Raw genomic sequence first — 461,373 nt, forward strand, 5'->3', positions numbered from 1 at the left:
GGAGCGCAGGTCATGCGGTGACTGGATGAGGATGTATTCGGGAATGGACTGGGCGATGGGGAAATGGCGTTCCACCGCGGCGTACCCGATCGAACTCGGCGCCGAAGCCGCCACCACCTTGCGATCGTCGTAGTTGTAGCGGGCAAAGATCGCGGCGCCGGCCAGCAGGGCCAACACCAGAAGGCTGGCGACGAGATGCGGAACCGGTCGGCGAACGATGCGGATTCCCGAACGCCGCCAGAACCGGGCGGTCAGCTCGCGCCGGGGCTTGACCCAGCCGCGGGGCCCGACCAGGGCCAGGATGGCCGGCAACAGGGTCATTCCGGCCAGATACGCCACGCCGATACCGATCGCGGCCGACACCCCGACCGTTTTGAATACACCCATTTTCGTGAAGCTCAGCAGTAGGAAGGTCAGCCCCACCGTCGCGGCAGATGCGGAGATCACCTTCCCGATCGACATCATCGCGGCCCGGACGGCCTGGTCGAAATCGTTGTCCGATCGCAAATAGTCGTGATAGCGGCTGATCAGAAAAACCGCGTAATCCGTGCCGGCACCGGCCATGATCGCACTCAGGAATACGACGGACTGGTTCGAAACACCCGCGCCGGTCAGCTGCGAAAAGCCCGCCACCAGCGCTTGGGCGATGAGCAGGGAGGACCCGATCGTGATCAATGGCAGCAGCATCGTGACAGCGCTGCGGTAGACCAACAACAACACGGCCAGGACCAGGATGGCGATCGCGATCTCGATCGGGAGTCGATCGTTCTCCCCCGCCACGGTGAGATCGGCGGCGGTGGCCGCGGGGCCGGTGAGGTGCACGGCCAGCGGGCTGCCGGCCGTACTGAGTTTGACGACGTCGGAAACCCGATTGAAGGATTCCATTGCCCGCGGTGTGCCCAACTCACCCACCAGGCCCACCGGAAGGACCCAGGTGGTCTTGTCCTTGCTGGTCAGGAACTGTCGCAGTTGCGGGGTGGCGATGAAATCCTGAACGCTCTCGACGTCTGTCACGTCGTCGCGCAGCGCGTCCACCAGCTTGCGGTAGGTCGCCTCGTCCGAAGAGCCCAACCCGTTCTCGTTGATCAGGGCCACCAACAGCAGGTCGTTGTTGCCCGATTCGTGGAACGCTTCGGTCATCTTCTGGGCGGTGACACTCGACGGCGCATCGTTCGGCAGGATTGCCAGCGGGTGCTTCTCGGCCATCTCACCGAGGGAGGGGAACGTCAGCGGCAGGGCGATCAGCAGTGCGGCCCAGGCCCCGATCACTGCCCAGGGCCACCGCACCACGAAATCGGCTAACCGTCGCATGTTGCCTTCACCTTCACCTCGAAGGCGGAGCGATGCGCAAAATTCTTGACCATTGTTTGCTCTCCGCTACGCGACCCGGCCCCAGTGCCCGCTGTCAGCAACTCGTGAGGACACCGATTTCATCGCCTCGAGGTAGCGGGTGACCGACTTCTCGGCGACCGGGTTGTCGGGATGCATGATCGCCATGACCGTGCCCTCGCCGTACCGGAAGATATAGATCGTCAATTGGTAAGAGAACCGGTTGTCCGGATACATACCGATGTTGTTTGCCAGACCCATGTCACCGGCCGCGAGGATGGCGTTGAGCGGCGCCGCCCCACCGTGCAGAAAATTCGATACCGGGAAGTTCGGCTGCGGCCAGTTCAGCCAAGGCGCCAGTTCCAGCACGCGGTAATACGGAACTCTCGCCATGTCCAGTCCCGAATCGAAAGACTGCTGCGCAGCCCAGGCGGCATCGCTGAAAGAGGTCGCCGCCACCGGAACCGTGATCGGTATCAGACCGGTGAACCAACCCTGTGTCATGAAATTGTCGCCCGCCGTGCGCGAATCCCTCGGAGTGAGGCCGTAATACGTCAACGCACCGGTGAACTCGTGCTCTACCAGGCCCAGGCATGCAAACAAGCCACCGACAAAACGGGCGCCGGCCGCCGAGCACGCCGCGTCGAAGCGTTCCGTCTGCTCCGGACTCAACAGGACCTCGGTGGACCAGGCGCTACTGGTCGCCTCATTCGGATTACCCAGCGGCAGCGGGAATTCCGGAAATCCGTCCCGGTTGTTCTCGGCGAAGTCGATCCACGCGCGCACGCCCGGCGATTCCAACGTCAACGACGACGTGTACTCACGCTCACGAACACAGAAATCATCGAAACTACCGGCATCAGGAAGCGTGAGGGCCTGGCCGCTGCCACTCATCGCGGAATACATTCCGTTGGCTTCCATCATTGTGGTGCCAATCAACGTCGCGTCTCCGTGGACGTGATCCATGGCGGCAAAGAAAGTGAAGTGCTCCTCGTTCTGGATGATTCCAAACGTAAAACAGCCCCATTCCAGGGGATTCGGTATGGACACAACGTGCGAGTGAATTTCCTCGACGCTCAAGTTGCCATGGTCAACCGGCACGAACTCGATATCATCGGGGTTTTCGATTGAATGCCTGACGAATTGGCCGTCATCGCCTTCTTTGAACCAACTCCGGAAAGTGTCATGCCTGCGCAGGTAGGTATTCACCGCGTGGTCCATTGCCGAGATATCACATTGCCCAGCAACCTCACAGCTAGCGATGATCTGTCGCGAGAAGTTCAATCCCGCGGCGTTGCGCTGGCTGTAATTACGCAGATGTTGGCCCTGCATGTAGCTAACCGGAACCGAGCTGACCGGTGCGCTTCTTGCCGTTTCCTGAGCCGCGGCGGTCGGTTGCCAAGAGGTCACCGAGCCAGGACTCAGCGACCATTCATCAAGTGCGCCAACAGTTATCTTACCGATCCGCAAAACCCAGGCCCTCCCAGTAGTGCTCTGCGCGCGGCCGCTCTCGGGCCGGCGGGACCCCCCGGGGGATCAACATACCCGTCGTTCCGCAGAGACGGCTCAGAGAGCTTGACGAGGGAAGTTTGACCGGGCAAGGGGAGTCGCGCGCGCCACAGCTTCGCATGCAATAGTGGTTCGGGTTGATCTTCAAGCGCTTTCGGGGGGATGCGCGGAGGTGTATTTCTGCACGCCGATGCGAGAGGACAACGGTATGAAGTCCGTTGAACATCCGAACGAACAGTCCGCACGCTTTGCCATCGTTGGCTACGCTGCGCGTTTTCCAGGGGCACCAGACGCCGACGGTTTCTGGGACCTGTTGCGGACGGGACGCGAAGGGATCTCGGACGTACCCGAAGATCGCTGGGACGTCGAGGAATTCTTCGATCCGGAGCCCGGCGTACCAGGCAAGGTGGTGACCCGCCGGGCGGGTTTCGTCGATGACGTAACCGGATTCGACGCGCCGTTCTTCGGCATGTCAACACGCGAGGTCAGGTTGATGGACCCGCAGCATCGGCTCCTGCTGGAAACGGCCTGGCGCGCGGTGGAACACTCGGGTACCGCGCCAACCGCATTGGCCGACACCAACACTGGCGTGTTCGTGGGTCTGGCCACCCACGACTACCTCGGAATGGCTTCTGACGAGCTGACTTACCCCGAGATCGAGGCCTACATGGCCATCGGGACGTCGAATGCCGCAGCAGCAGGCCGGATCAGCTACCGGCTGGGGCTTCAGGGCCCCTCGGTCGCCGTGGACACCGCATGCAGTTCGTCGCTGGTCGCGATTCATCAGGCGTGCCAAGCACTTCGCTTAGGAGAGTGCGATCTCGCGCTCGCCGGCGGTGCGAACGTCCTGCTCACGCCCGCCACCATGATCACCTTCTCCAGTGCGCACATGCTGGCCCCCGACGGCCGGTGCAAGACATTCGACGCCGCCGCGGACGGCTACGTGCGCGGCGAAGGCTGCGGCGTCATCGTCATCAAGCGCCTCGAAGACGCCATCCGCGACGGCGACCGCATCCGGGCCGTGATCCGCGGCAGCGCGATCAACCAGGACGGCGCATCGGGTGGCTTGACGGTGCCCAACGGCGTCGCTCAGCAGCGTGTCATCGCCGCTGCCCTCAAGCGCGCCGATCTCGAACCCAGCGACGTCGGATACCTCGAAGCGCACGGCACCGGGACGTCACTGGGAGACCCGATCGAGGCCCAGGCCGCAGGGGCGGCCCTCGGCCCCGGACGCGAAACCAACCGGCCGCTGTTGATGGGCTCGGCCAAGACCAACATCGGGCATCTTGAGGCCGCCGCCGGCATCGCGGGCGTCATCAAGGTCGTCCTGTCACTCGAGAACGAGCTGCTGCCCAAGCACCTGCACTTCGAGACCCCGTCGCCGCACATCCCGTGGGACCGGCTCGCGGTGGAAGTGGTCAAGGAGGCCACCCCGTGGGAGCGCAACGGCACGCCACGCATCGCGGGTGTCAGTTCGTTCGGGTTCGCCGGGACGAACGCCCACGTCATCCTGGAGGAAGCACCCGAACCGGCGGTATCGAACCCGGTGGACCAGCCCAGAGCCGAACGGTTCGGCATCCTCCCCCTGTCGGCACACACACCCGCCGCATTGGTGCAGGTCGCTGAGCAGTACCGCAGCTGGATGAGCGCGCACCCCGAGGCCACCTTGGCCGACGTGTGCCACACCGCGGGGGTCAGCCGGGCACATCTCGAGCACCGGGCCGCACTGGTGGTCGATTCGAGAGAATCCGCCATCGAACTACTCGGCGCGCTCGCCGACGATCGCCCCGCACCGGGCTTGATTCGCGGCGAATCCCACGACAAGCCCAAGACCGCCTGGCTGTTCACCGGACAGGGCAGCCAGTACGCCGGTATGGCCCGTGAGCTGTTCGATTCCGAGCCGGTATTCGCCGAGACGCTGCAGCGCTGCGCGGCGGCAATCGCCGACAAGCTCGACAAGCCCCTGCTGGACGTGATCTTCGGCCTGGATAGCGCCGATGAGCGCTCGCGCGAAGAGCATGACGACGACGCAGAAGAGACGCTGCGCAAGACCTCGTATGCACAGCCCGCCCTGTTCGCGGTGGAGATGGGTCTGGCCCGGCTCTGGCAGTCGTGGGGCTTCGAGCCCGACGTGGTGCTGGGTCACAGCGTGGGCCAGTACTCTGCCGCATGCGTCGCGGGCGTGTTCAGCCTGGAGGACGGCGCCCTGCTGATGGCCGAACGAGGTCGTCTCTTCGGCAGCCTGCCCGCGGGAGGCCGCATGGTCGCGGTGTTCGCCGCCGCCGAGCGGGTCGAGAGCCTCACCGACCAGTTCCCCACGGTGTCGGTTGCCGCCTACAACGGCACCAACACGGTGCTGTCGGGGCCCGCGGAGGAACTCGAGCGGGCGGTCGCCGGGCTCACCGCTGACGGCGTGCGGTGCGACTGGCTCGAAACCAGCCACGCATTCCACTCGGCGCTGCTGGATCCGATCCTCGACGAATTCGAATCGTATGCAAACCGTTTCACGTTCAACGCGCCGCAACGGATTCTGATCGACAACCGCACCGGCGCGGCGCTGGGCAGGAGCGTCAAGCTCGACGGCGCCTACTGGCGCAGGCATGCCCGCCAACCGGTGGAGTTCGCCAAGACAGTGCGCACCCTCGCCGACATGAACTGCAAGCTGCTGGTCGAGATCGGACCGCGGCCGGTGCTCACCGCCACCGCCCTGGGGGCCTGGCCCGACCAGGCCACCGCACCCCGGGTGATCGCGTCCCTACGCCGCAACACCGCCGATCAGCGGCAGATCACCGAGGCCATCGCCGACGCGTACGTCCTGGGCCACCTGCCCGAATTCAGCGCGTTCCGGCACGCGAACGCACAGAAGCTCGATCTGCCCACCTACCCGTTCGAACATCGCCAGTACTGGTACCGAGACAATCGGGAAGAGCCCAACCAACAGCAGCACGTTGCCGGTCCCCGCACCCAGTCCATTCGCCTTCTCGAAGACGGCCGCCTCGCGGAACTCGCAACCCTGCTCGACGGCGCGGACGGCGACGGCCAGACCCTGGACGTGCTGACCAAGCTTGCAGCGCAACACAACCGCCAACGCTCGACCCAGTCCATCGCCGACGACCGTTACGAGTTCCGCTGGGAAAAAGCGGTTACTCCCCTGTCGGGCGCCGACTTCGGCGAGTCGTCCACCTGGCTGCTCATCGGTGAGCAGTCTCCGGCGGTCCAGCCACTGGTAGACGTGCTGACCTCGCGCGGGCAGCAGTATCGGTTCCTCGCGCTGCCGACGTCCGACGCGGACACCGATCAGCTTGCAGATGCGTTGCGCACTGCTGCTGCAGACGGTTCGACTCTTCGCATCCTTCACGTGGCAGCCCTGGACGGGGAGCCGGAAGCCAAGACCGTGCCCTCGATGCGGTCACTGCTGCGAATGCAACACCAAATCCTGGCCGGAACGCGGCGGCTGTTGCGCGCCGCGGTCGAGGCTGACCTGAGGGCTCCGATCTGGCTGGTCTCCCGCGGCGCACAGCACGTCACCGATGCGGACACCGTGGCGCCGGAACAGAGTGCCCTGTGGGGATTCGGTCGCGCCGCGGCGCTGGAGCTCCCACAGCTGTGGGGCGGATTGGCCGACCTGTCGGAAGGCAGTGCCGGCGAGTGGACTGCCCTGCTCAACCGCATCACGACGGCCACCGACGCGTCCCGGCGGGAAGACCAGGTCGCATTACGCGATCAGGCGGTCTACGTCCCCCGGCTGGTCCGCCGGGAGGACCTGCCCAGCGGCACACCCCTGGAACTGCGGGGTGACGCAACGTATCTGGTGACCGGAGGACTGGGGTCGATCGGCCTGGAGATCGCCGGATACCTGGCCGCGCACGGCGCCAAGCACCTGGTCCTGACCAGCCGTCGCGCACCCAGCGAAGCTGCCGCGCAGCGCATCACCGCACTCGGCGACCAGCACGGCTGCGACATCCGTGCGGTGACCGCCGACGTCGCCGATGCGCACGACGTCGCACGCCTGTTGAAGACCGTGGCTGCCGAGCTACCGCCACTGGCGGGCATCGTGCACGCCGCGGGCGAGCTCGGCACCACCCCGCTGGCCAACCTGGACGACGATGAGGTAGACCGCGTCTTCGCCGGGAAGGTCTGGGGTGCCTGGCATTTGAGTGAAGCGGCGGCTGACGCGAAGCTCGACTTCTTCATCAGCACCTCGTCGATCGCCTCGGTGTGGGGCGGATACGGTCAGACCGCATACGGTGCGGCGAACGCCTTCCTCGACGGCTTGGCCTGGCGACTGCGCGAGCAGAACGTCCCGGGGACCAGCGTCAACTTCGGTCCATGGGCCGCGGGTATGGCCGACGCGGAGTCTCGTGCGCGGCTGGACCAGCGCGGCGTCCGGACACTGCAGCCCGCCGACGCGCTGGCCGGGCTGGCCGACGTCGTAGCGGCTGCCTCGGCACAAGGCGTCGTGGCCCGGATCGACTGGGCCCGCTTCCTGCCGTTGTACCAGCAGGCGGGCCGGCGGGGATTCCTGGCGGAGCTGGAGCGTGAGGTACCGGCACAACTTTCGAACGCCGCACCCACCACCGCATCCGGCAAGACGCAGCTGGTCGAACGGCTGACCAATGCTCCTGTGCAGCAGCGCAAAAAGCTCCTGACCGACCACCTGCGTGACGCGGTGGCAGAGGTGACGCGGGTGGACTCATCGGAGATCCGCGAGGACGCCGGGTTCTTCGACCTCGGCATGGATTCGCTGATGGCCGTCGAGCTGCGCCGCCGCATCGAACAGGGCGTGGGCGCAGAGATCCCCATCACGCTGGTGATGGATCACCCCCGGATCTCCGACGTCGCCGAATATCTGCTCGGCGACGTGCTCGGACTCAACGAGCAGGCCAAACCGGCGCCGCAACCGGCCGCCGTTTCCGCCCGCACAGACGAGCCCATCGCGATCGTCGCCGTGTCGTGCCGCTTCCCCGGCGCACCCAATCCGGAAGCGTTCTGGGACTTGCTGTCCGGCGGCGTCGACGCCATCCGGGAAGTACCCGAAGACCGATTCGACATCGACGAGTTCTACGACCCGGACCCCGAGACAGCCGGCAAGACCTACACGCGCTTCGGCGGATTCCTCGACGGCATCGACGGATTCGATCCCGAATTCTTCGGCATCTCCCCGCGTGAAGCCGTCTGGATCGAGCCGCAGCAGCGGCTGATGCTCGAAACGGTCTGGGAGGGGCTCGAAAGAGCCGGATTCTCGCCGGCCGCGTTGCGCGGTAGCCGTACCGGCGTCTTCGCCGGCGTGGCCGCCAACGAGTACGCGCACCTGCTGTCATCGGAGTCGATCGACAAGATCGAGCCGTACTTCATCACCGGCAATGCCCTCAATGCCATCTCCGGCCGGGTTGCGTTCGCACTCGGATTCGAAGGCCCGGCAATGGCAGTCGACACCGCGTGCAGCTCGGCGCTGGTGGCGATCCATCAGGCCTGCCAGGCGTTGCACTCCGGCGATTGCGACCTGGCGTTGGCCGGCGGTGTGAACGTTCTCCTCTCCCCGGTGACGGTCGTCGCCGCATCCCGCGCACGCATGCTCTCCCCCGTCGGGCGCTGCAAGACCTTCGACGCCTCCGCGGACGGCTACGTACGCAGTGAGGGCTGCGGCGTGCTCGTGCTCAAGCGGCTCAGCGACGCGGAGCGCGACGGCGACCGGATCTGCGCGGTCATCCCCAGCAGCGCGGTGAACCAGGATGGCGCGTCCAGCGGCTTGACCGTGCCCAATGGTGGTGCACAACAACGGCTCATCGGAACGGCGCTGTCCCGCGCAGGCTGGACCGGCGGGGACGTCGACTACCTCGAAGCGCACGGGACGGGAACCCCGCTCGGCGATCCGATCGAGGTCCAGGCGGCAGCCGCCGCCTACGGCGCGTCGCGTGACGCCGACCGGCCGCTGCTGATGGGTTCGGTGAAGACCAACATCGGTCACACCGAATCAGCCTCGGGGGCAGCGGGTCTGATCAAGGTCGTGTTGTCGTTGCAGCATGAGGTGCTGCCGCAGAGCCTGCACTTCGACAACCCGTCGCCGCACATCCCGTGGGATTCCCTGCCGGTGCAGGTCGTCGACAAGGCAACCCCCTGGCAGACCAACGGCCGACCGCGCCGCGCCGGGGTGAGCTCGTTCGGGTTCACCGGCACGAACGCGCACGTTCTGATCGAAGAGGCACCCGTACGACCGGACGCCGCCGAGGAGCACCCGGCCGACGAGGTCGTGACGGACTCTCCGGCTGCGGCCGACCAGGTCGCCGTGCTGGCGTTGTCCGCGCGGTCACCGGAAGCACTCGTGGCGCTGGCACAGCGTTACGAAGGGTGGCTGACCGCCCACCCGGACGCCGACCTGACCGACGTATGCCTGACAGCGGGAACCGGGCGGTCGCACTTCGAGCATCGGGCTGCGCTGGTCGTGGATTCGATCGAGGAGGCGCGCCTGGGTCTGGCCGACCTGGCCGAAAACCGGACGCGACCAGGTGTGGTGCGGGGTGAGCACACGAACCAGCCGACAACCGCATGGTTGTTCACCGGGCAGGGCAGCCAGTACCCCGGGATGGCGCGCGAATTGTTCGACACGGAGCCGGTTTTCGCCGAGACCGTGACGCGGTGCGCCGATGCGATCCAGGGCATGCTGCCACGTCCGCTGCTTGAGGTGATGTTCGCGACCGGTAGCGGTGCTGCAGAAAGCCTGCGGGACACCTCATATGCGCAGCCGGCACTCTTCGCCGTCGAGATGGGTCTGGCGCGGCTGTGGCAGTCGTGGGGCATCGAACCCGATGTCGTGCTGGGCCACAGCGTCGGCCAGTACGCGGCGGCCTGCGTCGCCGGGGTCTTCAGCCTGGAGGACGGTGCCCGGCTGATGGCCGAGCGCGGCCGGCTGTTCGGCAGCCTGCCCGAAGGCGGACGCATGGTGGCGGTATTCGCCGACCCCAAGCACGTCGAGGAGATCGCAAACAAATTCCCACGAGTGTCGGTCGGCGCCTACAACGGCCCCAACACCGTGCTCTCGGGCCCGGGCGACGACCTCGAAGAGATCGTCACCCAGTTCGGCGACGAGGGAATCCGCTGCACCTGGCTGCAGACCAGCCACGCGTTCCACTCGGAACTGCTGGATCCGGTGCTCGATGAATTCGAGGCGTACGCAGCGCAGGTGCAGTTCGCCGCACCGACGCTGCCCCTGGTCTGCAACCGCACCGGGGCCATCCTGACGGCCCAGACCCCGCTCGACGCTCCGTACTGGCGCCGGCATTCGCGTCAGCCGGTGCAGTTCTCCGAAAGCGTGCGTACGGTCGCGGCGCTGGGTTGCTCGATACTGATGGAGATCGGTCCACAGCCGGTGCTGACCAGCGCGGCGGTACAGGTATGGCCGGAACACCTGGCCGCACCGCGAGCGATCGTCTCTCTGCGCAAGGGAATCAGCGATCGGCGCCAGGTCGCCGACGCGCTGGCCGCAGCCTACGTCGGTGGCCACCGCCCCGACTTCGCAGCGGTGCAAAACCAGCCCGGCCACAAGATCGAGTTGCCGACATATCCGTTCCAGCACCGGCGCTTCTGGCCCAAGTCGGCCGGCATCGCCATGGACGGCGGCGTCGGTGCGACCGTTTCCTCCGGAATCCTGGGCAGTGCAAAGGATCTCGCATCCGGCGACTCGGTCTACACCAGCAGGTTGTCCGTCAAGTCTCAGCCGTGGCTGTCCGATCACGTCATCTACGGCACTGTCGTCGTCCCCGGCGCGACGTACGCCGCAATGGCGCTGGCCGCTGTCGGCACTCCGGCCCGAGCCAGAGACGTCTTCTTCTACGAGCCGATCATTCTGCCCGAGAAGAGTTCTCGCGAGGTGCAGCTGACGCTGCATCCGCTGGACGACGGCGGTGGGTGGAAGTTCCAGGTGCACAGCCGTCCCTACGGGGAACGCGACTCCGATTGGTCGCTGAACGCCGAAGGCACGGTGGTCGCCGGCGTGGACGACACCACCGAAGAGCCCGCCACCGAGGACGATCCGATCGACGAGACGATCGAGCGGTTGAACCGGATGCGTCCGCAGGAGCTGTTCGAGACCTTCGCCGACCTGGAGTTGTCGTGGGGCCCGAACTGGTCCGGTTCCCTGAAGTCGCTGTGGCTCGGTGAGGGCGAGGCGATCGGCGACATCCTGGTCGGCGAGGAACTCGCCGAACAACTGGGAACCGAGCCGATGCACCCGGTCCTGATGGACCTGTGCACGGGCGTCGCCTTCCCGGCGTTCCCGGCGCTGCTCGCGGCCGAGCAGGGCATCAACGATCTGTTCCTGCCGCTGCGGTACGGGCAGGTGACGTTGAAGGAGAAGATGCCTCGGCGGTTCTACTGCCGCGCGAGGTGGCACGAGAGCGCACTCGACAGCGAAACCCAGGTCTTCGATCTCGACTACATCGATCGAGATGGCCGTCACCTGGGCGGTATTCGGGAGTTCACGGTCAAGCGCGCACCCCGCGAAGCGTTGCTGCGTGGTCTCGGTGGCGACGCCACCCGGCTGCTGTACACCCTGGGCTGGCACGAGGTACCGGTGCCGCCGGTGGAACCTGAGGCCGAGAAGGCAAGTGGCACCTGGCTGATCGCCGGTTTCGACGACCTCGCCGCCAAGGTGCCGGGCTGCATCCCGCTCAACCGGAACGCTGATCCGGAACTCCTGGGACAGGTACTGGCGCAGGCTGCCGAGCGCGGCATGCCGTTCGCCGGTGTCGTCTGGCGCGCCGCCGCGCCGAGTGCACAGGAGGCCGGCGCCGACGGCACCGCACGCCTCCACACCGAGATCGAGAACCTGCTGAGCGCCGTGCACACGGTGCAGGGCGGTTCACCGAGCGGCAGTGTGAAACTCCCACACGGTTTGTGGATCGTCACCGAACGCGCCGTGGCCACCGAATCGGGTGAGCCGGTGGATCCCGTCCAGGCGGCGCTGTGGGGATTCGGGCGGACCACGATCAACGAGGAACCGGCGTTGCGTGCCAAGCTCGTCGATTGCGACGGCTCACCCGAGGCCGTACAGGCGCTGGCCAATCTGCTGGCCACTCCGGTTGACGAGCCGGAAATCGCTGTGCGGCAGGGCAAGCTGCTGGCCTCTCGGCTGTTGCCGTGGGCACGCAGCGGCCATCTCACGGTGCCGCGCGGGAGCGATTACGTCCTGGCACCCACCGAGCGCGGCGCGATCGACAACCTGCGGATCACCGAGAAGGAGGTGCCGCCGCCGGACGAGGGTTACGTGCAGGTCCGGGTGGAGGCCGCGGGCATGAACTTCCGCGACGTCCTCAATGTCCTCGGCCTGTACCCGGGCGACCCGGGGCCGATCGGCGGCGACTTCGCCGGCATCGTCACACAATTGGGCGATGGCGTCACCGGGCTCGAGGTGGGGCAGCGCGTGTACGGCTCCATGCAGGGCGCGTTCTCCAGCCGGTTCAACGTGCCTGCGCAGTTCCTGGCGCCCATCCCGGACGGGGTGAGCGGTGTGGAAGCCGCGACCATTCCCGCCGCGGCGCTGACGGTCAGGCTGTCGTTCGACTGGGCCGACCTGAAGCCCGGCGACAAGGTGCTCATCCACGCGGCCAGCGGTGGCGTGGGCCTGGCAGCCATCCAGATGGCCCAGGCGAAGGGGGCCACGGTGTTCGCCACGGCCAGCACCTTCAAACGCTCGACACTGCGCAAGCTCGGTGTCGAACATGTCTACGACTCGCGCACAACGGATTTCGCCGATCAGATCCTGGCGGACACCGACGGCAAGGGTGTCGACGTGGTCCTCAACAGCCTGACCAGTGAAGGGTTCATCGAGGCGACGCTGCGGGCCACCGCGCAGAACGGCCGGTTCGCCGAGATCGCCAAGCGCGATATCTGGTCGGCCGAGCAGATGGCCGAGGTCCGCCCCGACATCGCCTACGAGATCGTCGCGCTGGACACGGTGATGTTCACCGAGCCCGACCGCATTCGCGACCTGCTCACCGAGGTGTCGGAGGGGTTGGCCAACGGCGAGTGGACGCCGCTACCCGCGGAGATCTACCCACTCACCGAGGCCAGGGCCGCGTTCCGCCGCATGCAGACGGCCAAACACATCGGCAAGATCGTGCTGCAGATCCCGACCGCGTTGCAGCCGCAGCCTGACCGGAGCTACCTGATCACCGGTGGCCTCGGCGCGATCGGCCTGCACACGGCGTCCTACCTCGCCCAGATCGGAGCCGGCGACATCGTGTTGACCAGCCGGCGCGAACCCGATGCGGACGCGCAGAAGTTGATCGAGGAGATCACCGACCGGTACAAGACCCGCATCCACGTCTTCACCGCGGATGTCGGCGAGGAGTCCGAGGTTGCGAAGCTGCTGGAGCGGATCCGCGCCGAGGTCTCGCCGCTGGCCGGTGTGGTGCATCTGGCGGGCGTGCTCGACGATGCCCTGCTGGGTCAGCAGAGTATGGAGCGGTTCGACAAGGTGTTGGCGCCCAAGGCCTTCGGCGCCAGGCACCTGGACCGGTTGACCAAGGACGACGAGCTGGACTTCTTCATCGTGTCCTCCTCGGTGTCGAGCTTGTTCGGTTCACCCGGGCAGTCCAACTACGCGACGGCCAATGCTCTGCTCGACGGTCTGATCGCGCAGCGCAGGGCGCACGGCTTGCCGGCCACCGGTATCAACTTCGGACCCTGGGGTCAGGGCGGCATGGCCTCTTCGGAGGCGGCAACCGCCAATATCAGTGCTCAGGGACTGATTCCGCTCGATCCCTCGGGGGCGCTCGCCGCCCTCGCCGAGGTCGTAGCCAACGGAACCGGCCAGGCCGCCGTCATCAAGGCCAACTGGCAGCGGGCCGCGAAGGTGCTCGGAAGCTCGCGGCCGCCGATTCTCGACCTGGTGCTGCCGAGTGCAGTCGGTGAGGTCGTCGGCGACAGCGAGGTTCTCAAGCAGCTGCTCGAGATCCCGGTACCGCAACGTGCCGGGTTCGTGACCGAGTTCCTGCAGAAGGAGGTGCAGAACTTCCTGCGGCTCGCCTCACCGCCGGCCGCGACCAGCCGCTTCCTGGATCTCGGCACCGACTCGCTGATGGCGATCGAACTCCGCAACCGGCTGCACACTCAGTTCGGCGGCAAGTTCACGCTCAACGCGACGGCAGTCTTCGACTACCCGACCATCGGCGGCCTGGCCGAGTATCTGGTGGGCCAGCTGCCCGATGCGGAGTCGACGGAGTCACCGGAGGCGTCGGAGCCACCGGAGGCTCAGCAGCAGGAGACACCTCAGCAGGAAAATGAGGAGCCCGCGTCCAACTAGCGCGACAAGACGTAAAACTGCCCCTTTTCACACGAAAAGGGGCAGTTTTGCGTCTGCTCGCGGAGAAAACTCGCGGGGATTAGACCCAGCGGGTGGCCTCGACCTCGGCAGGCAGCGGTGGGTGCAACGGCACGTCGAGGCCGTCGTAGATGCCGGGTTTCTGGGTGGCCAGCCAATCGATCGCACCGAGCAGGCGGTTGGCCGCAGTGGTGTTGCCGCCATCCGCGCGGGTCCCGCCCGGCACATCGGCGCGGACCACCATGGTCAGTTGCGGATCGCCGTCGATGATGACGCGATGGTCGCCGACGCCCTCGTCGGGCTGTGGCCAGTCCGGGGCACAGGCCGGGTCGATGCGGGTGATGTGTTCGATGACGATCCGCTCGACACCGTTCGCCCATCCGATGACCTGAAGCCGGAACGCTCCCTGGGTGCCGGCCTCGAACCGGCCCATGACGTTGTCGACGGCTTCGGTGAGGGGCAAGCGTTCGACGGTCTCGGTGATGTCGTCGATCTCCAGGCCGAGCCCTCGGCCGATCAGCCGCACGTTGCCGCCCCACACCATGGTCGGGATGGAGGGCAGCAACATCATCGGCGTCTCGTCCATCGATCCACCGAAACCGCACAGCACCCGCACCGAATGCGGCTGGTTGTAGGTGGAGTAGTCGAAGATCTCCTGGCACCGGATGGTGCGGATCCGGGTGCACAGCCCGGCGGCGATCACCGCCAGGGCGTCATTGCCCCAGCCGGGGTCGACGCCGCTGACCAGAAGTGCGGAGTTGCCGGCTGTCGCGGCGTCGGTGAGTCGTTCGACCCACTCGGCGGGGGCCGACGCCGGGTCGTAGAGCGAGTACAGCGACGGCGTCACCACTTGTTTGCCCGCACGCAGGCATTGCTCGATTTCGGCGATTGCCTCCTCCGGGCGGATATCGCCGGAGGACATATAGGCGACCGCGTCGCACCGGGCGAGCGCCGCGTCGACGTCGGTGGTGGCGGTGACGCCCGTCGGGGCGTCCAGCTTGGCGAAAGTCGCAGCGTCCCGACCAGCCTTGTCCTCAGACGACGTGATGACTGCCGCCAGTTCCAGCCCCGGGAATGCCGTGGCCGACCGGATGGCTGTCGCACCCATGTTTCCTGTACCCCACACCGCGATTCGACGCATCCGCCCACCCTAATGGCGAAGTTGGTGAGGATCGTCACATTGTGATGAACGTGCAGTCCAGAGCCGTTTTGACCAGCGGGTACAAGCTTCGATCAACCACTGGGTTGGTTAGACCGCAGAAATTGCTCAGAGTCTCTTTGCGTTGAAGTTACTGAACGGTATAGTTGGCCGCAGTTACTGGTGGGTAACTTATCCCGAGTACCCAACCTCAGGTGGCATTCCACAAGGAGGAAAAGTGAGCCACTACAAGAGCAATGTCCGCGACCAGGTCTTTAACCTGTTCGACGTCTTCGGCCTGGACAAGGCCCTCGGAGCCGGCGAATACAGCGATCTGGACGCCGACACCGCCCGCGAGATGCTCAACGAGATGGCCCGCCTGGCCGAGGGACCGATCGCGGAATCGTTCGCCGAAGGCGACCGCAATCCCCCCGTTTTCGATCCCGACACGCACACCGTGACGCTGCCCGAGGGCTTCAAGAAGTCGGTGCGCGCAGCCATCGAGGGTGGCTGGGACCGCGTCGGCCTCGACGAGGTGCTCGGCGGTGTCCCCGCGCCCAAGGCGCTGCTGTGGGCCCTCAACGAGCACATCCTCGGCGCCAACCCTGCCGTGTGGATGTACGCCGGCGGTGCCGCTTTCGCGCAGATCTTCTACACCAACGCCACTGAAGAGCAGAAGAAGTGGGCCGTCATCGCCGCGGAGCGCGGCTGGGGCTCCACCATGGTGCTCACCGAGCCCGACGCGGGTTCGGACGTCGGGGCCGGCCGCACCAAGGCGGTCAAGCAGGAAGACGGATCGTGGCACATCGACGGTGTGAAGCGATTCATCACCTCTGCCGATTCGGATGACCTGTTCGAGAACATCTTCCACCTCGTGCTGGCCCGCCCCGAGGGCGCCGGCCCGGGCACCAAGGGTCTGTCGCTGTTCTTCGTGCCGAAGTTCCACTTCGACTTCGAGACCGGCGAGTTGGGCGAGCGCAACGGCGTATACGTGACCAACGTCGAGCACAAGATGGGCCTGAAGGTTTCGGCCACCTGTGAGTTGACCTTCGGCCAGCACGGCAAGCCCGCCGTGGGCTGGCTGGTCGGCGAGGTACACAACGGCATCGCGCAGATGTTCGACGTCATCGAGCAGGCTCGAATGATGGTGGGCACCAAGGCCATCGCCACGCTGTCGACCGGTTACCTCAACGCGCTGGAGTACGCCAAGGAGCGTGTCCAGGGTGCCGACCTGACTCAGATGATGGACAAGACCGCTCCGCGTGTCACCATCACTCATCACCCCGACGTCCGTCGCTCGCTGATGACCCAGAAGGCTTACGCCGAGGGCATGCGGGCGCTGTACCTCTACACCGCGACGTTCCAGGACGCCGAGGTCGCCAAGGCGGTCCACGGTATGGACGTCGAGCTGGCACACAAGGTCAACGACCTGCTGCTGCCGGTGGTCAAGGGCTTCGGCTCGGAGCAGGCCTACGCCAAGCTCACCGAGAGCCTGCAGACCCTGGGTGGGTCCGGCTTCCTGCAGGACTACCCGATCGAGCAGTACATCCGCGACGCGAAGATCGACTCGCTGTACGAAGGCACCACCGCCATCCAGGCGCAGGACTTCTTCTTCCGCAAGATCGTCCGCGACAAGGGTCAGGCGCTGGCGTTCGTGGCCGGCGAGATCGAGCAGTTCATCAAGAACGAGTCGGGCAACGGTCGGCTCAAGACCGAGCGTGAGCTGCTCGGCACCGCGCTCACCGATGTCCAGGGCATGGCTGCCACTCTCACCGGTTACCTGATGGCCGCACAGGAGGATGCCGCCAGCATCTACAAGGTGGGTCTCGGTTCGGTCCGCTTCCTGCTGTCGGTCGGCGACCTGCTGCTCGGTTGGCTGCTGCTGCGTCAGGCCGCAGTCGCAATCGAGAAGCTCGACGCCGGCGCCTCCGGTGACGAGCGCACCTTCCTGGACGGCAAGATCGCCGCTGCATCGTTCTTCGCCAAGAACATGCTGCCGCTGCTGACCAGCACCCGTCAGGTCCTCGAGACCATCGACAATGAGGTGATGGAGCTCGACGAGGCTGCGTTCTAAGAAGCTCCGCCAAAAGACGCAGAAACCCCCTTTTCCTCACGGAATTGGGGGTTTTTGCTGGGGGCACCTCCCGCCTCCGGGGCACTGCTCGTCGGGACTCGGTGGGAGACAGGCAAGCTGGACCCATGACTGAAGCCCGCGGCATCTTGCTCGTCATGTCGCTGATGGCGACGACGGCGCTGACCCTCGCTCTCGGAATCACCGATCCGGCCGCACCGATGTCGTACCCGACCAAGTTCCTGGTGTGGAACCTGGTGCTGGCGTGGATCCCGATGGTCTTCGCGATCGCCTTCGATCTTGTCGAGCGCCGGCTGTGGCTGCTGCCACTGGGACTGGGCTGGTTGGCGTTCCTGCCGAACGCCCCGTATCTGGTGACCGATCTGGTCCACCTCGGCGAGGGATACGAGCTGTGGCGCCACGTGCTGCAGTACGGGTTCGCCGCGTGGACCGGGATCCTGCTGGGCGTGGTGTCGCTGCTGCTGGTGCATCAACGCCTGGACGACGAATTCGGCTCGTTCTGGAGCTGGCTGGCCGTCGCGCTCTCCGTTGGGGCCTGCGCCGTCGGTGTCGTCATCGGCCGCTTCCAACGATGGAACTCCTGGGACCTGGTGACCCGGCCCGATGCGGTGGTCGCGGCGACGTTCGACTGGATGCGCTCACCGCTGTCCTACGTGCAGTCGACGGGCGTGGCGATAGCCGTTGCAGCGTTCTTCGGGCTGGCCTACCTGACAATCTGGGCGTTGCGCGGATTGCGTTGACACACGTCGCATTCCATGCCGGAGGCATTCGACCAGGGAAGACCGTCGGCCATCCGGCCGGATAGCCGCGTCCACCTCAGACCGGCGATTCATGAGCCAGCGCCCGGTAGCTCTTGGCCCCCGCCCGGTCGACGGCGGCGCGAACCAAGCCGAACACCAAGCCCTGGAGAGCCGCTGCCGTCAGCGCTTTGGCGGTGGACCGTTCGAGATCCTTGGGGTCGGGCGGTTCCAGATTCGGCTGATCGATGCGCTTCCAGATCTGGGTGAACAACGCGCCGGCCAACAGGCCTCCGCCCACACTCGTCGCCATCGACAGCGGCATGTACAGCATTTTCGAGAGTCGGCTCACGATTCTCCTCGTATCGGCAACAGCCTGAAAGATCAGCTTTCGGGCTGACAGTGCGGATACCCCGAACCCGACAGTTTTAACGGCGCAGCTGCCGGTTCGAGGTTTTGCCCGCCCGTGCGTCGGGCACTGCTCTTCAGAGAAGAAGTACGCCTGGTGAAAGGCACACCGATGACGACCGAATCGAAAACCATCAACGAACCGTCCACGGCTCAGCTCCTCGGACAATTACAGGAGCAGACGACACGACTGGTACGCGACGAGCTGCGGTTGGCGCAGCGGGAGTTTCAGGAATCCGCCCGCCACGCCGGCCTCGGCGCCGGTTTGATCAGTGCCGCCGGTCTGCTGGCGGTACTGGGCCTCATGACGGCCGTCGCCGCCGCGGTGGCGGCAATCGCACTGGCCCTCCCGGTCTGGGCCGCTGCGGCCATCGTCGCCGCCGGGTTGTTCCTCGGAGCCGGGGTGGCCGCTCTGATCAGCCGCAGCCAAGCCCGAAAGGTTCCGCCGCCGGCAACCGAATCAGTCGGCAGCGTCAAACACGACCTCGACGAGATCAAGGAGGCACGACATGGCAACCGCTGATCACCTTCCACCCGAACCGGGGCCGGACGCCGACATCCACGAACTGCAGTCCGACATCGACAAGACTCGCGGCGAGCTGGGCGAGACGGTGGCCGCACTGTCGGACAAGCTCGACGTCAAGGGCCGCGCCCAGGACAAGGCCGCCGCGACGAAGGACGCCGTGGTCGACCGGGCCCAGGCCGCAACCGAGACGGCGAGGTCCAAGCCGGCGGTGTCGGCAGCCGCGGTGATCGCCGTGCTTGCGGCAGTCGGCCTGCTGGTGTGGTGGCGGCGCCGCTGACCAGACAGGCCCAAGCTCAGAAGCGGGTCAGGCTGGGCATCAAGACGTCGTCCACGAGTGCCCGGACCGTCGCCTCGGTCGGCGGACGCCCAGGAATCAGGGACCGGAACACCAGATATCCCGGCATCACGTCCCACAGCTCGTTGTGCACCGCCGCGGCGTCGATCTCACCCCGGTCGACCGCATCCGTCAGCACTTCGGTCATCAGCATCTTGCGCTGCAGAACGAACTGATTCTGCAGGGCCGCACTCAATTCCGGGCTGTGCGCTACCTCGGACATGATCGCGCTCATCGTGCTGCCGTGCTCGCGTGCCTGGTCGCACACCGACGAGCCGATGCTCAGCAGGTCGGTCCGCAGCGCGCCGGTGCGGGGCGGCACCAGCTGGATCCGGGTGCCCTCGATGAAGGCTGCCAGGACGAGCTCGGTCTTCGACGGCCACCGGCGGTAGATCGTGGCCTTGCTCGACTTCGCTTCGGTCGCCACGGCTTCCACGGTCAGCCGGTCGTATCCGTGCTGCTGCAACAGGCGCAGGGTCACCGCCAACAATTCCGACTCACGCTCGGTCCACTGCGACGCCGGAGCCGGCGGTGAAACGTCATGCGCGGAGGCGGCGGAAGGGGGTGACACTGAAGACCTTTCCGTAGCGGGCAGCCATGGCCACTTGTCCGTAGGCCTTGCCCTCTTCAGGACTGTACCGTACGGTACCGTTCAGGTGCTTGGAACGGCCGAAGACTCTCGCTTCAAGGCGAGTTTGCGCTTGTTCTCGAAAGGCTCTGAGATGCAGGGGATCTCGGTAGGAAGCCTGGTCCGGCGACGTTGGACGGTGATCGTTGCCGTGCTCGTGGTCGCGGTCGTCGCCTTCGCCGTCAGCCGGCTACACGGCATATTCGGTTCGGACAACGAGGTGTCACGTCCCAGTGCCGACGCCCTGGAGAACACCGGATACAACCCGAAACGGGTTCTCTTCGAAGTGTTCGGATCACCGGGCTCCGTCGCCACCGTCAACTACCTGGACATCGACGCACAACCGCAGCGGGCCGAGGACGTGACGCTGCCGTGGTCGCAGACGCTGGTCACCGATGACCCGACGATGTTCGCCGATCTGCGGGCACAGGGCGACGGCGGCTACATCGGGTGCCGCATCACCGTCAACGGTGTGGTCAAGGACGAAAGGTCCACTGACAACGTGAACGGCTACATCGCCTGCTTGGACAAGTCAGCATGAGCGGGCAGCACACAGAAGGTGAAGTTGTCGGTTCGAGGACGGCGCGAACCATTCGTCTGCTCGCCGTACCGATCGTGCTTGTTTGGGTTGCGATCGCTGCCTTGACGAACATCCTTGTGCCACAACTGGAGGTCGTCGGCGCCGCGCGATCCGTGGGCCTGAACGCGCCCGACGCGCCATCGACCATGGCGATGCGACACATCGGTCAGGTATTCGACGAGTTCAACTCCGACAGCGCGGCCATGGTCGTGCTCGAAGGCGACAAGCCACTCGGCGACGACGCCCACCGCTTCTACGACACCCTGGTGAAGCGACTGGCCGAGGACACCAAGCACGTCGAGCACATTCAGGACTTCTGGGGGGATCCGCTCACCGCGGGCGGTTCGCAGAGCAAGGACGGCAAAGCCGCTCTGGTGCAGGTGTATCTGGCCGGCAACCAGGGCGAGGCGTTGTCCAACCAGTCCGTCGACGCCATCCGCGAGATCGTGGCGAGCGTCCCGCCACCGCCGGGGGTCAAGGCCTACGTCACCGGCGCCGCACCGCTGATCACCGACAACTTCGAGGTGGGCAGCGAGGGCACCGAAAAGGTCACCCTCTTGACCTTCTTGGTGATCGCGGTGATGCTGCTGGTCGTCTACCGATCCTTCGTGACGATGCTCATCATGCTCGTCACAGTCCTCATCGAACTGTCCGCCGCGCGCGGTGTCGTGGCCGCACTGGCGCATTCCGGGGTCATCGGCCTGTCGACATATTCGACGAATCTGCTGACGCTGTTGGCGATCGCCGCGGGCACGGACTACGGCATCTTCATCGTGGGCCGCTATCACGAGGCCCGTAGCCGTGGCATGGACCGAGAAGCCGCCTATCACGACATGTTTCGCGGCACCGTGCACGTCATCGTCGGCTCCGGACTGACCATCGCCGGAGCCGTGGCCTGCCTGTACTTCACCCGACTGCCTTACTTCCAGACCCTCGGTGTACCCGCTGCCATCGGCGTGCTCGTGACGCTGGTGGCCGCGCTGACCCTGGGACCTGCCGTATTGACCATCGCCAGCCGGTTCGGCCTCTTCGAGCCCAAACGCAACCCGCGGGCACCGCGATGGCGCCGCATCGGTACCGCGATCGTGCGTTGGCCCGGGCCCATCCTGGTGGTGTCGTGCCTGATCGCGCTGGTCGGTCTGCTTGCCCTGCCGGGGTACAAGACCAGCTACGACGGTCGCCCCTACCTACCGGAATCAGCGCCGGCCAACATCGGCTACACCGCCGCCACCCGCCACTTCTCCGAGGCCCGGCTGAACCCCGAGCTGCTGATGATCGAAACCGATCACGACATGCGCAACCCCGCGGACATGCTGGTCCTCGAACGCGTGGCCAAAGCCGTTCTGCACACCCGTGGTATCGCCCTGGTCCAGTCGATCACCCGCCCGCTGGGCACACCGATCAAGCACAGCTCAATCCCATTTCAGATCAGCGCGCAAAGCGCCAGCCAGATCATGAATCTGGGCTACCAGCAGGACCGCGCTGCCGATCTGCTCAAGCAGGCCAACGAGCTGTCGAACACGATCAACATCCTCAAGCAGCAGGTCACGTTGCAGCAGGCCAGTGCTGCCGCCACCCATGAACAGACCCAGGCCTTCCACGACACCGTGGCGATCGTGAACGACCTCCGGGACAAGATCGCCAATTTCGACGATCAATTCCGCCCACTGCGCAACTACTTCTACTGGGAGCCACACTGTTTCGACATCCCCATGTGCGCGGCACTGCGCTCGGTGTTCGACGCGCTCGACGGGATCGACAAGCTCAGCGACCAGTTCGGACAGATCACCGCAAGCTTGGACAAGCTCGACGCGCTTCAGCCGAAACTCGTGGCGCTGCTGCCGCCGCAGATCGCCATCCAGGAGCGCAACCGCGACCTGACTCTCTCGAATTACGCCACCACGGCCGGGACCAACTCGCAGTCCCAGGAAGCCCTCGAGAATTCGACCGCGATGGGCCAGGCCTTCGACTCCGCCAAGAACGACGACTCGTTCTATCTGCCACCGGAAGCCTTCGACAACCCTGACTTCAAGCGCGGCCTGAAACTGTTCATGTCGCCCGACGGCAAAGCCGCCCGCATGATCATCACGCATGAGGGCACTCCCGCCACGCCCGAGGGCATTTCACACATCGACGCGCTCAAGGACTCCGCGTTCGACGCGATCAAGGCCACTCCCCTGTCGGACGCCAAGATCTACGTAGCCGGAACCGCCTCGGCGTACAAGGACATTCAGGACGGGGCCAAATACGACCTGCTCATCGCCGCATTGGCGGCGATCAGCCTCATCCTGCTCATCATGATGTTCATCACCCGCAGCATCGTTGCCGCAATGGTCATCGTCGGGACGGTCGTGCTGTCGCTGGGCGCGTCGTTCGGTCTGTCGGTCCTGGTGTGGCAGTACATCTTCGGCATCCAGTTGTACTGGATCGTGCTGGCACTCGCCATCATCCTGCTGCTGGCCGTTGGCGCCGACTACAACCTGCTGTTGATATCCCGATTCCAGGAAGAGATCGGGGCCGGGCTCAAAACCGGCGTCATCCGCGCGATGGCCGGAACCGGCCGGGTGGTGACCGCGGCCGGTCTGGTGTTCGCGGCCACCATGTCCTCGTTCATCTTCAGCGATCTCATCGTCCTCGGCCAGATCGGCACCACCATCGGCCTCGGTCTGCTGTTCGACACCTTGATCGTGCGGTCGTTCATGACGCCGTCCATCGCGGCACTTCTCGGCCGGTGGTTCTGGTGGCCGCAGATCGTGCGGCCCCGGCCGGCCAGCCGGATGTTGCGGCCGTACGGTTCCCGCAACTCGGTCCGCGAACTGCTCAAGACAGAACCCGAGCCCGAAGCGTCGGCCTGACGACGGATTGAACCGTGGGTAGCTCCACCAAAAGTCCGCGACGGAAACTGCCGACGTCAGCTGTCGAGCGAGCGCAGCAGTGCCCTTGTGCGGGCTCGGGTTTCGGGTGACGCGTCGAACACCACCCCGACATATTCGTCGACGCCGGCCGCTCCGAGGGAGCGAATACGTTCTGCCACGGTGCTTTCATCACCGATGATGACAGCGTCCTCGGGCCCGGCGTAACCCTCGCGGTCGAGCATGGCCCGATACGACGGCAGGTGTCCGTACATCGCGAACTGTTTGGCGGCCTGGGCGCGGGCCCCGTCGACATCGTCGGTGACGCTGACCGGAAGTGCTGCGACAACGCGAACCGGACGGTCCCCGGCCGCCTCCCGCAGCGTCGGGGCCACATGTTCGGCCAGCGTGGTCGGGCCCGTCATCCACGTGACGGTTCCCGCGGTACGACGGCCCGCGAGCTTGAGCAGTTGCGGCCCCAGTGCGGCGACGTACACGTCGGGCGCCGAAGCGCCGGGGATCTGCAGGGCGCCGCGCGTGGTGACCGTCTCCCCTGGCGCGTCGGCGGGTTCACCGTTGAGCAGCGGCTGCAGCCCGTCCAGATACTCGCGGAGCCGACGCACCGGCTTGTCCCACGGAATGCCCCACATGCCCTCGGTGACCGCAGCATGCGTCATGCCCAGGCCGAGCAGGAACCGGCCGCCACTGATCAGGCTGAGCGTGAGCGCGCGCTGGGCCAGCAGCATCGGATGCTGGTTCTGGATCGGGATGACGCCGGTGCCCACCTCGATCCCGTCGACCTCACGAAACGCCACCGCCAGCACGGTCAGGAGGTCGGGTTCATAGGGCATCTGAGTCATCCAGACCCGCTGGAATCCCTCATCGCGCAGTTGCGCGAGATTTTCTACAGTGGCGTCGATCGGGGAGCGGCCGGCGGTTTCACTGAGTGAGGCGAGGATGCTGATCTGCATGGCACCACGCTATGCGGAGAGTGGGTGCCGTGGGAGCAGAAGAGGTGGGACTCAAGACAAAAAGGGCGGGTTCGGGAGGACACTTGGGGGCGTTTCAATTCGTCGCACGCAGCCGGTCTTTCACCCCTGTACCGACTCTTTGGATCAGTCACTCCCGAACCCGTCGTAGGCTCGATCGTACGCCTCGGGTACCCCTCAAACCAGAGAAAAGTACGGCCGATTTTGCCGAGAATTGGAAGTTAGGTCGCCCCGTGTTGCCGTCGGGTCGGGGGGTCAGACGGCAACACGGAGCTACCCGTGTATCGACCTCTATGCCGCGGCCGTTACACATCTCCAAAAGAAATTTTTCGGATGTTGTCGGCTCCGCAAGCTACGCCTCCAAAATGGCGGTGACGCCCTGCCCACCCGCCGCACAAATCGAGATCAGGCCGCGCACCGGCTGACCGGTCTGCTTCTTCTTCTCCGCCAGCTGCTTGGCCAGCTGGGCGACGATGCGCCCACCGGTGGCCGCGAACGGGTGGCCCGCCGCCAGCGAGGAGCCGTTGACGTTGAGCCTGGAGCGGTCGATGGAGCCGAGTGCTTTGTCCAGCCCCAGCCGCTCCTTGCAGTACTCGTCGGAGTCCCAGGCCGCCAGCGTGGCCAGCACCACCGAGGCGAACGCCTCGTGGATCTCGTAGAAGTCGAAATCCTGCAGCGTCAGTCCGTTGCGGGCGAGCAGCCGGGGCACCGCGTACGTGGGTGCCATCAGCAGGCCGTCGGGTCCGTTGACGTAGTCGACGGCGGCGGTCTCGGAATCGACGAAGTAGGCCAGCGGCTCGTGGCCATGCGCCTCGGCCCAGTCCTCGCTGGCCAGCAGGGCCACGGAGGCACCGTCGGTGAGCGGCGTCGAGTTGCCCGCGGTCATGGTCGCGTCGCCGGCCTTCACACCGAACACCGGCTTGAGCTTGGCCAGTTTCTCCGGGCTGGAATCTGCCCGCAGGTTGTTGTCCCGGTACAGCCCGAGGAACGGGGAGACCAGATCGTCGAAGAAGCCGCTGTCGTAGGCGGCGGCCATGTTGCGGTGGCTGGCAGCGGCCAGTTCGTCCTGGTCGACGCGCTTGACGCCCATCTTCTTGGCGGTGACGGCGGCGTGCTCCCCCATCGACATGCCGGTGCGGGGCTCGCTGTTGACCGGGATCTCCACCCCCAGCGCGGCCGGCAGCTTGCCCACCAGCTTGAGCCGGTCGATGTTCGACTTGGCGCGGCGCAGGCCCAGCAGCACCTGACGCAGGTCGTTGCCGAACGCGATGGGCGCGTCCGAGGCGGTGTCCACGCCGCCGGCCGCGGCCGATTCGTACTGGCCCAGCGCGATGGCGTTGGCGGCCGCGGTGGCGGCCTGCAGGCCGGTGCCGCACGCCTGCTGGATGTCGTAAGCGGGCGTGTAGGGCGACAACGCGCTGCCCAGCACGCACTCACGCATGAGGTTGAAGTCGCGGCTGTGCTTGAGTACGGCTCCGCCGATCACCGCGCCGAGGCGTTCACCGGTCAGATCGAATCGCTCGATCAGCCCGTCCAGGGCGGCGGTGAACATGTCCTGGTTGGAGGCGTTGGCATACGCGCCGTCGGACCGTGCGAACGGAATCCTGTTGCCACCCAAAACGGCAACGCGTCGCCGGGTCGTGTTGTTGGCCATCTGTTTGCCCTCCACTGTCGGGTTGTCCGGGGCCATATTACCCACTGTTCTTACTCTGGAGTAAGTTCGGTATGGACAACGCAGTACTGCGAAGCGAAAGGCAGCTGAAGTGGCTTCCGACCTGTTCTCCCAAGTGGTCAACTCCGGGCCGGGATCGTTCCTGGCCAAACAGCTGGGCGTGCCGCAGCCCGAGACCCTGCGCCGCTACCGCCCCGGTCAGCCACCGCTGCCCGGCTCCCTGCTGATCGGCGGGGAGGGACGCATCGTCGAACCCCTGCGGGCTGCCCTGGCCGACGACTACGACGTCGTCTCCAACAACATCGGCGGCCGCTGGGCCGATTCGTTCGGCGGTGTGGTGCTCGACGCCACCGGCATAGCCGACGCCGCCGGGCTCAAGGAGCTCTACCAGTTCTTCACGCCGGTTCTGCGCAACCTCGCGTCGTGCGCACGTGTGGTCGTCATCGGCACCACACCCGAGCAGGCCGGCAGCGTCCACGCCCAGATCGCGCAGCGCGCCCTGGAAGGCTTCACCCGCTCGCTGGGCAAGGAGCTGCAGCGCGGCGCCACGGCGTCGCTCGTGTACCTGGCCGCCGACGCCAAGCCCGGCGCGACCGGCCTGGAGTCAACCCTGCGCTTCATCCTCTCGGCCAAGTCGGCCTACGTCGACGGGCAGGTGTACCGGGTCGGTGCCGCCGACTCGACGCCGCCGGCGGACTGGGACAAGCCGCTGGCCGGCAAGGTTGCCGTAGTGACCGGTGCGGCCCGCGGCATCGGCGCGACGATCGCGGAGGTGTTCGCGCGGGACGGCGCCACCGTGGTGGCCGTCGACGTGCCCCAGGCCGCCGAGGATCTCGGCAAGGTCGCCGAGAAGGTCGGTGGCAGCGCACTGACGCTCGACGTCACCGCCGACGATGCAGTCGAGCAGATCGTCGCGCATGTCACCGCACAGCACGGCGGCAAGGTCGATGTGCTGGTGAACAACGCCGGTATCACCCGCGACAAGCTGCTGGCCAACATGGACGAGAGCCGCTGGGATTCCGTGACCGCGGTGAACCTCCTTGCCCCGCAACGGCTCACCGAAGGTTTGGTGGAGGCCGGAGTGCTGGGCGAGGGCGGCCGGGTGATCGGACTGTCGTCGATGGCCGGCATCGCCGGCAACCGCGGACAGACCAACTACGCCACCACCAAGGCCGGCATGATCGGGCTGGCCGAGGCGCTGGCCCCGGTGCTGGCGCCGAAAAACATCACCATCAACGCCGTGGCCCCCGGCTTCATCGAGACCAAGATGACCGACGCGATCCCACTGGCCACCCGCGAGGTGGGCCGCCGGCTGAACTCGCTGTTCCAGGGCGGCAAGCCGGTGGATGTGGCCGAACTGATCGCCTACTTCGCCAGCCCGGCGTCGAACGCGGTCACCGGCAACACCATCCGGGTCTGCGGCCAGGCCATGTTGGGGGCGTGAGCACGTGAACAACATGTTCCGTGCCGTCGTCGGGGCGTTGCCGTTCATACCGCGCGACGACGCCCTGCCGGCCCGCACCGTCACGGTCGACAACCTGCCCATCGACCCGGCCAACGTCGCCGCCTACGCCCAGGTGACCGGGCTGCGGTTCGGTGACACCCTGCCGCTGACCTACCCGTTCGCGCTGACCTTCCCGACTGTGATGTCGCTGGTCACCGGATTCGATTTCCCCTTCGCCGCAATGGGTTCGGTGCATCTGGAGAACCACATCACCCAGTACCGCCCGATCAAGGTGACCGACACCGTCAGCGCGGCGGTGCACGCGGAGAACCTGCGCGAGCACCGCAAGGGCCTGCTGGTGGACATCGTCACGGAGCTGAAGGTCGGCAACGACACGGCGTGGCACCAGGTGACGACATTCCTGCACCAGCAGAAGACCAGCCTGTCCGGTGAGCCCAAGCCGGAACCACAGAAGCAGCCGAAGCTGCCGCCGCCCAACGCCGTTCTGAACATCACCCCGGGCCAGATCAGGAACTACGCGTCGATCGGCGGGGACCACAACCCCATCCACACCAACGGGCTGGCCGCCAAGCTGTTCGGCTTCCCCACCGTGATCGCGCATGGAATGTTCAGCGCTGCAGCAGTTTTGGCCAACATCGAGGGGCAGCTCCCCGATGCGGTCAAGTACTCGGTGCGGTTCGCCAAGCCCGTGGTGCTCCCGGCGAAGGCCGGGCTCTACGTCGAGCGCGACGCCGACGGCTGGGAGCTGACCCTGCGCAACCTGAAGAAGGGTTACCCGCACCTGACGGCGACGGTCAGCCCGCTGCGCTGAGCGCGGTCGAAGTAGCCAGAGGCTATTGCGATTCCAACTCAGCCGTCACGTCGCCGCGATCGAACGGATCCTTCGAGTGGTCATAGGTATCCCGGCATTGGCCGTAGAGCGTGACGCGCGCGTGGGAGTCCAGTGGCACGACGTACATGAAGTCCACCTCCGCTTTCACGTCGTTCTTCGTCAACGTCGCGCTGCTGTGTGAGTGGAAGTCAGGGTCGCCCTGCCATCCGTGTTGCTGCAGCGGGGTAATGAGCGTCGCTGGGTCCACCGCAGCGGACCGGTCCGCGCCAGGCATCCAGAAGACCATCGCAAGCTTGCCTCTGAACGGGCCCTTGTTGTCGTCGGTGCAGGATTCGTAGGTGAACACCGTCTCCACCAGGTTGCCCCGCAACCCCAAATCCCGGACCAGTTCTTTTCCGGCGTCGATCACCTGTGCGCGGGCCTGTTGCGGTGTCATCGGTTCTGTCACTGCCTCACCACCGCCGCACCCGACAATCACACTGGCCAGCGTCACTAGCGCGATCGCACCGATCACGTGTCTCCACCATGTTCCCAATCGTCATACTCCTGCCTCTGGTTCTAATGGCGGTGGTTGTCCCGAGCGCGCCGATCCGCCTCCGGGTCGAAGGCCTGGTCAACACCCGGAATCGTGATCGATGTGCCGGGCACCGGGATGGGGCCCAGCGGGGTTGGTATTACCACCGGAACTTTGGCATACCAGTGATCCGAACGATGCTCGGCAGTCATCCCATTCTGTTGCAGCCGATCACCGTGACCCGAGGCGATGTCGGCCATGTTGTACAACGACTCCGAGCCCTGCTCAAAGTATCTGCTGTGATCCGTGCGGTAATCACGCAATGACGATTCGGCGTCGAAGCGAGTCGAACCGTACCCATCGATCGACGGATCCGAACCCAGACCCAGACCGGGCCCACTCATGTGTTCCCGGCCGAAGTAGGTAACCGGGTCGGTGCTGGCGGCTCCGACATACAGGTGTCCGTTCGGGGGCAGGTGGAAATCGGCAGCGGACTTCGCCATGTCGGTGCCGGGGCTACCGATCAGCACGATGTCATCGGCGCGCATACCGTACCCGGCCGCCGCATCGGCCACCGTGGTCGAGCCATAAGAATGGCCGATCACCGTCAGGTGGCTGGAGCCCAAGTGGGTAGCATCCAGAGCATTGACGTCGGCGGCCAACAGTTCAGCACCGTGGCGCGCCATATTCGGCACCGCGACCGCCTGGTCATCGGGCGCGTCATACCCCATCCACATCACCACCGCGTTCGACTTGTCCGGGTCGGCCTTGCTGGTCTCGTTGTAGAGGTTGACCGGATCCGGGTTGTCCAACGATCCGCCCTTCACCGAGGTGGTGAGACCGGAGACCTTCACCGTGGTGTTGTTTGCGGTGTCAGGGTTACCGATCGCGATCGCCGCCGCACCCTTGCCGCCGAACGCCTCCGGGTCGTACTTCTTCAAAAAGATCGGCGGGTGCTTGCTGGTCCCGGGGATGTTGGCGTCACGGCCATAGCGATCGAGTGCCTTCTGCACCTCGACCGCATTGTGGTACCGCGTGATGTCGGTGGCGGTCAGACCGTACTTCTCCGGGTGCGCCCGCACCTCGTCGACGCTGACATGATGTGACTCAGCAACGGAGTTGACCCGGGCCAGATCCTGTTTCTGGATCCTCAGATTGGCCTCGCTCTGCACGCCGGTCGGGATGCCGTTGAGGTTGCCGATCTTGTCCGGGTGATCGCGGAGCATCTGCGCCTTCTGCTCCGGGGTCAGGGAGAGCCACCAATCGTGGATCGCGTGGGGGTCCTTGGTGTCGGGGATTTGTGGCTCGGCCTTGTCACCAGGGGTGGGTGCGCCCCCGCCGGGCCCGCTGCCCGGGGTGTTGGTCAGGCCGGCCACTGCCTGCCGGACCGCTTCGTCGGTATGTTGATTGGCCGCGTCGAATTCAGCCAGCAACTTTTTCACCGCGGCGGTGTGGCGAACCGCCAGCATGCGGACCGTCAACGCGTTGACCGGGCTGAGCCGAGCGTAGAAATCCAACACACTGCCCGGCCGCACCGACACCGTGCCATCCGGAGCGACCTGCCAACCCTGACCCTCCAACTGCGCCACCGTGTGCAACACCGACGATTTGATCTGGGTCAACTGCGCGCCGCCGGCCTGCAGAGGAGCTTGCACCCGAACCATGGCCTCGTGCACCCGCTGCATCTGCTCAAGGGTCTTCTGCCCATCGGCAATTGCCGCTTCCGAAGCCGTGCCCTGCCATCCCGACTTCAGCTTGGCCAGATTCGCCTGCTGCCGCTCGATCTCGGCCTGGTAGGCCGCCGCGGCCACCTCCATCTGAGCGGCGGCGCGGGTCAACGCATCCGGTTGCGAGCCCTGCACCTGCGGGATGGTGACCGTCATCGACTGAACTGCTGCAATCGACGACCGAATGCGACGTCAGTGGCCTCATACTGCCGGGCTGCCGCCTCGAGCTTCTCCGAATGACCGTTCAGCGCCGTACTCACCGACTGATTGACCGCATCCAACACCGCCTGGGCGGTTCGGCAGCCGTCTGCGGTGCGCAAACCCGTCATACCCGCCGCCGCATCACCCAGCGCTCCAGCGGCTCCGGTGTTCGACGTAGCCGTAGCCACCGACTTCTCCGTCGCGGCAACGTCGCGCAACGTGAGAGCGTTCACTCGCAGAGTTGGCGTCACCTTTCAAGGCTAAGGCCACCACCACGACGGTTCAGACACCATCTTTGGACGGACGCCCAGCGCTCGAACTACGCGGTCGGTACGGCGTCGCCCGAAGTCTTTCGCAGTTCGGCGAATTCTGAGATCGAGGCCGAGGTGACGGAGGCGACCGGCCGGGCATTGGGCGCCGACGCGTCGGACTTGGACACCATCACGACGTTGTCGATGTAGGGCTGGATGGTCGTGCTGTTCTGCACGGTCGACACGATCACCAACTGGAAACCGAACTTGCGGAAAGCCGACAACGCCTGCTGGGCGAACTGCGGATCCGACTTGGAGAACGCCTCGTCGAGCATGAGCTGGGCGAACAGCGGCCTGGTGTCGTCGCTGTCGGGGCTGGCCAGGTTGAAGCTCAGCGCCCCGGCCAGGCAGAAGGCCATGAGCTTCTCCTGCTCACCGCCGGAGTTGTCGCCGGAGTTGCTGTAGGTCCGGATCACCTCGCCGGTTTCGGCGTCGCGCTCCTCGCAGTACAGCACGAACCGGTTGCGCACATCCAGCGCATCACGCGTCCATTGCCGGTCCTCGGGAGTGTTGCCGGCCAGCAGCTTTCGCAGCTGCAGGATGTCGGTGTACTGCTCGAACATCGCGGTCTCGTCGCCGAAGCTCACCAGTGACACCCGCGACGAGATGCGCTGGGCCTTCTCGTTGAGTTCGTCGACCGCCGCCAGATGCCGGGTTCCGGCGTGCAGCGTCAGCCGAGTGCCGCGGTTGAACTCCACGGCTCCCAGGCCGGTGTTGACCCGGGCGATCTGTTCGGTGATCCGCCGCGCCTCGTTGTCGGCGATCATGTGCAGGTTCAGGATCGCGCCCGGTGCCTGTTCGGTGATCAGCCGCTGCATGCGCTCGTAGGCGTCGGGCAACTCGCGTTCGTCGATCCGACGGCACAGCGCCACGTAGTCGTGGACCCGCTCGTCGAACACATCACTGTCGTTGGGGATGGCGTCGGGGAACGAGCTGTCGTAGGCGGCCATGATGCCGGCCAACTCGTCGTGCGACCGGTTGCGGTCCGCCCGCAGCCGGTCCCGCTCGCGACCGATGACACGGGTCAGCTCGGCCCGGTACGGCTCGGAGTCGAGAAGCTCAAGGGCCAGGGCGATATCGGCGGCGTAGCCATCGATGGTGTCGCGGGCATGCTGCGGGAGTAGCTCGGAGCCGAGACGCTCGGTGAGCACCTCGCTGAGTTCCAGCAGCGCGGTCCGCCTGCGGTCCAGCGTGGTCTCACGTTCGTTGAGCGAGCCGATCTGCTGGATGACCTTCTCGACCCGCTCCCAGCATTCGTCGGCCCGTTGTTGCAGCCGTTCGGCGTCGGGGTTGTCGGAGACCAGCAGATCGTGTTCCCCCTGCAGGCGCTCCAGCATCCCGTCCACCGAATCGGTGTCGATATCGCTCCACTGCATGAACTGGTCGCACAGTGCCCGGCAGGCCCGTTCCCGGGACTGCAGCTGGCCGCGGTGCTCGTCAAGACGCTCACGCGCCGTACGCGCCACCTGGTACAGGTCCTGGGCGGCAGCCAGATCATCTTGCAGTGCTTCGATTTTGGCCGCGGTACCGCCGAGGAAGATGTAATCCGAAGGTCGTAGCCGAGACCGGTCGTCCTTGATCGAGAGCCGCCCGCTGTCCTTGCGCAGACCCTGGTCGGTGACGGCACGGGACTGCTCGGTGAACTCCCCCGGCCCGTCGACACACACGTAGTCACCGACCGCCGCGATCACGTTGAGCGCCTCAACCGCACTGTCATGCGTCGGGTCGGCGAGCTGGAGTTTGGTGGCAAGGGTGTGCGGCGGCGGGGTACGCAACTGCGATCCGTGTTGGACATGCTGCAACTGGATCCGCCCACGCATGTCGTTCTCGTTGACGAAGCGCAGCGCGCGCTCCATGTGGATATCAGGGACCAGCAAGCGTAATCCGGCCCCGCGCAATACCTTTTCGACGGCCAGCCGCCACCGCGACTCGTCGGGCTTGAGCTCCATCAGCTCAGCCACATAGACCAGATCACGCTCGGAGATGTCGAGGGCCCGGGCGATGCGCGCCCGCATCTCGTACTCGGTCCGCGGCAGCGGGGACCCCAGTCGCTGCACCCGCTCCAACTCAGATTCGATACTCTCGCGCGCCTCACGGGCCCGCACTTCTTTCGCCGACGCCTCGACGTAAGGCTGGTTACCGGTGAACAACTCCCGGTGCAGCCGGTCGGCCTCCTCCATCAAAGTCTCACGCAGCGACCAGAATTCCTCACCGTTGTCCGGCGGGGTCAATCCCAGAGCGGTGACCTTGTCCTCGTAGCCGCTGCGCCGGCGCGACACCTCCTCGCTGACCCGTTCAGCCTCGGTCAGGCGTTGTTGCAGTGGCACGAGATCCACGGTGACGGTGTTGATCTGCGCCATGAGAGAGTTGTGCTCGTTCTTGAACTGACGCTGCTGTGAACCGAACTCGTCGCGCTGGGCACCGAGCTGCGTGATCTGGTCGTCCAGATTGTCGATCTCCGGGCCGGCCTGGGCCAGCCGGCGGTGGTCGACGTAGTCGCGCACCATCGCGTTGTCGATGGTGTCGATCACCCCGAACTTGGCCGCCTCGTCGGCGTACCGTGCCTGTACCGCGGCGATATTGCCCAATGTGTTGCGCTTGCGCCGGGCCACGTCGAGCAGGCCGCGGGCCTCGACCAGCGGGTTGATCTGCTCCAGGGCCTCTTCCACACCGCTGAGGCTGGCGGGCTCGTCGAGCATGAACTCGCGGACGAACTGTTCGAGACCACCAACGCTTTTCAGCGATTTTGCCTTGCCCAGCAACTGCTGGGCGGCCTCCGAGGCCCGGATGCCGATGCTCGAGTACAGCTGGGCCAGGTACTGGCTCTCACTACGGCCACCGGTCCAGCCGTCGTCACGGAACACCGCGGCGTCGTAGCCGTTGGCCGCCCACCGGTTGCACAGGTCGAAGATGTCGCGGTCGGCGTCGATCAGGTAGTACCGGCTGCCCGGATCCGAGGTCTTCTCGGCGGCAAGCCATTTGAGCACCAGCCCGGTGACCGATCGCCCGGTGCGGTCGCAGTAGGTGACGGCGACCGCCGACCAGGCCGGGCCCGTCCCGCGCAGGTACATGATCTGGCGGCTGGTGCCCTCGCGTCGCTCACCCCATGCGCCGCGGACGTACTTGTCCACGGTGCGCTTTCCGGTGCCCGCGCCCGCGGCGGTGGTATCACCGGAGGCGTTGAAGTTGCGTCGGTGCGAGGGCAGGAAGGCCAACGAAATCGCATCCAGCAGTGAGGATTTGCCACTGCCCGAAGAACCGGTGATCAGCGTGCCGTGCTGGTTGAACGGGATCGAGTGATACCCATCGAACACGCCCCAGTTGATGACCTGCAGGCGGGACAGCGAGAACTGGTTGGTCGGTTCAGCCATGAGCGTCCACATCGTCGTCAAGTTGTTTGGCTGGATCAGCGCCGTCGGTGTCGTCGGGATCGCCGACTGTGCCGCTCGCGGCCCGCTTCAGCTGCTCGAACTGCTGTTGCAGTTCGGTGATCATCGAGGCCGTCATGATCGCGTTGACCACCGGGCTGATGGTGAAGCTGTCCTCGTCCTCTCGGTTGCGGGCCAGCATGTCGATGTCGGTGAGCCGCTCGATCGCGTTGTCGATCCGCTTGTCGAACGAGGCCGTATCCCGGTCGGTGTCGTTGTTCACCCCGGCGAACAGCTCGTGGATCTCGTCGCGACTGATCAGCACGTTCTCGTCGCGCGTCGCCGCCCGCATCAGCTTGGCCAGGTGCAGGGCCAGGATCGAGTCGTAGGTGTTGAGAGTCTCACGGCGCAGCAACCGGCGCCGCCACTGCGATTCGTAGTCGGCCTGTTCGACGTAGGCGATGTCATGATCGTCCGAGATGCACAGCCGCATATCGAGTTCCGAGAGCCGCACGGTGAGCTCGGCGCGATACCGGGTGACCCACGACCACAGCTCCGAATGGTTGTCCTTGCTGACGTAACGTCGCGACAGCAGGTGCTGGAGCGCCCAACAGGCCCGGTCCGGCAGCTCACTGACGTCCCCGTCGAAGCGGGGCGCGCGGCGCTGATCCGTGGACCGTTCGACGGCGTCGATGCTGGGCAGGGCGTCGAAGTCGATCGCCGCATCTGAGACCGGCACTGCATCTGAGACCGGCGCGGTATCTGGGGTGTCGGTCATAGCATGCTCTCACTGGCAGTAGGGATCGGCTCGGTGAAAACCAGTCGGGGGATTTCGATTTCGCGGTCGGCGCCCTCCAGGGACCGGAAGCGCACCCGGACTGAAGAACCAGCTTCGGCGCCGTCCTCGGTGTGCTGCTTGAGCGCCCAGGACCACAGCACGATCACATGCCCGAGATACGCCGAGTCCAGCATGCCGATCGCGTCGGGCAGCGACACCGGCCCGGCCGCCACCGCGCCGTTGATCAATTCGGCCAGTTCCGCGGCGTCGACCTGGGATGCCAATGCCGAGAACGCCGACAGGTTCACCTCTCCTTCCGAGGACTCGGCCTGCGACGGCGGGATCGCGTCACGAATCTTGAAGGCCACGGCGCCAATCGAATTGAGATCGGTGCGGACCAGCGGCACCTCGACGCCGATCCGGCTGTCGGCCAGCGAGATGCTGAGCAGTCCGTGGGCACTGGCCAGTGCATCGTTGAGCTGACGGGTGACGCCGCGACTGTGCTCCAGCGTGCCGGAGGCGACGAAGCGCTTGATCCGACGCGCGCAACGCTGCCGGGTCCGCCCCACCTCGGCCGTCTGCGCCGACACCAGGCTGAAGAACCCCGTCATCACCTCGCGCAGGTCCGGGTCCAGATGCGGCAGCTCACGGGTCACCGCCTCGATGTCGGTCACCAGCGCGGCCCGCTGCTCGGGATCCTGGATCATCCGGGTGAAGGCCGTGTAGGAGGCGCTCTCACGAGAGGCGAACAACGACTCATAGTCGTCGAACAACTGACGCTGGCGCTCCCGGTAACCGAGATCGGTGTCGGCGGAGGCATCCAGCAGCCGGGTGGTGATGCGGTTGAGCATGGCGCCGTACTGCCCGATGTCGGAGACGATCTGCTCCATCTGCAAGGCGATGGCCCGTGCCTCGTCCTCGACGTCGACCAGGTCGGGATCGGGCCGCTGCCCCTGCTCGAGAGCATCCAATTCGTCACGCAGCTTGGCGATCTCGGCTTCGATGTCGGCGCGGATACGGTCCGGGTCGTTGCTGACCTGACCCGCCACCCGGTGCAGACCGGCCGCGATACCGGTGATCGAGCCGCCCGTCGCAATCGTGTCCTCACGGCGCATGCGACGGGCAAAATCCACCACGGCCCGGGCCTCGTAGGTCAGGTAGCACACGTTGCGTTCGGCCTCGCCGGACTGCTCGGTGATCCGGTGCAGCCAGCCCTGGCTGGCCCAGTACTTGATGAGGGCCAGGCCCGACTGCTCGGTCTCGGAGCCGAGGGCGGCCAGGTCGCGTTCAAGCCGGATCACCAGGTCGATCTCGGTGAGTTTGGCGCCCCGGTCCAGGTGGCGTTCCATCAGCGTGAGATAGGTGGCCAGGTTGTTCGTCACCAGCAGCCGGGCCGAGCGTGATTCGGCCACCTCGCGATTGAGCTGGTAAAGCTGGTCCAGCGACGAGCCACCGGTGCCTGCGTCAGGCATTACCGGGCTCTTCGGTCGCGATGAACATTCGCACCACTCTAGGCGGCCGACGCGACAGGCTCCGACGCCAGTTCGGTTTGCTGTTCACCATCGAGCCCGGCCGTTGTGACCTACGCCTCGCTCACCCTGCCCTAGAGTCATCCGGTGACTCCAGCCAAGGTGCCGCCCGCTCGTTTGGTCCGCGTGGTCGAACGCGTCCGCCATCATCTGCACCGGCTGTATCGACGCGCGGCACCGCCGCCCGCGGCGATGCTGGAGATGATCCTGGGCGCCTGGGTCGCCCAGGGCATAACGGCCGCCGCACAGCTCGGAGTGGCCGACGCGCTGGCCGATGGACCGCTGCGTCCCGACGAGCTGGCGCGCCGGGTCGAGGCAAACCCCGACACCCTGGACCGGCTGATGCGAGCCCTGGTCAGCGAAGGCGTCTTCCGCCGCACCCGCGACGGACGCTACGCGCTGAACCCCCTCGCCGACACCCTGCGCAAAGATGCGCCGGTCTCGATCGCGGGCATGGCGAAATTCGTCGGCTCACAGCAGCACCGCGAGCACTGGAGCCACCTCGCCGATGCCGTCCGCACCGGTGAGGCCGTCATCCCCAAGCTGCGCGGCAAAGGGGCGTTCGACTACATGGGTTCCGAGCCGGAACTCGGCGCGATTTTCAACGACGCCATGACCAGCATCTCCGAACTGGCCATCGCCCCGGTGGTGGCGGCCTATGACTTCACCCGGTTCGGCACGATCGCCGATGTCGGCGGTGGGCACGGCCGGCTGTTGGCCGCTGTGCTGGCCGCCGCCCCGGCTGCCCGCGGGGTGCTCTACGACCTGCCGCAGGTGGTCGACGGGGCGCCGGAGATGTTGGCCAAGTACGAGGTGACCGATCGGGTTCAGGTGGTTCCCGGGTCGTTCTTCGACAGCGTCCCGGCCGGCGCCGATGCCTACGTGCTGAAGAACATCATCCACGACTGGCCCGACGACGAGGCGGTGACGATCCTGCGCAATGTGCGCGCGGCCGCTGCCCCTGGCGCAACGCTGCTGCTGGTCGAGGGAGTGATCCCCGATGATGACCGCGCGTTCATCGGCAAGTGGACCGATATGGAGATGCTGATCGGCATCGCGGCCCGGGAACGCGGCGCGGACGGTTACCGAAAGCTCTACGAGCAGGCCGGGTTCCGGCTCACCAGGGTGGTCCAGACGGCTTCCCCCTTCAGCCTGGTGGAGGGTACGGCGGTCTAATCCTCATTCGCACACGGCGAGGTCGCGGACACGTCGAGTCTGTAGGTCCCGGCCGGACTGACTTCAGCCTGTACCGAGACGCTGTACCCGCGACTGTCCTCGTAGGCTTTGCTGTTCGGCGGTTCCGGCTCTGGGCGGGTCCACGGGATGGGTTCGAACCCCTCATCGCGCAGGGTGTCGATACGGGTGAGGGCGGCCTGGACGAGTTCGGGTGCGGGATCGGGAATCGAGGCATTGCGGTACACCCGCCAGGGCGGCCCGTCCGGCATCATCCCCGCATTGGTGCGGCACCCGTGCAGGGCCGCGTAGGCGGGATCGGGATCGATCGGCTTGCCGACGATCATCGACACATAGCCGGCCACCGCCTTGGCGGCTTCGGTGACAGTCAAGGTGATGGGTTCCATCGTCGCCTCATCGTCGTTGTGCGGATCATCCTTGTGGGCAGGCCCGCACGAAGTGGTGATCATCACGACCAGAGCCAGCAAAAGCGTTGCGAGATATCTCATTTCACCTGCACCCGTGGCCCCTTGCCGGGATTGTCCGTCACTCGCGGATTGTCCCACGGATGCTGCCGCCGTTCGTAGGATCCGTCATCATCCCAGGGCAGCTCCGGAATTTTGGGTGCGCCGAACCCTCGTGCCGTATCCGACGCCTCGGCCCGGAAGTTCCCGTCATCACCCATATCGATATCCATATAGTTGGTCTCGATCCCGCGCTCGACATAGCCGGTGGCCTCACCGCCACTGATGACGGCGACCATATTTTTGAACGCGTCGGATTTGGGGTCGTTCCAGTATTCCCCGTGTGCGTTCTGCCCCACGATCACCTCGCCGTGGTGCCCACCCCCGAGCCCGTAGTACCCGGTGTCCAGTCGGGTGACACCAGGAATCTTGTCGGGGTCGGTCGCCGAGGGCAGGCCCCCCAGCGGATTGCCCACCTGCCCGTCGACGGTGTGCGGAATCCCGGGTATCGAGTTGATCCAGTCTTGATCGCTGGCGTCACGGGGCAGCGACTGGACCGGCCCGATCGGATCTCCCGGCGCGGTCATCGAATAACGCTGAACGTCCGGATTAGGGTTGGTGTATTCGCCCGTGAGAATGCCGGTGCCCGCCGACGAGGCGTGCAGGACGCGGTCGGCGCGCAACCCCATCTGCTCGGCGGTCCCGACGATCGCGCCGCCGTAGGAATGGCCGATATAGGTGACCGGTGTGCCGGGCGCCCCCGCACCCACCTCCCGGTCGATCTCGTGACCGAACGAGACCAGCTTGGGAGCCATCGACGCAGCGTACGCGGGGTCCGTCGCGTCGCTCATCAGATCTTGGGGGAAGTCGTCGCCCATGTACAGGAAGACAGGCGATTCCGATTGATCTGCCAAAGCCACCGCCGCATTGTGGTTCGAGCCGCTGCCGTTCAGGTTGGAGCCCGTGCCGGGGACCACCACCCCGACACCCTTGATACCGGGCTTGATGTCGCCGATCATCTCGATCATCCGGCCATTGCCCTCGGTCGAGAATCCGACGAACTTTCGCGGCACCTTCCGCCCACTACCGGGCGGAAATTCGATCGGGGTGAGCATGGCCTGCAACTGCTTGACCCGGGCCTCATCGGGTGACGGCTTTCTCAGCTCCTCATCCAATGCGTTGCGAATGTTGATGTTGTTGGCGTCGATCCTCGTATCGAACGGCACACCGTCGGTGTTGCCCATCACCTGCGGGGCGGCGAGCATCATCTCGTGCAGGGTTTCCGGGCTCAGCCCTGCCAGGAATGCGGCCCGCTCGTCGGGCGTCATCCCGGCCAGCCGCTCGACCAGTGCCTTCGGGCTGTTCGGATCGGGCGCCTGCTTGGGATCCGGCGTGCTGAGCGCCGCTACAGCGTCCCGTACCTGTTGTCCGACCTTGGTGTCGGTGGTCTCGAACTGCGCCAACATCGTCTTCAGTTGCGCCGACGCCTGTGCGGCCATCGCCCGCAGCAGCATCCGGTTCACCGGACTCAGCTTCGCGTAGAAATCGAGCACGCTGCCCGGACGGACCGACACCGTTCCGTCGTCGGCGACCTGCCAACCCTGCCCCTTCAGCTTGTCGACGGTGCCCACGATGCGGCCGCGCTGTTGCACCAGTTCGCCACCGCCGTCCTGCAAGGCCGAGCGCAGCGCGGACAGACAGTCATGGAGCTGCTGCATGCGTTGCAATGACGCGATGGCACCGGCGATGGCGGCATCGGCCGAGGTGCCCGTCCACGAGGCGCGCAGTTGGTCGATGGTGGCCCGCTGCTGGTCCATCTGGGCGGCCAGAGTGGCTGCCCGGGTACCGATGTCGGCGCCACTCCGCACCAGTGCCTCCGGATGGGAGGCCTCCACCTGAGAGATCGAAACCGGCATGTCAACCCGGGGGCAGCGCTGAATTCAGCCGACGTGCAGACTCCTCATCGGTGCGCTGATAGGCATTGGCCGCATCGGTCAATTTGCCTGCATGCGCATTGATTTCGCCACCGACGGCGGTGGCGGCGCTCTCCACGATCGAGGAGGCCTGGCCGCAGGCCGCACCGCTCTGCAGGTCCGGCATCGCCGCTGCCGCCGCACTCAGTGGCTGCCCGACCTGCAGCCCGGTGACGGCCCCACCGACCGCAGTCTCAGCGGCAGCGGCCGACCGCAACACGGCCGGAGCAACTTTCAGCTCGGAACCCATTCCGGGAGCGTACTGCCCTCAGCAGGGGTGTCCGGACACCAATTGTGAGGCGCCGAGCGCGCAGGCAACGGCGACTAGCCTGCCGTGACCGTCGGCGTGCCCGCGTCCGACGGCGTGCCCTTCAGTCCGCGCCAGAACAAGTTGATCATCAATTCGGCGGCCTCGTTGACGTCGGCATCCCCGGTGCTCACCCGGCTGGCGATCGCCTCGCCGGCACCCACGAGCGCCACCGCCATCATCTCGAAATCGCTGTCCGGCTGAGGATTACGCGTACCGGTACTGAGCAGCCGGGCCACCAGGTCGATGATCCGGTCGCGGCCCTCGCGGACCGTGTGGGCGAACGCCTGCGAGCTGGTGGCCTGGGTATAGAGCACCATCCAGGACGCCCGGTTGGCGTCGATGTAGTTGAGGAAGGCCAGCACGGCGCTCCGCAGCAGGTCCTTGGGGCTCTGGGTGAAGTCGATCTCTCCGCGCACCACGTCCACGAACCGGGTCAGCTCACGGTCGAGGCAGGCGCCGAACAATTCCTCTTTGGAGCCGTAGTAGAGGTACAGCATCGGCTTGGAGATCTCGGCCTCGGCGGCGATCGCGTCCATCGACGTCTCGTGATAGCCGTTGACCGAGAAAATCTGCACCGCGGCGTCGAGCATCTGCTGTTCACGCACAGCCCGCGGCAGCCGCTTGGTTCCACCTGCCATCCGAACAGGATAAGCGTCCGGTTGACGGTCACGGCAGCAGCTCAGCGAGCTGCTAGCAGTGCACCCCGCCTTTGGCGTCGACATTGCGCTGCACGGCCGCGTCCACGGCGGCCTGGTTGAGTTGGCCGTCGGCCAGTGCTTTCTCCAGGCCGTCCAACACGGCGGGCACCTCATCGGTGGTGATCCACAACGCGTTGTCGGCCCCGGCCTGGAAGGCCTTCAGCACGGCTGCAGCCACTCCGTAGCGCTGGTTGATCGCAGCCATGCTGGACAGGTCGTCGGTGTAGACCAGACCGTTGAAGCCCGGGCCACCGTATCCACCCGAACGCAACAGCTCATATGCGGCGGGGCTGAGGCTGGCCGGATCGGTACCGGTCAGGCCGGGCACCTCCAGGTGCCCGAGCATGACGGCCACCGGAGCCTGCGTGGTCAGGGTGGCGTAGGGCACCAGGTCGTTGGCCTTCAGGTCCTCCAATGGCGGGGTGGTCACCGAGCCGGTGTGTGAATCACCCGAGCCGTGGCCGTGGCCGGGGAAGTGCTTGAGAACCGGGAGGATCCCGGCGTCGCGCAGTCCGCGGGCGTAGGCACCGGCGTACTCGGTGACCTTGGCCGGGTCATCCCCGAAGGACCGGTCGCCGATGACGGTGTCGTCGGGATCGGAGGTGATATCGACGACGGGCGCGAAGTCGACGGTGATGCCGAGGCCACGCATCTTCTTCCCGCGCTCCAGGGCGACGCCGTACACCTCATCGGCAGATTTGGTCTGCGCCAGCACCCGTGCCGACGGCTGCTCACCGATCAGCGAGGACAACCGGGACACCCGACCGCCTTCCTCGTCCACGCTGACCGCAAGTGGCAGCGGGCCGGCGGCGGAGATGTCGGGCAGCGAGCCGTCGTTGAGCATCGACAGGTCGGTCCAGCTGCCGATCATGATGCCGCCCACGTGCTGGCTGCTCACCACCGAACGTGCGTCGGCCGCGTCCTTGACGCCGACGGTCAGCAGCTGGGCCAGCTTGTCGCGGGGTGACAGGGCCGCCAGGTCACACACCGGTGCGGCAGGCATCGCCGCGTGGGTGGACATCGGCTTCGTGTCCGAAGATGAGGACTCCGGTGCCGGGGTGCTCGGGGAGCAGGCCAGCAACAGTCCGGACAAGGCTGCGAAAGTAGCGACGAGACGCGGTGAAGCCATGGGGCCCGACCTTAGCCGCTGAGCAAGCGGTAATCGATTCTCTGCGTGTCGGCGGGCGTCCACCTCACACGGATCAGGGGTGTTGCCATGCTAGGTTGGCCGGGTGAACCGGTTCGTCATACCCTCCGCGGCCAGCATTGTCGTCGGCCTGCTGTTGGGTGCGGCTGCTGTTTTCGGTGTGACTTTGATGGTGCAGCAGGACACGAAGCCTCCGCTGCAAGCGGGCGACCCGGCGTCATCGGTGCTCAACAGGGTCGAGTACGGCGACCGGTCCTAGCTTGGATGTGCCGCTAACGCGGCGGGCATCTGACCCGCCACTGTCGCGGCGCTGGCTGTGGGTGGTCGCCGCGGCGACACTGCTCCTGACTTTCGCCCAGTCGCCCGGAGAGATATCGCCCGACACGAAGCTGGACCTCACCGCGAATCCCCTGAGGTTCCTGGCTCGCGCCTTCAATCTGTGGAACAGCGATCTGCCGTTCGGGCAGGCGCAGAACCAGGCCTACGGCTACCTCTTTCCCCACGGGGCGTTCTTCCTGGCCGGCGATCTGCTGGGGATTCCCGGCTGGGTGACCCAGCGCTTGTGGTGGGCCCTGCTGCTGACGCTCGGCTTCTGGGGTTTTCTGCGTGTCGCCGAGGCACTGGGCATCGGCAGTACCAGCTCGCGGATGCTGGGTGCGCTCGCGTTCACGCTGTCACCGCGCGTGCTGACCACCCTCGGCGCGATCTCGTCGGAGACGCTGCCGATGATGCTCGCGCCGTGGGTCCTGCTGCCGATCATCCTGGCGTTCCGGGCGGACCGGAATCTGCGGCTCATGGCCGCCCGGTCGGCGGGCGCCGTGGCGCTGATGGGTGCGGTCAACGCCTTCGCGACGCTGACCGGCTGCCTGGCCGCGATCATCTGGTGGGCTTGTCACCGGCCGAACCGGCTGTGGTGGCGATTCACCGCGTGGTGGTTCGGCTGCACGGCGTTGGCCGTCGCCTGGTGGGTCGTCGCACTGGTGATGCTCGGCCGGATCAGCCCGCCGTTCCTGGACTTCATCGAATCCTCGGGTGTCACCACTCAGTGGATGTCGCTCACCGAGATGTTGCGCGGCACTCATACCTGGACCCCGTTCGTGGCATCGACCGCCACCGCGGCGGCGTCGCTGGTGACGAGCACGGTCGCGGTGCTGGCCACCGTACTGGTGGCGGCGGCCGGATTGGCCGGGCTGGCGCTGCGCTCGATGCCTGCGCGGGGCCGCCTGATCACCATGTTGTTGATCGGCGTGGTGCTGCTGGGCCTGGGCTATTCCGGAGGGCTGGGCTCCCCGGTGGCGGCGGCCGTTCAGGATTTCCTGGACGGAACGGGCACACCGCTGCGCAACCTGGCCAAGCTCGATCCGGTGCTGCGATTGCCGTTGGCGCTGGGTCTGGCTCACCTGTTGGGCCGGATCCCGTTGCCGGGCACCGCGGCTCTGCCGGTGTGGGTGCGGGCTTTCGCCCGGCCCGAACGCGACAAGCGCATCGCGGTGGCCATCGTGGTGCTCGCCGCACTGGCAGCAGGTACCTCGCTCGCATGGACCGGCCGGATCACCCCCGCCGGAACCTTCACCGCGATCCCCCAGTACTGGCACGATGCCGCGGACTGGCTCGACGAACACAACACCGACCGGGGCCGGGTCCTGGTCGCACCCGGCGCCCCGTTCGCCACCCAGACCTGGGGCAACAGCCACGACGAACCGTTGCAGGTGCTCGGCTCGAGTCCGTGGGGTGTGCGTGATTCGATCCCGTTGACACCGCCGGAGACGATCCGTGCGCTGGATTCGGTGCAGCGGTTGTTCGCCGCCGGCCGCCCCTCCGCCGGTCTCGCTGATACCCTTGCCCGGCAAGGTATTTCGTATGTGGTACTGCGCAACGACCTGGACCCCGACGTGTCCCGGTCGGCCCGGCCGGTGCTGGTGCACCGGTCGATAGAGGGGTCTCCCGGACTGTCCAAGATGGCCGAGTTCGGCGAGTCGGCGGGGCCCGGAACGCTGGAAGGCTTCGTCGCCGACAGCGGCCTGCGCCCGCGTTACCCGGCCGTCGAGATCTACCGGGTGGACACCGGTGGAACCGACCCGGCCGCACCGTATCTGGTCGACACCGACGCGATGGCCCGGGTGTCCGGCGCGCCCGAGGCGCTGCTGCGCCTCGACGAACGCCGCCGCCTGGCCGGCCGCCCCCCGCTGGGGCCGATGCTGCTGACTGCCGACGCCGAGCGGGCCGGCCTGCCGGTGCAACCGGACGGATCCGCCGGGGTGATCGTCACGGACACCCCGACCGCGCGCGAGATCGACTACGGCCGCGTCGACGACCACGCCTCGGCGGTCCGCACCCCCGACGACGCCCGCCACACCCACAACCGCGTCCCGGACTACCCGTCGGACGGGGCCACGCCCGTCTACGGCAAGTGGAACGGCGGACGGGTATCGGTGTCGAGTTCGGCGGCGGACTCCACCGCGCTGCCCAACGTCGCACCGGCCACCGGGCCCGCCGCGGCCGTCGACAGCGACGGTTCGACGTCGTGGGTTTCCAACGCCCTGCAGGCCGCTGTCGGTCAATGGTTGCAGGTCGATTTCGACCACCCGGTCACCAACGCCACGCTGACCATCACCCCCAGCGCGACGGCCGTCGGCGCCCAGGTTCGCCGCATCGAAGTGGCCACTGCGACCGGCACGAGCAGCCTGCGCTTCGACACCGCCGGCCAGCAGTTGACCATCCCACTGCCGGTCGGCGAGACCCCATGGGTGCGGGTCACCGCGGTCGCCACCAACGACGGTTCTGCCGGTGTTCAGTTCGGCATCACCGATCTGTCCGTGACCCAGTACGACGCATCGGGATTCGCCCATCCCGTCAACTTGCGGCACACCGTCGAAGTCCCCGGACCGCCGGCGGATTCGGATGTCGCACAATGGGATCTGGGAACCGAACTACTGGGCAGGCCCGGGTGCGCAGACAGCCCGGCCGGGGTCCGGTGCGCGGCGGCGCTAGCGCTGGCCTCCGAGGATCCGGTCAATATGAGCCGCACACTCACGGTGCCGACGCCCACCGACGTCGAGCCGACGGTGTGGATCCGGTCCCGTCAGGGACCCAAACTCGCCGATCTGGTCGCCCAACCCGGAACCACCCGCGCTTCCGGTGACGCGGACCCGATCGACGTGCTCGGTTCGTCCTTCGCCGCCACCGACGGTGACCCGCGCACATCATGGACCGCACCGCAACGCGTTGTTCAGTTCAAGGCACCACCCACGCTGACGCTGAAACTTCCTGCACCGACCGAGGTGGGCGCGCTGCGGATCGATCCCGGCGCCAGTGAACCGCCCGCGCACCCGACGCTGGTCTCGATCGACCTGGGCGACGGCCCGCAGGTGCACAAGCTTCCCGGCAACGGTGAGCCACTGACCGCGCAGCTCAAACCGCGGGTAACCGACACCATCACCGTGTCGCTGCTGGGCTGGAACGACATCATCGACCGCACCTCGCTGGGCTTCGACCAGCTCAAGCCGCCCGGGCTGGCCGAACTGACCGTCCTCGACGTCCACGGCAAGCCCGTCGCCGCCGCCGACTCCGCAGCCAATCGCAAACGGACAGTCTCACTTCCGTGTGGGCAGGGTCCCGTCATCGGCGTGGCCGGCCAGTTCATCCAGATGTCGGTGCGCACCACTGTGGGGGCGCTGCTCGACGGCGACCCGATTCCGGCCCAGCCATGCCGGACCGGTCCGATCGCCCTGCCTGCCGGTCAACAGGAACTCCTGGTCAGCCCCGGCGCCGCGTTCGTCGTCGACGGTGTCGTGCTCAACACGCGGACTGCCGCCCAACTGCGCACCGCCGCAACAACTCCCGTCGACGCGCCGGTCTGGTCACCGGACCGCCGCCAGATGGAGGTGCCGGCATCAGGCAAGGCCAGGGTCCTGGTGGTGCCCGAAAGCGTGAACCCGGGGTGGATTGCGCGCACCGCCGATGGCGCCGAGCTGCCGCCGGTGAAGATCAACGGTTGGCAGCAGGGCTGGTTGATCCCGGCCGGCAAGGACGGGCCGGTGACGCTGTCCTTCCCGTCGAACCGTCCCTACCGTGTGGGTTTGATCGGCGGGCTCACGTTGCTACCGGTCCTGGCCCTACTGGCACTGTGGCCGGCCCGGCGCCGCGACCCGGATCTCGAGCCTGTGCGGCCATGGCGACCGTCCCCGAACGTGGTTGCGACCGCGGTTCTGGCCGTGGGGACGGCCATCTCCGGACTGCCGGGACTGCTGGTCGCCAGTGCCACGCTGGGAGTGCGCTACCTACTGCGTGATCGCGACGGTTGGCAAGAGAAGCTGACCGTCGCCGTCGCCGCGGGCGGGCTCACGCTGGCCGGTGCGACGCTGAGTCAGTACCCCTGGCGCTCGGTCGACGGTTATGTCGGACATTCGCCGTGGGTGCAGCTGCTGGCGTTGCTGTCGGTCACCTTCGTCGCGGCATCCACGGTCACGTTCGAGCGAACCCCCCGACGAACATCCGAGGCGACCGGCACCCCGGCGGCACCCGCGCCCACCGACCAGGACTGAGCTGGACCGACGCGGAACATTTGCCGCAGCAGTTGACAACGCACATATCCGGTACTTACGGTACCGGCACGCGTGGCACACGCCCGGAACGCCCTTTGCTACATGGGGGATCACAGGTTGCGGACCAGGATCGTGCAGGACTGAGTGCATTAACTACGCAGTCAGTTTTGCGGACCGGCCATCTGGCTTAGCTGTGTTCGCGCGGCTGTGCACTATGCAGTGCGCACGGCTGCGGTGTCGGCGACAGAGGGGTTCGCCGACACCGCACTGTCGGCAGCCGTCAACCGGCTGTCGCCAACGCCCGCTCGTCTTCGTCAGCGAACGTGTCCTCCAACTGCAGCGGCGAGTAGTCGAGGTCGATCTCGGCCAGCGGACGACCGCGGGCGCTGCTGATGGTGCCGAATCTGCGCATCCCCTTGTCGGCGGAGTACTGCATGAACTCGTCCTCGACCAGACCGAACGGGATGTCGGGCGCATACAGCGCGAACCCCTCTTCGGTGAGGCGTAGTGCCAGTGGGATGAGCTCGTTCATCCGGGTTTCGAATACCGCCCAGTTGGCGTCGTCGGCGGCGACATGCCTGCGGCAGGTGAAGGTTCCCCACGCCATGTGGCGGCGCTCGTCATCACCTATGCGGCGAACCAGCTCCTGCATCCCGGGAAGGATGCCGCGCCCCACGCAGATCCGGTGCCAGGCGAAGTAGCCGGTGAGCGCCAGCATGCCCTCGACGACGTGGTTGTAGACCACCGAAGCGCGGACCTGCGCGGCCGGCGAGGGATCGACGATCAGCTTCTCCAGCGATTCCGGCAGCTCGTCGTAGAAAATCTGCCGGTACGCCGGCAGCTCGTCGAAATAGCCGTGCAGATCCTGGGTCACCCCCACCGCGTCCAGCCACATCCGGAATACCTGGGTGTGCTTGGCTTCCTCGAAAGCGAACTGCGTCAAATACATTTCGTCGCCGAGGCGCCCCTCCGCCCGCATCGCGCTCAGGAACGGCTGGATGTCGTTGGTGACGGCCTCTTCACCGGCGATGAACTGCGCGCACAGCCGGGTGGCGTACTCGCGTTCCCGCTCGGTCAGCGCCTCCCAGTCCGCCCGATCCCTGGAGAAGTCGATGTCGGCCGGGTTCCAGAATTTCGCGTTGCCCCCGGCAAAGAGCTTCAGCGGCAAGCTGTCCCAGTTGAGACCGCCCGCCGCAAGTGAGCCAAAACGTGTCCGGTTCATGGAATTGCCTCCTCAGATCTGGTGCGCTGCTTCGGTGGCCGCCGGTGAATTGGGTACCGCGAACGCGGCCTTCAACACTCCGACGAGTCGTCGTACTGCGAGTGCCGGCTGCTCAGGATTGGGCTCATCCAGGCCCAGGATCGGATCCATCCCACGCACGTACGGCGCGAGCGCCAGGTGCGGGAAGATCATCAACAACAGGGACAACAACGCGTCGACGTCGCAGTCTGCCCGCAGGTCGCCACGGGTCTGGGCATCGCGCACCAGGGGCCGGAGCACATCGAGGTAGTGCCGATGGACCACGGTGCGCACGCTGACTCGGGCGTCGGCGTCGACCTCGAAGCTGGCGGCGGCGTGCAGCGCCCGCTCCCTGGGGTGATCGGCGAAATAAGCCACCCAGTCGTCGAGCAGGACCGGGAGGAATTCGAAGAACGGGCGGTTCGGGTCGAGCTCGCGAATCCGGCCCTCCATGTAAGACCGCACGCGCTGGCTGCCGACGTCGGCGATGAAGGCGTAGAGGTCACGCTTGTCCGCAAAGTATTGGAACAGGCTGCCTTTCGCGACGCCGGCCTTACGGGCGATGACGTTGAGGCTACCGCGGGAGTATCCGTGCGCCCCGAACTCCGCTTCGGCGGCCGCGATCACCGCGGCCCGACGAGCGGGATCGACACGCGCCCAGGTGACCGTTGGCATCAGCGCCTCCAGATTGGATGACCACTGGTCATATTACTGTGATGGCGCTCACAGTCAAGGAGTGCGCACCGCGATCAGATGGTGCGAGACCGGCTCACCCTCGACCCACCGTTCCACTGACTGCTCGATGAGCAGGTCATTGCCGGTGAGGCGGGTGCGGTGCTGTCGCACGTGCTCGTCCCAGGACCGCACCACGAACGCCTCGACGAAAACCGCGTCGCGCTCGGCACTTCGGAACAACTGCCACTGCGTGGCCCCGGTGCGTTGCCGAGACCGGCCGAGGACGCCCATGGCAGCGAAGAACTCGGCCTCGTGTTCGGGTTCCACCCGGTAGGAGGTCAGGACCAGGACGGGACCATCGGGCGGCGCCGGCTCGAACACCAGCGCTGGTTCGGGCCAATGCGCGGACGGCGTCAGGTCGAGATCCCCGGTGCGCGCGTGCAACGGCCACCACCAGGCCGACACCGCGCACAACCCCAGCAGCCCGGCACTGATCAGCAGGGCTGTGACAGTGCTGGTCACGCCGGCCACCAGGCCCCAGACCAGCGAACCGATGGCCTGACCGCCCATGAAGGTCAACTGGTACACCGACAGCCCGCGGGCCCGCACCCAGGCGGGCAGGCTCAATTGCATCGAGGCGTTGAGAGTGGAGAGCGCCAGCAGCCAGGACGTGCCACCGATGACGAGCGCGGCCAGGACGATGCCGAAGTTGTGGACCAGCGCCAGAACCGCAGTGGCCCCGGCGAATCCGAGCGCCGCGACGATCAGCAAGGTGTTCAGGCCGAAAACCGACTGCAGCCGGCCCAGGACGAGCGCGCCGAGCACCGCCCCGACCCCCAGCGCTCCCAGCAGCAGCCCGTATCCCGACGACGACAACCCCAGCTGACGCTCGGCGATCACGGCAAGCAGACCCCACAGCGCGCTGGCCGGCGCGATGAACAACACCGCGCGCAGCAGGATCCGCCGGATGATCGGCGACCTCCGGATGAACCGGCCACCGGCGCTCAGTGCGGCCAGCGGCCGCTCGGCGGGCAACAGCTGTTCGGCGGTCGGGCGGCGCCACAACAGCAGGACCACGACGATCCCGGCGAACGAAACCGCGTTGAGCGTGAACACCAGCGTCGGACCGGACAACGACACCAGTGCGCCGGCGATCGCCGGACCGATCGCCCTGGCCCCGTTCATACTCATGCTGCCGAGTGCGGCGGCCGCGGGAATCTGTTCGCGTGGAACGAGATCCGGTTGAATCGCCTGCCAGGCCGGAGCGGTCAGCGCCTGCCCACAGCCGATCAGGAACAGCAGGATCAGCAACACCGTCGGCGTCGCCAGACCGGCACCGGTCAGCGTCGCCAGCGCAGCCACGCCGGCCGCCATCGCGCCCTGAGTCGCCAGCAGCAGCCTGCGGCGGTCGACGAGGTCTGCGAGCACGCCCGACGGCAGCGCCAGCAGCATCACCGGCAGCGTGGTGGCGGTCTGCACCAACGGCACCAGCACCGGGGCGCGCGGATCTCCGACCAGCATCCACTGGGCGCCCACCGTCTGCATCCACGTCCCGAGGTTGGAGACGAATTGCGCGATCCACAGCGCCCGGTAGATCGGTGATGCCAACGGCGCCCACGTCGACGTTGCGGTGACAGCCATCTGCATGATCGTGCCAGTGCTACTGGGGCATAGTTGGGACATGGCTGAAGTCCGCAACATTCCCGAAGCGCGCCATTACGAGATCACCGTCGACGGCAAACATGCCGGCCTCACGGCCTATGCCGACTCCGGCGACCAGCGCATTTTCTACCACACCGAGATCGACGACGAGTTCGGCGGCCGCGGCCTGGCGGGCGAGCTGGTCTCCGCGGCACTGACCGATACCCGCGGAGCCGGCAAGCGCATCGTCGCGGTCTGCCCGTATGTCGCGAAGTACGTGCAGAAGCACCACGACTTCGACGACATCCTCGACCCCGTCACCCCCGAGGTACTGGCCGTGGTCGAAGCCGCCAACTAGGCCTTCGTCGCGGTCACCAGGAAACCGGGCATCTGCGTGCGACCCTCGGGCAGGGTGGCGTGCAGCTGAGCCGGCCGGATCTCGTCTACCTCCCAGTGCCGTGAGACCACCTCGCGCAGTTGCCCTTCGGTGAACTGCGTCGGGCCGGGACCGTCATGGTCACCGAATGCGCCTGCACCGAAGGCCAGAATGTAGAGCCGTGCGCCGGGGGCGGCCGCCCGGTAGACGGACTGCAGATAGCCGTCGCGGAGTTCGGCAGGCAATGCGTGCAGCAGGCCGCTGTCGAAGATCGTCGAGAACCGCCCGTCGTATCCGGTGAACGACGAGATGTCTGCCTGCGCGAATGTGACGTCGGCCAGTCCCCGCTCCCGAGCCGCCTCGGTGGCTGCCGCGACGGCGGTGGGGCTCAGATCCAGGCCGACGACCGAATGGCCGCGAGCGGCCAGCGCCAGCGCGAGTTCGGCGTGACCGCATCCCGCGTCGAGGACCTCACCTCGGACCGCGCCGTCGGTGTCGATGATCGCCGCATACTCCGGCTGCGGTGCGCCGATGCTCCAGGCCGGGGTCTGCTGCCGGTAGGCGTCGTCCCAATCGATGACGTGTGTCATGTCATCCATCCCTTCTTTTAGTTAAAATTTGTACTATATTGACTGTAGGCTGCGATCAGGCAAGCGGCAAGGCGATGTTGCACACTATTCAAATCTGAACCACGTTGCGTGAAGGAGGAACATGGCGCGCACACTGTCCGCCGCGCAGGAGCGGGCATGGGGGCCCTACATCGAGTCCAGCCTGCGCCTGGAGACGTTGCTCGACGAGCGCCTCCGGGAGGGCACGGGCCTCACCCTGATCGACTACCACCTGCTGATGCTGCTGACCGACGCCCCCGAACACCGCCTGCGAATGAGTGAACTCGCCGAGAAGATGGTGTTCTCCCGCAGCAGGATCACCTACCAGATCAACTCGATGGCCAAACGCGGTCTGGTGCTGCGCGAACCGGTTCCCGAGGACCGCAGGGGTTACCGCGCAGTGCTGACCGCAACGGGCGCCGATGCCCTGCGCAACGCCGTACCGCTGCACACCGAGTCGGTGCGCGAACTTTTCTTCGACCACATCCGGCCCGACGAAATCGACTGCATCGAACGGGTATTCAGCCGTCTTCGCGGCAACCTACAGCACGATGACAGAGAGCAGACACCATGACCTTCACCACGGCCGAACTGGCCTACCTGCGCGGGCAACCGATCGGACGCCTGAGTACCGTCGGCCGCAACGGCGATCCGCAGATCCGCCCCGTCGGGGTCCACCTCGGCCCCGGCGACGCCACCATCGACATCGTCGGCCACGCCCTGGCATCGACACAAAAATGGCGCAACGTGCTCGCCAACCCACAGGTGGCCTTCATCGTCGACACGGTGCTCTCGGTGCGCCCACCCGAGGCACGCGGCATCGAAATCCGTGGCACCGCAACGGCACTGCCCGGCGCGGGCACCACCGATGGCGGTCTGTCCGGGGACATCATCCGGATCGTGCCGCGCCGCGTCATCAGCTGGGGGCTCGACGGTGCGGGCACCATCGCCAGGGACTGGGCGGAACCGCCACACACAACTGACTGATCCGCCTAGCATCGGGGCGGTGCCGACAGTGAACACCGCGCGTGGCGTCATCGATACCTCCGACCTCGGCACCACGCTGATGCACGAGCACGTCTTCATCATGACCACGGAGTTGACACAGAACTATCCCGAGTCCTGGGGCGACGACGCCGGCCGGGAAGCCGACGCCATCACCCGGCTCACCGAACTCAAGTCCCGCGGCGTCGACACCATCGTCGACCTCACGGTGATCGGGCTGGGCCGCTACATCCCGCGTATCGCCCGGATCGCCGAGGCCACCGACCTCAACATCGTCGTCGCCACGGGCTTCTACACCTACAACGACCTGCCACTGGCGCTGCACTTCAACGGGCCCGCGGCGGGGCAGACCGACCCGATGACCGAGATGTTCGTCCGGGACATCGAAGCCGGCATTGCCGACACCGGGATCAAAGCGGCGATCCTCAAATGCGCCACCGACGAACCGGGCGTCACCCCCGGCGTCGAACGGGTCCTGCGCGCCGTGGCCCAGGCACACCGCCAGACCGGGGCCCCCATCTCCACCCACACCCACGCCGGCACCCGGCGCGGTCTCGAACAGCAGCGCATCTTCGCCGAGGAGGGCGTAGACCTGGCCCGGGTGGTGATCGGGCACTGCGGTGACACCACCGATATCGGCTATCTCGAGGAGTTGATCGCCAACGGCTCCTACATCGGCATGGACCGCTTCGGCGTGGATGTCTACCTGCCGTTCGCGGATCGCGTCGCCACCGTCGCGACGATGTGCGAGCGCGGCCACGCCGAGAAGATGGTGCTCTCGCACGACACCTGGTGCTACTTCGACGCGCTACCCGACGAGCTGACCGCCACGGCCCTGCCCAACAGCCATTACCTGCACATCCACAATGACGTGCTGCCTGCACTGCGGGAACGCGGCGTCACCGAAGAACAGATCACCACGATGCTGGTGGACAATCCGCGCCGGATCTTCGACCGGCAGGGCGGGTACTGAAATGACCGACGCGATCCCGCCGATCCCCACTCAAGTCAGCCAACTGGCCGCTGCCGATCCCGACCGGCCGGCGGTGACGTGCCAAGGCATCACGCTCACCCGGGGCGAACTGGACCGGTCCAGCAACCGACTCGCCCGCGCCTATGCCGAACGCGGTGTGCGACAAGGTGATTACGTCACCATCAGCCTGCCCAACTCGATCGAATGGGTGCAGGCCGTCCTGGCTGCCTGGAAACTCGGCGCGGTACCGCAACCCCTTTCGCCGCGGCTACCGGATGCCGAGTTCGCCGGGATCCTCGCGTTGCGCCCGAGGGCCCTGGTAGTCGGCCGCAACTCCGGTCACACCCCTTGGCTGCCAACCGGTTTCACCCCGGGTGCCGAACTTTCCGATGCACCGCTGCCCGAGGCGGTAGCACCGACGTGGAAGTCGATGGCCTCGGGCGGGAGCACGGGACGCCCGAAGCTGATCGAAGCCGGCGGCGACAGCCGGGTGCCCGCCCTGATCGGGGTCCCCCTGGGCGCCCAGCCCGGAGACGTCACGCTGATGTCGGTGCCGATGAGCCACAACACCGGTTTCACCACATTCGCCATCGCACTGCTCCAGGGCCACCACCTGGTGCTGATGCCACGCTTCGACCCGGCCGAGTTCTTGGCGCTGGTCACCGAACACCGCGTGACGTTCCTGACCACGGTGCCCACCATCATGCAGCGGCTGCTGCCGGTGTACCGCGCCGACCCGAAAGCCTATGACCTGTCCAGCATTCGCCGGTTCTGGCATGTCGGGGCACCGTGCCCACCTGCGGTGAAGCAGGCCTGGATCGAGCTGCTCGGCGCCGAGGCGTTGTGGGAACTCTACGGCGGTACCGAACTGCAGGCGCTGACCTTCATCTCCGGTGAGCAGTGGCTGCGACATCCGGGATCCGTCGGTGTGGTGGTGGCCGGTGAGATGAAGGTGCTCGACGACGACGGCGAAGAATGCCCGCCCGGCGTCACCGGTGAGATCTACCTGCGGCCCGGCCCCGGCAGCGCGCCCACCTACCGCTACGTCGGCAGCACCGCAAAGAGCCGCGACGGCTGGGATTCACTGGGAGATCTGGGGTATTACGTCGACGACGGGGACGAGCGGTTCTTCTATCTCAACGACCGACGGGTGGACATGTTCACCGTGGGCGGCAAGAACGTGTACCCGGCCGAGATCGAAGCGGCGCTCGCCGAGCATCCCGACGTGCTGTCCTGCCTCGTCGTCGGCGTACCGCACGAAGACCTGGGACAGGTGCCGTACACGCTGGTGCAGGCGGGCGACGGGTCGGTCCTCGACGCCGAGGCGGTGCAGGCCTTCCTGCGTGAGCGCCTGTCGGGCTACAAGGTTCCCGTCGACGTGGAGTTCGTCGACACCCCGCTGCGTGACGATGCGGGCAAGGCCCGGCGCACCGCGGTGCGCGACGAGGTCATCGCGCGGCTGGAGCAGGCTCGGGCTCGTCGGTGATCGAACTGTCCAGCGGAGGCACCGGAGTCTGGTTCCGGTACTCCCAGCGCCGCAACGCCTCCCGGCAAGGGGATTCGATCAGCGCGTAGCTCACCGCGGCCAGAGCGAAGCCGAACACCAGTGTCAATACCAACACCACCAGCATCTGCCCGTTGAACAGGAACTCCCCGATCATCGGGAACACCATGGCCAACGCCGCGAGATGCCAGACGAACAACCCGTATGACCAGCGGCCCAGCGTGACCATCACCCGGTTGCCCAGAATCGGGTGACCGGTACCGGGATGATCGAGGACCAGCGGGGCCAGCAGCGCACCCGCGACGATTGCGCCCATCGCGGTCTTCAGCGTCACCTGGCCGACCGAGCCGGGCCGCAGACCTTCCAGGCCGGCCAGCGGCGAGGCCGCGATCCCGAACGCCACTGCGGCGATCACGGCCATCAGCACCCGGCGCCGGGCCAGCCGGTGCACCCAGCCGAATGGACTCACGGTGAGTTCAGCCAGCACCATCCCCGCGGCGAACCACGAGAAGAAGGCCGGCGGCCAGTTCCACGGGTTGAGCCCGGTGGTGCCGGAGAACGGAATGCGCACCCACAGCAGGCTCAGCGCCGCCAGCGCGATGATCACGCCGATGCGGGCCCGCACCGGCAGCCGCCGCGCCAGTAGCGCCAGCAGCGGCAGCGCCAGATAGAAACTGACCTCGACCGACAGGCTCCACATCTGGGTGAGCCCCGCGGTCAGCGTCAGCGGCACATAGATCTGGGTCAGGGTCAGGTTGGCGAGCCACACCGTCAGATCGGCCTTGGCCTCCGGCAGCAGCAGGATGATCACCACGACGGCCACCACATAGCCGGGCATGATGCGCACGATGCGGGAGCGCAGATAGTGACCGGTGCGCGGGCGTGGCCGCAAACCTCGGGCGGCAGCCGCATGGCCGCGCCACAGCAGGAACCCCGACAGGGCGAAGAACACGGCGACCGCCAGATCGAACCGGCCGAAGAACCGGCCGCTCACCCCGGTGGTGTGCCCCGTCTGGAAGGCGACGTGGGTGAGCACCACACCCATGGCGGCGCAGGCGCGCATGCCTTCGACTGCCGGCAGGAAGCTGCGTGTCCCGCCGACCTGAGATTCCGGTCCGGTTTCCGGGTCCGGTGCTCCGGTGGCCACGGCGACCAGTGTGCCGCTCGATGGCACCCCCGCCAAACTGCGGGTTAACGGGCCGGGGAGATGTCACCGGAGTAAGTGATGGCCTTAGATAGGGCTGTTAGGGTCGAACGGGTTTGCCTCACGACGAGTTGGCCCACACTGAAGGAGGCCCGGTTTGAACCGCGCAGTGGCGCTGCGTATCGCGGCGTGTGGACTGATGGGGCTGGGTGCAGCTCTGCTCATCGCCGCACTGTTGTTGACCACCTATACCAAGGGCAAGATCGCCAAGATCCCGCTCAATCTGGATGCCAGTCTGGTCAGCGACGGGACTGCGACCGCTTTCGATCCAGCATCCCTGGTGGCCGAGAAGTTCTCGGTGGACCGCAACGTGCCGGTGGCACTGCAGCAACAGGTCAGCGTGGAATCACCGTCGAACGCCGAGGTGGTGACGCTCCAGGTGGGCAGCACACTGCGGCGCACGGACCGCCAGAAGGACGGCGGCCTGCTGTTGGCGTTGGTGGATACCGTCACGATGAACCGCAGCAACGCGCTGGCCGTGTCCAGCGACAACAACCCGGGTGGTGCGCTGCAGAAGCCGCGGGCCATCGAGGACGAGAAGCCGCCGACCAACGTCGCGCTGCCGCACGAGGGCCTGACCTACCGGTTCCCGTTCGACACCGAGAAGAAGACCTACCCGTTCTTCGACGCGATCGCGCAGAAGGCGTACGACGCGAACTACGACGGTGAAGAAGACGTCAACGGACTGACCACCTACCGGTTCATCCAGAACGTGGGCTACGACTCCAACGGCAAGCTGGCCGATCCGGTCAAGTACTCCTCGCTCTACGAGGACGACGCCGACAGCACGGTCACCGCCAGCCCCGAGATGTGGGGTGTGCCCGGTGAACCCGACGAGCGGATCACGATGGACCGCTTCTACGCCGCGCAGCGCACCTTCTGGGTCGACCCGGTGTCGGGCACCATCGTCAAGCAGCAGGACCACGGCTACCAGTACTACGCGCGGGACAAGCTCAAGCCCGAGGTGACCTACGTCGACTACAAGGTCACCTCCAACGAAGAGACCGTGGAGTCCCAGGTCGCCGCAGCTCAGGACGAGCGGGATCGCGTGGCACTGTGGACCCGCATCCTGCCGATCACGTTCACCGCGCTGGGCCTGCTGGCACTCGTCGGCGGCGCCGTGGTGGGGTCGTTCGCGATCCGCGCCGAGTCCACGCTGATCGATCCCGGGCTCGACACCGCCGATCACGGCTTCTTCGACACTCAGGGTTTCCAAGTGCCCGGCGCTGAGGCCAAGACCGAGAAGCTGCCCGCTCAACGACCAACCGATCTACCGCCGGACCGGTGATCTGAGCCTGCGCTCTGCCCTACTGCCGGCCTACGCGCTGGCACTGTCGTTGTTGGTAACCGGGCCCCTGCTGGGGCCCGGTTACCTGCTTTTGCGGGACGCCGTCTCCACACCCCGCTCATATCTGACCGATGCGGCGCTGGGCCTGACCGAGGCCGCACCGCGTGCCTTGCCGCAGGATTTCTTTGTCGCCCTGACCTCGACCGTGCTGGACGGCGGGATCGTGGTCAAGGTCCTGCTGGTGGCGGGCCTGTGGCTGGCCGGGTGGGGCGCCGCACGATTGGCCTCGACGGTATTGGGGCCCGGCTTGCCCGGCCAGTTCATCGCGGCGACGCTGGCCGTCTGGAACCCGTATGTGGCCGAGCGGTTGCTGCAGGGGCACTGGAGTCTGCTGGTCGGCTACGGCTGCCTGCCCTGGGTGGCGGTGTGTGTGCTGCGGCTACGCGGGGGGTCCCGCGCGCGACAAAACGGTTCGGGCTCCCGCCCGGCGTGGGGTCTGGTGTTCTCGATCGCGCTGGCGGGACTGACGCCGACGGGGCTGATGCTGGCGGCGACGACCGCTCTCGTGTGCATTGCAGTCCCAGGCGACGGGTGGCGACGTCTGCGCGTCACCGCGCTCGCGTCGGGAACTTCAGTTTTGGCTGCGACGCCGTGGTTGGTTGCCGCCGCTGTCGGTGGCACCGTGTCATCTCCGTCATCGGCAGCCGGGGTTCATGCGTTCGCCGCGCGTGCCGAGCCGGGCCTGGCCACCCTGGGCAGCCTGGCCGGCCTGGGTGGCATCTGGAACGGTGAAGCGGTACCCGGCTCACGCACAACGATTTTCGCGTTGGTGGCCACCGTCGTACTGGTCGGCATCGTCGCGCTCGGCCTGCCGGTGGTGGTGCGCAACCGCACGGCGGTGCCGCTGCTGATCCTGGCCGCGGCAGCCGTGCTGATCCCCGCGGCCATGGCCACCGGCCCCGGGTTGGTATTCGTCGACGCGACGATCCGGGCCGTACCCGGCCTCGGCGTGGTACGCGACGGACAGAAATGGGTGGCCCTCGCCATGCCGGGCTACGTCGTGGCCGCCGCCGCCGCGCCGGTCGCCTTGCAGCGCCTGCGGGTGCCGGCCACCGCGGCGGCCGCGGTGTGCTGCGCGGCGCTGATCGCGGTACTGCCAGATCTCGCCTGGGGCGTCGGCAATCAGATGCGTGCGGTGCAGTACCCCGCGAGCTGGGCGGCGGCAGCCGCCCAGATCAACTCCGACCCTCGTCCGGTCGCCGTGCTCCCCCCGGACAGCATGCGTGAATTCTCCTGGGCGCCTGGCGCTCCGGTGCTCGACCCACTCCCACGGTGGTTGCGCGCGGATGTGTTGACGACGGGGGATCTGTCCATCGGCGGCCAGACCGTGCCCGGTGAAGGGGTACGCGCGCGGGCCGTGCAGGACCTCGTGCTCTCGGGCGCAACCGATCAACAATTGGCCGAGGCCGGGGTGGGCTGGGTGGTGCGCGAGTCCGATCGAGAGGTCGCGGTGCATCGGGTCGGCGGCGACGCTCCCGCCGCCTCACAACGGGGCGTGATGATCGCCGCACACCTGGTGTGGGTTTTGGTTCTGGTCGGCGGGGCGATCGGGATGGCCGTCAGTTTGTGGCGAGTACGCGGGCGATCAGAGGCGCGCCGCTGACTCCGACGTCTCGCGACGCGACGCGACGCGGAAGCGAGTGCCGACTTGCCCACCCGCGAGCGACAGTGTCGCTGATAGGTGGGCGCTGGACAGTTGAGATTGACGAGACCGATGGTGCACGAGTGGCAAAACCACCGAGCGACAATGGGTTTGAAGGGGTCGGCGTTGCCACTGTGGCACTTGTCGCTCGATTGTCGCTGACAGCCGGGCACATCGGGGATCTCTCCGAAACTGCGACTGGCGGACCGGTGCGGCTACACCAACCCGCTGACGTAGTTGCCCCCGTGCACCGATTCCAGGACTGCCCGCATCGCGTCCGCGCTGAGCGTCCAAGAGAATTCGTCGCTGCGGGCCTGAGCCTTGCTACCCAACTGGACCCGCAGCACCGGATCACTCAACAGCTGATGCAGCCCGGCAACCAGGGCGTCACGGTCCTCCGCGAGTAGCCCGGTGACCCCGTCGACGATCGAGTCGGTCAGCCCGCCGGAAGCGCGGTAGCCGACGGTCGGCACCCCGTGCTGGGCGGCCTCGGTGACCGCGAGCCCCCAGCCCTCTTTCCGCGACGGCAGCACGTGCACCCAACTCTGCTGCAGCACACGGTGTTTGGTCTCTTCATCGACATGGCCGTGGAACGTCACCGAATCGGAGATGCCGAGCAGTTCGGCATGTTCGACCAGTCGTTGCCGCCACCAGCCGCCGCCCAGGATGTCCAGGTGCAGCCCGGGAATCTTGGTGCGCAGCGTCGCGACGGCTTCGAGAGCGTCTTCGATCTGCTTGTGCGGCACCAGCCGGGAAAGCACCACCAGGCGCGGGCTCGTCGACCGCGGCAGCTCCAGGGTGGGAACGGGAGCCTCGTCAAGTCCGTTGCGCACCACCGCAATCCGGCCGGAATCCACCCCGAGCTCGTTGAGATCACGGGCCGAGGGCAGGGATACGGTGACGTACTGGTTGCGACGGTGCAGTCGCGGCGACAGTTTGGACTCGACGAACCAGCCGATCCGGCCCTTCATCGGGCCGGCCACTGGCCACAGTTCCCGGTGACAGTGGTGCACGAGCACCGCCACCCGACGGCCGAAGGCCAACCGGGCCAGGAACGGCAGTCCGTTCTGGGTGTCGATGACGACATCGGGCCGGACCTTGCGCAGCGGCCCGAGGCCGACGCGGGAGGCCACCATGGCCAGCCCGGCCCAGATGTACACGCTGTAGGGTCCGCCGGCCCGATTGATCTGTACTCCGTCGACCACTTCGCGCCGGGCCGCGCCCGGGTACCGCGCGGTACGCAACGTGACGCTGACGCCGTCGTCGGCCAGGCACGCGCCGATGCGCTGCAGATAAGCCTCGCTGCCGCCGCCCTGCGGGTGCCCCGTGTCGCGCCAGCACAAGAGCAGGACGCTCCGCAGGCGTGGATCGGGACGGGCAGACATCGTGTTGAGGATACCGGTCAGTAGGTTGGGCAGGTGCAGCCCAGCGACATCTCGGCGCGCTTTGCCCGCCGGGCGACCCTGAGCCGGTCGGTGCGCCTACTGGCGCAATTCCGGTTCGAGCAGAGCGAACCGGCCCGCTTCTACGGGGCGCTGGCCGCCGATACCGTCGACGTGGTCACTGATTTGTGGTCTGGTGCCACCGGCGAATCCCCTGCCGGGCGCACCGTGCTCGACGTGGGCGGCGGGCCCGGCTACTTCGCGTCGGCGTTCGATCAGGCCGGCATGCACTACATCGGGGTGGAGCCGGACCCTCGGGAGGCGCACGCCGGAGCCGCGAGAGCGGCGACATCCGGCATGAGCCCGGCTGTCGATTCCGCATCGGGCACGTTCGTGCGGGCTTCCGGGATGGCGCTGCCGTTCGCCGACGACAGCGTCGACATCTGCCTGTCCTCCAATGTCGCCGAGCATGTGCCGCACCCGTGGCGGCTCGGCAACGAGATGTTGCGGGTGACGAAGCCGGGTGGATTGGTGGTGTTGTCCTACACGGTGTGGCTCGGCCCGTTCGGCGGCCACGAGATGGGGCTGACCCACTACCTGGGCGGCGCCCGGGCAGCCGAGCGCTACACCCGCAAACACGGTCGTCGACCCAAGAACGACTACGGCTCGTCGTTGTTCGCGGTGTCGGCCGCCGACGGTCTGCAATGGGCGGCCAGTACCGGTGCGCTGATCGCGGCTTTTCCGCGCTACCACCCACGATGGGCCTGGTGGATGACCTCGGTGCCAGGGTTGCGGGAGTTCTTGGTGAGCAATCTGGTGTTGGTTCTGCGACCGTCCTGAAACCGTCAACTGGAACAGGTTCTCGTTTTCAGGAAACGTAGGTAATGTGACGGCCATGACACAAACCTCGCCAGCCGTGACTAGGACGGAATTCGACAAACTGTTCATCGGCGGCCACTGGGTGGAGCCTTCGACCTCTGAGGTCATCGAGGTCTTCTCCCCCGCGACCGGCGAGAAGGTCGGCCAGGTTCCGCTGGCCGCCGAGGCCGACGTCAACGCCGCGTGCGTCGCGGCCCGCAAGGCGTTCGACGAGGGTCCGTGGCCACACATGTCGCCCGCGGAGCGGCAGGCCGTGCTGGCCAAGGCCGTCGAGCTGATCAACGAGCGGGCCGAGGACTTCAAGCACCTGCTGAAGCTGGAGACCGGCCAGCCGCCGACCATCGTCGACATGATGCAGTTCGGCGCGGGTGTGTCCAGCCTGCAGTACTACGCCGGTGCGGCCGACAAGTACGAGTGGAAAGACATCCGCGACGGCATCTACGGCCAGACCCTGGTCATCAAGGAGCCGATCGGCGTCGTCGGCGCCGTCATCGCCTGGAACGTGCCGTTCTTCCTGGCCTGTAACAAGCTCGGCCCGGCCTTGCTCGCCGGCTGCACCGTCGTGCTCAAGCCGGCCGGTGAGACCCCGCTGACCACCAACCTGTTCGCCGAGGTCCTTGCCGAGGCCGGCCTGCCCGACGGCGTGCTCTCGGTGGTGCCCGGCGGACCGGAGACCGGTCGCGCCCTGACCGCCAACCCCGAGCTGGACAAGTTCACCTTCACCGGCTCCAGTGGTGTCGGCAGGGAGATCGGCAAGATCGCCGCCGAGAAGCTCAAGCCCTGCACGCTGGAACTCGGCGGCAAGTCCGCGGCGATCATCCTCGAGGACGCCGACGTGGACTCCACCCTGCCGATGCTGGTGTTCTCCGGCCTGATGAACTGCGGGCAGGCCTGCGTGGGCCAGACCCGCATCCTGGCGCCGCGGTCCCGCTACGACGAGGTCGTCGAGAAACTCTCGGCCGCCGTCGCCGCCATGCCGGTCGGTCTGCCCGACGACCCGGCCTCGATGATCGGCCCGCTGATTTCGGAGAAGCAGCGCGAGCGCGTCGAGGGCTACATCAAGAAGGGCGTCGAGGAAGGTGCCCGCATCGTCACCGGCGGTGGCCGTCCCGAGGGCCTGGATTCGGGCTGGTTCGTGCAGCCGACCGTCTTCGCCGACGTCGACAACTCGATGACCATCGCCCAGGAAGAGATCTTCGGGCCGGTGCTCGTGGTGATCCCGTTCGACACCGAGGAAGATGCGGTGCGCATCGCCAACGACTCGCCGTATGGCCTGGCCGGCAGCGTGTACACGACGGACTTCCCGAAGGCCGTCGAGATCGCCTCGAAGATCCGCACCGGCACCTACGCGGTGAACATGTACGCCTTCGATCCGGGCGCCCCGTTCGGCGGGTTCAAGAACTCGGGCATCGGACGCGAGAACGGCCCGGAGGGCATCGACGCCTACACCCAGGCCAAGAGTGTGCTGCTGCCGTTTGGTTACACGCCGGAGTAAAACTCCTCGAACAACCGCGAATGTCCCGGAAGACCACGGTTTTCCGGGACATTCGCGTCTGGCGGCCCCAGGAAACGGACAGCCGGAATTCAGGCTGGGCAGCTAAGGTGGGCGCCCCAACAACGAGGAGGCACCGTGGCAGTTTCCGTCGATCTGGCCAAGTCGCTCGACAAGGCCTACGAAGACAAGTCGCTCAAGGAGATCCTGGACGCTTCACCGGCGGCGCTGGCCGGGGTCACCGACTCCGATGCCGAGCATCTGGCTGCGGCATTCAACATCAAGACCGTGCGGCAGCTCGGGTCCAACAAGTTCTTCGCGGTGGCCGCGGCTCTGGTCGCGCTCGACACCGCGGGCTGATTTCATTCGCCGAGCAGACACAAAACTGTCCCAAAACCGGCATTTTGGGGCAGGTTTGTGTCTGCTCGCGCAGGGGACTCAGCGGCCCACGAAGTTGGCGGCCCGGCGTTCGATGAAGGACTGCACGCCTTCGGCGGCGTCGGCCGTCGCGAACAGCTCGGCGACCACGGGCCGCAGCCGGGCGATCGCAGCGGCGTCCCCGTCACTGTGCGCGAGGTGCGCCGACGCGAGAGTGGCGCGGACACCGAGCGGCGCGGCCCGGTCGGCGATCGTGTGGGCGATCTCGGTCGCCCGGGCGACGGCCGCGCCGGCTTCCGGCGTGACCTCCTGGACCAGCCCGATCCGATACGCCTCGGCAGCGTCGAACTCATCGCCGGTGAGCAGCCACCGCATGGCATTTCCCCAGCAGGTCTGGCGCGGTAGGCGCAGGGTCGCGCCGCCGAACGGATAGATGCCGCGCAGCACCTCTATCTGCGCGAACCGGGTGTCCTGCGCCGCCACACGGATATCGGCGGCCAGGAGCAGTTCGATGCCCAGGGTCAGGCATCGGCCCTGGGCCGCGGCCACCACCGGTTTCGTCCAGTCGCCGTCGAGGCGCCACGGGTCGCGTCCGCCTTCGGGCATGGGTAGATCACCACTGGCCACATGCGGCGCCACGTCGACGAGATCGAGGCCGGCGGTGAAGTGCGCCCCGTGGGCGAACAACACACCGACGCGCAGGTCGTCATCGGATTCGAGCAGTCCGTAGGCGAGGGCGAGATCGGTGAGCATCGCGACGTTGAACGCGTTGCGTTTGTCCGGACGGTTCAGCCCGATCAGCAGGACGTGGCCGTCCCGCTGCAGCGTGAGGGTTTCGAGTGCCGGGTCGGTCGTCATGGGAGCAGTCAACGCCTGCTCACAGAATTATGCAAGACATCATAATTTTGGTGCCTCCCCTCGGCGCAGGGAGAACCTGTTCAGGAGCAGTTAACCTGCTAGTCTTTTGCACACCAGTGTGTACGTCGGATACTCGACATCATGCGAGGATTCCATCATTTCTATGGTGGATGACATAGAAGGGCGGTGCGCGATGTGGGTCGTTGAACTCAATCTCGCCGGTCACCGGTTCAGCCGTCGGGTTCACACGCCGCACACCCCGGTGCGCACCATCACCCCCCGGATGCTTCTTCGCTGTTCCACGCAGTTCCTTCATGACCGGGTTGCCTGACACCGCCACGAAGCCACGTAACAAGCGTGGCTCGACCCGCGCCCGCATGCTCGGCAGCGCGGTCGAGGTGTTGCGTGAGCGGGGCGCCGCCGGCGTCACGATCGATGAGGTGCTGGCCCGCAGCGGTGCGCCACGCGGATCGGTGTATCACCATTTCCCCGGCGGGCGCCGGCAGATCCTGATCGAGGCGCTGCAATACGCCGCAGACACGATCGGTGGCGTGATCGGCGCCGAAACATCCGACAGTGCATGGGATCTGGTGCACCGATTCGTCGGTTTCTGGGAGCGGGTACTCACCGGAAGCAATTTCAGCGCCGGCTGCCCGGTGGTCGCGGTGGCGATCGCCGCACCGGACGACGAGCCCGATCTCGCCGCGGCCGCCGCCGCGATCTTCGACCGCTGGCGCACGTCCCTGACCGGAGCCTTCACGGCCGACGGTTTCGACGAATCCGACGCGTCGTCACTCGCGGTGATGTGCATAGCCACCCTCGAGGGCGTCGTGGTGCTCTGTCGCTCGTCAAAATCGGTCGAGCCGTTGCACGATGTCGCCCGGCAACTCGAATTCCTGATCAAGTCAAGGGAATTCGTCCGCCGTAATGGTGTTCCCCGGCTCAGCCGGCCGTCGTCCTGACCCATCGGGCACAAACGAACTCACCGTTGGGCGCCGATTCGGCCAGCACCCACTCGGAACGGACCGGCAAGACCGGCGATCCAGCCCCCAAGGTGCACGGCGCATAGCTGACCACCATCTCGTCGATCAACCCGGCCGTGACGTACTGTGCGGCAACGTCACCACCCCCGACCACCCAGACATCCTTACCCGCCGCCGCGTCGACCAGGCGCGGATGCAGCCCGGCGATGTCCCCGGAGAACACCTGCACGGGATGACCGGCGGCGACGATCTGCGGCCTGTGCGTCAACACCCACGTCGGCTGCTCGTACATCCACTCACCCGGCTGGTTCTTCAGGATCCACTGATAGGTCGCCGAACCCATCACCAGTGCCCCGATCGTCTTGATGAATTCGTCGTAGCCGAATGGGCCTTGCTGATCGATGTTGCGGGTGATCAGCCAGTCCAGGCTCTCATCGGTGTCGACGATGAACCCGTCCAAGCTCGACGCGGTGTAGTACACGGTCTTCACCGGTCAGTCCCTCCTCATCCATTCCAGTGGGTCGCCACGGTCCACTTCGAGACCATGGCGCGCCAGCATGCCGCGCACCAGAGCGCGCCGATGCGCCGAGTAGGTCAGTACGTGCGCGATGATCCCGTACAGCTGAAAGGATTCCGGCGGATCGCACAGTGCATCGATCACGGTGTCGCCCAGACGTCCTGCTGCCGAGTACTCCGATATCAATGTGGTCCAGCGCTTTCCGATGGCGTCGTGGTGAGCCGCGAGTTGCTCGGCCGTCGCCTTGCCGGTCGCGTCACGCGACGGGAAATCCCGGCCCTCGATGGTCGCCAGCCAGACCTCTTTGGTCCACACGATCGCTCCGAGTACCGCTGCGACGCTGGGCTCCGGGCCGTCCCAGTCCAGGACCACCTGCCCCGGCGAAACATCCTGGGCCCATTGCTGTTCAGAGAGTCCACCGGCAGCACCGATCAGGTATTCGGTGTCGGCGACATCGTGTACCAGCATGAACTGGGTGATATCGGGCCCGGACGCCTCGCCCGGATCGGCATCGCACCACAATGCCTGCGGCGGGTGGAAGTGCACCCCGTTCGGAGCGGTCAACCGGAACGCGACATCGGCGGCGCGTGACGGCGGCACCCCGAACGCCCGGCGGAACGCCCTGGAGAACACCTCGGCCGACGACCAGCCCTCGGTCTCGGCGACCTCCGCTACTCCGACACCCTGCTGTAGCCGCCAGGCCGCCCGCTCCAACATGACCCGCCGGCGCAGCGCCGCGGGCGGTTCTCCGGTCAGCCGGCGCACCTCCCGGGAGAAGTGAAACTCCGAGGCGTAACTGCTGCGGGCCATGTCGCCGACGCCGGAGTTGTCGTCGTCGACGACGGCGTCGAGCAAATCCCGCAATCGGTCACGCCCGTTCGGTTGAACCTCCACGGTCACCGAGTATGGTCGGCCGCACGCCCGGGGAACATGACATTTCCTGCTGTGGTTGCCCCGGCCGGCTCAGCTGTCGAGGACCTGGGCCACCCGGGCTTCGGCGTCCACTTCCGGATCGAGATCGGACAGATTGATGCCGAACCGCTCGGTGAGCGCATCGAGAACCTGTGCGGCCGTGTCGAAGCGGATACGTTCGGTCTCACCGCGCCGGTGGATGGCCAGGTTCCGGCCGCGGAGGTTGATCCTGGCGTCGTCGGTGACCAGTGCCGCGGTCAGACCGACGACAAATACCCCGCCGGGATGCGTTGAGACATACCAGCTTCCGACCTCAAGATCGATGCGCGGTTGCGGCACGGTGGTGAACCGGTACAGCGGCTGCCACTGCCCGCGCACCTGAGCGGCCAGCTCGTACTCCGGCTCGCCGCGGGTGGGCAGCTCCAGCAGTCGGTAGGGCTCATGCCGGGTCTGCTGCACGGCGCCGGTCTGCAACCGGATGGGCGATGACAGCGTCTGCCCGCCGAAGCCGACGTCGACCAGGAAGCGGCCGGCCTCCCCGGGAACGGTAACCGCCAGCACATTGTGGGTGAGCGCAGGCAAAGGCGCGTCAGGTTCCTTCATCCAGACCACCCGACCGGCCAGCCGGTCGACGCCGTACCCCAGCTCGTCCAGGGCATGGCCGAGAAGTCCGTTGTGCTCGTAGCAGTAACCACCGCGGCGTCGCGTGATCAGCTTGTCGCCCAATGCCTCGGCACTGAGATCGGCGACCGGGATACCCAGCAACGGGTCGAGGTTCTCGAACGGGATCGACCGGCCGTGCGCGGCGACGACGTCGCGCAGCGTGTCCAGGTCAGGTGATGCCGGACCCTGATGGCCGATCCGGTCGAAGTATGCGGTGAGGTCCAATCCCATGGTCGCCAATCATGGTGCCTCAACAACGGTTGAGGTCAACCGCGGAGCACACTGGACCCATGGCCGCCCATCTCACCGAGCGCCTGCGGGAAGACCTCCTGGCCCGCTGGTCCGAGCCCCACCGCAAGCACCACAACGTCGTACACCTGCGTGAAGTGCTCGACGCGATCGGCACCCTCGCCGACGACGGCCTGCAGTTCGACCGGGAAGCCGTCGAACTCGCAGCCTGGTTCCACGATGCGATCTACGAGATCGGCCGCGACGACAACGAAGACCGCTCCGCGATGCTGGCCCGCGAACTGCTGGGCGGATCCCATGACCGCGACGAAGTGGCCCGCCTCGTGCTGGCGACCAAATCCCACAAGGTCGACGCCGGCGACCTCAACGGCGCAGTGCTCAGCGACGCCGACCTGTCGGTGCTCGGGGGCCCGGCGCTGCGTTACCGGCAGTACGCCGAGGCGGTTCGTGCGGAGTACGCGTCGGTTGCCGACGACGTTTTCCGGCCTGCACGGGCGCAGGTGCTCGCGTCATTGCTCGACGGACCGATCTTCCACACCGCGCCCGGTCGGAAGCGCTGGGAGGAGCAAGCCCGGCGCAACGTCGGCGAGGAGATACGCGAGCTGACCTCATAGCGACGCCACTCGACCTGTGGTTTTGAGAGGATTGACCGCAGCTACTCGACGGTAGGCAGATGGACCCACCAAGCAAATGGGTTTTTCGCCCACGACCTGGGTACACTAGCAAAACTAGAACACGTTCCAATCCACATAGGGGGACCCTGTGGCCGCGTCCGACATCGACCCGTCCGAAATCACCAAATGGGATCCGGGCCTGACCGAGAAGGTCATGGGCTTGCTGCGGCCACTGATCAAGGGCTACCACCGCGCGGAGGTACGGGGCCTGGACAACTTCCCCAACGGCGGTGCGCTGGTGGTGTCGAACCATTCCGGCGGCCTGTTCGCCCTGGACGTGCCGGTGTTCGCCACCGGCTTCTACGAGAAGTTCGGCTACGAGCGTCCCGTGTACACCCTCAGCCACGACATGCTGATGACCGGCCCGACCGCGGCCTTCTTCAAGAAGACCGGCTTCATCCGGGCCAACCATGAGAACGCCGACGAGGCACTGCGCTCGGGTGGCGTGGTCGTGGTGTTCCCCGGCGGTGACTACGACGTGTATCGCCCGACCCTGTCGGCGAACAAGATCGATTTCGGGGGGCGCACCGGTTACATCAAGGCCGCAATCAACGCCGGCGTCCCGATCGTGCCGATGGTCGGCATCGGCGGCCAGGAAACGCACCTGTTCCTGTCCCGCGGCACCGAAATCGCCAAGGCACTCGGGCCGATCGCGCGAATGGCCCGCACCAAGATCGTGCCGGTGTCATTCGGCTTCCCATTCGGCCTGTCCGCGGTGCTGCCGCTCAATGTGCCCCTGCCGTCCAAGATCGTGATGAAGACGCTGGAGCCGATCGACATCGAGGCCGAATTCGGCGAGAACCCCGACATCGACGAGGTCGACGCGCACGTCCGCCGGGTCATGCAGCGCGCGCTGGACGAGCTGGCCGACCAGCGCCGCTTCCCGGTGATCGGCTGAGCGCCGGTGAATCCGCTCGATCTGCTGACGGGACCGCTGGACCGAGTCACCGACACCGTCGGCCTGGTCACCACCATGCGCCGCGCCGGTGTCATCACGGTGATGCGCCCGGATAAATACCTGCGCATCGCTGCCGCCATGGCCCGCGAAAACATGAGTGTCACTTCGGGTTTCGCCGCGTCAGCTCAGCGTTGCCCGAACCGGCCCGGCCTGGTCGACGAGCTCGGCACACTGACCTGGCAGCAGGTCGACCAACAGGCCGACGCCTTGGCCGCCGGCCTGCAGGCGCTGCCGGGCGGTGAACCGAAGGTGCTCGGCATCATGGCCCGTAATCACCGTGGCTTCGTGCTGTCGCTGATCGCCGCCAACCGCATCGGCGCCGACGTACTGCTGCTCAACACGTCGTTCGCCGCACCCGCCATGGCCGAGGTCGTCAACCGCGAAGCGGTGGATGCCGTCATCTACGACGAAGAGTTCACCGACACCGTCCACCAGGCCCTCTCCGACCGGCCCGGCGCCGCACGGATCGTGGCGTGGACCGACACCAATGCCCATGACGTCACCGTGGCTAAGCTCGTCGAGCAGCACCGCGGGACAGAGCCGCGTCGCTCGAGCGAGAAGAGTAAGGTCATCTTGCTCACCTCGGGCACCACCGGAACCCCCAAGGGCGCCAAGCATTCCGGCGGCGGACCCGAGGTGCTCAAGGCGATCCTGGATCGCACCCCGTGGCACACCGAAGAGCGGGTCGTGATCGCGGCGCCGATGTTTCACGCCTGGGGTTTCTCCCAGCTGGCCTTCGCGGCGTCGATGGCCTGCACGATCGTCACCCGGCGCAAGTTCGATCCCGAAGCCACGCTCGAGCTCGTCGACCGGCACCGGGCCAAGGGCTTGTGCGTGGTGCCGGTGATGTTCGACCGGATCATGGACCTGCCCGAGAACGTGCTGAATCGGTACGACGGCCGCACACTGCGGTTCGCCGCGGCATCCGGATCACGCATGCGTCCCGACGTCGTCACCGCCTTCATGGACCGGTTCGGCGACATCATCTACAACAACTACAACGCCACCGAGGCCGGCATGATCGCCACCGCCACACCGGCCGACCTGCGCGCCGCACCCGACACGGCCGGTAAACCAGCGGAGGGCACCGAGATCCGCATCCTCGACGCGGAGTTCCGGCAGGTGCCCACCGGCGAAGTGGGAACCATTCACGTCCGCAACTCGACGCAGTTCGACGGCTACACCGGGGGCCCCACCGTCAAGGGCAAAGACTTCCACGACGGCTTCATGTCCTCGGGTGATGTCGGCTACCTGGATGAGGCGGGCCGGCTGTTCGTGGTGGGCCGCGACGACGAGATGATCGTCTCCGGCGGAGAGAACGTGTATCCGATCGAGGTCGAAAAGGTCTTGGCCGGCCATCCCGACGTCGCCGAAGCTGCGGTCATCGGTGTCGACGACGAAAAGTACGGTCAGCGACTCGTGGCGTTCGTGAGGCTCTCCGGCGCCGCCACAGCCGACGACCTCAAGGCGTATGTTCGGGAGAACCTCGCCAATTACAAAGTGCCGCGGGAGATCACCGTGCTCGACGAGTTGCCACGCAACAGCACCGGCAAGATCGACCGCCGTCGACTCCAGGAGATGGTGAATGGCTGACCGCCATCTTGGACCAAGAAGGCAGCTGCTCGCAGCGGCCGCCGAGTTGCTCAACGCTGCCAACGCAGTGAAACCGCTCGGGCGCAGGGGTTACAGCACCGTGCAGTCCTTCGCGTTCGGCTGGCCGACCTCGGAGAACGCCCCGCTGGTGATCACCGTGTCGGCGCTCGATGCGCTGCGCCGCGGCATCCGCGGCGACTATCGCTCGACAGGTGGCCGAATCTCGTTGCTGCTCAAGGCGATTTCCTGGGCATTGTTGGTGCTGGTGCACCGGCGCGGTGTGCAATCGCGGCCGTACTTCGAGAATCCGGTGCACGAAGCACTGGCCGACGAATACCCGTCGACGCTGCGGCCCCTACGGCGGGGTGAGGTGTACTCCACCGCGATGAGCCGGCGCCGCTACGCCCGCAAGACCGTGCACTACGGCCCGCACCGGGCCAACCTGGCCGACATCTGGATGCGCCCGGACCTGCCGCGCGACGGCAAAGCGCCAGTGCTGCTGCAGGTCCCGGGCGGAGCATGGATGATCGGCATGCGCCGGCCACAGTCGTATCCGCTGATGAGCCACCTGGCCGAGCAGGGCTGGATCTGTGTGTCGATCGGCTACCGGATCAGCCCTCGCCACCCGTGGCCCAACCACATCATCGACGTGAAGCAGGCGTTGGCGTGGGTGAAGGCGAACATCGCCGAGTACGGCGGCGACCCGGACGCGGTGTGCATCACCGGCGGTTCGGCGGGCGGGCACCTGACCGCGTTGGCCGCGTTGACCCCCAACGATCCCAAGTGGCAGCCGGGATTCGAGGACGCCGACACGTCGGTGGCGGCCGCGGTCCCCGTCTACGGTCGCTACGACTGGTTCAGCACCACGGGTCCCGGGCGGGCCGAGTTCATGGAGATCCTGGAGCGGCTGATCGTGAAGCTGCCGCTGGGTACCCATGCGCAGGTGTACCAGGACGCGTCGCCGATCACCCTGGTGCACCCCGATGCACCGCCGTTCTTCGTGTTGCACGGGACGAACGATTCACTCATCCCGGTGGTGGAGGGCCGCGATTTCGTCGCCGCACTGCGCAAGGTGTCGAATTCACCGGTGGTCTACGCGGAGATCCCGCACGCGCAGCACGCCTTCGACATCTTCGGCTCACCGCGCGGGCACTACACGGCCGATGCCGTCGCGGAGTTTCTCACCTGGGCAAGGGCCCGGGCTCGGCTCACCGCGGGTGCCGCTGCCGGTCGGTAAGCTCCTGAAGATGTCCGCGTCGGACCCTGAGATCGCCACGCTGGTCGCCGAACTACCCGACGGCGCGGTGGTCACCGACCCCGCGGTGATCGAGGGATATCGCCGTGATGCCGCTCTCGATCCCGACGCGGGCGTGCCGCGAGCCGTGGTACGGGCCACCGGCACCGAGGACGTGCAGGCCGTGCTGCGATGGGCAACTGCACACCACGTCGCCGTGGTGCCCAGGGGCGCAGGGTCGGGGCTCGCCGGAGGCGCCAACGGGGTTGATGGCGGCATCATCCTGAGCACCGAGCGAATGCGGCAGATACGCATCGACACCGCGAACCGCACCGCGGTTGTGCAACCCGGCCTGTTGAACTCCGAGGTGAAGCGAGCCGCCGCCGAGCACGGCCTGTGGTATCCGCCGGACCCCGGCTCTGTCGAGATCTCCTCGATCGGTGGAAACGCGGCGACCAATGCGGGCGGATTGTGCTGTGTGAAGTACGGGGTCACCAGCGATTACGTACTGGGAATGCAGGTGGTGCTGGCCGATGGCACCGCCGTCACCCTCGGCGGCCCACGACTGAAGGATGTCGCCGGTCTGTCGCTCACCAAGTTGTTCGTCGGCTCTGAAGGCATCCTCGGGGTGATCACCGAACTCACCCTGCGGCTGATCCCGGCGCAGCCTCCGGCGTCGACAGTGGTCGCGGTGTTCGCCTCGGTGGAGGACGCCGCGGACGCGGTGGTGGCGATCACGGCCATAGTCCGACCGGCCATGTTGGAGTTGATGGACCACGCCACCATCAACGCGGTCGAGGACTACCGTCGCATGGGCCTGGACCGTTCGGCACAGGCATTGTTGCTGGTCCAGTCTGACGCCCCGGGCGCTGCGGCCGAGGAGATCGCCCACATCGTGAAGGCTTGCGAAAAGGCCGGGGCCACCGAGGTTTACGCCACCGACGATCCCGAAGAAGGGGCAGCCTTGACGGCGGCCCGGCGGTTGGTGGGCCTGGCCCTGATGCAGCTCGGCACGTTCTATCTCGAGGATGTGACCGTGCCGATCCCCGACCTGCCGGCGTTGGTGGCCGGTATCAAACACATCGCCGACGACTGCGACGTGCTGATCTGCGTTGTGGCTCATGCTGGTGACGGGAACACCCACCCGGTTGTCGTGTTCGATGCCGACGACCCGGACATGAGCGAGCGGGCCCGGCAGGCCTTCGCCCGGGTAATGGAGCTCGCAATCGCGCTGGGCGGCACGATCACCGGCGAACACGGTGTCGGCCGCCTCAAAAGGGATTGGCTGCCACTGCAACTCGGCGACGACGTGATGGCGTTGACCCGTCGCATCAAGGACGCTCTCGACCCGCTGGGCATCCTCAATCCGGGCTCGGTGCTGCGCTGAGGCAGCCCGACCCGCCGAGACTACGGTTTCTGATGCGGTCAGCCGAAATTGCGTCACAAACCGTAGTCTCGGCGGGGAATTTCAGCTTTCGGCCAGCGCGCCGTGCAGGGCCTTCTTCGCCTCACTGATCGCCGCGAGCAGGTTCGTCCGCACCTCACCGAGCTTCGCCTTCTGTTCGTCGGTGCCCGTGAACGCGATGGTGCGGGCCAGACCCGCCACCTCGTGCAGGCCGGTGCGAATCTTGATGACGTCGGCGAACTTGCCTACCTTGCCCAACAATGCGTGCGCGGTCTCACTGGTGACGCCGCGCCAAGCCAGCAGCTGGGTGCCGAAATCGGTCAGCGTGGCAACACCGTCGGAAACGGTGACCACACCGCGGCCGGCCAGTCCTGAGATGGCCAGTTCGACGATGTCCAGCGGCGGGGTGAAGGCGCCGCCTGTGGCCTCGGTGGTGCGCTCGACGATCTGTTCCGCCGTGGCCGGGCCGTCGAGCAAGAGCGCCGCCGTGCCGACCGCAGCACGTTTGAGCGCGAACCCGGGCCCGAAGCCCTTACCGAACCCGGGGCCGCCGAAGCCACCGCCGAACCCTCCCGCACCGAAACCGCCCTGTCCTTCATGGCCGCAGCTGCCGCCGCCGAATCCCGCCGGACCCCAGCCGCCACCGAATCCTCCAAAACCCATGTCACACATCCTTTTCCAGATCTCATCCGGACCGACGGAACGCGGCCCGGTATGTGTATCAAGTTCCTTGATACGCCCGCCCAGGAGACATTTCAATGAGATCTGCCTGAGAACTGGTTGAGCTGTGGGCGAAACGGTCCGACCCATCCTCATCGTCGGCGGGGGCGGCGCGTGTGAGGATGCCAGCTATGACTGCCCCCGACAGCGAGCCGCTGGGCTACCTCCTGCACCGGGTGGCTGCAACGTTGCGGCCAGAGGTGGCGGCCGTTCTCGCCCCGCTGGGACTCGGACTGGCGGAGTTCGTCTGCCTGCGGATCATCTCGCTCAATCCCGGGCTCACCAGCGCCGAACTGGCCCGCTTCACCAATGTCAGCGCGCAGGCCACCAACCAGTTGCTGCACCGCCTGCAAGGCGCGGGCGCCGTGCACCGCCCCGATACGGCAGTTGCGGGAAAGGCACTGCCCGCCGAACTCACCCCGTCAGGCCGAGCGTTGCTGACCCGCGCCGAGGACGCCGTCCACAACGCCGATCAGCGGGTACTGGACCGCCTGACGCCCACCGAACAACGGCAACTCAAAGCGTTGTTGCGTAAAGCCGGAGACGACACCGTATGCGGCCCGGCCGGCTCCTGACTCACGTCACCGTGGCTTCGGAGCGGCCAGTTCGGCCAGCGCCGACAAGAACAACTCATCCATCCGCGGGCTCAGCTCCGACAACGTCGGGGCTCCCGCATGACTGCTCGAGCCGAATACCTGAACGAGCGCGTCGGCATCGGCGGGTGCACCAATGGACAGACACAGACAGGCCACGCTCTCGGCCCGTAGTTCTTCTAAGGCCTTGGCGGTGTCGGCCTGGGCGTATCGGCCCTCGTAGCCATCGTCGTACGGGTAGCCGTCCGACAGCACGATCAGCAGCCGATGTGGCGTTCCTGCCTGGTTTTTGAGGATCTCCCCCGCGCCACGGATGCCGGCACCGAGCCGGGTGTAGCCGAATGGCTGCAGTTGGCTGAGCCGGGATCGTTCGGCGGCGCCGAAGCGTTGCTCGAAGGTCTTGATGACAGGCAGGTGCACTGCTTGGCGACCCTGTGAGCGGAACCCGTATACCGCGACACGGTCGCCGAGTTCCTCGAGTGTCGCGGCGAGTGTCGCGGCCGCGCGACGTTGATGGTCGTGGACGGCGAGACCGTCGCCATCGGCATCGGTCGCCGATCCCGAAGCGTCGACGAGGATGAGCACACCGAGGTTGCGGGCGAGCTTGCGGCGCTCCGTGTACACGTGCTCGGGAGGTGAATAACCTGAGCGCAGATCGACGAACAGGTCGATCAAGGCCTCGTTGTCCACGTCGTCGCCGTCGGCACGGGCGCGCAACACTTTGGGACCGAGGCCCACTCTCGCCAGTCTGCGCCGCAGAACCGCGTCACGTGTCACACCGACGGCTGAGCTGTCCACCGTGGCGGTGATCGGAAAATTGATGACGCGGCACCGGTTCTCCCGATAGCGACCGCTGAAGACGTCCCATTCCGGATACAAGGCGCCGCCGACTGCGAGGGCCGCACCAGGCTTCTCGACGCGGGTGAAGTGGATCGGGGTCGGTACCGGGCGCGCATTCACGCCGGCGCGCGAAGTCCGTCGTATCGAGCCGACCCCCAATTCCCCGCCGGCACCCTCGCTTCCGGACGAGCGGGAGCCGCCGAACAGCGTGCGCAGGAATTTCGCAGGCGTCCGCGTCCCGATGGGAGCCTCGAACAGTTTGAGGATCGAGCTCTTCTCTGCCGGTCCGTCGTCGTCATCATCGTCCTCATCCATCTCGGACGGGTCGGTGTGCTCGGCGTTCATCCGGACATCGGCATCGGTCGCGCGTGACCTCGCCCCGTCGACGCGGCTCAGTTTGGACGGTTTGATCGTCCCGAACCAATCCGGCGGTGGGTCCAATTTGGTTCTGCCCTGCGCGATCTGAAGCGATTCCTCGGAACTGGCCGACCGCGCAGCGGAGTCAGTGCCGACCGCGGCCGCCAGGGAAACACGCGAACCGAGTTCGGCAAGTACGCGGTGCCCTTCGAGCGCCAGGTAGCGGCGGGCAAGCTGGGGCCGTGCCCGTAGTCGCTTGACGTACTGACCGTCAAGGCTTCCGGCTCCCAGAAGCGCACTCTGGACCAACACTTCGCGACGCTGCCTGTCCGGATCTGCGCTCGCCGACACGAAGACGACCTGCCCGTCGGTATAGGCCAACTCGTCCGCGCGGGCCGCCGAAACCTCGACGGACCGCCCGGCGAGGAATCCGGCCAGGAACCGGAAGTGGTGCGGCTCTGGACGACCGGTCACGGTGGCGGCAGGACCGCGTCGACGAGTTCTCCGAGGCCCCGGATCACATCGGCATCGTCGGACAGCACCTCCACCACAGCGGACTGGACAGCGTCGCGCAGGCTGAGTCCTTCGGCGACGAGTCCGCCGGCGAGAATCAGCATGCGGGTTGAGGCCACCTCGCTCAGTGCCGAGCCGTCCAGATCCCGCACGGCGTTTCCGAGGACGACCAGTGACGCAGCGGTTGATGAGTCGATCCCCGCCTCATGCGCCACGATCTCGGTTTCGACTTCTGGAGCCGGGAAGTCGAGGCTGATCGCGACGAAGCGCTGCCGGGTCGAGTCTTTGAGGCTCTTCAGGATGCTCTGGTAACCGGGGTTGTAGGAGATCACCAGTTGAAAGCCCGGGGCCGCGGACAAGGTGGTGCCGAGCCGGTCGATAGGCAGTTCGCGCCGGTGGTCGGCAAGCGGATGGATGACCACAGTCGTGTCCTGACGTGCCTCCACGATCTCGTCGAGATAGCAGATGGCGCCCTCCCGCACCGCCCTGGTCAACGGGCCGTCCACCCAAACGGTTTCGCCGCCCTTCAGCAGGAACCGGCCCACCAGATCGGCCGATGTCATGTCCTCATGGCCCGCGACGGTGATGAGCTCACGACCGAGTTCGTGCGCCATCGCCTCGACGAAACGGGTCTTTCCGCACCCGGTGGGCCCTTTGAGCAGCACCGGTGCACCGCGGCGGGCGGCCGCTCGGAAGGTCTCGATCTCCCTACCCGCGGCCCGGTAGAACGGCGACGGTGAACCGGGTTCGGCGAGCGGCCGAAACTTACTGGCCGTCATCGCTGTTCGGCCTCTGGATCGGCACGACGGGCGGCATGGTTACGCCTTCCGGCAGGACCAGTTCACCCTCGTGATTGACGTACCCGGAGTGCTTGGTCGGTAACGGCAGGTCAGGGGTCGGACACGGTCGGTCGGTTCCCTCTCCACAGATTCCGGGGTTGAAGTAGGAACGCTTCTGCACATCCTCCGGCCACGGATCAGCGTGCATGCCGAGCCACGTCGCCGGAACGTTGTAGAAGAGGAAGAAGCATGCGCTGACACCACCGAAGATCGCCAGGAATCGGATGAACTGCTGCTTGACGAATCCACCTCGGACCCGGTCGATTCCGCGTTCGACCACGGTGTGGCCCTTGTCATCTGTGAAGAAGCGCAGGCAGACAAGCGCCGTCTGGACGCCACCCCACATCAAGCCTTCGTAGATGGGCCACTGGTAATAGGTGCCGGCGTTGAACGACAGCGACTGGATCGCGCCCGGGTAGGAGTAGAACCCGATCGGCAGCATGATCAGGGCCTCCATGACGAAGTCGAAGGCGATGGCGACCGCGTAAGTGACCAGGACCAGCCGCAGGTTGCTGATCCCGGGCCAGCGGTTCTTGATCTTGCGCATGAGCGCGCATCCGACGATGGTGAGCAGCAAGACACCGTACGCGTAGCCCGGGATGTTGGTCAGCAGCGGTTCGGGCACAGTGTGGCCCGGTTCCTCGTGCGCCACCCAGCCCGGAATGTGCGGTGCCCATGACCCCTGGTTGAACAGCCAGGCGTTGTACGTGCACCAGGTGCTGTAGTAGTTGAGCATCGGATCCTGGAACATCATCAGGCCCATCGACACCAACAGCATGCCGTCGAGCGTGATACGCCTCTCCCGCACCCAGGGCCGAATGATGAAGAACCACAGGGCAACCGGCAGGCCGATCCAGAGCACGACGGCGTTCGCCATCAGCGGGATCTTCATGTACATCGGCGGCTCGCTCGGGCCCCCCGACACCGACTCGAAGTAGGGGCCGGTAACCCATCGGGTGAACAGATACAACGTCAGCAGCAGGACCATTCCGCCGACGGTCGCCCAGATCTTGAATGCGTTCGACGACGACGGACCTTGCTTTTCGAGCTCAGCGATTCCGCTGAGCGATTCGGTGACAGCAGACTTTTTGGACAGATCACTCATGATCGGTTTCCCCTTGACGATCGTGGAGGCAGTGGTCAGCGCGAGGCGGACCAACCGATGCAAATATACTGGGCGGTATCTGAGATTCCAATAGGTCGCTCAGATTCTGTGGCAGACTTTCTGCCATGGCGGAGCGCTGGACCCGAGAACGCAGACTCGAGCACACCCGCTCGGTGCTGCTCGATGCCGCGGAGGAGGTATTCGCCGAAAAAGGCTTCGCACCAGCCACGCTCGATGACATCGCGCGCGCCGCCGGATATACCAAGGGCGCCATCTACAAGCACTTCTCGACCAAGGAAGACCTGTTCCTGGCCGTGAGCGATCGCTATTGGCGGCGCTACTTCGACAACTTCGCCGAGGTGATGTCGAGCGCGAACCAGGTCGGTACACGCGAAATCGATGAGATCGCACGGCGATGGCGCCTGCTGAGCCAAGACCGCGGCGCCGAGCACGCCGCGCTCGGACACGAGTTCATGCTCTACCTGCTGCGCAACCCCGACGCGCGAGAACGTGTCGCCGCCAAGCGATCCGAAGTTGTCGACGCACTGACGAAGTTCATCATCGAGGGCATCGACCAACTCGGCGGAACCTTGCTCATCCCACCCAAGACGTTCGCCCAGGTGCTCATCGCGACCAGTGACGCCGTCGTTCTGGGCAGTGAACTCGACGACGTCGACCTCTACCGCCCGATCGTCGACATGTACGTGTCAGCGATCAAGCTGCCCTGACGTCAGAAGACGCGCACCTGTCCTTCGAGCACCGGAACAGTCTCAGGGAGCTTGTAGGTCTGAATCCCGTTGCGGAACATGATGTTCTCCCGCGCGTGCTCGGGCAGGTGCTTGACCAGCCAGCGGGGATCGTCGAATGTCCAGTGCGGGTAATCCGAGGAGAACAGCAGGATCTTGTCGCACTCCATCCACTCGAAGGCCCGTGACAGCTCGGTCTTGTCCTCGGGGTAGTCCAGCGGCTGGGTGGTGAACTTGATGTGGTCCTTGACGTATTCACTCGGCTTGCGCTTGATGTCCATCCAGCCCTTGCGTGCCGCGTAGATGGCGTCCATGCGCCACATCAACGGCAGGATCCAGGTGAACGCGTGCTCGACGAACACCACCCGCAGCGTCGGGAAGCGGTCGAAGACCCCGTCGAAGATCAGGCTCATCACCTGGTTGGCCGCCAGCAGCGAGTACGTGACCATGAAGTCGTGGTTGTAGCTGGGCAACCCGACCGGCGGAAGCGGGAGTTCGTCGTATTCGCCGCGGGACAGATGGCAGCTGACCGTGATGTCATGCTTGGTCGCCGCAGCCCAGATCGGGTCGTACTTCGGGTCACCCCAGGAGGGCCGCGGCTCGGCCTTGATCAGGATCTGCGCCATGTAGGGATGGCCGGCCCACCGCTCGATCTCCTGTGCCCCCAACTCCGGGGCCTCGACCGCCAGGCAGATGGACCCGCGCCAGCGCTCGTGCCAGTTGTTATGGCTATCGAGCCAATGGTTGGCCTGCCAGTCGTTGAGCGCGCAGTTCATGACATGGTTGGCCTCGGGGATGTGGGCCGAATATGCCGCGGGTTCCAGGACCGCGATATCCGCCCCGGCCTCCATGATCAGCTGCCGGAATGCGAGATCGGGGTTGCTGCCGGCGAATTCGCCGTCGGACGGGAAGGCATCGGTGCGCATCGCGTAGGCATGCGCGTAATCGGGAGCGTCGTAGTAGATCAGATCGCCGACATCGTGGGTGTTGAAATATCTCGACCGCCACGGCTCGGGGATGTACTGACCGAGCTCGCCCCGGCGGGGCACGGGATGCACGTCGGAGTCGACGCATCGCACCGCGATGCGTTCGGCGGCGGGAGCCCTGGGAGTGGTGGTGGTCATCGTCATTCCCTCTCGATCACCGGGTGGCCGCGACGGCGATGGACTTGGTCTCGAGATAGCCATCGAGTCCTTCACGGCCGAGTTCCCGGCCGTAGCCGCTGTCCTTGACGCCGCCGAACGGTGCGAACGGATCCATCGTGTACCCCTGGTTTACCCCGAAAGTGCCGGTTTGTACACGCTCGGCGATCCCGATCCCCCGCTCGGGATCGGCCGTCCACACCGAGCCCGCCAGGCCGTAGTCGGAGTCGTTGGCAATCGCGACTGCCTCGTCCTCGTCCCGGTACCCGATCACCGTGAGGACCGGACCGAAGATCTCCTCGCGGGCGATACGCATCGAGTTGTCGGCGCCGGCGAACAGCGTGGGCCGGACATACCAGCCGGTGTCCACGCCGTCGGGCAACCCGGTGCCGCCGCAGGCCAGCCGGGCGCCCTCACGCTGCCCGAGCTCGATGTAGTCGCGCACGCGCTGCTGCTGCCGTCGGGACACGAGTGGTCCCAGTTCGGTGGCCGGATCGGCGGGATCACCCACGACCAGGGCCGTCATCCGATCGGCCAGGGCGTCGACGAACTCCTGCTCCCGGGAGGCCGGGACGACGATGCGGGTCAGTGCGTTGCAGATCTGGCCGCTGTTGGACAGGCTGGCCGACCGTACCCCGGCCGCGACCGTCGCCGGGTCGGCGTCGTCGAGGATGATGGCCGCCGACTTGCCCCCGAGCTCGAGGCTCACCTTGGTCAAGTTGGCGGCGGCGGCCGCCGCGACGGCCCGGCCCGCGGCACTCGATCCGGTGAAGGAAACCTTGTCGACACCCGCGTGGCCCACCAGGTGGGCACCGACGGCAGCATCCCCCTGGACGACGGAGACGACGCCCTCGGGCAAGCCGATCTCTTTGAGCATGTCGCTCAACAGCAGTGCATCCAACGGGGATTCGGGCGCGGGTTTGAGTACCACCGCGCAGCCGGCCAGCAACGCGGGCACCAGCTTGGTGACGATCAGGAACTGCGGCATGTTCCACGGCACGACGGCCGCGACGACGCCCACCGGTTGCTTCTGGATACGTACGTCCGATCCGAAGAAACCGGTGCGGGTCTCGCGCCACGCGTAGGTCTCGGCCAGGTCGCAGAACGCAGACATCATCATCGTCGGAAGCCCGACCTGCGCGCGTTGAGCGAAAGTGACCGGCGCACCCATCTCGGCCGAGATCAGTTGGGCCATCTCGCCGCGTCGTTCGGCGTAGATCTCGGCGAGGCGTCGCACCGTCGCGATGCGCTCCGCCGGGTCGAGCCGTGGCCACGGCCCCTGGTCGACGGCCACCCGAGCGGCCGCGACGGCAGCGTCCACCTCGGCCGGCCCGGCCGCGGCCACCCGCGCGATGGGTTGCCCGGTATGCGGGGAGATCACCTCCACGGCGTGGGCGGGGTCGCCGTCGAGCGACCAGTCGGCCTCGATTCCGAGGTACTCCCCAAGATGCTGATCCATCCGGATCCTTCCGCGTCGGTACTTCCAGAGTATCAACTACTTGTCATTGGTGGAACCGCCGTCTACCGTCAAGCCTGAAGCCCTGTCCGGCATGTGCAGCCCCATGTCGGCATCATCGGTCGAATCACATCTCAGAGGAGCGGGCATGGCTCGGTTTCCCAAGCCGGCTGAAGGCAGCTGGACTCAGCACTACCCCGAGCTCGGCACCGGCCCGGTGTCGTATGAAGACTCGATCAGTCCGGAGATCTACGAACTGGAGCGCAAGGCGATCTTCAAACGTGCCTGGTTGAATGTCGGCCGGGTCGAACAGCTTTCACGCAAAGGCAGCTACTTCACGAGGGAGATGAAGGCCGCCAACACCTCGATCATCTTGGTGCGCGGGAAGACCGGGGAGATCAAGGCCTTCCACAACGTCTGCCGTCACCGGGGCAACAAGCTGGTGTGGGACGACATGCCGCTGGAGGAGACCAGCGGGGTGTGCCGGCAGTTCACCTGCAAATACCACGCCTGGCGTTACGACCTGGACGGTGAGCTCAACTTCGTCCAGCAGGAGGCCGAGTTCTTCGACCTGGACAAGAGCCGTTACGGCCTGGTTCCCGTGCACTGCGAGGTGTGGGAAGGGTTCATCTTCGTCAACTTCGCCAAGATCCCCGAACAAACTCTCCGCGAATTCCTGGGCCCCATGATCACCGATCTGGAGGGCTACCCGTTCGACAAGATGACCTCGCGTTTCACCTATCGCTCTGAGGTGAAGGCGAATTGGAAGCTCTACATGGATGCCTTCCAGGAGTTCTACCACGCACCGATCCTGCACGCGAACCAATCCCCCACCGCCTACTCGAAGGCCGCCGCGGAGTCCGGTTTCGAGGCACCGCACTACCGGATCGAAGGGCCGCACCGGTTGGTGAGCACGTCCGGTGTGCGGGCCTGGGAGATGCCCGACGAGATGCGCAAGCCCATCGAGGACATCTGTCAGAGTGGACTTTTCGGCCCATGGGAGAAACCGGATCTCGGCGAGATGCCGGTGGGCCTCAACCCGGCCAAATGCGATCCGTGGGGGTTGGACTCGTTCCAGTTGTTCCCCAACTTCGTTGTGTTGTTCTGGGGCCAGGGCTGGTATCTGACCTACCACTACTGGCCCACCTCGTTCAACACGCACACCTTCGAGTGCACGCTGTACTTCCCGCAGCCGCGCACGCCGCGGGAGCGGCTGGGCCAGGAGTTGGCCGCCGTCTCCTTCAAGGAGTACGGCCTACAGGACGCCAACACCCTGGAGGCCACCCAGAGTTCGATCGAGACCCGGGTGGTCGACGAGTTCCTGCTGTGCGATCAGGAGATCCTGCTTCGGCACCTGCACAAGGAGACCGCGGCGTGGATCGACGACTACCAGCGCAAGACCGCGGGAGTGTGACCCCATGAGTACGAAACTGCCGGCCGAATTCGCCGACCTCGAACGGTTTTCGGACTGGTGTCTGTCCAGTGAGCCACAGCGTTACGGCAAGCGGATGGACAGCACGATGACCGAGATGCAGGCCTTCTACGACGCGATCACGCCCCGCGCGGAGGAGGCGATCAGCTACTGCGACAAGTTCAGTCTCGATGACATGCCCGAGGACGTGCTCAACCTCATGCACCTGCTGTATTCGATGGTGATGGTGTCCTTCCCGGTGGAGTGCTGGAAGCAGCCACGGGTACCCGATTCCGGTGCGACATCGTTGGACTGCGTCGTCGAGCCGGTTCCATGACGCAAGGCGAGACCGCGGCCGAAGTCCCGAAGACAGTCCTTCGCGCCGCCCGTTGGGTGGACGTGGCAGGCGGCCAGGTCCGGTCCCCGGCGGTCGTGGTCATCGAGGGCAACCGCATCGCTTCGATCAATCCCGAAGGGCCGCTGCCGGATTCGGCCACCGTCGTCGACCTCGGCGACGCCACCCTGCTGCCCGGGCTGATGGACATGGAGCTCAACCTGCTGATCGGCGGTCCGGGTAATCCCGGCGGACTGCCGACACCGATGCACGGCGTCCAGGACGACCCTGCGTACCGCACACTGCGCGGCGCGGTGAACGCCCGCACCACACTGGACGCCGGGTTCACCACTGTCCGCAACCTGGGCCTGATGGTCAAGACCGGCGGCTACCTGCTCGACGTCGCACTGCAGCGCGCGATCGACCAAGGCTGGCACCAGGGGCCCCGCATCTATCCGGCCGGCCACGCCGTCACTCCCTACGGCGGGCATCTCGATCCCACGGTGTTCCAGCGACTGGCACCGGGCGTCATGCCGCTGTCGGTCGCCGAGGGCATAGCCAACGGGGTACCGGATGTCATCGCGTGCGTGCGGTACCAGATCCGCCACGGCGCCAAGCTGATCAAGGTCTCTGCCTCCGGCGGCGTGATGTCCCACAGCACCGCGCCGGGCGCCCAGCAGTACTCCGATGCCGAATTCGAGGCCATCGCCGACGAGGCGCACCGCGCCGGAGTCAAAGTCGCTGCCCACGCTGTCGGGGACACCGCCATCCAGGCCTGTATCCGGGCCGGCATCGACTGCATCGAACACGGATTCCTGGCCAGCGACGAGACAATCCAGATGATGGTCGACCACGGCACGTTCCTGGTGTCCACGACCTACCTCACCGACGCCATGGCGATCGACCGCATCGCACCCGAGCTGCGCAAGAAGGCACTCGAAGTGTTCCCGCGCGCAAAAGCCATGCTGCCCAAAGCTATTGCCGCCGGAGTTCGCATCGCCTGCGGCACCGACGCCCCAGCCGTGCCGCACGGCGAGAACGCCAAGGAGTTGTGTGCACTCGTCGAACGCGGCATGACCCCGATGCAGGCGTTGCAGGCCGCGACGCTGGTGGCCGCACAGCTGGTCGATGCCGCCGACGAGCTGGGGCAGCTGGCCCCGGGTTATCTGGCCGACGTCATCGCCGTCGCGGGGGACCCCAGCACCGACATCGCGACAACTCTCGACGTCCGGTTCGTGATGAAGGACGGCAGGATCGTCAGGCACGGAAGGCCCGGTGCGCTAGCGTCGGGTTGAGGCGCGTGTGGCAGGAGAACGAGGATGGATCTGAACGAGAACACCTTGTGGTGGCTCAAACAGGCGTTTTATTTCTCGCTCACCGAAGTCAACGAGTCGGTCAAGGAACACGGCGTCACCACTGCCCAGATCGGTGTCCTGCGCCAGTTGACCAATCAGCCCGGGCTGTCCGGCGCCGAGTTGGCCCGTCGGCTGCTGATCACCCCGCAGGGCGTGCAACTCGCGCTCACCGCGTTGGAGAAGCGGGGCCTGGTCGAGCGCAAACAGGACCCTCAGCACGGGCGCATCCTGCAGGTCTTCCTCACCGATGAAGGTCGGGCGGTGGCCTCTGCCGTCGTCGCCGATGCCGTCGCGGCCCATGAGCGGGTGTTCGGTGTACTCAGTGACGACGAGCAGGAGCAGCTGAAGGCACTCCTCCGCCGGGTGATCGAACAGGGCACCGGCCACACGCCGCAGTCTGACCACATCGACCCGTGAAATCTCCGCCTCCCGACGGGGCGAGCAGGCAGGCCTATTTGCGGCGGCGCCGGCCGATGCTGCGCAGCCCGTCGGGAAACGACAACCCGTGGATGATCCGTTGCGTCCGGAAGTACTGGCGCGGAAGCGATGCCGTGTTGTAAGGCAGGTCGTACTTCTCGCACAGTTCCCGTACGCGAGCACTGACCTGTGGAAGGCGGTTGCTCGGCAGGTCGGGGAACAGGTGATGCTCGATCTGGTAGCACAGGTGACCGCCCGAGATCGCCAGCAGCGGGCTCGCGTTGAAGTTCGCGGTCCCGAGCATTTGCCGCAGGTACCACTCGCCTTTGGTCTCGTCCTCGACCACCGCCGGGTCGAAGGTCTCGGTGCCGTCGGGGATGTGCCCGCAGATGATGTTCACGTACACCCACAGGTTCCGGAGCACATTCGCGGTGAGGTTTGCCGCCAGGGTTCGGCGCCACCGGCGCAGGCTCAGGGCGGGCAGGAACACATAGTCCTTGGCCAACTGACGGGCGGCCTTGCCGAAGAACTTCCGTTTCTCGACCGCAACAGCGTCCGGCGAGTCCAGCCGGAGACGCTCCGAGTGCAGCCCGTGCAGGGCGATGCCCCATTCGAACATCGCTGCCAACACCAGGTTTCGCACCGGGGTCACCAGGTACCACCAGCGCCAGGGCTGGTCGGGTGTCACCCGCAGCAGGCGATAGCCGATGTCCTCGTCCATGCCGAGCACATTGCTGTAGACGTGGTGCCGGTAGTTGTGCGAGTACCGCCACTGCGCGGAATGCCCGACCATGTCCCACTCCCAGGTGTTGGAGTGGATCTCAGGGTCGTTCATCCAGTCCCACTGGCCGTGGGAGATGTTGTGGCCGAGCTCCATGTTCTCGATGGACTTCGCGTACGCCAGCGCGCACGTGCCCAGCAGCCAGCCCTTCTTCGACCGGCTGCCGGTGATCACCAGACGCGCCGCGACGTCGAGTGCCCGCTGGAAATGGATCACCCGCCGGATATACGCCGCGTCCGTCGCTCCGAGCGAGTCCTCGATGTCACGACGGAGCACGTCGAGCTCAAACGCGATCTCTTCGACGTCCGCGCTACTGAGATGCAGGTAGCTGGGAACGTCGGCGATCGCCATCAAGGTGTCCTCGGGGTGCAGCGTTGGAGCGGTGCAATCCGGGCCACCGCGAGGGTCAGCCCGCAGCCTAGAGGCTCGTCCCTGGCGACAGGTAATCGAGGTTTCCCACACCGCCGTCGATATCTAGCACTTGAGATTAATGACAAGTACTTGATATTGTTGGCCCCGATGGAGACATCGACGACACCCCGCACGGAACCCGACGACGTAATCGACGCCGACGGGTTCACGCCCGTGCGGATCAAGCAGGTGGTCCAGGAGACCGCCGATGCCTTATCGCTGGTGCTCGACGTCCCCGAGCCGAGCAAGGGAAGATTCGGCTACCTGGCGGGCCAGTTCGTCACCCTGCGGGTGACGATCGACGGTGCCGAACACCGCCGGTGCTATTCCATGTCCTCATCACCGGCCGTCGAGTCCGATCTCCGGATCACCGTCAAGCGCGATCGTGACGGCCTGGTCTCCAACTGGATCAACGACACCGCAACCGTCGGTGACGTACTGCACATCGCACCGCCCGAGGGGCGCTTCGTTCTCACCGCCACCGAACGCGATGTCGTCACCTTCGCCGGCGGCAGCGGCATCACGCCGGTGTTCTCGTTGGTGCATTCGGCATTGGCCGCCACCACCCGTAACGCCCGGCTGTTCTACGCCAACCGCAATCTCGACTCGGTGATCTTCCGGGAGGCATTGGCCGACCTGACCGACGCCTACAGCGGTCGCGTCGACGTGCACCACCATCTCGACGATCTCGACGGCGTCGTCTCACCCCAAAGCATCGCCGACTTCATCGGCAGTGCCGGACCGCAAGACGAAGCTCGCGCTCATGCCGACTACTACGTGTGCGGTCCCGCGCCGTTCATGGACACTGTCGAGCGGGTCCTCCTCGACGCCGGGATCCCCAAACAGCAGGTGCATCTGGAGCGGTTCAGCGTCGCCGCGATCCCGCCTCCCGATCCTGCCGAACCCGTGGTCACCGAAGAGGTGACGATCGAACTCGGCCGCAGTACCGTTACCGCGCCCTACCGCGCCGGCAATACCCTGCTGCAGACCGCACGCCTGGCCGGCCTCAAGGCTCCGTCATCCTGCGAAACCGGTTCGTGCGGAACATGTATGGCTCATGTGGTCGAGGGCAGCGCACGCATGCTCAACAACGACGCCCTCGACGACGACGAAGTTGCCGAAGGCTGGGTGGTGACGTGCCAAGCACTTCCCACCAGCCGCACAGTGAGGGTGGTCTATGAGTAAAGCCAGCGTGAACAGGGTCGCCGTGGTGACCGGCGGAGGATCGGGCATGGGTGAGGCGACCTGCCACGAGTTGGGCCGGCGCGGCCATCACGTCGCCGTACTCGACGTGAATTCCACTGCTGCTCAACGTGTTACCGATGATCTGCAATCAGCCGGCGTCACCGCCTTCGCGGTCGGCGCCGACATCACCGATCGCGCCGCGGTGGAAGAGGCCTTCGGCAAGGTCCGCAGTGAACTCGGGCCGGTCGGCATCTTGGTGACCAGCGCGGGGATGTTCGGGTACGCCCCATTCGCCGAGATCACCGAGCAGTCCTGGGCACAGATGCTCGAGGTGAACCTGAGCGGGACGTTCCGCTGTTGCCAGGTGGCCCTGCCGGACATGATCGACGCCGGGTGGGGACGCATCGTCATGATCTCCTCATCGAGCGCCCAGCGCGGTACACCGTTCGCGGCCCACTACGCCGCATCGAAAGGCGCCCTCCTGACCCTGACGAAATCGCTGGCCCGCGAGTACGCCGCGCACGGCATCACCGTGAACAACATCCCGCCGTCAGGTATCGAGACCCCTATGCAGCACCAGTCACAGGCCGCGGGCTACCTGCCGCCCAATGAGACGATCGCCGCCAACATTCCGCTCGGCCGGCTCGGCACAGGAGCGGATATCGCTGCCGCCGTGGGGTTCCTGTGCTCCGAGGAGGCCGGTTTCATCACCGGACAGACCCTCGGGGTCAATGGCGGCGCGGTGATGTAGCGGCGCGTGGCCGCCCCGAACAGTCCCAAAACCCACTAGTCACACGGAGGTTCGCATGGCAACCAAGTGGCCCAAGCCGGTCGAGGGATCCTGGACCGAGCACTATCCGGACCTGGGAACCGGGCCGATACCGTTCCGGGATTCCATTTCTCCCGAGTTCTACGCTCTGGAGCGGGAGGCTGTCTTCAAGCGGGCCTGGCTCAACATCAGCCGGGTCGAGGAGACTCCCGAGGTCGGCAGTTACATCACCCGCCAGGTGGAGGCCGCCGAGGCATCGCTGCTCCTGGTGAAAGACCACGACGGCGACATTCGGGCCTACCACAACCTGTGCCGCAGACGCGGACACACTCTGGTACCGGCAGACTTCCGTGCGACCGAATTACGCAGCACCGGAGACGAGTTCGAATGCCGACGCTGTGGGTGGCGTTACGGTCTCGACGGAAAGCTGATATCGCTACCCGATGCGGACGACTTCGCCGGTCTGGATACCGCAGACTACGGCCTGGTCCCCGTGCACTGCGACGTGTGGGCCGGATTCGTGTTCGTCAACTTCGACCGCGAGCCGCGCCAAAGCCTGCGCGAGTTCCTGGGCCCCATGGTCACCGCACTCGACGACTACCCGTTCGGCAAGCTCACCGAGCGCTACGACTGGGTGGCCCACAACAACAGCAACTGGAAAATCTTCGCCGACGCCTTCCAGGAGTACTACCACGTACCGTCGCTGCACACCCAGCAGGTGCCACCGGAGGTCCGGGAGCCCAACGCCGGATTCACCTGTGGGCATTTCCAACTCGACGGTCCGCACCGGCTCGTCTCGACCGCCGGCACCCGGCGCTGGTTACTCGCACCGGAGTACATGTATCCGATCGAGCGGGCCACCCAGAGCGGGCTGGTGGGTCCGTGGCGCACCCCCGACATCGGCGACCTACCGATGCACGGTCTCAACCCGGGAAACATCGAGCCGTGGGGCATCAGCAACTTTCAGATCTTTCCCAACCTGGAGATCCTGATCTATGGCGGCTGGTACCTGCTGTACCGCTACTGGCCCACCTCGCACAACACCCACCGGTTCGAGGCGTTCACCTACTTCCACCCGGCCCGCACGGTGCGCGAACGCATCGAACACGAGGTGGCCGCTGTGGTGCTCAAGGAGTTCGCCCTGCAGGATGCCGGCATGCTCGGCGGCACGCAGGCCGCACTGGAGTACGACGTCATCGACGACTTCCCGCTCAACGATCAGGAAATCCTGGTGCGTCACCTGCACAAGGTGGCCGTCGACTGGGTCGATGCCTACCAGCGTGAACGCACGCCGGCAGGAGCATCCCGATGACATCCGCCCGACTGCCGAGCGCCTTCGCCGAACTTGAGCCGTATGCCGAAACCTGGTGTCTGCCATCAGAAACCGAACGCTGGGACCGCCGCATGGCCAGCACCATGCCTGAAATGCACCAGTTCTACGATGCCTTCTTCCCACGGCTCGAAGAGGCGATCGAGTACTGCGACAAGTTTCCGCTCGACGACGTTCCCGACGATGCGCTCAACCTGCTGCACATGATCTATTCGCTGATCATGGTCTCGATGTCGGTGGAGATCATGCACCATCCCGCCCCGATCGACGCCGCCGACGCAGTCATGATCCGCACCGGAGACCCACGGCCATAACCGGCACCGAACACGAAAGGACACACCGATGAGTGTGTTGACCATCAACAAGCTGACCGCTTCGGTGGGCGCCGAGGTTGTCGGCGTCGACCCGGAACGCCTGGGCACCGACGACAGCCTGGGAGCTGCGGTGCTGGACGCACTGGAAGACAACGGGGTACTGGTTTTCCACGGCCTGCACCTGAATCCCGAAGCCCAAGTGGCTTTCTCACAGCGCCTGGGCGAGATCGACCGCTCGGCCGACGGCCACCACCCGGTATCGGGCATCTATCCGATCACCTTGGACAAGTCGAAGAACAAGGCGGCCGAATACCTCAAGGCGACGTTCGACTGGCATATCGACGGCTGCACTCCCATGCACGACGAATGCCCGCAGAAAGCCACCGTGCTGTCCGCCCTCGAAGTCGCCGCGCGGGGCGGTGAGACCGAGTTCGCCAACACCTACGCGGCCTACGACTCGCTCGGTGAGGCCGAGAAGGAGCGCTACCGCACGCTGCGGGTGGTCCACTCCCTGGAAGCCTCACAGCGACGGGTCTATCCGGATCCGACCGCCGATCAGCTGAGCCGTTGGCAGGCCCGGCCGACCCACGAGAACCCGCTGGTGTGGACGCACCGCAACGGGCGAAAGTCGTTGGTACTGGGCGCTTCGGCGGACTACATCGTCGGCATGGACCGCGACGAGGGCCGAGCCCTCCTCGCCGAACTCCTCGCCCACGCCACTACCGCAGACAAGGTGTACAGCCACAAGTGGTCGGTCGGCGACACCGTCATCTGGGACAACCAGGGCGTCCTGCACCGCGCCGCGCCCTACGAGCCCAACTCCCCCCGCCATATGCTGCGCACCACCGTGCTCGGAGACGAGCCGATCCAGTAGCCCCTTCAGCTGCCGTCGACGACCCTGATGATGGTCTTACCCGCGACGCGTTTTGCCGGATCGAATGCCGACAGTGCATCTGAGAGCGGAAGTACCGTGCCGACGGACGGCCGCAGCCGGCCCCTGCGGAGTTTGCGCTCCAGCGTGACAAGCTGGTCCCGGTCCGGTTCGACGACGAAGAAGACCGCTCGTGCGTCCGCCGGCTGGACCCGCGGCGGTTCGGCGATGGTGACCAGGATGCCGCCCGGCCGCACCACCTGTGCTGAACGATCCAAAATCTCACCGCCGATCACGTCGAAGACCACGTCGACCTGACCGACGGCTTCTGTCCACCCGGCTTCGAGCTCTACGAACGTGTCGACACCGAGAGCGAGCGCGGTGTCCTGCTGCGCGGCTCGCCCAGTGGCGATCACCCGGGCCCCCTGGGCTCGCGCCAGCTGCGCCGCGATCGACCCGACAGCGCCCGCGACCCCGTGGATCAGCACGGTCTGCCCAGCAGCCAGGTGCCCGTGGTCGAACAAACCCTGCCAAGCCGTCAGGCCGGAGATAGGAATTGCGGCCGCAACAGTGTGGTCGACATCGGCCGAAAGCGGCGCAAGATTGCGCGCTTCGACGGCTACGTACTCCGCGAGTGTGCCGTTGCGGGCCCAGTCGGTGACCCCGAAGACCCGCTGGCCGATCGTCACACCCGTTGTGCCATAGCCAAGTTCGACAACCGTTCCGGAGACTTCGTGCCCCGGTACGGTAGGCGTTCTGTCCCGCCCCGCGCGATCGACCCACGTTCCCGGCCAATCCAGCTCGCCAGGTGTGAACGCGGCCGCGTGCACCTGGACGACGACGTCATTCTCGGCCGCATGCGGATACGGAATCTCCGACAGCGCCAATCCGGCCACGCCCGCTGCGCGGTCACCGGTGATTACTGCTTTCACGGTTGTTCCTCGTTTCCCGTTGAGCCGATCGTCATTTGACGTGCGCTCGGATGACGCAGGTGCTCGCGGGTCTTGATCTCCTCGGGATCCAGCATGGTGATCATGTCGACGCCTGGTGCACAGATGCAGACCGCCAGGAACACACTGCGGTGGTGCGGCTCCAGATTGGCGGCCTGGTAGTGGACCACATCCCCGCCTGGTTCCCAGAACGCCCCGCCCGCAACAATTTTCCTGGGCTCCTCACCCTCCAGCTCGAACAGGATCGAACCCTCAAGGACATAACCGAAGACCGGTCCCGAGTGGCGGTGCGGTTGTACCCCGGGGTCGGCCGGCGGGAGCTCGATGATCTGCGTCATCGCATGCGCACCATCGGGTATCCGCGGCGGGGTGACGCACAGAAGGTCGTTGACCGTGACGTTGCCTGCAGCCAGCATTGTTCATTTCCTTCGTTCGAACCGTCGTCCGTCCATCAGACCAACGCTGGTCCATCAAGTCCAACGAACAATATTGATCATCTCTATCGCGAAGCGCGATACTCCGAACATGGAACTTCGCCAGCTTGAGTACTTCATCGCGGTCGCCAGCGAAATGAGCTTCTCCCGAGCCGCGAACCAGACGCATGTTGTCCAGTCGGCCCTGTCCACGGCGGTGGCGAAACTGGAGAAGGAACTCGGCGTGGAACTGTTCGACCGCTCCAAACACCAAATCAGAATCACGCCTGCAGGAGAGTTGTTCCGCGAGCACGCCCGCCAGGTGGTCCAGACCGCGCGGCTGGCAAAGGATGCGGTGAGCGCGTACCACGGGGAGCTGACCGGAACGGTCGACCTCGGGTCGCTGATCTCATTCGGCACTCTCGACGTGCCGAAGGTGCTGGGCGACTTTCACCGCGATTATCCGCTTGTCCGCATCAGGTTGCGGCAGAGCCAAATTGGCTCCATGGCCTATCTCTCGGCGATCACCGACGGATCACTCGATCTGGCTCTTGTGTCGGCCCCCGACCGGTTCCCCGCCCGCGTTCAGATGCAGTTGCTGTGCCAGGAGCCGATGGTGTTCGTCTGCCGTACCGATCATCCGCTCGCACACCGCAGTGCTGTAGAAGTCACCGAGCTCTGCGATGAGGATCTGATCGGTTTTCCGTCCGAATTCGGGCTCAGACGTCTCGTCGATGCCGCGTTCGCAGCGGCCGGTGTGACGGCGCGGGTGTCGCACGAGGTGGCCCTCGAGTACTCGATCGCCGGCCGTCTGGTCCGACACGGCCTCGGGACCATCGTCATGCCCGCCAGTGAAGCCGCCCGCTATCCAGACCTTCGCGCCGTCGAGATACGACCGGCAATCATGTGGGACATCTACCTCGCTTCGGCCGAACAGTCGCGGCTCGGGCCTGCCAGCACCAAACTGGCAGAATTTCTCCTCGCCTCCGTCTGACCTGGTCGGCGCGCAGGGTAAGGGTCGGGTCAGGCGCCGTGCAGCACGAGATCGGCAGCGCGGTGGGCGATCATCATCGTCGGCGCGTTGGTGTTGCCCGAAGTCAAAGTCGGCATGACGGACGCATCGATGACGCGGAGTCCGTCGATGCCGTGTACCCGTAATTCGGAGTCCACGACCGACGCGTCATCGGTGCCCATCCGGCAGGTTCCAACGGCGTGGCCGATGCTGGTTTCCCGCCGGGCCAGCCACGCACGATCCTGCTCGCCGGGGTTGAGGTACGCGCCGGCAACGCCTTTCATCGCCGACCCTCCCTCGACGACATCACGGGCCAGACTCATTCCCTTGCGTAGCCGATCGACGTCGTCACCGTCGCCCAAACGCTGGAATTCGATCCGGGCTTTCCCGTCGCACAGTCCGACCCGGCCCCTGGCCTGAGGATGCATGAGCACGGTGTAAACCGTGAACCCGTCGACACGCTCGATCGCCGTCCGGCCAGTGCTGGCATTGAGTTCGTAATGTATGGGGCTGACCGCGATTTGGAAGTCATCGGTGAAGATCTGGGCTTCGAAAGGCGACATCGTGAGTAGGCCGTCACCGTGCATCAGCAAGGAACGAATGCCCTTCAGCGCCCCGACCGCACCGAGTGTATTTGCGGTGGGCACCTTCGACGCCCAGAATTGAGTACCTACCAGGTGGTCCTGGAAGTTCTCACCGACGCCGGGAAGTTCGAGTGTGGTGCCCGATGGCCCGATTCCCGAGCGCATCAGCAACGCCGGCGAGCCAATGGCGCCTGCACTCAAGATAACTTCTTGGCGGGCAAGAAGTTTGCGTCCCCGGCATTCGATGCCGACGGCTCGACCGTTCTCGACGAGGACCTTCGACACTGTCGTCCTGGCGAGCAGTCGCGGCCGTCGATCTCGCGGCAGTGATCGAAGGAAGCCACGCGCCGAGGAAACCCGCAGGCCTCGACGTTGGTTGACCTGAGTTCGGGACACGCCCAGTTGTGACAGGCCGTTCTGGTCCGGGTTGAGATCATGTCCGGCCTCGGTGGCGGCAGCGATGAACGCTTCGTCAACCTCGTGGCGGTGCCCACACCACGACACCGAAATCGGCCCGGCGTCGCCGCGATATTCGTCGGCTCCACCGATCCAGTTCTCGATTGCCTTGAAATGCGGCAGAACCTGATCGAACGACCAGCCATGGCATCCAGCCTCGGCCCAGCCGTCGTAGTCCGCGGCACGACCGCGCACATAGACCATGGCGTTGATCGACCCGCTACCGCCGATGATGCGGCCGCCAGGGAAGTGCTCGACGACGTCACCCTTGCTCGGATCGGGTGCGCACTGGTGTTTCCAGTTGGCAGTCAGGTAGAGCGAGGCAATCCCGGTGGGGACCCGGACGTCCGGTCGACGATCCGTGCCTCCGGCCTCGACCAGCACCACGTCCGCACCTGCCGACGCCAGCTTTGACGCCACGATCGATCCGGCCGACCCGGCACCGACGACGATGAAGTCGGCAACGTCGGCGGCAGGCATGGAACGGAGGCTAACCAGTTCTCCCGGGATGCGCGGGCGGATCCACCATTTGGCCGACAGACAGATTCAGCACCTGGCTAGCCGCGCCGAAGTGCGGCCCGCGGACATTCCTCTATCGCAAGAGCGGCGAGTTCTTCCAACTCAGCCGGGACCGGGTCCAGTTGGACCACCGAGTAGTCGTCCTCATCGAGTTGAAACAGCTGCGGTGCGAGCTTCTCGCAGACGGCATTGCCTTCACAGCGATCGAGGTCGACTTCGACGCGCACGGTAACCTCCAGCGGAGTTTACCCAAGTTCTTCTTGTAGAAATGATACCGCTCATCCGACGAGCAGACACGTAAGTACCCGAAAACTGCCGTTACGGGTACCTATGCGTCTGTTCGCGCGAGAGGCTACTGCGGCATTGCGGACTCGACCACCGTCAGCTTGTCCGAAAGCCCTGCGACCCTACGGATCTCGCGGAACTCCTCGACCATGCCGTCGGTGACCTCATGCGGATCATCGACCGTGGCGTCGTCGGAGAGCACCGAGATGTTGAGCTGGTCGACATAACTCCACACCGTGATGTTCAACCCGCTGCCGGTCGTGATCGGCCCCACCGAATAGATCTCGGTGACGGTGGCACCGCCGACCTTGCCGCGCTCCCGCGGCCCCGGGACGTTCGAGATGTTGAGGTTGAGCACCTTGTTCTGACCGTCCTGATGGGACAGCCATTTGAACATCGCCTCGACGGGCGCCGGCGGCATGTAGGCGGCCCACCGCGCGATCAGTTCGGGGCCGACCAACTGGTGGCTTTCCTTGGCCAGGGCTGCGGCATCATGCGCCCGGCGAACCCGCTCGGCCGTATCAGCGACATCCACCGGCAACTCCACCAATACGCCGCTGAACCGGTTGCCCGAGATGCGATCGGGTGAGAAGTCGAAGCTCATCGGCACCGAGGCCAGCAGCGGGTGGTCGGCCTGGCCGTCATATTTGAGGGACAGCGTGCGCAGCGCCCCCGACGACATTGCCAGCACCAGGTCGTTGATCGTCACCCCGAGCGCCTTGCTCGTCTCCTTGACATCCGCCAAAGCCAGTGTGGCCGTGGCGAACAGGCGCTTCTCATCGAGAATGTGGTTCATGAAGCTGGGCGGCGGCGTGAAGGGGCGGGTCAGCTCGGGCGACAGCTTGCGGTGGCTGCGCCGGACCCGACCCAAGCCCTGGGTTGTGTAACGGACGGTCGCGGGCAACCGGCCGAGTTGGCGCATGTGATCGGCGAACGCCGAGCGCACCAGTTCGGTCTTGGTGGGCGCCGGATCGGTGGCATACGAATCGTCGTCGCGCTGCGGGCCGTCGCGCAGGTCCATGCCGCGGGCCAACAGATTCGCCGACGCGACACCGTCAGCCAGTGCGTGGTGAATCTTGCCGACCACCGCGATCCGCCCATTCGCCAGACCTTCGACGAAGTACATCTCCCACAGCGGCCGGCTGCGGTCCAGCGAGGTGCTGCCGATCTCGCCGATGGCCTCGTCGAGTTCACGGCGCCCGCCCGGCGCGCGTACCCGCCACGGCCGGACGTGGTAGTCCAGGTCGACGTCGCAGTTCTCGCGCCACATCGGGTGATGGAACTTGAAGGGGATGTCGACGAGTTGGTAGCGGAACGGGTCGAGCATGTGCAGCCGTCCGCGGATCACCTCCCGGAACTCGTCGATCCCGAAAGTCCGCTCACCCATGCCTTCAAGCGCGATGACCGCGATCTTCAATGTGTGCATGTGCACGTTGGGCGTCTCTGTGTACAACAGGAACGCGTCCCACCCACTCAACCGTTTCACGGTGTCCCTCCCCAGGTGTGGATACGTCTAGATGACTGCTTTAGCCTCGTCAATCGCCCGGTTTCGGTGAATCTGGTTGAGGAACAAGCCAATTGCCGTAGCCATCGGCCCGGTTCTGGCCCCATCTGTCATATCGAAGGCATGTCCGGCGCCGGGCAGCTCGATGTAGCTCACCACTGCCCGTGACACAGCCTTGAGTTTGTCGACGAAACTGCGGGCCTGCGCCACCGGGATGACGCTGTCGCCGGTGCCGTGGATAACCAGGAACGGCGGCGCATCTGGATGGATCTGAGCAATCGGTGAGGCCTGCCGGAAGATCTCCGGATGGCGATCGAGCTTGCGGCCCACCACGATCCGTTCCAGGAAGTCGACGAACCGGGTCCGCTCCTCGGTGGAGCGGTCCTCCCAGTCGTAGCGCCCGTAGATGCCGACCACGGCATCGACCGACGTGTCGGCCCCGTCCGGCAGATCCCCCTGCAGATCCGGGTCGTTCGGGGTGAGCCCGGCCAGCGCGGCGAGGTGACCGCCGGCCGAGCAGCCCGCGACGGCGACGAAATTGCGGTCGCCGCCGAACTTGTCGACATTGGCCCGCGCCCAGGCGATTGCGGCCTTGACGTCGGTGATGTGCCGCGGCCAACGATGATGCGGGGCCACCCGGTAGTCAATCGACAGGCACACCCAACCCTGCTGCGCCAGATGTGACAACAGCGCGTAGCCCTGCAGGATCCGGCCGCCGTGCACCCAGGCGCCGCCCGGCACGAACAGCAGCACGGGAGCCGGGGCAGAGCTGGGAAGTTCAGCGGGCCGCCACACATCGAGCAGCTGGGCCGGGTCGTCGCCGTAGCGCACCGAGGTCCGGTACACGTCGCGCCGGTACTCCATGGTGTGCCACAACGGCGGCATGCTGTCCGGGGCCGGCCAGTCGACGGCAAGGTCAGCCGGCGAGACCACGCCGCGCAGAGCTTCCTGGGCGACCGTGTTGGTCTGCTCCCGCTCCGCCTGCCGTAACTCGCCGTTGTCCGGCGTGAGCCAGGACTTCGCCGAGGAGGTGATGAATTCGGGCAGGTGACGGAACCCCCACACACTCATGGCGGTCAGGGCACCGAGCGGTTCCAGGTGCTTGCCCACCACTGGCAGCGAAGTCGATGCCACACTGAGTGCCAGCATATGGTCGGCGGGCTTGGCGTGCAGCAACCATCTGGCTCGATCAGCGAGCGTCGGTGCGGGGTACCGGTTATCCGGTCGTGCCGTCATTGCGCGAGCGTACCCCGCAGCGTATTGACTACGGCGACAACTTCGCCGACTTGTTCACCCGACGTCCAAATGTGACCTGGCTCACATCGACTTATCCACGCAACCCCCGTTAGCTTCGCTAACCATGACTAAGTCTGCGCTGGCCATCACCGAAGAGCACCAGGATCTCGCCGACGCTGCACTCGGCCAGCTGAACAGGCTCGGCAGCCGCGCAGCCGCACGCGCCACCCTGGAGATGGCGGGCAGCTACCCCGACGAGATCTGGTCAGCCGGTGCCGGCCTCGGCTGGAACGGGCTGGCCCTCTCCGAGGAATACGGCGGCTCGGGATTCAGCCTGCCCGAACTCGCGGTTGTAGTTGAGGTCGCCGGGCGCGAACTGTGCCCAGGACCGTTCCTGCCGACCGTTTCCGCCTCGGTGGTCATCGACCGCTACGCACCGGATTCCGTTCGGGCCGAACTTCTTCCGGGCCTCGCCGGCGGTGCGACAGTGGGGGCACTCGGCCTGGCCGGCTCGGTGAGTATCGGTGACGACGGCCTGCTCGGCGGGCAGGCCCGCGCGGTGCTCGGCGCACCCGACGCGCAGGTGCTCGTGCTGGCCGCCGGGGACGACATCGTCATCGTGGATGCCACGGCCGACGGGATCACCGTCACCGCACAAGATTCCCTCGACACGACCCGCAGCATCGGCGCGGTGGATCTGCGGGCCGTCGCCATCGACGAAAGCCGGATACTGCGCGGCGCCGCACGCCCGGCCCGCACGGTGTTCCGCATCCTCGCCTCGGCGGAGGCCGTCGGAGTGTCATGGGCCGCACTCGACATGGCCGTCGAGTACGCGAAGGTGCGCGAGCAGTTCGGTCGCACCATCGGCACATTCCAGGCCGTCAAACACCACGCGGCCAACATGCTCGTCGACGCCGAACAGACGACCGCCGCGGTGTGGGACGCTGCCCGCGCCGACAACCTCGACGGCGCGTGGTTCGCCGCCGCGGTGGCCTCGTCGCATGCAATCCGCGCGGTTGTCTTCAACGCCGAGAACAACATTCAGTTGCACGGCGGCATCGGCTTCACCTGGGAGCACGACGCACATCTCTACCTGCGTCGCGCCCGCACCCTGGCCGCGGTGCTCGGCGACGGCGCCGATCCACTGATCGACGTCGTCGACGGCCAACGCAGCGGCCAGGCCAACGGAGCCTCCTTCGCACTCCCCGCAGAGGCCGAGCGGTACCGGCAGGACGCGCGCGACGCCGCGGCCGCCGTCCTCGGGCTGCCCGAGGACCAGCGTCGCGACTACCTGGTGGACTCGGGCTACCTGGTGCCGCACTGGCCAAAGCCCTACGGCCGCGCAGCTGATGTGTTGGAGCAGTTGGTGATCGAGGAAGAGTTCGGTCCGGCGGGCAGGAGCGAAGCGACCGGGGAATCGGCACACGTCGAGCGCGCAGACATGGGGATCACCGGTTGGGTGACCCTGACCATCGCCCAGGCCGGCACCGACGATCAGCGCGAGCGCTGGGTGGAGCCCGTCCTGCGCGGGCAGGTCATGTGGTGCCAGCTGTTCTCCGAGCCGGGCGCGGGTTCGGATGCCGCCGCGGTGCGCACCGCGGCCAAGAAGGTCGACGGCGGCTGGCGGGTCACCGGCCAGAAGGTGTGGACCAGCCTGGCTCAGCACTGTCAGTGGGGCTTGGCCACCGTGCGCACCGACCCCGACGCGCCCAAGCACGCCGGGGTCACCATGATGGCGATCGACATGAAAGCCCCTGGGGTGACGGTGAATCCGCTACGAGGTCTCACCGGCGACGCACACTTCAACGAGGTGTTCTTCGACGACGTATTCGTTCCCGATGCCGATGTGGTGGGCGATGTCAACCGCGGCTGGCTCGTCGCGCGTGCGACCTTGGGCAACGAGCGCATCTCGATCGGCGGCGGTTCTGCGGCACCGACCGGATTCGACGCCGACGAGCTGGTGGCCCTGATCGACGCCGATCCCGACGGGGCCCGTTACGCGCGCCGCGCCGGCGAGGTGATCGCCGTCGGGCACACGTTGCGCCTGCTGAATCTGCGCCGGGTCAGCCGCGCCATCGCCGGCGCCGAGCCAGGTCCCGAGGGCAACGTGACCAAGCTGCTGGTGGCCGAGCATTCCCAGCACCTGACCGAGCTGGGTATGGATCTCGTGGGCTCGGCCGGCGTCACCGGCCAGACGCAGAAGCTGACCCGGGCCTATCTCGGCAATCGCGCCATGACCATCGCCGGCGGGACCTCCGAGATCACCCGCAACACCATCGCCGAGCGCATCCTCGGCCTGCCCCGCGACCCGCTGCTGAAGTAGCCGGCGGCCTACACCGTCGGGACCGTGCCGCCGTCGACCACCACGTCGGCACCCACGATCGAGGATGCGGCGTCGGACACCAGGAACCCGACCACCTCGGCGACTTCGACAGGCTGGGCCGGCCTCCCCAGCGGGATACCGCCAAGAGCGGACATCACCGATTCGAGCGCGTCCGTGCGGGAGGTCTCGGCGGCTGCGGCGACGCGATCGATCAACGCCTCGGCTGCCGTGGTCTGGATGAAGCCCGGGGATACGGTGTTGACCCGAATACCCTTGGGCGCCATCTCATTCGCCAGGCCCTTGCTGTAGGCCCGCAGCCCCGCCTTGGCCGCCGCATACCCCAGGGTGGCGTCGTACAGCGGCATCCGACTCTGAATCGACCCGATATGCACCACCGCGCCCGAACCCGCTTCGATCATCATGGGCAGCAGCGCCCGGTCGAGCCGCACCGCCGCCAACAGGTTCAGGCTGAGCTCATCGGTCCAATCCTGATCGCTGAGCGCCGCGAATCCTCCGGGTGGCGCCGCGGAGCCGCCCGCCGTGTGCACCAAGATCTGGGCACCGCCATTCCGGCGAACATGAGACGCCAGATCGGCGACATCGGTCACCGAGGTCAGGTCCGCGGCGACGAAGTCATCTGCTGCCAGGACGCCGTCACCCTGGTGACGAGCCACTATGGTCACGTGCGCACCGGCAGCCCGCAGCCGGGCGACGATCGCCGCACCGGCACCCTTGGTGCCGCCGGTGACCACCGCGCGCCGCCCCTGCAACGTGCTCATGCGTCAGCCCGAAAGACCGGCCAGCACAATGTGGTGGACCACTCCGTGGAATCGTCTGTGTCCCAGGCGAATCGCTCGTAGTACTCGCGCAGCGGACCCTCCACACTGATTTCGTGGCGGTTCGCGTACTCGCCGAGAGCGCTGTAGGCCAGGTCGACATCGTCATGCGATCCGCGGTGACGCACGACCGCGAGCTCGGCCGCCGGAATGACGACATCCCGCACGCGCCCGGCCGGCCGCACACCGCGTTCGACAGGAATGAACACCGTGGCGGTGCCGTGATCGTGGGCGAAGATGTCGAAGTCGAACAGCGCCGCGGGCGCACCAGCGGCCCCTGAGTTCGCATTTGCGGCGACCGTTGCCCGAAGTTCACCCATAGCGCCATGCCACCAGGGCAACAGATCGTCGCGGTCGACGGTCGCGGTGATCGCGGCGGCCGAGGTTGCCGTGACGCTGATGTGCTCGATCACCGCAGCTGCTGAATTCCCCCCGGGACGCTCGAGGATCGCACGCAGGGATTCGACGGCGCTGCGGGTCTCGGCGAGTTGGTCCTCCAACCGTTGCAAATGACCGCTGATCAGTCTGTTGCGGTCGGCTGGGGCGGACGTCAGCACCGCTCGCACATCGGCGATGGGCATGCCCAGCTGACGGAGCCGGCGCACCACCTGGGCCGTCGGCACCTGGTCGGCGACGTAGTACCGGTACCCGGTGCTCGAATCGATACGGTCCGGCTCGAGCAGGCCGACCTCGTGATAGTGCCGCAGCGTCTTGACCGACAGCTGCGTCATTCTGGAGAAATCTCCGATGGACAGATCGATCGTCATGAGGTCAGTGTGAAGGCTCCCCCAGGGGGAGACTCAAGGTTAGGTCTCGGCCTTGACCCTCCGCTTACCGACGAGTCGACGCTGTCGGCATGTCCATTGAACAGATGTGTGAAATACCTGCCGCGGCGCGCCGCTACGTCGATGCTGTCAATTCCCTCGATGTCGAAGCGGTCCTGGCCGCTCTCACTCCTGATGCGCTGGTCCACGACAACCAGCGCGAGTTCACCACTCCAGACGCCATCCGCACCTGGGTGCGCGACGAGATCGTCGGTGATCGAGTCACCATGCAGGTCATCGAGGTGGTGGAGCGGTCCGGGGTCACGGTGCTGCGAGCCCGTTATGACGGCGACTACGACAAGACGAATCTGCCCGAGGAGTTGATCCTCACCAACTACATCGTCACCCGCGAGGACTTGATCGCCGCGTTGTTCATCGTGATCAACAAGTCCTGACGCGGCATTTTTTCCACACCACCGAGATCACCGGGTAGAACTGTGGGGGTGACGACCGCCACCCCGCCCAGCTTCCATCCGGACCTCGAACGCATCGCCCGCTTCATCCCACGTCGGCTGGTGTCCAGACGCACGCTGCCGCTGCTGCAGCGGCTGACGGTGCTGCAGAACCGGCAGACACCGTCAGACGTCGAGGTGCTGACCTTGAGCTCCGGTGTCGGGGTGCGACTGTTCCGGCCGGCCGGTGCCACCGAGCCGACGCCTGCCCTGTTGTGGATCCATGGCGGTGGTTACGTGCTGGGCAGCCCCGCACAGGACGACGCCCTGTGCCGACGCTTCGCCAAGGAACTGGGCGCCACCGTGGCTGCGGTCAAGTACCGGCTGGCGCCGCAGAACCCCTACCCGGCCGGGCTCGAGGATTGCTACGACGCGCTGAAATGGCTCGCGGGTCTTCCCGCCGTCGACTCGTCCCGCGTCGCGGTGGCAGGCGCCAGCGCGGGCGGCGGACTGGCAGCCGCCCTTGCGCTGCTCGCCCGTGACCGCGGTGAGATACCCCTTGCCGCACAGATACTCGTGTACCCGATGCTCGACGACCGCTCGGTGGGCCCGGAGCTGGAGAACCCCGGCCACCGGCTGTGGACACAGGGCAGCAACCAGTTCGGCTGGTCGGCCTACCTCGGAGGAGCCGATCCGGCCGTCGCCGTGCCGGGCCGACGTCTTGATCTCGCCGGGCTGCCGCCGGCCTGGATCGGTGTCGGGACCTTGGACCTGTTCCATGACGAGGACATGGCCTACGCCGAGCGCCTGCGGGAAGCCGGGGTCGACTGCCAGGTCGAAGAGGTGTACGGGGCGTTTCACGGATTCGACCAGATCGCCGCGAAAACGCCGGTGGCGCAAGCTTTCATGGCCAGCCAGTGCGCGAACCTACGCGCGGCGTTCGCCTGATTCATGCTGCTGGCGCAGGTACCGGCAGGCCAGTCCCAGCAGTGACCGGTCGGCGGCCGACAGCACCCTGACCCTGGGCACCTGACCGGAGACGATCCCGGCGAACCGGACGAACAACTGCTCAGCGGTCATACCGAACTCGAGCCAGATGTCGTCCTCGCGAGGGCCCCCGTACGGAGCCCACGCGAGGACGAACTTCAACAGGAGACGTTCGAAGGAGTCCATCTACCGGCCAGGTCGATGTTCCGGTCTCGAAGGACCGCAGTCTCGAACACTTCAGTCTCGAACAACGTTGTCCTCGAACACGATCCGGCCGATCAACTCGTAGCGGCGCGGATCGCGCAGCTTGAAGTAGGTGGCCATGGCCGCGCCGAACACGAACACCCCGACCACGATCCACGGGGTCAGTTTGAACAACAGCGTGCCGGATGCGGTGCCCGCGGCAGCGTCCTTGTGTTCCCACAGCAGGTACACGACGTAGAGCATGCCGATCCCACCGAGGCCGGGGGCGATCAGCGTCTTGAACCAGTGCTTGGACACCGGATGGTTCTTGCGGATGTGGAAGTAGCTGATCACCGAGAAGGCACACAGCGACTGGACGATCAGGATCGCCATGGTGCCGAGGATCGCCAGCAGTGTGTACATGTGCACGTAGGGGTCCATCCCGGCGAACAAGAACGCCAGGATGATGACGAGGGTGATCCCGCTCTGTACGAACGAGGCGATGTGCGGTGAGCCATGCGTGGGATGCGTTGCGCCGATGGTCTTCTGGAGGCCCTTGGACAGACCTTCCCGGCCCAGCGCGTACAGGTAGCGGGAGGCGCAGTTGTGGAACGCCATGCCGCAGGCGAATGACCCGGTGACCAGCAGGATGTTGAACACCGTGATCGCCCACTCGCCGTAGGCGCTGCGTACCGGGGCGAAGAAGATCTCCGAGGACGTCGCGGAATCCTGCGCGAGTTCCACAGCGTGCTGCGGTCCGGTGCCGGCGATGGCCATCCAGGACACGAACACGTAGAACAGGCCGACGCCGAGGACGCTCAGCATGGTGGCCCGGGGAATGATCTTCTTGGGGTTACGCGACTCCTCGCCGTACATCGCGGTGGATTCGAACCCGACCCACGACCAGAAGGCGAAGAACAAACCCAATCCGGCGCTGGCGCCGGCGATTCCGGCGGCCGGGGTGAATGCGCCGATCGGGTTGAGGGTCTCGGCGACCGCGAAGCCCTGCGGACCTCCACCCCTGACCAGCACCGCCAGCGCGCCGAGTGCGAGCATGACGATCTCGGTCACCAGGAACACGCCGAGCACCTTGGCGGTCAGGTTGACGTCGAAGTAGGTCAGGACCGCGTTGATCACCAGCATCAGCAGCGCCGGGATCACCCAGTGAATGTGGATGCCCAGTTGGGATTGCATGAAGTTCTGGAAGAAGAACGAGAAGATCCCGATCAACGAGGCCTCGAACACCACATAGGCCATGGTGATCAGCCCGCCGCTGGCCATCCCGGCGATACGGCCGAGACCGTGGGAGATATAGCCGTAGAAGGCACCGGTGGTGGTGATGTGCTTGGCCATGGTCGCGTAGCCGACGGCGAAGAGGCCGAGCACGACGGTCGCGACGATGTAGCCGGCGGGTGCGTGCGAACCATTTCCCGAACCGACAGCGATGGGCACGTTACCGACCATTGCCGTGATCGGAGCGGCGGTCGCCACCGCCATGAAGATGACGCCGACCGTGCCGACGGCGTTGCGTTTCAGTCTTTGAACATCGTGAGCTGCGTTTTCGCTCCCAGCGACGGCTTGATCGGTCATCTATCGGGGCACCTTCCAGGTAACAGTGGGATCCCTGATGTGGCCTGGGCCACAGTCGAGACCTACGTATATTGGCACTACCAAAATCGATTGGCAAGCACTTCTCGCAACCATTGACAGAAATGGTTACGACCGTTTACGGTGAGGCCCATCACAGCTACCGGATAGCTGGAGAGGGAGCCGCATGTACGACTACGGCACGTTCACGTTCGAATCCAAAGCCGAAGTGCTGGAGAAGGCGAAGACGTTCTGGAATCCAGACAAGACACAGTTCTGGACTGATACCGGTGTCGATCTGGTGATCGACCGCCGCGAGGGATATTTCCTGTGGGACATGGGCGGCCGCCGCCTGATCGATCTGCACCTCAACGGTGGCACCTACAACCTCGGGCACCGCAATCCCGAAGTGATGCAGGCGATCACCGAGGGCATGGAGCATTTCGACGTCGGCAACCACCACTTCCCATCGGTGGCCCGCACCGCCCTGGCGCAGCGCTTGGTCGAGACCGCGCCGGCGTCGATCACGAAGGTGGCGTACGGGTCCGGAGGCGGTGAGGCGATCGACATCGCGCTCAAGAGCGCCCGGCACGCCACCAAACGCCGCAAGATCGTCTCGATCGTCAAGGCCTACCACGGCCACACCGGCCTAGCCGTGGCCACCGGCGACGACCGGTTCGCCAAGTTCTTCCTGGCCGACCAGCCCGACGAGTTCCTCCAGGTGCCGTTCAACGACATCGAGGCGATGGAACGTGTGCTGGCCCCCGGCGATGTCGCAGCGGTGATCATGGAGACCATCCCGGCCACCTACGGATTCCCGCTTCCCGCACCTGGTTACCTGGAAGCCGTCAAGGCCATCACCGAGAAGCACGGCACTCTGTACATAGCCGATGAGGTGCAGACCGGCCTGATGCGCACCGGTGAGCTGTGGTGCATCACCAAACACGGCATCGAGCCCGACATCCTGGTGACCGGCAAAGGCCTGTCCGGTGGCATGTACCCGATCACCGCGGCCCTGCTCGGCGATCGCGCCGCGAAGTGGCTCGACGAGGACGGCTTCGGCCACATCTCCACCTTCGGTGGCGCCGAGCTGGGCTGTGTCGCCGCGCTGAAGACCCTCGAGATCTCCACCCGCCCCGAAGTGCGTTCGATGGTCCACTACATCGCCGACATCTTCGACCACGGGCTGCAGCGCATCCAGGCCGACCACCCGGACTGGTTCGTCGGTATCCGGCAGAACGGTGTGGTGATCGGCCTGGAGTTCGACCACCCCGAAGGCGCCAAGTTCGTGATGCGGGAACTCTACGAGAACGGAGTGTGGGCGATCTTCTCGACGCTGGATCCCCGTGTCCTGCAGTTCAAACCGGGTCTCCTGCTCTCGCGCGAACTCTGCGAGGACGTCCTGGACCGCCTCGCTGTAGCGGTGGCCAGGGCCGAGACCGTCGTGAGAGGACGTAAAGCATCATGACCAGTACCGCACAGGCCGGCCACATGCTGGAGCGGGCCGGCTGGGCCGCGGCAGCCTACGCCGATTACGACGCTGGGGCGGTGAACAACATCGTCAACGCGGTGGCCGACGCGGCCTACGCCGCAGCCGAACGGTTCGCCGCCGAGGCGGTGGCCGAGACCGGGATGGGTGTGGTGGCCGACAAGGTCACCAAGAATCGGGCCTGCTCACGCGGGATCGTCGACTACTACCGAGGCGAAGATTACGTGTCGCCGCGCGTCGACGAGGCCCGCAAGATCGTCGAGCTGCCCCGGCCGGCGGGCGTGGTGCTGGCATTGACGCCGACCACCAATCCCGTTGCCACGGTGTACTTCAAGGTGATCCTGGCGCTGATGACCCGCAACGCCGTCGTCGTCGCTCCGCACCCGAGGGCCAAGCAGTGCTCGGCCGACGCGGCCCGGCTGCTTGCCGAGGCCGCGGTGGCCGCCGGCGCGCCGGACGGCATCATCCAGGTGGTCGAGGAACCGTCCATCCCTCTGGTGCAGGCGCTGATGGCCGACGAGCGCACCGACGTCATCGTGGCGACCGGGGGCACCGGCGTCGTGCGTGCGGCGTACTCCTCCGGTAACCCCGCACTCGGTGTCGGCCCCGGCAATGTCCCGGTGTTCGTCGAGGCCAGCGCGGACATCAACGCCGCGGCCAAGCGCATCGTGGACAGCAAGGCCTTCGATAACTCGGTGCTGTGCACCAACGAATCCGTCCTCATCGCCGAGGGCGCGATCGCGGGCAAGCTCAACGGCGCACTGACCCGTGCCGGCGCGCACATCCTCGATGAGGATGGCGCACGGCGCCTGCGGGCCTACATGTTCGCCGACGGTCACCTCAACACCGACGTCGTCGGGCGCGATGCCGCATGGATCGCCGGGCAGGCGGGCCTGCGGGTCACCCCCAAGACCCGGGTGCTGATCGCACCGTTCGACGACGTGATCTCCGAGGAGATGCTGGCCCACGAGAAGCTGTCCCCGGTGCTCGGCATGACCACCGCGGCCGACGCCGCACGTGGTATCCGCGCCGCCCGGGCGGTGGTGAGGATCGGCGGGGCCGGCCATTCTGCCGCCATCCATAGCGAAAACTCCTCGGTGATCACCGATTTCGCGGCTCAGGTGCCGGTGCTGCGCGTGTCGGTCAACGTCGGCAACAGCACTGGCAGCTCCGGGCTGGACACCAACCTGGCACCGTCGATGACCATCGGCACCGGGTTCGTCGGGCGCAGTTCGATCGGTGAGAACCTGCAGCCGCAGAACCTGATCAACTGGGCCCGGATCGCCTACAACAGCGACTCCGCGGTGCCCATGGGCAATTTCGCGGGCCTGGACCCGTGGCACTCCCCCGCCCGCCCGGTGCCCGCATATCCGTATGCCTCCAACGACCGCGACGGTGCGCCGGTGACGTCTCGCCGCGCGTACCCGACCGCAAGCCGGTCATCTGACCCCGGCCTGGACACGCTGCGCGCCGAACTGCGCGCACTCGTCGTCGAAGAACTCGCACAACTGATCAAGAGGTAGGGCTGTGGCTGAACTTCGTTCTTTCATCTTCATCGACCGGCTGCAACCGCAGACCATGTCCTATCTGGGCACCTGGATCAAGGGAGCTCTTCCCCGTGCCGATCAGGCCGCCCAGATCATCGAGGTGGCCCCCGGACTGGACATCGAGGGCGTCACCGACGTCGCTCTCAAGCACGCCGAGGTCAAGGCTGGAATCCTGGTGGTAGAGCGACAATTCGGCTATCTGGAGTTCCACGGCGAGACCGGTGCGGTCAAAGCTGCCGCAGACGCCGCGCTGGACGAACTGGGCGGCAACACCGGAAGCGCGGTGCAGCCGAACGTGCTGGCCTCACGGATCATCTCCAGCGTCGACCACCAGCACGCATTCCTGATCAACCGCAACAAGATCGGCTCGATGGTGCTACCCGGGGAATCACTGTTCGTGCTCGAGGTGGCCCCCGCGTCCTACGCCATCCTGGCCACCAACGAGGCCGAGAAGGCCGCGGACATCAAGGTGGTCGATTTCCGGATGATCGGCGCCACGGGCCGGGTGTACCTGTCCGGGACCGAGGCCGATGTTCGTACGGCCGCCGAGGCAGCCCGGGACGCGCTGGCGAGGGCCACCGCGTGAGCATCAACCGGGACGAACTGCGCGCCCTCGTGCGTGAGGTGGTGCGGGAGGCCGTTCGGGATGTCGCTGCTGCCACGAAGACTCCGGGGCCGGTGGCTGTCCCCCCACCACCGGCTCCGGCTCCATCTGCCCCGCCAACGGTCGCGGACCAGTTCGGCGTGGAACCCACCGGGCCCCGTGCCGTCGACGGCAAGAACCGCACCGAGACAGTGCAGTTGACCAATGACCGAGACCTCGACAGCTTTGTCCGGAAGCTGTTGCGGCTCTTCGAGAGCCCGAAGACCCGGGCCGACCTCAAGACAGGTCGGCTCAGCTTCAGGCTGTTGGGATCCACCCGGCCATCCGGCGGGGGAGCCAGCAGGCGCATCGAAAGCGGCGCGGTAACCGAACGGCAGATCGCCGACATGGCCGGCGGCACGCTCGTGCTCGGCCGCAAGGCGGTGCTCACCCCGCTGGCCCGAGAAAAAGCCCGAACTCTGGGGGTCACGATTGAGAAGGAGCGCAAATGATCTCAGCGGTTGTCACCGGCAACGTGTGGTCGACCCGTCGGATCGACGGCATTCCTCCCGGCGCGTTCCTAGAGGTCGAGATCGACGGCACCGGGTCGAAGCTGATCGCCTTCGACGTCCTCGGCAGCGGTGTGGGCGAACGGGTCCTCGTCGCCCAGGGCTCGGTCGCCTCGGGGTGGTTCACCGGCACCCCGCCTCCGGTCGACGCACTCATCATCGGCTCCATCGATACCAAACCTGATACCAAACCCAACAAATAAGGAGAAACACCTATGTCCAGCAACGCAATCGGACTGATCAAGACCAAGGGCTACGTGGCTGCGCTGGCCGCTGCCGATGCCATGGTCAAGGCCGCGAACGTCACCATCACCGATCGCCAGCAGGTCGGCGACGGCCTGGTCGCCGTGATCGTCACCGGTGAGGTGGGTGCCGTCAAGGCCGCCACCGAGGCCGGTGCCGAGACCGCCTCGCAGGTGGGCGAACTGGTGAGCGTGCACGTCATCCCGCGTCCGCACAATGAACTCGGCGCGCACTTCGCGGTTGCCAGCAAGTAGCCATGCCGACCAAAGCAGAGGAGAGTACGCGGATTCGCACCCAGATCCGCGTCTACCTGTTGGTGGAGGACCTGCAGCGCCAGTTCGCCGCCTACCTCGGAACGCCGACCCGGGCCCGGGGTTACCCGCCGTACGAGGGTGAGCACGCGCTGATCGTCGAGGTGTCCCCCGCCTTGGCGATCGAGCGGGTGATCGACCTGGCGCTGCGCGAGGTCCCCGGCATCCAGCCCGGAATCCTCTACGTGGAGCGCCAATTCGGTGTTCTCGAGATCCACTCGGCCAATCTGGAGGATGTGCAGCGGGCCGGCGAGGCGATCCTGGCCGGCACCGGCAACAAGGCCTCCGACCAGCTGCGGCCGCAGGTGCTCTACCACGACATCATCGAGAACATCACCGATCAGCATGCGGTGATCCTCAACCGCAACCGGCAGGCATCGATGATCCTGCCCGGGCAGTCACTGCTGGTGTACGAGATGACCCCGGCGTTGTTCGCAGCGGTGGCGGCCAATGAGGCGGAGCGGGCCGCACCTGGGCTTACTGTGGTTGACGTGCAGATGATCGGTGCCGCTGGAAGGCTCTACATCGGCGGCAGCACCGCCGACGTAACCGTGGCGAGGGATCGGATCACCGCGGTGCTCGATGGTATTGAAGGACGGGATCACTAATGGTCATCACCGACGAGATCGATGTCGCCCAACTGGCGCTACGCCAGTACGACATCGGGACTGACGCGACCCTGCGGTTGCTGAACCTGTCCGAGAATGCCACCTATCTCGTCGAAGATGCCGGCGCCCAGTCGATCCTGCGGGTGCACCGGCAGGCCTATCACCAGCCCCACGAGATCGAGTCGGAACTGGACTGGCTGCAGGCGTTGCGGGCCGACAGCGACGTCACGGTGCCCACCGTGCTGCCGGCCCTCGACGGCCGGCGGCTGGTCACCGTCAACGCCGATGGAACCGACCGCCACGCCGTGCACTTCGGCATGGTCGCCGGGGCCGAGCCCGACGAGGGCACGTTGACCCTCGACGATTTCCACACGCTGGGCCGGATCACCGCTGCGCTGCATGACCATTCGCAGCGGTGGGAGCGCCCGCCCGGGTTCGGCCGGTTCTCCTGGGACTGGGAACACAGCCTGGGGGCGGCTCCCCGTTGGGGCCGCTGGCACGATGCCGAAGGCGTCGGCGCGGCCGAGCAGCAGGTGCTGGAGCGCGCCCAGGCGCTGCTGCACGATCGGCTGCACGCCTACGGCACCGGTCCCGACGTCTACGGCCTGATCCACGCTGACCTGCGGTTGGCCAATCTGCTGGTGGATCCTGACCCTATGGGAACTCCCAAGATCACCGTCATCGACTTCGATGACTGCGGATTCGGTTGGTACTTCTATGATTTCGGCACCGCGGTGTCGTTCATAGAGGACGACCCGGCACTGCCGGAATGGCAGGACGCCTGGGTGAGCGGCTACCGCACGCGACGCGACCTGCCTGCCTCGGACGAGGACATGCTGGCGTCGTTCGTGCTGCTGCGCAGGCTGCTGCTGCTGGCCTGGATGGGCAGCCACAGCCACTCCAGGGAATCGGCGACCAAGGCCATCAGCTACGCCGCGGGTAGCTGCGAACTCGCCGAGCGCTACCTGCGCTCCAACGGCCTCAACCTGACCTGACTCTCAAAAGGACCCCAACCATGTTCGCATCGCTTCAGGGCCGTTCGGCCATCGTCACCGGTGGCAGCAAGGGCATCGGCCGCGGCATCGCCCAGACGTTCGCCAACGCCGGCGTGGACGTCCTCGTCACCGGGCGCAACCAGTCCGACCTCGATGAGGCGGTCGCGGCGCTCGCCGACGCCCCGGGTCGGGTCAGTGCCCTGCGGGCGGACGTGACGAGCCCCGAGGACGCCCGCCAGGTGGTCAGTGCCGCCGTCGAGCGGCACGGCGGGCTGGACATCGTCTGCGCCAACGCCGGCATCTTCCCGTCCGGGCGCTTGGAGGACCTCACCCCCGACGACATCGACCAGGTCCTTGCGGTGAACTTCAAGGGCACCGTCTACATCGTGCAGGCCGCACTCTCGGCGCTGACCGCGAGCGGCCACGGACGCGTCGTCATCACGTCGTCGATCACGGGGCCCATCACCGGCTACCCCGGCTGGTCGCACTACGGGGCGTCCAAGGCCGCCCAGCTGGGCTTCCTGCGCACCGCCGCGATGGAACTGGCCCCGAAGAAGATCACCATCAACGCCGTGCTGCCTGGCAACATCATCACCGAGGGCCTGGTCGAAATGGGCCAGGACTACATGGACCAAATGGCCTCGGCCGTGCCTGCCGGCCGACTCGGATCGGTCGCCGACATCGGCAATGCGGCGCTGTTCTTCGCCACCGACGAAGCCGGGTACATCACCGGACAGTCGCTGGTCGTGGACGGCGGACAGATTCTGCCCGAATCGCACATGGCGATCGCTGAACTCTAGTTCAACCCGGATAGAATTGGCTGTACCAATACACGTGCAGGGGGCCGGGGTGGCAGTTCACAGCGAAGAGTTGCGCAGGCACATCGTCGCCGACATCAACGCGGGCACCCCCGGCGCCAAGCTCGGCAGTGAGCGTGACCTGGCCGAGCACTACGGCACCAGTCGCTCCAGCCTGCGCCAGGTGCTGGCCGCGCTGGAGGAAGCCGGGTTGGTACACCGGGTCATCGGCCGGGCCGGCGGCATCTTCATCAGCCACGGGCAGGTCGAGCGGCACCTCGCCGATGTGGTCGGTGTCCCCGCCTTCCTGGCCAACCAGGGTTATGTCGCCGGCACCCGGGTGCTCTCGACGCGCATCACCACCCCCGACGACGCCACCCGGAGCGCGCTGCGTCTGGGCCCCGGCGACTACGTCATCGAGATCCAGCGCGTCCGCCTGGCCGACGGTTCGCCCATCTCGCTCGAACACGCGCAATTCCCCGCGGACACCTTTCCCGGCCTGCTCGACCAGCAGCTGGGTGGGTCACTCTACGAAATCCTGCAGTCCCAATACGGTTTGGTCACCGGCCGGGCCGATGAGCGTATCGAGGCGGTCAACGCCACCAGCAATGAAGCCACCCTGCTCGGCATCAAACCGAAGGCGGCACTTCTGTTGATCACGCGGGTGACCTACGACCAGAACGGTTCCCCGTGCGAGTTCTCCCGCGACCTGTTCCGCGGGGACCGCACGGCATTGGCTGTCACGGCGAAGGGCAGCGGCATCGCCACCCACGCCGACGCCAACACTGCCTCGGTCACGCTGCAGCGGCAGGCCGGCTGACGGAATTTCTCACCCGTCCTCTGGCTGGTCGTCGGGGCTCGCTATCTGGAACCCCTCAGGCTCGGCGATCGCCTCGTCGACGTCGCGCGGCGGAGCCTGCCCGACCTCCCTGTCGGGCCGTTCCGCATCAAGCTTGCTATCGAGCGATTCCGGCTCGCCCGCACGGTCAGCGCCGTGCCACTGCTCCGGCGCATCGACCACATCGTCGCCGTCCGCATTGGCGACCTCGTCGGAATCGGTCGACTCACTGGGCGAGAGGGTGTCGTCCGGGCCATTGTCGATATCGCTCATGGCACTGGGATGCCCACGACGCGGCTGCGGGAAACTCGATGGGAAACCGATCACGCCGCACTCTGAGCAGGCGCAGAGGTCACGCCCTTGACGAAGTCACCCATATAGCCGATGGCACGCCTGCCCTCCGGCAGGATCTCGGCGGCGAGCGGGAAGTCGTGTATCTGGCCACTCCACACATGCAACTCGCAGTGTGCGTGAGCATCGGCCAGCCGCTCGGCCACCAATTCTGAGTCAGCCAACAGCAATTCGTCGGCACTCACGTGAATCATGACCGGTGGCATACCCGTGAGATCGGCCGTGGCCGGATCGATCAGCGGCTCGGCATTGCACCGGTTCGGCTGGCATTGGCTACGTCGTACGGACCGGGCGAAAGCCGACAACGCCGCCCCGGTGAACATCGAACACCGAGAGATGTTGCGATGAGCTAGTTTCCGTGTGGGGTCCAGGTCGATCAGCGGTGAGATCGCGGCCAGGCCTGCTGCTGGCACCACACCGCGGGCCAACGCCCTGAGCGCCGTCCCGAAGGCCAGGTATCCGCCTGCCGAATCGCCCGCAATCACTGTGCGCTGCGCGTCGTAGCCCCGCCGCCGTAACCAGGACAATCCGGCCAGGGCGTCCTCGACCCCGTCTGCCGGTCCGCACACGGGCAACATCCGGTAACCGACATTGAGCACCAGCGCATCAGCGGCGGCCGACAGCCGGGCAGCCAAAGCACGGTGGGTGTTGAGCCCACAGGTGACGAACGCCCCACCGTGCAAGTACAAGATCGCGTTACGCCCTGATGTCCCTTGTGCCCGCACCAGTTCCGCCGGACACTTCGGCAGTGTCACGGGCTCCACCGACACCGATGAGCGACGCGGGACCAGACCGACGACATCGTCTATGGAGCTGAGCGGCCAAGCCAGATCCGGCTGCAACGCCCAGGCGCGGATCAGGTTCTTCACCGCGACCCGACAGCCGATCCCCAGGGCCGCGGCTTCCAGGCTGTGTCTGCGGTGCAATACCCGTTTGGCCGCGTACGCCCCGGTCATGGCGATCATCTCCTTGTGTCATCACAACGAATACCCGCGCTGGGCGTGGCAAAACGGCCGATACGGGTATTCCCCGATGATGAACAGCGCAGCACAGTTCGTGCCCGAAACACGGGAGCTGTCCGAACTCGCAGAGGCAGCGCAGCAGTGCGAGGGGTGCCCGCTGTATCGACACGCCACGCAAGCGGTTTTCGGGTCCGGTCAACCGTCAGCCCGGGTGATGTTGGTGGGTGAGCAACCGGGTGACCAGGAGGACCGGGAGGGAACACCCTTCGTCGGTCCGGCCGGCCGCATCTTGGACAAAGCCTTGGCCGCGGCCGAGATCGACCGCGACGACCTGTACCTCACCAACGCCGTGAAGCACTTCAAGTTCACCACCAACGAGCGCGGCAAACGTCGTATCCACAAGACTCCCAGCCGAACCGAGGTGGAGGCATGTCGGCCATGGATTCTCGCTGAATTGGACACGATCTCCCCGGACGTGGTCGTCTTACTCGGAGCAACCGCAGCCAAATCGCTGCTCGGCAACGACTTTCGGGTGTCACGCCACCGCGGGGAGATCCTCCACGCCACAGGCCTGGAGCCGTGCGGGGACCCGGCGCTGATCGCGACGATTCACCCGTCGGCAGTGTTGCGTGGACCGTCGGAGACCCGAGACGAAGCCTTCGACGGACTGGTCGCCGACCTTCGCACCGCTTATGCGACGACGCGAACCGTGCGCAGCGAAGGATCGGCCGGGTCCGGCACATTCATGCCTGCCACCAGTCCGGTACGCAGGTAATCCAAGACGGCCTCATTGATCCGTTCCCCGGGAACCACCGCCGGGATGCCGGGCGGATAGGGAGTGATCTGTTCAGCGGAGATCCGGCCCACCACCTCCTCCACCGGAATATCCGCGACGGGGCCGAAAAACGCATCCCGCGGCGTCATCACGCTGTCCAGTTCCAACTCCTCGGGCGCGGGCAGTTCGACCCGCGGCGGCGGGTCGAAGTCGTGAGCGGCCTTGCGCCACAGCTTGAGCGCTTCGACCAGCCGGCCTGCGGTATCTGAACCGTCGGCCAGCGACATCGTGGCCAGCACCCGGCGATGGTCGGTCATGCCCAGATCGAGTTGGCAGTACTCCCGCAGCCAGTCCGCAGCCTGATATCCCGAGGTGCCCGTCGCCGAGACGTCGATCAGCACCTGCAGGCGATCCAGATCGTGCGAGGCCTGCTTACCCAACAACTCCTGGTCAAGGACCTCGATGTCGTCGATCTCCTCGATCTCGCGCCGCGTCGCGTCAGCCAAATCCAGTGCTGCGCCCATCAACTCGTGACCATGTTCGACCATCTGCCGACGCCATCCGTCAATTGCGCTGTACACCAGCACATTCGGACTCGTCGTCATCAGCAGGTCCGCACATGCCGACAGCCGGTTCTGGTCCACGAGGTCGCCCTGCAGGTGAAAAACCGAGCCCTGCTCGAACCCGGCACCCATCTTGTGGACGCTGACCACGCACACGTCCGCGCCCGCATTCATCGCCCACGTGGGCAGATCCTCGTGGAAGGGCAGATGCGCGCCCCACGCCTCATCGACGATCAGCGGCTTCCCCCGACGATGACAGACCTCGGCGATTCCCTCGATATCGGCGCAGGTGCCGTACGGGCTGGGGCTGACGATCAGCGCAGCGGCTGCATCCGGGTGACGCTGCCAGGCCTGCTCCACCTGTTGCGGCGACGGGGGGTGAGACAGGTGCCGTTCGGCGTCCCACTGCGGGGTGATCCAGCGCGGCACCAACCCCGAGAAGATCAGCCCGGCGACCACCGACTTGTGGCTGTCCCGGCTCAGCAGCAGGCTGCCGTCGCACCCGGCCACCGCCATCATCGCGGCTTTGACCGACAGCGAACTTCCGCACGTGGAGAACCAGGCCACCCGTGCTCCCACCGCCTCGGCCATCAAGTCCTCCGCCCGTTTGAGATAGCCGTTGCTCATCCGCCGGTCATCGAGGCCGCCGCTGGCCAGCACATCGCTGAAGAACGGCTCCCGCCCCAGTACCTGCAGCACTCGGTGATCGACACCGCGGCCCTGACGATGCCCCGGCGGAGAAAACCCGTACCGGTTGGAGTTGTGGTACTCGTGCAATGCGTCAAGTAACGGCGCCGTGGCCTGATTGCCCGTCATGGCGGGTGAGTACCCACATCAACCCAACCCCCACACACGCGGCTGTCATCACGCCGAATGCCGTCGGGAACGAGAACGAAGTGGCCAGCGCACCGACGACCAGAGACCCCAGGCCGGTCCCCGTATCGAATCCGACGTTCCAAGCCACACTGACCGCGCCGCGGGCGTGCTCACCGGTGGCGGCGAACGCTTGCACCAGGGTGAGGTTCTGCAACGCCCCGTAAGCGATGCCGAGCAGCACACTGCCGAGAATCACGACGACTGCACCGCTGATCGAGCCGAGGGTGATGCCGGTCGCGATCACCGCCAGACCGACCGCGCCCACTCCCAGCATCGGAGCGATGAACCTGGCCGGGCCATGACGATCGGCAACGCCCCCGATCCACCACCGGGCAAGTGCGGCCGTCCCCGTCATGCCGAGCAGCGCCGCAAATGCGGTTACCGCGCCACCCAGTTGCGGGGCAAAGGTCAGGATCCCGCCGCCCGCGGCGGTGATCACCACAAGGGCGGCAATCGGGCCGACGAGCCCACCGATACCGCGGAGTCGATCGGGATGCTCCGCGGGAGTCAAAACCGGTGCTGGGCGGGCAAATGCCAGCGGTAGCCCCAGTAGCGGGGCGGCAGCGAGCACGAATACCAGCTGATAGCCGATATTTTCGGCCAGCCATGGCGCCAGTGGGATGAGCACGAACTGCGGTGCCGCAATGGCCAGCCCGTACGCGCCGATCGCCCGGCCGCGACGCTTCTGCGGGATGAGTGCGGCGATACCACCGACTCCGCAGACCGTCAGGATGCCGAAGCCCAGTCCACGCAACGCCGCGAGGACCAACACCTGCCACAGGGACGAAGTAAACGCGTGCAGCAGTGCCGGTGCCCCCAGCAGGACCAGCCCGAGCGACAGCGTGAGCGCCCATCCGGCTCGCCGCAACACCCGCCCGACCAGCAGTTGCGCGATGACCGTACACAGCATGAGCACGCTGTTGACGACGCCGGCACCCAGGTTGTCGGCGCCGATGCGCACCGCCCACATCGGGGCAACCGGTAGCAGCAGGGAAAACCCGGCGAATCCCACTGCGGCACAGGCCAGCAACGCGGGCATGCCTGATACCCGCCACACGCTGTCCCGGCTCACCGCTGGAACACCACCGCACCGGCGATGATGGTGGTGGCCACCAGATCGGCGTCGAGCGCATCCACCACCCGCTGCGGAGAGCCCGTCAGCAGGCAGAGGTCGCCAGGCTCAGCGGGGGCGACGCGCCGAGGCCGGGCCGGATTCCCCGCGCCGCCCAGAAACAGCGTCAACGCGCGGCGGCCCGAGATCCGCTCGACCGGGTTCAGGACCACACCGCGCGGCGTGCGGCGATGTACCGCGGCGCGCATGGTCGCCCAGGGGTCGGGATTCCCGAACGGCGCATCGGTGGACAGTGCCACCGGCACCCCGGCGGACAGCAGAGTGGCCAGCCGCCACAGCTGATGTTGTTCGGCGCCAGGCACATCCGTGCGGTACTGGTCCCCCCGCTCCGCGACGAAGTTGGGTTGGGTCACCACCGTGATCCCGAGGGCGACGAGCTCGTCGACGAGGTCCCCGGGCACCATCGCGGCATGCTCGATCCGGTCAGCGGGATGGCTGCCCGCGGCGCGCAGTGCGGCGATGGTGACGACGAGCTGGGCCGAGGTCACGCAATGCACCGCCACCGGTGCGCCGGCCCGATGGCGCTCGGATATCCAGGCGGACAGTGCGTCCAGGTCAAGGCTGTCGTCGTGCAGGATCCGCTTGCCCGGGGCCAGGTAGTGCACACGCTGCAGCAGGCCCGCGGGGCGGTCGGCCGGTTGCAGGTCAGGCGTGGCATCGGTGACGCCGGTGACACCAAAGCCGGCCAACCTGGCGCTGAACTCCTCAATCTGGGCGGGACGCCGCTGCAACGCATCTGACCACGTCCGGTCCGCGCTACGCAGCCGCCCGTCGGGGTGATCGCCCAACCCCAGGGCCGCGAGGCCGGGCGAGTTCACCGTCCACATCACCCCGCTGCGATGCTGCACCCGCACCGGTGTTCCGGGCATCAACCGGTCCAGTACGTGGCGGTCCAACGGGCCCGCCACCGCATCGTGATAGCCGACCGCCCGGATCCAACCGTCGCCGCCCACCACCGCGGCGGTCAACGCCCGTGCCAGTCCTGCCTCATCGCCCACCTCGGCGGGGCCGACCCGGATCGACTCCCCCTCGGCCGCCGCCGAGTGCACGTGGAGATGGTGATCGTGCAGCCCGGGAATCACGGTGTGAGATGCCGCGTCGAGCACCTCTTCGCCAGGCTCGGGCGACAACGACTCGGCGACCTGCCCGATGGTATCGCCGACCCGGATGTCGACCACTGTCCCGTCGAGCAGCGTCGCGTGACGAATCAGCATGGGCCCGCGGTCCGTTCCGCCACCAACCGGTGCACTGACTCGTTATCGGCACCGAGTTGCGGTCCGGGCGGCCCGACGGCAGGACGCGCCGGCGTCACCTCGTGGCCGTCGCCCTCCAGCGAGCTGTACGCGGCAGCCACAGCCGCCATCGAGAATTCGATCAGCTCACCGCCTCCGCGTTCCCGCGATGCCGCCACCGCAGCGGCGGCGTGCAGCCCCGTGAGCGGGTCGGCAATGGCGTCACCGCTGAATACCGGTGCGCCACCGTGGTATTCGACCAGCCCGCCGGATACCGCGGCATCGTCGCCGAATGCCACCCGGTCAGCGTTCTCCCCGACGGTGCCGTGCCCGGTGATGCGCAACCAGATCCGCCCGGGCCTGGGAGCAGGAGTATCGGGCCCCAGCCCACGCCGCGCCAGTGCAGCCGGCCGCGAAGCCTCGATCACCACATCAGCTGCCCGGATCAGCGCGGTCAGATCGCGGATGTCATCGAAATCAGTGGCGTACGAAAGCTTTCCGCCGTTCATCCAGTCGAAGAATTCCGGTGGCCCGGAACGGGTCCCGTCCGGGCGGCTCCAGCTCTCGACCTTGACCACGGTGGCCCCGGCCCGGGCGAGCAGTTGTCCACACAACGGCCCGGCCCACATCGACGACAGATCGGCCACCAACATACCGGCGAACGGTGCGGCACCGGGCGGCCCGATCGGGCGCACCACCGGCGGCGCGGGCGGAGTTTCACCGAGCACACCCGCCGGCAGCCCGAGCAGGCGCGCGCGTTCGGCCACCTCCGCAGAGCCGGATTCGGCAACCCACCTCCCGATCGCCGGCCATGGGTCGGCGCCTACCGAATCGTCCTGCAGCAGTGCGGGGATCATGGCGATGTCATCGGGGCGCGAGAGGGTCAGCGCACACCATCCGTCGCGGGTGGCCAGCAGGCGCGTGGCCCCGCCCGCCGAGATCTGCCCTCGCGGCGCGATGTCCAACAGTGCGGCGCGGCCGGTGAGCAGTTCAGTGGCGTCGACCGTCACCCCGGTGTCGGCGGTGAAGCCGTCGGCGACCGCCTGGGCCTGCCTCAGCACGGCCCTCGGGATCACCAACTGCGCCATCAGAACTGCAACGCGCTGAACCGCCAGTCCAGCACCTGGCGGTCGGGATCGTCGGGTCCGCCGGCCGCGTACACCAGCGAGCGCAACCTCAGCACCCCGGCGTCGGCCGACTCGACGTGCAGCTCGCTGAACAGGGTGTCACCCTCGTGTACAGGACCGGTGTGGTCACAGGACTCCCAACCCAGGACGGTGACCAGGTTCGGTAGCAACCGGTTCGCTTGGGCCAGGGCCAGGCCGATGGTGTGTCCGCCGTACACCAGGCGCCGGCCACCGGCGCGCCAATCATGATGGGTGGCAGCGATGTTCAGCGTCAGCCGAGCGAGTTCGGGTGCACTGCTGACTACATCGGCGGTGCTGTGCAGCACCACGCCCGCCAGGCCTGGATTAAAATGCGGCCCCGGCACCCGGGCGCGGAACACGTCGGCGTCCCAGCCGGCGGTGGGGTTCGGGGCTGTCGCATCGGCCCCGATCATCGACAGATCGTCGGCATGACCGGTGTCGATGTCGTCCCTGGACAGTGGGAGCATCGCGCAGCGGTAGAAGTCGAGCACCTTGCGATCTTTCTGGTCGACCGTAGTCATCCGCAGGGCGGCCAGGCCAGTGGCCGCTCGCCCGGGCTTCATCGAATTCTGTTTGAGACCAACCACTTCGGTGCGGGTGTACAGGCTATCCCCGATCACCGGGCAGCGGTGGAACGCCAGGCCGCGGTAAAACAAGTTCGCCTTGACCCGTTGCGTCACCAGCGTGCTCTGGCCGATCGCCACATCGCACACCAGCGCCGGATGCGCCAGCGGGCCCGGCTGCCCCGTCACCGCGGCAGCCAGCTCGGCATCGAGCGCCAACCGCAGCCGGTCGCCGAGGATCGCCTGATGGGTTGTGGCCGCGCCGGCAGTCAACGTCATCGACGGCGCAGTGTCGAATACCTGGCCAACCGCCAGGTCATCGAAGTAGGGACCACCCATCACCCCTGGCACTATGCCACCTCGTCGACCAGGCCCCACGCCAGTGCCGTCGCCGCGTCCACGGTGTCCCCGGAGAGCACCAGGTAGGCGGTGCGCCACCGGCCGATGCGTCGGGTGATGCTCACCGTGCCGCCCGCCCCGGGTATCAACCCGAGGGCCAGTTCCGGCAGGCCGATCGTGGCATCGGGATGGCAGCTGACCCAACCGCAGAACGACGCCATCTCCAGGCCACTGCCCAGCACCTGGCCGTGCACCTCGGCGCGGCAGCGTCGCCCCAGCCTCGCCGTCAGTTCGTCGAGCACCAGCGCCGGACTGTGCCGGGTGCGGGCCAGGTGGGCGCTCGCCGGGTCGGCGAATGAACCGAATTCGGCCAGATCGCCGCCGCTGCAGAAAGATCGGCCGTTGCCGCCGAGTACCACCTCGTCGACCGACGGATCCAGGCGCGCCACCTCGAGGGCCTCGAGCAGCGCGCCGCGGGCGTCGGTGGAGAACGCGTTGTGCCGCTGGGTCCGGTTGAACCTGACGTGCAGCGTGTTCCCGTCACGGTGGGCCTGCACCGGTTCGGGTAGCTGCGGCACGACGGCCGGCCCGCGCTCTGCCAGCCAGCGGGCGAATTCGGATCCCGATTGCAGCGTCGAATACGCCAGCGATTCGGTGACCAACCCGGCTCGGGTCGGCCCGGCCGGGTCCAGTGAACGCAGCACGTCGTCACACACCGCCGCGGCCTGCGGCCATGTCCGGCAGCGCTCGGTGAGTTGATCCACGGCCTGCTGCACAGAGTTCACGGTGACCGCCCGCCGGTCCTCGCAGGGCCGTTCGGTCAGCGTGAACGTCGCGTCATCCGTCGGGGTGTCGACCCCGACGCGGATACCTGCGGGCAGTTCCAGGACGGTCACGAGTACTTGTTTATCAGCTCCTGCTTGTACAGCTTGCCGGTGTCGGTGCGGGGCAGCTCAACCTCGAACGAGATTGTCCGCGGGCACTTGTAATGCGTCAGGCGTTCACGCAGCCAGCTCAGCAGCTCCTCGGCGAATTCCGGGGTGGCATCCGCCGGGTCAACGGTCTGCACCACGCCCTTGACGCTCTGGCCCATCTCGTCGTCGGGGATGCCGAACACCGCGGCGTCCATCACCTTCGGGTGTACGACGAGCGTGTTCTCGGCTTCCTGCGGATAGATGTTCACCCCGCCCGAGATGATCATGTGGTGGCGCCGGTCGGTCAGGTACAGGTAGCCGTCCTCGTCGACATACCCGATGTCTCCCACCGTCTTCCAGCCGTGTGAGTCACGCGAGGATGCGGTCTTCTCGGCGTCGTTGAGGTATTCGAAATCGGCGCCACCCTCGAAGAAGATCTCACCGGCCTGGCCGGGCGGCACTTCCTTGCCGTCCTCGTCGAGGATGTGCACCAGGCCGTTCATCGGTTTGCCCACCGAACCCGGATGTGTCAGCCAGTCTTCGGCGAAGATCACCGTCGCGCCGATGGCCTCGGAGGACGCGTAGTACTCGTCGACGATCGGCCCCCACCAGTCCATCATCTGCTTCTTGATCTCGACCGGACACGGTGCCGCCGCATGCATCACGCGGCGCAGGCTCGACAGATCGTACGAATTACGCACGTCCTCAGGCAGTTTCAGCATTCGGGTGAACATCACCGGCACGAACTGGCCTTGGGTGACCTTGTGCTTCTGTATCGCGTCCAGGCAGCCTTCGGCATCGAACTTCTCCAGCACCACGGTGGTGATGCCGGCGGCCTGAATCTGCATGGACCACACCGACGGTGCCGTGTGGTACAGCGGGGCCGGGCTCAGATACACCGAATCGGGCTGCATCCAGAACCCGACGAGCGCCGACATCATGCCGGGGGTTTCCGACGGCGGCACATGCGGCAGGGCGCGCTTGATGCCCTTGGGCCGGCCCGTCGTACCCGACGAGTACTGCAACAGATCGCCGTCCAACTCATCGTCGATCGGGGTCTCGGGCTGATCGGCGACGGCCTCCGGGTAACGCTTCCAGCCGTCCAATTCACCGGAGGCGCTTGTCGCCGACGATTCGGCTCCGTCGGCAATCAGCAGGGTGCCCGGCAAGCCGTTGGGCAGTTCCTTTTCCAGGCCGCCCAGGATGTCCTTGAGCACAGCGGAGCCGGCGATGGCCTTGGCCCCGCTGTTGTCGATGATGTACGCGGCCTCGGCGGCGGTCAGATGCGTATTGATCGGCACGTAGTACAACCCGCTGCGGCGCGCCGCCCACATCACGGCGTGGATGTGCTCGTTGTTCTCCATGAGAATCGCGACCACGTCGCCCTCTTGCAGTCCCTGCCGCCGGAAGTAGTGCGCCAACCGATTCGCGCGGGCTTCGAGTTCACCGAACGTGACGACGGTGCCCGACGGGTGGAGGATGATCGCCGGCTTCTCGGGGTTGGCCTCGGCATGCTCGCGGATCTGCATGAGGGCACTGTAACCGGCGCCACTTGACAGGTGTCAAGTAGGGCGCGGTTACACCCGCTGGGCAGGCCATGAACAGGTCTTTGACTCCAGAAGCACCGACAGCGCCCACACCGCTAATCGCGGCCCCGACCGCTTGCGTCGGACCTACGATGTCAGAACGCCCAGCGGATCCAGCGTGGGGAGCGCCGATGCGATTCACCGAAGCGCGCTGAGAACGGCGTCGACATGCCAGCAGGCATCGCCACCTTTCTGTTCACCGACATCGAAGGTTCCACCCGACGGTGGGAATCTGACGCTGACGGCATGCGAGCCGCCCTGGCGGTGCATGACGAGGTGCTGCGCCGCGCGATAGCCGAGCAGGCCGGCCAACTTTTCAAGCACACCGGCGACGGCGTCTGCGCGGCGTTCGCCTCGCCGTCCGCCGCCGTCGAAGCGGCGGTGAGCGCACAGCGGGAGCTGGGGCTGCCGGTACGGATGGGCCTGGCCACCGGGGAAGCCGAACACCGCGACGACGACTATTTCGGCGCCGTCCTCAACCGGGCGTCCCGAATCATGGCGTCCGGGCACGGCGGACAGATCCTGCTCGACGCGGTGACGGCGGGCCTGTTAAGCGGCGTCGACCTGATTTCGTTGGGGTCGAGACGGTTACGCGACATCGCCAAACCCGTTGACCTCTACCAGGTCCACGCCGCGGGCCTGCGCACCGAGTTCCCGCCGCTGAACACCACCACTTCCGGACCGGGGAATCTGCGGGCTCCGACCAGGAGCCTCATCGGACGCGAGGCTGATCTGACCGAGTTGGACACGGTCCTGAAATCACATCGCCTGGTGACGTTAACCGGTGTCGGCGGGGTCGGAAAGACCCGGCTGGCACTGGAGGTCGCCTCCCGCTCGCTCGACGCATTTCCGGACGGTGCGTTCGTGATCGAACTGGCCGCGGTCGGTGATCCGACCGCGGTCCCGGACTCGGTCGCGGCCGTTCTCGGAATCACCCAGCAAGCCGGGTTGACCGTTACCGAGAGCATTGCCTCGGCCCTCCAAGGACGCTCCCGCATCCTGGTTTTCGACAACTGCGAACACGTCCTGAACGCGGCCGCCGATCTGATCGAGTCGATCCTCGCCCAGTCGTCGGCAGTCACGGTCCTTGCCACCAGCCGCGAAGGACTGAGACTCAAAGACGAGCAGCTGTGGCCGGTGGCATCGCTGGACACCCGCGACGGCCCGGGTGCCGCGGCCGCGGCACTGTTCATCGATCGAGCTCAGGCGGTCTCTCCCCGTGCGTCATTCACCTCGCCGGTCGAATCCGCCGCGGTAGTGGAAATCTGCCGTCGCCTGGACGGAATTCCACTGGCGATCGAACTCGCGGCGTCCCGCATGGTGTCGATGACGGCTTCCGAGATCCGCGATCGGCTGGACGACCGTTTCCGGCTGCTCGTGGGCTCACGTCGAGGGCTGGAACGGCACCAGACGCTGAGCCACGCCGTGCAATGGTCCTACGACCTGCTCGACAACGATGAAAAGTCCGTGTTGACAAGGCTTTCGGTGTTCAACGGCGGGTTCAACCTGGCTGCGGCGTGCGCCATCGCCGGCTCCGACGACGAACTGGGGACGCTGGATCTGCTCGACGCCCTCGTCCGGAAGTCGCTCCTGGTGGCAGACCCCACAACATCGCACACTCGCTTCTCGATGCTGGAGACCATCCGTCAATTCGCGGAGGAGCAGCTCGTCGACTCGGGCGACTCGGAAGCGGTACGCACAGCACACGCACACTACTTCGCGGGCCTGCAGTCCGAAGTGCTCGCGTTGTGGGACAGCCCGAGGCAACGCGAAGCCTACGAATGGTTCTCAACCGAGTTGCCCAACCTGCGGACAGCGTTTCGATGGGCCGCCGACAACGGCGATCTCGACGCGGCCGCCTCAGTCGCGGTGAATGCGATCTACTTCGGATATTTCCTCGAGCAGTGGGAACCCCTGGCCTGGGTCGAGGAGATCCTCCCGACGGCCCAAACAGCACACCATCCGAGACTGGCTCAACTCTTCGTGGGCGCCACCAACTGTGCTGCGTTGGGACGCTTCGACGACTTCAACCAGTACGCCGAAGCCAGCCGGGCGGCGATCGGCAGCGGAGAATTCGACGATGTCGGCGACGAGTTCTCGTGCGTGGTCGCCGCCGGATACAACACGACGGGCCGGCCCGACCGGGCAATCGAGTGGTGCCGGGCAACGATCGCTCGCCTACCCCAGCGCCACACCGCCAACCAGACCGTCCTGGCGGTGACATTGGCTGTCTGCGGAGCCACGGCGGAAGCGATGAACGAGTCGGCGCGGCTGCCCACCGACGCCGAGAGCCTCGCCAACCCCGCCCTGGCCGGTGCCGCGCTGCTCGGGTACGGCTGGGCCCGCCGGGAGACTGAGCCCGCAGTTGCCTACCAGGCCCTCCGCCGAGGGTGGCACCTCGCCCAGGAAAGCGGCGATCGACAGCAGACATCGATCTTCGCCTGCCTGCTGGCCGGGCTCGCCGCCGACCGCGGCCAGCTGACTGATGCCTTCGACTACATCATCCAAGCCATCCGGCACTACTACGACTCCGGCACCGTCGAACTGATGCGCAACGCACTGGGACTGCTCACCGCACTGCTCGACCGGCTCGGCGGACACCAACCGGCAGCCACCATCAGCGGCTTCGCCTCGACCGCGATGGCGCGCGCGGGCTTCCCCGAGATCGACGCCGCCATCGCGGATCTGAAAGAAGTTCTCGGTGAAGACCGCTACCGGTCACTTGCGTCGGCCGGCGCAAGTATGACCGCCACCGAGGTTGCCGACTACGCATTCGAACAGATCGGCCGGGCACGGTCCGAATTGGGCACCGCGGGGTAACCCCCAAGTCAGTCCGCGCCGATCCCACGCAGCAGCATCATCAGACCAGTGCTGGCGTCGTCGAGGGGCTGCAGCGACCTGGCGCTGCGGCACTGGATGATGGCACCTTCCAGTGAGCTGACGATGAAGCTGCCGAGTGAGGCTGCGGTGGCGGCGTCAACACCCTTGGATCCGATCGACTCCGCAATCACCCTGGACCAGTCAGCAAACACCGCTGCCGACGCTTCCCGCAGCACGAGTGCGTCCGGCCCAGCCTGGGCGGCCGCCATGATGGGACATCCCGCGGCGAAAGAGCTGTCGACGAGATTCTGCTTCCATCCGGCGACAAAGGCGCCGATGACGTCCGCAGCGGGCAGAGCCTGTGTCAATTGCTGGATCTGCGAGGTGATGATTCGCCCGGCCTCCAACGTCGCCTGCTCCATCAGTTCAGTTTTCCCGGTGGGAAAGTGCTGGTAGATCGACCCTCGAGCGGTGTTGCTGCGTTCAAGCAGATCGCTCAACCCCGTCGCGTGCACGCCGTACTCACGCATCAGCTCAATGGCGCTCCGAATGAGACGCTCGCGCGGGCCCGCCACTGCCGCCACCCTTCCCATCATCGAAATAGACCAGTTAGTCCATCCTAGTCGACCATCCATAGACCAATTGGTCTACGATGCCCGAATGCACAATCTGGCAGCCTTCGGCAAACTCAGCAGAGCTTGCGCGAAGCATGCGTGGTTGATTCTCGGGCTGTGGCTGGCACTGGCCGGCATTCTCAACCTGGCCATCCCTCAGCTGGAACGCACGGTGGCCGAGCACTCCGCGCCGTTCACTCCGGAAAGCCCGACCACCGAGACCCTTCGACAGATGTCGCGCGACTTCGGCGTCCCGGATACCACCGCGGTCGGCGGCATCGTCGTGTCCAGCGACCGAATCCTCAATGGGGCCGACACTGCGTACTACCGCGACGTGGTGTCGCGATTGGTGGCAGACAAGGACGACGTCGCCTATGTGCTCGACACGTACGGCACCCCGGGACTCGAGGAAATCGGCCTGAGCCCAGACGGAAAAGCCATCCACCTGATCGTCGCCACCACCGGCGACGTCGGCTCCACCCGTGCGCATCGGTCCACCGAGAACGTCCGCGCCGCGGTCGACGCGATACCGCGCCCAGCCGGACTCGACGTCCATTTCACCGGGGCCGCTCCGACCCTGTCGGATCTGTTCTCCGCCATCGATACCTCGCTGGCCATCATCACCGTGGTCTCGGTGGTGCTGATCACGCTGCTGCTGCTCGCGGTCTACCGGTCGCTGATCACTTCGATGATTCCGCTTCTCACCGTGGGCATTTCGCTCGCAGTCGCACGACCAGTCATATCGTTGCTGGGTGGTCATGACCTGCTGACCGTCTCGAACTTCACCATCGCCCTGGTCACCGCGATGGTGCTGGGTGCGGGGACCGACTACGGCATCTTCCTGCTGGCCAACTATCACGAGGGCAGACGCCGCGGGCTGGCTGTCGACGATGCGGTTGCCCGGTCAGGTGCGCACACCGCGGGTATCGTCATCGCCTCCGCCCTGACCATCGCCGGCGCCGGAATGGCCATGGTATTCACCAAGATCGGGATGTTCCGCACCGCAGGACCTCCGATCGCGCTGTCGATCGCGATAACCATGGCAGTCAGCCTGACGCTGCCCCCTGCGATCATGGCGCTCTGGGGGCGGCGCGGATACGCCGAACCCCGTCCGCTCGACGAACGGCGCTGGCGCAAGCGCGGCGCGGCCATCATCCGTCGCGCACCCGCGCTCGTCGCAGCATCTTTGGCGTTTCTCATCGCCATGAGTTCGGTGCTGTTCACCTTCGAACCCAACATCGACGAGAACGCGATGCAGCTGCGCGCCACCGACAGCAAGCGCGGCTACGAGGCGGTCTACCGGCACTGGGGCGTGAACGAAGCGGCACCGGAGTTCGTCACCATCCGGGCCGACCACGATATGCGCAACACCAACGATCTGGCCGCGCTGGACCTGATCGCGATGTCGATCGGCAACCTTCCCCAGGTTGCCTACGTCCGGTCGATCACGCGGCCCGAGGGAAAACCCCTGCCCGAGACCGCCATCGGCTCGCAGACCGCCCAAGTCGGCGCAGGTCTGGCCGACGCCCACGACCGGGTCGAAGAGGCCATCCCGCAGCTGAAGCGTCTCGCCTCCGGCGTGACCCAACTTCACGACGGCTCAGCTGATGCGGCTGCCAGGCTCCCCGAACTCACCGACGGCGCCCGGTCTCTCGTCGACTTGGCGCGCAATCTGCTCGGCACGCTGGAATCCGCCGATCGGGTGGTGGGTAGGCTCTCCGGCGGGTCACTGGACCTTGTGAGTGCGGTGCGCAGCATCTCCAACGCCACCGATTCCCTGGACCAGGTGGTCGACGAAATCGATTCCGCCCGAGAGCGATTGGCAGCTCCTACTGCCGCATTACACGCCGTGTTCGATCCACTCACCGGGCCAGAGCCGTCGGCCGCCTGCGCGGCGGACAGCTCGTGCCTCCGCGCCAGGCAGGCCTTCGCCGACCTCAACGCGGCCACCGGCGGGCGGGCGCAGCTGGCGATCGACGGATTGACGCTCGCCGCGCCGCTGGTGCCCGAAGGACCCGTGACCACGGCGTTGGACACGCTGCCCGACCTACGCACGGCCATCAAGAAGCTGCGGGCCATGCTCGACCAACTCGGCACCCGCACCCCTGAACAGACGCGTCAGGAACTGAGTCGGCTGCTCTCCGGAATCAATGAACTCACAACCGGTCTGGGCCGTCTCACCTCGGGCTTGGGCCAGGTCAAGACGGGTACCGACACCATGGTCACGCTGACCACCGAACTGAGTGCGGGGCTCTCGCGCGCCTCGGACTTCCTGCACCGAATGTCCGCTGACACCAGCACCGGCGCAGGGCGGGGCTTCTATCTGCCCGAAGAGGGCCGCACGGACCGCCGCCTCACCGCCGGCGAGCAATTGCTGATCTCTCCCGACGGGCGCAGCGCGCGCATGATGGTGGTCTGGGCGGTGAACCCGTACGGCGCAGAGGCGATGGGTGCGGTACCCGACGTCATCGCCGCGGCGAACAATGCCGCGACGGGTACCGTGCTGGAGCACGCCCAGATCGAATCAACCGGCCTGGCCTCGCTGTCCAAACGTCATGTCGACCAAACCTGGCGTGATTTCGCACTTTTCGGTGTCGTCGCGGTGGCGGCAGTGCTCCTGGTACTGATCGTGATGCTGCGTAGCCTGGTGGCCCCGATCCTGATGATCGCCGCGGTGGTGCTGTCCTTCGGCGCGGCGGCGGGAATGTCGACGTTGATCTGGCAACACCTGATCGGTATCAGCCTGGACTGGTCGGTGTTCCCGGTGTCGTTCATGGCCTTGGTCGCAGTCGGCGCCGACTACAGCATGCTGTTCGCCGCCCGCATCCGCGAGGAATCCCACAGCGGGGTGATCAGTGGCATCATCCGCGGATTCGGCAGTACTGGCAGCGTGATCACCACTGCCGGAGTGGTTTTCGCGATCACCATGTTCGCGTTGACCAGTGGGACGGTGCTGAATCTGGTGCAGATCGGATCCACGATCGGCATCGGGCTGCTGTTGGACATCACGGTCGTGCGGACCTACCTGGTTCCCGCTGCGATGAGCCTGCTGGGCGAACGCATGTGGTGGCCGTCGCGCGAGATGGCGCGCACGTAAGGGGTTGCCCTCCAACGCAAACGCGCACCCTCGTGAGTCACGAGGGTGCGCGTAATGCTGACGCGTTGCGGCGTGTCTACCAACAGACACGCACGCTCGCGGTGCTCAGGACTTTTCGGACAGGCGGTGCTTGAGGGCCTCGAACTCGTCCTTGATGCCGGTGGGCAGCTTCTCGCCGACGAACTCGAACCACTCCTCGATCATCGGGAGCTCTGCCTTCCACTCCTCGGCGTTGACGGCCAGGGCCTCGTCCACGTCGGCGGGATCCACGTCGAGCCCGGACAGATCCAGGTCGGCCGCTGTCGGCACGATGCCGATCGGGGTGCTCTTGCCGTCGGCCTTGTGCTCGATGCGCTCGATGGCCCACTTCAGCACGCGGCTGTTCTCACCGAAGCCCGGCCACAGGAAGCGGCCGTCGTCGCCGCGGCGGAACCAGTTGACGAAGAACACCGCGGGCAGCTTCGACTCGTCGGCGTTCTTGCCGATGTCGATCCAGTGCTGGAAGTAGTCACCGACGTTGTAACCCAGGAACGGCAGCATGGCCATCGGGTCACGGCGGACGGTACCGACCTTGCCCTCGGCGGCGGCGGTCTGCTCGGAGCCGAGGGTGGCGCCGATGAAGACGCCGTGCTGCCAGTCGCGGGCCTGGGTCACCAGCGGAACTGTGGTCTTGCGACGACCGCCGAACAGGATCGCCGAAATCGGCACGCCCTGCGGGTCATCCCACTCCGGCGCCAGCGTCGGGCACTGGGCGATCGGCGTGCAGTAGCGCGAATTCGGGTGCGCCGCCTTGGTTTCCGCCTCCCGGAGGTTCCAGTCCTGACCCTTCCAATCGATCAGATGGTCGGGCTCGCCCTCCAGGCCTTCCCACCACACGTCGTTGTCGTCGGTCTTGGCGACGTTGGTGAAGACGGTGTTGCCCGCGGCAATGGTCTTCATCGCGTTCGGGTTGGAGTCCCAGTTGGTGCCGGGTGCGACACCGAAGAAGCCGAACTCGGGGTTGACGGCGTAGAGGCGCCCGTCCTTGCCGAACCGCATCCAGGCGATGTCGTCACCGACGGTCTCGGCGCGCCAGCCCGGGATGGTGGGCTGCAGCATCGCGAGGTTGGTCTTGCCGCAGGCCGACGGGAATGCCGCTGCGACGAAGTAGGACTTGTTCTCCGGGGAGATCAGCTTGACGATCAGCATGTGCTCGGCGAGCCAGCCCTCGTCGTGGGCCATCGCCGAGGCGATACGCAGCGAGTAGCACTTCTTGCCCAGCAGCGCGTTGCCGCCATAACCCGAGCCGTAGCTCATGATCTCGCGGGTCTCCGGGAAATGGGTGATGTACTTGGTGTCGTTGCACGGCCAGGGCACATCCTCCTGGCCGGGCTCTAAGGGTGCGCCGATCGAGTGCAGCGCCTTGACGAAGAAGCCGTCATCGCCCATCTTCTCGAGCGCGGCCCGACCCATCCGGGTCATGGTGCGCATCGAAACCACGACGTACTCGGAATCGGTGATCTCCACACCGAGCTTGGGGTCCTCGGCGTCCAGCGGGCCCATGCAGAACGGCACCACGTACATGGTGCGGCCACGCATCGAGCCGCGGTACAGGTCGGTCAAGATCCCGCGCATCTTGGCGGGCTCCATCCAGTTGTTGGTGGGGCCGGCGTCGATCTCCCGCTCGGAGCAGATGAAGGTGCGCGATTCCACGCGGGCGACATCCGAGGGATCGGAGAGCGCCAGGTAGGAGTTCGGCTGCTTCTCGTCGTTCAGCTTCTGGAAGGTGCCCGCCTCGACCAGGTGGGCGGCAAGCCGGTCATATTCCTCGGCGGACCCGTCGGCGAAAACCACCCGGTCGGGCTGAGTCAGCTCTGCGACCTCCTGGACCCAGGCCAGCAGTCCCTGATGTTTCGTCGGTGCGGTGTCCAGACCCGGAATGGTCGCTGAGGTCATCAAATTCTCCTGCGTAGGTTTGTGTAACCCAACCCGCGTTCGACGCGATCACGGCTACCCCTTGGGTAGAGGTTAACGCGGGTCACATACCCACTGTGAACCAGTGGTATGTCCGATCACTCACAGGAACGATTCAGATGGACGTTATCGGAAGGTTACTCACCAGTAGCATCGCCGTTGCCGTACAAATCGGCCCGTACCGCCGTCAGCGCGCGCTGTAAGGGCGGGATCCGACGGTCCCGCTGAGCCGCTGCGCGCGCGGTGGCGATGGCATGTTCACGCAGTTCGGCGTCCATCGCGGCGGTCTTCTCAGCTGCTGCGGCGGTCTCGGTTTCCTCTCGGGCAGCCAGTTCGGTGGTGAGTACGGTCTCGGCGGCGAGCACCCGCGTAGCGACGAGTTCTTCAACCGCCGAACGCAGGGTCGTGGTGATCTCACCGACCCAACGGTCCAGTACGGCCCGGTCGTGCAGCAGCCCGCGGGTGCCGACCACCCAGACCGCCAGCAGCAGACCCACCACTGCGCCGACCGCGAGCCCGGCCACGGCCAGTCGCGGCGCCGCACCGACCAGCAGCCGGCTGACCGCCACCGCGACACCCAGTCCGAAGCCCGCGCCCAGAACCAGCATCAGGCGGGTCTCGGGCGTGCGGGATTTGAGGGGCGGCGACGGCAGGTCGGGTACGGCCGCCGCCGGCTGAGCCGGCAATCCGGCCGCCGCCGGCTGAGCCGGCAATCCGGCCGCCGCCGGCTGAGCCGGCAATCCGGCCGCCGCCGGGGCCGACGCCGTGGGGGCAGGCAGCTCGAGCTCTGCCGCGACCCCGCGCAGGTGCGCGGTCACGCCCTCGTCGACCTCGCCGACCACCTCGCCGGCGCGCTGACGCGCATACTCCTCGAACGTCGCAATCCGGCGACGACTGATCCCGGCGACGTCCTCCTGCAGTTCGGTGCGCACCGAGTTACACCGGTTGCGGGCGAAGTAGCCGAGTTGAACCCGGGCCTGCTGCATTTGACTGCGCAACCCGATGCTGCGCTCGGTACGGGTCAGCCTGCGCGCCCTGGCCACCTCGGCGCGACGCTCCCGCAACACATCCACCCGTGCCTGGCGGTCAGCCCCGGATCCGTCGGCCTCATACCTGCCGATCACCGCTTCCAGGCGAGTTTCCCAGGCGCGCAGCCTGTTCCGGCGCGCGGTGTCGGAGTCAGCCAACCGGCCGGCCAACAGTTCGACGAGCTTGTCGAGCTGCGGCTCACCCAGATCGGGTGCGGCCGACACCCCCACCCAGGGCATGCGCTCGTAGCGCTCGTCGCGCGCGCTCAGGATCTCCGCATCGGCGTCGCGCACGTCGCGCCAGTCGCGGTACGCATCGATCTTGGACACCACCCCGACGACCAGATCGGTGTATCGCGAAGCCAAATCGACCAGGGCACAATCAGATTCGGTAATCGGGGCGGCCGCCGAAACCACGAAAACCACGGCCGCCGGCGCCTCACCGGCCACCAGTTCGGTGGATTCGACGAACGTGGTCCGGGGCATCAGCTCCCGCAACGCCGCCATGACACTCGTTGACCCCGCCAACCACGGACCGGCCACCAGCACCGCATCACGGGTGTCCACGCCCGGCGAGTTCAGGCCGGGATCGATCGCCGCAACCACGGCGTCAGCCGCCGCCACCGCATCCGCCACGACCTCATCCCGGGCCGTATCCACGTCGGTCATCGCCCCTTACCCGCCGCACCCAACAGTCTCAATGACCCTCGCACAATGTCGTCGCCACAACTGCGATGCAAGGTGTTCACCGGACCGTCACGGTAGCGCCGCCAGTGGCGGGCCCGGCACAGATGGGCGTCACGGTCGGCGGTGGGATCCACCGTCACCCCGTCGGCCTGCACCACCTCGACGGCCGCGGCCATCACCGCGATCACCGTCTCGTCGGCGGCCAGAAAGCGTCCCACCGCCGGGCCGCCGACCGCACGCAGCTCGGCCAGCGCCCATCGCACCCGTCGATAGCGGACCGATGCGGCCGCGGTATCGATGGCCGCCACCACCTGGTCGACCTCACTGAGCCGGCGCAACAGCCCGGACAAGCTCTCAGCGGCCGCGCCCCGGCTCAACGCCAGCGTCGTGTGCGCGATCCCGAACCGGTCGAGACGTCGCAGCAGCTCGGCGCGCACGACGCGTTCCACCTGGTGCGGACCCGTCACAAAGGCGTCCGGCGACGTCAGGGCGGCGGGTTCAGCGGCCAACAACCGGAGCGCATCGACCAGACGCTGCGGCAGAACCGCCCGAGTCAACAGCGCGACCATCGGCACCACCGGCACTCCGGCCAGCTTCTGCAGGCGGCCGGCCCGGTGATGGGCGGTCGCGACCGGACCTCCGGGCCCGGACCCGGCCAGATCCGCCTTGTTGAGGACGACAATCGCCGGCCGGCCCGCCCGGGTCAGCCCGTCGAGCACAGCCTCATCCTCGGGTTTGAGCACCTCGGCGATCACGAGCACGGCTACGTCGCCGGTGTCCGCGAGCTCGTAGCCCGCACCGGCCAGGGCGGAGGCCACGGTGCGCACGCCCACGCCGCGACGCCCGCGCACATCGACCCTGATCGGAGCCGAAACCCGCGCACAGATCTCCGCCAACCGCGCATCACCGTCACGGTCGGCAAAGCATGTGAGCTCGTCTGCGAAAATCTGGCGGCCTTCCCTGCGTGGTGACGGGCGCAACCCGTTGCCTCACGAAAAATCGTGACACGGCCCGGACGGACTCGCGAACGGATGTTTAAGGCCTGGCAGCTGGAGGCAACTGTTGGGTATCAATCTCTACCACGATGCGGGCACACCGCCCCCGATAAGAGACCATGGACGGATGCACCCGTCCGCATCCGATGTCGGTGGGCCGGCGCCGGCAGATGAGGCGGCCGACGTGCCGTCCGCCCAGCCGCACCGTTTTCCCCGGGTGACCAGCTTCCGCACCCGGCGGTCGACGCTGTCGCCCGCCCAGCAACAAACCTGGGACCGGCTGTGGCCCGAGATCGGCATGCAGGCCCGGGACGAGGATTCGACACCGGTCGTCGACCTCGACACCGCGGCCTGGTTCGGCCGCTCGGCCCCGCTGATCCTGGAGATCGGCTCCGGCACCGGGACCTCCACGCTGGCGATGGCCCAGGCCGAGCCGGATCTGGACGTGATCGCGGTCGAGGTCTACCGAAAAGGCCTGGCCCAACTGCTCAGCGCGATCGACCGCTCCGCCCAGACCTCGTCACCCGTCACTAATATCCGCCTGGTTCGCGGCGATGGCGTCGACGTACTCGAGCACATGTTCGGCAGCGGGACGCTGACCGGCGTGCGGGTGTACTTCCCGGATCCCTGGCCCAAGGCCCGCCATCACAAGCGCCGCCTGCTGCAGCCGGCCACGGTGGCGCTGATCGCCGACCGGTTGCGTCCCGGCGGAATTCTGCACGCGGCGACCGACCACGCCGGATATGCCGAGCACATCGCCGAGGTCGGAGACGCCGAGCCGCGGCTGCGCCGGGTCGAGACAGGGACGCCGGGGGCCCCTCCCGCTCGCGGGGGACTGCCGATCTCGATCGAGCGTCCGGTCACCAAATACGAACGCAAGGCCCTGGCCGGCCCCGACGTCACCGAGTTGGTGTGGGAGAAACTGCCATGAGTGTGACCGAAGACATGCAGGACGACACAGCGCAGGTAGAGGCCCGATCCAGCGCCGGCGCCGACGTACCGGCCGGCACGCCCCCACGGCGGGTACTGCTGGTGTGGGACGCGCCGAACCTCGACATGGGGCTGGGCGCGATCCTGGGTGGCCGCCCCACCGCGGCGCACCGTCCCCGCTTCGACGCGTTGGGCCGCTGGCTGCTCGGGTACGCCGCGGACCTGTCCGCCGAATTCGGCGACTCCGAGGATGTGTCACTGGAGCCCGAGGCCACCGTCTTCACCAACATCGCCCCAGGTAGCGCCGATGTAGTGCGCCCATGGGTGGAAGCGTTGCGTAACGTGGGTTTCGCCGTCTTCGCGAAGCCGAAGATCGACGACGACAGCGATGTCGACAGCGACATGCTCGATCACATCGCCCTGCGTCGCAGCGAAGGACTGGCAGCGGTTCTGGTTGCCTCAGCCGACGGACAGGCGTTCCGGCAACCACTGGAAGAAATAGCCCGTGAGGGCACCCCGGTGCAGGTGCTCGGATTTCGCGAACATGCGAGCTGGGCGTTAGCGTCGGATACCTTGGAGTTTGTCGATCTGGAGGATATTCCCGGTGTGTTCCGGGAACCGTTGCCACGGATCGGCCTGGACTCGCTGCCCGAGCAGGGAGCATGGCTACAGCCGTTCCGGCCGCTGTCATCGCTACTGACCGCGCGTGTGTAACAACTGAAGACCTTCGTCAGTCCAATCGCGGGTCACCACAAGTTTTAGAAAGCGTTAGGAGCCTAAGTGTTCGCCTGGTGGGGTCGAACGGTGTACCAGTTCAGGTACATCGTCATCGGTGTCATGGTGACGCTGTGCCTAGGTGGCGGCCTCTATGGCGCCAGTCTCGGAGAGCACGTCACCCAGAGTGGTTTCTACGACGAGGGCAGCCAGTCGGTCCAGGCCTCGCTGTTGGGCGACGAGGTCTACGGCCGTGATCGAACCAGCCATGTCGTCGCCATCCTGACGCCGCCGGATGACAAGAAGGTCACCGACAAGGCGTGGCAGAAGAAGGTCAGCGGGGAGCTCGATCAGGTGGTCAAGGATCACCCGGATCAGGTAGTCGGTTGGGTGGGTTGGCTCAAGGCCCCTGACACCACCGACGAACTCGTCAACCAGATGAAGACGCAGGACCTGAAGCACACCTTCATCAGCGTGCCGCTCAAGGGCGACGACGACGACACGATTCTGAAGAGTTACCAAGCCATCGAGCCTGACCTGAGGAAGGTCAACGACGGCGATATCAAACTGGCCGGGCTGAACCCGCTGGCCAGCGAGTTGACCGGCACGATCGGCACCGATCAGAAACGCGCCGAGCTGGCGATCGTGCCGCTGGTGGCGGTGGTGCTGTTCTTCGTGTTCGGCGGAGCTGTCGCCGCGGCTCTGCCCGCAATCATCGGTGGCCTGACCATCGCCGGTGCTCTGGGCATCCTGAGGCTCACCGCCGAGTTCGGGCCCGTGCACTTCTTCGCCCAGCCGGTGGTGACGATGATGGGCTTCGGCATCGCCATCGACTACGGCCTGTTCATCGTCAGCCGGTTCCGAGAAGAGCTGGCCGAGGGGTATGACGTAGAGGCTGCGGTCCGAAGATCGGTGATGACGTCGGGACGAACCGTCGCGTTCTCCTCCGTGATCATCGTGGCGTCTTCGTTGCCCCTGCTGCTGATCCCGCTCGGCTTCCTGAAATCGATCACCTACGCCATCATCGCCTCGGTGCTGCTGGCGGCATTCCTGTCGATCACGGTTTTGCCGGCCGTTCTGGCCATCCTGGGGCCCAGAGTCGACGCACTGGGTGTGACGACATTGCTGAAGGTGCCCTTCCTGGCCAACTGGCCGTTCTCCCGGAAGATCATCGACTGGTTCGCCGAGAAGACGCAGAAGACGAAAACCCGCGAAGAGGTCGAACGGGGATTCTGGGGCAAGCTGGTCAACGTCGTGATGAAGCGGCCGATCGCCTTCGCCACGCCGATCCTGGTCGTCATGACCCTGCTCGTCATCCCGCTCGGCCAGCTCGCGCTCGGCGGTATGAGCGAGAAGTACCTGCCGCCGGACAACTCGGTGCGCATGGCCCAGGAGGAGTTCGACAAACTCTTCTCCGGCTTCCGTACCGAACCGCTGACCATGGTGATCCAGAGCGACGACGACAAACCGGTCACCGACCAGCAGCTCGCCGAATTGCGGTCCAAGGCCGCGGCGCTGTCTGGATTCACCGGCACCGACGACCCGTCGAAGATGTGGCAGGAACGTAACGCCCAGGAAAGCGGGTCCAAGGATCCGTCGGTTCGCAGCATCCAGAACGGTCTGGTGAACAGCAGCGACGCACCGGCGAAGATCAACGAGCTGCGGGCCATTCCCGCTCCGCACGGCACCCACGTCTATGTGGGTGGCACGCCGGCTCTGGCGCAGGACAGTATTCAGAGCCTGTTCGACAACTTGCCACTGCTGGCGGTGATCCTGGTTCTCACCACGACCGTGCTGATGTTCCTGGCATTCGGATCGATAGTGCTGCCGATCAAGGCCGCACTCATGAGCGCGCTCACACTCGGGTCCACGATGGGCATCTTGACCTGGATGTTCGTCGAAGGTGGTCACGGTTCCGGGCTGCTCAACTACACCCCGCAGCCTCTGATGGCACCGATGATCGGTTTGATCATCGCGGTGATCTGGGGTCTGTCCACCGACTACGAGGTCTTCCTGGTATCCCGCATGGTGGAGGCCCGGGAACGCGGCATGTCCACTGCGGAGGCCATTCGCATCGGCACCGCGACCACCGGCCGCCTGATCACGGGCGCGGCCCTGGTTCTGGCCGTGGTGGTCGGTGCGTTCGCCTTCTCCGACCTGGTGATGATGAAGTACCTGGCTTTCGGTCTGCTCATCGCCCTGCTGCTGGACGCCACGGTGATCCGGATGTTCCTGGTACCGGCCATCATGAAGTTGCTCGGCGATGACTGCTGGTGGGCTCCGCACTGGATGAAGCGCATCCAACAGAAGCTGGGCCTCGGTGAGACCGAACTGCCCGACGAGCGCAAACGCCCGATGCCGCAGGACTCCGGCGAGGACCCACGCGCCCTGGCCGGAGTCGGCGCCCTGCCGGCACCTCGGCCACACGATCCGACCCATCCCGCGGCCGAGCCCATGCGCCCGCAGATGCCTCGGACCAACGCGCCCTCGGCGGCAGGCACGGCGCGGATCGCCCCGCCTCACACACCGGCACAGCAGCAGCCGCCGGTTACCAACCAAGAGCCGCCCACCACCCGGTTCGCCATGGCCCGTAACGCCGTACGCAACGCGGTGAACACGGCGGTCAACACCGTCAACACCGCCACCGGCAACACCAACGCGAGCACGGAGCGCACCCCGCAGCCGACCGCGCGGCCCGGCGTCGGCCCGGCGGGACCCCCGCAGCGTGAAGATCGTGAGATCGAGTCGTGGCTCGGTGCATTGCGCGGCGGCCCGGCCAAGGGCGGCCCGTCCAACGGCACTCCGCCACCGCCTCCCCCTGTGCCGCCGGCGCCGGCGCCGGCGCCGGCGCCTCGACCCTCGGCCGACGCCACCCGCGCGATGCCGCAACAGCAGCAACGGCCACCGTCCGGTGGTGGGGAAAGTGCACCGACGACGGCATTCAACGCGCAGCGTCCGGGACCAGGACCGGGTCCCGGTCCGAATCCGCCGCCACGTCAACGTGATCAGGATCCGTCGACCCAGAAGTTCAACCCCCGTGACGACGAACCCCCGCGTCGCGGTGGCGGGATGAGTGCGCAGGATCTGCTGCGCCGCGAGGGACGGCTGTAGGAGCCCGGTTAACGTTCCGGATCCTCCGGCGGTAGGTCGTTGGGCGTGGCTTCGATGAGCACGCCCTCGGCGTCCTCCTGCCGGGCCTCCTCGGCGTCCGGGGCCGCGGACAGCAGAACCCGCGTCGCGCTGTTGATGAACGCCACGGTGGGTACCGCGAGCAGGGCGCCGACGATACCGGCCAGCACGCCACCGCCGGCGATGGCCAACACGACCGCCAGCGGGTGGATCGACACAGCACGGCCCATCACCAGCGGTTGCAGCACATGCCCTTCGAGCTGCTGCACGGCGATGATCAGGCCGAGGGTGATCAGGGCGTAGACAAACCCCTTCGCCAGCAGCGCCACCACCACCGCCAGGAATCCGGCGACGACCGCACCGACGAGCGGGATGAAGGCGCCCATGAACACCAGTGACGCCAGTGGCAGCGCCAGCGGGATGCCCATGATCGCCAGCCCGGTACCGATGCCTACCGCGTCGACCAGGGCCACGAGGAACGTGGCTCGCATGTAGCCGCCCAAAGAATGGAAACCGGCCCGCCCGGCGCTCTGGACCCGGTCACGCACATGGGTTGGAAACACCTTGGTGACGAACGCGAAGATGCTGCGCCCGCCCTGCAGCAGGAAGATCAGCGTGAACAGCACCAACAGCGCGCCGGTGAGCAGCTCGGTGAGGGTGCCCGCGGTGGACAACGCACCTGTGGTGAGCTTCTCCTGGTTGCGTTGCAGCGCCTCGATCGCGGTGTTGCCGGCTTGGTCGATCTGCTCCTTGCTCAGCTGCAGCGGGCCGTTGATCAGCCAGTTGCGCAGCCCGTCGATGCTTCGGGTCACCTGTTCCACGAGTTGCGGTGCGCCCTCGATGAATTGGGAGATGACGAAGCTCAGGATTCCGCCCACCACCGCGAAACTGGCCAGCAACACCAGCGCGACCGCGGCTCCGCGGGGTGCCCCGCGGCGGTCCATGAAATCGACGGCGGGCAACAGCAACGCAGCGACCATGGTGGCCAGGGCCACCGGCACCACGATCACCTCAAGGTGTTTGATGAGCCACAGCAATGCCAGGATGGCCCCCAGAATGACCAGGAGTCGCCATGACCAGGCAGCAACCTTGCGGACGAACGGCGTGACGGCCTCATCAGCAACAGGATCCAGTGACATGTCGGTAGCCTAATGCGGCGCGCCGCCGCAACCCGTGATGTCGGCGCGACCTGCGCGGTTACCCTGTAGGGCGTGTCACAGGACGCGCCGGCCGACACAGCCCGGGACCGGGCCGGCTCCACGCGCGGCAAGTACTGGTGGGTGCGATGGGCGATCATCGCACTCGCGGTCACGGTGCTCGCTGTCGAGGTGACCCTGGTCTGGGACCAGTTGGCGAAGGCCTGGCGCAGCCTGCTCACCGCGAACGGATGGTGGGTGCTGGCGGCAGTGGGCGCCGCGATGGCCTCGATGCACAGCTTCGCCCAGATCCAGCGGACACTGCTGCGCTCGGCCGGAGTGCCCGTCAAACAATGGCGTTCGGAGGCCGCTTTTTACGCCGGCAACGCGCTGTCCACCACCATGCCCGGCGGCCCGGTGCTCTCGGCGACGTTCGTCTACCGCCAACAACGCATCTGGGGTGCCTCGCCGCTGGTGGCCTCGTGGCAGCTGGTGATGTCAGGGGTGCTGCAGGTCGTGGGTCTGGCGCTGCTGGGCCTCGGCGGGGCGCTCATGCTGGGTGCCAGCAAAAACCCACTGTCGCTGATCTTTTCGCTCGGCGCGTTCCTGGCGATCATTCTGCTGGCCCAGGCCGTGGCCACCCGACCGGAACTGATCGACGGAATCGGCGCCAAGGTGTTGTCGTGGGTGAACTCGTTCCGCGGCAAGCCTTCAGACGCCGGACTGCCCAAATGGCGCGAAATCCTGCACCAACTGGAGTCGGTCAGCCTGGGCCGCCGGGACCTCGCGGTGGCTTTCAGTTGGTCGATGTTCAACTGGGTCGCCGACGTGGCCTGCCTGGCGTTCGCCTGCTATGCCGCAGGCGGACATCCGTCGCTGGCCGGAGTCACCGTCGCCTACGCCGCAGCCAGGGCGGTCGGGGCGATCCCGTTGATGCCGGGCGGTCTGCTGGTGGTGGAGGCGGTGCTGGTACCCGGCCTGGTGTCCTCCGGGATGACGCTGGCCGCGGCGATCTCGGCGATGCTGATCTATCGGCTGGTCAGCTGGATCTTCATCTCGACAATCGGGTGGGTGGTGTTCTTCTTCATGTTCCGGACGGAGAAGGACATCGATCCGGACGCCGGCGGGCCGGCAATTCAACCAGGGGCCGGCGGGCCGGCAATTCAACCAGGGGCCGGCGGGCCGGCAATTCAACCAGGGGCCGGCGGGCCGGCAATCCAACCGGGGGCCGAAGCACCCTCCCCGAAATCCGAATCCTGAACCCCGAGCGCTAGGAGACGTCCATGCGAGTCCGGTACGCGATCGCAGTGCTCATGCTGACCTTGGCGGGATGTTCGTCGGCACAGACTCCGCAGTCGGAGTCCACCACAACCACCACCCCGCCGCCGGTGGTCACGCCGGTGGTGGGATCGGTTCTGGCCGAACCGGTCCCGGTGGCGGCCACCGATGGACGCACTCACCTGGCGTACGAGCTGATGCTGACCAACACCTCACCGGGGGCTGTCACCCTCAACTCACTGAGCACCGTGGCCGGTGACCGCAAGTTGCTCACGCTGTCCGGGGACAGCCTCAAGTACTGGACCCGGGCGGTGGGCAATTCCGCCGTCGGCACTAACGTGATCGGACCCGGACAGAGTGCCTACGTGTGGCTGGACGTGATCGCCGACGATCCGACGCAGGTGCCCGGAGAGCTCACCCATGAACTCGGGATCACCGTGGCCAAGCCGATGCCTCCGCTCGTTCCGCCGACACTGACCGAGTCCCTGGCGCCGGTGTCCGTCCAGACCCGTAAGCCGGTGTCCATCTCCCCGCCGCTGACCGGTGACAACTGGGTCGACGCCAACAGTTGCTGTGATATGACACCGCACCGCATGGCACTCAACCCGATCAACGGAAAGATTTGGGCGGCAGAACGATTCGCGATCGACTATGCGCAGCTCGGCGCCGACGGCCGGATCTTCGCGGGTGACCGGGCGAAGGTCACGAGCTACCCGTATTTCGGCTCGGAGATCCACGCAGTCGCCGACGGACCGGTGGTGGCGGTACTCGACGGACTGAACGAGCAGGTCCCAGGCGTCACGCCGAAGGGTCTCACTCTTGCGCAGTACGGCGGCAACCACATCGTGCAGGACATCGGCGACGGCAACTACGCCTTCTACGCGCATCTGCAACCGAACAGTCTCAAGGTCAAGCCGGGGGACAAACTCAGCACCGGGCAGGTCATCGGCACCCTGGGCAACTCCGGCAACTCCGATGCGCCGCATCTGCACTTCCATGTGATGGACGGGCCGGATCCATTGGCGTCCAATGGCTTACCATTTACCTTCAAATCGTTCCGGCTGGATTCCCGGCTCACGTCGCTGAGCGCCGCGGACGCACTCTTCGACGGGAAGCCGGCCGCACGGCAACCGGGCTTCGCCGAACGCGACCAAACCGACGTCAGCCCACTGGTACTGGATGTGATGACCTATGCGACGAGCTAGCGGCACGGCCTTCCTGGCCGACCTGATCTGTGTGGTGGTGTTCTGCACCATCGGACGGCGCAGCCACGCCGAGGGCCTGACGGTGGCCGGCGTGGCCGAGACCGCATGGCCGTTTTTGACCGGGACGCTGGTGGGTTGGTTGCTCTCCCGCGGCTGGCAGCGGCCGACGTCGTTGGCGCCCACCGGGATCGTGGTGTGGGTCAGCACGGTGGTGGTCGGCATGGTGCTGCGCAAACTGACTTCCGCCGGTGTGGCCGTCAGCTTCATCATCGTCGCCTCCCTGACCACGGCCCTGCTGCTGTTGGGCTGGCGTGCCGTGCTCGCCGGGCTGCGACGCCGTCAATCTGCCTGAGCCGCATCCTGTGTCGGTGAGGCCGACATGGCCACGGTCAGCGTGGCCCGCAAGCCACCGAGTGGCCCGTCGGACAATGTGATCTCGCCGCCGTGCAACTGGGCCTGCTGCGCCACGAGTGCCAGGCCCAGTCCGGAACCGCCTGCCATCGCGGTGCTGCCCCGGCGGAACCGGCCCAGCACCGTCTGGTGCTCCTCGACCGGTAGCCCACGGCCGTTGTCGTCGACGGTGATGACCAGGAACTCGTTGCTGCGGTGTGCGGTCAGCACGACCCGGGTGGCCTCGCCGTGGACGATCGCATTGCGAACCAGGTTGTCCACCGCAATACGCAGGCCGCCGGGCCAGCCCATCACCAGGCCGATGTCGTCGGCGACGTGCACGTCGATCCGGACATGCTCGGTGCCCCTGGCGTTCTCCCGGACCACCCGGTCGAGCAGATCGGCGAGGTCGATCAATTCGCGGTCCTCGGCCTGGGCCAGTTGCCCCGAGGCGAGTTGGCCCAGCGCGGTGATGATGGCCTCCACCCGGCGCTGTGCACGGGACAGGTCGGCGACCACTTCGTCCCGTTCGGATTCGGGCAGGTTGTGGATGCGCAGCGTGTCCAGGTCCGCGCGCATCGCCGTCAGCGGGGTGCGCAGCTCATGCGCGGCGTTCGCGGCGAAATCCTGTGCCGCCTGAAGGGAATTGGTGGTGGCGCGCTGTGCGGTGGCCAGGCGGGTGAGCATGCCTGCCATCGCCTCCGAAAGGTCCTCGGCTTCCCGCACGCCACGCACCTTCGGCATCGTGTCGGTGCCGCTGTCCAATTTCGAGGTGTGCTCGGTGAGTTTGCGCAGCGGCCGGATGGCCGGCCCCGCTAACAGCCAGCCCAGACCGCCCGCCACCAACACAGTCGCCACACCGAACACGCTGTACAGCGGAATCCTGTTGGGGCTCAACAAAATACTGTCCGCACGGATACCGATGGACATCAGCACACCACCGTGCTGGTCCACTTGGACGGTGCGCACCCGGTAGTCGACGCCGTTGACCTCGACGGTCTCGGTACCCGGCGGCAGCGCGGGCAGCTGGAAGCCCCGCTGGAACACCACCTGCCCCGTCGAACGTGACCGGCCGGTGGTCAACACGCCGCGCGTCGGATCCTGGAGATGCTCGGGGTTGATGCTGGCATCGACGATCGAATCGAGCCTGCGATCCAACTGTGCAGAGTCGTTGTTCGCCAACACCACCGAGGTCAGGATGGTGAACACCGCGACCACCGCCGCAGCCGCCAGCGCCGCGGCCACCGCGACCCTGGTGCGCAACGACGCGGAACGGATGAAGCCGAAGATCCGCACCTACTGCTGGTTCCTCACCGAATCCATCACGCATCCTCCCGCAGGACGTACCCGATCCCGCGGACGGTATGGATCACCCGGGGCACGTCGGGTCGCTCGAGCTTGCGCCGTAGATACGAGATGAAGACGTCAGCCACATTGGTATCCACATCGAAGTCGTATCCCCAGACCAACTCGAGGAGCCGCTGCCGGGACAACACCACACCCGTGTTCTCCGCCAACACGGCCAGCAGGTCGAATTCCCGCTTGGTCAGGTCGACGCGGTCCCCGCCGACGAACACCAACCGGCGGGCGGTGTCGATGGTCAGCGCCCCGACGGTCATGGTGTCCGACGGACGGTCGGTGTGGCTGGCCCGACGCAACAATGCGTTGAGGCGTGCCACGAGCTCGCCGAGGTCGAACGGTTTCGTCAGGTAGTCGTCCGCGCCGGCTTCCAGGCCCGCGATGCGATCGTTGACCGTGTCACGCGCCGACAACACGCAGATCGGGATCTCGTTGCCCAATGCCCGCAGCGCGGTGACCACGGCGACGCCGTCGAGTTCGGGCATCTGAACGTCGAGCACGAGCGCGTCATGCGACTCGTTCGACAACAGGCGCAGTGCCTCCTTGCCGGACGCCGCGACCCGGACATCGAACCCCGAATGCCGCAATCCGCGGGCAACCGAGGTACGCACATCCGGGTCGTCGTCGACCATCAGCACCGTGCGGTTCACGCTCTCGGGTGTCACGTGTCCTTCGCCGCTGGCGGGGGTTGCATCCACCCGCACTCGGTTACGGGATGGAGGGAGCCGGAGCTTCGCCGCAGCGGTTCTTCAGGTCTACCAGCGGCTGGCGGATACCGGTCAGTTCGGCCTTCGTCTGGGGGTTCGCGTCCATGTAGTCCTGCACCTTGGTCTTCACCTCTTCACGCGGCAGGCCTTCCAGGCCGGTGAAGAAGTTGTTCACGTCGGGATGGGTGAACAGATAAGCCGAGGTCGATGCCGACACACCCGACGCCACGCCGGCCAGGTCAGCTGCGCTGCAGTTGGGTGGGTTGTTCGCCGGGTCGTCGGCCAGCGCCGACGGGATGGCGCCGAACAGCATCGCACCAGCTACAGCGCCGGTGCCGGCCACGCCAGCTACCACGCGCCGCGCATTTCGGGCCGAGAGCAACATGGTCAAGCTCCTTCATCGGATGGGGAAGGCCGTAACCCCAAACGGTTATCGGCTCAAGAAAGCTAAGCAGAATCCGTGACGACTTTCCTGCCTTGTGCGCAAACCGCCACTTCGGGCCGCAAACCCGCAGTTCAGCGGCGCCACCGCGACGACGCGAGGACGGTGGACCTAGCGCGTCGAGGCCCTGGCCGGTCCCGGAAGCGGACCGGAGCCCGGGGCCACGGCCGAGGCCGGTGAGGATTGCGCCGGCACCGCGACGCTGGGCACTCCGACGTTCTGCGCCGAGGGCAGGGAGCCCGGCAAACTGCCGGCACCAGTCCCGGCCGGTGATTGGGTGGCCTGCACCAGCCCCATCAGCTGCGGCAGGGTGACCGGCAGCTTGCAGCGCGTGCCCAGCGCGGTCAGGGGCTGCTGCAACTGCTGGATGTCCTTGGCAGCCTGCGGGTTGGCATCGAAGTAGGTCTTGAGAGCCGCGATCGACTGGGCTCCACCCTGCTGCTGACTGATCGTGGTCAGGGCCTGGTTGGTCTGTGGATGCGTGTCCAGGTAGTTGCCGATGTTGGTGGCCACACCGCCCGCGGTGCGGGCGACCTCACTGGCCGCACAGGGATCGGTCGCAGCTGTGGCGGACGGAACCATGAGCGCGGCCACCGTCGCACCGCCCGCCGCAGTCGCCGCGAAAGCCACGGCCAGCGAGCGGCGCAATCCACCGTTGGTCGGTTGCATGGAGAACTCCTTCAGCGTGGGCCCCGGCGCACGCGTCAGCCGGGGTCGTCCTTGGCTATGTCGCCGGCCGGCGCTGTTCCGTTAGCGACACTGACGTAACGCTACGGAGGTCAGCTGTGGATATTGCTGTGAGAAGTCTCAGGGCGATCTCAGAACCCGAAGAGAGCGGGTCACCCTACACCGGTAGAGGTACGCTCTCGCTGACACAAGCCAGGACACGCCCAGCCATGTTGGGGGAGAAAGCGGGGACCTCGCATCCAGCAGTTCATGATGCGCTTGAGCAGCTATCTGCGCAGATTCCGCTGGGCGGTTTTCGCGACATGGTTACTGCTTCTGGTGCCCTCGATCTACCTCGCGATCAACCAGTCGTCCAATCTGACCGGCGGCGGTTTCGACGTCGAAGGTTCACAGTCGCTCCACGTCCAGCGGCAGCTCGAGGAACATTTCCCGGATCAGGGCGCGTCCCCGCTTGCCCTGATCGCCTCTCCGCGCGCGGATGCCTCGTTCGAGGACATGAACGCCGCGGTGGCCACGCTGGAGAAGATCGCCGGCCAGGTGCCCAGCGTCAAGATCGTGCCGAATCCGCAACAGCCGGCCCCGCAGCCCGACCGGCCGTACGTCCTCACGTTGCAGCTGGACTTCAACAACACCGGCGCGGTAGACGTGGCCAAGCAGCTCCGCCAGAAGGTCGGGGTGCACGGCGAAGATCCGGGTGAGAGCGAGAACGGCAAGGTCAAGTTCTACGTCATCGGGCAGGGCGCCCTCGGTGCCGCCGCCACCCAGGCCACCAAGCACGACATCGCCGCGGCCGAGAAGTGGAACCTGCCGATCGTGTTGATCGTGCTGCTGGCGGTGTTCGGCTCACTGGCCGCCGCGGCGTTGCCGCTGGTGCTCGGCATCTGCACGGTCGTGGTGACCATGGGCCTGGTCTATCTGCTGTCGATGTACACGCAGATGAGCGTGTTCGTCACGTCGACGGTGTCGATGTTCGGCATCGCCTTGGCCATCGACTACTCCTTGTTCATCCTGATGCGGTACCGCGAAGAGCTACGCGCCGGGCGTGATCCGGCCGATGCGGTCGACGCCGCGATGGCCACCTCCGGTCTGGCGGTGACACTTTCGGGACTCACGGTGATCGCCTCGGTCACCGGCATCTACATCATCAACACCCCCGTCCTGGTATCGATGGCCACCGGCGCCATCCTGGCCGTGGCGGTCGCGGTGCTGACCTCCACCACGCTGACCCCGGCGGTGCTGGCGACCTTCGGCAATGCCGCCGCCAAGCGGTCCTCCTACCTGCACTGGTCGCGGCGCGCCGAGGCCACCCAGTCGCGTTTCTGGACCCGATGGACCGGCGCGGTCATGCGTCGTCCGTGGGCTTCGGCCGTCGGAGCGACGATCCTGTTGCTCATCCTGGCGGCACCGGCGTTCGGCATGGTGCTGGGCAACAGCATGCAGCGCCAGTTCGAGCCCACTCACGAGATCCGCGGCGGGGTCAACGCCGCCGCCGATGCGTTGGGTCCCGGCGCGCTGGGCCCGGTTCGGGTGCTGGTGACCTTTCCGGGGGGAGACGGCGCCGGTGCTTCAGGTCCTAGGGGCACCGCCACGATCGACGCGGTCCGCCAGGAGATGACCAGGACACCGCACGTGGTGAACGTGCAGCCGCCCGTGTTCGCCGACAACAACACCAGCGCGCTGCTGTCCGCCGTGCTGTCGGTCGACCCGGAAGACCTGGCCGCCCGCGAGGCCGTCGACTGGATGCGCGACAACCTGCCCGCAGCGGCCGGGTCGAACGCACGAGTCGACGTCGGCGGCCCGACCGCCCTGATCAAGGACTTCGACGACCGGGTGTCCAGCACCCAGCCACTGGTGTTCCTGTTCGTCGCGCTGATCGCCTTCGTGATGCTGCTGGTGTCGATCCGGTCGGTATTCCTGGCGCTCAAGGGTGTGCTGATGACCGTGCTGTCGGTGGCCGCGGCCTACGGCAGCCTGGTGGTCGTCTTCCAGTGGGGCTGGTTCGAGGAGTTGGGCTTCGAGAAGATCAGCTCGCTCGACAGCACGGTTCCGCCGTTGGTCCTGGCAATGACCTTCGGTCTGTCGATGGACTACGAGATCTTTCTGCTCACCCGGATTCGGGAGCGGTTCCTGCAGACCAACAACACCCGTGACGCGGTTGCCTACGGAGTCAGCACCAGCGCGCGCACCATCACCAGCGCTGCGTTGATCATGATCGCGGTCTTCATCGGGTTCGCTTTTGCCGGCATGCCGCTGGTGGCCCAGCTCGGGGTGGCCTGTGCGGTGGCCATCGCCGTCGACGCGACCGTGGTCCGGCTGATCCTCGTGCCCGCACTGATGGCCATGTTCGACGAATGGAACTGGTGGCTGCCGCACTGGCTGGACCGGCTGCTGCCGGAGGTGGACTTCGAGAAGCCGTTGCCGAAGGTCGAGGTCACCGATCTCGTGATCATCCCCGACGACATCTCCGCGCTCGGTCCGAGCGGGTCGGACCTGCGCATGATGGTCCGTACCGCCGCCCGGATGAAACATCTTGCCCCACAGACGATCATCGTCACCGATCCACTGGCGTTCAGCGGCTGCAGCAAATCATCGGCGCGGCTCGCGGCGCGGCGGCCGGGCGGCCCGAAACGCTGCCCCGGGGTGCACCCGGTGACGATGTGGCGAGGCAGGCTTTCGGTAGCCGTGGACGCGCTGGAGGCCGAGGCCGAGGCTCAGCGCGCTCCGATGGAACGCCTCGGCCCGGTCGAGACCACCAACGTGCAACTGCCGACCGGTGATCGGCTGCAGATCCCGACAGGCGCCGAAACCCTGCGGCTCAAAAGTTATCTGGTCATGTGCCGCAACAGCACCAAAGACTTTGAAGAGTTTGCTGATCTTGCCGAGTCGATGGAAACCGAGACTGCAGCGCTGGTGTTGTCGGGCATGGACCGGTATTACTGTGGGCAGAACCCGAAGAGCAGATGGGTGGCCACGCAGCTGGTGCGGCGGCTGGCCGACCCGCAACCATCCGATGAACACGAGTTCGCGATGTCGGACCCGGATGCGGCTGCCGAATGGGAGAAGGTCAGGCAGCGCTGCCTGTCAGTTGCGGTAGCGATGCTGGAGGAGGCGAAGTGACGTTGGCCCCCGACGTCCGGGAACCGAGGGATGCGCGGACTGCGCGTCGCGACGAAATTCAGCCGGCCCAAACGTCTCCTCGACGTCCCCAGGCACCTGCTGCCCAACGCACCGCCGGGCAGCGCTCGTCGGCCCAGCGCACTACCACCCAACGGACCAACGTTCAGCGGCCGGCGTCGACTCAACGTCCTGCGTCGGCTCAGCGCACCGCATCGGCTCCGCGCACGGCGACACCGCGCGACACGGCGTCACGCACTTCCGGGCAACGCAGTTCGGCACAACGCTCCCAGAACGCGCCCGCACAGGTACAACGGACACAGGAGCAACGCACTCCTGGGCAGGACACCAAGGCACAGCGCACACAGGGGCAAGGCACGCAGACACCACGCACACCGGTACAGCGCTCGCAGCAGCCGGCACAGCCACGACAACCACGTCAGGGCCAGGCCGCGCCGCCGCAGCGTCAACCCGCCTTCGACGATCGGCCGGTCGAGTACTGGCCGACCGCGGCGATCCGTTCGGCCCTGGAGACCGACGACATGGCGGTATGGCAGCGCATCGTCGCCGCCATCAAGCGTGACCCCTACGGCCGGACCGCCCGACAGGTCGAAGAAGTACTGCAGACCGCCCGGCCGTACGGAGTGTCCAAAGCGCTGTCGGAGGTCCTGGTGCGCACCCGTGAGCACCTGGAAGCCACCGAGCGCACCGAGGTGGCCCAGCAGATCCAGGCCATGCTGCGTCGCTCCGAACTGCAGGCGCCCGAGTTCGCCTCGCGAATCGGAGTGTCCAACGAGTCCTTCGCGGATTACCTGGAAGGCACCGTCAGTCCACCGGCCTCGCTGCTCCTGCGCATGCAACGGCTCTCGGACCGGTTCGCCAAGCTCTCCTCACAGCGTTCGGCCAAATAGTCCGCCTCGGTCAGGCGCCGCGTCAGCGGGAGTGCAACGGGGTCACATTGTCGACGAGCCAACGCCCGTCCGTCTTGCTCAAGGCGACCCGCAGCGCCAGCACCGCATTGTCGGTGGGTTTGCCCGGCGCACTCTGCGTTCCGCGCATGACCACCGCCACACTGGCCACCTGTGGACCCAACGCCTCCACCCCCGCCGAGATCGTGGAAGCGGTCGCCGACACGTTCTTTTTGGTCAATTCCTTTGCCACATTGGCGAATTCGTTCTTGAACTGCCCGGCCTGATCCGGCGACATCATCCCCGTCGCGCGGTCGATGGAGGAGGTCGGGCTCTGGGGACTGAACGTGGCAGTGGCCTCGGAGACGCTGCTGGCGATGCGGACCACCTCGTCGCGGTCGTTGTTGAAAGTGCGGTCGGGCACCGTCCAGCGCAGGTAACCCACCGTCACCGCGGCCACCACCGCCGCGGCGGCCACGCCCGCGACCGCCAGCCGCAGTCCGGGGGCGTCGTCGTCGGTGCCCAATGTCACGCCGTCGCGACGGGCCAGGACGATGTTGACGACGATGCCCTGCACGATCAGCAGGCAGAGCACCGAACACAGCGAGACCCACCACAGCGGCCAGGCCAGCGCGAGGCCGATGTACATCAGCGCCGCGATCGCAGCCAGCGGAGCGCCGATGTCGAACGCCAGGACGCGCAACCGGTTCCTCATCGGATCGGCTCCAACCGCGAGACCATCAGAGAGCCGTCGACGTCAGAGACGTCCAGCCGCAGGTTCCAGCGCACCGTCTGAGGTTTGTCGGTGCCGGCGTTCTCGCTGACCGAGGTGGCCACCACGAGCACGGTGTCGGTTCGCGACACCATCCCGGTCAGTTCCGCCTTGCGCGCAGGCGCCGGGCGACCATCAGGGCCTGGCGGCGCGTGGTACAGCGATTCAATGGCCACCGAGTCGATCTGGCCGGTGGTGCGGGCCTGCAGCCGCTGCACCAGATCGCGGTAGGGCTGCACGGCCGCGTCGAAGTCGGCATTGAGCTGACCGACGGTGCCCTCGCGCAGCTTCTGCATACCGGCCTCGACAGAGTCCTTGTTGATGTTGACCAGGACACTGGTCCAGTCGGCTGCAGTCCGCAGAACCCGGGTCTGGTACGCGCGCTCATCGGACTCGCTGCGGTGGCCGGACCACACCATCACGGCCAGGACCACCGCGGCGACCGCGATCAGTCCCGCCACCGCCGATGCGAAGCCGAAGCCGGTGATCGCACCGCCGGAGTGATCGGCTGCGCTTTCCTTGCTGTCCTTGCTGGAGGGCGCCTCGGGCATGGCCGTGAGGGTACCGGCAGCCGAACTGCCCCAGCGCACCCGCAGCCTTCTGGAAGAATGTCGGGGTGACGGTAGAAGCGATCAAGTCAGGTATCGACCTGAGCCATGTCGACCCGCAGGCCCGCCCCCAAGACGACCTTTTCGGCCACGTCAACGGCCGTTGGTTGACCGACTACGAGATTCCCGCCGACCGCGCCACCGACGGCGCCTTCCGGCTGCTGCACGACCGCGCCGAGGAACAGATCCGCGATCTCATCACCACCGCCGCTGCTGCGGCGACATCGGACGGAGGGACCACTTCCTCCAGTTCGGGCACCGACGAGCAGCGCATCGGTGATCTGTACGCCAGCTTCATGGACGAGCAGGCCATCGCCACGCGCGGCCTGGCGCCGCTGCTGGCAGAGCTCGCCATGATCGACGGCGCTGCGGACAGCGACGCGCTGGCCGCCGTCCTGGGCGGGCTGGAACGCACCGGGGTGTCCGGCGGCGCCGGCGTGTACGTGGACACCGATTCCAAGGATTCGACGCGGTATCTGCTGCACATGAGCCAGTCCGGCCTCGGGCTGCCCGACGAGTCGTATTACCGCGACGAGCAGCACGCCGAGATCCTGGCGGCCTACCCGGGCCACATCGCCCGAATGTTCACCCTGGTGTACGGGGCGGACACGGCGGCCACTCAGACCGACACCGCGGCCCGGATCGTCGCGCTGGAATCCAAACTGGCCGCCGCTCACTGGGACGTGGTCAAGCGCCGCGACGCGGACCTGACCTACAACCTGCGCAAGTTCACCGACCTGTCCGCCGATGCCCCCGGATTCGACTGGACCGCCTGGTTGGGCGCGCTCGGCACCACCCCTGAGAACGCCTCCGAGCTGGTCCTGCGTCAGCCCGATTATGTGACGGCCTTCGCCGCGCTGTGGGCGAGCGAGGACCTGGAGGACTGGAAGGCCTGGACGCGCTGGCGCGTCATCCACTCGCGCGCCGGGCTGTTGACCGACGAGCTGGTGGCCGAGAACTTCGACTTCTACGGACGCACCCTGAGCGGCACCGAGCAGAACCGCGATCGCTGGAAGCGCGGTGTCTCGCTGGTGGAGGGCCTGATGGGCGATGCCCTGGGCAAGCTCTACGTTGAGCTGTACTTTCCGCCCGAGGCCAAGGCCCGGATGGACGAGTTGGTGGCCAACCTGCGCGAGGCGTACCGGGTCAGCATCAACGACCTGGACTGGATGACGCCGGAGACCCGCGCCAAGGCGCTCGTGAAGCTGGACAAGTTCACCCCCAAGATCGGATATCCGGCGCGCTGGCGTGACTACTCGGCCCTGGTGGTCGAGCGCGATGACCTCTACGGCAATTACCGGCGTGGCCACGTGGTGAACTCCGACCGCGAGCTGGCCAAGCTGGGCAGCCCGGTGGACCGCGACGAATGGTTCATGACACCGCAGACGGTCAACGCCTACTACAACCCGGGGATGAACGAAATCGTCTTTCCCGCAGCGATTCTGCAGCCGCCGTTCTTCGATGCCGAGGCCGACGACGCCGCCAACTACGGCGGTATCGGGGCGGTGATCGGTCACGAGATCGGTCATGGTTTCGACGACCAGGGCGCAAAGTACGACGGTGACGGCAACCTGGTGGACTGGTGGACCGATGCCGACCGCGCCGAATTCGGCGCTCGCACAAAGGCTTTGATCGATCAGTACGAACAGTTCACCCCGCGTGGGCTGGACGGCTCGCACCACGTGAACGGCGCGTTCACGGTCGGGGAGAACATCGGCGACCTCGGCGGGCTGTCCATCGCGCTGCTGGCCTATCAGCTGTCGCTCAAGGGCAAGGAGGCCCCGGTGATCGACGGGCTCACCGGCGTACAGCGCGTCTACTTCGGCTGGGCCCAGGTGTGGCGGACCAAATCTCGTGACGCCGAGGCGATCCGACGATTGGCGGTGGATCCCCACTCACCGCCGGAGTTCCGCTGCAACGGCGTCATCCGCAATATCGACTCGTTCTACGAGGAGTTCGAGGTGGCCGATTCCGACGAGCTCTACCTGGAACCGGCTCAGCGCGTGCGCATCTGGAATTGAGGCCGGTAGACCTGTTCGTCTGAAACGTTGGGAGCGACTTTGGTTGACGATGTTCGTCACGACGAGGACGCGGACGTCGACTGGTTCTGGGGCGTCATAGCCGAGGCCTCGCGGAGCCGCGATCATCTTCGTGAAATTCTCGGACGACTACCGAAGCGCTCCGTCTACAAGTTCCAAGATCTGTTCTTGGACTTCGCCGCCGAGCTCCAAGACGAGCCCTATCGGTGTAATCTCGGGCCCGACGAGTCTGAGGATGGCCTGGAAGACGCAGCACACTGGGTAGTCAGCCAAGGGCGGGTGAGATATGAAGCGGTCCTCGCAGAGCCGAGCCGGATGCCGTCGCACGTCGACGTCGGTGATCCAGCCAACCTTGGTGGGCTGGCTTACGAGGTCTACTTTCACCGGTTCGGTGAGCCGCTGGACTTGATCTAGCCCCGATACCAAAAACCCCGCAGCGAGGCTGCGGGGTTTTTGGTATCTGCGTTCTGCTAGAACATCTGCCAGTCGGATGCACCGTCAGGCGTGTTGTACCAACCGCCACCGGTGTTCTTGATCACCACCGGGTCGCCGCTGCCGAAGTTGTCGTAGAACCACTTGGCGTTTTCCGGGCTGAGGTTGATGCAGCCGTGACTGCTGTTGCTCCTGCCCTGCTGGGCGACCGACCACGGCGCGCTGTGCACGAAGACGCCGCTGTTGTCGATGCGAACGGCATCCTTGACCTTGAGCTTGTAGCCCTCTTTGGAGTCCACCGGCACCCCGTAGGTGGATGAATCCATCACGATGTCGGGGAACTTCTCCAGCACGTAATAGGTGCCGTTCTTGGTCTCATGCTTGCCGTCGGGCTTGCCCATCGACACCGGGAAGGTCTTCTCCAGCTTCCCGTTGCGCAAGATCTCCATCTGGTGGGCCTTGTCGTCCACCGTGGCCACCAGGTAGTCGCCCACCCGGAAGCTCGACTTGGTGCCCGCCGCGTCGATGTTCACCACCGTGTTGGACGGCCAGAAGTCCTGCGGGCGCCAACGCAGCTGCGTGTCGGTGACCCAGTAGAACCGGCCCGCCACGGGCGGGTTCGACGTGATCCGGATGGCGTCCTGAGCCAACTGCCGGTTGGCGATCGGCCGCTGGAAGTTGATGTAGATGGGCTTGGCGACACCCACCATCGATCCATTGACCGGGTTGAACGACGGCGGCAGGAACGGCGCTTCACCGGTGAACGGCGTGGAGCTCTGCCCGGGGGCGTTGCCCTCTGTGAACGGGACGGTCGGGGAGCCGTAGTTGATGATCGGCGCGGGCGTCGTAGGAGCACCCGGAACGGTGGCGGCCGGCGCCGCCGCGTCGACGGGCGGAGCGAACGGATCCGGCGCCGGGGCCGGAACAGCAGGGTCGACGGGTGCCGGCGGCACCTCGGGGTCTGCATAGGCGGATGGGCTGAGCACCAGTCCACCGGCGAGCCCCGCAGCCATGAAAGCAGTGATCAGTCGACGTTTTGCCGATTTCGGCATGAGTAACCTCCAGACAGCACAACTTGCTCCAGTGTCTCACAGCGCGGCAACCAGCTACTGCCGCGAGAAGCCGTTATTCCCCGGCAGCGACCGGTCCCACGGCGCTGAACTGCGGTGTTTATCGACTGTGACTCTCGTTGCGTTACTTCTCGCAGGCTGCGTAGGAAACTGTGAATACGCCGCGAGACAACGCGACGCCAACCATCGCGACGATGATCAGGGCAGCGGCGGCGCCAACGGTCGGGGCCGCGCCGCCGTGGTCGTAGAGGCCGCCACCGATCAGCGCGCCGCCCATGATGCCGACCTGGAAGGCCGCGACGTACCGGCCGGAGGCGCCGTCGGGGTCGTCCGGGGAGGTGCGCATTGCCGAGGCCTGAAGCATCGGTGGCAACGCCGTGGACGCCGCGCCCCAGACCACCACCGACCCCGCACCGAGCGCCACCACAGCCGGCCCGGACCACGCTTCAAGCGCCAGGACCGACAAGGACAGCAGCGCAGCGGCCAGTGCGGCCAGACAGCACACCACCGAGGCCTTGGGCCACAGGTCGAGGGGTCTGGCCATGGCCGCCATCCCAGCCAGCCCGGCGATGCCGAATCCGGCCAGCAGCCAGGCCAGGTGCGGGCCGTGTATCCCGACGACGTCCCGGATGATCACCACGATGAAGGTGAAGGCGATGAAATGCCCGGTGACACCTATCAGCGTGAGCATCGACAGCGTGAGCAGACGACGGTTGCGCCGGCGGTTGCGCGGGGCCCCGGGTGCCGATGCGGCGGCGGACGCCGGGGCGAGCGAGGGAAGCATCGTCCACGCGGCCACGGCCACCGCAGCCGCGGTCACGGCGATCACCGCCACCGCGGGCCGCCAGCCCCACACCTCGCTGAGCGCCGCCGAGAGCGGATTGCCCACGACCAGGGCCAGGCCCGTGCCCACGTAGACCGCGGCGGTGGCCCTACCGGCGTGACTGGCCGGGACCAATCGCGCACCGATCGGTGCGATCACCGACCACATCAACCCGTGGGCCAGCGCGCACAGCACCCGGCCGCCGGCCAGCACCGCGAAGTTGGGGGCGAGCGCCGAGATCACCTGGGACACCGTCAGGCAGACCAGGGTCGCGACCAAGGTTCGGCGTCGCGGCCAGCGGGCCGTCAGGCGCACCAGTGCGACCGTGGTCAGCGCGGCGACCAGCGCGTAGCTGGCCATCAGCGTGGCGACCAGTCCCTCACTGACCTGAAGATCGGTGGCGATCGCCGGCAGCGCGCCGACCGGGAGCATCTCGGCGGTGACGTAGATGAACGCCGCCCCCGCGAGGATGGCGAGTTGCGTGGCAACGCGCGGAGTCCACGGGCTGGTGGGGGCGGAAAGCGATTCGCCGGTGACGCTGAAGGTCATGCTGGAATGCCACGGTAGTGCCATAACGCTGCTGTGCGTGGTTGCCGACCCGAGAGAACGCGCAGTGGCGGGCACAATCGATTGTGTGATTGTCGCCTTCAGCATCAGCCCGAACGGTGGGGACGAGTCCGGCAGTGTCAGCGCTGCGGTGGCCGAGGCCGTCCGGGTGGTGCGGGCCTCGGGCCTGCCCAACGAGACCAACGCCATGTTCACCAACATCGAAGGTGAATGGGACGAGGTGATGGCCGTGGTGAAACAGGCAGTAGATGTTGTGGCTGCGGTGTCGTCTCGCACCAGCCTGGTGTTGAAGGCCGACATCCGGCCCGGCTACACCGGGCAGCTCACCGCGAAGGTCGAGCGGATCGAGCAGGCGCTGGGTGACTAACGCGACTGGTCAGGCGTCGCCTCGCCGAAATCGACACCATGGTCGTCACGAACGCGGCGGAACAACCCTGACGTAGATCTCGGCGACGCTCACTGGTTAGGCAAGCTCAGGAGCGGACCAGGCGGGCGATGGCCGCCGATGCCTCGGCCAGCTTGGCCTCCGCCTCGTCACCGCCTTCTGAGACCGCCTGCGTCACACAATGTCCGAGGTGTTCGTCGAGCAGACCGAGCGCCACGGACTGCAGCGCACTGTTGACGGCGCTGATCTGGGTGAGCACGTCGATGCAGTACTTGTCCTCGTCGATCATCTTGGCGATACCCCGGACCTGACCTTCGATCCGGCGCAGCCGTTTGGCGTAGTTCTCCTTCTGCGCCGAGTAGCCATGTGCACCCGAGTTGTCTGCCGCGTCCATGACCTCATCATACCGGTACCCCACTGGGGTATGCATATCCATTTGTCCGGGAGAAACGACAGGCTGACCTGCACCGCTTGGGCATCACAAAGAATTTGGGCGGCTAACTAGCCGAGGGGCATACTTGCCTTCATGTCTTCCGACCACCCCGATATCAAGCCCCGCAGCCGCGACGTTACCGACGGCCTGGAGAAGACCGCAGCCCGCGGAATGCTCCGCGCGGTAGGGATGGGGGACGACGACTGGGTCAAGCCACAGATCGGTGTCGGGTCGTCGTGGAATGAGATCACCCCGTGCAACATGTCGCTGCAGCGCCTCGCGCAGTCGGTCAAGGCCGGCGTGCACGAGGCCGGCGGGTTCCCGCTGGAGTTCGGCACCATCTCGGTGTCCGACGGCATCTCCATGGGCCACGAGGGTATGCACTTCTCGCTGGTCTCCCGCGAGGTGATCGCCGACAGCGTCGAGACCGTGATGCAGGCCGAGCGCCTCGACGGATCGGTACTGCTGGCCGGCTGCGACAAGTCGATCCCCGGCATGCTGATGGCGGCGGCACGCTTGAACCTGGCCAGCGTCTTCCTCTACAACGGCTCGATCATGCCGGGGGTCGCCAAGCTCACCGACGGCACCGAGAAGGAAGTCACGATCATCGACGCCTTCGAAGCGGTCGGGGCGTGCGTGCGCGGGTTGATGTCGCGGGAGGACGTCGACATCATCGAACGGGCAATCTGTCCGGGTGAGGGTGCGTGCGGCGGCATGTACACCGCCAACACCATGGCGTCGGCGGCCGAGGCACTCGGCATGTCGCTGCCCGGCAGCGCGTCGCCCGTGGCCGTCGACAAGCGGCGCGAAGTGTATGCCCGCCAGTCCGGCGAGGCCGTCGTCGAGATGCTGCGCCGCGGCATCACCTCGCGCGACATCCTGACCAAGGAAGCCTTCGAGAACGCGATCGCGGTGGTGATGGCGTTCGGCGGGTCCACCAATGCCGTGCTGCACCTGCTGGCGATCGCCCGCGAGGCCGGGGTCGAGCTGACGCTGGCCGATTTCACCCGGGTCGGCAACAAGGTGCCGCACCTGGCCGACGTGAAACCGTTTGGCCGCCACGTGATGAAGGATGTCGACGAGATCGGCGGCGTCCCGGTGGTCATGCGCGCGCTGCTGGATGCCGGTCTGCTGCATGGTGATTGCCTGACCGTGACCGGTAAGACCATGGCCGAGAACCTCGCCCACATCGCGCCGCCGGACCCCGACGGCAAGGTGCTGCGTGCGATGAACAACCCGATCCACCCCACCGGCGGCATCACGATCCTGCACGGGTCACTGGCGCCCGAGGGTGCCGTGGTGAAGTCCGCAGGGTTCGACTCCGACGTGTTCGAGGGCACCGCACGAGTTTTCGAGCGCGAGCGGGCGGCCCTGGACGCGCTGGAAGACGGCACGATCACGCACGGCGACGTCGTGGTGATCCGCTACGAGGGCCCCAAGGGTGGCCCGGGTATGCGCGAGATGCTGGCCATCACCGGCGCCATCAAGGGTGCCGGGCTGGGCAAGGACGTGCTGCTGATGACCGATGGCCGGTTCTCCGGCGGGACGACGGGCCTGTGCGTGGGCCACATCGCTCCCGAAGCCGTCGACGGCGGGCCGATCGCCTTCGTCAAAGACGGTGACCGGATCCGCCTCGACGTGGCGAACGGAACGCTGGACCTCCTGGTCGACGAGGCCGAAGTCGCCGGGCGCAAGGATGGCTGGCAGCCGCTTCCCCCGACCTACACCACCGGCGTCCTGGCCAAATACACCAAGCTGGTGCAGTCCGCCGCCGTCGGCGCTGTCTGCAACTAACTCCCCTGCACCGCGAGCGTGCGTGCCTGCTGTCCGACACGCCGCAAAACGTCGGCATTTCTCGCACGCTCGCGGGCGGTAGAGTGGCGGTCGGGCGTGCAGGATCGCCCGACGTCCGCTCGAAGAGGCCAAGCCTCCCTGCATACTGAGTTGCCTTGTGACTGACCTCTTCTCAGCCCGATTCGCGGACACGGGCCCTTGAGAGGAGGCCGTCATGGCCAGCCGTCTGCCGAGCAATCCCTCGATCGACCATCTGCGCGCTGAAGCCCGCAAGCTGCAGCGCGCGGATCGCACCCCGCTGCACGAAGCCCAATTCGCCGTCGCCCGCGACTACGGCTTCAGCAGTTGGCCCAGGCTCGTGCATTATCTGCGCGACGCCGCCAAGCTCAGCATCGACCCCGGTGCGTTCGACGAGGACAACCTCGAGCCGGCCGAGCGGTTCTGCGCGTGGGCATCGTTGCGTTACAACGAGACTGACGCTCCCCCACGTTGGCAGGCCGCCGCTGAACTGCTCGCCGCCACACCGGATCTGGTCGACCGGCACATTTGGGCCGCCGCTTCAGCGGCCGATCCCGCCGCGCTGGCCCGGCACCTCGCCGAGCCAGTTCTGGCGTCGACCGGGGGCGGCCCGTTCGGCTGGGTGCCGTTGCTATACCTGAGCTACAGTCGGGTTCCCTTGGGCCGCAACGCTGACGACGTACTCACGGCCGCGACTCTACTGCTCGATACGGGCGCCGACCCGAACGCGGGCTACCTATGGTGCGGCTTGTCGACGCCGTTCACCGCACTGACCGGGGTGTTCGGCGACGGTGAACAGGGCCCGCGGCGACAACCGCCCCACCCCTTCGCGACCGAACTCGCCACTCTGCTGCTGCAGCGCGGCGCACATCCGGTCGATCAGCAGACGCTGTACAACCGGATGTTTCGGGCCGACGATTCCCACCTGGAACTGTTGTTCGCCCACGGCCTGGCCGATGCCGGTCCGAGCCCGTGGGAACTGCGTCTCGGCGAGGCAATGGAAACTCGAGAACAGCTGTGGCAGCGCCAGATCAGCTGGGCTGCCGAGCACGGGTTCACCGCGCGGCTCGACCTGTTGGCCCGGCACGGAATCGACATATCCGGAGTGGAGGCGGTGACGCCGGTGTTCCCCGACGATCCCAACGCCTTTGACGACGAGGGTGCGACCCCGCTGCACCAGGCCGCGTGGTCCGGCGACCTCGAGCTGATTCGGCGGCTCCTCGACGCCGGCGCCGACACGACCATCGTCGACCGGAGGTTCGGCTCCACTCCTCTGGATTGGGCCGAGCATGCCTACCAGTCCGAGGCGGCCGATCTGCTGCGGCCGATAACTCCCCCTCATGTGCGTCATCGTGATTCTTCGTCGTCGGTCAACGGGCCTTTGTGACGTCGTTGACGGCGTTGAGACCGTTGAGGGTGCGCGGATAGCCGATGAACGGAAGCACCACGGTCAGCACGGACAGCAGGGTGGACCGGTCATTGCCGACGTTGAGATTGGCTGCTACGTGACCCATTACCTGCGCGTCGGCTCCGCCGAGTGCGACGAGCATCGAAAAAGTCAGCAACTCACGCATTTTCACGTCTATCCCGGAGCGGGTGAGGTAGTCGCCGAAGCAGTTCGCTGACAGGTAACGCTGGAAGTGGCTCTCGTCATCGGCGGCGGCCGCATACATGTCGTCGACGCGCTCATCCCCAACGATGCGCTTCTGCACCGCCATGCCCTTGTCTGCCCGGGTTTCCGGTGCCGTGGTGGACTGGCCGGGCAGCGGCAACTGCACACCGCGCTCGGTCAGCACGTCGTTGGTGGCGTGCAAGAAATCGAATACCTTGGCCAGACCGACATACGGCACAGCCTGATAGACGATCTCCTTGACCTCCACCGGTGTCACCCCGGCCGTCAGTGCGGCCCCCAGCATGGCCCGGTACTCACTGACCGCTTGAGAGGCGATGATCGAGGCCAACTGAACCATCAGCCGGGTGCGCACGTCCAAGTTGGCGTCGCCCAGTACCTCATCGAAAGCGAAATTGTCGAAGACTTCGATCAACTCGGGGTCGGTGACCGCCAGGTCTGAAACGTGATCGGGAAAGAGCTCATCGTGGTTGCGTTTGGCGGTTTCACTGATCGCCATGGTCACTCCTTATGGTCAGCCGAGATATTCCTCGTCGGTGACGTGCTCAAGCCACGTCGTGGTGGTGGGGTCGTCGGCGTTGTCGAGCATGGCGAGGTGTTCCATGAACGAGTCGGGGCTGGCGCCGTGCCAGTGCTCCTCGCCCGGCGGGCAGTAGATGGTCTGCCCGGGGTGGGCCTCGACCTTCTCCGCGCCTCGCGACTGCACCCATGCCACTCCCTGGGTGACGTGAAGCGTCTGGCCCAGCGCGTGTGAATGCCAGGCCGTGCGGGCGCCCGGCGCGAACCGCACCTTGGCGACCGTCATCCGTTGCCCCGCTTCGCGCGGGTATGCGATCGGATCCAGCCAGACGTCGCCGGTGAACTGCTCGGGCGGGTTCTTGATGGTCGGGTTGCGGGCGTCAACCTGCATGTCCGTTTCCTCTCGGTCAGTCGCGGGGCGTCACCCTCAGCGTCGTCTCCAGCACGTCATCGCCAGTGACGGCGCCGACGGGTCCCGGGCCGTACCGGTCGTACTTCGCGTGATACGTCGCGGTGATCTCGTCGGCCAGGGCGGCCGGCGCCGGTTCGAACGCCACATCCCGTTCCACACCACCGGATTCGATGCGAGCGCCGGCACTCTGGGCGCGGCGGAACCAGCCGTTCTCCGGTCCATGCGCAGAGCGCACAAAGATCGCATCGCCGACGCGGACCTGCCAGATCGGAATCGGTTGCCGGGCCGTGCCGTCCGGACGGTATGTCGCAATGTGGAGCTCATACGCGTCACCGATGCCGCGCAGTTCATCCTCGGTCCACCCGCTCACAGGCCCACCATGGCCATGCCGGCGTCGTTGTAGCGGTTGCCCTGCACGCCGACCCGTGCGGCGAGTGCATCGAGATCGGCGACCTCGTCGGCCGAGAGCGCGACCTGCGTCGAGCCGGAGTTCTCGTCGATGCGGTTGCGGCGGCGGGTACCGGGGATCGGCACGATCCACGGGTGCTGGGCAAGCAACCAGGCGAGTGCGATCTGACCGGGTGTGGCACCTTTGGCCTCAGCCAGGCCGCGGACGTGACCCACCAAAGCCTCGTTGGCTGTGATGTTCTCGGCGTTGAACCGCGGAATGGTGCCCCGGATGTCGCCAGCGGCGAACTCGGTCGACGCCGCGACGGTGCCGGTGAGGAAACCCTTGCCGAGCGGGCTGAACGGCACGAAGCCGATACCGAGTTCAGCGCAGGTCGGGAGCACCTCCGGCTCAGGGTCGCGGGTCCACAACGAGTACTCGCTCTGCACCGCGGTCACGGGGTGGACGGCGTGCGCGCGTCGGATCGTCGCAGCGCCGGCTTCCGACAATCCGAAATGGCGCACCTTGCCGGCCTGAACGAGCTCCCCGACGGTGCCTGCGACATCTTCGATCGGCACGTCGGGATCGACGCGATGCTGGTAGAAGAGGTCGATGACGTCAGTCTGCAACCGTTGCAGCGACGCGTCGGCGACCCGCTTGATCTGCTCCGGTCGCGAGTCGGTGCCCGACATCTTGCCGTCGACGATGTTCCAGCCGAACTTGGTGGCGATGACGACCTGGTCGCGCACCGGTGCCAGCGCCTCGCCGACGAGTTCCTCGTTGACGTAGGGCCCGTAGACCTCGGCGGTGTCGATGAACGTCACTCCGGCCTGCTCGACGGCATACCGGAGCACCCCGATCATGTCGTCGCGGCCGCCGGGATTGGGGCCGTAGCCCTGCGACATCCCCATGGCGCCGAGACCGATTGCCGAAACTTGCAGGCCCTGGCCGAGCGTGCGTGTGTGCATTAATCCTCCTCAGGCTTCGGGAATTTCGATCCCGAACTTTTCTCGGGTGATGTCTTCGGGTTCCGGGCCGCCGCGCACACCGGTGTCGAGCGCGTCGATGGCGGCGAGTTGGTCGGCGGTGAGTTCGAAGTCGAAGACGTCGAAGTTCTCCGCAATCCGTGACGGCGTCACCGATTTCGGGATCGCCTGGCGTCCCTGCTGCAGGTGCCAGCGCAGCATCACCTGTGCGGGCGACTTGCCATGCGCCCCGGCGATCTCCACGATCACCTGATCCTCCAACGTGGACCCGTGGGAGCCGTCGCGGTAGAACGTGATACCGCCGATCGGGGACCAGGCTTGATTGAGAATGCCGAGCTGATCGTCGATCTCGAGCAAGTCGGACTGCCGGAAGTAGGGGTGTACCTCGATCTGGTTGACTGCGGGCACCACCTCCGTCTCGGCCAGTAAGCGGTCAAGGTGGGCCGGCATGAAGTTGGAGACGCCGATCGCGCGCACTTTGCCGTCGTCGTAGAGCTTCACCAGTGCCTTGTACGCGTCGACGGTCCGCTCGAACTCGCCCGGCAGCGCCTGGTGCAGGATCAGCAGATCGATCGTGTCGACTCCGAGCTTGCCGGCCGCCTTGTCGAACGCATGCAGGGTGGAGTCAAAGCCGTAATCGGTTATCCACACCTTTGTTTCGATGAAGACGTCATCGCGGTCCAGGCCGGAGCGGCGGATCGCCTCGCCTACGCCCCGCTCGTTGCCGTAGGCCGCGGCGGTGTCGATGTGGCGGTAGCCGGTCTCCAAGGAAACCCGGACGGCCTCGGTCGTCTCGTCCGGCGGAGTCTGGTAGACGCCGAAGCCCAGGGCAGGCATCGTCACGCCGTTGTTGAGTGTGAAGCTGGGAACGCTCATGACTGTCTCCTCTTCGCGCAAGCGCTCATCGGGGTTTGACCATCACTTTCAGTGCTTCTCGCGAATCCATGGCGGAATACGCCTCCGGGGTTTCATCCAGAGCAACGGTGCGATCGAACACCTTGCCCGGCTGGACGCTGCCGTCGAGCACCGCGGGCAGGAGCGGCTCGATGTAGGCGCGGGCGGGCGCCGGACCACCGGTGAGGGTGATGTTGGGGCCGAACAGCGACCCGAAGCCGACCGGCGCCTCCTCATACTGCGGCACCCCGACCCGGCTGATGACGCCGCCGGCGCGGACGATGCCGATCGCCTGCTCATAGGCCGGCATGTGGCCGACTGCCTCCAACACGATGTGGCTGCCGCCGTCGGTGAGGTCACGCACCTTGGCAATGCCCTCGTCAGCGCGCTCGGCAACGACGTCGGTCGCGCCGAACTCGCGGCCGAGATCGGTCCGTGCCTCATGGCGGCCCATCAGGACGATCCGCTCCGCCCCCAACTGCTGGGCCGACAGCACGGCCAGGAGGCCGACCGCACCGTCTCCGATCACGGTGACGGTGCTGCCGTCGGTCACGCCGCCCTTGACCGCGGCGTGCCAACCGGTGCCGTACACATCGGACAAGGTCAGCAGCGACGCCAGCAGTGTGTCGTCCGTGGATTCGGTGACCCCGGGGACCTTGACCAAGGTTCCGTCGGCCAATGGCACCCGGACCGCCTCGGCCTGCCCACCGGCCGTCCCGAGCCCGGCGTCGTTCCAGAAGCCACCGTTGACGCAGGAGGTCTGCAGGCCGGCCCGGCAGAATTCGCAGGTGCCGCAGGACACCGCGAACGGGGCGATGACGAAATCGCCGGTGCTCAGCGTGGAGACCTCAGATCCGGTCTCCTCGACCACCCCGATGAACTCGTGTCCGATCGAAACGCCCCCTGCCGACGGCGCCATCGAGTGATACGGATGCAGGTCGCTGCCGCACACGCAGGCCCGCACCACCCGGACCAACGCGTCGCTCGGTTTCTGAATCGTGGGCTCGGGCGCGTCGATCACGCGGACGTCACCCGGTCCGTAGATATACGTGGCTCGCATGCTTCTAGTGAACGCCTCTGCTCGGCGCTGAGGGAGTGACGCTTGAGCGGGGTATTGGCATTACCTGTTTCGGCGCCCGGGACGGCCCTACCGTAGAGGCATGGGCACGATGGACTTGCGCAACGAGATCCGCGAGTTCCTGAGCTCACGACGGGCCCGGATCAACCCTGAACAGGCCGGACTGCCCGCCTATGGTGGAAACCGCCGCGTCAAGGGCCTGCGCCGTGAGGAAGTGGCACTGCTGGCCGGGGTCTCTGTGGACTACTACGTGCGCATGGAACGCGGCAGCCTGGCCGGAGCCTCCGAAGGCGTGCTCGACGCGCTGGCCTCGGCGCTGCAGCTGGACGAAGCCGAACGCGACCACCTGTTCGCGCTGGCCCGCGAATCCGGGTCCCACGGCACCCGTCGGCGGCGCAAGACGACCGCGACCGTGCGCCCGGTACTCCAGCAGGTCCTCGACGCCATCACCGATGCGCCCGCCTGGATCCGCAACGGCCGTCACGACATTCTGGCGATGAACCAACTCGCCCGCGCGCTCTACTCCCCCGTCCTCGCCGACCACCGCCGGCCGGCCAACACCACCCGGTTCGTCTATCTCAATCCCGAAGCCGCCGAACAGTTTTTCGTCGACTACGACAAGGTCTCCCGCGATGCCGCTGCGATGCTGCGCCTGGAGGCGGGACGCAACCCACATGACGAGGACCTGGTCGCGCTGATCGGCGAATTGTCCACCCGCAGCGAGTTGTTCCGCCAGCGTTGGGCATCTCAGGATGTGCGGTTCCACCGCTCTGGCCGCAAACGGCTCCGTCATCCCGTCGTCGGTCAGCTCGACCTCGACTTCGAGGCGATGGAGCTTCCGTCGGAGCCGGGCCTGGCCCTCAACATCTACACCGCAGCCGCAGGCACCCCGGCCGCCGACGGTCTCAAGCTGCTCGCCTCTTGGGCAGCGAGCCAGGCGAACCTGGCCACCGAAGGCGTTCAGGCGAGAATCTGAGGCAGCACCGACTGAGTCATGACAACCCCCCCTTCGGACCGCGACGGATGATCGCGGCGAGTTGTTCGCGTGAGCTGGCGCCCACCCGCTGGCAGGCCCGGTACAGATGGCCTTCGACACTGCGCACCGACATCACCAGCCGCTCGGCGATCTGCTTGTTGGTCAGCCCCGCGACGACGAGTTCGACGATCTCGCGCTGTCGGCCGGTCAACGGCTGTCCAGCCGGGTTGCGCAACGCCGGGGTACAGAGCCCACCGCATTCGTCGGCGCTCTCCTGCGCCAACGCGGCCGCATACGCACTGCGCTTACCCTGACCGTGGTGGCCGAACGCGACCGCGGCCTGCGCCAAGGCGTCAGTGGCGGTGGCTCGGTCGCCGAGGGCCCGGTATTCCTCTGCCGCCGTGAGTAATCCGGCGCCGTCATCGGCGGCCAGTGCCTCGATATGGCGGGCCACCGTCTCGGCCAGCGGCAGTTTCAGGGTTTCGGCAAGCTCCCGTACACGCGCGGCGCCCGAAGTGTCGCCCCACTGTGCGGCCGTCTGCAGACACAGCAGCTCATGCGTCGGCTGTTCGCGTTGCGCGGCGTCGCGACCCGCTGCGCGCACCAGATCGATGGCATCGGTCAGCGCGCCACCGGCAGCCAGCGTCCACCCGGTGGACACCGACATCGCGGTGCCCACGAACACGTAATCGTCGGGCACCAGCTGCCCGACTCCCGCCAGCGCATCGGTTGCCGCGGCAACTTGGCCCAGTTTGGCATACGCCTCAGCCAGCGCGAAGCAGCTGGCGATGCGCAAACCCGTTGTGATCTCGTGTGTTTCGGCACCGGCATACGCCTCGTGCAAGTGTTTGACGGCACCACCGAGATCGGCACGGACCAGTTCGGCGTGGCCGAGCAGGTGAGCGAGGTTGGCGTACACCAGACCAGGCATGTCACGCGCCGACTCGTCCAGCAGCGCTGCCATCGCCGTGACTTCGTCGATACGACCGGTCAGCCGGCAGGCGCGACCGTGGACCGCACCGAACCAGAAGCGCATGGGCGACGATTCGAACGATGTGTTGGCCCTTTTGATGGCCTGGTCGGCGACGGTGTTGATGTCATCGACGTGTCCCAGCGCACCGAAGGCCATCATCAACGCGATCGAGGCCATCATCGCGTGGAAATCGGGCAAACCACCGAAATCCAGCGCGGTCCTTGCCTTTTCCTCGGCACGCGCACAGTGCCCAAGTACCGCGTCGACGCAGGCCTCGATGGCCAGGCGTTCCATCCGCTGCTCATCGGATTCGGTTGTGGTGGAAAGCTTCTCCAAAATATCGCCGGCGTCGCGCGGGCGGCTGAGCATCCAGGCCAGGTTGGCCGCCCGGACCGTCGCCCAGTGATGGTTGTCGGGACGCCCGTCGGCACTGATGTCACGTAGGACGGCCTCAGCTTCTTCACCTCGGCTCAGCAGGATCAGCGTCATCGCCCGCAGCTGCGCGGCCCCGGGTGCGCCGCATTCGGCCGCGGCAGCCGCGAATCGGTTGGCGGCGTCGGGATCGAGCAGGACGGCGGCGCAGCGGGCGGCCGTGAGGTACAGCTCTGGATCCGGTGGCAGGTCGGAGTTCAGCGCCAGCAGTGCCCGGCGGACGGTCGCGCGCATATCCCCGTCGGCGTCCGACTCCAGCCGCCGCGCGAGCCGCCCCCGGATCCTCGACAGGTGCATCTCACCGGCTGTCGCCCTACGCAATTCGCCGTACAACGGGTGCGCGAGAGTCGCCACCAGTCCGCGCCCGGCCCGGTCGACCCTGACCAGGTGCATCTGCTCAGCGGCCTCCAGGTCGGCGGGCTCGACGAGGTCGCACAGGACGTCGACGCTCAGCGGCTCGCACTGCGACAGCGTGTCGAGCACCAGCGCCATACCGGGCTCGAGTCCGCCGAGGCGACGCCCGACCATGTCGGTGATGCTCTGGGACACGGCCACATTGCCGTCCCACATCCACACCCCGGCGGACTTGCGCATCCGCCCGGCGGCGATCTGGTCCTTCACCAGCTGCAGCAGGTAAAGAGCGTTGCCTCCGGTCAGTTTCCAGAACCGGCGCGTGGTTCGGCTGTCCACGGGGCCGGCGACCGCCGACTCGATCAGCGTGGCGGCCGCGGTGGCGGACAGCGGCTCGAGGTCGATCCGGTCGAGCAGGCTGTCTTTCCACAGGGCGGTCACGGCGTCTGGTTCCGGTCCCCCGGAACGTGCGGTGACGACGAGGCGCACCCCTTGGGTCTGCGCCAATTGGTGGACGACGTGCGCGGACAGCCCGTCGAGCAGGTGCGCGTCATCGATGCCGATGACGACCTTGCCCATCTGCTGTTGGGCGACGAAAGAATCGATCACGCGGCGCACGTCTGGCAGTGGGTCGCACATGCTCTGGCTGATCGATCCGGTGAAGGCCCCGAGCGGGATGGCCCGCGCGGATTCGGTTCCGACGAACCAGCTGGTCCGGTGGCCGGATGCCGCGGCGTGGCTGAGTGCCTCGCGGGCCAATCGGGTCTTGCCGACCCCGGCACTGCCGACGATCACCACGCCGTGGTGGGTCCCCGGCCCGCCAAGGCAGCGACGGATCGTCGCCAGTTCTTCTTCCCGCCCCGCCAGCTTCATGTCAGCAGTTCGTACCCGCCATCGCCGTCATCGGAAGTTCCCGCGATTTCCCACGATATGGCGTCAAACCCGTCCACGGGGAGCAAATTGACGCATCCTCGGGTAACGGGGCGGTCCGGGCACACGGATCCCCCTCCAGCCGGGGCCCGGCTGGTCTACCAGGTACGCCTACCGGTCGGTCTGCCGGTCAGGCGTGCCGCGCTTCGGAATTGCGCACCCGCATCCCGAAGTACATTGCGTTGAAGCCCAGCACCATCACGAGCGCACCACTGATCACGTGCGACCAGATCATGCCGGCGCTCGGTCCACTGACAAACACCCACGGCGAGATGATCAGCCACACACCGAATATCGGCAGTGTCCAGGTCATGCCGTGCGCGCGATCCAGCGCGAAGCTGAAACACATTGACAGGAACGCGATCGCCCCTCCGACGATCAGATCGTTGACCGTCAGCCTGTTGAAGGCGTCGTAGCCGACGATCCATGGTGACAGCGCGACGTACATCGCCGTCAGCAACGTCAGGCCGAAGGTGACCTGCGCGGCCATCGACTCTGCAACACGGTCATAGCTCGCTCTCAGGGCCAGAATGTCCGGATGTAGATCGATCGATGAATGGACCGTACTCATTTCTATTCCTTTCCGTTATACGGCAAGGCGTTTGAGCCCTACCGCCCCCATCCATCACCTCTCAGGTTACGCCGTAACAGGCCCGCCGGCGCCGGCTGTCGACGCCCGCCGGAGCCGCACAAGTAAGGTGTTCTCAATGCGGCGGCGCAGCAACCTCCGAACGGATGACCCGACCGGCGCACATCAGCAACTCGGCTGGTTCGCAACGCTCTTCGCGATGGCGTTGGTGTTCCATTACTCCGACAGCCAACCCCTTGCGGTGCTGCCGGCATTGCTGGCCGGTCTGCCCGCCCTGATATTTCCCGGCTCGGTGGCCGCCGCCGGCCTGGCCGTCGCGGCCGGTGCGACGGTGGCCGCGCTGAACCTGCCCGCGGCCGCGAACCATCTGGTGCTGAGCCTGCTGATCGCCGTCGCACTCGGTACCGCGGCCTTGTGGGCACTGGCCACCCGGAATCGACCGGGGACGCCGGAGGGCTTCGTCGAGCGCTGGCTGGATGCCGCGCGGAGCCCCATCGGCCTTGTGTTGCTCGTGGTCTACCTGTTCACGGTCTTCGACAAGTTGAACACCGCCTACTTCACCCCGGCCACCTCGTGCGGCGGGGAACTGTTCGGCCAGCTCATCTGGCTCAACGGCTTCGACGATGTGACACCGGGCCGGGCCATCGGGGAGCTCGTCGGCATCGTCGCAGTGGTGATCGAGGCCGCGATTCTCGGGTTGCTGGCGGTGCCGCGACTACGTTTCTGGGGCGTGCTGCTCGGGGTGGCCTTCCACTCGATACTGGCGATGGCCTCGTTCTACGACTTCGCCACGGTCGTCTTCGCGGTGTACGTACTGCTGGTCCCGGCCGAGGTGTTCGTCGCCCTGGCGACCCGCGCTTCGGTGCTGCGCCGCGTCGCGCTCGCCGGCTTTGCGATGCATGTGCTGCTCAGTGTGTCGTCGAGTTCGGCCGACTCGCCGACGAGCCCGGTCGGCCTACCCTGGCACACCCTGCTCGTGCTCACGTGGTTCGTCGCGGTGGTGCCGTTCATGGTCGCGCTGCTGCGCGCGTACCACTCCGTGCACGCGGCCGGTGTGCGTCCACCGAAATGGAGTTTTCGCCCTCTGGTGCTGCTCATCGCCCCGCTGTTGGCGTTCGCCAACGGGGTGACGCCCTATGTGGGGCTCAAGACTGTGTCGAACTACTCGATGTTCAGCAACCTGCACACCGAGGAAGGCGCCACCAATCATCTGTTGCCCGGCGTCACCGCATTCCGGTTGGCCGACTATCAGCGCGACACCGTCACGGTGGTCGGAATGGAGTTTCCACAGCAGTCGGCCGACCTGACATTCCTTCGCCGGCAGATCCGTTGGATGTCCGAAGACCCGCCGGTCCGTATCCCCTGGCTCGAGCTGCGGCGCAGTGTGATGCTGTGGCAGGACGCGGGGATCAGTGGCGTCCGGATCGCTTATCTGCACGACGGACCGCCGCGCGTGGTGGACGACGCGACAACAGATCCCGTGCTCGCGGCACCGCTGCCCTGGTGGCAGCGGCATCTGCTCGCGTTCCGCGCCATCGACTCGGGTTGGGGCGCCGACAGCTGCCGCTGGTAGCCGCGTCACCCCACACCGCGACCGTGCGTGTTTGCCCCCCCGACACACCGTGAAACGTCGGCAGTTTGCGCACGCTCGCGGTGCCAGGGTCAGGCGGAGCCGATCCGCTCCGGATTGCGGTAGCTCTCGGCCCGCGCGGCGATCACCTCGGGTGTCGGCAGCGGCTCGGCGCTGTCCAGATACACCCCACCGGCGCGCAGGGTGTCGTCGACCAGCAGCCAGATCCACCGGACCAGGTCGGCCACCAGCCGGTCCTGGGCAGTCGAGCCGGGCTGATCGAGCCACCGGCCGGTCGTCGATTCGACCAGCCCGACGATGGCGAAGGCCAAGGGCTGAGGGTCGGTCTCCACGCCGAAAGCATTGAGGTACACCGTGAACAGGGCATCCAACTGGGTACCGATGGTCAGCCTGATATCGGCGATGGCGTCGGGTGCCGAACCGTCGTCGCCGAGAGAGCACCGCGCCAGATAGCGATAGAGGCTGCGATGCTCGACGAGAAACCCGACGTGGGCGCCGACACTCGCCTCGATGATCTGGGCCATCGATCCGTGTGGTGTCCACAGCGGGGCGAGTTCGGTGTTGAGCATCTCGGCGGCGCGTTGCGCGATCGCGCGTTGCAGGTCTGCGGCGCCGGCGAAATGCCGGTAGAGCTTGGTGCGGGTGACGCCGACGTGCGCCGCGATCTGCTCGGTCGACGCCTGTGGGCCGTGCTCGGCGATCGCCGACAATGCCGCGTCGACGAACTCGGCCCGCCGGCGTTCCCGCTGGCCGGCCCATCGACTCACCGAACCGTTGCCCTCAGTTGTCACGGCTACACCCTAGCCAATCTAGTGGTACATGACGTACCATTTGCCCAACTGGTACGTCATGTACCACTAGATCCGGAAGGGAACGACGCAGATGGATGCGGTCATCGCACTTCGTAAAGCAGCAGGTCTGCCGGCAGTTGCCGAACCCCTGGCACCCGCTGAGGACTACGGCTTCTTCGGCCCGGATTCGGTCACCTGGAAGGTGTGGAGCTACCCCACCTCACTGCTGATCGGCTTCTCGCGCGCGGTCACCATCGAGCACCTCGACCCGTTCCTGGCCGCCGCGGTGGACGCCACCGGGCAGGTCTACAGCCGCACCCGCCTGCGCTACGACCGGACCATGCAGTACTTCGCCCTGGTGGCCTTCGGCGACGCCAAGTCCGTCCTCGACGCCGCAGAGATCCTGGTCAAGATCCACGCCAAGGCTGTCGGCACCGAGCCCATCACCAAGCGCCCGTTCGACGCCAACGATCCGCACTCGCAGTTGTGGATCCACCTGACCGCGTGGCATTCGATCCTCTACAGCTACGAGATGTTCGGCCCCGGCAAGCTGTCGGCGGACGAGGAGAGCCGGTACTGGGCGGAGTGCGCGCGGGCCGCGGAGTTCCAGACCATCAATCCCGACGACGTGCCGCGCACCCGCGAGGGCGTCCGCGCGTACTTCGAGAGCTTCCGACCTGACCTCGTGGGCTCCGAGGTGGCCCAGCGCATGATGGACTACCTGGTCGATCTGGGCTACCACATCCTGCCCGAGCGGATGCCGCGCTGGATGCGCAAGGCGTTCAACATCCCGATGCGCGCCGCCATCATCGCCACCATGCCGCAGTGGATGCGGCTGCTCGGCGGTATCCCCCAGCGCCGGTTCGCCGATGTCGCGGCGCGCGCGGTGGTCCGCCCCTTCCTGCGGATCGTCGCCACCTATCCGCGGCTGGAGCTTGCGGTCCTGGACCTGACGACGCCGAACACCACACCCATCGTCGGCCCCACCCTGGTGGACATTCCGGCCAAGCACACCGTGACCTACACCCCGGCCGAGGCCCGAGCCAAATGGGACCGGACCACTCCGTTCGAGCAGTACGCTGCCATCGTGGCCAAGCGGCAGGCGGGCGAGGGTCCGACACCGTATGCCCACAACCATCACGACGCATTGGTCCGATTCGACAAGAGCGTGAGCTGAGATGACCGAAACGCAGATCGACGAGGCCCTCGAGGAGCTCGTCGAAGGTGAAAAGACCTGGGCTTCCCTGTCATTGGCCGCCCGGCGCGGCCTACTCGACGAGGTGCGCGCACTGACCGCGCGTCACGCCGCCGAATGGGTGGACGCCGCCGTCGGGATCAAACAACTCGACCCGGCCTCGCCGCTGGTCGGCGAGGAGTGGATGTCCGGCCCGTATTCACTGGCGGCCGGGCTGGGCGCACTGTCGGAGACGCTGGCCAAGCTCGAAACGGGCCGTAGCCCGCTCGACGGCGCCGCGTTCGGTTACGCCCCCGGCGGCCGCACGACGGTAAAGGCCTTGCCACTCAATACCTTCGACCAGCTGCTGCTGTCCGGATTCAGCGCCGAGGTGTGGCTGCAGCCCGGAATCGAGAAAGCCGAGGCAATCCGATCGGCTGGTCTGGCCCAACGCGACCCCTCCCGCACCCACGGCGTCGGCGCGGTACTGGGCGCGGGCAACATCTTCTCGATCGCGCCGCTCGACACCATCTACGAGCTGTACGCCAACAACCGGGTGGTGGCCCTCAAGCTCAACCCCATCACCGATCCGCTGCTACCCGTACTGACGAAGGTGCTGGCTCCGTTCATCGCCGTCGGCGCGGTGCGCATCCTGACCGGCGGCGCCGAGGCCGGCACATATCTGGTGCGACACAAGCTCGTCGACCATGTGCACATGACCGGTAGCGCCCTGACCTACGACGCCATCGTGTTCGGCACCGGGGAAGAGGGCGCCCGACGCAAGGCCGCCGACGAGCCGGTGCTCGACAAGGAGATGACCGCCGAGCTCGGCGGGGTGTCACCGACGATCGTGCTGCCCGGGGAGTGGAGTAAGGCCGACATCGAGTTCCAGGCCAATCACGTTGCCACGCAACGCCTGCACAACAACGGCTACAACTGCGTGGCCGCGCAGGTGGTGGTGCTGCCCAAGCGATGGGCGCAGCGCGACGAGTTCGTCGCCGCCATCCGCAAGGCCGTCAACGGCGCCCCCGCGCGAGCCGCCTACTACCCCGGTTCCGACGTCAGGGTCGCGAGCGCGGACACCTCGTATCCGGACGCACAGCATCTGGGCTCGAGCGGTGCCCGGGTACTGGTGGTCGATCCGGCTGACCGCAAAGCCCTGTTGTGCACGGAGTACTTCGGTCCGGTGCTCGGCGTGATCGAACTCGACGTGCCCAACGAGGATTTCGCCGCCGAGGCCGTGCGCGTCGCCAACGACGAATTCGTCGGCACGCTCGGGGTCAACATCATCGCCCATCCGCACACCATCGCGAGCCTCGGCGACAAGTTGGACCACCTCGTCGAGCAGCTGCGGTACGGCACCATCGCGATCAACGCCTGGACCGGCGTCGGCTACCTGACGCCAACGGCCACCTGGGGCGCGTTCCCGGGACACCCGCGCAACGACATCCAGAGCGGAACCGGCGTGGTGCACAACGCTTTTCTGCTCGACCGCCCGGAACGCACCGTGGTCCGCGGCCCGTTCCGGCCCGCGCCGCGTTCGGTCTTCGGCGGCGAGTGGTCGCTGTCGCCGAAGCCGCCGTGGTTCGTCAACAACCGCACCGCGGCGACGACGGGCCGGCTGCTGGTGGAGTTCGCCGCGGCGCCGGGTTGGAGCAAGCTGCCGGCGATCTTCGCGTCGGCACTGCGGGGTTGAGTGCGGGCTAGCCGGAGGCGACGGGTGCGGCGGGCGCGCGCAGCAACCGCTGCGCGCAATCGAGCAGCACACGGTGCAGCTCTTCGTCGGTGACGTCGTTGAGGGTGGGGTCGGTGGCGCTGCCGTAGATACCCGAGGCCAACACCGACATGCAGATCCGGCCGGCGGCGTCGGGATCGGGGCCCAGCAGGATCCCGGTCAGCCGTTCGATGGTGTCCTGGAGTTCGGGTCGACTGTGCACCAGGCTGTCGATGACCGGATCGCCGTGGAACACCGCGGTGACGCGACGATGCCGCACCGCCATCTCCACCATGCCGCTGATGGCGGCTTCCCGCCGGGCCTCGGGTGTGGACATCGCCTCGGCGATGCGGACCAACCGGATCATGTCGTCGAAGACCGGCTGGATGACGGCGAGCGCGATCTCGTCCTTGGAATGGAATTGGTAGTAGACGGCGGCCTTGCTGACCCCGAGGCGGTCGGCGATCATCTGTAGCGACGTACCGTTGACACCGTGCTCGGCGAACAGGCTCAACGCCGCCTCGAGCACCCTCTCGCGGGCAAAGCCACGCGGCGCAACAGCCTTCGCCACACCCGTCCCTTCGTCGCGCTGAGCGTACCGAACGCGGTCTAGATCACAGCGTTAATAGCCAAACTAACTTGATTGAAGTTAGCCGACTGTATAGGTTTCACTTTACATCCGGCAAGGAATCCTGCGGGGGAGGAGTGTTGATGCCAAGTTCGTGCATGTCACAGCCGGCAGACCTTCTCGACCGGCTCGACGCCTTTCTGATCACCGCTGCCGAATCCGGCATCGAGCAGGTGGTTTTCCTGGCCTCCGATCTGGACCCGCGTCCCTATCAGCTGCCCTGGCCCGCCGGCACCCAGGTGTACGTCGTCGACCATCCGGCGATCCTCGACGTCAAGACCGACGCCTTGGCCGGCGCCGCATCCACGACTGCCGTGCGTGGCGTCCCCGCAGATATCAGCGGCGATTGGCCTGCTGCGCTGTCTCGGACGGGATTCGCCGCCGACAGGAGCACCCTGTGGAGCGTGGAAGGCGTACTACCCTTCATTCCATCGGATGAGCAGTGTCGACTCATCGGCAACATCACCGTTCTGAGTGCGCCGGGCAGCCGGCTGATCTCGGAAGTTTCGGTCAGCCCGTTCCGGGACGATTCCGACGGGGACGTCGCTGCGGATGCCGACGTAGAAAGATGTTGGCGGGAATCCGCCGATGCCGACATGCTCACCAAATGGCAATGGAGCTTCGCAGCTAACCAGTACGTCACTGCGTACCTGACCTCCGAAAGGCCGACCAGCGAATATGAAGCTGTTGAGACGGTTCTGGATCCCGTTGATCATCATCGTGGTGGTGGTGGTCGGCGGATTCACGGTCATGCGGGTGCGCACGTTCTTCGGCGCAGGCGACGGCTCCGGTATGGCCAGCGCGAAGGTCGATGACACCAAGCCCTTCGACCCCAAGGTCGTGGTCTATGAGATCTACGGCGTGCCCGGTGCGACGGCAGACGTGAACTACCTCGATCTCGACGCCCAGCCCCAGCGCATCGACGGGGTCACCCTGCCCTGGACGCTGCGCCTGGAGTCCACCGCCCCGTCGGTGTTCCCCAACGTCGTCGCCCAGGGCACCGGCGACACGATCAGCTGCCGGATCACCGTCGATGACGAACTCAAGGACGAGAGAACCTCCAACGGCGTGAACGCCCAGACCTTCTGCTTGGTGAAATCTGCATGAGCAATTACGACACCCCGACCGACTCGATCCCGGCCAGCGGTCCACAGCACGCCAAAGCCGCCGAGCACGGCGGCATCGCCAAGTGGATCCGGCGCCTGGCCGTCCCGATCATCATCGGCTGGATCGCCGTCATCGGTGTCCTCAACGTGATCGTTCCCCAGCTCGAAGAGGTGGGGAAGATGCGCTCGGTGTCGATGACTCCGGACGACGCGCCGTCGATGATCGCGATGAAGCGTGTCGGCGAGGTGTTCCAGGAGTTCAAGTCCAACAGCTCGGTCATGGTCGTGCTGGAAAGCGACAAGCCGCTGGGCGACGAGGCACACAAGTACTACGACGAGGTCGTCGCCAAGCTCGAGGCCGACAAGAAACACATCGAGCACGTCCAGGATTTCTGGGGCGACCCGCTGACCGCTTCCGGCGCTCAGAGCTCCGACGGCCTGGCCGCCTATGTGCAGGTCTATACCGCCGGTAACCAGGGCGAGGCGCTGGCCAACGAATCGGTGGAAGCCACCGAACACATCGTCCAGAGCGTCCCGGCACCGCCCGGCCTCAAGGCCTACGTCACCGGCCCGGCGGCGATGTCGGCCGATCAGGAGATCGCCGGTAACCGCAGCCTCGAGATGATCACCGCGCTGACCTTCGCGGTCATCATCATCATGCTGCTCTCGGTATACCGCTCCGTCGTGACAGTGCTGCTGACCATCGTCATGGTGCTGCTGTCACTGTCGGCCGCCCGCGGCCTGGTTGCGTTCCTGGGCTACTACAACATCATCGGACTCTCGACGTTCGCCACGAACCTGTTGGTGATGCTGGCCATCGCCGCCTCGACTGACTACGCAATCTTCCTGATAGGTCGATATCAAGAGGCCCGAAGTGTCGGCGAAGACCGAGAACAGGCCTACTACACCATGTTCCACGGCACCGCCCACGTCATCCTGGGTTCGGGCCTGACCATCGCCGGCGCCACGTTCTGTCTGCACTTCACCCGCCTGCCCTATTTCCAGTCGCTGGGTATCCCCCTGGCAATCGGCATGGTCATGGTGGTGCTCGTCGCGCTCACCCTGGGCTCGGCGACCATCACGGTGGCCACCAAGTTCGGCAAGACGCTGGAACCCAAGCGCGCCATGCGCACCCGCGGCTGGCGCAAGATCGGTGCGGCCGTGGTGCGCTGGCCCGGGCCGATCCTGATTGCCACGATCGCGCTCGCCCTGGTCGGTCTGCTCGCACTGCCGGGCTACCGGACCAACTACAACGACCGCAAGTACCTGCCGGCAGATCTGCCGGCCAACACCGGGTACGCCGCGGCAGACCGCCACTTCTCGCAGGCGCGGATGAACCCCGAGTTGCTGCTCATCGAGAGCGACCACGATCTGCGCAACTCGGCGGACTTCCTGGTGATCGAGCGGATCGCCAAACGCATTGTCGGCGTTCCGGGTGTCTCCCGGGTCCAGGCCATCACGCGCCCGCAGGGATCCCCGATCGAGCACACCTCGATCCCGTTCAACATCAGCATGCAGGGCACGACCCAGACCATGAATCAGAAGTACATGCAGGACCGCATGAAGGACATGCTCAAGCAGGCCGACGACATGCAGGTCACCATCGACACGATGGACAAGATGATCGCGCTCATGGGGCAGATGCGCGACGTCATGAACAGCATGGTCGGCAAGATGCACGGAATGGTCGACGACATCAAGGAATTGCGCGACCACATCTCGGATTTCGACGACTTCTTCCGGCCGATCCGCAACTACCTGTACTGGGAACCGCACTGCTACGACATCCCGATGTGCTGGTCGATCCGGTCGGTGTTCGACACCCTTGACGGCATCGACACCATGACAGCGGATTTCGAGCAGATCGTCCCTGACATGGACAAGATGAACGCGCTGATCCCGGTGATGATCGCGAACATGCAGCCGATGATCACGACCATGCAGACGATGAAGACCATGATGCTGACCATGCAGGCCACCCAGGGCGGCATGCAGGATCAGATGGCGGCCATGCAGGACAATTCCACCGCCATGGGTCAGGCCTTCGACGCCGCCAAGAACGACGACTCGTTCTATCTGCCGCCGGAAGCCTTCGAGAATCCGGACTTCAAGCGCGGCATGAAGATGTTCCTGTCCCCCGACGGGCACGCGGTGCGGTTCATCATCAGCCACGAGGGTGATCCGATGAGCCCCGAAGGGGTCGCTCACGTCGAACCCATCAAGCTGGCCGCCAAGGAGGCCATCAAGGGCACCCCGCTGGAGGGCTCCAAGATCTACCTCGGCGGCACCGCAGCCATGTTCAAGGACATGCAGGAAGGCGCCAACTACGACCTGTTGATCGCCGGGATCGCCTCGCTGTGCCTGATTTTCATCATCATGCTGATCCTGACCCGAAGCATGGTCGCCGCCGCGGTCATCGTCGGCACCGTGGTGCTGTCCCTCGGCGCATCATTCGGTCTGTCGGTGCTCATCTGGCAACACCTGATCGGACTGGAACTGCACTGGATGGTGCTGGCCATGTCGGTGATCATCCTGCTGGCCGTCGGCGCGGACTACAACCTGCTGCTGGTCTCCCGGTTCAAAGAGGAGATACACGCCGGGCTCAACACCGGCATCATCCGCGCCATGGGTGGCACCGGCTCGGTGGTCACCTCGGCGGGTCTGGTGTTCGCCTTCACCATGATGTCGATGGCGATCAGCGAGCTGGCGGTGATCGGTCAGGTCGGCACCACGATCGGCCTGGGCCTGCTGTTCGACACCCTGGTCATCCGCTCGTTCATGACCCCGTCGATCGCGGCCCTGATGGGCAAGTGGTTCTGGTGGCCGCAGATGGTGCGTCAGCGGCCCAAGCCCGAGCCGTGGCCGCAGCCGATCCAGCGCGAGCCGCAGGACTCGTTGGCTTAACCCATCTCCGCGAGCGGACGGCGGGTTACCTGACGAGCGCGACGGCGAAGCCGTCCCAGCCCTTGGTGCCCACGGTTTGAATGGCCGCGGTGTCCAACCGCGGGTGGGTGCCCATCATCTCCAGCATGTCGCGCACGGCCTGCGCCTGTGCGTCGTCGGTCGCCGGCGCGAGCACCCGACCGAACCGGGTGATGTTGTCCACCACGATGATCGAGCCCGGGCGGCCCAACTCGATCGCCCACTCGACGTAGCGGACGTTGTTCTCCTTGTCGGCGTCGATGAAGACGAGGTCGAACACGTCGCCTCGTTCGGCCAGCCGAGGCAGGGTGTCCAGCGCGACGCCGACGATCACCTCGACCCGGTCCGCGACGCCGGCCCGCGCCAGGTTGGCCTGAGCCACCTCGGCATGACGCGGCTCGTATTCGAGGGTGACGACGCTGCCGTCGGGCCCCGCACCGCGGGCCAGGTTGATGGTGCTGTAGCCGGCCAACGTACCGATCTCGAGCACTCGACGCGCCCCGGAGATCGTCGCGAGCAGCGACAGCAGCTTGCCGTGCTGGGCCGACACTTCGATGGCCGGCATGTCGGCGGCGTGAGCGGATTGACGCGCCGCGATCAGCGCCTCGTCCTCGGTACGCAGCACCTCGTTGAACATGGCATCGACTTCGGCGGGCTCGGTCACCTACGCCACGCTAGAGGACGCCTTCCTTGGCGTACACCATCCGCAGCACCAGCCCGACCTCCGGGCCCATGATCGTCGCGCACAGGTCGCAGTAGGCGGCGACGAACGCCGGCCCGTGGGGTGGGTCTGCATGGCTCACGTGGTGGGCAAGCTCGTGCAGTACCACCAACTCTCGCAATGCCCAGGTGTCGCGCTCGGGGACAGCGATGACGGCCCGGCCGTCGATCAGCTCGTAGTGCGCCGCGGTGGCTCCCCGCCGGGCGCGGACGGTCAGCGGTTGCGCACCGATCCGGGCGACGACGTCGTCGAGGTAGCGCTGTACCGAGTCGACGGATCCGAACTTAGCCTCCGGCGGCAGGGTGAGCGAGGTGCCGAAGAAGTCGATGGCGCGCGAACTGTGTTGGGCCGCACGGTCGAACATGGTGCGCACGAACTGTTCGGCGGCGTACACCCTGGCACGCTGGGTGTCCTTGGCGCTCACTGCTCCAGGGCGCCGCGGGCGCCGGAGATTTCCTGGTGCGCCCCGAGGCGGGCGTGGCGACCGGCGCGGTCCCCGGCCCGACGCGCGGCCGACGAGTACCCCGCCGATGCATTCGTGGCTCGCCACGTCCCACGGGCCTGCGATGCCTCGCGGTAGAAGCCGCGCAGCTCGATATCCTTGTCCCGCAAGGCGATGGCGGTGCCCGGCCGGTCGGCCTCGTCGGCCTCGCGTTGCGCCTCCTCGCGGGCCTGGGTGAGGCGCTGGCCGATACGGGCACCGAAGGCCAGCTGAAAGTTGAGCCGGGCGGTGATCGTCGGCGTCGGACGGTGAGCACCCGAGGCGATGTAGGCCTCCGATGCCTTGACCATCTGCATCAGCAGGCTGGTGTAGAGCGCGTGGGTGGCGTCGATGTCCTCGGCGAACCCGTAGGCGTAGACGAACGTCGAGTTGGATGCCACGTCGCATTTCACGTCGTTGGCCATCCCGATCATCACGAACAGCTGCACATAGGTGCGCAGCCCCTTGGTCCCGGCTGCACCGATGGTGATGGTGCGCTGCACCGGCATCTGCGCCTTGGTTCGCTCGGCCGAATGCGCGCGGGCCAGGGCCAGGTCGATCGAGGTGGCCGTGGCGAGCCGCTGGGCGGCAGCCATGAACGCCTCGGCTTCGTGGAGGTTGTCGGTGCCCTCCGCCTGACGCAGAAGTGCGGCGATACGCGCCAGCATCTTGTCGTCAGTCACGCGACCAACCTAGCCATCAGCACCGACAAACTTGCCGATCGCGTCCACCACCTGGGGTGACAACGGTCCGGGCTTGCCGTAGTTGGCGATGCTGTCGGTGGGATCGTCACGCAGCACGTGGTTGACACCCTTGAGCTCGACCACAGTGAGCGCGGTGTGCTTGAGCGCGCCGATCAGTGGACGCTCGGTCTCGCAGCCGGCCTGGGCGTCGGAGTCCGAGCAGGTGAGCAGCACCGGCATGCCGTCGGGCAGCGCGGCGGCCAGCTGCAGAGGGTCGATCTTGTCGGCCTCGACGATGGCGTTGAGGTTGCCCTTGTTGACGATCGCGCTCAGGCCCTCGGGGAGATCGGCGGGCACGGTCCCTTTGGTGCGGATCTCGTCCACCGCGGCCAGCCAGGCGGTCAGCACCTCGGGGGTGGCTCCGGCACGCACCCGGTTGGTGATGATGTCCAGGTAGCGGCCGGACAGCGGTTGAAACAGGGCAAGCGATCCGACCTTCGGATCAGCGGCGCCGCCCAGCGTCATGGCATGGATGGCGCCCTCGCCCACCGCATAGATCGACAGCTTGGCCGCGTCGGTGTCGGGCTGCCCGGCCAGGAAGCGCAGCGCGGCGGCCGCGCCGGAGGTGTAGACGCCGCTGACCACCTCGGCGGGTTTCTTCTCGTAGGGGCCGAGCTTGGTGGCGCCGGTGCCGATCTTGTCGTAACGCAGGCTCGCAACACCCTTGTCCGACAACGTTTCTGCGAGCTCGCGCATGTTGCCTATCGGGCCGACGACCTTGTTGTCGCCATTGCGGTCGGTGGGCCCGCTCTCGGAGATCAGCAGCGCGGCCGGGCCCGTTGCCTCCGCATGCCGGTAGCTGCCGTGGATCGTGAGTCCGTCGGCGTCGAAGGTGACGTCCGTATCGGTCCACGTCGGTTGCCGGGCCTCCTTCGGAGCCTCCGAACCGCAGCCGGCCACCAACAGCACCGAAAGTAGTGCCACCACAAGCTTTCTCACAGGTGCGTCTCGATCCAGGACGTCACGTCGTCGAGGACCAGCCCCTTCTCGGGCTCGTTGAACACCTCGTGGAACAGACCGGGGTAGACCTTCAGGTGCACGTCCTCCGAGGCCACACACTCGACAAGGCGGTGGCTGCCCTCGACGGGCACCAGGCGGTCCTTCTCCCCGTGCACCACCAGCAGCGGCGCGGTCAGTGCCGAGGCCCGCTGCGGCATGGTCTCCCCCACGATGATCAATGCCCGCGCGATGCCTGCGGGGACCTTGCCGTGCCACACCAACGGATCGGCTTTGTAGGCCGCCACCACCTCGGGGTCACGGGACACCGCATTGGCGTCGAGGTTCTCCACCGGTAGCCCGGGCGCGACCTTGCCGAGCACCTTGGCCACGGCCGCCAGTACCGACGACACCGATGCCTGCGCGGCCACCGCGGGCCCGGACAGCACCATCGCGGAGTACTCGTCGGGATATTCGACGCCGTAGCTGAACACGATGCCGCCGCCCATGCTGTGCCCCAGCACGAGGCGTGGGAGCTGCGGGTACTCGGCGGCGGCGATGCCGACCAGCGTGTGGAAGTCGCCGACGTACTCGGACATGTCGCGCAGGTACACCCGCTTGCCGCCGGAACGGCCGTGGCCGCGGTGGTCCAGGGCGTAGACCACCAGCCCGGCGTCGCCGAACCGCTGCGCGACGTGGTGGTAACGGCCGGCGTGCTCGCCCAGGCCGTGGGAGAGGACGACGACGCCGCGCGGTGCGGTGTCGGGTGTCCATACGTCGTAGACGATGCGGACCCCGCCGACGCCGTCGAAAGTCTGTTCACTGCGCGTGCTGGTCACCCTGGCGAGCGTAGCCGCACTGGTCGGACATTTTCCGGTCGTAGTTGTCGGTGGTGCTGCGTAAGCTCGCGAATGTGACGGTCCTCGCTCATCGCCTCGATGACGACAGCCCGGCCGATGCGTTCCTGGCTGATGCCCAGCGCTACCGCCGTGAGCTGCTGGCTCACTGCTACCGGATGACCGGCTCGCTGCACGATGCCGAGGATCTGGTGCAGGAAACCTATCTGCGCGCCTGGAAGGCGTACGGGGGTTTCGAGGGCAAGTCCTCGGTGCGCACCTGGTTGTATCGCATCGCCACCAATACCTGTCTGACAGCGTTGGAGGGCAGACAACGCCGTCCGCTGCCCTCAGGCCTGGGCAATCCCAGTTCGTCGCCCACCGATGAGATTTCCGAGCACCACGAGATCCCCTGGCTGCAGCCTCTCCCCGATTCCACCGACGACCCGGCGGATCCCGGCACGATCGTGGGGACCCGGGATTCGGTGCGACTCGCATTCGTCGCGGCGCTGCAGCACCTGTCAGCCCGCCAGCGTGCGGTGCTGGTGATGCGCGAGGTGCTGCAGTGGAAGGCCGCGGAGGTGGCCGGCGCCATCGGAACTTCGACAGCGGCGGTCAACAGCCTGTTGCAGCGCGCCCGCGCCCAGCTCGACGCGGTGGGCCCCAGCCAGGATGATGCGATCGATCCGCCGGATTCCCCGCACGCGCAGAATCTCCTGCGCAATTACATGGCCGCCTTCGAGGCTTACGACATCGACAAGCTCGTCGAGCTGTTCACCGCCGAGGCCATCTGGGAGATGCCGCCGTTCGATACCTGGTATCAGGGGCCGCAGGCCATCGGCGACCTGTCCCGCTACAAGTGCCCGGCCGAGAAGGCCGGGGACATGCGGTTCATCGCCACGAGCGCCAATGGCCAGCCCGCCGCGGCGATGTACCTGCTGAATCCCGAGACGGGCCGGCACGATGCCTTTCAGCTGCACGTCCTTGCCGTCGGCCAGGACGGCATCTCCCATGTGGTGGCGTTCATGGAGCCCTCGCTGTTCGAGAGTTTCGGGCTGCCCGCGGTGCTCTAGGCGCCGATCATCCCGCGACTCGGAAGACCTGGAATTCGACGACGGGTCCGGGTTGGACGCGCCCTTGGCCGACGAAGATGGTTTGGTTGACCCAGGAGTATCTGGGGTCTCCGGATTCCAGGCGTGGGGTGGTGACGAAGTAATGGTCGCCGAAGTCGGTGCCGGTGGTGCCGCCGCTGAGTGCGGTTGCGGCGGCTTCGGTGACTTCGACCAGGCCTTGGTAGCTCATGTAGATGACTGCGCCGTCGTCGGTGTAGAACTGAGCGCGGACATCGAGGCGGCCGTAGCCGTCCTCGCCGGCCAGTAGCCAGTCCCCGCCGCCGGGAGCGGCGGTTCCGCTGAATCGTTTGCCGGTGACCTTGCCGCCGGTGACAGCGAGGACTTGGCGTAGTCCGTAGGGTCCCGGGCCGACGATTTGAGGTTCGGCCAGCTCTGCGGTGTAGCTGAACTCCGGCTCCAACTTCACTGTCCGACCCCCACTCCGGCGGCCGCCATCACAGCTGACATGCCCTCGGCGATCACATCGCGCCCGAAGGCCTCGAGCACGACATTGGGATTGAAGTACTCGCGAATCAGCACAACTTTGCCGTCCCGGATCCGCATGTGGGTGCAATAGGTATTGGCGTAGATCTTGCCGGTCTGCGTGACCGTCGCCTTCCCGTGCAGTTCCAGAATGAACAGTTCCGGATCAGTGGTGTCATGCACGGTCAGTGAATCGATCCGGAGATCCGGCACGGAGTCGAAGAACCAGTCGATGAAATGACCGATGAGGTGCCGGCCTGGCACGGTGTCGGCGAGCGGCTCGGGAGCGAATGGCATTTCCCAAACGCCGTCCTCGGCGAAGGTGTCCTTCCAAGCCTCCAAAGCCTCACCGCTAGGTGGACCGTCATCAAGGGCCTTCCAGAATCGCTCAACCGTTGCGCGGTTGGCCGCTTGTACGTTCATGCGTCGCCTCCATCTCTTGGTCGACTGCCGTCACAGCCGGGTGCCAAAATCGAGAGTGCACCATACGTCGTTAATAGTCAACAGTGTGTCGATCCTTTCCAAATCGAATGCCGCCCAGGCGCACTCGACCGCTAGAGGATCGTCACCAGCCGTAATATCGACGGACCGTTGATTAGTATCGACGTCTGGTCTATTCTCGCTGGTGGTCTTTGCCGCTTCCCTGGGTCGCGGCAGGTGCGACGCATGATGACCACCACCCCGCCACCTGTGACGAAGAGGATCCGTTATGAAAATGCCCATCAACCGGCTCTTTCGCCTGCAGAGCCGACCGCAAGGCCAGGTCACCGAGACGGATCTTGTGTGGGTCGAGGAGCCCATCGCGGAAATTGACGAAGGACAGGCGCTGGTCCGCACCCTGTACCTCTCACTCGATCCCACAAATCGGGTCTGGATGAGTCAGTTGCGTTCCTACATCCCACCGGTTGAGTTGGGTGCGGTGATGCGAGGCCTCGGTGTCGGACAGGTCATTGAAAGTCGCCGTGACGATCTGCCGGTCGGAGCGTACGTGCTCGGCTTCACCGGCTGGCAAGACTATTGCGTCGCTGACGATTCCGTTCTGGAATTTCCGTTCACGGTTCTTCCCGACCCGCTGCCGGCGCCGCTTCCCGCGTTCCTCGGAGTACTGGGCCACACGGGTATTTCAGCGTTCATCGGTGTCGAGCTTGGCGATCCCCAGCCAGGCGAGACGGTTGTTGTTTCAGCCGCTGCCGGGGCGGTCGGTTCTATCGCCGGACAGCTGGCGAAGCAGCGTGGCGCTCGCGTGGTCGGCATCGCCGGCGGTGTCGAAAAGTGCCGACACTTGGTGGAGGAACTAGGCTTTGACGCATGCGTCGACCGGCACGCGGACAACTGGCGCGAGCTATTCGACGACGCGACTCCCGACGGCGTTGACGTCGACTTCGAGAACGTCGGTGGCCCGATAATGGATCATGTCCTGGGCCGGCTGAACATCGGCGCACGAGTGTCGCTGTGTGGCCTGATCTCGGAGTACGACACGTACAACGAAGACAGCGACCAACCCGGCCTGCGTAACGCAAATCAGTTGCTGATGCAGCGAGCTACCCTGCGGGGCTTCATCGTTACCGACCACGTCGAACGTTACGGCGAGATCATCGGCAAGCTCGCGGCGGCACTGGGCGAGGGCTCGCTGACGTACGACGAGACCATCGTCGACGGACTGGAGAACGCTCGGGAAACCCTCAATCAGGCTCTGTCGGGCGGCACTCGAGGAAAAGCGGTCATCCAGGTCGCGCCCGTTCCTGCGCACGTCGATTGACGAAGCGAGGCGAGGCTCGACGTGGCGGCGTCGAGCCTCGCCTTTCTGCCTGAAATCGCCAGTGCATCAGTCGATCCTGGTCGGATTGGGAGGCTGCACTTCACGCCGGAGGATCTTCCCGGTCGGCCCCTTGGGCAACGAGTCGACGAACCAGATTTCGCGGGGGTATTTGTACGCGGCGAGTCGTTCCCGGACGAAGGTCTTCAATTCTTCGGCTTCCGCAGATGCCCCGTGTTTGAGTGCCACGGCCGCGCCGATCTCCTCCCCGAGGTCTGCGTGTTTGATGCCGATCACCGCCGCTTCGGCGACGCAAGGATGTTCGTAGAGGACTTCCTCTACTTCGCGGGGATAGACGTTGTATCCGCCCCGGATGATCAGATCCTTCTTCCGGTCGACGATGGTGTAGTACCCGTCGCGATCGCGAATGGCGATGTCTCCGGTACGAAACCACCCGTCGGGGATGGCTTCGGCGGTTGCCTCAGGCCGGTTCCAGTATCCCTTCATGAGGTTCTCGCCCTGGATGGCGATCTCGCCTGGCACGCCGTCGGGAATGTCCTCGCCGTCGTCGCCGACGATCCGCAGCGCGCAGCCCCGTACGGGTATTCCGATGGTGCCCGGTCTGCGTTGGTGCCCTGGCTGGTTGAAGCAGGCGATGGGCGCCGTCTCCGAGAGCCCGTACCCTTCGTAGATCTCGCAGTCGAACTTCTGCTCGAACGCTTTGAGAATCTCGACGGGCATGGCCGCACCACCGGTGATGCACGTGCGCAGCGAGGACATGTCCGTGTTGTCCGCATCGGGAGAGTGCAACATCGCGGCGTACATGGTCGGCACACCCTCGAGAACCGTCACCCGATCGCGGGCCAGGACCTGCAAAACCTTGGTGGCCTCGAAGCGAGGGACAAGGGTGAGCAGGGACGCGGCTTCGACCGCTGCATTGAGCCCGCAGGTGAGGCCGAAGACGTGAAACAACGGCAGGCAACCGAGGATCACGTCTTCCGGCCCTACTTCGATCAATGTGTCCACTGTCGTCGCGGCGTTGGTCGACAGGTTCCCGTGGGTGAGTTCTGCCCCCTTGGGCTTCCCGGTGGTACCGGAGGTGTAGAGAATGACGGCGGTATCGCTGTCGGTTCGAGTGGTTGCTTCGTAGATTGGGCTGCCGGACAGGTTCATTGGTCCCGTGGCGGGCACCAGTTCCGAAGGAATCCCGACTTTCTCCGCCGCGGCCGACACGACGGCATCGCTCCCGTCCAATCCGTACACCAGTGACATGCCAGAGTCGGTGAGGTAGTACTCGACCTCGCGAGCATTGAGCAGGGGATTCATCGGCACTGCAACCGCGCCGGCCAGCAGAGCGCCGTAGAACAACACTGGGTACGCGGGGACGTTTGGAAGCACCACGCCTACCCGGTCGCCCGGGAGCACACCCCGGGCTCGCAGGTCCCCGGCGACAGCCGAAGCGTGGTGATAGAGCTGACGATAGGACACGACGTACTCGTCAAGCTTCACGGCCGGCCGGTCCCCGTATACGTGAGCGGTTGCGACGAGATTGTCGGCGAGGTTGGACACGGTTGACTCCCGCTTCGGGTAGAGAGCATTTCATTCCGCGGCCGGCGCGCGAATCCCGTTTGAGCGCAAGGAGATCAGCGGCAGAATCCGAGCAGGAGGCCGGCGCAACCGACTCAGTATGCACTACATGTTGAGTATTATCAACACAGCGTCGATACTTTGCCGATGCATCCACCCGCGGCACCGCGGCTTCGTGGTAGGTCTGACCTATCATGTTTGACATGGCGTCCACTTCACCTTTTGGCTCGAGCACCGCGGAAACACGGGTGGGCCGCCGGAACATCAAAGGTGACAGGCGCGAGCAAGCCATCCTCGAAGGTGCCTACGACATGTTGCGCACGGTGCCGCTGCGCAACATCTCCATCGACGATCTGACCAAGCGCGCCGGACTGTCGCGGTCGTCGTTCTACTTCTACTTCGAGTCCAAGTGGCAGCTACTGTCTGCGCTGCTCTCGCGGGTCACCGCCGACGTGTTTCAGGCGTCGCAACTGATTTTTGAGCGGCCGGCAGGCATGCCGCCGGAGGCGGCCATCGAGCACGCGGTCAAGGAAGTCATTCAGGTCTGGGAACAGCACGGTCACGTTCTTCGTGAAGTAGGTGACGCCGCTGCGGCCGAGCCGGACTTGCAGACGCAGTGGGACACGATCCTCGGCCGGTTCATCGACGCATCGGCTGCCAGCATCGAGCGCGACAGAGCCGCCGGTATCGCCATCGCGGGGCCGCCGGCCAGATCTTTGGCCGCCGCGTTGATGTGGATGGGCGAGCGCAACCTCGCCTTGATGAGTCTGCGCAGCGAGAACGCAATCCCGTTGGAGGACATGGCCGAAACCGTGACGACGATCTGGCTGCGGACGGTCTATGGCCTTGAGTGGAAGCCCGCCAAGAAACCCGCTCGACGCCGCAAGCCCTCTGCAAAGGCGTGATCGATGCCTTCACAGAGGGCTTATCTGACTTCCAGGGCTGCTCGGACGCTATTGGTTGTCCAGGGCCATTTTCGTCATGTTCAGCCCCGGCATGAGCATGTGACCGCCCTCCACCAACATCTCGAGGCCTGTCGTCCATCGTGATTCGTCGGATGCCAGCCACAGCACCGCCTCGCTCATGGCCTGCGGCGGCAGGAGGCCCACGTCCCGGAGAACCGCCCAGTACTTCGCGCCCTGTAGGTCCTCTTTGACGCCGTTACCCGGGCCCTTGCCCGCGCAAAGGTCATAGCCGCCTTGCCAATCCAGGGCGGGAGTATCGGTCGGCCCGGGAAGCAGCGAGTTGACTCGGATGCCGTACTGGCCGAACTCGAGTGCCGCACTCTTCGCCAAACCGAGTACGCCATGCTTCGACGCCACGTAGTGCACGTAATGGGGAGACCCCTCGACGCCATTGCCGGACGAGGTGATGATCACCGAGCCACCTCCGCGCGCCTTCATGGCGGGAGTTACCGCTTTCAGCGTGCGCCAGGGCCCCATGATGTTGACGTTGAGCACATCCAGGAACTCGTCCTCGGGAATGTCCGCGAACGGGTGCACAGTCCAGATGCCGGCGTTGGCCACTGCCACATCGAGTCCGCCGAAGGCCTGCACGCCCTCGGCGACCAGCTTGTCCAGCGCGGCCTGCTCGCGAACGTCGCCTTGGTGCGCAATGATTCGCCGGCCCAGCGCCTCGACTTCCTTGACCGTGATCTCGAGGTCAGCCGCCGTGCCGACGGGATAGGGAACCCCTCCATTCGCCGGGCAGTCGAAGGCGAGGATGTCCGCACCTTCCTGGGCAAGGCGGATGGCGTGTGCGCGGCCCTGGCCTCGGGCCGCGCCGGTGACCAGCGCGACCTTTCCTTCCATGCGTCCCATGTTCACTCCTTTTCTAAGGTGATTCGTTTGCGGCCGGCCTGCTGGCGAGACCGCCTGTGGTGCAACGGATATAGATCGAGATCTCACTCGCTCGGCCGGATCAGCTGGAGAAGAACATCGATGCCGGGGGGCTCGGTCCAGACATGGGTGGCGTCTCCCATCAGAATCGGTGCGTCGATCGGCTCCGCGCGCCCAGGCCCGCGGATGGCGCAGCCCGCGAGTTCGGGACCGTCGGCGCGGTGTAGCCGTAGTGCTACGTGGTCGAGTTTCGCCGGTGCTCCGTCGAGGGCTACGTCAAGCGCGCCCCGGTCGTGCAGGGTGTACAGCTCGACATCTGCGCCGGAAATATTGAGGAACGCCGCGCTGGTCACTGGCTGCCTGCCGCGACGAAGTGCGGGGCAAGACCGGGCCGGGGCTCGGTCCAACGCTGGGTGACGACTTTGGACCTCGTGTAGAAGCGGTATCCGTCGTAGTTGAGCCCGTCGTCTCCGAAGCGCGAGTCTCCCCATCCGCCGAAGCCGAACCAGGAGATCGGCACGGGGATAGGCACGTTGATCCCTACGCTGCCGGCCAGTACACCCCGGCTGAATCGACGCGCAGCCGTGCCGCTGCCGGTGAAGATGATGGCGCCGTTCCCGTAGGGGTTGTCGTTGACGATCTGCAGGGCCTGCTCGAGATCTTCGGCGCGCAGCACGCTGAGGACCGGTCCGAACACTTCGTCGCGGTAGAGGTCGCTCTCGACGCGGACACGGTCGACGAGACTGGGACCGATGAAGTAACCGGCTCCCGGAGCTGTCCGTTCACGGCCGTCAACGATCAGTTGGCCGCCTTGCTCGACGGAGCGTTGCAGCGCCCCACGGACCCGATCGAGTGCGCCCTCTGAGATCAACGGCCCCATGTCGGTACCCGACGCCGCGCCCGGCCCCACCGTGAACGCGTTGGCGCGCTCGGCAACCTTGGCCACCAACGCATCTGCCGCCGAACCGACGGCGACCGCGACCGTCACGGCCATGCATCGCTGACCCGCGGCCCCGTAAGCCGCCGAAACCAGCGCATCGGCCGCGGCATCGAGGTCTGCGTCGGGCATCACCACCATGTGGTTCTTGGCGCCCCCGAGGGCCTGCACCTTCTTGCCGGCCTCGGCCGAGCGCCGGTAGATCGCGCGTGCGACCGGGGTAGACCCGACGAAGGACACCGCTGCGACGTCGGGATGGTCGATGAGTGCCTCGGCTGCCTCCACCCCGCCGTGCACGACGTTGAGCACGCCGTCGGGCAATCCCGCCTCGCTCGCGATCTGCGCCAACCGCACCGATGCCGACGGCACCTGTTCACTTGGCTTGAGCACGAACGCGTTCCCGCACGCAATGGCGGCGGCGAACATCGACACCGGCACCATGACCGGAAAGTTGAACGGTGTGATGCCGGCGCACACGCCGAGCGGTTGCCGGAAGGAGTACGTGTCGACCCCGTTGGCAACCTGCTCGGCGTACTCGCCCTTGAGTTGCTGCACCAGCGAAAGGGAGACGTCGACGGCTTCGATCGAGCGCGCCACTTCTCCCCGGGCATCTGCAAGCGTCTTGCCCTGTTCGGCGGTGATGATCGACGCCAAGTCGTCCACCTGCTCGTGCAGCAACACCCGGAAGCGATGCAGTACCGCCGCGCGGGCGGGGCTGGGCGTATCGGCCCAGGCCACCGCCGCTGCTCGCGCACTGGCCACCGCTTCGTCGACGGCATCGGCACCGCCCAACACAACTGCCCCGATCACGCTCCCCGTAGCGGGGTCATGGATCTCGGCTCGCGGCCCCTCCGTCGAGGAGACGGCCGCGCCGCCGATCCAATGCGGAACGGTGTCAAGAGATACATCGATGGTCACAGCAACTCCAATGGTCAGTAAAGCCAAATATCCGAAACGACAACCACGCTCACGCGTTCTCGCGGGGATGCGGAATTTCGGGGAACATCTCCAGGCCGTAGTTGACCTTCAGGTTCTCGACCTCGGCCTGCAGCTGCTCAGGCGTCCTGAGCTCACGATCGCGCGCTTCGTAGAAGTACTTGTCGATACCGCCGTTGGGCTCGAACCCATTGCTGTCGGGCCCGGGCACGAACACCACGAGAATCCGCGCTTCGTCACCGACCACCTCATAGGTGTGCCGCTGATCTTTGCGCCCCCAGACGAACTGGCCCTTCTTGGCGTTGTACGAACCGGCCTCGGTGTGGATCTTGATCTCGCCGTCCATCACGAAGAAGCCTTCTTCTTCCCGGTGATGGATGTGCCAGACCGGTTCGGTGCCGCGCACCCAATTGGTCTCGATGACGATCAGCTGGCCGCTGGTGGTCTCACCGGTTGCGTGGATCCAGAAATCCACGCCCGTCATGAAGTCACCGGTCATGTTGAAGTGGATGTCCTCACGGTGGGACACGTAGCTCTCGCCATCGCGTGAAGTCGACGGTTGGATCTGGTCGACGTCCGATCTCGTGGCCATGTCAATCCTCTTTTGTGGTTGTGACGCCGTGCGCCGGTGTTCGGTGTCACGGCCTTGGCAAGATTGAGATTAGACTCACAGTCGAGACTAGTCAACAGTGTGTCCACTTTGGGCGACCGATTCGCCCTGTATCACCGTCGATGGGAAATCGACAATGTGTTGACTATCACCAACGCATGGTGCACGCTCGGATCCACCGCGAGGCCTGGAAGGCGGCCCGCCCGAAACTGGAGGTCTATCAGTGGAATTGGAGCCGGAGTACAGAGGACGCGGCAAACTCCGAGCCGACGCATGAGTGCGCTGCACACGCAGGTCCAGCAGCTGCTGCAGGCCTTGTCAGAGCGTCCCGCTGCACAGCCGTGGGAGATGCCGATCGCCGCCTACCGGCAGTCCGGCGAGAATCTGGTCTCGTTGGCGGGTGACATCGAAACAGGCTGCACTGTCACTGATTTCATGATCCCTGTCCGCCACGGGTCGATCGCGGCACGCAGCTACCACCCACCAGTTTCCGGCGCTTCGCTGCCGGGCGTTGTCTATCTACATGGCGGGGCATTCGTACGCGGAAGCCTGGACACCCACGATCGGCTCTGCCGAAAGCTCTGCGTGCGGGGTGAACTCATCGTAGTTTCCGTCGCATACCGCCTGGCCCCAGAAGACCGGTTTCCCCGTGCTCACCATGACGCCGCCGACGCATTTTCCTGGGTGAGTGAGCATTCCGATCGATTTGGTATCGATGTCGAGGCTCTGGCGGTCGCCGGCGATTCCTCCGGGGGCGCGCTGGCGGCAAGTGTTGCGCTTGCCTCTCGTGAGCAAGGTCCTTCGGTCAAGGCCCAAGGTCTGCTGTGTCCCGCACTCGATGCCACGATGAGCAGCGACTCGGTCGACCGGTACAAGAACGGCCCATTCCTGACCCGGACCGCACTCGAATGGGCTTACGACATGTACATACCCGAGATCGGCGACCGTCAGTCGAGCCTCGCCTCGCCGCTGCTGACGCAGGAGCTCGTAGGCGCCCCGCCGGCCGTGATCGTCAGTGCCCAGGTGGATCCCGTTGCCGACGATGCGGACCGCTACGGGAAAAGGCTTGCCGTGTCCGGCGTCAAGGTTCGCGCCCACGAGTACGAGGGCATGCCGCACAGCTTCCCATTGCTGGCGGGCGTACTCGACGCCGGCGATCACGCCATCACCGTATTCGCGAGGGAACTCGCCGCGTTGCTCGGTTAGTCGACACGCTCGGCCTTCACACCCGATCACACCAACCATCCGTCGTACCACCAGCCCAACCAAAGGAAGCCAACGATGATTCCCTGTCCGCCGATCTGGGTCAGGGCGGTAATCGTCGCCCTGTGTGTTCTTGCGTCAGCGCCGTTTTCGTTGAATGCGCCGGTCGCTCGAGCTGACGAATCACAGTATCTGGCGTTCTACACTCCGCCGGATCCCTTACCCGCGGGCGTACCGGGTGATCTCATCCGAACGGAGCCTTCCAGGCTGGTTCTGGAGCCTTCCGGACAATTGGGCTCATTCGTTGGTACCGGGACGCGAATCATGTATCGCAGCACCGATGCTCAGGGTCACCCCGTGGCAGTCACGGGTACCTACATCGAACCGGACGTCTCCTGGCCCGGCGGTGGACCCCGCCCGTTGCTGGCCTACGCCACAGCCCCGTACGGAATGGGGGAACAGTGCGCTCCCTCTCGCCTGTTCAACCAAGGCATCCATGCCTCTTTGGACACGGGTTTCGACCTGATGTTCAATCTCGAGGAAGGATTCATCGCGACGTTGCTGGCGCGCGGCTTCGCCATAGTCGTCACAGACGGTGTCGGACTGGGCGTGCACGGTCCGATGGCGCCACAGTTCCTGAACCGGGTCGCAGGCGGGACGGCACTCAACGACGCCGCGCGGGCAGCCATGAAACTGCCCGGCACCACGTTGGACCCGCAAGGTCCCGTCGCCTTCTGGGGCTGGCTGGCCGGCGGCGGACATGCTGCGCTGGCAGCGGCCGAGCTGGCCGGCGCGTACGCACCCGAGCTCAACGTCGTCGGGACCTATGCCAACGGCGCGACGACCGATCTGCCCAGCATGCTGCCGCCCCTTGACGGGAACCAGCTCGCCGGATCCCTCGGGTGGGTGCTGCGAGGGATTCAAGAAGCGTATCCCGATATGAGACAACCGATTACCGATTCCCTCACCCCGCGCGGTGTGGAGATGTTGGCCAACACCAGCCGGCAGTGCATGATCCAAACTGGCATCAACTACGCGTTCCGCCATCTGCAGCCATGGTTCACGAAGGACCTCTATCGATCGGTGCGGGAGGAGCCGCTCAACTCGATTCTGGCGATGCAGCGAATCGGGAACGTGAAACCCACTGGACCGGTGTACCTTTCACACAATCGCTGGGACTCCTTCGCGCCATATGAATCGGTTGTGACCACCGCGAGAGATTGGTGCGCGCTCGGAGCCGACGTCACGTTGTGGACCAACGAGCAACCACCTTTCCTGAACAAGACGGATGCCAATTCACTCCTGACCGCCTTCGTTGACGGCGAGCGGAGCATGGCCTGGATCGCCGACCGCTTCAACGGCGTGCCCACCACACCCAACTGCAGCAAGGCAGGTTGACCGAGCCATGACGAACCCGACTCTGGGCACCTTCGGCGTCTTCGGCCTGTTCAGGCAGTGGAAGCAACTGACTGCCGCACAACTGAGGGACATCGAAGCGCTCGGCTATGGCGCCATCTGGGCCGGTGGCTCGCCGCCGGCCCAACTCGACTGGGTTGAGTCGGTCTTGGAGTCAACCGAGAAACTGCAAGTGGCCACGGGCATCGTCAACATCTGGGCGTCCGCCGCCGGTCCGGTTGCGGAGTCGTTCCACCGCATCGAGGCAGCTCACCCCGAGCGGTTCCTGCTCGGGATCGGCGCCGGGCACCCCGAGCTGGTTGCCGAGTATAAGAAGCCCTACCACGCGCTCACCGAGTACCTGGACAAACTCGACGAGTACGGGGTGCCCGAGGACCGCCGCGTTGTCGCCGCGCTCGGCCCACAGGTGCTCAAACTGGCCGCACGCCGGAGCGCGGGAGCCCATCCCTATCTGACCACCCCGGAGCACACTGCCCAGGCGCGTGCCCTGGTCGGACCGGATGCGTTCATCGCCCCGGCGCACAAGGTGGTGCTCACCAGCGACGCTGCGCAGGCAAGGTCCGTCGGGCGCAAGGCCCTCGACATCTATCTGAAGGGGACCAACTACGTGAACAACTGGAAGCGGTTGGGGTTCACCGACACCGACGTCGCGACGCCCGGCAGCGATGCCCTGATCGACGCTCTTGTCGCATATGGCAGTACTGATGCCCTCGCGGCCAGACTCAACGAGCATCTGGCCGCCGGCGCGAACCACGTGGCCGTGCAGGTCCTGACCGGATCCGACAAGCTGGTTCCTGCGCTTGCCGAGCTGGCCGGACCGCTCGGCCTCCACTGAGCCACCGCCGCGGTCTATGCCCCGCGGTAGGCCGCCTGCAGTTCGGCGATGTTGAACTTGCCGAAGGTCTTCAGCACTGCGGACATCAAGCGGGCCTCAGCCTCAGAGTTCCCTTTGTCCAGCAGGTCGTAGTACTCGGTCGGCGTGATCTGCCAGGCCAGCCCGTATTTGTCCTTGAGCCATCCGCACGGCAGTTCCTCGCCGCCGTCGACCAGCGCCGTCCAGAGCCGGTCGAGTTCCTCCTGCCCGGTGACACGCACCTCCAGGGAGATCGCCTCGGTGAAGGTGAACTGCGGGCCGCCGTTGATCCCGACGAAGCGCTGCCCGGACAGTTCGAACTCGACCACGACCGGGACATCCTGCGGAGAAGGCGACTCGGGATGGGAGGCGATGGTGTTGACGACGCGGCCATTGCCGCCGAATGCGGCGATGTAGTGCTGAGCGGCCTGCTCGGCCTCCCGGTCGAACCACAGATTCGGGACGATGCTTGCGTTGATGCTGGGGTTTTTCTGGGTCATGGTGGATAGACCGACCGCAGCCTCACTTTTCATCGCTGGATGTCCGAGTGATCACTTCGCCCGCTTGACACGTGTCTCGCCCGTCTACCAACAACGAAATCAAGCTTGAATAGCTGCAGGTCAGAGGCCGGTTACCTGGCAGTACTGCAACCTGTTCTATTATCGCCCCCATGAAGACCAAAGGCGCCCTGCTGTGGGAACTCAACTCGCCATTCCAGGTCGACGAGATCGACCTCGGTGATCCTGTCGCCGACGAAGTACAGATCCGGATGCACGCCGCGGGAATGTGCCACTCGGACTACCACCTGACCACCGGTGCCACTCCGATGGCATTGCCCGCGCTCGGCGGCCATGAGGGCGCCGGCGTCGTCACCAAGGTCGGCAAGAACGTCACCGGCATCGAAGAGGGCGACCACGTCATCCTCGCCTTCATCCCGGCATGTGGTGAATGCCCGCCATGTCTGAAGGGCTTCCGCTCGCTGTGTGACCGCGGCGCAGTCCTGCTCGGCGGCAAGGCCATCGCCGACGGCACCAGCCGCATCACCGCCGGTGGTCGTGACGTATCGCCGATGAACCTGCTCGGCACGTTCGCGCCATACATGACCGTGCACAAGGATTCGGTCGTCAAGATCGACAAGGACATCCCGTTCGAGACCGCGGCCATCATGGGCTGCGCGGTGCCCACCGGCTTCGGCTCGGCCACCAACGTCGCCGACGTCAAGCCCGGTGAAACCGTCATCATCGTCGGCGTCGGCGGTATCGGTATGAGTGCCCTGCAGGGCGCGGTGATCTCCGGCGCCAAGCACGTCATCGCCATCGACCCGAACGAATGGAAGCGCGAGCAGGCCATCAAGTTCGGCGCCACCCACGTCTACGCTTCGATGGCCGAGGCCATCGCGCCGGTCATCGAGACCACCTGGGGCTTGATGGCGGACAAGGTCATCATCGCCGTCGGCGATATGAAGGGCGAATACATCGAAGAGGCGATGATCCTCACCGCCAAGACCGGCACCTGCGTGGTGACGGGCATGGGGTCGATGATGGATGCCGACGTCAAGCTCAACCTCTTCCTGTTCACCATGTTGCAGAAGACGTTGAAGGGCAACATCTTCGGTGGTGGCAACTCGCATGTCGAGACGCCTCGCCTGACGGCGCTGTACAAGTCGGGCCTGCTCAACATCGACGACATGATCACGCGTACCTACAAGCTCGAAGACATCAACCAGGGCTACCAGGACATGTTGGACGGCAACAACATTCGCGGCGTCATCAAGTTCGACGAGTCGGACTGGTAACTCTCTCTCCGCCGATCAGCCTCAAGATCCCCCTTTTCAGCGTCGAAAAGGGGGATCTTGTTTTTGCCCGCGAGAGTTACTTGAGGCCGGTCAATCGCACCAAGGCATGGAACCCGTCATCGGTGCCCGGCCAGTGCGCCCGAACGGCATCGAGTCCGGCTTGGCGCACCACGCTCCGCAGCACCACGCTGACGATGATTGCGTCGTCGGCGTAGCCGAGGACCGGGATGAAATCGGGGATCAGATCGATGGGCAGCGCCAGGTAGACCACCAACAGCGCCAACCGGACACGTAGGCCACGAGGCAACGACGTGTCGCCGGCCAGGCGCGGGATCAGGCGCAGCAGGTCCGGAAGTATTCGCAGGGCCTCACCGAGCAGGTTTCCGCGCGGCCGCACGATGAGCAGCACGATGACGAGGACGAGCCAGCTCAGCAACAGGGCGGCCCCGAGGCCGAGCAGCGCGTCGCCCCACCAGGTATCGGTCACCCGACGATTCTGCCCAGCAGACACAAACCTGCCCCTTTTCAAGCGAAAAGGGGCAGGTTTGTGACTGTTCGCGAGGGTTACTTGGGTGGCATCCGGATGCCGCCGTCGACGCGGACGACCTCGGCGTTCATGTAGGAGTTGGTGAGCAGCTCGACGACCATGGAGGCCAGCTCGTCGGGCTTGCCCAGACGGTGCGGGAAGAGCACCGACTCGCCGAGTTTGGCCTTGAACGCCTCCGACGCTTCTCCTTCCCCGTAGATCGGGGTGTCGATGAGTCCCGGCGCCACGGTGTTGACGCGGATGCCCACCGCGGACAGATCACGGGCCACCGGCAGGGTCAGGCCGACCACGCCGCCCTTGGACGACGAGTAGGCCGCCTGGCCGATCTGGCCGTCGAAGGCCGCAACGCTGGTCATGTTGACGATCGCGCCGCGCTCACCGGTGTCGGTGAGCTCGTTCTTGCTCATCTGGGTGGCGGCGATACGAATGCAGTCGAAGGTGCCGACCAGGTTGATGTCGAGCACCTTCTTGTACAGGCCGAGGTCGTGAGCCGACGAGAACTCACCGTCCTTGCCGATGGTGCGCTGGGCCCAGCCGACGCCGGCCGAGTTCACCAGGGCGCGCAGCGGGCCGAGGTCCGCGGCAGTCTTGACCGCATCGATGATCTGGTCGGTGTTGGTGACGTCGACGGTGACGAAGATGCCGCCGATCTCTTTGGCGAGGGCCTCGCCCTTGTCCGCCTGCAGGTCAGCCACGATGACGCGGGCTCCCTTGGCGGCCAACTGGCGGGCGGTCGCCGCGCCGATACCTGATGCGCCACCGGTGACGATGGCGCTTGCTCCGTTGAGTTCCACGTCCAACACACTAGGCCCCCGCCTCGCCCGATCCACCGGTTGGTCAGCCAAGGCCGTCGGTAGGCTGGCGCCATGGCTTCCGGGACGTCCAGAGTCGACATCCGACGCGGGGACGACCGCGGGGCGAGCACGACAGATTGGCTGCAATCGCGGCACTCGTTCTCCTTCGCCGACTACTACGACCCGGCCAACACCCACCACGGTCTGTTGCTGGTGAACAACGACGACATCGTTGCGCCGGGCGCCGGCTTTGACACCCACCCGCACCGGGACATGGAAATCGTCACCTGGGTGCTGTCGGGTCAATTGGCGCACGCGGATTCGATGGGCAACTCAGGGGTGATCTACCCGGGTCTGGCCCAGCGGATGTCGGCGGGCACCGGCGTGCAGCATTCCGAGAAGAACGGATCTTCCGGTGAGCCCGTGCATTTCGTCCAGATGTGGGCGCTCCCCGATACTGCCGGGGTGACGCCGAGCTATCAGCAGCAGGAGATCGAACTGGCCAACACGTTGACGCCGATCGCCTCCGGGGCCATCGACGCGGCGGTCACCCTGGGCAACCGCAATGCCACTCTGTACGGCGCCCGCCTGCAGCCCGGCGACTCGGTCGAACTGCCGCAGGCCCGTTACGTCCATCTGTTCGTCGCACGCGGCACCGTCACGCTGGACGGATCCGGGCCGCTCGCCGAGGGTGACGCCGCCCGGCTCACCGATTCGGGCGGACAGGTCACAGCCGGCACCGAAGCCGAGATCCTGGTCTGGGAGATGAATGCGGGTCTTGGCGGCGCGTAGCGCGATCGCACTGGTCACCGCGGTCAGCCTGGCCGCGTGTGGAAGCGGCCCGGACACCGCACCAGCACCGGCGTCGAGCGCGCCGCCCGCCGGGCTGGCAGCTGCGCCCCTCCAGGTACCGGAGGACCTTGCCCAAGCCCCACTCGATGAACCTCGCCGGGCGTTGATCCCGAAGGGCTGGAACATCGAGGTGATCGCCAGGGTGCCGAAGGCCCGGATGGCCACGTTCGCCCCGGACGGCGCGCTGCTGGTGTCGGTGCCGGCCACCGGGCAGGTACTGACGGTGCGCCCCGACCGGCGCACCCTGCTCGACGGGCTGGAGCAGCCACACGGACTCTTCTTCGCCGGCCCCACGCTGTACGTCGCCGAGAGCAACCGAATCGACGCCTACGACTACGTCGGCGGCCGCGCCGTCAACCGCCGCACGATCGCCGGTGATCTACCCGACGCCAAGAGCCCTGAACTGCACGGCGCCTACTCCCATGCCCTCAAGAGTGTGGTCGTGGGATCCGATGGCGCGGTCTACTTTTCGATCGGTTCGACCGGCAATACCTCCGCCGAGGACCGCGCCGCCACTCCGCCGCGGGCCACGATCATGCGGGTACCACCCGGTGGTGGCCCGGCGGCCCCGTTCGCCACGGGGGTGCGCAACGGGACGGGTCTGGCCCTCGCCCCGGACGGGTCGCTGTGGACTGCGGTGAACAACCGCGACAACGTGGCCGATCCGCAGGGCCGGGTGCGACAGGACTATGTGGACGATCACCCGCCGGAATCGGTGGCCAAGGTGACCCCGGGGCGCGAATTGGGTTGGCCGTACTGCAATCCCGACGGCGGACCACCCGCCCGGTTCATCCGAGACATCGAGACGAACACCGACGGCAGCAAGATGGACTGTGCGGCGCTGGCACCGGTAGAGCAGACATTGGGCGCGCATTCCGCCCCGCTGGGGATGAGCTTCGCCGAACTCCCCGGTTACGGCCCCGGCGCGTTGGTCGGGGTGCACGGCTCCTGGAACCGGCGGTCACCGCAGGCGCCCGAGGTGTCATTCTTCGGTTGGCACAACGGCACATTGGGCCCGCAGCAGACCCTGGTCGGCGGTTTCCAGGCCGCGGACGGCGCCCGCTGGGGACGCCCGGTGGCTGCGGTCGCGGGCCCCGACGGCGCGGTCTACATCACCGACGACTACGCCGGCGCGGTGTATCGGCTGGCGGGGCCGGCCTAGTCGCCGCCGCCGGATCGTGGGTGATCGGTGATCCACCGGGCCGCCAGGATTCCGGAGGCTGCCGTCAGCCCCCCCGCTGCGACGACGGCGGACTCGAGCCCAAGCCAGTTCCCCATCACACCGGCGACCAGAGCGCCGACGGCGTAGCCCGCATCACGCCAGAACCGGTAGGTGCCAAGCGCATTGGGCCGCCAGCTCGGGTGCGCATGATCGGAGACCACGGCGATCAGTGCCGGGTAGACCATGGCGGTGCCGATCCCGAGGGCGGCCGCCGAGGTGACACCGGCCAACAGCGGCCAATTCAGCAGCGCAAGGGCCAACCCGAATCCACCTGCCTGGACCAGCATTCCGGCGACCACCAGAGGTTTTCGGCCGATTCGGTCGGCGAGATGGCCGGTGGGAATCTGCCCGAGTCCCCACAACAGCGGGTAGAGGCCCTTGATCAGCCCGATGGCGGCCAGACCGAGCCCGTGATCGGTGAACAACAGCGGGAACACCCCCCAGGTGAGGCCATCGTTGAGGTTGTTGATCAGACCGGCCTGGCTGGCGCCTCGCAGACTGCGGTCACCCCAACTGGTACGCGCGAAGATCGTGCGCAAACTGCCGTCTGCAGCGGTGGCCGGATGCGGGTGGCGCTCCAGTTCGAGGGCGACGTGCGCCGCTGTATCCCGTACCACCATCGATAGCCCGAGCCCGGCGACGACGAACACCACGCCGATGAGCTCCGGGGCCGGGCGCAGCCCGTAGGCGGTGGCGAGGTACCCGGTCAGCAGGGCCGTGGCACCCACCGCCACATAGCCGGCAGCCTCGTTCAGGCCGGTGGCCAGTCCCCGCCGCTCCGGACCCACCAGATCGATCTTCATGTTGACCGTCATGGACCAGGCCAGGCCCTGATTGAGGCCGAGGAGCACATTGGCGGCCACGATCCAGCCCCAGGATGGACCCCACGCCAGCATGAACGGAACCGGGACACCAACCGCCCACCCCGCCAACAGTAGGTGCTTGCGGCAGAACCGTGCGGTCAGCGCTCCGGCCGCCAGGTTGGTCAGTGCTTTGGTCGCGCCGAAGGCGATGATGAACGAGAAGACAGCCAAGTCGTTTGTCAGTCCGAATGTTTCGGAGCCGATCAACGGAACGGTGGTGCGTTCCAGACCCACCAGGGCACCGACACAAATGTTGACGACGACCAAAAGAGTGAATTGCAGCCAATTCTCACGCAGACCGAGTTCGATGCGGGAGGCCGGCGACACCGCAGACACGGAGTTCTTCATCGGCCGGTGCGCATCTCCCGACCGTGCGCCTCGGCGTAGTCCCCGGGCCCACCGTCGAGCACTGACACATCTGCGACCCCGTGTCGTTGCAGCACGCTGGCTGCCGTCATCGCCCGCTCCCCGTGACCACATGCGACGACGACGCCGTTCGGCACGTCGGCAGCATGAGCGGGCAGCGCTCCGAGTTCGATGTGCAGGGATCCTGCGACATGACCGCCGGCGTACTCGCCGTCTTGCCGGACATCGAGATAGGGCGCATCCGGGAGCCGGTGTGCAGGAGCGAACGGCAGGTGCTCAGCGGACTCGCCCGCGGCCATCCACGCGTCGACCCCACCGGTGAGCCGTCCGACCAGTCGCTCGTAGCCGATCTTGTAAGACTGCCAACCGATTTCCGACAGATCTTGACTGTCGTCGGCGACGATCACCAAGGACACGGAATCGTCGAGTAGCCAGCCCAGCCAGGTCGCAAACTGGTCACGCAACGGGATGGACAGGGCTCCGGGAACATGCCCTTCGGCAAATGCGCCCGGCGGCCGCACATCGACCACGACAGCACCGTCGTCCAGCAGTGCCTCCACCCGATCGACGTCCAGAGCCTCGAGCACCGGCGCGCCGGACATCACGCCCGCGCCTATCCTGTTGCGTTCACCCAGCCGCGAGAAGTAGGCGGGGTAACTACCGAGACTCGCCAACAGCAGCGAGACGAAGGTGTCCTCATCCGCTGCGGACAGCAGTGGGTTGTCGCGTTTCTGGGCGCCGACGGTGGTGATGCGCTCGGCGCCGGGCGGCGCCGAGCAAAACGAGCCGGCGCCATGGGTGGGCCATACCGAAACCTCGTCGTCGAGTGTGGCCAGGCGCTGCAACGACCGATACTGGGCGCGTGTGAGTTCCATGGTGCGGCCGGCGCCCAGCAGGTCGGTACGCGCCGCCGATCCGACGATCAGCGATCCTCCGGTGAACACTCCGAGTTCGCGGCCGTCCTCGGTGAGTACGAACGACAGGTGCTCGTCGGTATGACCCGGTGTCGCCATGGCCCGCAGAGCCAACCCGCCGAGGTCGACCTCGTCGCCGTCGCGCAGACCGGTGTGGTCGAACCGGCGCCCGCCGACCGCCGAGGCCAGGATGCTCGCGCCGAGATCATGGTGCAGCTGCACCGCTCCCGACAGAAAGTCCGCATGAAGATGGGTGTCTGCGGCGAATGCCACGGTGAGCCCGCGGGCATCGGCGGCGCGGCGCAGTGCCCGCAGATCCCGGCTCGCGTCGACGGCCAACGCCCGGCCGTCGCCGAGGTCGACGAGGTAGGAGCTGTTGCCCAACCCGTGGTCGACCAGCGGGGTCAGGTCGGATTCGGTGAAACCCATGTCACAACTGTACGTTATTCCATGAAATTATGGAATAATGTGGCTATGGATCGCGCACCAGCGAAAACACGTCTGTACGAAGGGTTCGCCGCCAGCGGGAAGGCACTCTCCCACGCCAGCCGACTGGAAATTCTCGACTTGCTGAGCCAGGGCGAACGCAGCGTCGAGGCGCTCGCCCGCGCGGCAGGCCTGAACCTGACCACAGCCTCGTCGCACCTGCAGGTGCTCAAACAGACAGGCTTCGTCGAGACCCGCCGAGAAGGTGTCAAGGTCTACTACCGCCTCGCGGGCGACGATGTCGCCCAACTCCTGGTGCTGTTGCGCACGGTTGCCGTCCGTCGCAGGTCCGAGGTCGGTGCCGCCCGCGACGCTTACCTCGGCGAGCCCGTGGGCACGGGCATCGACCGTGACGCTCTGTGGTCACGACTCAACGACGACACCGCCGATGCGCGTGTGGTGGTGCTCGATGTCCGGCCCGACGAGGAGTTTCTTGCCGGCCACATCCCGGGCGCGGTCTCGATACCGGTGGACGAACTCGCCGAGCGCATCACCGAACTGCCCGCCGATGCCGACGTCGTCGTCTACTGCCGCGGCGAGTACTGCGTGTACGCGCACGACGCCGTGCGAACCCTGACCGCCGACGGCCGTCGCGCCATCCGCCTCAACGACGGAATGGTCGAATGGCGGCTTGCCGGGCATCCGGTCAGCACCGGGCCCTAGACGTACCATCGCCGATGTGGCCGACCGACAGCTGGGAGATCTCAAGCTGCTGCGCCGGGTCCGGGACCGCATCGACCGCGAATACGCGCAGCCGCTGAACGTCGAAGCGCTTGCCCAGGGGGTCAACATGTCGGCCGGACACCTCAGCAGACAGTTCAAGATCGCCTACGGCGAGTCACCGTATTCGTATCTGATGACCCGTCGCATCGAGCGTGCGATGGCGCTGCTGCGCCGCGGCGACATGTCTGTCACCGAGGTGTGCTTCGCCGTCGGTTGTTCCTCGCTCGGCACGTTCAGCACCCGATTCACCGAACTCGTCGGCATCCCGCCCAGCCGATATCGCGAGCAGACCGCCACGGTGACCGACGGCCTGCCGTCGTGCATGGAGAAACAGGTCACCAAACCGGTCAGGAATCGAGAAGCGCCCGCCACCCGCCTCCACCTAGCGTGAAAAGCATGGAACTCACCATTCACTCAAGCATGCTGCCGCTCGACGATCCGGAAGAATCCCTCGCGTTCTATCGCGACATCCTCGGCTTCGAGGTCCGCCTCGACGTCGGCAAGGACCGGATGCGCTGGATCACGGTCGGTCCGCCGAATCAGCCCGACACATCCGTCGTCCTGTACCCACCGACCGCCACCCCCGGCCTCACCGACGACGAGCGCCGCATGATCTCCGAGATGATGGCCAAGGGCACCTTCGGCACACTCCTGCTCGCCACCAAAGACCTAGACAGTACTTTTGAGAAGGTGCAGGCCGGAGACATCGAGGTGGTCCAGGAACCGACCGAACAGCCGTACGGTGTTCGCGACTGCGCTCTTCGCGATCCCGCCGGAAACATGGTCCGTATCCAGGAGTTGCCCTAGCCGATGACCACCAAGACCCATCCCGCCGACAGTCACGATCTGATCCGGGTCACCGGTGCCCGGGAGAACAACCTCAAGGACGTCGACATCGAGTTGCCCAAGCGCCGGTTGACGGTGTTCACCGGCGTCTCGGGGTCGGGCAAGAGCTCACTGGTATTCGACACGATCGCCGCGGAATCTCAGCGGTTGATCAACGAGACCTACAGTGCCTTCCTGCAGGGCTTCATGCCGAACCTGGCCCGCCCCGATGTCGACGTGCTCGAAGGGCTGACGACCGCGATCATCGTGGATCAGCAGCGCATGGGCACCGACCCGCGCTCCACCGTCGGCACGGCCACCGACACCGGGGCGATGCTGCGCATCTTGTTCAGCCGGCTGGGTACTCCGCATATCGGTTCGCCACAAGCCTTTTCGTTCAATGTGGCCTCGATCAGCGGGGCGGGCGCGGTGACGCTCGAGAAGGGCGGCCGCACCGTCAAGGAACGGCGTGACTTCAAGATCGTCGGCGGGATGTGTCCGCGGTGTGAGGGTCGCGGTGCGGTCAACGACATCGACCTGACCGCGCTGTACGACGACACCAAGTCGCTGAACGAGGGCGCGCTGACCATCCCCGGCTTCAGCATGGACGGCTGGTACGGCCGGATCTTCCGCGGCTGCGGCTTCTTCGATCCGGACAAACCGATCAACAAGTTCACCAAGAAGGAACTCGACGCACTACTCCACAAGGAGGCGACCAAGCTCAAGGTGGACGGGGTCAACCTCACCTATCTCGGGCTGATCCCGCAGATCCAGAAGTCGTTCCTGGCCAAGGACGTCGAGGCCATGCAACCGCACATCCGGACGTTCGTCGAGCGCGCGGTCACGTTCACCACCTGCCCGGAGTGTGACGGCACCCGACTGTCGGAGGCCGCGCGCTCGGTGAAGATCGGCGGCGTCAACATCGCCGAGGTCTGCGCGATGCAGATCACCGATCTGGCCGAGTGGCTCGGGACGGTCAAAGATACTGCCAAAGCGAAATCAGTGGCGCCACTTCTGACCGCATTGCAGCACACGCTGGACTCATTCGTCGAGATCGGGTTGGGCTATCTGTCGCTGGATCGCCCTGCGGGCACCCTGTCCGGTGGAGAAGCTCAGCGCGTCAAGATGATCCGTCACCTGGGCTCCTCCCTGACCGACGTCACCTACGTCTTCGACGAGCCAACGATCGGCCTGCACCCGCACGACATCGCCCGGATGAACAACCTACTGCTGGCCCTGCGCGACAAGGGCAACACCGTGCTGGTCGTCGAGCACAAGCCCGAGACGATCTCGATCGCCGACCATGTCGTCGACCTGGGACCCGGCGCCGGATCGGCCGGGGGTGAGGTGGTCTTCGAAGGCAGTGTGGCGAGCCTGCGGGGCAGTGACACCGTGACCGGCCGGCACCTCGGTTACCGCGCAACCCTGAAAGACGAGGTGCGGAAAACCAACGGTGCGTTGGAGATCCGCGGGGCAGACACCCACAATCTGTGCGATGTGGACGTCGACATCCCGCTGGGCGCACTGGTGGTGATCACCGGCGTGGCAGGTTCGGGCAAGAGTTCGTTGATCGACGGCTCGGTGGCCGGCCGCGACGGCGTGGTGGTGGTTGATCAGAGCCCGATCCGCGGCTCGCGCCGCAGTAACCCGGCCACCTACACGGGCCTGCTCGACCCGATCCGTAAAGCCTTCGCGAAGGCCAACGACGTCAAACCGGCGCTGTTCAGCTCGAACTCCGAGGGCGCCTGCCCGACGTGCAACGGCGCCGGGGTGATCTACACCGACCTCGGGGTGATGGCCACCGTCGAGACGACGTGCGAGGAATGTGAGGGCAGGCGATTCGGCGCCTCGGTGTTGCAGTACACCCTCGGCGGGCGCGACATCGCCGAGGTACTGGCGATGCCGGTCGGTGAAGCCGAGCAGTTTTTCGGCGATGGCGAGGCCAAAGTGCCTGCCGCACAGAAGATCTTGTCCCGGATGGCCGATGTGGGCCTGGGCTATCTGACGCTCGGGCAGCCGCTGACCACGTTGTCCGGCGGCGAGCGGCAGCGGCTCAAGCTGGCATCCCGGCTCGGGGATACCGGCGCTGACAAGGCCGACACCTACATCCTCGACGAGCCGACCACCGGCCTACACCTGGCCGACGTCGAGCAGTTGCTCGGATTGTTGGACCGGTTGGTGGATTCGGGGAAGTCGGTGATCGTGATCGAGCATCATCAGGCGGTGATGGCGCATGCCGACTGGATCATCGACCTGGGTCCGGGAGCCGGACACGACGGCGGTCGCATCGTCTTCGAGGGCACCCCGGCCGACCTGGTGGCCAAGCGTGAAACGCTGACAGGCCAGCACCTCGCCGAATATGTGGGTAGCTGAACCAGCGCGTCAGGGGACCCGAACTTTCTCGTGTCGATCCCCAAACTTATTGTCGAATAAGCACTTTCGGCGGGGCCGGTTTGCACCGGCCCCGCCGACGTGCGTATGGTGGAACGCAGCGAAGGGGAGTAGCCCCCAATCGGATACTCGACATACTGGCCGCGCAGCGATGCATCATCGGCCCGGATATCCGAACCGGTCACTGACCGGTGGGCGAGACCTTCGGCCGTAGACCAATGGTCTGCCGGCCGGAGGCATCTATTTCAGCCCCGAACGGCAGCCAACGACCGAGGAGTTGTTGAGTGCTCGCTGCTCTGCTCTTGAGCTTCGCCGTCATCTTCGTCGCCGAGCTAGGCGACAAGTCGCAGTTGATGGCCATGACCTTTGCGCTGCGGTACCGGTGGTGGGTGGTGCTCATCGGCATCACCGCGGCCACCACCGCCGTTCACCTGATCTCCGTCGCGGTCGGCCACTACCTCGGCGCGGCACTGCCCACTCACCTGCTCGGCATCCTGGCCGGCTTCGCGTTCGTGTTCTTCGGCCTGTGGACCTTGCGCGGCGACAAGCTGTCCGAGGACGAGGCGACGCGGGCCCAGCGTTCGACCGCGCCCGCGTTCTTAACGGTCACCTCGGCCTTCCTGCTCGCCGAACTCGGCGACAAGACGATGCTCGCGACGATCACGCTGGCCGCCGACAACGACTGGGTGGGGGTGTGGATCGGCTCGACCATCGGCATGGTGGCCGCCGACGCGCTGGCCATCGTGATCGGAGCGATCGCGGGCAAGCATCTGCCCGAGCGGGCGATCCAGCTGGGCGCGGCAGCCCTGTTCGTCATCTTCGGTGTCGCAATGCTGCTGGAAGGCGCCTTCCCGACGGCTCCGGTGCTGCTGACCACGGCGGGTGCGGTGGCGGTGACGGCCGTGGGCGCGGCCGGTCTACGCGCGCTGCCCGCACATTTGCGGCCGGCAGTGCTCCGCAGGGCCGATACCGCAGAGCCAGCTAACACCGATCAACCGGGTGCGATCCCGTCTTGATCCAACCGTGACCAGGCTGTTACGCATGTTGACAGAGTTTCCTGTGTGGTTATTGTGTACTTCGTGCCAGGCCTGGCAAAACTCTTCCGGCGTGCGGTCGCTACTGCGGCCGCCGTTGCCGTCTGCGCAGCGCTAGCCACCACGGGCTCCCCCGTCGCGCGCGCCGAGGACGCCAGGGCAATGCTGCTCGGGGCAATCGCCAACACCAAGGGTGCCTACCTCGTCTACAACTTCGGCGGACAGTTCGCCGCGCCGTTCCTGTCCGCCGACGGCCGCGCCTACACGCTCAACAACGGCGGCCACCTGATGACGATGAAGAACGCCTCCGGCCGGCTCAACCCGCGGCTGTTGGTCGACAGCCACCAGGGCTATCAGTCCCGCTGCGAACGCACACCGGGTGCACGCACCGGGGAAGGACTGTGGCAGGCATCGGAAACTTATGCGCCCCTTGCCGCCTGGCAGGTGCTGGGTCAGCCGACCATCGCCGTGAACGCCAACTTCTTCGACGTACGCGGCCAGAAAGGCGGCTCGTGGCGTGACACCAAATGCTCATCCCCGCTGGGCGCGTATGTGGACAACACCAGAGGTCAGGGCCGAGCGAACGCCGCGGTCACCGGAACGCTGGCCTATGCCGGCAAGCAAGGCCTGTCCGGCGGTGACGAACGCTGGGCGGCACTGGCCACCATGATCCTTCCCATGGGCGGCGCCCCGTATGTGGTGATGCCCAAGGGGGACAACGATTATGACTCGGCCTCCCCGGTAATCCAGCGACTGTTGGATCAAAATGCCAGGTTCGTCGCGGTGGCCGGCATCGGACTGCTGGCTCCCGGCGAGACGGGTCAGCTCAACGACAACGGCCCCAGCGCGGCGCGCACCGCCGTCGGCTACAACCGCGCCGCCGATCAGCTCTACGTCTTCCAGGGCGGCAGCTACACCCCGGACAACATCCAGGACCTGTTCCGCGGACTGGGCGCCGACAACGCGGTGCTGCTCGACGGCGGCGGCTCGTCGGCGATCGTGTTACGTCGCGACACCGGCGGCATGTGGAGCGGCGCCGGATCACCGCGCGGGAACTGCGATACCCGTCAGGTGCTGTGCGATTCGCGCGAGCGGGCCCTGCCGAGCTGGCTCGCCTTCAACTGATCGTCAGTTCTCCAGCCACAGGTCGACGCCCTCGGTCGTGAAGATCGACAGCACGGTGCCCCAGGTGTCTTCGCCGAGCGCATCTTTGATGTTGCGGTAGTCGGTCATGACGAACCGGAAGCGGCGGTCCTCGGGGGTGCCGAAACCACCGCGCAGGCAGTCGGCCAGCGCGTCCAGGTTCGAGCCGAAGTAGCCGCCGTCGCCATTGACCGCGCGGCCGATCTCAGTGAAGAAGTCCGCCTTGGAACCTACCTTGGTCCCGTCGATTCGATACGTCTTCACATGCCTCCGATCAGGCAGAACGATTCGTAGTGGTCACCGGTGTAGTAGTACTCGGGCGGATCGGTCTGCGGTGCTCCCCCGGTGACGATGCGCCGCTTGCCACGATGTTTGTTGCCCGGCGTCGGGACCGTGTACTCGTGGTAGTAGCCGCGCTCGTGCTTGGGCAGCCGGCCTTCGTAGTTTCCGAAGGTGACACCGTCGTTGCGGGGGTAGGGAAATGGCCCGCCGGACTGGATGAGCTCCACCGTCTTGTCCGCCTCGGGAGGCAGGCCACTCAGATCGCACGTGCCGTCCGCTGCCGCCGACTTCGTGGGTGATGCCGAGGCCGACGGCGCGGCCGGAGACGAAGTCGGTTGAGTCGGCGCGCAACAGCCCGAAAGCAGGCCGCACAGCACTGCCAGTGCCGCCATGCGTGATTTCCCCATCGGGATGAGGCTAGCAACAGGCTCGCAGTAGGCCCCGCAAATCCAGGGTCATTGACGGTTGCCGTGCGACGATCGTTACTCGAGTGAACAGAGTGATTACCTCCGCGAGGCCCGCCGCCCGCCGCGACAACACCGCGAGTGGGCGAAAATCCCTGCCGAACAAACAGTTTCGCCCCGACATCGAAGGGCTGCGGGCAGTCGCGGTACTCACCGTGGTGCTGTTCCACGCCGGAGTGCCCGGTTTCGGCGGCGGGTTCATCGGCGTCGACGTGTTCTTCGTCGTGTCGGGATTCCTGATCACGGGTCTGCTGTGGCGCGAGGCCTCGGACACCGGAACCGTTCGGATGGCGCAGTTCTATGCCGGGCGGGCCCGGCGACTACTGCCCGCCGCCGCACTCGTTCTGGTCACGACGTCGTTGGCGGCCACTGTCCTCCTCCCGCCGCTGCGGGCCCGCTCGGTGCTGGCCGACGCGATCTCCAGTGCGCTCTACGCCGGCAACTACCGCTTCGCGGTCCAGGGCACGGACTACCTGGCAGCCGAGGCGGCCGCGTCACCGCTGCAGCACTACTGGTCACTCGGCGTGGAAGAGCAGTTCTATCTGCTGTGGCCGGCGCTGATCCTGGGCACCGCGTGGCTGCTGGCCCGCAGCGGCCGGGGCACCCGTTCCGCTGTTCCGTACACGTGTGCGCTGGCGGTGGTGGCCGGCGCATCGCTCGCCCTGTCGCTGGCGTGGACCCAGACGATGCCGCCGTGGGCGTTCTTCTCCCTGCCGACCCGCGCCTGGGAGTTGGCGGCCGGCGGGCTGATCGCCTTGACGGCGGCGCACTGGCGCACCCTGCCGCCGGTCTGCGCGGCGTTGGTCGGCTGGGGTGGTCTGGCGTTGATCCTGACCACCTGTACGCAACTGGGCACCGCCACGCCGTATCCGGGTACGGCCGCATTGCTTCCGGTGATGGGCACCGCCCTGGTGATCGGGGCCGGTTGCGCGATACCCGGTCTCGGCGTAGGCCGGCTGCTGTCGAAGCCGGCGATGCGCGGCATCGGCCGGGTCTCGTACTCCTGGTACCTGTGGCACTGGCCGGTGCTGCTGTTGGCGCCCGCCCTGTTCGGCCACGGTCTGGGGTTGGCGGGCCGGCTGGCGATGATCGTGCTGTCGTTGGGCCTGGCGTTCCTCACCCTGCACCTGGTCGAGAACCCGGCTCGGTTCGCCACCGCACTCCGGGGCTCGTCGTGGCGCAGCCTGGCCGTCGGCGCGACGGCCACCGCGACAGCGGTCTGCGCGGGGTTGGTGCTCTTGGCGGTACGCCCGGTGCCCACCGGGTCCGGCCCGGCGGCGGTTCCGGTCGCTCTGATCGGACCACCCCCTGCGGCCGCTCCGACGCCGGCGCTGACGCCCGAGCAACAGATACAGGCGGCCGTCGCCGCGTCGGCCGATCTGCGCGCAGTGCCCTCGAATCTCTCACCGCCACTGGGCAATATCACCAAACCCGAGGTGTTCGTCAACGGCTGCGTCTTGTCCTGGCAGGACGTCGCCGTGCCGGACTGCGCGTCGGGCGACACCGCTTCGGCCACCAAAGTCGCCCTGATCGGCGACTCACACGCCGGAATGTGGCAACCTGCCCTGGAAACTGCCGCACAGCAGCAGCATTGGCGGTTGGAGACATTCGCGAAGGTCACCTGCCCACCCATGGCTCTGCCGATCCTCAGCCCCTACCTCGAACGCGAGTTCACCGAATGCAAGCAGTGGCGCGCTGACGTGCTGACCCGGATCGCGAAAGAGCGCCCGTCGCTGATCGTGCTCGACATGGTGCGCCGCTACGGCGCCGACTTCGGGTTCGTCAGCTACGACCCTACCTGGCTTGACGGGCTGACGCGTCTGGTGTCGCAGTTGCGCGGCACGGGTGCGCGGGTCCTGGTCCTCGGGCCGGTTCCCGATCCGCATACGACCGTGCCGACGTGCCTGTCGGCACACATGGACAACGCCTCGGCCTGCGCACCCAGCCGACCGACCGCTGTGAACGACAACGGTATTGCCGCCGAGTCCGCAGCGGTTCGCGCCGGTGGTGGCCAATACGCACGGCTGGACCAGTTCTTCTGCACCGACCAGCGCTGCCCGGTGATCGTCGGCAACACGTTGGTCTTTCGCGACGACAACCACATCACGGCCGAGTACGCGCAGTTGCTGTCGCCGGTGCTGGCGCACCTGGCTGTCAGCGCCCTGGCACCCAACTAGCCCGGGTTACAGCGCGGCCACCCGATCGGTGAACGCACCGTGATAGCTCATCGGCAGGTGGAACGGCAGCCAGGCCTCGGCGATAGGACCGGCGTCGACCCGCGGGGCGTCGAACACCATGAGCCGGCTACGGTGCTGCGTTTCGTCGTAACCCACGGTCAGCAGCCATCCGTCACTTTCGGTGGTGCTGCCGGGGCGGGGCACGAAGATCGGCTCGACCAGTTTGTGGCCAGACGGGCAGTAGGTCTGCACGCTGCCGTCGGTGTGGTTGAAGCGGCCGATCCCCTCCCCGCCGCCGTCCCCGTCCCCGGGGGCGGTCACATATGTCACCGAGTGCGGTTGAGTTGAGCGGCGCTGATCGATCTGCGGAAATTCACAGCCCATCTGGGCCAGCGGTTCGGCCAGCACACGGTCGTCGGGTGTGATGCGGAACCGGGTGAGCCGCACGGTATCCGGTACTGCCTCGGTGGGAACGTCGGCATACAACCGGGACATATCGCTGCGGCTGTCGGACCCCCAGGCCTGCATGCCGCCGAAGGTTCCGGGAGCGAACCGCGGCAACTCCACCACCACGTCGGCTCCGTCCTCATAGGCGTTGGCGTAGTGCCACATATAGAACGGGTCGGTCTCGATGACCCGGACCTTTCCGCCGTCGCGCGGGGCGAGGATGAAGTAGGACGGCTCGTTCTGCTTGAACTTCATGGCGTCCCAATAGGATTGCCGCCCCAGCAGGGCCCACGGATTGATCCGCAACGGCGACAGCATGAAGACGGCATAACGCGGGGTCAGCGCCATGTCGTGGATGAGTCCCACGCCGGGCAGCGGTACCGCCCGCAGATAGCGGGTGACGCCGCGATTGTCGGTCTCGTAGAGGCGCAGCCGCATGCGGGGAATCACCTCGTCCGCCAGTTCTTGTAGCCGCCTGATCTTTTCGGCGCGGTTCGGAGCGCCGCGGACGTGCCGCAGATCGACGCGGGGGAAGTAGGGCTCGAACCCGAAGTTCACCCGGGTGTCCGTCGTCGCGTCGTAGGTGTAGTGGGCGGAGTACGCGCCGACTGGACCCTTGAGCACCCCGTCGAGGCTGCACATCCCGATCGTGTTGAGGGTATCGAGGTCCATGCCGTGCGGACGCCCGCCCTCCCAGAGTGCGAGGAGTTGATCCTGGCAGATCATCACGTTGGTGTTGGCGGTGTTGGCCGGTAGCCGAAACGCATTGGCCCGCATGCCGCCTGGGCGCTGATAGACGAATCCACGTTTCACCATCCGGCCGGCCGCGGTGGTGGTCAGGTAGTGCTCGGTGCGGACGAAGCGGTTCTTGAACCGGACCCCGTTGCCGTCGATCGCGAAGGCGACCACCATGCCGTCCGCGTCGAACAGGCTGTCCACCCGCGATGCGCCGACGTTCCAACGGCCCGATCCGTTGCGGTAGAGCGTGCCTGTCAATCCCTGCGGGATCACGCCGGTGATCTCCGTCAGCTTGAGGTCGTATTCGCCGGGCACGTCCTCCCAATACCGCGAGGGACCGTCGATCTGGGGCGAGACGGGAGCAGCCATAAAAGACATAGTGTCTTTTATGGCTTACCGATGTCAATAGCCGAGACATCGAACGGACTGAACGGCAGGGCCGAGCCGCCGTCCCAACACAGTTTCGTGAGGTGCTCGACGAGTTCGGCACGGGGCATCGACGAATCGCGGATCCACCATTGGGCGCTCACCATGACCGAGCCGACGATCGCCCGGGCCCACGGCGCCGCTGCCGCGGTATCGGCGCCTCCCGCCGCCATCGACGCCGCCAGCATGGCCTCGACCGCGGTGGCGAGTTCATCGAAGATTCCCGGCATCTCGTGGCCGCCGACGGCGTGCACGCTCAACGCCCGGTACAGGTTCGGATCGTCCTGCATCCAGGCGCAGATGACATCGAAGAACAACGACATACGTTGGCGCAGATCGGTGGAACCGGCGGCACGCCTGGTGATCTCGATCAGCAGCCGGTGGGCCTGGCGCTCACCGAGGGCAGAGAGGATGGCCGCGCGGTTCGGGAAGACCGCATAGACGGCCGAGCGCACGAAGCCGGCTTCTTTGGCCAGCTCGGCGATCCCCACATCGGGCCCATGGGTGCGGATCGCACGCTCGGCGGCGTCGAGCAGATCCGAACGACGTTGCCCGACGTCGACGCCGGGTCCGGCCGGCCGCCCACGCCCACGCCTTACCGAAGTCACCGGTCAATCGTAGTTTCTGCCTGGACCGTCTCGAGGTTCTCCGCACAGCGCAGCAGCAGCGCCGCCAGTTCCCCTTGAGCGTTGTCCGGGATCCCGGTCAGCATCTCCCGCTCGACGCGGAGCACCGTTGCGTGCGCCTCAGTCAGTCGACGCTTGCCCGCCGGCGTCAACTGCAACGCTCGGGCACGGCCGCGTTGTGGACCGGATGAATCCTGCACCAGAGCGGCGGTGCGCAGGCCGGCCAACACGTCCTGTAACGACTGCCGGGTGACGAAACACAGCCGTGCCAGTTCCGCGGCCGACGCCAGCGGATGGTCGGCCAGCGCGCGCAGCACCGCATACTGCGACATCGAGATTCCGGTGCCCCGCAGCGCGCCATCGCAATTGCGGCGCAAGCCCTGCTGTACGCGTTTCACGAGATAGCCGACGCCGCGTTCCACATCCTGGGTCATGACAGGAACCTTACAACGGTGCTATGGTCGACGTTGTAAGGAACCTGACATAGGAGGAATCGTGACGACCATCCGCGAACACAGCCCCCACGCCACCCTCGTCAACGTGTTCACCGTGGAGCCGCATCGGGCGACCGAACTCGTTGCGCTGCTGCAACAGGCGACTGAGGACGTGATGCGCTATGTCCCCGGATTCATCGCTGCCAACATCCATTTGAGTACGGACGGCACCCGCGTGATCAACTACGCGCAGTGGCGCAGTGCCGAGGACTTCCAAGCCATGCTCGCCGATCCGAGCGCACGGGAGCACATGAGCCGGTGCGCAGGTATCGCAACCAGTTTCGACCCCCACATCTACACCGTGGAATCGGTGCACCAGGCGGGCTGATGTGGGTTGCGTCAGGCGTCAGGCGGCATCTTTCTTCTCGGCCTTTTTCTCGGCCTTTTTCTCGGGCTTCACTGAATCGCCGGCCTTCTTGACGTTGCTCTTCATGTCGTTGACCGCCTTCTCCGCGCCCTTCTGGATGCCGTCGGCGGCCGACTGGATCTGCTTGCGCCCATCCTCGGCGAGCTTGTTCACGCGGTCCTGAGCATCCTTGACCGACTTGGCAGTCCGTTCTCGCGCTTTCTCGGCCGAAACCTTCGCACGCTCACGGGCCTCCGTCACCGACTTCTCGACCCCTTGGCGAGCGTCGTCGGCTGCGGTGGTCAGCTTCTTGGTGCCGTCTTGGACGTTCACCTTCGAATCGTCGACGACCGAGTCGTCCGCAGCAGATTTCAGGTTTACCGTGTCCGTGCCGACATTGGTCTGCGCGATGCTCTGCGGTTCGAAGCTTGTCTTCGCAAGGCTCTGTGTCCCAACGTTGTTCAGCGCGCCGGTGAGCGCTGAGAGGTCCAGCCCGGACAGGCTCGACGAGCCACCGACACCCAGCAGCCCCAGCAGGGTCTTGATGGGATTGGACACCGGGGTTTGGCTCACCAGGCCATCGCTGATCGCCTTCTGCATGCCGGTGACGAGGTTGGCGACCAGGTGCCCGGGCACCTGGCCCCAGTCGACATCCGCCGGGAGGGTTCCGAAAGCTGTTGGCACATCGGCTTCGTCGAGTGAGCGCTCATAGACGCCCGTTGTCGGGTTGTAGGACACATCGGTGTAGCCGAGGTTGACCAGGCTGGTGAGCACCGGGCTCAGCGCCGTGCCGATCGGGTTGTTGAGGTTCGCCCCGGTGAGCAGGTTGACGACGTCATACGCCAGATACGTCGGCTCCAGCAGCGGCAGGCTGTTGGCCGGGATCGTGATGTAGATGTTCAGCTTGGGCCCCAGCTGCGGGTTGTCCCCCGGATTGGCCAGGTAGTCCGTGACGTCTGCGCCGAGTTGCGATACGACTTGGTTGATCAGCACCGTGCTCAGCGTGTCGAGCGACTGATTCCGCAGGATGTAGCTCGGAAACAGACCTGCCGCAACATTGTTGGCCATCGTGAACGGGTTGGGCCAGGCGGCGAAGTCGGAGAGCGGCAGGTACTCGGCCGTGGCGTCGATCTTGATCGGGATCAGGTTGGCGCCCCCAGGGGTGAGCCCGAACAACGGGATGTCGCCGACCACGGGGATGCCGGCGACGATGCTGGTCCCGCTGCTCTGCACCTGGGTATCGGGTGTCACCGTGTCGATCCCGAGCAACCCGAAGAGCGGATACGCCCGCGCCAGGATGCCGCCGTTGGCCCGACCCGGGTTGTCGATCAGGATCATCGGCAGGATAGTGAAACTGCCCAGCAGCGGGTTGGTGCCGACGTAGTTGGCGCCCCCGGGCTGATTCGGCAGATCGTCGACCACCTGTTGGTACGCCGCCCCCGCGGCGAATGCACCGAAGCCCCAGCCCGCCACGATGGGGATCCGCACATCGGCGGCATTCGTGCTGAGGTCCGGCAGTTCGATGCCAATCGCTCTGAGCGCAACGCGGATTGCCAGGAGCCCGGCGCCACTAGTGGGAAGACCAAGCGCGTCAAAGATCGACTCGAGGCTGACATCGAGGTAAGGCGTGTTGTTGATCTCGTCGGCCACCGAATTCGGGAACGACGGCACCCACCCGAGGTCGACGCCGAGCAGACGGATGAGGGTGAAGAGTCCGCCGGTCGTGATCACGTTGATCCCGGCCGAGGACAGTGGATCGTCGAGATTGATTCCGAGAAGGCCCTCGACGTCGACGGGCAGTGCCCCCAGCGCCCCACCCAATACATCGTTGAGTGCGCCCTTGACGGGGGTGGTCGGATCGATCCCGGCTGCCTGCAGGAGGGCCAACAGGTTGAAGTTGTCGACGAACGCCGTCTCAAGCTGCGCACCGACGGTCTGGAACTGGTTGTAGACCTGGGTTCCGAGCCCACCCGTTAGGTCCGGGATCTGGTCGGGCGGTGGGAAGATCTGGACCCCGGCTTGCAGCCGGACGTCGCGCTGAACCGCGGCGGCCTGGGCCGGCGGCGGAGCAATACCAACCGTAAGCGCGGTAACTGTTGCGGTTGCCGCACCGAGAGTTGCAACCCTCTTGACGTGCCGCCGCTGCCTACGGTGTTTGACTGCCATCTGACCAGTCCTTTCGGCCGTCTTCTCAGGTTGATCTCAGGCAACTTAACACTCTTGTGACCTTTGTCACTGCATTGCTGAAAAGAATTTTCGTCTTCAATTTCGCGTCCGCCGCAAACCTTGAAGGGGTACCTTTATCGGGCCTGTGCTGGGCATCCAGATATTGACGAGTGTGCCAGTTATCGAGCGCGTATCGGTTCACCCGGAGGCGCAACGTTGCTGTGTGCCACCGCGGGGCTGGTTCGGACGCGGCGGTCCGAAGGACCGACTCCTTCGTACCCGTCCGGCCCGAACACTCGCGCTGCCTGCGCCGTGGCGATATCCATGCAGGCACTGCGGTCCCAATGATGTTGCGTCCTAGCTGATTACCGGGAGCATCCCGACTTCGGCCCGCGCGGCCGCACTCATGGCGGCGCCAGGTGTCACCCTCGTCGTCCGCACAAATGACACCGGTACATGGTGGACGGCTACGCCTGATCCACGACGTATTCCCCTGACCTACGCCGCTTTCGGTGGGGGTTGGGGTTGGAAGGGTGGGTACCACCACCAGTCGGCGCGTTCACCGGTCGGTCCCGGACACGGCGGGACGTCGGGTGGCGGTGTGGTCGGCGGGCGCGCCAACGACCCGCCGTGTAGCTGTTTCCCGGCACTGTCGGTGACGACCAGTCGGTGGGCGGGGCCGGTGATGGTGATGCCGCCCCGGTGATGCAAGCGGTGGTGATAGGGACAGACCAGCACCAGGTTGTCCAGGTCGGTGGTGCCGCCGTCTTCCCAGTGCACGATGTGGTGGGCGTGCAGGCCGCGGGTGGCTCCGCAGCCGGGCACCACACAGCAGCGGTCACGGTGCTCCAGTGCCCGACGCAGCCGGCGGCTGATGGTGCGGGTGGTGCGGCCGGCGCTGATGGGTTGGCCGTTGCGTTCGAGCCAGACCTCGCAGGTGGTGTCGCACAATAGATACTGACGTTCGTCATCGGACAACACCGGGCCCAGATGCAGGGCGGCGATGCAGTCGGTGACATTCAGATGCATTGCGACGGTGGTGTGCTGGCCGTGCGGCCGGCGGGCGACTTCGGTGTCCCAGCCGGCTTCGACCAGACTCATGAACGCATCCACACTGTCGGGGAACGGCGGCGCCCCCTCGGTGTCCTCGTCGGTGTCGTCTGCCTCGTGGTCGCGTTTCCACTCGGCAACCAATGCGTCGTGATGGGCTTGGCGGGCGGCATCGAACTTGGCGGCGTCCAGACGCGGCAAGGTGATCCGGTAGGTGGTGTGCCCGTCGCCCTCGACCCGAGTGAAGGATCGCCGAGGTTCAGGTTTCGCGTCAGGCTCGGGGCGTGGCTCGAGCTTGACCGCGGTACGTAACTGCCTGACGGTGGCGACGGCGGCCAACTGCGCATAATGCTCATCGGAACCGTCCGCCGCTTTCTCGGCGATCACTCCGACCTGATCCAGCGACAGTCGGCCCTCACGCATCCCTTGCGCACAGCTGGGGAACTCCTCGAGCCGACGCGCGACAGCGACCATGACCTCGGCGTTGCGTGGGGTTATGCCGGTCTTCCAGGCCACCAACGATTCGATCGAGCGGGCGCCGGTGGCCCCGCACAACTCGTCACGGTCCAGTTCGGCGACGATCTCGATGATGCGTCCGTCGATGGCGTTGCGTTGACCGCACAGCTGCGACAACTCGTCGAACAACACCTCCGTACGCTGGGCCGGGTTTACCCCAGCGGCGAAAGTGGTTGCCGTCGAAGACACAACACCATGATCGCAAAGGGGTCCGACAAGTTTTTGGACGTCAACGACCGACCACCGCAAACATCGGGCAAGATAGCTGGGATGGGGATAAACCTGCTGCCTTCTACGCACCTCTCGGACGCTGACGTCGCGGGCGCGCTCGAAAATGCGGTAGCCGTGATCAACCCCGTACTCGATATCTTCACCCGATTCGACCCACTCGGGCTGCGGCGACGCACCCACCGCGAGGAACCCGCCGAGGGCGCCGTCGGCAAGTCCCTCGACATCGCGGCCGCGTTGCTCAACTTCGCCGAACTGCCGGGCACCAAGGCCTGGGCCGAGATGGATCAGGACGGGCACGTGAAGTGGTGGGTGCATCGTGCGGGCGCGGTCACCACGATCCTCGTCGCCTTCCCCGGAGCGCTCGGGGCCATCGCTGATCGGCTTCCTATTCAGGACTTCCTGGGCTTCTCCAACCAGGCCATCGTGCTGTGCGCGGTGGCACGCGAAGACGGCGTGACCGACCACGACGACCAGGTGCAGCTGCTGGGCGCGGTGCTGTGCGACCGTCAACTCGCCGACACCGATGCCGACTCGGTAGCCGACGATCCCGAGACAGCGCACCCGTCGTCGCTGCCCGCGAAGCTCTGGGAATTCGCCGGCACGCTCCGCGCGTTGGGTGACGAACTCACGAAAAGGCCACACCCCCAAAAGCTTTACCGCTACCTCGGGATGCTGCCCGGCGTCGGCGCGGTAGCCGACTACTTCGGCGAGTTCACCGCCCTGCGGCACGCGGCCGATGAGGGCGCGGCGTGGGTCAGCGCGCATTCTCCACAGGCGCCGGCCCGAACCTGAAGATCAGCGCGCTGATGGCCACCACCACCGCCGCTGCTCCGATCACGGGCGCTACGGTGAACTGCGAGATCGTCCCGCCGAGCACCGCACCGCCGCACATCGTCAACACCACGCCGTAACGCAGCTTCTCACGGTCGCCGGTGCCGCCGGCCAGCCTGCTGTCGAAGCCGAGACCGACGATCGTCTGCGTCAGCACCGTGGTGCTCAATTCCTGGATGCCGAACTGACGCGCCGTCGCGTTCTGGATCCCGAACGTCATCGCGAGAACGATGAGGATCAATTTCCGGTTGTCGTCATAGGCCAGCACTCCCGTTCCGCAGAGAATCGAAAGCACGGTCAGCAGAACGACTTCCACACCCAGCGCAGTGGTCAGCCAGTTCCGCACATGACTGTCGAGATGGCGCCGCAGCCGCCCACCCACCACAGTGCCCAGCACGAACCCGGCGAACGCGACCAGGGCCCCCGTCACGTCTACGCCCGAGTGCGGCACGAACCAGAAGCCCAGGAAGATCACGTTTCCGGTCATGTTCGCGACGAACACGTGTCCCAGCACCAACACGCTGACCGCGTCGACGATTCCGGTCGCGCACGTCAGCAACAGCAGGGCCACAACGGTTGACCGCTGCGTCACCGGTGAGGCGATGGCCATGCTTACATCCTCGCCGCTACAGCTGCGGAGACAAGTCCAATTGGGTCAAAGCGGGCATCTGGGTGATGCGCCAGTCCCCGTCGGTGCGCTGCAATGTCAGCCGATACGACGAATACCGCAGCGACGGAATGTTCTTGGTAACCGGACTCGTCGACACAGTGTTGGTGTAGACGATCGCGGTGGCCTCATCGCCGCCGATGGTCTCCACCGCGGTGCCCATCACCTCGGTGTTGTTGGTGACCTTGGCCTGCTTGTTGGTGGGGACGATCGAATCGATCAGCTGCCGGTACTGGTTGGCGAAGTCGCTCGACAGATACTTTGCGGCCCGGTCCGGCAGGCTGTCGATGTTGTCCGGGTTGTAGGTCCACAACGTGGTGATCGCATCGGCCGACGTCTTCGCCACTTGGAGCTTGGTCGCCACCAATGCCCGGTCGGCCAGGTACGGCTGGAGCATCGCACCACCGAAGGCACCGGCCGCGACGAACACCACGGCGGCACCCGCGGCGAAGTACGTGAGGCGCTTGCCGGCCTCGCGATGCGGAACCAGAACCTCGTCCTCGGCCGGTTCAGCGTCCGGCACCTCCGCCTCAGTCACCTCAGCCTCAGCCTCAACGTCGGCATCGGCATCGGCATCGGGCTCAGCTTCGGACTCGACGGCAGCGTCAGGTTCGGCGCCCGACTCAGGTTCTACGTCACCTTCGGACTCGACGTCACCTGCGGGCTCGACGACGGCCTTGCGGCCCGACTTGCCCGTCGGGGTCCGACGCTCCGGAGCGGACTCCGCATCCGCGGCATCATCGGCTTCAGAGGCAGACTCCGAGACCGGTTCCGCTACCACCGCCTCAGTACGGCGACGCCGCCCGAAACGCAGTCTGCGGCGCGGCTTGTCAGGCTCGCCGGTGGTCAGATCACCTGAATCAGCTGGCTGATCTTCCACTGCTGTCCTTCCCAAATCGTCGTCGCAACCCAGCGGCTACCGCTTTCGATGACGGACTTGCCGTCCGCGGTTCGGGTGCTGATCTTCGTGGAGACCAGAACGTCGGCGCTGCCGTTGTCGTTCCAGCGTTGGATGCCGGCGTCCAGCACGGTGCCCTCCGTCGGCTCGGCGCGCGCTACCTGAACGACGATCTCGTTCTGCTTCTCGGAGAACATCTTTCGGAAGTCACCGGTCGCCTGCTCCTTGATGCGGTCCGCGTAGTCGTTGGCGTGGTACGGATCGAGCGTCGTATAGATCGTCATGAACTCGCGCACGTAGTCGAGCGCCCCGGCGCCCTTGATCTCGGCACGGCGATCGGATTCGTGACGCACCAAGATCAGGGTGCTGCCGGCGATGGCGGCCGCGATGAGCAGGGCGGAGAGCATGCCGACGATCGGCAGACCCCAGCGGATGGGTTCCTTGGGTTCCTTGGGCTCGACCGCGAAGTAATCGGGCTCGTCGGCCTCGATCCGGCGACGCGGGCTCACTGTCCGCCCCCGTTCAGCACCGGCCGCTTGAGCACCGTGAGGTTGTCGACGAGCCAGTGATCATCGGACTTCTTGAACTCGACCCGCACCGTCGCGGTGATGAACTTCAGTTCCTGTGGGTTGGTACCGCGTTGGCCCTGGAGCGCCACCAGCATGTTCGCCGCATCAGTGGTCACGCCCGGCAGCACCGCGCTGCTGACGGCCCAGTAGTCGTTGGTGGTCGGCCCGGCCTTGCGCACCGCGTCCTGCTGGGTGACCAACTGCTGCCGATAGTTTTCGGTGGCCAGTGACTGCGCCTTGGTGAAATCCGCATCGACGGAATCGACCCCATAGCTGAGCAGCTGCTCGACGATGCGCGGGCCCTGCTCGGCGATCTGCGCGCGGGCCTGATCCACTGCCCGATCCTCGCGGTACACAGCCAGGTATCCCACGCCGCACGCGATTCCGCTGAGCAGCGCAAGTGCCAGCAGCATCGCACCGACACCACGCCGGACGTTGCGCTCGGGCCGTTCGACGCGGCGCACCTCGGTGCTGGTCAGCAGATCGGCAAACGTGCGGTTGCGCGAATCCCACAGCGGCCACAACCAGCCCACGAACACCGCCGCGGTATCCAGCAGATGCGCGAGATCACGCAGCAACAGCCGCCCGAGACCGGCGTCGCCGGCCGGTGAGACCACCCGGATGCCGAATACCGACCGACCCGGGCTCCAGCCCGTGAGAGCCGGCAGCAGAACGCGATTCACCGCGGCAACGGCGACCAGCAGGACCAACGCCCCGGCGTAGACCGCCCACCACAACCACTCGCCCAATGCCGTCGCCTGAATGACGAGCATCAACGTCACGATCAACCCGGCAGGCGCCAGCACGTCGATCGCCAACGCCCCGGCCCGGGACGGCCACGACGCCAACCGCGCCTGGTCCGTCCCGGTGACCTCGGTGGCCACCGGACCGGCGTTGTCCAGCACAGCGGTCACGACGTGACCTGGTCGAGCCGTGCGACCTTGTAGTTGCCGTCCTCGGCGCGGGCCATCTTCACCCGCAACCGATAACCCTGCTCTTCATCCGACTTCTCGCTGTTGGTGACCAGCACCCGTACCGCGACCAGCAGGTCCATCGACCCGTCGTCGTTGTGCTTCTCCACCGCCGCCCGCAGGTCGGAAACCTTCACCTGAACGTTGGCGGCCTGGTATGCGTCGAGCAGCATGCCACTGTAGAGACCGGCCTGCGCGCCGAAGTCACCCGTCGCGCATTCGATGATCTTGGTCTGGGCCTCGATCATCGCCTGGGTGTTGGGCGCCTGCGTCGCCGTCACACAGTCCGTGGCCGCCTGCAAGGCCTCGGCCTCGTCGCCGGCGATCCGTTCACTGTCCTGATGAGCGCGCAGGGCCAGGTAGCCACCGACACCGACGGCGGCCGCCAAGACCAGCAACCCGGCAAGGATCGCCGCCAGCCAGCCCCGCCCCAGTCGCGAAGGACGCGATGCGGCCTCCTCAGCGTCCGTGGCTGAGATCGGATCAACGATCTCGGTGAGAGCCTCCGCTTGCGGTTCGGTGGTGTGGGGATCCTGCTGGTCGGCGAGGTTCAGCTGGCTGGTGCCAGCATCTCCTTCCATCCGTCATCTCCTGGTTTATTCGAGTTGGTGACGGAGTACTTCACACCGCCGGGACCGACCACCTCACCGCTGGACGGACTATAGGTGGCGGTCGAACCTGCTGCCGGAGTGTAGATGCAGGGGTTCGGCTGCTGTCCACTACAACTCACATTGCCACCCCGCGGCGCGGTCAGCGGATCGCTGCGCATCGCCGATGATTCCGGTGGTGGAAGCTGACTTGCCGGCAACGGGTTCAGCCCATTATTCACCGAAGGCGCGGGGATCACCCGACCCGGATCGACGGGCTGATCGCAGCGCGCGGCCGGGGCCGGGCAATTGCGGATCTGATTCGGGTCGCCGTACCACGGGTTGGTACCCAGCGGCTGGTAGGGCTCCTCGCTGTGGCACTCCGCCGGTGAGGCGGCCCGCTTGCCGGGCACATCGGCACACGGGTAGTTACGCGCACCGCGCACCGCGTTGGGCGCATCCTTGGGGATCTTGCAGTACAGGCCCGACGGCAACGGTGCCGTGGACGTGTCCGCGGGGGAACGCCACTGTGAGGCGGGCAGGAACCCGGTCAGACACGGCGGCGGCATGTTGATGCCGAGACCGAAGTGGAGCAGGCCCTTGGGCGCGAAGATCGTCGCGGTCTGGGCGACGGCACCACCCTGAGGCAGCGCCACCAGCACCTGCTCGACGTTCTTGTTGTACCGCTTGAGCATGTCGATGACGATTTCCAGGTTCGCCAGCGTCTGCGGCAACGATTCCTGCACGTCACCGAACACCGAGTTCAGCTGATCAGCTGTCGGCGCCGCCTGCTGGATGCCGCTGCGCAACGCGGCGTCGTTCTGGGCACTCTGTGCGGCCAGCGTGTTCAGGTTCTTGGCCCACCGCGAGATCGCGTCGCCCGAATTCACCTGACTGTCGATGATCGGTCCGGAGTTCTCGACGATGTCGTTGACCGACCCGATGTTGTCCTTGAAGTCACCGGCGATCGCCTGGGTGGAATCGACCAGATGCTGCAGTGACGGTCCCAGCCCACCTACCGCTGTGGCTGTTTCGTCGAGCAGCGTCGCGATCTTCTCCTTCGGCAGCGCCGCCAGGCCCTTCTGCGCGGCGTCCAGCGACGGGCCCACCTCGGCGGGCACGGTGCCGATCTGGATCGTGTCGCCGTCGCGGAAGTACTCTTTCGCGCCGTCCTTGGAGACCAGGTCGATGAACTGCTCACCCACCGCCGACACCGAGTGCACATTGGCGCTGGCGTCGATCGGCACCCGGAACTGGTTGTAGATGTTCATCTTGACGTGGGCGCCCTGCTCGGTGGGCTCCACCGAGGTGACCTTGCCGATCGTCGTTCCGCGATAGGTGACGTTGGCCGTGGCGTACAAACCGCCCGAATTCGGGAGGTTGGCATTCAGCTGGTACATCCCGACCCCGGCCCAGGTGGGCAACCGTAGGTAGATCAGCGCCAGCACGACCAGGGCGATCACGGTCAGCACGGTGAACAGAACGAGCTGCATCTTGATGAAGCGGGTCAGCAACATGTCTCACTCCCCCCTTTCCACAAGCGGGCCACCAGGTGCGTCGTGCGGGTTCGGCGTGAACCGCACGTCCGGGATCATCGTCGCCGGATCTCGGCCCCACGCCTGCTCCAGTGCGCGGAGCATGCCCGAGACACCGGTGCCGGACAGGAACGCGTTGTCCACCGAGCTCAACGTCAGATCGATCGTCAGCGACACGTTGATGTAGTCGCCGCGGACCGCCTTCGGGATGTTCTCGATGTTGAACGGCACCGTCAGGATCAGCTTGAGCGCCTCGACCAGGTACGGAGCCGAGCGTGCCAACTGCTTGAGCGGCCGCTGCAGGTTCTGCAGGTTGGTGTGCAGGTTGGCGTTGCTGTTCGACAACGTGTCGTCAGCGGCCTTCGACAACCGGCCCAGCGAGGTCACCGCGTCGGCGAACAACTCCCGCGTATCCGCGAAGTGCTGGATCAGCGGCGGGAACTCCGTCAGCACACGATCCAACGTGTCGTTTCGCGCCGCAACGATGTTCAACAGCCGGTTGGTCGAATCAATCGCCCGGGTGATGTCGTTGCGCTGCTGGTTGAGCTCGTCGGTGAACGTGTCGAGCCGGCCCAGGAAGTCGCGGATCTGATCGGCGCGACCGTTGAGGATGTTGAACACCTCGGTCTGGATGGTCTCGATGTTCGGGATGCCACCGCCGGTCAGGATGCCGGAGATCCCGGCCAGTGTCCGCTCGATCGTCGGATAAGCCGACGAGTGCTCCAGCGGAATGGTGTCCCCGTTCCGCAACTTCTCATCGGACGGCTTCGCCGGCGGGTTGAGCTCGATGTGCTGCGAACCCAGCAAGCTGGTCTGGCCGATCTTGGCCTCGGTGTTCTTGGGCAGCACGATGCCCGGCTCCAGGTCCAGGGTCAACGTCGGAACCCAGTTGATCAGCTCGATCTTGCGGACCCGGCCGACAAAGACATCGCGCACCCGCACGCGGCTGTTGGCGTTGAGTGCCAACGTCTCCGGCATCTGCACGTACACCGTGGTGTGACCGGACTCGGTGCCCGGCCCACCCGGCAGCGGCACGTTGGCGACACCGCGCCACTGCCCACACGAGGTGAGGATCAGCGCGGACGCGGACAACACCGCGACGCGCCGACCGACGCGACCCCATTTGCGTGTCTTCATCCGACCCGTCGGTTCTTCGCGCAAGCGGCTCATCAGACCCGTCGGTTCTTCGCGCAAGCGGCTCATCACGGTTGTCCTCCGACCTCGGCAGGCAACGCGGGTCCGGCGGGAGCCGGGCCGGGCGCGGGAGCTGCTGCCGGTGCGGGGCCCGACATCGGGTCACCCGGGATCACACCCGGCGCAGGCGCCGGCGGCGGTCCGGGCTGCGGATACCACGGCGGCGGCAACGGGTTGCTCTCGTCGTACGAGTTCGGCGGTCCGGGCAGGTTGCCTCCCGGAGGAGCACCGAACGCCGGCGGGGCCGGCGGGGCCACGATGTCCGGGCCACCCATCAACTCGGACAACGACTCCGGTGTCAGCATCTGCTGAGTGGCCGGCTGCACCTGCACACCCTGCATGCCCGGCGCCACGGTCCAGCCCGGCTCATGGTTGCCGTGCGAGAACAAGGTGTCGCGCGACCAGATGCCCGGGACGGTGGTGTCCTTGTAGCCCCCTGGCGGCTGCAGGCGCGGATCCGAGTAGGAGATCTGCTTGGGCAGCGTCATCGCGGTGTTGGCCAGGTTCTGACCGAACGGCAGGAAGTTGAACTTGATCGCGTCGAGGATCGGCGCCAGGTACTGCGCGCACAGCTCGGCCGAATCCTGGTACCCCAACCGGCTGCCCGCCTGGATCGAGCTGCAGACGAACTGCAGCGGGTTGGAGAAGTTGGTCAGACCCGGCAGAACCGGCAGGCCCACGATGCCACCCTGATTGGGCGAGACGATGTTGAGCACGTTGGCGGCCAGGTTCGGGTAGGCGTGCAGCCCCGTCTCCAGACCGTTGCGCGGCTCGGGCTGCAGGATCGCCGTCGTCGCCTCCGACAAGTTGTTCACGTCGTGGGCGAGCACCCCGCCGTTCTTGTCGAGGAACTCACGGGTCGTCTTGAGCACCCGGTTGAGATCCTGCAGGGCCGTGGCCAACTCCTGGTCGGTGTTGGTGAACGAGTTGGTGAACTGCGCCAGGTCGTTGTTCAGCGCCACGAACTGCTGATCGCTCTTGTGCAGGGCATTGACGAACAACGCCAGGCTCTTGACCACCTGGAAGAAGTCGCCGCGGCCCTGGTTCAGCGTGGTCAGCGCCTCCGACAACCCGTTGAGGGTGCGGTTGAGCTGTTCACCCTTGCCCTGGAACCCGTCGGCGAAGGACTCGATGATGTCGCCGAACGGGCCCTTGGGTTGTTCGGCGGTCGGGCCCAGTTCGTCGAGGAGACGGGTGATCTGGTTGCGCAACTCGTCGTACTCGACCGGGATCTGGGTGTTCTCGATCGGGATGACGGCGTTGTTCTTCATCTGCGGCCCGCCGGTGTATGGCGGGGACAGCTGGATGACGCGCGAGGCCACCAGGCTCGGGTTCAGCACGGATGCCGTGGCGTTCTCCGGCATCTTGTACTTGTTCTTGACGTGGAAGACGACCTTCATCTTGTCGCCGTCGGTCTCGATGCTGTCGATCTCGCCGACCTTGACGCCCATGATGAGGACCTTGTCGCCGGGGTACAGCGCCAGGACCTCGGGGAAGTACGCGGTGACCGTGGTGTTGGTCATCTTCTTGTACAGGTTCAGGCCGAAGTAGCCCAGCACCAGGGCCGCGACCACCGCCAGCGCACCGACGATGATCGCTGCCCGTGAAGCCTTGGGCAACTTGATGTTTCGCACATTGAAAACGGTAGACATAGCTCCCTATACCCCTGTCTATCCCTGCGACCCGGGCGGAAGGAACGGCGGGTTACCCGGAAGCGGCGGCGTACCCACCGGCCCCGCATCGGGCCCCGGTCCCGGCGGTGCCGGGGGAGCGTTCAACGGTGGCGGGTGCGGTGCGTAGCCCGGGATGTCTCCCGGCGCCACCGGCAACGGGGCAATCGGAACGGTGCGGGCGCCGGGCGGGCCGGGCGCCAACTCGACCGGGGCGCCGGGCTGATCCGGCGGCATCTGGCCGGGGATGGCCCCACTGGGCACACCCGGCGAATGCGCGATGCCGTCAGGATTCGGCGCCGAGGTCGCGAGGTCCGGCGGACCGTACTCCGGGCCGCCGAACGGACCCTGGGTGGCCGCTGCGCACGGCATCGGGTTGCCCGGGGACGGAATTCCGGCCGCGGTCGGCGTGTACGAGCACGGCGATCCGGGCGGGACGGCAGGTCCCGGATGCTCCGGGGTGCCTTCCAGCGGCGTGGGGGCCGCCGGCGGAGCGCCGTTCTCGAACCGCTTGCCGTTCGGATCGGGGAAGCGGGACGACGGGAGTCCGGCGTTACGCCAGAACTCCTCGGGATCGATCCCGCGCTTCTTGAACGCGGAATCGACGAAGGGCTGCAGGATCTGCGGCGGGATCAGGTTGACCAGCATCACCTTGAAGTACGGGCCGGAGGCCAGCGCCTCGGCCAGCGAGGTGATGAACTTGCCGGCCACGGTCAAGGTGTCCGCCAGGTCCTGCTTGCGCTCGACCAGCAGATCGCTGACCGTACGCAGCTGCTCCAGCACATGGTTGAGGTTCGGGTTGTCGTTGATCAGGCCTTCGACCTGATGCGACACCGACGACACGCGCTCCAGCAGCATGCTCACGGCCTGGCCCCGCTCGTTGACCGCGGCCAACAAGGTCTGGGCGTTCACCAGCAGCTGGTTGACCTGCGTGCTGCGGTCCCCGAGGATCGTGGCGACCTTGTTGGCGTTGGCCAGCAGCTTCTTGACGTCCTCATCGCGCTTGCCGATGGTCTCCGAGAACCTGGCCACGCCGTCCAGCGCGGCGCTCAGGTGCGGCGAGGTCTGATCGACCGTCTCCGACAGGACATTCAGCGAGTCCTTGACCGACTTGGTGTCCCAGCCCGACGCGTTGCGCGTGACATCGAGGAACGCATCATAGATCTGGTACGGCGTGGTCGTCTGCCCCAGCGGCAACATTCCGCGCGGCTGCAGCGTCTGGCTACCACGCGGCTGGATCTCGATGTTCTTACGACCCAGGATCGTGTCGGTACGGATCGCGGCGCGGCTCTCGGTACCGATCGTCTTGCCACCCAGGGTGTAGCCGATCTCGACCTTGTCGCCGTTGATGTCCATGCTCTTGACCGTGCCGACATCCATGCCTGCGATGCGGACTTTGTCGCCCACGCTCAGGCCTCCGGTATCGGAGAACTGGCCGTAATACGTGGGGACCGCGAACAGCATCGGCACACTCGTCAACGTCGAACCGACGCCGATCACCAGTGCCACCACCGCGACGCCCATCAGGCCTTTGCGGAAGCGGTCGGAACCTTGCAGTGTCCTCATCTCGGCGTGCACCTACCCGACGGCTGTGAACTGAGTCTGACGGTTCGGACGGGCCCGCCCGGCTGCAACCCGTTGAGCTTCAACGAAAGGTCGCAGGCATAGAAGTTGAAGAAGTCACCGTAGATGCCACCGGCACGGCCGATGATCTTCAACGCCTGGGGGAACTGCACGAGGATGTCGTTGAGCTGCTGCTTCTGGTCGATCAGCGGCTGCTGGATGACCTCGAGTTGACCGATGGTGTCCTTGAGCAGCGGACGGTTGTCGGACAACAGATCCGCCAGAGAACCGGCCGCATTGCTGATGTTGGCCACGGAGGATCCGATCGGATCGGCACGGTTCTTCAGCCCCGTGATCAGCGTCTCGAAGTTCTTCAGGGTGTCGTTGAACTGCTGCTGATGCGCAACGGTGGTGTCCAGGACGATATTCAGGTTCTTGATCACCTCACCGATCGACTGATCCCGGTCGGCGATGCTCTGGGTGAGCTGCGCCGTCTGGTCGAGGATGTCGTTGATTGTGCCGCCCTGGCCCTGGAAGATCGTGATGATCGACTGGGAGATGGTGTTGACCTTCTCCGGGCTCAGTGACTGGAACAGCGGACGGAAGCCGCCGACGAGGGCGTCGAGGTCGAGCGCCGGCTCGGTGCGTTCCAGCGGAATGGTGCCGCCGGGTGCAAGCTTCGTATTGCTCTCGCCGCGCTTGAGTTCCAGGTAGCGATTACCGATCAGGTCCTGGTAGCGAATCGCGGCCGTCGTCTGGTCGAACAACGGCAGCGACTTCTCGACGTTGAACGTCACCTCGGCCTGCTGGCCACCGTTGACCAACTTGACGCCCGAGACCTTGCCGACCTCGACACCGGATGCCCGGACGAACTGCCCGGTGCGCAGACCGCTGACGTTCTTGAAGATCGCCGAGTACTCGGAGGTCCGGTTGAACCGGATCTGACCGAAGACCACGAAAATGATCGCAGTGAAGGTGAGCAGCACCAGTGAGAAGATGCCGAGCTTGATAATCGTGCCCTTGATGCTCATGGGTTGATCGTGTTCTCCCCCACTTGGCGACCCCACACGTACTCGGCCACGAGCGGTTGACCCATCTCGAGGTGGTTGTAGGGCGCGATCGATGCACCGGTGTCCATCACCAGGTACGGCATGGGCCACAGGTCCTTGGTGATCGGCTGCCAGCAGCCGGGCCGGCCCTCGGGCCCACCCTTGGCGTTGATCCGCGGCAGGTTGTCGGGATAGACGTACGGGTTGCCCACGCCGATCACCAACGACTGAGTCTGCAGCGAGTAGCCGTTACCACCAAGTGCGCCAGCAAGTTTCGGGCCGGCGTCGTGGTAGTTGCGGATCGTGCAGAACAGCGCCGGGCTGTACTTGTCGAGCAGTGCCGAAGTCGGCAGCAGGTCCTGCGCGCCGCGGACCAGGTAGGGGCCGCCGCGCTCGAAGATGTCGCCGCCGGTGTTGCCGAAGCCCACCGCGGCCACCAGAGCCTGGTCGAGGTTGCCCCGCTGCTCGTTGAGGGTGCGGGCGGTGGTGACGGCGTTGGTCAGGCCGTCGAACAGATCGGGGCCGGCGTTGGCGTAGACCTCGCCCAGATCGGCCAGACCCGAGATGTCGCGCCGGATCTGGGGCATGCGCGGGTTGAGGTCGGACAGGATGTCGTTGCCGTTGACGATCGACTGGCCGAACTTGTCACCCAGACCGTCGAGCGCCTGCGCAGTCGCGGTCAGCGTCTGGTTCAGCTTGATCGGATCGATCTGCTCGGAGATCGCGGTGATCGTCTCGAACAGTGTGTTGAACTCCGTCGTCACACCCTGCGCACGGATGGGCGTGGACGGCGACAACCGCTCCTTCGAGGGATTCGGAGGCGACAGGAACGAGATGTACTTGTTGCCGAATACCGTGGTGGCCCGCAGTTCGGCACTCACGTTCTCCGGGATCAGCTTCAGGTACTGGGGCTTGACGTCCAGCGTCAGCTTGGCCTCGGGGTTGTCGTCGACGGTGACGACGTCGATCGAGGCCAGCCGCCCGATGGGCACCCCGTTGAAGGTGACCTTCGAGCCGGGATCCATCGACAGACCGGCTCGACCCGACAACACGGTCAGCTGTGTCCTCTTCTCGAACGTCCCGCGGAACTGCATCCACGTCAATGCCACGACCACCATGGTGACGAGGGCGAGGACCAAGCCGGCCAACTTGTACGGCGGGATCTTGGGCTTGTTTAGGGGCGCGTGCGGCGCTGGAGATCCGGTCATGCCGCTACACCGTGAGGTTGAAGTTGGGGTCGGTGCCGTAGAGCGCCAACGATGCCAACAGGACCACCAACACGATTGCGATCAACGAGGTTCGCATCGACCTCCCTACTGCCTCACCCACACCGACGGCACCGCCACTGGCGTAAAAGCCGAAGTAGCAGTGGTTCAACATGACCACGACGGACATGACGATGACCTGAAGGAAGGACCACATCACGTCGTCGACGCGCAGGAACGTATGGAAGTAGTGCTCATACGTACCGACCGACTGCGAGTAGAAGACCGTCGTGACGAACTGCGCAGACAGGAAGGACAGCAGGACCGCCCCGGCGTACAGCGGGATGATCACGATCGAGCCGGCGATCAGGCGCGTGGACACCAGATACGAAATCGACCTGATACCCATAACTTCCAGCGCGTCGATCTCTTCGCTGATGCGCATGGCGCCGAGTTCCGCGGTGGCACCGGCGCCGACTGTGGAAGCCAGGGCCTGACCCGTGACGACCGGGGCAACGACGCGGATGTTTGCCAGTGCGGCGAAGAAGCCGGTGAAGGCCTCGACGCCGATATTGCCCAGGGAGGCGAAGCCCTGGATCGCGATCAGGGAGCCGGCCGACAGCGTGACGAAACCGATGATGGCCACGGTGCCGCCGATGACGGCCATCGCGCCGGTACCCATACCGATCTCGGCGACCAATCGCAGCGCCTCGCGCCGATAGTGCCGGAACGCGTGCGGGACGGAGCCGATGGATTGGACGATGAACCACGCGACGTGGCCCATGCTGTCGAGGAACCGGGCCGGGGTGCCGGCGATGTCGGAGGTGCGCGAGAAGGCCCGGGGGAACCGGGAGCGGAGGACTGTTGCGGTACTCATGTCAGTGCCCTGTTCCGAACCGCACACCGATGGTGGTGAGCACGACGTTGACTGCGAACAATGCCACCACGCACAGCACCAGGGTCTCGTTCACCGCGGTGCCGACGCCCTTGGACCCACCGGCCACTGTGAGGCCCCGGTAGCAGCCCACCAGTCCGGCGATCAGGCCGAACAGTGTGGCTTTGATGACCGAGATCATCACCTCGGGGAATCCGGTGAGCAGCGTCAGTGTGGACACATAGGCACCGGCGGACACGTTCTGGACATAGACGCCGAAGAAGAAGCCACCGATGAGGCCGATGGTGATCACGGCGCCGTTGAGCATGAAGGCCACGAATGTAGAAGCCACCACGCGGGGAACCACGAGCCGCTCGATCGGGTCGATGCCGAGGACCTCAAGCGCGTCGATCTCCTCACGCACGGTGCGGGCACCGAGGTCGGCGCAGATCGCGGTAGAGCCGGCACCGGCAACCACGAGCACCGTCACCAGAGGTCCGAGCTGAGTGACGGCACCCAGCGCAGCACCGGCGCCCGAGACGTCAGCCGCACCGAACTCCGCCAACAGGATGTTGAGCGTGAAGATGATGAGCACCGTCAGCGGGATCGATACCGCGAGCGTGGGCAGGAATGCCACGCGGATCAGGAACCAACTCTGCAGCACGAACTCTTTCCACTGGAAAGGCCGTGTGACAAAGGCCTTTCCGGTGAGCACGGTCATCTTGAAGAAGCCACCGACCATAGCCAGCGGCTTCTCCAATTGACCACGTACGTAGCCGACGAGCCCGTCGGCGGGCGCCGTCACCGGTGTGCCCCCTGGACGTGTCGCACGCCCCCTCCTCGTCGCCTGTCAGCCTGTGTGATCCGTCTCTCCCTACTCACCAGTAGTAATTGAGACCACCGGACTGTACCCGATAAAAACCGGGCCGTGCACTGCATCGAGAGGATTGTGCCATCAACCGTTAGCGAGGGCGTGCAAAGACAGCAAACTTTCCCGGCGACCTGCAGAAACCGTTGACGCGGAGTTACTTTCGCAGACGTCAACCCTATTGGGCATTGACTGGCGAGCCGAAGCGTTCCCTGAGTTCGGTCTTGAGCACTTTGCCCGAGGGGTTGCGGGGCAGAGCATCGACGATTTCGAGTGCCTTCGGGTGTTTGTAGCGCGCCAGGCGTTCGGTGAGGAAGCCGTCGAGCTCGTCCAGGTTGAGGGCGTCGCCTCTGCCGATTGCCACCACAGCGACAGGAACCTCACCCCATTTGTCGTCATGCCGGCCGATCACGGCGACCTCGGTGATGGCGGGATGCCCGGCGAGGACGTTCTCGACCTCGGCGCAGTAGATGTTCTCGCCGCCGGAGATGATCATGTCCTTCTTGCGGTCGACCACCCAGATGTAGCCTTCCTCATCCTGACGGACCAGATCACCGGAGTGGAACCAGCCGCCGGCGAAAGCCTCCGCGGTGGCCTTGGGATTGTTCCAGTAGCCCGCCATCAAAGTTGGGGCGCGGTAGACGATCTCGCCGACATCGCCGACCGGGACGTCGTTCATGTTCTCGTCCACGATGCGGGCCGAAACAGTGGGGATCACCTGACCGACCGAGCCGAGCTTGCGAATTGCGTCGTCCGCCAACAACATGCAGGTAACCGGCGACATCTCGGTCTGCCCGAACGCCGCAAGGATCTGACTACCCGGGAACGTGTCCGCCATCGCGCGTAGCAACGTGTCCGAAGCCGGCGCAGCGCCCCAGGACAGGGCCCGCAGACACAGGTCGCGCGGATTGGCTTTCTGCTCAGCGCAAACCGCCTGCCACTGCGCAGGCACCAGGAAGATCGCGGTGACCTTCTCGGCCGCCAGTACGTCGAGCAACGCACCCGGATCGAACGCGCCGAGCGGATAGATGACCGTCGGCAGGCCGAGCGTCAGACCCGTGTTCACGTTTCCGGCCACCCCGGCGATGTGGAACAGCGGGACGCCGATGAAGCCGACGTCGTTGTTGATGTCGACGCCGGTGGTGAACAGGTTGGTCATACCCTGCCCGGCCAGGTTGTTGTGCGTCAGCACCGCGCCCTTGGGCCGGCCTGTGGTGCCCGAGGTGTACATGATCAGCGCGGGGGCATCGCTCGGGATGTCAACCGGTGGCGCGGGGTCGCCTTCTTCGGCGATCAGGTCCTCGTAGCCCAGGACTGGATCGTCGGTCGCGGACTCGGTAGCTGTGCCGGCCACGATGACCGTTGACAGCGTGGCATCGAGATCGCATACCGCCGTGGCGACTCCGGCGAGCACGGGCTCGGTGACGATGACGCGGGCCTCGCAGTCGCTGACCAGGAAGGCCACCTCCGGTGGGGTCATGCGGAAGTTCACCGGCACCGCGATGGCGCCGAGCTTGGTGGCCGCCAGCATCGCCTCGATGAACTCGGGCCGGTTCAGCATCAGGATCAGCACGCGGTCGCCGAATCCGACCCCGCGTCGGCTCAGGGCGCCGGCCAGCCTGGTGACCCGGTGGTCGAGCTCCCGCCACGTGGTGGTGTGCCCCAGAAACCGCAGGGCGGTCTTGTCGGGCTGCATCAGGGCATGTCGGGTCAGTTGGTTGGCCCAGTTCTGACGACGGGCCAGGTATGGCTGCTCAGTGGGGATCGGCTCGGCAGTCACCGGATCTGCACTCCATCGGTATCGAGTTGCGTGAATTTTATATTTGATCAAACATTGGGGTTGCCCCGGTCACACTATGGCCTCGGCGCCTCGGCGACAAGCCCACCAGAAAGGCGACCGGATTCGCGTGAATGCACCTGCCAGAGCGGCCGTGCAACGTCGTCGCGGAGGACGGCGCGAGCAACTTTCCGACGAGGTCGCCGCCCAGCTGCGGGCCGAGATCATGACCGGCGTCCTGCGCCCCGGAACGTTCATCCGGCTCGACGAGACCGCCGCGGCACTCGGCGTCAGCATCACGCCCGTACGCGAGGCCCTGCGCACACTGCGCGGCGAGGGCATGGTGCAGTTGGAGCCGAACCGCGGGCACGTCGTCGTGCCCCTGACCCGCGCCGACGTCGAAGACATCTTCTGGCTGCAGGCCACCATCGCGCGTGAGCTGGCCGCTACCGTCACGACCCGCATCACCCCGGCCCAGATCGATGAGCTGGAACAGCTCAACACCGAACTCGCGGCCGCCGTCGGCAATCAGGATCCCGGGGCGATCTCGTCGGCCGAATTCGCCTTTCACCGGGCCTTCAACCACGCCAGCGGTCGGCTCAAGCTCGCCTGGTTCCTGTTGCACGTCGCGCGGTACCTGCCGTCGCTGATCTATTCGACTGATCCGAAGTGGGGCACCGAAGCCGTGGAGAACCACCGGCTTCTGATCGACGCGCTGCGCCGGCGCGATGCGGGCGCGGCGATCGAGCTGAACTCGACTCAGTTCACCGATGCTGCCCAACGGCTCATGGCACGGCTCAACGACATCGGGATGTGGGACTGACGCGCTGACCGCAGCCTAAGCGGACAGCTGCGAAACCCTGGTGATGAGCGCGTTGGCCAGGTGGTCCAGGGTGTCACCGATCAGCTTCTTGACCATCATGGCCGGGATCGGCAGCTTGACCTCGACCTCAAGGTCAACCTGAAGCAACGTGCTGTTGTCGCCGAGCGGCACGACCGAGAACCGCTGCTCCTGCTTGGTGAAGTGGTCGCCCTGCTGCAACACGGTGAAGATCTGGTTCTCCGCGGGGTAGTAGACCGCGTTGATGAAGGTGCCGGACTGACCCTGGATCTCGACGTCGAGCCGCAGTTGGCTGGGCCGGCCGTCGTCGTAGCGGGCCAGGATCCAGCAACCCTTGATCTCAGGGTTCCACTGCGGATAGGCCTCGAAATCGGCGACGATCGCCAGGATCTTCTCGGCAGGGGCATCAACCTCGACGGTCTTGCTCACGAGTGGCATCCGGCGAGCATATCGACTGCAGCAGATCGCGGATCACGGCGGGAATCGGTACCGGACGGCGCGTGGTCCGGTCCACGTACACGTGCACCCAGTGGCCCACCGCCGCCACCGGGCCGTCGGGCTCGAACAGGCCGAGCCGGTAAGTGACACTGCTGTTCCCCAACCGGGCCACCGCCAGCCCGACCACCAACGGGTCGGGGAACTTCAACTCGGCGAAGTAGCGGCAGCCCGACTCGGCGACCACGCCCAACCACGGCGCAGTGACCGGATCGACGTCGCAGTTGGTGTTGATCCAGGCGTTGATCGCGGTGTCGAACAGCTCGTAGTACACCGCGTTGTTGAGGTGGCCGAACATGTCGTTGTCGGTCCAGCGGGTCAGCACCGGCCAGTGCAGCGGAAAATCCTCACGGGTCAACTGGGCTCCGTCGGTCATTCCTGGAGTCTGACAGGCTGATGGGTATGAAGATCCGCGGCGCCGTCCTCGAGCACATCGGACTCCCCCGCCCCTACGCCGAGTCACATCCGATCCGGGTGAGCGACCTCGAGCTCGCCGAACCCGGGCCCGGCGAACTGCTGGTGCGCATCGAGGCCGCGGGGTTGTGCCATTCCGATCTGTCGGTCGTCGACGGCAACCGGGTGCGCCCGGTCCCGATGCTGCTGGGCCATGAAGCCGCCGGGACCGTCGAGGCCGGTGACACCGATCTGCCGGTGGGCCGGCGGGTGGTGATGACGTTCCTGCCGCGCTGCGGGCACTGCCCCGCCTGTGCCACCGACGGGCTAACCCCATGCGGACCCGGATCGGCCGCCAACGGTGCCGGCACCCTGATGAACGGCGACATCCGGCTGACCCGTGACGGCCAACCGGTGTTCCATCACCTCGGCGTATCCGGTTTCGCCACCTACGCCGTCGTCGACCGCCGCTCGGTGGTGCCCGTACCCAGCGATGTCCCAGCAGTCGTCGCGTCGCTGTTGGGGTGTGCGGTACTCACGGGCGGCGGAGCCGTGCTCAACGTCGGCACCCCGCGGCCGGGCCAAACCGTGGCGGTCGTCGGTCTGGGAGGCGTCGGCATGGCGGCTGCCATGACCGCGCTCGCGCACGACGACGTCCGGGTCATCGGCGTGGACCAGCTGCCCGACAAACTCAGGCGGGCCCGCGAGCTGGGCGTGCACGAGACCTACACCCCAGAGCAGGCTGCCGACCTCAAGGCCGACGTGGTGATCGAAGCCGCCGGCCACCCCGCCGCGCTGGAAACCGCGATCGCGCTCACCGGGCCCGGCGGGCGCACGATCACCGTCGGCCTACCCCGGCCGGACGCACGAATCTCGGTGTCGCCGTTGGGTTTCGTCGCCGAAGGCCGATCGCTGATCGGAAGCTATCTGGGCTCGGCGGTGCCCGCACGCGACATCCCGCGGTTCGTCGAGCTCTGGCGGGCCGGACGGCTACCCGTCGAGCAGCTCGTGTCCTCGACCATCACGCTCGATCAGATCAACACCGGCATGGACGAGCTGGCCGACGGACGGGCCGTCCGCCAGATCATCGAGTTCGACTAGAACCAGCTGTCGCGCATCTCCAGCGTGGTCCGGTCCAGGCTCTCCAGCAGATCCAATTGTGGTGCGGTCTTGGGTAATTCGTAACGGAAGAAGTACTGCGCGGCCTGCCGTTTGCCGTCATAGAATTCCCCGGTGCGGCCTTCGGCGGCCAGCAACTGCTCCAGCCAGATCCACGCCACCACGATGTGGCCGAACGCCTCCAGATACACCGCGCTGTTGGCCATCGCGGCCTCGACATCACCCGCGGCGAACATCGCGCCGGTCACCGCGACCAGCCGCTGCCAGGCGGCATCGAGTTGCGCGGCCAGGTCCGGCGCGACCGCCGCAGCAACTGACACGGTCGCCGCGATCCGCTCCCCCAGCGCCACCAAGCTGCCTCCACCGTTCTGGGTTACCTTGCGGCCCAAAAGATCCAGGCTCTGGATGCCGTGGGTGCCCTCGTGGATCGGATTGAGCCGATTGTCGCGGTAATGCTGCTCGACGTCGTATTCGCGGGTGTACCCGTAGCCACCGTGGACCTGGATCGCCAGGCTGTTGGCCTCCACGCACCACTGCGACGGCCAGCTCTTGGCCACCGGGGTGAGGATGTCGAGGACAGCACTGTCACCGGTGGCTTCCCGGTCTATGAGGTTCGCGCAGTACAGCAGCAGGGCAAGACCACCTTCGACATAGGCCTTCTGCGCCAGCAACATTCGCTTGACGTCCGCATGCTCGATGATCGGCACCTGCGGGGTCGACGGATCTTTCACACCGAGCGGCCTGCCCTGCGGACGCTCGCGCGCGTACTCCAGAGACTTGAGATAGCCGGTGTAGCCGAGCGCCACGGCGCCCATCCCGACGCCGAGGCGGGCCTCGTTCATCATGCGGAACATGTAGACGATGCCGCGGTGTGGCTCACCGACGAGGTAGCCGACAGCGCCGTCGAAGTTGAGCACGGTGTTGGTGATCCCGCGTTGCCCCATCTTGTGATTGAGGCCGGAGATGGCCACGCCGTTGCGGGTGCCGTCGGCAAGGAACTTGGGCACGATGAACAGCGAGATGCCCTTGGTGCCGGCCGGGCCACCGGGAATCTTGGCGAGCACGAGGTTGACGATGTTCTCGGTGAGGTCGTGCTCGGCGCCGGAGATCCACATCTTCGAACCGAACAGACGGTACGTGCCGTCGGGCTGTGGTTCGGCGCGGGTGGTGATGTCGGCCAGCGACGATCCGGCCTGGGTCTCCGACAGCGCCATGGTGCCCGAGAACCGGCCGGCCAGCATCGGTTTGACGAAGGTCTCGATCTGCTCCGGGGTACCGAAGTGCGCCACCAGATTGGCGTTGGCGATGGTCAGCATCACATAGCCCGAGGTCGACACGTTGGCCGCGGCGATCCAGGCGAACGCGGCCTGCGCGACCGTGACCGGCAGTTGCGCGCCGCCGACCTCCGCGTCCATCCCCATGGCGATCAGATCGGCCGCCGCGAACGCGTCCCACGCCTCTTTGACGTCGGGGATCAGCGTGACGGTCTGCCCGTCGAACGTCGGCTCGTTCGCGTCGCTGAGTTTGTTGTGGGGCGCGAAGTAGCGCGTCGCGAGTTGCTCGCACAGATCCAGCACGCCGTCGAAGGTCTCGCGGGAGTGCTCGGTGAATCGGTCCAGTGCGGTGAGCTTTTCGACGTCCAACCACTCGTAGAGCAGGAAATCCAGGTCTCGGCGCGAGAGGATCGTCGACTTCATGCGGCCAGGTTAATCGTCGGCGGGTGGCTCGGGCAGCGACATCAGGGCCAGCCGTCGTGGATCGACGATCGACACGATCCCGACCAGACGGCCCCCGTCGACGGTGCACGCCATCACGCTGAGCGGGCGACCGGTCGGCCCCCACGCCAGGATCCCTGGCTCGCCGTTGACCGACACCCGCCGGGCGACGACGCGGGTCCCCTGACCGCGCCGAGCCGCGGCGATGACAGCGTCGGGTCCCGTCCCGACGGTCACGCCGGCGGCCGTGTACCGCTGCCAGGTGACGTCGGGATCCAGGACCCGCAACAGTGCATCGAAGTCGCCGTCGCGAGCGGCGGCCAGAAAGGCGTCGACAACCTCGCGCTGTTCCTGCTTGCGGCGGCGGCCCCCGGTGGGCGGTGGCACATCCTGCACTTTCCGGCGCGCCCGGCTGGCCATCATCTTGACGGCATCGCTCGACCTGTCGAGGATCTGGCCGATCTCGGCGAACGGCACGGCGAACATGTCGTGCAGGACGAAGGCGAGGCGTTCGTCGGGGCGCAGCGATCCCAGCACGACGAGCATCGCCAGCCCGACGGAGTCCGCGAGCACCGCGGCATCCTCAGGGGTGTCGACGTCCTCGGTGACGACCAGTTCAGGAATGTCAGCGGCGGCGGGAGACACTTCTGCGCGGCTGCTGCGCGCCCGCAACGTGTCGATACAGATGCGGCCCACCACGGTCGTCAGCCATCCGGCGACGTTGTCGATGGCGTCCGCGTCCTGACGGGACAGGCGCAACCACGCGTCCTGGACGGCATCCTCGGCATCTGCCCGTGAGCCGAGGACCCGGTGGGCAACCGCGAGCAGCCGCGGGCGCTGTTGCTCGAATGTCTCCGCCAGTGATGCGTCGGGCGTCATGCGTTACCTCTCCTCGTGCGGATCCGTCATAAGAGTGACGAGCCGGAACGGCTGGACGTAACCACGAAACGGAGCGCGCAATGAACATCACTCTCTGGATCATCACCATCATCGCCGCGGCAGCGTATGCAGCCGGCGGAACCACCATGCTGTTGGCGTCGCGGGAGAAGTACCGGTCGATGGGTAAGACCCAGCATTGGGTCGACGACTTCGGTGACGGTCACCTCAAAGCGATCGGGACCATCAAACTGGTCGGCGCAGTCGGCCTGGTGCTTCCCGTCGCGGTGGGTATCGCCCCGGTGCTGACGCCGGTGGCCGCCTGCGGCCTGGCGTTGTTCATGGCGGGTGCGGCCACGACCAGATTCCGTCGCAGCGAGTGGCTCTACATGGCCGGCGACGTGGTCTATCTCGGTGTGTTCGCCTTCTTGGCCTGGGGCTGGTTCACCCTGCCCGTCACCTGATGGTGCTCACGCCGCCGTCGACCGGGATCACGGCACCGGTGATGTACGCGCTGGCCCGGCTGGCCAAGAACACCGAGATCCCGGCGATGTCGTCGGGCCGGCCGATGCGGCCCAGCGGAAGAACGGCGCCTACCTCTTCCGCGCCGGCCCGCAGCATCTCTTTGGTCATCCGGGATTCGAAAAGCCCCGGCGCGATCGCGTTGACCAGGATCCGCGGGGCCAGCTCGCCGGCCAGATGCTTGGTCAGCATGTGCACTGCGGCCTTACTGGCGCTGTAGGAGAAGTTGTCGCGGCCCTTGCCGGGCGCGACGATCCCGTCGATGCTGCCGGTGTTGATGACGCGAGCCGGGTCTTCTTCGGTGGCACCGGAATTCAGCAGCGGGGTGAGCGCCCGGGTCAGCAGGAACACGCCCTTGACGTTGACGTCGTAGACCTTGTCGAACCCGGATTCCGGGAACTCGTCGTACGGTGCGCCCCAGGCCGCGCCGGCGTTGTTGAACAAGGCATGGATCGCGTCCTCACGCTCGGCCACCGCCGCGGTGAGCGCGGCGACCCCTTCAGCTGTCCCGAGGTCGGCGGGCACCGCGGAGATCCGGCCGAGCGGGGACAACGCGTCCACCGCCGCGGCCAGTTCGGCCTCCTTGCGGCTCGCGACGTACACCGACGCTCCAGCCTGCAACAGTCCCCGGGCCATCATGAGGCCGATGCCACGGCCGCCGCCGGTGACGACGGCCACCTTGCCGTCCAATCGGAACAGATCAGTCATGTTCTAGGCCTTTTCCTCGATCTCGACCCCCAGCGGCGACTCGTTGCGGGTTTCCTCGTCGCGGATCAACCCGCGCAGCAGCGCCGTACTGAACTCCACGGCGATCTCCTGCGCGGTCCGCCTGCCGTGGGGGCGTAGCCAGCGATACGAACCGAGCGTCATGCCGATGTAGCCGAGGGCCAGTACGTGCGAGTCGCAGTCGTAGAACTCGCCGCTCGCGATACCGCGATCGATCACGTCGCGGACGTGCTCGTACACCTGGGTCTCGGCGCGCCGGATGTAGGACACCTGCTCCTCGGTGAACCACTCCGCGATGTACGGGCCTTCCTGGAAGTACACGGCGGCGCGCTCGAGATCGTTGGCGATGCCGACCAACAGTCGCCTGGTGAAGTTGTAGATGGTCTCCCTGGCCGTCGCGGTCGGGTCATCGTGGAGCGCCTCGACGGTGAAGTCCGCGGTGCCCTTGTAGATGTCGTAGAGGATCAGCGACTTACTCGAGTAGTAGTGATAGACCGTGGCCTTGTTCAGTCCGACGGCCTCGGCGACATCGTCCATCCGGGTGCCGTGATAGCCGCGGGCGGCGAACAGTTTGGCCGCGACGGTCAACAGTTCATCGCGGCGGGATGTCCCGTTGGCAGCCGCACCACCGCGGCCCCGGCCGCCTTCTGCATCGGATGACATAGCACACTCACTATCAGCATCGCCCGGACCTTGCCCAGGAAATCAATCAACTAGATGGTTGATCAGTGTAGGCAATTCCGCGCGCGACCCTGTTCCGGCCTTGCCTTCTACGACTAGACTCCGGGCATGGATCCGAATCCTGACTACGACCTCAGCGACGAGAGCGACTTCTTCTTCCCGTGGCTGGCCTGGGGTCTGCGTGGCGTTTACCCGCCGCCGGCCTACCCCCCGGTGTAATCAGGACTGTTCGTCAGTCTTCGCAGTCCGGGCGCGCTGGTGATATCGGCGCGCCTTCATGCGGTTTCCGCAAGTCGCCATCGAGCACCACCGTTTTGTGTTCGGTTTCGTCCGGTCGATCAGGAAGAGCCGGCAGTCCGGATTCCCACACGCGCGTAGCCGGCCCGGACTCGAGGCCCTCAGCGCGTCCCACGCCAGGATGGCCCGCAGGGCGCCTCGCCGCGCGTCGCAAGTATCAAGTTCCCAGCTCACACCGTCGTCCGTCCCGTGCGCCCGGATCGCCGCGACGTTGAGGTACGGCGTCAACGCAACCGCCGTCTCGGTTCCGCGCACCACTTCCTGAAGTAGATTCCGCGCCGCGACCAGATCGGCCAGCTCGGCTTCGGTCGCCGCATGCTCGTCGAGCCACGCGTGCGCCGCCTCTGGATGCGCGAGCACGTCGCGCTGCATTCCGTCGACCACCGGTGTGGTGTTGAGCAGATCGAGCAGCAAGGCCTCATCGCTCAGGCCCAACCCCAGCAGCTCCATATCTAACCTCCAAATAACTATTGACAGGTTATGCCCGTCGGGCGTTAGATGTCACTAACCGATAAACATCGTTAAAGGAGTTAGACATGACCGTTCGCCATCGCTACGCCACCGTCGACGGACAGCGGCTGTTCTACCGTGAGGCGGGCTCGCCCGATTCCCCGGCAATCGTGCTGCTGCACGGCTTCCCGACGAGCTCGTACATGTTCCGCGACCTCATTCCTCGACTGGCCGAGCGCTACCACGTCATCGCACCCGATCACCTGGGCTATGGACACTCCGATGCGCCGGCCGTCACCGAGTTCGACTACACCTTCGACGGCCTGGCCGACCTCACCGACGGTCTGTTGAATCGACTCGGGGTGTCCCGCTACGCGATCTACGTCCAGGATTACGGCGCCCCGATCGGCTGGCGCCTGGCACTGCGGCATCCGGAGGCCATCACCGCGATCGTCAGCCAGAACGGCAACGGCTACGACGAGGGTTTCGTCGAGAGCTTCTGGGCCGGGGTGTGGGCCTACCAGCGTGAGCAGACCCCCGAGACCGAGGCGGGCGTGCGGTCCGCGTTGAGTGTGGACGGCATCAAATGGCAGTACCTGACCGGCGTGGCGGACGAAAGCCTGGTCAACCCCGACACCTGGGTCCACGACGCGGCGATGGTGGCCCGGCCGGGCAATGACCAGGTGCAGCTCACGCTGTTCCGCGACTATGCGACCAACGCCCCGCTGTACCCGACACTGCACGAATACCTGCGCACCAGTGCGGTTCCCGTGCTCGCCGTGTGGGGCGAGGGCGATCCGATCTTCGGTCCCGACGGTGCCCGGGCGTTCGGCAAGGACGCTGTCGACGCCGAGATCCACCTGCTCGACGGCGGACACTTCCTGCTCGAGACGCACGTCGCAGAAGTGGCCGCGCTGATCGACGATTTCCTGCAGCGGCGCGCCTGACGCGGCACGCGCCGAAAGTGACGCCATGGTCGTTGCCCGCGCGGGTTTACGACCATGGCGTCACGTTCGGCGAACGCGGCTACGCCGCGGCGACCTTCACGGCCTCACTCACATCCGTCCGCAACCTGAGGTACTCCGGTGACCGCCGCAGTTCGTGCGCATCGACGCCGCTGCGTGGCAGATCGACAGGCAGGTCCAGGGCGATCTTTCCGGGCCGGCGGGTCAACACCACGATCCGGGAACCGAGGAACGCGGCCTCATCGGCGCTGTGTGTCACGAAAACCGTTGTGCGACGGGACTCCGCGCTCACCTGACGGACATCCTCCTGCAACCGCTCGCGGGTCAGCGCGTCCAGTGCCGCGAACGGCTCGTCCAAGAGGAACAGCGGGGTCTCGGCGGCCAGCGCCCGCGCGATCGCGACGCGCTGCTGTTGCCCGCCGCTGATCTCCCAGATCCTGCGCTTGGCAGTGCCTTCCAGCCCGACGCGCTCCAGTAGTTCCTCACGCCGCTCGGCGCGACGCTCGCGGGGCACGTCGGCGTACTTGAGGGCCAGATCCACGTTGCCGCCGACCGTGCGCCACGGAAACAACCGCGGCTGCTGGAACACCACACCCGAGGTGACCCCGGGCGTCGGCGGCGTCCCCGCCACGTGAACCTGACCCTCAGAAGGGGTTTCGAATCCGGCGATCAGGCGCAGCAGCGTGCTCTTCCCGCACCCCGACGCGCCGACCAGAACCAGGAATGAGCCGGGTTCGACGTCGAGATCCACCGGGCCGAGCGCAGTGACCTCGTCCGAGCCACGCCCGTAGCGGTGTGCGACGTTCTTGATCGACAGGGCGCCGGAGGCGTCACTGCTTGGCGATGACATCCGGCAACCCCTTCGTGTAGATGGCGTCCTTGAACCTCTGCAGGGGTGCGGCCTCCGGGATCTGTTTCTGATCGGCCAGGAACTGCGACGCGCTCTGCAGATTGGCCGCGATGTTGCCCGGCGCGCCGTCACTACCCAGCCATTCGGGTGAGGCCACCTGGGCCGGGGTCAGATAGACGCCCTGCTTGAGTTGTCCGGCAACATCTTCCGGGCTCAGCCCGACTTCGGCCGCGATCGCCTTGGCTGCGGCCTGCGGGTCGTCCTTGATGACGTTCAGCGCGCGGGCCTGCTGCTGACGCCAGACGTCGACCACCTCGGGATGGGCGGCGGAGAACTCGTCGGACACGGCGGCAAGGTCCAGTGTCGGCTTGCCGTCCTTGGCCAACTGCCGGCTGGTGATCAGGTCCTTGCCGGTCTTGCGCAGCTGGTCGAGCGTGGGCAGCCAGCTGTAGGCGGCCGCGATGTCGCCCCGGTCCCACGCCGCCAAGATGGCCTGCGGCTGCAGGTCGATCAATTGAACGTCCTTGGACGACAACCCGTTCTGCGCCAGCGCCGCCAGGAGGCTGTAATGCGCGGTGGACGCGAACGGCGTGGCGACGCGCTTGCCCCGCAGGTCGGCGATCGAGTTGACGTCGGCGCCGTCACGGGCCACCAGGGCCTCGTTGTCACCAGCGACGTCGAGCACGAAGGCCACCTTGTACGGAATGTTGAGCGGGGCCGACAATCCGCGCGCCACGGGACTCGAGCCCAGTGCACCGAAGTCCAGTTCCTTGGCGATGAACGCGGTATTCACATCGGCCCCGGAGTCGAACTTCGTCCATTTGATGTTGTAATCGGGCAGTGCCTCTTCGAGCCACCTGTTGTTCTTGACGATCAGGTCCCCACTCGGAAAGGACTGGTAGCCAAGGCGAATGGTGGGCTTCTGGGCGTCCTGCCCGGAGTGGTCGACTGCGCAGCCGGCCAGGGCCGTCGTTGCGGCGGCCAGCACTGCGAGCAGCTTGGTCAATTTCATAATTTTCAGACCTTTCCAATCCAAGGGACGCTACGTCGTTCGACGGCCCGCAATCCTCCGTCGATGACCAGGCCTGAGATCCCGATGGCGAAGATCCCGACCAGCACCACCGGAGTGTTGTTGTAATTGCTTGCGTCCTTGACCAATCCGCCGATACCGGGGATGCCGTTGAACAGTTCTGCGGCCACCACCGACGAGTACGCCATGCCCACGGCCAGCCGGATCCCGGTGAAGGTTTCGGGTAGCGCCGAGGGCACCACGACGTCACGGATCACCTGTGCCCGGGTGGCGCCCAACGCCCGGGCCGCCTCTTGCAGCCCGACGGGTGCGGCGACGACGGCAGCGGTGGTGGCCACGGCGGCCGGCGGTAGTGCGGCCAGGGCGAGCAGCGTGATCTTGGGTGCCTCGTCGATGCCGAGCCAGATGACCAGCAGGAAGAAGTACGCCAGTGGCGGCAGCGCTCGCAGGAAGGTCAGCCATGGTTCGAGCACACTGCGCAGCCATCCGACCGAGCCCATCAGCAGTCCCAAAAGGACACCGATCACTACTCCCAATACGACGCCGGCCAAGACCCGGCGCAACGTCATGTAGAGGTGCTCGTAGAGCAGGTAGCCCGCGTAGCCGCGGGCCCCGTCATGGGTGGTGGAGACGTCGATGAAGGCGCGCCAGACCGCCGATGGATAGGGCACGAACGTCTGGTTCCAGATGCCGGCCCAGGCGACCACCTGCCAGACCACGAAGAACACCACCACCGACAACAGCGGCAACGCGGACCTGATCAGCAGGGTGCGCCAACGGCGTGACGGCACGACCGGACGGGGCGTGCCGGTTTCGGCCTCGCCGGGAACGATGTTGACGAACACTGACACTGTGGGCAGCTTTCTGTTGCTGAAGCAGGGAGTGGTGACTTGGCTTCAGCGACGACAGCAGCCGGGCAGCGTCTTGTTCACCCGGGTATTGGTACCGGCGGGATCCGGCGCGGTGAAGGTCTGGAATCGGGGTGAGTTTTACTGACCGTCAGGTCGCCGAGCGTGGCAGCGCCCGGATCGCGTAGCGGGCGCTGAGCAGAACCAGCGTGGTGGTGACGACGAACAACGGCCAGCCCATCGCCAGCCGGGCAACCGCGAGCAGCCCGTCCTGCCCCGTGTCGTAGAGGTAGTTCTGCACCAGGAACCGCGACCAGGACACCGTCGCCAAGACCGCGGTCACGCCGTTGAAGACCAGCCGCACCCCGGGCACCTGGCGCCAGGTGTTGTCGCGGCCGGTGGCCCAGGCCCAGATGACCCCGACCAGGGGGCGCCTGACGAAGATCGATCCGGTCATCACGATGGCCGAGGCCAGGGACATCCAGATACCCGGGAGATAGAAGTCTTTGGCCTGGCCGGTCACCAGGGCCAGCAGCGCGCAGGCCGCCACACCGACGAATCCCCACAGCGCGGGCCTGACCGATTCGCGGCGCAGCAGCTGCCAACCGAATACGACGGCCGCTGTCGCCAGCGCGGAGATGATTGCGGGCACCCGCCCCGAGAGCGCCGAGACCGACGCGTACACGGTCACCGGCAGCGCCGAGTAGACCAGGCCGCTGACACCGCCGACGCGCGCCATCAGTCCGTCGAGTGGGGAATCCGTCATGTGGGTCTGGGCCTCGCGTTCAAGATCTGGCAGGTCCCCACTGAGAGTACCGAGCTCAGCAGACCAGACCGGCCGGCTCAGTACGCCTGGCCCCCAGCAGGGCCGGCAGCTTCACATATCCGTGCAAATTGACCAGACCGCGCGGGCGTGGGGTCTCGGTCAGGCGCAGGTCGGGGTAGGCGTCGAACAGCGCGCGCAGCGCGGTTGCGCCTTCGATGCGGGCCAGCGCCGCGCCCAGGCAGACGTGGATGCCCGAGGCGAACGCCAGATGTTCACGGGCGTTGTGGCGGGTGATGTCGAAGCGCGTCGGCTCACTGAACACCCGCGGATCCCGGTTGGCACCACCCAACAACACGGCGACCATGGTTCCGGCCGGCAGCCGCTGCCCGCCGATCTCGACGTCGCATTGCGCGGTACGGGCGGTCATCTGCACCGGGCTTTCGATGCGCAGGATCTCCTCCACCGCGGCGGGCCACAGGTCCGGATTGTCGCGCAACAGGGCGAGTTGATCGGGATGCCGCTGCAGCAACACGATCCCGTTACCGATGAGGTTGACGGTGGTTTCGAATCCGGCGCCGATCAGAAGCGCTGCGTTGGAGGCGAGTTCGTGATCGGTCAGCGTGTGGTCGGCGGCCATCTTGGTGAACGGGTTGTCTTCCGCCGCTCCGGCGCGGACCTTGTCGAAGAGGTCTGCGAGGAATCCGTCGAGCTCGCGCATCCCGTCGATGCCACGCCGGTAGGTGCGCCACGGGATTCCGACATCGAGCAGTGGCGCCCCGTCGTGTCCCCACCCGAGCAGTTGCGCATGGGATTCGCCTGACAGGCCGAGGATCTCGGCGATCATGGCGACCGGAAGGACAGCGGCGAAGTCCGCGATCAGCTCGGGTCTGGGCTGCCCGGCGAGCCGATCGATGAGTTCCGCGGTCACCTCGGCCACCCTGGCGTCGAGTTTGTCGATCGCGCGCGGCGTGAAACTCTGCGCCACCAGCTGCCGGTACTGCGTGTGCTCCGGCGGGTCGACGATGACCATCGCCGGCGGCTCCACCGGGTTGGCCACCTTCGGATCAGTGCGGTCCAAGAGCTGCTGGACCGGCTTCGGCATCCCCATCCCGGTGGGCGGGGTGACGCCGAACCGCTTGTCCCGCAGAATTTCCCGAGCGACACCGTGGTCGGCGGTGACCCAGACGAAGGGGGTCTTCACCAATGGACCGCGCCGGCGGATCTGCTCCATCAGCGGATAGGGGTCGATGCCTTTGCCGTGGCTCGAGATCAGCGCGCCCATCGGATTGCCCGCCCGGCCTTGAAGCGACATGAATGCCTTCGGCACTGCATGCAGTGCCACCCACCGCGTCCACAACTTGATGTCCATGTGCGCCCCCTGGCTCGGATCGATCATTAGAATGAGACGTGTGAGACATTTAGACACTCATCGTCTCTCTCGTCTCGATGGCTAGGCTACGACGATCGGCGCATGCAGGCAAGGAGTGGTTCGGTGACATCGACGCGAACAGCGGACTTCGTGCGACGGCTGGCTGAACCGGACCCCGCGGTGCTGGCGCGCGTGCGTGAACCCGACCCGATCAGCACGCGGATCCTGGCCGCCACACTCGAACAGGCCGAACTCGTCGGAATCCGGCGCACCACGATGGAGGATGTCGCCCGGCGCAGCGGCGTCGGTCGCGCCACGCTCTATCGTCGGTTTCCCACCAAAGACGCCCTCATCGACGCACTGGTGCTGTCCGAGGCGCGGCGCTATCTCGACGGCAGCGCCCAGGCCCGGGCACATGCCGACAACCTGGAGGACCGCCTGGTCTACGGCACCGTCTTCACGGTGACGTTCCTACGGGATCACGCCTTGCTCAAGAAGCTACTGCGTACCGAACCCGAGACGATCCTGCCCAGCCTCACCGTCGACGCCGGGGCCATCATCGATTTCGCGACGGAACACTCGGCCGCACAGTTGCGCACCGACCTCTACGGTAAGGCCGAAACCACCCCGGCACAGGAACGCCACATCCGCACCGTCGCCGAGTTGCACACCCGACTTACGTTGTCGTTCATCGTCACTCCGCACACCGGCATCAAACTGACCAGCCTGGAAGACACCCGCGACTATGTGCGGACCTACCTGCTGCCGATGGTGGCCGCCTCATGAGGCAGGTGCAGGGACGAATCTGGCGAGCCGGAAAGCCGGTCGACGGTTTCACGTTCTCGGGCATATCGGATTGTCTGGCCGATGAGGATGCTCTGGTGTGGGCCGACATCTACGACCCCGACCATGAGGCGCTGCGCGAGCTGGCCAAGGAACTCGGCCTCAACATATGGGCCGTCGAGGACGCCGTCGCACCCAAGGAACGCACCAAAACCTCGGTGTACCAATCTCATACGTTCTTCACGGTGTACGCGATCGACGCCCGGACGCCCGACGAGGACGAAGCGCAGGACACCTCGATGTTGGTCAAACACCGCATCTCGGCGTTCGTGCTGCCGCGCGGCCTGATCACCGTCCGGCTGCCGAGTATCAACGGTGCGGCCGAGTTCGACATCAGCGAGGTGTCACGGCGCTTCGACGATCTCGGCGGCCAGCGCTACGGCGTCGGCGCCCTGGTGCACGGTCTGCTCGATGTCGTGGTGGACGGGCACTTCGAGGCTGTCGAGGCACTGGACGACGCCATCGAATCGCTCGAGGATGAGCTGTTCGCCGACGGCGGCCCACGGCGCGGCCTGCAACGGCGGACCTTCCAGCTCCGCAAGGACCTGGTCGATCTGCGCCGGGTCGTACTTCCCATGCGCGAGGTGGTGAGCACCATCCAGCACCGGAGGCTCGACTCGTCAACGGAACCCGCGCTCGATCCACTTTATGCCGACCTGTACGACCATGTGCTGCGGGCCTCGGAGTGGACCGAGTCCCTGCGCGACATGGTCACCACGGTGTTCGAGACCAACCTGTCCCTGCAGGACGCCCGGCTCAACACGGTGATGAAGAAACTCAGCGGCTGGGCCGCCATCATCGCGGTACCGACCGCGATCACCGGCTTCTACGGCCAGAACGTCATGTACCCCGGGATCAACACCGTCGTGGGCTTCATGGCCAGCACTGCTTTGATTGTTGTGCTCGTCATCCTGTTGTATGTGATGTTCAAACGCCGGGACTGGCTGTAACCCGAGCTGGGCCTTTGATCACATCCCCCAAAAGGGGCATGGGCGTTATCTGAACACAAATGCGACACTCTTCCAGGCTGGACGAAGAGGCCTACCACAAAGAAACGGAGCGGAGTCGATGCTCATCGGGATCCCGCGCGAGTCCCTACCAGGGGAAACGCGCGTCGCCGCCACGCCGCAGACAGTCGGGCAGATCATCAAGCTCGGGTATGCGGTAGTCGTAGAAAGCGGCGCCGGTGCTGCCTCGAGCTTCTCCGACACCGCCTACGTAGATGCTGGTGCCGAGGTCGGCTCGCCGTGGGACGCCGACGTCGTGCTGAAGGTCAACGCGCCTGATGATGCCGAGATCGGCAAGCTCCGCGACGGAGCGACGCTGGTGAGCTTGATCTCACCCGGGCTCAAGCCCGAGCTGGTCGAGAAGCTCTCCACCCGCCCGATCACCGTGCTGGCCATGGACGCAGTGCCGCGTATCTCGCGGGCCCAGTCGCTGGACGTGCTGTCGTCGATGGCCAACATCGCGGGCTACCGCGCAGTGGTCGAGGCAGCCCACGCATTCGGCCGGTTCTTCACCGGTCAGGTGACCGCTGCAGGCAAGGTGCCGCCGGCCAAGGTGCTCGTGGTGGGTGCCGGCGTGGCCGGTCTGGCCGCCATCGGCGCAGCCGGCAGCCTCGGCGCGATCGTGCGGGCCACCGATCCCCGGCCCGAGGTCGCCGATCAGGTCGCCTCCCTCGGCGGCGAGTACCTGTCGGTGGATCCGGCGGCGGCCGAGGTGTCGGCCACCGGCTACGCCAAGGAGATGGGCGACGACTACAAGGCCCGCGAAGCGGCGTTGTACGCCGAGCAGTGCAAGGACGTCGACATCATCGTCACGACCGCACTGATCCCCGGAAAGCCCGCGCCCCGCATCATCACCGCCGAGATGGTGGCCTCGATGAAGTCGGGCAGCGTGATCGTCGACATGGCCGCGGCCAACGGCGGCAATGTCGAGGGCACCGTCAAGGACCAGGCGATCGTCACCGACAACGGCGTGACGATCATCGGCTACACCGACCTGGCCGGCCGCCTGCCTACCCAGGCCTCCCAGCTGTACGGCACCAACCTGGTGAACCTGCTCAAGCTGTTGACCCCGGAGAAGGACGGCAAGGTCGTCCTCGATTGGGACGACGTGGTGCAGCGCTCGATGACTGTGGTGCGCGACGGGGAGACCACCTGGCCCCCGCCACCAGTGCAGGTCTCCGCGGCGCCCACCGCGCAGCCCGCCGCCACCCCGGTCGCCAAGCCGGAGAAGCAACCCATGTCGACCGGGCGCCGGCTCGGGGTCACCTTCGGCGCAGCCGCCGCGATCTTCGCCCTGATCGCGATCTCGCCGGCAGCGCTGCAGGTCCACCTGACCGTGTTCGCGCTGGCGATCGTGATCGGCTACTACGTGATCGGCAATGTGCACCACGCGCTGCACACTCCGCTGATGTCGGTGACCAACGCGATCTCCGGAATCATCGTGGTGGGCGCCCTGCTGCAGGTCGGCACCCACGACGTCGCCATCACTGTGCTGGCGACCTTGGCGATCCTGCTGGCCAGCATCAACGTATTCGGCGGCTTCGCGGTGACGCGTCGCATGCTCGCGATGTTCTCCCGCAGCTAGATCCGGCGTGCCCACACAGACTTTGGAATGGATTCCATGTTCACCTTAGAAAACGTTGCCACGGCCGCCTACGTCATCGCGGCCCTGCTCTTCATCCTGGCTCTGGCCGGACTGTCCAAACACGAAACCTCCCGCGCCGGAAACACCTTCGGCATCGTCGGCATGGCGGTAGCCCTCGTCGCGACCATCGCGCTGGCCTTCGACCGCAAGATCGAACCGCTGGGCCTGGCCCTGCTGATCGGCGCCATGATCGTCGGCGCCGCGATCGGCCTGTGGCGCGCCAAGGTCGTCGAGATGACCGGCATGCCCGAACTGATCGCGCTGCTGCACAGCTTCGTCGGTCTGGCCGCCGTACTGGTCGGCTGGAACGGCTACCTGCACATCGAGGGTGATCCGCACGGGCACGAGGCCGCAGAGCTGGCCACGCAGGGCATGCTCGGCATCCACTCGGCCGAGGTGTTCATCGGGGTCTTCATCGGTGCCGTCACCTTCACCGGTTCGATCGTGGCCAACCTGAAACTGTCCGCACGAATGAAGTCCGCACCGCTGATGCTGCCCGGCAAGAACTTCCTCAACGTCGGCGCGCTGGTCGTGTTCGCTGCGCTGACGGTCTGGTTCGTCATCGAGCCGCACCTGTGGCTGCTCATCGTGGTCACCGTGCTCGCGTTGCTGCTGGGCTGGCACCTGGTGGCCTCCATCGGCGGCGGCGACATGCCCGTCGTGGTGTCGATGCTCAACAGCTACTCGGGCTGGGCCGCGGCGGCGTCGGGCTTCCTGCTCGGCAACGACCTGCTGATCATCACCGGCGCCCTCGTCGGCTCCTCCGGTGCGTACCTGTCCTACATCATGTGCAAGGCCATGAACCGGTCCTTCATCTCCGTGATCGCCGGTGGTTTCGGCATCGAGGCCGGCCCGGCCGAGGACAAGGACTACGGCGAACACCGCGAGATCAACGCCGAAGGTGCGGCCGAACTGCTCAGCCACGCCGACTCGGTGATCATCACCCCCGGCTACGGCATGGCCGTCGCCCAGGCCCAGTACGGTGTGGCCGACCTGACCCGCAAGCTGCGTGAGCGCGGCGTCAACGTCCGCTTCGGCATCCATCCCGTCGCGGGTCGCCTGCCCGGCCACATGAACGTGCTGCTGGCCGAGGCCAAGGTGCCCTACGACATCGTGCTCGAAATGGACGAGATCAACGACGATTTCGAAGGCACCTCCGTTGTACTCGTGATCGGCGCCAACGACACCGTCAACCCGGCCGCCGCCGAGGATCCGAGCAGCCCGATCGCCGGCATGCCGGTGCTCACGGTTTGGAACGCCGACCACGTCATCGTGTTCAAGCGCTCCATGGCCTCGGGCTACGCCGGTGTGCAGAATCCGCTGTTCTTCCGCGAGAACACACAGATGCTCTTCGGTGACGCCCGCGACCGGGTCAACGACATCCTCGCGGCACTGCCCGCCGCGGAGCGCGTCTAGGTTCCTCTGCCGGATTTCTCCGGCGAGCAGACACAAACCTGCCCCTTTTCGCCGTGAAAAGGGGCAGGTTTGTGTCTGTTCACGGTCAGAACACGACGTGCGTGCACTCAACGAGGAGCAATGTATGAAAATAGTTGTCCCGCAGTGGATGCAACCGATGTACGACGCCCACCACTTCGCGCCGGCGGTGATCGACGGCGATCACCTGCGCTGCTCGGGCATGATCGGGATGCGCCCCGATATGTCCGTGCCGGCCGAACCCCGGGCTCAGTTCACGCTCGCCTTCGAGAATCTGCGCGGGCTGTTGGCAGAAGCCAGGCTGACGTTCGCCGACGTCGTCGACATCACCAGCTATCACGTTGGCCTGCAGCAACATGTGCAGACTTTCGGTGAGGTCAAGGACGAGTTCGTGGCCGCGCCGTATCCGGCCTGGACCGCCGTCGGCGTCACCGAGCTTGCCATGCCGGGGGCACTGGTCGAGATCCAGATCATCGCGCGGATCCCCTGATCCGACCGCGAGCCGGACCCCACCACATACCTGTTTCGGGACACTGCGGCGAACGTGCAGGCAAACGTCGCCAATTGCGGCGGATTTACGGGGAAAAGCTGCACGTTCGTCACAGTGCGTGTCGACACAACTACATGGTCGTCCGATCGGCGCCAACGGCGGGATTTCCGCCGCCCTCCGGGTCGTATTCGGCGTTCTGACCCCAGCCACCTTCTCCGACGAGCAGACGCAGAGAAACTAGGATGTGCAACTATGCCGGTTGACCGCCTCCTGCCCTCTGACGACGCTCGTGACCTCATCACGCTGACCCGCGATGTCGCCGACAAGGTTCTGGACCCGATCGTCGACGAGTACGAGCGCGACGAGAAGTACCCCGAGGGCGTCATGGCCCAGCTCGGCGCGGCCGGGCTGCTGAGTCTGCCTCAGCCCGAGGAGTGGGGCGGCGGTGGTCAGCCGTACGAGGTCTACCTGCAGGTACTCGAGGAGATCGCGGCGCGGTGGGCCGCGATCGGCGTCGCGGTCAGCGTGCACAGCCTGTCCTCGCACCCGCTGCTGTCCTACGGCAGCGAGGAGCAGAAGAAGCGCTGGCTGCCCGGCATGCTCTCCGGTGAGCAGATCGGTGCCTACAGCCTGTCCGAACCCCAGGCCGGCTCCGATGCCGCCGCACTGAACTGCAAGGCAACGCGCGACGGCGACAACTATGTCCTCAACGGCTCGAAGGCGTGGATCACCCATGGCGGGAAGGCCGATTTCTACACGCTGTTCGCTCGTACCGGTGAAGGGTCGAAGGGCATTTCCTGCTTCCTGGTCCCTGCCGATCTCGACGGCCTGAGCTTCGGGAAACCCGAGGAGAAGATGGGTCTGCACGCGGTGCCCACCACCTCGGCGTTCTACGACAATGCCCGCCTCGACGCCGGTCGGCTGGTCGGGGAAGAAGGGCAAGGCCTGTCGATCGCATTCTCCGCGTTGGACTCCGGCCGCCTCGGCATCGCCGCCGTCGCGGTCGGCATCGCCCAGGCCGCCCTGGACGAGGCCGTCCGGTACGCCAACGAACGAACCACGTTCGGCCGCAAGATCGTCGACCATCAGGGGCTCGGTTTCCTGCTCGCCGACATGGCCGCCGCGGTGGTCAGCGCCCGCGCCACCTATCTGGACGCCGCGCGCCGTCGCGACCTCGGCCTGCCCTACTCGACCCAGGCCAGCGTCGCGAAACTGATCGCCACCGACGCCGCCATGAAGGTCACCACCGATGCCGTGCAGGTGTTCGGCGGGGTCGGCTACACCCGCGACTTCCGCGTCGAGCGGTACATGCGGGAAGCCAAGATCACCCAGATCTTCGAAGGCACCAATCAGATTCAGCGCCTGGTCATCTCGCGGGGGCTGTCTTGACGAACGGCGCCACAGCGGCCAGGAACTGATCGGGCTGCTCGACCATCGGACTGTGCCCGGAACCTTTGATCACCACGGGCGTCAGCCCGACCGCGGTGTAACGCTCCACATTCGGCGCCGTCGGGGTCAGCACGTCCTCGTCGCCCCACAACACCAGCACCGGCTTGTGCAGGGCGGCAAGCGTTTCCGCAGTCGGGCGCAGACCTTCGGTGGAGTCGCACAACCCGGTGTAGGTCAGGCGCTCCAACGAGCGGTGCGCATAGCCGGGCACCGGATAGTCCGCGGCGAACCCGGTCTGCAGCGAACTCTCGCTGATCGCGTCGACACCGCGGACAAGATCCATCGCCGGCCCGATCACCGGCCAGCAGACCATTTGTCCGAGCAGCGGCATGCTGACCAGATCGTCGGCGCCCGGGGTATCCGAGACCACGACCCGCTCTACCAGGTCGGGATACTGCCGGGCCAGTTCCGCCGAGACGGCACCGCCCATCGAATGCCCGATCAGTACCGCATGCCGCACCCCGAGTGCCACGAGCGCGTTGCGCACCGCGGTGGCCTGCGCATCCGAGCGGTACGCGGCGCCGTCGGCGGGTGCCTCCGAGCCGCCGTGACCGACCAGGTCGATCGCAATCACCCGCTGATCGCGGGCCAGCTGCGGGGCCACCTGCTCCCACCACTCGATCGAGGCCGAGTACCCGTGCAGCAACACCACTGCACGGTCCCCCGGCGGCCCGTACTCGCGCACGTCGAGGTCGGGGCCCTCCAGCTCCAGCACGTGCCCACCTGCGAAGGGCTCAGCCTGGCGGTGCTCCTTGGTCGCCACCAGTTCGTTCAGCAGCAACGCCACCACCGCCAACACCAGCACGCCCACCGCGATGCGCAATTTCACCTTGCGCACGCTAATGCCGAGACGTCGGCGTTGACCAGCAATTTTCCCCGGTGGTGGGAGTCTCAGCGAACGGCCTCATAATGACAGGTGCGATGAACACACCTGCCCACGCCGCCAGCGTCCCCCGGCACCGTATGCCGCGTCGGGGCGTGCGGGCGGCCCGACGCGCCGCCGTCGGCCTGGTTGCGGCGTCGGTAGTGGCCGGTACCGGCGCGGGCTGGGTGACTTACCACGGTGCCCTGGACGGCATCACCACCTCCAACGCACTCGACGGTGGTCCCGTCTCGGCGGGCGACACCGAGAACATCCTGATCATGGGGCTGGACAGCCGGCTCGATCAGCACGGCAACCCACTGCCCGAGGATGTCTACCAGGCCCTGCACGCCGGCGACGAGACCGTCGGCGGCTACAACGCCAACGTGCTGATCGTGGTGCACCTGCCCGGCGACGGCGGCCCGGCCACCGCATTCTCCATTCCCCGCGACGACTACGTGGACCTGGCCGGTTGCGACGTCTCCCCGTGTAAAGGCAAGGTCAAGCAGGCCTACGGCTTCGCCTATCAGCGCGAGATGGAATCCCTGGAGTCCGACAGCGGTGATACCGCCGGACATGAACAGCAGGCACGAGAGGCGGGCCGCAAGGCAGAGATCGCCACGGTACGTAATCTGCTCGGCATTCCGATCGACCATTTCGTCGAGGTCACCCTCGGCGCATTCTTCGAAATCGCCAAGGCGGTGGCACCGATCACCGTCTGCCTCAATGCCGACACCTCAGACCCCTACTCCGGGGCCGACTTTCACCAGGGTGTCCAGGAGATCAACGCGGCCCAGGCGATGGCCTTCGTGCGCCAGCGTCGTGATGTCAACGACGAGAACTTCACCGACCTCGACCGCACCCGCCGTCAACAGGCGTTCATCGCCGCGCTGGTATCGGCACTGGGCAAGAGCGGAACGCTGAACAGTTCGGCCGGATTGCGCAGCCTGCTGGGCGTGGTCAAGCAGAACGTCGCGCTCGACGCGGGATTCGACCTGCCCAGTTTTGCCCGCCGTGCCTCCGCGCTGACCGACAAACCGCCGACGCTCTACACCCTGCCGATCAAGGAGTTCAGCCAGAACGCCTACGGCGAGGACATCAACCTCGTGGATGTGCCGACGATCCGCAAGATCGTGCATGACCTCGTCTCCAAGGATGACGCCACGACGTCGTCGGCACCCACCGGCAAGGCTCAGACGCTCAATGGGCATGGTGCGGTGCTCGACGTGGTCAACGCGTCGACCTACAGCGGACTGGCCGCCCAGCTCGAGACCACCTTCGGCGCGCATGGATTCACCGAGGGCCAGATCGGCGACGGCGAATCGCTGGCTGCCACCACCACGATCGACTACGGGACCGGTGCAGAGGCCGCCGCTCAGTCGCTGGCCGATGAGCTGGGCGTGATGGCGAACCAGTCCTCCGAGGTGGTGCCCGGAACGGTCCAGTTGACGGTGGGAACCGATTTCCCCGGTGACGATTACCTGTCCGGATCGAGCGATACGACATCGCCGACGGGGTCGGAGTCAGAATCTGGGTCGGGCTCCTGGGACTCGAGCAGCGAGACGACAGAGGAAACCACGCCCAGCACCCCGGTGACGACGGTGGCCGCCACGGCGACCGGCACCTATACCCCCGCGCCCACCGACCTGAGCCAGATGAAGGTCTCCGGTATTCCCTGCGTGAAATAGCCTCGACTACAAGGTGACCCGGACCTGGGTGCCGAACCCGGCCTCCGAGCTGATCGCCATCGAGCCGCCCATGGCGTCGATACGAACCTGCAGTGAGGCCAGCCCGATGTGCCCCTCGGCGACGGACTGGGCCAACTTCGACGGGTCGAACCCCTTACCGTTGTCGGCCACGGTCAGCACGACGCGCTCCCCCGACCGGTAGAGGCCGACGGAAATCGTGGTCGCCCCGGCATGTTTGTTGATGTTGGCCAGCAGCTCGCGGGCCGCCCGGTACAGCAGTGCCTGCCCAACGGGGCGCCCGACGTCCTCCAGATCCGCTCGCACGGCGATATCTGGTCGAGTCTCGTACTGGCGCAACAGTTCCCGCACCGCCGGGGTGAGCCCCAGCTGAGCCAGCACCTGCGGATGCAGCGCGGTGACCGTGGAGCGCAGTCCGGCCGCGGTCTCCTGCAGCGCGGCCTGCACCCGGTCCAGGCCGGGATCCGGGGTGCGTTCGCGGATCTCGTCGAGGTCCAGGCGCGCGGCCAGCAGGGTCTGCAGCGGCCCGTCGTGAAGATGTTCGGCGAGTTCGGCATTGCGCAGGTCGTCGGCCCGGGTGGATTCCGACACCAGCTGGCGGCGCACCTCCATCAGCGTCCGCACCCGGGCCGAGCGGCGGGCCAACACAAACGACAGGGCAGCCGACGCTACCGCCAGCCAGACCAGAAAGCCCACATGCATGTAGACGATGTTGGGCAGACCCACGTTGTCGTCGCGCTCGGAATACAGGATCCACACCGCCAGGTACCCCAGTGCGGTGCTGCCACCCAGCAGCGCGGTCAGCCACGGACGATCTTGGAACGCAACGGAGATGGGCAACAGGAAGAACACCGGCAGCAGCGCCGCGGTGGCCCCGCCCGACACCGCGCACAGGGCGACCAGCACCAGTACGTCGACTGCGGTGGAGGCCCACTCGGCCCAGGGCGGCATGGGCCCGCGGAACACCACCACCAGCCACAGCACCGCGACGGCGGCGTACACGCTCAGGATCACCGCGTACAGGACAGGCAACCAGTGGTCGACCTCCCACACCGACACCAGCACCACGATCAGGCCGATCAGCGGAAGCCGCAGCAGCGCCGAGACCCGAACCGGTTGGGTGGTGAAGAATTCGACGACGCGCCCGCCTGCCATGTCAGTCCAGCAGCCGGCGGCGCATCGCCTCTGCGACGGCCGCGCCCCGATCGCTCACGCCCAGCTTCTCGTAGAGGCGTTGCACGTGGGTCTTCACGGTCGACGGCGCCAGGAACAACTCCTTGGCCATCGCCGGGATGGAAAGGCCCTTGGAGATCATGCTGAGCACCTCGCGTTCGCGCGGGCTGAGCACGGGTACATCTGGTTCGTTGCGACGACGGATCTCGCCGGCCAGCCCGGCCGCCAGGTTCGGGTCGAGCACGTCGCGGCCCTTGGCGCAGGACAGCACGGCGTTCACCAGCTCGCTGCGGGTGGACTCCTTGGACAGGAACCCGGCCGCGCCCTGCTGCAGTGCGGTGTAGACGATCGCCGACTCGTCGTGTGCGGAGACCAGCAGCACCCGGGTGGGCAACTCGTCACGGACGACCGCCGCGGCCACCTGGGCCCCGTCGAGCTGTGGCATCCGGTAATCGAGCAGGGCGACCTGCGGCTGGTGGGTCCTGATCAATTCCAGTGCGTCGGCGCCGTTGTCGGCCTCGGCCACCACGTCGATCTCGCCGCTTGAGGTCAAGGCGCGCACCACGCCTTCGCGGAACATCGGATGGTCGTCGCCCACCACCACCCGCACCTTTTCGGCCATGCGGCTCAGCATGGCACAGCGCGGGTCGATGATCAGCGCGTTTAGAGTCGGCGTATGCATACCGACGAGCTGCAGTGGTTCGTGGTGCTCGCCGAAACCGAGCACGTCACCGACGCCGCAGCCGAACTCGGCATCAGCCAGCCCACGCTGTCGCGCGCACTGGCCCGGCTCGAGGAACAGGTGGGGGTTCCGCTGTTCGATCGGGTGAACCGGCGGCTTCGGCTCAACGCCTACGGACACATCCTGTTGGAGCACGCCCGCCGCAGTATCAGCGAAATCCGTTCGGCCACTGAAAGAATCGCCGAGCTACGGGATCCCGATACCGGGACGGTGCGGCTGGCCTTCCTGCATTCGCAGGCCGGATGGTACGTGCCGGATCTGTTGCGCCGGTTCCGGACCGAGGCTCCGCTCGTGCGGTTCGAGCTGTTCCAGGGCGCGGCCCACGAAATCGTCGAACGCCTCGCGGGCGGTGAGGCCGACCTGGCGATCACCTCGCCGCGGCCGGACGGATACCGCTGGCGCGGGCTGTACATGGAACGGTTGTGCCTGGCCGTGCCGCGCGGGCACCGGTTCGCTCGCCGGTCCAGGATCCGGCTGTCCGACGCCGGGTCCGAACCCTTCGTCGCTCTGGCACCCGACTTCGGGTTGCGTCAGCTCACCGACGAACTGTGCGCCGAGGCCGGCATCTCGCCGCCGGTGGTGTTCGAGGCCATGGAGATCCCGACCATGGAAGGGCTGGTGGCAGCGGGTTTCGGGGTCGCGGTCGTTCCGGTGCCCCGCGCCGAACGCGCCGAGCCGGGCGCCGCGTATGTGCCGCTGTCGGAGAGTTCGGCGAAACGTCAGATCGGGCTGACCTGGTACGCCGACCGCCCGCTGCCTCCCGCCGCGGCGCGCTTGACCGAATTCATCATGCAAAATGTTCATGAGCTTGACTAAAGCCATGCATTGGACACATCTTGGCCGGCGTCCTACCGTCGACTGAGTGTCCACCTCCCTGACCTCAGTTGAATGGCAGGGGCACTCCCGTGGCTCGACCGAGTACCGGCGGCTCCTGGCTGCACTGTTCTGCGCCGGCGTCGCGACCTTCGCGCAGTTGTACTCGCCCCAGGCCGTGCTCCCACTGATCGCCCAGGACCTGGGCACCGGAGCCGCTCATGCCGCGCTGACGATCTCGGCGGCCACGGTGGGCCTGGCACTGGGCGTCATCCCGTGGTCGGCGCTGGCCGACCGCATCGGCCGAGTGCAGGCCATGACGATATCCATCACGGCCGCAACAATTCTCGGCTTGATCGTGCCCCTGGCACCGGGCACTGCCCTACTGCTGTCCGGCCGGCTCCTCGAAGGGCTGATGCTGGGCGGGGTGCCCGCGGTGGCAATCGCGTACCTCACCGAGGAGATCGACGCCGGGCACGCCGCCCGCGCGGCAGGCACCTACGTCGCAGGCACCACCATCGGCGGGCTGGCCGGGCGCCTCGTGACCGGACCGATCGCCGAGTTCGCCGGATGGCGCGTCGGCGTGCTCGTGGTCGCGGTGTTGTGCGGTCTGTCGGCATTCGCGTTCGTCAAGCTCGCCCCGCCGGCTCGGGGCTTCACCCCGTCCCGCAGCCGTGACCTGGCCCGTCGGCTGGCCGAGAACCTGCGCTCCCCACGTCAGCTCGTGCTCTACAGCCAGGGATTCCTGCTGATGGGCGGCTTCGTGGCGATGTACAACTTCCTCGGATTCCGGTTGATGGCCGCACCGTTCAATCTGCCGCAGACCGTCGTCAGCCTGGTGTTCCTGGCGTATCTGGCCGGCACCTGGGCCTCGGCTCGGGCCGGCGCCGAGGCAACCCGGTTCGGCCGCAAGACCGTGCTGCTCGGATCCATCGCCACGATGATCGGCGGCGTCGCGATCACCCTGGCCGGCAATGTCGTCGCCGTGCTGATCGGGCTCCTGATCGCCACCGCCGGGTTCTTCGGCGCGCATGCCATCGCCTCAGGATGGGTTGGTGCCGCCGCCGGCGACGGCAAGGCCCAGGCGTCCTCGCTGTACAACCTCTTCTACTACGCGGGGTCCAGCGTCATCGGCTGGGTCGGCGGGCTGGCGTTCGACGCCGCGGGTTGGCCGGCGGTGGCGGGCACCGTGATGGGCCTGGCCGCGCTCGCCGGGGTGCTGGCTCTGACCCTCAACTACCAGAGCTCGATGTCCCGGCCGTACTCCTCCTCCGGGCGCGGACCGAAGTAGCGCCGCTGCGACTCCTCGATCGCGACATCGTTGATGCTGGCCTCGCGGCGGGCCATCAAACCCTCGGGTGTGAACTGCCACAACTCATTTCCGTAACTGCGGTACCACTGGCCCGGTGCGTCGTGCCACTCGTACTGGAACCGCACCGCCATCCGGTTCTCCCGAAAACCCCACAGGCTCTTGCGCAGCACATAGTCCAATTCGCGTTCCCATTTCGCGGTCAGAAACTCCACGATCTGCTCGCGTCCGACGATGTGTAGGTCGCGGTTCCGCCACTGCGAATCGGCTGTATACGCCCGGCTGACCTTCTCCGGGTCACGCGTGTTCCATGCATCCTCGGCGGCTTGGACCTTCTGCACGGCTGTTTCGAGAGTGAAGGGCGGGAACGGCGGGCGGCTTTCGGGCGGGACGGGCGGGAAGCTTCCGGTCATGCCACCTTTCTACCTGTCTAACCATGTGGCTATCGTGGCTGGCATGGACTTCGCGCTGTCGGCCAAAGCGGCTGATTACCACTCCCGGCTCACCGACTTCATGACCGGGCATGTGCTGCCGGCCGAAGCCTCCTACCACGCCTATCGCGAAGAGAAGGGCCCCAAGGACCACACGGTTCCCCCGGTGGTCGAGGAGCTCAAGGTCAAGGCCCGCGAGCTCGGCCTGTGGAACCTGTTTTTGCCCTCCGAATCGGGCCTGACCAATCTGGAGTACGCGCCGCTGGCCGAACTGTCGGGTTGGAGCTTGGAGATCGCCCCGGAGGCTCTGAACTGTGCGGCGCCAGACACCGGGAACATGGAGACCCTGCACCTGTTCGCCACCGAGGCGCAGCGCAAGCAGTGGCTGGAGCCGCTGTTGGCCGGCGAGATCCGCAGTGCGTTCGCGATGACCGAGCCGGCGGTGGCGTCCTCGGATGCCCGCAACATCGAGACCACGATGCTGCGCGACGGGTCCGACTACGTGATCAACGGCCGCAAGTGGTGGATCACCGGTGCGGCCGATCCGCGCTGCAAGATCCTGATCGTGATGGGCCGGACCAATCCCGATGCGGCGTCGCATCAGCAGCAGTCGATGATCCTGGTGCCCGTCGATACCCCCGGGGTCGACATTCAGCGTTCCCTGCCGGTGTTCGGTTGGCAGGACCAGCACGGGCACTGCGAGATCGTGTTCGACAATGTGCGGGTGCCTGCGGAGAACCTGCTGCATGAAGAGGGCAGCGGTTTCGCGATCGCCCAGGCCCGGCTGGGCCCGGGTCGCATCCATCACTGCATGCGTGCCCTCGGGGCGGCCGAGCGGGCGTTGGCATTGATGGTGGACCGGGTGCAGAAGCGCATCGCGTTCGGTAAGCCGTTGGCGGAGCAGGGTGTGGTGCGTGAGTCGATCGCCAAGTCCCGCAATGAGATCGATCAGGCTCGGCTGCTGTGTGAGAAGGCTGCCTGGATGATCGACCAGGAGGGCAACAGGGCTGCCCACGTGCTGGTGTCACAGATCAAGTCGGTGGCCCCGCAGATCGCCTGCGACGTCATCGACCGGGCCATCCAGGTGCATGGCGCGGCCGGGGTCAGCGACGATGTTCCGCTGGCCCGACTGTATGCCTGGCACCGCGCGATGCGCCTGTTCGACGGACCCGACGAGGTGCACATGCGGACCATCGCGCGGGCCGAACTGGGCCGGGAGAAATCCCCGCTGGCGACGGCGGCGGTGACGGCGAAATGACCAGCAATGGAACCGACCTGGGCGAACTGGCGGGGGCATGGAACTTTCGGGACGTCGCCGAGGTCGCCGGTATCCGGCCGGGCCTGCTGTACCGCTCCAGTGAGTTGAGCCGGCTCACCGACGACGGCCGCGTGGCATTTCGCGGGCTGGGCATCACCGACGTCGCCGACCTCCGCTCGCATCAGGAGGTGGCACGACGCGGGCCGGGCCAGGTCCCCGACGGCGTGACGGTGCACATGCTGCCGTTCCACCAGGACGACGACTCCGACCAGGACGCACCACACGAATCGACGTTTCAGCGGGTGATGGCCGAGTCGCCCGACGGTGAGGATGTCTCCGCATCCGCGCGCCGCTACATGACCGAGGTCTATGAGGAGTTTCCGGGCCTGCCCGGCGCGCATACCGCTGTACGGCAGGTGATTTCGCTGCTCGCGGCGAACCGCCCGGTGATCGCGCACTGCTTCGCAGGCAAGGACCGGACGGGGTTCACGGTGGCGACCGTGCTCACCGCGGTCGGCGTGAAGCGCGATGCGGTCATCACCGATTTCCTGCGCAGCAACGACGCAACCTTCGCCCTGCGGGAACGCATCATGGAATCGGTACGGGCCCGCTCGGATTCGGCCGAGGCCATCACCTACGCCGAAGCCCGGTTGTCCGACGACGTGCTGGGCGTGCGTGAGGAGTACCTCGACGCGGCGTGGCGGAAGCTCGACGCGGCCTACGGGTCGGTGCAAGGTTTCCTCGAGGCGTCGGGGGTGTCTGCCGAGGAACTCGCCGCACTGCGCGCCAGGCTGGTCGGTTAGCGACTTTTCAGCGACAGTCGGGCACAACGCCTGTCACTTCGAAATCGGCACCTGCGACGGCTATGACCCGTCTACCTCAGGCCGGACGGGTCACCGCCAGACTCACCCCGACCTCATCAGCCACCTTCATCGCTCCCATCAGCATCGAGTACGGCTTGAGGCCGAAGTCGGTGTGGCGCACAGTTGCCGCGCCGAGTAAGGAATCGTCGGGGACCTCAACTTCGACGGTCTGCTCAGCGGAGCGGCCGGCAAGGTCGAGAACCCCCACGAGCCGGACCACAGAACCGGAGCGCTCGATCGATGTGGACCGGAAACGGGCCTGCGGAAATTTCTTTGCACGCAACGTCTTCAATGCATTGGATCGAATCAGAATCTTCTCGGCGCCCGACAACGGAGTCATACCGCCCTCGCCCCGCAGCACATCGAGAGAGTCGAGGTCAACCGTCACCTCGACTGCCGACGGGACCTCGCCATCCCAGTCCACCGTCGCTCGCCACGAGCGCATGGCGATGGTCAACCGATGTCCCATCCGGGACGCACTGCCCGTCACGCCGGTACGCAGCAGCAGTTCGCCCGCGTCGGGGCCCAGGGTCCACTGCGTCACGACACGATCACCAGACCCACCACCCAGGTGATGGTCGCGAGTAACGCTCCGGTCAGCTCGACGCCGACTGACAACGCAACGCCCTTGAGCGCGTGCACCGTTGACGTCCAGGCCCACCGGTAGTCGCGGCGCGAGGCCAACTCGGCCAGGTACACACCGGCGACGAATCCGATCACCAACCCGATCACCGGGATGACGAAGAAGCCGATCAGGCCGAGTATCCCGCCGGCCACCAGGCTCCAGATCCCCACCTCGGCCGCCCGCATCCGCCGGACCGGCCACGCGTACTTGATCACCTCGGCCGTCACGAAGAACACGGCCGCGACCCCGAGCGTCACCCAAGCGACGGTGGCGTGCGCCGCATCTGCCCGGGCCTCCCAGATCGCCCACACCGCGATCGCGGCGAACACCAGGAATCCGCCGCCGGGCAGGACCGGCAGCACGATGCCGAGAAGTCCGATCGCGATCACCAATGCGACAAGAACAATGCCGAGCGTGCTCACGGTTTCTGCCCGCGCACCCACTGCATGGTGCCCATGGACTTGGACCGCACCCGCTCCAGACCCAGCCCCTCGAACCGGTCGGCGAGCTCATCTTCGGAGAAGAAGCGCGCACCGCCCTTCGCCAAGAGCTTCGCCGGCCCCCGGGTTGTCGCCGTCGGCACCATGATCGCCATCCGTCCGCCGGGGCGCAGCACCCGCGCCATCTCCGCCAGTGCCGCCTCGGCGTCCGGGATCAGCTGCAACACCGCGATCGACGTGACCGCATCGAAGACGTCGTCCCGGAACGGAAGCTTCTGGGCGTCGGCGCGCAGGAAGCCGACCTGGCGGCTCGCCTCGGCCTCGACCGCGCGGGCGAGCATGGGCTCGGAGATGTCCACACCGAACGCGAACCCGTCCAGCCCCGCCGACCGCGCCAGCGCGGCCGTCACATTGCCCGGACCGCTGCCGACATCGAGTGCGAGGCCGCCGGGCGGAATGTTCAGCCATTCGGTGGGCTCATGCCACGCCGTCATCAGCTTGCGGCCGATCCCCTGAGCGTTGTCGTAAAGCCGCGATCCGACCGGGGACGCCCACACCTTCTGGATGAATCCCGCGTTCTTCGGGGCGTCACTGCCGTCGCCCAAGAGGTCGAGATACCCCTTGCTGACATCCGGCTCGGCCGGCGGATCGATCAGGAGATCCAGGACCTTGCGTAGTGCCTGACTCGATGCGGTGTCCACACCTCTACGCTACGCACCAAGTTGGTCGGCAAGGTCACCAAAATCCGTCGCGACGATGTCGAAGTCGTCGGGTCCCACGGCATGCGGAGGATGATCCGGTCCGTACTCCAGCGGCCGCGCCACGTACGCCGTCCCCAACCCGGCCTCCCGGGCCGCCCGCAGGTCGGAGGGGTGGGCCGCGACGAGGGTCAGCTCAGCGGGTGCGATGTCGAGCAACTCGGCGCAACCCTGGTAGGCCTCGGGGTCGGGCTTGTAATGCCGGAACAGTTCAGCGGAGATCACGCAATCCCATGGCAGCCCGGCATGTTTTGCCATGTTGGTGAGCAGTGAGACGTTGCCGTTGGACAACGTCGTGATGAGGTAGCGCTGCTTGAGCCGGGCCAGCCCCGCCACCGAGTCCGGCCACGAATCCAGCCGGTGCCAGGCCCGGTTGAGATGGTCGATCTCACCGTCGGTGGCCCGGATGTCCGCGGCGTCGAGCAGGTCGACCAGGATCGCGCGATGCAGATCGTCGATCCTGGTCCACGGCAGCTCACCGCGGCGCACCCGTGCCATCGCCGGGACGTAGCCGGCTCGCCAATTGTCGGCGAAGGCCGGCCAATCACGTTGCAGCCCGAGCTTTTCACCGAATGCTTCCAGCTCAACGATGACGCTGGACCGCCAATCCACGACGGTGCCGAACACATCGAAGGCCAGGGCTTTCACTAAGGCTCCAGAACGAGTTTCCCGCGCACCGCACCACTGGCCAGTGCATCGAGTGCGGCCGCACCATCGGACAACGGGAACCGCACCGGTGGAGGCGGACGCAAACCGGCGGCCACCAACTTGGTCAGCTCGGCCCCTACCTGCGCTTGAGCCTCCGGCCGGCGCCGCACGAACTCGCCCCAGCCGACGCCGACCACGCTCACGTTGCGCAGCAGCAGCCGGTTGACCTTGACGGTCGGGATGCCACTGCCCGCGGCGAATCCGATGACCAGCAGGCGACCTTCGGGGGCCAGCACCCGGATGGCGTCGTCGAAGGCCTCGCCGCCGATGGGGTCCACGACCAGATCGACGCCTTCACCGCCGGTGGCCTCCATGACGGCCTCGCGCCAGCCTTCGGCAAGCGGCAGCACCACATCGGCGCCGAGGGACGAGACGAACTCCTCGGCCCCGGACCGGTGCACCATCGCAATCACCTTGGCGCCCATGGCTTTCACCAATTGGATCGATGCCGCGCCGATGCCTCCCGCCGAGCCGAGGACCAGGACGGTCTCCCCCGGCATCAGCCCGCCGCGACGGGCCAACGCGAACTGCATCGTGTAGTAGTTGCCCAGCAGCGATGCCGCCTGGCCGTCATCGAGTCCGTCGGCGGTGGGGATCACGTTGGCCGGCAGGGCCGCCACCTGCTCGGCGTACCCGCCCAGCATCGTCATCGCCGACACCCGCTGGCCCGGAGTGAATCCTGAGCCCTCGGGCGCGGAGCGCACCGTTCCGGCCACCTCCATGCCGGGCGTGAACGGCGGTTCCAGCCGCAGCTGGTACTCACCGCGCAACAACAGCAGATCGGGGAAACAGACGCCGGCGGCGCCGACGTCGATGATCACCGCGTCCGAAGAGACGGGATCCGGCACGTCGACGTACGCCAGCCCGGCCGTACCGGTAAGAGCCTGCGCTACAAGCGCTTTCACTCTTTCTAACCCAGCTTGAAGCTGGCCTGCTGAGCGGCGGACAGATCGGTGATCTCGCCCCACTTGGCGGCGATGTCATCGACCGACGGCACCTCGGTGAAGGTGATGCCATCGTTCTGGAACAGCGCGGTGCGCTGCACCTTGCCGCCACCGACGATGAACACCGAATCGGTGTCGGGCAGTTCCTCGGTCATCAGGTAAGCCACCACCGGGGCGACGTACTCGGGGGTGAGCTTCTCGAAGACCTCGGGCGGCAGGATGTCCTGCGTCATGCGGGTGGCGGCGATCGGGGCGACCGCGTTGGTCTTGATGTTGTACTTGGCGCCTTCCTGGGCCAGCGTGTTGATCAGGCCGACGAGGCCGAGCTTGGCGGCGCCGTAGTTGGCCTGACCGAAGTTGCCGAACAGGCCGCTGGTGGAAGTGGCGACGACGACGCGGCCGAAGCTCTGCTCGCGGAAGTGCGGCCATGCGGCGCGGATGACGTTGTAGCCGCCGTAGAGGTGAACCTTCAGCACGGCGTCCCACTGCTCGAACGTCATCTTGTGGAAGGTGCCGTCACGCAGGATGCCCGCGTTGCTCACCACGCCGTCGACCTTGCCGAACTCGTCGATCGCCGTCTTGATGATGTTCTCGGCGCCCGCCTGCTCGGCGACGCTGTCGTAGTTGGCGACGGCACGGCCACCGGCGGCCTTGATCTCGGCCACCACCTCATCGGCCATGTTGTGGCCGGCGCCGGAACCGTCGCGGGCGCCGCCGAGGTCGTTGACGACGACGCTGGCGCCCTCACGGGCCAGCGTCAGGGCGTACTCACGGCCCAGACCTCCACCGGCACCGGTGACGACGACGACGCGATCCTGCACTCCTGGCATGGGGATTCCTCCTCGATAACGGGCCGCAAAACGGCTCAGCTCCCCTCCCTGTATACGGCGGGCGGATAACTACGGGCCAACCGGGTCGGCTACCGCTCATTCGGGCCCGGCTGACGTGTTTCTGCCAGCGAGCGGTCAATTGCCGCCAACGACGGCGATCCGGAAATCAACCGCTCGCGCCTTTAGTTGAACCAATCAAGAAAAGAGTTCGAGAAGAGGTAGTGAGAATGAAGAAGTTCGGATTCACCGCAATCGTCGCCAGCGGTCTGGCCGCCGCAGTTCTGGGCCTGGCCGGCCCGGCTTCCGCCGATGTGTCCCACCACGATTGGCTGAATCAGATCGGTCCGCACGTGACCGTGCCGCACGTCGACACCACTGTGCACCAGAGCCACTGAGGCTTCGCGGGTCCGGTGACCACCGTCACCCGGCCCGCGCGGTTTAACAGGAATAAACGCGCAGGTCAGCCGGTTGATTTATGCGGAAGTGTTCCCAAAAAGGATAGAAGTAAATGAAAAAGTTCGGAATTCCCGCAGTGCTCGTGAGCGGACTGGCCACGGCCCTTCTGGGGCTGGCCGCACCCGCCTCCGCCGGGGTCGACCACCACCTCTGGGTGCATCAGATGCATCAGAGGGCGACCGCTCCCCAGGTCGACACCACCGTCAAGCACACGAACGTGACTCGCACCAAGGCCACGTCGAACCGCTGATCGGCAATGAAAACGAAAGGGGCGCCCCACAATCGGGGCGCCCCTTTCGTTGTGTCAGAGGTCGGACTCAGATCTTCTCGGCCGTGACGAACGTGGAGAACGCCCGGGTGTCGTCGTGTTCGATCTCGACGTAGCGGCCCAGCCGGCGCATCTCGTCGAGTGAGTGCACCCCCTCGGCGCGCCAACCGTGGGCACCCAGCCACTCGACGACATCCGCACGCTCGGGATCCTCGTAGATCAGGTCCTGGATGTTGAGCGCCTGCTCCATGTTGAACTGCGCGGCGAAGCGTTCGAAACGTTCACGCATCTCCTCGCGGCGCTCGCCCGCCGAGATGCCGGCGGTCTCAGCGGCGATCCGGCTGCCCGGCGCGGACAACTCGGTGACGAGCTCGAACAGTCGATCCTGCGCATCGGCAGGCAGGTACATCAGCAGGCCCTCGGCCAGCCAAGCGGTCGGCTGCGCATCGTCAAATCCCGCTTCCCGCAATGCCTCAGGCCAATCCTGACGCAGGTCGATCGCCACCTCGCGACGCTGCGCGGACGGCTGCGCACCGTGGGCGGCCAGCGTTTCGGCCTTGTACTCCAGCACCTTGGGCTGATCGATCTCGAACACCGTCGTGCCGTCCGGCCACTCGAGCCGGTAAGCCCGGGAATCCAGGCCCGAGGCCAGGATGACGATCTGGCGGATGCCGGCTTCGGCGGCGTCGGCGAAGTACTGGTCGAAAAAGTGTGTGCGCACCGCCTGGTAGCTGCCCATGTGCTCGAAGATCTTGGCGGCCTCGTCGTCCACTTCGGCGATCTTGGCGGCGACATCCTGATCCAGCAGCGTCTCCCAGAAACCGGTTCCGGCACCGGCGACCAGAACGGCCGCGTACGGGTCACGGATCAACGGGTTCTCTCGCCCGGTCTCCCCGGCCCGGGCGGCGGCGACCATCACGGCCGTCGACCCCACGCTGGTGGCGATGTCCCAGGTGTCGTCGTGGCTGCGCAGTGAGCTCATCGGGATTCTCCGTCCAATCGGGCGCGCAACAGCACGCTGTCCAAGCCGAGTTCAGCCAGTTCGTCGACGTCGGCCGCGCGACCCAACCGGGCCATCTCGTCGGCGCCGGCCACCGCCTCGACCTCCCAGCCGTGTGCGGCGAGCCATTCGGCAGCGTCGGCCCGCTCGTCACCGGTGTACATCAGCGCATCCACATCGATGTCCAACCCCAGCGAGCTACGCATGTGCTCGCCGCGGGCCCGTCGCGCAGCGCGCTTCTCTGCGGTGTAGCGCGCCGGATCCATGACGAACCCCTCGACCGCGACGCGACTGCCGGGTGCGCTGAGTGCGCCGACAAGCTCGAACAGCCGATCCTGGGCCTCGGCAGGCAGATACGGCAGGAGCCCCTCGGCCAGCCACGCAGTGGGCTGCTCAGTGTCGAAGCCCGCCTCGATCAGGGCGGCCGGCCAGTCGTCGCGGAGGTCGATCGGCACCGGGACATGCTCGGCGCGGGCGACGGCCTCGTGCGCCCGCAACGTCTCGGTCTTGTAGTGCAGCACCTTGGGCTGGTCGATCTCGTACACCGTGGTGCCGGCCGGCCAGTCCAGCCGGAACGCGCGCGAGTCCAGGCCCGCGGCCAGGATCACAACCTGGCGAATGCCGTCGTGGGTGACCTCGGTGAAGTAATCGTCGAAGTAGTGGGTGCGCACGGCCTGGTAGTTGCGGGCCATCTCGTGGATGCGATGAGCCTCCGGGTCGTCCCCGATCCAGTGCGGTTCGCTACCGGCCAATTGCGCCCACGCCGGACCGGCGGCTGCCACGAGCAGGAAGGCGAACTCGTCGCGAATCAGCGGCTCGGCTTGCGCCGTCTCGGCGGCACGGGAGGCGGCAACCCCCAGCGCGGTCGCCCCGACGCTCTCGGTGATGTCCCAACTGTCGCCTTCGGCCCGACCCGGCCGTACCTCGCTCAGATCAGTCATTTGACAATCAATGCTACCGAAGAACTTAGCCAGTCTATGCGGTATGTGGGGCACCTCACGGCGCCGGCGCGTCAATCGCGCAGTTGCCAGAGCTTGTTCGCCATCAGCAGTTCGAACTTGTCGACGATCACGGCCACCTCGTCACGCTGCCCCACGTAACCGGCGTAAAAGCCCATCCCCCACATCACGGCCACCAGCATCTCCACGATGGCCGGAATGTCGGTGTCGGTGGTGAGCTCACCACCGGTGACGGCCTCATCGACTGCCCACTTGACGAATTCGCGCGAGCTACGCAACGCGTCGTGCTCCTCGGAGACGAGCTCGGGATGGCGCTGCGCTTCCAACACCGAGGTCACCAGGAACGCCGCCGCCGATCGGTCGGTGGACTCGGCATCCATCGCCGCGGCGAAAAACGCCGAAATCCGGTTCAGCAGGCTGGTGGCTTCGCGCGCCTTGGCAATGCCGGTGGCGATCACCTTCGCATTGGTCTGCTCGACCACGTCGCGGTACAGGACACGTTTGCTGCTGAAGTAGTGGTTGATTGCCGGACGGGTGAGATCCGCACGAATCGCGATTGCCTGAAATGTAGCTGCGTCGTAGCCAAGTTCGCTAAAAACTTCGCGGGCAGCACGCACGATGCGCTCACGGGTCTCCGCTGCCTTTGCTGCGGGAGGGCGTCCCGGTCCTCGGCTCGCTGTGTGGGCCACGGTCAAATTGTGCCACACGTCACCTGAGAGCCAGGACGCCGTCATGTTTGAGTGCGTTATATGCGGCTGACCAGCAAAGCCCCGCTGCGCTCAAAAATCGATGACGAACTAGCGTGGTCCTTCATGGCGGGGGTTGTTTCACGGGAGTCGTACTTCGAAATCGGTCTGGACGTCTTGTCCGATCGCGGATACGGCGGCCTCAAACTGGCCGAGGTGTGCAACCGGCTGGGCGTCACAACCGGATCGTTCTATCACTACTTCCCCAGCTGGGCTTCCTACACGAAGGAATTGATCGCGCACTGGCAGGAAGCCCGCACCTTGCGAGTGGTCGAGATGGTTCGTGCCGACGAGGATCCGCACCACCGCATCGAGACCCTGATCGGCGAGACACTGGACCTGCCCTACGGCGCCGAGGCGGCGATCCGGGTGTGGAGCTCGCTGGATCCAGACGTCTACACCGTCCAGGCGGAGGTCGATCAACTGCGCTTCGACATCCTCTTCGAATCCGCACTCGAGCTCATCGGCGACGAGCGCAACGCCCGGTACTTCGCGGCCTGGGGCGTCTATCTGATCGTCGGATTCGAGCAGAGCACCCTGCCGCGCGACTTCGAGGCCCTGCAGTGGATCACCACGCAGATGCGCGACGCGCTGGAATCGGGCCGCTTCACTCCGGCCACCGGATCTGATCAACCGGTCTAACATCGGCGATCATGCTGACCCCGGCGGAGATCTGGCGCCGGGGTGTTGATCGCCTTCGTGACTCGTTACGCGCCAGGGATCCCGAGAACGACGCGCTGCGCCGCGCGGTGCGGGCCGCCATCGTGCTCCCCATCGCCGCCGCGATCGGCTTTGCCGTCGGCGGCGATTCCCAGACCCCGTTGTTCGCGATCTTCGGTGCGGTGTCCTTACTGATCACGGCGGACTTCCCGGGCAACCGGCCCGCCCGCGCCCTGGCCTACGGCGGCCTGGCCCTCAACGGGCTGGTACTGATCGTGCTGGGCACGGTCCTGGCCCCGTACCCGTGGCTGAGTGTGGCGGTGATGTTCGTCGTCGGTCTGGTGGTCACGTTCTCCGGGGTGCTCAGCGAGATCGTCGCCGCCGGACAACGCGCCACCCTGCTGCTGTTCGTGCTGCCGCTGTGCACACCCGTCGGCCCCATTCCCGACCGGCTGCTGGGCTGGCTGATCGCCCTGGTGGTGTGCGTGCCGGCCGCACTGTTCCTGTTCGCGCCGCGCCACCACGACGAGCTGCGCCGCGACGCGGCCCGGGTGTGCCGGCTGCTGGCCGACCGGCTGGAAGGCCGGGCCTCGGACCGCGACGTCACCCGCGCGATGAACGCGCTGTACGCAAGCTTCCTCGGCGCCGACTACCGCCCCGTCGCCCTCAGCGCGGGCAGCCGCGCGCTGGTGCGTGTCGTCGACGATCTGGGCTGGATCTGCGACCAGGTCACCGACGAGACCGGCGAAATGCTCGGGGCCACGCGCGATCCCACGGTGCGGGTACTGCGCGACAGCGCCGCACTACTGACGATTCACGATCGGGCCGAGCGGGCCGCCCGCGAAGCCGATCTGCGCGCGGCCCTGGCCGAGCAGCGCACGGTGGCCCAGGGCAGTTACCGCGAGGACGTCACCCAGATCCTCGGCATGGCCGACGACGCGGCCGCCGCCAAGGTCGGCGGCGTCCTGCTGAACCGGCGCACCATCTCGGCGATCATCGCGGTCACCGGCCGTGTGATCGGCAATGCGGCGCTGGCCGATGCCCGCCCGGTATGGGCGCGGGTGCTGGGCCGGCAGTTGCCGGAAACCGGGGCCGCGGATTGGGTGATGCCCGAGACCGTCGCGGTCGCCGCCATCACGCGCGGCCTGGTGGCGGCGCGCGCCGTGGTGCTGCGCAACAGCCTGCGTACGGGGCTGGGGCTGGCCCTCGCGGTGGCGGTCACCCACGTGTTTCCGGTGCAGCACGGGTTCTGGGTGGTGCTGGGTGTGATGTCGGTGTTGCGCAGCAGCGCGCTGAACACCGGGACGCGCGTGCTTCGGGCGGTGGCCGGCACGACGATCGGCTTCATCCTCGGCGCCGTGCTCATCGAGTTCGTCGGCGTGGATCCGTTGGTGATGTGGATCCTGTTGCCGTTCGTGGCTTTCGGGTCTGCCTATGTGCCCAAGGTCGGATCGTTCATCGCCGGCCAGGCGGCATTCACGATGATGGTGCTGATCAACTTCAACCTGATCGCACCGACCGGTTGGCGGGTGGGACTGGTCCGGGTCGAAGACGTCGTCGTGGGCGCACTCGTGGGGATCGTGGCTTCGGTGCTGCTGTGGCCGCGCGGCGCGACGGCGTCGGTGTCCAAGGCGATCGACCAGGCCCGCGCGGTGGGCGCGCAATTCCTCAATGCTGCCGTCCTGCGGGTGACCCGGGGCGCTTCCGAGGCGGCCACCGACCGCGTGATCGCGCTCGGCCACGACACACTGACCGTCACGCGAACCGTTGACGACGCTGTGCGCCAATATCTTTCGGAGACCGGTGGGCCCACCGACCAACGCGCCCCTGCGGTGCGAGCGGCCAACCGGGTCATCCGGGTGAGGGCCGTCGCCGAACTGATCGCCGATGTTGTGCCACCGCCGCTCGGCGTCTATCCGCAGACCCGTTCGGTGATCGAAGAGCACGCCGCGGCGATCTGCGCCCGGCTCACCGGCGCGGGCACCACGTCGGTACTGGTACCGATCGGGGAGAGCTTTGTGGTGTCCCTGCGTGCCGAAGCCACCGGAACCGATCTGGCGGTCTCGGCGGCCCTGCCGTTGGTAACGGCCGCAGCGCATCTCGGCGAGCTGGAGTTGCTTTACCCTCAGCCCGCCGAGTCGGTGAGTTAGTACGTCAGTTCAGCGGCCGGTGCGGCATCAGCGCATTCGGCGGAATCTGGCCGAACTTGCCCGCCTGGTAGTCCTCCAGCGCCTGGATGAGTTCGGACTTCGAGTTCATCACGAATGGGCCGTAGTGGAAGACCGGTTCCCGAATCGGCCGGCCGCCCAGCAGCAGAACCTCCATCGCGGGCCGGTGCGAATCCTGGGTTCCCTCGGCCGACACCGTGATCCGGTCACCCGGCCCGAGCACAGCCAGCTGCCCTTGATGGATCGGGTGGCCGACCGAGCCGACGCTCCCGCGGCCGCTCAGTACGTACACCAGCGCATTGAAGTCCCGGTTCCATGGCAGGTTGAGCTGCGCACCCGGTTCAATCGTGGCGTGCGCCAGGGTGATCGGGGTGTGCGTGCTGCCCGGCCCCTGCTCGCCGTCGATCTCGCCGGCGATGATGCGTACCAACGCGCCACCGTCTTGAGAGGACAGCAGTTTGGCGTCGGTGCCCTCGATCGCCTGGTAACGGGGCGTCGCGAACTTGTCCTTCTTGGGCAGGTTCACCCACAGCTGGATGCCGTGGAACGTGCCGCCACTCTCGACGAGCTCGGCCGGCGGGGTCTCGATGTGCAGAATGCCGGATCCGGCCGTCATCCACTGGGTGGCGCCGTCGGTGATCAGGCCGCCGCCACCGTGTGAATCCTGGTGGGCGAACCGGCCGTCGATCATGTAGGTGACGGTTTCGAAGCCACGATGCGGGTGCCAATCGGTGCCTCGCGGCTCGCCTGGCTGGTACTCCACCTCACCCATCTGATCCATGTGGACGAATGGGTCGAGGTCGGCGTCGCTCACGCCGGCGAAGGCGCGAACCACTGGGAATCCCTCGCCTTCGTATCCGCGCGGGCCGGTCGTGATCGAGCGGACCGGGCGTTCGGTTTCCGACGCGTGAGCTGCCGCGATGCGGGGCAGGGTCAAGGTGTCTGCGGTGATGGCTGGCATCTCTACCTCCTACTTGTGAAGTCTGATGACAGCTATAACCGGACTGCGGTCCGATTATTCCCCGGGGCCGTCAGTTGAGCGCGGCCGACGCGGCCTCACGGGCCTCTGCGGCTGTCGCGGTGTCGAGGACCGCCTCCGCCGCGGCGCGGCACTGCTGCAGCGTCACCTGCGCGAGCTTCGCACCCACCGCAGCGATGGCAGCCGGTGCCATCGACAACGACGTCACACCCAGGCCCACCAGCACGGCGGCCAACAACGGATCGGCCGCCGCCTCACCACACACTCCGACCGGCTTGCCCGCCGTCGCTCCGGCCCGCGCGGCCATCGCCACCAGCGCCAGCACCGCCGGCTGCCACGGATCGGTGAGCGCGGCCAGATCGGCCGACATCCGGTCGGCGGCCATCGTGTACTGCGCGAGGTCGTTGGTGCCGATCGACAGAAAGTCGACATGCTGCAGAATCTTGTCGGCCAACAGCGCCGCAGCGGGCACCTCGATCATCACGCCCGGCGTGAGCCCATACGAACGCGCTTGATCGGCAAAGCTTTTCGCCTCGGCCGCGGTGGCGATCATGGGCGCCATCACCCACGGCGGGTTGCCGGTTTGCTCGGCGGCCGCGGCGATCGCTTCTAGTTGATGTTTCAGCAGGGCGGGATTGGCGGCGGCGATCCGGATACCGCGCACGCCAAGTGCCGGGTTGGCCTCCTCCGGGTGGCCCGCGAACTTCAACGGCTTGTCGGAGCCCGCGTCGAGGGTGCGGACGACGACTTTCTTTCCGGCGAACGCGTCGAGGACCTCGCCGTAGATCGTGGCCTGTTCGTCGACGGTCGGCTCGGTGTCCCGGTTGAGGAAACACAGCTCGGTGCGGAACAGCCCGACGCCTTCGGCTGGGGTTCCCCGCGCTGTCCTGGCGGCCGCGCCGTCCTGCACGTTGGCCAGGATCGCAACGGTGTGACCGTCTGCCGTCGCGCCCGGACCAGTCCACTCCCGCGCAGCCAGGGCATCGCGTTGAGCGGCGGCGACTGCTTCTGCGGCTTCCGAGGCGTTGGGGTCAGCGGTCACCGTCCCCGCGGTGCCATCGAGAAGAACCATCACCCCAGCGGCGACCGAGTCGAGTCCGCCGACCGCCACGACGCACGGAATTCCGAGCTGGCGGGCAATGATCGCGGTGTGGCTGGTCGGCCCGCCCAGCGTGGTGGCCAGCCCGATCACCAGCTGCGGATCCAGCCCCGCGGTGTCGGCGGGCGCCAGATCCTCGGCGCACAGGATCGACGGGATATTCGGCAGCGGCACACCAGGTTCCGGCAGGCCGGACAGCTCGGCGATGACGCGATCGCGGATATCCCGCAGATCGGTGACGCGTTCGGCCATCAGCCCGCCGAGCTGGGTGAACAGTTCCACGAACTGGTCGACGGCCTCGGTCACGGCGCGGACCGCCGGAGCGCCCGCGGCAATCTTTTTGTCAGCAGCCCCCAGCCAGGCCCGGTCCTGGGCCAGCGTCGCGGTGGCGGCGAGAACTTCCGAGGCCGCACCGGTTGCGTGCGCTGCCCGGTCCCTCAGCCGGGTGGCCACTTCCGTCGCCGCAGCCGCGAAACGCCCCGCCTCGGCCGGACGGTCCGCCTCAGCGATATCGCCGGCAGGTGCGTGAATCTCGGGGAGCCGGCTGACCCGAATCACCGGTGCGTACTGCACACCTGGGACCACGGGAACCCCACGCAACGCGGTGGGTGATGCGACCGAGGATGTAGTGCTCATGTGAGCCAGATTACTAGAAACGATTGACAAGTCAACACAGTCAAGCGTAAAACAACATGTACCAACATTTGATCGGGCTTTAACCCACACAAACGGAGGCTCATGTACGCCGAGGAGCGCCAGCAGGCCATCGCCACGCTGGTCATGAGCAGGGGCCGCGCCTCTGTCGCCGAGCTGGCGCAAACCTACGACGTCACCACCGAGACCGTCCGCCGCGATCTGGCCGTGCTCGATAAAGCGGGCGTCGTGCGCCGCGTACACGGTGGGGCCGTACCGGCCCGGACGCTCCACCTCGTGGAAGCCGGCGTCGGCGAACGCGACACCACCCGAGCCGCGCAGAAAGACGCCATCGCCGCGGCCGCCGTCGACTTCTTCCCCCTCAGCGGTGCCAGCGTGCTACTCGATGCCGGTACCACCACCGCCCGCGTCGCCTCGCAGTTGCCGGCGGACCGAGAACTCACCGTGGTGACCAACTCCGTGCCGATCGCCGGCCTCATCGCCCCCATGCCGACCGCCACCCTGCAATTGCTCGGCGGACGGGTCCGCGGCCTCACCCAGGCCGCCGTCGGCGAACAGGTGCTGCGCGTGCTCGAAACCCTGCGCGTCGACATCGCATTCATCGGCACCAACGCGATCAGCGTGCGGCACGGTCTGTCGACCCCGGACACCGAGGAAGCCGCCGTCAAGCGAGCCATGGTGCGAGCCGCAAATTACGTGGTGGTGGTCGCAGACTCGTCGAAGGTCGGGCAAGAGGACTTCGTCAGCTTCGCCCCCATCGACAGTGTCGACACCCTGATCACTGACAGCGAGGTCTCCGCGACCGACAGGGCAATGCTCACCGACCACGGCGTCGAGGTGGTGATCGCATGATCATCACCGTCACCCCGAACCCCAGCCTGGACCGCACCGTCACCGTGGGATCGCCGTTGACACGCGGCGCGGTGCAGCGCGTCGATTCCGTCACCGTCGAACCGGGCGGCAAGGGCATCAACGTGGCCCGTGCGCTGACCTTGGCCGGTGTCGCCGCCGAGGCGGTGCTGCCTGCCGCGGACTCTGACCCGCTACTCGCGGCGTTGCGTGGTCTGGGTGTGCCGTTTGTGAGTGTGCCGATCACCGAGCCGGTCCGCACCAACGTGGCGATCACCGAATCCGACGGCACCACAACCAAACTCAATGAGCGCGGTGCGCTCGTGGACGCCGACGTTCTGGCGGCACTCACCAGCTGCGTGCGGGCCAAGGCTCAGGACGCGTCCTGGGTGGTGTTGTCCGGGTCCCTGCCACCCGGCATACCGGACGACTGGTACGCGCAAGTTGTGAGGCTGCTGGCACCGATCGGTTGCCGAGTGGCCGTCGACACCTCTGAGGCACCGTTGGCAGCGCTGGCCGCCGCGTTCGAGGTCGCCGCGCCCGACCTGATCAAACCCAACGCCGAGGAGTTGGCGGACTTGGCGGGGGTGTCGGCTTCCTATCTGGAAGACGCTGTCGCCCAAGGTGATATGTCTCTGGTCGTGGCGGCGGCTCGTGGTCTCGTCGCACGCGGTGTCGGTGCAGTGCTGGCGACGCTCGGCGCTGCCGGGGCAGTGCTGGTCGACGGCACCGGTGCCTGGCTGGCCACGCCGCCACCCATCGTTCCGCGCAGCACCGTCGGCGCGGGCGACGCCTCATTGGCCGGTTACCTTCGTGCCGCCGTCTCCGGCGCCGAAGCCCCGCAACGACTTCAGATGGCCGTCGCCTACGGCAGTGCCGCCGCGGCGCTCCCCGGATCAGCCCTACCCGGCCCGGCCCAACTCGACCTCGACGCAGTCCGTACCCACCCCATGAAGGTGTCGCTATGACTCAACCGATCATCACTCCCGATCTCGTCCTGCTCGACGTCGACGCAGGGGGCGACAAGGAAGCCGTCATCACCCGTCTGGTCGGCGCTTTGGGCGCGGCAGGCCGCACCAGCGATACCAAGGGCCTGGTGGGCGCCGCGATGGCCCGCGAAGCGCAGTCCGCCACCGGGCTCCCCGGCGGGATCGCGATTCCACACTGCCGCTCCCCATTCGTCGACACCCCCACGATCGGGTTCGCCCGGCTGTCCCCCAAAGTCGACTTCGGCGCCCCGGACGGCCCAGCCGATCTGGTGTTCTTGATCGCCGCACCGGAATCCGGTGGCGCCGAGCACATGAAGCTGCTGTCCAGTTTGGCCCGGGCGCTGGTCCGCAAGGACTTCGTGGAGTCGCTTCGGGACGCCGGCAGTGTCGATGAGGTGGTGACGCTCGTCGACGGTGTCGTGAACCCGGCGCCTGTTTCTGCTGCTCCTGCTGCTCCTGCTGCGGTTTCTGAGCCCGTCAAGGCGGCGTCGATCGTTGCGGTCACCGCCTGCCCCACCGGCATCGCCCACACCTACATGGCGGCCGATGCACTCAAACAGGCCGCCGAGGAAGCCGGAGTTGAACTGGCCGTCGAGACCCAGGGCTCGTCGGGAAGCACACCGCTGTCCGCGGCGACGATCGGCGCGGCGGACGCGGTCATCTTCGCCACCGACGTCGGGGTCAAGGACAAGCAGCGTTTCGCCGGCAAGCCCGTCATCGCCTCCGGCGTCAAGCGCGCCATCAACGAACCCGGAGTAATGATCTCCGAAGCCGTCAGTGCGGCAAGCAATCCCAAGGCACCTCGAGTGGCCGGGTCTGTTGACGAGGCCGCTCCGGCCGCATCGGGCGACGTGGGCTGGGGAACACGGATCCGGCAGATCCTGCTCACCGGCGTGAGCTACATGATCCCGTTCGTCGCGGCGGGCGGTCTGCTCATCGCGCTGGGCTTCCTGTTCGCCGGCTACGACATCGGCAATCCCGTTGAGGGCGCAGAACCACTGTCCTACGGGATGAACTCACTGGGCCACCACATCGCCGTCACCAACACGCTGGCCGACCTACCGCCCGGTGGCCTGACGCAGTATCTCGGGGCAGTGCTGTTCACGCTCGGCGGGCTGGCATTCATGTTCCTGGTACCAGCCCTGGCCGGCTACATCTCCTTCGCGATCGCCGACCGGCCCGGTATCGCACCGGGTTTCACCGCAGGTGCGGTCGCGGTGTTCGTTGGCGGCGGGTTCATCGGTGGCATCGTCGGCGGTTTGATCGCCGGGTTTGCCGCGCATTGGATCAGCTCCTTCAAAGTGCCGCAGTGGTTCCGGGGACTCATGCCCGTGGTCGTGATCCCGCTCGGCGCGTCACTGATTGTCGGCCTGCTGATGTTCCTGTTGCTCGGCCGACCGCTGGCCGCACTGACCACCGGCCTGACCAACTGGCTCAGCGGTATGACCGGAACCTCGGTCGTCATCCTCGGTGTCATTCTCGGTCTGATGATGTGCTTCGACCTCGGCGGCCCGGTCAACAAGGCGGCCTACGCATTTGCGACCGCGGGCCTCAACGTCGCCGACCCCGCCACACTCCGCATCATGGCCGCAGTGATGGCCGCCGGCATGGTGCCGCCCCTGGCGATGGCACTGGCGTCGACGCTGCGGCCGCGACTGTTCACCGAGCCAGAGCGTGAAAACGGCCGCGCGGCATGGTTATTGGGAGCGTCCTTCATCTCCGAAGGCGCCATACCGTTCGCCGCCGCCGATCCCCTGCGGGTGATCCCGTCGATGATGCTCGGCGGCGCCGTCACCGGCGGCCTGGTCATGGCCTTCGACGTCACGCTCAAGGCTCCGCACGGCGGCATCTTCGTGTTCTTCGCGATCGGTAACCTGCTGTGGTTCTTGGTCGCGCTGGCTCTCGGTACCGTCGTCGCCGCACTGGCCGTAGTTGCGGCCAAACAGTTCGCCAAACCCACCGTCACCACGCCGGAAACACCGGCGCTGGCCACCACCTAAGTCACAACCCTGAGGAGAAACCATGCCCAGCAAGACTGTCACCGTCGGTTCCGCCATCGGCCTCCACGCTCGCCCGGCCGCGATCATCGCCGAAGCTGTTGTCAACGCCGGAGTTCCGGTCACCCTGTCCATGGATGGCGGCGAACCCGTCGACGCCGGCTCGGCCCTGATGATCATGACGCTCGGAGCCGGCAATGGAGCTCAGGTGACCGTGGACTCGGACGACGCTGATGCGTTGGCCACGGTCGCGGGCTTGGTCGAGCAGGATTTGGACGCGTAGGGCTACCGCTCGGAGTGGCGGGCAATGAGTGCAAGTTCAGCCTCGTCGGCCTGCTCCGGAGTCGAAAACGGGACATTCGTCCCCACGAACTCCCGAGCCTCACGGAAGTCCATGCCCTGCTCGACGAACATGTTCACCGTGCCAACATGCAGCACCGCCGTCGCACGTTTGGCGGCCACCCCGGCCACGAACCGAATCTCGTCGGCCAACTGCGCCTCGGTCAGCGTGGTCACCTTCGGATCCAGGTCCACCTGGGCAACCGCTCCGTTGAGGAAGGCAGTGACAGTGACGGTACCCGGCGGGTTGACTATCTGGACCACCGGAATCTGCTCTTCGTCTTCGGGCTGATCCTCGCCGTCGATGGCGCCGAAGCCGTCGTCTGGGTCTTCGTCGGACTCGTGGCCGGAGTAGTCGTAGACCGCGTCCAGGTCGCCGCCGTCACCGCTGCCAGGGCCTAATTCGGGCGCAGCGTACTCGTGCAGAGCGTCGAGTCCTGATGCATCGTCGAGTACCGGGGTGCCGAAGTCGAACCCGTCGAGGCCGTTGTCGTCGGCGGGGTCGGCGGGGTCGGCGGTGTCGTCGTCCCAGTCGTCCGATCCGTGAGGCGTCATGCGTCAGTGATATCCCATTGCATTCCGCCCGTCGACGGTCGGTCAGTCAAAACCATGGGTTGATCAGCGATGGTCCCGTCTTCCCGATACGTCCTCCGGCTTTAGATGGCACTACGCCTCCCGTTGAGACCCCCTTCTTGCCGGGTGCAACACTCACTGCGGGCACAAAGCGTTATCAGCCTCACCTGGGCACCCTTATGATTGCCTGCGTGCAAATAGCCGGACGGCTTGACGTGAGACGATGCGTTTCTGAACAGGCCGGATATTGTTTGCTGAAAGTGCATCAGCACACTGCAAACGTGTCCGATGTCATTGGGGGAGTGTGAGGCGTGCAGCGCTTAGCCGTGTTGGTGCTGGCAGTTCTGTTGGCCCTTTTCAGTGCGCCGCCGGCGTTCGCAATCGATCCGCCGGCGATCGACGCCGCGGCCGTTCCTCCTGATGAGACCGGCCCCGACCAGCCGACTGAGCAGCGCAAGATATGCGCGACGCCGACGGTCATGCCGAATTCGAACTTCGCCGACAAGCCTTGGGCGGCGGACTACCTGAAGCTGGCCGAAGCGCAGAAATTCGCAACCGGCGCCGGCGTAACTGTCGCGGTGATCGACACCGGGGTCAACGGTTCACCCCGGGTTCCGGCCGAGCCGGGCGGCGATTTCGTCGACGCCGGCGGTAACGGAATGTCCGACTGTGATGCCCACGGGACCCTGACCGCGTCGATCATCGCCGGGCGGCCGTCCCCGACCGACGGATTCGTCGGTGTGGCCCCGGATGCGCGACTGATTTCGCTGCGTCAGACGTCGGTCGCGTTCCAGCCCAAGGGTTCGCGCCAAGATCCCAACGACCCCAACAGCACCCAGACCGCAGGCTCGATCCGCAGTTTGGCCCGCTCGGTGGTGCATGCCGCCAACCTGGGCGCGCAAGTGATCAACATCAGTGAGGCCGCCTGCTACAAGGTGACCCGCCGGATCGACGAGTCCAGCCTGGGCGCGGCCATCAACTACGCGGTGAACGTCAAGGGCGCAGTGATCGTGGTGGCCGCCGGTAACACCGGCCAGGACTGCACCCAGAACCCGCCGCCGGATCAGTCGCTTCCGGCCGATGCCCGCGGTTGGAAGGGCGTGCAGACGATCGTCAGCCCGGCCTGGTACGACCCGCTGGTGCTCACCGTCGGCAGCGTCAGCCAGAACGGTCAGCCGAGCAACTTCTCGATGTCGGGCCCGTGGTTGGGCGCGGCGGCTCCGGGCGAGAACCTCACTGCGCTCGGCTATGACGGCCAGCCGATCAATGCCACCCCCGGCGAGGACGGCCCGGTGCCGCTGAACGGCACGTCATTCTCGGCCGCGTTCGTCTCCGGTCTGGCGGCGCTGGTCAAGCAGCGCTTCCCGGAGCTGACCCCGGCCCAGGTGATCAACCGGATCACGGCCACCGCACGCCATCCCGGCGGCGGCGTCGACAACTATGTCGGTGCCGGCGTGGTCGATCCGGTGGCCGCGCTGACCTGGGAGGTCCCGGAGGGACCGGCCAAGGCGCCCTTCCGCGTCAAGGAAGTTCCGCCGCCGGTGTACATCCCGCCGCCAGACCGTGGCCCGATCACCGGTGTGGTGGTCGCTGGGGCCGCACTGGCCCTGATCCTCGGGATCGCTGCGATGACCCGACGCGCACTGCGGCGGCGCCAATGAGCTTCCTGCGGCGGCATTTCGGCTTCCGATTCACCACGGGCCACGCCATCTGGGCGGCCACGCTGATCCCGGCGTGCATTGCGGTTTGTATGCACTTCAGGTTGCTGTGGCTGGGGATCACGCTGTCGGTGCTGATCGCAATCTTCTCGGTGCTCACCATCCGCGGATACCGGCTCACCGGCTGGGTCCGAGCGATCTTCGCGTGGCGGCGCCGCCACCGCAGTACCCCCGATGCGCCGTCGGAGCCTGCGGTCGGCGCCACCGTGATGCCCGGCGACCACGTCGCGGTGCGGTGGCAGGGCGACTACCTGGTCGCGGTGATCGAGCTGGTACCAAGGCCTTTCACGCCAACGGTGATCGTCAACGGCGGTGCCGTCTCCGACGACACCGTCAGCACCAAACTGGTCGAGAAGCTGCTGGCAGCGTACTGCCCTGACCTGGAAGCCGACATCGTCTCGGCCGGCTATCGGGTCGGCAAGACCGCTCCCGCGAGCCTCGTGGCCCTCTACGAGCAGGTGGTGGGCCCGTACCCGGCGCCGGCCAACCGGCGGACCTGGATTGTGGTTCGTGCCAACCCGGAGGAGACCCGACGCTCGGCCCAGCGACGCGACAGCGGGGTGTCCGGGCTCGCCCGGTACCTGGTGGCCTCGGCCACCCGTATCGCAGACCAGTTGGCCAGCAACGGGGTTGACGCGCAGTGCTCGCGCAGCTTCGACGATTTCGACAAGGCCACCGAGATCTCCTTCGAGAAGGAGACGTGGTCGGTGATCAAGGGCCGCAGCACCTTTACCGCGGCCTACAACGCTCCCGGCGGCCCGGATGTCTGGTGGTCAGCGCGCGCCGACCACACCACCACCTGTGTGCGGGTGCGCCCCGGTGCTGCCCCGACAACAACGGTGCTGTTGACGACGTTGTCCAATCCGACGACGCCGCGCGGGTTTTCCTGCCTGTACGGCGGGCAGCGGGCGGCCCTTCAAGGCCTCACCCCGGTGACCGACAAGCATCATGAACTGCCGATCGGTTCGGCCGGGGTGCTCGTCGGCGAGACCTCGGACCGCTACCCCGTGTACATGCCGTTCGACAACGTCGACGTCAGCATCAACCTCGGCGACGCGCGCCTGTTCACCCAGTTCGTCATCCGCTCCGCTGCATCCGGCGCCGTCGTGACCCTCGGGCCACAGTTCCGCGAGTTCGCCACGATGATCAACGGCCGCGTCGGGCGGGTGCCGCGCGTGGCGTGGCCGCACTCCACGACGTATCTGGGCCCGCATCAAGGCGTCGGCCGAGTGATCATGCGGCCCAACTTCATCGACACTCCCCGGCACCGTCAGCTGCCCATCACGTTGATCAACCCGCGTGAAGAGAGCCGCTATCAGATGGCGCTGGAGCAGTGACATCAAGCTTCCTGGGAGAGGGGTCCCAGAAAGGTCGGGAGGAACAATGACAGACGAGATACACCCGCAGGTCGCCGCGGTCCTGCGCCAAGCCCAGCAGCTCCAGTCCCTAATGGACGATCAGCTGCACAAGATGAACACCGAAACATTCACCGCGGCAGACGAAGCCAGGAGCGTCGAAGTCACGCTGAACGGGCACCATCATCTGATCGACGTCTACATCAAAGACGGCTTGTTGCGTCTGGGTGCCCAGGCCGTCGAACAACGGCTCAACGAAGCAATTCAAAAGGCTACGGCCGCAGCAACCACCTCGATCGAGGCCGACCGGGAACGGCTCGATGCCATGGTTGCGGAGTTGACGGAGGACGGTATGCCACGGGGCTGAGGTGTTCCGCGATCCGGTGTCGGCTTAACACCGTCGGCCACCGCAGGTCGCGAAGCTCCTTGTGCGCCAATCGCTGTCGGTCGCGTTATCCGGGCTCGCTCTGTGCCGGAGTTCACGCCCGGGCGTTGATTCAATGAGTTGAAACGGAGCTTACGTGGGTGGACTGAGAATATTTTCGATGGCGATCCTGGGCATCTGCGCCGTGGCGTGCGCAGGCTGGGCAGGATTTGCCCTGTACCAGGGTGATTACCTGACCGCGTTGATAGCCGTTGGGGCCACCATATTCTGGCTCGCACCTGCACGCGTCTGGCAGATTATGCCTACCGCCATCGCACGGGGCACCTGCGATGCCCAGGGGACCACGCTCCGTGTTGACAAGCGCGTCGACATCCTGCTGTTCATCGGTGTCATTGCCGGAGTGCTCGCCCTCGGCTCCGCCGGTGTGCTCGGGGCGATGAACAAACTTTTCATACCCCTGCCTCCCGATATTGGCCCTATGTTCGCCATGGCCTTTATCGGGCCAGCGTTGGTGTTCGCCGCTGCCCTAATGCTGACGGTTAAGCGCGGGGGCATCGGTTTCATCCGACTGACAGCTGACGGCTTCACGTTCGTCGAGGCATTCTCGACAAGCAGCGGTGAGTGGTCACAGGTGGTCGACATCGTAGATAGAGCACCCGACAGTGTGCCGGCCAAGAGTCCGCTGGTGATGGTGATGAGCGACGGCGATTTCAAGATGATCAAAGAGTCGTCGCTGTACTCCCCCAACGGAGCGGCGCTCCTGAAGTTCCTGCGGTTCTACTGGCTCAACGCCGAGTGTCGCTCGGAGCTCACCGATGACCGTGCACTTGAGCGGCTACGCCAGGTCCAACTGAACCCCAACTCCACAACGCTCTAGCTGTGCCTCCACCAGGAGCAAATGCTGCTGCGCGAGGAAATTTAGTGTGCGGTAGGCGCCCAGTCATTCCTTATGCTCTTAACCAACGACATTGAGAGAGAGCGCGAAACGTGGGATTTGTTGACGCATACTCCTGGGGCAACTGGGGTTACGGTATGTATGACCGCAGTGAGGGTCTCCAGAAAGACGACCGGCACGTCGGCTGGGGCATGGCGGGATACGGCAATGACGCGGTCGGCTTTCTTCAGCCCGCGGGCGAAGGCATTGCAAAGGCACTGGGCAACGCCCGCGCTGCTGAGGCAATGGCCACTCCGATCATCCAGGCAGGTCTGTTCGCCATGATGGCGATGTCCAATACGTGCGGATTCGGCGACCCGAACACAGGTGGTCAGTTCGACCAAGGCGCCACGAAGTTCGGGGAAGCTAAGAACAAGCTCGAATCAGCGGCCCGCCCAGCAAGCTGGGATGGCGATGCCGCCGACGCGTATGACGCTCGCAACCGTGAACATAGTTCGCGAGTCGATCGACTGAAGGAAGCCGACGAGGCGATCAAGAACGCCATCAAGAGCGAAGCCGAGCAGAATGACGTCACCCGCAAGATGCTGGACCGCTGCCAGACAGTTCTTGGTCTGTCTATCATCCCAGCCATCGCGCTGAACGCGGTTCCCGGTTGGGGCCAAGCCGCCTCGCTGGTGTTCCAAACCGCAGCGGTCGCCGGTACGTTGCCCCCCGCCGAGTGGAGGTATCTCGACCTCATCGATAACTCCGCCCGCAATGCCACGTTAATTCGACGCGCCGGCGCCACCTACGACGAGGTTGCTGCCCAAGCCGGAGACTGGCCTGGAGCCTGCCGTTAGCGTGATAAGCAACAACGTTTTTTGGCATTCCTCTGAGTACAACGAAGGGAGATCGGCGTGCCCGACGATCTGAACGTTCTCGCAGAAGACCTGAATGGGCGCGGCGGGACGCAACGTGACGCCGCCGGCGACTTCAGTGCCGCTGCCGCGGTCACCGACGGAGCGACCATGTCAGTCTTCGTGACCCACGGCCTGGCATGTTCCGTCGCCACTACGGCGCTCTATGAAGCGCAGGACTCGCGGACGGCCGCCACGCAGGCAATGAACAAGGTCTCCAACGAACTCGCCGAGGCACTCGACATAGGTGCTGCCGATTACCGGCGCACCGACCATAGCGAAGAGGGAAACCTCAACGGACAAATGCACCCACGTTGACCGTTGCCTTCACCTAGGTTTCGAACGAGAGCGGCTGATCGAAACCCACTGCCTGGCCCCACCGGACTTCCGTACACCCGGTGCAAGCGGCACATCGGTGCACGCCGTGCCTCAGGTACCGGCGCCCACTGGGTATCCATCGGCGAGTCCCGCGGAGTGCTAGGTACCGCCATCAGCGACGGCAAGTCTCGTGGGTTCTGCGCAAGTTTTGGCATGTTGAAAGAGCGTGGCCTGTCCGAGGTGTGTCTGGCCATGTCGGACTTCCTAGCCGGGCTCAAAGGTGCTGTGACCCACGGATTCACCAACGCTCGCGGCGGGTTTTGGGTGGATTTCATACGCGACCTGCACACCGCGGTGGCGGTCAAACGCCCGCAGCAGTCAGCTTCCCTGCGTTCGCCGCATTCTCGCCGGCCCGTGGCAGAGGAACTAGTCGGACAATCCGATCGAACGGCTCACCAAGGACATCAAACGCCACGCCATCGCAGTGGGAAAGTCGCCAACTCGGGCAGCGTTCACCATCGAGCCCACCCACGACGGATGGCAAGCCGCCTCGCCGCTAGCGCTCCGATGTCTCCAGGACGATTACGCCCTGTCATCGCAGCCAAGAACACCAGGGCGACACTTAGCGATCAACACCAAATCACCTAGCGGTCAACATGACTCATTGATCGCGCGCGTGAACGGCGCCGGATCCGAAGCTCATTGCTCGTTGGGACGCGGCCACCGTCCACGTGCGCCACGCACACCCGTTGGTGCATACATTTCGCCCCCGAAGTTGCAGGACGTCCATCTTCGGGAGGCCTCGACACCTATCTCCCGCAGCGACACGCCCGCTCTGCAAAGAAAACGAAAGAACCGCCTCACCCACGCATGCAGCGGCGGGGGCTCGCGAGTCACTCCCCGAACCCCCGACTAAGCCGAGATCTTCGACCGCCCAAGGCGAAAACCTAGCGCCCTGCCCTGCGGCTACTTCTTGGTGTCCTTCGCATCCGGGCGTGCACGCCGGCCGATAACCGCCTCGGTGTATGCACGGTCTTCCTTGTAGAGGTCCTCGTCCTCCGAAAGGTTCGGGTTGCGGCGCTTCTCCTTGCCCTGGCCTTGCCCATGGCCGCCGCCCATGCCCCCCATACCGCCGCCCATACCGCCGGCGCCAGTGCCGCCGGGCGCACCGGGGACTCCGCCGCCTGCGCCTCGGGCACCGGACGGAGACGCCGCCACAGAGTCTGCTCCGACGGCAGGCCCAAGCGGCCCGGCGGGCATACCGCCGCCCATGCCACCGCCACCCCCGCCGGCGCTGGCCGGCTTTAGGCTCGGCTCCTCGAGACCCGGCATCTCAGGCATGCCCTCGGTTCCCTTGGGTAGACCACCACTCGGCATGCCGCCGGATGGTGCCCCACCGCCCGACGGCGAGCCGCTCCCCTGCCCACCCGACGGTGATCCACTGCCGCTGGGAGAGCCTGATTCGGGTTTCTCACCTGCCGAGGGATCGAGGCTGGCAGGCGACACGGACGGTATTTCGGGCACCTGGGGTGTCCCGCCCGTGTCAGTTGGACCGCCCGGGCCTGACAAATCCCCTGGGCCGGTCCCGGGGATCTCCGGCACCTGGGTGCCGGGGCGCGTTCCGACATCGTTGGACTTTATCTTTGGCAGACCACTAATCTGCGGCGGCCCGCCTGGTCGTATTTGTGTGAGGTTGATGTTGTTTTCGTAGTTATTGCGGTCATACTCCGACTGGTACTGAAAGTTGGACCAATCGATTGGGTTCAGCCACCCATTTCCGTCCACTTCCACGTCGTGCATGTTGGGGTGAACGCTGGCAAGTTGCTTGTGCGCCGAGAGAAGTTTCCCTGCCTCTATGGACAGGTTTTTGCACTCGTTCCCCATATCGTTCCACCACGAACGGAGGCGCAGCAAAGCATTCTTACAGGCTACGCCAGCGTCCCCCTCCCAATTACCCACCTCTAGCGGGATGTTGGCCTCAACCCAGTTATTTAAGCTGGTTTGATACTGTGCCCAACTACTCTGGAATGCTTCCACCCGCTGCATCGCTTCCGGATCACCGTGTTCATTAATCGCACGTGCCGCGGTTGTCCACTTAGCCCATTGATCGTCCGGCGAGGAAGGGTAGCCCCCATACTCAATTTTCGGTACATCGATATCGTCGATTGGTTTAGGGGTTACTGGTTCAATCGGTGGCGCCTTGCTGGAGTCGGTGCCCTGAGTCCCCAGTACTTTGGCGCTCCGCTCGTCCATTTCGGTGTAGGCAGCGGCCGCTGATCTGAGGGAAAGGATGAGACGTTTCGTCTCCGCGTCTCCTGCCTTAAGTGCCGTCATCAGTATCCCAGTACTATTCTTGAGCTGGTTGACGGCTTCCTTGGTCTCCGGCAGGGCGGCATCCGGAACGTCTAGTCCGTACGGATCACTAGGATGTTGTTTATCCGGCCCGTCGTAGCGGGGTTCCGACATTTGTTCAGCGGCCGCAGTCAGTGACTCCGCGATGACCTTGAAATTACCCACTGCAAATCAATCCTCTCTGCACCTGCAACTCAGCCGTGCGGCCGGAAATGCCCATGTCAATACCGTATCCACTGTGCGAGTACCTGGCTTCACCCAATTGAGCTTCGAATCTCGGCAAATAACGGGGAAAGCGGTTCAAATGCGCGCACTGAACCAGTGACCGGCGAGATCTTTTTAGACTGGTCCCATCCATAGGGGGCATTCGTCTAACTACTCTCATCGCCGTCACTTTCCTACGCACCAACGGCATCTGCGGCCAACTGGCCTACGTGCTGCCAATAAATAAACTCCGCGACGGCTCGGCGTTGGTCGTCTGCCGACACTGAGGTATGCGCGTCGTAGAGGGCCTGCTCCTGTGCATGCACGGCGTAGGCGGAGAATCCCTTCAGATGCGCCTCGCCCCGGTTGGCGGATCTGCTGATTACCGGGGCCCACACGTCCTCCCACAACTGCAGCCTCTGAAGCTCATCAGGCGGAGCCGCTTCCACCGGTGCAGGGGGCAGCACCTTCACCAGATCGCCGTCCCCGATCTGAGCCAGCCGCGCAGCAATCTGCGGGGCGATCACCTGCAGGCGGTCTCGACCAGCCATCTTGCCGCTGGCCGGGATGTCCTGCGGGGTCAACAGTTCTCGGTGCACACCGGAATCGCTGTTGAACTGCCCTTCGAATCCAATCAACGCCCGCAGCTTCGTGTCGTGGTGCTGTACCCAACCCAGCAGCGCCACAGCCGGATAGGTCGCCCAACCAGCGCGCTCATTCGGCGGGATCGATTCGTCAGCGCTCGCCATCACCACAGACTCGGGCAGACGGACCTGCGCCGGCATATAGGCCAATCCATAGTTATTGGCCACCACAATCCGCCCATCCTGGGTGACTGCCGTGACCCAGTGGAAGAAGGGATCCTCCTTGTTGAGCATGTCAGGCGCGTTGAGTGCGGCGGCAACCCTGCGTGCCAACTCCAACGGGTCGGAACCTGACCGCTTCGCAGCGTTCTGGGCAGCATCGCGCTCTGCGCGCGCTGCGGACACCGGAATGGGCGCGACTTGAGCGCCGCCGGCGATGTTCGCGGGCGGTGCCGGGGGCGGTACGACTGAGGGCGGCGGGGCCACTGGCGCGGCCGGAGGCGCGGTCGGCGGAGGTCCGAGAGGCATCGACGGCATTCCGCCACCCATGCCCATCGAACCGCCCGCCGGTGGCCCTTGTACCGGCGCCGCAGGGGCCTGTGCGCCAGTCAGTGAGGTCGGCGCCGAATGGGTACTCGCTGGTGCCATCGCATCGCTTGCCGGAACCGCGGGGGCCGGCGCCAACGGCGGCGCACCAGTCGAAGCAGCATGAACCGGCGTCCCCGCCGAATCCGCAAACCCCTTCGAGAAGGCCTGCAACGGATCTGTCGGCGCCGCACCGGTTGGTGCTTGGCCTGCTGCCTGCGACGCGCTCGCGGCTTGGTCCATACCACTGCCTAGGCCACCGCTCAACGGACTGGGGGCGCTTGGAGCGCCGGTGCCTCCAGTTGAGAGGTTCGGGGAACCACCCGTTGGCGGCGACGCCGCGCTCGTTACGCCGGACGTTGCGGGAGATGGTGGCGCGGCCGATGCCGGCGGTTTATTACTCACCTGTGGGACCTGGGGCTGAACGACTGGCGGCGGCGCGAATTCTGAACTGCCCGGTTTTTCGCCTTCAACAGGGGTCGCAGTGCCAACGATTTCATTGGCAACTTGGTCCACCGGCGTGTTCCCGGTAGCGGCCGGCCGTGCACCCTCCTGCGGCTTAACAACGTTCGCTACAGGCTGGACAGCTTGAGGGACTGGCGGAGCCACCGAACTCTCAGGCCGTTCCCCCTCAACGGGGTTTGCGGCGAAGAAAGCAGGTATGTCTCCTTCGGCTGGCTTAACCTTGCCTTCGTCAGGCTTATCACGAGCTTTCTCGAAATCTTCTTTGCCCTTTATCGGCGGCTCTGCGGACACGCCCTCCTTACCCGAGGCGGTGTCGGCCCCCCACTGAACAATCGATTTGTTGGACTCGTATGCGTAACCCTGGATCTTACTGATCGGGCCGTCCGCATTCTCTCCATTAGCCGCTTTAACTGTTTCGTCAATAACGTTCACCGCGGCATCTACGGTGCCAACAATCGCTTCTTTAACCCTGCCAATAAGGCCGACAGCTTCCCCGCACCACCCGGTGGCCGCAGTGAGCTGCTGCTCGTGCACTTCCATAGCCTTAGTGTGAGTGTCGACCTTGGCGTTGGCGGCAGTCGCCGATACACCTGCCCAGTTATTTTCGCTCTTGAGATACGTCTGACCAGACTGCCATCCTTCTTTTGCACCGGTCAGCTCTTTATGGACGGCGCCCAATTTTGCGCTGCGGTCGGCGAATACCGATGCGTTTGTCTCGGGCCACGCCCCTGGGCCGACCATTTTATCTCGATAGCCACCGGACGGTCTATCGTCCTTTTCGCTATCCATCATGATGCAGCCTTGCAAGCCCACATAATACTATTCACCAGGTATGTCGACGTCGCGGACAAAGAATTATCAGCTGGCGCGTAATTTGGAAGGGCGGCGACAAACGCACGGCGATACTGTGCAGCTAGTACAGCGGCGTCTTCAAACGTCGCATTTCCGCTTGCGCGCCCCAAACGTTCAAGCTCGTCAGCACTGGTGGACATCACAGGCCCGACTGCTTCTATTACCGATTTTTGTTCAGGTGTCCATTCCTTGGACGGAATGTTGGGATCGATCGCACGCCACGCCGACACTTCGCTTGCGAATTTCTTGGCGGACGTTTCCCACTCTGCACATACCGGAGCAGCTGTGGTAATGAACCGTTGAGACATATCTGGAATATTGCGATCCGAGGGCACTTCAGACGGAGCTTCGGGTACTGATAGCAACGGAGCAACGGCGGCGGCAGAATGGTAGATGATGGCGGAACATATGCCGCCTAGAGCCGAGGATATTCCATCTGCCACTGCTGCAATATTATCGTCTTCTGCGACATATGAAGGCACGCGTTCAGCAAATGTGTTTGCGTAGACTACAAATTGTCCATAGAGCGCTCGCATTATCCGATGGGGAGTTTTCTTGACAAGATTTGCTGTCTTATCTGCGGCACTGGTCATACCCTTCGCAACGGTCTCATACATAGTGCGTTGCTCAGGCGTCCACGCGGTGAGTGGGATCTGATAGTCACGGTCTGCCCATTTCACCGACTCTTCTGTGCTGGCGAGTGCGCGCGCGATACCGCCCCACGCCTCACAAGTCGGGTCTTCCGTGATGATGTTGACGGGCCCGGTGTCGTCAGCGCTGGCGAATTCGGATGTGGAGCCATTCGCCCCGGCATTCGATGGACCATTCCCACCACTGTCAGGTTTGACGACGAGCACGGTGACGACCACGGCCAGTGCGATCGCCAACACCACAGCCAGTCCACCGAGAATCCACTTGGCTTTTCCGCCACCGCCACCGCTCGGCGGCGGTGGACCGCCAGCCCACTGTTGCTGCGGACCCCACGGCGGCGGACCACCAGGCGGCGGGCCGACCGGGCCACCGGACTGCTGCTGCCACGGTTGCGGCGCACCACCGCCAGGCTGACCGCCACCACCCATCGGCGGTTGCTGCCCAAACGAACCCGGCGGGGGAGGCAAACTCATTGGCACACCTTCGACTCAGTCACGGATACGGTCACAACACAATCGCAGGATCAGAGGGCGCTCGTCGCGGTCCGGCCGCGACTGGCGGTGACGCAGCGTCCGGTGCCGACGTACTAGGTGCAGGGGCGGGTTGCGCCGCGGGCGGCGAAGAGACTGGGGCTCGATCTGCCGGCGCGGACTCCGCCGAAGCGCCCTGGGACGCCTGAGCTTCTCGGTCTTGCTCCTCGCGGCGTTTTTCCCGTTCGTCCTCGAGTTTCTCGCGCTCGTCACGCTCGTCGGGTTTGTCGGCGTCAGGCTGTCCGGCCCCCGCAGGTCCGCCACCGGGTTTGCCCGCCGCGGAGTCAGCGCCCTGGCCCATTCCGCCGGTCATCTGGCCGATCTGCTGCACACCCTGCATGACCGCCTGCGGTATCTGGCCGGCCATCTGAGCCATCTGCATCGGAACCTGGGCTGCCATCTGAGCCATCTGCATCGGCATCTGCATCATCTGCTGCAACTGCTGCAATCCCTCCGCGCCACCACCGGCACCGGATCCGCTGCCCGCGCCCGTACCGCTGCCCAGCCCCGTCGCCTGCACCTGCCCGGCGATCTGCTGATCGGACTGCTCATACTTATCCGCAGCCGCTTGAATATTCTTCGCCGTGGCTTGTGCGTCAGTCTTGGTCTGGCCGACACCATCGATGAACGGCGCCTCAACCTTCTGGGTTCGGGTGGCCAATGCTTCCGACATCGGATCCGTGCCTTGTGCCGTAAATCGCTCCGGTGGCGCGGGAATGGCGCCGGCACTGGACTCCATCGATGCGCCGTGAGTCCGCACCTCACCCGGATTGACCTTCAGTCCACTCATCGGCATCCCCAATCGCCCGATACGCCAACCGCATCCACACTGGACAGCTCGCCAGCATTCACATCACGACCAGCTATTGCTGTCACCGACAACAACGAAGCCTGGGCCGCGGGGGCGACGCCCCGGGCGGCGTGCACGTCACGCGCCGACATCGAGCGAAACTCCGCTGCGATACTGCGGTGTCCAGGTGACGACACTCGGTCAATCAACTCGCCAAACTCCCCCGCAGCGCGCGAACCCCGGCTCACCAGCCCAGACACGCCCATAATGTGGTCCCCTCCACCAAATAGCTCAGCAAAAGACTACCTGAGGTGCAAGTACCCCGAATACGCAAATCTGCGGCGCCCGCTTCTGCGACCAGAGGTCGCGATGTTCGCCCGGCGACCGGAAGTCCGCGCCGCATCGGTGTTCAAACCATCAGCCGACGCCACAGCTGCGGATCCGACACCGACCGCGGTTCGCGATCGCCGCTCAGCGCGCCACCCGCCTACCCCATCGGCTTGTCGGCAACCTTCACATCGAACTTGACGTTGTCCCCGTCAACCGAGGTGGCGGTGACCGTCACCCCATACTTCGTTCCACCGGCAGTCAGTACGCATTTCTGCGTCGCTTCAACTTTCGCCGGCAAAGTGCCGTCGCACACCACCGAATCCGCCTTCTCCCCCACCTGGGCTTCCAGCTTCTCCTTGACGGTCTTTCCCAACTGCTCTTTGCTGATCCCCGGGCTGGTGCCAGCTTCGACGTGAGCCGAACATGCCCCGAGTAGGCCGGCTGCAACAACCATTGCAGCAGCGGCGCATGTGCGGACATTTGAAGTCATTGTCATTCTGATGCGCTCCCCCGGCGTTGTTCGCCGATTCCACATCGTCGCGGAACCTCTTGGGCAGCAGCCTAACCCGCGATCGCACATGGCAGGCGCGGAAATTCTTTGAGAGGGCACCAGCACCGAGATCACCTGTGACGTCACCGAGCTCGCATCAAACCATGTCAGCTGCGTTGGCATGAGGCAGACCGCATCACAGACACCGATCAACTCGACCGGCGCAGTGGGCGCCACCGCTCACCGCTCTTCGTCCAGCAGGGTCTCGGCGCGATCCAACGGGCTCTCGTGGGGTTTCTTGAGTTACGTGGGCAGGAACGCCCGCCCGTCCGATGCCTTAAAGGTCTGCGCCGCAAACTGAGCGGGCTTGTGCCGGCGGCCGGCAACCGAGCTGCTGCTGAGCGAACGCCCTAGTCGCCGCAAGAAACGGCCCCTACCCCGTAAACCTCAGTGCAACCGCAGGTTCCGGAGCAGGTCGTAGACGCCGGCGATCCACAGCAGCAACGGAATCACCGCGGCGATGGCGGCACCGTCGCCGAGTTCCAGGATCCGCTTGGTCACCGGGGACACACGGCGCACACCATCGGTGGCTCCGACAGCGATCACCGCAACCAACCCGAGCGCCGTGTAGATCGCCAGCACCAGCCAGGCGCTACCGGGATTCCACAGGCACAAGCGCACCATCACACCGGTGGGCACGGCAATCGCCGCCGCGAGCAGCGCCCAGGAGCACCACCGCTCGGCATAGAGCCGCGAGCGGAAGCCGCAGATCACAGCCACCAGGGCGGCCACGATCATGCTGTGGATGAAGAAATGTCCTTGCACCACAACGGCAATTGCGCCGACCGACAGCACGAGCGCACCGGCCGAGAGGAAGCCGATCAACAGCTGGCGGGTGAGCAGGCTGCGTTCCTGCAGCCGTGCAGCCGATTCCGGCACCGAGGCGATGATCGCCTTCCACGTGGGCGAAGCCTCGTCGACCTCGTCGGGGGTGATGACCGGATCGAGCAGCTCGTCGTTGGACACCGTCTCACCGGGCGCCGGGATCGGCGGCAGGGCGATACGGGCCACGGCGACAGTGAGTTTGGCGGCGTTGGTGACCACGATCAACCCGAACGCGATGGCGCCGGCCGGCACCCACGCGGCTCCGCCGTAACCGACGGCGATCGCCGCGCCGGTGATGGCGATCGCCAGCACCGCCAGGAACGAGGCCACATCGGCCCGACGACGCGGCCCGCCACGGGTCGCCAACGTCAACAGCAGCACCACCGCGCCCGCACCCGCGAGCTGTGGCGCACCAAGAGAATCGGCGTCATAGGGCAATGGCACGGCCAGCGCCGCGGCACCGCCGAGCACGATTGTCGCGGCCAACAGCAGGCTCTCGGCCAAATCCAAGTTCTGGTAACGGTTCTGCGCGGCGAAGCTGCCGCCGAGCAAGCCCAGGCCGAACAACCCCAGCGCGAGCGCCCACCACCAGCCCTGGCCTGCCCCGCTCCAGGACACCAGCGACATGGCGGTGATGACTGTGGCTACCACCGGAATGGCAATGCCGACAAAGCGATTCAGTGCCGTGCGGTCGAAGATCGGCGATTCGTCGAGCACCGCGATCGCGTCGATCACGTCCTCAACCAGCGGGCGGTACCGCTCGGTACGGCTGACCGAAACCAAGGTCAGCAACGAGCCGTCGACCACCCCGGCATCGTCCAGGGATTCGTCGGCCTTCAGCGGCGGCGCACCCGGACGGGCGAACGCCCACATGCCCTGCTCGGAGAAGTCGAAACCAGCGAGGGTGTCCTTCGGAGTGTCCTCGAGCAATTCGCCCAGGACACTGACGGTTTCGTCGATGTAGGTCTCGATCGGCGCCGTGGCCGGCAACACCAGGTCCGTCATCCGCTTACCGGTGAGGATGGTGACCCTGGTGGTGGACGGCCTGCCGGGTGTCGCGTTCGATGTGTCAGCGGCAGCTGTGGTCGCGGTCAACGCCGTTCAAGCCTGTCGAAATCGTCGGACAGCGCAGCGGCCAGTTCGGTGATGCGGCGCTGGAACGTGTCACTGAGCAGCTCGAGCTGAATCTCGGTGCCCGCGGCGACGTGCTTGTCCCACGGCAGCACGACGACCCGACCCGGGGGGACGTGCCGTTCGAACTGCTGCACCAGATCCTCGACGTCAACGTTCGGCTTACCCGGCGTGACGTGGTTGATGACGACGCAGGACCGGCCGAGCAGATCCTGATATCCGTTCTGGCGCAACCAGTCCATCGTGATGGCGGCCTGCCGGGCCCCGTCGATCGAGGCGCTGGCCACGATGACCATGCCCGACACTGTGGACAGCACGCCACGGGAGGCCTTCTGGAACAGGCCCGCACCACAGTCGGCGAGGACGAGGTTGTAGTAGCGCGACACCACGGCGGTGGCGCCCTTCCAGTCATCGTCGTTGAACTCGCGCTGCGCACCGCTGTAGTCCTCGGACGACAGCACCTCGAGGTTCGCCCCGTTCATGCTCGTGTAGGCACGAATGTCGTTGTAGCGAGACAGTTCCTGGTCGGCGAGCAGATCCGAGATCGTCGCCGCAGACTGACGCCCGGCCCGGTCGGCCAGGTTGCCGCCGTCCGGATCGGCGTCGATCGCCAGGATGCGGTCGCCGCGGACCTTGGCCATGGCCGATCCGAGCGCGACCGTGACCGCGGTCTTGCCGACGCCGCCCTTCAGACCGAACACGCCGATCTGGTAGGAGTCGCGCGCATTACGCCGAATCCGGCTGTGCAGTTCAAGTTCGTAGACCTCATCGGGCGACAGACCGAGGTTGATCCGCGTCGTGAGATACAGCCAGTGCCGCCATCCGCGCTGGGACGGCATCTTCACTCCGGTCTTGACACCGACGTGCGACAACGCGTCGATCGCGCGGTGGTTGCCCATCGTGGCGGCCGACGTGGGGCCGGGCGCGGCCGGCGTCGGGATGGCCTGCCCCGCTCGCCACTGGCCACTGACCTCGGGATCGAGGTCGGCGAACTGCGACGGCGCCGGGCCGGGCGCGACGCGCGGGGCCGGACCGGGCATGGCGCGCGCCTGCTCGTGCCGTGCGCCCTGGCCGAACTGCTGCTGCTGCGGGGCCCGCAACATGGAATTCTGCGGCCACTGCGGCGCACTCGCCGGCGGCGGCGGCATGGGCGCAGGCATCTGCTGCGCGGTCTCCGCGTGCCGCGGCTGCGCGGCGGCCTGAGTCTGGGTGGAGGCCGTGGGGGCCACGGGCACATCCGTGGAACTGGTTTCCCCAACCGGGACCGGCGGTGGCGCCGCTGCGGCGGCGGCCTTCAGGATGGCATCTCTGTCCACGATCGCCGTGGCGTCGTCGACCGGCTTACCCGGTTCCGACGAGTGAAAGAGCCGGTCATAGTCGGCCGACATGGGGACCCCTCAGATAGTCAAAAACAGATGGTTAGATCTTTACACCCAAGCACAAGTGGTGGGCGGGTTCGGGCCATCATCAGATAGTCCGAACACCCGCCCACCAAAGCATGCTTGTTGCCTCGTAGTACTAGGCAAACATCCCCGAGACGCCGGCCTCGGTCTGCGCCATGGTCTGCCCCGCCTCGCTGATGGTCTGCGCGAGGTTCTGCAGCGCCTGGTTCAGCTCGTTGGAGGTGCTGTCCCAACGGGTCTGAACGGCCTGGTAGGCCTCCGAACCCGAGCCGCCCCACGCCGAGGCGAGCGAGGCCAGCGAACCCTTGCCCTCGTCCAGCAGGCCGGCGGTGGTGCCGACGGCGCCCTGGATCTCGCTTGCTCCGCCTTCGATGCCTGCGAAGTTCCAAACCTGTTCGGTCATGTCTTGTCTCCTTTACTAGTGGTCTGTAGGTCAGATCTGCATCGACGAGGCCAGGTTGCCGGCCTGATCGTCGTCGGTGCTGGAGTACTGGGTACCCGAGGTGTGGATGTTGGTCGAGATCTCGTTCAGCTCCTGGATCTGCTTGTCAGCAGCCTCATGGAAACGGATCAGCGCCTGCTGAGCAGCCGTACCGGCCTGGCCCTGCATCTGGGCAGCCAAGGTGCCACCGGTCGACTCGACCTGAGCGATCACGCTCTTGAGCTCACCCGAGATGCGCTCGAAATTAGCAGCCTCCTTGGCGAGGACGGCGGCATCTGTATTCATCTGTGCCATTTTGGATTCCCCTTATTTTTCCTTTGTCCTCACCAGAGAAAATTGGCGAGTCCTCCGGCCGGGTGGCCGGAAAGTCTGTGTGGTGGACGACTTACCAGTCGTCGTCCCCGTCATCTGTCTGGTCGTATGTGAGCGCTGTCGGTGCCACCAATCCGTCCTTGGTGGCAGCGCTCTGCTCTTCCTTGTTCTTGGCGGCGTGCACCGGTGCACCGCCACCTCCGCCGGCGCCACTACCCACCGGCGCCACCGGACCCGCGGCGCCGGCCGCGGAAGCGAACGCGCCAGGCTTGGCCTCCCCGCTGATCCCCAACATGCTGGACAACAGCGCCGTACGCGGCGGAGATCCGAGTGCGCCCGGCAGCGATGCAGCGCGCACCAGACCCGAACCCGAACTCGGGCCCGTCCCCCCGGCCAGCGGATGGTTCGAGAAGGGCGACGCCCCCATCAGCCCCATCTGCATGCCCTTGTCACTGCCCCCCATGCTGGAGAACTGGCTGACCATCTGGGTCACCTGTTGCAAAGGCTGCGTCATCGCCTGCATCGGGCTCTGGAGCATCTGCGGGATCTGTCCCGCGATCTGCCCCGCCTGCTGCCCCATCTGCATGGCCATCTGCATGCCCTGCTGCATGGGGTTCTTCTCCGTCGGGTCCTTCTCCTGCTGCCCGGCGTTCTCCCCCTTGCCCGCCGCACCGACCGCCCGCTGCTCGGCATGGTTGGCCTGCGCAGCGGCATTGCCGACAGCCAATTTCATCGACGACAACGTGGATATGGCGCTGATCGCTTCCATCGTCGCGTTGCGGGCGACGCCGATGGCCGTTCGCGGCGCCGTCGACGCGATCGCCGCTGCAGCGGTCGTCTCACCGATCCCTGGCATCACGATCGGCTGCATCGGCACGAACGGCTCGAACAGCAGGTTGGCGGTGGTTTCGGCGTGATACGCCTCCATCGCACCGGCAGCCTGGTTCCACATCCGGACGAAGTAGTCCATCTCGTTCAACCCGATCGGCATCGTGTTGATACCGAGGAAGTTGGTGGCGTTCAGGACTGCGTTCGTGACGTGGTTCTGCTCGATCTCCGGAATGGGCGGAGTGGTCGTCAGAGCCAGGGTGTACGAGCTCGCCTGGGCGCTTGCCTGCAACGCCCGCTTCTGCGCCTGCAGCACCATGGTCCGCAGCCACATGATCATCGGCATCGTTGCGGAAACGGCGCGTTCACTTGCCGCGCCGCTCCACACCGAGGTCAGGGTGCTCAGCGCCGCAGCCAGCTCGTCGGCTTGGGTCTCCAGCAGGATGGCCAGACCTTCCCACCCCGCGGTCGCCTGGAGCATCGGCGCCGGGCCGGCACCCAACATCAAGCGCGCGGTGTTGACCTCTGGCGGCATTGCAAACCAGGTCGGTGGAACCGGTGGTGCCATGACCATTGCTGGACGACCCTATCTCTGACGATTTGCCGGCAGGCGGCTAGAGCGTGGTGGCCTGAGCTGCGTCGACCGCGTTGTAGATACCCGCGGCCTCCTGGATGGCAGCGCCGGCCCGGGTGAGTTCCTCCTGCGCGAACGAATTCGCCGCAAGAGCTTCGACGCCCTCGCTGGCGAAGGCCATCGCAGCCATTACTGAGACCTCGTCAGCGCCGGCCGGAACCAGCGCGGTGACGGCCGCAGTAGCGGTGGTGCCGCCGGCCAGACCGCGGGCCGCGTTTGCGATCACCTGTGCCGCAACACCTTCGGCGCCCGGGTTGTGCATCATCGGTTGCATTTGCCTGCTCCCCTGTTTCGATTACCAATAACCAGGGACAAGCACCCAAAGGCGACGTGGCAGAAGTTTGCCATGTCGTCAAGAGATCTGTCCCCCGATCTCTTTGCTGGCGGGCCGCCGCCAGCGTTGCTGAGTGCGTTGGATAAATACTAACTGCCCTATTGGGGTGCTGCGAACACTTCTTCTTCGGGTGGATCGACATAGGCCGCCTGAATGACTTCCTTGCCTTCCGGCGCGACCATGAATGCCTGGCCAGGCGGCCTTTTCTTGACGATGATCTCCCGGGACGGGAAGTCGTTCTTCTCGCCGGAAAGGAACAAGGTCGGCGAACCGGCGCCATAGGCGGCACCCACGAACTTATCCATCGTCGCCCGGTGCGCCAGGCTCATCTGGCACGTCACGATGACGTGCAGCCCGATATCTGCCGCGGCCGGCAGTAACGGACCCAACGGCGCCATCGGCGACAACATGCCCGCGGCCGCGGTGATCATGTGCCAGTCGTCGACCAGCAGCACGATGTCCGGACCGCTCCACCACGACCGCGACCGCAGTTGCGAGGTGGTGAGGTCCGCCGGTGGCAACCGCTTCTTCAGGTTGGTGGCCAGCGCCTTGATCGACTCCTCCAGCGACGCGCTGTTGCGGTTGATCGCGCCGGCTGCCAGCAGATGCGACTCGGGAACCGCGTCGAGCAGGCCCGACCGGTAGTCGGCCAGCATGAACCGCACCTGGTCGGGACTGTTGCGACTGCAGATCGCCTTGGCCACTGCATGCGCGATGGTGGTCTTCCCCGACTTCGGAGCACCGAAGATCAGCAGATGCGGGGTCATGTTCATCTGGTTGTAGGCAACCGCGAGGTCCGACTCGCGCACCCCCAGCGGCACCTGCCAGCGAGTCCGGTAATCGGAATCGGCTCCCGGCGGGTTCGGGTCGAGCTGATGCAGGTAGATCTTCTCCGGCAGCACCCGCACCTGCGGCGCCTGGTCGGTGTACCGCGAGGCCACTTCCCGCACCGCCGCCGTGATCGCGTCGACGATGTTTGCGGAGCTGTGCACACCGTCCAGCCGAGGAACACCGATCATCAGGTGATGCTTCTCGAGGGAGACGGCGCGGCCCGGCCGGTTGGCCGGGATGTCCCGGGTGATCCGGTCGATCTGGGTCTCATTCACATCGCCCAGCCGGAACTCGATCTTGGTGCCCAGGTAGTCACGCACGCGTGACTTGAGCTCGGTCCAGCGCGGGGTCGAGATGATGACGTGCACGCCGTACGCCAGGCCCTGGCCGGCCAGATCCTGCACTGCCGGTTCCAGATCGGGGAAATCCGCCACGAACGCCGGCCAGCCGTCGATCACGAGGAACACGTCACCGAAGGGATCCTGCGCAGCCGGATTGTTGGGGTCTTCTCGCATCTCGCGGTAGGCCGAGACCGAGCCCACCCGGTATTGCTTGAACACCTGCTCCCGGGCCCTGAGCACGGCCTTCACCTCGGCCACCACCCGGTTGACCCGATCCGGTTCGGCACGGGTGGCCACGCCGCCGACGTGCGGCAGGTCTTCCATGTACATCAGGCCACCGCCGCCGAGGTCGATGCAGTAGAACTGCACCTGCCGCGGCGTATGGGTCGCCGCTGCCGACAGCATCAGGGTCTGGAGGAAGGTCGACTTGCCGGTCTGCGGGGCACCGCCGATCGCGATGTTGCCGCCGGCCGCCGAGACGTCGACGCCCCAGATGTCCTGTCGGTGCCTGCGTGGCTCGTCCATGATTCCCAGCGGGAAACGCAGTGGCTGACGCTGGTAGTCGCGCTCGAGCAACTCGTTGACCGGAGTCGGATCGGTCAGTGGCGGCAGCCACATCTTGTAGGCGCGGCTCTCACCGGTGCCCAACTGCCCGAGGACGACCTCACGCAAGACCCTCGGTTCAGCATCTGTACTCATGAGGTCACCGCCGTATCAAAAATCGGTGTCGTCGTGAACTGATGGATCCGCAGCCGGGCCTGACGCTGCGAGCGTGGCCTGACCTCGCCGTCGGCCGACTCCTCGACCTCGGGCACGTAGTTGGCTCCGGTCCAGAGGGTGCTGAACTTCACCGGGTCCTCCATACCCACCCGCAGGAAGCCCACGCCGCTCTCCTTGTTGGTGATGTACTGCGCCTCGGGCGTCCCGATCACCGCCTTGGACTCGGAAGAGCTGGTGGTACGCAACGCAATTCGGTAGGTGAGGTTCGGCTCGAGCTTGTCGATCCGAACGCCGCCGGTGTTCAGCGACTGGGTGGCCAGCAGCAGGTGCACGCGCAGCGACCGGCCCACGCGGCAGATTCGGTCGAACAGCTGGATGAAGTCGGGGTGGTTCTGCAGGAGTTCGGCGAACTCGTCGACCACCACGAACAGCGTCGGCAACGGCGGGAGGTCCGCGCCGCGCTCGCGATGCTTCTCGTACTCGGCCACACCGGACAGCGCACCCGCGGCACCCACCTGCATACCGGCCTGACGCAGGATCTGCTGGCGCCGGTCGAGTTCACCGGTGAGCACCTCGCCCATACGGCCGACCAGCTCGGCTTCCTCTTCCATGTTGGTGACGACGGCCGCGGTGTGCGGCAGCTTCTCCATACCGAGGAAGGTCGAACCGCCCTTGAAGTCGGTGAGCAGCAGGTTGATCTGGTCGGGATGGTGGGTGGCCACCAGCGACAGGATCATGGTGCGCAGGAACTCCGACTTACCCGAGCCGGTGGTTCCGATGAGCATCCCGTGCGGGCCGGCGCCGAACTCCGCGCCCTCCTTGATGTCCAGCTTCATGACCTCGCCGGACTTCAGCTCGTGGCCGAACGGGATCTTGAGCCGGTCGCGGTCGGTGTCGGTGAACATCCGCCAGCGGGCCGGGGTCACCTCCTCGACCGACTTGGCGCCCACCAGGTGGTGCCATTCCTTGGAGACCTTCTTCTGCACCCGGACGTTCTTGTCGATGATCGTTCCGGTGATCGACCAGCCCGCCAGCTTGCGGGCGATCCGGCCCGCCTGCGCCGGGGTCATCCGGTCGACGACCCGCGTGACTTCGCGGTAGTTCTGGTTCGGCAATTTATCGTCGGCCGTCCCGTCCGCGTCGACCCGCAACCGGTACGCCGACCCCCGGTGATTTCCGAGGGTGAGCACGGTGACCCCGGCCCGGCCGTCGACAGGGAAGCCGGCCTTGCCGCCTGTCAGGTCCACCACGATCACGTACGGGCCACCGGGCGCGGCGTCGGCGCTGTGCGGGCCGCGCGCGGTCAGATCGCTCAGACCGTCGGGGCGGGTGTAGACCAGGCGGGTGGGCCCGGCCGCATCGGTATCGGTCTGGTGCTGTACGTGCGGGAGCCACTTGAGCCACGCCCACTTCGGGTCTTCCGGGTTGTCGGTGAGCACCCGGATCTGCAGCAGGTCCGGCGGATGGAATACCGCCAGATGACAGATCATCGCGGTCAGCATCGCCGAGGCACCGTCGGCGTCTCCGCCCACGGCGATCGTCGGGAATGTCCGCAGCTGAACAAGTTTCGGGCAATCGTGGATCAGGCCGTGGGTACGCAGGAACTTGGTGACCCACATGTGGCTGACCGGTTCCAGGTGAGGCTGCGGCGCGCCCTGCGGGCCGGCCAGCTCACCGCTGGTGTTCGGCTTGAGCAGGCGGTCCACCGCGATCTCGGCGCCGATGCCGATGCGGGTGGCGGCGTAGAAGTCGGAGTTGGCCTGACGCGACCACTGCCGGTGGGTGCCGATGATCGACAACAAATCGTCGGGATGCGGTGCGTGGTAACCGAAGAACGCGACCTGAGCCGACGCCGACGACGTCACCCGCGTGCGCAGGCCGGCGAGGTACCGCAGGTATTCCTTACGGTCGGCGTTGATCTCGGGGACCTTTTTGCCCCCGCCGCCGCCACCGCCCATCATGCCGACGGTGCCCATGATCATCATCAACGGCATCATCAGCATGTACGGGGACAGCTGACGCACCCCGGTGAAGATCATGATCGCGATCATGCCGAGCATGCAGCCGCCCATGACCCAGGGCATGGCCTTCTGCATGCCCGACGGCGGGATCTCGATACCGAGGTCATCCGGTGCGGCGACGTTGATCTCGCCCGGTGTCAGTCGCGGCCCCCGCTTGATGGTGGGGGTGAACTTCTTGGTTGTCATGAGCCTTGCTTGCTTTCCACTTTGCGCGGATGGGGGTCGGCAGGCAGCGTGTCGTGCTCAAGCAGCGCCGCTTCCTTCGACAACACCGGGCCCTCCACCAGCAGCCCGACGACCTGCCACGGCGCGTTCACCGAACCGGACAGGCCCAGATTCTTCGCGGCATCGTCATTGGCGATGCCGTACCGCACTCCTTGCGGGTCGATGTAGTACAGGCTCTCGCCCACCCGGGGATCCGGTGACTGCAGCCGCACGAACTGGCCGCCTTCGATGTACACCGTTGCGTCACCGCCGATCTGGTCGATGCCGGTGCCGACCGCCGACGACGGGAGCGGCAACCGCCGGCCGGCGATCACGGTGGTCTTGGGTGCCTGATCGCCCGGTTCCCGCTGCCAGGCCCAGCACAGCACCGGCGAGTCCTGACGCAGCAGCACCTCGAGCGGCTTGTCCGGCAACGGCGAGGCGTAGACCTGCTCGGCGATCTTGGCGACCTGGCTGGCCTCCACCGACGGCGGCTTCATCAGGCCGTAGGAGTTGGTGGCGCGCAGCGCCGCCGCTGTGGTCTCGTTGACCCGGGCCACCCCGTCCGGCAACACCACATAGTGCTGCGGATCGGATTCGGTGGCCGTCTGGAACACCGAGCCGATCACCAAATTATCCGGCAGCCCAAAGGTATTCGGTGCTCCGGCGGCCGGAATTCCCGGCAGCTGCCAGGGCCCGCGATTGGCCAGCGCGTTGAACAGCCCTTCCGAGACCGGCGTGGCCTTCGCGGTGACCGGGATGCCCACAGCCGAGCTGATCGCCCGGTCCGACAGGTCGATGCTGTGCCTGCCGTCCTGGGTGACCAGCCAGTTGCCACCCTCGAAGGACACCAGCATGCCCTGGTTCGGGCGCATCGGGCCGACCGCGGTATCCGTTGCCAGCGACCTGATCAGAACCGAGGACTCCACCTTGGGCGCCGAGCTGTCGGGCTTGGCCACGGTGTCGCACAACGTCCACCGCGAGGCGGGCGCACCGGTCGGCGTGGCATACGGCGCACCGGGAATACCGATCGGCTGGCCCTTGGGCAACCGGTTCAGCTCCTCGGACTTCACCGCGGACGGGGTACCGGAATTACCGAGCGCCAGCCGCGCCGAGGTCAGGTTGTACACCGGGCGAAGCAGATTGCTTCCGGGCAGCATCACGTAGAGCTGATTGGTGGTGCGGTCCACCAACAACTGATCGCTGCCCTGCTTGCCCAGCGGCTTGAAGTACGCCATCAACCCGGCGCCGAGGCAGATCAGTACCGACACCACGACGCCGGCGAACACCGCACGGCTGTAGAACTGCAGCGGATCGTCGAACATCCGGGTGTCGCGGCGCACGATCGCGTGCTCGACGCGACGCAGCAGAAAGCGCCAGCCGCTGACCTGGACCTTGGTGGTGAGCCGGAAGCCTGCCATCGCTTATTCGCCGATATTCAGGCGACTGTGAACCGCCGCGATCGCCGCCGACATGTCGTCTCCGTTGACCTCGCTGAGCTGCTCGACGCCCAGGCTCTCGAAGTCCAGCGACCGGGACAGCCGCATGTCACGGTTCTGCTCACCGGCTTCCACCAGCTGCCGTGCGTAACGACCGTTACCGGCGATGTCCAGCGCGGGCTTGTTGTTGAGCGTGCGCTGGCTCAACAACGAGGCCGCCTCGTTGACCCGCTTGCAGGCATCGTCATCGAGCCACGAATCATTGGCCTTGGCAATGACTTTGGAGATCTCGACGATGTCGTCGGGCGAGTACGAGTCGAACTCGATACGGGTGGCGAACCGGGAACGCAGACCGTCGTTGGCCTCCAACAAGCGGTCGATGTCATTGCTGTAACCGGCGATGATGACCACCAGACGGTCACGGTCGTTCTCCATCCGGGCCAGCAGGGTGTCCAGCGCCTCCGTACCGAACGGGTCGGCACGGCCGTCACGCTCCTGCACCAGGGTGTAAGCCTCGTCGATGAACAGCACGCCACCCAGGGCACGGTCGATCGTCTTGGCCGTCTTCACCGCCGACTGGCCCTCGTACTCCGCGACGAAATCCTTACGCGAGGTTTCGATCAGCTTCGGCTCGGCGATCACGCCGAGCCCGGCCAGGATGTTGGCCACCACGCGCGCGATCGTCGTCTTACCCGTACCGGGCGGACCCGCGAAGATCATGTGCTTGGAGGTCTGGGCCACCTTCATGCCGCGCGCGGCCCGGATCCGCGCCATCTGCGTCGCCGCCCGGTACGCCTCGATCTGCTCCTTGACCCGGCTCAGACCGATCTGCTTGTCCAGCTCGGCCTGCGCCTCGGCCAGCAGCTTGTCCCGCCCGGAGGTATCGGCCACCACGCTGGACGGATCCCACGGATCGGTGCGGGCAGCGATCTTCTCAGCGGTCGTGGTCTCCAGCCGGTAAGCCGGATCACGCAGTGCTGCAGTAACTTTCGGCTCCGGGTAGTTCGCCTGCAACCATTCCAGGAGAACCTGGGCGGATTCCTCGTTGCCCTGGGCGCGCCGGGCCATCGCCAGGAACCAGGCGATGGCGCGTGAGCAGGCCGCCGCTGCGGGCGTACCGTCCGCGGCGGTGAGGCGCCGGTCCGCCTCGGTGAACAGCCCCAGGTTGGCTGCCGCCACGCCGTGGGCCACACCTGCCGCGGCAGCAAGGAACGTGTCCGGCCACTGGTCGGCGCCGCGCACCTGATCGATCACATCGGTCCAGCGTTGCGCCGCACCGTAGACCACCGCCTTGACCCAGGACACCAGGTGCTCGGACCCGCCGGCGGGGGCATCGTCCAAGGCCTCCATCGCGTCGGCGAAGTTACCCTCGGCCGCCTCCTGGACCGCGAAGCCCAGGGTGATCGCCAACGGCGAGTTGATCGGGTAGGAGATGTCCTTCCCGTAGATGCCGCCGATCGGGATCCGCGCGCCGACACCGTTCATCGAGATCTCGGCGGTACCGGCCAGTTGACCGAAGTTCGAACGTGAATACCAGGCCCGGAACAAAGTCACCCGGTCGGTGTCCCCACAGCGGATCCGACCGACCCACGCATCACAGGCGGTTTCGTCGTAATTGGTTATCTCGGTGAATATCTCGAGTGAGCGGGCCGGCGAGCCGGACAGCATGCCGACCGCGCTACCGAACATTCCAGCAAGGTGGTCAGCCATCGTCGCCTCCATAGCGGGTCGAAAAGACCTGGGCCCGAGCATCATCGGCTTGCTCCGGGGTGGGCAGATCCAGGTCACGGGTCAGAAAGTCGCGGGTCGCCGCGTCGTCGTGTCCATGCTCCCGCATTCCCGCGAGCATGAACGAGTACTGGGCGGACTTGGCCTGTTGAGCAGCCAGACCCGCGATCACCAGGATTTCCTCGGCGAGATCCCGTTCGGTCAGGGTGGTGACTTTCGGTGCCAACTCGATCTGGTGCACGCGGCCGTCCATGAACGCCGTCACCGTGACGGTTTCGGGCGGGTTGGTGACGGTGAACAGCGGCACCGTGAGTTGGTCGTCTTCAGCAGCGGGCACGTCCGAGAACCCGTCGCCGGATACCGCATCGTCAGCCGGCACGAAGTCGTCGTAGGTCCCGAGCGCGTCGAGGCCCGCCGCGTTCGAAGCGTCGTCCGCGTACGAGGAGTCCAGCGCCGAGAGGTCGTCATAGTCGTCATCGTCGTCCGGAGAATGTGGCGGAAAGTCACCCACCGTGGCGGCCTCTTTCAGTACGCGTAGGAGCTGTCCGGATCAGACTTGTCGAACCATGAAGCCGACGGCAGGAATTCGATCAAACCGTCCAAAGCCCGTTGCAGATTGTCCTTGGTCCCGGTCAGGAAGCTGCCGTAGAGCTCGCCGTTCACCCGGCGCGGGATGGACACGATGCGTCCCTGCTTCGAGTCGAGCACGCCCGCGGCCACGTCGACCTGAGCGATCGTGCCGCCCGGATTGCGCTCGGACACCACGAGCTCCACCCAGCTCTCCGGCTCGGAGATGATGTTCGCGTAGACCCGCGCCGAGGTCGGCGGGATCCCGTAGCCGGTCAGCTCGTCGGCGGTCCGGCAATTCGCCAGCGTCGCCGCAACCCCGGTCAAGGGCTCAACGCTGGCCGGCAACCCCTCGCCGAGCACGGTCATCACCATGCCGGCCAGACCCACCTGGGCGGCAACCCGCTGCAGCACCAGCATGTCGTTGTCGCGGGCCGCGACCACATGCCGACCGCCCTTGCGGCACACCACGAACCGGATCATCTTGCCGCCCGCGTCGCGACGCCACCAGCGCCCCTCCAGCGTGCGCTCGGGCCGGCTCAGCGTGTCGAGCATCGCCGCCACCTCGGGGTGCGGGTTACCGAAGACATCCAGCACGCCCTGGGCCGTGAGGTCACGGCCCACCTGTTCCCACACGATGTTCCGCAGATCGGGCTGCGGAATGTTCAACCGGATGCCCATCGAGGGCGGGAAATCGCTCAGCCCCAGCTTGTCCGCGACCACCAGGATCCCGTCGATGGTCAGCTCGACGCCGACGACATCGTCGATCGCCTGGGCATTCGCGTCTGCGCTGTAAGGAGTAGTCATGCGTCTGCTCCCCCTCTACCGAACGGTTCCACGCAGGGCGCCGGACATCGCCGAATCCGTCCGGTCGTACCCGGCCGCCGCGCGGGAGAGCTTCGCTCCGAGGTCACGCGACACACTGGCCAGACAAGTTCCCGCAGCTCGACGCGCGTTGAGCGCGGCCGCGACGGCTGAGGCCGTCGACGACGAAATCGGCCCGTGAGTGAGGCGTACCGCGGCGTCGACACCCTCGACCACGCCGGTCGCCACAGTCAGGCTGGTTGCAGCCTGGCCCTGCTTGGCCGATAGCTCCTGTAAATGCGCGGTGGCAACCCGCAAATCACCCGCCATGAAATTCCCCTCGATCCCTGTCCCCGAATTCTTACCTGTCGATCACGGCCGCAGATCCGGGTACACCGCGATCTAATGTAGCCGCCGCTGCCACATGCAGCTGGCCCTGCTCGAAATCCGCCCCGACATGCACCGGAGCCGGACCAGCCGCGGCACCGCCGGCGGCCATGGCCTCCAGGTCGGGCGGCAGCGTCTTGGCGGCCTCGCCATCCGCGCCGGCGCCCAGCGGATCGGCCGGCGCACCCGCAGAATCCGTGGCGGGCAGACCACCGGCCTCACCCTCCTCGGGCTCGCCCGCTCGGGCCTCGCCGTCCTCGCCGTCTTTCTCGTCGTCCTCGTCGTGCTCGTCTTTCTCGTCGTCCTCGTCGCGACCGTCCCGATCCTCGTCGTCCCGGCCGTCCCGGCCGTCAGTGTCGACGCCGGCGCTGTCCGACGCCTTGTCGAGCTGGTCGGCGACGGGACCGCCCGCTTGCCCGGCCGCCTGGCTGGCCATCTGCGCCGCCTGCGTCCCGGCCTGGGTGGCCGCCTGCGCAGCCTGTCCGGCAGCCTGGGTGATGCCGCCGAGTATTCCGCTCAACGGGCTGACCAGTGAGCCCAGGATCCCGCCGAGGGCGCCGGCCGCATTCGTCGCCGCATCCTGCGACGGGGACCCCGTACCTGACATGCCGGCGGGCATCGAAGGCGTCGACGGAGCACCTCCTCCTCCGCCTATCCCTCCGCCGGTCGAGGGGGCACCGCCGCCCCCACCCGCCGGAACAGCTCCACCCGACGGAGCACCGCCGACCGACGGAGCACCATCGCCGCCAGTGGGTCCTCCCGGATCCGTGGCCCCGGGATCTTCCGGCGCGGTGGGCGGCTGAGGGTCACCGGCCGGCGGCTCGAACTCCGCACCGGTGGGGGTGGCGCCGCCGGCCAAGGTTTCGTACTGCGTCGCTGCGGTCTGCAATACGGCCGCGTTCTCATCGATGTGACCGCACAGAGTCCGCAGATCGCTGTGGGACTCGCCGACGGCCTTGGCGACCATCGCGAACTCCGCCGTCATCTGGGCGGCCGGCCCGAAACCCGGAACGATTCCCGCGCTCGTTGTGAGCAGGCTCATCGCGCCCAGCCAGTCAGAGTGTCCGTCGAGACTGTCGCGGGTAGCCGCTATCTGGCCGGCTTCGGTGGACAGCACCCCGGCCACCATGGTGTCCAACCCGAGCATCGTCTGGACCCGGCCGACCTGTTCGCCGTTGCGGCCCGCGTAAGCACTGGCCCCGCTGCTGTCCCAGCTGTCGTCGGGGAAAGCCGACACCAACACCTGCCCTACCGCGCCCATCTTGTCGGCCCCCGCACCGAAACGTTGCCCGTTCTCCGGATCGCCCACTCCGGTGCTGCGCTTCATCGACTCGATGGTCTGCTGACCGGCGACCAGGATCGGCGACCGGGCGGCTCTGATCAGACGCCCACCGATCTGCGATGCGAAGAAGTTGGCAGCCTGCTGGCTGAGATCGGCGCCGACAGTGTTGCGAACGATGAACTCTCCGACCTTCGCGGCTCGCTCGGTCCACTTCAGATTGTTCTCGATCACGCCTTTGCCGATATCGGCAATATCCCCCAGCAGTCCCATACCCCGCATCCCCTTCGCCGGAACAGAGATTACCAGCGCATCCGACCCGGTCAGCGCACCAATTTCGCGCCTCCGACGGGCTCCGGACGACCGTCTTCTGACCCGTTCTGACCACTACTTATGGCAGTGAACGGCCGCTTTTCCGGGAGCACCCGAAGGGCTGGGCGGCATGCTCGTGTGGCGTCCCCGGGGCGTCGGCCAAAGGGCAGTTCGGACTGCCTCCGGGCACACCACCCACCCCCTTTTCCACCCACCGCGGGGTTTGCCATCAAAATTTGCTGCGCCGTTAGTTCGGCCGGATTACGGGCGGATCATGCAAGCCGGACGGGTTGTAGTCGATACTTGAACACGGTCAAAGTTCCCTTACGTGAGTTCGATGAGGAGATTCAGGCGTGCCCGACCCCGACGACACCTTGCGTAGAGAGCTCGGCTGGACGGGGCCGGAGGAATCACACTTCGAACCCGACACCCGGCCGACCCGCCGCAAACCACCCGAGCCGCCGCCGTCGATACCTGGACGGCCCCCGGTGGATTTCGTGCCGTCGAAGGCCCCGGCCAGTTCCGACTCCGACGATTCGAGCCCATCGCAAGTCGTCCCCGTCGACCGCGACGCCGAGCGCGCCCGCAGCACCTTCCGGGAGGCGCCCCCCGCACCGCCGGCAGCGCCGGCACCGCCGCAGCAACAGGCGCCGCCGCCTCCTCCTCCTGCCCCGCCCGCGCCTCCGCAACAACCGCACGACACCCATCAGGCACCGCCCAACCAGGCACCACCGAACATGGGCCATCCCGAACACCGGCCGGATGCGTGGGAGCAGAACCCGCCCGGCTGGCAGCTCCCGTCGCAGCGTCCGCCCGGCCCCGGGGGCCCGCCACCGCAGCGGCCCTACGGACCACCACCCGGTCAGCCCTGGCCCGCCGAGGGCGGATTCGCACCGGACCCGGGAATGCCCGCACCCGGCGTACCGCCCCTGCCGACCGGGTCCTACGCCGACCGCATCCGGGTCAATGACCTGGTTCCGCCGAAGCGTCAGCCACCGAGCAGCGGTTGGCGGCTGTTCATGTACCGGGCCACGTTCGGAATGGTCAATCCCGGCCCGTCGCCGGAAGACCTTCGGGTCGCCGAGCTGGAGACCAAGATCAAGGGACTCCTGCGCGGCCACTACAAGGTCGGGGTGATGGGCAAGGGCGGGGTCGGCAAGACCACCGTCTCGGCCAGCGTCGGCTCGATCTTCGCCCAGTTGCGCCAGGACGACCGCGTGGTGGCCATCGACGCCGACACGTCATTCGGCAAGCTCGGCAGCCGCGTCGACCCCCAGGCCCAGAGTTCGTACTGGGAGCTGGCCAACGACAAGCACCTGGACTCGTTCGCCGACGTGCGCAGCCGCGTCGGCACCAACGCCGCGGGGCTTTTCGTCCTCGCGGGCGAAGGCACCCCGGCCCGCCGCCGGGTGCTGGACGCGGCCATCTACCGCGAGGCCACCACCCGTCTCGACAGGCACTTCTCCATCTCGGTGGTGGACTGCAGTTCCACCATGGACTCGCCGGTGACCCAGGAGGTCCTGCGCGACCTCGACGGTTTGATCGTGGTGTCCTCCCCGTGGGTCGACGGCGCCGCCACCGCCGGGCAGACGCTGGACTGGCTCGCAGCCCACGAGATGACGGAACTGCTGCAGCGCACCGTGGTGGTGCTCAACGACTCCGACGGCCACGCCGACAAACGCACCCGGACGATCCTGGCCGGACAGTTCTCGGGTCAGGGCCAGCGGGTGATCGAGGTCCCGTTCGACGGGCATCTGCGGCCCGGCGGCGTCGTCGACCCGCGGGAGATGTCGACGCCGACCCGGCGCCGGTTCCTGGAGATCGCCGCGGCGCTGGCCGAGCACTTCCCCACCCATGACGAGCGACGGGACCGCTGACAGGGCGTGCTCAGCGCATCGCGCCGATCAGCGCCTCCAGGGCGTGGACGGCGGCCGCGTCGACCGGGTACTCGGCCTCGGCGCGCGCCACGATGTCCTCGGAAACGCCTGCGGCCGTAGCGGTTTCACTGATCGTGAGATTCGACTGCCGGCGCGCGGCATACAGCCGCTGCCCGAGCGTGGCACCGGGCGCGGTGGCGGCAAGGGTGGTCAGCTCATCGATCTGGCGCCGCACCGCACTGAGCGCCTTGATCAGTGCCGGGGTCACCATGCTGAGCCGCGCCGCACGGGCGGCCACCGCCTCGAGCTGACGCAGGTCAGCCAGTACCGACGTGACCCGCGGCGTGAACTCCGGTGCCCCGACGGCCGGCAACGTGGCGATCGTCGACTCTAGGGTGCTCACCGCGGTCAGGACCGCCTGGGCAATCAGGGGTACCTCTTCGCTGGCCGGCGGGGTGGTCGCCAATCGCACGGCGGCAGGTTGCGCGGTGACCACAGTTGGCGGCTCGACGTGCGCCGGAGCAGGCATGGTCGGATCGGGTACCGGCCCACCCTGTCGCAACCGGGCGATCGTGCCCGGCGGCCAACGCAACACCTCTTCGAGCTTGAGCCGGGTGCGCTCGCGGGGCCAGCTGCGGCCTTTCTCGAACGCGATGAGCGCTCCGGCGTTGATGATTCCGTCGGCGGCCAAGCTGCGCTGACTGATGTCCAGTTCGCGGCGCCTCGCTGCGGCTGCAGCGCCAGCGCGAATAAGTCCGACATCGAACTCACCAGTGGCGAGATCGTACTCAGCGTCGGTCATACGGGGCTGTTCCTCGCCGATGTGCTCGGCTTCAGCGCGAGTGCCGAAGCGGTTGCCGGGACCTGTCAATCCTAACCCCAGACCGAAGCACCGCTACACCTTGGTTTCTTTTCATCTGTAGCAAACAACCTCGACGCTACGGCTTCTCGGCCGGACGAACCGCAGCCCTGCTACGGGTACATCGAAGTACCCACAGGCGGTCTGACGTGCACATTTGGATCCATACCGACTTTCCGCTGGTGATTACGCATCGTTACCAATGCAAATTTCCGTAGCGTTGCACCGCTGCGGTTTCGTTCAAACTGTTGCATCGCTACGGTTGTTCCTATAGCGTTCCCCTCACCGCGGTACACACCGCAACAGGAGCCCTCACAGGAGCAGCAGCATGAACGCACTCATGGCCAACGGCATCCCGCTCGGTATCTGCACCAGCAACCCGGAGCGGTGGACCTCAGCCCCCGACGACCAGGCCAAGGTCATCTGCCGGGAATGCCCGCGGCGCTGGCTTTGCGCCCGCGAGGCCTGCGAACTGCCCCGCGCTGAAGGACTTTGGGCCGGCATCATGGTCCCCGAGGCGGGCCGTGGCCGCAGCTTCGCGCTCAAACAGCTGCGATCGCTGGCCGAGCGCAACGGCTACCCGGTGCGCAAGCTCGGCCTGGTCTTCCCCGAAGCCGCCTGATCCGCTCACGCAACAGGGGTTTCACCAGTTCTTCTGGCCTTCTCCCTGCCGATTCGAGGGGACGGCAGGGCGGGGGCGAGTTTCCACTGGGGGAGGAATAGGGGCCCGGGGTGTGTCGTTACACCCTCGGACGGTGTCGGGCATTGCCCCGGGCCCCACACCAGAACCGTCGCTTCGAGCGACCACTCGCCGCGAGGCGCAGTGCCGGCACCGTCCCCTACTTCTTCTTCTTCGCTACCGCTCGAGCGTGACGACCACCGCATCGAGCAAACTGTCCACTTCGTCTTCGTCATAGCCGCGCTGAAACATCGGCGGCTTCGGGAACACGATGTTGCGGACATCATCGGGCCCCAGGTGCCCGCGCCCGTCGAGCCGGCGGGCGACCAACGCCAGAAAATCGTCGACCGACTTCTTGTCGTAACCCCGCTTGCCCAGCGGCGGCTTCGAAAATTCGGTGCTGCGAACACTTTCGGCAGTCAGTCCCCCGGTCATGCCGGACATGCTAACCGTGCGCCGGTTCGGCCGAACGCGGTTACCGTGAGGTTCATGAGCAACACCGACACCGCGCCTGCCGAAGTCACGTGCGCCAACTCGGAGTTCACCGGGGTCTTACACCCGCGGGAGGTGCCGCTGGGCGGACCGCGCGCGATCCTGGTCCGGCGCACCCTGCCGCAACGGGACCGGTCCATGATCGGTGCCTGGTGTTTCGCCGACCACTACGGCCCGCACGACATCCGGACCAGCACAGGCATGGACGTACCGCCCCATCCGCATACTGGATTACAAACGGTCAGTTGGCTTTTCGAGGGCCTCATCGAACACCGCGACAGCGCCGGAGTCCACGCCATGGTCCGACCGGGCGAGCTCAACCTGATGACGGCCGGCGCCGGGATCTGCCACTCGGAGGTCTCGATGCCCGAGGCGCCGATCCTGCACGGCGTGCAGCTGTGGGTGGCCCTGCCCGATGCCGCCCGCGACACCGGACGCGACTTCGCGCACTACGCACCGCCACCGCGGACCGTCGACAGCGCCACCCTCCGGGTGTTCCTCGGCGAGTTGGCCCCGTCGCAGTCGCCGGTGCACACCTTCACGCCGCTGCTGGGCGCGCAGATCGACCTCGAGCCGGGCGCCGAGCTGACGCTCGACGTCGACCCGTCCTTCGAACATGGCGTACTGCTCGATCAAGGTGCGATCGAGGTGTGCGGCACGACGCTGGCGGTCGCCGATCTGGGATATCAGGCCCCCGGACGTTCGCAGCTGCAGTTGGTCAACCGCGGCGTGGGTCCGGCCCGGGCGCTCCTGCTCGGCGGGCCACCGTTCACCGAGGAACTGGTGATGTGGTGGAACTTCGTCGGCCGCAGCCACGACGACATCGTGACCTACCGCGAACTCTGGCAGGCCGACGATGCACGCTTCGGCGATGTGCAGGGTTACCGCGGCAACATCGCGCGGCTACCAGCCCCGCCCTTACCGAACGGACGGCTCAAGCCCCGTCCGCGTCCGGCGGGCTAGGCGTTCAGGTACTCGCCCCCAAATACTGCGCCGTACTGCCGCCCACCGGCATCTCGGGCAGCCCGAGCTTGCGGTGGTCCCAGCTGCGCAGCCGGCTGGGCACCACCCGCACCGCGATGCGGTTGTTCATCATCTGGTCGACGAACGGGCGCATCTCCTCGGTGTAGGGACCGGTGTAGCGCTCCCACACGCTGATACCCACGCGCAGAATGGTTTCCGGATCGTCGACGATCTCGGCGGCCCCGTCGATCGACACCCCGCGCAGCGTGTTGTAGGTGTCGCCGTCCTCGATCATCACCGTGATGGTGGGGTCGCGACGCAGGTTGACCGCCTTCTGAGACTTGGCTTTCGTCTCGAACCAGATCTCACCGTCGAGCACCGCGTACCACATGGCGACCAGGTGAGGCCGGCCGCTGGGCAGCACCGTGGCCATCGTCGCGGTCCGGCTGCGCTCGATGAATTCGGCGATCTCATCGTCGCTCATGACGATCTTCGTGCGCTCGTTCTTGCCCACCTGTCACCTCTCTGATCGGTCAGCCCACCATAGCCACGGCCGCACAGTCACCCGCGAACGCGGTCGGTTACCGGGCCGACGGGCTACAACACACCGAACTGTGAGGTCACCCAACGCACCGGATCCACGCACCGGAACGGGGCAATACCCCTGGCGTGCAACCGGTTTCCGGTGGGCGGATGCCCGAGTGCGGACACCGCGAAGTACCGGCTGGCCAGCCGCGCACCCGCGGACGGGTTCTCCACGGCCGCCACGATCGAGCCGCCGTGCAGGCGGACCAGCAGGCTGCGCACCTCCTGGTCGAGCAGTTGAGCGTCGACGTCGTCGTACTGCTTGCCATCGGAGGTGTCCCGCAGGAAGGCCGCTCCCCCGTTGGACATGACGAGCGCCCACTCCGAACCCTGCACGTCGCGCAGCGCCCGCAAAACGTCGAACTTGGACAGGATCACCGCCAGCTTGGGCTGACCCGGGTTGACCGCCAACAGCAGATTGCCCAGGACGGAACGGGGCTCCCCACCGCTGAACGGCTGGGGGGGCAGGAGATCCTGCAACTGATCGCGGATGGCCTTGACCCGCAGCGGGTCGAACATGAAGAACACCGCATCGGCGTGGCTGAAGAACTGGAAGGGCGGCGCGCGAAGGTCACCGTTCTCCAGGTCCTCCCCCGCCACGTCGCGAAGTACCAGGAACCGGCGCACGCCGTGCCAGACACCGATCGAGAACACCAGGGGCTCACGCTGATTCGGGGCCTGGGTGTGCACCGTCGGGGTGGGGGGCAACAGCCCCCGCTGCACATACAGCGGCCCCTCGTAATTGGTCGCGTAATTCTGGGCGGTGGCCCGGGTGACCGGTTCCAACACCACACCGAACCGCTCGCAGAGCAGTTCCAACTGCTTGATCAGCACGGCGATGTAGAGGCTCTTGCCCGTCGCCCGCGCGCCGGCCAGCGCGATGCAGATGGCATGGCCCTCCCGAAAACCCTCGGGGAGGGTGAAGTGGCAGACCGGACATATCTCCACCGCGGCGCCCTGCAACGCCCGGTTCGCCTCCGACGTCGGCGGCGGCGGACCGTTGTAGCCCGGGCTCCGGGTCCAGGTGTACAGCGGGCCGCAATCGGCGGGTGCACCCACGTAGGCCGAGGCGACATCGTCGCGGTACCGGGTACCACCGGACTGGGCAGGCAGCGTCCACAGATGGTTGTTGGGACTCAACAAAGTGAAGCAACGCGGGCATTTACTCATGTCAGCCCCGGCTCCCCCTCAGTCGCTCCGCCAGCGACGGACTCTCACTTCGCCGCGTCAGCAACCTGTTCACCATCTTTCGGTACCCGCGCATCGTCCCCTCAGAAGAATCACCCGACAACTGCGCCATCAACACCACCACGGACTCGGCGTCGGCGCCTCCCATGGTGGCAGCCAGCTTCCCGGCCAGCACGCCCGCGAGCTGATCCACGGGATCAAGGACATAGGCGGCGGACTCGGCTGCCGCGGTACGCAACAGGCTGACCGCCATCACCGTCACCGGCGCCAGCAGACCACCGTCGACGAGCGGTAGTACGCGAGCCACCGCCTTTGCGCCGCAGCCGGTTTCGGCTGCCAACGCGTTGCACGCCGGCGGATAGGGCTGCCCGGCGAGCACACCCAACAGCGCGAACGCGAGCAGCCGCACCGAGAAATCCGGGTGGACAGACTCGGGTTCCACCTCGGCCAGCACCTGACCCCACAGCGGCACATAAGAGCTCTGGTGGGTCTGCAGGTAGCGCTGCTGCAGCCAGTCCCGCGGCTCGATGTGACGAACCGCCGCGCAGGCCACCACCACACCGTCGCCGTCGTCGTTGTCGTCGATCACCTTGCCGGCCAACTGATACAGCGCGGCCGAATCCGCGGCACCCACGAGCGTGCGTACCGCAGCCCGGCCCGGCAGCGGTTCGGCACCGACGGCCAGCAGCAGATCCGACGGATTCCAGACCGAGGCCGCCGCGGCGGCCTCGAACTTTTCCGGCTCGGTCAGCCGCAGCCACCACAACTGCGCACCGGCATCACCCGGGTACCGAGCTCCGCGACGACGCGACCGCAACCCGCGCAGGGCAGCGCGGATCCACACCGAATCCCAGGGCTGGGCACGGGCGAGTTCGGCGGGCTCGGGCACCGGGCCGGCATCGGCGAGCCAGTCCAGGAGGTCGTCGCCGATGGCGCTGCCGTCGGAATCGCCGTCGCGCAGCAACCATGCGCCCAACGACAGCCGATCGGCGGCGGCGATCGAACCGCGCACCCCCGGATCGGCCAGGCCGGGCACCACATCGGTGACCAACGCCGCCTGCAGGCGATCATCGACGACGCCGGCCCGCAACAGGAGGTCAACGACCCTCAGCAACCGGTCGGCGCCCAGCTGACGGGCCCGATCCAGGGCCGGCCCGATGGCCACCCGTAACGACGAAGGCGTTGGTTTCCCGTGAAACATTCTCGGCCCCAACGGGATTGGTCCGTCTTGGGCCATCCACGCGTCATCGACGATGGCCCGGGCGAAGTAGGTGGCGTCGGCGTACGTCGCCCCGGCCCCGTCCGGCAACTCGTGCCGCACCCGCCAGGCGTCGGCTGTGGTGACACCTACCACGGCCGAGAGCACATCGGCGATGATGTGGGCGGCCTCGGACCCGACCAGCGCACCCGCCGGAGAATACGCGGCGATCACCTCGTAGGCCTCGGCCTGGGCGTCGGCGAATTCCGGGTGTCCGGCCACCGCCATCGCGATCGGCCAGGCCGGATGCAGCCCGTCGTCGCGTACCTGGCTGGACAACGTGTCGATGTCATCGAGAACCCCGCGCGCCGAGGCCACATCGAGCAGCACCACCTGCGCCATCACCGACCACCGGGTCACCTCGATCCGGTGCCCGCCCGCCGTGCGGTGCGGATCGCCGCCGAGCTCACCCAGCGACACGTTCTCGGATTCGCTGATCAGCACCAGGCCCGGTTCGACCGCGGAAAGGTCCTCGATCGGCACCGCGCTCAGCACCTGACCGCCGTGCAGCGCAACCTGCTCGGCGCGATCGAACGTGGAAAAGCTCAGCCTCGCCGCGGTTCCCGGCGACATCAGGAAACTCACCAAACCGATCCACTGTGCCGCCGCGTCCGGGGACTGCACACCCAGCACCACGGGCGGCCCACCCTCCAGCGCCGCAGCCACCGCATCCAGGAGCGCGAACAGCGTCGCCAGCCGCCAGGTGGTGGTATCCAGTGCGAACGCGACCGCACTGTCCTTGGTCACCGCAGCGCCCAGCTCCGGCAGGTCCCCGGGGAGTTCGGCACGGGCCACCGCGGCGGCGCCGTATGGCTGCAGCCAATGCGGCGACCGCCAACGCTGGATCGCCCGGCAGCGTGGATGGGTGTCGGGCGCGCGATCCAACAGCACGTGGGCGAACACGTTGCCCGGCCGGCCCGTGCTGTCCGACCCGGCCGGAAAGGTGTGCCAGTAGCCGGCGCCGTCAGGGCCGTGGCGGTAGGCCAGCCGGCGCGGACCCTGCTCGAGCTGCTCGGGGGTGGGGAAATCAGGCGGCTGCCCCACCGGCCGGAAGACCGTGTGCACCCCGGCCATCAACGCCTGCGTCTCCTCGGGCGTGAGCCCACCGCTGGTTTCCTTCAGCTGCCAGCCACCTGTGGTCCCGACGGCATCGAAAGACGTGTAGGCGAGCTGGCCGTAGCGCGACGTCATAACACCGTCGCGGTGAGCTGCAAGGTCTGCGCCGGCGGGTCCAGCAATGCGACGGTGCGCAGCTGGAGCGGGTCGGTGATATTCAGGAACAGCCGGATCCAGCCGTGCAGGCCACTGACGTTGGCGGCCCACAGTTCGCCGGCGCCCGACGCCGTCGCCGCCGTCCAGCGCAGATGTTTGGACGGGTGATCCGCCAACTGCCCCTGCGCGTCCAGCGGCGCGACGTCGACCGGTTGACCGTCGTGCACGCTCAGCGGCATCCGCTGCGGGTTGTTGACCAGAACGAACGCCGGCGAGCCCGGCACTTCGTATTCCGAACGCACCGCGACGGTCGCCGTGGTGGGGTAACCGGCTGCGTCGCGCCCGATCCGCACCGCGTACTGCAGCCTCAACATGCCGGCGTACTCGATGCTGGCCACCGGCCCGGTGACCCGTCGCCCACCGGAGAACGCGACCGGCGCCAGGTGCAGTGAACATCCGCCCACCGGAAGTTCACCGGTCAGGTGCATGCCGCCGTACTTTTCGTAGTCCTCCAACGAGATCTCGAAGGACCTGCCGGTCAGTCCGGTCCGGGGGTCGTGCCCCTTGGGTGCCAGGGTCGCCACGACGCCGGCCGCGCCTGCCGGCCATTCGAACGTCAACACCTGCTTGTTGCAGTACTCGACGAGTTCGACATCGCGGATGGTTCCGGTGTGTACCGCCGACACGGTGCGGCCCAGCACGGCCCGCCCGGCCAGGATCGTCACCGGCGTGACGTAAGCCCGGCTCCATCCCTGCGGCCAGGGCACCCCGGTCATCAGCGTGCGGTTACCGCCGTCGGGTTGCGCCTGATTCGCCACCGGCCGCTGCAGCCGCAGGTCCGGGGCCAGCCCCACCTGCTCGAGCGCGTTCTCGGGAAGTTCGGTGGACACCCCACCGGCGCTGGGACCGGTCTGGCTGAGATAGACGGCCACCTCTGCTCCGGGAGACGCCCAGGACACGTCGAACGACTCACCGTCGAAGGCGGTGTCCACCGAGATGTCGGTGACCGCCGCCAGTACCGCCGACACCTCGACGTCGGCGTCGACCGGCTCGGACAGCTGCACGACCCCGTCGACGTCGACCGCGGCCCGCACCCGGTAGCGATAGCGCATACCCCGCGCGGCCCCCGAGTCGACGAAACCGGTCCGGTGCTCACCGTCGGCAAGAATCCGGTAGCGCGACTCGTCGATCACCGGCCCGTCGACCTCATCGAGCGGGATGCGGTACACGTGTACGGAGCTCGCCGCGGGCGGCGCCGTCCACTTCCCGATCACCAGGCCGCCGTCCTCCCGGATGGACACGTCACCGGGCAGGGCGACCAGCACCCCGCCGGCATGCAGCACCGGCCGAGTGCTCAGGGCATCCGCGCGCGAAGTTCCGGTGATGACCCAGACCTGGTAATAGCGCACGGGTCCGGTCAACGGCCGATCGTCACTGGCTGCCGACAACGGCGTCGCGGCAACGAGGTCGGCGTTCTCCGGTGATCGGGGCGCCCGGTCCTCGGCACTGACGACCCGGTACAGCACCACTCCCCCGTTGGCCTGATAGTCCGGCCAACTCAATTCGACGACCCCGGGACGAGTCTCGCCGTGGCGGAACGCGATCGGGTGCACGTCACCGGCTGCAGACGACGCCGGCTGCGGCGGACTGCCCGGGGCCCCGGATTCCAGCTCGGCGAGCAGCCGGGCCATCTCCTCGGCGTGCTCGGCGACCGAGCCGGGCAACATCTCGCGGATCTGCTCGACGTCGGTGCGCCCGGACCGGAGCACGAGCCGCAGATGGGCTTCCTTGAAACTGCGAGCCGCGACCGCGCCGGAATCGACCAGCTGCTGACGCCAGGCCAGCAACGGCGCCAGCCGGGGATCCGCGTCGTCGGAATCGTCGACGGGATACAGATCGGGCATCAGAACACCAAATCCCCGCCGGACATGAGCGCTACGCTCACCTGCTCCGGCAGCTCGAACAGCGCGAACTCCTGAAGTGTCAGACCCACACTGGCCTGCACACCCGGAAACGCTACCGCAGCAGCGGCCTGGTCACCGCCACATGGTGAGCCGGGCCGATGCGATGGGTTTGTGGGCCGAGGCATAACTTCGACACATGCCTTCTGCCAGCTCGCCGGCCAGCGACGACGTGTGGGAAGTGATGTCGACAGCGCGGACCATCCGGCGCTTCACCGAGGAACCGGTCGACGACGCGACGCTGACCCGCTGCCTGCAGGCCGCGGTGTGGGCGCCGTCGGGAGCGAATGCCCAGGCCTGGCGATTTGTCGTACTGCGTTCGGCCGAGCAGCGGGCAGTCGTCGCGAAGGCGGCCGCGCAGGCCCTGAGTGTCATCGAACCCGTGTACGGCATGACCCGGCCTACGCCCGACGACACCAGCCGGCGCGCCAAGAACAACCGGGCCACCTACGAATTGCACGACCGGGCAGGCGAGTTCACCTCGGTCCTGTTCACTCAACAGCGCTTCCCCACCGCCTCGGAACTGCTGCTCGGCGGATCGATCTTTCCGGCCATGCAGAACTTCCTGCTCGCAGCCCGGGCGCAGGGGCTGGGCGCGTGCCTGACCAGTTGGGCGTCCTACGGCGGTGAACCACTGCTGCGCGAGGCGGTCGGGGTGCCCGAGGACTGGATGTTGGCCGGCCACGTCGTGGTGGGCTGGCCGCGCGGTTCCCACGGGCCGGTGCGACGACGCCCGGTCGAGGAACTGGTTTGCCTGGATCATTGGGAGAACCCGATATGACCGGCTTGACCGGACTGATGCCCGCGGCGCTCATCGGGCATGGCAGTCCGATGAACGCGATCGAGTCCAACCGATTCACCGAGGCATGGCGCAGTTTCGGGCAGACCGCGCCGCGGCCGCGGGCGATCCTGGTGATCAGTGCGCACTGGTACATCAACGCGACCGCGGTCACGGCGATGACGCGTCCGCGCACCATCCACGATTTCTACGGATTCCCGCGTGAGCTGTTCGAGGTCCAGTACCCGGCGCCGGGGTTGCCGGAGCTGGCCGAGGAGGTCAGCGACGTGGTGAAGCCGACCTGGGTGGGTGCCGATATGGACAGCTGGGGCATCGACCACGGCACCTGGTCGGTGCTGGTACACGCCTTCCCCGACGCGGCCATACCTGTTGTGCAACTGGCGATCAACGCCAACGAGCCGGCCGAATACCACCTGCGGCTCGGGGCCAAGCTGGCGCCACTACGTGAGCGCGGCGTGCTGATCGTGGGCAGCGGCAACATCGTGCACAACCTCGCCGGCATGGACCCCGGCCGCCCCGAGGACGGCTTCGCCTGGGCCAAGCGGTTCGACGACACCGCACGAGAACAACTCACCCACTCCCCCGCCGACGCCCTCGAGCTCGAGGCGCATCCGGACTACGCGGCCGCCGTTCCCACCCCCGACCACTTCATCCCGATGCTGTACTTCGCCGGGCTTGCCGGTGCCGCAGCAGATTCCGGCCTGGCGGTAGACACCCTGGTCACCGGCTACACCTACGGGTCGTTGTCGATGACGTCGTACGTACTGCGCTAGGCAGTCAATTCGTCGAACCTGCGCTGACGGGCACGCTATGGTGACGGGCGTGTTGGGCCATGACAAGCGAGTAAACCCCGTCGGGGTGTAGGCGAGCGTGCGCGGAATCATCCTGGCCGGCGGCTCCGGCACACGACTTCATCCGATCACGACGGGCGTCAGCAAGCAGCTGCTGCCGGTGTACGACAAACCGCTCATCTACTACCCGCTGTCCACTCTGATCATGGCCGGCATTCGCGACATCCTGGTGATCACCACCCCCGTCGACGCCCCGGCGTTCCAGCGGCTTCTGGGTGACGGCTCGGTCTTCGGGGTGAACCTGACCTACGCAGTCCAACATCAGCCCGAGGGCCTGGCGCAGGCCTTCGTGATCGGTGCCGAGCACATCGGCACCGATTCCGTGGCACTTGTGTTGGGCGACAACGTCTTCTATGGCCCCGGCCTGGGAACGAGCCTGCGGCGCTTCCAAAATGTCAGCGGCGGAGCGATATTCGCCTATTGGGTGGCGAACCCGACGGCCTACGGCGTCGTCGAATTCGACTCCAACGGCTCGGCGCTGTCGCTGGAAGAGAAGCCTGTCGTCCCCAAATCCCAGTACGCGGTCCCCGGGCTGTACTTCTACGACAACGACGTCATAGAAATAGCGCGATCGCTCCATAAATCGGCTCGCGGCGAATACGAGATCACCGGGATCAATCAGACCTACCTGAGCCAGGGCCGGCTGGCCGTCGAGGTACTGGCCCGCGGCACCGCGTGGCTGGACACCGGCACCTTCGACTCGTTGCTCGACGCCAGTGACTACGTCCGCACCATCGAACGCCGCCAGGGACTCAAAATCGGTGTACCCGAGGAGATCGCGTGGCGCGAGGGCTACATCGACGACGCCCAGCTGGCCGCGCGCGCCAAAGAGCTGCCCAAGTCCGGATACGGCGACTACCTGCTGGAGCTTTTGGCGCGCAAGTAGGTGCGGGAACCGATCAGCTTTTGCCGTTGATCTTCGCGCCGATCTCGCGAGCTACCGATAAGCCGGCCGTCACGTTGTCGCGTGTGCAGCCCCGGACATCGACGACCACATTGGCCCTCCGGGACACCGCGCGACTACATGTGATCGCATTGTCAGCCCCGGTGGTGTCGGTGAAAATCGACATGTTCAGGAACTCTTTGTCCTTGTCCTCACCATTGCCGGTGGTTTTCACCGTGTCGGTGCCCAGCCCGTCGTAGGTGGCGTTGAGTGTCTTGAATCGACAAGTCGTCCAGTCGGAGGCCTGCTTCTGGAACGCCGCCTGCGCGGCCGCCTCGTCAGGGAACAACACCGCGGCCTGAACCAAGTGGAATCCCGTCGCGCCTTGCACGGTCTGGATTGCCACGCCCGTGTAGCCGGAATCGGCATATGTCGATTGGGCACCGGGAGCCCAGACACCCGCGCAGTTCGGGGGCGTGACGGGATCGGTGGACAGTGACGTCTCGACCGGACCGGCCGTCAAGCCCGAAATATAAAGCTTCTTCTCGACCTCACTGGCAGACAACAGCACCCCCGCCAACTCCGGCGCCTCTACGGTGCCGTCAGCGCCGGGCAGCGCAGCCGTTGTCGAGGTGGTCGCCGGGCTCTTCGACGTCGTCTTTGTGGACCCCGACGATTCTGCGGTGGTGGTGCCGGTCGCGAGCGGGCCATCACTCGACTCATCACTGTCGCCCAGATTGCTTGCGACAACGACGATCGCCAGCACCAGCACAAGCACACCGGCAATCGCACCCCCGATGATCCACGGCCCTTTGTTGTTGGGCGGCTGGCTATACGGCGCGTTCATCATGGGCGGTGCGTTCCACGGACCGGGTTGACCGGCCTGCCACTGCCCGCCGACCATCGGAGGCTGCGGATACGACGATGGCACCGATCCCTGCGGAGGGCCCGTAGGGTTCCAGGGTGACTGCGGCGGTACCGGCTGGTTGCCAGGCCACCCACCGCCACTGCCCTGGAATGGGTCGTTTTCACCGGGATTCAATTGGTCCTCCATATCTTGTTGTGAACGAGCTCGAGCTGCGTGCCCACGTCGCGGGCCCCGTATCAGGCCCTGTTCGTCGCCGACGTCGAACACGATCGACAGCGTGGCCAGCGGTTGACTTCGCCCCGTTGCGGCGCGTGAAGGTGTGGCCCGTACCGGACGGATGGCGGCGTCGCGGAATACACGGGCGGGCCAGATGCAAACCCCTGCGGGAAGGATCTGCGAAAGGCCGGAAGAAACATCCCGCCATGGGTCATCGGTCTGCCCGACCCTCGATCAGGCACGACCCAGCACCTTATTCGTCCCGTCCCGGGCCGGCGCGCCGCCGCATACCGAACAGCGCCATCGACTCCCCCGGTCCTGTGGTGCTCTCAACAACCGGCATCAGCCTATCCCTGCCGATCACCCGTTCAGGACACCAAACTGACGAGCCTCAGCTCTGCCGTCCACGACATGACGTCTGGCAGAGAAGGATTCGCCACGCACGTCGGACAAGGCTTCGGCTACGTCGGGCTCGTGCCGGGTTCGATACGGGATAGCGAGGAGACTGCTGTGATGATGCCGACCACATCGCTTACCAGGCGGCGGTGTCGTTTCCTGGACGGCCTGGCCGCCCACGACTTCTATGACAGTCAGCGCTCCGATCTGGCCCACGCCAACGGCCGCCCCCACAAAGCACTAAGGTCACGAACCATTTCTGGTTCGTGACCTCAGTGATTGCAGTTCGTAGAACCGCTCTCTGTGGGCGAAGGGGGACTTGAACCCCCACGTCCCGAAGGACACTGGCACCTGAAGCCAGCGCGTCTGCCATTCCGCCACTCGCCCGAATGACCGAGGCAGCGTAACACTGCGAGCGCGCCGTTCCCAAACCGCCCGATCAGCGGGGCGATCGGGTGTCCTTCAGACTGTCAGGAAATCCTTAACCTCATCTAGATCAGGTCACTGACCTGCATCGATCGGATTCTCAGAGTTCTGTTGGTCCCGCATTTGGGCACTGGGCCGATACCATGCTTGTGAGCAGTGTGGCCAGTGCGACACGCGGGAGCACGGGTGGCCGTGTCGAGGCGACGTACGACAACGAGAAAAGGCGGGCGGTGACATGGGTCTGGTCGACCGCATCGAACGCAAACTCGAGTCGACCGTCGGCGATGCGTTCGCCCGGGTCTTCGGCGGCTCGATAGTGCCGCAGGAAGTAGAGACGGCGTTGTGCCGGGAAGCCGAGTCCCGGGCCCGTACCGTGGCCGGTGGACAAGTTTTGGCACCGAACGCCTACGTAATTACGCTCAGTGGCACTGACTATAAGAAGGTAAGCGCCGATACTGACCTGACCTCGACCGCGTTCGCCAAACATCTGGGGGGATTCATCCGTGATCAGGGGTGGCAAACGTATGGTGATGTGGTCGTTAGATTCGAGCAATCACCGAACTTGCACACCGGACAGTTCCGCGCACATGGCGCGGTTAACCCCGATTCGACCGCTGGCGAATCCGCGCGAGCCCACGGCGACCATGCGTTCACCACAGAATCAGGAGAACCACCTATGACCGATAACCCGAATTACCGCGGCGGCCAGGGACAAGGGCGGCCCGGCGACGACTATTACGACGACCGTTACGGCCACCCTCAGGATGACCCCCGCGGCGGGCAGTACCCACCGGAGCAAGGCGGTTACCCGCCGCCGGATCAGGGCGGCTACCCCCCGCCGGATCAGGCCGGTTATCCCCCGCAGCGCGGCGGATACGGCGGCGACCGCGGTGGCTACCCCGACCAGGGCGGCTACCCCGATCAAGCCGGCTACCCCGATCAAGGTGGCTACCCGGATCAGGGCGGTTACCCTCCGCAGTCCTACGAGCAGCCGCGCCCGCCCGCCGGCTACGGCGGCCCGCAGGGCGGCGGTTATGACCGCGGCTACGGCGGCCCGCAAGGCGGCGGCTACGCCCAGCCCCCGCAGCCCCCTCAGGGTGGTCAACCCGGCTACGGCGGCGAGCCCGACTACGGACGTCCGGACCCCCGCCAGGGCGGCGGCTACCCCGAGCCGGGCGGTTACGGCGGCGGCCAGCCCTACGGGCGCCAGGACTACGGCCAGCAGCAGGATTACGGCCGCGGATACGCGGAGCCCGCGCAGGGTGGCGGTTACGCGGAGCCCGGTTACGGCGAGCCTGGTGGCTACGGCGGCGGCGACTACGGCGCACCGCAAGGCGGCCAGCCCGGTTACGGCGCCCCCCAGGGCGGCTACGGCGAGCCGGGTGGCTACGCCGCAGGCGGCGCTGCGGTCACCCTCCAGCTCGACGACGGCAGTGGCCGCACCTACCAGCTCCGCGAAGGCGCCAACGTCATCGGCCGCGGTCAGGACGCGCAGTTCCGTCTGCCCGACACCGGAGTCTCACGCCGGCATCTCGAGATCCGGTGGGACGGTCAGGTCGCGTTGCTCTCGGACCTCAACTCCACCAACGGCACCACGGTGAACAACGCACCGGTGCAGGAGTGGCAGTTGGCGGACGGCGACGTGATCCGGCTGGGCCATTCCGAGATCATCGTGCGCGTGCACTGAGCCTGGCGAGACCGGACACACCTGAGTGGCAAGCACCCCGCTTCGCCCTCACGGCGAACGCTGTCCAAGTATCGTGACGTTGCCGACGGTAGCTGGGCAATACCAGTGGGGCGGATACGGAGAGGACGTCAGATGCAGGGGTTAGTGCTGCAACTGACGCGTGTCGGATTCCTCCTGCTGTTGTGGCTGTTCATCTGGTCGGTGCTGCGCATCCTGCGGACCGATATCTATGCGCCCACGGGCGCGGTGATGGTGCGCCGGGGGTTGGCTCTCCGCGGCTCGCTGCTACCGAGTCGTGACGGACGCCATATCGCGCGGCAATTGGTGGTCACCGAGGGCGCGCTGGCCGGTACCCGCATCACGTTGGGTGCCCAGCCGGTGCTGATCGGCCGCGCCGACGACTCCACTCTGGTGCTCACCGATGATTACGCTTCGACGCGCCACGCCCGTCTCTCGCCACGAGGTTCGGAGTGGTACGTCGAGGACCTAGGATCGACCAACGGCACATACCTTGACAGGGCGAAGGTGACAACAGCGGTAAGGGTTTCGATCGGGACGCCGGTCCGAATCGGTAAGACGGTAATCGAGTTACGTCCGTGACGCCGCGCACGCGAGGAGCAGATCGGACACCACGCATGCGAGGAGCACGAGAAACACCATGACCCTCGTACTCCGATATGCCGCGCGAAGTGATCGCGGGCTGGTTCGCGCCAACAATGAGGACTCGGTGTACGCCGGGGCTCGGTTGCTGGCGTTGGCCGACGGCATGGGTGGCCACGCCGCGGGTGAAGTGGCCTCACAGTTGGTCATCGCGGCGCTCGCACATCTCGACGACGACGAGCCCGGCGGCGACCTGCTGGGCAAGCTCAACACGGCTGTCGCCCAGGGCAACTCCGCGATCGCGGCCCACGTGGAAGCCGATCCGGAACTCGAGGGCATGGGCACCACGCTGACTGCGATCCTGTTCGCGGGCAACCGGCTCGGCCTGCTCCACATCGGCGATTCCCGGGGCTACCTGCTCCGCGACGGTGAGCTCACCCAGATCACCAAGGACGACACCTTCGTCCAGACCCTGGTCGACGAGGGCCGGATCACTGCCGAGGAAGCTCACAGCCATCCACAGCGCTCGCTGATCATGCGGGCGCTGACCGGCCACGAGGTCGAGCCGACCCTGATCGTGCGCGAGGCCAAGGCCGGCGATCGCTACATGCTCTGCTCGGACGGCCTGTCCGATCCGGTCAGCCACGAGACCATCCACGAGGCGCTCCAGATCGAGGACGTCGCCGAGAGCGCCGACCGGTTGATCGAGTTGGCGCTCCGCGGAGGCGGACCGGACAACGTGACCGTGGTGGTCGCCGACGTCGTCGACTACGACTACGGACAGACCCAGCCGATCCTGGCCGGCGCGGTGTCGGGGGACGACGACCAGAGCGTGCCGCCGGACACGGCTGCCGGACGGGCTTCGGCGTTCAACCCGCGACGCAACGAGCCCAAGCGAGTGGTGCCCCAGCCGGCCGAGCCCGACCGCAAGCCACGGTCGCGGCGCCGGGTCGTCATCGCCGCCGTGCTGCTCGTGCTGGTGCTCATCGGCGGGCTGGCGATCGGCCGGGAGATCCTCCGCAACAACTACTACGTCGCCGAACATGACGGCACGGTGTCGATCATGCGCGGGGTACAGGGCTCTTTCCTGGGCATCTCCTTGCAAGAGCCGTACCGCCTGGGCTGTCTCAACGCCCGCAACGAACTCTCGCTGATCAGCGTCGACCAGGACCGGAGCCGTCTCGACTGCCGGCTGATGGCCGTCGACGACCTGCGCCCGTCCGAGCGCACCTCGGTGACCGCGGGCCTGCCCGGCGGCACACAGGACGAGGCCATCAAGCAGATCAACGACATGGCCCACGGCTCGGTCCTGCCGGTGTGTGCACCGCGCACCGCGCCGACGACATCGAAGACCACGCCGCCGCCCAGTCCCTCACCGTCACCGTCGCCGTCACCCGGTGCTGCACCGGCTCCGGCGCCCGGCGCGGAGACGCCGGCACCCGAGACACCCGCGCCTGAATCCCCGGCGCCGGGGGCTCCCGGGACCTCCGTCGTCCCGGCCCCGGTTCTACCGACACCGTCGCCGACCGTCACCGCACTGCCGCCCCCACCACAAGAACCGGGGAAGAACTGCCGAGCCGTGTCATGACGACTCAACCCCAGTCGCCGGTCACCGTCACGCCGCCGCTACCCAATCGGCGCAACGCGGAACTCCTGCTTCTGGGGTTCGCAGCCTTCATCACCACCATCGCGCTGCTGATCGTCGAGGCCAACCAGGAGCAGGGCCTGCGCTGGGACCTGGTCGGCTACGTGGTGGCCTTCATCGCCCTTATGGGCGTCGCCCACCTGGCAATCCGCCGGTTCGCTCCCTACGCCGACCCGCTGCTGCTGCCGGTCGTGGCGCTGCTCAACGGGCTGGGCCTGGTGATGATCCACCGGCTCGACCTGGCCAAGGGTGAGACGGCAACCGATGGCCTGGGCGGCACCGCCAACCAGCAGATGATGTGGCTGCTGATCGCCGTGATCGGCTTCACCGTCGTGGTCGCGCTGCTGACCGATCACCGCATGCTGGCCCGGTACGGGTATATCTGTGCGCTGACCGGCCTTGTGCTGCTTGTCATTCCGGCGTTGCTGCCGGCGAGGTACTCCGAACAGTACGGCGCCAAGATCTGGATCCAGTTCCCCGGCTTCTCGATTCAGCCCGCCGAGTTCTCCAAGATCCTGCTGCTGATCTTCTTCGCCGCGGTGCTGGTGGCCAAGCGCGATCTGTTCACCAGTGCGGGGAAACATTTCTTCGGACTCGACCTGCCACGGCCCCGCGACCTGGCTCCCCTGCTGCTGGCCTGGGCCGCCTCGGTGGGCGTGATGGTCTTCGAAAAGGATTTGGGCACTTCACTTCTGCTGTACGCGTCGTTTCTGGTGCTGGTCTATGTGGCTACCGAGCGGCTGAGCTGGGTGGTGATCGGCCTGGCCCTGTTCGCCGCGGGAAGCATTGTGGCGTACCAGGTTTTCGGCCACGTTCGGGTGCGGGTGGAGACCTGGCTGGACCCGTTCGCCGATCCTGACGGCGCCGGCTACCAGATCGTGCAGTCCCTGTTCAGCTTCGCCACGGGCGGCATCTTCGGCACCGGTCTGGGCAATGGACAACCCGGAACAGTGCCCGCCGCGGCCACCGACTTCATCATCGCCGCGGTCGGCGAAGAGCTCGGATTGGTCGGGCTCGCAGGCGTTCTCATGCTCTACACGGTCTTCATCATCCGCGGGATGCGGACCGCGATCGCGGTGCGCGACAGCTTCGGCAAGCTGCTGGCCGCCGGTCTCGCCGCGACCCTGGCCATCCAGTTGTTCATCGTGGTCGGCGGCGTCACCAAGCTGATCCCCTTGACCGGCCTGACCACGCCGTGGATGTCCTACGGTGGCTCCTCGCTGCTGGCCAACTACATCCTGCTGGCCATCCTGGTGCGTATCTCACATTCCGCACGCCGGCCGATCACGACGACACCGGCGCCCAACCCCACGCCCATCGCCGCGGCCAGCACCGAGGTGATCGAGAAGGTATGAACACCTCCCTGCGCCGGGTGGCAGTCACGATCATGGTGCTGATCGTGCTGCTGTTGGCCAACGCCACGATCACCCAGGTCTTCACGGCCGACGGGTTACGCGCCGACCCGCGCAATCAGCGGGTGCTGCTCGACGAGTATTCGCGGCAGCGGGGCCAGATCACCGCGGGCGGCCAGCTGCTGGCCTACTCGGAGGCCACCGACGGCCGGTTCCGATTCCTGCGCACCTACCCCAATCCCGAGGTCTACGCCCCGATCACCGGGTTCTACTCACTGGGCTACTCCAGCACCGGGCTGGAGCGGGCCGAGGACACCATTCTCAACGGCTCCGATGAGCGGCTGTTCGGCCGCCGGCTGGCCGATTTCTTCACCGGCCGCGACCCGCGCGGCGGCAACGTCGACACCACCATCAATCCACAGGTGCAGCAGGCAGCCTGGGACGCGCTGCAGCACGGCTGCAGCGACGGCCCCTGCAAGGGCTCCGTGGTGGCCCTGGAACCGTCGACAGGCAAGATCCTTGCCATGGCGTCGTCTCCGTCGTACGACCCGAACCAGTTGGCCACCCACGACCTCAACGCCCAGAGCCAGGCCTGGCAGCAGTTGCGCGACAACGAGCAGTCCCCACTGCTCAACCGCGCCATCTCGGAGACCTACCCGCCGGGCTCGACGTTCAAGGTGATCACCACGGCCGCGGCCCTCCAGGCCGGCGCCACCCCGGACACCCAACTCACCGCGGCATCGCGGATCCCGCTGCCCGACAGCACCGCGACGCTGGAGAATTTCGGCGGGTCCTCATGCGGTCCCGGTCCCACCGCATCGCTGCGCGAGGCGTTCGCCAAATCGTGCAACACCGCTTTCGTTCAGCTCGGCCTCAACACCGGCGCCGACAAGCTCAAGTCCACCGCCCAGGCCTTCGGACTCGACGAGGCCCCGCCGGCCATTCCGCTGCAGGTGGCCGAATCGACCACCGGACCGATTACGGATGCGGCGGCACTGGGTATGTCCAGCATCGGGCAGCGTGATGTCGCGTTGACGCCCCTGCAGAACGCCCAGGTGGCTGCCACCATCGCGAATGACGGCATAGCCATGCGCCCGTATCTTGTGGATAGCCTAAAAGGACCCGACCTGGCCACGATCGCCACCACGGCGCCCGCCCAAGAGCGCCGGGCGGTGTCACCCCAGGTCGCAGCTACACTTACGGACTTGATGGTCGCCGCCGAGCAGGTGACTCAGCAGAAGGGAGCCATCGCCGGCGTGCAGATCGCTTCTAAGACCGGTACGGCAGAGCACGGGACGGATCCCCGTAACACTCCGCCGCATGCCTGGTACATCGCATTCGCACCGGCCAGCGACCCCAAGGTCGCGGTCTCGGTGTTGATCGAGGACGGCGGGGACCGGTTGTCGGCCACCGGCGGCGCACTCGCCGCCCCGATCGGACGCGCCACCATTGCGGCGGCGCTGCGGGAGGGTTCATGAGTCCGCGAAGGCGACCCCGAGTGAGGATCGCAGCGAGGGACGAGCGAGGACCGGAGCGAGTGGGAGTCGAGCTATGAGCCCTCGCGTTGGAGTCACGCTGTCCGGGCGGTACCGGTTGCAGCGGCTGATCGCCACGGGTGGCATGGGTCAGGTCTGGGAGGCTGTCGACTCCCGGCTCGGACGACGTGTCGCGGTCAAGGTGCTCAAGGCCGAGTTCTCCACCGATGCCGAGTTCGTAGAGCGGTTCCGGGCCGAGGCCCGCACGGTGGCCATGCTCAACCACCCCGGCATCGCCAGCGTGTACGACTACGGCGAGACCGATATCGACGGCGAGGGCCGCACCGCGTACCTGGTGATGGAGCTCGTCAACGGTGAGCCGCTGAACTCGGTGATCAAGCGCACCGGGCGGCTGTCGCTCCGGCATGCACTGGACATGCTCGAGCAGACCGGCCGGGCGCTACAGGTGGCCCACACCGCCGGGCTCGTGCACCGCGACGTCAAGCCCGGCAACATCCTCATCACTCCGACCGGCCAGGTGAAACTCACCGACTTCGGCATCGCCAAGGCCGTCGACGCCGCCCCGGTCACCCAGACCGGCATGGTGATGGGCACCGCCCAGTACATCGCCCCGGAGCAGGCCCTCGGCCACGATGCCACCGCCGCCAGCGACGTCTATGCGCTGGGAGTCGTTGGCTACGAATCGGTTTCGGGCAAGCGTCCGTTCACCGGCGACGGTGCGCTGACGGTCGCGATGAAGCACATCAAGGAAACCCCGCCGCCGCTGCCCGCCGACCTGCCGCCCAATGTGCGCGAGCTGATCGAGATCACCCTGGTGAAGAACCCCGGGATGCGCTACAAGTCGGGTGGTCCGTTCGCCGATGCCGTCGCCGCGGTGCGTTCCGGCCGCCGTCCTCCGCGTCCGAACCAGGCTCCGACGCTCGGTCGGGCCGCTCCGGCCGCGGTTCCGTCGGCGGCGCAGGCCCGCGCCGCAGCCGACCTCACCGGTCGCACCCCGGTGACCGCCACCCGGGCCAGGCCGACCACGGCCGCGCACCGGCCCGCACCGGCTCCGCGGCGCACGTTCTCGTCGGGTCAACGGGCACTGCTGTGGGCCGCCGGGGTACTCGGCGCGCTCGCCATCGTGATCGCCATCCTGATCGTCCTCAATGCGCAGGACCGCAAAGATCAGCAGCAGTCACCGTCGCCCACGGTCACCGACACGGTGACCCAGACGACGCCTTTCCAGACGCCGGCAGCGTTGCCGGACCTGGCATTCCACGCGATCGTGCCTCGGGGAGCCGACGCTCAGGTTGTCCCGAAAGCACCGGAACAGATAATGCGATGACAACGCCTCAGCACCTCTCCGACCGATATGAACTCGGTGAAATCCTTGGCTTCGGCGGCATGTCCGAAGTTCACATCGCACGCGATACGCGGTTGCACCGCGATGTCGCGGTCAAGGTCCTGCGTGCCGACCTGGCCCGCGATCCCAGCTTCTACCTGCGTTTCCGCCGTGAGGCGCAGAACGCGGCTGCGCTGAACCATCCCGCCATCGTGGCGGTGTACGACACGGGTGAGGCCGAGACACCCAACGGGCCGCTGCCTTACATCGTCATGGAGTACGTCGACGGTGTGACGCTGCGCGACATCGTGCACACCGAGGGTCCGATCCCGCCGCGGCGTGCGATCGAGATCATCGCCGATGCCTGCCAGGCGCTGAACTTCAGCCACCAGCACGGCATCGTGCACCGGGACGTCAAGCCGGCCAACATCATGATCAGCAAGGCCAACGCTGTGAAGGTGATGGACTTCGGCATCGCGCGCGCCCTTGCCGATACCGGTAACAGCGTCACGCAGACCGCCGCGGTGATCGGCACCGCCCAGTACCTTTCGCCCGAGCAGGCCCGCGGTGAAACCGTCGACGCCCGCTCCGATGTCTACTCGCTGGGCTGTGTGCTCTACGAAATCCTCACGGGCGAGCCACCTTTCATCGGTGATTCGCCCGTCGCGGTGGCTTATCAGCATGTCCGCGAGGACCCGACTCCGCCATCGAGTCGGCACACCGGTATCTCACCGGAACTCGATGCCGTGGTGCTCAAGGCTCTGGCCAAGAACCCGGACAACCGCTATCAGACCGCGGCCGATATGCGTACGGATCTGATCCGGGTGCACAGCGGTGAGGCCCCCGAGGCTCCGAAGGTGTTCACCGAGTCCGAGCGGACGTCGATGATGAACTCCGGGCCGATATTGACCCAGGGGGGCGGTGCGCCCACCCAGAACGTCGTGGTGCCCCGCCCCGCCGATCGCAATACCTCAGTGGCCCGTTGGCTGATCGCAGTCGCGGTACTGGCGGTGCTGACGGTGGTCGTGACGGTCGCGATCAACATGTTCGACGGCAAGCCACGCGATGTGCAGGTGCCCGACGTGAGCGGTCAGCGTTCGGCCGACGCCGTCGCCACCCTGCAGAACCGGGGCTTCAAAACGCGCACCGAGGGCAAGGAAGACAACAAGGTTCCGCCGGAGTACGTGATCGGCACCGACCCGTCCGCCAACAGCATGGCGGCCGCCGGCGACGAGATCACCGTCAACGTCTCTCGCGGGCCGGAGCAGCGGGTGGTCCCCGACGTGGCCGGTCTGTCCCCGTCCCAGGCCCGCCAGAAGCTCAAGGACGCCGGGTTCGAGAAGGTCAAGGAGTCGGCGAGCCCGTCGACTCCGGATCAGAAGGGCCGCGTGCTCGCCACCAACCCGCCGGCCAACCAGACGGCGGGGATCATCTACGAGATCACGCTTGTCGTGGGGTCAGGCCCGGAGGACACTTCGGTTCCCGACTGCAAGGGTCAGAGCGCCGATGTGTGCAAGCAGATTCTGACCGCGTCGGGATTCACCAACACGGTGGTCATCGAGGTCGACAACACCGCGCCTCCGGGACAGGTGGTGGATACCGAGCCGACCTCCGGTACGTCGGTACCCAAGGACACGCCGATCCAGATCCATGTGTCCAAGGGCAACCAGTTCGTCATGCCCAACCTGGTCGGACAGTTCTGGGATGACGCTTACCAGCGTCTGAGTGCGCTGGGTTGGACCGGCGTGCTCGACAAGGGGCCGGACGTCCGCGACAGCGGTCAGCGCACCAACGCCGTCGTCACCCAGAGTCCGCCGGCGGGCGCCGGGGTGAACTTCGGAGCGAAGATCACGCTGAGCTTCGCGTCGTAGCGGCCGCCACGGCGCGAGCCACCTCGGCCTCGAGGGCGGCCACCAGGCGCTCTTCCGGGGCGGCGCCGCACACGCCGAGCCAGTTGGCCAGCATGCGGTGCCCGCCCTGGGTCAGGATCGACTCCGGGTGGAACTGCACACCGTGTATCGGCAGCTCGCGGTGGCGCACGGCCATGATGACGCCGCTGTCGGTCTGCCCGATCACCTCGAGCTCGTCCGGCACGGTTTCGGGCAGGATCGTCAGCGAGTGGTAGCGGGTCGCGGTGAACGGGTCCGGGAGGCCTTCGAGCACCCCGGCGCCGGAGTGGTGCACGACGCTGGTCTTGCCGTGCAGCAGTTCGGGTGCGCGGTCGACGGTGCCGCCGAACGCCACCCCGATGGCCTGGTGGCCGAGGCAGACGCCCAGTAGGGGAGTGCCGGCCGCAGCGCATGCGTGGACCAGCGGGATCGTCGCGCCGGCTCGTTCCGGAGTGCCGGGACCGGGGCTCAGCAGCACGCCGTCGAAATCGGCTGCCACCGTGGCGAGGTCGGCGTCGGTGGCCAGGCGCTCATCGTCGTTCCGCCACACCTGCGCGTCCACCCCGAGCTGCCCCAGGTACTGGACCAGGTTGAACACGAAGCTGTCATAGTTGTCGACGACCAGAACCCGCATTGACTTAGGCTACCGGCCCCAAAAACCGTGCTTAATAGCCGACTCGGCCCGCGGGTTTCGCGTAACGCATCCGCAACGGCTCGGTGTGCCCGGTCAGCTCGATATCGGCCCGGGGCTCTTCGACATAGCCCAATCCGAAGCGCACCACGTACTGCTTGTAGAGGGTGACGTACGGGGCGGCGGCCAGGGCCGCCTGCATGGCCGGGCCATCGCCGATCGCGGTTATGACGTAGGGCGGGCTGTAGGTGCGGCCGTTGAGCAGGAGGGTATTGCCGACACAGCGGGGCGCCGAGGTCGCGATGATGCGTTGGTCCTGCATCTGGATGCCCTCGGCACCGGCACTCCAGAGTGCATTCAGGACGGCCTGGATGTCCTGTTGGTGCACCACGAGGTCGTCGGGGGAGGCATCGCGCGGGAAGCGGCCCTGGGCGTCGCGCTGGGCATCGTTGAGAGTGACCACCAGGCCCGGCCCCCGCATGGGCACCGTGCCGGCGTCGACAGCCAGTTGCGCCGAACGCCTGGTGATGGCCTCGAGCGCCGCGTGGGAGCTGGGTGATCCGCCGTGATGACTGTCGATCTCGGTGGCCAGCGAATCACGCTGGGCCGTCAGCCGGTCGACGGACTGCTGGGCCTCACGCACCAGGTCGACGAGCCGGGGCGCATCGCTGCGCCGAATCTCGTCACCACCGGACACGCCGTGCGTGGCGGCCAGCAGCACGCCGGCGGCCAGGCAGACCACCGGGACGCCGAAGCGCCAGGGGGATCGATCCGGTTGGTCCATCGCAGTCTCTCTCCGACGTGCAGCTACGTTAGGCTCGTGAGGCATCCTGCCTCATCGTCGCACCGTGTGACGCCGACTGTCCGCGAAGGTACCCATGCCCAAGTCCAAAGTCCGTAAGAAGAACGATTTCACCGTCAAGCAGGTGAGCCGGACCCCGGTCAAGGTGAAAGCCGGACCGTCGAGTGTGTGGTTCGTCGCGCTGTTCATCGGTCTCATGCTGTTCGGCCTGTTGTGGCTGCTGGTTTTCCAGCTGGCCGCGACCAACCCCGTGGACACCCCGTCCTTCCTTCAATGGATGGCCGATATGGGTCCGTGGAACTACGCGGTCGCATTTGCCTTCATGATCACCGGACTGTTGCTCACCATGCGTTGGCGCTGACCGGAAAACGGACGATAATGAATTCATCTTACGTTTTCAGCGTTACCAGCTCAGCAACGTCGACGATGCTCAATCACATCGTTGTGATTCATCCCCATTGGGGATAGCACCTGTGGATAACTCCATTAGACGCGGTAAGAGGGTGTGAAGAGCCCGTGCAGCAAACTCGATGGAGCCCACCCGCCGCTGGAGTCGCAGGTTGCGCCATAGCCGGAGCGGCAATGGCTATCGCAGCTGTGACCGTGATCACAGACCCGCCCGGACGTGTTCTTGCCGGCATAGCTGGCGTGGGATTGCTCACGTTCGCAACATTGTCGTGGCGGGCTCGGCCGAAACTGGCAATCAACCAAGACAGTCTCACGTTCGCCGGTTGGTGGCGCACCCGGACATATCGTCGTAATGAGATCGTGAAGATCCGCATCACCGAGTTCCGCCGCATCGCCCGCAAGGTCCGGCTCCTCGAGATCGAGACGATCGATGACCGGCTCGCGGTCCTCACGCGGTGGGACCTGGGAACCGACCCCCTCGACGTCCTCGACGCGCTGACTCAGGCCGGCTTCTCGGCCCCGCAAGCCGACTGAGGAAGCACCCCACACAACACGCGACGCCCCCGGCTTCCGGGGGCGTCGCGCATTGGTATGTGCGGGGGATACCCGTTACGACACGGTGATCGATTCGACGACGACCGGATCGGTCGGGCGGTCAGAACGATCGGTGGGGGTGGACGCGATCGCGTCGACCACCTTCTGCGACTCGGGATCGACAACCTCACCGAAGATGGTGTGGCGCCGGTTCAGGTGCGGCGTCTGGCCGACCGTGATGAAGAACTGCGAGCCGTTGGTGCCCGGCCCGGCGTTGGCCATGGCCAGCAGGTAGGGCTTGTCGAACTGGAGCTCAGGGTGGAACTCGTCGGCGAACTTGTAGCCGGCGTCGCCGCGGCCGGTGCCGGTCGGGTCCCCGCCCTGGATCATGAAGCCGTCGATCACCCGGTGGAAGATGACGCCGTCGTAGAACGGACCGGAGGTGCCGCCCGAGGCGTTCTCGGTGGTGTAGTCCTTGGTGCCCTGCGCCAAGCCGACGAAGTTGGCCACGGTCTTGGGAGCGTGGTTTCCGAACAGTGCGATCTTGATGTCGCCGCGGTTGGTGTGCAGTGTCGCCGTCGCGGTCTGAATGGGGCTCGTCACGGCTACCCAGTCTGCCATCCCGGCCCGCGGCAACGGTCAGATACCCCACCAAGCGCCCCAGACTCGCGCAGAGATGGCAGTCTGGTTCTCAGCCGACATACGGCCCACTCAGGCCTGTCGCCCACGTCCCGCCAGTGTCCAGAAAGGTGCCAGATGACCGCGAACGTCGATACCCGGTTGGCCCCCCGTCAGCGCCTAGCCCGCGGCTTGAAATACAGCACGGTCGGTCCGGTCGACGTGACCCGCGGCGTGGTGGGCCTGAGCGCCGACACCGTGTCTGCCGTTGCGTCCGGTCTGCGCAAGCGCTACGAGTCGGGCAAGCTGCGTCGCCAACTCACCGCGGCCGCACAGGCCGTGGCCGCGCTGCCCGAGGTGCTGCAAGAGGCGGCCGCAGACCCAGAACCCAAGCGGCGTCACCGCCGGCTGGTGATCGCCGGCGTCGCCGCAGCGGTCCTGGCCGGTGGGGCCGTGGCGTTCTCGATCGTGCGGCGGTCCAACCGGCCCGAGCCGTCACCGCTGCCGCCCAGCGTCGAGGTCAACCCGAAACCCTGACGCCACTGCGCCCGGCTATTTGTTGAACTGCTCCTCGGCCGGGTCGCACACCTTCCACGCCCCTGATTCTTTGCGCAAGAACAGAGACCCGGAGTGGTTGGACTTCGGTCGCAGGAATTCGACCTGCGCCACATCGCCTTTCACCGTGACATCGGTGACGTCGAACGGCTCACTGCTGTCCTTGGCACCCGGGCCGGAGTCGGCAGCATCGAACCCGTCACCGTCGGTGACCAGGTCGCGCTCTTCCTCGCAGAGTGCCGCCAGGAACTTGTCCTGATCCTGGGTGTCTATCGCGTCGGCGAACTGGGCAGCGGCATCCTTGATCGCCCCTTCATCCCGGCTCCGCGAGTACCACACCCAGCCCCCGGCACCACACAGGACCAGTACCACCGGTACGGCGATCGCCAACGCAATCAGCAACTTGGACCTGCGTCGACTGCCGTCCTGCGGTGGTGGCTGGTGCTGGTACCCCGGCCACTGTTGCGGATATCCCGGTGGCGGGTACCCAGGTGGGGGATAGGGCGCTGGCTGCCCGTAACCCGTTGGCGGGTAAGGCGATTGCTGTGGCACCCAGCCGGGCGACCCGAAAGGATTCGAGCCGCCGCCGAACGGGGGCGGCACCGGCGACGCTGGTCCCGTCATCACACAGCCAACCGGCGTGTCATGAGCTCGTCCAGTTCGGTGCCGAAATCTTTCGGCGGATCGACGTCACCGTCGTATACGAGAGCAACCTGCCCGACTTCCAGATCCGGTGACGTGCAGTAGAAGAGGTGCCCCACGTCCTTGGTGAACACCACCAGACGGGTCGACTCGATCCGTCGGTACCTCTCCCCTTGATAGCCGGTGTCATACCCACCCTCGTACCCATCCATCCAGCCGGGGATGCCTTCGGGCCATTCCCCGTATTCGGCGAACGTCTCGAAGTCAGACGGCCGCATCACGCCGTAGGACTCCCAGTCCGTCGCGGTGAATCCAGCGTGGGTGCCGCGCAGAAAATTCTGCACCGGCGCCGGGAAGGTGTCCCAGAACCGGGGGGTGTCACCGAAAGTGGCCGGATCCCACGCCATCCAGCACACGTGGCCTTCCTCTCCGTACTTGACGACGTAGACCAGCACGAAGAACCGGCTCTTGGGGTTGTCGACCCAGAAGACACGGACGTCGACGAGCTGATCGCGGAGCACCTCGGCGAACCGCGGGATCATCGCCAGAAAGCCGTCGTCCCAGTGCGACAACGCCGCCCGGCAGCGTTCCTCGGCGCTGTTGCCGACCAACACCGGGCGCCAGCGATCCGGAACCTCGGCGGCCCTCGAAGAATCCGGCGCGATCAACTCCGCCTTGCCTTTTGGCGTCAACTCGGCGGCCACCTGATCGAAGTCGATTTCCACGCGACTCATCCTCCGTTGGCCTTGACGAGGTTGTTGACGATGTCCTGCAGCTGATTCCTGGTTTCGTTCTGTAGCTGTATCTGTTTTCCCGCCCAATTCGCGTCCGCCTTGGGCAGCATGCGCGCGGCACTCCCGGAGTTTTTTGCCGCGTTGGCGGTCCAGGACAGCCATTGGTAGTTCAGCGGCAGTTGCGACAGCAGGTACATCTGATCGGCGGTCAACTTCAGGAACCCTGGGAGCTTGATCAGCTCGGCCAGCGGAACGATGTGGTCTGGCGAAACTTTCGCGTCGCCGGCCTTTGTTTCTCCGATTCTCTGACCCGGATAGACCGGATCGGGTGCGCCCGGTCGAGGTGCGGCCTTCCCGGCGAGGCGGGCATCCTTCGGAACGTTCCCCGGGTTGCCGTCGCGCAGCGCGTCATACAGTGGCCGTTCCGGCGCGTCTCTGGGGACTACTTCTCGATTTCCCTTGCGAGCAGGCGCCGGCTGGTAGCCCGCCGGAATGCCCTTCTTCGCATTATCGATCGCGAGCCGTTGAGCGGCTGTCGGCGTCGCCAGCTGCAGTCCTGACGGGTCTTTTGGTGTCAGTCCGGCGACCGCGGCCTCACACGCGTCCACCCGCGGCATGAACGCGCTACGTTCCGCCTCCAGCTGTGCCTTCTCGGCATTGAAGGCATCGACCGCGGCGCCGTCGTAGGTGTTGACGCTGCCCTTGCGGTTGTTGTGATCGGCCGCGCGCTGAGTCCACGACGCGAGCTGGGCGGCGACGTCGGGGCACACCCTGTCGAAGGTGTCCGCACGGGCCACGGCCAGCCCGGGCCCGTCGATCGTCGATGACCACAGCAGCCCCACTGCGAACACCAGCGCGAGCAGGATGCTCACCATTCTGCGGACCACCGCTTGCCCCCCGACTGCCCGAAAACTCCCAGCCACATTCAAGCACGCAGGTTGTGGCCGGACTGTCGTCAGGAACAAGAAAAGCGGCCCCGGGCAACTGCCACCGGAACCGCTTCGACCTGATCTTTGATTGTGGAGCCTAGGAGATTCGAACTCCTGACATCTGCCTTGCAAAGGCAGCGCTCTACCAACTGAGCTAAGGCCCCTCATTCGGCCGAGGTGGCTCATCTGCCAAGTCGTGCCAAACCTCTTCACCGTGACGTGATCGCCATACGATCACCGCGACGGCTGCGATGCCGGCGACGAACATGAACCGCATGGCACAACCTCTCGGTGATCACCGGCTACACCGGGTGTCGTGGGCCTAGGAGGACTCGAACCTCCGACCTCTTCGTTATCAGCGAAGCGCTCTAACCGCCTGAGCTATAGGCCCGAATATTGGGATCGACCGAGCGCAGAGATTACCGCACCGGAGCGCAGAGTCCCAAATCAATCCCGGTCGGCAAGCGTTACCTCGACCCCGCCGACCAAATCGGTGGTCAGGTTGTAGATGAAGGCCCCGATGGTCGCCATCGCACACAACACGACGATATTCACCAGGCCGACCAGCGCGGCCCCGCCGAAGATCGTTCCGCTGGAGACCAATTCGCCTCCCGAGGCGCCGCTGGCGCTGGTCAGGAGGTCGCCGACGTTGCTGTTGAGCTTGCTCCACACACCCATGGCGCCGAGCACCAGGTACAGGAAGGCCACCGCGATCATCCACACGAAGAACAACACCACCGACAACACCAGTGAGACCTTGAGCACAGTCCACGGGTCGACCCGGCGGATCTGCATGCTGGCCCGGACCGGGCCCTGATGCGAGCCGCGGTTGGCAACCTGGATCCGGGTGGTCGGGCTGTTGCTCGAGTTTCTGGCCGCCGGCGCCTCAGGGGCTGCCTTGCGTTGCGGGGTGCGCGGTGCGGGCCCGGACAGGTCCGGAATCTCGCTCGCATAAGCCTCGGGCCGCACCGGTTCGTTGCGCGTGGCCGACGGAGTGGGCGTGGCCGGCCGGGCCGGGCGGGCCTGCTGCTCGGTGTCCTTGATCTCGGTGCCGGCTACGAAGCGCTGCAACCGGGCTTCCACACCGGGGGAGTGGGAGCCCGGAGTACGGGCGCTTTCCTCACGCGTCTCGGTCGCCGGCTGGGGCGTGGTGCGGCCGGTGCCGCGCTGCCACGGCGGCGCCTCACCGGTCTCGGTGATCTGGCCGCCACCGGCGGCGGCACGGGCCTGCGTCCCGGCGGCTTTGCTCGTGGCCGGGCCGGCCTCGGCCCCTGAGCCGTTGGAGCTGCCGGGCCGGTCGCCCGCTCGCGGGTACCCCGGCTCGTTCGGTGAACTCACCTAACAGCTCCTTACCTCAGGCCGAGGTCCGGGTCGGGCCTCAGCGACAACGTCACTCTTCGTCGGACTCAGCCTCGTCCGGTTCCGAGTCCTCCTCGGCGTTGCGCGCAATCGCAATCAGTGTGTCGCCCTCGCCCAGGTTCATCAAGCGAACGCCCTTGGTCTGGCGCCCAGCCTTGCGAACCTGACGTGCGGCGGTCCGGATGACGCCACCCCCGGAGGTGATGGCGTACAGCTCCGTCTCGTCATCGACGATCAGCGCTCCGACCAGACTGCCACGTTTGCGGTCGTACTGGATCGTCAGGATCCCCTTGCCGCCCCGGCCCTGCGGGCTGTACTCCTCGATCGCAGTCCGCTTGGCGTAGCCACCGGATGTCGCTACCAGCAGGAATGTGTCCGGTTGGACCACGTTGAGGGACAGCAGCTTGTCTTCCTCGTTGAACCGCATGCCCTGCACACCGGAGGTGGCGCGGCCCATCGGTCGCAGTGCCTCATCGGTTGCGGAGAAGCGGATCGACTGGCCCTTGGCGCTGACCAGAAGCAGGTCATCCTCGGCCGAGCACAGCACGGCGCCGACGAGCTCGTCGCCGTCGCGCAGATTGACGGCCACGATGCCGCCGGAGCGGTTGGAGTCGAAGTCCACCAGCCTGGACTTCTTCACCAGACCGTTGCGGGTGGCCAGCACCAGATACGGCGCATCCTCGTAGCTCTTGATCTGGATGACCTGGGCGATGCGCTCCTCGGGCTGGAAGGCCAGCAGGTTCGCCACGTGCTGACCGCGCGCGGTGCGCGAGGTTTCCGGCAGCTCGTAGGCCTTGGCCCGGTACACCCGGCCCTGTGTCGTGAAGAACAGGATCCAGTCGTGGGTGGAGCAGACGAAGAAGTGGTTGACGATGTCGTCGGCCTTCAGCCCCGCCCCCTGCACACCCTTGCCGCCGCGTTTCTGGCTGCGGTAGAGGTCGGTCTTGGTGCGCTTGGCATACCCCGTCTCGGTGATCGTGACGACGACATCCTCACGCGCGATCAGATCCTCGTCGCTGACCTCACCGTCGGCCGGCATGATGCGGGTCCGGCGATCGTCGCCATGCTTCTCGACGATTTCCGCGAGTTCGTCGTGGACGATCGCCCGCTGTCGTTCCGGTTTCGCCAGAATGTCCTCGAGGTCCGCGATCTCGGCTTCGATCTTTGCCAGGTCGTCGACGATCTTCTGCCGCTCCAGGGCAGCCAACCGACGCAGCTGCATGTCCAGGATCGCCTGGGCCTGGATCTCGTCGATGTCGAGCAGCTCGATCAGGCCGGCCCGGGCGATTTCGACGGTCTGGGACGCCCGGATCAGAGCGATCACCTCGTCGAGCGCGTCGAGCGCCTTGACCAGGCCGCGCAGGATGTGGGCCCGCTCATTGGCCTTGCGCAACCGGTAGCGGGTGCGCCGCACGATGACATCGAGTTGGTGTGCGACGTAGTACCGGATCATCTGGTCCAGCCGCAGTGTGCGAGGCACCCCGTCGACGATCGACAGCATGTTGGCGCCGAAGCTGGTCTGCAGCTGGGTGTGCTTGTAGAGGTTGTTCAGCACGACCTTGGCGACGGCATCGCGCTTGAGCTCCACCACAATTCGCAAACCGACGCGATCGCTGGACTGGTCCTCGATGTTGGAGATACCGGCCAGCTTGCCGTCCCTGACCTGCTCGGCGATCGAGGTGATGAAGTTGTCGTGGTTGACCTGGTACGGCAGTTCGGTGATGACGATGCCGGTGCGGCCTCGGCTGTCCTCTTCGATCTCCACCACACCGCGCATCCGGATGGAGCCGCGGCCGGTGGTGTAAGCGTCGTGGATGCCCTGAGATCCGACGATCAGGCCGTGGGTGGGGAAGTCCGGACCCTTGACCCGCTCGCACACCGCGGTCAGCGTGGCCTCTTCATCGGCCTCATGGTTCTCGAGGCACCAGTACACCGCCTCGGCCAACTCCCGCAGGTTGTGCGGCGGAATGTTGGTGGCCATGCCGACGGCGATACCGCCCGAGCCGTTGGCCAGCAGGTTCGGGAACCGGCTCGGCAGCACCGTGGGTTCCTGCACGCGGCCGTCGTAGTTGGGGATGAATTCGACTGTTTCCTCGTCGATTTCACGCAACATCTCCATGGCCAGCGGAGTCAGCCGCGCCTCGGTGTACCGCATGGCTGCCGCGGGATCGTTACCCGGCGAGCCGAAGTTTCCCTGGCCGTCGACCAATGGGTAGCGCAACGACCAGGGCTGGGCCATCCGGACCAGGGTGTCGTAGATCGAGGAGTCGCCGTGCGGGTGGTAGTTACCCATGGTCTCGGCGACCGAACGCGCGGACTTGGCGTGGCTGCGGTCCGGGCGGAAGCCCGAGTCATACATCGCGTAGAGCACGCGGCGGTGCACGGGCTTGAGACCGTCACGCACCTCTGGGAGGGCTCGGCCGACGATCACGCTCATGGCGTAATCGATGTAGCTGCGCTGCATCTCGTGCTGAATGTCGACCGGTTCGATGCGGTCGCCGGCTTCGCCGCCGGGCGGCAAGGTGGTGTCAGTCATGTGATCCTCGGTTGTTTATCTAGCCGGTGGATGTCTTAAACGTCAAGAAAGCGAACGTCTTTGGCGTTGCGCGTGATGAAACTGCGCCGCGCTTCGACGTCTTCACCCATGAGAATCGAGAAGAGTTCGTCGGCGGCCGCGGCATCGTCGAGGGTCACCTGACGCAATACCCGCACCGAGGGATCCATGGTGGTCTCCCACAGTTCCTTGGCGTCCATCTCACCCAGACCCTTGTAACGCTGGATACCGTCATCGACGTTGATCCGCTTGCCCGCGGCCTTACCCGCCTCCAACAACCCGTCACGCTCCCGGTCGGAATAAGCGAACTCGGGTTCCTGACGCTGCCACTTGAGCTTGTACAACGGCGGCTGAGCCAAGAAGATATGCCCGTGCTCGACCAGCGGTTTCATGAACCGGAACAGCAGGGTCAACAACAACGTCGAGATATGCTGACCATCCACATCGGCATCAGCCATCAACACGATCTTGTGATACCGCAGCTTGGCCAGATCGAACTCATCATGGATACCGGTACCCAGGGCGGTGATGATCGCCTGGACTTCGGTGTTCTTCAAAACCCGGTCGATACGCGCCTTTTCGACGTTGATGATCTTGCCGCGCAACGGCAGGATCGCCTGAAACATCGAGTCCCGGCCACTCTTGGCCGAGCCGCCGGCCGAATCACCCTCCACCACATACAGTTCCGACTTCGTCGGATCGGTGGAGCGGCAGTCGGCCAACTTGCCCGGCAGCCCACCGATGTCGGTCGCGCTCTTGCGACGAACCAGTTCACGGGCCTTGCGGGCGGCGATACGGGCCTGTGCCGACGAAACAGCCTTGTTGACAACGGTTTTGGCCTCAGCCGGATTGGCCTCGAACCAGTGAGTCAGCTGCTCATTGCAGATCTTCTGCACAAACGACTTCACCTCGGTATTACCGAGCTTGGTCTTGGTCTGTCCTTCGAACTGCGGTTGAGCCACCTTCACCGAAATCACCGCGGCCAGGCCCTCACGGATGTCATCACCGGTGAGGTTCGGATCCTTGTCCTTGAGAAGCTTCTTGTCCTTGGCGTACTTGTTCACCACGGTGGTCAACGCCGCACGGAAACCCTCCTCGTGCGTACCACCCTCATGAGTGTTGATGGTGTTGGCGAACGTGTGCACCGACTCTGAGTAACCGGCGTTCCACTGCATCGCGATCTCGACCTCGTGACCGGTGCCCTTACCGTCGAAATCGATCACGCTGGGCTGAATCGCGGTTTTGGTGCGGTTGATGTGTTTGACGAAGTCGACCAGACCGCCCGGGTAGTGGAACGTCCGGTGCTTCACCTTGTGGGGTGCGGCGGCCTCGGCCGCTGTCTCCTCCGCGGTTTTGGGGGCGGCGGCGGTGTCGGCCACGACCTCGTCGACGACCTCGGCCTGAGTCACCCGTTCATCGGTGAGCTCGATGGTCAGGCCCTTGTTGAGGAATGCCATCTCCTGCAGACGCCGGGCGATGGTCTCGAAGTCGTACACCGTGGTCTCGAAAACATTCGAGTCCGCCCAGAACCGGATGGTGGTGCCGGTCTCCTTGGTCTTCTCACCTTTTTTCAGAGTCCCCGGGACCGAATTGTCGTAGGTCTGGAACCACTCGTAGCCGTCGGTGCGGACGTCCGCTTCCAACCGCGTCGACAGGGCGTTCACCACCGAGACGCCGACGCCGTGCAGGCCGCCCGACACCTGGTAGGCGCCTTCTTCGAACTTGCCGCCCGCGTGCAGCACCGTCATCACGACGTCGATGGTCGGGATGCCGGTGGCATGCATGGCCACCGGGATGCCACGGCCGTCGTCGGTGACCTGAACGCCGCCGTCCTCGAGGATTCGCACGTCGACCTTGTTGGCGAACCCGGCCATCGCCTCATCTACCGCGTTGTCGACGACCTCCCACACGAGATGGTGCAAGCCACGTTCACCGGTGGAGCCGATATACATGCCGGGGCGTTTACGAACGGCTTCGAGGCCTTCCAGCACTTTGATCGAGTCGGCACCGTACTGATTCTGGGCAGCCACGTCGGACGCGTCTCCTTGGGGTTCGCGGGAGGCGGTTGCGTCACCGCCCTGCAGATCTCGCCACAGTCTACCGGTCGAGACGGACAGGGCCGACTCTGTAGCGGCGTTTTCACCTACCTAACCGCGCCGTGCGCGGAATTTTTCGGGTGTCGGTGCCTCCGGACGGTCCAGAAGATCGCTTTCGGCCGTCTCGAAGCTCTCAGCGCAATGTCGTCGGAGGCCTAGCCGTAAGTGTCGCGGGGACCGCGGCCGGACACGTGGTACCGACCTTTCCGCCACGACGGCCCGACCGGACCCACGATCTTCAACGAGGTCACCACCCCGTCGCCGACGGCGGCGGCGATCTTGGCGAGCAACTGGGACTGCACCATTCGAAGTTGAGTGGCCCACGCCGTCGACTCCGCCGAGACCGTCAGGACCCCTTCATTCAGGCCGGTGGGTTCGGCATGGTCGGCGATCTGGTCACCCACCACGGCCCGCCACCGACCGAACACCGAACCCTCGGCGACCCTCGAGCCCCAGCCCCGCACCTTGGCCAGATCCTGGGTCGCAGAACCGAGCAGTTGGGGATCGCGGCCATCGGGACCCGGCCCCGACCATCTGCGGCGACGACCGACGTTTCCCGCCACCCGCCGCACCGGGGCGCTGCGGCCCCGACCGACGTCCTTACCCTGGCTGCGGGCCGCGCCTCGAGCCTCTTCGAGTGTCCGCCGCACCAGATCCATGCCACGCATGCGGGCCAGATCATCGGGCGACACCGCCGGGGCCGGGTCCCGAGATACCTGGTCGGGGGATTCTTCGGGTTTGTCCGTCATGTCTGCACCACCGATATCCGGCCCTGGTCGCCTTCGCTCATCCTGATCTCGACGCGGTTGACCTCCCAGTCCTGCGGGATGTCCTCACCGACCGCCGCGGTGACCAGAACCTGTTCGGCCTCGCCGGCCACCGCGGCCAAGGCCTGGCGGCGAGCAGTGTCCAGCTCCGCGAAGACGTCGTCGAGCAGCAGCACCGGATCGACCCCGTCCGACCGCAGCAATTCGTAGGCGCCCAATCGCAGCGCCAAGGCCATCGACCACGATTCCCCATGGCTGGCAAAGCCTTTGGCAGGTTGGTCACCGAGCCACAGCTCGAGATCGTCGCGGTGCGGGCCCACCAGACAGACTCCACGGTCCAACTCCGCGTCGCGACGGCGGCTCAATCCGTCCAGGAGCGCCGCCTCATAGAACTCGACGGACTCGAGACCGGGAGCGTTCGCGATGGCCTCCACACCGGAGCGGTACCGGATTGCCGCGGGCCGGCTCGAGGGTGCCAACAATTGATAGGCCTTCTGCACCTCCGGGTGCAGCTGCTCGACCAGCGCGATGCGCGCGGCGATCAGCGCCGCTCCGTGGGCGGCCAGGTGTCCGTCCCACACATCGAGGGTGTCCAGCACGCTGCGATCGCCTCGATAGCGTGCTCCCGCAGCGGTTTTCAGCAGTGCGGTGCGTTGACGGACCACCTTGTCGTAGTCGGCCCGGATACCGGCGATGGTCGGTCGGCGGGTGGTGGCCAGCTCGTCCAGATAGCGGCGCCGTTCACCCGGATCGCCACGCACCAGTGCAAGGTCCTCCGGGCTGAACAGCACCGCGCGCAGGACACCGAGTATCTCGCGCGGAGACCGTACCGGTGACCGGTTCAACCGAGCCTTGTTGGCCCGGCCGTTGGTGATCTCGAGGTCGATCGCCAGCTCACGGCCCTCGTTGACGACGATGCTCGAGACGATCGCCCGCTGCTCGCCGGCCCGGATCAACGGTGCGTCGGATGCCACCCGATGGGACCCGAGCGTGGCGCAATACCACAGTGCCTCAACGAGATTCGTTTTTCCGAAACCGTTCGGACCGACAAATACGGTCCGCCCGGGCTCCAGCTCGATCTCGACGTTGGCCCAGGACCGGTAGTCGGTCAGCCCCAGGTGGCGGACATACATCGGAATCGCACCTAACCGGACTCGCTGATCCGGTGCACAGCGTGGCCACCGAACTGGTTGCGCAGTGCCGACACTGCCTTCATGGTGGGGGAGTCCTCTTGCCTCGAGGCGAACCGGGCGAACAACGACGCCGCGATCACCGGCATCGGAACCCGGTGGCTGATGGCCTCTTCCACGGTCCAGCGACCTTCCCCGGAATCCTCGGTATACCCGCTGATCGCGGCGAATCCCGGGTCTTCCTTGAGCGCCTTCGCCAACAGCTGCTGCAGCCACGACCGCACCACAGTGCCGTTGGTCCAAGCCTGGATCACTGCCTGTGGATCGGTGATCAGTTCCTCGGCCGACAACAGCTCGTATCCCTCGGCGTAGGCGTGCATCAAGCCGTACTCGATGCCGTTGTGCACCATCTTGGCGTAATGACCGGCGCCCACCGGACCGGCGTGGACGAAACCGTCGGCCACATCACCCTCCGGACGCAGCGTGTCGAAGATCGGCATGGCTCGAGCCACGTCGGTGTCACTGCCACCGACCATCAACCCGTAACCTTCCGTCAAACCCCAGACGCCGCCGGACACCCCGGCATCGATGAAGTTGATCCCGGCTTCGCCCAACAACTTTGCGTGGGGACCGTCCTCGGTGTACCTCGAGTTGCCGCCGTCGATCACCAGATCACCGGGACCCAGCACACCGGCCAGCGCGGCGATGGTCTCGCGCGTCACCGTGCCTGACGGCACCATCACCCAGACGATCCGAGGTGCCTCGAGGGCTCCGGCCAGATCGGCCAGGCCGGCCACGTCGCTGACTTCCGGACGAGGGTCGTAACCCACAACCTCGTGGCCGCCGGCGCGCAGGCGCTCGCGCATGTTGAAGCCCATCTTGCCCAGGCCGACCAACCCCAGTTGCATGTGCGCCCTTTCTCGACCGCGCCGGTCAGCCAGGAAGGCGAACCGGCATCAACAGATAGACGTAATCGGTTTTGGCGGCCGGGAACGGACCCGAACCACCGCCGGTACCACCATCCTCGTCCGTGGGACGCAGTACGGCCGGGCGACTCGGCGTGGTGAAACCGAAAGTCACCCGTTCCGAATGCAGGGAACTCAACCCGTCGGTGAGATAGGTCGGGTTGAACGCGATGGTCAGCGGGTCGCCGGCGAACTCCACCGGCAGGTCCTCTTCGGCGCGACCCACATCGTCGGCGCCGGCCGAGAGACGCAGTACATCTTCGCCGAATTCCATCCGGATCTGGGCGCCCCGGTCGGCCACGAGCGCCACACGCTTGATCGCCTCGGTGAGCTCGGCCACTGCGATCGTGGCCACCGCGGTGTGCTCGCTCGGCAGCAGCTGACGGAACTTCGGGAACTCGGCATCCAACAGCCGCGTGGTGCTGCGCTTGCCATTACTGCGGATACCGAGCAAGCCGTCCTTACCGACCGACTCGCCGGAGCCCAACGACAGGTGCACCTGGTTGCCGTCGGTGCCGGCCTTGGCCGCCTCGGCCAGCGTCTTCGCCGGGACCAGCACGGCCGCCTCGACGTCGGTGGCACTCGTTTCCCAGGTCAGCTCACGCACGGCCAGCCGGAACCGGTCGGTGGCGGCCAAAACCACTGCTTCACCGGAGATCTCGACGCGGATGCCCGTCAGCATCGGCAGGGTGTCGTCCCGGCCGGCGGCGACGGCCACCTGGCCGATGGCCTCGGCGAACAGATCGGACGACACGACTCCGGTCTCGTCCGGCAGGGCCGGCAACGTCGGGTAGTCCTCCACGGCCAGGGTCGGCAGCGAGAACCGGGCACTGCCACAGGTCAGGGCCACCCGGGTGCCTTCCACGCTGAGCTCGACCGGTTTGGCCGGCAATGCCTTGGTGATGTCCGAGAGCAGCCGTCCGGATACCAAAACGCTTCCAGGAGAAGCGATTTCGGCACTCACACGCACCTCTGCGGAAACCTCGTAGTCGAAGCCGGAGATGGTCAGGCCATCATCGGTGCCGGTCAGCAGCACCCCGGCCAGGACCGGGATGGTGGGCCGGGTCGGCAGATTGCGGGCCACCCAGGCCACCGCGTCCGCGAAGTCCTCACGCACCACGCGGAACTTCAAGTCGGTCAGCCCAGCCGTCGTCGTCGCCACGTGCTATGCGCCCCTTCGATGATCCCCATAACGAGCTCTACCAGCGTCTTCCCAGAACACCACCATGCAGCGTCGCGCTGAATGACAAAGCTGGAAACCGCCGTCGATGAACCACCGTAGAGCTTTCCGCATCAACTTGAAAGCTAATCCACCGGGGTGACATGCGGACTTGTATGTGCTTCTCGAGCCGGCTCGGACGGGAGGTTTCGTCCGGTGTCCCCAGGCCCCTCTTCTAGAAAGAACTCTTAGAAGATATTTGAGTAACAGTATTAGGTCCTGTGAAAACTGGGGATGAACGGGTGTTTGCCCAGTACCCCAGGTGTGTCGCAATGTGAGTCGGCTGTGGAGACCGGTGCACGGACCGGCCGCCGCGTGTGGACAGATGACATTGTGTGGATGAGTTTGTCATTTATCCCGTGGTTTGCCCGCAGGTTGTACACAGCAGTATCCACAGCGGTCGGCTGTGACTTGTGAGGCGTTTTGGGACGGAAGTTGTTACAAGATTTTTCGCCGGACAGGCTTGAAGAGACCACGATGTGAGACACGGAGACGCCCGGGCGCGCAGGATCGAAGGCCGGCACGCGGTGCTCGAGCACCGATCCGGGCGGGACTGCGGGGTGATTCAGCGCTTGGCGCGCTGACGGATCCGGGTGGTGAGTTCCTTCACGTGGTCGAAAACCTCACGTCGCTCGGCCATCTCACCGCGTATCTTCTTCTCCGCGTACATGACCGTGGTGTGATCACGCCCGAATGCCTGGCCGATCTTGGGCAGAGACAGATCGGTGAGCTCACGGCACAGATACATGGCGATCTGGCGTGACTGCGCCAGCGCCCGCGTCTTGCCGGGTCCGCGCAGCTCCTCGACCGTGGTCTCGAAGTACTCGGCAGTGGCCGCCATGATCGCGGCGGTGCTGATCTGCATGGTCGTGGCGTCGGCGATCAGATCGCGCAACACGACCTCGGCCAGTGACTTGTCGATCCGGGTCTTGTTGAGCGAGGCGAACGCGGTGACGCGGATCAGCGCACCCTCGAGCTCGCGGATATTCCGTTCGATACTGCTGGCGATGAGCTCGAGGACGTCATCGGGCACGTCGAGGCGATCCATCTGCGCCTTCTTACGAAGGATCGCGATGCGGGTCTCGAGCTCGGGCGGCTGCACATCGGTGATCAGGCCCCACTCGAAGCGGGTACGCAGCCGGTCCTCCAGAGTGGCCAGCTGCTTGGGCGGCCGGTCCGAGGAGATGACGATCTGCTTGTTGGCGTTGTGCAGGGTGTTGAAGGTGTGGAAGAACTCTTCCTGGATACCTTCCTTACCCTCGATGAACTGGATGTCGTCCACCAGCAGGATGTCGATGTCGCGGTAACTGCGCTTGAAGGAAGCCTTGCGGTCGTCGCGCAACGAGTTGATGAAGTCGTTCGTGAATTCCTCGGTGGAGACGTACTTCACCCGCATGCCGGGGAAGAGACGCTGCGCATAGTTTCCGGCGGCGTGCAGCAGATGTGTCTTGCCGAGACCGGATTCACCCCAGATGAACAACGGGTTGTAGGCGCGAGCGGGTGCCTCGGCGATGGCCAGCGTCGCCGCATGGGCGAAGCGGTTGGACGCACCGATGACGAACGTGTCGAAGGTGTAGCGGCGGTTGAGATTGACGGCGTTGTCGTCACTGACCGTGGAATCCCGCTGCGGACTGCTGAAGTAGGTCGGCCAGGTCTCTTCCGCGCTGGCCTTGGCTGCGCGGTCGTCGTCGATCTCGTCGGTGTCGGCGGCCGACGTTGAAGCGGTCACGTCAGGTTGCGCGTCGGCGTTGGACCCGGCATGAGCCGCGCCGGCGCGGTCGTCCTCGGATTCCTCGGGCGGAGTGGCGATGCGGACGCCCAGCTCGACCCGCTCACCCAGCTTCCGGCTGAGTGCGCTGATGATCGGCTCGCGAAGGTGCCGTTCGATCTCGTTCTGGACAAACGGGGTGGGAACCGACAGCAGAGCAAACCCCTCGGCGATGACGAGGGGTTTTACCAGCTTGAGCCAGGCCCTTTGCTGGGGAGTCAGTGGCGGGAGAGCCGGATCACCGTCTGCCCCACGATCGCCGTTGAGTTCGGCGACGACGCTGTTCCAGATTGCGACGAATGGTGGATCGGGGTCAGCTGGCAACGACTGTTCCCCCTTAGAGGTGCCTCGAGGTCGACCCGGTGACGACCAAAAAGAACGATGACGAACTGTCCACATATTTATCCACAGCTTGTGGAGAAAGGACAGTCGTCGTCGCTCTGTTGTCTGTTTTGAGAGTGTCGTGGCCGGCTTCGTCACATACTGCGAGCGTGTGCCGCGCCGCGATCTCTCGCTTCATTTTCCGGGGCCGGTCCAGGCTCGGAACGGCATTGCCAGAAGCTAACAGTTTTCTCTCGATGTGCCAACAGTTCTGCAACATCGGATACCGACCATGTCAGTGGGTCGGCGCAGGTTTGACCGAGGGAAATCTCATCAGTACCCTCGAGCAGTCGCCCGCACGTGGCGATACGGCTGCGCCCGGGAGGTTCCGGAGAACGCGCCGGTTAGTAAAGCACGACGGACGAGCTTAAACAGAGCTTGCACGGTAACCGTTTTCGGCGACACCTCGGTGGCGGCGGAGGCAGGTGCCAAACGGAACAAGGAGAGATTGCCGTGGCCAAGGGCAAGCGGACCTACCAGCCCAACAACCGTCGCCGTGCGCGCGTGCATGGGTTCCGGCTGCGGATGCGCACTCGCGCCGGCCGCGCCATCGTCGCCAACCGTCGTGGCAAGGGCCGTCGCGCACTTACTGCGTGATTCGACGCAGGATCTAGCGCGGTGCTTCCGGCTCGAAACCGGATGAGGCGGTCCGCGGAGTTCAGTGCCACCGTCAGTCGTGGCGTGCGTGCGGTTCAACCTGATGTTGTCGTACACGCGCTAAACGACGGGACGGACGCAACCGGCCCGCGGGTCGGTCTGATCGTGTCCAAAGCCGTCGGGAACGCCGTGGAGCGTCATCGGGTGTCCCGGCGGCTGCGTCATGCCGCCCGCACCGTCATACCTCGCCTGGATGCCACTGACCTTGTGGTGATCCGGGCTCGCGCCGGCAGCAGTGATGCGCCGTCGCCACGGTTGGAGCAGCAGTTGCAGCGCGCACTCGAGCGCCTCGAGGCGCGGCGCAGGACTTCACCATGATCCGCAGGGCGGGCGCTGGTGTGTCCCGCGGTGCGATCTTCCTGATTCAGCTCTACCGCCACACCATCTCTCCGCTTCGACCGCCATCGTGCCGGTTCATGCCGACCTGCAGCCAATACGCGGTCGATGCCCTCACCGAGTACGGCTTTTTCCGTGGTGCGTGGCTGACGTTGATCCGGCTGCTCAAATGTGGACCGTGGCACCCGGGCGGATGGGATCCGATCCCGGACCGGTGCCCTCACGATCACGAGTCCGTCAGTTCTGACGAGACCGTCTCTGGCGGGATCGCCGCCGCCGAAAACCTGGTCTGGGATACCCCAGCGAAGCGAGGGGAGAGCAAGTCGCGTGTTTAATTGGTTCAGCCTGGACATCATCTATTACCCGGTGTCGGCGATCATGTGGGTTTGGTACAAGGCATTCGCCTTCGTGCTCGGCCCGGAGAACTTCTTCGCCTGGGCGCTGTCGGTGATGTTCCTCGTCTTCACCCTGCGCGCGATCCTCTACAAGCCGTTCGTCAAGCAGATCCGCACCACGCGGCAGATGCAGGAACTGCAGCCACAGATCAAGGCGCTGCAGAAGAAGTACGGCAAGGACCGTCAGCGCATGGCGCTGGAGATGCAGAAGCTCCAACGTGAGCACGGATTCAACCCGATCCTGGGCTGCCTGCCGATGCTGGCGCAGGTGCCGGTGTTCCTCGGGCTGTACCACGTGCTGATGTCCTTCAACCGGACACAGACCGGCATCGGCCGGTTGGGGTTGTCGGTGGAGGAGAACCGCAGCCTGGCGAACTATGTCTTCAGCGCGACCGACGTGAGCCACTTCCTGGACGCGAACCTTTTCGGTGCGCCGCTGGGAGCCACCATGGTGCAGCAGCACGGTCTCGAGGCGTTCACGGAATTCAACCGATTTGCCGTCGTTCTGGTCGGCGTACCGATCATGATCCTGGCGGGCATCGCCACGCACTTCAACAGCCGCGCTTCGGTGGCCCGCCAGAGCGTCGAGGCCGCTGCCAACCCGCAGACCGCGATGATGAACAAACTCGCGCTCTACGTGTTCCCGCTCGGTGTGGTGGTCGGTGGACCGTTCCTGCCGCTGGCCGTGATCATCTACTGGCTGTCCAACAACATCTGGACCTACGGTCAGCAGCATTACGTCTTCGGGATGATCGAGAAGGAAGAAGAAGCCAAGAAGGCGGAGGCGATCGAGCGTCGTTCGGCGAACGCGCCGGCGCCCGGAGCGAAACCGAATCGCCCACGTAAGGCCGACGCTGCGAGTGCGACGGCCGCTACGGAGGATGCCGAGTCGGAGCCCGATGCGGCTGAGGCGAAAGACCAGAAGGACGCGGCAGGTGAATCGGCAGCCCCGAGCGTGAACCGCACGCCCAAGCCCGGTGCACGCCCCAAGAAGCGGAAACGGTGACCAGTTCTCACACTGGCTACAAGTAGGGAGAAGACGGATATGACGGACGCACAGACGACCGAGCCCGGCGCCGAGCTGGAGGAGGACATCCAGTCCGCGCCCAAGAGCGAGGCCGACTTGGAGGAGCGACTGGTCGCGGAAGGCGAGATCGCCGGCGACTATCTCGAGGAGCTGCTGGATCTGCTCGACTTCGATGGCGACATCGATCTGGATGTCGAAGGCGACCGCGCCGTCGTGAGCATCGACGGCGGTGGCGATCTGAGCAAGCTGGTCGGCCGCAAGGGTGAGGTGCTGGACGCCCTTCAGGAGCTGACCCGGCTGGCGGTGCATCAGAAGACCGGTGAGCGCAGCCGATTGATGCTGGACATCGCACGGTGGCGTCGGCGTCGTCGTGACGAGCTGGCGGCCCTGGGCGACAAGGTGGCCCATCGCGTGCTGGAGTCGGGGGAGCGCGAGGAGCTCGCGCCCATGACTCCGTTCGAGCGCAAGATCGTGCACGACGCAGTGGCCGCGGTCGACGGTGTCCGCAGCGAGAGCGAAGGCGTGGAGCCCTCGCGCCGTGTCGTTGTGTTGGTTGACTGAGCACTGCTTGGCTGAGGTTTAGTTACAAAGGTGTAGTTCGATTGCGGCGACGGTGCCGTAGGGAGTTCGGAGGATGTTTCACGTGAAACATGGACCGGTCCCCGCGGCACCGGACGCCGCGGCGGAGGTCTTCGGAGATCGTCTGGAGACCGCCGAACGGTACGCGGCAATATTGACCGGTGCCGGTGTCGAGTGGGGATTGATCGGTCCGCGTGAAGTGGACCGGCTCTGGGACCGACACATTCTCAATAGCTCTGCTCTCGGAGAGCTCCTGGCTCCCGATGAGCGCGTCGCCGACATCGGCAGCGGCGCCGGCCTCCCGGGTATACCGTTGGCCCTGGCGCGCCCCGATGTACATGTCACGTTGATCGAGCCGCTGCTGCGACGCAGCGAGTTTCTCCGTGAGGCGGTCGATGAATTGGGGCTGGACGTGGAGGTGGTCCGCGGTCGGGCCGAGGACTCCGACGTTCGTAAAGCCGTTGGCGAGTTGGATGTGGTGACATCGCGTGCGGTTGCCTCGCTGGACAAGTTGACGCGATGGAGCATGCCGCTGCTACGCGTGGATGGAAGGATGCTCGCCCTCAAAGGCGAGCGCGCCGAGGCTGAGATCGAGGAGCACCGGCGTGTGATGACTTCCCTGGGTGCAGTCGATGCCAGGGTGGTGAAATGTGGCGCGAACTATTTGGACCCGCCCGTAACCGTCGTCGCCGTGCGGCGCGGAGCGGTGAAGCCGGCCAGCCGGTCTACGGGCAGAGCCTCCGGGTCACGGGGGAGATCGGGCAGGAGATGAGGATGGGTTCTGATCGGCAGGTAGCCGCTGGCGCGGGTGCTGCGCGCGCGGTTTCACGTGAAACCGTTTCACGTGAAACATGGAAGAACAACGGCGGGACTCCGTGGTCCACGGACGCCAGCATGGACACCCCGATTGCCGCCGAGGCGGAGCAGGCCACTCGCGTGCTACACACCTCGCACGGGCAGCTTCCCCGCCCGGCACGCCAACGTGTATTCACGATCGCGAACCAGAAGGGCGGTGTGGGTAAGACGACCACCGCGGTCAATGTCGCCGCCGCGCTCGCACTGCAAGGGTTGCGAACGTTGGTGATCGACCTCGACCCGCAGGGCAACGCCAGCACGGCGTTGGGTATCGAGCACCGTCCCGGCACTCCGTCGTCCTACGAGGTGCTCATCGGAGACATCCCGGTGGAGGAAGCTCTCCAGCAGAGCCCGCATAGCGAACGGTTGTTCTGCATTCCCGCCACGATCGATCTGGCCGGTGCTGAGATCGAGTTGGTCAGCATGGTGGCCCGCGAGGGTCGGCTGCGGGGGGCACTTGCGGCTCTCGCCAACCACAACTTCGACTACGTCTTCATCGACTGCCCGCCGTCCCTCGGGTTGCTGACCATCAATGCTCTGGTGGCAGCGCCCGAGGTGCTGATCCCGATCCAGTGCGAGTACTACGCGCTGGAAGGTGTGGGACAGCTGCTGCGCAACATCGAGATGGTGAAGGCGCATCTCAACCCGGAGCTGTCGGTGTCCACCGTGATACTGACGATGTACGACGGGCGGACAAAGCTGGCCGATCAGGTTGCCGAGGATGTCCGCGAGCACTTCGGCGACAAGGTGTTGCGCACGGTCATCCCGCGGAGCGTGAAGGTGTCGGAGGCCCCCGGGTACGGGATGACGATCCTCGATTACGATCCGGGATCCCGCGGTGCGTTGAGCTATCTCGACGCGAGCCGCGAGATCGCCGAGCGTGGGGCACCGCCCCGCGCGCAGTAGGTGCCAGTAACCAACACCCAGTAGACAAACAGCGGACGGCAGCAATGAGCAGGAGACGACCATGAATCAGCCGGCACGGAAGCGGAGTGGCCTAGGCAGAGGACTGGCAGCCCTCATTCCGACCGGTCCTGCGGAGGATGGCACCGACGCCCTGAGCCCCAGGATCGGCGCGACTGCAGCCGACGTTCTACTCGGCCCGGCGTCGACCGCAGACGGCGCGGGGACGGCGGCGGACGTCACGACGTCCCCCGGGCCGGACGGGTCAGATCCGGTCCTCACCGCCGGTGAGGTCGGCGCGACGTATCGCGAGATCGATCCCAACCTGATTCAGCCGAACCCGCGTCAGCCACGTCAGGTGTTCGACGAGGAGGCGCTGAGCGAACTGGTGCACTCCATCCGCGAGTTCGGATTGATGCAGCCGATCGTGGTCCGGGCCGTCGAGGAAAACGGTGAATCCCACTACCAGTTGGTGATGGGTGAGCGGCGCTGGCGAGCTGCCCAACAGGCCGGCTTGGAGGCCATCCCGGCGATCGTCCGGGAGACCGCCGACGACAGCATGCTGCGCGACGCACTGCTGGAGAACATCCACCGGGTACAGCTCAACCCGTTGGAAGAGGCCGCTGCCTACCAACAGCTGCTAGACGAATTCGAAGTCACTCACGATGAGCTCGCCGCCCGGATCGGTCGTTCGCGTCCGTTGATCTCCAACATGATCCGGCTGCTACGCCTTCCGATCGCCGTGCAGCGGCGCGTGGCGGCCGGAGTGCTGTCCGCGGGACACGCTCGGGCGCTGCTCGCCCTGGAGGGGGGAGCGGAGAAGCAGGAAGAGCTGGCCGCCCGAATCATCGCCGAGGGGATGTCGGTGCGCGCCACCGAGGAGGCCGTGACGCTGGCCAACCGCGACGGCAACACCACGCCGCCGGCACCCCGGCGCAAGCCGATTCAGATGCCTGGTCTGCAGGACGTTGCTGAGCGGCTCTCGTCGGCCTTCGATACGCGGGTCACCGTGAGCCTCGGCAAACGAAAAGGCAAGATCGTGGTCGAGTTCGGGTCGGTCGACGACCTACAGCGCATTGTCGAAATTATGAGCGCCGAAGACCACTGACAACCCACGACCAAGGACACCGGGTTGTTCCGTCACTGTGACACATCAGTGATCAAGGCCGGTAGTTACGAGCGCCACATAGCGCAATGTAACTGTGCGACATAGCATTTCACTTCAGAGGCGGAACCCGATGAGAATTCCAGGGCACAGTGAACCGGCTCCGGCGGACTCTCCTATCCTTGAGGGGCAGCCACGCACAAAGTGTGAAAGCCAGGGACCTCAGTGACAGCACGTATCACGCCGCTTCGGCTCGAGGGCTTCGAGCAGCTGCCCAAGCATGCTCGGCGTTGTGTGTTCTGGGAAGTCGACCCGTCCACGGTGGATGACGATCACCTGGCAGACCCCGAATTCGAAAAAGAAGCCTGGCTCTCGATGGTGATGCTCGAATGGGGATCGTGCGGTCAGCTCGCGGTGACCGCACGCGACGACGGATCGGAAGAGCCCGGTGCTGGGGGAGACCGTCGCGCCGACGCCGATATCGATACGGTCCCAGCCGGCCCGACCGGGCGGGGCACAGGTGACGATTGGACCGCGCCAGCGGTCATCGACGATCCCTGCCTCGGCTTTGCGTTCTACGCGCCGCCGGGAGCGGTACCACGGGCACGGCTTTTCCCCACCGCTCCGGTGAGCGCAGACGCGGTTCTTTTGACCGCGGTCGGGGTGGAGTGCGCCGAGGCCCGTGACCTGTTGTCGCAGAGTCTGCTTGCCGCAGTCGTGAATGATCTGGTGCGACGCGGAGTTCGGGCATTGGAGGCGTTCGGCTACACCGCGGCCCTGACAGAGATGGTCGACTCCGGCAAGCTTCCTGAGGAGTTGTCCCGGGTGGTGGCGGTGCTGGGGGACTGCTCTGTCGACGAGTGCATGCTGACATCGGATTTTCTCGAAGACGTGGGCTTCACCGTGGTGGCTCCACACCCGTACTTCCCGCGCCTGCGCCTTGAACTGGACAAGGGACTGGGCTGGAAGGCCGAGGTGGAGGCCGCACTCGAGCGGTTGATGGAGCGCGCACAGCTGGAGATGCCAATCGGCGCCGGAATGCCGGGGGCCGCCGTCGGCGCCAAAAGCTCTGGGCAGCAGTAGAAATCGACCGCCCGCCCACCTGCTGACCATCGGTCTGGGGCAGGGTGCCCGCAGATCGAGCGTGATCAACCGCACTGGGGCCTTACGAACAAGGCTCCACGGCAACGGATCTCACCAAAGCAATCCCGGGTAGAAGATTGCGATACGCCGCCGGACCGGACTTTGGGCGGGTACTTGCGCGACCGGGGCAGAGCCGACTAATGTCCTGAACATGTTCAGTGAACATGTTCAGTCGAGGGCCGACGCCAAGGCCAACACCCGTGAGCGAGTTCTCGCTGCCGCCGATCGCCTGTTTCGGGAACACGGCTTCGCCGAGACCACGGTGCGTCGGATCGCGGCCGAGGCAGGTGTGAGCGTCGGCAGCGTGATGGGTGTCGGCGACAAAGACGGGCTGCTGATCGCGATCGTTGACCAGTGGATCGCGGCGGTGCACGAGGCCCGGGATCGGAACCAGCATGTACCCCCGCTCACGAAAGCCGAAGCAGCGCAGAGGCTCATCACCACTGTGGAACCGTTCGTCGCGTACTTCCAGTCCGACCGCGACCTCGCGCGTGAGTACGCCGCGATCGTCGCGCGCGGCCGGCACAAGTCGCGCACATTCACCGAATTGGCCGACGAGCTGGTAGCAGATTTCGAAAACATCTTTGCGGCGGCCGGTCACACCGATTCCCCGGCCGCCGCGCGCACGCTCTACCTCGCCTACCTCGGTGTGCTCCGCGCGGCATCCGGAGGAGCCTTCGACGAGTCCGCCGCACCAGACCGCTTCGCCGAAGCGGTCGATCTGATTCTCGGAAAGGGAATTCCACAATGATCGACACCCCGCACCTGCCTCTGCTGACCATCGCGCTCGCAGTGGGGCTGCTCGGCGACGCCCTCATGTCGATCCGTCCGCCCAAGTTCATCCGGGACTGCCTCGACGGCGTGCGTTTCCCGCGCGACTGGTGGTGGACGCTGATCGTCATCAAGGTGGGTGCTGCTGCGGGGCTACTCGTTGGCCTGCACTACCCGGGTGTCGGATTCGCCGCGAACGTCGGCGTGGTCATGTATTTCGTGTGCGCGGTGATCGCTCACCTGCGCGCCGGATTCCTCAACTCCACCTTCTGGGTGAATTGCCTTGGCATGTTGGTGTTCTCGGGCGTAGTCCTCGCGGTGTCCTACGCATAGCACATCGGCCGAAAGCTCAAGTAGAACCGGCGCTCACGCGCTCAAGTAGAACCGGCGCTCACGCGCCGCGACCCGCCTGTTGCTCGACCGACAACTCATGAGCCAACAGCTCGGCGAAGGTGAAAGTTCCTGTGGGCCTGTCGTTCTTGCCCAACAGATACAGGCGCTTGACCGCCGCCAGGATGCCTTCGGCGATCGCGTCACGAGTGTGGGTGGACAGCAACAGCCGGCGATCATGTGGATTGGTGATGTAGCCGATGTCCACCTCGACGGTGGGCATCCGGGTCAGCCGGAGCAGATCCCAGGTGCGGCCGTGCGACCGGCAGTCACGTAACCCGGTGCGGGCCACCACTTCCCGCTGAATGAAGTCGGCCAGGTTACGGCCGATGGTCGACACCGAACCGTGGGAATTCCCGAAGTGGAACGAGGCCACGCCATTTGCCGAGGGCGAGCGTTGACTCTCACAGCGCAGACTGATCATCAGGTCCGCGCCGACCCGGTTGGCGGTGGCGGCGCGTTCGGCGTTCAGTGGGCTGCGGTTGGCCGGCCGTGAGATGAACGTCTCCATGCCGATCGCGGTCATCCGGCCTTCCAACCGACTTGCCAAGTCCCACAAGATGTCTGCTTCGCTGATCGGACCGTCGGGCCCGTTCATGATCATCCCGTGATCGGAGCCGCCGCGGCCCGGATCGATGATGACGTGCTTACCTGACAGCTGCGGTCCCGAGCGCCGGACCAATTCTTCTTCCCGGATCGCGTGCGGCGACCCACCGGTGACCCGAGAACCCAGGAAATACAACGACCGCAATGTTTCCGGTCCACAGATTCCGTCGGGGTAGAGCCCGTACTCGCGCTGGTAGGAGGACAGCCCGTTGTGGGTCTGCAGACCGAAATGCCCATCGACCATCCCGGTGTAGAAACCAAGGTCCTGTAGGCGGGCCTGCAGGGTTGCCACGTCGTCGCCGTACATGGGTGCGCCGAACTGGTGGGTCAGGGTGCGGGCACCGAGCCGGTAGGAAGCTTCGCGTAGGGCGCGATAGGTGGCCTCGCCGACGATTCCGTCGACCAACAGGCCCCGGTGCTGCTGAAATGCCCGGACGGCGCGGTCGAGCTCGTCATCGAATGCGTCGAGCGCAACATGTCTACCGGTGCTCAGATCCTCGTCAGGGTTGTCGATCAGACCTAACGCGGCCAAGGCTGCCCGTATCTCGGTGACTGCTCCGCCACGGTCACCGCGACGCAGACTCGACATTCGGCCCCTCCATGCTGGTGTCCGGCCATCTGCCGGTCTAGCTAGCCAGCATTGTCTCAGATTTCGGCCACAATCCGGAAAACGCCAGGCGTATCCGGGGTGTGTGGGATGTCAGAGTGCGTCGGCGAGTTCCCGCAGCAGTGCGGCCTTACCCTTGGCGCCGACGATGCGCTTGACCGGTGCGCCGTCCTTGAACAGGATCAGCGTCGGGATGGACACCACCTGAAAGTCACGCGCGGTGGCCGGGTTGGCGTCGACGTCGATCTTGGCGACCCGCAACTCACCGGCCTTCTCGCCGGCGATCTCCTCGAGCACCGGGGCGACCATCTTGCACGGGCCGCACCAGGTGGCCCAGAAATCCACCAGTACCGGTGTGCTGCTGGTCAGGACGTCGTCGGCGAACGAATCGTCGGTGACCGTTACTGTTGCGCTGTCCGCACTCATGGAACTCTCCTGTCGGGTCGAAATCTATTGGGGGTCAGTCGTTGTCGGCGAGCCAACGCTCGGTGTCGATGGCGGCCGAACAGCCGCTGCCCGCGGCGGTGATGGCCTGGCGGTAGGTGTGGTCGACGAGGTCGCCCGCGGCGAACACTCCGTCGAGCGTGGTCGCGGTGGTACGGCCGACCACGTTCACGTAGCCCTCGTCGTCGAGGTCGATCTGGCCGCGCACGAGTTCCGAGCGGGGGTCATGACCGATCGCGACGAACACCCCGGTGACCTCGAGCTTGGACTCCTCGCCGGTGACGGTGTCGCGCAACCGCACACCGGTGACCTTCGGATCGCCCTCGATCTGGGTGATCTCGGTATTGGTCAGGAAGGTGATCTTGTCGTTGGCCCGGGCCCGCTCGAGCATGATCTTGGAGGCGCGGAACTCGTCGCGGCGGTGGATCAGGGTGACGCTGCGGGCGAACCGGGTGAGGAACGTGGCCTCTTCCATCGCCGAGTCGCCGCCGCCGACCACGATGATGTCCTCGTCGCGGAAGAAGAAGCCGTCGCAGGTGGCGCAGGTGCTCACGCCCATGCCGGTCAGGGCTTCCTCGCCGGGCACACCGAGGTGCCGCGCTGCGGCACCCATTGCCAGAATCACGGACCGGGCCTGGTGGGTCTCGTCGCCGACGGTGACCGATTTCACCGGGCCGGTGAGGTCGACGGCGTCGACGTCCTCCATGCGCAGATCCGCACCGAAGCGCAGGGCCTGCTCGCGCATCTCGTCCATCAGCTCGGGGCCGGTGATGCCCTCACGGAACCCCGGGTAGTTCTCCACCTCGGTGGTGGTCATCAGCGCGCCGCCGAACTGCGTGCCCTCGAACACCAGCGGCTTGAGCTGGGCGCGGGCAGCGTAGATGGCTGCGGTGTAACCGGCGGGGCCGGAACCGATGATGATGACGTCGTGAACCGTCGCTGAGGAGGACATGTAAGCCTTTCTGCCGTACTCGGCACGGGTTGCAACGTCAGCCTAGGCCCGATGTGTTCCCAGGTGAGTTCAAGGACAGACTACGGACGCTTCACCGGACGTTTCACCACGGTGTCGGCCAGTGACCCGGCATGAGCGGCGTCGCAGTCGGAGGCGAGGACCACGGCGTCGATGGTGTTGGGCGTGCCCGGTGGCCTGGGGGGTACCAACACCAGCACACCGCTCCGACCGGCCACGTCGATCGGGCGAGCGCCGAGAACCGGGACGCCGGCGGGGTAGCCCAGTGCGGACAGGCAAGCGGAGCGGCGTTGCGGGTCGGTCAACGGACCGAGATCGGGCGGGACCGACAAGAGCCCCTGGATCTGGGGTTCGGACAGAGCTATCGCGGCACGGGGCGGTGAGACTGTGATCCGGCCGAGGCTGGTCATCGTCGAAGGGGCGTGGCCCGTGGGGCGCACCAGGACAATCCCGCCGACGACGGCGGCCACCACGGCCGCACCTGCCCCGGCGGCGGCGCCGATCGACTTCCAGCGAAGGCCGGACGGCGCCCGCGGGGTCGGCTCGGCGCGCAGTGCCTCGGTCAGGCGGGCACTCACTTCGGCAGGCACCGGGGGAGCCGAGGCCGTGTCTCGGCCCAGCTCGGCCAGGTCGCGGCGTACCCGGTCGAGGGCGGCCAGGGTGTTCTTGGCCTCCGGCCCGGCCAGCGGGTCGGTGCGCACACGCCGGCGAATCTGCGCGGCGGTGTCGTCGTCGAGGAGGCCGGCCTGCAGGTCGGCGAGCAGCTCAGCAGGTATCGGACCGTCCGACGGCACTCGGGGTGTGCTGCCGTTCATCGCCTTCAAAATACTGGAGCAGGCCGGCCAGCTTGTGCCTGGCGCGGGAACACCGGCTCTTCACGGTGCCCTCCGCCACGCCGAGGAGCAGCGCCGTCTCGGCCACCGAATAGCCCTGCATGTCGACGGCCACCACCGCGGCGCGCTGCTCCAGCGGCAGCTGCATGAGCGCCCGCTCCACCACCATCGTGGTTGCCACCCGGGGCGCTGGGTCGCCGGCCGGGTCGCGCAGCTGAACGAGATGGTCGAGGTCGTGTTCGGACGCGGTCGGCTGGTTGCGTGACCGGCGAACCCGGTCCAGGCAGGCGTTCACCACGATTCGGTACAGCCAGCTGCTGACCGCCGAGTCGTGCCGGAACGACGCGGCCGTGCGGTGCGCCGACAGCAACGCGTCCTGGACAGCGTCGTCGGCGTCCTCGTGGTGATGGCTGGTGAGAAACGCCAACCGGCGTAGCTGGCTGTGATGCCGGTGGACGAGTTCCTCGAATGCGTAGCGGTCCCCGGCGACGTGGGCGGCCAGCAGTTCGGCATCAGAACGCGTGGCTGCCCCATCTTCGCGGTGCCCCCGCTGCGTCCCTGTGACCGGCTTACCGGTCCCCCCGAACCTTCCCACACGCTGAACTTAAACGCTGCGCGGTACAGGCCCGGACACTTGTTTGCCGGGCTTGCTATATCGCCAGGTCAACAAGCTATCCGGGCTGGGGATGACAGCTCAGGAGGCTGCTTTGAGAGTGATCTCGGAGATGTCGGTGCGACTCTTGCCGTCCACGGTGCCCAGCGTCGAGATCCACACCAGCACGTAGGAGGTGGACGACGCTTTGTTCACCGAGATGGTGTTGGAGCCGGGCTTGAGCGGTGTCGTCGGGCTCAGTTCGGTGGTGTCCGACAGGGACGACGGGGTAGCCGTCTGGGCCGAGCGGATCTGGACCGAGGTGCCGGTGCTGGTCACGTTGAGGGTGACCGAGCCGATCGTCGTCGGCTGCGGCAGTTGCAGCATCAGGCCGACGCCGTTCTTGAACCCGGGGAACGGGGCTGGGTCCGAATACGTGTCGGTGGACCACGCGGTGCCGGTATTGCCGTCGATGGCCTGCCCGGCCGTGGCGGGCGAATCGGCTTCACCTTCGGGTGAGAACACGGTTGCCCGTACGGGTTTCACCGTGCTTCCGGTGGCGGCCGACGAATCGCCCTGATTCTCTTCACTATTCGACGACGGTGCATTCAGGCCGAGTTCGTCGCGGTTGAGTCCCCCGCCGACGTCACCGAATATGCTGTTGAGGACCGAAGCCAGCACCAGCAGCGCCACCAAGATGATGGCGGCGCCCACACTCACCCCGATGATGACGCCCTTGCGGCGCCGGGCCTCGGCGGCTTCGTGTTCCTCTGGGGTCTCGTGCGCGCGGACCGGAGCGGCCGGGACGGGCGTCTCCTCGACCGAACCCAGCAGCTCGGTACGATCGGCGATCGCGGTGGCCTGTTGTAGCAGGTTCAAAAGGGTTGGAGCGCTTCGAATTCCACCACCAGGCTGGACCGCGCGGGCGGCCGCCGCTGAGATCTGGAACGGGATGTCGCGGTCGACGGCGCGTGGTTCGACCGGCTGCCCGGCCGGATCCAGGGCGGCAGGCTCCAACCCGCTACGTGATCCGGACTCCGGCAGCGGCCAGCGGTTGACCAGCAGCGCGTACAGCGCCGCGCCGATGCCGCGGATGTCGTCATCGGGCGTGGCGTCGGGCATGGTGGCCGGGAAGGCCAGTGCCACATCGCCTTCGATGCTCACCCGCACCCGGCCGGGGTGATCGATCGACAGGGCCACTCCGGCGCGGTGCGCGGCCTCGGCGGCGGCGGCGAGCGACTGGATGGCGCGCGCCCCGCCGATCGGGGAGGGAGAGGTATCCGCGACCTCGGCCAGCGAGCCGCCGCGAATCCACTCCGAGACGATCAGCCCGCCCGATCCGCTGTGAGCCACATCGAGGACCCGCGCGATACCGGGAACGTCGATACGGCTGAGTTTGAGGGTGCGCGAGAGGATCTCCTGCACCTGCGCGTCGGGCATGGTGGCATCCGGGTCGACGAAGGTCAGCGCCACCTGGCGGTCCAGCGCGGTGTCGAGCGCCTGCCAGAACTGCAGGTGCGGCGGACCGCCGTGGAACACCAGAAGCCGGTAGCGGCCCTCGGCGATGGTGGCCCCGGGGATGAGGTGCACATCGCCATCGGCCGTTTCCAGGGCGGCGTCGTGCGGCGGGGCGAACGAAATCGGCTCGCGCGTCGGATCGCCACCGTAGTCGGTGGTCGACCGGGCCGCCCCGTTCGAGCGGCTCGCGGCGGGTTCGCCGGATCCGGGGCCCTCGTCCGACGGCGTGGCAGGCTCGGGGGGTGTCACGTCCGGGTGGAACTCGTCGGCGGCCGGGCGCGGCAACTTCGTCGTATCGGTTGTCATCCCGGAACTCGAGGTGTCGTCCAGTGCCGGGCCGTCCGCAGATTCGTCGGTCACCGGTGATCCTTTCCACATCCCCGCTCCGGCAACGCCTGCCGGAGTCCCGCCCCCGGCGGCTGCCGGGCTTGACGGCCACTCAGTGGGAGAAGAATTCCTCTGATCAGGGTACGTGACGGGCCCCGCAGGATGAGGCCCGACGGGCGGCGCAATTGTTTGCATGGCTACCTGTCCGGCTGCCGGCTGAGGTGCGAGACGCCCCCGTCCGAGCCGGCGGCGGACCATGGCCAGCGCAGACTGCGCCTCCGGAACCCGGGCGGCGAGCATCACGCCGGCGATGATCGGGACCATGATCACGCCGAGTGCAACCAGGCGCAGCAACGAACCCGCGGCGCCGGCATGCTCGGTCAGCGAGTCCAGCCCGAGCAGTCGGTCGGCGGCATGGGCCACCAGGCCGGCGATCAACGACGCCGCGATGGTCACCAGGATCGTGCGGATCACCGCGTCGCGCAGCAGCCGGCCCCCGCGCGGACGCAGGTCGGATTTCAGCAGCACGTAACCCATCACGGCTCCGGCCATGAATCCCAGTCCGTTGGCCAGTCCGAGGTAACCGGCCACCATGTTGGGGTTGTCGGTCAGGTGGGGCGCGATGATCGAACCGATGATCTTGACGGCGGTGATCACCACGACGATGCCGATCGGTGTCCACGGCTTCTCCCGCGCGTAGAACACCCGCAGCTGCAGCAGTACCAGCGCATAGGGGATGAGCGTGAAGGCCGACAGCGTGATCGCCATGCCGAGGTAGCCGGCGTCGGTGGCGCTGAAGTTGCCGTAGGCGAACAGTGCGCTGCCGATGGCGGGCCCGCCGACGGTCATCATGGCCACCACCGGGATCAGCGTCACCATGGTGAGCCGGGTGGCCAGGGAGTAATCGTCGAGCACGGCCGGGATGTTGTCGGCGGCCGCATTGCGGCTGAGGCGCGGCATCACCACGGTCAGCACGGTGACGCCGATCATCCCGAACGGCAGCATCAACACCAGCCAGGTGTAGTTGTAAATGGCGGGCCCGGTGTCGGCTGCCCCGCTGGCGATCTGATTGCCGACGATCAGGCCGATCTGGCTGATGAGCACATACAGCACCATGGCCGCGGCCATCGTGCCGAATTTCTTGAGGCGGGCGTCGATGCCCCACAGCGGCCTCAGGCTGATCCGCTCGGCGCGGATCGCCGCGAGCAGCACCGCGGCTTGGGCGACCACGCCCAGGGTGGTGCCGATTCCGAGGACCAACAGCTTGGCCGTACCCATGTGGGGCGGATCGATCGAGAACTCCCCGGGCACCAGGACGAAGAGGCCCAAGGTCACGATCGCCACCACGTTGTTGACCACCGGGGCCCACGCCGGCGGACCGAACACATTGCGGGTGTTGAGGATCGCCATGAAGACCGACGACAGGCCGTAGAACAACACCTGCGGCAAGAGCAGGTAGGCGAATGCGGTGGTCAGCGGATTGTTGACCTTCGGATCGCTGCCCAACATCAGCCGCACCAGTAGTGGCGCGCACAGCACCGAGAGCACGGTGGTGACCAACAGCAGCGTGGTGGCCAGGGTCACCAGCCGCCGCACGAACGCGGTGCCGCCGTCGGGGTCGTCGCGTTCGGCGCGGGCGAGGACCGGCACGAAGATCGCGGTGAAGGTAGCTTCCAACACCAGCGCGGCCACCATGTTGGGGAGCTGGTTGGCCACCGAGAACGAACTGGTCAACGCTCCGCCGAGCAGAGCCATCAGCAGAACGAACCGGAAGAACCCGGTGATGCGGGAGATCAGCGTGGCGAAGGCCATGCCCCACGACCGTGACACCACTGCGGCGTCGGACAGCTCGGCGCGCCCGGCGGGGCGGATCGGGCCGGTCGCATGCGGAATCCGCCGCGGGCCCGGTGGCCGGGCCGCTGGTTGGTCGGGCGAGGTCATCAGGGCCGGTCCGGACTCGTCGCGGGCACCGGCGGGGAAGGCGGGGTGTCGGGCCCGCCGTCGGTGCTGACGTCATTGGTGAACGCCATGGCGACGTCGAGCGGGTCAGGGTGTTCGCCCGGCGGAATGAGGTCCGCGCGGTCGGGCTGGCCGCGGAAGCGGTGCCACAACCGGCGTCCGGCGAGCGCCACCAACACGGCCCCGGCCGAGAGCGTGATGAAGAACAGCACCTTGCCGTAGGCGTTGGAATGCACTGACAACCGGACGGGCTCACCGAGCGTCAGGCCGTCGGTGGTCTGGAGGCTCACGTCGACGGCCACCCGCTGGGTGAAGTGCACCTCGATCGGTACCCGCAGGGGCAGATAGCCGGGCGGCAGCTCGATCTCGCCCATGTCGGTGACGCTCATGCCGGGAGGTGCGTCGACGTGCAGCCGGACCCGTACCGGCACCGGCAGGTCATTGCGCAGCGCCAGCGGCAGCGGACTGCGCTCGGTGGCCAGCGTGTAGGCCCCGCCGGGGTTGACGATCCGCACCGCGCCGAACATGTCGTTCACACTGCGGTTGACGGTCTGCAACCGCTGCTCGGCCAACCCTTCGCGGGCCTCCGGTGGCACCGACTGGCTCAGCGCCCGCAGCGTGTCCTCCCGCAGCGGTGCGGTGTACTGCATGCCGGTCAGCCCGGTGCGCTCATCGGTGGTCAGCGCGGCGGTCAGCCCCCACAGCCGGCTGATCACCGCCGCGATGCCGCCGCTGATGTTCTCGTCGACGCCACTGCGGGGGTTGCCGAGGGAATCCGGCGGCGGGGGTTGTACGGGTTCGGGTGGCACGGCGTTGCTTTCGGCGATCACCGCGGGCAGTGGGCGCGGCACGGCCAGCCCGGCGTGGATCGTGGTGGCCACCGAGGTCAGGATGGCCTGCGCGTCGTCGGCGTCCAGCGACCACACCAACGGTGGCATCAGGATCTGGGTCCGCGGTTCCTCGGTGGGCGTGAGCCCCCGCCACAGCAGTGCGCCCAGAGCATCCTGACGGCGCGCGGTCTGCGAGTCGTGACGGACCGGGATCTCCAGCGACGGGTCCAAGTAGGACGGCGCCACCGGGTCGGTGCCGGCACCGGCAAGGGCGGCACCCACGGCCGGGTCGAATCCGGCCGCCACCACCTCGGGCCCGTATCGCAGCGGCGTGACATCGGCGGTCTCGGGGGCGCCGGTAGCCGAGTCCTGGGCGGTGATCTGGGTGGCCGAGATGGCGACTGTCTGGCCCTGGGCCGCCAGCAGGTCCAGGGCGGGGCCGGTGAGCGGCCCGTCGCCCAGGATGCTGGCACCCCGGATCGAGGTGGCGCCCAGGATCTGATCGACGATGTCGCCGGCACCGTTGGTCGCGATCGCGCTCAAACCCGGGTCGCCGACCCGTTGAAGTGCGGTCAGGTCGGCCTGCGCGTAGTTGGTCGGTGCGACGCACAGCCGCCCGGCCAGGGCGCGCAGGCGGTTCAGCCAACCGACGGCCGCTTCCTGGCCGGTGCCGGGCCGCGTCGGGGTGCGGGCACCGGCGTCGGGTCCGTCGTTGACGACGTAGCCGCCGGTCATCGCGTTGACCGTGACGAGCAGATCGGGATCGACGGCAAGACACAAGGTGGCACGCATCTGGCCGCCGGAGTCGACGGTCGGTCCGGTGGCGAAGTCGGCGGCCGCCAGCAGGGTGTCGAGGCGCCCGCCCGGGGCCAGGGACGCGGCGAGGCTGTCGTCGACAAGGCGCACCGGCGTGGTGCCGCCGGGGGCGCCCGGGGCCAGCCGGGGCCGGTCGGCCAGCGGCCAGAGCATGGTCATCCGCACCGGCTGCGAGGTGTCGGGCGGTACCACCGAGTTGAGCGTGTCCGCGGCCGACATCGGATATTCACCGGCGTCGGGCGCATTGCCTTCTGGCCGGTCGGGCGGCACCCCGAGGACCGGCAGCAGGAAGCGGGCGTCGTCGAGCTTGGCGGGAGCACCGTAGTCCGGTGTCCCGTTGACGTTGAGCAGCACGGGGTAGACACCGGGTTCGGTGATGTGCAGCGATCCCGGGCCTTCGGCGCGCAGCGGATAGGACAATGTGAAGGCAACCGATTGGCCGCGCTGCATCTCGGGTGCCACGGTGACGAAGTCGGCTACGGGCTCGAATCGGTCGACGTCCCCGGTGAGGTCGGTGCGTAGCTGACTCGATGAAGTCACCGCCCGCGCGTGTTCCATCCGGATGTCCACATCGCGCACCGGACGGTCACCGACGTTGAGCACCGCCCCGCTGACCGTCAGCACTGTTTCGCTGGTGGTCGTGACGACGTCGGGGGTGACGCGGTCGATGCGGATCTGGAGGAACGGCGTCGCTCCCGGTTCACTTGCGCCTGCGCGGGGCAGAAGGACTGGCAGCGCGGCGGTGGACCACACCGAGAACAACAACATCACCGCCACAAGCACCACTGTGTGCGCCAGGAGGGAAACCCCTCGGCGCACCACCGGGGCCGCGGTCACGGACCCTGTCCGCATCCGTTCGTGCGCCGGCGGGGCTGGGGTTGTGCGGGTTCGTCGCGGCGGTGACTGCGGGCGTGCGAGTGGGTCTGGGGACGCCGCCGGGGCGCGCTGCGGGGCAGTGGCGGCAGGGCGCCCGGCCCGTCGGTGTGCAGCTTGTCGATGAGCTCGCCGGCCACCTCGGCGAGCTTGCGCTCGTCGGCGTACGCCAGGCGGGACGCCAGATCCCGCAGCGGGACCCAGGCGACCTCGGTCACCTCGACGTCGTCGTCGGAGAGCTCGCCGCCCTGGAAGCGCAGAAGGTAGTGATGCACGGTCTTGTGGACGCGGCGTCCCTCGGTGACGAACCAGTAGTCGATGCTGCCGAGCGCGGCCAGCACGTCGCCGCGGATGCCGGTCTCTTCGGCAACCTCACGGATCGCGGTCTGCTCGGCCGTTTCGCCGAGTTCGATATGCCCCTTGGGCAAGGACCACAGCATCCGGCCGCGCCGGTCGACCCGGCCGATCAACGCTGCCACCTGGGTGTCCTTGGGGCCGTCGATTCCGTCGATGACCAGACCTCCGGCCGAGGTCTCGTGCACGGTGCGTAGCCGCTCCGGTGGCCGACGCGGCCGCGACTTGTGTTGCTTGGACTGGTCACGCGGGGTAGGCGCGGGATTGGCCGCATCGACGGTTGCTTCGCTGGGGGCGGCGGCATCGTTGGTCTGATCACCCGCCGGCGGTCCCGCCGCCCTTTGTGCACGACGACGGCCACGACGCCGGCTGCGGCGCCGTCGTGGTTTGGCCTGTTCGCCGTCCGACACCCAAGCGATAGTAGCTGCCACGAGGTTGGCCTCCTGCCGCACTCGCCGGTTGTGACCACACCGGGAGCATTAGGCTCATCGAACGTGTCCGACGCTGTTGTTACTGATGCCGAATTGCTGGCCGGCGCACTGGTCTCCCTGAACCACCGCGCCGAGGTGCTCCGCGCACTCGGCGCGTTGTTCGCTGAGGCGGGCCACGAGCTGTATCTGGTCGGCGGAAGTGTGCGCGATGCGCTGCTGGGCCGGCTGACCGATCACAGTGATCTCGATTTCACCACCGATGCCCGTCCCGAGCAGATGCTGAAGTTTCTGCGGCCGTGGGCCGATGCGCTGTGGGATACCGGGATCGCATTCGGCACGATCGGTGTGGGCAAGCGCGTGGGCAAGGTTGAGCACCGCCTCGAGATCACCACGTTCCGTGCCGACAGTTATGACCAGGTGTCGCGGAATCCGACAGTGGAGTTCGGCGACAACCTCGACGACGACCTGGTGCGCCGCGACTTCACCGTGAACGCCATGGCGGTGCGCATCGCACCAGATCAGCCAGGCGGGGTCGGCGACTTCATCGACCCCTTGGGCGGTTTGGCGGCGGTGCAGGCCAAGGTGCTCGACACCCCGTCGGCGCCGGAGGTGTCGTTCGGGGACGATCCGCTGCGGATGTTGCGCGCTGCCCGATTTGTTTCGCAGCTCGGGTTCGGGGTGGCGCCGCGGGTGCTCGAGGCGCTGCTGGAGATGGCCCCGCAGCTGGAGCGCATCACCGTCGAGCGGGTCGCGGCCGAACTGGACAAGCTACTGCTGGGTGCCGATCCGGTGGCCGGTGTCGATCTGATGGTGCAGACGGGGCTGGGCGAGGTGGTGCTGCCCGAGGTCGGCGAGATGCGGATGGCCATCGACGAACACCATCAGCACAAGGACGTGTACTGGCATTCGCTGACGGTTCTGCGACAGGCAGTGGAACTTGAGGGCTCTGAAGGCCCCGACCTCGTATTGCGTTGGGCCGCACTGCTGCACGACATCGGCAAGCCGGGCACGCGCAAGCACGAATCCGACGGCGGCGTCAGCTTTCACCACCACGAGGTGGTGGGAGCGAAGATGGCCCGTAAGCGGATGCGGGCGCTCAAGTACTCCAAGCAGATGGTCGACGATGTGTCGCAGCTGGTGTATCTGCATCTGCGGTTCCACGGCTACGCCGACGACAAGGGCACGGGCAAGTGGACCGACTCGGCGGTGCGTCGCTATGTCACCGATGCCGGTCCGCTGCTGAGCCGGCTGCACAAGCTGGTCCGGGCCGACTGCACGACGCGGAACAAGCGCCGTGCCGCACGGCTGCAGGCCAACTACGACGATCTGGAGAACCGGATCGCCGAACTGGCGGCCAAGGAGGACCTGCAGCGGGTCCGGCCGGATCTCGACGGCAACGAGATCATGGAGATCCTCGGGATCCCGGCGGGCCCCCAGGTGGGCGAGGCCTGGAAGTACCTCAAAGAGCTGCGGCTCGACCACGGACCGCTGTCCCGTGAGCAGGCCATCGACGAATTGCTGAAATGGTGGAACGCCAGGAGCTGATCGTGCGTCTGATCAGTCATGGACTACTGCCTGGGTGACCCGGACGGGACCGCGACCATCTTCACCGGCGTGCCCGATGTGGATGTGGACGGCGACGGCAGCTTCGACGGCATCGGACTCGATGTCGACGGGGACGGCCGGATCGACGATGTGATGGGTGATTTCGACAGGGACGGCAGCGCCGAGCGCGCGGTGCTCGATACCGACGACGACGGTCACGCCGAGAGCTACTTCTCCGACGACGGTTCGGGGACCTGGGCGGTGAGCGTGGACCGGTCCGGGCAGGTGCGGTGGTTCGGGCTCGACGGGGTCGAGCAGCCCGCGGGCGGGCCACTGGTGGATTTCGACGGTGACGGCGCAGCCGACGACCGGCTGATCGACGCTGACGGAGACGGGCGGGCCGATCGGGTGATGGCCGGGGAATCGGCGTACGTCGACACCGACGGGGACGGTCGTTGGGACATGAAGCTGGCCGATACCGACGGGGACGGGCGGGCAGACTCGGTGTCCTGAGCGTGACTCTGCGGTGAGGGCGTGAGCCTCTCGAACTTCCGCGCCCTCAGCGCAGAATCGAATTTCGGTAGTGGCGTGTTCAGCCGCGTCCGGCGCCCGGAGGCCCGGCGAAGGCCTGCGCGATGGTCAGCCACTTGGCGGCGTCGTCGCCCACCGCGGTCACATCCAGTTCGGCGGGTGCCCGGCGCTGGGTCACCAGCATGCAGAAGTCTTCGGCCGATCCCGTCACGCGCTGCTGCGCGTCGTGTGGTCCCCACTCCCACAGCGAGCCGTCGGGCGCGGTCAGCTCAACCCGGAACGGGGCGGCCGGCGGCGTCAGCCCATGCACGGTGAACGCGAAATCCCTTGTGCGAACCCCGATGTGGGCGATCGAACGCAGCCGCGCGGTGGCGGGCCGATGCACGTTGAGCGCGTCGGCGACATCGAGACCATGTGCCCAGGTCTCCATCATGCGGGCGGTGGCCATCGAGGTCGCGCTCATGGGCGGGCCGAACCACGGCAGCTTGCGGCCCTCGGCGACGTTCACGAGTTCGGTGTGCAGTCTCGTGCGGGTCTCACGCCACTCAGCGAGCAACTGCTCGGGTGGCGTGAGCGCGAGCTCCTCGGCCGCGGCGTCGACGAACCCGGTCGGGTTCTGCATCGCCTCGGCGAGGACGGCGTCGAAGCCGGCCTGGTCGGTGATGGCGATGACCGACACCCGATCGGTCCACAAGAGGTGGGCGATCTGATGGGCGATGGTCCAGCCCTCGGCCGGCGTGGCGGTGGCCCAGCCCTCCGGCGGGAGACCGGCCACCAGGGCATCGAGTTCGTCGCTCTCGGCGGACAGGTCGGCCACGATCGGCTCGGCGCTCACCATGGCGGTCAGCCTAGACCGGGCGATCACACCCGCTTCGGGGATGCCACCGCGGCATGCAGTCCGAGCCCGATCAGATAGGCAACGGACCCGGCGGCCACCAGGCCGGGTGAGTGTCCATCGGCGGGTATCACCACGGCCGCCGCCGCGATCGCCACGACGAACGAGATCCAGAACAGCGCGTCCTGCACGGTGAACACGTGACCGCGCAGGGCGTCGTCGACGTCGATCTGCATCGCCGAGTCCGCGCACAACTTCACCAACTGCCCGGCCGCGCCCAGCAGCAGGCCACAGACCAGCATCACCGGTACCTGCAGCCCGAGCGCCACCAGCTGGATCACCACGGCGAGGCCCAACGCGCCGTTGGCCGTCGCATAGCGCCCGAACCGGGCGATCACCGCCGGGGCCGCCACCGTCGCCGCGAACTGTCCGATGCCTCCGAATGCCATGAACAGCACCGCGCTCCCCAGCCCCAGCCCGGTCACATCGGGGTTGTCGGTGTGCCGGACGATCACCAGCACCAGCAGCGAGTTGATCCCGAACGCCATCCGGTGTGCGGCGAGCCCGGCCAGGGTTCCGGCGACGGGCCGCACGGCCCACACGGTGCGGGCACCGTGCACCCAGCCGGTGGACACCGCGTAGGCGACAGAGCCGTGGATGGCGCGTTTGCTCTCGTGCGGACCCAGCACGTGCGGTCCGAAGCGCACCGAAAGCCACAACGCCAACGCCACCGGGAGCGCCACGATGAACATGACCACCGAGGCGCCGGTGTCGTCGGCACCGAACAGCTTGCGCGGCAGCAGCATGAAATCTGCACCGAGGAACGCCGCCAGCGAGCCGATCGCGGTGGCCACCGAGTTCATTGTGACGATCCGGTCCTGCGGCACCACATCGGGCAGCGAGGCCGACAGACCCGACGAGACGAACCGGGTGAACCCGTTGACGATCAGGGCACAGCACAGGATCGGCACGTCGCCGACGCCGAAGGACAGCAGCGCACCGACCACCAGCACCACGATCAGCCGTCCCACGTTGGCGCCGATGAGTACCAGGCGACGGTCCCAGCGGTCCAGCAGCGCCCCGGCGAACGGGCCGAGCACCGAGTACGGCAGGAACATCACTGCGAACGCCATGGCGATCTGCCACGGCTCGGCTTGCCGCTCCGGGTTGAACAGGATGGCACCGGCCAGGCCGGCCTGGAAGAGACCGTCGGCGAACTGACTGACCGCACGCAGCTCCAGCAGCCGGCGGAATTCGGTCATGCCACGCAACGAGTCCCACAGGGCACGGGGAGCGCGAGCATGAACCACCCGATCAACAGTACAAAGCTCAGCCGAAATCCGACCGCGCCCGGGCTTGTTCGCCACGTCTCGGCAATCGCGGTGCCATTATGTAGACGTGGCGCACTCAGAAGACCCGGAGGATTTCATCGCGCCTGCAGCGCATCGGGTACGACCGGGCACGCTGCTGCTGGCCAATACCGATCTGCTCGAGCCGACCTTCCGGCGCAGCGTCATCTATATCGTCGAGCACAACGCCGGCGGCACCCTCGGTGTGGTGTTGAACCGGCCCAGCGAGACGGCGGTCTACAACGTGCTGCCGCAGTGGGCGAAGCTCACCACCAAACCCAAGACGATGTTCATCGGCGGGCCGGTCAAGCGGGACTCGGCGCTGTGTCTGGCGACGTTGCGGGTCGGCATGCAGGCGGACGGTGTTCCCGGACTGCGGCACGTGCAGGGCCGCGTGGTGATGGTGGATCTCGACGCCGACCCGGACAACCTGGCCCCGATCATCGAGGGCGTGCGGATATTCGCCGGGTACTCCGGCTGGACCATCGGCCAACTGGACGGCGAGATCGAGCGGGACGATTGGATCGTGCTCTCGGCGCTGCCATCGGATGTGCTGATCGAGCCGCGCACCGATCTGTGGGGCCGGGTACTGCGTCGTCAGCCGCTGCCGATGTCGCTGTTGGCGACCCACCCGATCGACGTCAGCCGCAACTAGCCTCTACTGACAGGCCGGCTACTTGCACGAAAGGGTGCAGCTGGCGCATGAGCCGGCGCAGTCCGCTCCCGAACCGGCGCTTGCCTCCGCCGCCGCGACGGCCTTGGCGCTCTGCCAGCAGCCGGCGGCGACCGTGGCGACCGCACCGATGATGCACACCATGACGACCATCAGCCCGGTGTGGGGCGCGGCGGCCAGGGCGGCGGCTCCGCCCGCGGCGAGCATGACCGCAGCGGCCAGTTGAGTCGGGGCCACAGCCCTCAGAACCGAGCGCACGGGATCACCGGTGCGAGGCCTGGTCAACAACCACAGCCCGAACACACCGACGATGACGGCGGCGCTCAAACACAGCAGCGCGGCGATCAGCATGCGCCACACAATACGAGGCGCCGGTCGGTATTGCGAGGTCGGGGCGGGGTCCGGTACCTCAGCCGTGCAGGCCCAGGAGCTGGGGCAAACCCGGCTGCGGCGCGGGTGCGGCCGGGGCCGGAGTAGCTGGCGGCGGGGGAGCGGCCGGGGCCGGCGCGCTGACCTTGAACCCGGACACGATCGCATCGGCGGCGTCGGCAGCCGCGGAAACACCCTGGTTGGCGGCCGAGGAGTTCACCGACAACGACACCAGGTAATGGTCGGGGCCCGCGGTGGCAAGGATGTGCCTGCGTGACGTGTTGAGCACCTGGCTACCCGACAGGTAGCTACCTTCGATGAATGCCGATGGAAAGCCGTTGAAGTCACCCATGGCCATGTCGGTGGGACGCCAGTTCTGCAACTGCTGGGTGTCGACGTAGCCGTGGCTGACGGCTTCGACCGGGTCGAAATTGCCTACGAGCTTGTAGACCACGACCTGTGCGTTGGGGGTGTAGAGGTCGGTGCTGGACCGGTCGGCGATCACCGCGAAGGCATCGGGAACGTTGGGATCGGGCACTTTGGTCCAGCCCTGCGGCAGTGGCAGCACGATGCTGAGCGCCTTGAAGTCCTGGCTGACCTGAGGCTCCATCTTCACGCCCTTGGCCTTGAAGAAATCGGCAAGGGTCCCCGAGGCGGCCGGGTTGATGGTCTGGGCCGGTGGGGCGGGCGCGGCGACCGCGGGAACGGCGTTGGCTGCCGCGCCCGGGACGCCGGGTGCCGGCGGGGACACCGGAGCGGCCGGAGCGATGGGCGCCGCGGCGGGGGCGACCGTGACGGTCTGGGTCACGGTCACCGGGCCGGGGACGCTGGGAACCGGAAGGAGGGGTTCGGCCGAGGCGGTCTGACCGGTGAGACCGACGACCCCGGCCACACCGACGGCCGTGCCCGCTGCCAGCACCCGCCACCGGCTGGTCAACTCGATCATCGCTTGTTCCTCCTGCAAACCGTGCCCCCACCTGGGGACCACATCCACTAGGCGCCGAGACTATCCAGGGTTTACGGTCCGCCACCAGCAACTCAACCGACCTGGAACCAAACCCTGACAGGGCCGCGACGCAACCGATACCAAGCTGTGGCCTTCGGCGTCGAAAGACGGGTGGTGAGCTGCTCAAACTGTGGCCTTATACCCTGAACGGCGTGATCGAACCCGCCACCACTACCGAGTCTGGGCAGTCAGACGACTCCCCGCAGCACCGTTACACCGCGGAACTGGCGGGTCAGATCGAGCAGTCCTGGCAGCAGACCTGGGCCGAGTCGGGGACTTTCAATGTGGCCAATCCGGTGGGCTCGCTGGCACCGGAGGACGGCTCGCCGCTGCCCGAAGACAAGATGTTCGTCCAGGACATGTTCCCGTATCCGTCGGGTGAGGGTCTGCATGTCGGGCACCCGCTGGGCTACATCGCTACCGACGTCTATGCCCGGTACTACCGGATGACGGGCCGCAACGTGCTACACGCGCTGGGCTTCGACGCGTTCGGCCTGCCCGCCGAGCAGTACGCCATGCAGACCGGGACGCACCCGCGCATCCGCACTGAGGCCAACATCGTCAACTTCCGCCGGCAGTTGGGCCGGCTGGGTCTGGGCCACGATTCGCGGCGCAGCTTCTCCACCACCGATGTCGACTTCTACAAGTGGACGCAGTGGATCTTCCTGCAGATCTACAACGCCTGGTTCGACACCGCGGCCAACAAGGCCCGTCCCATCAGTGAGTTGGTGACCGAATTCGAGTCTGGCACGCGCACTCTCGATGACGGTAGGGCCTGGGCCGAGCTGTCGGCCGCAGAGCGCGCCGATGTCGTGGACGGCTACCGTCTGGTGTACCACGCCGATTCGATGGTGAACTGGTGCCCGGGCCTGGGCACCGTGCTGGCGAACGAAGAGGTCACCGCCGACGGGCGTAGCGACCGCGGCAACTTCCCGGTGTTCCGGAAGCGCCTGCGGCAGTGGATGATGCGCATCACCACCTACTCGGATCGGTTGCTCGACGACCTTGACGTGCTGGACTGGCCGGACAAGGTCAAGGCCATGCAGCGCAACTGGATCGGCCGGTCTACCGGCGCCTCGGTTGAATTCGGAACCACGGCAGGCGATGTCGAGGTATTCACCACCCGCCCTGACACCCTGTTCGGCGCCACGTACCTGGTGCTGGCTCCCGAACATGATCTGGTGGACGCGCTGACGGCCGGTTCCTGGCCCGAGGGCACCGACTCCCGGTGGACCTTCGATGCGGCGACACCGGCCGAGGCCGTCGCCGCCTACCGCGCCGGCATCGCGGCCAAGTCGGATCTGGAGCGCCAGGAGAACAAGACCAAGACCGGCGTGTTCCTCGGTGCGTACGCCACCAATCCGGTCAACGGACAGCAGGTTCCGGTTTTCATCGCCGACTACGTGCTGGCCGGATACGGGACCGGCGCCATCATGGCGGTGCCCGGTGGTGACCAGCGGGACTGGGACTTCGCCACCCAGTTCGGCTTGCCGATCGTCGAGGTGGTCAGCGGCGGTGACATCACCGAGGCCGCCTACAACGGCGACGGCACGATGGTCAACTCCGACTACCTGAACGGGCTGTCGGTGGCCGAGGCCAAGCAGGCCGTCATCGAACACCTCGAAGCCGACGGCCGCGGTCGTGCCCGGATCGAGTACAAGCTGCGGGACTGGCTGTTCGCCCGGCAGCGGTACTGGGGCGAGCCGTTCCCGATCGTCTACGACGCCGACGGCCGCGCCCATCCGCTGCCGGAATCGGCTCTGCCGGTGGAACTTCCGGATATCCCGGACTATGCGCCAGTGTCGTTCGACCCGGACGACGCAGACAGCGAACCGTCGCCGCCACTGGGCAAGGCGACCGAATGGGTGCACGTCGAGCTGGATCTCGGTGACGGACTGCAGACCTACACCCGCGACACCAACGTGATGCCGCAGTGGGCCGGCAGCTCGTGGTATGAGCTGCGCTACACCGACCCGCGCAACTCAGAAGAGCTGTGTGCCAAGGAGAACGAGGCCTACTGGATGGGCCCGCGGCCGGCTGAGCACGGGCCGAATGATCCGGGTGGGGTCGACCTGTACGTCGGCGGTGTCGAGCATGCGGTGCTGCACCTGCTGTACTGCCGGTTCTGGCACAAGGTGCTCTTCGACCTCGGCCACGTCAGCTCGAGCGAGCCGTACCGCCGCCTGGTCAATCAGGGCTACATCCAGGCCTTCGCCTACACCGACTCCCGCGGTAGCTACGTGCCCGCGGCCGAGGTCATAGAACGTGAGGGCGCGTACTTCTGGCCTGGCCCGGATGGCGAAATCGAGGTCAACCAGGAATTCGGCAAGATCGGCAAGAGCCTGAAGAACTCCGTGTCACCCGACGAGATCTGCGACGAGTACGGCGCAGATACCCTGCGGGTCTACGAGATGTCGATGGGCCCCCTCGAGGCTTCGCGTCCGTGGGCCACCAAGGATGTCGTCGGCGCGCACCGCTTCCTGCAGCGGGTCTGGCGGGCGGTCGTCGACGAGTCGACCGGTGCGGTGCGGGTCGCCGCGCATGAGGCGCTGGACACCGACACGCTGAAGGTTCTGCACCGAACCATCGCCGGGGTGTCCGAAGACTATGCGGCGCTTCGCAACAACACCGCGGCCGCCAAGCTGATCGAGTACACGAACCACCTCACCAAGGAGGGCGTGTCGGCGCGGGCCGCGATCGAGCCGCTGGTGCTCATGGTGGCCCCGCTGGCGCCGCACCTGGCCGAGGAGTTGTGGAAGCGCCTGGGCCACGACACCTCACTGGCACACGGGCCGTTCCCGGTGGCAGACCCGCAGTACCTGGTGGACGACACCATCGAGTTCCCGGTTCAGGTCAACGGCAAGGTGCGCGGGAAGATCACCGTGGCGGCCGATGCCGACAAGGCCACGCTGGAGGCTGCGGCGCTGGCCGACGAGAAGGTGCAGGCCTTCCTGGACGGTGCCACCCCCAAGAAGGTGATCGTGGTGCCGGGCCGGCTGGTCAACCTCGTCGTGTAGCGGGATTTGTGTGCATTTACCGGCGCTCACCGCCGCTGAATGCACACAAATCACCTGGGGCGGACCACGATTTCGTGCACATGGCCGTCGGGTGGGGTGGTGACGGCGGTGGCCACCAGCCCGGCGACCGTCTCGGGCTTCAGGAATTTCGCGGGGTCGTATTCAGTGGCTTTGTCGGCCACCGCGTTTTCGTAGGCCACCAGGTCGCGTTGCATCTCGGAGTCGGTGCGGCCGGGGAAGATCGAGGTGACCCGCAGGGACGGTTCGTCGGCGCGCAGTGAGTCAGCGAAGGCCCGCAGCGCGAACTTGCTTGCCGAGTAGGACGCCATCCCCGGCGAAACCTTCTGTCCGGCACCGGAATTGATGAACACCACGTGCCCGCGGACGGCGCGCAGGGCGGGCAGCAGGGCCAGCGTGAGTGCCACCGCGCCGGTGACGTTCACCTCGAAGGATGCCCGCCACTGTTCGGCGATGGAGTCGGAGACCCGGCCCGGGTAGAGCACGCCCGCGTTGTGCACCAGCACGTCGAGTTCGGCGAGGACCTCGGTGGCCGATTCGATCGAATCGGCGTCGGTGAGGTCCAGCGGCCAGGTCGGCGCGCCGAGACGTTCGGCCAGCGCGTCCAGGCGCTTCGACGGGCGGCCCGCCAGTAGCAGTGTGTGGGTGGGAGCAAGGGCGGCGGCGATGGCCGAGCCGATCCCCCCGGCGGCTCCGGTGATCAATGCAGACGGCACGACTGCAACGTTACTGTGACGCCCGATGCGACGGGGCCGACCTGCGGAGCGGGGCGCAAGGTCGCATCATGGTAGGGATGCCACCGGATCCCAGCTTCGCTCCGACCCAGCTCGCTGCGCGCGCCGCCTACCTGCTGCGCGGCAACGACCTGGGTGTGATGACCACTGCCGCGCCGTTGCTGTATCCGCACATGTGGAGCTGGGACGCGGCATTCGTGTCGATCGGGCTGGCCCCGCTGAGTGTGGAGCGTTCGATGGTGGAGCTCGACACTCTGCTCTCGGCGCAGTGGCGCAACGGGATGATCCCGCACATCGTGTTCGCCAACGGCGTCGACGGCTACTTTCCCGGGCCGGCCAGGTGGGCCACCTCGGCCCTGGCCGCCAACGCGCCGCGGGTCCGGCACACCTCGGGCATCACACAGCCGCCCGTGCATGCGATCGCGGTCCAGCGCATCCTCGACCACGCGCGCAGCCGTGGCCGGTCCACCCGTGCGGTGGCCGAGACTTTCCTGGACCGGCGGTGGGCGGATCTGGTGCGCTGGCACCGCTGGCTGGCCGAGAAGAGGGACCAGGACGGACGCGGCCGCATCACGCTGTATCACGGGTGGGAGTCCGGTATGGACAACTCGCCGCGGTGGGACAGCTCCTACGCCAACGTGGTTCCGGGCAATGTGCCGGAGTATCAGCGCGAGGACAACGCGATCATCACCGATGCCACCCAGCGGCCCAGCGACCTCGAGTACGACCGGTACCTGTGGCTGCTCGAGGAGATGAAATCCGTTCGCTACGACGATGATCTGCTGCCCAAGGTGATGAGCTTCGCGGTCGAGGACGTGTTCGTCTCGGCGATCTTCTCGGTGGCCTGCCAGGTGCTCGCCGAGATCGGGGAGGATTACAAGCGTCCGCTCGCCGATGTCCGGGATCTCTACTCGTGGGCCGAGCGCTTCCGGGTCGGCGTCGTCGAGACCGCCGACGAACGCAGCGGTGCGGCAAGGGATTACGACGTGCGTGCGAAGAAGTGGGTGGCCACCGAGACAGTCGCGCAGTTCGCCCCGCTGCTGTGCGGCGGGCTACCGCACGAGCGCGAACGTGCGCTGCTGCGGCTGCTGGAAGGCCCGCGGTTCTGCGGACATCCGGATCTGAAGTACGCGCTCATCCCGTCGACATCGCCGGTGTCACGGGACTTCCGGTCGCGCGAATACTGGCGCGGCCCGGTGTGGCCGGTGATGACCTGGCTGTTCTCGTGGTGCTTCGCCCGGCGCGGCTGGGCCGAGCGTGCCTCGACGCTACGTCGGGAAGGGTTGCGTCAGGCGAGCGACGGGACCTTCGCCGAGTACTACGAACCGTTCACCGGGGAACCGCTGGGCAGCATGCAGCAGTCATGGACCGCCGCAGCGGTATTGGACTGGCTGGGATAGCGCGGCTACTCGGACTTGGCGTGGGCGGCCTGATCGTTCTGGCCGGCGAGCCGCTCCAGCGGGGCTAGTGCGGTGGCGAGGGTCGCGAGGTCGTCTGCGCTCAGGTTGGCCAGCCGGGCGGCCAGATCAGCCCGCCGGGCGGCCAGCGATTCGCGGTGCTGCACCAGGCCGCGCGGGGTGACCTCGACGAGTACGGCGCGCAGGTCCGAGGGATCGCGGGAGCGCTTGACCAACCCGAGCTTCTCGAGCCGGCGGATCGCCACGGTGGTGGTGGGTGTGCGCACCCGCTCGCGGGCGGCCAGTTCCGTCATCCGGATCGGGCCCTGGTCGAGCAGGGTGAGCAGGATCGAGAGCTGGGCCAGCGTGAGCTCCCCGGCAGTCCCCTTGTGAGTGTCGCCGCGGCGCAGCACCGAGAAAACCTTGGAGAGTACGCGCTGCAACTCTCCGGCCAGCTCAGTGACCTGCAAATCGGGCTCTACCATAATTCGCTAGTCTAACCTGTCTGAAGCTGCCAGGTTGTCAGCTTGTTCCGTTTGATCCTGGGGTTTCACGGCATACTCACAGGACTTGGGACAGGAAGCGGCGCAGCCGATCTGTCTCGGCCGCTTCGAAGATCTGGTCGGGTGTACCCGACTCGACCACCTTGCCGTGATCCATGAACACCACCGAGTCGGCGGTGGAACGGGCGAAGCCCATCTCGTGGGTGACCGCCAGGATCGTCATCCCCTCGGCGGCCAGGTCGGCGATCAACTCCAGAATTCCCTTGACCAGCTCCGGGTCGAGCGCCGAGGTGGCCTCGTCGAAGAACATCACCTGCGGGGCCATGGCGAGTGCGCGTGCGATCGCCACGCGCTGCTGCTGGCCGCCCGACAGGGTCGCCGGACGCACATCCGCCTTGTGCCGCAGGCCAACCCGGTCCAGCTGCTCCAACCCCACGGTGCGGGCATGCTCGGGGCTGAGCCGCTTGAGCTTGCGCGGGCCCAGGGTGACGTTGTCGAGAACTGTCTTGTGTGGAAACAGGTTGAACTGCTGGAACACCATGCCGATGCGTTGGCGCAGCTGGTCGGGATTGTCGGCCAGCACCGAGCGTCCGTCGAGCAGGATGTCGCCGCGGTCCGGTTCGTACAGGCGGTTGAGGGTGCGCAGCAGCGTCGATTTTCCGGATCCTGACGGGCCGATGATGGCCGTCGTCGTACCGGCGGGCACGTCCAGATCCACCCCGCGCAGCACCGGGTTGGGCCCGAACGACAGTTGAATGTCCTTGGCGGCCAGCGCGACCGGCTGCGGAGCCGACATCAGATCATCTCCTGGTTGGTCGCCACGGGCAGGGGATCCTCCTCGGCCGGGGGTCGGCCCCTGCGCAGCCGGTTGTCGACGAAGTTGACCAGGTGGGTCAGGGGGATGGTGAGCAGCAGGTAGAACAACCCGGCCGCGACCAGTGGGGACAGATTCCCCGTCTGCGCGTTGAGGTCTCGGCCCACCTGGAACAGTTCGCGCTGGCTGGCCACCAGGCCGAGGAAGTACACCAGCGACGAGGCCTTGAGCAGCGAGATGAACTGGTTCATCAGTGCGGGCAGCACCCGCCGGATGCCCTGCGGAACGACGACCAGGCGCATCGACGAGGCGTAGCTGAAGCCCAGGGCGCGTGAGGCTTCCAGCTGCCCGGGCTCGACGCTCTGGATTCCGGAGCGGAAGATCTCGCCGATGTAGGCCGCTGCCATGAGCCCGAGGGCCGCGATGCCCAGCGGATAAGGGCTGTTGCCGGTGAGCGATCCGACCACCGGCCCGATGCCCAGGCCGATCAACAGGATGATCACCACTTCGGGCAGGCCGCGGAAGATGTCGGTGTAGACCCGGGCCGGCCAGCGCAGCCACCGGGACCGCGAGATGCCGGCCACAGCCAGGACCATCCCGAGCACGAGCCCGATGACACTGGCACACACCGTCAGGATGAGCGTGTTGGGCAGGCCGGTGCGCAACAGGTCGGGGACCGCCTGCTTGTAGAGGTCCCAGTCCAGGAACGAGTCCGCCAGTTGCGCCAGTGTGGATTTGGCGGCTGCCGGACCGCCGGCGGCCGGCTTCTCCTTGGCCGCGGCGATCGCGGCGAAATCGGGTAGTTGGGGGGCGGGTGCGGCCTTGGAGCCCGGCTTCCAGCCGGGCGGCAGGGCCCGCGGCACCCAGTCGGAATACAGCTTGGCCCAGGTCCCGTCGGCGATGACGGCGTCCAGTCCGGAGTTGAGCGCGTCGATCAGCGGCCGGTTCTCTTTGGCCACCGCCCATGCCACGAAATTGTCCAAGCTGAAGGTGTTTTCGATGATCTGCGCCGGGTCGCCGGGCTGCACGGTGCCCGAGGCCTGTTGCGACGGCGCCACCCAGGCGTCGATCTGACGGGTCTTGAGGCTGGCGTAGACGGTGTTGTAGTCGGGGAACTTGACCGGCTGCAGGTGCAGCGTGTCGACCATGTAGGCCTCCTGCACGGTGCCCTGCACCACGCCGATGCGCTGTCCGGCGGCGAGCTGGCCGAAGCCGGTGATCGGGGAACCGGTGGGAACCACGAGCGAGAAGTAGCCGAAGTCGTAGCCGTTGGTGAAGCCAACGGTGCGCCGCCGGGCGTCGGTGGTGGTGATCGACGAGGACGCCACGTCGAAGCGTCGGGAGGCGGTTTGGGCCAAGAGACCGGAAAAGTCGGTACCGACGAAGTTGACGCGCAGGCCGAGCTTGTCGGCGATCGCGCGGAGCAGCTCGTTGTCGAAGCCGGTGAACTGGCCGGCCGAGTTGATACAGATGCTGGGTGGCGCGTCGGACAGCGTGCCGACGGTGAGGACGCCGGGGGTACTCAGGCCGAGGTTCTCGGGTCGGACCGTGTCCAAGGGGGTGACCGTGGGGGTGGTGTATTTGTCGGCGCCGGGCCCGGTGGCCGCGGCGGCCAGGTTGGTGGGCAGCGCGCTGGCACTGTCCACACCGGGAGGTGCGCATTGGTCGACGTCTGCCCCCGCCGGTGCGGCCCAGACCAGCCCGAACAGCATCAGGACAGTGGTCAGCAGAGCGGCCGATCGTCTGGCGTCCATCTGATGCAACCTAGTAGGCGCGCGCCCGGTGATGAGGGATTCCGCTCAAGGGGACCGCAAGTCGCCGAACACTCCGCGCCGGGTGAGCTCTGCGATCATGATCTGCGCCATCCGGTCGGCGCGCTCGGTGCAGGCCGTGCGGGCGGCGTCGGGATCGCGGGCGTGAATGGCGGCGGTTTCGGCTTCGTAGCCGGGGAGAAAATCGGCTTTGGCCTTCGGGTAGCTGATCCAGAATTCGGAGGGCGCGAAGCTCTTACCGGCGCGGATGGTGGCGTGCAGGCGTGGCCCGGCGTACTCGTCGTTGATCGTGTCGCGGAACACCCAGCACGCCTCCTGGAAGGTCTTGGTGTCCTTTGCTGAACGCATGAGCCGCAACGCGTCATCGAGGTGAGCCAGCATCCGCGGAGTGGGGTTTGTGGCGCAGCGAGCCGAGGCGATGCCGTTGAGGATCCCGTACAACTCGTGGTGTTCGGCCACGGTTGCCTCGTCGAACCGGGAGACGAACGCACCGCGGTGATATCGCGTCGAGAGAATGCCGTCGTGCTCGAGCTGAACCACTGCCTCCTGGATCGGGACGCGGCTGAGCCCGAGGTCACGCACGATCTCGTTGCGGTCGATGCGGTCACCGGACCGCAGCTTGCCCGTCATCACCAGATTGATGATGTGCGTGACAACCTGGTCCTTCTCCTTGACCCCGTAGTTTTTGGGCACCCTTGGTAACTCCCCCTTTGAGTCGGGACGCACACCCCCCGTGCGTTGGCGTTTCGCCAGTTTCTCACGTGCCCGCCCGATCGGAGACGTGAGTGGCCTCAGCTCAGCCGCTGAACTTTGCGCGCCGCCCGTCGCGCCACCGGCAAAGGGCCTCGGCAGCGGTCAGATCGTAGTCCGGACCGTTGACGCCGACGGTGATGATGCTGACCCCCAGATCGGTCAGGGCATCGGCCTCGGTGAGCATGGCGTCGATACCGCCGGACTCCTGCACCCCTGCCGATCGCTGTACGGTCGCCGGGTCGCGGCCGGTGACGCCGCAGTGTTCGGCGAGTACCTCCGCCTTTCCCGGGTAGGTGTTGCGGTCGACGAAGGCGTGCCAGATGTCTGCGTGCTCGGCCACCAGCCGCAAGGTCTTACGTTCGCCCTGCCCGCCGATGAGGATCGGGATCTCGCGGGTGGGTGCCGGGTTGAGTTTGGCCAGCCGGGCCTCGATTCGCGGCAGCGCCTCGGCCAGATCGTCCAGGCGGCTGCCCGCGGTGCCGAACTCGTATCCGTACTCGTCGTAATCCTTTTGTTTCCAACCACTTCCGATGCCAAGGATGAGCCGGCCGCCGGAGATGTGGTCGACGGTGCGGGCCATGTCGGCCAGTAGTTCGGGGTTGCGGTAGGAGTTGCAGCTGACCAGTGCGCCGATCTCGATGCGCGAGGTCTGCTCGGCCCAGGCGCCGAGCATCGTCCAGCATTCGTAGTGTGCACCGTCGGGATCGCCGTAGAGCGGGAAGAAGTGATCCCAGTTGAAGGCGATGTCGACGCCGATGTCCTCACAGCGGCGCACCGCGTCGCGGATGTGACTGTAGGTGGGGGAGTGCTGCGGCTGCAGTTGCACTCCGATGCGTATGGGATGGCTCACTTTTTCGAGCCTACCCACGCCGTTGCGGTGCGGGCCCGGTTTGGTGCCGGGCCCCGGGGATCAGTGGATCAGCTCAGCAGGCCACGCAAGATCTCGACCAGCTTGGCCGGCTGATCGCCCTGCACGGAGTGGCCGGAGTCGGCGACGACGTGGGTGCGCTGAAAGCCCGGTGCGTTATTTGCAAACGTCTCGGCGTCGTCGTCGTTGACAAAATATGAGTTGGCGCCGCGGATCAGGGTGGTGGGCATGGTGATCGCCGGGACGTCGTCCCACAAGCCGTCAAACCCGTCACCCTTGCGGAACGTGTCGTACCGCCATGTCCAGGTGCCGTCCTGAAGCTGCTTGGAGTTGTGGAACACGCCGCGCCGCAACGAATTCCGGTCCCGATGTGGGGCGGCGGCGACGGTCACGTCGAGCATGGCCTGAAACGTCGGAAAGGTGCGGTTCTCCTGCACCAGGGCGACGGTGCCCATCTGCGCCTTGGTCATCTCGTTGTGCCGCTCGGGTGCCGACGGCGTGACGTCGACCAGCGCGAGCTCGGGTACCAGCCGGGGCTCGGTCGCCGCGATCCGCAGCGCGGTCAACCCGCCAAGCGACATGCCGACCACCAGTCTTGGAGTGGGGGCGTGCTTTTCGAGCACCGGGATCAGGGTGGCCGCATTCAGTTTCGGGCCGTAGTCGCCGTCTTCGCGCCAGGCCGAACGCCCGTGGCCGGGCAGATCGACGGCCAGGGCGGGCTGCCCGAGGCCGAGGATGACGGTGTCCCAGGTGTGGGCGTTCTGGCCGCCGCCGTGCAGGAACACGATGCGCGGGGCGGCGGTGCCGAACTTCAGCGCGCTGATCGGCCCCTGCTCGATGCGCTCGACCGGCGGCAACGGACCACTCGCCCCGATCTGCTCGGCGTTTTCGTGCAGGAGGCCGAACTCGTCCAGACCGGCCAATTCGTCGTCGGCAACCACGGGGCCCTTTATACGCCGAGAGTGCGGTGAGATCGCATCCGGATGGATATTCGCGATCTCACCGCACTCTCGGTGAAAGAACTAGCCCTCGATGAAGGTCTCCAGCTCGATGCGCGCGACGTCGTCGGCGATCTGCTTGGGCGGGCTCTTCATCAGGTAGGCAGAGGCTGCCTCGATGGGGCCGCCGATGCCGCGGTCCTTGGCGATCTTGGCGGCGCGCACCGCGTCGATGATCACGCCGGCCGAGTTCGGCGAGTCCCACACCTCGAGCTTGTACTCCAGGTTCAGCGGCACGTCACCGAAGGCGCGGCCTTCCAGGCGCACATAGGCCCACTTGCGGTCGTCGAGCCATGCGACGTGATCGGACGGGCCGATGTGGACGTTCTTGTCCTCGATCTTGCCGGCCAACGAGCCGGTCAGGTTGGAGGTGACGGCCTGGGTCTTGGAGACCTTCTTGGACTCGAGGCGCGAGCGCTCCAGCATGTTCAGGAAGTCCATGTTGCCGCCGACGTTGAGCTGATAGGTGCGGTCCAGCGTGACGCCGCGGTCTTCGAACAGCTTGGCCATCACGCGGTGGGTGATGGTCGCGCCGACCTGGCTCTTGATGTCGTCACCGACGATCGGGACACCGGCGTCCTCGAACTTCTTGGCCCAGACCGGGTCGGAGGCGATGAACACCGGCAGCGCGTTGACGAAGGCCACGCCGGCGTCGATGGCGCACTGGGCGTAGAACTTGTCGGCCTCTTCAGAGCCCACCGGCAGGTAGGAGACCATCACGTCGACCTTGGCGTCCTTGAGTGCCTTGACCACGTCGACGGGCTCGAAGTCCGAGATCTCGATGGTGTCGGCGTAGTACTTGCCGATGCCATCGAGGGTCGGGCCGCGCTGCACCGTGACGTTGGTCGGCGGCACGTCGGCGATCTTGATGGTGTTGTTCTCGGAGGCGAAGATGGCCTCGGACAGGTCGAAGCCGACCTTCTTGGCGTCCACGTCGAACGCGGCCACGAATTTCACGTCGCGGACGTGGTACGGGCCGAACTTCACGTGCATCAGGCCCGGCACGGACGTGTTCTCGTCGGCGTTGTGGTAGTACTGCACGCCCTGGACCAGGGAAGATGCGCAGTTACCGACGCCGACAATGGCGACCCGGATTTCTCCTGCGTGCTCAGACATGGACGATCTCCTTACTCGTTCTGTGTGCTCGGCCTGGGGCCATCTGCGGCGCTGTGCTCATGGGCTTTCTGGGTGTCCCTGCGCCGTGCGCTCGGCCGCGATCAACTCGTTGAGCCATTTGACTTCTCGTTCACTGGACTCCAGGCCCAGTTGGTGCAGCTGACGGGTGTAGCGGTCGAACGAACTACTGGCCCGCGCCACGGCTTCACGCAGACCTTCCCGGCGTTCCTCCACCTGACGACGCCGCCCCTCCAAAATTCGCATCCTGGCCTCGGCCGGAGTGCGGTTGAAGAAGGCGAGGTGGACACCGAAACCGTCGTCGGAGAAGTTCTGCGGTCCCGTGTCGGCGACCAACTCGGTGAATCGCTGCTTGCCGGCATCGGTCAGCTGGTACACCCGTCGAGCCCGGCGCACCTTGGTCGGTCCCAAAGGTGCGGCGTCCTCGACGATCAGGCCATCGGCCTGCATGCGACGTAATGCCGGGTAGAGCGAGCCATACGAGAACGCTCTGAACGCCCCCAACAGACCCGTCAATCGCTTGCGCAGCTCATAGCCGTGCATGGGCGACTCGAGAAGGAGGCCGAGAACTGCGAGCTCCAGCATCGAGATCACCCCTTTCGACAGATCAGATGGAATTGATCGCTACGACGGATCAACACCTCGCCAAACTGTATCGCGCCGATATATTTGGTGCCAAGTATTGGCCGATAGTCACGCTGGAGTGACTGCCGGGCTCGAGCGTCACGCCGGCGTGACGAAGGGAGCCCGAGCAGCGACGACGACAGCTCGGCGGCGAGTTCTACTCACCTGCTGTTGCGGTAGATCTCCTTGATGGTGCCGTCGGGATACAGGTCGATGTTCCCGCCCCCGAAGTCGCTGCTCACGACGATTGCGATGTTGACGGCATCGGGTGTGGAGGGATCCTCGGACGGTGTGATGCGCATCCACGCGCTCTTCACGTCATCGCGCTTGGTGTTGAGGGTTTCGGGTGCGCCCCGCAAGATGCCGAGGGCCTTCTCGTAGTCGAATGCCGCGAGGTCGACGAGGCGGTCCTCGTCGCGCAGGGTGTCCGGCGAGCCCGGGTCACCCCAGCCGCCGGTGTATCGGTAGTACACCTTCTTCCGGCTGTCCTGTGGATCCGGTCGGTAGGCCATGGCCGAGTCCGGATCGATGTGCAGCTCGTAGCCCATGGTGTTGCCGAATTTCTGGCGCATCTGCTCGAACAGTCCGTTCACCCCGTTGAGCGATTGCAGCTGTTTCGGCGGGGTCAGCACCACGGGGGCGATGCCGTCCGGCACGGCCCCAGGGTCGGGGTTGAAGCTCAGCGGCGACGAGGTGTTTCCGTACAGGCCCCAGCCGATGCCCACGCCGAGCACGACCAGCACGGCGGCCGAGGCCACCCGCAGGCCCCAGCCTCCGCCCGGCTTGCTCATGCGCGGCAGGCGCGGCTTGGTCAGCGTCGGCAGTTGCACCGGGGAATTGGCGTTCTGCAGATCGTCGACCAGGCGGGCCAGATCGCCCAGGGTTGTGGCGTTGGTGGCGGCCGACACCCGTTGGCGGTGTTCTTCCATGGACAACTGGCCCTCGCCCAGCGCGTTGTCGAGCACTTTGCAGGTGTCGTTGCGATCGCTGTCTTTGGCCCGCGTGTTCGAGGGCTGCCGAGTTGCCACGCCGATGATCGTAAGAGGTGTGACGCGGTCGCGCCTCGGGGTCCAGGGGGTCGACGTACTCTGGTCATCGTGCGATTGCAGAGACAGGTGGTGGATTACGCGCTTCGGCGGCGGTCCCTGCTGGCTGAGGTCTATTCGGGGCGCACCGGCGTCACGGAGGTCTGTGATGCCAACCCGTACCTGCTGCGCGCGGCAAAGTTTCACGGCAAGCAAAGTTCGGTGATGTGTCCTATCTGCCGTAAAGAGCAGCTCACGCTGGTGTCGTGGGTTTTCGGTGATCATCTGGGCCCGGTTTCGGGCTCGGCGCGCACCGCGGAGGAGCTGGTGATGTTGGCAACTCGTTACGACGAGTTCGCAGTCCATGTGGTTGAGGTATGCCGCACCTGCAGTTGGAATCATTTGGTCAAGTCATATGTCCTGGGCGCGCCTCGGCCGCCGAAGGCACGTGGCACTCGAGGCACGCGCAAGTCGGCGCGTACGGCCAGTGAATAACGAAGGGCGCCACAGCCGGTCAGCCAACGACATCCGTAGTGCGGCTGACCGACTCGGCGCGCGCGAGAACCCGCCGCCCCCTCGTGAGAAGCGGCCGCCGGCCCGGGATGTGCGGCCGCCGGCGGACAATGCGCCCACGGGACGGCCGAACGGCCCCATGGGTCGTCCCGGTCGCCCGGCGATACCGCCGGATGATCGGCTCACCACGGTGCTGCCTCCGGTGCGTGACGGCGGGCCGGCCCCGCTGGACGTCGTCAGGGCGGCGATGGACGGCACCACCCCGCCGAAACCGCCGCCACCCAAATCGCCCCCTCCGCCGCCGGGAGGCGGGCGTGGGTCGGGGCCCTCGGGTCCGTCCGGACCGTCTGGGCCGTCTGGGCCGAAGTCGACCCCGCAGTTCCACATCAACTGGAAGCTGGTTCGACGCCTGTCGATAGCCGCGGTGGTGGCGATGATCCTGCTTCCGCTGGTCACCTTCGGTATGGCCTACATGATCGTCGACGTCCCCCAGCCCGGTGACATCCGGACGAACCAGGTGTCGACCATCATGGCCAGCGACGGCAGCGAGATCGCCAAGATCGTGCCGCCGGAAGGGAACCGGGTCGACGTCGGAATCGACAAGATCCCCGAGCACGTCCGTAACGCGGTGATGGCCGCCGAGGACCGCGACTTCTACACAAATCCGGGGTTCTCGTTCACAGCGCTGTTGCGCGCGATCAAGAACAACCTGGTGGGCGGTGATCTGCAGGGCGGATCGACCATCACCCAGCAGTACGTCAAGAACGCGCTCGTCGGTGACGAGCGGTCCGGCATCGGCGGTCTGATCCGTAAGGCCAAGGAGCTGGTCATCTCGACCAAGATGGCCAGCGAATGGTCCAAAGACGCTGTGATGCAGGCGTATCTGAACATGATCTATTTCGGTCGCGGTTCGTACGGGATCGCGGCGGCAGCCAAGGCGTACTTCGACAAGCCGGTCGAACAACTCACCGTCGCCGAGGGTGCACTGATGGCCGCGCTGATCCAGCGCCCGTCGACGCTGGACCCCGCCGTGGATCCCGAGGGCGCCGCCGAGCGGTGGAACTGGGTGCTCGACGGCATGGTCGACATGGGTGCGCTGTCAGCCCAGGATCGGGCCGGACAGGTGTTCCCGCCGACCGTGCCACCGGACCAGGCCCGCCAGGCCAACCAGACCACCGGTCCGAACGGATTGATCGAGCGGCAGGTCACGAAGGAACTGCTGGATCTGTTCGATATCAGTGAGCAGGCCCTGAACACCGAGGGGCTGCAGGTCACCACCACGATCGATCCGCAGGCTCAGCAGGCCGCGGAGAACGCGGTGTCCAAGTACATGGACGGCCAGGATTCCGACATGCGGACCGCGGCGGTGTCCATCGATCCCCGCGACGGCGCGGTCAAGGCTTATTACGGCGGCTCAGATGCCAATGGCTTCGACTTCGCGCAGGCCGGTCTGCCGACAGGTTCGTCGTTCAAGGTGTTCGCTCTGGTCGCTGCCCTGCAACAGGGGATCGGCCTGGGCTATCAGGTAGACAGCGGCCCGGTCACCGTCAACGGCATCAAGATCAGCAATGTCGAAGGTGAAGGGTGCGGCACCTGCTCCATCGCCGAGGCGCTCAAGCGGTCGCTGAACACCAGTTACTACCGGCTGATGCTCAAACTGGAGCACGGTCCCGAGGACGTCGCCAAGGCCGCACACGATGCCGGCGTGGCCGAGAGTATCCCGGGCGTCGAGCACACGCTGTCCGAGGACGGCAAGGGCGGCCCGCCCAACAACGGTGTGGTGCTCGGCCAGTACCAGTCCCGGGTGATCGACATGGCCTCCGCCTACGCCACGCTCGCGGCCTCCGGCGTTTATCACAAGCCGCACTTCGTGCAGAAGGTGGTGAACTCCTCGGGGCAGGTGTTGTTCGACGCCTCCAGCCAGGACAACGGTGAACAGCGCATCGACAAGGCAGTGGCTGACAACGTCACTTCGGCGATGCAGCCGATCGCCGGTTGGTCGAAGGGACACAACCTGGCAGGTGGACGCGCCTCGGCGGCCAAGACGGGCACGAATCAGCTCGGCGACACCGGCGACAACCGCGACGCCTGGATGGTCGGCTACACGCCGTCGCTTTCGACCGCGGTCTGGGTGGGTACCTCCGAGGGCGTGAAACCTTTGAAGACGCCGGGCGGTGGTCCGGTCTACGGATCCGGACTGCCGTCGGACATTTGGAAATCCACGATGGACGGCGCGCTGAAGGGCACGGACAACGAGTCGTTCCCGAAGCCGACTGAGATCGGTGGCTATGCGGGCGTGCCGCAGGCTCCGGTGGCCCCGCCGCCGGGAACACTTCCCAACGGCCCGCAGGTATCCGTGATGCCTTCGGAGACCGTGATCCAGCCGACCATCGAAGTGGCCCCGGGCATCACGATCCCGATCGGCCCTCCGACGACGGTGCCGATCGGACCGCCACCGGGAGCACCTGTCGTGCCCGGCGGGCCGGAAGTCCCGATGCCCCCGCCGCCTCCGTGACGGACCGGCTAGCCCCGGCTTCCCTGGCAGGGTTGGATGCGCCGGCTCCGCCGTCGGGATTGGATTCGCCGGCTCCGCCGGCAGGGTTGGATTCGCCGGCTCCGCCGGCAGAAGACCGGCGGAGCGCCGACGACCGCGACCTCCCCAGCCGCAACGACCGGCTGGCCGAGGCGCTGTCGCAGACCGTGGGCGGCCCCGTCGGCCGACACGCGTTGATCGGCCGGTCACGGTTCATGACGCCATTGCGGGTGATGTTCGTGATCGCGGTGGTGTTCCTGGCGTTGGGCTATACGTCCAAGGCCGCGTGCCTGCAGACGACGGGCAGCGGAACTGCCGGCCAGCGGGTGGCGAACTGGGAGAACAACCGGGCCTATTACGAGCTGTGCTATTCCGACACGGTTCCGCTCTACACCGCAGAGTTGTTGAACCAGGGCAAGTTTCCCTACAAGTCCAGTTGGGTCGAGAACGACGCCACCGGCAAGCCGCGCCTGCAGTACGACGGCAGCCCGGCGATCCGCTACATGGAATACCCGGTGCTGACCGGGCTTTACCAGTACGCGTCGATGTCGCTGGCCAAGACCTACACCGCGCTGACGAAGCTGGTGTCGGTCCCGCTCGTGGCCGAGGTGGTGATGTTCTTCAATATCGCCGCGTTCGGTTTGGCGCTGGCCTGGTTGGCAACGATCTGGGCCACCTCACGACTGGCCGGCCGGCGAGTGTGGGATGCCGCGCTGGTGGCCGGCTCACCGATCGTGATCTTCCAGGTGTTCACCAACTTCGATGCGCTCGCGACAGCCTCTGCGGCTGGCGCAATGCTGGCGTGGGCCCGACGTAAGCCGGTGTGGGCCGGTGCGCTGATCGGAATCGGCGTGGCGGCCAAGCTTTATCCGCTGCTGTTGTTCGTTCCGCTGATCCTGCTCGGGTTGCGCACCGGGCGTCTGCGGGAGGTCGGCAAGACCGCGCTGACCGCGGTCGTGACGTGGTTGATCGTCAACCTGCCGATCATGGTGCTGTTCCCGCGCGGGTGGTCAGAGTTCTTCCGGCTCAACACCCGTCGCGGTGACGACATGGATTCGTTGTACAACGTGGTGAAGTCGTTCAGCGACTGGCAGGGCTTCGATCCGGACCTGGGTTTCTGGCAGCCGCCGACGGTGCTCAACACCGTCACCGCGGTGTTGTTCGCGGCGTGCTGTATTGCGATCGGCTACATCGCACTGACGGCGCCGCAGCGGCCCCGGTTGGCGCAACTGGCGTTCCTGGTCATCGCCGCCTTCCTGCTGACCAACAAGGTGTGGAGCCCGCAGTTCTCGCTGTGGCTGGTGCCGCTGGCGGTGCTGGCGCTGCCGCACCGCCGAATCCTGTTGGCGTGGATGACCATCGATGCCCTGGTGTGGGTGCCGCGCATGCTCTATCTGTACGGCGAGGCAAACAAAGGCCTGCCCGAGCAGTGGTTCACCGTCACCGTGTTGTTGCGGGATCTCGCGGTGATCGTGCTGTGTGCGTTGGTGGTTCGTCAGATCTACCGCCCGGAGCTGGACCTGGTCCGGCACGGCGGCCGCATCGATGACCCCTCCGGCGGGGTGTTCGACGGCGCGTCCGACGACCCACCGCGGTGGCTGCCGGACTGGCTGCGACCATCGGCTGACCGGGTGCGCATCGAACCGGCCCCGGCGGAGCCGGTTTCCGCTCAGCCCTGATAGCCCTGATGCGGGGGATATCCCTGGAACGGTGAATAAACCTGAGGCGCAACCGGATCCTGCGGATCTCGCGTCGCGCAGATCCACTTGGCGGTCGACGGCAGCAGGGTCAGTACCAGCGTCAAGATCGGGAAAACGAAGCCGAGCACCGCGAGCATGGCGAACGCGCCGAGATCGTGGGTGGGTGCACCGGAGATGCCGATGAACAATTCGGCGAAGCCGAGCAGACCGAGCAGGATGGCCACAGCGCATCCGCCGACGATGAGCCAGCGGCCGATCATCTTGTGCCGCCACAGCAGAATCGCCCCGTTGAAGAGCACCAGTCCGAAGGCAAAGCCGAGCAGGCTGAAGATAACGCCCATGGCGTCGAAATCATGATCACCGATCATGACGGCCAAGCCCAGTGCGCCGAACAAGACGCCGAAAAGTCCGCCCAGCAGCGCCAGAATGCCGGCGATGATCGCCGTGGCACCGCTAGGGCCACCGGATGGTGTCGGCCGAGAACCGCCCGGGTATCCGGGTTGTGCTCCGAAGCCGGGCTGGTGCGAAAAGATCGGCGGTTGGGCCTGGAAACTGGGTTGGTCCGAAAAGCCCGGCTGTTCCGGGAATCCCGGACCGTAGGGCCCACTGGGAAAGGTCATCGATCCCCCTGATCCTTGATGTCAGCCTGCGCTCCACTCAACGCTGATATGGCGGATAGTATTGGGCTGCAATCGGACTCGGCTTCTCTTGGATCCATCGCTCGGTCGACGGCAGCATCGTCAGTACAAGCGTCACGATGGGAAAGGCGAGACCCGCGATGATGGGGGTGTCGACTGAATCGAACTCCCGACTGGGCTCGCCTGTGACGCCGATGAGGATGTCGCCGAGGGCGGTTATCCCGAACAGGATGACTACGGCGCATCCGCCCACAATCAGCCGGCGGGCGATCGGCTTGCGCCGCCACAGCAGTAGCGCCCCGTTGAAGAGCACCAGTCCCAAGGCGACGCTGAACACGCTGACGACAGCACCCATGGCATCGAAATCACGGTCACCGAACGTGGCGGCCGCGACCACTGCGCCGTAGAAGACGCCGAACAGTCCGCCGAGTAACGCCAGGATTCCGGCGATGACCGCCGAGGCTCGGCTCGGGCCACGCGACGGTGTCGGCTGAGAACCGCCCGCATAGCCGGGCTGCTGTGGCCACCCCGGCTGCGGATAGCCGGGCTGCTGTCCGAAGCCGGATTGGTGCGAGTAGATCGGGGGCTGGATTCCGAAGCTGGGCTGTTGGGAAAAGCCCGGCTGTTCCGGGAAGCCCTGATCGTAGGGACCGCTGGGAAAGGTCACAGATCCCCCCGGAGTCTCGAACGTTGACGGGCTCACTTTATCCGGATTGCGCGGGGCAAGGCGGCATGGGCGTTAGCTGGGCCTGCGGTAGCAGGCGTTAGGTAGCAGCCACCAGATCCTGTTTCGCCCGGATCCACGCCGTGGTCGACGGGAGCAACGCCACCACGAGCGTGGCGATCGGTAGCGCCAGACTCAAGATTGCCAGCCCGCTGATGCCGTAGGACCCGTAGCGGGCCGTGGTGGCGAGATTCAGCCCGAGGCTGATCAGGCTGCCGAGGATGATCAAAGCGCAGCCGATGACGATGAGCCGACGGCCGGTCATCTTGCGTCGCAGCAGCGCCACCGTGCCGGCCAGGAGCAGGAGACCGCAGACGACGCTCAGCAATGTCGCGAGGACCGTCAGCGCCAGTGCCCCAGGGGTTCTGAGGGCCAGAGTTCGCAAGCCCGCGTCACCGGCCAGTGCGGCGAGCCCGGAAAGGCCGGCGATGCCGTTACCGAGGGTCAGCAGGGCACCGATCCCGGCCAGGACCGCCGTGACGATCGCCGTGATGCCGCTCGACGAAGCCTCCGGCGGGGGTCCCTCCGGCCGGGGTTCGTCGAGCGGATTCTCCTGATCCTCGGATCCTGGAGGAGGGGTCACTGCTACTCCGATCGTGAGTGGATGGCGGGCCTGTAGAGAGGAAATCAGCCCGGGTATTGCGGATAGAACTGGGGCGCAACCGGATTCTGCTTCGCCCTGATCCACGCAGCGGTGGACGGCAGCAGCACCAGCACGAGCGTCGCGATGGGGAAGATGACACCCACGAGATCAGCACCTACGCCGCGGTCGTACTCGTAGTCTGCGATGGCCGAGGGCGTCAACGTGAGGTTGATCAGGGTGCTGAGAATCGACACCACACATCCTGCGGCCACGAGCCAGCGACCAATCATCTTGCGCAGCAACAACGTCAGCGTTCCGACCAGAAGCAGCAGCCCGGCAACGATGTTCAACATCGTGATGGCGATCAGTGATGTCCACACGCCCTCGGAGGAACTGGCCACATCGGACGATCCGCCAATAATTACGGAAAGTCCGAAGGCCATGGCGAGGCCGCCGACAAAGTTCGCCAGGCCGCCGAGGCCGGCAAGAACACCCGCGGTGATGCCGGTGGCCCCACTCGGTGAGGCAGGTGGCGCGGGCGGCAGGCCGTAGGGATGCTGCGGATAGCCATGCTGCGGGTAGCCCTGAGGTGGGTAGCTCGGCTGCTGTGCAAAGGCAGGTTGCTGCGGATAGCCCGGTTGCTGGGGATACGCAGGCCGCTGGGAGTAGCCGGGTTGCTCGGGAAAGCCCTGGCCGTATGGCCCATTGGGATAGGTCACAGAGTCCCCCGATCCTCGAAGATCAACGGGCTCACCCTATACGGATTTCGCAGATCAGGGCGCTTTCGGGTAGCCTGGGCCGGTTGCCGACGCAGGCGACCCTCCTGCCACGGACACGCCGTGGCCGCAACGACCATAGGAGGTGATGGGTTCCTTATGCGTCCATACGAAATCATGGTCATTCTCGACCCGACACTCGACGAGCGCACCGTAGCTCCCTCGCTGGAGACGTTCCTGAACGTCATCCGCAAGGACGGTGGCAGTGTTGAAAAGGTTGACATCTGGGGCCGCCGCCGGCTGGCCTACGAGATCGCCAAGCACGCCGAAGGCATCTACGCCATCGTCGATGTCAAGGCTGAACCGGCCACCGTGTCCGAGCTCGACCGTCAGCTGAACCTGAACGAGTCCGTGCTGCGGACCAAGGTGATGCGGACGGACAAGCACTAAAGGCTGTCAGTCGTCGGCGGGGCTACGTAGGCTTCGCGCAAACGGACATGCCTATCCCAGGAGGATCTCGTGGCTGGTGACACCACCATCACAGTTGTCGGAAACCTGACCGCTGACCCGGAATTGCGTTTCACTCCGTCCGGCGCAGCTGTCGCCAACTTCACCGTTGCCTCGACGCCGAGGATGTTCGATCGGCAGAGCAACGAGTGGAAGGACGGCGAGGCGCTGTTCCTTCGGTGCAACATCTGGCGTGAGGCGGCCGAGAACGTGGCCGAGAGTCTCACCCGGGGTTCGCGGGTGATCGTCACGGGTCGGCTCAAGCAGCGTTCCTTCGAAACCCGCGAGGGCGAGAAGCGCACCGTTGTCGAGGTCGAGGTCGACGAGATCGGTCCGTCCCTGCGCTACGCCACGGCCAAGGTCAACAAGGCCAGCCGCAGTGGTGGCGGAGGCGGTGGCTTCGGCGGTGGCGGCGGGGCTTCGCGCCCGGCCGAGCCCAAAGACGATCCGTGGGGCAGTGCGCCCGCGTCGGGCTCCTTCAGCGGGGCCGACGACGAGCCGCCGTTCTGATCAACATCGAAATTTTTGCAAGGAAGAGATAACCAATGGCCAAGACCACTAAGAGGCGGCCGGCACCGGAAAAGCCGGTCAAGACTCGGAAGTGCGTGTTCTGCTCCAAGAAGGGCAAGGGGCAGATCATCGATTACAAAGACACTGCGCTGCTGCGCACCTACATCAGCGAGCGCGGCAAGATCCGTGCCCGTCGGGTGACCGGCAACTGTGTCCAGCACCAGCGCGATGTCGCCATCGCCGTGAAGAACGCCCGCGAGGTGGCTCTGCTGCCCTTCGGTTCGTCGACGCGGTAGGGGGCAGACCAATGAAGCTGATTCTCACCGCTGAGGTGGAGCACCTGGGTGTCGCAGGCGACGCCGTCGAGGTCAAGGACGGCTACGGCCGTAACTACCTGCTGCCGCGCGGGCTGGCCATCGTTGCCACCCGTGGCGCCGAGCGCCAGGCCGACGAGATCCGTCGCGCCCGCGAGACCAAGGAGATCCGCGGCGTCGAGCACGCCAACGAGCTCAAGACCGCTCTGGAGAACCTGGGCGAGGTGTCGCTGCCGGTTCACGCCGCGGGCGACACCGGCAAGCTGTTCGGCTCGGTCACCGCGGCCGATGTCGTGTCCGTGATCAAGAAGGCCGGCGGGCCCAACTTGGACAAGCGCACGGTGCAGCTGCCCAAGGCACACATCAAGTCGGTCGGCACGCATCCGATCGTCGTTCGGCTGCACACCGGGGTGGAAGCCAAGGTGTCGCTGAACGTCGTAGCCGAGTAACCCCGACGCGGAGCAATCCGTAGCGGAGTCATTCTGCGAGCACTCAACCGCCCGGGTGGGGACCCTTAGGGGTTCCCGCCCGGGCGTTGCTGCATCTCTGGCGAACTCGCTGCGGGAAACTCTGGACAGCGAACCTCACTCGGTGTTAACCCGCCCGGTCCCTGGGCGCAACACAACACGCCCGGGACCGCAACCCGACACGACACGCCGAAGAACTTTCCATACACAATTACTGACAACCTCTATGGGACTCTGACCTGGTAAAACAACAGATCGCCGAGAAATGATCCACAGGTTCTCCCCAGAGGCTCAACACTGCGACCGAGACCTATCCCCACACCATCCACAGGTTGATCAACAGGGGTGGTTTCGGGCAGTGCCAGCAACGGTCTACCGTGGTGCGTCGCAGCGCCGTCAGAAGCTTTGTCGGAGCCCTGTTCTACAGTCGCAGTACCGATTCGAATAAATGTTCGAGCCAGCCGTGAGGCCGGTCTCGGAAGGGGGTGGGGAGTCCGTGGCGGTGGTGGACGACCTGGGGCATCCGAATTCGGAGACGGATGGCCCTCCGCCTGGAGAGGATTTCGGCCGGCAGCCGCCGCAGGACATGGCGGCCGAGCAGGCGGTCCTCGGCGGCATGCTGTTGAGCAAGGACGCGATCGCCGACGTGCTCGAGCGGCTGCGTCCCGGCGACTTCTACCGTCCGGCGCACCAGAACGTCTACGACGCCATCCTGGATCTCTACGGCCGGGGTGAACCCGCCGACGCTGTCACCGTCGCTGCCGAACTCGATAACCGCGGGCTGTTGCGCCGCATCGGCGGGGCGCCTTATCTGCACACGCTGATCTCCACCGTGCCGACCGCTGCCAACGCGGGCTTCTACGCCGCCATCGTCGCCGACAAGTCGCTGTTGCGCCGATTGGTGGAGGCGGGCACCCGGGTGGTCCAGTACGGCTACGCCGGGGCCGACGGTGCCGATGTCTCCGATGTGGTCGACCGGGCGCAGGCCGAGATCTACGACGTGACCGAACGCCGTGCGTCGGAGGACTTTGTCGCGCTCGAGGACCTGCTGCAGCCCACGATGGACGAGATCGATGCGATCGCGTCGCAAGGCGGCATCTCGCGCGGTGTGCCGACCGGGTTCACCGAATTCGACGAGATCACCAACGGCCTGCACCCCGGACAGATGGTCATCATCGCGGCCAGGCCTGGCGTCGGGAAGGCGCTGGCGCTCGATACGCCGCTTCCGACACCGAACGGATGGACCACGATGGGTGACGTCGCCGTGGGCGACCATCTCATTGGCGCTGACGGTGAGCCCACCCGCGTCGTCGCGGCCACCGATATCATGCTCGACCGGCCGTGCTTCGAGGTCGAATTCTCAGACGGCACAGTGATTGTCGCCGATGCCCAGCACCAGTGGCTGACCGAAACGAGAGCCTCGAGGCGATCCGCACAGTCGGCTGCGGCGGGCTACAACGGTCATAAGAATCAGCGGACATTTGCCGCTGTACGGACGACCACGGAGATCGTCGACACGTTGCGGTGCGAAACTGCAGACCGTCGCCTGAATCATTCGGTGGCCAACACCGTCGCGCTCCAGAGCGAAGAGCGAGACCTGTTGGTTCCGCCATATACATTGGGCGCCTGGCTGGGCGACGGGACGTCAGCGTCCGCGCAGATTACGACGGCGGACCCGGAGATCATCGTTCGGATCGAGGCCGAAGGGTTCCTCGCGCGAAAGTCTGATTCCGCACGGTATCGCTACCAAATCCTCCTGGCAGCAGAGCCCGGGCCAGTGAAACGATCGTGCGTGGTCTGCGGTGCTGGCTTTGTGCCACAGACTTGCCAGGTGCATACCTGCGGCCGTAGTTGCGGTGGACGCGCCCGGTTTGTATCGGAGCCGGTGCCAGCTCCGCAGTGCCCAAGATGTGGTCAGCCGTCGTCTGGGCTGCGGTTATGCAAGGCCTGCCGCAACACCGTGGGCACACTGCAGGCACGCCTACGGACGATCGGGGTCTTGGGCGCCAAACACATTCCAACCGAGTACCTTCGAGCGTCTGAAGCGCAGCGGCGTGCACTCCTGGCCGGCCTGCTGGACACGGATGGAACGGTTACCTCCGGAGGAGCGGTGCAGTTCGCTGTGACGGACCGGCGCCTTGCCGCGGACTTCGCCGAGCTCGTGGTGAGCCTGGGATATCGATGCCAGACATCGACCAAGCGGGTCAAAGGTCGCAGCGAGTCGTCGTCAACGTCATTCACGATCACCTTTTCGACGCCCGATGATGTCTTTGGCCTGCACCGTAAGACGTTGCTGCACAAGGAACGCCGGCATGCCGTCAGCGCAGCGCGGTCGAACTCGCGCTTCATCGTTGACGTTCGACCTGTAGCGACAGTGCCGGTCCGGTGCGTGGAGGTCGACAATGCGGACCACATGTACTTGGCGAGTCGGTCGATGGTTCCTACGCACAATTCCACCCTCGGCCTGGATTTCATGCGGTCCTGCTCCATCAAGCACCGGATGGCCAGCGTCATCTTCTCGCTGGAAATGAGCAAGTCCGAGATCGTGATGCGACTGCTCTCGGCCGAGGCGAAAATCAAACTGGCCGACATGCGTTCGGGCCGGATGAGCGATGACGACTGGACCAAGCTTGCCCGTCGGATGAGCGAGATCAGTGAGGCGCCGCTCTACATCGACGACTCGCCGAACCTGACCATGATGGAGATTCGCGCCAAAGGTCGGCGGCTGGCCCAGAAGGCGGATCTGAAGCTCGTGGTCGTCGACTACATGCAGCTGATGAGCTCGGGCAAGAAGTACGAGTCGCGTCAGCAGGAAGTCTCGGACTTCTCCCGAAGCCTCAAACTGATGGCCAAGGAACTTGAAGTGCCGGTGATCGCGATCAGCCAGCTGAACCGTGGTCCCGAGCAGCGCACCGACAAGCGTCCGCAAGTCTCTGACCTGCGCGAATCGGGGTCGCTTGAACAAGATGCCGACATGGTCCTACTGCTGCACCGTCCCGACGCGATCGACCGTGAAGACCCACGCGGCGGTGAAGCCGACATCATCTTGGGCAAGCACCGTAACGGCCCGACAGCGAATATCACTGTGGCGCACCAGCTTCACTTCTCGCGGTTCACGAACATGGCGCGGTAAGACAACGGTGGCGAGGTGTCTGTGGTGGCGGGCAAGTTCTCATTGAATTTGAGGGCGCTGTGGTGTTCGTGTGCGAGCCGCCGCAAGCTGAGTAACAACTGACCGAATACCACCTGGCCTACCACCATCTGCTGGACCACTGTGTTTCGGTCAGCTTGGAGGTCGGCTGCGGTCAGCCTGCTGACCTCATAGGCGGCGATGGCGTTGACGAGCCCGAGATAGGTTGCAGCGTTGGGCAAATCGAGCGGCCAGTCCAAGTCGTTGAGCACCCCGAGCAGACCAGCAAGCTGGTCGAGCGCGGGCGTGTCCGGGCGCACCTGTGTCCAGCCGGCCTGCTCAACGACTTGGCTGGCCAGCGCACGATCATGCTGACTCGCGGCATCCGACGAACGCGCCAGTGCGTCATAGGTGGCGCCGAACATCTGGTGTACGGACAGCGATTCGTTCTGAACCGCGTCCACGATTTCCTTGAGGTCGGCGACCGGGATTGCACCGACCTCGCGCAGGACTCGCAGCAGTCGAAGCCGCGCCACGTGATGGTCACCGTAATTGGCGTGCCGTTCGCTGACCTTGCTTCCGGGCGGCAACAGACCCTCGCGCAGGTAGTACTTGATGGTCGCTACGGTGACGCCAGTCTGCTGGGAAAGCTCGGAGATGCGCACTCGAACTCCTTACGCGGCCGGGGTTGACCACCAACAGTGGATAGCGGCACTATCCTATGCTAGATACTTCCACTATCTAGCATAGGAGCTGCGATGACACGAAATATGATCCCCCGCGCCTATCGCAATGCCCCGCGACGTGTGCCCGAGGGTGTGCTCGCGGGTGGCTCTGTCGCCGATGTCGGGGATAGCGAGGTGGTGGTGTTTCTGATCGGCGCACGCATCCACCGGTGGCGCAAGGTACGCAGCTGGTTCCCGACGTTCGTGGCGATGCCCCGGATGCTGATGCAGCTGGCCAAGAATCCCGATCTGGGCCTGCTTCATGCCAAGACGTACCGGGCCGGCCGCGACGTCATCGTGGTGCAGTACTGGCGCAACGTCGAAGACCTCGGCAAGTTCGCGAAGAACCCTTCATTCGCACACGCTCCAGCCTGGGCGGCCTTTAACCGGGATGCCGCCGGTACCGGCGACATCGGGATTTGGCACGAGACCTACCGGGTGCCGGCCGATCACATCGAAACTCGTTACGCCAACCTGGCGCCACTGGGTTTGGGCAAAGCGCTCGGGGTCCAGGAAAGCTTCGGCGCACCCCGCAACAGCACGCACCAGAGAATGAATGCAACGGACTCGGATTACATCCCCATGCGACGAGACAAGTTCTGATCACGCTCGTCTCTTCCCGTGAGCCGCTAGTCACCTCAGGTGGAGATGAGCGACCCTGGTGCGGCAGCAACTCCGGTGACTGTGACACTGACGGTGGTTGCGCCCGGGTCTGATGCGATGACGAGTCGGGGGTCGTTCGGAGCCGAGACAACGTGACCACCGATCACGGCCACCTGGTAGCCGTTCGGGTATTGGCGGGTAGGTGTCGAGATGATGGTTTGGGAGCCGGCCGCGAAATCGCCTGATCCGTCAACCTTGGCAGTGGAGTAGGTGAATCGGAACGTGCCGTCCTCACTGACGGTCCAACCCTGAGGGGTTCCGGAGATCACCTGTGGGTACGGCTTCGAGAGCACCTGCAGGTTGCTCGTGTTGACGTTGTCGCCGGTCGGTGGCAATGACGGGTCGTACACCAGAGACTGGTCCCTCGGGTCTGCGCTGCTGGTGATTTCGCCGATACCCGAATACGCCCAGTTGGCCCAACTGATCTGCCGCGCGTCGGCGGCTGCTGTCTCTGCCGCGAGTGTGGCCGGGTCGCTGGTGGCCCCGAATTCACCCATGAAGGCGGGCATGTCATTGATTGCGCCATAGAAGCCGGCACGCCCCGACATGATCGGGCCGACGAGGGAACTGAAGTTTAGGCCGGCGACATTGCCGTATCCGTGATACTCCAGCACCGTGTTCGGGTCGGAGATCTTGCCCAGAAGCACAGGCTGGCTGAAGAGAAGCGCACTGATCTCGTCGACCGCGGGGCTCGCCGGTGAGATGAACACCGGGGTGTTCGGGTCGACCGACCGGATTGCGGCGATGGTCTGGTTGTACATCGGGGTGAGTTGCTCGGCACCGAAGAAGGAGCCGTTGACTATCGTTGCGAGCCAACCTGATCCAACCCAGGGTTCGTTGATGATGTTGTAGCCGATGACGTTGGGGTTGTCGCCGAAGTAGCTGGCTACGGCCTGCCAGCTCAGCGCATAGTGGTTCTGCAGCCCGACGCCATCGGGTGCGTCGGAGTTGGCCCAGAACGCGTCCCAGGCGTGATTTTGAGCGGGGCTCAGGTAGTAGTTGACGACGAATTGGCCCAGCAGGGCGCCCAAGTCGGGGTTGGGCAGCCCGCCGGTCTGCGTCGCCCAAGAAGGTGCCCCTTCACCGTGGAGTTCGGTGCTGTAGAGGTCCTGGTGCATGTCGATGAAGGTGTAGATGCCATGGTCACTGAGCGTTTGCACGGTTTGGTTGATTCCGGCCAGATAGTTCATGTCGATCACGCCGGGTTCGGGTTCGACTGCGGCCCAATCAATTCCCAGCCGCACTACGTTGAACCCGTTGTCCGCCAGGAACTGCGCGTCGTCGTCACTGAAGCCCATGGCTTCAGGGTCATACGGCGGCACCTTGTAGACCACGTTGACCCCGTGCATGATGACCACCTGCCCATCGCTGTTGGTGAACCAGCTGCCGGTGGTTGTCAGCTTGTCGGTGTTGCCCACGCTCGGGGGAGATCCGGCAATGGTGCCGAAACTACCGACGTCGCCGTGGGTACCGAAGATTCCGGCTGTGCCGCCCGCGCCGCCGAGAGCGACCAAGCCGGTCGCCGGACCGCCGACGCCGCTGTCGCCGGCGTCACCACCGCCGCCGCCGATGCCGAAGAGTTTCGAGCCGTCACCCCCGTCACCGCCGATGCCACCGACCGTGCCGTCACCCCCGTCACCGCCGTCGCCACCGAGACCGAAGAACAGGCCGCGCCCGCTACCACCGAAACCGCCCGCACCTCCGCGCGCGCCCGGGGTGCCGGTGCCCCCGCTGCCCCCGAGTCCGCCTATGCCCGTCAGGAATCCGCCCGCACCTCCACTACCACCGGCAGCGCCTGCGCCTCCCGAGCCGCCGGCCCCTCCGTTGCCCAGGAGTCCGGCCGACCCGCCATCGCCGCCGGCCTCGCCCAACTCTGTGCTGTTCCAGCCCGCGCCCCCGTCGCCGAACAGCCAACCACCAGCACCTCCATCCGGATGCGCGGCGGTGCCTGCTGAGCCGTTGCCGATCACATAGGACCCCGCCACGGTGTTGACGAGCCCATCGACCACTTGACCGACAGGACTGGTGATCCACATTTGCGCGGCGTCGTGGAGGGGGTCGTAAACAACGATGCCGATCACGGCCGCGGGCGAGGGGGTCTGTTGCTCGACCGGTGTCGGCCCGGCGAGCGTCGTGCGCTCGACATCCGGCGACCCGCCCAACCGTGCGTTCACAATTGGGGCCTGTCCGATGGTCTTCGGCTCGGGCGCGATCGACCTGCGGCTGGCGAGGGCCAGTGCCGCCCACGTCAACGGATTGGAATCCGGCGGGGTGACCGGGTGTTTGACCGGTGCCGCCACCCGATGCGTCGTGGCCGGCGGGTTCGTCTGCTCGATATCGCGTGCGAAAGCAGCGACGGTCGTTGCCGCCGAGGGGGATTGGAATGTTTGACCGATGCCGGCGGTCGGTGCCACGCCGGAGTGAGGGTGACGTGCGGTAGGTGCTTCGGCGCGGTGCGGCAACGCTGGCTTGGCCCGCTTTGACCGCGTGGAGGGGGAGTCGGCGGAGCCCGTGGCGGCGGCGGACCTGTGCGTTGGCCGGTCGGCATCGCCCTGCGCGGTCCCGGCGTCCGACGGCTTGCCTGATGCCCTTGCCTTCGGAGAACCGGCGTTGCGCCTCGGGCTGGACGGCTTCGACTCGCCGGAGCTCGATTCGCTCTTCGCACGGCCGGCGCCCGCTCCGCCGGTGGAGCTGCCAGTGTCTGCAGACGCCACCCAAGTGCCTGAGGCCAGCACTGCCCCGATCCCCAGTGCAACCGCAAGTCCCCCAACACGACCCACATACGCCGATGCGTTCATGTGGTCCTGATTACACGACCCGGACTACTTGCATGGTCAAATGCCAACCATTGACCGATGGCGTATCGAATACGGCGGTGCGATCACCGTGGGAATGTCTTTGCCTGAGCGCCGTTTCAGCGGCCTTCAGACGTGCCCGCCGGGGAATATCGTCTTTACGGCCTGCGTGATGGTGTTGCGCGCAGCGGCGGCGTCGCCCGGTTCCAGGGAACTGATCGCCATGACGTAGCGGCGGTCGGGTCCGATCGCGCCGGTGGAGACATGTAACTGGTTGCCGCCGTTCCAGCAGCAGAACCATCCTTGCTTGACCGCCACCGGTTCGGCATAGAGCCCATCCGGGATGCCGAAGCGCTGCGGGTATCCGTCGGTTCCCGTGGGTGTGGATTGAGCGAGGTTGCCCACGATCACGCTGGTCTGTTCGGGAGGCAGCCCGCCACTGCCGTCCAGCAGCTTGTCGTAGTAGCGCACCAGGTCGCTTGCGGTGCTCTGCGTGACGTCCCAGTGCCCGTTGGAGGGCGCGGTGGTGCCCGACAACCCGTATCGCGCCACGATGCGTGCGATGACGGCGTTACCTCCGCTGCGGTCCCAGAAGGTCTGGGCCGCGCCGTCGTCGGAGGAGCGCAACATGATGTCGAGCGACTTGCGGTCGGCAGCAGTCAGTTTCGTCTCGCCTTTCGATTCCTGCAGCAGCAGGTCGTCGGCGATGAACAGCTTGACCACCGAGGCGATCGGGAAGGGTTGGGTGGCGCCGTTGGAGATGACTTGGCCGGTGTCACGGTCCAGGACGACGACCTCGATGTCGGCACCGGACTTGGCCGCCTCGGCGGTGGCCTGACGGGTCCGGGCATCGAGTCCGTCCAACGGCGTGATCGGTGCCTGCGGGGCGATCACCGGCGCCTGGGCGACGTCCACAGCTGATGGCATGCCCGAGGCATGTGCCACACAACCATTGACGAGCATCGCCGCGCTGACGATCGCCATACCCGCCAGCGACGGGTTCGACAGCCGCCTCCACATAAAGTCCTCCAATTGGTCCAGAGCCAGGGCAGCTGGGATGGACTCTGCGCCCGCCGGTCGTCCTAGCTTAATGGGGCCACCCAGACGGTCGCAGAGGTGAGTCGAGGCCTGAAGGATTGGGGCTCCGGCGATCGCACGGGGCCTAGGATTCGTGCCGTGGGGATGGAAGAGATGAAACTGCGTCTGAGCAAGGGATTCGTCTTCGGAATGGTCGCTGCGGTGGTGGGCAGTGTCGTGGTGGCCTGTTCGCCGGGATCTGCGCCGACCGCGCTGGTGGCGGACGTGCCGCTGCAGTCGGGTGAGCAGACCACGCTGCCGTTCAGTGCATTCGATTACCGGGAGATGGGCGCCGACGCGAAGAACGTCGTGTATTTGGGTGGTACCGGCGGGTTCGCGACGTTGCTGCCGGGGGCAGACCATCCGGCGCCGATGAAGCCCAGCGGCAATCCCCAAGTATCGACGTTCGGGGTTGGGCCGGATGGCCGACTGTCGTTCATCACGCCCGACGGCGTGGTCGAGACGATCGCACCCGGATCTACCGCTTCTGAACCCTTGCCCTTCGGCAAGATCACCAAGCACGGCCAGATGGCCGTGGGCCATGATGGCTCGGTTTATCTGGCCGACAACCAGCGCGGCAAGCTCCTGAAGTTCATGCCCGACGCGGCTGCCCCGGCCGACCTTCCTGTCGAGATCGTCAACGGGTTGGGGCACCTGGTGGTCGATGCCGACGACAACGTGTACGCGGCCATGGACGGCAAGGTCGTGAAGATCGCCAAGGACGCCGATAAGGCCGAGCCGGTTGACGGGGCACCGGAGAACGTGGGTGGCCTGGCGGTGGACGCAGCGGGCAATCTTTATGCCACCGACCGTCAGGCGGGCTCGGTGTTCCGGATGCCGGCCGGTGGGGGTGACTGGGTGCAGCTGCCGTTCAAGGATCTTCAGCGCCCGTCCGCCATCACTGTCGACGGCGACGGCAATGTCTACGTGATGAACATGAATGTCCGCGCCACGGACACGAGGGACACCATCGTCAGGCTCGCCGCCGAGTAGTCCGGGTGGGCCGACCATGTTGTGGGTCAGAACATTTCGACGACCCAGACCTCCATGTCGAATTGCGGATTCCCAGGATCGGCCGGATCTGCGATGCGATGTTGCTGAATGACGGTGCCGAGACTGAGGATGTCCGCGCGTGGGGTCGCGAACTGCACTTGGGTCGATGCATAGGTGAAGCGGCACCCACCGACGAGGGCGGATTGCGCCAACCGCCGGATCTCGTTGAGGGTGACCTGATTGATGGGTGCGCTGCGCATGCAGATGTCGCTGGCGCAACCGCTGGCCAACGTAGCCGTCAACGGCCGGCCATGAGCGTGCTGAGCCTCGGTGGCGAAGTCGGAGAACCCGAGATAGTCGGTTTCGCCCTCACCGTAGAGGTTGAGTCTCATGGCGTTGCCGATGGGGCTGATCGGGGTCCCTTGATGCTGCGCCCGGCCGTCGGATCCAGGCGCGGTGACGCGCGGTGGGGTCGGACATTGCGAATGGTCATGCGGGTCGCCCGCTTCGGTGGGTGAGACCAGGCCGTCACCCGGCGGTGTCAGGTTCTCGAATTCGACGACGTCGTCATCGAGACGCTTGATGGTGCCCTTGCCGACGATCCTGTCCGCGGTGACTTGCCCGGGACCCAGAATCCCGCGCTTGTTCTTGTAGGCCTCCACGGCGTCGCCGGTGCCTTCTCCGTACTGGCCGTCCACGCTGAGCCCGGCGGCATCGACCTCGTTGAGGGCAATTTGGATTCGCCGCACATGCTCGCCGACGCCGTGGAGGCCCTCCCCGATGTGCGCGGCATCCGTCACCAGGCAGCTCTCGAGCTGCGCGTCAGGAGCCGGCGAGGTGAACAGCATGCTTCGAAGTCCCATTTTCGGTCCGCCTCTCGATTCAGCCTCGGTGGCTGCTGCGTGGTGGATCCAATACTGGGTGCGTGTGTTTCGGGTTGCGCGCGTAGTCCGCTACTCGACTTCCGCGGACAATTATCCGTCGAGCAAACTGCGTTTGATGATCTTGCCGGTAGTGGTGCGCGGCAACTTGTCGAGAAACGTGACGTCACGTGGAATCGAGAAGCGGCTCAGGCGGTTCCGAATGTAGTTCTTGACCATCTCCTGGTCCAGGGAAGCCCCTTCGGCAACGACGACGAACGCGGCGAGCCGTTGACCGAACACCGGATCGGGAACGCCGATCACCGCCACTTCGGAGACCTGAGGCAACAGTGCGAGTGCTTCTTCGACGGGCCGCGGAAACACGTTCTCGCCGCCGGAGATGATCATCTCGTCGTCGCGTCCGGCGACGAAGAGCCGCCCGCTGGCGTCGAGGAATCCGACATCGCCGGTGTCCATCAGTTGGTCTTTGACGGCAGGTGACGCGGCGTTGGTGTATCCGTCGAACAGCATGTCGTTGCCGACGAAGATGCGACCGACAGCGCCGACGGGCACGGGGTCACCCGCCTGATCGAGTATGGCGATGCGGGTACCCAGCGGTGGTCGACCAGCGGTGGTCGGGGCAGCGCGCAGATCGGTCGGGTCGGCGATCGTTGCCCACGACACTTCGGTCGAGCCGTAGAAGTTGTACAAGATGTCGCCGAAGGTGTCCATGAACTGGATGACGGAGGCTCCGGGGATCGGTGACCCACTGCTGGCGACCACCCTCAGCGACGATGTGTCGTACCGCTTGATCACTGCGGCCGGCAACTCAAGAATTCGCTGCAGCATGACCGGAACGGCGATCAGGACGGTGCAGCGTTGCCGGGCAATGGTTTTCAGACACTCTTCGGCGTCGAACCGTTCCATCAGCACGACCGTCGCCCGCAGCGCGGCACTCACCTGCAGCGCGGCCAGGCCCCAGGCATGAAACAGTGGCGCGGCCACCAGCATCACTTCGTCGCGACGCAGCGGCATCCTTGACAACATCGCGGCGATGGTGCCGAAGCCTTGTGGCGTGGGTCGACGCGCACCCTTCGGTGTGCCGGTCGTGCCGGAGGTGAGAACGACCAGCTTGCCCGGCTGCTGGGGAGGGGTCAGCGGCCCGTTGTTGGTACCGGCCGAAATCAGGTCGTCGATCGAACGCCGCTGCAGTACAGCCGATGCGGGGCGTGTCGCAATACGTGGAATCTCGGCGGGGAGGTAGCGCACCTGCTGCTCGAACTCCTCGTCGACGAATATGGCGTCGACCGCATGGCGGCGGATGATCTCTTCGATCGGGTGAGCGGCCAGGCCGGTGTTGAGTAACACCAGGTCGGCACCCAGTTTGCTGGCCGCCACCATGCATTCCACCATCGCCGAATGATTGCGTGCCAGGATCGCGAGCTTGCTGTTTGCGCTGAAGCCAACGGTGGTGAGACCGGAGGCAATGCAGGTGGTGCGCTCAGCCACTTCCGCATAGGTCGACTGCCCGAGGCTGTCGATCGACGCAATGTTGCGGGGTGATCGCGCAGCGGCGGAGTTGAGTCCGCCGGCCAGGGTGAATCCCCATTTGGACAGGGAGTTGAGCTGTCGAAGGCCGCGATCCGGTCGGGATGCCCGCACCACACCGCTGACGATCATGGTCTTGGCGACGCTGAGCTGCAGTGAACGCATGTCGCCCATGTTCACCAGCAGCGACGTTTGCTTACCCGCCAAATAGTCGGCAATTTGCCGCAGGCCGTCTCGTACCCAGTTCTCGACGGCGCTGTCGTCGATCTTGGCCAGGTCAGGGTGGAGCCGGCCGACAGAGAAGGCTGTCACGGCGATCCGGGTGTCGTTCGCCCCCGGGTTCAGTCGAATCGACACGGAACTGTCAGGCATCTGGGTGGCGTGAAGCAGCATCTCCCGGCCCGAACGGCGAACTGTCAGGTTCATCTCGTGGACGACGACGGTGCCGCGGGGAGTGGAGAAACGGACCTCGAACTGCTGTGCGTGGTCGGAGATCTGCTCGCACGACCCGAGTCCGCGAAAGAATCGCGGGTAGCGGTCGGGTGACTGCAGGATCTCCCAGATATCCGGACACGGGTGATCCAGCAGCACGTCGAAATCAATCACGTCACGTCGCACGGTGGTCCTGTCAGTCGATCGTCTGTTCGCTCGGCCGCCAACTGAGTGAACACATTGTGGTTGATCTGTCCGCGGTACGGAGCAGTTCTGGCTCCAACGCCGTGATACCCACCCAATGCATCAGGAGATACTCTTCCTTTCGTGACGCGATCCGCTTCACGGCGTGAAGTCCTCAGATATGCCGCTGCGCTCGCTCCCGTGCTGGCCGTCCCGGGTGCGTTGGCCGCATCAGCCGGCACACCGACGGCCTCAGCCGACGGTCTGCAACTGGTCGATTTCGCCGACCGCCTCGTCCAGCCCGAACAGATCGAGTCCGCCGGGTTCGGCGGCGCGTTGGTGTACGTATCCGAACTACGGCCCGGCGCCACGTTCGATTTCAAGCCGGTCACCCGTGACTATGCGGACCGGCTCCGGGCGGCAGGCCTGCAGATCGTCAGCTGCTATCAGTTCGGCAAACCCGGATGGCCGACGCCGTCGGACTTCACCCGCGGCTACGACGGTGGAGTGGCTGACGCCCGGACGGCAGTGGGGCTCCATAGCGCAGCCGGCGGTCCGGCATCCGCGCCGATCTTCTTCAGCGTCGACGAGGATATCGACGCCGCAGCCTGGAAAAGGCTGGCAGTCCAATGGTTTCGGGGAATCAACTCGGTCCTGGGGGTGGCCCGCACCGGAATCTACGGGGGCCGCCGTCAATGTGGCTGGGCGATCGCCGACGGTGTGGTCGGTGCCTCGAGCAGCCCGGGGCACCGATGGGCCTGGCAGACAAAGGCCTGGTCGCGGGGTGAGCGTGAGCCGGCTGCGGTGCTGTTCCAGCGGGAAGTCGTGACCGCATCCGACCCAGGTTTCGTGATCGACGGAATTCATGTTGACGTGAACGACGTGCTCGCGGCCGATTACGGCCAATGGGATCTCGCCCGATAATGCACCAGGAGGAATCACCGTCATGACCAACACCGACATGCTGAGCGCTGCCGCCGCCACCGGTACCGCGATGGAGCAGGCAGTCGCGATCTTCATGCTGCATCCGGAGAATTTTGGAGCCAGCATCGCCGCCGGCTACCAGAATCCGTTGGCGGGGTACGTAGCCGGCCGCGGTGGCGTTCTGGGCGAGGCCACCGGAGCCACTGTCGGCGCTGTTTTCGCGGTGTTCGAGCCGACGGGCCTCGCCGCGATGTGGGACGAGGGTGTCGCGGTACGCGGCGCCGTCGGTGCGGCGCAACAGTATTGGGAGCAGGCCGCCGAGTTCGGGCGCAAGTACCTGTCCGGCGCCCAGGGGCTGGACCGTATCTCCGAGTTGGGGGAGAAGATCATCGCCGCGACGCCGACGGCGGGGCTGCCGCTGTTCGCCGGGTGGCGCGCGATGCCGTTGGCCGACGACGCCCCGGCGCGGGCGCTGCAGGTGATGTTCGTGCTCCGTGAACTGCGTGCCGGTGTGCACTTCAACGCCCTGACGATTTCGGGCATCGCGCCGGTGGAGGCCCACATGCTCAACAAGGGGCCGCAGTACACCGCGATGTTCGGTTGGCCCGAGCCCTTCGCCGACGGTGAAGACAAGAAGGACCAGTACGCCGAGATCGAGCAGGCGACCAACCGGCGGATGGTCGGGATCTTCGAGGCCGCTCTCGATCCGTCCGAGGCGGACGAACTTGCCCGCCTGAGCACTGAAGCGCTGGCCTCGTTCAAGGCCGGCGTCCCAGCCTGACCGACCGATCGATGCGGTTGAGCCGAGAGGAACGCGAGCGGGTGTTCGCCGTGGTGGCCGACGAACGCCGGTCGATCGCCGCGCTGGTACAGGGGCTCGATGCGGACCAGTTGGCCACGCCGAGCTTGTGCGCCGGCTGGGATGTGAAGACCGTTGCAGCGCATCTGGTCAGCGATTTCACCGACGGCTCCTGGGGGTTTCTGGCCAGCGGTGTGCGCCACGGCAACATCGACCGCGGGATCGATGCACTGGCCCGCCGCCGGGCGAAGGCTTCACCCACCGAGATCGCCGAGACGCTGCGCCGTCGCGCCGACTATAGGCTCAGCCCGCCCATCACCGGTCCGCTGTCGGGCCTGACGGATGTGTTGGTGCACGGCGCTGACATGCGCATACCCCTGGGGCTTCCGCATCAGCCCGATCCGCAACACGTCGCGCGGGTGCTCGATTTCCTCACCAGCCGAACGCAACTCGGATTCTTCCCGCACCGACGCCTCCGCGGTATCGAGTTGCACGACGAGGACACCGGCCGGACGTGGGGTGAGGGCGAGACAATCGCCGGTCCGGGTGTCGCGATCATGCTGGCGGTGTGCGGGCGCACCGTCGCGTTCGGCAATCTGTCGGGCCCCGGACTGCGCGTCCTGCAGTCGCGGCTGGGGTGAATCTCGAACACAGGTAGTTCGGTACTCACGACTTCCGGCCGCGGCGACGCTTGACTTGCCTTCACGTACACGGCACGTGATGGGTGAGAAGTCATGCGACACGGAAGAGATAGTTTTTTCGTTGTAGGGGAGGGCATCCTGACGGCCGACGACGCCGCTGAGACGGCGTTGATCGCAGGAGCGGATCCGGTGTCGCATCTTTCGGATGTGGATGAACTCAGGCAGTTCCGGTTCTCGCGCATCGGTCCATCGGGTGTGCCGGCGAGTCTGGAACTCGTGACGGCGCTGTCCGGGGCGATCACCGAGGCGGCGTCGGATATCGATGGGGAGATCCCGGCAGGATTCACGTATCTGGGCCAGTTCGTCGACCACGACTTGACCAGGGACAACACGGTGGATGACCTCGGTTCGGATCTGACGGTGGACGAACTCGTCCAGGGCCGTTCTCCGGCACTCGATCTCGACTCGCTGTATGGCCATGGGCCCGCCGTCGACGCGCAGTTCTACACCGATGGACTGCGTCTGAAGATGGGAACCACCGCGCCCATCGGCGACCTGCCCGCCTTCGACGGACACGATCTGCCACGAGACCCGCAGCTGAGCGATGCGCTGATTCCGGACCCCCGAAACGACGAGAACCTGGCTGTGGCCCAGACGCATCTCGCGTTCATCAGGTTCCACAACCGGGTGGTGGGCACGATTGCCCCGGGGCCCGTGGCGGGCATGTTCGAGGCAGCTCAAGAGCGGGTGGTCAAGCACTACCAGTGGATGCTGCGCACCGACTACCTGCCGCGGATCGTCGACCCCGGGATCGTCGAGGACGTGTTCACCAACGGTCGCACCCTCTTCGAGACGTCGGTGGTACCAGGGGACGCACCGACCATGCCGATCGAATTCTCGGTCGCAGCATTTCGGGTGGGCCACAGCATGGTCCGAGATGCGTACAACTGGAATCGGCTGTTCGACAACGGCGGCGGAACCCTGGGGTTTCTGTTCAATTTCTCGGGCACCAGTGGTTCGGTGACAGGCCGGTTCCCGTTGCCGTCCAATTGGATCGCCGACTTCCGCCGGCTGTACGACTTCGGCGAGGCCGGGCGCCCCGACCTGGTTGTCCAAGCGGCCAGGTTCAACAAGGCACGCAACATCGACACCCGGCTCACCGATCCGCTGGCCGACATGCCTGCCGGTGCGTTCGGTAGTAAGACGGCTCAGTTCCCACCGCTGCATGCCAATCTCGCGTTCCGTAATCTGTTGCGCGGCAACATGGTGAAGCTTGCCAGCGGCCAGCAGATGGCGAAATTGGTCGGCGTCGCCGCATTGAGCGAGAAGCAGATTGTGGATGGCGAGGGCGGGGGAGTCGACTTCATCGGTCTGGATCCGGGTGTGCGCACCGAGTTCGTCGAGAACACGCCGCTGTGGGTTTACATTCTGCGCGAGGCTGAGCTCAACGGTGGTCGGCTGACCGGCGTAGGGGGCCGCATCGTGGCCGAGACGTTCCACCGCGCGATGGAAGGTAGTACGTATTCCATTGTGCGAGATCCTCATTGGCGTCCGAGCTTGGGACCCGACCCGTTGACCTTCCGGATGGTCGATCTGTTGCTGTTCGCCTTCGAGGGTCGCGCCGACCTACTCAACCCGCTGGGAGACGAGCCCGGTCAGCAGCCCGAGATCGTCGAGCTGAACCGCGGTGAGGACGGGCCCCTCGTCAAGATCCTGCAGCATCTGTTGCGGGCCAGGCGGTTCGACCTGAGGGCCGATGGCGTCTTCGGTCCGATCACGGAACAGGCGGTGCGCCGGTTCCAGGGCAACCAGGGCATCGCCGTGGACGGCATCGTGGGACCGGTGACCTGGAGTCGGTTGTTCATCGTGGTCCGCCGCGGCAGTAGGGGTGAGGCCGTCAAGGGCGCGCAGGTCCGGATGAACCTGCGTCAGGCTGCGCCGATCGCTGTCGACGGAGACTTCGGCCCCCGCACCGAGCGGGCCGCTCGGGAGTTTCAGCTCACCCAGGGCTTGGATGCCGACGGCATAGTCGGTCCGAGCACGTGGCGCCGGTGCGTGTCCGGACCGGTGTAGCGGCCGGCTGTCAGCGGAAGCAGATGTTCAGCGTCGCCAGGCCGAAGATCTTTTTGCCATCGGACTTCGCCGCGAGCAGGACGACGCCGGTACGGGTCTCGGGGTCCAGCGACTTGATCTTTCCGCTGAACTCGATGTCGCAGCCTTCCTTGGCCGACACGATCGCCGGCTGGGACAACCGCACCGCATAGCGGGTGACGGCACCGGGGTCGCCCGACCATGCGGAGATGAATCCGGCGCCCAACCCCATGGTGAGCATGCCGTGGGCGATCACATCGGGGAGCCCGGCGAGCTTGGCGATCTCCTCGTCCCAGTGGATGGGGTTGGCATCGCCGGCCACGCCGGCATAGTTCACCAGGTCGCCGCGGGACAGTCGGGTGTGGTGCACCCCGAGCTCGTCGCCGACCTTCAGGTCGTCGAAGGACAGTGTCCCGGGCGTGCGGGTGAGGCCTGCCTCGGAAATCGGCGCCGCGGCTTCGGGGCGCACGGTCTTCTGGTAATCGGCGTCGGAAGCGCCGACTCCCGATAAGTCAACGTCGTGCATCATCGCGTTCTGGACGGCGGTCATCGTCGCCGGATTGATGTCGTCCGCCGTCACGCCGACGACGGTGGTGTGCAGAGTGTGAACGCGCTCGCCCGCAGTGTCGGTGAAGGTGTTCGTGACGGTGATCAAGTCGCGCCCGGCAATCCTGCGGACCGCTGTGAGTTCGATGTCGATCTTCAGCTCGTCGCCGGCCACGATCGGCCGGTGCTGTTCGAAGACTTCCTCGGTCTGCAGGTAGGTGTCGTAGCCGACGACCACCGATTCGAACATGCGCCGATTGCAGGCCATGGCCGGGGTCGACGTGAAGGTCAGCGGTGCGACCAGTCCGGAGTACCCCAGCTTCGCGGCGGCGTCGACGTCCCAGTGTGCGGGGTGGTAGTCCTGCACGGCACGCGCGTACTCGCGGACCTTCTCGCGGCCGACCAAGTAGAGGCCGTCCGCCTCGTAGTAGTGGCCGACTCGGGCTTCGAGCGCCGACGCTTCTGGTGCTGCGGTCATGGGTTTGCTCAACTTTTCTATCGGCTTGTTCGCTGAAGCCGACGAAACACACTAACGTCTGGCGACCACCGCGATCCACATCGGTGCGTATCCAGGGGGACCGTCATCGAGGCGGCCGACCTGCGGCGGCCAGTCGCTGTTCGATTACGGCCAAGGCGCGGCTCGCCCAATCGATGTTCTCTTCCTCGAACCGGATTCCACGCAGGAGGGTCAGGTAGGGGCCGATTCGCTCGGCCTCGGCCAGATACGCGTCTTCGGTACGTCCGGCGAGTAGGTGGTCCTGTGTCCGCCGGTAGCGCGCGAGCTTGGCCCTGGCCCAGTGCAGGCGTTCGGTGAGCGAGCCGCGGACGGCTTCGATGTTGCCGGAATCCGCGGCCTGGATCTGTACCAGGAGGTCTTCGCGGATCGCCCCGGGTTTCGGAGGCAACTCGGTGAACTCGAGCAGCGCCTGCCGCCCTGCGTCGGTAAGTGAGTACAGGCGCTTGTTCGGCCGCCGGTCCTGCTCGACGAGGCGTGCGGTGATCAGCCCATCGGCGGCCATGCGGTCCAGCTCGCGGTAGAGCTGCTGGGGGGTGGCCATCCAGAAGTTGGCGACCGATGCGTCGAACCCTTTCGCCAGGTCATAGCCCGATGCCTCGCCGTCGAGGAGAGCAGCGAGGACTGCGTCGCGTAGGGCCATGCGCCGATGCTAGCAGCGAAGTGATTAATCAAAATGTTGACTATGGGAACTTTGCCCGCCTAACATCGCGGCCAGTTGACGAAATGGCTGATGGAGGTTCAGATGCATCCGTTCCGGGAAGCAGTGGAGGCCCGCGACGAGGCCGCGATCGAGGCGCTGTTGGCCGACAATGTCGTGTTCACCAGTCCGGTGGCCTTCAAGCCGTATCCGGGCAAGCCGATCACCGCTGCCATCCTGCGTGCGGTGATGCGGGTGTTCGAGGATTTCCGGTACATCCGGGAGATCGCCGACGCTTCGGGTCATGACCATGCCCTGGTCTTCGAGGCCACGGTGGACGGAAAGCGGATCACCGGTTGCGACTTCCTGCATCACGATGACGAAGGCAAGATCGACGACTTCATGGTGATGGTCCGGCCGCTGTCCGGTGCGACCGCCTTGGCCGAGGCCATGGGCGCGCAGTTCGAGCGGATCAAACAGGAAGCCGCAGAACAGATTCAGCGAGAATCCGCTCGTGCCTGATCAGCGGCCGCTCCTGCCTGATCCTCAGGGCCTGATCAGCGTCCCCGCGTCCGAAGCCGCCTTCTGCAGTTCCGGAATGGTCATGTCGGCGTAGTCGGCGTTGACCGGGCCCGACGGGTTTCCCAGCCACGGCACCACGCCGGGGTCGGGATTGACGCCCAGGTGGTAGGCCTGGACGCCGGGCAGGTGGTACTGGAGGAAGTTGACCGCGATGTCCGCGACGAAGATGGCGGCACCGATCGGGCCGGTGCTCAACAGCGCAGCCGAGTTCATCAGCGGTATGGCGGCGTCAGGATTGCCGATCATCACGATCGAGCCGTAGTGGGGCTTGGTGCCTCCGCCGGGCACGTACTCCGGCACGAACGGCTGCAGTCCGGGCAGGTCGGTGGAGAAGTAGGCCGCGGTGTCGCCGTAGGTGAGCACGTTGACGAACCCGGAGTCGGCGCCATTGCCCGGCACCGTCGAATTGAGGCCGGGGCTCTCAAAACCGATGCCGCCGACGCCCGTCTGCTGCGCCACGTATGCGGCTTCCCAACCGCCGAGCGAGTGCCCGGTGACAAAGATGTCTTCCTTGCGGTAGCCCTGCTCGAGGGCCGCGGCCTCGACCTCCTGCTCGAAGGCCACTGAGTCGATGAAGGCCTGCGGTGTGGTGTCGGTGAAGATCACCTGCGTATCGGCGATCACCTGAGAGACCGCGATCAGCGGGTTGTGGAGCAGGTTTGTTCCGCCTGTCGTGCCCTGGTAGGCGATGATGATCTGGCCATCGGGTGTCACCCACGTCTTGGCGGACATACCGGTCAGCACATTGGTCGATTCCATCTGTTTGCCGTTGACCACGAACGGTTTCAGGTCGCCCGGGGCGCCGCCCCACACGTACGCGGCGGTCGCGGCGTTGAGGAACTGTGAGACGGTCGGGGTCTTGCCGGTGGTGGGTCCGTCGTAGGTCATGGTCGGCGGTACCGGTTGCCCGGCAGGAGTTTTGGTCAGCCCCAGTTGACCTTCGATCTCACGGAACGCCGCGAAGAGGGCATTGTTGATCGGCGCGAAGTCCAGCGGACTCTTCGGCCCGTTGGCGGAGGTGGTGATGTCCAGTACCTGCAACACCGTGTTGACGATGCGGCCGGGCAGCTCCGCGATCTTGGCGATCGGCGACAGCGGCTCGGGGGGTTCTGGAGTGGTCTTGGTCGTGGTGGTGACCGCGGCGACCTTGGGGGTGGTCAGCGGGATCGTCTTCGCGGTGATGTCGGGAACAGTGCGAACCACGGCGGTGAGATCCGGCAGGGTGGCCTTGCCCGTCGGAGCCTGTGACACAGTCGGCGCCGATGCCTGCGCCCGCCGCGGCACGGAGTCCGGGAGCGCGGCCGGAGTGATCGCCGCTGGGCGCTTCGCTGTCGCGTCGGGTGAGAAGTCGGACTTGGCGAGGCGGGTGCCGTCGGCCCGGATCGGAGCGGATGGCTTGATGGTGCGGAGTCTTCCGCGAACGACGTCGGCGATCGACTCTTGCTGCGGTGCTGTCGAATTCGGCTGTGAATCGGGCGAGCTGTCGTCGTCGTCAGACGACGTCGCGTCCGGAGTTGTCGTACCGGCAGCGTCCGGGTCGTTGGTCTTCGCGGGCGGCGACGGCCGGTTCGGACGTGTGCCATGCCGGCCGGTCGGCTTCTTGGGTCCGTGCCCGGTTCCCGCACTCGAGTGACTCGATGACCCCGGTGAGCTCGAGGAACCCGAGGCGCCAGGGTCCGCCCATGCGACCGCATGCCCGTTGGCGCCTGCGATCCCGACACCGATTCCGATGGCCGCGACCGCCAGGCCGTACCGCAGCGGTGTACGTCCCGCGTTCTCCGGGCAGCGCGAACTGTTCGCCATTATCGGTGTCCCCCTTGACATTCCATGTCAAATGTCCGCGTCCGCCGGTGACGGGAATGTCAGCCGTCGCGAGCACACGCCGGCCCAATATATATGACAACGTGTGATGCCAGTCACGAATTCTGAACGAAGCCCTTGACAACATACAACCAATTGGTTGTATGTTGGGGTGGTGACCGAGAGCGACGAGGACCGGGCAGACGCCCTGTTCCACGCGCTCGCCGATCGGACCAGGCGGGACATCATGCGCCGGGTCCTGGCGGGTGAGCACTCGGTCTCGGTGCTCGCGGCGAAGTACGAGATGAGCTTCGCGGCAGTGCAAAAGCACGTCGCCGTGCTGGAGAAGGCCGGGCTGATCACCAAGCGACGCAATGGTCGTGAGCAGCTGGCGAGCGGCGATGTGGAGGCAGTGCGGTCGGTGGCGACCATGTTGACTGAGCTGGAACAGGTTTGGCGTGGACGCATCGCCCGCATCGATGAACTGATCTCATCTGACCCCAAGGAGGACTGAACCATGCCCGTTACCGATGTCCAACACGATCTCGACAATCTGACGCTGACGATCACCGCCGATTTTGCGGCGCCGGTACAGCGCATCTGGCAGGTTTACGCCGACCCGCGTCAGCTGGAGAAGGTGTGGGGTCCGCCGACCTACCCGGCGACCGTAGTGGACCACAGCCTTACTCCCGGCGGCCGCGTCACCTATTTCATGACCGGCCCGGAGGGCGACAAGCACGCGGGATACTGGGCAGTCACGGCCGTCGACGAACCGAAGAGCTTCTCCTTCGACGACGGATTCGCCGATGCGGACTTCAACCCGAATCCCGAGATGCCGGTGTCCAAGAACGTCTACACCTTTTCCGAACATGGCGGCGGCACCCGCGCCGTTTATTCGAGCACCTACGAGTCCGCCGAAGCCCTTCAGCAGGTGTTGGACATGGGCGTGGTCGAGGGCGCTTCGTCGGCCATCAACCAGATTGACGAGCTGATCGCACCCTGACCGGCTGGGAAACCACTTGTCGCGATACAGGATCCGGGCCGGCCTCGGCGTCGTAGTCTCAGGTATGCGTCTGCCAAGGGGTCTCGCCGGGGTAACTGTCAGTGTCGTGTTGGCCGTAGCAGTCGCGGGCTGCACGACAACCACAGGTACCCCGGTGGCGCAAAGGACCAGCGCTGTGGCCTCCGGCAGTGCCTCGACCGAACCGTCTCGCACGTCGGCCGAGACATCCGAAGCGCCGGAGCCAACCGGCGCACCGGTCGGTACCGCGGTCATGAAGGTTCTCGGTGGGAGCGCTCCGGTGACGATCCGCTACCGGATCAACGGCGGTGCGGAGCAAACCGAATCCGATGTCACGCTGCCGTGGGAAAAGCAGTACTCCGTCTACGAGAAGGTGGAGTCAGAGGTTGCCGCCGATGGCGGGAGTGCGGCGCTGACCTGCACGATCACGATGGATGGCGACAAGCTGGTGTCGTTCAAGACCGAGGTGAGGCCCGTCTGCAACTTCTCCTACTGGGGTTAGCGCCGGGCCGGCGCGCATCCCGCGAGCCGGCTACCGGTGCCGTCCGGCCGTCGCTGCGACGGGGCGTGACTCGGCTTCGTTCTCCTCGGCGTTGCGATCAGGCGCCAGCATGACGGCGGTGATCGGGACGACGAGCGCGAGCAGGCCGATCACGAAGACCGGGAACAGGAACGAGAACACTTCGGGCCCACCGGGAACCGGCATCGTGTGATCGACATCGACGCGGACGGCCGCCATTCCGGTGTAGTGCATGCCGACGACGGCGACGCCCATCACCAGGCCGGCCACGAATCGCAGACCGCGCGATTCGAGGACAAGGGTGAACCACAGCGCGGCCGTGGCGGCGACGACGGCGATCACGAAGGACAGGACGACAAGGGTGGTGTCATAGGTCATGGTGCCCTGCATCTGGACTGCCCACATGCCGGTGTAGTGCATCATGGCGACGGCGAGGCCGGTGATGACACCGCCGGCGAGCAGTCGCCGCAGATCGAAGCTGCGGCCGATGGTGATCAGCCCGACGAACACCGCGGCGATCGCGATCACGGCCGATGCGACCGTCCAGCCGAGGTGGTAGCGGACCATGCTGTTGGGGATGGCGAAGCCGAGCATCGCGATGAAGTGCATGAGCCAGACGCCCACGCCGCCGATGGCGATCGAGGCCATCAGCAACCAGCGGAGGCGATCTCGTCCATTGGTCGCCGTTGCACCGCAACGCGTGCACGCCAAACCCACGACCGATCCGGTCACCGAGACGATGTACGCCAGAAACAGCAGCCAGAGGCCCATGTCGAAATGATGTACTTGGTGGTTCATGTTGGGGTTCCTCGAGACTGTGGGACTGGCGGGCGGTGGATCTAGTGCGCTGTGGTCGGGAGGCGTTCCAGCGCAAACGAGGTGATGGCGATCAACGCGTTCTTCGCTGAATCACGTTGCCGTGCGTCGACGCGGATGATCGGTACGTTCGGCGACACGGACATCGCCTCACGTAGCTCTTCGATGGTGTGGGTCGGTGAGTCGTCGAACTCGTTGACGGCGACCAGGAACGGCAGGCTGCGGGCCTCGAAGAAGTCGACGGCGGCGAAGCTGTCCTCGAGCCGGCGGGTGTCGACCAGCACAACGGCGCCGATCGCGCCATGAACCAGGTCGTCCCACATGAACCAGAACCGCCGTTGCCCCGGTGTGCCGAACAGGTACAGCACGAGGTCGTCTGAGATTGTGATGCGGCCGAAATCCATGGCAACCGTGGTGGTTTCCTTGCCGGGGATCGCTTCGAGGTCGTCATGGCCCTGCGATGCGTTCGTGACGAGGGCCTCGGTGCGCAACGGCACGATCTCCGACACGGCACCGACGAACGTGGTCTTGCCGACGCCGAAGCCGCCGGCAATCACGATCTTCGTCGACGACACGGTGGTGCCGGAGTCAGAGTGCGCGTAAACCACTGAGGGTCCTTTCGATCAGTAGGCGCCGTTCTGCAACGGTCGAGTGGTCGGTCAATGTGGCGTGAACCCGGAGGTGGCCGCTGTCCACCAGATCGCTCACCAGCACCCGGGCCACGCCGATCGGCAGGCCCGCGTGGGCCGAGATCTCCGCGATCGACGGTCGGCTGCTGCACAGCCGGACGATGACGGCGGGTATATCGCCTGGCGCGCAGTCGAGTTCACCTGAAGGCAGCAAAGCCTCCACCGGAGCTTCGATCGGGATCTCGACCCGAGCCCGGGTGCGTCCGCCGGTCAGCGTGTACGGGCGGGCGCGGCTGGCGGTCTGCTTCTGCTCGGGTCTGTCCATGCTGAGCGTCATCGAGCTGCATGGGTGGCGCGCGGGGTCGCCTCCACGGTCTTGCCGACCCGGTCGACGAGCAGGGCCATCTCGTACCCCACCTGTCCGATGTCGCACGAGATCGACGCCAGGGTGGCGAGATACGAGCCGTTGCCGACGCCCATCAACAGCAGGAAGCCGTCGTCCATCTCGACGATCGACTGGCGCACGTTGCCGGCTTCGAACAAGCGGGCCGCACCGGACGACAGGCTCGCCAAACCCGATGTCACGGCAGCCAATTGCTCGGCACGGTCTGCCGGCAGGTGGGAGTTCGAGGCCATCAACAGCCCGTCGGCCGACACCAGGATCGCGTGTGTCACACCGGGCACGTCACGGACGAAGTTGGACACGAACCAGTCGAGGGTGCCGGAGGTGCCTGACGGCGTTGCAGCAGACCCCGCGGACCGATCGTGTGATTGCGTGCCGGTGTTCATCGATCTCCTTCGATTCGGCGGTGTGCTGCGTCGGTTTCGGCTCGGCCCCTGCGAACGCCGGCGAGTTGTCGGCTCAGGATGTCGCGGATCGCGGCGGGATCGTTGGCCCCGTTGGCCGGGGCCTGGGGTTCTGATCTTGCCTCATCGGGCACCAGGCGCGCTCCACGTTCGCGAATCGGAAGTCCGGATGCGGTGTGCCGCTTCGGTTCTTGTTCGACGGCCTTTGCTGCAGCTGCCCAGCCGGCGTCGGCGGCGCTGGACCACACCCGGTTGCGGGATTCGGGCGCGGTGGGATCCATCAGCCACTCCGAGGCCATCCGCTCGAAGATCGGCGAACTCTCCAAACTCTCCGCCTCGATGCGCGGTTGCTCGGATTCGGTAGCCGGTTCGGGTGCGCCGGCACCCGGGGCGGAAGTCCCGGAGGTGAAGTACGAAAGCGGATTGCCGCGCGGCGGACGGTCGGGTTCCTCGGCAGCTGCCGAAGACGCCGCAGCGGGGGGTGTCTTCGGCGCAGCGGGAGTGCCGGCGGGAGACCCGTTGACGCCGCTGGCCCCGGGCGAGCGTTTCGGAAGCCCGTTGACAGTGGTCCGGGCCACCGGAGCTGGTTCGTGATCCGAGGTTGCCGGTGAGCCGTCGGACTCGGCGAAGGCTTCGGTGGCGGTGCTCGTGAGTGCATTCCGCCCGTCTTCGGCGGTCCGCGGTCGCGACTCGTTGAACGAGCCGTTGCGCAGGTCGTCGAGCGACTCGTTCATTCCGATCGGTGAGACCAGCGTGCCGGGTAGATGCACACTCGCCGTCACGCCGGGCCGATCGGTCAACGCCGAGGTGGTCCGCAGCCGCACCGTGGCCTCATGACGCCGGGCCAACCGGCCGACCACGAAAAGCCCCATCCGCTTGGCGGTTTCGGAGGTCACCTCGCCGCCGAGCGCAAGGCGTTCGTTCGCGGCGGTCAAGTCCTCCTTGGACATGCCGAGTCCCCGGTCGGCCACCTCGACCAACAGGCCGGCGTCGACCGCGCGTCCCACGGTGACCAATACCGGCGCGTCCGGAGGCGAGTAGCGCAGCGCGTTGTCGAGCAACTCGGCGATCAGGTGGCCGATGTCGCCGGCGGCCGAGCCCGCGATCGACACGTCGGCCAGGTGTCCGACCTGCACTCGGCGGTACTCCTCGACCTCGGACATCGCGGCGCGCAGCAGGTCGGGTAGCGCGACGGGCGCCGACGTGCGGTGGCGTTCGACGGTATCGGCGAGGACGAGGAGATTGTCGCCGTTGCGGCGCATGCGCGTCGCGAGGTGATCGAGACGGAAGAGGTGATCCAGCCGCGCCGGATCCTCCTCGTCGAGCTCCAGCGTCTCGATGAGGGCCAGCTGTTCTTCGACGAGTGAGCGGCTTCGGCGGGACAGCGTTTCGAACATGTCGCCGATCTGCAAGCGGACGCCGTGCTCGCCGGCCAGCCGGACAGCCTGGGAGTGGATGTCGTCGATCGCGCGCGCGAGCTGGCCGACCTCTTCATCGGTGCGGAACGGCAGTGGCTGGATTTCCGGTATGCCACCGCCCTTGCTGAGTCGCTCGATCTCTTCGGGTAGCGCGACCTGCGCCACCTGAAGCGCGCCTTGGCGCAGCCGGCCGATCGACCGGATGAGTGAGCGGCCGACGGCGAGGGCGAAGACCAGGGCGGCCAGAACCGCACCGAGGATGATCGCGGTGTCACGCAGGGCGTCGGACCGCAGGGTGTTGGCGCGGTGGTGCAATGTGCCGTCGAGGTCGGAGGACAGGTCCTGCGTCATTGCCCGGTACCCCTCGACGCTCGCCCGCATCGACTCGGTGAACGCGGGCGCACGCACGCTGTCACCGTCGGGCCGGGTGTAGGTGTCGCGACGAACGTCGGATTCCCTGGACAGAGTCGTGGCCTCGTCCGTGGCCGTCAGCCGGTTGAGCCGATCGATCGCGGCCGCTTCTGCGCCCGCCGCGTCGGCTGCCTCGGTGCGCAGCTCGTCCGAATCGGCGAAGTCGGGGGCGGCGATCAGTATCCGCTGCGTCGTCAATGCGCGTTGCGCCGCGAGAGCGTCCACGAGCTGATCTGCGAGCGGGCGCACGGTGCGGTCGTCCACGGTCGCGGTGGTCGACGCGATCGCGGAGACGACGCCGGAGGCCACGTTCTGCGCGCGCTCGGCGATCACCCGCTGGGGCATCGGCCCGGATTTGATGTCGTCACGCAATGTCTTGGCGGTGGAGGATGCTGTCGTCAGCTCGCTCGCGACGGTCGAGTCGAACTCGGCGGACTTGATCAGGGCGTCGAGGGCCTTGGCGCTCTGGTCGAATTGTGCGAGCGGTTCGTCGATGGGTACACCCGAGGCGGCGGCGTACGCCAGGCTGTCGATCCGGTCGACCAGCTCCACTGCGGGGACCACGATCACTGCGTTGTCGGACGCGACGTTGAGCCGCGATGCGGCCGACAATTCGTTGTAGATACGGACTGCGCCGAACGTCGCCGCGAGGAGGATCGGCAACACCAGGGTCGCCGCCACTTTCCACCGCAGCGGCCAACTCTCGATCGACGCGCGAGACGCCCGAGCCACGGTCGGACGCGCATGTTCTCCGACGCTCGGATCATCTGCATCCACAGCCGTACCACCCTTCACCGAGCTTATTGACGTTCTGGCAGGCGTGCTCGGCCACGGGACAGGTTAAAGGATAGGTAACGATTCTGCATCGACGGGGCTAACGGCGGCGCGTTCGCTGGCGCACTTCCTTAATTTATGTAGTCGCCTACATGCAGGTTTCTTGCGAATGTAAGAAGATGCCGCAATTCTTGTGGACGCTCCCGACGGATGGCCGGGGCGAGGCGGTGAATCAGGTGAATCCGGTAGCTGGAACCCTCGGCGGCGACGATGGGACCCCCGGACGCAGACCGAGCAGCGCGTCGGTTGTGATCGGCACTCGACGACCCGCCGTATATACGGCAAACCAGAGGCCGGTTACCAGGCGGGCCGTCGCGCCGCCTCGGTGGACCTCTCGGGAGACCTGCGCCGACTCTCCGAGTCTCGTAAGTGGCGGCCCGGTTCACGCGGGGCGGGACCGCGATAATTGACGGAATCCGCTGCACTGTGAGGTGATTCGTGGCCACCACCTTCGGTGGGTGTCGCCGGTCCGGCGTTGGGCCGGGCCGGCGACACCCGGGGTCGCCGCGTTGCGTTCCTGCGACCCGGCCGGCATGCAGGGCTTTTGCGTCGCCGTGACGTACTTCGGCTTGCCCGAGCAGTCACAGCAAACAATGTCAAATTCAGGAATGTGAATTACGTCTCTGTTCAAGCTCTTTGGATGTGTAAAAGACGTTTAAGAGGGATCCTTAAGGAGTCCACGGCCAACTCGATGCACCGTCTCAGCTTGGCCGAGCACGCTTGGCACTCAGTATGAAGTGTCGTGAAGCTCCGCTGGAGGTCATTGAACATGGCGACAAAAGCTGCCGGCTCGACGGTTATCGAGTTGGCGACGCACCCATTGTGGTGTTCGTCGCAGCGGTACGCCCGTGAGCTGGCCGCGGCCAAGCGCAGACACCCGTCGTCCTGTCGGGCTGACGAACAGGGCGACGGGCTCGAGGTGGAGTCCCAGCGTCCGTCGCAGTCCGGGCTGCGAACCACCGCCCTGGTGACGCCTCTGGCGTGCGCTCGGGTCCTCACCTTGCATACCGCCGGCGGCGAGGTCGCTGCCGACTGACCGTCTACTCGGCCGTGTTCGCCGTTTGACGGCCACCGTGGCCGAACCGTGACGAACGCTTGACCGAATTGTCTACGTGTGACTACACATTCGGACAGCTGCGGGCCCATACGATGACATCGTTCAAGATCATGGGGGCATCGCAGAGAGATCGGTTTGATGCGCGCGGTTTTTCAGGGTGTTCTCGTGCTGGTCGTCGTCGCCACGACCTACTTCTCCGGGGGTAGCAACAGCGTCGATACGGCAGCGGTGAGTCTTCCGCTGACGTCGACCATCGAATCGATCGCGCCGGCCGACGGCGCCGTCGTGGGTGTGGGGCATCCGGTGGTGGTCACGTTCAAGAACCCGGTCACCAACCGCCCCGTTGTCGAACGTGCCCTCGGGCTCAAGTCGACACCGGCCCGTGCGGGCACCTATGAGTGGCTCGACGCCAATGTCGTGTCGTGGAAACCGGCCGAGTTCTGGCCGGCGCACAGCACCGTGATGTTGTCAGTGGGCGGTATGCGGACCGAATTTCAAACGGGCCCAGCCGTTATCGGTGTCGCAGACATCTCCGAGCACACCTTCACCGTGACCATCGACGGAATCGGTGAAGAGCCGCCGATCGATCTGCCGGCGCCGCACCACCTGCCGCACGCCGGCGAAGCGGGTGTGCTGCTGGCTTCCCTGGGCCGTCCGGAATATTCAACCCCGGTCGGCACATACGCCGTTCTGGGGAAAGACCGCACCGTGAAGATGGACTCGAGCAGTGTCGGTATACCCGTCGATGCTCCTGACGGATACCTTCTCGACGTGGACTACGCGGTCCGCTTCACCGAGCGTGGTCTGTTCGTGCATTCGGCGCCGTGGGCCGTGCCGTCGATGGGGCTGGACAACACGAGCCACGGCTGTATCAGCCTGATCCCGGCCGCCGCCGAGTGGTACTTCAACACGGTGCACATCGGTGATCCGGTGATCGTCCAGGAATAGCGAATCCTGCTGCGGGGCTGGCCAAAAGCGCGAAAACCAGGTACCCCGTAGCACCCGTGACATCCCAAGGCACGCAAAAGGCGCCCGGCTCGTGAGCCGGGCGCCTTTCGTAATGCCAGTGGATGGACTAGCCACCGGCTCCGTCCGCGGGACCGGGCAGCGTCGGCGTGCCGGCGACCGGACCTCCGCCGGGTGACACGGTCGGCACACCCTTACCGGTCGCGGTGCCGGCCGCTATGACGACCGGAGCAGCGATAGGCGCTGCGGGCACGGGAGCGGCAGCCGGCACGACTGGCACCGGTGGCGGTGCCAGAGGAACCGGCGGAACGCCTATCGGGGGCGGCGCCAGCGGCACTGGAGGAGGTACCACCGGTGGCGGCGCCAGGGGTACCGGAGGAACGGCGGCGGGAGCAATGCCCGCGGCTTCCACTGCCGGAGCGGCGCACACCGGTGCGCCGGGCGCTGCGCCGGCCGCGTCAACGCATTTGTATCCGCCCGTCTTGAGTGGCAGCGCCGCTGCGTACGGGCTCAGTGCCACCGCGGCGGCCACTGCGGTCAGGCAGATTCCCGCGCTGACAGCAGCCTTGACTGTGATGTGGGCAAAGGTGGTCATCCCCGATCGACTCCCTTTTTTCGTGCTGAAATTACATCGATGGAAATTGGGTCGAGCGCAACCGTAGAACTGCCCGATACCGGTGTCCATACAAGTTCTCAGATGGTTGCGGGGATGACGCGTGAGCGAGCCGCACTCGTGACCACATCGTTTCCAAACGCCGGCGTCCGCCGTGATATGGAAGGTGCGGCGTCGACGCAAACCGTGCGTCAGAGCGTCATTTTCGCAAACATCACTGGCCGAGCTGCATCAGAATGCCCTTGGCCACAAGCTGTTCGAAGCTATAGCTGAACTCGCCACGACGTCCGACCGAAAGGACGTAGCGATCCTGACCTTCGGTCAGTGGCACGGTGAAGGAGAAGGTGCAGTTGGCATCACCGCTCTTACCTGGCCCGAGGGTGGTGGTGGCCAGGACCTCGCCTTTGCCGTTCTTGACGGTGACGGGAGTAGCGGGATTGACGTCGGCGTATCCGTTTGCGCCCTGGCATTTTGCTCCGTCGGAGACGATGCCCTCCGCCCCGGAATTGTCGGTGAGTACGAAAGTGCCCGTGACGTCGGCCTTTTCGAGGATCCGGAAGCCCTGGGAGAAATGCGGACAGAAGGTGTCGACCGCGATCTTGTCGGCGAGCAGACCTTGCTGCGGTTCGCCGTCTTCCAGCCGGCGGCAAACCTGCCGTCCGTGGGCGACGGCGTTGGCGTCTGAATTGAACTGATCGCTGAGCCCGGAATCCTTCAGTGCGTTGAGATATCCGGCTTCGGGCGCGGGTGGCGGCCTGCGGCCCGCCACCATCAAGATCCAGACCACGGCCGCGGTCATCACGATGATCGTCGCCGCGGCGGTGGTCCCCAGCCAGGTCGTCCTGATGCCTGACGTCTTCAGTTCGAGGTAGTCGGGCAGCATCCGCCCACCATCCGGATCGGTCGATGCTCTTCTGCCGTCACGTACCCGATTCGTCGGATGCCCGGTGATGAAGTAGCGGCCTTCGTGGCGCGCGGTGGGGTCCGGGCGCCACCCGGTGGACGCGGACCCGTGGATCTGCCCACAGCGACTGCAGGTGTCGGCATCATCGAGTGGTGATCCGCAATACGGGCAGGTCATAGCGAGCGATCCGCCACCGGCAATCGACAACGGTTCGTCAGCGTCATCGTCGGGCCATCTGTCATCACTACCCGTTATATGCCGGTCGGTTCGGTTACACAGCGGGCCGCCGATATTGGCTGTGGGGAATGCCGCGGTGAGGGTCGTATACCGTGCTAGCCATGACACGGGTGACGGTGATCACAGGCGGCGCGGGCGGCATGGGACTGGCTACGGCCAAGGTCGTCGGTCGGGAACAGACAGTGGTGTTGTGCGATGTCCGGCAGGAGCGCCTTGACGCCGCAGCCACCGCCCTCGGGGACGTGGGGATCGCCGCCAGAATCGTCAACGCCGATGTCACCGACCGGGCCGCGGTCGACCGGTTGTTGGAGACCGCGGCCGGCCTGGGCACCGTCAGCGCGGTCATCCATACGGCCGGGGTCAGTCCCAGCATGGGCGATGCCGATTACGTGATGAGGACCAACGCTCTGGGCACATTGCAGGTGAACGAGGCGTTTTTCGCCACCGCGGCCGAAGGCGCGGCGATCGTCAACGTGGCATCTATGGCGGCGCACCTGCTGCCCGAGGAGGTCATTCCGGTGCAGCAGTTTCCGCTGGCACTGCAGGACCAGGACCGGTTCCTCACCGAAATGCTGGCCGCGTGCAGCATGGCTCCCGAAGACATGCGCTCAGGGTTTTCCTATGCGATCAGCAAGGCCTTCGTGAAGTGGTACAGCTCGTCACAGGCTGAGCGGTTCAACGCCCGCGGCATCCGGATCGTTTCGATTTCCCCGGGCTCCGTAGACACCGAGATGGGCCGGTTGGAGGAACAGGCCGGCGCGGGCGCGATGGTGGCCGATGCCGCCGTTCCGCGATGGGGCAAGGCCGAAGAGATGGCCGATCTCCTGGCCTACTGCGCCAGCGATCGGGCGGGTTACCTCACCGGCACGGACATCCTCAACGATGGCGGCGTCGTCGCCTCGATGCGGGAGCGGGCCCGGCTGGCCGCCGCAGGCGGTTAGTCAGCCGAACTCCAGCAGCGTGTAGGCGCCGCGGAACTGCTTGGTGGGCCGGAACTGCCAGAACGCCGGGAATGCGGTGCGGAAGAACCACCCGCGTCCGCTGGGCATCGGGAGATCATGCACGGCTTTGATACCGGGCACCGTGTGGGCCAGGTTCGCCAGTTCGGCCGGTGACATGCTGAACGGCATCGGCGGCACGCGGTAGTGCCGTGAAGACCGCATGCCCTTGGGCGCGAACTTCTTCACCAGTACAGGCGGCAGATCGAAGATCATCTGGCCCCCGGGAAAACGCTTCGCGCACTCGGTGATCAGGCCCACTGCCTCGTCGGGCTGCAGGTACATCAAGAGGCCTTCCGCGGTGATGAAGACACCGTCGGAGGCGTCCACCCCGTCCATCCAGTTGTAGTCCAGCGCTGACTGGGCCCGGGCGGCGATCCGGTCGGAGGAGGGCAGAAGCTGCTCGCGCAGTTCGACGATCGGCGGGAAATCTACGGTCAGCCAACGGAACCGGGCGCCGGGCAGTGCGGCGTCGAGTCGCCAGAAACTGGTTTGCAGACCTTCGGCCAACGCGACCACCGTGGCGGACGGGTGTTTGCTCAGGTACTGCAGGGCAGCCTTGTCGAAGGCCAGCGAGCGTAAGGCCATCTCCTGGCCGGTCCGGCGGCCGAACTTGTCGAAGTCACAGTCGATGGAATCGGCCAATTGGACGGCCATGGCATCATCGATGATGGGGTGGGGATGGCGGGCCTGAGCAGCCCGGCCGTTCAGGGTCAGCAGTGCGGTTTCCGAAACGCCGGTCAGGGTGCTGACCCCGACCCGCTTGGGGACCTTCTCGTCGTCCGCGTGCATCACCAGTGCAACGGTACCGGCGGATGCGGAGTCGACAACTCATCGTGGAGTTGGGATCGCTTGTGGTGGGTACCCGTCGAGCGCCACGCGTTTTACACAGGAGATGCCATTTGATTCGTAAGTTCAAGCAGGTCAACGGAAAAGACGACGGCGCCAGTATGGGCCGTCGTGCCGCGTTCAAGCTGTCGCTGCTGATCACCGCGGGTCTGTCGGTGGCCAGGGCGCCGCGGGCCGATGCGCAGATCGACGGCCACGGGGCCCGCTGGTCACCTGAGCGGGCGCACCGCTGGTACGCCGAGCAGGGTTGGCTGGTCGGCGCCAACTTCATTCCGTCGAACGCGGGCAATCAGCTGGAGATGTTCCAGCCCGAAACCTATGACCTGCAGCGGATCGACAGCGAGTTACGCATCGCCCGGTTGGCCGGGTTCAACACTGTGCGCGTCTTCCTGCACGACCAGCTGTGGGCCCAGGACCGCATCGGCTTTCAGAGTCGGCTGGCCCAATTCGTTGCTCTTTCCGCCAGCCACGGCATCAAACCGCTGTTTGTGCTGTTCGACTCCTGCTGGGATCCGTTTCCCCGGTTGGGGCGTCAGCGGCGGCCACGGCCCGGGATACACAACTCGGTGTGGGTGCAGGGTCCGGGTGCGCAGAACCTGGACGATCACCGGTACCGGCGAACGTTGCGTGAGTATGTCGTCGGCGTGATCAGCCAGTTCCGTCGCGACGAACGGGTGCTGGGGTGGGACCTGTGGAATGAGCCGGACAATCCGTCGGCGACCTACCGTGACGTGGAACGGCAGGACAAGGTCGCCCTGATCGAAGAGCTGCTGCCGCAGGTCTTCGGCTGGGCCCGGTCGGTCAATCCCGTACAACCGTTGACCAGCGGTGTGTGGGACGGCCCGTGGGCTGATCCGAAGGCGCGTAGTCGGATGGCGACACTCCAGCTCGACCTCTCCGATGTGCTGACCTTCCACAGCTACGACGAACCCGCCGGCTTCGAGGCCCGGATCGGTGAGCTGGCACCGATGGGACGTCCGATCATGTGCACCGAATATCTGGCGCGAGAGGAGGGCAGCACCATCGAAGGCGTACTGCCCATCGCCAAACGACTCAACGTCGGCGCCTACAACTGGGGTCTGGTGGCGGGTAAGACGCAGACCTACCTGCCCTGGGACTCCTGGGACCGGCCGTACCGAACACCGCCGCCGCTGTGGTTCCATGACTTGTTCCATGCTGATGGTCGGCCCTACCGGGACGGTGAGGTCCGCACGATCCGGAAGCTGACCGGACGGCCGTACCCCTGACGACGGGATTGTCATGACGGGTGAGAAGCGCACCGCGCTGGCACTCTGGTTGTTCTCCCTGGCGTTGCTTTTCACCGCATGCTCGACACCGGACGCCACGTCCCCCGGGGACAGGTCGTCGGGAGATCAGGTCTCCGCGGCGACGGCCGCCGAGTTCGGCGACGTGGCTCTGCCCGGGGGAGCCGAGGTGTTGGACACAGATTCAGACTCGGGCATCGACACCCGCTACCGGTTGGCGTTGCGGATGAACGCCGCACAGTTACGGGAGTTGTTGTCGCAGTTCAAAGAACAGCCCCAGGCCTCGGAGATCCCCCGCACCACACCGGTGATCGCCGGACCGCAGTTGTCCGATGCGCCGAATCCGCTGTATGCCCAGGATCGGGTCACCACCAAGGCCGGGCGGACGGTGTACCGCGACATCATCGTCGACGAGCGGTCGCCCGATGAGGTGTACGTGCATCTGTCGATATTTACCACCTGAGCGGTGACCTCAGCGGCCCATGCGGCTGACATCAGCGATGGCGGCGACAAACTGTTCCGGTGCTTCCTGGGGCACGTTGTGCCCGATGCCGTCCAGGACGCGGTGTTCGTAGGGCCCGGTGTAGAGCGCGCGGTACCCGGACCCGTCCTTGGCCGCACCGTCGAAGTCGGAGCCGATCGTGATGGTCGGCACGGTGACGGGCGGCTTTCCGGCCAGCCGTGCTTCGTCGGCGTCATAGCGGGCTTCGCCGGGAGCCAGGCTGAGCCGCCAACGGTAGTTGTGCACCACGATGTCGACATGGTCGGGATTGTCGAACGCTGCAGCGGACAGCTCGTAGGTGGAATCGTCGAAGTGCCACAGCGGTGAGGCCTTGGTCCAGATCAGCCGGTTGAACTCTCGGGTGTTCTGGCGGTAGCCGAGTTCACCGCGCGGGGTGGCGAAGTAGTACTGGTACCACCAACCCAATTCGGCCTCCGGCGCCAGCGGCTTGAGGTTGGCGGCCAGGTTGACGGTGATGTAGCCGCTTACTGCGACCAGTCCTGCACAGCGTTGCGGCCAGAGTGCGGCAACGTTGTTGGCGGTGCGCCCACCCCAGTCGTATCCGCCGAGCACGGCGTCGGGGATGTCGAGCGCGTCCATCAGCGCGATGACGTCCTGGGCCAACGCCGCCTGCTGGCCGTTGCGCACGGTGCCGGCGGAGCGGAACGTGGTCGAGCCGAACCCGCGCAGGTAGGGCACGATGACGCGGAAGCCCTTCTCGGCGAGCAGCGCCGAGGCGTCGGCGTAGCTGTGGATGTCGTAGGGCCAGCCGTGCAGCAGGATCACCGGAGGCCCGTCGGCCGGCCCGGCTTCGGTGTATCCGACGTTGAGATCGCCTGCGTCGATCTGTTTCACCGGGTTCAGGGTGTGCGTCGGTTTCGCGGGGATCCCGGCCGGCGATCCCGACGACGGTGCCGGAGTGGCGGGTGTGCCGCAGGCCGCCAGTGTCGCCGCCCCGGCGGCGGCCGCCGTGAGGAAGCCGAAATTCCTTCTGCTCAAACCGTTCACCGTTGCTGCTCCTTGTCGCCGGCTCATACCGTCCATTCCACCGTCGTTTGTCCATCAAGTCCAACGATTGGATCTGATCAGCCCCATCGACAACATAGATAGAATGACACGGTGGAGTTACGACAGATCGAACACTTCATCGCAGTGGCCGGCGAGCTGAGCTTCACCCGCGCCGCCGAACGCGCGCATGTCGTGCAGTCGGCACTGTCGACGTCGATCGCGAAGCTGGAGCGCGAACTCGGCGTGGAATTGTTCGACCGGTCGCGGCAACGGATCAGCCTCACCGCCGCGGGGGAGTCCTTCCGGCCCCACGCCTACGAGGTGTTGCACGCAGCTCGTGCGGCCACCGAATCTGCCGGTCAGTTCCGCGGGGCTCTCATGGGCACAGTCGAATTCGGTTCGCTGATCTCGTATGGGCCGGTCAATGTCGCCGGTGCGCTCGGCGATTTTCACCGGGCCCACCCGTTCGTGCGGCTGCGGTTGCGGTTGAGCCAATCGGGCGCGTCGGCCTACCTGGCGGCCCTGCTGGAGGGCTCGCTGGATCTGGCCCTGGTATCGCTGCCCAACCGGTTCCCGGCACAGCTGGACATGAAGCTGCTGTTCGAGGAGCCGATGGTGTTCGTGTGCCGTGACGACCATGGCTTGGCGCGCCGTCGTCGCCTCGATCTGGGTGATCTGGCCGGGGAGGACCTCGTCGGATTCCCACCCGAATTCGGGCTCCGGCGCCTGATGGACGAGGCGTTCCACCGCGCCGGCGTGCAGCCGCAGACACAGTACGAGGTACCGGCCGGATTCGCCGCGATCGCCGAACTCGTCGGCAACGGTCTGGGCACGTCCTTCATGCCGGCGTCCGAGGCGCGGCGCTTCGGTGATCTGCGGGCTGTCGCGTTGCGCGACCCGGCGCTGTGGCAGGTCTATCTCGCCGCCCCGCCGGCGGTCCGGATGACACCGGCTGCGGCGCGGCTGGCCGAAACTCTGCTCGCCGCAGCGGCTTCGGCGGGCTAGCGGGCCAGCGGGCTGTAGAACACCAGGCCGTTGCCCTTGTTGTCGTAGACCACGGCTCGGCGCTCGTGGGCATCGTCATACGGGTGCTTGATGATTCCGCCGCCACTGGCCTCGATGGCCTTGGCGGCACCGTCCACGTCGGCGGTCTTGATCCCGACGACCACCTGCCCGGGGATCGGGTGGTCCACCGCGGTGGCCAGGGCCAGAGTGAGGGATCCACCGTCGAGAGCGGCGAAGTGGGCGCCGTCGCGGAACTTCAGCGCCATTCCCAAGGTCTCGCTGTAGAACCGGATCGACTCATCCAGATCGTCGGTCGACAGAATGATCATCCGCACGTCGTGGTCGCTCATCAGTTACCTCCTATGGCTGAACGCTTTCAGGTTAGGGGTATCAGGGCACCTTCGGTCTGATCTCCTCGATCACCCACTGGGCATAGTCGAGATATTCGGCGACACCGCTGACGGCGGGCAGCGGCACGGCGCTGACGGTGACGCCTTGCTCCGCCAGCCAACACAACCGGTCGACGATTTCCTGGGCGCTCATGCCGGACCGGGCATCGGGATCCTCACGCACGGCATGCGCCTCGCCGACCCGTCTGGTCGCCATGCCGTGCACGACATCGAAGTCACGTTCGCCGTATTCCGGCTGCGACTTGATGAACGCGATCCGCTCGGCCAGCTTTTCCGGAGGGGTGAGAAACGACCACCACCCGGTGGCATACTTCGCCGCGCGTCGGAGCGCCCCGTCCGCATCCCCGCCGATCCACACCGGAAGGTGCGGTTTCTGAATCGGTTTGGGTTCGACGGCGATGTTGTCGAAGGACACGTACTGGCCGTCGAACCGCGGGTTCTCACTGGTCCAGAGCTCGATGATGGCCGCCAGGTACTCGTCGGCAATCCGTCCCCGTTCGTGAAAGGGAACGCCGAGTAGCTCGAATTCCCGTTGCAGCCAACCGACTCCGAATGTGACCATCATCCGCCCACTGCTCATCCAGTCGGCCGTGGCCAGTGACTTGGCGAGGATGAGCGGATGCTGGAGCGGCAGCACCGTGATGCAGGAGTTGAGCCGTATCCGTGAGGTGGCTCCCGCAAGGTAGGCCTGTGCGACGGTGGACTGCAGATAGTGCGGCCCGGACAACTCGACGTGTTCACGCGGGATGGCGAAATGCTCGGGCACGGCGATCATGTCGTAGCCCAGCTCGTCGGCCCGCTTCGCCATCCGGGTCTGATCGGCGCCGGTGACTTCGGCTTCCCACGGCTGCATCGTCGCTTTGAGTCGCAGCATGTGGGGCAGGTTGAAGATGAATTTCACCCGGGCTCCGTTCCGTCTTGGATGCGTCAGCGTGCAGAACTCTACATACATAGAGACTCTGTGCGGTAGGTTGTCGGGAATCAAGCCGAACCACAGGAGAGCTCGCCGACGATGACATTGCAATTCGATCTGTCGCACCGGCGGGTGTTGATCACCGGTGCCGGCCAGGGTGTCGGCCGGGGTCTGGCCGAGGCGTTCATCGCGGCCGGGGCCACGGTATTGGTCAACGACCTCCGCCCGGACCGCGCCGAGGAAACCGCCGCTTCGTTGCGTGAGGCGGGAGGCGATGCGGTGGCCGTACCGTTCGACGTCACCGACTACGACGCCGTCACGCAGTCGATCGAAAAGGCCGGGCCCGTCGACATCCTGGTGAACAATGCCGGCAATGCCGGAGCCGAGGGATTTGCCGCGCGGATGCCGTTCGCCGAAACGTCACCCGGAGACTGGAACCCCTTCCTGCAGGTGAATCTGTACGGCGTGCTGCATTGCACGCGTGCGGTGCTGCCGACGATGGTGGAGCGGCAGTGGGGCCGGGTCGTCACGATCGTCTCGGACGCCGGCCGGACCGGGGACGCCAGCGGCGCGGTCTATGCGGCGGCCAAGGCCGGTGCCGCGGGCCTGACGCGGTCGATCGCGCTGGAGAACGGCCGCCACGGCATCACCGCCAACAACATCGCGCTGGGCACCATGCGCACACCGCTCACGGAACCGTTGTGGGCCGAGATGGGCGACTCCCCGCAGGCCAAGGCGATCCTGTCGCGCTACCCGATCCGCAGGCCCGGCATGCCCGAGGATGTCGCCTACCTGGCGGTGCTGCTGGCCAGTGACCACGGCTCGTGGATCACCGGCCAGACGCTACCGGTCAACGGCGGCTACTCCTTCGCGATGTGAGGTGGCCGGGGCCGCGGCGACGATCGCGGTGATGATGGCGTGGAGTTCCTCGTCGGAGTTGATGGTGCGGTCGCCGCGGGCGAGGGCCAGCATCAGGCCGCTGATGAAAGTCAGTAGTACATAAGCCTTTTCGTCGATCAATGCCGGATCGGTATCGGCCCGGCAGAGACCCGCCACCACGTTGCGGTGCAGTTCGAAGAACCGCTGCTGATTGTGGCTGAACGCTTCGGCCAGACCGGCATCGCGGCTCGAGGGCATGACCAGCTCGTAGCGGGCCTTGCTGCGGACCAGGCGCGCCCCGGTACCCGATCGGATCACCAGCCGGGCCAGGCCGCGCACGTCGCCATGGGTACCCGAGCCGGTGGCCGCGGTGAGATCGGCCAGGTCGAGATCGGCGATGCGGTTGGCCGTCGCCCGTACCAATGCCGCGCTGGTGCGAAAGTAGAACGACGTGGTCCCCTCGGCGACCCCCGCCTTGCGGTCGACCTTGAGGTGCGTGACGCCCTTGATGCCCTCGCGGGCCAGCAGACTGATTGCCGCGTCGCACAATTCGCGTCGCCGCTGTTCGGGGTTCTGTTTGCCCGCCACGCTGTACCTATCGGCGGGCCGGCGCGGCGACGTGCTCGGGCCGTACTCCGGTGCCGACCAGGTACGCCGGAATCGCGGTGAGTTGGGGGAACTTGCGGACGATGTTCAGCAGCGCGCCCGGTGGGGTGATCTCGGCGCCTGCCATCACCGGCGCCAGCACCTGACGATGCAGGATGCGTTGGAAGCCCTGGGTGAGCGTGGTCGGCAGGCTGCGTTGACGCTGGACGGCGGCCAGGTCGGATTCGCTGACCCGATGCTCGCGAAGCGGCTGGTACAGCAGGCGTGCGGCGGCCGCGGCATCCTGGATCGCGACGTTGATTCCGACCCCGCCCACGGGCGACATGGCATGCGCGGCATCGCCGATACACAGCAGGCCGTCGCGGTGCCACCGCTCCAGCCGGTTGAGTTGAACGTCGAGACACTTGACGTCGTCCCAGGAGGCGAGCGTGGCCGTATCGGCTTCGGGGATCAGCTCGGCGAGCTCGGCCCGGAAGGCGTCGAGGCCGCGGGCCCGCAGCCCGGCGTCGCTGCCCTTCGGGATCAGGTAGGCCACCTGGAAGTAGCCGGAGCGGGGAATCATGATCAACGCCCGGCCGGGTGCGGTGCGCGGGATCAGCGAGTACTGGCCATCCTCGGTGCGCGGCAAGCGGAACCACCACACGTCGAAGGGCACCGGATAGTCCCGGGTGCTCAGCCCGGCTTCCCGCCGGACCAGCGATGTGCGTCCGTCGCAGGCGACGGTGAGATCGGCACGCAGTTCACCGTCCCCGTCGGGCCCGGTGTAGCGCACCCCGACGATGCGGTCACCGTCGCGCAGCAGCCCGGTCACCTCGGTCCGCATCCGCAGGGTGAAGTTGGGTTCGCTGCGGCCCGCATCGGCCAGCAGGTCGAGGAAGTCCCACTGCGGCACCATCGCCACGTAAGGGTGCGGTTGGCGCAGCCGACGGAAGTCGATGAGCGTCACCGGGTCACCGTCGACACCGAACTCGGCCTTCTCCACCTTGCTGTAGCCGAGCTTGTCGAACTCGCCGAAGAGTCCCAGCTCGTCGAGCATGCGCATGGTGCTCGGATGCACGGTGTCCCCACGGAAATCGCGCAGGAAGTCTGCGTGCTTCTCCATGACGGTGACCGCCACCCCGCACCGGGCCAGGATCAGTCCGAGCATCATCCCGGCGGGCCCGCCGCCCACGATCGCGCAGTCTGTCGCTTCTGGGCCGGGAGCGTCAGACATGTGCGAGTCCGTTCAACGCGTCGGGTAGCGGTTCGGTGTGCAGCACGCCGAGGCGCTGCGTCGCGCGGGTGAGGGCGACATACAACTCGGCGGCGCCGCGGTCGCCGTCGGCCAGGATGCGTGCGGGTTCCACCACGAGCACGGCGTCGAACTCCAGCCCCTTGGTTTCCGACGGAGCCACCGCGCCGGGTACCTCGGGCGGACCGATCACCACGCTGGTGCCTTCCCGGGCGGCTTCCTCCCGCACGAATTCCTCGACAGCCGAGGGAATTTCGTTGACGGTAAGTTGGCGCGACCAGGGCTGCACCCCGCAGGACCGGACGGACTCCGGTGCTTGGACCCCGGGCGCGAACTCGGCCAACAGCGCCCCGGCCACCGCCATGATCTCGGCTGGGGTCCGGTAGTTGACCGACAGGGTCCGGTAGATCCACCGGCCCGGCACATACGGTTCGAGCATCGCGTCCCAGGACCGGGCCCCGGCAGCCGAGCGGCGTTGGGCCAGATCCCCGACCACCGTGAAGGACCGGCGTGGGCAACGACGCATCAACACCCGCCAGTCCATCTCGGACAATTCCTGGGCTTCGTCGACCACAACATGACCGTAGGTCCAATCCCGGTCGGCCGCAGCGCGTTCGGCGAGTTCCCGGGTGTCGCGCTCGACGAACCGGTCGGCCAGGTCCTCGGCGTCGATCAGGTCGCTGGCCAGCAGGTGATCCTCGTCGTCCATCAGATCCTCGCGGGCGATCATCAGGTCGAGCACACCCGCGGCGTAGGCGGCTTCCTCGCGCCGTTCGCGTTCCGCGGCTTCGTCGGCCGCCTTGTCCCGGCCCAGCAAGTCGACCAGCTCGTCGAGCAGGGGTATGTCGGATACGGTCCAGGCGCTGCCGTCGGTGCGGAACAACCGAGGGTCGGCACCGGCTGCGGACAACCGTTCGGTCGACGAATACAGCGGGGCCAGCAAGGTCTCCGGGGTCAGGATCGGCCACAGCCGGTCGAGCGCGGCCGCGAAGGCGGCGTTGTCGTCGAGTTCGCTGACCACACTGGCCCGCAGTTCCTCCCACGCCGCCTTGTCCTGACGGCTCAACCACCCCTTGCCGATACGCGCGACCGCGCGTTCGGTGAGGACATAGGTGACGATGTCGCGGAACGTCGCACGGGCCTCGTTGTGCGGCAGCCCGGTTTCGCGGGCCTCCTCTATGGCCCACTGTGCGGTTTCGGCGTCGATGCGCACGGTGACGTCGGGGAGCTCGATCAGGATCGGCTCGTCGGGGACCTCCTGGCGGCCGGCCACCGCGGCGGCCAGCACGTCGAGGATCGTGAGCGCGCCCTTGATCGCAGCCACCTCGGGTGCATCCTCGGCGGTGACCTGCAGACCGTGCACCAGGTCACCGGGCGTCATGAACACCGCATCGGACTCGCCCAACGAGGGCAGCACCCGGCCGATGTGATGCAGGAACGCCTCATTTGGTCCGACCACGAGAACACCGTGACGCTCGATCCGTTCCCGGTGGGTGTACAGCAGGTAGGCCACTCGGTGCAGCGCCACAACGGTCTTGCCGGTGCCCGGGCCGCCCTCGACCACCAGCACGCCGGTGTGCTCGTTGCGGATGACCTCGTCCTGTTCGGCCTGGATCGTCGCGACGATGTCGCGCATGCCCTCACCGCGCGGCGCGTTCACCGCGGCCAGCAGCGCCGCATCACCTTCGTCGCCCTCGGCGGGCCGGCCCAGCACCTCGTCGGTGAAATCGAGCAGGCGGCGGCCCAGCGTGCGGAACTGGCGGCGCCGGCGCATGTTCTCCGGGTGGGCGCCCGTTGCGGTGTAGAACGGCCGGGCCAACGGGGCCCGCCAGTCCAGCAGCAGCGGCTCGTAGTCGTCCTCACGGTCGAAGATGCCTAGGCGGCCGACGTAGAGATGTTCTCCGGCAACGGTTTCCAGCCGTCCGAAGCACAGACCGTTGTCGGCCACGTCGAGCCGGGCGGCCTCCTTGGCCAGCGCCCGCACCTCGGCGTCGCGTTCCACCGCAGAGCCGCCGTGCTCGCGCAGGGCAGTGCGGTAGCGGTCACGCACCCGGATGCGCTCGGCGTCCAGGCGGGTGTAAAGCCCGTCGATGTAGCTCTGTTCGGTCTGTACTTCGATGTCGTGCTGGTCGAGTGGCAGGTTCACCACAGTTCCCTCGCTTATCCGTGGTTGGTCCGGCCAGCGATTGTGCGCCATCACCGGGGCCTTGCCGCAAGGCCCCGGGGTCGCGATAAAATCAGGGTCAGCAAGCGCTCACCCCATCCGGCCTGCATCCACGATACGCAGCACCGCGGCACCCTCCTCGTCGCTGGCGGCCAGGTCCACTTCCACGTCGAAGCCCCAATCGTGATCTCCTGCGGGATCTTCGAGGATCTGTCGCACACGCCACACCTGCGGCTGCCGGTCGAAGATCAGCAACGCCGGGCCCCGCGCGTCGGCGCCGGTGCCCACCTGCGCGTGTTCGTCGAAGTACTCCTCGCCGATTTCGGCCCAGCGCTGCGCTGTCCACCCGGATGACGCGTCCAGTGCGCCGAGCTCGTCCCAGCGGGAGCGGGCGAACAACTCCACCCGCCGGAACAACGCATTGCGCACCATCGCGGTGAACGCCCGTTCGTTGCCTGTCAACGGCCGCGGCCGGGCGGGCACGGCTCGGATTTCTTGGACGGGTGCGCCGGACTCTTGGTCCGGACTCGTCAGCTGCTCCCACTCGTCGAGCAGACTGGAATCCACCTGGCGCACCAATTCGCCGAGCCACTCGACGATGTCGGCCAGCGCTTCGGTGCGGGCGGCCGCCGGTACTCCTGAGCGCAGCGCCTTGAAGGCATCGGACAGGTAGCGCAGCACGGCCCCTTCGGAGCGGGTCAACGAATAGACGCTGATGTACTCGCGGAAGGTCATGGCGCGCTCCCACATCTCGCGCACCACCGACTTGGGGGACAGATGCCCGTCGGCCGCCCACGGATTGGTCTGCCGGTACACCTCGTAGGTGTGTTCCAGCAGTTCGGCCAGCGGCTTCGGATAGGTGACCTCGTCGAGTAGTTCGATGCGTTCGTCGTATTCGATGCCTTCGGCCTTCATCGCCGCCACCGCCTCGCCCCTGGCCTTGTTCAGCTGGGCGGCCAGGATCTGGCGGGGATCCTCCAGGGTGGCCTCGATCACCGAAATGACATTCAAGGCATAGCTTGCCGGATCTTCTGGTTCGGGATCGAGTACCTCGACGGCGGCGAGTGCGAAGGTGGACAGTGGTTGGTTGAGCGCGAAATCCGGTGGCAGGTCGACGGTGAGCCGGTAGCGCCTCCCGTCCGGCTCCGGCTCGGGAAGTCGCTCCACCACGCCGGCCTGCAGGAGCGAGCGGGCGATGCCGACCGCCTCCCGGATGTGCCGAAGTTGACGTTTGCGTGGTTCGTGATTGTCGGTGAGCAGGCGACGCATCGCGGCGAACGGGTCGCCGGGGCGGTCGACGACATCGAGGATCATCGCTGTCGATACCCGCATATTGCTGGTCAAGGCTTCGGGGGCGGCGTCGATCAGCCGGTTCATGGTGGCCTCACCCCACGGCACCATTCCCTCAGGGGCCTTGCGCCGTACCAGCTTTCGACGCTTCTTCGGGTCGTCGGCGACCTTGGCGAACTGTTTGAGGTTCTCCACCTCGTGGTCGGGCGCCTGTACGACGACGGTGCCCGCGGTGTCGTATCCGGCGCGTCCGGCCCGCCCGGCGATCTGGTGGAATTCGCGGGCGTTGAGCAACCGCATCCGGGTGCCGTCGTATTTGGACAACGCCGAGAACACGACCGTGCGGATCGGCACGTTGATGCCGACGCCGAGAGTGTCGGTACCGCAGATCACCTTGAGCAGTCCGGCCTGGGCCAGCTGTTCCACCAGCCGGCGGTACTTGGGCAGCATGCCGGCGTGGTGGACGCCGATGCCGTGCCGCACCAGCCGCGACAAAGTGGTCCCGAATGTCGTGGAAAAACGGAACTGGCCAATGTGTTCGGCGATCGCGGCCTTCTCCTCTTTGGTGCTGACGTTGACGCTCATCAGCGCCTGAGCCCGCTCCAGCGCCGAAGCCTGGGTGAAGTGCACGACGTAGATCGGCGCCTGTTTGGTGTCGAGCAGGTCGGCGATGGTCTCGTGCATCGCTGTGGTGGCGTACGAGTAGAACAGCGGCACCGGCCGTTCGGCACCGGCCACCAGTGCCGTCTCCCGCCCGGTGCGCCGGGTCAGGTCCTTGCGCAGGAATTCGACGTCACCCAGCGTCGCCGACATCAGCAGGAACTGGGCCTTGGGAAGCTCGAGCAGCGGCACCTGCCACGCCCAGCCGCGATCCGGGTCGCCGTAGAAGTGGAACTCGTCCATCACCACCAGACCGATGTCAGCATCGGCGCCCTCGCGCAGCGCGAGATTGGCCAGGATCTCGGCGGTGCAGGCGATGATCGGCGCGTCGGCGTTGACCGACGCGTCCCCCGTGAGCATGCCGACGTTGTCGGCCCCGAACACGTCGCACAGCGCGAAGAACTTCTCACTGACCAGCGCCTTGATCGGCGCGGTGTAGAAACTGACCCGGTCCGCGGCGAGCGCCGCATAGATCGCCCCGGTGGCCACCAGGGACTTGCCCGATCCGGTCGGCGTCGCCAGGATCACGTTCGCCCCGCTGACCAGTTCGATCAGCGCCTCCTCCTGCGCCGGGTACAGCGCAGTGCCGTTGGCCTCGGCCCAGCCGGCGAAGTCGGTGAACAGGGTGTCGGCATCCTCGCCCTTGGCGCGCAGCGCCGACAGGTCGCCCGGATCGTCGAGCAGGGGAGTGGTCATATTGATGACCAGCGTGCCAGTTGGCCTGCACCGCCGATCGCGCAGGCAGGCGAGACCGCCGCTATCCGAACTGGCCGGGCTGGTAGTCGCCGGCCGGCTGCTGCACGATCACGTTCAGGCGGTTGACGGTGTTCATGAAGGCGATCAGGCAGACGAGCGCGACCAGTTGGTTCTCGTCGTAGTGTTTGACCGCATTCGCCCACACCTCGTCGCTGACCCCGCCCGCCGCATCGGCGATGCGGGTGCCCTGTTCGGTCAGCTCGAGGGCCGCGCGTTCGGCTTCGGTGAACACGGTCGCCTCCCGCCATGCCGCGACCAGGTGGAGGCGCTGCTGGGTCTCCCCGGCGAGCATGGCGTCCTTGGTGTGCATGTCGGTGCAGAATGCGCAGCCATTGATCTGGCTGGCGCGTAGCGCCACCAGTTGCTGAGTTGCCTCGGGGAGCGCCGAGTCCGTGATCACCTTGCCTGCCGAGGTGACGTACTTGAGCATCTTGGCGGCGGTCGGGTTCTCGAAGAGGTTCAAACGAGCATCCATGGTGCACTCCTAATCGATCGATCTATGGTGTCTACCCACTCAAGACACCGCGGCTCGACGGAATGTGACATGCGGCGATAATCATCGGGTGCCGATGCCGTCCACTGTCGAGGTTGTTCTGCTGGTCGTTGTCGTCGTGCTGTTCGCGGCGTTCGTCACGTTCCTGGTGTTGTTCATCGTGAGCCGGCGGCAGCTGACGAATGCTCGGCGTGAGATCGAGCGCATGCGGTCAGAGGATGAGGACCGCCGGCGCAGGCGCCGTCGCGGTGTGGCGCCCTTTGCGATCAAGACGGTGTTTCAGACCGCGGACATGCTGATCAACAAGGGGCTGGGCGCTACCGTGCGCAACTCCATCGAGGATCTGGCCGGATGGGCTCAAGTGGAGCGCCCGGACCTCGCCCGGCTCACCGCCGATGGGCGGGTGGTCATCGTGTTCTCCGACATCGAAGGCTCGACCGAGTACAACGCGGCGATGGGTGACCGGGCCTGGGTGAAGCTGCTGGAGAAGCACAACAAGCTGGTGCAAGCGCGGGTCGACAAACACGGTGGCCACGTGGTCAAGACCCAGGGTGACGGGTTCATGATCGCGTTCGCCGACCCGGAGAATGCCGTGCGGTTCGCCACGGATGTGCAGCGTGCGCTGGCCGAGAGCCCACAGCGGTGGCAGGCGATCAGGGTGCGGATCGGCGTGCACATGGGTACGTCGGTGCGCCGCGGCGACGACTTGTTCGGGCTCGATGTCGCGATGGCCGCCCGGGTTGCCGGTCAGGCCGACGGCGGCGAGATCCTGGTCAGCGAGCCGGTGGAAGAAGCGGTCAAACATCTCGATGACGTCCGGCTGGGTGCGCCCCGCGAAGTCGAACTCAAGGGTCTTCCCGGGACCCATCGGCTCTACCCGGTTGTCAGCGCCGAGCAGCCGGCGCTGGAGGCGGCGGTTGGACGTGACGCGTGACCCATTGCGCGGCCAGCTTGATCAGCCCTGACTTCGGATAGCTGACGTGCGCATTCCAGTCCCGGCCCAGCGAACAGATGGGGTCGTTCGTATTGCACAGGTCCGCGGTCCTGGCGCCGAAGTCCGGGCTCATCCGGGTCAGCGGCTGGCCGAGCCGCGCTGACGGGTTGCCGAATACCACCACCGACGCGACGCGCGGGACAACCGCGGCGGGCAACGGGGCTGTGTAGCCGAGGCCGGCGATCGGCGAGGTGGCCACGACGTCGACGACAGCCGCGCCCTGCGAGTAGCCGCCCATCACGATCTTGGTCTTGGGGCATCGTGCCGCGGTGGCCTGGACGCGCTTGCTCATATCGCTGGCCCCGGCCGCGGCCTTCATGAAATCCCACGACGCGGGGTACTGCACCGCGTAGGTGCCGATCGTCGAACCTTTGACCATGGGACGCAGCGTGTCGACGAACGCCTTGCCGACGTTGCCGATGCCGGCGGGCTCGTCCGTGCCGCGGGCGAACACGACCTCAATGTCAGGACAGTCCGGCGCGGCCGAAGCAACTGGCGTCGAGATCGTGCCCACCGCGGCGGCCGCAGTCACAGCTGCGATGCCCGCGAGGGCCGAAGTCTTGACACCCACCAGTCACTTCTACCACTGTTTTAACACCGATGCCCAGGTATATCAGGTCGGGGTAACGGGTATCACCTAGCGGTGACCAGCCCACTTCTCGACCAACTCCTGCATATCGAACGCGCCGGGTGGGATTCGCTGTGCGAGTCGACCGGCGCCGACTTCTACGGCGATCTGATGCTGCGTGACGCCGTCATGGTCCTCGCCAACGGCATGGTGATGGACCGCAACACCGTCGTGAGCGCGCTGGCGCAGTCCCCGCCGTGGCGCGCGTACGAGATCAGCGGAGTGCGGCTGATCGCCGTGGACGACGACAATGCGGTTCTGGTTTACGTCGGCACGGCCTACCGCGATGGAGACGAGCCCGCGTTCGTCGGCGCCATGTCCAGCGTCTACCACCGGGTCGACGGGGCCTGGAAGCTCGCGCTGTATCAGCAGACGCGCAAGGCGGAACAGTAGGCAGCGTCACCTCGCCGGTCGCATCGCCCGCGCCCCGCATATGGTCGAGCGGTGACGATCGCCTACGACGAAGCCCTGCGGGAACGCATCGGGGCGCATCTGGAGGGGCACGCGCGCCGCGCCGTGACCGATCCGACGAAGCGACACGCGGCCGTCGCGGTGGTGCTGGTCGACTCCGAACTCGGTGAGGACCGGGTGGACCCGGCTCCCGTCGACGAGTGGATCGGGGGCCGGCCGATGCCGGAACCCGGTCTCGACGGACGCATGGTGGATGTTTCAGGTGGCGCCGCTTTCCTGTTGTGTCGCAGGACATCTCGGCTGTCGTCACACGCCGCGCAATGGGCGCTTCCCGGTGGCCGGCTGGACCCGGGGGAGACCGCGGTGGAGGCGGCGCTGCGGGAACTGGACGAGGAGGTCGGCGTAAACCTCCCGGACTCGGCGGTGCTGGGCCTGCTCGACGACTATCCGACCCGCTCCGGGTACGTCATCACCCCGGTGGTGATCTGGGGTGGCGGTCGGCTGGATCTGCATCCGTCGCCCGATGAGGTGGTGGCGGCGTACCGGGTGGGGCTGCATCAACTGCAGCGTGAGGACTCGCCCCGGTTCATCACCATTCCGGAGAGTCCGCGTCCGGTGGTGCAGATCCCGTTGGGCAACGACCTGATCCACGCCCCGACCGGTGCGGTGCTGTTGCAGTTGCGGTGGCTGGCCCTGGAGGGCCGCACCGATCCGGTCGATGAACTCGAACAGCCGGTCTTCGCCTGGAAGTAGGGACTCAGGCCTCGTGGCCGGGCTTGAGATCGGCCACGTCGGTGAGATTCACCCAGGGCCGAGGCTCGTCCGGGGCTTGGCCCGCGATCGGATTCAGCAGATACCCGACGTGGTCACCGAGGTCGACACGATCGAGGATCGCGCCCACGAACCACGCCGGTGCGGCATCGAGGATCGGCGTCGCTGCCGGCCCTTCATGCCAGCTGCACCGGGCGAACTTGTCGATCGCGTCGCCCGTCTGCCCACCGAACCAGCGGGCAAGGTCCAACTCGTCGGAGGCCAGCAGGTGCACGCCCAGGTGATCGGCTGTTTCCGCCGCGGCGAACGTGTGGTTCTGCTTCGAAATCCCGACCAGGAATCGCGGTGGATCGATACTTGCCTGCGTGGTGAATCCGACCAGACAGCCAGCCGGTCCGTCCGAGGACGGCGCCGTCACGATGAACATCGGATAGTCGAGCAGCCCGACGAATCCGTCGAAACCTTCCCAGCTCTGCGCCACCAGACCATTGTCGGTCACCGGCGGGTTTAAGGGCTGCGAGTCCGGCGCCCGCGCCGGACCGTTGCCGTCGCGGGTGGACTCGGGGGTGGCGGTGCGGCAGGCGGTTTCAGCCGCTGAAACGACTGCAGGATTCGTTCCCGGTCACCACCGAGGCCGACGAGGAGATTGGTGATGTGCGGCGCGAGCACCCGCGAGACGCCGCTGCCGTCGGTGCCGAAGACGCCGATGATCTCGGCCAGCACATAACCGTGCATCATGGTCCAGATCTGGGCGGCGACAGCCACCGGATCGCCCTCGTCGATGGCCCCGGCGTCCATGCAACGCCTTACGAAGCGGGGGATCTGGGCGTACACCGAGTTGATCTCGGACAGCGCCGCCGGGTTGCCGTCGACCGTGATGTCGCGGCCGATCGGCAGGGCGATCGCCGGTGAGGCGATCCCGAACATCAGCCGGTACCGCTGCGGATAGGTGAGTGCGTACTCCCGGTAGGCCAGTCCGGAGGCGAGGAGGTCGGCCACCGGATCGTCGCTGTCGGGGTGCCGGTCCAGGTGTTTGCCGAAGCGGACGTAGGACTCGCGCACGAGCGCCTCGTACAGGCCCGGCATGCCGTCGAAATGTGTGTAGACCGCCATCGTGGAGGCGCCGATCCGTTTGGCCAGCATGCGTGCGTTGAGTGCCTCGGGCCCGCTCTCCTCGAGGACCTGCAGGCTCTCCTCGATCAGGCTTTCGCGAATTCCCATGGTCGCCATCGTCCTGGACATGCTGCCATAACAATGTTATACCTGCCAATAACATTGTTATGGAGGGTGGGAAGCGATGTTGAAGTCCGTTGCACGCGCGGCGAGCAGGTACGCCCTGTTGGTCATCGCGGCCTGGCTGTTGCTCGCCGGCGTCGGCAACATCGCGGTGCCTCAGCTCGAACACGTCGTGAAAGACCAGTCCCGGGCGTTCTTTCCGGCCGATTCCGGTGCCACCCGGGCAGCCCAGCGGATGGGCACCCTGTTCGGGGATTCGGACAGCAACAACATCGCCTATGTCGTCCTCGATGCCGACCGGCCGCTGGGGGAGCCCGACCGCGGCTACTACCGGGCCCTCGCCGACCGGCTGCGGATGGACACCCCAGGCGTCGAATCGGTGATGGATCTGTGGGACGACCCCACCGCGGCAGCCGTATTCGAGAGCCGGGACCACCAGGCGGCCTATCTGATGGCAAGGCTGTCCGGACAACTGGGGAGCAGCACTGCCACCGAGGCGGTGTCCGCCCTGCGCGCGGCGGTCGCCGCGGCCCGTCCGCCGGAGGGGCTGCGCACGTACGTCACCGGGCCCGGAGCCAGCCTGGTGGACGAATTCGCGGCTCTGGACGCACAATTGGCGAGGATCACGGTGCTGACCGTCGGCATGATCGCCGCCCTGCTGTTGTTCGTGTACCGCTCGCCCATCACCGCGGCGGTCCCGCTGGCGTCGGTGGGGCTGTCGCTGGCGCTCGGGCGTCCGGTCGTCGCCCTGCTCGGCGAGCACGGCGTGATCGAGGTGTCGGTGTTCTCGGTGGCATTGATGTCGGCCATGGTGTTGGGCGCGGGGACCGACTACGGCATCTTCCTGCTGGGCCGCTACCACGAGAACCGGCGGGCCGGTCTGGCTCCGCCGGATGCGCTGGCCGACGCCTATCGCCGAGTGGCGCCGGTGATCGTCGGATCGTCCGCCACCATCGCCACGGCGCTGTTCTGCCTGACCTTCGCCAAGGTGAATTTCCTGCGCAGCGCCGGGATACCCAGTGGCATCGGCATTCTCGCGGCGATGCTGGGCGCGCTGACATTGACCCCGGCCATGATCGGCTGGTTCAGCCGGCGTGGATGGGTGGAGCCGCGGGCAGCGCGGATCAACCGTCGATGGCGCCGGATCGGCACCGGGGTCGCCCGATGGCCGGGCCCTGTTCTGGTGGTTGCCGTCGGAACCCTGATCGTCTGCGCGGTTCCGTTGTTCGGTGCCGAGGTCAGCTTCGCGGAGCTGAGCGCACAACCCGCCACCACCGACTCCAGCCGCGGATACCAGGCGGTGCACGGACGGTTTCCGGACAACAGGCTGCTCCCCGAGATCGTCTCGATCCAGGCCGACCGTGATCTACGCACCCCGGCCGGGCTGATCACCATCGAGCGCGTCACCCGCAAGGTCCTCGAGGTGCGGGGAGTGCGCACGGTGCAGTCCGCCAGCCGGCCCGCCGGGACCCCGGTGCGGCAGGGCACCCTGACCTATCAGGCCGGCCAGATCGGCGAACAACTCGACAGCACAGCACAATCCGCGATCAACGGGATGAACTCCGTGGATACCGTCGCGGCGACGATCGGACAACTCGACGCCTCGTTGGACGGCATGCAACGCGGACTGACCGGTGCGGTCGACGGGTTGAACCGGGTCGGGGCAGGTTCGCAGGACATCGGTGCGGGCATGACCGGACTGCGGGGCAACCTGCAGCAGGTGTCCGGATATGCCGATCCGCTACGCCAATTCGTCAACGGCAACCCCGATTGTGCGGCCAACCCGATCTGTGCCGCGGTGCAGAAGATCGTCACGCCCCTGGACGACGCGGTCAGCGCGACGGGCACGCTCGCCGGGGGCGCGGGTGCCCTCCAAGAAGGTGCCGCCGGCGCCACCGACTCACTCGACGGTGCGGCGAAGGGTGTGGCGACGATGCGCGCGGCGCTCGCCGAGCTGCGCGGCCTCACCTCCACCCTGCGCGCCAGCCTGGGCACTGTCGGGCCGCAGATGCAGCAGATGACCGGCTACCTGTCACAGCTCAGCACCGACTTCAACGGCAGTTCCGAGGGCGGGTTCTACCTGCCGCCAAGAACTTTCGACGACCCGCAATACCGCCGGGCGATGGAGATGATGTTCTCGCCCGACGGCCGTGCCACGCGGCTGCTGGTTTACGGCGACGGCGAATCCTGGGGCCGGGACGGCGCCGACCGCTCCGGTGCGATCCGCATCGCCGCCGCCGAAGCGCTCAAGGACACCCCGCTGGCCGTCAGCGGCGTCGTCGACCTCACCGGGGTGGGAACCGCTACCGCAGAACTCATCACGTACGTCGGACACGACTTCACCCTGCTCGTCATCGCCACGCTCGTGCTCATCTTCCTGATCGTGGCCGCCATGCTGCGCAGCCCCGTGGCCGGGATCGTGGTGCTGGCCACCGTCACGCTTTCCTACGCCTCGGCGCTGGGCGCCAGTGTTGCCATCTGGCAGTTTCTGTTCGGCCAACCCCTGCACTGGGCGGTCCCGGCCTTGGCGTTCATCGCCCTGGTCGCCGTCGGCGCGGACTACAACCTACTGCTGGCGATGCGGTTACGCGACGAGTCCGAGGCCGGAGTCCGGACCGCGACGATCCGCACGTTCGCCGGCACCGGCAGCGTGGTCACCGTCGCGGGGATCGTGTTCGGGCTGACCATGTTCGCGATGCTGGGCGCCAGCGTCGTGACGATCGCCCAGGTGGGGTCCGCCATCGGGATCGGACTGCTCATCGACACCCTGCTGGTGCGGACCTTCGTGGTGCCGCCCATCGCGGTGCTGCTGGGCCGCTGGTTCTGGTGGCCGCGGCGGGCCATCACGTCGACGAGCCGGTCCCGGCGTGAATACCGCTCAGCAGACCGGTCATCTGTCCAACTTCGATGAGATAGCCGTCTGGATCGCGCATGTAGCAGCGCACTTCAGCCTTTCGATCGATAGGTGGAGTCAGAAACTCGGCACCTTTCGCGCTCCACTTGCGATAACAGGCTTGGATGTCGGCCACCCGGATGTTCAGGAAGCTGGTCGCGGTGTGCGGATCGGTCGGCGGGTGCAGAGTCACGTCCGGTTTGTCCGGCGTGGGACCGCCGCCGGGGTTCATGATCAGCCAACTGTTGGCCAGCTTGATGATGCACGGGTCTTCGGCCATCACCACCTCGCCACCGAGCACTTCGCTGTAGAAAGCTCGCGAGCGGGGCACATCGGAGACGGTGAGAAAGTGGGTCAGCAACACACCCGTCTCGGGGTTGGGCAGCGAGTCGTTGAGGTTCATCTGCGATTCCCTTCCGCCTGGTACGGATGATCTTGGATGGCAATGAGATCCAGGCTCTGATCGGCGAGCGCGAGGGTGTTGTCGAGCATGTCGGCGCGGGGCGTGACGAACAGCCCGAACTGTAATGGACGGCGGTAGTCGGTCATCGTGTGAGTACCCTCCCGGCGTCGAACTCAGCTGTTCCGACGGTAGTCGCCGAGGTGTCCGCACGGAACCGTTCTGGCCGCCGCACCGCTCACGCGGGCATGACTTCGGCAAAGTCTGGGTACATACGCCGGGGAGGGTGAATACGGGAAGGACGCATGACGGCACCGCGATTGCAGGTTGACCAGCGCGACGCCGCCGAAGCCCAGCGCATCGCGGGTGCGGTGACCTCGGCGTTCGCCACCCGGGTGGTGGGTCAGGACCACCTGCGCGAATCGATGTTGGTCGCGTTGCTCGCCGGGGGACACCTGCTCATCGAAAGTGTTCCCGGGCTGGCCAAGACCACTGCGGCGCGGGTGGTGGCCGAATCCATCGACGGCAGCTTCCGGCGCATCCAGTGCACACCGGACCTGTTGCCGAGCGACATCATCGGAACCCAGATCTACGAGGCCGCGCACAACTCGTTCGCCACGCAGTTGGGCCCGGTGCACGCGAACATCGTGCTGCTCGACGAGATCAACCGCTCCAGCGCCAAGACCCAGAGCGCCATGCTGGAGGCGATGGAGGAACGTCAGACCACGATCGCCGGCGTCGAATATGCCATTCCCGAGCCATTTCTGGTGATCGCCACCCAGAACCCCGTCGACCAGGAGGGCACCTATCCGCTCTCGGAGGCCCAGACCGACCGGTTCATGCTCAAGGAGATCGTGGGCTACCCCTCGGTCGAGGAGGAGGTCGAGATCGCCGCCCGCATGGACGCCGGGCTCTACGACCGGGATCACCGCGCGGCTCCGGTCGTCACGATCGATGACGTGCGCCGCGCCCAGGGCATCGTGCGGTCGGTCTATCTGGATCGCGCGCTCGTCGAGTACGCGGGCCGGCTCGTCGCCGTCACCCGCGAACCCGGACAGTACCTGCCGGCGAACCTGGCCCGCCTGATCGAGTACGGGGCCAGTCCGCGCGCCACGCTGGCCTTCTGCCGGACCGCCCGGGCGCTGGCCGTGCTGCGCGGCCGCGACCATGTCGTGCCCGACGACATCGCCCGGTTGGCGCATCGGGTGCTGCGGCACCGGCTGATCCTCGGATTCGAGGCGGCCACGGCCCGCGTCACCCCCGATACCATCGTCGACGCGGTGTTGCGTGCGGTGCAGGTCCCGTGAGGCCCCGATGGGCAGGTATCTGGACTCCGCCAAGGCGTATGTCG

At 66.2% G+C, this 461,373-nt stretch carries 426 protein-coding genes, 3 tRNA genes and 2 pseudogenes (2 of these 431 only partly in view); 188 read left to right on the forward strand and 243 right to left on the reverse strand.

Annotation, left to right across the window (positions count from 1 at the left end; genetic code table 11):
* Nucleotides 1-1,311, reverse strand: partial view of an MMPL/RND family transporter gene (locus tag ACZY08_RS03095; RefSeq protein WP_463743129.1) — the 5' portion only. Its footprint begins 1,680 nt before the window's first position; only the first 1,311 of its 2,991 coding nucleotides appear in the window; the start codon lies at nt 1,309-1,311; the stop codon falls past the left edge of the window.
* Between the two features lie 66 nt (nt 1,312-1,377).
* Nucleotides 1,378-2,799 (reverse strand): condensation domain-containing protein, encoded by a 1,422-nt coding sequence (locus tag ACZY08_RS03100; RefSeq protein ID WP_463743130.1) that lies wholly within the window; start codon nt 2,797-2,799, stop codon nt 1,378-1,380.
* A 247-nt stretch (nt 2,800-3,046) separates the two neighbouring features.
* Between ACZY08_RS03100 and ACZY08_RS03105 the strand changes: the two genes are divergently transcribed.
* On the forward strand, nt 3,047-14,140 hold the full coding sequence (locus ACZY08_RS03105; RefSeq protein ID WP_463743131.1) for a type I polyketide synthase: 11,094 nt from the start codon (nt 3,047-3,049) through the stop codon (nt 14,138-14,140).
* Between the two features lie 79 nt (nt 14,141-14,219).
* Here the strand turns inward: ACZY08_RS03105 and ACZY08_RS03110 are convergent, their stop codons facing one another.
* Nucleotides 14,220-15,299 (reverse strand): NAD(P)H-dependent amine dehydrogenase family protein, encoded by a 1,080-nt coding sequence (locus tag ACZY08_RS03110; RefSeq protein ID WP_463743132.1) that lies wholly within the window; start codon nt 15,297-15,299, stop codon nt 14,220-14,222.
* A 235-nt stretch (nt 15,300-15,534) separates the two neighbouring features.
* Here ACZY08_RS03110 and ACZY08_RS03115 point away from each other — a divergent pair, with 235 nt between their 5' ends.
* Both ACZY08_RS03115 and ACZY08_RS03120 read left to right on the forward strand, forming a co-directional pair.
* Nucleotides 15,535-17,370, forward strand: coding sequence for an acyl-CoA dehydrogenase (locus ACZY08_RS03115; protein WP_463743133.1), 1,836 nt, complete (start codon nt 15,535-15,537; stop codon nt 17,368-17,370).
* Nucleotides 17,371-17,495: 125 nt separating this feature from the next.
* Nucleotides 17,496-18,128, forward strand: coding sequence for a DUF1361 domain-containing protein (locus tag ACZY08_RS03120; RefSeq protein ID WP_463743134.1), 633 nt, complete (start codon nt 17,496-17,498; stop codon nt 18,126-18,128).
* Between the two features lie 76 nt (nt 18,129-18,204).
* On the opposite strand, the gene ACZY08_RS03125 is transcribed toward ACZY08_RS03120, so the two are convergent.
* Entirely contained in the window at nt 18,205-18,477 is a 273-nt protein-coding gene (locus tag ACZY08_RS03125; protein WP_463743135.1) for a DUF4235 domain-containing protein, read from the reverse strand.
* 168 nt (nt 18,478-18,645) lie between these two features.
* On the opposite strand from ACZY08_RS03125, the gene ACZY08_RS03130 reads away from it, so the two are divergent.
* On the forward strand, nt 18,646-19,056 hold the full coding sequence (locus ACZY08_RS03130) for a phage holin family protein (RefSeq protein WP_463743136.1): 411 nt from the start codon (nt 18,646-18,648) through the stop codon (nt 19,054-19,056).
* The gene (locus ACZY08_RS03135; protein WP_463743137.1) at nt 19,043-19,336 is read left to right on the forward strand and encodes a DUF3618 domain-containing protein; all 294 of its coding nucleotides are present in this window, start codon (nt 19,043-19,045) and stop codon (nt 19,334-19,336) included. Before ACZY08_RS03130 ends, ACZY08_RS03135 begins: the two co-directional genes overlap by 14 nt.
* A 16-nt stretch (nt 19,337-19,352) precedes the next feature.
* Here ACZY08_RS03135 and ACZY08_RS03140 read toward each other — a convergent pair whose 3' ends face one another.
* Nucleotides 19,353-19,964, reverse strand: a complete 612-nt coding sequence (locus ACZY08_RS03140; protein WP_463743138.1) for a TetR/AcrR family transcriptional regulator — start codon at nt 19,962-19,964, stop codon at nt 19,353-19,355.
* 151 nt (nt 19,965-20,115) lie between these two features.
* Between ACZY08_RS03140 and ACZY08_RS03145 the strand changes: the two genes are divergently transcribed.
* Nucleotides 20,116-20,562 (forward strand): MmpS family transport accessory protein, encoded by a 447-nt coding sequence (locus tag ACZY08_RS03145; protein WP_463743139.1) that lies wholly within the window; start codon nt 20,116-20,118, stop codon nt 20,560-20,562.
* Nucleotides 20,559-23,456 (forward strand): MMPL/RND family transporter, encoded by a 2,898-nt coding sequence (locus tag ACZY08_RS03150; protein WP_463743140.1) that lies wholly within the window; start codon nt 20,559-20,561, stop codon nt 23,454-23,456. The genes ACZY08_RS03145 and ACZY08_RS03150 overlap by 4 nt, the downstream gene beginning before the upstream one ends.
* 56 nt (nt 23,457-23,512) lie before the next feature.
* On the opposite strand, the gene ACZY08_RS03155 is transcribed toward ACZY08_RS03150, so the two are convergent.
* Entirely contained in the window at nt 23,513-24,424 is a 912-nt protein-coding gene (locus ACZY08_RS03155) for a TIGR03564 family F420-dependent LLM class oxidoreductase (RefSeq protein ID WP_463743141.1), read from the reverse strand.
* A 370-nt stretch (nt 24,425-24,794) separates the two neighbouring features.
* Nucleotides 24,795-26,096 carry an acetyl-CoA C-acetyltransferase gene (locus tag ACZY08_RS03160; protein ID WP_463744127.1) on the reverse strand — a complete coding sequence of 434 codons (1,302 nt, stop codon included), beginning with the start codon at nt 26,094-26,096 and terminating at the stop codon, nt 24,795-24,797.
* Between the two features lie 109 nt (nt 26,097-26,205).
* Here ACZY08_RS03160 and ACZY08_RS03165 point away from each other — a divergent pair, with 109 nt between their 5' ends.
* Complete coding sequence (locus ACZY08_RS03165) at nt 26,206-27,558, forward strand: 3-oxoacyl-ACP reductase (protein WP_463743142.1); 1,353 nt, start codon at nt 26,206-26,208, stop codon at nt 27,556-27,558.
* Nucleotides 27,559-27,571: 13 nt separating this feature from the next.
* Nucleotides 27,572-28,390 carry a MaoC/PaaZ C-terminal domain-containing protein gene (locus tag ACZY08_RS03170; protein WP_463744128.1) on the forward strand — a complete coding sequence of 273 codons (819 nt, stop codon included), beginning with the start codon at nt 27,572-27,574 and terminating at the stop codon, nt 28,388-28,390.
* A gap of 22 nt (nt 28,391-28,412) precedes the next feature.
* On the opposite strand, the gene ACZY08_RS03175 is transcribed toward ACZY08_RS03170, so the two are convergent.
* The 6 genes from ACZY08_RS03175 to ACZY08_RS03200 all read right to left on the reverse strand — a co-directional run bounded on the left by ACZY08_RS03175 (nt 28,413) and on the right by ACZY08_RS03200 (nt 36,782).
* The gene (locus ACZY08_RS03175; protein ID WP_463743143.1) at nt 28,413-28,925 is read right to left on the reverse strand and encodes a hypothetical protein; all 513 of its coding nucleotides are present in this window, start codon (nt 28,923-28,925) and stop codon (nt 28,413-28,415) included.
* A 44-nt stretch (nt 28,926-28,969) separates the two neighbouring features.
* The gene (locus tag ACZY08_RS03180) at nt 28,970-30,808 is read right to left on the reverse strand and encodes an alpha/beta hydrolase (RefSeq protein WP_463743144.1); all 1,839 of its coding nucleotides are present in this window, start codon (nt 30,806-30,808) and stop codon (nt 28,970-28,972) included.
* Complete coding sequence (locus ACZY08_RS03185) at nt 30,805-31,104, reverse strand: type VII secretion target (protein WP_463743145.1); 300 nt, start codon at nt 31,102-31,104, stop codon at nt 30,805-30,807. Before ACZY08_RS03185 ends, ACZY08_RS03180 begins: the two co-directional genes overlap by 4 nt.
* 68 nt (nt 31,105-31,172) lie before the next feature.
* Complete coding sequence (locus ACZY08_RS03190) at nt 31,173-34,535, reverse strand: ATP-binding protein (protein WP_463743146.1); 3,363 nt, start codon at nt 34,533-34,535, stop codon at nt 31,173-31,175.
* Nucleotides 34,528-35,310: a DUF4194 domain-containing protein gene (locus ACZY08_RS03195; protein ID WP_463743147.1), complete on the reverse strand. Its 783-nt coding sequence runs from the start codon at nt 35,308-35,310 to the stop codon at nt 34,528-34,530. Before ACZY08_RS03195 ends, ACZY08_RS03190 begins: the two co-directional genes overlap by 8 nt.
* Nucleotides 35,307-36,782: a DUF3375 domain-containing protein gene (locus ACZY08_RS03200; protein WP_463743148.1), complete on the reverse strand. Its 1,476-nt coding sequence runs from the start codon at nt 36,780-36,782 to the stop codon at nt 35,307-35,309. The genes ACZY08_RS03195 and ACZY08_RS03200 overlap by 4 nt, the downstream gene beginning before the upstream one ends.
* A 144-nt stretch (nt 36,783-36,926) precedes the next feature.
* Between ACZY08_RS03200 and ACZY08_RS03205 the strand changes: the two genes are divergently transcribed.
* Nucleotides 36,927-38,015 (forward strand): methyltransferase, encoded by a 1,089-nt coding sequence (locus ACZY08_RS03205; RefSeq protein WP_463743149.1) that lies wholly within the window; start codon nt 36,927-36,929, stop codon nt 38,013-38,015.
* Here ACZY08_RS03205 and ACZY08_RS03210 read toward each other — a convergent pair.
* The 5 genes from ACZY08_RS03210 to ACZY08_RS03230 form a co-directional block, all read right to left on the reverse strand.
* Complete coding sequence (locus tag ACZY08_RS03210; RefSeq protein ID WP_463743150.1) at nt 38,012-38,521, reverse strand: hypothetical protein; 510 nt, start codon at nt 38,519-38,521, stop codon at nt 38,012-38,014. The two genes, ACZY08_RS03205 and ACZY08_RS03210, sit on opposite strands and share 4 nt — an antisense overlap.
* Nucleotides 38,518-40,392: an alpha/beta hydrolase gene (locus ACZY08_RS03215; RefSeq protein WP_463743151.1), complete on the reverse strand. Its 1,875-nt coding sequence runs from the start codon at nt 40,390-40,392 to the stop codon at nt 38,518-38,520. Before ACZY08_RS03215 ends, ACZY08_RS03210 begins: the two co-directional genes overlap by 4 nt.
* Before the next feature lies 1 nt (nt 40,393).
* Nucleotides 40,394-40,699: a hypothetical protein gene (locus ACZY08_RS03220; RefSeq protein ID WP_463743152.1), complete on the reverse strand. Its 306-nt coding sequence runs from the start codon at nt 40,697-40,699 to the stop codon at nt 40,394-40,396.
* A gap of 74 nt (nt 40,700-40,773) precedes the next feature.
* A complete protein-coding gene (locus ACZY08_RS03225; protein ID WP_463743153.1) occupies nt 40,774-41,397 on the reverse strand; it encodes a TetR/AcrR family transcriptional regulator in 624 nt (207 codons plus the stop codon).
* Between the two features lie 52 nt (nt 41,398-41,449).
* On the reverse strand, nt 41,450-42,586 hold the full coding sequence (locus ACZY08_RS03230; RefSeq protein WP_463743154.1) for a glycoside hydrolase family 3 N-terminal domain-containing protein: 1,137 nt from the start codon (nt 42,584-42,586) through the stop codon (nt 41,450-41,452).
* A gap of 103 nt (nt 42,587-42,689) precedes the next feature.
* Here ACZY08_RS03230 and ACZY08_RS03235 point away from each other — a divergent pair, with 103 nt between their 5' ends.
* Together ACZY08_RS03235 and ACZY08_RS03240 are read left to right on the forward strand one after the other, a co-directional pair.
* Complete coding sequence (locus ACZY08_RS03235; RefSeq protein WP_003881739.1) at nt 42,690-42,863, forward strand: DUF2613 domain-containing protein; 174 nt, start codon at nt 42,690-42,692, stop codon at nt 42,861-42,863.
* A gap of 40 nt (nt 42,864-42,903) precedes the next feature.
* Nucleotides 42,904-47,148, forward strand: a complete 4,245-nt coding sequence (locus tag ACZY08_RS03240; protein WP_463744129.1) for an alpha-(1->3)-arabinofuranosyltransferase domain-containing protein — start codon at nt 42,904-42,906, stop codon at nt 47,146-47,148.
* Nucleotides 47,149-47,428: 280 nt separating this feature from the next.
* Here ACZY08_RS03240 and ACZY08_RS03245 read toward each other — a convergent pair whose 3' ends face one another.
* The 3 genes and pseudogenes from ACZY08_RS03245 to ACZY08_RS03255 form a co-directional block, all read right to left on the reverse strand.
* The gene (locus tag ACZY08_RS03245; RefSeq protein ID WP_463743155.1) at nt 47,429-48,370 is read right to left on the reverse strand and encodes a R2-like ligand-binding oxidase; all 942 of its coding nucleotides are present in this window, start codon (nt 48,368-48,370) and stop codon (nt 47,429-47,431) included.
* Nucleotides 48,367-49,063, reverse strand: a pseudogene (locus ACZY08_RS03250) (TetR/AcrR family transcriptional regulator). The gene ACZY08_RS03245 and the pseudogene ACZY08_RS03250 overlap by 4 nt, the downstream one beginning before the upstream one ends.
* A 54-nt stretch (nt 49,064-49,117) precedes the next feature.
* The gene (locus ACZY08_RS03255; protein ID WP_463743156.1) at nt 49,118-50,710 is read right to left on the reverse strand and encodes an MFS transporter; all 1,593 of its coding nucleotides are present in this window, start codon (nt 50,708-50,710) and stop codon (nt 49,118-49,120) included.
* 34 nt (nt 50,711-50,744) lie between these two features.
* On the opposite strand from ACZY08_RS03255, the gene ACZY08_RS03260 reads away from it, so the two are divergent.
* Nucleotides 50,745-51,062 carry a GNAT family N-acetyltransferase gene (locus ACZY08_RS03260; RefSeq protein WP_463743157.1) on the forward strand — a complete coding sequence of 106 codons (318 nt, stop codon included), beginning with the start codon at nt 50,745-50,747 and terminating at the stop codon, nt 51,060-51,062.
* On the opposite strand, the gene ACZY08_RS03265 is transcribed toward ACZY08_RS03260, so the two are convergent.
* Nucleotides 51,059-51,670, reverse strand: a complete 612-nt coding sequence (locus ACZY08_RS03265; protein ID WP_463743158.1) for a class I SAM-dependent methyltransferase — start codon at nt 51,668-51,670, stop codon at nt 51,059-51,061. The two genes, ACZY08_RS03260 and ACZY08_RS03265, sit on opposite strands and share 4 nt — an antisense overlap.
* Nucleotides 51,671-51,791: 121 nt before the next feature.
* On the opposite strand from ACZY08_RS03265, the gene ACZY08_RS03270 reads away from it, so the two are divergent.
* The 4 genes from ACZY08_RS03270 to ACZY08_RS03285 are packed head-to-tail and all read left to right on the forward strand — an operon-like array spanning nt 51,792 to nt 55,152.
* Nucleotides 51,792-52,262, forward strand: coding sequence for a MarR family winged helix-turn-helix transcriptional regulator (locus ACZY08_RS03270; RefSeq protein ID WP_463743159.1), 471 nt, complete (start codon nt 51,792-51,794; stop codon nt 52,260-52,262).
* Nucleotides 52,259-52,675, forward strand: coding sequence for a PPOX class F420-dependent oxidoreductase (locus tag ACZY08_RS03275; protein ID WP_463743160.1), 417 nt, complete (start codon nt 52,259-52,261; stop codon nt 52,673-52,675). Before ACZY08_RS03270 ends, ACZY08_RS03275 begins: the two co-directional genes overlap by 4 nt.
* A 19-nt stretch (nt 52,676-52,694) precedes the next feature.
* Entirely contained in the window at nt 52,695-53,666 is a 972-nt protein-coding gene (locus tag ACZY08_RS03280) for a phosphotriesterase family protein (protein ID WP_463743161.1), read from the forward strand.
* A 1-nt stretch (nt 53,667) separates the two neighbouring features.
* On the forward strand, nt 53,668-55,152 hold the full coding sequence (locus ACZY08_RS03285; RefSeq protein WP_463743162.1) for an AMP-binding protein: 1,485 nt from the start codon (nt 53,668-53,670) through the stop codon (nt 55,150-55,152).
* On the opposite strand, the gene ACZY08_RS03290 is transcribed toward ACZY08_RS03285, so the two are convergent.
* Nucleotides 55,115-56,233, reverse strand: a complete 1,119-nt coding sequence (locus ACZY08_RS03290) for an acyltransferase family protein (RefSeq protein WP_463744130.1) — start codon at nt 56,231-56,233, stop codon at nt 55,115-55,117. The genes ACZY08_RS03285 and ACZY08_RS03290 overlap by 38 nt on opposite strands.
* 238 nt (nt 56,234-56,471) lie before the next feature.
* Between ACZY08_RS03290 and pgfA the strand changes: the two genes are divergently transcribed.
* Together pgfA and ACZY08_RS03300 are read left to right on the forward strand one after the other, a co-directional pair.
* Nucleotides 56,472-57,662, forward strand: coding sequence for a cell envelope lipid trafficking protein PgfA (gene pgfA, locus ACZY08_RS03295; protein ID WP_463743163.1), 1,191 nt, complete (start codon nt 56,472-56,474; stop codon nt 57,660-57,662).
* Nucleotides 57,663-57,684: 22 nt separating this feature from the next.
* Nucleotides 57,685-59,325, forward strand: a complete 1,641-nt coding sequence (locus tag ACZY08_RS03300) for an MmpA family trehalose lipid delivery protein (protein ID WP_463744131.1) — start codon at nt 57,685-57,687, stop codon at nt 59,323-59,325.
* A 254-nt stretch (nt 59,326-59,579) separates the two neighbouring features.
* Here ACZY08_RS03300 and ACZY08_RS03305 read toward each other — a convergent pair whose 3' ends face one another.
* Complete coding sequence (locus ACZY08_RS03305) at nt 59,580-60,749, reverse strand: glycosyltransferase family 4 protein (protein ID WP_463743164.1); 1,170 nt, start codon at nt 60,747-60,749, stop codon at nt 59,580-59,582.
* Nucleotides 60,750-60,797: 48 nt separating this feature from the next.
* Here ACZY08_RS03305 and ACZY08_RS03310 point away from each other — a divergent pair, with 48 nt between their 5' ends.
* From ACZY08_RS03310 to ACZY08_RS03320, 3 genes are all read left to right on the forward strand, one after another.
* Nucleotides 60,798-61,586, forward strand: coding sequence for a class I SAM-dependent methyltransferase (locus ACZY08_RS03310; RefSeq protein WP_463744132.1), 789 nt, complete (start codon nt 60,798-60,800; stop codon nt 61,584-61,586).
* A gap of 55 nt (nt 61,587-61,641) precedes the next feature.
* Nucleotides 61,642-63,120, forward strand: a complete 1,479-nt coding sequence (locus tag ACZY08_RS03315; RefSeq protein WP_463743165.1) for an aldehyde dehydrogenase — start codon at nt 61,642-61,644, stop codon at nt 63,118-63,120.
* Between the two features lie 135 nt (nt 63,121-63,255).
* Nucleotides 63,256-63,477, forward strand: a complete 222-nt coding sequence (locus ACZY08_RS03320) for a hypothetical protein (RefSeq protein WP_029106398.1) — start codon at nt 63,256-63,258, stop codon at nt 63,475-63,477.
* Between the two features lie 78 nt (nt 63,478-63,555).
* On the opposite strand, the gene ACZY08_RS03325 is transcribed toward ACZY08_RS03320, so the two are convergent.
* Nucleotides 63,556-64,353 (reverse strand): crotonase/enoyl-CoA hydratase family protein, encoded by a 798-nt coding sequence (locus tag ACZY08_RS03325; RefSeq protein ID WP_463743166.1) that lies wholly within the window; start codon nt 64,351-64,353, stop codon nt 63,556-63,558.
* A 314-nt stretch (nt 64,354-64,667) separates the two neighbouring features.
* Between ACZY08_RS03325 and ACZY08_RS03330 the strand changes: the two genes are divergently transcribed.
* Entirely contained in the window at nt 64,668-65,315 is a 648-nt protein-coding gene (locus tag ACZY08_RS03330; protein WP_463743167.1) for a TetR/AcrR family transcriptional regulator, read from the forward strand.
* Here the strand turns inward: ACZY08_RS03330 and ACZY08_RS03335 are convergent.
* The 3 genes from ACZY08_RS03335 to ACZY08_RS03345 all read right to left on the reverse strand — a co-directional run bounded on the left by ACZY08_RS03335 (nt 65,296) and on the right by ACZY08_RS03345 (nt 67,659).
* Entirely contained in the window at nt 65,296-65,826 is a 531-nt protein-coding gene (locus tag ACZY08_RS03335) for a dihydrofolate reductase family protein (protein WP_463743168.1), read from the reverse strand. The two genes, ACZY08_RS03330 and ACZY08_RS03335, sit on opposite strands and share 20 nt — an antisense overlap.
* A gap of 3 nt (nt 65,827-65,829) precedes the next feature.
* Complete coding sequence (locus ACZY08_RS03340; protein ID WP_463743169.1) at nt 65,830-66,753, reverse strand: helix-turn-helix domain-containing protein; 924 nt, start codon at nt 66,751-66,753, stop codon at nt 65,830-65,832.
* Between the two features lie 63 nt (nt 66,754-66,816).
* A complete protein-coding gene (locus ACZY08_RS03345; RefSeq protein ID WP_463743170.1) occupies nt 66,817-67,659 on the reverse strand; it encodes an arylamine N-acetyltransferase family protein in 843 nt (280 codons plus the stop codon).
* A 59-nt stretch (nt 67,660-67,718) separates the two neighbouring features.
* Here ACZY08_RS03345 and ACZY08_RS03350 point away from each other — a divergent pair, with 59 nt between their 5' ends.
* The 5 genes from ACZY08_RS03350 (at nt 67,719) to ACZY08_RS03370 (ending at nt 73,523) form a co-directional block, all read left to right on the forward strand.
* Complete coding sequence (locus ACZY08_RS03350; protein ID WP_463743171.1) at nt 67,719-68,291, forward strand: HD domain-containing protein; 573 nt, start codon at nt 67,719-67,721, stop codon at nt 68,289-68,291.
* A gap of 148 nt (nt 68,292-68,439) precedes the next feature.
* Nucleotides 68,440-69,249, forward strand: coding sequence for a 1-acyl-sn-glycerol-3-phosphate acyltransferase (locus tag ACZY08_RS03355; protein WP_463743172.1), 810 nt, complete (start codon nt 68,440-68,442; stop codon nt 69,247-69,249).
* A 6-nt stretch (nt 69,250-69,255) separates the two neighbouring features.
* Complete coding sequence (gene fadD12, locus ACZY08_RS03360; protein ID WP_463743173.1) at nt 69,256-70,902, forward strand: acyl-CoA ligase FadD12; 1,647 nt, start codon at nt 69,256-69,258, stop codon at nt 70,900-70,902.
* Nucleotides 70,895-72,139, forward strand: coding sequence for an alpha/beta hydrolase (locus ACZY08_RS03365; protein WP_463743174.1), 1,245 nt, complete (start codon nt 70,895-70,897; stop codon nt 72,137-72,139). The genes fadD12 and ACZY08_RS03365 overlap by 8 nt, the downstream gene beginning before the upstream one ends.
* A 10-nt stretch (nt 72,140-72,149) precedes the next feature.
* On the forward strand, nt 72,150-73,523 hold the full coding sequence (locus ACZY08_RS03370; protein ID WP_463743175.1) for an FAD-binding oxidoreductase: 1,374 nt from the start codon (nt 72,150-72,152) through the stop codon (nt 73,521-73,523).
* A gap of 81 nt (nt 73,524-73,604) precedes the next feature.
* On the opposite strand, the gene ACZY08_RS03375 is transcribed toward ACZY08_RS03370, so the two are convergent.
* The gene (locus tag ACZY08_RS03375) at nt 73,605-74,204 is read right to left on the reverse strand and encodes a hypothetical protein (protein ID WP_463743176.1); all 600 of its coding nucleotides are present in this window, start codon (nt 74,202-74,204) and stop codon (nt 73,605-73,607) included.
* A gap of 188 nt (nt 74,205-74,392) precedes the next feature.
* Here ACZY08_RS03375 and ACZY08_RS03380 point away from each other — a divergent pair, with 188 nt between their 5' ends.
* Nucleotides 74,393-74,836, forward strand: a complete 444-nt coding sequence (locus tag ACZY08_RS03380) for a MarR family winged helix-turn-helix transcriptional regulator (RefSeq protein ID WP_463743177.1) — start codon at nt 74,393-74,395, stop codon at nt 74,834-74,836.
* A 6-nt stretch (nt 74,837-74,842) separates the two neighbouring features.
* Here ACZY08_RS03380 and ACZY08_RS03385 read toward each other — a convergent pair whose 3' ends face one another.
* From ACZY08_RS03385 to ACZY08_RS03395, 3 genes are read right to left on the reverse strand one after another with little or no spacing between them, the layout of a single operon-like run.
* On the reverse strand, nt 74,843-76,525 hold the full coding sequence (locus ACZY08_RS03385; protein WP_463743178.1) for a nitric oxide reductase activation protein NorD: 1,683 nt from the start codon (nt 76,523-76,525) through the stop codon (nt 74,843-74,845).
* Nucleotides 76,522-77,343 (reverse strand): AAA family ATPase, encoded by an 822-nt coding sequence (locus ACZY08_RS03390; RefSeq protein ID WP_463743179.1) that lies wholly within the window; start codon nt 77,341-77,343, stop codon nt 76,522-76,524. The genes ACZY08_RS03385 and ACZY08_RS03390 overlap by 4 nt, the downstream gene beginning before the upstream one ends.
* Complete coding sequence (locus ACZY08_RS03395; protein ID WP_463743180.1) at nt 77,330-78,508, reverse strand: spirocyclase AveC family protein; 1,179 nt, start codon at nt 78,506-78,508, stop codon at nt 77,330-77,332. The genes ACZY08_RS03390 and ACZY08_RS03395 overlap by 14 nt, the downstream gene beginning before the upstream one ends.
* Before the next feature lie 125 nt (nt 78,509-78,633).
* On the opposite strand from ACZY08_RS03395, the gene ACZY08_RS03400 reads away from it, so the two are divergent.
* Complete coding sequence (locus tag ACZY08_RS03400) at nt 78,634-79,236, forward strand: TetR/AcrR family transcriptional regulator (protein ID WP_463743181.1); 603 nt, start codon at nt 78,634-78,636, stop codon at nt 79,234-79,236.
* 2 nt (nt 79,237-79,238) lie between these two features.
* Here ACZY08_RS03400 and ACZY08_RS03405 read toward each other — a convergent pair whose 3' ends face one another.
* Nucleotides 79,239-80,384, reverse strand: a complete 1,146-nt coding sequence (locus ACZY08_RS03405) for an amidohydrolase family protein (RefSeq protein WP_463743182.1) — start codon at nt 80,382-80,384, stop codon at nt 79,239-79,241.
* A 10-nt stretch (nt 80,385-80,394) separates the two neighbouring features.
* Nucleotides 80,395-81,855, reverse strand: coding sequence for an aldehyde dehydrogenase (locus tag ACZY08_RS03410; RefSeq protein WP_463743183.1), 1,461 nt, complete (start codon nt 81,853-81,855; stop codon nt 80,395-80,397).
* A 145-nt stretch (nt 81,856-82,000) separates the two neighbouring features.
* Between ACZY08_RS03410 and ACZY08_RS03415 the strand changes: the two genes are divergently transcribed.
* The 4 genes from ACZY08_RS03415 to ACZY08_RS03430 are packed head-to-tail and all read left to right on the forward strand — an operon-like array spanning nt 82,001 to nt 85,369.
* A complete protein-coding gene (locus ACZY08_RS03415; protein ID WP_463743184.1) occupies nt 82,001-83,266 on the forward strand; it encodes an aromatic ring-hydroxylating oxygenase subunit alpha in 1,266 nt (421 codons plus the stop codon).
* A 4-nt stretch (nt 83,267-83,270) separates the two neighbouring features.
* Nucleotides 83,271-83,600 (forward strand): hypothetical protein, encoded by a 330-nt coding sequence (locus ACZY08_RS03420; protein WP_463743185.1) that lies wholly within the window; start codon nt 83,271-83,273, stop codon nt 83,598-83,600.
* Entirely contained in the window at nt 83,597-84,892 is a 1,296-nt protein-coding gene (locus ACZY08_RS03425) for a metal-dependent hydrolase family protein (RefSeq protein WP_463743186.1), read from the forward strand. The genes ACZY08_RS03420 and ACZY08_RS03425 overlap by 4 nt, the downstream gene beginning before the upstream one ends.
* A 24-nt stretch (nt 84,893-84,916) precedes the next feature.
* Nucleotides 84,917-85,369 carry a MarR family winged helix-turn-helix transcriptional regulator gene (locus tag ACZY08_RS03430; RefSeq protein ID WP_463743187.1) on the forward strand — a complete coding sequence of 151 codons (453 nt, stop codon included), beginning with the start codon at nt 84,917-84,919 and terminating at the stop codon, nt 85,367-85,369.
* A gap of 34 nt (nt 85,370-85,403) precedes the next feature.
* Here ACZY08_RS03430 and ACZY08_RS03435 read toward each other — a convergent pair whose 3' ends face one another.
* A complete protein-coding gene (locus tag ACZY08_RS03435; protein ID WP_463743188.1) occupies nt 85,404-86,501 on the reverse strand; it encodes a fatty acid desaturase family protein in 1,098 nt (365 codons plus the stop codon).
* A gap of 168 nt (nt 86,502-86,669) precedes the next feature.
* Here ACZY08_RS03435 and ACZY08_RS03440 point away from each other — a divergent pair, with 168 nt between their 5' ends.
* The 5 genes from ACZY08_RS03440 to ACZY08_RS03460 are packed head-to-tail and all read left to right on the forward strand — an operon-like array spanning nt 86,670 to nt 91,033.
* Nucleotides 86,670-87,746, forward strand: coding sequence for a 2Fe-2S iron-sulfur cluster-binding protein (locus tag ACZY08_RS03440; RefSeq protein ID WP_463743189.1), 1,077 nt, complete (start codon nt 86,670-86,672; stop codon nt 87,744-87,746).
* Entirely contained in the window at nt 87,739-88,497 is a 759-nt protein-coding gene (locus ACZY08_RS03445) for an SDR family NAD(P)-dependent oxidoreductase (protein ID WP_463743190.1), read from the forward strand. Before ACZY08_RS03440 ends, ACZY08_RS03445 begins: the two co-directional genes overlap by 8 nt.
* A 55-nt stretch (nt 88,498-88,552) precedes the next feature.
* The gene (locus tag ACZY08_RS03450; RefSeq protein WP_463743191.1) at nt 88,553-89,827 is read left to right on the forward strand and encodes an aromatic ring-hydroxylating oxygenase subunit alpha; all 1,275 of its coding nucleotides are present in this window, start codon (nt 88,553-88,555) and stop codon (nt 89,825-89,827) included.
* A complete protein-coding gene (locus ACZY08_RS03455; protein WP_463743192.1) occupies nt 89,824-90,159 on the forward strand; it encodes a hypothetical protein in 336 nt (111 codons plus the stop codon). Before ACZY08_RS03450 ends, ACZY08_RS03455 begins: the two co-directional genes overlap by 4 nt.
* Nucleotides 90,160-90,187: 28 nt before the next feature.
* Complete coding sequence (locus ACZY08_RS03460) at nt 90,188-91,033, forward strand: TauD/TfdA dioxygenase family protein (protein WP_463743193.1); 846 nt, start codon at nt 90,188-90,190, stop codon at nt 91,031-91,033.
* A 5-nt stretch (nt 91,034-91,038) separates the two neighbouring features.
* Here ACZY08_RS03460 and ACZY08_RS03465 read toward each other — a convergent pair whose 3' ends face one another.
* Nucleotides 91,039-91,962 (reverse strand): NADP-dependent oxidoreductase, encoded by a 924-nt coding sequence (locus ACZY08_RS03465; RefSeq protein ID WP_463743194.1) that lies wholly within the window; start codon nt 91,960-91,962, stop codon nt 91,039-91,041.
* Nucleotides 91,959-92,396 carry a cupin domain-containing protein gene (locus ACZY08_RS03470; RefSeq protein ID WP_463743195.1) on the reverse strand — a complete coding sequence of 146 codons (438 nt, stop codon included), beginning with the start codon at nt 92,394-92,396 and terminating at the stop codon, nt 91,959-91,961. The genes ACZY08_RS03465 and ACZY08_RS03470 overlap by 4 nt, the downstream gene beginning before the upstream one ends.
* 109 nt (nt 92,397-92,505) lie before the next feature.
* Here ACZY08_RS03470 and ACZY08_RS03475 point away from each other — a divergent pair, with 109 nt between their 5' ends.
* Nucleotides 92,506-93,387, forward strand: coding sequence for a LysR family transcriptional regulator (locus ACZY08_RS03475; protein ID WP_463744133.1), 882 nt, complete (start codon nt 92,506-92,508; stop codon nt 93,385-93,387).
* Nucleotides 93,388-93,416: 29 nt separating this feature from the next.
* Here the strand turns inward: ACZY08_RS03475 and ACZY08_RS03480 are convergent, their stop codons facing one another.
* The 4 genes from ACZY08_RS03480 to ACZY08_RS03495 form a co-directional block, all read right to left on the reverse strand.
* Nucleotides 93,417-94,925 (reverse strand): GMC family oxidoreductase, encoded by a 1,509-nt coding sequence (locus ACZY08_RS03480; protein WP_463743196.1) that lies wholly within the window; start codon nt 94,923-94,925, stop codon nt 93,417-93,419.
* Between the two features lie 77 nt (nt 94,926-95,002).
* Entirely contained in the window at nt 95,003-95,191 is a 189-nt protein-coding gene (locus tag ACZY08_RS03485) for a ferredoxin (protein ID WP_463743197.1), read from the reverse strand.
* Between the two features lie 125 nt (nt 95,192-95,316).
* Entirely contained in the window at nt 95,317-96,735 is a 1,419-nt protein-coding gene (locus ACZY08_RS03490) for a WS/DGAT/MGAT family O-acyltransferase (RefSeq protein WP_463743198.1), read from the reverse strand.
* A 27-nt stretch (nt 96,736-96,762) separates the two neighbouring features.
* Entirely contained in the window at nt 96,763-97,989 is a 1,227-nt protein-coding gene (locus ACZY08_RS03495) for an alpha/beta hydrolase fold domain-containing protein (RefSeq protein WP_463743199.1), read from the reverse strand.
* A gap of 124 nt (nt 97,990-98,113) precedes the next feature.
* Here ACZY08_RS03495 and ACZY08_RS03500 point away from each other — a divergent pair, with 124 nt between their 5' ends.
* On the forward strand, nt 98,114-100,312 hold the full coding sequence (locus tag ACZY08_RS03500) for an acyl-CoA dehydrogenase (protein ID WP_463743200.1): 2,199 nt from the start codon (nt 98,114-98,116) through the stop codon (nt 100,310-100,312).
* An 8-nt stretch (nt 100,313-100,320) separates the two neighbouring features.
* On the opposite strand, the gene ACZY08_RS03505 is transcribed toward ACZY08_RS03500, so the two are convergent.
* A complete protein-coding gene (locus tag ACZY08_RS03505; protein WP_463743201.1) occupies nt 100,321-101,091 on the reverse strand; it encodes an SDR family oxidoreductase in 771 nt (256 codons plus the stop codon).
* Entirely contained in the window at nt 101,088-101,915 is an 828-nt protein-coding gene (locus ACZY08_RS03510; protein WP_463743202.1) for a MerR family transcriptional regulator, read from the reverse strand. Before ACZY08_RS03510 ends, ACZY08_RS03505 begins: the two co-directional genes overlap by 4 nt.
* An 89-nt stretch (nt 101,916-102,004) precedes the next feature.
* Between ACZY08_RS03510 and ACZY08_RS03515 the strand changes: the two genes are divergently transcribed.
* Together ACZY08_RS03515 and ACZY08_RS03520 are read left to right on the forward strand one after the other, a co-directional pair.
* A complete protein-coding gene (locus tag ACZY08_RS03515) occupies nt 102,005-102,367 on the forward strand; it encodes a nuclear transport factor 2 family protein (RefSeq protein WP_463743203.1) in 363 nt (120 codons plus the stop codon).
* Nucleotides 102,368-102,415: 48 nt separating this feature from the next.
* Entirely contained in the window at nt 102,416-103,312 is an 897-nt protein-coding gene (locus ACZY08_RS03520; RefSeq protein WP_463743204.1) for an alpha/beta hydrolase, read from the forward strand.
* Here the strand turns inward: ACZY08_RS03520 and ACZY08_RS03525 are convergent.
* Complete coding sequence (locus tag ACZY08_RS03525) at nt 103,292-103,537, reverse strand: hypothetical protein (protein ID WP_463743205.1); 246 nt, start codon at nt 103,535-103,537, stop codon at nt 103,292-103,294. The two genes, ACZY08_RS03520 and ACZY08_RS03525, sit on opposite strands and share 21 nt — an antisense overlap.
* Nucleotides 103,538-103,588: 51 nt before the next feature.
* On the reverse strand, nt 103,589-105,124 hold the full coding sequence (locus ACZY08_RS03530; RefSeq protein ID WP_463743206.1) for an APC family permease: 1,536 nt from the start codon (nt 105,122-105,124) through the stop codon (nt 103,589-103,591).
* Between the two features lie 184 nt (nt 105,125-105,308).
* On the opposite strand from ACZY08_RS03530, the gene ACZY08_RS03535 reads away from it, so the two are divergent.
* The 10 genes from ACZY08_RS03535 to ACZY08_RS03580 are packed head-to-tail and all read left to right on the forward strand — an operon-like array spanning nt 105,309 to nt 113,083.
* Nucleotides 105,309-106,589 (forward strand): class-III pyridoxal-phosphate-dependent aminotransferase, encoded by a 1,281-nt coding sequence (locus tag ACZY08_RS03535; protein ID WP_463743207.1) that lies wholly within the window; start codon nt 105,309-105,311, stop codon nt 106,587-106,589.
* Nucleotides 106,586-108,133, forward strand: coding sequence for an aldehyde dehydrogenase family protein (locus ACZY08_RS03540; RefSeq protein WP_463743208.1), 1,548 nt, complete (start codon nt 106,586-106,588; stop codon nt 108,131-108,133). The genes ACZY08_RS03535 and ACZY08_RS03540 overlap by 4 nt, the downstream gene beginning before the upstream one ends.
* Before the next feature lie 4 nt (nt 108,134-108,137).
* Nucleotides 108,138-108,743 carry a BMC domain-containing protein gene (locus ACZY08_RS03545; protein WP_276129495.1) on the forward strand — a complete coding sequence of 202 codons (606 nt, stop codon included), beginning with the start codon at nt 108,138-108,140 and terminating at the stop codon, nt 108,741-108,743.
* Complete coding sequence (locus tag ACZY08_RS03550; protein WP_463743209.1) at nt 108,740-109,252, forward strand: hypothetical protein; 513 nt, start codon at nt 108,740-108,742, stop codon at nt 109,250-109,252. Before ACZY08_RS03545 ends, ACZY08_RS03550 begins: the two co-directional genes overlap by 4 nt.
* The gene (locus tag ACZY08_RS03555) at nt 109,249-109,512 is read left to right on the forward strand and encodes a EutN/CcmL family microcompartment protein (RefSeq protein ID WP_454787673.1); all 264 of its coding nucleotides are present in this window, start codon (nt 109,249-109,251) and stop codon (nt 109,510-109,512) included. The genes ACZY08_RS03550 and ACZY08_RS03555 overlap by 4 nt, the downstream gene beginning before the upstream one ends.
* A 12-nt stretch (nt 109,513-109,524) precedes the next feature.
* Complete coding sequence (locus tag ACZY08_RS03560) at nt 109,525-109,806, forward strand: BMC domain-containing protein (protein WP_463743210.1); 282 nt, start codon at nt 109,525-109,527, stop codon at nt 109,804-109,806.
* 2 nt (nt 109,807-109,808) lie between these two features.
* Entirely contained in the window at nt 109,809-110,471 is a 663-nt protein-coding gene (locus ACZY08_RS03565; protein ID WP_090433533.1) for a microcompartment protein, read from the forward strand.
* Complete coding sequence (locus ACZY08_RS03570) at nt 110,471-111,466, forward strand: phosphotransferase enzyme family protein (RefSeq protein WP_463743211.1); 996 nt, start codon at nt 110,471-110,473, stop codon at nt 111,464-111,466. The genes ACZY08_RS03565 and ACZY08_RS03570 overlap by 1 nt, the downstream gene beginning before the upstream one ends.
* A gap of 20 nt (nt 111,467-111,486) precedes the next feature.
* Nucleotides 111,487-112,266 (forward strand): 3-oxoacyl-ACP reductase FabG, encoded by a 780-nt coding sequence (gene fabG, locus ACZY08_RS03575; RefSeq protein WP_463743212.1) that lies wholly within the window; start codon nt 111,487-111,489, stop codon nt 112,264-112,266.
* Between the two features lie 49 nt (nt 112,267-112,315).
* On the forward strand, nt 112,316-113,083 hold the full coding sequence (locus tag ACZY08_RS03580) for a GntR family transcriptional regulator (protein ID WP_463743213.1): 768 nt from the start codon (nt 112,316-112,318) through the stop codon (nt 113,081-113,083).
* Nucleotides 113,084-113,092: 9 nt separating this feature from the next.
* Here the strand turns inward: ACZY08_RS03580 and ACZY08_RS03585 are convergent, their stop codons facing one another.
* Nucleotides 113,093-113,374 (reverse strand): hypothetical protein, encoded by a 282-nt coding sequence (locus tag ACZY08_RS03585; RefSeq protein ID WP_463743214.1) that lies wholly within the window; start codon nt 113,372-113,374, stop codon nt 113,093-113,095.
* Between the two features lie 50 nt (nt 113,375-113,424).
* On the reverse strand, nt 113,425-114,417 hold the full coding sequence (locus ACZY08_RS03590; protein ID WP_463743215.1) for an alpha/beta hydrolase: 993 nt from the start codon (nt 114,415-114,417) through the stop codon (nt 113,425-113,427).
* 70 nt (nt 114,418-114,487) lie between these two features.
* Between ACZY08_RS03590 and ACZY08_RS03595 the strand changes: the two genes are divergently transcribed.
* Entirely contained in the window at nt 114,488-115,189 is a 702-nt protein-coding gene (locus ACZY08_RS03595; RefSeq protein WP_463743216.1) for a UdgX family uracil-DNA binding protein, read from the forward strand.
* Here ACZY08_RS03595 and ACZY08_RS03600 read toward each other — a convergent pair.
* The 7 genes from ACZY08_RS03600 to fadD4 are packed head-to-tail and all read right to left on the reverse strand — an operon-like array spanning nt 115,105 to nt 123,485.
* The gene (locus ACZY08_RS03600) at nt 115,105-116,568 is read right to left on the reverse strand and encodes an aminotransferase class I/II-fold pyridoxal phosphate-dependent enzyme (RefSeq protein ID WP_463743217.1); all 1,464 of its coding nucleotides are present in this window, start codon (nt 116,566-116,568) and stop codon (nt 115,105-115,107) included. The genes ACZY08_RS03595 and ACZY08_RS03600 overlap by 85 nt on opposite strands.
* A complete protein-coding gene (locus ACZY08_RS03605) occupies nt 116,534-117,700 on the reverse strand; it encodes an MFS transporter (protein WP_463743218.1) in 1,167 nt (388 codons plus the stop codon). Before ACZY08_RS03605 ends, ACZY08_RS03600 begins: the two co-directional genes overlap by 35 nt.
* Nucleotides 117,697-118,974, reverse strand: a complete 1,278-nt coding sequence (locus tag ACZY08_RS03610) for an amidohydrolase family protein (RefSeq protein ID WP_463743219.1) — start codon at nt 118,972-118,974, stop codon at nt 117,697-117,699. The genes ACZY08_RS03605 and ACZY08_RS03610 overlap by 4 nt, the downstream gene beginning before the upstream one ends.
* The gene (locus ACZY08_RS03615) at nt 118,968-120,080 is read right to left on the reverse strand and encodes a CoA transferase (protein WP_463743220.1); all 1,113 of its coding nucleotides are present in this window, start codon (nt 120,078-120,080) and stop codon (nt 118,968-118,970) included. Before ACZY08_RS03615 ends, ACZY08_RS03610 begins: the two co-directional genes overlap by 7 nt.
* On the reverse strand, nt 120,080-121,042 hold the full coding sequence (locus ACZY08_RS03620; protein ID WP_463744134.1) for a hotdog family protein: 963 nt from the start codon (nt 121,040-121,042) through the stop codon (nt 120,080-120,082). The genes ACZY08_RS03615 and ACZY08_RS03620 overlap by 1 nt, the downstream gene beginning before the upstream one ends.
* 11 nt (nt 121,043-121,053) lie before the next feature.
* The gene (locus ACZY08_RS03625) at nt 121,054-121,929 is read right to left on the reverse strand and encodes an enoyl-CoA hydratase/isomerase family protein (RefSeq protein WP_463744135.1); all 876 of its coding nucleotides are present in this window, start codon (nt 121,927-121,929) and stop codon (nt 121,054-121,056) included.
* A 5-nt stretch (nt 121,930-121,934) separates the two neighbouring features.
* Nucleotides 121,935-123,485 (reverse strand): fatty-acid--CoA ligase FadD4, encoded by a 1,551-nt coding sequence (gene fadD4, locus ACZY08_RS03630; RefSeq protein WP_463743221.1) that lies wholly within the window; start codon nt 123,483-123,485, stop codon nt 121,935-121,937.
* A 225-nt stretch (nt 123,486-123,710) separates the two neighbouring features.
* Here fadD4 and ACZY08_RS03635 point away from each other — a divergent pair, with 225 nt between their 5' ends.
* On the forward strand, nt 123,711-126,362 hold the full coding sequence (locus ACZY08_RS03635) for an ATP-binding protein (RefSeq protein WP_463743222.1): 2,652 nt from the start codon (nt 123,711-123,713) through the stop codon (nt 126,360-126,362).
* Nucleotides 126,363-126,370: 8 nt separating this feature from the next.
* On the opposite strand, the gene ACZY08_RS03640 is transcribed toward ACZY08_RS03635, so the two are convergent.
* On the reverse strand, nt 126,371-126,937 hold the full coding sequence (locus tag ACZY08_RS03640) for a TetR/AcrR family transcriptional regulator (RefSeq protein ID WP_463743223.1): 567 nt from the start codon (nt 126,935-126,937) through the stop codon (nt 126,371-126,373).
* 85 nt (nt 126,938-127,022) lie between these two features.
* On the opposite strand from ACZY08_RS03640, the gene ACZY08_RS03645 reads away from it, so the two are divergent.
* Nucleotides 127,023-130,073: an MMPL family transporter gene (locus tag ACZY08_RS03645; RefSeq protein ID WP_463743224.1), complete on the forward strand. Its 3,051-nt coding sequence runs from the start codon at nt 127,023-127,025 to the stop codon at nt 130,071-130,073.
* 105 nt (nt 130,074-130,178) lie between these two features.
* Here the strand turns inward: ACZY08_RS03645 and ACZY08_RS03650 are convergent, their stop codons facing one another.
* The 3 genes from ACZY08_RS03650 to ACZY08_RS03660 all read right to left on the reverse strand — a co-directional run bounded on the left by ACZY08_RS03650 (nt 130,179) and on the right by ACZY08_RS03660 (nt 134,637).
* The gene (locus tag ACZY08_RS03650) at nt 130,179-132,008 is read right to left on the reverse strand and encodes a phosphoenolpyruvate carboxykinase (GTP) (RefSeq protein WP_463743225.1); all 1,830 of its coding nucleotides are present in this window, start codon (nt 132,006-132,008) and stop codon (nt 130,179-130,181) included.
* Between the two features lie 155 nt (nt 132,009-132,163).
* Complete coding sequence (locus ACZY08_RS03655; RefSeq protein ID WP_463743226.1) at nt 132,164-133,723, reverse strand: hypothetical protein; 1,560 nt, start codon at nt 133,721-133,723, stop codon at nt 132,164-132,166.
* Complete coding sequence (locus ACZY08_RS03660) at nt 133,720-134,637, reverse strand: P-loop NTPase family protein (protein WP_463743227.1); 918 nt, start codon at nt 134,635-134,637, stop codon at nt 133,720-133,722. The genes ACZY08_RS03655 and ACZY08_RS03660 overlap by 4 nt, the downstream gene beginning before the upstream one ends.
* A gap of 208 nt (nt 134,638-134,845) precedes the next feature.
* On the opposite strand from ACZY08_RS03660, the gene trmB reads away from it, so the two are divergent.
* From trmB to mmpL3, 3 genes are all read left to right on the forward strand, one after another.
* On the forward strand, nt 134,846-135,667 hold the full coding sequence (gene trmB / locus ACZY08_RS03665; protein WP_463744136.1) for a tRNA (guanosine(46)-N7)-methyltransferase TrmB: 822 nt from the start codon (nt 134,846-134,848) through the stop codon (nt 135,665-135,667).
* Nucleotides 135,664-136,380 carry an NYN domain-containing protein gene (locus ACZY08_RS03670; RefSeq protein ID WP_463743228.1) on the forward strand — a complete coding sequence of 239 codons (717 nt, stop codon included), beginning with the start codon at nt 135,664-135,666 and terminating at the stop codon, nt 136,378-136,380. The genes trmB and ACZY08_RS03670 overlap by 4 nt, the downstream gene beginning before the upstream one ends.
* Nucleotides 136,381-136,446: 66 nt before the next feature.
* Nucleotides 136,447-139,491 carry a trehalose monomycolate exporter MmpL3 gene (mmpL3, locus tag ACZY08_RS03675; RefSeq protein WP_463743229.1) on the forward strand — a complete coding sequence of 1,015 codons (3,045 nt, stop codon included), beginning with the start codon at nt 136,447-136,449 and terminating at the stop codon, nt 139,489-139,491.
* A gap of 8 nt (nt 139,492-139,499) precedes the next feature.
* Here the strand turns inward: mmpL3 and ACZY08_RS03680 are convergent, their stop codons facing one another.
* A complete protein-coding gene (locus tag ACZY08_RS03680; protein WP_463743230.1) occupies nt 139,500-140,648 on the reverse strand; it encodes an AI-2E family transporter in 1,149 nt (382 codons plus the stop codon).
* A 72-nt stretch (nt 140,649-140,720) separates the two neighbouring features.
* Between ACZY08_RS03680 and ACZY08_RS03685 the strand changes: the two genes are divergently transcribed.
* From ACZY08_RS03685 to ACZY08_RS03695, 3 genes are read left to right on the forward strand one after another with little or no spacing between them, the layout of a single operon-like run.
* Entirely contained in the window at nt 140,721-141,905 is a 1,185-nt protein-coding gene (locus tag ACZY08_RS03685; RefSeq protein ID WP_463743231.1) for a lysylphosphatidylglycerol synthase transmembrane domain-containing protein, read from the forward strand.
* Nucleotides 141,906-141,928: 23 nt separating this feature from the next.
* Nucleotides 141,929-143,128, forward strand: coding sequence for a peptidoglycan DD-metalloendopeptidase family protein (locus ACZY08_RS03690; RefSeq protein WP_463743232.1), 1,200 nt, complete (start codon nt 141,929-141,931; stop codon nt 143,126-143,128).
* Nucleotides 143,115-143,480 carry a DUF3054 domain-containing protein gene (locus ACZY08_RS03695; protein ID WP_463743233.1) on the forward strand — a complete coding sequence of 122 codons (366 nt, stop codon included), beginning with the start codon at nt 143,115-143,117 and terminating at the stop codon, nt 143,478-143,480. Before ACZY08_RS03690 ends, ACZY08_RS03695 begins: the two co-directional genes overlap by 14 nt.
* Here ACZY08_RS03695 and ACZY08_RS03700 read toward each other — a convergent pair.
* From ACZY08_RS03700 to ACZY08_RS03715, 4 genes are all read right to left on the reverse strand, one after another.
* Nucleotides 143,468-144,814: a HAMP domain-containing sensor histidine kinase gene (locus tag ACZY08_RS03700; RefSeq protein WP_463743234.1), complete on the reverse strand. Its 1,347-nt coding sequence runs from the start codon at nt 144,812-144,814 to the stop codon at nt 143,468-143,470. The genes ACZY08_RS03695 and ACZY08_RS03700 overlap by 13 nt on opposite strands.
* Nucleotides 144,815-144,840: 26 nt before the next feature.
* Entirely contained in the window at nt 144,841-145,509 is a 669-nt protein-coding gene (locus tag ACZY08_RS03705) for a response regulator transcription factor (RefSeq protein ID WP_167769574.1), read from the reverse strand.
* 76 nt (nt 145,510-145,585) lie between these two features.
* A complete protein-coding gene (locus tag ACZY08_RS03710) occupies nt 145,586-145,969 on the reverse strand; it encodes a heme-binding protein (RefSeq protein WP_463743235.1) in 384 nt (127 codons plus the stop codon).
* 168 nt (nt 145,970-146,137) lie between these two features.
* Nucleotides 146,138-146,695, reverse strand: a complete 558-nt coding sequence (locus ACZY08_RS03715) for a hemophore (protein ID WP_463743236.1) — start codon at nt 146,693-146,695, stop codon at nt 146,138-146,140.
* 267 nt (nt 146,696-146,962) lie between these two features.
* On the opposite strand from ACZY08_RS03715, the gene ACZY08_RS03720 reads away from it, so the two are divergent.
* Both ACZY08_RS03720 and ACZY08_RS03725 read left to right on the forward strand, forming a co-directional pair.
* Entirely contained in the window at nt 146,963-149,830 is a 2,868-nt protein-coding gene (locus ACZY08_RS03720; protein WP_463743237.1) for an MMPL family transporter, read from the forward strand.
* Between the two features lie 461 nt (nt 149,831-150,291).
* Nucleotides 150,292-150,738: pseudogene (locus tag ACZY08_RS03725) on the forward strand (hypothetical protein); the annotation flags it as partial.
* A 22-nt stretch (nt 150,739-150,760) separates the two neighbouring features.
* Here the strand turns inward: ACZY08_RS03725 and ACZY08_RS03730 are convergent.
* Nucleotides 150,761-151,450, reverse strand: a complete 690-nt coding sequence (locus ACZY08_RS03730; protein ID WP_463743238.1) for a hypothetical protein — start codon at nt 151,448-151,450, stop codon at nt 150,761-150,763.
* Nucleotides 151,447-152,058, reverse strand: a complete 612-nt coding sequence (locus ACZY08_RS03735) for a hypothetical protein (protein ID WP_463743239.1) — start codon at nt 152,056-152,058, stop codon at nt 151,447-151,449. The genes ACZY08_RS03730 and ACZY08_RS03735 overlap by 4 nt, the downstream gene beginning before the upstream one ends.
* A 65-nt stretch (nt 152,059-152,123) precedes the next feature.
* Here ACZY08_RS03735 and ACZY08_RS03740 point away from each other — a divergent pair, with 65 nt between their 5' ends.
* The gene (locus ACZY08_RS03740; protein ID WP_463743240.1) at nt 152,124-154,136 is read left to right on the forward strand and encodes a M13 family metallopeptidase; all 2,013 of its coding nucleotides are present in this window, start codon (nt 152,124-152,126) and stop codon (nt 154,134-154,136) included.
* 39 nt (nt 154,137-154,175) lie between these two features.
* The gene (locus ACZY08_RS03745; protein ID WP_463743241.1) at nt 154,176-154,568 is read left to right on the forward strand and encodes a DUF4240 domain-containing protein; all 393 of its coding nucleotides are present in this window, start codon (nt 154,176-154,178) and stop codon (nt 154,566-154,568) included.
* Between the two features lie 56 nt (nt 154,569-154,624).
* On the opposite strand, the gene ACZY08_RS03750 is transcribed toward ACZY08_RS03745, so the two are convergent.
* Together ACZY08_RS03750 and ACZY08_RS03755 are read right to left on the reverse strand one after the other, a co-directional pair.
* Nucleotides 154,625-155,638: a L,D-transpeptidase gene (locus ACZY08_RS03750; RefSeq protein WP_463743242.1), complete on the reverse strand. Its 1,014-nt coding sequence runs from the start codon at nt 155,636-155,638 to the stop codon at nt 154,625-154,627.
* Nucleotides 155,639-155,780: 142 nt separating this feature from the next.
* Complete coding sequence (locus tag ACZY08_RS03755; RefSeq protein ID WP_463743243.1) at nt 155,781-157,028, reverse strand: MFS transporter; 1,248 nt, start codon at nt 157,026-157,028, stop codon at nt 155,781-155,783.
* A gap of 85 nt (nt 157,029-157,113) precedes the next feature.
* On the opposite strand from ACZY08_RS03755, the gene ACZY08_RS03760 reads away from it, so the two are divergent.
* Entirely contained in the window at nt 157,114-157,413 is a 300-nt protein-coding gene (locus ACZY08_RS03760) for a thiamine-binding protein (protein ID WP_463743244.1), read from the forward strand.
* Nucleotides 157,414-157,519: 106 nt separating this feature from the next.
* On the opposite strand, the gene ricR is transcribed toward ACZY08_RS03760, so the two are convergent.
* Nucleotides 157,520-157,825 carry a copper-sensing transcriptional repressor RicR gene (gene ricR / locus ACZY08_RS03765; protein ID WP_463743245.1) on the reverse strand — a complete coding sequence of 102 codons (306 nt, stop codon included), beginning with the start codon at nt 157,823-157,825 and terminating at the stop codon, nt 157,520-157,522.
* Between the two features lie 132 nt (nt 157,826-157,957).
* Between ricR and ilvD the strand changes: the two genes are divergently transcribed.
* Together ilvD and ACZY08_RS03775 are read left to right on the forward strand one after the other, a co-directional pair.
* On the forward strand, nt 157,958-159,658 hold the full coding sequence (gene ilvD / locus ACZY08_RS03770) for a dihydroxy-acid dehydratase (RefSeq protein ID WP_463743246.1): 1,701 nt from the start codon (nt 157,958-157,960) through the stop codon (nt 159,656-159,658).
* A gap of 214 nt (nt 159,659-159,872) precedes the next feature.
* Nucleotides 159,873-161,063 (forward strand): ankyrin repeat domain-containing protein, encoded by a 1,191-nt coding sequence (locus tag ACZY08_RS03775; protein ID WP_463743247.1) that lies wholly within the window; start codon nt 159,873-159,875, stop codon nt 161,061-161,063.
* Here the strand turns inward: ACZY08_RS03775 and ACZY08_RS03780 are convergent.
* The 6 genes from ACZY08_RS03780 to ACZY08_RS03805 are packed head-to-tail and all read right to left on the reverse strand — an operon-like array spanning nt 161,047 to nt 165,565.
* Entirely contained in the window at nt 161,047-161,805 is a 759-nt protein-coding gene (locus ACZY08_RS03780; RefSeq protein ID WP_463743248.1) for a carboxymuconolactone decarboxylase family protein, read from the reverse strand. The two genes, ACZY08_RS03775 and ACZY08_RS03780, sit on opposite strands and share 17 nt — an antisense overlap.
* Before the next feature lie 15 nt (nt 161,806-161,820).
* Nucleotides 161,821-162,216, reverse strand: coding sequence for a (R)-mandelonitrile lyase (locus ACZY08_RS03785; protein WP_463743249.1), 396 nt, complete (start codon nt 162,214-162,216; stop codon nt 161,821-161,823).
* Between the two features lie 16 nt (nt 162,217-162,232).
* Entirely contained in the window at nt 162,233-162,607 is a 375-nt protein-coding gene (locus tag ACZY08_RS03790; protein ID WP_463743250.1) for a DUF2255 family protein, read from the reverse strand.
* Nucleotides 162,604-163,593, reverse strand: a complete 990-nt coding sequence (locus ACZY08_RS03795; RefSeq protein ID WP_463743251.1) for an aldo/keto reductase — start codon at nt 163,591-163,593, stop codon at nt 162,604-162,606. The genes ACZY08_RS03790 and ACZY08_RS03795 overlap by 4 nt, the downstream gene beginning before the upstream one ends.
* Nucleotides 163,594-163,602: 9 nt before the next feature.
* Nucleotides 163,603-164,487, reverse strand: a complete 885-nt coding sequence (locus ACZY08_RS03800) for an aldo/keto reductase (RefSeq protein WP_463743252.1) — start codon at nt 164,485-164,487, stop codon at nt 163,603-163,605.
* Nucleotides 164,488-164,512: 25 nt separating this feature from the next.
* Entirely contained in the window at nt 164,513-165,565 is a 1,053-nt protein-coding gene (locus tag ACZY08_RS03805; RefSeq protein WP_463743253.1) for an alcohol dehydrogenase catalytic domain-containing protein, read from the reverse strand.
* 100 nt (nt 165,566-165,665) lie between these two features.
* Here ACZY08_RS03805 and ACZY08_RS03810 point away from each other — a divergent pair, with 100 nt between their 5' ends.
* Nucleotides 165,666-166,559 carry a helix-turn-helix transcriptional regulator gene (locus ACZY08_RS03810; RefSeq protein ID WP_463743254.1) on the forward strand — a complete coding sequence of 298 codons (894 nt, stop codon included), beginning with the start codon at nt 165,666-165,668 and terminating at the stop codon, nt 166,557-166,559.
* 16 nt (nt 166,560-166,575) lie between these two features.
* Here ACZY08_RS03810 and ACZY08_RS03815 read toward each other — a convergent pair whose 3' ends face one another.
* Nucleotides 166,576-169,188, reverse strand: coding sequence for a LuxR C-terminal-related transcriptional regulator (locus tag ACZY08_RS03815; protein ID WP_463743255.1), 2,613 nt, complete (start codon nt 169,186-169,188; stop codon nt 166,576-166,578).
* A 187-nt stretch (nt 169,189-169,375) separates the two neighbouring features.
* Nucleotides 169,376-169,816, reverse strand: coding sequence for an SPW repeat protein (locus tag ACZY08_RS03820; RefSeq protein ID WP_166907688.1), 441 nt, complete (start codon nt 169,814-169,816; stop codon nt 169,376-169,378).
* Nucleotides 169,817-169,952: 136 nt separating this feature from the next.
* On the opposite strand from ACZY08_RS03820, the gene ACZY08_RS03825 reads away from it, so the two are divergent.
* Entirely contained in the window at nt 169,953-171,407 is a 1,455-nt protein-coding gene (locus ACZY08_RS03825; protein ID WP_463743256.1) for a hypothetical protein, read from the forward strand.
* Between the two features lie 89 nt (nt 171,408-171,496).
* On the opposite strand, the gene ACZY08_RS03830 is transcribed toward ACZY08_RS03825, so the two are convergent.
* On the reverse strand, nt 171,497-172,216 hold the full coding sequence (locus ACZY08_RS03830) for a TetR/AcrR family transcriptional regulator (RefSeq protein WP_463743257.1): 720 nt from the start codon (nt 172,214-172,216) through the stop codon (nt 171,497-171,499).
* Between the two features lie 91 nt (nt 172,217-172,307).
* Here ACZY08_RS03830 and ACZY08_RS03835 point away from each other — a divergent pair, with 91 nt between their 5' ends.
* Together ACZY08_RS03835 and ACZY08_RS03840 are read left to right on the forward strand one after the other, a co-directional pair.
* A complete protein-coding gene (locus ACZY08_RS03835; RefSeq protein WP_463743258.1) occupies nt 172,308-173,393 on the forward strand; it encodes an oxygenase MpaB family protein in 1,086 nt (361 codons plus the stop codon).
* Between the two features lies 1 nt (nt 173,394).
* A complete protein-coding gene (locus ACZY08_RS03840; protein WP_463743259.1) occupies nt 173,395-175,086 on the forward strand; it encodes an aldehyde dehydrogenase family protein in 1,692 nt (563 codons plus the stop codon).
* A 7-nt stretch (nt 175,087-175,093) separates the two neighbouring features.
* Here the strand turns inward: ACZY08_RS03840 and ACZY08_RS03845 are convergent, their stop codons facing one another.
* A complete protein-coding gene (locus ACZY08_RS03845; RefSeq protein ID WP_463743260.1) occupies nt 175,094-175,675 on the reverse strand; it encodes a TetR/AcrR family transcriptional regulator in 582 nt (193 codons plus the stop codon).
* 158 nt (nt 175,676-175,833) lie between these two features.
* Nucleotides 175,834-175,989, reverse strand: coding sequence for a hypothetical protein (locus tag ACZY08_RS03850; protein WP_463744205.1), 156 nt, complete (start codon nt 175,987-175,989; stop codon nt 175,834-175,836).
* On the opposite strand from ACZY08_RS03850, the gene ACZY08_RS03855 reads away from it, so the two are divergent.
* The 3 genes from ACZY08_RS03855 to ACZY08_RS03865 are packed head-to-tail and all read left to right on the forward strand — an operon-like array spanning nt 175,915 to nt 179,742.
* On the forward strand, nt 175,915-176,547 hold the full coding sequence (locus ACZY08_RS03855; protein ID WP_463744137.1) for a class I SAM-dependent methyltransferase: 633 nt from the start codon (nt 175,915-175,917) through the stop codon (nt 176,545-176,547). The genes ACZY08_RS03850 and ACZY08_RS03855 overlap by 75 nt on opposite strands.
* Entirely contained in the window at nt 176,462-176,839 is a 378-nt protein-coding gene (locus tag ACZY08_RS03860; protein WP_463743261.1) for an MmpS family transport accessory protein, read from the forward strand. Before ACZY08_RS03855 ends, ACZY08_RS03860 begins: the two co-directional genes overlap by 86 nt.
* Nucleotides 176,836-179,742: an MMPL/RND family transporter gene (locus ACZY08_RS03865; RefSeq protein ID WP_463743262.1), complete on the forward strand. Its 2,907-nt coding sequence runs from the start codon at nt 176,836-176,838 to the stop codon at nt 179,740-179,742. Before ACZY08_RS03860 ends, ACZY08_RS03865 begins: the two co-directional genes overlap by 4 nt.
* Before the next feature lie 25 nt (nt 179,743-179,767).
* On the opposite strand, the gene ACZY08_RS03870 is transcribed toward ACZY08_RS03865, so the two are convergent.
* The 5 genes from ACZY08_RS03870 to ACZY08_RS03890 are packed head-to-tail and all read right to left on the reverse strand — an operon-like array spanning nt 179,768 to nt 183,480.
* On the reverse strand, nt 179,768-180,397 hold the full coding sequence (locus ACZY08_RS03870; protein ID WP_463744138.1) for an O-methyltransferase: 630 nt from the start codon (nt 180,395-180,397) through the stop codon (nt 179,768-179,770).
* Nucleotides 180,398-180,434: 37 nt separating this feature from the next.
* Nucleotides 180,435-180,905: a TIGR04338 family metallohydrolase gene (locus ACZY08_RS03875; RefSeq protein WP_463743263.1), complete on the reverse strand. Its 471-nt coding sequence runs from the start codon at nt 180,903-180,905 to the stop codon at nt 180,435-180,437.
* Nucleotides 180,902-181,645, reverse strand: a complete 744-nt coding sequence (locus ACZY08_RS03880; RefSeq protein ID WP_463743264.1) for a DUF2786 domain-containing protein — start codon at nt 181,643-181,645, stop codon at nt 180,902-180,904. The genes ACZY08_RS03875 and ACZY08_RS03880 overlap by 4 nt, the downstream gene beginning before the upstream one ends.
* A gap of 9 nt (nt 181,646-181,654) precedes the next feature.
* On the reverse strand, nt 181,655-182,644 hold the full coding sequence (locus ACZY08_RS03885; RefSeq protein ID WP_463743265.1) for an alpha/beta fold hydrolase: 990 nt from the start codon (nt 182,642-182,644) through the stop codon (nt 181,655-181,657).
* Nucleotides 182,641-183,480, reverse strand: a complete 840-nt coding sequence (locus tag ACZY08_RS03890; protein ID WP_463743266.1) for an alpha/beta hydrolase — start codon at nt 183,478-183,480, stop codon at nt 182,641-182,643. The genes ACZY08_RS03885 and ACZY08_RS03890 overlap by 4 nt, the downstream gene beginning before the upstream one ends.
* Before the next feature lie 44 nt (nt 183,481-183,524).
* Here ACZY08_RS03890 and ACZY08_RS03895 point away from each other — a divergent pair, with 44 nt between their 5' ends.
* On the forward strand, nt 183,525-184,550 hold the full coding sequence (locus ACZY08_RS03895; RefSeq protein ID WP_463743267.1) for a sigma-70 family RNA polymerase sigma factor: 1,026 nt from the start codon (nt 183,525-183,527) through the stop codon (nt 184,548-184,550).
* 7 nt (nt 184,551-184,557) lie between these two features.
* Here the strand turns inward: ACZY08_RS03895 and ACZY08_RS03900 are convergent, their stop codons facing one another.
* Complete coding sequence (locus tag ACZY08_RS03900) at nt 184,558-185,016, reverse strand: DUF3237 domain-containing protein (RefSeq protein ID WP_463743268.1); 459 nt, start codon at nt 185,014-185,016, stop codon at nt 184,558-184,560.
* Nucleotides 185,013-185,495 (reverse strand): nuclear transport factor 2 family protein, encoded by a 483-nt coding sequence (locus ACZY08_RS03905; protein WP_463743269.1) that lies wholly within the window; start codon nt 185,493-185,495, stop codon nt 185,013-185,015. The genes ACZY08_RS03900 and ACZY08_RS03905 overlap by 4 nt, the downstream gene beginning before the upstream one ends.
* Nucleotides 185,496-185,781: 286 nt before the next feature.
* On the opposite strand from ACZY08_RS03905, the gene ACZY08_RS03910 reads away from it, so the two are divergent.
* The gene (locus ACZY08_RS03910) at nt 185,782-186,831 is read left to right on the forward strand and encodes an NADP-dependent oxidoreductase (RefSeq protein ID WP_463743270.1); all 1,050 of its coding nucleotides are present in this window, start codon (nt 185,782-185,784) and stop codon (nt 186,829-186,831) included.
* A 66-nt stretch (nt 186,832-186,897) separates the two neighbouring features.
* Here the strand turns inward: ACZY08_RS03910 and ACZY08_RS03915 are convergent, their stop codons facing one another.
* On the reverse strand, nt 186,898-188,397 hold the full coding sequence (locus tag ACZY08_RS03915) for a long-chain-fatty-acid--CoA ligase (RefSeq protein ID WP_463743271.1): 1,500 nt from the start codon (nt 188,395-188,397) through the stop codon (nt 186,898-186,900).
* 212 nt (nt 188,398-188,609) lie between these two features.
* Here ACZY08_RS03915 and ACZY08_RS03920 point away from each other — a divergent pair, with 212 nt between their 5' ends.
* Nucleotides 188,610-189,320: a TetR/AcrR family transcriptional regulator gene (locus ACZY08_RS03920; RefSeq protein WP_463743272.1), complete on the forward strand. Its 711-nt coding sequence runs from the start codon at nt 188,610-188,612 to the stop codon at nt 189,318-189,320.
* A gap of 48 nt (nt 189,321-189,368) precedes the next feature.
* Here ACZY08_RS03920 and ACZY08_RS03925 read toward each other — a convergent pair whose 3' ends face one another.
* The 4 genes from ACZY08_RS03925 to ACZY08_RS03940 form a co-directional block, all read right to left on the reverse strand.
* Nucleotides 189,369-190,235: a mycofactocin-coupled SDR family oxidoreductase gene (locus tag ACZY08_RS03925; RefSeq protein ID WP_029106505.1), complete on the reverse strand. Its 867-nt coding sequence runs from the start codon at nt 190,233-190,235 to the stop codon at nt 189,369-189,371.
* Between the two features lie 83 nt (nt 190,236-190,318).
* Nucleotides 190,319-190,606, reverse strand: coding sequence for a hypothetical protein (locus ACZY08_RS03930; protein ID WP_463743273.1), 288 nt, complete (start codon nt 190,604-190,606; stop codon nt 190,319-190,321).
* The gene (locus ACZY08_RS03935; RefSeq protein WP_463743274.1) at nt 190,603-192,108 is read right to left on the reverse strand and encodes a CoA-acylating methylmalonate-semialdehyde dehydrogenase; all 1,506 of its coding nucleotides are present in this window, start codon (nt 192,106-192,108) and stop codon (nt 190,603-190,605) included. Before ACZY08_RS03935 ends, ACZY08_RS03930 begins: the two co-directional genes overlap by 4 nt.
* Before the next feature lie 49 nt (nt 192,109-192,157).
* Nucleotides 192,158-192,718 carry a cupin domain-containing protein gene (locus tag ACZY08_RS03940; RefSeq protein ID WP_463743275.1) on the reverse strand — a complete coding sequence of 187 codons (561 nt, stop codon included), beginning with the start codon at nt 192,716-192,718 and terminating at the stop codon, nt 192,158-192,160.
* 291 nt (nt 192,719-193,009) lie between these two features.
* Here ACZY08_RS03940 and ACZY08_RS03945 point away from each other — a divergent pair, with 291 nt between their 5' ends.
* The 3 genes from ACZY08_RS03945 to ACZY08_RS03955 all read left to right on the forward strand — a co-directional run bounded on the left by ACZY08_RS03945 (nt 193,010) and on the right by ACZY08_RS03955 (nt 196,190).
* Entirely contained in the window at nt 193,010-193,942 is a 933-nt protein-coding gene (locus ACZY08_RS03945; RefSeq protein WP_463743276.1) for an alpha/beta hydrolase, read from the forward strand.
* 75 nt (nt 193,943-194,017) lie between these two features.
* Nucleotides 194,018-195,337, forward strand: a complete 1,320-nt coding sequence (locus tag ACZY08_RS03950; RefSeq protein WP_463743277.1) for a lipase family protein — start codon at nt 194,018-194,020, stop codon at nt 195,335-195,337.
* Between the two features lie 7 nt (nt 195,338-195,344).
* Nucleotides 195,345-196,190 carry an LLM class F420-dependent oxidoreductase gene (locus ACZY08_RS03955; RefSeq protein WP_463743278.1) on the forward strand — a complete coding sequence of 282 codons (846 nt, stop codon included), beginning with the start codon at nt 195,345-195,347 and terminating at the stop codon, nt 196,188-196,190.
* Nucleotides 196,191-196,204: 14 nt separating this feature from the next.
* Here ACZY08_RS03955 and ACZY08_RS03960 read toward each other — a convergent pair whose 3' ends face one another.
* On the reverse strand, nt 196,205-196,708 hold the full coding sequence (locus tag ACZY08_RS03960) for a VOC family protein (protein ID WP_463743279.1): 504 nt from the start codon (nt 196,706-196,708) through the stop codon (nt 196,205-196,207).
* Between the two features lie 170 nt (nt 196,709-196,878).
* Between ACZY08_RS03960 and ACZY08_RS03965 the strand changes: the two genes are divergently transcribed.
* Entirely contained in the window at nt 196,879-198,003 is a 1,125-nt protein-coding gene (locus tag ACZY08_RS03965) for an NDMA-dependent alcohol dehydrogenase (protein WP_463743280.1), read from the forward strand.
* Between the two features lie 76 nt (nt 198,004-198,079).
* On the opposite strand, the gene ACZY08_RS03970 is transcribed toward ACZY08_RS03965, so the two are convergent.
* Both ACZY08_RS03970 and ACZY08_RS03975 read right to left on the reverse strand, forming a co-directional pair.
* A complete protein-coding gene (locus ACZY08_RS03970) occupies nt 198,080-198,490 on the reverse strand; it encodes a YkvA family protein (RefSeq protein WP_463743281.1) in 411 nt (136 codons plus the stop codon).
* A gap of 77 nt (nt 198,491-198,567) precedes the next feature.
* On the reverse strand, nt 198,568-199,344 hold the full coding sequence (locus ACZY08_RS03975; protein WP_167857662.1) for an SDR family NAD(P)-dependent oxidoreductase: 777 nt from the start codon (nt 199,342-199,344) through the stop codon (nt 198,568-198,570).
* Between the two features lie 72 nt (nt 199,345-199,416).
* Between ACZY08_RS03975 and ACZY08_RS03980 the strand changes: the two genes are divergently transcribed.
* Both ACZY08_RS03980 and ACZY08_RS03985 read left to right on the forward strand, forming a co-directional pair.
* Nucleotides 199,417-200,136, forward strand: coding sequence for a pirin family protein (locus ACZY08_RS03980; protein WP_463743282.1), 720 nt, complete (start codon nt 199,417-199,419; stop codon nt 200,134-200,136).
* Nucleotides 200,114-201,358 carry a PQQ-dependent sugar dehydrogenase gene (locus ACZY08_RS03985; protein ID WP_463743283.1) on the forward strand — a complete coding sequence of 415 codons (1,245 nt, stop codon included), beginning with the start codon at nt 200,114-200,116 and terminating at the stop codon, nt 201,356-201,358. The genes ACZY08_RS03980 and ACZY08_RS03985 overlap by 23 nt, the downstream gene beginning before the upstream one ends.
* On the opposite strand, the gene ACZY08_RS03990 is transcribed toward ACZY08_RS03985, so the two are convergent.
* Nucleotides 201,355-202,629, reverse strand: coding sequence for an MFS transporter (locus ACZY08_RS03990; protein ID WP_463743284.1), 1,275 nt, complete (start codon nt 202,627-202,629; stop codon nt 201,355-201,357). The two genes, ACZY08_RS03985 and ACZY08_RS03990, sit on opposite strands and share 4 nt — an antisense overlap.
* On the reverse strand, nt 202,626-203,990 hold the full coding sequence (locus tag ACZY08_RS03995; protein ID WP_463743285.1) for an MBL fold metallo-hydrolase: 1,365 nt from the start codon (nt 203,988-203,990) through the stop codon (nt 202,626-202,628). Before ACZY08_RS03995 ends, ACZY08_RS03990 begins: the two co-directional genes overlap by 4 nt.
* A gap of 45 nt (nt 203,991-204,035) precedes the next feature.
* On the opposite strand from ACZY08_RS03995, the gene ACZY08_RS04000 reads away from it, so the two are divergent.
* From ACZY08_RS04000 to ACZY08_RS04025, 6 genes are all read left to right on the forward strand, one after another.
* Nucleotides 204,036-204,710 (forward strand): ArsR/SmtB family transcription factor, encoded by a 675-nt coding sequence (locus ACZY08_RS04000; protein ID WP_463743286.1) that lies wholly within the window; start codon nt 204,036-204,038, stop codon nt 204,708-204,710.
* Nucleotides 204,711-204,726: 16 nt separating this feature from the next.
* Nucleotides 204,727-205,161, forward strand: coding sequence for a helix-turn-helix transcriptional regulator (locus ACZY08_RS04005; RefSeq protein ID WP_463743287.1), 435 nt, complete (start codon nt 204,727-204,729; stop codon nt 205,159-205,161).
* A 5-nt stretch (nt 205,162-205,166) separates the two neighbouring features.
* The gene (locus tag ACZY08_RS04010) at nt 205,167-205,577 is read left to right on the forward strand and encodes a VOC family protein (RefSeq protein ID WP_463743288.1); all 411 of its coding nucleotides are present in this window, start codon (nt 205,167-205,169) and stop codon (nt 205,575-205,577) included.
* 3 nt (nt 205,578-205,580) lie between these two features.
* Entirely contained in the window at nt 205,581-207,968 is a 2,388-nt protein-coding gene (locus ACZY08_RS04015) for an ATP-binding cassette domain-containing protein (RefSeq protein ID WP_463743289.1), read from the forward strand.
* Nucleotides 207,969-208,270: 302 nt separating this feature from the next.
* Entirely contained in the window at nt 208,271-209,002 is a 732-nt protein-coding gene (locus tag ACZY08_RS04020; protein ID WP_463743290.1) for a TMEM165/GDT1 family protein, read from the forward strand.
* Between the two features lie 45 nt (nt 209,003-209,047).
* Complete coding sequence (locus ACZY08_RS04025) at nt 209,048-210,145, forward strand: phosphodiester glycosidase family protein (protein WP_463743291.1); 1,098 nt, start codon at nt 209,048-209,050, stop codon at nt 210,143-210,145.
* Between the two features lie 3 nt (nt 210,146-210,148).
* On the opposite strand, the gene ACZY08_RS04030 is transcribed toward ACZY08_RS04025, so the two are convergent.
* Nucleotides 210,149-210,427 carry a barstar family protein gene (locus tag ACZY08_RS04030; protein WP_463743292.1) on the reverse strand — a complete coding sequence of 93 codons (279 nt, stop codon included), beginning with the start codon at nt 210,425-210,427 and terminating at the stop codon, nt 210,149-210,151.
* Nucleotides 210,424-210,852 (reverse strand): guanyl-specific ribonuclease, encoded by a 429-nt coding sequence (locus ACZY08_RS04035; RefSeq protein ID WP_463743293.1) that lies wholly within the window; start codon nt 210,850-210,852, stop codon nt 210,424-210,426. Before ACZY08_RS04035 ends, ACZY08_RS04030 begins: the two co-directional genes overlap by 4 nt.
* Before the next feature lie 92 nt (nt 210,853-210,944).
* Between ACZY08_RS04035 and ACZY08_RS04040 the strand changes: the two genes are divergently transcribed.
* On the forward strand, nt 210,945-213,086 hold the full coding sequence (locus ACZY08_RS04040) for an acyltransferase family protein (RefSeq protein WP_463744139.1): 2,142 nt from the start codon (nt 210,945-210,947) through the stop codon (nt 213,084-213,086).
* Nucleotides 213,087-213,092: 6 nt separating this feature from the next.
* On the opposite strand, the gene ACZY08_RS04045 is transcribed toward ACZY08_RS04040, so the two are convergent.
* The 3 genes from ACZY08_RS04045 to ACZY08_RS04055 are packed head-to-tail and all read right to left on the reverse strand — an operon-like array spanning nt 213,093 to nt 215,757.
* The gene (locus ACZY08_RS04045) at nt 213,093-214,640 is read right to left on the reverse strand and encodes a carotenoid oxygenase family protein (protein WP_463743294.1); all 1,548 of its coding nucleotides are present in this window, start codon (nt 214,638-214,640) and stop codon (nt 213,093-213,095) included.
* Nucleotides 214,641-214,657: 17 nt separating this feature from the next.
* Nucleotides 214,658-215,305, reverse strand: coding sequence for a TetR/AcrR family transcriptional regulator (locus ACZY08_RS04050; protein ID WP_463743295.1), 648 nt, complete (start codon nt 215,303-215,305; stop codon nt 214,658-214,660).
* Nucleotides 215,302-215,757, reverse strand: a complete 456-nt coding sequence (locus ACZY08_RS04055) for a MarR family winged helix-turn-helix transcriptional regulator (protein WP_463743296.1) — start codon at nt 215,755-215,757, stop codon at nt 215,302-215,304. Before ACZY08_RS04055 ends, ACZY08_RS04050 begins: the two co-directional genes overlap by 4 nt.
* A 61-nt stretch (nt 215,758-215,818) precedes the next feature.
* Between ACZY08_RS04055 and ACZY08_RS04060 the strand changes: the two genes are divergently transcribed.
* Nucleotides 215,819-216,145: an antibiotic biosynthesis monooxygenase family protein gene (locus ACZY08_RS04060; protein ID WP_463743297.1), complete on the forward strand. Its 327-nt coding sequence runs from the start codon at nt 215,819-215,821 to the stop codon at nt 216,143-216,145.
* An 18-nt stretch (nt 216,146-216,163) separates the two neighbouring features.
* On the opposite strand, the gene ACZY08_RS04065 is transcribed toward ACZY08_RS04060, so the two are convergent.
* Nucleotides 216,164-218,329, reverse strand: coding sequence for an AAA family ATPase (locus ACZY08_RS04065; RefSeq protein WP_463743298.1), 2,166 nt, complete (start codon nt 218,327-218,329; stop codon nt 216,164-216,166).
* Between the two features lie 498 nt (nt 218,330-218,827).
* Nucleotides 218,828-220,084, reverse strand: coding sequence for an HNH endonuclease signature motif containing protein (locus ACZY08_RS04070; protein ID WP_463743299.1), 1,257 nt, complete (start codon nt 220,082-220,084; stop codon nt 218,828-218,830).
* An 81-nt stretch (nt 220,085-220,165) separates the two neighbouring features.
* On the opposite strand from ACZY08_RS04070, the gene ACZY08_RS04075 reads away from it, so the two are divergent.
* Complete coding sequence (locus tag ACZY08_RS04075) at nt 220,166-220,918, forward strand: hypothetical protein (protein ID WP_463743300.1); 753 nt, start codon at nt 220,166-220,168, stop codon at nt 220,916-220,918.
* Here the strand turns inward: ACZY08_RS04075 and ACZY08_RS04080 are convergent.
* From ACZY08_RS04080 to fadD5, 14 genes are all read right to left on the reverse strand, one after another.
* Entirely contained in the window at nt 220,881-221,567 is a 687-nt protein-coding gene (locus tag ACZY08_RS04080) for a YoaK family protein (RefSeq protein WP_463743301.1), read from the reverse strand. The genes ACZY08_RS04075 and ACZY08_RS04080 overlap by 38 nt on opposite strands.
* A gap of 16 nt (nt 221,568-221,583) precedes the next feature.
* Nucleotides 221,584-222,504 (reverse strand): nuclear transport factor 2 family protein, encoded by a 921-nt coding sequence (locus ACZY08_RS04085; protein WP_463743302.1) that lies wholly within the window; start codon nt 222,502-222,504, stop codon nt 221,584-221,586.
* Nucleotides 222,471-223,031 carry a mammalian cell entry protein gene (locus ACZY08_RS04090; protein WP_463743303.1) on the reverse strand — a complete coding sequence of 187 codons (561 nt, stop codon included), beginning with the start codon at nt 223,029-223,031 and terminating at the stop codon, nt 222,471-222,473. Before ACZY08_RS04090 ends, ACZY08_RS04085 begins: the two co-directional genes overlap by 34 nt.
* A complete protein-coding gene (locus ACZY08_RS04095; protein WP_463743304.1) occupies nt 223,028-224,005 on the reverse strand; it encodes an RDD family protein in 978 nt (325 codons plus the stop codon). The genes ACZY08_RS04090 and ACZY08_RS04095 overlap by 4 nt, the downstream gene beginning before the upstream one ends.
* Nucleotides 224,002-224,643: a hypothetical protein gene (locus ACZY08_RS04100; protein ID WP_463743305.1), complete on the reverse strand. Its 642-nt coding sequence runs from the start codon at nt 224,641-224,643 to the stop codon at nt 224,002-224,004. The genes ACZY08_RS04095 and ACZY08_RS04100 overlap by 4 nt, the downstream gene beginning before the upstream one ends.
* A complete protein-coding gene (locus ACZY08_RS04105; RefSeq protein ID WP_463744140.1) occupies nt 224,613-226,163 on the reverse strand; it encodes an MCE family protein in 1,551 nt (516 codons plus the stop codon). Before ACZY08_RS04105 ends, ACZY08_RS04100 begins: the two co-directional genes overlap by 31 nt.
* A 6-nt stretch (nt 226,164-226,169) precedes the next feature.
* Entirely contained in the window at nt 226,170-227,321 is a 1,152-nt protein-coding gene (locus tag ACZY08_RS04110) for a virulence factor Mce family protein (RefSeq protein WP_463744141.1), read from the reverse strand.
* A 65-nt stretch (nt 227,322-227,386) separates the two neighbouring features.
* Entirely contained in the window at nt 227,387-229,030 is a 1,644-nt protein-coding gene (locus tag ACZY08_RS04115; RefSeq protein WP_463743306.1) for a virulence factor Mce family protein, read from the reverse strand.
* Between the two features lie 18 nt (nt 229,031-229,048).
* Complete coding sequence (locus ACZY08_RS04120; RefSeq protein ID WP_463743307.1) at nt 229,049-230,614, reverse strand: virulence factor Mce family protein; 1,566 nt, start codon at nt 230,612-230,614, stop codon at nt 229,049-229,051.
* On the reverse strand, nt 230,611-231,642 hold the full coding sequence (locus ACZY08_RS04125) for a virulence factor Mce family protein (RefSeq protein WP_463743308.1): 1,032 nt from the start codon (nt 231,640-231,642) through the stop codon (nt 230,611-230,613). The genes ACZY08_RS04120 and ACZY08_RS04125 overlap by 4 nt, the downstream gene beginning before the upstream one ends.
* Nucleotides 231,639-232,868, reverse strand: coding sequence for an MCE family protein (locus ACZY08_RS04130; RefSeq protein WP_463743309.1), 1,230 nt, complete (start codon nt 232,866-232,868; stop codon nt 231,639-231,641). The genes ACZY08_RS04125 and ACZY08_RS04130 overlap by 4 nt, the downstream gene beginning before the upstream one ends.
* Before the next feature lie 4 nt (nt 232,869-232,872).
* Nucleotides 232,873-233,742: an MlaE family ABC transporter permease gene (locus ACZY08_RS04135; protein ID WP_463743310.1), complete on the reverse strand. Its 870-nt coding sequence runs from the start codon at nt 233,740-233,742 to the stop codon at nt 232,873-232,875.
* Nucleotide 233,743: 1 nt separating this feature from the next.
* A complete protein-coding gene (locus ACZY08_RS04140; protein ID WP_463744142.1) occupies nt 233,744-234,481 on the reverse strand; it encodes an MlaE family ABC transporter permease in 738 nt (245 codons plus the stop codon).
* A gap of 304 nt (nt 234,482-234,785) precedes the next feature.
* On the reverse strand, nt 234,786-236,387 hold the full coding sequence (gene fadD5 / locus ACZY08_RS04145) for a fatty-acid--CoA ligase FadD5 (protein ID WP_463743311.1): 1,602 nt from the start codon (nt 236,385-236,387) through the stop codon (nt 234,786-234,788).
* Nucleotides 236,388-236,514: 127 nt separating this feature from the next.
* On the opposite strand from fadD5, the gene ACZY08_RS04150 reads away from it, so the two are divergent.
* Entirely contained in the window at nt 236,515-237,207 is a 693-nt protein-coding gene (locus tag ACZY08_RS04150; RefSeq protein ID WP_463743312.1) for a GntR family transcriptional regulator, read from the forward strand.
* Nucleotides 237,208-237,222: 15 nt separating this feature from the next.
* On the opposite strand, the gene ACZY08_RS04155 is transcribed toward ACZY08_RS04150, so the two are convergent.
* The gene (locus tag ACZY08_RS04155) at nt 237,223-237,663 is read right to left on the reverse strand and encodes an SRPBCC family protein (RefSeq protein ID WP_463743313.1); all 441 of its coding nucleotides are present in this window, start codon (nt 237,661-237,663) and stop codon (nt 237,223-237,225) included.
* Nucleotides 237,632-238,096: an acyl-CoA thioesterase gene (locus tag ACZY08_RS04160; protein WP_463743314.1), complete on the reverse strand. Its 465-nt coding sequence runs from the start codon at nt 238,094-238,096 to the stop codon at nt 237,632-237,634. Before ACZY08_RS04160 ends, ACZY08_RS04155 begins: the two co-directional genes overlap by 32 nt.
* Nucleotides 238,097-238,122: 26 nt before the next feature.
* Between ACZY08_RS04160 and ACZY08_RS04165 the strand changes: the two genes are divergently transcribed.
* Nucleotides 238,123-239,214, forward strand: a complete 1,092-nt coding sequence (locus ACZY08_RS04165; protein WP_463743315.1) for an alcohol dehydrogenase catalytic domain-containing protein — start codon at nt 238,123-238,125, stop codon at nt 239,212-239,214.
* Here ACZY08_RS04165 and ACZY08_RS04170 read toward each other — a convergent pair.
* Together ACZY08_RS04170 and ACZY08_RS04175 are read right to left on the reverse strand one after the other, a co-directional pair.
* A complete protein-coding gene (locus ACZY08_RS04170) occupies nt 239,211-240,929 on the reverse strand; it encodes an acyl-CoA dehydrogenase (RefSeq protein ID WP_463743316.1) in 1,719 nt (572 codons plus the stop codon). The two genes, ACZY08_RS04165 and ACZY08_RS04170, sit on opposite strands and share 4 nt — an antisense overlap.
* Before the next feature lie 9 nt (nt 240,930-240,938).
* Nucleotides 240,939-241,826, reverse strand: a complete 888-nt coding sequence (locus ACZY08_RS04175) for a sigma-70 family RNA polymerase sigma factor (protein ID WP_463743317.1) — start codon at nt 241,824-241,826, stop codon at nt 240,939-240,941.
* Between the two features lie 80 nt (nt 241,827-241,906).
* Between ACZY08_RS04175 and ACZY08_RS04180 the strand changes: the two genes are divergently transcribed.
* Nucleotides 241,907-242,287, forward strand: a complete 381-nt coding sequence (locus ACZY08_RS04180) for a DoxX family protein (protein ID WP_463743318.1) — start codon at nt 241,907-241,909, stop codon at nt 242,285-242,287.
* Here the strand turns inward: ACZY08_RS04180 and ACZY08_RS04185 are convergent.
* Entirely contained in the window at nt 242,280-243,053 is a 774-nt protein-coding gene (locus ACZY08_RS04185; RefSeq protein ID WP_463743319.1) for an SDR family oxidoreductase, read from the reverse strand. The genes ACZY08_RS04180 and ACZY08_RS04185 overlap by 8 nt on opposite strands.
* 3 nt (nt 243,054-243,056) lie before the next feature.
* Nucleotides 243,057-243,734, reverse strand: coding sequence for a TetR/AcrR family transcriptional regulator (locus ACZY08_RS04190; RefSeq protein WP_463743320.1), 678 nt, complete (start codon nt 243,732-243,734; stop codon nt 243,057-243,059).
* Nucleotides 243,735-243,860: 126 nt separating this feature from the next.
* Here ACZY08_RS04190 and ACZY08_RS04195 point away from each other — a divergent pair, with 126 nt between their 5' ends.
* Nucleotides 243,861-243,971: a hypothetical protein gene (locus ACZY08_RS04195; RefSeq protein ID WP_003883225.1), complete on the forward strand. Its 111-nt coding sequence runs from the start codon at nt 243,861-243,863 to the stop codon at nt 243,969-243,971.
* Here ACZY08_RS04195 and ACZY08_RS04200 read toward each other — a convergent pair whose 3' ends face one another.
* Nucleotides 243,972-244,499: a CGNR zinc finger domain-containing protein gene (locus ACZY08_RS04200; protein ID WP_463743321.1), complete on the reverse strand. Its 528-nt coding sequence runs from the start codon at nt 244,497-244,499 to the stop codon at nt 243,972-243,974.
* Nucleotides 244,500-244,585: 86 nt separating this feature from the next.
* On the opposite strand from ACZY08_RS04200, the gene ACZY08_RS04205 reads away from it, so the two are divergent.
* A complete protein-coding gene (locus tag ACZY08_RS04205) occupies nt 244,586-245,446 on the forward strand; it encodes an alpha/beta fold hydrolase (protein WP_463743322.1) in 861 nt (286 codons plus the stop codon).
* 79 nt (nt 245,447-245,525) lie between these two features.
* On the opposite strand, the gene ACZY08_RS04210 is transcribed toward ACZY08_RS04205, so the two are convergent.
* The 5 genes from ACZY08_RS04210 to ACZY08_RS04230 all read right to left on the reverse strand — a co-directional run bounded on the left by ACZY08_RS04210 (nt 245,526) and on the right by ACZY08_RS04230 (nt 250,327).
* On the reverse strand, nt 245,526-246,314 hold the full coding sequence (locus ACZY08_RS04210; protein WP_463743323.1) for an ABC transporter ATP-binding protein: 789 nt from the start codon (nt 246,312-246,314) through the stop codon (nt 245,526-245,528).
* The gene (locus ACZY08_RS04215; RefSeq protein WP_463743324.1) at nt 246,295-247,326 is read right to left on the reverse strand and encodes a taurine ABC transporter substrate-binding protein; all 1,032 of its coding nucleotides are present in this window, start codon (nt 247,324-247,326) and stop codon (nt 246,295-246,297) included. Before ACZY08_RS04215 ends, ACZY08_RS04210 begins: the two co-directional genes overlap by 20 nt.
* A 5-nt stretch (nt 247,327-247,331) precedes the next feature.
* The gene (locus tag ACZY08_RS04220) at nt 247,332-248,195 is read right to left on the reverse strand and encodes an ABC transporter permease (protein WP_463743325.1); all 864 of its coding nucleotides are present in this window, start codon (nt 248,193-248,195) and stop codon (nt 247,332-247,334) included.
* Between the two features lie 148 nt (nt 248,196-248,343).
* Entirely contained in the window at nt 248,344-248,958 is a 615-nt protein-coding gene (locus tag ACZY08_RS04225; RefSeq protein WP_463743326.1) for a DUF3159 domain-containing protein, read from the reverse strand.
* Between the two features lie 55 nt (nt 248,959-249,013).
* Nucleotides 249,014-250,327 carry a cytochrome P450 gene (locus ACZY08_RS04230; RefSeq protein ID WP_463743327.1) on the reverse strand — a complete coding sequence of 438 codons (1,314 nt, stop codon included), beginning with the start codon at nt 250,325-250,327 and terminating at the stop codon, nt 249,014-249,016.
* 123 nt (nt 250,328-250,450) lie between these two features.
* Here ACZY08_RS04230 and ACZY08_RS04235 point away from each other — a divergent pair, with 123 nt between their 5' ends.
* From ACZY08_RS04235 to ACZY08_RS04260, 6 genes are all read left to right on the forward strand, one after another.
* Nucleotides 250,451-251,113 (forward strand): TetR/AcrR family transcriptional regulator, encoded by a 663-nt coding sequence (locus ACZY08_RS04235; protein ID WP_463743328.1) that lies wholly within the window; start codon nt 250,451-250,453, stop codon nt 251,111-251,113.
* Nucleotides 251,110-252,120 (forward strand): magnesium transporter CorA family protein, encoded by a 1,011-nt coding sequence (locus ACZY08_RS04240; protein ID WP_463743329.1) that lies wholly within the window; start codon nt 251,110-251,112, stop codon nt 252,118-252,120. The genes ACZY08_RS04235 and ACZY08_RS04240 overlap by 4 nt, the downstream gene beginning before the upstream one ends.
* Before the next feature lie 118 nt (nt 252,121-252,238).
* Nucleotides 252,239-253,762, forward strand: a complete 1,524-nt coding sequence (locus ACZY08_RS04245) for a Re/Si-specific NAD(P)(+) transhydrogenase subunit alpha (protein ID WP_463743330.1) — start codon at nt 252,239-252,241, stop codon at nt 253,760-253,762.
* 36 nt (nt 253,763-253,798) lie between these two features.
* On the forward strand, nt 253,799-255,238 hold the full coding sequence (gene pntB / locus ACZY08_RS04250) for a Re/Si-specific NAD(P)(+) transhydrogenase subunit beta (RefSeq protein ID WP_463743331.1): 1,440 nt from the start codon (nt 253,799-253,801) through the stop codon (nt 255,236-255,238).
* 124 nt (nt 255,239-255,362) lie between these two features.
* A complete protein-coding gene (locus ACZY08_RS04255; protein WP_463743332.1) occupies nt 255,363-255,746 on the forward strand; it encodes a RidA family protein in 384 nt (127 codons plus the stop codon).
* Nucleotides 255,747-255,998: 252 nt separating this feature from the next.
* Complete coding sequence (locus ACZY08_RS04260; protein WP_463743333.1) at nt 255,999-257,135, forward strand: acyl-CoA dehydrogenase family protein; 1,137 nt, start codon at nt 255,999-256,001, stop codon at nt 257,133-257,135.
* On the opposite strand, the gene ACZY08_RS04265 is transcribed toward ACZY08_RS04260, so the two are convergent.
* Nucleotides 257,113-258,024, reverse strand: coding sequence for an alpha/beta fold hydrolase (locus ACZY08_RS04265; protein WP_463743334.1), 912 nt, complete (start codon nt 258,022-258,024; stop codon nt 257,113-257,115). The genes ACZY08_RS04260 and ACZY08_RS04265 overlap by 23 nt on opposite strands.
* Before the next feature lie 92 nt (nt 258,025-258,116).
* Here ACZY08_RS04265 and ACZY08_RS04270 point away from each other — a divergent pair, with 92 nt between their 5' ends.
* Nucleotides 258,117-259,745, forward strand: coding sequence for an LCP family protein (locus ACZY08_RS04270; protein WP_463743335.1), 1,629 nt, complete (start codon nt 258,117-258,119; stop codon nt 259,743-259,745).
* 6 nt (nt 259,746-259,751) lie between these two features.
* On the opposite strand, the gene ACZY08_RS04275 is transcribed toward ACZY08_RS04270, so the two are convergent.
* A complete protein-coding gene (locus tag ACZY08_RS04275) occupies nt 259,752-260,918 on the reverse strand; it encodes a sensor histidine kinase (RefSeq protein ID WP_463743336.1) in 1,167 nt (388 codons plus the stop codon).
* A gap of 1 nt (nt 260,919) precedes the next feature.
* Nucleotides 260,920-261,570, reverse strand: coding sequence for a response regulator (locus ACZY08_RS04280; RefSeq protein ID WP_463744143.1), 651 nt, complete (start codon nt 261,568-261,570; stop codon nt 260,920-260,922).
* 42 nt (nt 261,571-261,612) lie between these two features.
* Here ACZY08_RS04280 and ACZY08_RS04285 point away from each other — a divergent pair, with 42 nt between their 5' ends.
* Nucleotides 261,613-262,494 carry a LysR family transcriptional regulator gene (locus ACZY08_RS04285; protein WP_463743337.1) on the forward strand — a complete coding sequence of 294 codons (882 nt, stop codon included), beginning with the start codon at nt 261,613-261,615 and terminating at the stop codon, nt 262,492-262,494.
* Nucleotides 262,495-262,540: 46 nt separating this feature from the next.
* Nucleotides 262,541-263,782 carry an MFS transporter gene (locus ACZY08_RS04290; protein WP_463743338.1) on the forward strand — a complete coding sequence of 414 codons (1,242 nt, stop codon included), beginning with the start codon at nt 262,541-262,543 and terminating at the stop codon, nt 263,780-263,782.
* Here ACZY08_RS04290 and ACZY08_RS04295 read toward each other — a convergent pair.
* Nucleotides 263,728-264,213, reverse strand: a complete 486-nt coding sequence (locus tag ACZY08_RS04295) for a nuclear transport factor 2 family protein (RefSeq protein WP_463743339.1) — start codon at nt 264,211-264,213, stop codon at nt 263,728-263,730. The two genes, ACZY08_RS04290 and ACZY08_RS04295, sit on opposite strands and share 55 nt — an antisense overlap.
* Before the next feature lie 55 nt (nt 264,214-264,268).
* Here ACZY08_RS04295 and ACZY08_RS04300 point away from each other — a divergent pair, with 55 nt between their 5' ends.
* On the forward strand, nt 264,269-265,489 hold the full coding sequence (locus ACZY08_RS04300; RefSeq protein WP_463744144.1) for an acyl-CoA dehydrogenase family protein: 1,221 nt from the start codon (nt 264,269-264,271) through the stop codon (nt 265,487-265,489).
* Entirely contained in the window at nt 265,486-266,292 is an 807-nt protein-coding gene (locus ACZY08_RS04305) for a tyrosine-protein phosphatase (RefSeq protein WP_463743340.1), read from the forward strand. The genes ACZY08_RS04300 and ACZY08_RS04305 overlap by 4 nt, the downstream gene beginning before the upstream one ends.
* Nucleotides 266,293-266,368: 76 nt before the next feature.
* On the opposite strand, the gene ACZY08_RS04310 is transcribed toward ACZY08_RS04305, so the two are convergent.
* From ACZY08_RS04310 to ACZY08_RS04335, 6 genes are read right to left on the reverse strand one after another with little or no spacing between them, the layout of a single operon-like run.
* A complete protein-coding gene (locus ACZY08_RS04310; protein WP_463743341.1) occupies nt 266,369-266,896 on the reverse strand; it encodes a YceI family protein in 528 nt (175 codons plus the stop codon).
* Nucleotides 266,893-267,399 (reverse strand): DUF456 domain-containing protein, encoded by a 507-nt coding sequence (locus ACZY08_RS04315; protein ID WP_463743342.1) that lies wholly within the window; start codon nt 267,397-267,399, stop codon nt 266,893-266,895. The genes ACZY08_RS04310 and ACZY08_RS04315 overlap by 4 nt, the downstream gene beginning before the upstream one ends.
* Entirely contained in the window at nt 267,396-268,118 is a 723-nt protein-coding gene (locus ACZY08_RS04320; RefSeq protein WP_463743343.1) for a methyltransferase domain-containing protein, read from the reverse strand. The genes ACZY08_RS04315 and ACZY08_RS04320 overlap by 4 nt, the downstream gene beginning before the upstream one ends.
* 9 nt (nt 268,119-268,127) lie before the next feature.
* Nucleotides 268,128-268,823 carry a haloacid dehalogenase type II gene (locus tag ACZY08_RS04325; RefSeq protein ID WP_463743344.1) on the reverse strand — a complete coding sequence of 232 codons (696 nt, stop codon included), beginning with the start codon at nt 268,821-268,823 and terminating at the stop codon, nt 268,128-268,130.
* Nucleotides 268,823-269,788, reverse strand: coding sequence for an NADPH:quinone oxidoreductase family protein (locus ACZY08_RS04330; RefSeq protein WP_463743345.1), 966 nt, complete (start codon nt 269,786-269,788; stop codon nt 268,823-268,825). The genes ACZY08_RS04325 and ACZY08_RS04330 overlap by 1 nt, the downstream gene beginning before the upstream one ends.
* A gap of 5 nt (nt 269,789-269,793) precedes the next feature.
* Entirely contained in the window at nt 269,794-270,657 is an 864-nt protein-coding gene (locus ACZY08_RS04335; protein ID WP_044514433.1) for an SDR family oxidoreductase, read from the reverse strand.
* A gap of 227 nt (nt 270,658-270,884) precedes the next feature.
* Between ACZY08_RS04335 and ACZY08_RS04340 the strand changes: the two genes are divergently transcribed.
* Both ACZY08_RS04340 and ACZY08_RS04345 read left to right on the forward strand, forming a co-directional pair.
* On the forward strand, nt 270,885-271,052 hold the full coding sequence (locus ACZY08_RS04340; RefSeq protein WP_463743346.1) for a hypothetical protein: 168 nt from the start codon (nt 270,885-270,887) through the stop codon (nt 271,050-271,052).
* Nucleotides 271,053-271,165: 113 nt separating this feature from the next.
* On the forward strand, nt 271,166-271,363 hold the full coding sequence (locus tag ACZY08_RS04345; protein WP_454787536.1) for a hypothetical protein: 198 nt from the start codon (nt 271,166-271,168) through the stop codon (nt 271,361-271,363).
* A gap of 67 nt (nt 271,364-271,430) precedes the next feature.
* On the opposite strand, the gene ACZY08_RS04350 is transcribed toward ACZY08_RS04345, so the two are convergent.
* The 3 genes from ACZY08_RS04350 to ACZY08_RS04360 all read right to left on the reverse strand — a co-directional run bounded on the left by ACZY08_RS04350 (nt 271,431) and on the right by ACZY08_RS04360 (nt 274,029).
* Complete coding sequence (locus tag ACZY08_RS04350; RefSeq protein ID WP_463743347.1) at nt 271,431-272,363, reverse strand: class I SAM-dependent methyltransferase; 933 nt, start codon at nt 272,361-272,363, stop codon at nt 271,431-271,433.
* Nucleotides 272,360-273,322, reverse strand: a complete 963-nt coding sequence (locus ACZY08_RS04355) for an SAM-dependent methyltransferase (protein WP_463743348.1) — start codon at nt 273,320-273,322, stop codon at nt 272,360-272,362. The genes ACZY08_RS04350 and ACZY08_RS04355 overlap by 4 nt, the downstream gene beginning before the upstream one ends.
* Before the next feature lie 71 nt (nt 273,323-273,393).
* Nucleotides 273,394-274,029 carry a TetR/AcrR family transcriptional regulator gene (locus ACZY08_RS04360; protein ID WP_463743349.1) on the reverse strand — a complete coding sequence of 212 codons (636 nt, stop codon included), beginning with the start codon at nt 274,027-274,029 and terminating at the stop codon, nt 273,394-273,396.
* 123 nt (nt 274,030-274,152) lie between these two features.
* On the opposite strand from ACZY08_RS04360, the gene ACZY08_RS04365 reads away from it, so the two are divergent.
* On the forward strand, nt 274,153-274,728 hold the full coding sequence (locus tag ACZY08_RS04365; RefSeq protein WP_463743350.1) for a TetR/AcrR family transcriptional regulator: 576 nt from the start codon (nt 274,153-274,155) through the stop codon (nt 274,726-274,728).
* Nucleotides 274,729-274,739: 11 nt separating this feature from the next.
* The gene (locus ACZY08_RS04370; protein WP_463743351.1) at nt 274,740-276,896 is read left to right on the forward strand and encodes an FUSC family protein; all 2,157 of its coding nucleotides are present in this window, start codon (nt 274,740-274,742) and stop codon (nt 276,894-276,896) included.
* Between the two features lie 4 nt (nt 276,897-276,900).
* On the opposite strand, the gene ACZY08_RS04375 is transcribed toward ACZY08_RS04370, so the two are convergent.
* Nucleotides 276,901-277,875: a pirin family protein gene (locus ACZY08_RS04375; RefSeq protein WP_463743352.1), complete on the reverse strand. Its 975-nt coding sequence runs from the start codon at nt 277,873-277,875 to the stop codon at nt 276,901-276,903.
* 70 nt (nt 277,876-277,945) lie between these two features.
* Nucleotides 277,946-279,628, reverse strand: coding sequence for a phosphoenolpyruvate--protein phosphotransferase (gene ptsP, locus ACZY08_RS04380; protein ID WP_463743353.1), 1,683 nt, complete (start codon nt 279,626-279,628; stop codon nt 277,946-277,948).
* A gap of 102 nt (nt 279,629-279,730) precedes the next feature.
* On the opposite strand from ptsP, the gene ACZY08_RS04385 reads away from it, so the two are divergent.
* From ACZY08_RS04385 to ACZY08_RS04400, 4 genes are read left to right on the forward strand one after another with little or no spacing between them, the layout of a single operon-like run.
* Nucleotides 279,731-280,498, forward strand: a complete 768-nt coding sequence (locus ACZY08_RS04385; protein ID WP_463743354.1) for a DeoR/GlpR family DNA-binding transcription regulator — start codon at nt 279,731-279,733, stop codon at nt 280,496-280,498.
* Nucleotides 280,495-281,463 carry a 1-phosphofructokinase family hexose kinase gene (locus tag ACZY08_RS04390; protein WP_463743355.1) on the forward strand — a complete coding sequence of 323 codons (969 nt, stop codon included), beginning with the start codon at nt 280,495-280,497 and terminating at the stop codon, nt 281,461-281,463. Before ACZY08_RS04385 ends, ACZY08_RS04390 begins: the two co-directional genes overlap by 4 nt.
* The gene (locus ACZY08_RS04395; protein ID WP_463743356.1) at nt 281,460-283,484 is read left to right on the forward strand and encodes a PTS fructose transporter subunit IIABC; all 2,025 of its coding nucleotides are present in this window, start codon (nt 281,460-281,462) and stop codon (nt 283,482-283,484) included. Before ACZY08_RS04390 ends, ACZY08_RS04395 begins: the two co-directional genes overlap by 4 nt.
* 22 nt (nt 283,485-283,506) lie before the next feature.
* Nucleotides 283,507-283,764 (forward strand): HPr family phosphocarrier protein, encoded by a 258-nt coding sequence (locus tag ACZY08_RS04400; RefSeq protein WP_064878625.1) that lies wholly within the window; start codon nt 283,507-283,509, stop codon nt 283,762-283,764.
* 2 nt (nt 283,765-283,766) lie between these two features.
* Here the strand turns inward: ACZY08_RS04400 and ACZY08_RS04405 are convergent, their stop codons facing one another.
* A complete protein-coding gene (locus ACZY08_RS04405) occupies nt 283,767-284,375 on the reverse strand; it encodes a hypothetical protein (RefSeq protein WP_463743357.1) in 609 nt (202 codons plus the stop codon).
* Nucleotides 284,376-284,704: 329 nt separating this feature from the next.
* On the opposite strand from ACZY08_RS04405, the gene mycP reads away from it, so the two are divergent.
* From mycP to ACZY08_RS04440, 7 genes are all read left to right on the forward strand, one after another.
* A complete protein-coding gene (gene mycP / locus ACZY08_RS04410; protein ID WP_463743358.1) occupies nt 284,705-286,054 on the forward strand; it encodes a type VII secretion-associated serine protease mycosin in 1,350 nt (449 codons plus the stop codon).
* Nucleotides 286,051-287,448 (forward strand): type VII secretion protein EccE, encoded by a 1,398-nt coding sequence (gene eccE / locus ACZY08_RS04415; protein ID WP_463743359.1) that lies wholly within the window; start codon nt 286,051-286,053, stop codon nt 287,446-287,448. The genes mycP and eccE overlap by 4 nt, the downstream gene beginning before the upstream one ends.
* Nucleotides 287,449-287,494: 46 nt before the next feature.
* On the forward strand, nt 287,495-287,833 hold the full coding sequence (locus ACZY08_RS04420; protein ID WP_463743360.1) for a YbaB/EbfC family nucleoid-associated protein: 339 nt from the start codon (nt 287,495-287,497) through the stop codon (nt 287,831-287,833).
* 178 nt (nt 287,834-288,011) lie between these two features.
* Nucleotides 288,012-288,728, forward strand: coding sequence for a hypothetical protein (locus tag ACZY08_RS04425; RefSeq protein ID WP_463743361.1), 717 nt, complete (start codon nt 288,012-288,014; stop codon nt 288,726-288,728).
* A 155-nt stretch (nt 288,729-288,883) separates the two neighbouring features.
* Nucleotides 288,884-289,585 (forward strand): EspA/EspE family type VII secretion system effector, encoded by a 702-nt coding sequence (locus tag ACZY08_RS04430; protein WP_463743362.1) that lies wholly within the window; start codon nt 288,884-288,886, stop codon nt 289,583-289,585.
* Between the two features lie 57 nt (nt 289,586-289,642).
* The gene (locus tag ACZY08_RS04435) at nt 289,643-289,960 is read left to right on the forward strand and encodes a type VII secretion target (RefSeq protein WP_463743363.1); all 318 of its coding nucleotides are present in this window, start codon (nt 289,643-289,645) and stop codon (nt 289,958-289,960) included.
* 156 nt (nt 289,961-290,116) lie between these two features.
* A complete protein-coding gene (locus ACZY08_RS04440; protein ID WP_463743364.1) occupies nt 290,117-290,608 on the forward strand; it encodes a transposase in 492 nt (163 codons plus the stop codon).
* 318 nt (nt 290,609-290,926) lie between these two features.
* Here the strand turns inward: ACZY08_RS04440 and ACZY08_RS04445 are convergent, their stop codons facing one another.
* The 19 genes from ACZY08_RS04445 to ACZY08_RS04535 all read right to left on the reverse strand — a co-directional run bounded on the left by ACZY08_RS04445 (nt 290,927) and on the right by ACZY08_RS04535 (nt 314,356).
* A complete protein-coding gene (locus ACZY08_RS04445; RefSeq protein WP_463743365.1) occupies nt 290,927-292,477 on the reverse strand; it encodes a PPE domain-containing protein in 1,551 nt (516 codons plus the stop codon).
* 233 nt (nt 292,478-292,710) lie between these two features.
* Nucleotides 292,711-294,942, reverse strand: a complete 2,232-nt coding sequence (locus ACZY08_RS04450) for a hypothetical protein (RefSeq protein WP_463781771.1) — start codon at nt 294,940-294,942, stop codon at nt 292,711-292,713.
* Complete coding sequence (locus ACZY08_RS04455; protein ID WP_463743367.1) at nt 294,939-296,126, reverse strand: hypothetical protein; 1,188 nt, start codon at nt 296,124-296,126, stop codon at nt 294,939-294,941. The genes ACZY08_RS04450 and ACZY08_RS04455 overlap by 4 nt, the downstream gene beginning before the upstream one ends.
* A gap of 31 nt (nt 296,127-296,157) precedes the next feature.
* Nucleotides 296,158-296,973 carry a hypothetical protein gene (locus tag ACZY08_RS04460; RefSeq protein ID WP_463743368.1) on the reverse strand — a complete coding sequence of 272 codons (816 nt, stop codon included), beginning with the start codon at nt 296,971-296,973 and terminating at the stop codon, nt 296,158-296,160.
* Nucleotides 296,974-297,460: 487 nt separating this feature from the next.
* Complete coding sequence (locus ACZY08_RS04465) at nt 297,461-297,757, reverse strand: DUF4333 domain-containing protein (protein ID WP_463743369.1); 297 nt, start codon at nt 297,755-297,757, stop codon at nt 297,461-297,463.
* A 483-nt stretch (nt 297,758-298,240) separates the two neighbouring features.
* Nucleotides 298,241-299,773, reverse strand: coding sequence for a type VII secretion integral membrane protein EccD (gene eccD, locus ACZY08_RS04470; RefSeq protein WP_463743370.1), 1,533 nt, complete (start codon nt 299,771-299,773; stop codon nt 298,241-298,243).
* A complete protein-coding gene (locus ACZY08_RS04475; RefSeq protein WP_463743371.1) occupies nt 299,770-301,197 on the reverse strand; it encodes a MinD/ParA family ATP-binding protein in 1,428 nt (475 codons plus the stop codon). The genes eccD and ACZY08_RS04475 overlap by 4 nt, the downstream gene beginning before the upstream one ends.
* 130 nt (nt 301,198-301,327) lie before the next feature.
* Nucleotides 301,328-301,615, reverse strand: a complete 288-nt coding sequence (locus tag ACZY08_RS04480) for a WXG100 family type VII secretion target (RefSeq protein WP_135451381.1) — start codon at nt 301,613-301,615, stop codon at nt 301,328-301,330.
* Nucleotides 301,616-301,645: 30 nt separating this feature from the next.
* Complete coding sequence (locus ACZY08_RS04485; RefSeq protein ID WP_463743372.1) at nt 301,646-301,948, reverse strand: WXG100 family type VII secretion target; 303 nt, start codon at nt 301,946-301,948, stop codon at nt 301,646-301,648.
* Nucleotides 301,949-302,039: 91 nt separating this feature from the next.
* The gene (locus tag ACZY08_RS04490) at nt 302,040-303,368 is read right to left on the reverse strand and encodes a PPE family protein (RefSeq protein ID WP_463743373.1); all 1,329 of its coding nucleotides are present in this window, start codon (nt 303,366-303,368) and stop codon (nt 302,040-302,042) included.
* A gap of 40 nt (nt 303,369-303,408) precedes the next feature.
* The gene (locus ACZY08_RS04495; RefSeq protein ID WP_463743374.1) at nt 303,409-303,702 is read right to left on the reverse strand and encodes a PE family protein; all 294 of its coding nucleotides are present in this window, start codon (nt 303,700-303,702) and stop codon (nt 303,409-303,411) included.
* A 158-nt stretch (nt 303,703-303,860) separates the two neighbouring features.
* Nucleotides 303,861-305,633 carry a type VII secretion protein EccCb gene (gene eccCb, locus ACZY08_RS04500; RefSeq protein ID WP_463743375.1) on the reverse strand — a complete coding sequence of 591 codons (1,773 nt, stop codon included), beginning with the start codon at nt 305,631-305,633 and terminating at the stop codon, nt 303,861-303,863.
* Nucleotides 305,630-307,861, reverse strand: coding sequence for a type VII secretion protein EccCa (gene eccCa / locus ACZY08_RS04505; protein ID WP_463743376.1), 2,232 nt, complete (start codon nt 307,859-307,861; stop codon nt 305,630-305,632). Before eccCa ends, eccCb begins: the two co-directional genes overlap by 4 nt.
* Complete coding sequence (gene eccB, locus ACZY08_RS04510; protein ID WP_463743377.1) at nt 307,858-309,300, reverse strand: type VII secretion protein EccB; 1,443 nt, start codon at nt 309,298-309,300, stop codon at nt 307,858-307,860. Before eccB ends, eccCa begins: the two co-directional genes overlap by 4 nt.
* Before the next feature lie 3 nt (nt 309,301-309,303).
* Complete coding sequence (eccA, locus tag ACZY08_RS04515) at nt 309,304-311,028, reverse strand: type VII secretion AAA-ATPase EccA (protein ID WP_463743378.1); 1,725 nt, start codon at nt 311,026-311,028, stop codon at nt 309,304-309,306.
* On the reverse strand, nt 311,021-311,557 hold the full coding sequence (locus ACZY08_RS04520) for a YbaB/EbfC family DNA-binding protein (RefSeq protein WP_463743379.1): 537 nt from the start codon (nt 311,555-311,557) through the stop codon (nt 311,021-311,023). Before ACZY08_RS04520 ends, eccA begins: the two co-directional genes overlap by 8 nt.
* A 14-nt stretch (nt 311,558-311,571) precedes the next feature.
* Complete coding sequence (locus tag ACZY08_RS04525) at nt 311,572-312,420, reverse strand: ESX secretion-associated protein EspG (protein ID WP_463743380.1); 849 nt, start codon at nt 312,418-312,420, stop codon at nt 311,572-311,574.
* Between the two features lie 15 nt (nt 312,421-312,435).
* On the reverse strand, nt 312,436-312,747 hold the full coding sequence (locus ACZY08_RS04530; protein WP_463743381.1) for a type VII secretion target: 312 nt from the start codon (nt 312,745-312,747) through the stop codon (nt 312,436-312,438).
* Nucleotides 312,748-312,778: 31 nt separating this feature from the next.
* Nucleotides 312,779-314,356, reverse strand: coding sequence for an EspA/EspE family type VII secretion system effector (locus ACZY08_RS04535; RefSeq protein WP_463743382.1), 1,578 nt, complete (start codon nt 314,354-314,356; stop codon nt 312,779-312,781).
* Nucleotides 314,357-314,748: 392 nt separating this feature from the next.
* Between ACZY08_RS04535 and ACZY08_RS04540 the strand changes: the two genes are divergently transcribed.
* On the forward strand, nt 314,749-316,272 hold the full coding sequence (locus tag ACZY08_RS04540; protein ID WP_463743383.1) for a MinD/ParA family ATP-binding protein: 1,524 nt from the start codon (nt 314,749-314,751) through the stop codon (nt 316,270-316,272).
* A 10-nt stretch (nt 316,273-316,282) separates the two neighbouring features.
* On the opposite strand, the gene ACZY08_RS04545 is transcribed toward ACZY08_RS04540, so the two are convergent.
* A complete protein-coding gene (locus ACZY08_RS04545) occupies nt 316,283-317,074 on the reverse strand; it encodes a transcriptional regulator (RefSeq protein ID WP_463743384.1) in 792 nt (263 codons plus the stop codon).
* A gap of 385 nt (nt 317,075-317,459) precedes the next feature.
* On the opposite strand from ACZY08_RS04545, the gene ACZY08_RS04550 reads away from it, so the two are divergent.
* Entirely contained in the window at nt 317,460-317,753 is a 294-nt protein-coding gene (locus tag ACZY08_RS04550; RefSeq protein WP_463743385.1) for a WhiB family transcriptional regulator, read from the forward strand.
* A 234-nt stretch (nt 317,754-317,987) separates the two neighbouring features.
* Here the strand turns inward: ACZY08_RS04550 and ACZY08_RS04555 are convergent, their stop codons facing one another.
* Nucleotides 317,988-318,254 carry a DivIVA domain-containing protein gene (locus tag ACZY08_RS04555; RefSeq protein WP_463743386.1) on the reverse strand — a complete coding sequence of 89 codons (267 nt, stop codon included), beginning with the start codon at nt 318,252-318,254 and terminating at the stop codon, nt 317,988-317,990.
* Between the two features lie 45 nt (nt 318,255-318,299).
* On the opposite strand from ACZY08_RS04555, the gene ACZY08_RS04560 reads away from it, so the two are divergent.
* Nucleotides 318,300-319,265, forward strand: coding sequence for a pirin family protein (locus tag ACZY08_RS04560; protein WP_463743387.1), 966 nt, complete (start codon nt 318,300-318,302; stop codon nt 319,263-319,265).
* Nucleotides 319,266-319,269: 4 nt separating this feature from the next.
* Here the strand turns inward: ACZY08_RS04560 and ACZY08_RS04565 are convergent, their stop codons facing one another.
* From ACZY08_RS04565 to ACZY08_RS04580, 4 genes are all read right to left on the reverse strand, one after another.
* Nucleotides 319,270-319,779 (reverse strand): pyridoxamine 5'-phosphate oxidase family protein, encoded by a 510-nt coding sequence (locus ACZY08_RS04565; protein ID WP_463743388.1) that lies wholly within the window; start codon nt 319,777-319,779, stop codon nt 319,270-319,272.
* Nucleotides 319,780-319,862: 83 nt separating this feature from the next.
* The gene (locus tag ACZY08_RS04570) at nt 319,863-321,020 is read right to left on the reverse strand and encodes a hypothetical protein (protein ID WP_463743389.1); all 1,158 of its coding nucleotides are present in this window, start codon (nt 321,018-321,020) and stop codon (nt 319,863-319,865) included.
* 1 nt (nt 321,021) lies between these two features.
* A complete protein-coding gene (locus ACZY08_RS04575; protein WP_463743390.1) occupies nt 321,022-323,487 on the reverse strand; it encodes a GAP1-N2 domain-containing protein in 2,466 nt (821 codons plus the stop codon).
* Nucleotides 323,484-325,412, reverse strand: coding sequence for a hypothetical protein (locus ACZY08_RS04580; RefSeq protein ID WP_463743391.1), 1,929 nt, complete (start codon nt 325,410-325,412; stop codon nt 323,484-323,486). Before ACZY08_RS04580 ends, ACZY08_RS04575 begins: the two co-directional genes overlap by 4 nt.
* 196 nt (nt 325,413-325,608) lie before the next feature.
* On the opposite strand from ACZY08_RS04580, the gene ACZY08_RS04585 reads away from it, so the two are divergent.
* The 3 genes from ACZY08_RS04585 (at nt 325,609) to rfbA (ending at nt 328,005) form a co-directional block, all read left to right on the forward strand.
* A complete protein-coding gene (locus ACZY08_RS04585; protein WP_463743392.1) occupies nt 325,609-326,250 on the forward strand; it encodes a nitroreductase family protein in 642 nt (213 codons plus the stop codon).
* A 17-nt stretch (nt 326,251-326,267) separates the two neighbouring features.
* Complete coding sequence (gene ygiD, locus ACZY08_RS04590) at nt 326,268-327,041, forward strand: 4,5-DOPA-extradiol-dioxygenase (RefSeq protein ID WP_463744145.1); 774 nt, start codon at nt 326,268-326,270, stop codon at nt 327,039-327,041.
* Between the two features lie 97 nt (nt 327,042-327,138).
* Nucleotides 327,139-328,005: a glucose-1-phosphate thymidylyltransferase RfbA gene (gene rfbA / locus ACZY08_RS04595; protein WP_463743393.1), complete on the forward strand. Its 867-nt coding sequence runs from the start codon at nt 327,139-327,141 to the stop codon at nt 328,003-328,005.
* Nucleotides 328,006-328,018: 13 nt separating this feature from the next.
* Here rfbA and ACZY08_RS04600 read toward each other — a convergent pair whose 3' ends face one another.
* The gene (locus tag ACZY08_RS04600) at nt 328,019-328,933 is read right to left on the reverse strand and encodes a sensor domain-containing protein (protein WP_463743394.1); all 915 of its coding nucleotides are present in this window, start codon (nt 328,931-328,933) and stop codon (nt 328,019-328,021) included.
* A gap of 853 nt (nt 328,934-329,786) precedes the next feature.
* Nucleotides 329,787-329,869, reverse strand: a tRNA-Leu gene (locus tag ACZY08_RS04605).
* A gap of 274 nt (nt 329,870-330,143) precedes the next feature.
* Here ACZY08_RS04605 and ACZY08_RS04610 point away from each other — a divergent pair.
* The 7 genes from ACZY08_RS04610 (at nt 330,144) to pknB (ending at nt 339,883) form a co-directional block, all read left to right on the forward strand.
* On the forward strand, nt 330,144-331,595 hold the full coding sequence (locus ACZY08_RS04610) for a DUF3662 and FHA domain-containing protein (RefSeq protein WP_463743395.1): 1,452 nt from the start codon (nt 330,144-330,146) through the stop codon (nt 331,593-331,595).
* Nucleotides 331,596-331,727: 132 nt separating this feature from the next.
* On the forward strand, nt 331,728-332,195 hold the full coding sequence (locus ACZY08_RS04615) for an FHA domain-containing protein FhaB/FipA (protein ID WP_055119261.1): 468 nt from the start codon (nt 331,728-331,730) through the stop codon (nt 332,193-332,195).
* A gap of 58 nt (nt 332,196-332,253) precedes the next feature.
* Nucleotides 332,254-333,783, forward strand: a complete 1,530-nt coding sequence (locus ACZY08_RS04620; RefSeq protein ID WP_463743396.1) for a PP2C family protein-serine/threonine phosphatase — start codon at nt 332,254-332,256, stop codon at nt 333,781-333,783.
* Nucleotides 333,780-335,195 (forward strand): FtsW/RodA/SpoVE family cell cycle protein, encoded by a 1,416-nt coding sequence (locus ACZY08_RS04625; protein WP_463743397.1) that lies wholly within the window; start codon nt 333,780-333,782, stop codon nt 335,193-335,195. Before ACZY08_RS04620 ends, ACZY08_RS04625 begins: the two co-directional genes overlap by 4 nt.
* The gene (pbpA, locus tag ACZY08_RS04630; protein ID WP_463743398.1) at nt 335,192-336,670 is read left to right on the forward strand and encodes a D,D-transpeptidase PbpA; all 1,479 of its coding nucleotides are present in this window, start codon (nt 335,192-335,194) and stop codon (nt 336,668-336,670) included. Before ACZY08_RS04625 ends, pbpA begins: the two co-directional genes overlap by 4 nt.
* A 73-nt stretch (nt 336,671-336,743) precedes the next feature.
* Nucleotides 336,744-338,015 (forward strand): protein kinase domain-containing protein, encoded by a 1,272-nt coding sequence (locus ACZY08_RS04635; RefSeq protein ID WP_463743399.1) that lies wholly within the window; start codon nt 336,744-336,746, stop codon nt 338,013-338,015.
* Nucleotides 338,012-339,883 (forward strand): Stk1 family PASTA domain-containing Ser/Thr kinase, encoded by a 1,872-nt coding sequence (gene pknB, locus ACZY08_RS04640; protein WP_463743400.1) that lies wholly within the window; start codon nt 338,012-338,014, stop codon nt 339,881-339,883. Before ACZY08_RS04635 ends, pknB begins: the two co-directional genes overlap by 4 nt.
* Here pknB and ACZY08_RS04645 read toward each other — a convergent pair.
* Both ACZY08_RS04645 and ACZY08_RS04650 read right to left on the reverse strand, forming a co-directional pair.
* Entirely contained in the window at nt 339,861-340,535 is a 675-nt protein-coding gene (locus tag ACZY08_RS04645) for an aminodeoxychorismate/anthranilate synthase component II (RefSeq protein ID WP_463743401.1), read from the reverse strand. The genes pknB and ACZY08_RS04645 overlap by 23 nt on opposite strands.
* Before the next feature lie 31 nt (nt 340,536-340,566).
* Nucleotides 340,567-341,316 carry a DUF881 domain-containing protein gene (locus tag ACZY08_RS04650; RefSeq protein WP_463743402.1) on the reverse strand — a complete coding sequence of 250 codons (750 nt, stop codon included), beginning with the start codon at nt 341,314-341,316 and terminating at the stop codon, nt 340,567-340,569.
* 94 nt (nt 341,317-341,410) lie between these two features.
* Here ACZY08_RS04650 and crgA point away from each other — a divergent pair, with 94 nt between their 5' ends.
* Together crgA and ACZY08_RS04660 are read left to right on the forward strand one after the other, a co-directional pair.
* On the forward strand, nt 341,411-341,695 hold the full coding sequence (gene crgA / locus ACZY08_RS04655; RefSeq protein ID WP_463743403.1) for a cell division protein CrgA: 285 nt from the start codon (nt 341,411-341,413) through the stop codon (nt 341,693-341,695).
* A 155-nt stretch (nt 341,696-341,850) separates the two neighbouring features.
* Nucleotides 341,851-342,276 (forward strand): PH domain-containing protein, encoded by a 426-nt coding sequence (locus ACZY08_RS04660; RefSeq protein WP_463743404.1) that lies wholly within the window; start codon nt 341,851-341,853, stop codon nt 342,274-342,276.
* Between the two features lie 75 nt (nt 342,277-342,351).
* Here ACZY08_RS04660 and ACZY08_RS04665 read toward each other — a convergent pair whose 3' ends face one another.
* Nucleotides 342,352-342,897, reverse strand: coding sequence for a peptidylprolyl isomerase (locus ACZY08_RS04665; RefSeq protein ID WP_358021784.1), 546 nt, complete (start codon nt 342,895-342,897; stop codon nt 342,352-342,354).
* 135 nt (nt 342,898-343,032) lie between these two features.
* Here ACZY08_RS04665 and cwsA point away from each other — a divergent pair, with 135 nt between their 5' ends.
* Nucleotides 343,033-343,431, forward strand: coding sequence for a cell wall synthesis protein CwsA (gene cwsA, locus ACZY08_RS04670; protein WP_463743405.1), 399 nt, complete (start codon nt 343,033-343,035; stop codon nt 343,429-343,431).
* 15 nt (nt 343,432-343,446) lie between these two features.
* On the opposite strand, the gene ACZY08_RS04675 is transcribed toward cwsA, so the two are convergent.
* From ACZY08_RS04675 to dnaA, 13 genes are all read right to left on the reverse strand, one after another.
* Nucleotides 343,447-343,851: an Rv0361 family membrane protein gene (locus ACZY08_RS04675; RefSeq protein WP_463743406.1), complete on the reverse strand. Its 405-nt coding sequence runs from the start codon at nt 343,849-343,851 to the stop codon at nt 343,447-343,449.
* Between the two features lie 221 nt (nt 343,852-344,072).
* Nucleotides 344,073-344,825, reverse strand: coding sequence for a hypothetical protein (locus ACZY08_RS04680; protein WP_463743407.1), 753 nt, complete (start codon nt 344,823-344,825; stop codon nt 344,073-344,075).
* Nucleotides 344,822-345,700 carry a hypothetical protein gene (locus tag ACZY08_RS04685; protein ID WP_463743408.1) on the reverse strand — a complete coding sequence of 293 codons (879 nt, stop codon included), beginning with the start codon at nt 345,698-345,700 and terminating at the stop codon, nt 344,822-344,824. The genes ACZY08_RS04680 and ACZY08_RS04685 overlap by 4 nt, the downstream gene beginning before the upstream one ends.
* Before the next feature lie 145 nt (nt 345,701-345,845).
* Nucleotides 345,846-345,918 (reverse strand) — tRNA-Ala (locus ACZY08_RS04690).
* A gap of 153 nt (nt 345,919-346,071) precedes the next feature.
* Nucleotides 346,072-346,145, reverse strand: a tRNA-Ile gene (locus tag ACZY08_RS04695).
* Between the two features lie 56 nt (nt 346,146-346,201).
* Complete coding sequence (locus ACZY08_RS04700; RefSeq protein WP_463743409.1) at nt 346,202-347,092, reverse strand: DUF3566 domain-containing protein; 891 nt, start codon at nt 347,090-347,092, stop codon at nt 346,202-346,204.
* Nucleotides 347,093-347,144: 52 nt separating this feature from the next.
* Nucleotides 347,145-349,649, reverse strand: coding sequence for a DNA gyrase subunit A (gyrA, locus tag ACZY08_RS04705; RefSeq protein WP_463743410.1), 2,505 nt, complete (start codon nt 349,647-349,649; stop codon nt 347,145-347,147).
* 35 nt (nt 349,650-349,684) lie between these two features.
* The gene (gene gyrB / locus ACZY08_RS04710) at nt 349,685-351,697 is read right to left on the reverse strand and encodes a DNA topoisomerase (ATP-hydrolyzing) subunit B (RefSeq protein WP_463743411.1); all 2,013 of its coding nucleotides are present in this window, start codon (nt 351,695-351,697) and stop codon (nt 349,685-349,687) included.
* Between the two features lie 221 nt (nt 351,698-351,918).
* Nucleotides 351,919-352,512, reverse strand: coding sequence for a DUF721 family protein (locus ACZY08_RS04715; RefSeq protein ID WP_463743412.1), 594 nt, complete (start codon nt 352,510-352,512; stop codon nt 351,919-351,921).
* On the reverse strand, nt 352,509-353,663 hold the full coding sequence (gene recF, locus ACZY08_RS04720; protein WP_463743413.1) for a DNA replication/repair protein RecF: 1,155 nt from the start codon (nt 353,661-353,663) through the stop codon (nt 352,509-352,511). The genes ACZY08_RS04715 and recF overlap by 4 nt, the downstream gene beginning before the upstream one ends.
* A gap of 11 nt (nt 353,664-353,674) precedes the next feature.
* Complete coding sequence (gene gnd / locus ACZY08_RS04725) at nt 353,675-354,601, reverse strand: phosphogluconate dehydrogenase (NAD(+)-dependent, decarboxylating) (protein WP_463744146.1); 927 nt, start codon at nt 354,599-354,601, stop codon at nt 353,675-353,677.
* A complete protein-coding gene (dnaN, locus tag ACZY08_RS04730; RefSeq protein WP_463743414.1) occupies nt 354,594-355,787 on the reverse strand; it encodes a DNA polymerase III subunit beta in 1,194 nt (397 codons plus the stop codon). Before dnaN ends, gnd begins: the two co-directional genes overlap by 8 nt.
* 622 nt (nt 355,788-356,409) lie before the next feature.
* Nucleotides 356,410-357,936 carry a chromosomal replication initiator protein DnaA gene (dnaA, locus tag ACZY08_RS04735; protein WP_463743415.1) on the reverse strand — a complete coding sequence of 509 codons (1,527 nt, stop codon included), beginning with the start codon at nt 357,934-357,936 and terminating at the stop codon, nt 356,410-356,412.
* A gap of 510 nt (nt 357,937-358,446) precedes the next feature.
* Between dnaA and rpmH the strand changes: the two genes are divergently transcribed.
* From rpmH to ACZY08_RS04790, 11 genes are all read left to right on the forward strand, one after another.
* On the forward strand, nt 358,447-358,590 hold the full coding sequence (gene rpmH, locus ACZY08_RS04740) for a 50S ribosomal protein L34 (protein WP_055119217.1): 144 nt from the start codon (nt 358,447-358,449) through the stop codon (nt 358,588-358,590).
* Nucleotides 358,591-358,611: 21 nt separating this feature from the next.
* Nucleotides 358,612-358,968, forward strand: coding sequence for a ribonuclease P protein component (rnpA, locus tag ACZY08_RS04745; RefSeq protein WP_463743416.1), 357 nt, complete (start codon nt 358,612-358,614; stop codon nt 358,966-358,968).
* Nucleotides 358,965-359,321, forward strand: coding sequence for a membrane protein insertion efficiency factor YidD (gene yidD, locus ACZY08_RS04750; RefSeq protein ID WP_463743417.1), 357 nt, complete (start codon nt 358,965-358,967; stop codon nt 359,319-359,321). Before rnpA ends, yidD begins: the two co-directional genes overlap by 4 nt.
* 43 nt (nt 359,322-359,364) lie before the next feature.
* Nucleotides 359,365-360,387: a membrane protein insertase YidC gene (gene yidC, locus ACZY08_RS04755; RefSeq protein ID WP_463744147.1), complete on the forward strand. Its 1,023-nt coding sequence runs from the start codon at nt 359,365-359,367 to the stop codon at nt 360,385-360,387.
* Nucleotides 360,388-360,426: 39 nt separating this feature from the next.
* Entirely contained in the window at nt 360,427-360,969 is a 543-nt protein-coding gene (locus tag ACZY08_RS04760) for a Jag family protein (protein WP_463743418.1), read from the forward strand.
* Between the two features lie 73 nt (nt 360,970-361,042).
* Complete coding sequence (rsmG, locus tag ACZY08_RS04765) at nt 361,043-361,759, forward strand: 16S rRNA (guanine(527)-N(7))-methyltransferase RsmG (RefSeq protein ID WP_463743419.1); 717 nt, start codon at nt 361,043-361,045, stop codon at nt 361,757-361,759.
* 122 nt (nt 361,760-361,881) lie between these two features.
* On the forward strand, nt 361,882-362,748 hold the full coding sequence (locus tag ACZY08_RS04770) for a ParA family protein (protein WP_463743420.1): 867 nt from the start codon (nt 361,882-361,884) through the stop codon (nt 362,746-362,748).
* A 61-nt stretch (nt 362,749-362,809) separates the two neighbouring features.
* Nucleotides 362,810-363,853 carry a ParB/RepB/Spo0J family partition protein gene (locus ACZY08_RS04775; protein WP_463743421.1) on the forward strand — a complete coding sequence of 348 codons (1,044 nt, stop codon included), beginning with the start codon at nt 362,810-362,812 and terminating at the stop codon, nt 363,851-363,853.
* A gap of 222 nt (nt 363,854-364,075) precedes the next feature.
* Nucleotides 364,076-364,933, forward strand: a complete 858-nt coding sequence (locus tag ACZY08_RS04780) for an acetyltransferase (RefSeq protein ID WP_463743422.1) — start codon at nt 364,076-364,078, stop codon at nt 364,931-364,933.
* Nucleotides 364,934-365,144: 211 nt separating this feature from the next.
* Nucleotides 365,145-365,744 carry a TetR/AcrR family transcriptional regulator gene (locus ACZY08_RS04785; RefSeq protein ID WP_463743423.1) on the forward strand — a complete coding sequence of 200 codons (600 nt, stop codon included), beginning with the start codon at nt 365,145-365,147 and terminating at the stop codon, nt 365,742-365,744.
* Complete coding sequence (locus tag ACZY08_RS04790; protein WP_463743424.1) at nt 365,741-366,097, forward strand: DoxX family protein; 357 nt, start codon at nt 365,741-365,743, stop codon at nt 366,095-366,097. The genes ACZY08_RS04785 and ACZY08_RS04790 overlap by 4 nt, the downstream gene beginning before the upstream one ends.
* Nucleotides 366,098-366,155: 58 nt before the next feature.
* On the opposite strand, the gene ACZY08_RS04795 is transcribed toward ACZY08_RS04790, so the two are convergent.
* The 8 genes from ACZY08_RS04795 to ACZY08_RS04830 all read right to left on the reverse strand — a co-directional run bounded on the left by ACZY08_RS04795 (nt 366,156) and on the right by ACZY08_RS04830 (nt 377,293).
* On the reverse strand, nt 366,156-367,349 hold the full coding sequence (locus ACZY08_RS04795; protein WP_463743425.1) for an N-acetylmuramoyl-L-alanine amidase: 1,194 nt from the start codon (nt 367,347-367,349) through the stop codon (nt 366,156-366,158).
* Between the two features lie 111 nt (nt 367,350-367,460).
* Nucleotides 367,461-367,793 (reverse strand): thioredoxin, encoded by a 333-nt coding sequence (trxA, locus tag ACZY08_RS04800; RefSeq protein WP_463743426.1) that lies wholly within the window; start codon nt 367,791-367,793, stop codon nt 367,461-367,463.
* 34 nt (nt 367,794-367,827) lie between these two features.
* Nucleotides 367,828-368,763, reverse strand: a complete 936-nt coding sequence (gene trxB, locus ACZY08_RS04805) for a thioredoxin-disulfide reductase (protein WP_463743427.1) — start codon at nt 368,761-368,763, stop codon at nt 367,828-367,830.
* Between the two features lie 80 nt (nt 368,764-368,843).
* Nucleotides 368,844-369,596 carry a hypothetical protein gene (locus ACZY08_RS04810; RefSeq protein ID WP_463743428.1) on the reverse strand — a complete coding sequence of 251 codons (753 nt, stop codon included), beginning with the start codon at nt 369,594-369,596 and terminating at the stop codon, nt 368,844-368,846.
* Entirely contained in the window at nt 369,547-370,209 is a 663-nt protein-coding gene (sigM, locus tag ACZY08_RS04815; protein WP_463743429.1) for an RNA polymerase sigma factor SigM, read from the reverse strand. The genes ACZY08_RS04810 and sigM overlap by 50 nt, the downstream gene beginning before the upstream one ends.
* A 99-nt stretch (nt 370,210-370,308) precedes the next feature.
* Nucleotides 370,309-373,992 carry a murein biosynthesis integral membrane protein MurJ gene (gene murJ, locus ACZY08_RS04820; protein WP_463743430.1) on the reverse strand — a complete coding sequence of 1,228 codons (3,684 nt, stop codon included), beginning with the start codon at nt 373,990-373,992 and terminating at the stop codon, nt 370,309-370,311.
* A complete protein-coding gene (locus ACZY08_RS04825; RefSeq protein ID WP_463743431.1) occupies nt 373,992-376,493 on the reverse strand; it encodes a DUF6049 family protein in 2,502 nt (833 codons plus the stop codon). Before ACZY08_RS04825 ends, murJ begins: the two co-directional genes overlap by 1 nt.
* Nucleotides 376,490-377,293 (reverse strand): NUDIX hydrolase, encoded by an 804-nt coding sequence (locus ACZY08_RS04830; RefSeq protein ID WP_463743432.1) that lies wholly within the window; start codon nt 377,291-377,293, stop codon nt 376,490-376,492. Before ACZY08_RS04830 ends, ACZY08_RS04825 begins: the two co-directional genes overlap by 4 nt.
* An 84-nt stretch (nt 377,294-377,377) precedes the next feature.
* Here ACZY08_RS04830 and ACZY08_RS04835 point away from each other — a divergent pair, with 84 nt between their 5' ends.
* Nucleotides 377,378-378,859 (forward strand): CCA tRNA nucleotidyltransferase, encoded by a 1,482-nt coding sequence (locus ACZY08_RS04835; protein WP_463743433.1) that lies wholly within the window; start codon nt 377,378-377,380, stop codon nt 378,857-378,859.
* Between the two features lie 18 nt (nt 378,860-378,877).
* Entirely contained in the window at nt 378,878-379,372 is a 495-nt protein-coding gene (locus ACZY08_RS04840; protein ID WP_463743434.1) for a pullulanase, read from the forward strand.
* Nucleotides 379,373-379,451: 79 nt separating this feature from the next.
* Here the strand turns inward: ACZY08_RS04840 and ACZY08_RS04845 are convergent, their stop codons facing one another.
* Nucleotides 379,452-380,228: a TIGR03084 family metal-binding protein gene (locus ACZY08_RS04845; protein WP_463743435.1), complete on the reverse strand. Its 777-nt coding sequence runs from the start codon at nt 380,226-380,228 to the stop codon at nt 379,452-379,454.
* A 23-nt stretch (nt 380,229-380,251) separates the two neighbouring features.
* Nucleotides 380,252-381,535: an MFS transporter gene (locus ACZY08_RS04850; RefSeq protein ID WP_463743436.1), complete on the reverse strand. Its 1,284-nt coding sequence runs from the start codon at nt 381,533-381,535 to the stop codon at nt 380,252-380,254.
* Nucleotides 381,536-381,623: 88 nt separating this feature from the next.
* Between ACZY08_RS04850 and ACZY08_RS04855 the strand changes: the two genes are divergently transcribed.
* A complete protein-coding gene (locus tag ACZY08_RS04855) occupies nt 381,624-382,229 on the forward strand; it encodes a YqgE/AlgH family protein (RefSeq protein ID WP_463743437.1) in 606 nt (201 codons plus the stop codon).
* A gap of 18 nt (nt 382,230-382,247) precedes the next feature.
* On the opposite strand, the gene ACZY08_RS04860 is transcribed toward ACZY08_RS04855, so the two are convergent.
* Nucleotides 382,248-382,598 carry a hypothetical protein gene (locus ACZY08_RS04860; RefSeq protein ID WP_463743438.1) on the reverse strand — a complete coding sequence of 117 codons (351 nt, stop codon included), beginning with the start codon at nt 382,596-382,598 and terminating at the stop codon, nt 382,248-382,250.
* 58 nt (nt 382,599-382,656) lie between these two features.
* Nucleotides 382,657-383,562, reverse strand: a complete 906-nt coding sequence (locus tag ACZY08_RS04865) for an LpqN/LpqT family lipoprotein (protein ID WP_463743439.1) — start codon at nt 383,560-383,562, stop codon at nt 382,657-382,659.
* Between the two features lie 212 nt (nt 383,563-383,774).
* Here ACZY08_RS04865 and leuS point away from each other — a divergent pair, with 212 nt between their 5' ends.
* Nucleotides 383,775-386,639, forward strand: coding sequence for a leucine--tRNA ligase (leuS, locus tag ACZY08_RS04870; protein ID WP_463743440.1), 2,865 nt, complete (start codon nt 383,775-383,777; stop codon nt 386,637-386,639).
* Nucleotides 386,640-386,689: 50 nt separating this feature from the next.
* Here leuS and ACZY08_RS04875 read toward each other — a convergent pair whose 3' ends face one another.
* Entirely contained in the window at nt 386,690-387,373 is a 684-nt protein-coding gene (locus ACZY08_RS04875; RefSeq protein ID WP_463743441.1) for an SDR family oxidoreductase, read from the reverse strand.
* 77 nt (nt 387,374-387,450) lie between these two features.
* On the opposite strand from ACZY08_RS04875, the gene ggh reads away from it, so the two are divergent.
* Complete coding sequence (ggh, locus tag ACZY08_RS04880; RefSeq protein ID WP_463744148.1) at nt 387,451-388,791, forward strand: glucosylglycerate hydrolase; 1,341 nt, start codon at nt 387,451-387,453, stop codon at nt 388,789-388,791.
* Between the two features lie 5 nt (nt 388,792-388,796).
* Here the strand turns inward: ggh and ACZY08_RS04885 are convergent, their stop codons facing one another.
* The 9 genes from ACZY08_RS04885 to ACZY08_RS04925 form a co-directional block, all read right to left on the reverse strand.
* Entirely contained in the window at nt 388,797-389,273 is a 477-nt protein-coding gene (locus tag ACZY08_RS04885) for a MarR family winged helix-turn-helix transcriptional regulator (RefSeq protein ID WP_463743442.1), read from the reverse strand.
* Between the two features lie 76 nt (nt 389,274-389,349).
* The gene (locus ACZY08_RS04890) at nt 389,350-390,087 is read right to left on the reverse strand and encodes an amino acid ABC transporter ATP-binding protein (RefSeq protein WP_463743443.1); all 738 of its coding nucleotides are present in this window, start codon (nt 390,085-390,087) and stop codon (nt 389,350-389,352) included.
* Nucleotides 390,087-391,859 carry an ABC transporter substrate-binding protein/permease gene (locus ACZY08_RS04895; RefSeq protein WP_463743444.1) on the reverse strand — a complete coding sequence of 591 codons (1,773 nt, stop codon included), beginning with the start codon at nt 391,857-391,859 and terminating at the stop codon, nt 390,087-390,089. The genes ACZY08_RS04890 and ACZY08_RS04895 overlap by 1 nt, the downstream gene beginning before the upstream one ends.
* 45 nt (nt 391,860-391,904) lie before the next feature.
* Complete coding sequence (locus tag ACZY08_RS04900; RefSeq protein WP_463743445.1) at nt 391,905-392,570, reverse strand: GntR family transcriptional regulator; 666 nt, start codon at nt 392,568-392,570, stop codon at nt 391,905-391,907.
* 103 nt (nt 392,571-392,673) lie between these two features.
* Complete coding sequence (locus ACZY08_RS04905; RefSeq protein ID WP_463743446.1) at nt 392,674-393,498, reverse strand: LLM class F420-dependent oxidoreductase; 825 nt, start codon at nt 393,496-393,498, stop codon at nt 392,674-392,676.
* 50 nt (nt 393,499-393,548) lie between these two features.
* Nucleotides 393,549-394,439, reverse strand: a complete 891-nt coding sequence (locus tag ACZY08_RS04910) for an alpha/beta fold hydrolase (protein ID WP_463743447.1) — start codon at nt 394,437-394,439, stop codon at nt 393,549-393,551.
* Nucleotides 394,440-394,520: 81 nt separating this feature from the next.
* Nucleotides 394,521-395,612 (reverse strand): inositol-3-phosphate synthase, encoded by a 1,092-nt coding sequence (locus ACZY08_RS04915; protein WP_463743448.1) that lies wholly within the window; start codon nt 395,610-395,612, stop codon nt 394,521-394,523.
* A gap of 57 nt (nt 395,613-395,669) precedes the next feature.
* Nucleotides 395,670-396,215 carry a PadR family transcriptional regulator gene (locus ACZY08_RS04920; protein WP_029109245.1) on the reverse strand — a complete coding sequence of 182 codons (546 nt, stop codon included), beginning with the start codon at nt 396,213-396,215 and terminating at the stop codon, nt 395,670-395,672.
* A gap of 200 nt (nt 396,216-396,415) precedes the next feature.
* The gene (locus tag ACZY08_RS04925; RefSeq protein WP_463743449.1) at nt 396,416-397,282 is read right to left on the reverse strand and encodes a DUF1707 SHOCT-like domain-containing protein; all 867 of its coding nucleotides are present in this window, start codon (nt 397,280-397,282) and stop codon (nt 396,416-396,418) included.
* A gap of 69 nt (nt 397,283-397,351) precedes the next feature.
* Between ACZY08_RS04925 and ACZY08_RS04930 the strand changes: the two genes are divergently transcribed.
* The 3 genes from ACZY08_RS04930 (at nt 397,352) to ACZY08_RS04940 (ending at nt 402,004) form a co-directional block, all read left to right on the forward strand.
* Entirely contained in the window at nt 397,352-397,774 is a 423-nt protein-coding gene (locus ACZY08_RS04930) for a DUF5318 domain-containing protein (RefSeq protein ID WP_029109243.1), read from the forward strand.
* Between the two features lie 157 nt (nt 397,775-397,931).
* A complete protein-coding gene (locus tag ACZY08_RS04935; RefSeq protein ID WP_463743450.1) occupies nt 397,932-400,307 on the forward strand; it encodes a transglycosylase domain-containing protein in 2,376 nt (791 codons plus the stop codon).
* A 59-nt stretch (nt 400,308-400,366) separates the two neighbouring features.
* Nucleotides 400,367-402,004 carry a glycosyltransferase family 87 protein gene (locus tag ACZY08_RS04940; protein ID WP_463744149.1) on the forward strand — a complete coding sequence of 546 codons (1,638 nt, stop codon included), beginning with the start codon at nt 400,367-400,369 and terminating at the stop codon, nt 402,002-402,004.
* On the opposite strand, the gene ACZY08_RS04945 is transcribed toward ACZY08_RS04940, so the two are convergent.
* The 4 genes from ACZY08_RS04945 to ACZY08_RS04960 form a co-directional block, all read right to left on the reverse strand.
* A complete protein-coding gene (locus tag ACZY08_RS04945; RefSeq protein WP_463743451.1) occupies nt 401,995-402,645 on the reverse strand; it encodes a hypothetical protein in 651 nt (216 codons plus the stop codon). The two genes, ACZY08_RS04940 and ACZY08_RS04945, sit on opposite strands and share 10 nt — an antisense overlap.
* A gap of 37 nt (nt 402,646-402,682) precedes the next feature.
* Nucleotides 402,683-403,330 carry a hypothetical protein gene (locus ACZY08_RS04950; RefSeq protein ID WP_463743452.1) on the reverse strand — a complete coding sequence of 216 codons (648 nt, stop codon included), beginning with the start codon at nt 403,328-403,330 and terminating at the stop codon, nt 402,683-402,685.
* Nucleotides 403,331-403,427: 97 nt separating this feature from the next.
* Nucleotides 403,428-403,970, reverse strand: coding sequence for a hypothetical protein (locus tag ACZY08_RS04955; RefSeq protein WP_463743453.1), 543 nt, complete (start codon nt 403,968-403,970; stop codon nt 403,428-403,430).
* 44 nt (nt 403,971-404,014) lie between these two features.
* Entirely contained in the window at nt 404,015-404,689 is a 675-nt protein-coding gene (locus tag ACZY08_RS04960; protein WP_463743454.1) for a hypothetical protein, read from the reverse strand.
* A gap of 156 nt (nt 404,690-404,845) precedes the next feature.
* Between ACZY08_RS04960 and rpsF the strand changes: the two genes are divergently transcribed.
* From rpsF to dnaB, 5 genes are all read left to right on the forward strand, one after another.
* The gene (gene rpsF / locus ACZY08_RS04965; protein WP_463743455.1) at nt 404,846-405,136 is read left to right on the forward strand and encodes a 30S ribosomal protein S6; all 291 of its coding nucleotides are present in this window, start codon (nt 404,846-404,848) and stop codon (nt 405,134-405,136) included.
* Nucleotides 405,137-405,205: 69 nt separating this feature from the next.
* Nucleotides 405,206-405,703: a single-stranded DNA-binding protein gene (locus ACZY08_RS04970; RefSeq protein ID WP_463743456.1), complete on the forward strand. Its 498-nt coding sequence runs from the start codon at nt 405,206-405,208 to the stop codon at nt 405,701-405,703.
* Nucleotides 405,704-405,738: 35 nt separating this feature from the next.
* On the forward strand, nt 405,739-405,999 hold the full coding sequence (rpsR, locus tag ACZY08_RS04975) for a 30S ribosomal protein S18 (protein ID WP_135459648.1): 261 nt from the start codon (nt 405,739-405,741) through the stop codon (nt 405,997-405,999).
* A gap of 11 nt (nt 406,000-406,010) precedes the next feature.
* On the forward strand, nt 406,011-406,466 hold the full coding sequence (gene rplI / locus ACZY08_RS04980; RefSeq protein WP_463743457.1) for a 50S ribosomal protein L9: 456 nt from the start codon (nt 406,011-406,013) through the stop codon (nt 406,464-406,466).
* 514 nt (nt 406,467-406,980) lie between these two features.
* Nucleotides 406,981-409,617, forward strand: a complete 2,637-nt coding sequence (gene dnaB, locus ACZY08_RS04985) for a replicative DNA helicase (RefSeq protein WP_463743458.1) — start codon at nt 406,981-406,983, stop codon at nt 409,615-409,617.
* On the opposite strand, the gene ACZY08_RS04990 is transcribed toward dnaB, so the two are convergent.
* On the reverse strand, nt 409,584-410,279 hold the full coding sequence (locus tag ACZY08_RS04990; RefSeq protein WP_463743459.1) for a MerR family transcriptional regulator: 696 nt from the start codon (nt 410,277-410,279) through the stop codon (nt 409,584-409,586). The two genes, dnaB and ACZY08_RS04990, sit on opposite strands and share 34 nt — an antisense overlap.
* A 93-nt stretch (nt 410,280-410,372) precedes the next feature.
* Between ACZY08_RS04990 and ACZY08_RS04995 the strand changes: the two genes are divergently transcribed.
* On the forward strand, nt 410,373-410,942 hold the full coding sequence (locus ACZY08_RS04995) for a DUF4188 domain-containing protein (protein ID WP_463743460.1): 570 nt from the start codon (nt 410,373-410,375) through the stop codon (nt 410,940-410,942).
* Nucleotides 410,943-410,977: 35 nt separating this feature from the next.
* Here ACZY08_RS04995 and ACZY08_RS05000 read toward each other — a convergent pair whose 3' ends face one another.
* On the reverse strand, nt 410,978-413,416 hold the full coding sequence (locus ACZY08_RS05000) for a cellulase family glycosylhydrolase (protein ID WP_463743461.1): 2,439 nt from the start codon (nt 413,414-413,416) through the stop codon (nt 410,978-410,980).
* A gap of 510 nt (nt 413,417-413,926) precedes the next feature.
* On the reverse strand, nt 413,927-414,817 hold the full coding sequence (locus ACZY08_RS05005; protein WP_463743462.1) for a serine hydrolase: 891 nt from the start codon (nt 414,815-414,817) through the stop codon (nt 413,927-413,929).
* A 156-nt stretch (nt 414,818-414,973) separates the two neighbouring features.
* On the opposite strand from ACZY08_RS05005, the gene ACZY08_RS05010 reads away from it, so the two are divergent.
* On the forward strand, nt 414,974-415,867 hold the full coding sequence (locus ACZY08_RS05010; RefSeq protein WP_463743463.1) for an NHL repeat-containing protein: 894 nt from the start codon (nt 414,974-414,976) through the stop codon (nt 415,865-415,867).
* A gap of 26 nt (nt 415,868-415,893) precedes the next feature.
* On the opposite strand, the gene ACZY08_RS05015 is transcribed toward ACZY08_RS05010, so the two are convergent.
* Both ACZY08_RS05015 and ACZY08_RS05020 read right to left on the reverse strand, forming a co-directional pair.
* A complete protein-coding gene (locus tag ACZY08_RS05015; protein ID WP_463743464.1) occupies nt 415,894-416,730 on the reverse strand; it encodes a peptidoglycan-binding domain-containing protein in 837 nt (278 codons plus the stop codon).
* Nucleotides 416,731-416,841: 111 nt separating this feature from the next.
* Nucleotides 416,842-418,893 carry an AMP-binding protein gene (locus ACZY08_RS05020; RefSeq protein WP_463743465.1) on the reverse strand — a complete coding sequence of 684 codons (2,052 nt, stop codon included), beginning with the start codon at nt 418,891-418,893 and terminating at the stop codon, nt 416,842-416,844.
* A 141-nt stretch (nt 418,894-419,034) separates the two neighbouring features.
* On the opposite strand from ACZY08_RS05020, the gene ACZY08_RS05025 reads away from it, so the two are divergent.
* The 4 genes from ACZY08_RS05025 to ACZY08_RS05040 all read left to right on the forward strand — a co-directional run bounded on the left by ACZY08_RS05025 (nt 419,035) and on the right by ACZY08_RS05040 (nt 423,327).
* A complete protein-coding gene (locus ACZY08_RS05025) occupies nt 419,035-419,814 on the forward strand; it encodes a DUF1906 domain-containing protein (protein ID WP_463743466.1) in 780 nt (259 codons plus the stop codon).
* Nucleotides 419,815-419,836: 22 nt separating this feature from the next.
* Nucleotides 419,837-420,595, forward strand: a complete 759-nt coding sequence (locus tag ACZY08_RS05030) for an SCO6745 family protein (protein ID WP_463743467.1) — start codon at nt 419,837-419,839, stop codon at nt 420,593-420,595.
* A gap of 11 nt (nt 420,596-420,606) precedes the next feature.
* The gene (locus ACZY08_RS05035; RefSeq protein ID WP_463743468.1) at nt 420,607-421,254 is read left to right on the forward strand and encodes a maleylpyruvate isomerase family mycothiol-dependent enzyme; all 648 of its coding nucleotides are present in this window, start codon (nt 420,607-420,609) and stop codon (nt 421,252-421,254) included.
* Between the two features lie 93 nt (nt 421,255-421,347).
* Complete coding sequence (locus tag ACZY08_RS05040; RefSeq protein ID WP_463743469.1) at nt 421,348-423,327, forward strand: peptidoglycan-binding protein; 1,980 nt, start codon at nt 421,348-421,350, stop codon at nt 423,325-423,327.
* Nucleotides 423,328-423,337: 10 nt separating this feature from the next.
* Here the strand turns inward: ACZY08_RS05040 and ACZY08_RS05045 are convergent, their stop codons facing one another.
* The gene (locus ACZY08_RS05045; protein ID WP_463743470.1) at nt 423,338-424,369 is read right to left on the reverse strand and encodes a fused (3R)-hydroxyacyl-ACP dehydratase subunits HadA/HadB; all 1,032 of its coding nucleotides are present in this window, start codon (nt 424,367-424,369) and stop codon (nt 423,338-423,340) included.
* 103 nt (nt 424,370-424,472) lie between these two features.
* Complete coding sequence (locus tag ACZY08_RS05050) at nt 424,473-425,048, reverse strand: PadR family transcriptional regulator (RefSeq protein ID WP_463743471.1); 576 nt, start codon at nt 425,046-425,048, stop codon at nt 424,473-424,475.
* 102 nt (nt 425,049-425,150) lie between these two features.
* Here ACZY08_RS05050 and ACZY08_RS05055 point away from each other — a divergent pair, with 102 nt between their 5' ends.
* Nucleotides 425,151-425,567: a nuclear transport factor 2 family protein gene (locus tag ACZY08_RS05055; protein ID WP_463744150.1), complete on the forward strand. Its 417-nt coding sequence runs from the start codon at nt 425,151-425,153 to the stop codon at nt 425,565-425,567.
* Between the two features lie 24 nt (nt 425,568-425,591).
* Here the strand turns inward: ACZY08_RS05055 and ACZY08_RS05060 are convergent, their stop codons facing one another.
* The gene (locus tag ACZY08_RS05060) at nt 425,592-427,430 is read right to left on the reverse strand and encodes a hypothetical protein (RefSeq protein WP_463743472.1); all 1,839 of its coding nucleotides are present in this window, start codon (nt 427,428-427,430) and stop codon (nt 425,592-425,594) included.
* Between the two features lie 172 nt (nt 427,431-427,602).
* Between ACZY08_RS05060 and ACZY08_RS05065 the strand changes: the two genes are divergently transcribed.
* From ACZY08_RS05065 to ACZY08_RS05075, 3 genes are all read left to right on the forward strand, one after another.
* A complete protein-coding gene (locus tag ACZY08_RS05065; RefSeq protein ID WP_463743473.1) occupies nt 427,603-427,941 on the forward strand; it encodes an ArsR/SmtB family transcription factor in 339 nt (112 codons plus the stop codon).
* A 3-nt stretch (nt 427,942-427,944) separates the two neighbouring features.
* Nucleotides 427,945-428,430 carry an SRPBCC family protein gene (locus tag ACZY08_RS05070; RefSeq protein WP_463743474.1) on the forward strand — a complete coding sequence of 162 codons (486 nt, stop codon included), beginning with the start codon at nt 427,945-427,947 and terminating at the stop codon, nt 428,428-428,430.
* A gap of 175 nt (nt 428,431-428,605) precedes the next feature.
* Complete coding sequence (locus tag ACZY08_RS05075) at nt 428,606-428,950, forward strand: hypothetical protein (protein WP_463743475.1); 345 nt, start codon at nt 428,606-428,608, stop codon at nt 428,948-428,950.
* A 30-nt stretch (nt 428,951-428,980) separates the two neighbouring features.
* On the opposite strand, the gene ACZY08_RS05080 is transcribed toward ACZY08_RS05075, so the two are convergent.
* The 5 genes from ACZY08_RS05080 to ACZY08_RS05100 are packed head-to-tail and all read right to left on the reverse strand — an operon-like array spanning nt 428,981 to nt 433,826.
* Entirely contained in the window at nt 428,981-429,766 is a 786-nt protein-coding gene (locus ACZY08_RS05080) for an MHYT domain-containing protein (RefSeq protein ID WP_454793163.1), read from the reverse strand.
* Between the two features lie 41 nt (nt 429,767-429,807).
* On the reverse strand, nt 429,808-430,392 hold the full coding sequence (locus ACZY08_RS05085) for a GTP-binding protein (RefSeq protein ID WP_463743476.1): 585 nt from the start codon (nt 430,390-430,392) through the stop codon (nt 429,808-429,810).
* The gene (locus tag ACZY08_RS05090; RefSeq protein WP_463743477.1) at nt 430,373-430,738 is read right to left on the reverse strand and encodes a DUF742 domain-containing protein; all 366 of its coding nucleotides are present in this window, start codon (nt 430,736-430,738) and stop codon (nt 430,373-430,375) included. Before ACZY08_RS05090 ends, ACZY08_RS05085 begins: the two co-directional genes overlap by 20 nt.
* Nucleotides 430,739-430,746: 8 nt before the next feature.
* Complete coding sequence (locus ACZY08_RS05095) at nt 430,747-431,202, reverse strand: roadblock/LC7 domain-containing protein (RefSeq protein ID WP_463743478.1); 456 nt, start codon at nt 431,200-431,202, stop codon at nt 430,747-430,749.
* Nucleotides 431,199-433,826, reverse strand: a complete 2,628-nt coding sequence (locus ACZY08_RS05100) for a sensor histidine kinase (protein ID WP_463743479.1) — start codon at nt 433,824-433,826, stop codon at nt 431,199-431,201. Before ACZY08_RS05100 ends, ACZY08_RS05095 begins: the two co-directional genes overlap by 4 nt.
* A gap of 826 nt (nt 433,827-434,652) precedes the next feature.
* Here ACZY08_RS05100 and ACZY08_RS05105 point away from each other — a divergent pair.
* Together ACZY08_RS05105 and ACZY08_RS05110 are read left to right on the forward strand one after the other, a co-directional pair.
* Nucleotides 434,653-434,919, forward strand: a complete 267-nt coding sequence (locus tag ACZY08_RS05105; protein WP_463743480.1) for a hypothetical protein — start codon at nt 434,653-434,655, stop codon at nt 434,917-434,919.
* 159 nt (nt 434,920-435,078) lie between these two features.
* Complete coding sequence (locus tag ACZY08_RS05110; RefSeq protein ID WP_463743481.1) at nt 435,079-435,888, forward strand: L,D-transpeptidase; 810 nt, start codon at nt 435,079-435,081, stop codon at nt 435,886-435,888.
* Nucleotides 435,889-436,015: 127 nt separating this feature from the next.
* On the opposite strand, the gene ACZY08_RS05115 is transcribed toward ACZY08_RS05110, so the two are convergent.
* Both ACZY08_RS05115 and ACZY08_RS05120 read right to left on the reverse strand, forming a co-directional pair.
* Nucleotides 436,016-436,501, reverse strand: a complete 486-nt coding sequence (locus tag ACZY08_RS05115) for a hypothetical protein (RefSeq protein ID WP_463743482.1) — start codon at nt 436,499-436,501, stop codon at nt 436,016-436,018.
* 232 nt (nt 436,502-436,733) lie between these two features.
* The gene (locus ACZY08_RS05120; protein ID WP_463743483.1) at nt 436,734-437,600 is read right to left on the reverse strand and encodes a DUF732 domain-containing protein; all 867 of its coding nucleotides are present in this window, start codon (nt 437,598-437,600) and stop codon (nt 436,734-436,736) included.
* A gap of 161 nt (nt 437,601-437,761) precedes the next feature.
* On the opposite strand from ACZY08_RS05120, the gene ACZY08_RS05125 reads away from it, so the two are divergent.
* Nucleotides 437,762-438,601 carry an SDR family oxidoreductase gene (locus ACZY08_RS05125; protein ID WP_463743484.1) on the forward strand — a complete coding sequence of 280 codons (840 nt, stop codon included), beginning with the start codon at nt 437,762-437,764 and terminating at the stop codon, nt 438,599-438,601.
* Here the strand turns inward: ACZY08_RS05125 and ACZY08_RS05130 are convergent, their stop codons facing one another.
* Nucleotides 438,602-439,450 (reverse strand): class I SAM-dependent methyltransferase, encoded by an 849-nt coding sequence (locus ACZY08_RS05130; protein WP_463744151.1) that lies wholly within the window; start codon nt 439,448-439,450, stop codon nt 438,602-438,604. It abuts the gene before it with no gap.
* Nucleotides 439,451-439,608: 158 nt separating this feature from the next.
* On the opposite strand from ACZY08_RS05130, the gene ACZY08_RS05135 reads away from it, so the two are divergent.
* Together ACZY08_RS05135 and ACZY08_RS05140 are read left to right on the forward strand one after the other, a co-directional pair.
* Nucleotides 439,609-440,754: a glycoside hydrolase 5 family protein gene (locus ACZY08_RS05135; protein WP_463744152.1), complete on the forward strand. Its 1,146-nt coding sequence runs from the start codon at nt 439,609-439,611 to the stop codon at nt 440,752-440,754.
* 13 nt (nt 440,755-440,767) lie between these two features.
* Nucleotides 440,768-441,235: a hypothetical protein gene (locus ACZY08_RS05140; protein ID WP_463743485.1), complete on the forward strand. Its 468-nt coding sequence runs from the start codon at nt 440,768-440,770 to the stop codon at nt 441,233-441,235.
* Nucleotides 441,236-441,244: 9 nt separating this feature from the next.
* Here the strand turns inward: ACZY08_RS05140 and ACZY08_RS05145 are convergent, their stop codons facing one another.
* Nucleotides 441,245-442,309 carry an alpha/beta fold hydrolase gene (locus tag ACZY08_RS05145; RefSeq protein WP_463743486.1) on the reverse strand — a complete coding sequence of 355 codons (1,065 nt, stop codon included), beginning with the start codon at nt 442,307-442,309 and terminating at the stop codon, nt 441,245-441,247.
* Between the two features lie 84 nt (nt 442,310-442,393).
* On the opposite strand from ACZY08_RS05145, the gene ACZY08_RS05150 reads away from it, so the two are divergent.
* Nucleotides 442,394-443,287 carry a LysR family transcriptional regulator gene (locus tag ACZY08_RS05150; protein WP_463743487.1) on the forward strand — a complete coding sequence of 298 codons (894 nt, stop codon included), beginning with the start codon at nt 442,394-442,396 and terminating at the stop codon, nt 443,285-443,287.
* Here the strand turns inward: ACZY08_RS05150 and ACZY08_RS05155 are convergent.
* Both ACZY08_RS05155 and ACZY08_RS05160 read right to left on the reverse strand, forming a co-directional pair.
* A complete protein-coding gene (locus ACZY08_RS05155; RefSeq protein WP_463743488.1) occupies nt 443,284-443,637 on the reverse strand; it encodes a VOC family protein in 354 nt (117 codons plus the stop codon). The genes ACZY08_RS05150 and ACZY08_RS05155 overlap by 4 nt on opposite strands.
* Before the next feature lie 40 nt (nt 443,638-443,677).
* Nucleotides 443,678-444,598, reverse strand: a complete 921-nt coding sequence (locus tag ACZY08_RS05160) for a TIGR03619 family F420-dependent LLM class oxidoreductase (RefSeq protein WP_463743489.1) — start codon at nt 444,596-444,598, stop codon at nt 443,678-443,680.
* Between the two features lie 111 nt (nt 444,599-444,709).
* Between ACZY08_RS05160 and ACZY08_RS05165 the strand changes: the two genes are divergently transcribed.
* On the forward strand, nt 444,710-445,489 hold the full coding sequence (locus tag ACZY08_RS05165; protein WP_463743490.1) for an SDR family NAD(P)-dependent oxidoreductase: 780 nt from the start codon (nt 444,710-444,712) through the stop codon (nt 445,487-445,489).
* Here ACZY08_RS05165 and ACZY08_RS05170 read toward each other — a convergent pair.
* The 5 genes from ACZY08_RS05170 to ACZY08_RS05190 form a co-directional block, all read right to left on the reverse strand.
* Nucleotides 445,454-446,077, reverse strand: a complete 624-nt coding sequence (locus tag ACZY08_RS05170) for a TetR/AcrR family transcriptional regulator (RefSeq protein WP_463743491.1) — start codon at nt 446,075-446,077, stop codon at nt 445,454-445,456. The genes ACZY08_RS05165 and ACZY08_RS05170 overlap by 36 nt on opposite strands.
* Nucleotides 446,078-446,084: 7 nt before the next feature.
* On the reverse strand, nt 446,085-447,308 hold the full coding sequence (locus ACZY08_RS05175) for an FAD-dependent oxidoreductase (protein WP_463743492.1): 1,224 nt from the start codon (nt 447,306-447,308) through the stop codon (nt 446,085-446,087).
* Complete coding sequence (gene helR, locus ACZY08_RS05180; protein WP_463744153.1) at nt 447,301-449,466, reverse strand: RNA polymerase recycling motor ATPase HelR; 2,166 nt, start codon at nt 449,464-449,466, stop codon at nt 447,301-447,303. The genes ACZY08_RS05175 and helR overlap by 8 nt, the downstream gene beginning before the upstream one ends.
* A gap of 114 nt (nt 449,467-449,580) precedes the next feature.
* A complete protein-coding gene (locus tag ACZY08_RS05185) occupies nt 449,581-452,136 on the reverse strand; it encodes a DEAD/DEAH box helicase (protein ID WP_463743493.1) in 2,556 nt (851 codons plus the stop codon).
* A 61-nt stretch (nt 452,137-452,197) separates the two neighbouring features.
* Nucleotides 452,198-452,671, reverse strand: coding sequence for a carboxymuconolactone decarboxylase family protein (locus tag ACZY08_RS05190; RefSeq protein WP_463743494.1), 474 nt, complete (start codon nt 452,669-452,671; stop codon nt 452,198-452,200).
* A 94-nt stretch (nt 452,672-452,765) separates the two neighbouring features.
* Here ACZY08_RS05190 and ACZY08_RS05195 point away from each other — a divergent pair, with 94 nt between their 5' ends.
* Complete coding sequence (locus ACZY08_RS05195) at nt 452,766-453,623, forward strand: adenylate/guanylate cyclase domain-containing protein (protein ID WP_463744154.1); 858 nt, start codon at nt 452,766-452,768, stop codon at nt 453,621-453,623.
* Here the strand turns inward: ACZY08_RS05195 and ACZY08_RS05200 are convergent.
* Nucleotides 453,574-454,215: a cutinase family protein gene (locus ACZY08_RS05200; protein ID WP_463744155.1), complete on the reverse strand. Its 642-nt coding sequence runs from the start codon at nt 454,213-454,215 to the stop codon at nt 453,574-453,576. The genes ACZY08_RS05195 and ACZY08_RS05200 overlap by 50 nt on opposite strands.
* Before the next feature lie 111 nt (nt 454,216-454,326).
* On the opposite strand from ACZY08_RS05200, the gene ACZY08_RS05205 reads away from it, so the two are divergent.
* Entirely contained in the window at nt 454,327-454,704 is a 378-nt protein-coding gene (locus ACZY08_RS05205) for a nuclear transport factor 2 family protein (RefSeq protein ID WP_463743495.1), read from the forward strand.
* A 51-nt stretch (nt 454,705-454,755) separates the two neighbouring features.
* Nucleotides 454,756-455,475 carry an NUDIX hydrolase gene (locus tag ACZY08_RS05210; RefSeq protein ID WP_463743496.1) on the forward strand — a complete coding sequence of 240 codons (720 nt, stop codon included), beginning with the start codon at nt 454,756-454,758 and terminating at the stop codon, nt 455,473-455,475.
* A gap of 4 nt (nt 455,476-455,479) precedes the next feature.
* Here the strand turns inward: ACZY08_RS05210 and ACZY08_RS05215 are convergent, their stop codons facing one another.
* Entirely contained in the window at nt 455,480-455,920 is a 441-nt protein-coding gene (locus tag ACZY08_RS05215) for a flavin reductase family protein (RefSeq protein WP_463744156.1), read from the reverse strand.
* A gap of 80 nt (nt 455,921-456,000) precedes the next feature.
* Nucleotides 456,001-456,735: a TetR/AcrR family transcriptional regulator gene (locus ACZY08_RS05220; protein ID WP_463743497.1), complete on the reverse strand. Its 735-nt coding sequence runs from the start codon at nt 456,733-456,735 to the stop codon at nt 456,001-456,003.
* Between the two features lie 55 nt (nt 456,736-456,790).
* Between ACZY08_RS05220 and ACZY08_RS05225 the strand changes: the two genes are divergently transcribed.
* Nucleotides 456,791-459,640 (forward strand): MMPL/RND family transporter, encoded by a 2,850-nt coding sequence (locus ACZY08_RS05225; protein ID WP_463743498.1) that lies wholly within the window; start codon nt 456,791-456,793, stop codon nt 459,638-459,640.
* Here ACZY08_RS05225 and ACZY08_RS05230 read toward each other — a convergent pair.
* The gene (locus ACZY08_RS05230; RefSeq protein ID WP_463743499.1) at nt 459,573-460,025 is read right to left on the reverse strand and encodes a VOC family protein; all 453 of its coding nucleotides are present in this window, start codon (nt 460,023-460,025) and stop codon (nt 459,573-459,575) included. The two genes, ACZY08_RS05225 and ACZY08_RS05230, sit on opposite strands and share 68 nt — an antisense overlap.
* Entirely contained in the window at nt 460,022-460,171 is a 150-nt protein-coding gene (locus ACZY08_RS05235) for a hypothetical protein (RefSeq protein WP_463743500.1), read from the reverse strand. The genes ACZY08_RS05230 and ACZY08_RS05235 overlap by 4 nt, the downstream gene beginning before the upstream one ends.
* A 156-nt stretch (nt 460,172-460,327) precedes the next feature.
* On the opposite strand from ACZY08_RS05235, the gene ACZY08_RS05240 reads away from it, so the two are divergent.
* Nucleotides 460,328-461,329: an AAA family ATPase gene (locus tag ACZY08_RS05240; protein ID WP_463743501.1), complete on the forward strand. Its 1,002-nt coding sequence runs from the start codon at nt 460,328-460,330 to the stop codon at nt 461,327-461,329.
* A gap of 7 nt (nt 461,330-461,336) precedes the next feature.
* On the forward strand, nt 461,337-461,373 hold the 5' end (the start) of the coding sequence (locus tag ACZY08_RS05245) for a DUF58 domain-containing protein (protein ID WP_463743502.1). 830 nt of this gene lie beyond the right edge of the window; only the first 37 of its 867 coding nucleotides appear in the window; its start codon is at nt 461,337-461,339; the stop codon falls past the right edge of the window.

This window comes from Mycobacterium sp. IDUB_9, from assembly GCF_055419505.1.

Bases quoted from the DNA above. Each gene is read 5' to 3' on its own strand.
- ACZY08_RS03105 (WP_463743131.1), top strand. From the start codon at position 3,047: ATGAAGTCCGTTGAACATCCGAACGAACAGTCCGCACGCTTTGCCATC.
- ACZY08_RS03110 (WP_463743132.1), bottom strand. From the start codon at position 15,299: ATGCGTCGAATCGCGGTGTGGGGTACAGGAAACATGGGTGCGACAGCC.
- ACZY08_RS03120 (WP_463743134.1), top strand. From the start codon at position 17,496: ATGACTGAAGCCCGCGGCATCTTGCTCGTCATGTCGCTGATGGCGACG.
- ACZY08_RS03130 (WP_463743136.1), top strand. From the start codon at position 18,646: ATGACGACCGAATCGAAAACCATCAACGAACCGTCCACGGCTCAGCTC.
- ACZY08_RS03135 (WP_463743137.1), top strand. From the start codon at position 19,043: ATGGCAACCGCTGATCACCTTCCACCCGAACCGGGGCCGGACGCCGAC.
- ACZY08_RS03145 (WP_463743139.1), top strand. From the start codon at position 20,116: ATGCAGGGGATCTCGGTAGGAAGCCTGGTCCGGCGACGTTGGACGGTG.
- ACZY08_RS03150 (WP_463743140.1), top strand. From the start codon at position 20,559: ATGAGCGGGCAGCACACAGAAGGTGAAGTTGTCGGTTCGAGGACGGCG.
- ACZY08_RS03155 (WP_463743141.1), bottom strand. From the start codon at position 24,424: ATGCAGATCAGCATCCTCGCCTCACTCAGTGAAACCGCCGGCCGCTCC.
- ACZY08_RS03160 (WP_463744127.1), bottom strand. From the start codon at position 26,096: ATGGCCAACAACACGACCCGGCGACGCGTTGCCGTTTTGGGTGGCAAC.
- ACZY08_RS03170 (WP_463744128.1), top strand. From the start codon at position 27,572: ATGTTCCGTGCCGTCGTCGGGGCGTTGCCGTTCATACCGCGCGACGAC.
- ACZY08_RS03180 (WP_463743144.1), bottom strand. From the start codon at position 30,808: ATGACGGTCACCATCCCGCAGGTGCAGGGCTCGCAACCGGATGCGTTG.
- ACZY08_RS03190 (WP_463743146.1), bottom strand. From the start codon at position 34,535: ATGGCTGAACCGACCAACCAGTTCTCGCTGTCCCGCCTGCAGGTCATC.
- ACZY08_RS03195 (WP_463743147.1), bottom strand. From the start codon at position 35,310: ATGACCGACACCCCAGATACCGCGCCGGTCTCAGATGCAGTGCCGGTC.
- ACZY08_RS03200 (WP_463743148.1), bottom strand. From the start codon at position 36,782: ATGCCTGACGCAGGCACCGGTGGCTCGTCGCTGGACCAGCTTTACCAG.
- ACZY08_RS03210 (WP_463743150.1), bottom strand. From the start codon at position 38,521: ATGAGATATCTCGCAACGCTTTTGCTGGCTCTGGTCGTGATGATCACC.
- ACZY08_RS03215 (WP_463743151.1), bottom strand. From the start codon at position 40,392: ATGCCGGTTTCGATCTCTCAGGTGGAGGCCTCCCATCCGGAGGCACTG.
- ACZY08_RS03220 (WP_463743152.1), bottom strand. From the start codon at position 40,699: ATGGGTTCCGAGCTGAAAGTTGCTCCGGCCGTGTTGCGGTCGGCCGCT.
- ACZY08_RS03225 (WP_463743153.1), bottom strand. From the start codon at position 41,397: ATGGCAGGTGGAACCAAGCGGCTGCCGCGGGCTGTGCGTGAACAGCAG.
- ACZY08_RS03230 (WP_463743154.1), bottom strand. From the start codon at position 42,586: ATGGCTTCACCGCGTCTCGTCGCTACTTTCGCAGCCTTGTCCGGACTG.
- ACZY08_RS03245 (WP_463743155.1), bottom strand. From the start codon at position 48,370: ATGAACCGGACACGTTTTGGCTCACTTGCGGCGGGCGGTCTCAACTGG.
- ACZY08_RS03255 (WP_463743156.1), bottom strand. From the start codon at position 50,710: ATGCAGATGGCTGTCACCGCAACGTCGACGTGGGCGCCGTTGGCATCA.
- ACZY08_RS03260 (WP_463743157.1), top strand. From the start codon at position 50,745: ATGGCTGAAGTCCGCAACATTCCCGAAGCGCGCCATTACGAGATCACC.
- ACZY08_RS03265 (WP_463743158.1), bottom strand. From the start codon at position 51,670: ATGACACACGTCATCGATTGGGACGACGCCTACCGGCAGCAGACCCCG.
- ACZY08_RS03270 (WP_463743159.1), top strand. From the start codon at position 51,792: ATGGCGCGCACACTGTCCGCCGCGCAGGAGCGGGCATGGGGGCCCTAC.
- ACZY08_RS03275 (WP_463743160.1), top strand. From the start codon at position 52,259: ATGACCTTCACCACGGCCGAACTGGCCTACCTGCGCGGGCAACCGATC.
- ACZY08_RS03285 (WP_463743162.1), top strand. From the start codon at position 53,668: ATGACCGACGCGATCCCGCCGATCCCCACTCAAGTCAGCCAACTGGCC.
- ACZY08_RS03290 (WP_463744130.1), bottom strand. From the start codon at position 56,233: ATGCGCGCCTGCGCCGCCATGGGTGTGGTGCTCACCCACGTCGCCTTC.
- ACZY08_RS03305 (WP_463743164.1), bottom strand. From the start codon at position 60,749: ATGTCTGCCCGTCCCGATCCACGCCTGCGGAGCGTCCTGCTCTTGTGC.
- ACZY08_RS03315 (WP_463743165.1), top strand. From the start codon at position 61,642: ATGACACAAACCTCGCCAGCCGTGACTAGGACGGAATTCGACAAACTG.
- ACZY08_RS03325 (WP_463743166.1), bottom strand. From the start codon at position 64,353: ATGACGACCGACCCGGCACTCGAAACCCTCACGCTGCAGCGGGACGGC.
- ACZY08_RS03330 (WP_463743167.1), top strand. From the start codon at position 64,668: ATGACCGGGTTGCCTGACACCGCCACGAAGCCACGTAACAAGCGTGGC.
- ACZY08_RS03345 (WP_463743170.1), bottom strand. From the start codon at position 67,659: ATGGGATTGGACCTCACCGCATACTTCGACCGGATCGGCCATCAGGGT.
- ACZY08_RS03350 (WP_463743171.1), top strand. From the start codon at position 67,719: ATGGCCGCCCATCTCACCGAGCGCCTGCGGGAAGACCTCCTGGCCCGC.
- ACZY08_RS03365 (WP_463743174.1), top strand. From the start codon at position 70,895: ATGGCTGACCGCCATCTTGGACCAAGAAGGCAGCTGCTCGCAGCGGCC.
- ACZY08_RS03370 (WP_463743175.1), top strand. From the start codon at position 72,150: ATGTCCGCGTCGGACCCTGAGATCGCCACGCTGGTCGCCGAACTACCC.
- ACZY08_RS03375 (WP_463743176.1), bottom strand. From the start codon at position 74,204: ATGGGTTTTGGAGGATTCGGTGGCGGCTGGGGTCCGGCGGGATTCGGC.
- ACZY08_RS03380 (WP_463743177.1), top strand. From the start codon at position 74,393: ATGACTGCCCCCGACAGCGAGCCGCTGGGCTACCTCCTGCACCGGGTG.
- ACZY08_RS03390 (WP_463743179.1), bottom strand. From the start codon at position 77,343: ATGACGGCCAGTAAGTTTCGGCCGCTCGCCGAACCCGGTTCACCGTCG.
- ACZY08_RS03395 (WP_463743180.1), bottom strand. From the start codon at position 78,508: ATGAGTGATCTGTCCAAAAAGTCTGCTGTCACCGAATCGCTCAGCGGA.
- ACZY08_RS03400 (WP_463743181.1), top strand. From the start codon at position 78,634: ATGGCGGAGCGCTGGACCCGAGAACGCAGACTCGAGCACACCCGCTCG.
- ACZY08_RS03405 (WP_463743182.1), bottom strand. From the start codon at position 80,384: ATGACGATGACCACCACCACTCCCAGGGCTCCCGCCGCCGAACGCATC.
- ACZY08_RS03410 (WP_463743183.1), bottom strand. From the start codon at position 81,855: ATGGATCAGCATCTTGGGGAGTACCTCGGAATCGAGGCCGACTGGTCG.
- ACZY08_RS03415 (WP_463743184.1), top strand. From the start codon at position 82,001: ATGGCTCGGTTTCCCAAGCCGGCTGAAGGCAGCTGGACTCAGCACTAC.
- ACZY08_RS03420 (WP_463743185.1), top strand. From the start codon at position 83,271: ATGAGTACGAAACTGCCGGCCGAATTCGCCGACCTCGAACGGTTTTCG.
- ACZY08_RS03425 (WP_463743186.1), top strand. From the start codon at position 83,597: ATGACGCAAGGCGAGACCGCGGCCGAAGTCCCGAAGACAGTCCTTCGC.
- ACZY08_RS03430 (WP_463743187.1), top strand. From the start codon at position 84,917: ATGGATCTGAACGAGAACACCTTGTGGTGGCTCAAACAGGCGTTTTAT.
- ACZY08_RS03435 (WP_463743188.1), bottom strand. From the start codon at position 86,501: ATGGCGATCGCCGACGTTCCCAGCTACCTGCATCTCAGTAGCGCGGAC.
- ACZY08_RS03440 (WP_463743189.1), top strand. From the start codon at position 86,670: ATGGAGACATCGACGACACCCCGCACGGAACCCGACGACGTAATCGAC.
- ACZY08_RS03445 (WP_463743190.1), top strand. From the start codon at position 87,739: ATGAGTAAAGCCAGCGTGAACAGGGTCGCCGTGGTGACCGGCGGAGGA.
- ACZY08_RS03450 (WP_463743191.1), top strand. From the start codon at position 88,553: ATGGCAACCAAGTGGCCCAAGCCGGTCGAGGGATCCTGGACCGAGCAC.
- ACZY08_RS03455 (WP_463743192.1), top strand. From the start codon at position 89,824: ATGACATCCGCCCGACTGCCGAGCGCCTTCGCCGAACTTGAGCCGTAT.
- ACZY08_RS03460 (WP_463743193.1), top strand. From the start codon at position 90,188: ATGAGTGTGTTGACCATCAACAAGCTGACCGCTTCGGTGGGCGCCGAG.
- ACZY08_RS03470 (WP_463743195.1), bottom strand. From the start codon at position 92,396: ATGCTGGCTGCAGGCAACGTCACGGTCAACGACCTTCTGTGCGTCACC.
- ACZY08_RS03475 (WP_463744133.1), top strand. From the start codon at position 92,506: ATGGAACTTCGCCAGCTTGAGTACTTCATCGCGGTCGCCAGCGAAATG.
- ACZY08_RS03480 (WP_463743196.1), bottom strand. From the start codon at position 94,925: ATGCCTGCCGCCGACGTTGCCGACTTCATCGTCGTCGGTGCCGGGTCG.
- ACZY08_RS03495 (WP_463743199.1), bottom strand. From the start codon at position 97,989: ATGACGGCACGACCGGATAACCGGTACCCCGCACCGACGCTCGCTGAT.
- ACZY08_RS03500 (WP_463743200.1), top strand. From the start codon at position 98,114: ATGACTAAGTCTGCGCTGGCCATCACCGAAGAGCACCAGGATCTCGCC.
- ACZY08_RS03505 (WP_463743201.1), bottom strand. From the start codon at position 101,091: ATGAGCACGTTGCAGGGGCGGCGCGCGGTGGTCACCGGCGGCACCAAG.
- ACZY08_RS03510 (WP_463743202.1), bottom strand. From the start codon at position 101,915: ATGACGATCGATCTGTCCATCGGAGATTTCTCCAGAATGACGCAGCTG.
- ACZY08_RS03515 (WP_463743203.1), top strand. From the start codon at position 102,005: ATGTCCATTGAACAGATGTGTGAAATACCTGCCGCGGCGCGCCGCTAC.
- ACZY08_RS03525 (WP_463743205.1), bottom strand. From the start codon at position 103,537: ATGGACTCCTTCGAACGTCTCCTGTTGAAGTTCGTCCTCGCGTGGGCT.
- ACZY08_RS03530 (WP_463743206.1), bottom strand. From the start codon at position 105,124: ATGACCGATCAAGCCGTCGCTGGGAGCGAAAACGCAGCTCACGATGTT.
- ACZY08_RS03535 (WP_463743207.1), top strand. From the start codon at position 105,309: ATGTACGACTACGGCACGTTCACGTTCGAATCCAAAGCCGAAGTGCTG.
- ACZY08_RS03540 (WP_463743208.1), top strand. From the start codon at position 106,586: ATGACCAGTACCGCACAGGCCGGCCACATGCTGGAGCGGGCCGGCTGG.
- ACZY08_RS03555 (WP_454787673.1), top strand. From the start codon at position 109,249: ATGATCTCAGCGGTTGTCACCGGCAACGTGTGGTCGACCCGTCGGATC.
- ACZY08_RS03560 (WP_463743210.1), top strand. From the start codon at position 109,525: ATGTCCAGCAACGCAATCGGACTGATCAAGACCAAGGGCTACGTGGCT.
- ACZY08_RS03565 (WP_090433533.1), top strand. From the start codon at position 109,809: ATGCCGACCAAAGCAGAGGAGAGTACGCGGATTCGCACCCAGATCCGC.
- ACZY08_RS03570 (WP_463743211.1), top strand. From the start codon at position 110,471: ATGGTCATCACCGACGAGATCGATGTCGCCCAACTGGCGCTACGCCAG.
- fabG (WP_463743212.1), top strand. From the start codon at position 111,487: ATGTTCGCATCGCTTCAGGGCCGTTCGGCCATCGTCACCGGTGGCAGC.
- ACZY08_RS03585 (WP_463743214.1), bottom strand. From the start codon at position 113,374: ATGAGCGATATCGACAATGGCCCGGACGACACCCTCTCGCCCAGTGAG.
- ACZY08_RS03590 (WP_463743215.1), bottom strand. From the start codon at position 114,417: ATGATCGCCATGACCGGGGCGTACGCGGCCAAACGGGTATTGCACCGC.
- ACZY08_RS03595 (WP_463743216.1), top strand. From the start codon at position 114,488: ATGAACAGCGCAGCACAGTTCGTGCCCGAAACACGGGAGCTGTCCGAA.
- ACZY08_RS03600 (WP_463743217.1), bottom strand. From the start codon at position 116,568: ATGACGGGCAATCAGGCCACGGCGCCGTTACTTGACGCATTGCACGAG.
- ACZY08_RS03610 (WP_463743219.1), bottom strand. From the start codon at position 118,974: ATGCTGATTCGTCACGCGACGCTGCTCGACGGGACAGTGGTCGACATC.
- ACZY08_RS03615 (WP_463743220.1), bottom strand. From the start codon at position 120,080: ATGGCGCAGTTGGTGATCCCGAGGGCCGTGCTGAGGCAGGCCCAGGCG.
- ACZY08_RS03620 (WP_463744134.1), bottom strand. From the start codon at position 121,042: ATGGGTGGTCCCTACTTCGATGACCTGGCGGTTGGCCAGGTATTCGAC.
- fadD4 (WP_463743221.1), bottom strand. From the start codon at position 123,485: ATGCAGATCCGCGAGCATGCCGAGGCCAACCCCGAGAAGCCGGCGATC.
- ACZY08_RS03635 (WP_463743222.1), top strand. From the start codon at position 123,711: ATGCCAGCAGGCATCGCCACCTTTCTGTTCACCGACATCGAAGGTTCC.
- ACZY08_RS03645 (WP_463743224.1), top strand. From the start codon at position 127,023: ATGCACAATCTGGCAGCCTTCGGCAAACTCAGCAGAGCTTGCGCGAAG.
- ACZY08_RS03650 (WP_463743225.1), bottom strand. From the start codon at position 132,008: ATGACCTCAGCGACCATTCCGGGTCTGGACACCGCACCGACGAAACAT.
- ACZY08_RS03655 (WP_463743226.1), bottom strand. From the start codon at position 133,723: ATGACCGACGTGGATACGGCCCGGGATGAGGTCGTGGCGGATGCGGTG.
- ACZY08_RS03670 (WP_463743228.1), top strand. From the start codon at position 135,664: ATGAGTGTGACCGAAGACATGCAGGACGACACAGCGCAGGTAGAGGCC.
- ACZY08_RS03680 (WP_463743230.1), bottom strand. From the start codon at position 140,648: ATGTCACTGGATCCTGTTGCTGATGAGGCCGTCACGCCGTTCGTCCGC.
- ACZY08_RS03690 (WP_463743232.1), top strand. From the start codon at position 141,929: ATGCGAGTCCGGTACGCGATCGCAGTGCTCATGCTGACCTTGGCGGGA.
- ACZY08_RS03695 (WP_463743233.1), top strand. From the start codon at position 143,115: ATGCGACGAGCTAGCGGCACGGCCTTCCTGGCCGACCTGATCTGTGTG.
- ACZY08_RS03705 (WP_167769574.1), bottom strand. From the start codon at position 145,509: ATGGTCGACGACGACCCGGATGTGCGTACCTCGGTTGCCCGCGGATTG.
- ACZY08_RS03710 (WP_463743235.1), bottom strand. From the start codon at position 145,969: ATGTTGCTCTCGGCCCGAAATGCGCGGCGCGTGGTAGCTGGCGTGGCC.
- ACZY08_RS03715 (WP_463743236.1), bottom strand. From the start codon at position 146,695: ATGCAACCGACCAACGGTGGATTGCGCCGCTCGCTGGCCGTGGCTTTC.
- ACZY08_RS03720 (WP_463743237.1), top strand. From the start codon at position 146,963: ATGATGCGCTTGAGCAGCTATCTGCGCAGATTCCGCTGGGCGGTTTTC.
- ACZY08_RS03730 (WP_463743238.1), bottom strand. From the start codon at position 151,450: ATGAGGAACCGGTTGCGCGTCCTGGCGTTCGACATCGGCGCTCCGCTG.
- ACZY08_RS03735 (WP_463743239.1), bottom strand. From the start codon at position 152,058: ATGCCCGAGGCGCCCTCCAGCAAGGACAGCAAGGAAAGCGCAGCCGAT.
- ACZY08_RS03750 (WP_463743242.1), bottom strand. From the start codon at position 155,638: ATGCCGAAATCGGCAAAACGTCGACTGATCACTGCTTTCATGGCTGCG.
- ACZY08_RS03755 (WP_463743243.1), bottom strand. From the start codon at position 157,028: ATGACCTTCAGCGTCACCGGCGAATCGCTTTCCGCCCCCACCAGCCCG.
- ricR (WP_463743245.1), bottom strand. From the start codon at position 157,825: ATGGACGCGGCAGACAACTCGGGTGCACATGGCTACTCGGCGCAGAAG.
- ilvD (WP_463743246.1), top strand. From the start codon at position 157,958: ATGTCTTCCGACCACCCCGATATCAAGCCCCGCAGCCGCGACGTTACC.
- ACZY08_RS03775 (WP_463743247.1), top strand. From the start codon at position 159,873: ATGGCCAGCCGTCTGCCGAGCAATCCCTCGATCGACCATCTGCGCGCT.
- ACZY08_RS03780 (WP_463743248.1), bottom strand. From the start codon at position 161,805: ATGGCGATCAGTGAAACCGCCAAACGCAACCACGATGAGCTCTTTCCC.
- ACZY08_RS03785 (WP_463743249.1), bottom strand. From the start codon at position 162,216: ATGCAGGTTGACGCCCGCAACCCGACCATCAAGAACCCGCCCGAGCAG.
- ACZY08_RS03795 (WP_463743251.1), bottom strand. From the start codon at position 163,593: ATGCACACACGCACGCTCGGCCAGGGCCTGCAAGTTTCGGCAATCGGT.
- ACZY08_RS03800 (WP_463743252.1), bottom strand. From the start codon at position 164,487: ATGAGCGTTCCCAGCTTCACACTCAACAACGGCGTGACGATGCCTGCC.
- ACZY08_RS03805 (WP_463743253.1), bottom strand. From the start codon at position 165,565: ATGCGAGCCACGTATATCTACGGACCGGGTGACGTCCGCGTGATCGAC.
- ACZY08_RS03810 (WP_463743254.1), top strand. From the start codon at position 165,666: ATGGGCACGATGGACTTGCGCAACGAGATCCGCGAGTTCCTGAGCTCA.
- ACZY08_RS03815 (WP_463743255.1), bottom strand. From the start codon at position 169,188: ATGAAGCTGGCGGGGCGGGAAGAAGAACTGGCGACGATCCGTCGCTGC.
- ACZY08_RS03820 (WP_166907688.1), bottom strand. From the start codon at position 169,816: ATGAGTACGGTCCATTCATCGATCGATCTACATCCGGACATTCTGGCC.
- ACZY08_RS03825 (WP_463743256.1), top strand. From the start codon at position 169,953: ATGCGGCGGCGCAGCAACCTCCGAACGGATGACCCGACCGGCGCACAT.
- ACZY08_RS03835 (WP_463743258.1), top strand. From the start codon at position 172,308: ATGGATGCGGTCATCGCACTTCGTAAAGCAGCAGGTCTGCCGGCAGTT.
- ACZY08_RS03840 (WP_463743259.1), top strand. From the start codon at position 173,395: ATGACCGAAACGCAGATCGACGAGGCCCTCGAGGAGCTCGTCGAAGGT.
- ACZY08_RS03850 (WP_463744205.1), bottom strand. From the start codon at position 175,989: ATGGTCGACGACGTACACCTGGGTGCCGGCGGGCCAGGGCAGCTGATA.
- ACZY08_RS03865 (WP_463743262.1), top strand. From the start codon at position 176,836: ATGAGCAATTACGACACCCCGACCGACTCGATCCCGGCCAGCGGTCCA.
- ACZY08_RS03870 (WP_463744138.1), bottom strand. From the start codon at position 180,397: ATGTTCAACGAGGTGCTGCGTACCGAGGACGAGGCGCTGATCGCGGCG.
- ACZY08_RS03905 (WP_463743269.1), bottom strand. From the start codon at position 185,495: ATGAACGTACAAGCGGCCAACCGCGCAACGGTTGAGCGATTCTGGAAG.
- ACZY08_RS03910 (WP_463743270.1), top strand. From the start codon at position 185,782: ATGAAAATGCCCATCAACCGGCTCTTTCGCCTGCAGAGCCGACCGCAA.
- ACZY08_RS03920 (WP_463743272.1), top strand. From the start codon at position 188,610: ATGTTTGACATGGCGTCCACTTCACCTTTTGGCTCGAGCACCGCGGAA.
- ACZY08_RS03925 (WP_029106505.1), bottom strand. From the start codon at position 190,235: ATGGGACGCATGGAAGGAAAGGTCGCGCTGGTCACCGGCGCGGCCCGA.
- ACZY08_RS03940 (WP_463743275.1), bottom strand. From the start codon at position 192,718: ATGGCCACGAGATCGGACGTCGACCAGATCCAACCGTCGACTTCACGC.
- ACZY08_RS03945 (WP_463743276.1), top strand. From the start codon at position 193,010: ATGAGTGCGCTGCACACGCAGGTCCAGCAGCTGCTGCAGGCCTTGTCA.
- ACZY08_RS03950 (WP_463743277.1), top strand. From the start codon at position 194,018: ATGATTCCCTGTCCGCCGATCTGGGTCAGGGCGGTAATCGTCGCCCTG.
- ACZY08_RS03955 (WP_463743278.1), top strand. From the start codon at position 195,345: ATGACGAACCCGACTCTGGGCACCTTCGGCGTCTTCGGCCTGTTCAGG.
- ACZY08_RS03960 (WP_463743279.1), bottom strand. From the start codon at position 196,708: ATGACCCAGAAAAACCCCAGCATCAACGCAAGCATCGTCCCGAATCTG.
- ACZY08_RS03965 (WP_463743280.1), top strand. From the start codon at position 196,879: ATGAAGACCAAAGGCGCCCTGCTGTGGGAACTCAACTCGCCATTCCAG.
- ACZY08_RS03980 (WP_463743282.1), top strand. From the start codon at position 199,417: ATGGCTTCCGGGACGTCCAGAGTCGACATCCGACGCGGGGACGACCGC.
- ACZY08_RS03985 (WP_463743283.1), top strand. From the start codon at position 200,114: ATGCGGGTCTTGGCGGCGCGTAGCGCGATCGCACTGGTCACCGCGGTC.
- ACZY08_RS03990 (WP_463743284.1), bottom strand. From the start codon at position 202,629: ATGAAGAACTCCGTGTCTGCGGTGTCGCCGGCCTCCCGCATCGAACTC.
- ACZY08_RS03995 (WP_463743285.1), bottom strand. From the start codon at position 203,990: ATGGGTTTCACCGAATCCGACCTGACCCCGCTGGTCGACCACGGGTTG.
- ACZY08_RS04000 (WP_463743286.1), top strand. From the start codon at position 204,036: ATGGATCGCGCACCAGCGAAAACACGTCTGTACGAAGGGTTCGCCGCC.
- ACZY08_RS04010 (WP_463743288.1), top strand. From the start codon at position 205,167: ATGGAACTCACCATTCACTCAAGCATGCTGCCGCTCGACGATCCGGAA.
- ACZY08_RS04015 (WP_463743289.1), top strand. From the start codon at position 205,581: ATGACCACCAAGACCCATCCCGCCGACAGTCACGATCTGATCCGGGTC.
- ACZY08_RS04035 (WP_463743293.1), bottom strand. From the start codon at position 210,852: ATGGGGAAATCACGCATGGCGGCACTGGCAGTGCTGTGCGGCCTGCTT.
- ACZY08_RS04045 (WP_463743294.1), bottom strand. From the start codon at position 214,640: ATGGCTGCTCCCGTCTCGCCCCAGATCGACGGTCCCTCGCGGTATTGG.
- ACZY08_RS04055 (WP_463743296.1), bottom strand. From the start codon at position 215,757: ATGACCCAGGATGTGGAACGCGGCGTCGGCTATCTCGTGAAACGCGTA.
- ACZY08_RS04065 (WP_463743298.1), bottom strand. From the start codon at position 218,329: ATGGCAGTCAAACACCGTAGGCAGCGGCGGCACGTCAAGAGGGTTGCA.
- ACZY08_RS04075 (WP_463743300.1), top strand. From the start codon at position 220,166: ATGGGGATAAACCTGCTGCCTTCTACGCACCTCTCGGACGCTGACGTC.
- ACZY08_RS04080 (WP_463743301.1), bottom strand. From the start codon at position 221,567: ATGGCCATCGCCTCACCGGTGACGCAGCGGTCAACCGTTGTGGCCCTG.
- ACZY08_RS04100 (WP_463743305.1), bottom strand. From the start codon at position 224,643: ATGGAAGGAGATGCTGGCACCAGCCAGCTGAACCTCGCCGACCAGCAG.
- ACZY08_RS04110 (WP_463744141.1), bottom strand. From the start codon at position 227,321: ATGAAGACACGCAAATGGGGTCGCGTCGGTCGGCGCGTCGCGGTGTTG.
- ACZY08_RS04115 (WP_463743306.1), bottom strand. From the start codon at position 229,030: ATGTCTACCGTTTTCAATGTGCGAAACATCAAGTTGCCCAAGGCTTCA.
- ACZY08_RS04120 (WP_463743307.1), bottom strand. From the start codon at position 230,614: ATGAGGACACTGCAAGGTTCCGACCGCTTCCGCAAAGGCCTGATGGGC.
- ACZY08_RS04125 (WP_463743308.1), bottom strand. From the start codon at position 231,642: ATGAGCATCAAGGGCACGATTATCAAGCTCGGCATCTTCTCACTGGTG.
- ACZY08_RS04130 (WP_463743309.1), bottom strand. From the start codon at position 232,868: ATGACCGGATCTCCAGCGCCGCACGCGCCCCTAAACAAGCCCAAGATC.
- ACZY08_RS04135 (WP_463743310.1), bottom strand. From the start codon at position 233,742: ATGAGTACCGCAACAGTCCTCCGCTCCCGGTTCCCCCGGGCCTTCTCG.
- ACZY08_RS04140 (WP_463744142.1), bottom strand. From the start codon at position 234,481: ATGGTCGGTGGCTTCTTCAAGATGACCGTGCTCACCGGAAAGGCCTTT.
- ACZY08_RS04155 (WP_463743313.1), bottom strand. From the start codon at position 237,663: ATGCCACTCGTGAGCAAGACCGTCGAGGTTGATGCCCCTGCCGAGAAG.
- ACZY08_RS04160 (WP_463743314.1), bottom strand. From the start codon at position 238,096: ATGACCGACGGAGCCCAGTTGACCCGTGAGGATTTTCCGCTGCACTGG.
- ACZY08_RS04165 (WP_463743315.1), top strand. From the start codon at position 238,123: ATGAAGATCCGCGGCGCCGTCCTCGAGCACATCGGACTCCCCCGCCCC.
- ACZY08_RS04170 (WP_463743316.1), bottom strand. From the start codon at position 240,929: ATGAAGTCGACGATCCTCTCGCGCCGAGACCTGGATTTCCTGCTCTAC.
- ACZY08_RS04175 (WP_463743317.1), bottom strand. From the start codon at position 241,826: ATGACGCCCGACGCATCACTGGCGGAGACATTCGAGCAACAGCGCCCG.
- ACZY08_RS04180 (WP_463743318.1), top strand. From the start codon at position 241,907: ATGAACATCACTCTCTGGATCATCACCATCATCGCCGCGGCAGCGTAT.
- ACZY08_RS04185 (WP_463743319.1), bottom strand. From the start codon at position 243,053: ATGACTGATCTGTTCCGATTGGACGGCAAGGTGGCCGTCGTCACCGGC.
- ACZY08_RS04190 (WP_463743320.1), bottom strand. From the start codon at position 243,734: ATGTCATCCGATGCAGAAGGCGGCCGGGGCCGCGGTGGTGCGGCTGCC.
- ACZY08_RS04195 (WP_003883225.1), top strand. From the start codon at position 243,861: ATGGATCCGAATCCTGACTACGACCTCAGCGACGAGAGCGACTTCTTC.
- ACZY08_RS04200 (WP_463743321.1), bottom strand. From the start codon at position 244,499: ATGGAGCTGCTGGGGTTGGGCCTGAGCGATGAGGCCTTGCTGCTCGAT.
- ACZY08_RS04205 (WP_463743322.1), top strand. From the start codon at position 244,586: ATGACCGTTCGCCATCGCTACGCCACCGTCGACGGACAGCGGCTGTTC.
- ACZY08_RS04210 (WP_463743323.1), bottom strand. From the start codon at position 246,314: ATGTCATCGCCAAGCAGTGACGCCTCCGGCGCCCTGTCGATCAAGAAC.
- ACZY08_RS04215 (WP_463743324.1), bottom strand. From the start codon at position 247,326: ATGAAATTGACCAAGCTGCTCGCAGTGCTGGCCGCCGCAACGACGGCC.
- ACZY08_RS04225 (WP_463743326.1), bottom strand. From the start codon at position 248,958: ATGACGGATTCCCCACTCGACGGACTGATGGCGCGCGTCGGCGGTGTC.
- ACZY08_RS04230 (WP_463743327.1), bottom strand. From the start codon at position 250,327: ATGGACATCAAGTTGTGGACGCGGTGGGTGGCACTGCATGCAGTGCCG.
- ACZY08_RS04240 (WP_463743329.1), top strand. From the start codon at position 251,110: ATGAGGCAGGTGCAGGGACGAATCTGGCGAGCCGGAAAGCCGGTCGAC.
- ACZY08_RS04245 (WP_463743330.1), top strand. From the start codon at position 252,239: ATGCTCATCGGGATCCCGCGCGAGTCCCTACCAGGGGAAACGCGCGTC.
- pntB (WP_463743331.1), top strand. From the start codon at position 253,799: ATGTTCACCTTAGAAAACGTTGCCACGGCCGCCTACGTCATCGCGGCC.
- ACZY08_RS04255 (WP_463743332.1), top strand. From the start codon at position 255,363: ATGAAAATAGTTGTCCCGCAGTGGATGCAACCGATGTACGACGCCCAC.
- ACZY08_RS04260 (WP_463743333.1), top strand. From the start codon at position 255,999: ATGCCGGTTGACCGCCTCCTGCCCTCTGACGACGCTCGTGACCTCATC.
- ACZY08_RS04270 (WP_463743335.1), top strand. From the start codon at position 258,117: ATGAACACACCTGCCCACGCCGCCAGCGTCCCCCGGCACCGTATGCCG.
- ACZY08_RS04275 (WP_463743336.1), bottom strand. From the start codon at position 260,918: ATGGCAGGCGGGCGCGTCGTCGAATTCTTCACCACCCAACCGGTTCGG.
- ACZY08_RS04280 (WP_463744143.1), bottom strand. From the start codon at position 261,570: ATGCTGAGCCGCATGGCCGAAAAGGTGCGGGTGGTGGTGGGCGACGAC.
- ACZY08_RS04285 (WP_463743337.1), top strand. From the start codon at position 261,613: ATGCATACCGACGAGCTGCAGTGGTTCGTGGTGCTCGCCGAAACCGAG.
- ACZY08_RS04295 (WP_463743339.1), bottom strand. From the start codon at position 264,213: ATGACCGGAAGCTTCCCGCCCGTCCCGCCCGAAAGCCGCCCGCCGTTC.
- ACZY08_RS04305 (WP_463743340.1), top strand. From the start codon at position 265,486: ATGACCAGCAATGGAACCGACCTGGGCGAACTGGCGGGGGCATGGAAC.
- ACZY08_RS04335 (WP_044514433.1), bottom strand. From the start codon at position 270,657: ATGCCAGGAGTGCAGGATCGCGTCGTCGTCGTCACCGGTGCCGGTGGA.
- ACZY08_RS04340 (WP_463743346.1), top strand. From the start codon at position 270,885: ATGAAGAAGTTCGGATTCACCGCAATCGTCGCCAGCGGTCTGGCCGCC.
- ACZY08_RS04345 (WP_454787536.1), top strand. From the start codon at position 271,166: ATGAAAAAGTTCGGAATTCCCGCAGTGCTCGTGAGCGGACTGGCCACG.
- ACZY08_RS04350 (WP_463743347.1), bottom strand. From the start codon at position 272,363: ATGAGCTCACTGCGCAGCCACGACGACACCTGGGACATCGCCACCAGC.
- ACZY08_RS04355 (WP_463743348.1), bottom strand. From the start codon at position 273,322: ATGACTGATCTGAGCGAGGTACGGCCGGGTCGGGCCGAAGGCGACAGT.
- ACZY08_RS04365 (WP_463743350.1), top strand. From the start codon at position 274,153: ATGGCGGGGGTTGTTTCACGGGAGTCGTACTTCGAAATCGGTCTGGAC.
- ACZY08_RS04370 (WP_463743351.1), top strand. From the start codon at position 274,740: ATGCTGACCCCGGCGGAGATCTGGCGCCGGGGTGTTGATCGCCTTCGT.
- ACZY08_RS04375 (WP_463743352.1), bottom strand. From the start codon at position 277,875: ATGCCAGCCATCACCGCAGACACCTTGACCCTGCCCCGCATCGCGGCA.
- ptsP (WP_463743353.1), bottom strand. From the start codon at position 279,628: ATGAGCACTACATCCTCGGTCGCATCACCCACCGCGTTGCGTGGGGTT.
- ACZY08_RS04385 (WP_463743354.1), top strand. From the start codon at position 279,731: ATGTACGCCGAGGAGCGCCAGCAGGCCATCGCCACGCTGGTCATGAGC.
- ACZY08_RS04390 (WP_463743355.1), top strand. From the start codon at position 280,495: ATGATCATCACCGTCACCCCGAACCCCAGCCTGGACCGCACCGTCACC.
- ACZY08_RS04395 (WP_463743356.1), top strand. From the start codon at position 281,460: ATGACTCAACCGATCATCACTCCCGATCTCGTCCTGCTCGACGTCGAC.
- ACZY08_RS04400 (WP_064878625.1), top strand. From the start codon at position 283,507: ATGCCCAGCAAGACTGTCACCGTCGGTTCCGCCATCGGCCTCCACGCT.
- ACZY08_RS04405 (WP_463743357.1), bottom strand. From the start codon at position 284,375: ATGACGCCTCACGGATCGGACGACTGGGACGACGACACCGCCGACCCC.
- eccE (WP_463743359.1), top strand. From the start codon at position 286,051: ATGAGCTTCCTGCGGCGGCATTTCGGCTTCCGATTCACCACGGGCCAC.
- ACZY08_RS04420 (WP_463743360.1), top strand. From the start codon at position 287,495: ATGACAGACGAGATACACCCGCAGGTCGCCGCGGTCCTGCGCCAAGCC.
- ACZY08_RS04425 (WP_463743361.1), top strand. From the start codon at position 288,012: ATGGCGATCCTGGGCATCTGCGCCGTGGCGTGCGCAGGCTGGGCAGGA.
- ACZY08_RS04430 (WP_463743362.1), top strand. From the start codon at position 288,884: ATGTATGACCGCAGTGAGGGTCTCCAGAAAGACGACCGGCACGTCGGC.
- ACZY08_RS04450 (WP_463781771.1), bottom strand. From the start codon at position 294,942: ATGATGGATAGCGAAAAGGACGATAGACCGTCCGGTGGCTATCGAGAT.
- ACZY08_RS04455 (WP_463743367.1), bottom strand. From the start codon at position 296,126: ATGAGTTTGCCTCCCCCGCCGGGTTCGTTTGGGCAGCAACCGCCGATG.
- ACZY08_RS04460 (WP_463743368.1), bottom strand. From the start codon at position 296,973: ATGAGTGGACTGAAGGTCAATCCGGGTGAGGTGCGGACTCACGGCGCA.
- ACZY08_RS04465 (WP_463743369.1), bottom strand. From the start codon at position 297,757: ATGGTTGTTGCAGCCGGCCTACTCGGGGCATGTTCGGCTCACGTCGAA.
- ACZY08_RS04475 (WP_463743371.1), bottom strand. From the start codon at position 301,197: ATGTCGGCCGACTATGACCGGCTCTTTCACTCGTCGGAACCGGGTAAG.
- ACZY08_RS04480 (WP_135451381.1), bottom strand. From the start codon at position 301,615: ATGACCGAACAGGTTTGGAACTTCGCAGGCATCGAAGGCGGAGCAAGC.
- ACZY08_RS04485 (WP_463743372.1), bottom strand. From the start codon at position 301,948: ATGGCACAGATGAATACAGATGCCGCCGTCCTCGCCAAGGAGGCTGCT.
- ACZY08_RS04490 (WP_463743373.1), bottom strand. From the start codon at position 303,368: ATGGTCATGGCACCACCGGTTCCACCGACCTGGTTTGCAATGCCGCCA.
- ACZY08_RS04495 (WP_463743374.1), bottom strand. From the start codon at position 303,702: ATGCAACCGATGATGCACAACCCGGGCGCCGAAGGTGTTGCGGCACAG.
- eccCb (WP_463743375.1), bottom strand. From the start codon at position 305,633: ATGAGTACAGATGCTGAACCGAGGGTCTTGCGTGAGGTCGTCCTCGGG.
- eccCa (WP_463743376.1), bottom strand. From the start codon at position 307,861: ATGACAACCAAGAAGTTCACCCCCACCATCAAGCGGGGGCCGCGACTG.
- eccB (WP_463743377.1), bottom strand. From the start codon at position 309,300: ATGGCAGGCTTCCGGCTCACCACCAAGGTCCAGGTCAGCGGCTGGCGC.
- eccA (WP_463743378.1), bottom strand. From the start codon at position 311,028: ATGGCTGACCACCTTGCTGGAATGTTCGGTAGCGCGGTCGGCATGCTG.
- ACZY08_RS04525 (WP_463743380.1), bottom strand. From the start codon at position 312,420: ATGACTACTCCTTACAGCGCAGACGCGAATGCCCAGGCGATCGACGAT.
- ACZY08_RS04530 (WP_463743381.1), bottom strand. From the start codon at position 312,747: ATGGCGGGTGATTTGCGGGTTGCCACCGCGCATTTACAGGAGCTATCG.
- ACZY08_RS04535 (WP_463743382.1), bottom strand. From the start codon at position 314,356: ATGGGACTGCTGGGGGATATTGCCGATATCGGCAAAGGCGTGATCGAG.
- ACZY08_RS04545 (WP_463743384.1), bottom strand. From the start codon at position 317,074: ATGACCGACGCTGAGTACGATCTCGCCACTGGTGAGTTCGATGTCGGA.
- ACZY08_RS04550 (WP_463743385.1), top strand. From the start codon at position 317,460: ATGAACGCACTCATGGCCAACGGCATCCCGCTCGGTATCTGCACCAGC.
- ACZY08_RS04555 (WP_463743386.1), bottom strand. From the start codon at position 318,254: ATGTCCGGCATGACCGGGGGACTGACTGCCGAAAGTGTTCGCAGCACC.
- ACZY08_RS04560 (WP_463743387.1), top strand. From the start codon at position 318,300: ATGAGCAACACCGACACCGCGCCTGCCGAAGTCACGTGCGCCAACTCG.
- ACZY08_RS04570 (WP_463743389.1), bottom strand. From the start codon at position 321,020: ATGAGTAAATGCCCGCGTTGCTTCACTTTGTTGAGTCCCAACAACCAT.
- ACZY08_RS04575 (WP_463743390.1), bottom strand. From the start codon at position 323,487: ATGACGTCGCGCTACGGCCAGCTCGCCTACACGTCTTTCGATGCCGTC.
- ACZY08_RS04580 (WP_463743391.1), bottom strand. From the start codon at position 325,412: ATGCCCGATCTGTATCCCGTCGACGATTCCGACGACGCGGATCCCCGG.
- ACZY08_RS04585 (WP_463743392.1), top strand. From the start codon at position 325,609: ATGCCTTCTGCCAGCTCGCCGGCCAGCGACGACGTGTGGGAAGTGATG.
- ygiD (WP_463744145.1), top strand. From the start codon at position 326,268: ATGCCCGCGGCGCTCATCGGGCATGGCAGTCCGATGAACGCGATCGAG.
- ACZY08_RS04610 (WP_463743395.1), top strand. From the start codon at position 330,144: ATGGGTCTGGTCGACCGCATCGAACGCAAACTCGAGTCGACCGTCGGC.
- ACZY08_RS04615 (WP_055119261.1), top strand. From the start codon at position 331,728: ATGCAGGGGTTAGTGCTGCAACTGACGCGTGTCGGATTCCTCCTGCTG.
- ACZY08_RS04620 (WP_463743396.1), top strand. From the start codon at position 332,254: ATGACCCTCGTACTCCGATATGCCGCGCGAAGTGATCGCGGGCTGGTT.
- ACZY08_RS04625 (WP_463743397.1), top strand. From the start codon at position 333,780: ATGACGACTCAACCCCAGTCGCCGGTCACCGTCACGCCGCCGCTACCC.
- pbpA (WP_463743398.1), top strand. From the start codon at position 335,192: ATGAACACCTCCCTGCGCCGGGTGGCAGTCACGATCATGGTGCTGATC.
- ACZY08_RS04635 (WP_463743399.1), top strand. From the start codon at position 336,744: ATGAGCCCTCGCGTTGGAGTCACGCTGTCCGGGCGGTACCGGTTGCAG.
- pknB (WP_463743400.1), top strand. From the start codon at position 338,012: ATGACAACGCCTCAGCACCTCTCCGACCGATATGAACTCGGTGAAATC.
- ACZY08_RS04645 (WP_463743401.1), bottom strand. From the start codon at position 340,535: ATGCGGGTTCTGGTCGTCGACAACTATGACAGCTTCGTGTTCAACCTG.
- ACZY08_RS04650 (WP_463743402.1), bottom strand. From the start codon at position 341,316: ATGGACCAACCGGATCGATCCCCCTGGCGCTTCGGCGTCCCGGTGGTC.
- crgA (WP_463743403.1), top strand. From the start codon at position 341,411: ATGCCCAAGTCCAAAGTCCGTAAGAAGAACGATTTCACCGTCAAGCAG.
- ACZY08_RS04665 (WP_358021784.1), bottom strand. From the start codon at position 342,897: ATGGCAGACTGGGTAGCCGTGACGAGCCCCATTCAGACCGCGACGGCG.
- cwsA (WP_463743405.1), top strand. From the start codon at position 343,033: ATGACCGCGAACGTCGATACCCGGTTGGCCCCCCGTCAGCGCCTAGCC.
- ACZY08_RS04680 (WP_463743407.1), bottom strand. From the start codon at position 344,825: ATGAGTCGCGTGGAAATCGACTTCGATCAGGTGGCCGCCGAGTTGACG.
- ACZY08_RS04685 (WP_463743408.1), bottom strand. From the start codon at position 345,700: ATGGTGAGCATCCTGCTCGCGCTGGTGTTCGCAGTGGGGCTGCTGTGG.
- gyrA (WP_463743410.1), bottom strand. From the start codon at position 349,649: ATGACTGACACCACCTTGCCGCCCGGCGGCGAAGCCGGCGACCGCATC.
- ACZY08_RS04715 (WP_463743412.1), bottom strand. From the start codon at position 352,512: ATGACGGACAAACCCGAAGAATCCCCCGACCAGGTATCTCGGGACCCG.
- recF (WP_463743413.1), bottom strand. From the start codon at position 353,663: ATGTATGTCCGCCACCTGGGGCTGACCGACTACCGGTCCTGGGCCAAC.
- yidD (WP_463743417.1), top strand. From the start codon at position 358,965: ATGATCCGCAGGGCGGGCGCTGGTGTGTCCCGCGGTGCGATCTTCCTG.
- yidC (WP_463744147.1), top strand. From the start codon at position 359,365: ATGTGGGTTTGGTACAAGGCATTCGCCTTCGTGCTCGGCCCGGAGAAC.
- ACZY08_RS04760 (WP_463743418.1), top strand. From the start codon at position 360,427: ATGACGGACGCACAGACGACCGAGCCCGGCGCCGAGCTGGAGGAGGAC.
- rsmG (WP_463743419.1), top strand. From the start codon at position 361,043: ATGTTTCACGTGAAACATGGACCGGTCCCCGCGGCACCGGACGCCGCG.
- ACZY08_RS04770 (WP_463743420.1), top strand. From the start codon at position 361,882: ATGGACACCCCGATTGCCGCCGAGGCGGAGCAGGCCACTCGCGTGCTA.
- ACZY08_RS04775 (WP_463743421.1), top strand. From the start codon at position 362,810: ATGAATCAGCCGGCACGGAAGCGGAGTGGCCTAGGCAGAGGACTGGCA.
- ACZY08_RS04785 (WP_463743423.1), top strand. From the start codon at position 365,145: ATGTTCAGTGAACATGTTCAGTCGAGGGCCGACGCCAAGGCCAACACC.
- ACZY08_RS04790 (WP_463743424.1), top strand. From the start codon at position 365,741: ATGATCGACACCCCGCACCTGCCTCTGCTGACCATCGCGCTCGCAGTG.
- ACZY08_RS04795 (WP_463743425.1), bottom strand. From the start codon at position 367,349: ATGTCGAGTCTGCGTCGCGGTGACCGTGGCGGAGCAGTCACCGAGATA.
- trxA (WP_463743426.1), bottom strand. From the start codon at position 367,793: ATGAGTGCGGACAGCGCAACAGTAACGGTCACCGACGATTCGTTCGCC.
- trxB (WP_463743427.1), bottom strand. From the start codon at position 368,763: ATGTCCTCCTCAGCGACGGTTCACGACGTCATCATCATCGGTTCCGGC.
- ACZY08_RS04810 (WP_463743428.1), bottom strand. From the start codon at position 369,596: ATGAACGGCAGCACACCCCGAGTGCCGTCGGACGGTCCGATACCTGCT.
- murJ (WP_463743430.1), bottom strand. From the start codon at position 373,992: ATGACCTCGCCCGACCAACCAGCGGCCCGGCCACCGGGCCCGCGGCGG.
- ACZY08_RS04840 (WP_463743434.1), top strand. From the start codon at position 378,878: ATGGACTACTGCCTGGGTGACCCGGACGGGACCGCGACCATCTTCACC.
- ACZY08_RS04845 (WP_463743435.1), bottom strand. From the start codon at position 380,228: ATGGTGAGCGCCGAGCCGATCGTGGCCGACCTGTCCGCCGAGAGCGAC.
- ACZY08_RS04860 (WP_463743438.1), bottom strand. From the start codon at position 382,598: ATGCTGATCGCCGCGCTGCTGTGTTTGAGCGCCGCCGTCATCGTCGGT.
- ACZY08_RS04865 (WP_463743439.1), bottom strand. From the start codon at position 383,562: ATGATCGAGTTGACCAGCCGGTGGCGGGTGCTGGCAGCGGGCACGGCC.
- ggh (WP_463744148.1), top strand. From the start codon at position 387,451: ATGCCACCGGATCCCAGCTTCGCTCCGACCCAGCTCGCTGCGCGCGCC.
- ACZY08_RS04885 (WP_463743442.1), bottom strand. From the start codon at position 389,273: ATGGTAGAGCCCGATTTGCAGGTCACTGAGCTGGCCGGAGAGTTGCAG.
- ACZY08_RS04890 (WP_463743443.1), bottom strand. From the start codon at position 390,087: ATGTCGGCTCCGCAGCCGGTCGCGCTGGCCGCCAAGGACATTCAACTG.
- ACZY08_RS04895 (WP_463743444.1), bottom strand. From the start codon at position 391,859: ATGGACGCCAGACGATCGGCCGCTCTGCTGACCACTGTCCTGATGCTG.
- ACZY08_RS04915 (WP_463743448.1), bottom strand. From the start codon at position 395,612: ATGTCTGAGCACGCAGGAGAAATCCGGGTCGCCATTGTCGGCGTCGGT.
- ACZY08_RS04920 (WP_029109245.1), bottom strand. From the start codon at position 396,215: ATGCTGGAGCTCGCAGTTCTCGGCCTCCTTCTCGAGTCGCCCATGCAC.
- ACZY08_RS04935 (WP_463743450.1), top strand. From the start codon at position 397,932: ATGGGTCGTCCCGGTCGCCCGGCGATACCGCCGGATGATCGGCTCACC.
- ACZY08_RS04945 (WP_463743451.1), bottom strand. From the start codon at position 402,645: ATGACCTTTCCCAGTGGGCCCTACGGTCCGGGATTCCCGGAACAGCCG.
- rpsF (WP_463743455.1), top strand. From the start codon at position 404,846: ATGCGTCCATACGAAATCATGGTCATTCTCGACCCGACACTCGACGAG.
- rpsR (WP_135459648.1), top strand. From the start codon at position 405,739: ATGGCCAAGACCACTAAGAGGCGGCCGGCACCGGAAAAGCCGGTCAAG.
- rplI (WP_463743457.1), top strand. From the start codon at position 406,011: ATGAAGCTGATTCTCACCGCTGAGGTGGAGCACCTGGGTGTCGCAGGC.
- ACZY08_RS04995 (WP_463743460.1), top strand. From the start codon at position 410,373: ATGACACGAAATATGATCCCCCGCGCCTATCGCAATGCCCCGCGACGT.
- ACZY08_RS05005 (WP_463743462.1), bottom strand. From the start codon at position 414,817: ATGTGGAGGCGGCTGTCGAACCCGTCGCTGGCGGGTATGGCGATCGTC.
- ACZY08_RS05015 (WP_463743464.1), bottom strand. From the start codon at position 416,730: ATGGGACTTCGAAGCATGCTGTTCACCTCGCCGGCTCCTGACGCGCAG.
- ACZY08_RS05030 (WP_463743467.1), top strand. From the start codon at position 419,837: ATGACCAACACCGACATGCTGAGCGCTGCCGCCGCCACCGGTACCGCG.
- ACZY08_RS05035 (WP_463743468.1), top strand. From the start codon at position 420,607: ATGCGGTTGAGCCGAGAGGAACGCGAGCGGGTGTTCGCCGTGGTGGCC.
- ACZY08_RS05040 (WP_463743469.1), top strand. From the start codon at position 421,348: ATGCGACACGGAAGAGATAGTTTTTTCGTTGTAGGGGAGGGCATCCTG.
- ACZY08_RS05045 (WP_463743470.1), bottom strand. From the start codon at position 424,369: ATGACCGCAGCACCAGAAGCGTCGGCGCTCGAAGCCCGAGTCGGCCAC.
- ACZY08_RS05050 (WP_463743471.1), bottom strand. From the start codon at position 425,048: ATGGCCCTACGCGACGCAGTCCTCGCTGCTCTCCTCGACGGCGAGGCA.
- ACZY08_RS05055 (WP_463744150.1), top strand. From the start codon at position 425,151: ATGCATCCGTTCCGGGAAGCAGTGGAGGCCCGCGACGAGGCCGCGATC.
- ACZY08_RS05060 (WP_463743472.1), bottom strand. From the start codon at position 427,430: ATGGCGAACAGTTCGCGCTGCCCGGAGAACGCGGGACGTACACCGCTG.
- ACZY08_RS05070 (WP_463743474.1), top strand. From the start codon at position 427,945: ATGCCCGTTACCGATGTCCAACACGATCTCGACAATCTGACGCTGACG.
- ACZY08_RS05080 (WP_454793163.1), bottom strand. From the start codon at position 429,766: ATGAACCACCAAGTACATCATTTCGACATGGGCCTCTGGCTGCTGTTT.
- ACZY08_RS05090 (WP_463743477.1), bottom strand. From the start codon at position 430,738: ATGGACAGACCCGAGCAGAAGCAGACCGCCAGCCGCGCCCGCCCGTAC.
- ACZY08_RS05095 (WP_463743478.1), bottom strand. From the start codon at position 431,202: ATGAACACCGGCACGCAATCACACGATCGGTCCGCGGGGTCTGCTGCA.
- ACZY08_RS05105 (WP_463743480.1), top strand. From the start codon at position 434,653: ATGGCGACAAAAGCTGCCGGCTCGACGGTTATCGAGTTGGCGACGCAC.
- ACZY08_RS05110 (WP_463743481.1), top strand. From the start codon at position 435,079: ATGCGCGCGGTTTTTCAGGGTGTTCTCGTGCTGGTCGTCGTCGCCACG.
- ACZY08_RS05115 (WP_463743482.1), bottom strand. From the start codon at position 436,501: ATGACCACCTTTGCCCACATCACAGTCAAGGCTGCTGTCAGCGCGGGA.
- ACZY08_RS05120 (WP_463743483.1), bottom strand. From the start codon at position 437,600: ATGACCTGCCCGTATTGCGGATCACCACTCGATGATGCCGACACCTGC.
- ACZY08_RS05125 (WP_463743484.1), top strand. From the start codon at position 437,762: ATGACACGGGTGACGGTGATCACAGGCGGCGCGGGCGGCATGGGACTG.
- ACZY08_RS05130 (WP_463744151.1), bottom strand. From the start codon at position 439,450: ATGCACGCGGACGACGAGAAGGTCCCCAAGCGGGTCGGGGTCAGCACC.
- ACZY08_RS05135 (WP_463744152.1), top strand. From the start codon at position 439,609: ATGGGCCGTCGTGCCGCGTTCAAGCTGTCGCTGCTGATCACCGCGGGT.
- ACZY08_RS05140 (WP_463743485.1), top strand. From the start codon at position 440,768: ATGACGGGTGAGAAGCGCACCGCGCTGGCACTCTGGTTGTTCTCCCTG.
- ACZY08_RS05145 (WP_463743486.1), bottom strand. From the start codon at position 442,309: ATGAGCCGGCGACAAGGAGCAGCAACGGTGAACGGTTTGAGCAGAAGG.
- ACZY08_RS05155 (WP_463743488.1), bottom strand. From the start codon at position 443,637: ATGAGCGACCACGACGTGCGGATGATCATTCTGTCGACCGACGATCTG.
- ACZY08_RS05165 (WP_463743490.1), top strand. From the start codon at position 444,710: ATGACATTGCAATTCGATCTGTCGCACCGGCGGGTGTTGATCACCGGT.
- ACZY08_RS05175 (WP_463743492.1), bottom strand. From the start codon at position 447,308: ATGTCTGACGCTCCCGGCCCAGAAGCGACAGACTGCGCGATCGTGGGC.
- ACZY08_RS05185 (WP_463743493.1), bottom strand. From the start codon at position 452,136: ATGACCACTCCCCTGCTCGACGATCCGGGCGACCTGTCGGCGCTGCGC.
- ACZY08_RS05190 (WP_463743494.1), bottom strand. From the start codon at position 452,671: ATGGATGCTCGTTTGAACCTCTTCGAGAACCCGACCGCCGCCAAGATG.
- ACZY08_RS05195 (WP_463744154.1), top strand. From the start codon at position 452,766: ATGCCGTCCACTGTCGAGGTTGTTCTGCTGGTCGTTGTCGTCGTGCTG.
- ACZY08_RS05215 (WP_463744156.1), bottom strand. From the start codon at position 455,920: ATGTTCATCGTGACGGCGCCGTCCTCGGACGGACCGGCTGGCTGTCTG.
- ACZY08_RS05220 (WP_463743497.1), bottom strand. From the start codon at position 456,735: ATGTCCAGGACGATGGCGACCATGGGAATTCGCGAAAGCCTGATCGAG.
- ACZY08_RS05225 (WP_463743498.1), top strand. From the start codon at position 456,791: ATGTTGAAGTCCGTTGCACGCGCGGCGAGCAGGTACGCCCTGTTGGTC.
- ACZY08_RS05230 (WP_463743499.1), bottom strand. From the start codon at position 460,025: ATGAACCTCAACGACTCGCTGCCCAACCCCGAGACGGGTGTGTTGCTG.
- ACZY08_RS05235 (WP_463743500.1), bottom strand. From the start codon at position 460,171: ATGACCGACTACCGCCGTCCATTACAGTTCGGGCTGTTCGTCACGCCC.
- ACZY08_RS05240 (WP_463743501.1), top strand. From the start codon at position 460,328: ATGACGGCACCGCGATTGCAGGTTGACCAGCGCGACGCCGCCGAAGCC.